This window comes from Aestuariibacter salexigens DSM 15300 (assembly GCF_000429145.1).
Taxonomy (GTDB): Bacteria; Pseudomonadota; Gammaproteobacteria; order Enterobacterales; family Alteromonadaceae; genus Aestuariibacter; species Aestuariibacter salexigens.
Map to the genome: position 1 here is coordinate 288358 of NZ_AUBH01000001.1, position 461373 is coordinate 749730.

Below are 461373 nucleotides of genomic sequence, written 5' to 3' on the forward strand. Positions count from 1 at the left end.
GTCGGTGACGTCAAAGAGTTGCAGGCGATCCGTGAAGTATTTGGTGATGCGGTTCCTCCCATTAGTGCAACTAAATCGCTGACCGGGCACGCGCTGGGCGCCGCAGGGGTAAACGAGGCGATTTACAGCTTGCTAATGATGCAGCACGGATTTATCGCCCCATCAATCAATGTTGAGACCGTTGATGAACAGGCACAAGGGTTGGATATAGTGACTGAGGCGAGGGACGCGCAGTTGAATACCGTCATGTCCAACAGCTTCGGCTTTGGTGGCACAAATGCGACCTTAGTGTTCAAACGATATACCGGTTAATATTCAATTTCCTTTTGTAATCTGTCGGGCGCGTTAATAGTAATGCGCCCGTATTTTATCTCTATCAAACACTCTTCTTTCATTTCCTGAAGCAGTTTATTGACAGTTTGACGGGACGTATTCAGCATGCGCGCCAGCGTCTCCTGGGATACGTTAACGGTTTGCGGCGAGGCCGTCAGTGGCTGTGCACCGAAGTTGTCTGCCAATAATATCAGTCTTCTGGCCAACTGTTGCCGAAGCGACAGCGCTGAGGTTTCGTCAATGATTGAGAATGCAGCCCGGATCCTCTGGCACAGCAGTTTCATAAAATGTGGGTATAACTCAGGGTGGCTTTTCAACAGTTTGTGAAACGCACTGGTGGGCAGGACTAGCACCTGACTGTCAGTCTCGGCATAGGCATCGTGGGTGCGAGGTAGTCCGTCAAACAGGGAAATTTCACCAAACCAGGTACCAACCTGCAGGTAAGTCAGCACCATTTCCTTGCCATCACTATTGACGTTACTGATTCGAATTCTCCCTTTCAATACGGCATACAGGCCCTCTGCCTCGTCATGGCGAGCATGTAGCTGTTGTCCAGCTTTGAGCTGTTTGGTGTGACACAGTGCCACCAGATCATTCACCGCCTTGTCGGGCAGCTGTGCAAACCAGGGGTTTGCAGCAAAAAGTGCATTGAATGGAGAAATTGTCATAGATTGTCAAATTGGCGACAGTTAAGAAGCAAAGTGTAGCGTACAGTGCAGAGTAATTTCATTACAATTCAGCAGGTCTGATGGTTTGTCAGACAAGCGCAGGGGGCTACATGTCAGTACAAAGCGTTAAACAACAGGTGTCTGAACAGGAATGGCAGGCGAGAGTGGATCTTGCCGCTTGTTATCGAATGGTCGCCCATTATGGCTGGGATGACCTGATCTTCACCCATATCTCCGCTCGTGTCCCAGGTCCCGAGCACCATTTCCTGATCAATCCTTACGGCATGTTGTTTGAAGAGGTCACTGCGTCGAGTCTGGTGAAGGTAGATCTACAGGGTAACAAGGTCATGGAGTCAGACTATGACATCAATCCTGCTGGCTTTACCATCCACAGCGCTGTGCATGAGGCCAGAGAGGATGCAAAATGCGTAATGCATTTGCACACCAATGCCGGCGTGGCGGTATCAGTGCTTGAAAAAGGTTTACAACCCTACAGCCAACAGTCACTTTTCGCGCTCAGTTCATTGTCTTATCATGACTATGAAGGAGTTGCCCTCAATCCTGATGAGAAGCTGCGCCTGGTCGCTGATTTGGGCGACACCAATTTTATGATCCTGCGAAATCACGGTTTACTGACCTGTGCGGACACCATTCCCGATGCGTTTCTTGGCATGTATATCCTGCAGCGCTCCAGTGAAATTCAATTGCAGGCACAGGCCGCTGGCGAGCCATTAGTGAGCATTCCAAAGCCGATTCTGGATGGCATTCAGGCGCAGGCAAAACAAGTCACTAAATCTGTCGGAGGTGCCTTGGCATGGCCTGGGATCCTGCGTAAATGCCACCGACTCGATCCAGGGTTTGCTGAATAAACCGTGACGGCAAAATCGTTACAGGACTACCAGCAGTCTGCAAAATTCTCGCAGCTGTGCGGACACCGTATTGCCCACTGGCATGAGGGAAAGGGCAAGGATGTATTGTTCATCCACGGTTTTCCCAGTGCCAGTTGGGATTGGTATCAACAGTGGCAGACGCTATCAAACGACTATCGATTGCATGCGCTGGATCTGCTTGGCTTTGGTCTGTCTGATAAACCACTTCCATATCAGTACAGTCTTGCCGAACAGGCGGATATCGTGACGGCGCTGCTGCAAGAACAAAAAATCGATAGTGTCGACATCATTGCCCATGATTATGGTGTGTCTGTGGCTCAGGAACTACTGGCACGGCAACAGCAGGGCAGCCTTGCCTGTCATATTTCATCCATTTGCTTTCTTAATGGTGGATTGTTTAGTGAAAGCCACCGTCCGCTACTAAAACAAAAGCTGCTTAAAAGTAAACTTGGCACATTGATGGCGAGTTTTTTGCGAAAAGGTAGTCTGAAAAGCAGTTTTACCCGGATCTTTGGCGCCAACACACCGCCATCGGATACCGAAATCGATGTGCTGTGGACGTTACTACGTGAAAATAACGGGCATCTGGTGATGCCATCTCTGCTTTCATATCTTGATGAACGAGCTGAGAAACGCGATGGGTGGGTACAGGCAATGCAACAAACAGACATTCCACTGGCGTTTATCAACGGTGTCGAGGATCCCATCTCTGGCGGCCATATGCTGGAACGATTCAGCGAACTGTTGCCCGACAAGGAAACCAAAGCACTGCCGGTCGGTCATTACCCCCAGTTGGAAGCGCCTGAAAATGTCAGCCGCCTTTTTGCACTCTGGTTAGCGAATAAGACATTATCTTAAGCGTTGTGCATTTCAAGCGTTTTACAGGCGTGGCATAATCGCGCTTTTGACCCTGGCTGCTCTATTCACAATGCGCATTCTGTATGATGACAACATGCCCTATGGCGATATTTTCTTTAATGAATTAGGGCAGGCGACAGCGTTTAATCATCGACATCTGCGTGCTGAGGATCTTAATGACGTTGATGCACTGCTGGTGCGTTCGACCACTAAAGTCGATAGCGCGTTGTTACAGTACGCCACCAGACTTCGCTATGTGGCCACTGCCACGGCGGGCATAAATCACCTTGATACCCATCTTCTGGAACAACGGGAAATAAGTTGGGGACATGCCGGTGGTTGTAATGCAACAGCCGTGGCTGAATATGTCATCAGCGCCATACTGGCACTGAGCGATGACGTTGAGGAATTAACACATAAAACCATTGGCATCGTTGGTGCAGGCCATGTAGGTAGCCAGCTTGCTGCTAAGCTTGAGGCATTAAACTTAACCTATAAGTTGTACGATCCTCCTTTGCGCAGAGCAGGGGATTGCCGCCATTTCGCCTCATTTGAAGACATACTGCAGTGCGATATTATCAGCCTACACGTGCCATTGAATCGTGATGGGCAGGACAAAACGCTGCATATGTTTAACGAGGCGGTGCTGGCATCGCTGCGACCAGATCAGGTACTGATTAACGCTGCACGTGGTGAAGTAGTAGACAATGCAGCCGCGCTAAGGCTACTGGAGAAAGGCAAGTCTTTGAATCTGGTCCTGGACGTGTGGGAAAATGAGCCTGACATCCTGATGCCGCTGGTACCTTTTACGCGTTTTTCTACCGCACATATCGCAGGTCATACACTGGAAGGTAAGGCAAAAGGTACGTTTATGCTCTATCAGCAGCTGTGCCGACTGATGTCGCGCGAGCCAACGCAAACGCTGGATAAACACTTACCAGTCTGGCCGCATCATGTCGATAAGCTGCCAGAGTTGTCCGACTTAGGTCTAATCAGGCACTTAGCGTTTTGCATGTATGATATACGCCAGGATAGCAAGCGTTTCCGGGCATCGGTAACCGGGCCAGAACCGTTCAGTTATATGCGTAAACATTACCCAATTCGTCGGGAATTTTCGGCGTGTCGGGTAAATGCTGGAAATTCGCCTGAATCACAGGCAATCTACCGGCTCGGTTTTTCAGCCGCCTGACGCGTCGCGGCTCAATTTAAAACACATTATTTTCTAAGGAGTAACCTTACATGTCTCAAGCCTTTGATGTTGCGGTTCTTGGTGCAACGGGGTTAGTTGGCCAGACAATGATCGACATTCTCGAGGAACGCAAGTTTCCAATTAACAGGCTTTATCCCTTGGCCAGTAAACGCTCAGCGGGTGGCAAGGTGACATTTAAAGGTGAAGACATCACTGTGCTCGACGCCGATGAATTTGACTGGGGACAGGTGCAATTCGGCTTCTTTTCGGCGGGTGGCTCGGTGTCAGAGAAATTTGCCCCTCTCGCCGCCGAAGCAGGATGTGTGGTGATAGACAATACCTCACAATTTCGTTACGAGCCGGATATTCCATTGGTGGTGCCGGAAGTTAATGCCCACGCCCTGGCAGATTTCAGAAATAGAAACATTATTGCCAATCCCAATTGTTCGACAATCCAGATGATGGTGGCGCTAAAACCCATTCAGGATGCCGTAGGTATAGATAGAATCAACGTTGCAACCTACCAATCCGTTTCTGGTGCAGGTAAATCTGCAATGGATGCGCTGGCACGTCAGGTTGCCGATTTGATGAACGGACGTGAAAACCAAGATGACGCGTTTAGCCGTCAGATTGCATTCAATGTGATCCCACAGATTGATGTGTTTCTGGATAACGATTACACCAAGGAAGAAATGAAAATGGTGTGGGAAACACAGAAAATCATGGGCGATGAGTCCATTCGGGTAAATGCTACGGCTGTGCGTGTGCCGGTGTTCTATGGTCATGCCGAAGCCATTCATATTGAAACCCGTCAGCCAATAGATGCTGAAGACGTTAAGCGCTTATTGGCAAACGCGCCGGGCATCACGCTGTATGAAGAGCGTGAAGCATTTCCTACTCAGGTAAGCAGTGCCAGTGGCAATGATTCGGTGCATGTTGGCAGGGTAAGAAATGATATTAGTCACCCTAATGGTATTAACCTTTGGGTGGTCTCTGACAATATCAGGAAAGGCGCAGCAACTAACAGCGTACAGATCGCTGAAGCGCTGCTAAAAGACTACTATTAAGCTGTGCCTAAACGTTTAGTCGCTGGCGTCGATAATATCTGTTAGTGGATATTAACATCGACGCCATTTCGTAATGTTTGCCCGTATAGATCATTATGCGGGTGTGGTTTATAGTTATCTTTGCGCTAGCGTCCTTGATGGAACAACTTTTGCTAATTGATATGTTGGAAAGCGATAAACCCGCTCAGCAATACGTTGTGTCAGAGCATGCAACGACAAAAACTAAATAAACAGGGCTGATAAGGATAGGAATGAGAACGTACCCATTGGTGTCGATGCTGATTGTGCTCTTTGCAATGTCAGTATTACCAACTACCACATGTGCAGCGCAGCAAAACGTTCAGATCCTCGGCCCGAAGGATGCGACAGAGCAATATTCCGGTGTGGTCTATGGCCCCATCGATGAAACCGATACCCTGTGGCGCATCGCACAGCGATATCGTCAAAACCCATCCCTGAGTATTTACCAGGTGATGGTCGCCATTTACGAGCTTAACCCTGAAGCGTTTGAAGACAATAATCTCAATCATTTACTCGATGGTGCAATGCTGCGTTTGCCCTCAGAACGCTACGTTGCGCGTATCGATGCCGAGGACGCACAGCGTAAAGCTGAGCAGGATGAAGTGACATGGCGAGCCATGGAAAAAGAGGCCGCACAGCCCGGAAGCAGCCTCAAGAACCTCAAGCCACCGGAAAAGCTCGCCAGTCAGAATGATTTAAGCCAAACCAAGACTGAGCTTGAACAGAAATTAACGGCACTGGACAGTTCGCAAACGGAACAGTTTGACGCATTGCGGCAACAATTTGCCGCGTCGATAGAGAGCGTACAGGCGATTCTGGATGAAAATCGTAAATTGTATGAGCGACTGGAAACAGTCAATACTGACATCCTTGAGTTACGCAGCCGCGTTGAACAGGATGTTCAGCCGCAAATAGACGAGCAATTAGCCATCCAGCAACAGCTGCTTGCCATGTTGCAACAAGCACAGGAGCAGCAGCGCAAAGAACAGCAATCGTCTATTGGTGAGTATCTGACGAATCCGCTTACGCTGATCGGTGGTTCTGCATTACTCTCATTAGGCATCCTCTTTTTCCTCGCACGCTGGTTATTGAATCGAAAAAAAAGCCCGGAGAATGACATTGCGCCCGCTGAACTAGCGCCACAGGTTGCGGCACCTGTCTCTCCACCCTCTGCCGCTGATGACTTGTCTGATGCGTTGTCGGACGAGCTTAGTGGTGAACTGGATGACGAAGGCCTGTTCAGCGATGACGACCTACTCGACGACGTATTGGCTGAAGAACTCGAAGAATCCCTCGATCAGGCGCTTGAAGAAGAGCTTGATAACTTTGACGATCTTGGTGATGACATGCTGGTGTCCGAACAGCAGGGCGGCGCTGAAGACGAGTCATCTGAATTGGCACAGGAAGATCTAGACGCCCTGTTCGAAGATGATGAAGACCTTTTGTCAGAGCTGGATGAAATTGAAGGCGAAGAATTCGACCTGTCTGAACCGGCTGACCATTTGGATGGTGAACAGGATGATTTGTCAGACGAGCTATCAGACGAGCTTTCAGCAGAACTCGAGAGTGAGCTGGATGATTTCGACGTTGATCTCGATGAAGACTTAAGTGCTGATGATGTTCAGGCGGACGAAGACCTTGGCGATGATGATATTGACGCACTGCTTGACGCCGCTGGTGAAGATGCTGAGCAACAGGAAGAACCGCAGGAAGAGCCAGAAGCCGAAGAATTTAAACAATTAGAAGAACCTGCACTTCCCGCGGTCGAAGATGAAGATGCGCCGGAAATCAGCATTGATGAATTGCTTGAAGCCAGTCATGAAGATGAACCGGCCCTGCCAGAACACATCAATGTAGATGACACCGTTAGTGAAGAAATGCTGCAGCAACTTGACACCGAGATTGCTCAGCAAAATGAGGAGCTGGATAAAATTACCGACGAGCTGCTGATGGAAGCAGAGCAGCTTGAAATGATGAAAGATATGCTACCCGCAGGCGGCGATGATGATGAAGACGAGGAAGATGACTTCCCACTGGCAGAGAAGCAGGACAGCATTCAGGCGTTAGATGATGTCGTCGATGAAGACTTTGATGACAGTGATGATGATGTAAGCGACATTGACGATCCTCTGACAGATGAACTGCTTGAAGAACTCGGTGCCAGTGCGGAGGATGACGAGCTTGACTCAGATATCGACGCGACAGAAGAGCTGCCTGAAGATCCTTTGACCGATGAGCTGCTCGCAGAGCTTGAGTCAGAGCTGGAAGTCGAGCCACAGGAAGCACCTGAAGAAGACAATCTGAATGATGATTTGGCCGATGAACTGCTGGCTGAACTCGAATCAGAACAGGAGTCCGAGGCTGAACAGGAAGATCCACTGGTTCAGGAGCCTGAGGACAATGAATCAGAGTCGGCTGATGTATTAGCAGATGAACTGCTGGCAGAGCTTGAAGCCGAGCAAACTCAGGAACACACTGAAGAGCCAGAGCCAGAGCCAGAGCCAGAGCCAGAGCCAGAGCCAGAGCCAGAGCCAGAGCCAGAGCCAGAAAAAATAAATGATGAGATAAGCGAAGAGCTTCTCGACGAACTCGAGAGCGAAGTCGCTGACACTGACGACAGTGATATCGATTTAGCCGATATCGACTCCCCTGAGGTTGAAGACGAGCTCGATAAAGCTTTGGAAGAATTTGAAGCTGGCGATATCGAACTTGATAGCGACGATGATCAACAGCAGGCTAGCGATCTGAGTTATGAGTCAGATGAAGCCGCTCAGGTCGAAGAAGACAATTACTCGATAGATGATATCGAGTCATTGGCCGAGTTTGATGAAGATGCGCTGAACAGCGCACTCGAGCGTGAGTCAGAAATTGAGGATGACTTCGAGCAAGATGAAGCCAAAACATCCGACGAACCAGAAGATCTCGATGATGTCCCAGGTCTAGGAGACTGGCTGTCAGAAAATGAGAAGGGCGGTAGTGACGACGATGATCTTCTCGAAGAGCTGGAAAACGCGGATTTCGATGAGCTGCTGGATTCCATCGATAAGGAAGAAAAAGAGCCCGCTGCTGATGTGCTGGCACAAAACCCGGATATCGATCTGGAAGCCCTGCTACAGGAAGACGTTGAGGCTGAACCCGAGATCGAAGCCCCCACAGATGAAGTGGACAGTGAGAACGAATTCGTCGACGTCGACACGCTGTTAGCTGAAAGCATGGAAGCAGAAAGTGACGAACTTGAAGAGAAAGAGCTCGACCTTGATGTTGCCCTGGAAGACTTCTCAGGTATCGATGATGACAGCGATCTTATAGACGTTGATGGCGACGAAGGACTCGGAGCAAAGCTTGATTTGGCCAGAGCCTATATCGAAATCGATGACACTGACGCCGCTATTGATTTATTAAAAGAAGTGGTCGACTCCGGTGACGATGATATGAAAGAAGAAGCAGAAAAGCTGTTGGCGTCGTTGAAGTCGTAATTGCCCCAATGCGTCATGCTGACTCCCCGTAATACGTCATGCCGCATCATCTAATAGTCATGCCGTACTCCACACACCGTCATGCCGTACTAGGTACGGCATCTACTCTTTTCGACCTCTTGCCTCAATTCAACATCGGTTGCGCAAAAGCCTGACTGAAGCTCCACAGTCGCTCACTGCGTTCGCTCCGTTGTCTTCGCCGTCAGGTTTTGCACGGTAGTCATGCCGTACTTGGTACGGCATCCAGATTCCGGTCTATCGCTGCGCGATAACCGGAACGACGTAGGAGAGGACATCGGTTGCGCAAAAGCCTGACTGAAGCTCTACAGTCACTCACTGCGTTCGCTCCGTTGCGTTCGCCAAAGAATCTACATCCATTGTTGCTCTAAATTTTGGCTAACATCACATCAAAACGAAAAAGTGGTAGGCCACTTAGCTGGTCTTTTTGCTGATCGGCTATCAGAAGATGCTGATAATCCTTCGGTACCTTTGCAATCTCTAAATCCTGCTCTATAAGCGTATCACCCTCGAAGTACATTTGCGTAGTGATTGGTTTATAGCCCAGGCAGCTGACTTTGAAATGAATATGCCTACATCGCCATCCTGGGCCACCGAGATATTTAAGAGGATATGCACCTGGTTTAATTGTCTTGAATCCATAGTGTCCCAACTCATCTGTTTTCGTAATCCCCCAACCCTGAAAATGCGCATCTAATGGCGCAGGGTTAGGGTCTTCCCTGTGGCTATAGCGACCATGATGGTTGGCTTGCCAGATATCCACCTCAGCATTTTTTATTGGTTTACCGTCTGTATTTAATACGCGACCTCTCACCAAAATAGTCTCACCCTCAGCAAGTTCTGTGTGACCTTCGATATGAGTTAAGTCGGTATCTTTTTCCTGCTCCGGTGTATCAGGATAGAAGGGACCCTCGGTTTGTGTTGGGGTAGCTGTTTTTGCTAACGCTAGTTTGGGAAGTAATAAACAAACACCTAATGATGTCGTCAGTTTTTTACCAAATAAACGACGACTGGGATATTGAGGTGACTTTTCCATAAATTGACTCTTAATCGAGAGCGAGGGATCACGTCAACTAAACGTAGATGGAGATAGTAGAAATGTCTATTAACAATACATCACGTTGAAGTAACGGCGCTGTATTCCCCAAACCGTCATGCCGCATTTAGTGCGGCATCCAGATTCCGGTCTATCGCTTTGCGATAACCGGAATGACGAAGAGGTGACAGTGCTTCGCGATAACCGGAACGACGAAAGGAGGAAACAGTGTTCGCTCCATAGTCTTCGCCGTCATGTTTTGCACGGTTTGCACTTTACGCAATTTCTACCGGCCTTTTTAGCATCATAAAGTGCCTCGTCGGCCCGTTTCATGACGCTGACAAAATCTTCATCACTGCTGCGCTGGGCAACGCCAAAGCTACAGGTGATTTTGACCGTCTTGGCTTTACTGGGTTTGGTTTTTTTCTTAGGTGGCTTGCTTGGCCTGTCCAGTCCGCGCAGCACAATCGGATATTGCTCAATGGTCTTGCGTACTGATTCAACAAACGGCTCGACCTGTTCTGCCTGTTTACCAGCAAACAGCATGGTGAATTCTTCGCCACCGTATCGAAATACCTTGCCTCCGCCTTGTACCCTGTTGAGCTTGCTGGCAACCAGCTTTAGCACCTGATCGCCGACGTCGTGGCCATAGGTATCATTAAACTTCTTGAAATGATCAATATCACTCATGACCACGGTGTACTTTCTGCCCAGGGACAACACAGTCTGATTGAGTGCGCGGCGCGAGGGCAGCTGTGTGAGATCGTCACGAAATGCCATATGGAATGTATCGGCGATAACCGCCAGAATGATGGCGATGGACAGCCCAGTCTGAACCAGCAGCAACGATGAGTGTTGTTCATTAACGAGCAATCCAACGATCGTGGCTAACGTAAACCCGGCAACGACAGTGGTCGCGCCTGGACGCAGAGCAATACGCAGCATTAGCAATATCAGGCACAGTGCAATGACGCAGAATTCCAGCAGAGAAAATGTCTCAGTGACCACAGGACTCAATTGATAGAGCTTGAGCCAATATGGTGTCACAACAGGCTCTATTGTCTGCATCCAAAGTGGATGCAGCATAGAATAGGCGATAAATGTAACCAGTATTACCCCGCCATACGTCAGCATGCTGAGTAAGTTAACGCCACGCGCTTTCCACCACAGCAGGGCGGTAACCGCCAGCAGAGCCTGGTTGATATAGTTGAATGCCAGCGCAGACTCGAATCCCACCAGCGGTAATAGCGCGGGTATCAACAGCAACATGCCGATAGAGACCAGTTTGCCGTGCCCGAACAGCGCACTGACGGCAACGGCTGTGGCTAGTGATAGTGGGGCGAGCCAGTTAAGTGTTGCTATCGTGGGTGTGATGATGCTCTGATGCCCGAAAAGGTATAACAAGGCGCTCGATGACACCGCAGTGAGAAAAAGTGAGGTCAGAAATCGTGGATACATCAGATTTTGATTGGACTGCGTTAACCGCGAATAGTAATGAAGTTTTGCATGGGTTAAAAGCCGAATCCTGTCTGCCATATTTTATGTTAGGCTCTTACCACCTTAAAAATGCTGATGGAGTATCGTGTGCAGCAACATGTTGTTTTTGGTGCGGGCCTAATCGGGCGTTATCTTGGTGCGGTGATGGCAAACCAAGGTGTAGACGTAAGGTTAGTGTGTCGACCTGCTATTGCACTGTGGCTCAGTGATGGCGTCAAACTTACCGACTATCAGCAACATAGTTGTGAAGTAGAAAGACTTAATGTCATCGAAAGCGACACTGCCGGCGATTCTTCCGCTACGCCTTCACATGCTGATGTGCTGTGGCTGACCGTTAAATGTACCGGGGTTGAGGCCGCGGCCAGCGCCATGGCGCCTTTTGTCGGGCCAGACACTACCATCATCTGTTGCCAGAACGGGCTAGGCTCTGACCATATCATTAAGCAACACTATCCAGACAATCGTGTATTACGCGGTATGGTGCCGTTTAATGTGGTTGAAATGTCACGAGGTCATTTACACCGAGGCTCGCAAGGCACCTTTACAATCGAAATCCGGGAAAATGCTGACAGTGATATTGTCGCGTTAAGTCAAACCATTAACTGCGGGCTTTTGCCATGTGCGGTTACCACGAAGATGACGGAATTGTTGTGGGCAAAATTGCAGTTGAACCTGGGCAACAGTATCAACGCGCTGGCAGACATTCCCGTGAAAGCTATGCTTGAGCAGCGCGGCTACCGAAAAGTGATCGCTGCCATGATGAAAGAGCTACTGATGGTAACTAAAGCGCAGGGGATAACGTTACCCAAAGTTGGGTCACTGCCGGGCTGGCTCATTCCGCACGTGCTGCGGTTGCCCGATGCGTTATTTCAACGGGTTGCCAATAAGATGCTGGCCATAGATCCCAATGTGCGCACGTCTATGTGGTGGGATATCCATCAGGGGCGTCAGACTGAGATCCAATATCTTAACGGTGCGGTAGTGGAGGCGGGTAGCAAGCTGTCATTGCCTTGCCCGGTTAACACTGCCATCATCGATTTGATTAAACAGCAGGAAGCCAGTCGTAAAGCCTGGTCTGCCGATGAATTACTGGCTCACATTAGCTGAGCCTTCTGTTAGAAATAGGAAAAAACGCATATGCACAAAAAACTGCTTGGGATAATTCTGATCATCGTAGGCACGGCGCTGGCTATCTGGGGATACGATATTTATGATTCAGCCAGCTCACAGGTCACCCGGGCGCTTAGTGGAGACACGCCAATAGAAGCCTGGGGCGGTATGATTGGTGGCGTAATCCTGATCATTGTCGGTGCCACAAGACTCAAGTAAAGCGTTCTACGAGAAAACGCTAACAAGCATATTCCAATCACAGAGTGATAAACGCGGTGCAAGGCAACACTCTGTTTGGTATTATTGCCACTTGTGAGCTATACCCATAAGTACGTGTTCTTACAACGTTGTATTTAAGTATGGAAGGCGGTATTGGGAACGTGACGATGAATGCTATTGATTATGCGAGTAAGGCGGGAGAGCTTTTTGTTCTCCCCGATGCGGTAGTCCGTATCAAACAGCTTATTGAAGATGATTCGACTTCAATGGCGGACATTGCCGAAATCATAAATTTTGACCCGTCCCTGGCTTCACAGCTTTTGCGTACAGCCAACAGTGCGCTGTATAAATTCCCCAGTAAAATAGACACCATCTCCAAAGCCGTACAGGTGATAGGCACAAATTCTGTGTATGACCTGGTGGTAGCCTATGGTGTGGCGAATGCCTTTAACACCGTGCCACCCGATGTTATTGACCTGGATAAATTCTGGGAGCAGAGCGTCAGCTGCGGTCTGCTGGCTAAATATTTCGCTGAACAGCTTGGTGTACGTGAGCCAGAGCGTTTATTTGTGTGTGGGCTGCTGCACAATATTGGCGAACTGGTGATGGTTAAGTTGGATAAGGACATCGCGGTCAAGTGCAGTAAGCTGACTGAGACAGACACGCCGCTTAAATTGCAGCAGCGACACCTGGGGTTCCCGTACTCAGATATTGCCGCTGAACTCATCCACGCCTGGTCCATTCCAGAAGAGATAGCGCATCCCATCGCCAGGTTACACACCAGTATTCATCGTGCGCAAAGTCTGGACGATAAAATTGTGCAGCTGAGTTACGTACTGGCGCTGGATAACATCCACCAGGACGTCTATCGCAGTTTCAATAATCTGGATGATAATCTGTATCGACGCTTGAACATGAGCATGGACGATGTTGAATCAGCACTGGATTATACAAATCTGCAGTCAATGAGCGTACTGGCGCTGTTTAATCCGTCATCGTTTGTGGTGTTTTAAACCCTAATCAAATACCGCCACAGTTTGTCGACTGAGTGCGACCAGCTCTCCTCTGGCATCCCAAATATTGGCCTCAGTATGGCCATATCCCTCAGCCGCTTGTCTCGTGTGAGCCTGATAAGCAAACCAGTCGGTAGGTTCGACCGGCGCATGGGGATGAATAAATTCAATGTTCCAGCTTACTGTGCTGGCGGGTGACGGCCATCGCAGCATCTGCAGAATGGTCGGCGGCCAGGCGTCTATCAGGGCAATCAGATGTGCATCGGTTACGGTTTGCGGCGGCTTTTTAAAGCGCATCCAACCGTGTACATCCGATACTTTGCTGTTGGTAAAAGGCAAGCCGCCATGGACAATCGCCAGGTCGACATGCTTGAGAAATTTTGGCGTGACCTTGGGGATATATGGCAGAAACTTAGGTTTTGCAGGTACCTGCATATTATGCGTGTCCTGATTCTCAACCCGGATTTTTGATTCTCTACCTTCACCAAAGCAGGCCTGTGCCATCAGACAGGTTTTGCCATCCTGACGAATTTCGCCGGTAACCTGAGAAACATTTTTTCCCTCACGTAGCATGGTGGCATGGATTTCAAAAGGCGTGTCAGCGCCCAGCGGTCCAACAAAGTTGCATGAAAAAGAACGCAGTACGCGTCCCTCTGCCACCTTATTTTTCATGCTCGCATAGGTCAGGGCGGCGCTTATCCCCCCAAATGCAGTGCGGCCTTGCGTCCAGCTTTTATCTATCGTCATCACTGCAGGACCCTCAGCCTGCGCTGAGTGGCTGAGTTGGGAGAGAAGTTCGTCTATGTGCATGGCGTGCTCTGTGGTCAGACCTGTATGCGCAGATTATGCAGGGTAAGCGCTGTAACAATCAAACACTTCTATTTATGGTCACAAATAATTAACATTTAGTTGAGCCGCATCCATTTACCTACGTACACTACGGCGGGTGAATATAATAATAAAAGTAGCTGTCCATGCCGAATGAATCATCAAGCACGCCTAATAGTGAAACTGTCAGTGCTACACAATCAACCACTGCATCGAACGGATATCGCACTTACGTTTTGCTTCTGCTCACGCTGGTCTATGCGTTTAATTTTATTGACCGCCAGATAATCGGCATTCTATCGCCCTTCATTAAGGCTGACTTAGGCCTGGATGATGCGCAGCTAGGCTACCTGAAGGGAATATATTTTGCCTTGCTCTACACTGTCTGTGGCCTGCCTATTGCGTGGCTTGCTGACCGCTACAACCGGGTTAATATCGTCAGCGTCTCACTGGCGTTGTGGTCCGGTTTTACTGCGCTATCCGGACTCGCCCAAAATTACACTCAACTGGCTTTAGCCAGGATCGGGGTAGGGATTGGCGAGGCCGGCGGAAGTCCACCCTCACATTCAATCATCTCAGACCTGTATGCCAAAGAAGAGCGCGCAGGCGCACTGGCTGTGTATTCGCTGGGGATCCCGTTTGGCATTATGGCCGCATTTTTTGCCTCAGCATTTTTCTTGCAGGGGGGAAGCGCAGATTGGCGTATGGTGATGATCAGTGTAGGTCTGCCAGGCGTGGTGTTGGCTCTGCTACTTAAATTCACTGTCAAAGAGCCTCAGCGTACCCACACCACCAGTACTGTTGTGCAGACGTCATTCAAAGACTCGGTAAAAACGCTACTGTCGATTCCAACGTGGTGGGGAATGTGTCTGGGAATTTCGTTCGCCTCTTTCGGTAACTATGCGATCTCTACCTGGAGTATTGACTTCTATTCTCGGGCGCACAGCGACTTTGACATCACCACACTGCTTATTGTGTCTGGAATCATTAATGGTACTGCGTATGCCGCTGGTGTGTGGCTAGGTGGCGTATGGGCCGATAAGTGGGGTAAACGAGACAAACGCGGTTACGCACTGTTGCCTGCCATGATGCTAGTGATAGGGGCGCCAGCATTCTTTTTCTCGCTGCATGTGGAAAATGTGTGGGTTAGTCTGGGTCTGCTTACTGTACTGCTATTCACCAGTGGTACCTATCTGGGTCCGTGTTTTGCGATGGCGCAGACACTGGCTCCACTGAATATCAGAGCAATGTCGACCGCGCTGTTTTTCTTTGTACTCAACATTATCGCACTTGGTGGCGGACCGACGCTGGTCGGGATCCTCAGTCAGTCGCTGATTGAAAGCCAGGGCCAGACGGAAGCACTGAGAACCTCTCTGAGCTTCCTGATTATCACCTATACAATGGCAATCCTGGCGTTTCTGTGGACGTCGAAGAAAATTATTAATGACTGGCAGAAGGCTGAGGCGCGTGGCAGTTAGTGTGCTGCTGGCGTAATAGGATGAGCTCTTCCTCGCTGGCGTAGCGCTCATCCCATTCTTCAAGCTTAGGTGCCATTAATCGGTGCCACAGAGGTGGGATAAGCGTAATAAAAATGGTGGCCAGATAGCCGTTAATCATTTCTGGCGCGTCAGGGTAGGGGCGCAGGCGATGAAACGGTACTGCACCCTGCGCATGATGGTGGCTATGTCTTGCCAGATTAAACATCATCCAATTGCTGCAGCGTCTGTTGGTGTTCCATGAATGGCGTGGCTCTACCTTTTTGTTCGGCGCTCTGACCAGTCCGTAATGTTCCATATAGTTGACGATCTCCAGCAGCGCTTTTGCGGCCAGGCCGATTGCTAAAAACATTACCGCTCCCTGCCAGCCGGCCAGTAATGTTGCTCCAGCCCACAAAACGAGTGTCATTGCATAGCCACGCAGGCAGCGATTATGCCAGCTGAAGAGTGCTTTTTTAGAACGTGAGAGTCGCTTTGCTTCGATATTCCAGGCACTGATATTGCCTTTTACCGTTGATATCAGCATGTGTGCGTAAACACTGCGACCCCGCGGCGCTGAGGCCGGGTCTGCCGGTGTGGCAACATGCAGGTGGTGGCCATAAACATGCTCAATAGAAAAGTTAGCATCGAAGCTAAACGCCAGCAGCCAGCGTCCAATGCTCACAGACACCTTATCTCGCGTGCGATGTACCAGCTCATGTGCGGTCACTGTGGCCAGTACAGATAACATCAAACCAGAGAAGGGTACGGCTATTGCTAAGGCCAACCAAGAGTTACTCTCACGAGCTGCGAGTAAGTCCACCCCGGCAATGGCACCGATCTGTGCGCCAATGCCCAGCCAGTCGGCGTCGGCGACCAGCCAGATGTTGACCAGCACCAGCAACAGAGTGAAGGGTAATGCTAGCCATAGTAATAGCGTAAGCCAGCTAGGGTGGCCGTATTCTGGAGTACTGATATCATCGCCAAACAGCGCATCGCCACCCATCATGACGGCCGTTAGCAGGGCAAAGCCAATAGCAATCCAGTAGCCGCCCAGCAGCAAAAAACACATCCCGAGTAGCGATATCAGGTAATAACTGGAAAACTTCGCATATTTGAACATCGGATTTACTCCTCAAACGATGTTAAGACCAGATCGCTTTTCGCGATGCTCTGGCAAGCCAGAATGGCACCTTTTTCGATTTGTTCGGGAAGCAGCACGTATTCCAGCTCGCTGAGTGCGTCAATCTCGCCTTTGACCAGGGTGCATATACAACTGGCACAACTTCCTACCTGACAATTATGGGGAATATCAATGTCGTTGAAGATGGCGGCATCCAAAAGGGTTTCATCTTCTTCAGAACAGAAAACACTGTCGTTATAGTGAATGGTAAATGCTGTACTCATACTGCTTTTCTTGAATCATTAAGTGACACACAGCGTAATCAATTCAGCGCATGGTGAGAGAGCGTCAATCGTGACATTAAGGGGTCATTTATTGACATTTGCTTGATTCACCATAACATCTACTACTAAATGTCATTCACGACGGCTTTATGACCGACACTACATTGACCATACCGGTCCATTATCTGAATCAGATTGCCAACTATCTGGACAGTATCGGTTCATCAAAAGAGCGTTGGCTAGCCTGTGTCGGTCTTACCTATGAGGATGTGGTTGGCAACCATAAAACGCTCGATTTTGTTCATTATCGAACCCTGATCTGCGATGCGATAAGGTTGTCGGGCCAGCCTGAAATAGGCTTATTGGTGGGGCGCGGACTATCTATAAACTCCCATGGCATGTTGGGACTGGCTCTGTTGAATTGTTCCACCCCAAGGCAGGTACTGGACTTTTTTTCACGTTACATGGCCACGCGTACACCCCTGGTGAAACTCGATCTTGAACAATGCCAAGGTGGACTGCGGGTGCACCTTACTGAGTGCATTCCACTGGAGGAGATAAAGCAAACCTTTCTTGAAGCAGTGATGATGACACTAACCAAAGCACTGCATGTCGTGGTAGATGAGCCCACCATTATTACGCATGTGAGATTTGATTTTCCCGAACCTGAATACGGGCCACTGTATCGCAGCGTATTTGCGTGCGAGGTAGAGTTTAATGCGCCTACTACCGCGCTTGATGTACCTTTGGCCATGCTTGACATGGCGTTGCCTCTGGCTGACAGGCACACATTGCTGCAGGCTCAGGAGTTTTGTGAGCAGGAGCTTGACCGTTTACAAACAGTGCAATCAACAAGCAGTGATGTGAAACAAATTCTGATTGCTCAACGGGAACATATGCCCGGCTTACAAGAGGTTGCAAAGACATTGAACATGACGCCTCGAACATTGCACCGCCGACTTCAGGGTGAACAGACAAGCTTTCAGCAGCTCACGGATGAAGTGAGGTTTTCATTAGCAAAGGAACATTTGCATTACCAGCGGATGCCGATAAAGCAGCTAGCCTATTTGCTCGGATACGCCGATGTGGCTAACTTCAGACGCGCATTTAAACGCTGGAGTGGTCTGTCTCCCCAGGAATTTCGTAAAAACCACAGCGCACAAGTGGAGAAAAAACGTGGCTGAACTGATTCATTTTGCCCATGCAAATGGCTTTCCATCAGGAAGTTACAGGAAACTATTTAAGGCATTAGAAGGTGAACTAGATATTATCGCCATTGACAGACTAGGCCACGATCCTGCGATGCCTATCGATGACAACTGGGTTAATCCGGCCAAGGAGCTGTGCAGCTATGTGGCTAAGCATGCGAATCAGCCTGTGTATGCGATCGGTCATTCCTTTGGCGCAGTGGTATCTTACCTGGCCTGCTGCATGCAGCCGCAGCTGTTTAAAGGGCTACTTATGCTTGAACCACCCCTTGCCGTTGGTTTGCAGCAACCGGTATTTCGCCTGCTAAAAAAAACACCGCTGATTGATAAAGTGACGCCCGCCGGTCTCAGTAAATATCGCAAGTATGAGTGGCAACGTGATGAAGATGTAGTGGGCTATTTTAAGCAGAAAGGGCTGTTCAGGCCGATGGATCCCGAATGTGTTGAAGACTATGTTGCATCGGCGATAGAGCATCACGGTGACGTGTGGAAATTACGCTTTCACGTTGATGTAGAAACGGCCATATTCAGAACATTGCCGCATAATTTGAGTCGTTTCTATGGCAGGCTGCAATGTCCGTCGATGATGGTCACAGCGGAACACAGCAATGTATGTAAACCGTCCAGAATAAAACCTTTCTTACGGGGGAATCGCATGCCTCATCAGGTTTTCAGTAATGCCGGACACATGTTCCCGCTAGAGCAACCAAAGCAGGTCGCGAAACTGATTAAGCAACTAATCAGCGACATGGCGCAGAGTACTGCGCCATCAGATGCACTGGCAGGCTAAACCCTCTATCAGCCATAGCCGACGGGCAGCCCCAGCATTTCGCGAGTGACCAGCACCACGCCCTTTTCGGACACTCTGAAGCCTCTGGCTCGGTCTTCATCATGGTTAACGCCTATTTGCATACCTTCGGGCACCACCACGCCGCGATCTAGAATGGCTTTTTTGATGGTGCAGTGCCGTTTCACTTCAACGTCAGGCAGTAAAACGGATTCTTCAATCTTGCTGAAACTGTGTACTCTTGCATTGGAAAAGCATAACGTTTTGCGCACCGTGGCACCTGAAATAATACACCCTCCGGACACCACAGAGTCGATTGCTTCACCACGACGATCCTGTTCTTCCCAGACGAATTTTGCCGGTGGTAACTGCTCCTGATAGGTCCAGATAGGCCACTTTCTGTCGTAAATGTTCAGTGCGGGGACAGGTGCAACCAATTCCATATTGGCCTGCCAGAAGGAGTCCAGGGTACCCACATCTCGCCAGTAAGCCTGTTCTGCATCGCCGTTGGTAAAAGAATACGCATAAACCGGGTGATCTTTGATTATTGCCGGAATAATGTCCTTACCGAAGTCACGCTCTGAACCACTGGTTTCTGAATCCCGCTTGAGCTGTTCGAACAAAAATTCAGTATCGAACACATAGTTACCCATAGAGGCTAAACATAAACTGTCATTGCCTGGCAGCGGTGCAGGGTTAGCAGGCTTTTCCTGAAATCCGTGAATGCGCATGTTTTCGTCAACCGACATGACACCGAATGCGCCAGCCGCTTCCTCTATCGGCACTGGCATGCAGCTGACCGTCATCTTAGCACCCGTCTCCACGTGGTGAGCCAGCATATCGCCATAATCCATCCGGTAAATATGGTCGCCTGAAAGGATCATTACGTACTTTGGCAATTCGTTACGGATGATATCAATATTCTGGAACACGGCGTCGGCAGTGCCTTCATACCAGTTTTCAGAATAGCGCTGTGACGCTGGCAGGATTTCAACAGACTCGCCAAGCTCCTTTTTGAAATGGCCCCAACCTCGCACCAGATGACGTATAAGACTGTGTGATTTGTACTGGGTGATGACACCGATACGGCGGATCCCGGAGTTCACGCAGTTGGAAAGAGGGAAATCGATGATTCTGAATTTTCCGCCGAAATACAGCGCCGGTTTTGCCCGCCAGCTGGTAAGTTCGTGTAACCGGGAACCACGACCGCCGGCCAGAATAAGAGCATAGGTATCTCGTGTGAGATTACTGATATAACGATGACTGTTTTGCGCCATTTCACTAACTCCGTGTTTTTGCAGGGTCTCAGAGTGTGTTTAGTTGTGCTGAACAAATAAACACCATCTCATATTACACGCATTAACGACCAGCACAATTAGGTTACATTCCACTTTGTCGTGACAAACTGCTGTATTCAACGCAACCCATGATCAAAACTACTTGGCGGAATATTAAATGAGCGTTAATCTTCGGCCAATGTGGGTAGTAAAAATAGTGAACAAGGAGTTCGGTCTGTGAAGCGCATCGGTATTTTAATCACGCCGCAGATCAACTTATTTGCGTTATCTTGCGCAACAGAGGTCTTTGCTGGTGGGCGAGCCGAGTCACCGACATGGTATGAGTGCGAATTCATCTGTTTTGAAAAGCCGCCGTTTTCCACCCGTTGTGGCATTGCTATCGACGTTAACTGTAGCCGTTCGTTAGCTAACATTGACACACTGATTATCCCCAGCTGGCCTGTCGAGCAAAAGCACGTGCGTTTACCGATGGCAGAGCAGATCATGGCGCTTTACGCCCGTGGTGGACAGATACATGGATTCGGCTCGGGCGCTTTTCTGCTCGCGCAGCTTGGCTTGCTGGAAAACAAGTCTGCTACAACACACTGGCGTCATGCAGCGCAGTTCAGAAAACGTTTTACTCATACACATTATCTGGATGACGTGATGTATTGCATTGATGGCAATATTGGTACGTCCGCTGGCAGTGCCGCAGCACTCGATCTCGGTATCGAGATAGTGCGACGGGATTTTGGTCATGATGTGGCCAACAGGGTAGCCAAAAGGTTGCTATTCTCGCCGCAGCGCCAGGGTGGGCAGGGCCAATTTGTCGATCCGAATGAGCCGCTATATGACGGCAATTTGGCTGATGTGATGAAATGGGCAGTTAAGCATCTGGATAAAATCAAAGATGTCGATGCACTTGCTGAGCGAGCAGGGATGTCGCGAAGAAGTTTCGACCGCCATTTCCGTGCCGCAACGGGCTCGAGTGCAAAGGTATGGCTGAATAAGCAGCGCATTACGATAGCAAAGAGTATTCTTGAAGACAGCGATGTGGCGCTGGACATCTTAGCTCGCCTGGTTGGTTTTGATAACGCGATAACCCTGCGGTTTAATTTCAATAAATACGTTGGTATCTCTCCAGCTGCCTATCGTTCAGAATTCGGCAAAAAGGAGGAGCGACATGAAAAAAGTGTTGTTTGACCATGATGGCGGCATTGATGATCTGCTGTCTCTGATGTTGCTGTTGTCATCACCGGATATCGAGTTAATCGGTATTACGGTCACACCGGCAGATTGTTACGCCGATGAAGCGCTACGTTCGACATTGAAGCTATGTGGTTTATTTGGCAAGACTGATATCCCCGTCGCTGTCGGTGATTTGCATGGTATCAATGCCTTTCCAGCTGAGTGGCGAGCCCAGCCTAAGATGTGCAATGCGCTACCTGCTATGCTGCGGGTTGACGCCAAACTAGATCAATTAGATAGCAGGCCCGCAAGCGAGCTGATCAGCTCACTGCTTGAAGAGGCGGTAGAGCCCATTACTGTTCTGATGACGGGTCCGTGCAGTAACCTTAATGCCGCATTAGACGATTCACCACAGGCTCATGCAAAGATAGAAGAGGTGGTATGGATGGCGGGTGCTTTGAAGGTGAGAGGCAATGTTGCCATGCATAATCATGACGGCAGCGCCGAGTGGAATGTATTTTGGGACCCGGTTTCCGCCAAACAGCTTCTATCAAAAAATCTACCACTGACGCTGGTCCCCCTGGACGCCACCAATGCATTTCCCGTTAGCATGGATTTTCTTGCTTCACTGGCGACGTTACGAAGCAGTCAGGTAGCCGATCTGGCAGGACAAATGTGGGCGGCAACCGTCACCAGTTTGCCAAGCTACGAATATACGTATTTTATGTGGGACGTGTTGGCGACTTGCTGCGTCTTGCCGTTGAGGCAGCATATGAGATTTACTGACAAAAAAATAGATGTGCTGGTATCCGACCCCAGTGCGGGCCAAACAACAATATCTGCCAATGGGACGCAAGTGTCCGTGCTTGAACGGGCTGAAAAAGAGGCTGTGTTAGCCGGTATCATCGAGTTATTTGATAAAAACTTTGTGACGGATTTTTGATGCCATTCAAAATGTAAAAAACATGTTATAAACTCGACCTATCACGCAGACACAGGAATGTATTGTGAAAAAAGCGCTTATCATTGTCATCGGATTGATCGTGGCATTTATTGCTGTTGGGTTTGTTTTACCGTCAGATTTTAAAGTAGAGCGGAGCATTGTGATTGATGCACCCGCGGAAGAGATATACCCACGGATAGTTGATTTACGCCGCTGGCAGGACTGGGGAGTGTGGTTCAAGCGCGATCCTCAGATGGAGGTAAGTTTTTCTGGTCCTGACAGAGCCATCGGGATGAAATCCGAGTGGAAAAGTGAAACCGAAGGCAACGGTGAGATGCAGATTATTGCCCTGGAACACAATCAGCGCGTGTCTTATTCGCTTTACTTTCCTGATTTCGAAATGGGCTCAACCGGTGAATTTGTGTTGCAGGCGCAAAATGACAACACGCTAGTCACGTGGACTGACGAAGGCGACGTGGGGAACAATCCTCTCAATCGCTATTTTGCATTGATGATGGATTCCATGATCGGGCCTGATTTTGAAGCTGGGCTGGATAATTTAAAAATGCTGACTGAAAACGGCAGCTAACGATGGAAGCAAGAGGTACGCAGTCAGCTATGCCAGTAGAGTCTGATTTTAGAAGTATATTAAAGGGCCAAAACCTAAAGCCATTTTTACAGCGTTCAGACAGTCAGGCATGGTGGTTGCTTTTGGTAAATTATTCGCTGCTAGCCGTCGCATTTGCGCTGCCAATTTTGTGGTTTAACATAGGCACTGTAATCATTTCTCTAATTTTACTGGGCAACAGGCAGCTTGGCCTTGGCATACTCATGCATGACTGTGTGCACGCCGCACTGTTTAACAGTAAGACACTCAATAAACGTATCGGGGAGTGGTGTTGTGCCGGCCCGATACTCGCACAGTTTGAGGGCTATCGTCGTTATCATTTGCGCCATCATGCTAAAGCGGGGACCACTGATGATCCCGACTATCCCAATTACCGGCCATATCCGGTGGCAAAGGCCAGTTTACGACGCAAACTAATACGCGATACCTTTGGTATCACTGGGGTGAAAAATTTAGCGTTGCTGATGCTCATGCATGCGGGCGTCGTTGAATATGATATGGCGTATAAATCCGCAAACGAAAAGCGTGCCTTGAGCATATGGGACATGCTAGTCAATCTAGCCAAAAACCTTGCGCCGGCGCTCTTGTTTCATATCGCTCTGGCATTACTGCTTTGGCGCTTAGGATATGTGCAGTTTTACGGGCTGTGGTGGATAGCCTATCTGACCACCTTTCAGTTTTTTTCACGGCTACGTAACGCGGCTGAACATGCCGGTGTACCCGATTTACTCAATACCGATCCACGATTGCACGCGCGCACCGTGTATGCTCGCTGGTGGGAGCGTCTGACGGTAGCTCCTAACCATGTGAATTACCATCTCGAGCATCATTGGTTACCCGCAGTACCGCCGTACCGTCTGGCCGCGTTTCACGCCTGGCTGAAACAGGTTGGCGCGCTTAACGATACAAGCATACCAGTCGGGTACGGTGAAGTGCTTAAAGCGATGGTGAGACCCGCCAGACACGCTTGAAACCCTAGCGAAAGGCAGATTTCCGCCTTCGCGGAAATGACAAATTTAAATCGTCAGCCCCGCGCAGGCGGGGTTCTACCTCTACGTACCGACCTTCGCGTGCTTAAGTGCTGCGCCCGTTGGCTGCATAAACCAGCCAAACACACAGGCTAAGGCGCCAATCAACATGCCTGATACAAATGCACTTAACATGCTGAATTCACTTATTTGGCGGACTACTGCATCCCACCAGGCCTGTTGTCCAAGGGTGGCGTAAATCGCAAAATACAACACAGTCATCCCCGCCACCATCAGCCAAGGCCAGCCATCCTTGCGATTGCGCCAATACAGGTAAAAACACATTAGCGCTGTGACCAGTATGCTAAGTTGTAAACAGTATTCGAAGCGATAAAGCGTATCGGGCCCGCGAATTGTCATGCCTGGCATGATCGCGGCAAACAGTCGTGACAGAATGGGCGGCAACAGCCCCATAATCGAACTTAGCATAAATGCGCTATGCAGCCTGATGTTGCGCCTGTACATCAAGGCCAGCATCACCAACATAGGGGTGATGAAGGTTAGCAAGATATCAACGGTCAGAAGTGCTTTTCCGAACATGTCATAAAAAATTGCGCCGCTGACAAATTTCTGAGCACCTTGTAATGACACCATCGCAAACGCACCATTCATTATCGGCACCAGGACAAAAAGACTTTTTCCCATTGTTCGATGCATTTGTGTACGACGACTGTGAATACTCCAGACCTGTGCGGCCAGCAGGACTATCCACAGCGTGCCGGTAATACCATGTAAATGATGTGCCAGTGGTGCCTTATTGAGTACTCCGAAGTAACTCGGCCAAAAGGCCAGAACCGTAATGGGTATCAGAGCGAGTAAATAGAAGTGCGCGGTCTTATAGGGCATGTTCACCTCCTGACTGTGACGCGGGTTCCACAAAAACGGTACGTCAATAATCTTAGTCGAGTCTGGCGATTTTGCTTATTGTCAGGTTGGCAAAAAACTATCTGATCACTGCGCCTTGGGTGCGCCCGTGGCCGGTGGTCGCGTCGTATGCTTTGTTTGCATCACTAAAACGCTCGATAATTGCCGCCGCCTCTTGCTGGGCATTTTTTGCCAACTGTTCACACTGATAGTGTGGTACCAGAGCCGTCAACCGTTTGGCAACGGCTTCTGCTGCTTGTTTGCCAAACTCATGATGGCCTTGCTCGTGCTCAGTTAATGCATTCACATAGGTGGTAAAGGTACTGATAATGTCATCGTCAGCTTCATCTTCATTGGCAAGGCGTGGCAATGTAAAAACCGTCAGTAGTCTGACATTTACATGCATGATCCTGCACAGTCCATTGGCGCGATAAAGTTGAAACATCGGCTCGACGGTCCACTGGGTGTTGCCGTGGAATATCTGTTCATTTTGGGTAACAGGGGAATGCTCTCGCAGCTGCTGTTTTATGTCTGCGACTGAGGAGGGCGCAATATCGTAATATTCAGTGCGCTGTTCAACCCAGACTTTGGCGTTGGTCATTGAGCAGACTAAGTACAAAGAGAATGCGATGGATAATCGTCGCATGCCTACAGCCCGGTATTGCTGCCAGACATTATTTGTTCAAACAATCCGGATTGCTTTAATCTTGTTAATGCCTGCGAGATACGTTTCTCCAGATGTTTGCCGTCACCATCTTTATAAACGGCAAAATACACGTCCTGCTCCGAGATCCAATTGGCTTTGGGATAGTGCACTTCACCGATAAGGTTGGTGTTACGAAATGCCTGAATACCACTGGATTCTTCTACTACGAATGCATCAATTCTACCGACACTGAGAAGCTGAGCATTTTGTTCATCAGTATCGACATAGACAAAATCGATGCCCGGCTCATTAAGCAGTGTTTGCGAATAAGGGTAGGCTCGGGTCAGGCCGACTCTCAGGCCCTTAAGCTGGGCAATATTTTTTATCAGCGGTTTGGAGCTGAGCGTAAACACGTAGTCCCGTTTACGATAAAACAGCTCGCGAGATTTAATGACATGTTTTTCTTCGCTAAACATGACATCCAATGCTGGCATGAGGATATCGTAATCACCGGACCTGAACGCTCGCAGCGCACGTGGTGTATTTTTAATATCTATGTCGATAGGTAACTTCGCTTCCTTACTAATGGCGTGAGCGAGGTCAATAAACAGCCCTTGTTCTTCACTTTCCACGAGTAAAGGAATGGGGAAGGTGAGCACTTTAATCTGGTCTTCAACCTGAGTATCAGTATCGTCAGCCCATACCGAGGCTGAAAAACAGCACAGTATGAGTAAAACGTACATTATCCGCAGACAGACCATACTCACCCTTGTTGCGTCGATATCGTGTTAAGACTACCTTGAAGCCAGGGCCAAAGCGACTTTAGATTGCGTTTTGCGACCTAATGCCTGAGTGATTGCCTGCCCGGCCGCAGCGAGCTTGTGTAAATCGACGCCGCTTGATATACCCATGCCGTCAAGCATGTACACCACGTCTTCTGTCGCCACGTTGCCAGATGCGCCTTTGGCATAGGGACACCCGCCAAGACCTGCTACTGCAGAATCGACAGTGGCGATACCATGTTGTAAGGCAACCAGGATATTGGCGAGAGCCTGTCCATATGTGTCATGAAAGTGAACGGCAACCTTATCGCGGGGGATCACATCAAGCACGGCTTCGAGCATGGCGGCGGTTTTTACCGGCGTGCCAGTACCAATGGTGTCACCTAGTGAAATCTCGTAACAGCCCATATCAAGCAGCTGTCTGGATACCTTTGCGACTTCTGCAGGCGCAATCTTGCCCTCATAAGGACATCCTAATACACAGGATACATAGCCGCGCACTGGAATACTTAATAGCCGGGCTCGTTCAACGACAGGGCTGAAGCGCTGCAGACTTTCGTCAATTGAGCAGTTGATGTTCTTCTGTGAGAACGACTCAGACGCTGCCCCAAACACGGCCACTTCGTCAACCTTTGCGGCAATGGCAGCGTCCAGTCCTTTCATATTTGGCGTAAGTGCAGTGTAGCGAACCCCGGCAGCGCGCTGAATATTAGCAAACACCTCGCCGCTGTCAGCCATCTGCGGTACCCACTTGGGTGAGACAAAACTGCCGGCTTCAATCACTTTCAAGCCGGCTTCGGCGAGCCCGTGAATCAGGTTGAGTTTGTCGCTCAGGGCGATGCTACTAGGCTCATTCTGCAATCCATCACGGGGGCCAACTTCAACAATCCTGACGGCGTTTGGGTAGGCGCTCATTCGCTCACCTCAGCATCGAATTCAAGCAGCATGGCACCACCATCGACCAGTTCGCCGGCTTTAAAGAAGAACTCTTTGACGACGCCTGCGCTGGGGGCTTTGATAGCATGCTCCATCTTCATTGCTTCCATAATCATCAGCGTCTGACCTGCTTTCACGCTCACACCAGGTTCGACGTTGAGTGACACCACCGTGCCGTTCATCGGCGCACTGAAACCACCACCGCTTTCATTATCGTCACTCAAACCTAAATCTGGCATAACATGTCTGAAACGGAATGCCTCATCGGCGGTGAATAATGTCACGCTTTCCGCATGGCTGGCTACGGCCGTGGTGCTTCGGTGTCCGTTGATACTGGCCAACAGGGTGTCGTCATTCAACGTCGCCTGACAACGATAGGTCTGGCCGTCAAAGACAATAACCACATCTTGTTCACCAGCAGACTGCTGCACGCTGATATCGTATTCGTTATCGCCAACAGCAATTTTGACAGACTGAATGTGGGTTTCATTGGCGCGCCAGTGGTTGGCCATTGACCACGGAGAGTAGGGGTCGCCTGAGGACGGGCGGGTGAGTTTCTTGCCAGTCTCCAGGATCGTTAATGTGGCCAAAGGCAGCAAGCGGTGCAGATCGTATTCGCTGGTCTGGTTTAACACATCCTGATGGCGGTCGATGAAATCCGTGGTCAGATTGGCTTGCGCAAAGGTTTTGCTCGCTGCCAGGTTGTACAGAAAATCAATGTTGGTGGTAAGACCCTCAATATGATATTGACGTAAAGACTGACACAGTCTGGCCAGCGCCTTGTCACGGTTTTCATCCCATACAATAAGCTTGGCAATCATAGGATCGTAATACACGGACACTTCATCGCCCTGACTGACACCTGTATCTACGCGCACATTCGGCCCTTCAACCGGCGGTTTTAACAGTTGTAGTGTGCCCGTGGCTGGCAGAAAGTTATTGTCCGGATCTTCAGCATAGATACGCGCTTCAAATGCATGGCCATTGAGTGGTATCTGCGCCTGTGAGAGAGGCAGGGTTTCATTATTGGCGACACGAAGCTGCCACTCTACAAGGTCAAGACCGGTGATCATCTCGGTCACTGGATGTTCAACCTGCAAGCGGGTGTTCATTTCCATGAAGTAGAACTGTCCGTCAGCGTCGAGCAGAAACTCTACGGTGCCCGCACCCCGATAATCAATGGCATTGGCTGCACGCAGTGCCGCTTCTCCCATTTGCTTACGCAGGGCATCACTCATGCCCGGCGCCGGCGCTTCTTCAATTACTTTTTGATGACGGCGCTGGACTGAACAATCACGTTCGTGCAGATATACGCCGTTACCATGATTGTCACAAAACACCTGGATCTCAACGTGGCGCGGCTGAGTCAGGTATTTTTCTACCAGCATAATGTCATCATTAAAACTGGACATTGCTTCACGCTTGGCCGCGGCCAACGCTTCGTCAAACTCGTCGCTGCTCCAGACCTGGCGCATGCCTTTACCGCCGCCGCCCGCAGCAGCCTTTAATAACACCGGATACCCCATGTCATCGGCATGTTTCTTGATAATCTCGGCAGACTGATCATCACCATGATAGCCGGGTACCAGAGGTACGCCTGCATCTTGCATAATGCGCTTGGCAGCAGATTTAGAGCCCATTGCATCAATGGCTAAAACAGGTGGGCCGACAAACGCAATACCGTTGTCACTGCACAGTTTGGCGAACATGCTATTCTCTGACAAAAAGCCATAGCCTGGATGAATCGCATCTACATTGTGCTGTTTGGCGATATCAATGATTTTCTGCGCTTGCAGGTAGCTGTCCCGAGAGGGCGCCGGACCGAGACGAAAGGCTTCATCCGCCATTTGCACATGTAAAGCATTGGCATCCGCGTCTGAGTACACTGCAACCGTACGGATACCCATTTTTCTGGCCGTTTTTATAACGCGACAGCTGATCTCGCCGCGGTTCGCTATCAGAAGTTTATTAAACATCTTATTCGTCTCTGAACCAGCTTGGTTTACGTCTTTCCAGGAAGGCACTTAGTCCTTCCTGCCCTTCGTCGGACACGCGAATTGCAGCGATCCGCTCGCTGGTCATGTCCAGCAGCGTGTCTGTGTGTTCTTTATCCTGCACCTCTAGCACCAGCTTCTTGGCCGCACTTACGGCAGCAGGGCCGTTTTTCAGGATATGTGAAATTAACGCTTCAACGGTGTCGTCGAGTTCGCTTTCGGTCACTGTTTCGCTGAGCAATCCTAGGCGTCTTGCTCGTCTTGATGAGAATACCTCTGCAGTAACAAAATAGCGTCGCGCAATTCTTGCACCTATGGCATCGATGACGTATGGACTGATAGTCGCTGGGATAAGACCTAGCTTGACCTCGCTCAAACAAAACTTGCTCAGCTTGCTACCTATGGCCATATCACAGCAGGCAATTAGCCCTACCGCACCGCCAAACGCCGCGCCCTGAACCCGTGCTATGGTGGGCTTACTGAGCGTGTTCAAGGTTTCAAGCATCGTTGCCAGTGCTTTGGCATCAGCGTAGTTTTCGTCATAGGAATACTGCGCCATGCGTTTCATCCAGTTAAGGTCAGCACCTGCACAGAAGCTTTTGCCATTTGCTGCCAGTACCATCACGCGCACGTTTGCATCGTTGTCGACCTTCTTGAACGTCTTCGTCAGTTCGGCAATCATGCTGTCATCAAATGCATTGTGTCGATCCGGTCGGTTCATCGTCACCGTCGCAACGCCGCGATCATCGACCTCATATAACACAGCCTTTTGTTCTGTCATGCGATGGGTCCTTACATTCTGAACACGCCAAAGCGTGTCTCTTCAATCGGTTTATTAAGCGCCGCAGAGAGTGACAAACCGAGCACCAGTCGGGTGTCTGCAGGGTCAATGACGCCGTCGTCCCACAGCCGGGCTGATGCGTAGTAGGGATGGCCCTGCTGCTCGTAAGTATCAATAATAGGTTGTTTAAACGCGCTTTCCTGTTCATCGCTCCAGGTTTCTCCGGCACGCTCTTTCTGGTCGCGTTTAACCTGTGCCAATACACCGGCAGCCTGTTCACCACCCATCACTGAAATGCGCGCATTGGGCCACATAAATAGGAATCGAGGGTCGTATGCACGGCCACACATACCATAATTGCCGGCGCCAAAACTGCCGCCAATCAGCACGGTAAACTTAGGCACATTTGCACAGGCAACGGCTGTCACCATCTTCGCGCCATGTTTGGCGATGCCACCTGACTCATACTGCTTACCGACCATAAAACCGGTGATGTTTTGCAAGAAAATCAGCGGAATGCCGCGCTGCGCGCACAGCTCAATAAAGTGTGCACCTTTCTGTGCGGATTCGGAAAATAGAATACCGTTATTAGCCACAATGCCGACAGGATAGCCCCATAAACGGGCAAATCCGCAGACCAGCGTGTTGCCATATAACGCTTTGAATTCATCAAATTCAGAGCCGTCCACCAGACGGGCGATAATTTCTCTGACGTCGTATGGCTTGCGCGGATCTTTAGGAATGATCCCATAGATTTCCTCGCTGGCGAAACGCGGTTCAATTGGCTCGTGGACGTCGAGACTTATTTTCTTATTACGGTTTAGTCTGGCAATGGCATTACGAGCCAGTTGCAGGGCGTGGTGGTCATTATTAGCAAGGTGGTCGACTACGCCTGAGGTGCGGCAGTGCACATCACCGCCACCAAGCTCTTCAGCGCTAACTACTTCGCCAGTGGCCGCTTTCACCAGAGGCGGACCGCCGAGGAAAATCGTGCCCTGATTTTTGACAATAATTGACTCATCTGCCATCGCTGGTACATAGGCACCGCCAGCTGTACAGGAGCCCATAACTACCGCAATTTGAGGAATGTTCTGTGCAGATAAATTGGCCTGATTGAAGAATATGCGTCCGAAATGCTCACGGTCAGGGAACACGTCATCTTGTCGTGGCAAATTAGCACCACCTGAATCAACAAGGTAGATACACGGCAGGTTGTTTTGTTCTGCAATGGTCTGCGCACGCAGGTGCTTTTTCACCGTCAGCGGATAGTAAGTACCACCTTTAACTGTGGCATCGTTGGCCACAATCATGCATTCCACGCCACTGACTCGACCAATACCGGCAATGACACCCGCAGCGGGAACATAGTCTTCATAGACGTTCCATGCAGCGAGCTGTGAAAGTTCCAAAAACGGGCTGCCTTCATCAAGCAGAGCGTTGATACGCTCGCGAGGCAGCAATTTTCCTCTGTCGGTATGGCGCTTATTAGATTTCTCGCCGCCTCCCAGCTTGATTTGTTCGACGACCTGTTTCAGATCATCTACCTGGGACTGCATATGCGCAGCGTTGTCGGCAAATTCCTGACTTTTGGTATTAATTTTGGATGTGATTACCGGCACCCGAATATCCTCATTGGCAAATAATCGAAAGGGGCAAGCGCCCCATACGGTTTATTTTGATTCGTTGAACAGTTCACGACCAATCAACATACGGCGAATTTCCGACGTCCCGGCGCCAATTTCATACAGTTTCGCATCACGTAACAAGCGACCGGTAGGGTATTCATTGATGTAGCCGTTACCGCCCAGCAGCTGAATAGCATCCAGTGCCATCTTGGTCGCAAGCTCAGCAGAATACAGAATAGCACCGGCTGCATCTTTACGGGTGGTTTCACCGCGGTCACAGGCTTTGGCAACGGTATAAACATAAGCGCGAGCAGCATTCATCTGTGTATACATGTCGGCGACTTTACCTTGTACCAGTTGGAACTGACCAATTGACTGACCGAACTGTGTACGCTCATGAATGTAAGGTACAACCGCATCCATACAGGCCTGCATGATGCCCAGCGGACCACCAGACAGCACCAGACGTTCATAGTCCAGTCCACTCATCAGCACACGTACGCCGCCGCCAACTTGGCCAAGCACATTCTCTGCAGGCACTTCACAGTCTTCAAACACCAGCTCACAGGTATTGGAAGAGCGCATTCCCAGCTTGTCGAGTTTTTGCGCCTGGCTAAACCCTGGCATACCGCGTTCGATGATAAACGCAGTGATCCCTTTTGAGCCGGCGTTAACGTCAGTTTTGGCATAGACCACATAGGTGTTGGCGTCAGGCCCGTTGGTGATCCACATCTTATTGCCGTTCAGAATGTAGGTATCACCGCGCTTTTCGGCGCGCAGTTTCATGCTGACAACATCTGAACCGGCGTTAGGCTCACTCATGGCCAGTGCACCAATATGCTCGCCGCTGACCAGCTTGGGCAGATATTTCTCTTTCTGTGCTTCTGAGCCATTGATATAAATCTGGTTCACACACAGATTTGAATGGGCACCATAGCTCAGGCCAATACCGGCAGAGGCGCGGCTGATTTCTTCCATGGCGATAGTGTGGGCAAGATAGCCCATATCCGAGCCACCGTATTGCTCGGACACTGTCACACCCAATAAACCCATTTCGCCCATTTTTGGCCACAGCTCATTAGGGAAACTGTTGTCCTGGTCGGCTTTTTCCGCCAGCGGTGCGACTTCACCCTGAGCAAAGTTGTAGACATGCTCGCGCAGCATATCGATTTCTTCGCCAAGTCCAAAATTTAAAGTAGGGTAGGGTACGTTCATGCAAGTTTACCTCGTTTTAATTCAGCTAATTCGTCCTGACAACGCGCTTCAACTTCATCCAGCTCGCTGAGCAACATCTTGATGTCATCTAACTGTTGATGAAGTATGGCACGCTTCTGTTCGGTCAGTTGCAGCATGGTTTCCAATTGTGCTGCGGAATTTGGATTACTGTCGTACAGCTCAAATAATGTCTTTACTTCGGCCAGAGAAAATCCCAGGCGCTTGCCGCGCAGGACCAGCTTGAGACGAACTTTGTCCTTGATGTGATAAAGCCGGGTCTGGCCGACACGTTCAGGTTCGATCAATCCCTGCTCCTCGTAAAAACGAATAGAGCGGGGCGTGATATCGAATTCTTTGGCTAATTCCCCAATGCTGTATGTATGGTTCGTCATGGTGTAATGCTAATTTTCCGATCGTCGGTAACGTTTTAACTCAAGTTAACGTTTACGTAAAGAGCAACTAACAGTACAGTAATAAAAGCGCAACAGCGGGTCAATGAAGTGGTCTGCTTTGCGATGCCTAGAACCAAAGTATTGTGTTCATAATCGTGTACGAGACGTAGCATTTGATGTCATTAAACGTCGTCTGTGCACAGCCATGTTGGGAGTCACAGTACCGTTTGGCTGAATAATTTTTGTGGAGAAATCAATGAGTAACGAATCAGTAGTGATTGTCGCAGCAAAGCGTACGCCAATGGGCGGATTTATGGGTAGCCTGTCGGCACTTAGCGCCACTGATCTGGGTGCTGAGGCAATAAAGGCTGCCACTGATGGTATCGATCAACAGCTTATCGACGAAGTCATCATGGGCTGCGTGTTACCAGCCGGTCTTGGTCAATCTCCAGCACGACAGGCGTCATTAAAAGCAGGTCTGCCGTTGTCCGCCGGTGTGACCACAATCAACAAAGTGTGTGGTTCTGGCATGAAAGCAGTCATGCTCGCCAATGACTTGATAAAAGCGGGCTCTGCAGAGATTGTCGTAGCAGGTGGTATGGAGAGCATGAGTAATGCGCCTTATCTGCTTCCGAAAGCCCGTGGCGGCTATAGAATGGGCCACGGTCAGGTGCAGGATCACATGATGCTTGATGGCCTCGAAAACGCCTATGACGGGCAAGCGATGGGCTGCTTTGCACAGGCAACCGCTGATGAAGAGAGAATTACCCGGGAGCAAATGGACGAGTTCGCGCTGAGCTCATTGACAAAAGCGTCAGCCGCTATTGAGATTGGTGCCTTTGATGACGAAATCGTTCCCGTTACTATTGCGTCCCGAAAAAGCGATATCACCGTCACGGTAGACGAAGGCCCCGGCAACGCCCGTCCGGAAAAGATCCCGTCGCTGCGTCCCGCGTTCAAAAAGGATGGCACCGTTACAGCTGCCAATTCCAGCTCTATTTCAGACGGTGCTGCCAGTCTGCTGGTCATGAGTGAGTCGAAAGCCACTGAGTTAGGTTTAGCGCCTCTTGCTCGTGTCGTGTCCCATGCAACCCATTCAATTAAACCAGAGGACTTCACAGTGGCACCGGTTGACGCCATTGAAAAAGCGCTGGCTAAAGCGGGTTGGCAAAAAGATGATGTTGATTTATTCGAAATCAACGAAGCCTTTGCCATGGTCACCATGCTGGCTATCAGCAAGCTGGGTCTGGATGCAGACAAAGTCAACGTAAAAGGTGGAGCCTGTGCGCTGGGGCATCCGATTGGTGCATCGGGTGCGCGTATTATCGTCACCTTGATTCATGCGCTGAAGCAGCGTGGCCTTAAGAAAGGTTTGGCTGCGCTGTGTATTGGCGGTGGCGAAGCGACGGCGTTGACCCTCGAAGTCATTTAGTTACGCTGTCGATTTAATCATCAAAAGGACACTTTCGGGTGTCCTTTTTAGTTTGAATGACCGTACACTAATTAACATTAGTAATTCATCAGGTGATATGAGCATGCCAAATAAGCTCTACGTATCCTTATTTGCCCTTTTAACATTATTTTTTACGGGTAATGTGCGGTCTGAGCTTCCCAATAATGTCAGCTACAGTGCAGTTACCGAGCTGGACTTTCAGGCGCCGGACGCGACACTACAATACGGTGAGGATGGGTTACAGATCGCGCTGCTTTGGCGAGCCAAGGGAGAGCCTGCTGAAGCACTTGTGGTATTTGTCCACGGTGGTTGCTGGCTGAATTCCTATGATATAGCGCACAGCAGAGCCATGACGACTGCACTGGCACAATCAGGGTATGACGTTTTATCTATTGAGTACCGGCGAACAGGTGATGAGGGCGGCGGCTGGCCCGGCAGTTTGCAGGATATCCGTTCAGCATTAACGCAGTTCTTACATGACCAGCCGGTCGCACCATCAGCACAGGGCGTTATATTGACAGGCCATTCTGCGGGCGGACATTTGGCGTTGCTGGCAGCTGCTGACGATGCTCCCTATATGGATAAAATAACTACTGTCGTGGGGCTAGCCGCGATTACCGATTTACCTGCCTATGCACAAGGAACTAACGGCTGTCAGAGAGCGACTGTGGATTTTATGCAGGGTGATCCACAACAAAAAGCTGATGAATATCAGGCCGCTGATCCGCGACAGGCAAAGATATCAGCGCCCATCATTCTGTTGCATGGCGGTAAAGACGGCATCGTGCCTGAAGCACAGGGCAGTTGGCCGGGTATTCCGACACAATGGGTCGATGAAGCCGGACATTTCGACTGGCTGCATCCAGATACCTCAGCTTTTTCGACCTTACTAAACACTTTGAATTCAATTTCTGCAGGCGGCCATGTTAACCAGAAATGATGCACTTCAGCGCGATGATAATGATCCGCTAAAACACAAACGCAATGACTTTTCACTGCCAGACAACACAATCTATCTGGACGGCAACTCGTTGGGCCCCTTACCGAAACGGGTTGAACAGCGCTGTCTTGATGTCGTAACAAAACAGTGGGGGCAGGACCTTATCACCAGTTGGAATGTACATGACTGGATTGGTTTGCCTTTGAAAGTTGGCGAGAAAATCGCACCTCTCATCGGCGCGGCGCCTGGTCAGGTAATATGCTGCGACTCGATTTCTGTGAACCTGTTTAAGTTACTCAGTGCAGCACTAAAAATGGCTCCGGGGCGCACTAAAATTGTGTCAGAGACCAGCAACTTCCCGACCGATCTCTACATGGTGCAGGGGCTGACCGAACAGTTGGGCGAACAACATTGTCAGTTACATCAGGTAGAGCGACACCAACTTGCTGATGCAATCGACACAGACACGGCCGTGGTCATGCTGACTCAGGTCGATTTTCGCAGCGGCCATATGCTTGATATGCAAAAGATCACACAGGCTGCACACGAGGTAGGCGCGCTGGTTATCTGGGATCTGGCGCACTCAGCGGGGGCTGTGCCTGTTGATCTAGATGGCTGTAACGCTGACTTTGCGGTTGGCTGCGGCTACAAGTATTTAAATGGCGGGCCTGGCGCACCGGCATTCGTATACGTTGCGACGCGCCATCAGGCGAGCTTACGACAGCCGCTAAGTGGCTGGATGGGGCATGCCAGTCCTTTCGCCTTTGACACTGCGTATGAAGCTGCTCCGGGTATTGAAAAGATGCTATGTGGCACACCATCAATTCTGTCGATGAGTGCGCTTGATGAAGCGTTAGATGTATTCCGTGATGTCACCATGCAACAGCTACGCGCGAAATCCGTGGCACTGACAGAATATTGTCTGGCGCTGATGCAGCAACAAGGCCTTCTGCAGCATCTTAAACTTGTGTCACCTGAGCAATCAAGCGACAGGGGCAGTCAACTGGCATTTGCGCACGCGCACGGCTATGCTATCTGTCAGGCACTCATTGCACGCGGTATTATTGCTGATTTCAGAGCGCCGGATATCTTAAGGATTGGGTTTGCACCACTGTACAATCGTTATGTCGACGTATTTGATTTGGTGGATGCGCTGGCTGCTATTATCAATAGCGAGACTTATCTGGATGACGGTTTCCAGCGCAGACACAAGGTTACCTGACAAGCACGTTGAAATCAGGCGCGTAGCGTGGAAGACAGTATCGGAGCAGGCGCCTGAGCTGTGAAGGTATCTCGTTGTGCATCAATCTCACGGCTCAAGGTTCGAAGTCTTTTTTGATTGGCATCTGTTAATGACTGCTGCTGTAACTGCGCTAACAGGTCGAGCGTGCGCACACTTTTATGCAACGCAGATTTACAGTCAACCAAACACTGCAACAGGTTGATTTGAAACGCAGGCTCGTCTTTAGACAAAATGTATGCCTGATAAAAATACTCGATGGCTTCGCCTGCCAAATGCTGGTCGTACAATGCCATACCCTGACTGTTAAACTTCAGAGAGCGTTGGCGTTTATTACCAAGGCGCCTTTCACTCTGTTCAATCGCCAACTCGCACAACGCCAGTTCGTTTACATCGTCCAGCGTTTGCTGCTTACGCTCGCAGTATTGCAGGGCTTCCGAGGCCTTGTGCTCCTTACCCACACCCTGCCACGCTTTAACTGCATCGATCAGGGTACCAATTTCGGTGTGGGTAAAATCTTCCATGCCTTTTTTGGCAAGAATTCGGGTGGCATTTTCCAAATCCCCTTCGAGTATTGCAGCAATGCTATACATGTAATCCATGCTCTGATGAACGAGAGGATCATCATAGCGTCTGCCAGCACTGCTGATAAGTGAGCGGGCAGTGCTCAAGTCGGTTCCGCGTTCACTGTCTTCTTTATGTTCAGCGGCCGCAAGGTGGCATCGAGCCAACTCCATACTGATTTTTGAAAAACGTTCGGTGATGCTGCGGTTACTTTCACGATAACGCTGCAACAGATCGATCGCTGCGTCCATTTTATGCTGAATTTGCAAAATGCTGGCTTTCAGTCTGGTTGCTGACAGTGATAACTCGCTGTCTTTTATCTGTTCAAAATAATGCTCTGCAGAACCATAGTGGTGCTGTTGCAAAGCAATACGGGCCAGCCACTCACAGGCTTTTGCATTGGTCAGATGCTGGCCAAGCATTTCCTGTAACATCGCTTCGCTTTGTTCGATTTCACCGGCCTGGAACAGGCTCTGGATAAGCCCCCAGCGTGCCCAGATGATATTTTCAGAATGCTTTAACACGCTTCGATACAGCTCGGATGCTTCATTGTAGCGCTGTAGCTTGAGCAGTAATCTGCCGCGCAACTTAATCAAGTCATTACGCAGACGTCGATTGTCTTTGTTACGCAGCACGTCATCTACTTTGTGAATGGCATCGGCATAACGTTTCTGGTCCATCATACGCAAAGCCGGCAGAATGACATCGCGCACATTGAGGCAGTGATGAATGGTGCGTTGCAGGTTGCCAATGGTGTAAGGCTTGAGGACAAGGGCGTCGGGATGGACATCAACAATTTGACTTACCACCATAGGCAAACGGTCTGAGGTGATAAAAATGATGCTTGTAGAGGGGGTTAGCAGGCCGCGCTGTTGCATCTCCTGTACGACTTCAACGCCGTTGTAGTGTTGACCCAGGTGAAAGTCGATAAGCAACAGATCGGCACGGCGTTGAGACAAACCACTGCGCAGTTCACGCCCCTGAGAATAACTTTCAATATCTGAAAAACCCATACGCACAAGGTGGTTGCGTAAATGCATACGCGCCATGCCATTATCTTCTACCACCGCCACCCGTAATGTCTGTTTATTCATTTTTCCATACCAGGCTCTCTCACTTAGCAGAATAGCAAGCAATCGGTCGTACACCTAGTGATCGCATTCGACTTAAGGTATGTATTTTTATCCGTCACATTTTATTTACAAGCAACTACCTTAACTGCTTGAGGGTGACGTTTACGTCAAGGTAAGATAGCGGTACTGTTACGCGAAAATTTTTAAACCACATTTTATTATCGAGGTGTCTATGCAATCTGTTCCTATTCTCATTAACGGTGAGTTTATTTCCTCCAAGTCCACCGCCATGATTGACGTCACCAATCCTGCTACCAATGAAGTGATTGCACAAGCCCCCTGTGTGACAGACGATGAGCTGGAGCAGGCAGTCGCCACTGCCAAAGAAGCGTTTAAAACCTGGAGTAAAGTGCCAGTACCAGAGCGCGCTCGTGTCATGATGCGCTATCAGCAATTATTGAAAGAACATCACGACGAAATCGCCACGCTGCTTGCGTCTGAGACGGGTAAAACGTTCGCCGATGCAAAAGGTGACGTGTGGCGCGGTATTGAAGTGGTTGAACAAGCAATGAACGCACCTGCACTGATGATGGGTGAAACTGTTGAAAATGTGGCACGTAATATAGACACCTACAGCTACATTCAGCCACTCGGCGTATGCGTTGGTATCACACCGTTTAACTTTCCGGCCATGATCCCATTGTGGATGTTCCCAATGGCAGTTGTGTGCGGTAACACGTTTGTTCTTAAGCCTTCTGAGCAGGATCCGCTGACCCCAATGCGTCTTGCAGAGCTGTTTATTGAAGCCGGTGCGCCGAAGGGCGTATTGAATGTGATTCACGGCGGTAAAGATCAAGTGAACGCGCTGCTTAATCACGAAGACGTAAAAGCCGTATCATTTGTTGGTTCAGTACCCGTAGGCCAACACATCTATAAGACTGCGACGGATAACATGAAGCGTGCGCAGTGCTTCGCCGGTGCAAAGAATCACTCAGTGATCATGCCTGATGCCAACAAAGCGCAGGTGCTCAGCAACCTGGTCGGCTCTTCGGTAGGTGCAGCAGGACAGCGTTGTATGGCAATTTCTGTGGCGGTATTCGTAGGTGATAGCAAGGAATGGATTGAAGAGCTCAGAGACATGATGGCGAAAGTGCGTCCGGGTCTGTGGGACGACGAAAGTGCAGGATACGGCCCGCTAATCAGCCCACAGGCTAAGGCCCGTGTGCTCAGCCTGATTGAGCAAGGTAAGAAAGAAGGCGCGACCTGTATGCTGGATGGGTCTGATTTCACCTTGCCGGGCTATGAATCTGGCAACTGGGTAGGGCCGACGTTGTTCACTGACGTCACGCCAGAGATGGAAATCTATCAGCAGGAGATTTTTGGTCCGGTCCTGTGCGCAATCTGTGTTGATACGTTGGAAGAGGCTATCGAGCTGGTAAACAACAACCCTTATGGTAATGGTACGTCGATTTTCACCGCCAACGGCGCGGCTGCGCGCAAATACCAGAGCGAAGTAGAAGTGGGTCAGGTCGGTATCAATGTGCCGATTCCTGTGCCGCTGCCGTTCTTCTCATTCACCGGCTGGAAAAACAGCTTCTACGGTGATCTGCATGCGTATGGCAAGCAGGCAATCCGTTTCTACACCGAAACAAAAACCATCACCGCTCGCTGGTTTGAGGATGATATTCCTACCGGTCCGAATATGACCATTAACCTGCGCTAATTGTGCATACGCTGGAATCAAACAGGAGCAGTAATGAACTTTGAAATGACTGAAGATCAGATTGCCTTTGCAGATACAGCAAAGCAATTTGCTGAGCAGGCAATGGCGCCATTCGCGGCACAATGGGATCGCGAGCATATCTGGCCAGCAGAGGTGTTTCGTCAGGCTGGAGAATTAGGTTTCTGTGGCTTATACACGCCAGAGTCAGAGGGCGGATTGGGTTTATCTAGACTTGATTCATCTATCATTTTTGAGCAGCTGGCAATGGGCTGCACAACCACAACCGCTATGCTCACCATTCACAACATGGCGACGTGGATGATTGCGACCTGGGGAACTGAAGCAGCGCGCGCTGCGTGGTGTCCGCAATTGGTGACGGGCGAAAAACTGGCATCTTATTGCCTTACCGAGCCAGGCTCAGGTTCAGACGCGGCGGCAATGAAAACCAGTGCTGTGCGTGAAGGTGACAGCTACCGCTTAAACGGCTCAAAAATGTTTATATCCGGCGCGGGTGAAACCGACGTGATGGTAGTGATGGCTCGCACTGGTGGGCCTGGTCCAAAAGGCGTATCGGCCTTTATCGTGCCCGCTGATGCGAAGGGCATCACTTATGGCAAAGCCGAAGAGAAAATGGGCTGGAATGCTCAGCCTACGCGCTTGGTCAGCTTCGACGATGTCGTTATTCCCGCTGAGAACTTACTTGATCAGGAAGGCAATGGCTTTACGCTGGCCATGAAAGGGCTGGATGGTGGACGTATTAATATTGCTACGTGTTCAGTTGGTACGGCACAGCAGGCATTGAACACGGCCAAAGCCTATATGCAGGAACGTGAGCAGTTTGGCAAACCATTGGCTTCATTTCAGGCCCTGCAGTTCAAACTGGCCGACATGGCCACTGAACTGGTTGCTGCTCGCCAGATGGTGCGTCTGGCCGCTGCTAAGTTGGATAATGACGATGCCGAGAAAACCGTGTATTGCGCGATGGCGAAACGTTTTGCCACTGACGTGGGTTTTAACGTGTGTAATGAAGCGCTGCAAATCCACGGTGGTTATGGGTATATCAAAGAATATCCGTTGGAGCGGCACGTTCGCGATGTGCGAGTGCATCAGATCCTCGAAGGGACCAACGAAATTATGCGCGTGATCATTGGTCGCCGTCTGTTGGCGGAGCATGTAAACGACGTTTTATAAGGGGCGTGTATGTCTGATCCAGTACTTTTTACCGAGGTTACCGCGCAACAAGGCAAACGCATTGGTATCGCAACCCTGAATAAGCCACAGGCGCTGAACGCGCTTGGTCTGGATATGGTTGAGTTACTGTTGCCTCAGCTACGGATGTGGCAGGACGACCCGGATATTGCCTGCGTGATGCTCGACAGTGAGGGGCCAAAGGCATTTTGTGCGGGCGGTGATATTGTCGCCATGTACCGAGCCATGCAAGAGCAACCAGGCCAGATCCCAGATTTTCTGCACAATTTCTTCGTTGAAGAATATCGTTTAGATCATCTTATTCACACTTACAGTAAGCCTTTTATTGTGTGGGGTAATGGCATTGTGATGGGCGGTGGTATGGGCCTGATGAATGGTGCCAGCCACCGTATTGTCACAGCGACCTCGCGACTGGCGATGCCTGAGATTAGTATCGGTTTATACCCTGACGTTGGTGGTAGCTATTTCCTTAATCGCATGCCGGGCAAAACCGGGCTTTTCTTAGGCCTGACAGGCGCCAGCATTAATGCCAGTGACGCGATTTATCTTAGGTTGGCCGATCATTTCATTCCACACGAAGAGAAAGAGCGTTTTATTGAGAGCCTGCAGGCGCTGGTATGGGATGAAGATGCGAACCAGTCTTTGAATGATTTATGCCGCTGCTTCCACGAAGAACATCATGGACAAATGCCAACACACAACGTTGAGAATCACCTTGATGTGATAAACAGCGTATGTGCTGCGGATAATCTAACCGATGTAGTCGACGCCATTGTTAATATGGATTGTGGTGAGGACAAATGGCTATCGAGAGCGAAAGCAACCCTGGAGGCAGGCTCACCCATTACAGCACATATTGTATGGCAGCAGTTGCATCGCGCTAATTCACTGTCGCTTGCGGACTGTTTCCGGATGGAAGCGGATATTTCGTGTCGCTGTGGTGAGTTTGGCGAATTTCAGGAAGGTGTGCGTGCTTTATTGATTGATAAGGACAACAATCCTGCGTGGCGTTTTTCCAGCGTAGATGAGGTGCCTGCAGATATTGTTGAGTTTTTCTTTTCATCGCCCTGGTCACAAGATGATCACCCACTGGCAAATTTAGGAGAGTAACACATGACCCAGGTCGCGTTTATTGGCTTAGGTAACATGGGTGGACCGATGGCCGAGAACCTTCTCAAAGCAGGTTTTAACGTCACTGTGTTTGACTTGGTCGCAGAGAGTGTCGACAAACTTAAGCAAGCTGGTGCCAGCGCCGCAGAAAGTGCACAGGCAGCGGTGATGGGGGCCGATATTGTGGTGTCCATGTTACCGGCTAGCAAGCACGTGAAATCATTGTACGTTGATGCTAGCGGTGTGTGTGACAGTTTACAGTCTGACGCACTGATCATTGACTCAAGTACCATTGACGCGCAGAGCGCCAAAGACGTGGCGGCACACCTTACTGCCAAGGGCTTCAACTTTATTGATGCACCGGTATCTGGCGGCGTAGGCGGTGCTAAAGCCGGCACGTTGACGTTCATCGTTGGTGGTGAAGCCAGTGACGTCGAACGTGCCCGGCCTGTGCTCAGCGCCATGGGGAAAAACATTTTTCACGCAGGTGCACACGGAGCAGGGCAAACGGCCAAAATCTGCAACAACATGCTACTCGCCGTGTTGATGGCGGGCACCAGTGAAGCCTTGCAAATGGCGATTAATAATGGTCTGGATCCAAAAGTGATGTCAGATATTATGCTACAGAGCTCTGGGCGCAACTGGTGTCTGGAGTTATACAACCCGTGCCCCGGTGTGATGGATAATGTGCCATCTTCAAATGACTATCAGGGCGGGTTTATGGTTGATTTGATGAGAAAAGATCTCGGATTGGCGCTGGACTCTGCGTTAAACAGCCAGTCAAATACGCCCATGGCGGCTGTAGCGAACAGCTTGTATAGCATTCATTCAGCGCAGGGCAATGGTCAAAAAGACTTCTCCAGCCTGTTTGAATTATTCAGTGCAAAAAAATAGTCAGGACACGCCGGCGCTATGCCGGCGTTTTTCAATGTGGAGCCTATGAAAAAAGCCCTTTTTCTGGACAGAGATGGCGTAATCAATGTAGATCATGGATACGTCAGTCAGCCTGAGCAGATTGACTTTGTACAAGGCATCTTTGCACTGTGCCAACGTTTTAAACAGCAGGGCTTTGAAATTATTGTTGTCACTAATCAGTCAGGGATTGGCAGAGGCTACTATACAGAGCGCGAATTCTTGCAACTGATGCAGTGGATGAGAACGCAATTTGCACAGCAGGGATGCGCAATTGACGCCGTTTATTTTTGTCCCCATCATCCCACTCGCGCTACAGGCCAATACTTGCAAACTTGTACTTGTCGTAAGCCAGCACCTGGAATGTTTCTGCAAGCGCAGCAGGAGCATCAGCTTGATATGACTAACAGCCTCATGATCGGCGATAAAGCAAGTGATATGCAGGCGGCAAATCAGGCAGGGGTAGGGCGCAGAATCTTACTTAGTGGCGGTGATGTGTCGGGCGAGCATACCGAGCAGTACTCTTCGCTTGATTCGATTGAGGCTTAGGGAAGTTATTTTTTAATTTAGACTCAGAGTCTTATTGAGACTGTCCATTAAAAAGCGCTTTTTTATTGGTTGATGCTGCCAAAATCTTAGTTGGATAATCGAGCGCAAAACACAACATGCTTTGAATATCTCAACATCTACAAGCCGTGATGTCGATACCGTGTCGATAAGTCTCTTGTATGTTTCAGGTTCTTCAGTCAAAAACAACAACATATGAGCCAGACAATGTTCAATTTCAAACTGAGATGCTCTCAAACCGTCCCAGTCAATAATGGCTATCTGGTGATTATTTACACGAAGTAAGTTAGCTGCTCGAAAATCTTCATTACTTATAATGAAAGGACGGCTATCCTCTATTTCATAAAGCGGAGTCATTGCGTTTTCAATACAGTGAATATCACTTCTTTTAATCGTCTCAGACTTAACGAGTGAACCTATTGATTTACGCAGGTCTTTGTGAATTTCTTTTTGTTGATAAAACCTCAAACCCAAAGGTATTAGGAAGTCGACTGGTATTGACTTTAACTCATTTAAGAGCGGGAAAAGGGTGTCGAGCAATAATGAATCATCTTGAGTCTTTATCTGAGAGCCTTGAACCCAAGTCATCCATACCGCTGGTCCGGCAATCGTATCAGGCTGCACTCGCACTATGTCAGGTAAAACAATGTGTCGCCACTGATGTTCGGCATAACTTTTAATTGAGGGCAAGATGTCGCAATGTGCTACGAAAGGGTAGGTCACGCCGTTTCCGCTCTTGACGAAGAATTTTACGGCATATTTCTGTCCGTTTAGGATAACGGAAAAAATGGCACGGTTATTCTTGTGTGACAAGCGCTTTATGTGTTGTGCGCCTTCACACAGCAGGTGCGTTATGCAATCAGATTCTGATATGTCAGACATGTTGAGTGCGTTTGATTATCTCTCGCCGACCAAATTCATTATCGGCAAACGTTCACCGTCAAATGTCTTTATGACGAGTTTTGCATCACCCAATTGACCAGAGCGAATAAAATTACAGCTACGACAGGTTTTAGGCAATGTGCCACCATTGAATGTTGATCGTAACCGTTGATACCCCGAACCACTCCATATATCCTCAAAACTCTGCTCTTTCAATGTGCCTAAATCATCAACGAATCGAGATTGACCACAGGGCTTAAGGTTGCCATCTACTAACACCATGCATCGGTCATACATCAACTTACAATGGCCTTCGACGTCGGTGGTAGGATGAAGGTTGTGATAAGTTGGCTTGTGGCCTTCTACAGCTTTAGCTTTGCCACCTTGTTCAGGCAGAAGTGGCGGTATCTTTACGGATACGCCAATTTTTTTGCCCAGAATAACTGACTCTTTGAGAAGTCTATTCATTCGTTCTGGCTCCCTGGTTGGGTCATTCTCATCAGTCCAGGGTAAATCATGAAATGGTACAAGCCAGGCAGCCTGAACTTCTTGTGCACCATGTTTTTTGGCAAGCCTAACAAGGTCAGGTAATTCGTGAGCATTACATCGCATGATGACGAAACCAATAATTAACTTAAAGTCTTCATGCCTGTATTTGTTTAGCAGCTCAAGCGCTTTAATGACTTTGCCGTAGTCTGCTCGTTTTCTTACATATTCAAACACTTCCTTACTTGCTCCATCCATAGATACGGTTAATGTGGAGAAATTAAGACCAATCAATTTGGCGAGTTTTTCGTTAATCAAAGTGGCATTGGTTACCGTATTTAGTTTTACGTCATACTTTTGGAACGTCCGAATTATTTTTTCGATGTGAGGGTTCAAAAAGGGTTCTCCTCCCCCGTGCATTTTTGTATCAGTTACGAAAGGTAAGATATCCTCTAGGCGCCGCATAACTTCCATGTCTAGATGTTGAATTTTGCGTGTCCGTCCGGGCCTTACAATAGAACACATCTGACATCTCAGATTACAAGAGGTAGTCATCTCGACATGCAGCAGCTTGGGATAATTATTGATTCGAGTGTGGCCTTTCCTGAAACTCCTGCGCATATGGTATCTATTTCGAAGTTTTAGGCGATGTAACTCTCCTCTACTCCTAAAAAACCAGACGCCGATTTTTTTTACTGTGCGGAAACGATTTTGAAATATAAGGCTATCTATTAAGTAATCGGAAGGTCCAGCTCTAAAAGCATGAATATGGCGCTTTACGTCAAACATCTTTGAATGCATGACGTAAATATTCCTTTTTATTAATTGCAATAGCAGTAGCGGGAATTTCTGGTAGTTAAGCAGGGAATAATTAAAGAAATTGATAATTGGCCGCAGTGGTCGAATACTTTTCCAAATTAAGGTTCTTATTTTCTTTGGTAGAATGACTCTCGCTGTTGAAAATACTAGTTCTTTCGCTTTAGAGTTTTCGTTCATAGTAAAAAGTATACATCCTAGTTGTATTATTCTTTTTCTCAATATCCAGTCTTAGCTAAACCCAAGCAAAAAGTTGAAGAATTTTTGATTTAAAGAACGCTTAGAAAGTCTATTCAGTAGCTTGTATATAATTGAGCTAAAGTGATCAGCAGAATGTTAATTAAAGACTATTAACCCCGTAAAGTGTAACTCAAATTGCATTAGTGTTATTTTTACTGGGTTTTTCGGAGACTTACAAAAGCCTGAACGTAGTAACTAAGATTATTTGTCTTCTGTTTTCTACTGTCGTTGTTCTAGTGATGGTGTTTTTTACCATTTCTGCTTTGTGACGGTGTGAATGTAAGCCATTATTTGCGTGCCAACAGCTGTTCCAACATCGCTTCAATATTTTTCACACTGGTGAGAAGAGGATCCTGAGTATCCACTTGTTCACTTTTTGGAGCGGCTTTTTCACTAATTTTGTCTTTTTGTGCCAGTACGCGCTCCCGGAATGCTTCGGCATTAATAATGCCGATAACATTTACCAGTGCGCCTTCGCCTGACTGACCAGCGGTTTCGAAATTTAAACGATACAAGCCGAAATAGCGCATTAATGGTCCCTGGACCATACTGATATCGGTGATTTTTTCCAGTGGTACCGATTTTTCGACTCTAACGAACACACCTTTTTTAACTGAAAGCTTGCGCTCAAAAAGTTCCACGCTCAGTGCGGCCAGATACTTACGTGTGCCAATCATCACTAATGGGATAATTAGAGGTAGCAGCACAAGTGTTATAACACCAAACATGCAGATGATTACAGCCAGCGCGAGCCAGTAATTCAAGACCTTACTGTCTATGTCTGCACGTAGAATTGCTTCGTTACTCATTTCTATAATCCCTTATTGTGTGACGCTTATTCTGTGCGTGAGAAGCGGCTCAGGTGCTTGATGGCCTGCGTTAACAAACTGGTATTTAAGGCATCGGCACTGCGCTCTCCATCAGCGATGGAATAAATCTCATGGTTACCATTGCTGGTGACTTCAGTGCGTAGCCCATTATGCAGCACAATTACTTTGTCGTCCTTTGTACTCACCAGCCACTGGCGTCGAGGTTTGAGGAGATTTTGTCCGGTACTGTAAAAGTCAGTATTGGCGGTACATCCCAATAGACCAAGCAGCGTAGGACTAAAATCTTCGAAGCTGGAATAACCGGGCTGCACATCCAGATTGGTTAACAGCGCACGACCACCGTCCTGTTGATATGCGCTGATGAGCAAACTTTGATGCAACAGTGCGTCTGCACGCGCCGTGTTTAACAATGAAGTAAGCTGTTCTGCTGTGACAAAGCCGATCGCCAGTCCTGCATTTTCATCTGTTGCGCGAGCGGTAAATGCCGCCCAGTCAACAGAATAGGGAGTAATACCGGCATGATTCACGTCCTCTGGAAGGTATACCGATACTGGCAGCCCTAGCTGACTGGGCAAATCCAGCAGCACTGGCTTATTCGAGGACAGTGAAGAAACATAGAGTTCCGGTAAGCCGAACAGTGTGCTTAACACCATAGCAGTGTGATTTTCAGTGAATCCAAAATGGGTCTCAGACTGACGAAGATCAAAGTCGTTAATCATCGCTGGTGTGTCATCAACTTGTATCAACAACAGCGCCTTGGCTTGATTATTGATTGTGCAATACACTGGCTGGGAGGGATAGTTAATGCCACTAATGCGTCGGTCAAACTGCAGCTGTTTGCGGGTCTGATAATTTTCGATATCCAGAAGGCCATAGCGCGACATCGTGGTTTTCGCCGTGGCAGGGTAAGACAACGGAAACATATTGTCCTGTTTGATAATTGGCTGATATAGACGCGCATCAGCCCACACGTGTATCGCATGACTACTAACAAAACACAGTACGAAAAAGCTGGTGACCTGAGTACCAATTTTAATCTTTTGTAAACGTTCAATGCGCTTCCAGATGGCGTTGCCGATAATCAGTTGGAACAACAGCCAGACTACAAAAAGCATCAGTAAAAAGCCCCACTGCTGCCATCCAAACTCAGCGATGCGGGTTTGCGCTTCACTGCGCAGTAAGTCGGCAGAACTAAAACTGATATGTAAACCGGTTCGGTTGAATAACAACGCATCAAACGCAAGCAGGGCAAGACCTACCGCTGCAACGGCGCTGCCAAAGGCGCGTACGGCCCTCTCATTGGGCAATAAATAACACACCGGTAATATAAAGATGACAAAGCCAAAAAAGGTCAGAAAGCTATTATGTCCAAGCCAGTTGGTGATCATATAAAACGACCCAACGGGGGTACCTGGCAAGGGCGAGGAAAACATATAGATAGACGTGATCACCAGCGCAATAATGATATTGACCAGTGCAAACCAGTGGCCCCAGCTGACCAGTTTGGTGACCCGCCTTCTGCGTGGGGTTTCAGTGAGTATCATCGTGTTTATTTTTTCTCGTTATTGATACTTTTCAACAGCACTTGTGTAAACTGTTCGGCCATTTGAGCACGGTGCGCCGGCGCTACCTGTTGCTCGAAAATGCTTGATATCACGTTGCCAAGCACCATTAAAGATAAGTCTCTGTCCGCGTTGTTTTTTTCAATTGCAACAATGATGTCGTGCATTAACGCGTCGAACTGTTGGTCAGAATACTTCGATTGTTGTGGCATACAAGGTGATCCTGTCAATGTATGTCGCGATAGTAGCAACGGGCGTACCAAATTGCGAGAGCTCTGCAAGAGTCTGATAAAGAACAACAAACCACAAGTGAGGTCAAAATAATAACGCATGAGTGCAGTCATTCATCATTTTGTTGTACATCAGCTGGCGCTGAACGATAAAAACGAATTAGCCGTCGTCCCCAGGCAGCGCTGCTTCGATGTTACGCCTGATATCGAAACCCTGGCTACCCAGATCAACAGCGCCTTTAATCAAAAGCCGGGCAAAGGGGTTGGCAGCTTTGTCAGCGCCAGTGACGAGAGTGAGGGAGCAAGTGATCCTGCCGCCTTTTCGCAATTACTTGATGGCGCCTTGGACAGTGATGAGCACTTCGCGCTTTTTAGTATCAAAGCAACCCAGTTATTAAAACAGACGTTGCTCGAGCAAGGTATGGTTGAGACCGGGTTCGTGGTATTCAGCCATTATGAGTTCCTGGCCACCAAATATCTGTTGATTGCGCTGCTGAACACGCGCCAGCATGTGGAAATTAATCAGCAATTGGAGCTGAATGTCAGCGACCATCTGGATGTGGCAAAAATGCAGCTTGCCGTGCGTATCGATCTGACGCAGCTAGAGGTTGAACCCCAGCACCAGCGTTACATCTCCTTTATTAAGGGGCGTATGGGACGCAAAGTATCGGACTTTTTCATGCAGTTTATTGGTTGTGAAGAGCTGGTAGATGTGAAACAACAGAATAAACAGCTGATCCAGTCGGTTGACGAGTATCTGGCTGTTGAGCAACTTGATCCTCAGGAAAAGCACACTTACCGCAAAGAAGTCACCGACTATTACAAGGAAAAGCTGGAAAGCGGCGATGATATTTCTGTTAAGGAACTGTCTGGCAGACTCCCGTCTTCGGAGCCTCAACGAGACTTTTATGCGTTCAGCCAACAATCTGACACACCTATCGAGGCGCAATTTCAAGCTGACCGTGCAGCGCTGAAGAGCCTCTCGAAATTCAGCGGGCAGGGCGGCGGTATTAGTCTGAGTTTTGACCGGGTGCTACTGGGAGACAGAATCACCTATAATGCCGATACGGACACCCTTACGATTACTGGCTTGCCGCCAAATTTGCGTGACCAGTTGAGTAAAAAAACGCGTAATGACTGATGATATGATGAATAAACCAAGCAACGGAGCCAGCGCCTGATATGCAGCTTTTTGTAAATGATCTGACGGTGATGGATTTCTCTTATTTATGTCCTAAGCGCGGGATGGTCGGGGAAAGCTGGATAGTCGATGTGATCCTAGGTGGTGCGCTCAATGAAGAGAGCATGGTGCAGGATTTCGGTATTGTGAAAAAAAGTCTCAAAGCGCTGATTGACGATTATATTGACCACAAACTTCTGATCCCCGTTGAGCATGCCTATGCCAGGGTGACCCATGATCCGGTCACTGAACAGGTCCAGGTTGATTTTTCACGTCCGGACAACAAAGGCATACACCTTTGGTGTCCGGCCGAAGCCTATGCCTTCATTTACGCTGACGAAGTGACCATGCAGTCGGTCAGCGACTACCTTAGAGACGTTATTGCCACCCATCTGCCTGAAAATGTGCAGGACATCACACTGAATCTGCGCACTGAGCACATAGAAACACCGTTTTATCATTACACCCATGGTTTAAAAAAGCATGATGGCAATTGCCAGCGGATCGCTCATGGTCATCGTTCGAAGATCACCATCATCGAAGATAACCAACCATCAATGAAGTGGCAGCAATATTGGGCGCAGCGCTGGCAGGATATTTACATTGGCTCAAGCGAAGACCTGGTCGCATCTGAAAGCCTGCAAATGCAGTTACCCGATAATGACCTGACTGAGCATTTCGCATTTAGCTACGAAGCATCGCAGGGCGAGTTTGAGCTGCTGATTCCTAAGTCTGAATGCGAAATTATAGACACCGATTCAACAGTCGAGTGTCTAGCAGAATACATATTGAGTGAGCAAAAGAAGCAGGTTGCCGATGCACACTTTAGCGTCGTTGCGTTTGAAGGTGTGGGCAAGGGAGCGATGGTGAATGGTTAGAGTCTGGATCTTATGTTTATTGCTACTCAGCGGGCTGTCACAAGCGCTCGAGCTGAACGGTGAATTGACGCAGGGCAGTTTGCTTCGCGGCAAGTTACAGCCAGGCTCACAGGTTTGGCTAAACGACAATGCGTTGCAGATATCCGACAATGGCTGGTTCGTGTTTGGCTTTGGCCGAGATGCATCGTTAACTCACACTATTAGCTGGCAGTTGCCCGAAGACGATGAACGACAAACGCGAGAAATTGAGCTGTCAGAAAGAGAGTATGATATCCAGTTTATTGAAGGGCTTGAACCGAATATGGTCACACCTCCAGAGGAGGTGCTGGCACGTATCAGACAGGATAATGCGCAGGTTGCCCAAGCCAGACGTACGAATGACCAAAGAGAGGATTTTACGTCTGATTTTATCTGGCCAGCCGACGGTCCGATTAGCGGTGTGTACGGCAGCCAGAGGGTACTTAATGGCGAGCCAAGAAGACCTCATTTTGGCGTAGATGTCGCCGGTCCGACAGGCACACCGGTTTATGCCCCCGCTGATGGGGTGGTGACTCTGTGGGTACCGGATATGTATTATTCTGGTGGGACGATGATCATTGACCACGGGCTAGGCGTTTCTTCGACGTTCTTACACCTCTCCAAAGGCCATGTTGAGCAGGGACAATCAGTAACTCAGGGGCAGTTAGTGGCTGAAATCGGTGCCACTGGCCGGGCCACAGGTCCTCATCTTGACTGGCGTATTAACTGGTTTAATGAGCGCTTAGATCCTGCGCTACTTGTCCCGCCAAGAGATTAAGTCGTTTAAAATGAGAGTGCTGTACATGACTCGCATGCTGCTTTTATTTTTGCTAATCAGTCATTTTACGTGGGCGAATGACAAGACGCTTAGCGTAGCACTTAACGTTGGGGCGCCATGGGCTTACTACCAGCAAGATAAAGGCGTGGTAGGCATAGATGTTGATATCATTAAGCAAGTATTAAACGGGTTAGGGTACCAGCCGGAATTCTACTTGTTGACTTATCAGCGACTGATTAAAGACTTCAATCAGGGCAAGTACGATATAGCGAGTCCTGCAGCGTTTGACACGAACGAAGGACATCGCACACAAACTTATTTACCGTTTCAGGATGTTGCCGTCACACTGGCAAATCGAGAGTTGAGTATTAATGAGTACAGTGACCTGGCCGGTAAAATTATCGTTGCTTACGAACATGCGCGTGCGGTGCTGGGCGAGACGTTTACTGCTGCTGTAACAGGCGAACGTTACACCGAAATTGCTGAGCGAGAGATTCAACTCAAGTTGCTGGCGGATAATAAAACCGACGTTGTGATCGGAGAAAGGTTGTTGTTGACAACGATTATGAAAAACCTTTATCCACAACTGGAATTAGCAGTGCATCCCATTTTTGAGAAAAAATCCTATGGTGCCATCGTAAGAGACAAAACGTTGCAGCAGCAGTTTGACGAGAGACTGGCGACCATGCGTGCAGACGGCTCGCTGACCGCGATACTGGAAAGGTGGAATGCTACACAAGATTGAGCAAGCCACAGAGCTACATCAGCACAGGTTTAAATACTATGACCTGGTGATGGTGGCGACCTGCGTTATCATTGTTTGCTCCAACATTATTGGCGCGGGTAAAGTGGCGACCGTGGCGGGCTTTACCTTTGGCGCGGGGATCTTGTTTTTTCCTCTTTCGTATGTGCTTGGTGACGTATTGACCGAAGTATATGGCTACGCACGCGCACGACGGGTTATCTGGGCAGGGTTTTTCTGTGCCGCCTTTGCCGCAGGCATGGCCGCTTTTATCACCGCTATTCCGCCTGCCGACAGTTGGAATGTGGCAGTGGGTGATACCAACATGCAAGAAGTGTTTGCACTGAATTTTGGTCAGGCACCACGGATTGTATTTGCATCTCTGGTGGCGATTTGGGCAGGTGAAATCGTCAATGCGTTTGTGATGGCCAAAATGAAAGTGGCGTCGGGTGGTCGAGCGCTTTATCAACGCACCATTGGTTCAACCATTGCGGGCCAGGGTGTAGATACCCTGATTTTTTATCCGCTGGCCTTCTATGGCGTATGGTCCAACGAGCTTCTGGTGACAGTGATGGCGACCAACTATGTATTAAAGGTGTTATGGGAGGCCTTGTTGACTCCGGTTACCTACAAAGTGGTCAACCATCTCAAAAAAGTCGAACAGGTAGATGTGTTCGACAAGCAAACTGAGTTCACGCCCTTTACGATCAAATATTAATCCTGATTTTACTGCTGCGGTGTCAGCCAGCGCTGTGCCTTTTGCTGGTCTTGAATCGACAGGTATACCGTATCCTGAACCGCGGGCGAAACGATCATATTGAGGTGTTTTACGCGGCCTTGTCGCAGCACAAGCAAGCTTACTGATTGGTTTTCAGGTAGGCGCTGTAGTACGTCGTAAAGATTGGTAGCCGTTACTTGCCAGTCATCAATGGCGATGAGCAAATCACCTATCATTGCGCCCGCTGTGGCGATGGGACTATTTTCAATAATCTGATTCAGCACGACGCCGGTTTCCTTGCCGCTAAATATTGCGCCAAAATCTCTGTTGAACACTTTTTCGCTGGCTTTACCGCCTTTATCAGATGCGCTGTTTCTTGCCCTCAAATGGTGGCGTATGCCAACATGTTCTAAGAGGTCACCGATAGGCACATCTTCGCTGCCGTATACCGCAGTTTGGATATAACCGTCGACGTTCACGCCCAGTAACTCAGCACACAGAGTATTAATGACATCATCGGAGGTGCCGATGTTGTGCTGACCATATCGCTCCCATAGCATGCGCATAATGGTATCCAGACTGTATACATGGTTACTTTGCTGGCGTATTAGCAGGTCAAGACCTAATGCGACAATCGCACCTTTAGTGTAGTAACTCACGATGTTATTGATTGCACTGGCATCTTGTTTGTAAAACTTGGTCCAGGCATCAAAGCTGGATTCCGCTATTGATTGCTTAAATCTGCCTTGGTTGCGCAGCACGCGCGTCAGATTTTGCCCTAGTAGTTCCAGATATTTATCTGCGCTAATGACGCCGCATCGCACCAGACTCAAGTCATCATAGTAGCTAGTGAAACCTTCATATATCCACAACTGTGGGGTGTAGACTTCTTGTTGCAAGTTCGCATGTTGCAGTGCGCTGGGTCGGATGCGTTTAACGTGCCAGGTATGAAAAAACTCATGGCTACACAAGCCAAGAAAACTGGCATAGCCATCTGTCATTTCATTTACATGTTGTGGACCGGGTAACTCCAGTCGTGGAAACATCAGTGCCGTGGAGCTGCGATGTTCAAGACCGCCATATCCATTGTCACTGAGCAGTGTCATAAACAGATAGCGATCGATATCCGGCTTACTGCCAAAAAACGTCAGGTGATGTTCGCAAATCGTTTTCACATCTAGTGTGATCCTCCCCACATCCGCCTGGTGACCTCCGCAGAAAATTAACTCAAAATCTATACCGTCAATATGAAAGGCGTGCTGTTTGGCGTCGGTGAACAATACGGGGTGGTCGATAAGTTCATCATAATCAGCAGCCGTGTACTCGACAAAATCGTACGAGGCGCTCGCAGCTTGCTCGCACAAAGTGGTAAACACGTGCCATGAGTCAGGACAACAACCACGTGCAAACCTGACCTTACAGGGCTCGTGCTGCAAACCTTCGACATGCAAAAACATACTGGTACCGTTGAAAAAACAATAGTCGTCACACAGGTATGCACTGCGAACAGATAAATCAAACGCATAAACCTGATAGGTAACGGTGAGTGGACTGTGGTGGGGTGCAATTTGCCAGGTTTGCTTATCGGTCTTTTTCCATTCAACGCGGTGACCGTCGCTATCAGTAACCGTAAAGGTGATGATATGACGGGCAAAATCTCTGATCATATAGCTGCCTGGTATCCAGGCGGGAAGACTAAGGGTGTGACCCTGTTTTTCAGATACAGGCAGCGCAAGTCTGACCTCAACAAGGTGCTCAGCTATGGAAACAGGGGTAACAGAATAGTGAATTGTCTCGGTCATAGTCATGTATTTGTTTTCTTTTTGATCAAGTATACGGAAAGGTGTTGTATTTTCGATCCGACTTGCATGAAAATTGCGTAATATTCATGGTCTTATACTAGTATTAAAGGGACTCATCGTGTTGATATGCATTAAGCAGCTGAATGCGACACGATAATAAGTGAGGTTAAATGGCAATTCTGCAAGAAAAAGTCGGCCTTTCGAACGTAGATCTTCGCAAGTTACGCTCTTTGCGTCCAGGTATGCCATTAGATATTCAGGTCAAAACGCCAAAAGCGATCAAGCGGGTCAGAACCGAGTTTGTGGGCATGGACGGAACCAAAAACCTCATCATGCGTTTTCCTGATGAAAACAAATGGGGCAGCATGCGTGACGCCATTTATGCAGATAATAGCATGGTCGTGCGTTTCATTCTTGAAGATGAAGCGGGTGAAGTGGTGGCGTTTAAGGTGAAAATTCTACTGGTGCTGACGAAACCCAGCCACCTCGTTTTTACCTCTTTCCCTTTGTCGATTCAATGCCAGGGGCTGCGCAGTGAAAACCGCGCTAAAGTCAGCATCTCAACGGACGTATTGTTACGTGACCAGCAGGACGAACTTTACGCCAATGCCCGTATTCGCGACATTTCCAAACATGGCTGTCAGTTTGCATTACGCAGGAAGAAAGATCGTCAGCGTCTGGCCGCAGGGACCAATGTGACCCTGGTAATAGGCTCAGATGACAACCAAATCCAGCTTAATGGAGAAGTGAAAAATAGCAAACTGGATGAGACCCATATTTATTACGGCACGAAGTTTGATGCGGAGCCTGAAATCGTTAACAGTTTGCTGCAACAATTAATGATTTTATAGAAGTCGGCGTGACTGAACAGATATTGCGCTTACCGACAACTATGTGATTAACTTGCATTAACAAGTAGTTAACAAGTCAAACATTCATCACCATGCGACACATTGATGCTCTCCTAAATAAATACGGTGAAAGTCACCAGAATAAAACCAACGTGCTTATTCACGCGATTGCCGTGCCGAGTATTTACCTCGTCACTATCGGCCTCATCTGGTCAATTCCCGTGCCTGAATTTATTGCCCAATTCGATGTGACCTGGGCGCACATTCTGGCCATTCCCGTGTTGTACTACTATTTCAAACTGTCGGGGCCAATTGGTGCCGCTATGACCCTGCTTACGCTTGCCTCATTTGGGGTTATCCAGTTACTGGTGAAGTTTGATATCAGCGTGTGGCAGTTTTGTCTCGCACTGTTCGTGGTGATGTGGATTTTGCAGTTTGTTGGCCACAAAATTGAAGGCAAGAAACCGTCGTTTTTTGAGGATTTGACCTTTTTACTGGTAGGGCCGGCTTGGTGGTGGGTGCACTGGTTAAAACGCATGAATATCACCTACTGAGACAGACGCCCGATATCCTGAGACTAATAGCCAGCCATAGTGCTGGCTTCACGTTATTATGGGGTCAGTAAACTCTACGGAAAGACTATGTTAGTAATTAACTGGCAGCGATTGTTCGAAAACAAAGACCGACTATTCTGGACATTGCACACAGGTGGCTGGTTTGGTTTCGCGCTAATTTATTATATTGGCTCCTTTCTGCACGATATGCGCACCGTGTGGGTGTTTGTTATTTTGTTGAACGCGTACGCTGGTTGGCTATTTACCATTCCTCTTCGCTATGTGTACCGCTGGGCATGGAACAAAGACTTTGTGCCGAGTTTGCTGATTGTTGGCGCAAGCGCGTACATAGTTGCGTTGCTGTGGACCGTCGCCAAGAACATTACCCTATGGGAAATTTATAAACACGGCTGGGAGCCTGAACAGTGGTTCCAGTACTTCACTAATACCATTAATTCGCTGGTCATGATTGTCTGCTGGACCGGGCTTTATTTCGGTATTAAAAACTTCCAGATGTTGCAGAAAGAGAAGCAGAATGCACTCACTGCATCGACGATGGCGCACCAGGCGCACCTGAAAATGCTGCGCTATCAGCTCAACCCGCATTTTCTGTTTAATACCTTAAATGCCATCTCTACGCTTATTCTGATGAAAGAGAATAAAACCGCAGATGCAATGGTCAGCCGTCTGAGTGATTTCTTGCGTTACTCCCTGGATAACGATCCGATTAAAAAGGTACCGCTTCAGCAGGAAATCAAAGCGCTGTCTTTGTATCTCGAAATTGAAAAAGTGCGTTTCGACGAGCGATTAGAGGTGAAGTGGGATATCAGCGAAAAGTGCAATGATGCGCTGGTTCCCAGCATGATCCTGCAGCCCTTAATTGAGAACGCGATAAAGTATGCTATTTCCAAACTTGAGCAGGGTGGCAGGATTTGTATCAGTGCCAAACACTTTGGACGTGACTTGTTGCTTGAGGTGTCGGACAACGGGCCTGGCGCCGATATTGTTGACGGTAAACTGAGCCGTGAAAATGGTGTCGGCTTGCCCAATATTCAGGAAAGACTACAGTCTTTATATAACAGTAATTATTCGTTTGTGATTGAACACAATAAACCGACCGGATTAAAGGTCAGCATCCGAATCCCATTTGAAGTGGAACATTATGGCGATTGAGACAATAAAAGCACTGGTGGTGGACGATGAACCACTGGCCAGGAAAGGAATGGCGCTAAGGCTGTCTGAGATTGAAGGCGTCGAATTATTAGGGGAGTGCCAGAATGGCATAGATGCGGTAACGGATATTCCCAGATTACAACCCGATGTGGTGTTTCTCGACATCCAGATGCCAGGCCTGAATGGCTTTCAGGTCATCCGCAAACTGCAGGAGCTCAAACAGCCGATCCCGTTGATTGTATTTGTGACTGCTTTTGATAATTACGCCATTAAAGCATTTGATATTCACGCGCTGGATTATGTGCTTAAGCCCGTAGATGAACAACGCCTGATGGATGCGGTAAAAAAAGTGAAAGATTACTTTAGCATGCATAAAGAAGGCGAACACAAACAAAAGCTGGTGTCTCTGGTGGCTGATTTTACCGGCGATGATTGCGAAGATATCCTGCGCCGTTTAGCCGATGGTGAACGAATCGACTCACCGTCTTACCCGGAAATTCTGGCGATCAAAGATGGCACAGAGGTGACCAGGGTACCGGTCAGCGACATTCAATGGATAGATGCGGCAGGTGATTACATGTGCGTGCATACGACAGATGGCACGCATATCATGCGTCGAACAATGAAAGAGTTGGAACAGGACCTGGATCCTAATCGTTTCGTGCGTGTGCATCGCTCCGCATTAACCAATATTAAATTTGTTAAAAAGCTGGTCAGCCATGTGAGCGGTGAATACCACATCGTGCTACATAATGGCACAGAGCTGAAGGTGAGTCGCAGTCATCGCGACCGAGTTAAAGAGATGATCCGGGTGTGATGTTGCCATCACCATAAAACAACTGTTTTCATTTCTGCCGGTTTTGGTTAATTTTATACATTAACGACCGTTTAAATGTGGCAGAGGTGAAACATCAGCTTGATAAACACGCTGCGTTGTCTTTTTCCCTTTTCGCTGCTGGTTACGCTGGCAGCGTTGCCTCTGCTGTCATTATCTGCGGTACAAAGCAACCCTTCTGCAGCACTTGCCAACACGTTTATTCAATTTGACATTAAAGTCGTCACGCCTCCACAAGACCCAAGTGCAAAGTGGTTCTTTAAACTTGAAGCCAATCAGCAAGAACAATCTATGGAATTGCTGCTGGATGACGCGTTGTCTGCCGGAGGGGAGCCATCGGTAGGAGAATGGCGCCGTTATCGATTCGATCTGCTTACATTGTCGCGCTTCTTTGCCGGAATTGATTTAAACGCCATTGATAAGGTACTGATTTTTCCTAGCTGGCAAGCGGGCAAGGGCGCGGTATACCGTATTGATAACGTTTTTATTGATCATCAGCAAAAAGGCCGATTGTTAACTCTGTTTGACGATGAACTAAACCCGTATTGGCCCGCCTGGAGCTGTTGTACTGAGATAGCCCCGCGGATTGTTCAGGATAGCGATGCCAATCATCAGTCTGTAGTAGAGTTCAACATTGATACCGATGGTGGCAACGTGCTTGGGTTTAATACCCTGATTGCCCGCTCACCTTCCCCGTTTGATATCAGCGATGCGTTAGATAATGAGCTCCGTATTGAGCAAAAAAATAAGCTTGTTGTGGCAGAAAATGACCAAAACGCGCTGTACTTCAGCAAACTTCAATCAGAAGCAATTAGTTCAGTTGGCACCATATATGCGGTCATTGAAGATCAGCGCGGATTCATGTGGTTTGGTGGCTCCGATGGTCTGGCTCGTTACGATGGTTATGGTCTGCGCATATACAAACATAATAACGCAGATACGAAAACGCTGAGTAATAACAGTATCTGGGACTTACTGATAGACCAGCAGGGGCTGCTGTGGATTGCCACCGATTATGGGCTGAATCGTTTCGATTATAAGACCCAGACCTTTACGCATTTTTTACATGATCCCGAAGACCAGAACAGCATCAGCAGCAATATTGTAAAAGCGATAGTAGAAGACGATAAAGGTAACATCTGGGCCGGTACGTACGGTGGCGGGCTCAACCGCTTTAACGTCGATACTCAGACGTTTTCCCGCTACCGATATGATAGTGAAAAGCCTGACAGTCTGAGCAATGACACCATCAACGCATTGGCACAGGATCATTTGGGCAACATCTGGATTGGTACAGACCATGGACTGAATTTGTACCAGCCTGAGCAGGATAGTTTTGTAACGTACTACCACTATTGGGGCGATGAGACGAGCCTTGAGAGTAATCGAATCAGAGTGATCAGGGAAGACAAGCAGCAACGTTTATGGGTAGGTACATTCAGTGGTCTGAATTTGCTTGACCGAGAGACGGGGCGGGTACGGAGAGTACAATTTTCTGGCCTCGAAAACGTTGATATTCTTGACATTGACTTCTCTGAAGAAGGGGATCTCTGGCTGGCAACGGGAGAAGCTTTGATTGTGCTTGACCCTGAACAACAGACGTACACGACATACAGCAACAACCCCTTTCAACAGAGCAGTTTTGAAGGAGAGTTCCCCTCCAGTATCTATCGGGATGAGAATAATGACTGGTGGTTAGGTGCGTTTCCCGATGGCATAAACTATGTCGATCACAGAAAAAATCTGTTCACGTCTTATCAAACCAATCCTCAGCAGGAGAATAGCCTGTCTCACAACTCCGTGCTGACTATCAATGAAGATAAGCAAGGTAAATTGTGGATTGGAACGGACGGCGGTGGCTTAAATGTATTTGACAGGCAATCCGGCCAGTTTCGTCATTACCTGGCACAGCCAAATAATCCCCAGTCACTATCAGGTAATGCCGTGCTGTCAGCCACCTTCGACCGAACGAATAAGTTATGGATTGGTGCATGGCAGGCACCTATCAGTATTCTAGACCCACAACGTGACGCCATCACGCGACTTGTCTCTGGCAATCAGGGACAAACCTCGTTCAACGATCTTATTGTCTGGAGCGCTTTCAGAGATAGCCGCGATAACCTGTGGTTAGGCACAATAGGTGATGGCGTATTGAAATATGATCCGCGTTCAGACACGTTTTCAAACTACATGCCTGAGCCAAATCAGCCAGATAGCTTCCCCTCGCAATTTGTCTGGTCGATTTTTGAAGATCGGGATGGGGCGCTTTGGTTTGGCAGCAGTGATGGGCTGGTAAAGATGGGCGCACAGGAAGGAGAGTTCATTCATTACTTTTATCAGCAGGATAAAATCGGCAGTCTGAATAATAATATCGTGTTGCATATCAATCAGGATGAGCAGGGTACGATGTGGATCGCGACGCGTGGTGGAGGCCTAAATCGCTTCGATCCTGAAACACAAACATTTACCGCGTTTGATACTGAAGACGGTTTACCAGATGATGTGGTGACTGCGATATTGAATGATAATCGTGGATTTTTATGGCTCAGCACCTTTAACGGGTTGTGTCGATTCGACCCAAATACAAATAACTGTATTAACTTTTCTGACGTGGCGGGCTTATCAAGTAATAAGTACAACATTGGCGCGGCCCGCAAACTCAGCACGGGCGAACTTGCATTTGGTAGCGTTGGCGGTCTGGTCATCTTTAATCCTGCAGACATCGTCAGCAGCAATGATGTGCCTCCTATCGTCATGACCGACTTTCAGATTGCCAATCAGTCGGCAATTGTCGGTGCGCAAAACTCACCGTTGACTGCTGATATATCGGTAACCGAACGGATCACGCTGACCCATCAACAATCGATGTTTTCCATCGAGTTTTCAGCCCTGGATTACCATAACCCTGAGAAAAATCAGTATGCCTACAAGCTGCAAGGGTATGATAAAAACTGGAACGACATTGGTTATCGACGTCGAGCGACCTATACCAATCTGGACCCGGGTACTTATGTCTTCAATGTAAAAGGGGCAAATAGCGAAGGCGTATGGAACGAGCAGGGCGCGTCGGTCACGGTAACCGTGCTACCGCCGCCATGGCGAAGCTGGTGGGCATATACGCTGTACCTATTGGTATTGTTAAGTATCGTTGCCACTATCGTGAGTTTGCAGCTTAGAAAACTGGCCGAGCGTAAGCAGTTAAAGCTAGCACTTTGGGCCAGCGGCGACGAATTATGGACCATCGATCTGCAAAAGCGCAAAGTCATGAGACAAAACCCATTCGACTATTTGCAGAGGGACGTCAATGATTCCTGGTTGTTCTCAGATACTGAACGCGCAGATATTCACCCAGACGACCTGACATTAATGCGCCAGACGGTTTCTGAAAAGCTGGCTAAAGGGCAAAAGCAATTTGAATACTTGTATCGGGCCAGAATGAACAATGGTGAGTGGGTGTGGCTTCAGGATCGTGGCAAAGTCGTATCGCGCAATGCTAAGGGGCAACCGATCCAGTTAAGTGGCACGACTAAAAATATCCATCAGCTCAAAGCCACCGAAGCAGAATTAAAAGCGCTCAATAGAACACTCGAAGATAGGGTTGCAGAGCGCACAGAAGCGCTGAGAGAGAGTAACGAGTACTTGCAGAGTATGCAGGCACAGTTAGTCGAATCGGAAAAAATGGCATCACTGGGTACTGTCGTGGTAGGTGTATCACATGAATTAAATACGCCGGTGGGTAATGCCGTGACCGCGCTGTCTACCCTAAAGCATGAACTGGGCGATCTGTTTACCCACGCAGAGCAAGGTTCGTTGACAAAAACCCTATTCAGCCAGTTTAAAGATAAAGCAGGCATGTCGCTGCAGCTTGCTCAGTCAAGTCTTCGAAAAGTGATTGATATTATTCAAAGTTTTAGGAAAATCTCCGCAGATCAGTCGGCCAGTGAGTTTAAACGCGTACAGTTAAACCCACTGTTAAACACAATCAAAAATGACGTGTGCGCACGTTTTGCCAATATCAGCACTGATAATATTTCCATTGCCTGCACGGAAAATATTGAACTGACGACGTACACCGACACGCTGACATCGGTCATAACACAGCTTATTGAAAATGCGAGTAAACACGCGGGTGAGAAGGTTATTATCCATATCGGTGTATCAGAGCAGCAGCAAGACATTTACATAACGGTATCTGACAACGGTGTCGGTATGTCTGAAGATGTGCTGGCGAAAGTTTTTGAACCATTTTATACCACCGACCGTGGCAGTAACCTCGGGCTGGGTATGTATGTTGTCTATAACGAAGTCAACCATTTATTAAAGGGTTCAATACGTTGCGAAAGCGCTGAAAATCAGGGCACAACCTTCACCGTTATTCTACCTAAGACTATCCATGACGCTGTTTAGAAACAGTAAGTTTGCTACTGCTACAGGATTATTTTTGATCACCCTTGGGGTTGCCAATGACAGTCAGGCAAACGACGTCACTGTTGACCTGATTAACGACAGCAGTGTGCTGTTGTCTGGAGAAAACAAGGGCAATGGTGCGACTAGATCCTTGGCATCAGTCACTTACGCTGTGGAATACGAGTCGTGGCGTTTTGTAGCCAATGCGCAGGCGCTGCGTGGAGAAAATGGCAGTGAAGAAAGCGGCGATTTGCAGGCCTATTCGAATATTGACGAAACCGCATTCAGCAAACTGTATGAAATATATCTGCAAAAAGATGTGAATAATGGTCTGACGCTCAAATTTGGGCAGATGGATGCCAATAATGATTTTGCCTTCAGCGACAATGCAGGGGAATTCATAAACTCTTCCATGGGCTTTAGTCCAACCATCACCTTTATGCCCACTTATCCATTACCTACTTTGGGCGCCGCTGCATTTATCAACATTAATCCGGCAAATAGCCTCAGTGCCGCTGTGTTTTCTGATCCCGACAATCAATTTAATGAACGTTTTTTCATTTCTGAATGGCGCAGTGAATTTTCGACTTTTGTGACGAAGTTAGGCATGTGGTATCAGACAGGAGAGATTCCTACGCTAAACAATCTGCGTGTTAAAGAGGGGACTTCGGGTGGCTATCTGCTAGCGGAAGGGGGCATTGATAGCTCGCTGTTTGCAAGTCAGGGAAGTAGCTGGTTTGTGCAACTTGGTACAGCGGATGATGAGGTAGCGGAAATAGTTTGGCACGCTGGTGCGGGTGTGGTGTGGAATGCACCTTTTCAACGTGCATCTGATATGACGGGGATAGGAATTTCACATATTGAAACGAGCTCATTGGCGCACGCTGAGTTGGCTGAGAGCGAGACCGCATTCGAACTGTTTTATCGTTTTCAGATTAATGACATGCTGGCAATAAAACCGGATTTACAACTGATCCTCAGCCCTGCTGCAGCGCCAGATCGCAGTAATGCAGTCGTGTTTACTCTGCGAACAGAAATCAGTCTATAAGCTTCATTTTTGCTGAAAAAGACTATCCCGTGACACGCTCTATCTCGGCTTGCATGGAGCTGAGTGTGCAGGGCTTTGGCAAGCTGCCGTCAAACGTCAATGCTTGATCAGTCTGTTCCTGTAATTTACCGGTATAACCACTGGTCACAATTACTTTGACAGTGGGGTCAAGCTGCTTCACCCGTTTCAGCACTTCCAGGCCACCACCGCTGCCGGGCATAGTGAGATCGGTAATAACACAGAGAACGGGGTCGTCAGGAATATGTTGTTGTTCAAATAGTCGTAATGCTTCATCAACAGTTTCGGCAATGGTGCACTCATAACCGAGCGCCTCAAGCATAGCCTGCGTAGATTCCAGCACATCTACCATATCATCTACTACCAAAATTTTTCCTGTATGCTGGGAGACAGGTTTTGTGTCTTTCTCGTTAGGTTGCTGTTTATCCGTTGCAGGCAGGCGGATAGTGAATTGGCAGCCTTTGCCTAATTGCGAGTGTACATGAATATCGCCCTGATGCTGTTTAATGATGGAGTGGCAGATAGACAATCCTAAGCCATGGCCATCTTCTTTAGTGGTGAAGTAGGGGTCAAATATTTTGCTTAACGCGTCTTCCGGAATGCCCGGGCCATTGTCTGCTATCACCAGGTCAACAAATTCCTGCAGCTGGTCTGGTGCATCATCCGAATAGCCGGTGATATTGCGTGCGGTAATGGTTAACTGTCCTGAATCGGCTTTTATTGCCTGAATGGCATTAATGACAATGTTCTGAATAACCTGACCAATTTGAAGTGGGTCGATCTCGACATTATGAAGGTTTTTTTCAAAATCATAGTTTACGGTCAGATTTGCACCGTGAAGCGAAAACTCAACGGTTTGTATGACCAGCTCTTCAATTGAAGCGCTCTCACGAAGTGGCGAGCCGCCCTTGGCAAAGGTCAGTAATTGCTTGGTCAGGCCTGAGGCGCGTTCCACCGCTTGGGTAAGCTCTTTTCCGATCTTTTTGACAAATTTCGCATCAAATTCTTTGTGTAACAGTAACTCTGCGCGAGCACTGATGCTGGCGAGCTGGTTATTGAAATCATGCGCAATTCCGCCAGCCAACGCACCTAATGACTCCAGATTGTTAAGCTTACGCGCCTCCTCACGAAGCCGGGTCGGCTCTGTCACATCCATTGCCACGCCGAGTAGACGGTTATCACTGATGCTGGCGAAGGTTAGTACATAGTGTGTTGCATTATCCTTAATGATGCGAAAGTGACTTTTAAAGCCCTGCTGATTTTGTATTGCTTTGTTGAGCTGTCTCTCTACTCTTTTAATGTCACTGGGATGGACACAAGCAGCCCAGTCATTATAGGTAATGTTGCCCTTAGATAACCCATAGATTCGATGCATATGGTCGTCCCACAGGAAAGCGTTCTCGTTAAATAGCCATTCCCATACACCGATGCCAGCGGCGTTCTGAGCCATTGTGAGACGCTCAAAAAGCTGGTCACGTTCAACTTGTGTTGCAGCCAGCTCCGTAATGTCCTGAAAGGTACCTACCAGTTGGAACACTTTGCCGTCTTTATTTTTGCGTGGCTGGCAGCGGGCGACAGCCACCCGATTTGCACCATTTTCTGCTTTTAACGTTAGTTCAAGCTCATACGGAATACCTTTCTCAGCCGCCCGCGCCACTGCAGGTTCAAGCCTTTGCCATGATTCTTCTGTAAACAAAGCGCGATGCGTGTCGTAAGGGGGAGCGAGGTCGGACACCGGCAGGTCAAAAATACGAAACAACTCTGGCGACCACCACACTTCATTTTTCACCAAGTCAAAGCGCCAGGTACCGGTTTTATTGATTTTTTGTGTTTCCCGCAGCGCTTCCAGTGACATTTCACGCTCGGATACGTCAATAACGGTGACCAGTACATATTCATCTTGCTGGTAGTCGAGTAGCACTTCGACCTGTAGAAGGCTGCCGTCTTTACAACGCGCAGACAGTACCCGTCCGCGTCCCATTGCAATCATCGTAGGGTCTTTGTAATAGCTTTGGCGCAGTTTAATGTGTTTGTTGCGAGAGGCTTCTGGTAACAGCGTTTCTATTTGCTGACCTTTTAACTCATGGGGCTCATAGCCCAACATGGCAGAAAGGTGGGTATTTATCCGATCGATAGTGCCGTTTTTGTGTACGATCGCAAGACCGAATGGGACGCGCTCCAGAAAATGGTCAAGGTGCTCACTCATCAAAACGTCTTAGATAGGGTCATTCCGTTTCATCTTTTGCAACTGTAGAACCTCATGCACAAAGATGCCAGTCGTCTTCACTTTCGTCGGCATTTTTCGATGGTTGGCCGTGGCACGTTTTTACACTTTGACACATTTCAGTTAACCGTCGCAGTTAATCGACAGCATAGGGATTTAAACTTTTTACTGTCTCTAATCGACCTATAGTGCATCTATCTTTTTTGCCATGCCTGTATCGGAAAAATCATGGACATTACTAAAGCGGCGATAAAAAACGCAACCGGAGTTGGGATTGCGGTCTGCATCATAGCCTTTTTGGGCATCATCAGTCTGATGGAGCTACCCGTTCAACTGTTTCCAGACATTGAAAGGCCCAGAATTTCTGTCCAGACATTCTGGCGCGCCGCCTCTCCTCAGGAAATTGAGTCGGAAATACTCGAACCTCAGGAGGAGGTCTTACAGGGACTGCCGGGATTAGAGAATATGAGCGCCTGGGCCAATCAGGGCAATGCCTGGATTAATCTCGAGTTCGGTTTGGAAACGGACATGCAAAAAACGTTGATTGAAGTGATCAGCCGTATGAACCGGATCCCACCACTGCCTCGTGATGCGTTATCTCCCAATATCATGCTAGGCGGGTGGGGCGGTGGTACCCCAGCGCTGACCTATTTCTTTTTACAGAAATTGCCGGGTAACACCAACGACATTGCCAGCTATGTCACGTTTTTTGAAGATGCCGTCAGACCACAATTAGAGTCAATTCCCGGCGTATCTCGGGTACGGATGGAAAGTGGCATCGGCGGAGCTGAAGAGTTTCAGATTGTCTTCGATCCCTACCGAGCGGCTGAGTTTGGTGTTGATCTGACCAATATCTCACGGTTATTGGGCAGCGCGAATAACGTCTCCGGTGGCTTTGTAGATGTTGGCCGGCGTAAATATACCATGCGTTTTGAAGGCAAATACGCTCCTCAGGACATGAAGGAAATGATCCTCGAATGGCGCGATGGCAGTCCTATCAAACTGGGTGACATCGCAGATATTCGTATTCAGCGGGCAGATGGCGCGAACTTTAGCGTGCAAAACGGCAATCGTGCGATATCAATCCGTATCGATAGGGAGAGCAATGCGAACGTGCTTGCCACGCTAGAGGCCGTCAAGGAGCGGGTGGCAACCCTCAATGATACATTGCTAAGTGACGAGCAATTGACCATGGCGCAGTCTTTCGATGCGTCGGTGTTTATCTACCGTGCTATTAACCTGGTCAGTAGCAACCTGATTGTTGGGGTATTACTGGCGGTGGGCATTTTATGGTGGTTTATGCGCCAGATGCGCGCCACCCTGATTGTCGCGTTGGCCATACCTATTTCATTGCTCAGCACGTTTATCGTATTACAAATAACCGGTCGTTCACTGAATGTGATTTCATTGGCCGGACTCGCGTTCGCCGTCGGCATGGTACTGGATGCGGCCATTGTGGTGCTGGAAAATATTGTCAGACTTAAACGCCAGCACAGTGATGTTCAGCAAAGCGCCTATGAAGGCACCAAACAGGTGTTTGGTGCACTGCTAGCGTCAACGGCAACTACAGTGGCGATATTTATTCCGGTCATTTTCTTACGGGATGTGGAAGGTCAGCTATTTGCTGATTTAGCACTGACTATTGCGATTGCAGTACTGATAAGCTTCGTTGTTGCCGTGACTATATTACCTGTCGTTGCCAGCCGCTGGCTGCCGGGTTCCCTGCCGGTCGACCGTCTGCAAGGCGTGTGGAGTGGCATCGCAGGTGCGGTAATGTCACTGACATCCACACGAAGAAAGATGTGGGTAACCGCATCGGTATTAATGGTTGTGCCGCTCACCGCGACGTATCTGCTCATGCCCAAATTAGATTATTTGCCGCCAGTAAAACGAGACGCTGTTGATGCCTTCTTCAATTTTCCGGCCGGCGCATCTGATGATTTCATTGCTGAAGAAGTGCTGCAAAAGGTTGTTGAACGCCTGCAGCCTTATATGGATGGTGACGCGCAGCCGGCGCTCAAAAATTACTACATTATCTCGTGGCCGAACGGCGGCACGCTGGGCGTCAGGGTTCAAGACCAAAGTCGTGTTAAAGAGCTGGAAGAGATTGTTCGAAACGAGATATTGAAAGATTTACCGGATACTCAGGCGTTTGCCATGCAGGGCAATCTGTTCGGCGGGTTTGGCAATGGCCGCAGCATTGACGTGCGACTACAAGCAACCGATCAGGAGATGCTGACATCGGCTGCAATGGCTGGACTGGACCTGCTACGAGAGGCTTTCCCTGGTGCAAACGTGCGAGCCAATCCGCAGCTAGAACAGAGTGAACCAGAGCTGCGCTTCTATCCCAATGATTCGCGCATTATGGAGGTCGGCTATGACCGCACGCGTATGGCCAACTTGGTGCGCGCGATGGGTGATGGCATGTACGTTGGCGAGTACTTCGACGGTATTAAACGGATGAATATTATTTTCCGCTCCGAACCGTGGCAGACCCCGGAAGATTTATCGATGACGCCTATCATGACTCCGAGCGGAGAAATGGTACAGCTGGGCGATCTGGTTGAAATGGAGCGTGCCGTTGGACCAAGCCAAATTCAGCGCATTGATCGTCGCCGCACTCTGACACTGTCTGTTAACCCTCCAGATGGCATGTCTCTTGAAGAGGCCATGACTATCATCAAACAGGATGTTGAGCCTAAAATCATGGCGCTGATGCCAACCGATGGCGCAATCAACTATGGCGGCAGTGCTGATAGCTTAAACAAAATTGTCAGCACGATGAGTCAGAACTTTATATTTGCAATGGCATTACTGTTCGTTCTGATGGCCGGGCTGTTCCGTTCGTTGGCAGATTCGCTGATGGTAGTGTTGAGTATTCCTCTGGCTACAGTGGGTGGTGTTATCGCCATCAGAGTATTGAATCTGGTGACTTTCCAGCCACTCGATCTGCTAACCATGATTGGTTTTATTATTCTTCTTGGACTGGTGGTGAATAATGCAATCTTACTGGTTCATCAGACCCGGAACGGGGAGCGCGATGGACTATCTCGTCGCGAAGCTGTGCATCAGGCGTTGCTTTTAAGGCTGCGGCCCATCTTTATGAGTACCTTGACGTCACTGTTTGGTATGTTGCCATTGTTGTTGATGCCCGGTGCAGGCAGCGTGATCTATCGTGGGCTCGCCGCGGTGATTGTCGGCGGCATGCTGTTCAGTACGCTATTTACGCTTTTATTACTTCCGACTTTATTGCAGTTAGCTCAACGCAACACTTCTCTCCAACAGTCTGTGAGCGGCGGGTCCGCACCGGTGCTGAATAACTGGGTGAAAAGTCAGCGTAACAACGATTCTTTCTGATTCAGGACATTAACGATGAAAAACATGAAAAAAACCTGGTTAGCGATTCCATTCAGTCTATTAATGGTGTCTGTGCAGGCTCAGCAACCGGGTGAGCCCGAGCCTCCTCTGGTTGAAACCGACATTGCCAAAGCAGAAATGATTGCTGAGCAAATCTGGGTGCCGGGGACGGTTGTCAGTCGTGTTGATGCTGATATTGCGGCAGAAGTTACTGGTCGTCTTATCTGGATTGCAGAAGTGGGCGAATCGGTAGAGAAGGGCGATGTATTAGCGCGCATTGACGATCATCGGCTAACGTTAGAGCACGAGCAGAATGAAGCCAATGTGTTGAAGTGGCAATCCAGGGTCAACCTGTTAGAACGTAAACAGCAGCGTTTTTCTGCGATGCTAAAAAACAACAGTGGTTCACGGGATGAATATGACGAAGCGATGTCCGAACTGGAAGTCGCAAAACAGGAACTGGCCCAGGCTCAGATCAATACCAGACTCACCCGTTATCAGTTAGATAGAACAGAAGTAAAGGCGCCGTTTAAAGCGATGGTCGTCGAGCGTCTGCAGGTGCCTGGTGAGTTCACTGGCGTGGGGCAAAATGTCTTACGCATCGTCGATATGGACAATATCGAAGCCAGTATTCGCGCGCCACTGTCCGCAGTGCCATACCTGACCAGTAATATGGAAGTTACCGTAAGCGGACGCAATATTGAGCGTCAGGAATCGATTCGTGCCATTGTTCCTGTGGGCAACGCCTCATCACGCATGATGGAAGTCCGTGTGGCACTGCAGCCGGGCGACTTTGCGATCGGCAGTGCGGTAAGAGTGGCCCTTCCTCATAGTGATTATCACTTAGCGACCACGGTGCCAAGAGACGCACTGGTGCTGCGTAAAGCAGGTGCATTTATCTATGCCCTTGATGATCAGGACAACGCATTACAAATACCCGTAGCCACCGGGATAGGTGTCGGCGAGAGAATCGAAATCATTGGCGCGGTAGACACTGATGTTCGTGTTATCACACGCGGTGCAGAACGACTCAGAAACGGACAGAAAGTGCGTATTCAGGATGAGACTAGCCTGGCTAGTCGCTCCTGAACCGCATTACAGTGGCAATGCCTGATTAAATTGCTGTGTGGTAACGTTGCCGCCACACAGCACAATGACCACTTGTTGGCCAGTAATATTATCTTTGTCAGCGAGCGCACTGGCGACCGCCACACCAGCCGCCCCTTCGATACGCATATCGTGATAGCGTTCGATATCAGACATCGCTTGGGCAATCTGCTGTTCAGTCACTTCAATACTGCGTTTAATAAGCGTCTGACACAGTGGCAGAGTGACTGTGCCTGGCTCAAGACCACCGGCAGTGCCATCAGAAAGTGTTTCCTGCTCTACAACGTCAATGACTTGTCCGGCTTGCATGCAGCGTAGCATCACTGGCGCACTAGCTGGCCAGCATCCGACCATGCTGGCGCCAGGTGCATGCTGCTGTGCCCATGCACCGATACCGCTTATCAATCCGCCGCCGCCAACACTGATATACACAGTACTGACGTTTGGCTGCTCGTCAAATACTTCGGTTGCAATACTGCCTTGTCCGGCAATGACATCTGTATCGTTATACGGGCTGATATAAGGCACTCCCTGCTCAGTAGCAGCCTGTCTGGCAATTCGCTCGGCCTCCTCACAGCCACCTGATACTTTGTGCAAAGACGCGCCGGATTGAAGGATCTTCTTCTCTTTACTGGGACTGACGGATTGCGGCACATAAATAGAGGCTTGCACGCCCAGACGCTGTGCAGCAAGTGCCACAGCTGCGCCGTGATTGCCTGAACTGGCGGTGATCACCTCTGTCGCGGGAAGGTGGGCGAGCAGCGCCGAGGCCGCCCCTCTGTACTTGAAACTGCCAGTCTGCTGCAAATTTTCGCACTTTAACCATACATCAGCGTCACATAACTGGGACAAGAATTCGCTGTGTATTAACGGCGTTTTTTGCACCAGTGCGCGTTCATAAAAGCCCTGTGATGCCAGCCTATCGGTATGCTTAGCAATGTGTTGAATGAGAGAAGACGTAGTAGTAGTCATGTGCGAATTTTCGTTTCATCAAATAAATCAGTAGCCACTTTAACCAGATAAGGATCGAGGGCTTTTTGTTTTTTCCAGGTCTTTTCCAGTGGCACGGTCACGACCTGCATATCCTGCTCTCCCACCATAATATTGGTTTCACCTGCTAACGCCGCTTCGACAGCAAAGGCCCCCAGTTTGGTTGCTAATAATCTGTCCTGTGTTACCGGAGAGCCGCCACGCTGCACGTGACCGAGGATAACAGGACGACTTTCACTACCGCTTTTTTTGCTCAATTCGTCGGCCAGTGCTGTAACGCCACCGGGCCAGATATTTTCCGTCACGACTACTATGTAACTGTTGTTGCCATGCCTTTCTCGTGCACATAACAGGTGATTCATAATGTTCTGCATTTCGTCGTCGGAGGTGCGGAATAATTCGGGCAATAGAATATGATCGGCGGAGGACGCCACCGCTGCGGCGAGACCGATAAATCCGGCATTGCGGCCCATTACTTCAATCAGAAAAACACGCTCAAACGCATCGGCAGTATCGCGCACTTTATCGATCGAGCTGACAGCGGTTTCTACCGCTGTGTAAAAGCCGATAGTGGCGTCCGAGCCATAGATATCATTGTCAATTGTGCCCGGCAGACCAATTACCTGGCCAGACCAAAAGTTGGCAAGATGTGCAGCGCCCCTGAAAGAACCGTCTCCGCCTATAACAAGCAATGCCTCAACGCCTAACTCATCTAAGTTCGCAGCAGCGGTTTTGGCTGCTTCATCTGTCTTAAATTCTAAGCATCTGGCGCTATGCAGAACGGTGCCACCGCGCTGGATAATATTGGCAACATCAGAAGCGTTTAAGTCGATGTACTCTTGCTTAAGCGGACCGTTATAACCATGAAGATAGCCAATGACGTCAATACCATAACGCTGCGCTGTGAGGACCACCGAGCGTATACAGGCGTTCATGCCTGGTGCATCGCCACCGGACGTCAGTACTGCGATTTTTTTCATGTTTATTCCCTGAACAATGATTCATTGCGTTGTGTAGAGAGTATCAGTGCAATGGGCAAGATTAAAAGACATTCCGTAAAGTATGGAGCATGGGTCACCATGGCTTAATTCAAGGTGACAAACAGCTGTGACTGAATCAGCCACTTTCCATTGGTCTTCTTCCATTGTGCGGCATATTTGCCATGCACTATAACAGTGTTTTGCTCCAGGTCATCCGCCATATATCCGCGCCACACACCTTGCTCCCATGCAAGACCTCTGGGTTTGTTCACCACTAGCTCTTCAGTGTCTCTAATCCAAAACATGGGCGCTTTGTTGCTAAGCTGGTCAATATATTCTTGCAGTGATTGCTTTCCTGATAGCAGTACGCCTGCTCCTGTAGTAATCAATACATCATCAGAGAGGTAGGTCATGTTGAGCGATTCGTCTAACGATTTTAGCGCCTGATTGGAGGCATGGCGAACGGCTCGTATCTGCTCTTCATCAGACTGCGCGCTTACCGATAATGACGTTGCAATTAGTAAACAAATAAAAACAAAAACGGCCGAACTATGTTGGCGGTGCATACTCATACTGACTTCATGTTTATACATTATTACAGTCAAATTAGCGCAGCGGTTGCTGAACATCAAATACGTGCTGCTGGATTAAAGTGTAAGTGAACATGTAGCGCTATTGCTCGGTATAAAGGTAACTCGTAAATTAAGCAGCACCTGAGTAAGGAGACATCATGATAAAACGCGTTATTTTCATTTTTTGCAGCGTGCTGATGCTATCTGCATGTAGTTCAAAAATGGCCTATAACAATCTCGACTGGCTGGTTTACTGGTATGTGGATGACTTCGTAGAGCTCAGCGATCAACAAAAAGACATTGCCGACGAAAAATTGCTCGCATGGCTGCAATGGCATCGTCAGGAAGAATTGCTCGCATACCGTCAGCATCTTGAGGAACTGAAGCGTGACGTGCAGTCTCAGGTTGTCACGGCTGAGCAATGGCAGGCTCACTTCGAGCGAGGTCGAGCCCACTGGTTGAGGTTGCGCGACAAGGTTGTACCCGGGCTGGTTGACATGGCGCCATTGTTAAGTGATGAACAGGTAGAGGCGTTGTTTTCGGCATTGGAAGAGGAAAATATCGAGCGCGAAGAGGATCGTTTTGAAGGTTCGGATGAGGAAAGAATCGAAGAACGTAGCAAGGATATGCTTAAGCAACTGAGAAACTATATTGGCAGGCCTACGGATAAACAAAAGCAGCTGGTAAATGAATATGCAGCGCAAATGCGTAGTAATTATGACAACTGGATTGCCTATCGCCGCACTATTCAACAGCGCGCCAAAGCATTGATGTTATCTCGTCATGACGACCCGGAATTTAGCAAAAAACTAACGCAGTTGATGATGGACACGGATGCCTTTAGATCATCACAGATGCAGGAGAACAGCGAGCATAACGGCACCTTATATCAACAAATGCTAGAACAGATGTTTTTAACCTTGACTGAAAAACAGAAAAGGCATGTAGTTGGCGAAATTGATGACCTTATTGACGATTTGTCAGATTTGATTGAAGACTAATGCTGAATGGAAACACAGGAACGCCCTTTGCTCGGCTTTTTGCTGGCGCTATTGACCGCCACCATGTGGGGCGCATTGCCCGTTGCTCTGACCTTAACTTTGCAAGAAATGGACAGTCCTACGATAACCTGGTATCGGTTTTTATTGGCAGCTGTGTTTGTTGCAACATGGTTAGCGTTTCGAAATAAATTGCCTGCGTTCGGCACCTTGTCGCCGCGTTTTTATATTGTTGTGTTTCTTGCCACTGTCGGATTGGTCGGCAACTACATTTTAAATCTGTATGGCTTACTCCACATCAACCCTGAAACCGTGCAGGTACTTACCCAGCTGGCGCCATTTGTACTGATGATGGGCGGCATTGTTTTTTACGGCGAGCGGTTTACCAAATTGGAAGGGGTTGGCGCGCTGGTGTTGTTCTCGGGTCTGCTGCTGTTTTTTAACCACAACCTTGAGTTACTCTTCAGCGGGCTAAACGATTACAGTATCGGTGTACTTTTCATTATCGGTGCTGCGCTGACCTGGGCAGGTTATGCATTGGTGCAGAAGCGGTTATTAAAAACGGTGACGTCAAAACAACTGACCCTGCTAATCTATGTTTTTGGCGCTTTGCTATTGCTTCCCTTTGCCTCTTTATCCGACATCCAACAATTAAACTCACTGCAATTCTGGGCACTGATGTTTTGTTGTCTCAATACCCTGGTTGCTTACGGGGCTTTCACTGAAGCGTTGCATGTTTGGCAGGCAGCAAAGGTAAGCGCTGTTATTGCACTTGCGCCATTGTTTACTTTCCTGGCAATGGAAGGTGCGGTGCGGGTATGGCCAAATGAGTTTGTCGCCAGCGACCTTGATGTCTGGGCCTACATTGGTGCGGCCATGGTAATGATTGGTTCGATTACAGCAGCACTGGGACGTTTGTCATTTCGTCGAACATCAGCACTGCCAGTTGTAGAGAAACCGGTGCCGTAGATTAATTGTCGTTTTTCTGTCCGATAGGCTTGTTGTCGCCTTTGCATATAGTGTCATAGTCATCGCGATAGTAGCGTAAGTCCTGACAGGCCTCTTCATAACGTTTTCGAGCGGTTAGTGCCTGTTGTGGACGGCTGCTGTCATTCATGACTTTAGCAAGTCGGGCGCATTCCATTTCCTGACGTTTTACTTCCAGGATGTCTTCACAAGGTTTAGTGCTGGAGCAGGCACTCAATGAGGCCGCCAAAAGGCTTACAAGACAAAGTGTAACGCGATTCATTTTTGTTCCAAATACTGAGTGATTTCGTGCTGGATCTCATCCAACTTCTGCTGATGCCGTGAGTTAAGCGGCAAACCATCCAATAGACGGTAGGTTTTCTTTAGTTCTCCAACTAAAGCGTAATCGACTTTGTGTCGCATATCGAGGATCTTGAGAATAGATTGAAGCATGTTTATTGCGACGCTGGTATTAACGGGGGCGATTTGCTGTGCTTTTCTGAACTCATCCAGGGCCGCCTCATACTTCCCTTCATTAAACAATCGCATGCCATCACCGTTATGCTTGCTGTACATGCTCTGCTGTTTAGCGCTTTTATTCTTTTCATCGCTAACCATTGCTAACGTGTTTCTATCAAGTGGCTTTTCATTTTTTTCTATTAACGATAAAAGCGATGAGGCTTCTTCATACTCCCCTAGATCAAACATGACTTTGATTGAATCCGGTGCCAGCGCAATGGGGTAATGTTGAAATTTCGTTTCGATTTGCCTTTGCGATGTCGCTAAATTGCGCTTCGCTTCAATTAACTTTCCATCAATTACGCTGATCCTTGCCGAGATAATCTGTTCGAAACTGTCGTAGTCAAAGTCATCTTCTAGCCGCAACACGGCTTCATCGGTGCGACTTCGTTGTAAGACCAGCATAGCTTCTTGTTGAGCGCGATTCTTTTTACGTTTTTCATCACTGTGCTCGGCAATATCGACGATACTGCGTATGTAGGTACACAGGTGTGCAACATCGCGATGTATAGAACGCTTACTCTGTTCCCATATGGCCTGACAGCTGGTTTTCAGCATGTCGTAGTTGTGATTATCTCGTGCGATTTCACATGCAATAAAATGTCTGTCCAGCGACATCGGCGATAGCTCTAAGGCCCGGTTAATGGTTTTCTCTGCATCGATTTTCATATCCTGATGCAGATAACATTGGGCGAGAATGTCGTATCCCTCAACCGTCAGTTTGTTGGCCTTGATCACCTGATTGGCGAAATTAGAGGCTTCCATATACTTCTTTTTAAGCAGCATGGTACGTGCCATGCACAGCTTTACCCAATTAAGCGGCTTGTGCTCAAGTAATGCTTTGAGCATATGCTCTGCCTCATCGTACTGTTTGGTGCGCCAATACATTTCAGCAAGAAGCTGAGAACAGGCCTGACTGTAGCGGTTGCCAGACTTAATGAGATCACGGCAGACCTCAATCGCCGCCTTGTAATCAGACATCATAATGCGTTCATATACGGGCGCGAGAGCCTGTTTTTTAGCGAACGCTCTGGCGATGCGATTCTGTAGTTGGGCTTGCGAGAATGGTTTGATGAGGTATTCGTCAGGCTGTTTTTCAAGACTGCCAAGCACCATGGGCCGCTCGCTGTCAGCACTGATCATAATGAAAACAGTGGTAGGTTTTACCAGTTTTCTGAGCCTTATTTCTTCGAGTAGCTGAAAGCCGTTTTTACGGTCACTGCCAAGATGCAAGTCACAGATAATGAAATCAAAACGCTCGTTTTTACATGAGGTTATGGCAGCTTCGCTGCTTTGCGCGGTGACAACAGACTTAGCGCCCAGATTCGACACAATACCCCTCAGTAAAATAAGGAAAGGCCGCTGGTCTTCAACCAGTAAAATACGTTTGTCACGTAAACTCAGTTGTGCCATGGATAGGATGCCGACGATGCGCCATGTTATTCAGTCAAATCAATGGTTAACGAAAACATCTGTGAAAGCAAGAAAAGGCGACATGCAAATGTGCTCGTAACAGATTTGTCGAACCTGAGCGCAGCTTCTCACCTGCCCCTGCAAGCATCAATTAACATTGTTGGTGGAAATAAATATTGAGGAAGATATGAAATGGTGGAGGGGGCAGGGTGAAGCACGCCCGGAAATTGCGAGTGCGCGCAGCAATTTCAGAGCTGAACGGCTGGCCAACGGAAGGCCAGACTGGACCGCACCCACATGGATGTGTGACAACTTTAAAGCAAATAATACAACGAAAGTACTTTCGTGGCAGGATTACAAAATACATCCATGTATTTTGCCCTTCGGGCCGCTGTGAACGTTGTTCCCAGCGTTCAAATTTGCTCCTGGCAAATTTGTCGAACCTGAGCGCAGGTTCTCACCTACCCCTTAGAGCATTTATGAATTCTTTTAGCCAATATTGAGATAGAGGACGAAGCTAGATGGTGGAGGGGGCAGGATTCGAACCTGCGAAGGCTGAGCCGGCAGATTTACAGTCTGCTCCCGTTGACCGCTTGGGTACCCCTCCAGAAGAAGGCGCGTAGTCTACCAGATAAAATGGCCGTGTAAATACCTTGAGGCGCGATTGCTGGGGTAAAGAAATCACAAAGATGTACGATACATAAATCAGGGATTTGATAGGATTCACGATGGTCGATTCTGTAACCAATACGAGCGCTGTTAATGCCGATGCAGAGCTTAGCGGCAGGCTGGCGAAAGCAGCAGGGAGGGGAGCTGAATTCTCCCTGATACTCGCTATGTTGGAGCAGAACGTCTTGTATCGCCCTTCATTCGCCAGTGACAGCGATGAAGTGGTAACCGATCCCCATTTTCCGCAAAGACTTAATCATTATCCGCCAGTCAGCCTGAAGGCCGACGCTACACATTTTAGCAAAGCCAATGTGACCAACAGGCTGTTCTCACAGTCTCAGGTTAAGAATGCTCAGCTATGGCTTGCTATGCATCCTGACCCACTATCCATGTTTAACGATCCGTCTCGCATTGATGATGAGGTGATACATAACTGCGACTTTGCCACCCAGCGTCATTTAAAACTTCCTGAGCACGCAAAGATCGACGTTGACTATACTAAAATGCTTGATGTCGTAGAGGCTGCTCAAGTACTTCAATAAGTTTCATTAGCTCTTTCCTCCTGGCTGGCGTCGTAGCAGCGCTTTTGCTATAGTCCGCGCCGCAATTTTGCTTTGGTTTTACGTTCCAACTTGCAAAGGACAATTCATGAAACGCTACATTGTTTGCGCGATGTATAAATTCGTCGCGCTTGAAGACTACCAATCTATTCGCCAACCTCTCCTTGAGGTCATGGAATCCAACGATATTAAAGGCACATTGTTGCTTGCCAAAGAAGGCATCAATGGCACAGTGTCCGGTACCAGAGAGGCAATTGATACTCTGCTAGCCTGGTTGAATCAGGATGCACGTATTAACCCCATTTCTTATAAAGAATCTCTACATGATGAACAGCCGTTCTACCGGACCAAGGTCAAACTGAAAAAAGAGATTGTGACCATGGGCGTAGAGGGAATTGACCCTAGACAGACCGTGGGTACTTATGTAAAGCCAAAAGATTGGAATGCGCTGATTTCGGACCCTGATGTGGCCGTTATTGACACCCGCAACGATTATGAAATCGAAATCGGCACGTTCAAAAATGCTATCAATCCAAAAACCGAGTCATTCCGCGAGTTTCCGGATTATGTCGCAAAAGAACTCGACCCAGCCAAACACAAGAAAGTCGCGATGTTCTGTACCGGTGGGATCCGCTGTGAGAAATCTACAGCTTATCTAAAGGAACAAGGGTTTGAAGAGGTCTATCATCTCGAAGGCGGTATTTTGCAATACCTTGAAGATGTGCCTAAGGAAGAGTCCTTGTGGGAAGGTGACTGTTTTGTGTTTGACAACCGTGTTGCCGTTAACCATGACTTAGAACGCAGTCATTACGACCAGTGCTATGCCTGTCGTCTGCCCATCACTGAAGAAGACAAACAAAGTGATAAGTACGAATCAGGCGTAAGCTGCCCGCATTGCTTCGGCACCCACAGCGAAGAGCAAATTGCCCGTTTTCGTGAACGAGAAAAGCAGGTCAACCTGGCCAGACAGCGCAACGAAGAACACGTCGGCAGTGAAGCAAGGAAGGCGACCAAGCTTAGACGCCAGCAGAAAGCTGCTGAACGCCGAGCTCGCAGGGCGGCGATGGGCAAAACAAATATCTGATTGCCAGTTGCTACAACGTTTACTCTGTTTCAGCACACAGGTACACTCACTGAAAAATAGCGAAAAGCGAAAGAAAAGATGTCACAAAGACCAGCATTGAACCCTGAAAAAGTTCAGGAAGCGAAAGACGAGTTTGCCTTTTTCGATAAGGATGGTAATGGTCAGATTGACCTGTCCGAGTTTATTGAACTTCTGACAGTGCTCTCCCCAAAGACCAAAGTCAGTCACGTTGAAGAAGGGTTCAAACTGATTGACGGCAATGGTGATGGCTACATAGACTTCGATGAATTTCTCGAATGGTGGCAGGACTGCTGGTGGGAATACTAAGCGAGTGATGAAGAAGCCCGGCATCAGCCGGGCTTTTTTTTACTCATTCAATTCGTTAAGCACAGCGTCTACGCTGACTAGCTCAACATCATGCATCTGATTCAGATAACTTTCGAAATAGGCTTTATGAGACGCCCCCGTGATCACTAATACCCTGGCGCCCGGATGATTCGCTGCTGCTTCCAGCGTGTTAGCAACCATGCGTAATCCTCGCACCTGCCACCAGGCTACATACTGCCTCGCCAGTCCGTCCCGTTCAGGCCACGCAGTGGCAAGGCCAAAATCATTCTCAATGGTAAAGCGCTGGTAGCTTTTTGAGTTAATAAACAGATACTGCTTTAAAAGGTTTTCCGCTGACCCGCTTAGCATTTGCATCTGATTATCTATGTACTGCTGTCTGGGATGTTCGGAGTTCCAGACTGACTTGATAACCGACAGCAGTTCCTCGGGAGAATTCAAATAGATATAGTCTGCAGTGTGGTCATCCATCATGGATAACTGTTCAATACCAAGCCGCTTTGCGAGCGTCACACCGATGAGATTATTTTCGTTACGAGAAGACAGTCCACGGTTAAATCGCTCAAGCATAGACTCTGTCACGCCATCTTCTGCAATGCGCTGCTCTTCTGTCAGCATTGCCCATTGCAAAATACCAGACCAGGTTTCACCGGCAGCATAATACAACATCGCCAGTCTGCGTCGTTCTGAGGAGGAAGGTGCATCTGGCCAGGCATCCCGCATTTGTTCAATGCGAGCTGCTGCCTCTGGTCTGCTTAATTTCAATGCCTGTAATGCTTCAGTGGTGTCAGAGCAATATCCCTGCACGTTTGGATACAAAGCCTCATAGCGCTGTATCTCATCGCAGGCACGGCCATTGATTGATTCAATTGCAATGACGTCGGGTGCGAACTGAGCCAGTCGTTCATTGACCAGCGACAGGTGTGAAGGATGAAAGGATTGCTGATCAAGCTGCGCCAGGTGGGTGGTACCAAGCACTAAGATTCGAGTGGGTTGGCCACCAAGGTTAGTTTGTGTGCCAGCAAAGTTAAAAGAAGGTGCGACGCCCGTTTGACTAAACAGTGGCGAGCCAGGTAGCACTTGCTCAGCGGCAACGAAAAATGACATAGTTAATAATGAAACAATCCACAGCACGCAAGCCGTGGCTCTGCAGTGAGAAAAGCAATTATTCATGGTGCGTCCTTGTGTTTACTTTTATGTCGCAGTGCAGCTAGCAAAGGTTTAAATAATCACATGAACCCGTTTAGAGGAAGATAATGTCGCTGAGTACAAATCTGATAACAGCATTTAATAAGTTAATTGCCGTTAGATGATATCTGCTCGCACACTTTTGAATGAAACCCGATTTCTACCTTGTTGTTTGGCGCGATAGAGTTCTTTGTCTACTTTTGCAAGCAAGTCATCCAGTGTCAGATGTCGCAACTCACTATCCGGTTTTTCAATGCAAAGTGCGCCGATACTGCAGGTGATCACATCTGACACGCCTGAAGCAGGGTGAGGAATGGCCAGGTCTTTAACTGCATGACAAATGTCGTCAACGCGTTGTGTTGCATGCGTTCTATGTTCGGCGCATACCACCATGGCAAATTCTTCCCCGCCAATGCGAGCACAGATCTCACCCGAACGCCGGCAGAAAGCTCTCAACGCTTCAGCAACCTTTTGTAAGGCGATATCTCCTTGTGGATGTCCTAATGCGTCATTGTAATTTTTGAAATAATCGATATCCAAGGTGACGATGAGGAAGAGTTCATGTGATCGTAATGCATGATGCCACGCGTTTTGTGCATATTGATTGAATGCTCTGCGATTGGCTATTCCCGTCAACTCATCAGTTAATGAGAGGTGTTTCAACGATTCCTGCTGTTCGTTAACTAAGGTAACGGATTTATTGAATACCCTGCGGATCTGTTCTAATTCGAATACGGGAAACTTCTGTGGCAGTAATTCCAGTCGTCCGTTTTCAATCATGGCGTTGATCTTTTGCGTGTTTCGTGACAATTGACGGATCAAGGTTTTATCAATCACCACAACAACCAATAAGAACAAAATAATGATGGCTGACCAGCCAACTAACTGTGGGTGGGAAATTGGGTCATGCTGAATATTAAGAAGCATGATCGGCGTGCCTTTGAAGTCATCCAGTAGCCTCTTACGCTGCAATTGAAAGCCTTCTACCAACTGAGGCGTCATCAACGAGACAACGCCGTGAGTTTGCGGGTCCTTAAGTGATGTTGGAATAAAATCTATCTTTAATCGGGTCAGCGATTCTATACGGTCGATGTGGTCGTCAGTGATTTTTTGCACGAACATAAGGTAGCCAACCGGGGCTGATCGCAGATTCGAATCACTGATATATTGGATAGCAAATGCAGTGGGACCCGCGTTGGTCGACATCCAACCATGACTTTCCCAAGCATCACCAGGCTTAATGCCTTCATTCAAGGTCTGTTCGATTGGAAAGCGAATGAGTTCATCTGTCTCTGTGAGCTCTTCTTCCTGCTCTGAATAACCTACGGAAAACACCACTTCAAAGTTCTTGTCAAAATAAACGATGGCAATTAAGTCAAAGGTTTCGAACGTGCTGGGAAGTATATTTTCGTCGATGTAATCTTGATTCTCAGAAGGGGAGAGCACAAACTGCATCGTATCTGTCCAATGTGCCCAATCAGTCGTGATTGCCTGCAAACTTTTAAATTTTTGTGCGAGGCTAGCGCGCAGGCTTTCCAGCTCTCGACGTTGATGTTCTTCAACGGTAGCTAATTCACTCGGGTATTCGATAAAAACACGGTAACAGAGAAACACACTGATCAGTGCTGCACTGTATACAACAAAAAAATACACAGAGTAGTAGCGAAACGACCGCATTATGATCCTGTTGATAAACGATACTAAGTTCGGAAGGGTTAACTGGCCCCTTCAATATAGAAAATCATAGTCGCTGTATCAGTTGGACGCCCGTTTTATTTTGATTGGCATATCACCAACGTCCTGCCCAGCGGTAGTATCAACGCGTTTGGTCTTATGAGGTTGTTGAGCTTTCTTTTTGCTTTTTTGCTTAGAAGGATTCCCTTTACGGCCGCCTTGAGGCTTTTTCGAAGTGGTGGATAAGCCACTAAATTTGCCCTTAAATCCCTCCAGAGGGGTGACTTCAATGGATTGTACGAGGAAGTTACTGAGCAGGATATAGCTATTCCAGTCCTTTGGACCGACAAATGACATCGCATTACCCTTACGTCCCGCTCTGCCAGTGCGGCCAATACGATGCACATATTCTTCTGCCGCTTTTGGTAAGTCGTAATTGATTACGCAGCCTACTCGCTTCAAATCAAGGCCGCGTGACGCAACGTCAGTCGTCACTAATACCTGATACTGATTGGCGGTGAAAGCCTGCATGATTGCTGAACGCTTACTCTGAATTAGTTCCGCGTGCAGCGCACAACTTTCGATGCCTGATTTGGCTAACATGTCCGCCAGGCGCTCTGTGTCCTGACGGGTGGCCACAAACACAATACTTTGATTTGTATCATCTGGTGTCAGCAGGTGCGTTAACATGTTGTCTTTGTGTTGCGGACCATCTGCAAAGAAAAAGCGCTGGTCGATATCCTCGTGCTGGCTGTTGCCATCATCAATACGGATTCGCTGAGGTGCATTCAGCAGTACCTGAGTCAGACTGGCTAATTCGACATTATCCAGCGTTGCTGAAAACATCATAGTTTGCCGCTTGCGGTGGTCGGCAAGCTTGTTGATAGTCTGTAACTCTTTTTTGAAACCCAAATCCAGCATCCTGTCGGCTTCATCCAGTACCAGTAATTCTAGGCCGTTCAAAAACAGTGAACGATGCTCTAGATGGTCGGCAATACGCCCGGCAGTAGCAACGACTATCTGTGGGTTGCGTTTCAGCGCTTTGACCTGATCATTAAAATTTTCACCACCGACGACCAGAGCACAGGATAAGGACTTCGCTGCACATAACCATTTCGCTTCCCGATAAACCTGCTTGGCAAGCTCTCTGGTCGGAGCAAGGATAAGCACTCTGGCATCCTGACGAGAGAGAGGACGTTGGGTTAGCAGTCGATGAACTGCAGGGATCAAATAGGCGAGCGTTTTGCCTGAGCCGGTTTTGGACGATGCCAGCAGATCTTTGCCCATCAATGCATAGGGAATTGCTTGTGCCTGAATGTCGGTAAGCTCATCAAACTGGTGAGTATGCAACACTTTTTTGAGGCGATGGTCGATGGGCAGCTCTGCAAATTTCACGGTGAATCCAGAATGTAAGGATGTTATTTCAATAGAGCGAATTATGCCTGAGTTCGAAGGTTTTTGCTGCCAACTTAACCAAAAAAGCCGGAGCAGATTGCCCCGGCTTAATCATTTTAATTAGCGGAATCGTTTAGAACAGCATCTCTGGAACGTGTTCAGGAACAATTAATTTACCTGCGGTTTTCTTTTTGATTTCCTCAATAGACACGCCGGGCGCATGCTCTGCAAGGTAAAATGCACCGTCGCGGATCTCCAGTACTGCCAAATCTGTAATGATCCGGGTAATACAGTTAACGCCAGTTAACGGTAAGGTGCATTCAGGTAATAGTTTGGAATTACCGTATTTGTCCGCATGGGTCATGGTCACGATGATATTTTTTGCGCCTGCGACTAAGTCCATGGCACCACCCATACCTTTCACCAGCTTGCCCGGTATCATCCAGGATGCGATGTTGCCGTGCTGATCAACCTCAAAAGCACCGAGTACGGTGATATCAACGTGACCACCGCGGATCATGGCAAAGCTCTCTGCTGAGCTGAAAATAGACGAACCTGTAATTGCCGTCACCGTTTCCTTGCCGGCATTGATCATGTCAGCATCAACCTGAGCTTCAGTGGGGTAGGGACCCATACCTAACAAACCATTCTCAGACTGCAACATAACGGAAATACCATCTGGTACATAGTTAGCGGCCAGGGTAGGAATACCAATGCCAAGATTGACGTAATCACCGTCTTTGAATTCACGTGCTACGCGTTGTGCAATTTGTTCTCTTGTCAATGCCATGATTACGCCTCCTCACGAACGTGCAGTCGTTCGATACGTTTTTCAAACGTGCCGCGAATAACGCGGTTTACATAAATGCCTGGAGTATGAATTTGGCTCGGATCAAGCTCACCGGGTTCGACAATCTCTTCCACTTCAACCACAGTTATTTTCCCGGCCGTAGCAGCCATCGGGTTAAAGTTCTGTGCTGTATGACGGTATACACAGTTGCCATAACGGTCTGCTTTCCAGGCCTTAACAATCGCGAAGTCACCAGTAATGGCTTCTTCCAGAATGTAAGGACGGCCGTTAAATTCACGTACTTCCTTGCCATCGCCGACCGGTGTGCCATAGCCCGTCGCGGTAAAGAAAGCCGGAATGCCAGCGCCCCCTGCGCGCATTTTCTCAGCCAGAGTGCCCTGCGGCGTCAGTTCGACCTCCAGCTCACCATTTAGCAACTGTTTTTCGAACAGAGCGTTCTCTCCGACGTAAGAAGACACCATCTTTTTTATTTGTTTGTCTTCGAGAAGGACGCCCAGTCCAAATCCGTCAACGCCACAGTTGTTAGACACAACCGTCAGCTGCCTGGTGCCCATGCGCTTGATTTGCGCAATCAATCCTTCCGGGATACCGCATAGACCAAAGCCGCCAGCAATCACGGTCATACCGTCTTGCAGTCCAGCCATCGCCTCTTCATATGATGTCACGACTTTGTCGAAACCTGACATAGTGAGCTCCGAGATGAGTTAACAAAAAATGTGCGTCAAGTATCAGTGGTTGTTGTTTATTTGTAAAATTAATTTTATTTTATAATTAATAAATAAATTGGAATAAAAGTGATTTCAAATAAAAGTCTTTTGGCTTTCGTTAATGTGGCGCAATCCGCGACATTCGCTGAGGCCGCGGAAAAAATGCACCTGTCTCAGCCGGCCCTGTCTACAGCCATTAAAAAGCTTGAGCAACAGCTTGGCGGCCAGCTGTTTTCAAGAACAACACGAAAAGTGAGTCTAAGCCCGGAAGGACAGGCTTTTCTCCCTATCGCTACCCGTTTGCTACGTGACTGGGAAGATGCGATGGCAGACATGCACAACTTGTTTGCGATGCAACAGGGAAAGTTGTCCGTTGCTGCCATGCCGTCGTTTTCATCCGCAGGCTTGCCCATTCTGTTGAATCAGTTTCATCAGCAATGGCCGAATATAAAACTGCAGGTGCACGATGTGGTGATGGAAACAGTGTTTCAGTTCGTCGCCAGTGGCAGGGCGGAGCTAGGTTTTACCTTTGAGCATGAACATATGGAAGGGTTTGACTTCCATGTCATCAATGAAGATGAATTTATTGCTGTGGTGCCGCCTGACCATTCGCTTGCGTCAAAGGCCAGGGTAACTTGGCAACAATTGTCTGCGTACCCTTTTGTTCTAATGAATCGAGAGTCAACGGTAAGAAAATGGGTTGAACGATTTATTGCCGAGAAAAATTTGCAGTTGAATACTGTTGCTGAAGCAGGGCAACTGAATACCTTGGGTAAATTTGTTCGCCATGGATTGGGCATTTCGGTCGTGCCGGGCTTATGCCAGACCCAAATGAATGAAATGGGCCTGCGTTGTATCAGCATCGAAGGAAAAAATTTACGTAAATCATTGGGTATGATTAAAACCAGCCGAAACACGCTATCGGTGCCCGCCAGTGCGCTGTGGAAGTTAGCTACAGAGCGCCAAAGCTAGTGCGGTGTTACCACTTTTTCTTGGGCGCGAACAGTTCGTCCAGTTCGTCACGCTCTTCAGCCTGCTTTTTAGCTCTATCCTGAGCGTTGACGTTACGCAGATTGTCCTGAATGGTCTGTAACTGCTCCTGGAGCTGTTGCTTGCGTTGCATCACATAGTCGTCAGGCTGCGTTTGTGCATCCAGCGCCGCGATGGCCTTTTCAAAATACTGTCGAGCAGAGCCTAGCATGTTGGTATTCATTGCAGCCGCACCGCGTTTGACCAGCGTCTCCACGTTAACGCGCAGCTGCAATTTTTCCAACGTCTTATCTTCACGCATAAACGTCTGCGTATCGACTTTGCCTTTGGTATGTTCTGAGCGAAGTAACACGCGTAGTTTTTTTATCGCCTGAATGTACTGGATGATCATCTTGTCATTATCAGGCAGTACAAAGCTGTCTTGCGAGTTAGTAGGTTCGTCCAGACTGATCGATTTCAATCTGTCATCAGCATCCTTAATGCGCTGTTTGATATCGGCCTGAGAGGGATTGAGTTCGTACATAACGCGTAGTGCGTTATTTACCCGGGTCTGCAGGATCGATATCACCTTTTGGGAAATAGGCATCTGGCCAGCAGCCATCAAGACGTTTTCAGTTTCGTCTACGATTGAGCGCTGTTTGGCGATTTCCGTTCGCTTTTCTGCCTCAACCTTTTCCTTATGTTGCTGCATGGCATTGATGATGATCGCGGCAACAATGAGTGTCACGATAAGAATTATGATTATTGTAAACATCATCTCGGTGTTGGTTCCTGTAACGACAATCTGGCGTTGCGTGCGCACTACGACATGTTATTTATAGAATAACGGCACGTATAGACCTGAATATTAGGGCAAATTCAATTTAAATACACTACCACCTAACGACCCACCGTTCGATAATTCAATTTTTCCGCGTATACCATTTCGGCTATGGGTATTAGCTATCAGTCGGGCGAAGAACAAACCAAGCCCCGTGCGGCCTTGTCTTATTTGGACATCCTGCATATGTATATCCTGTGCCTCAAGCATGCCTTCGGGATATCCGGGACCATCATCTTCTATTGTGATATGTAAACCATCAGAACAAGACGAGGCACTTAAGCGAATGGCACTTTTTCCGTAACGCATGGCGTTTATCAAGACATCGTTAAGTAACATATACACCAGGTCGAAATCGAGATACCAGCAGAGATCCGGTTCAACGTTGACATCAATTTCAATATCTTTTTGCTGCGCATAGCGATGATTGCTGGCAACCAGTTCATCCATTAGATCATCTAAAAAGCACTCATCGATGTTGACGGGCAGCGCGTCGAGCTCAGAGCGAAACAGTGACAGCAATTGCACAAGACCGGTATTTAATCGACTGGATTCATAATGCACATCAGCCAGTCGACGTTGAACGTTATTATCCCCATGGGGAAGGTTGTCACTCAGGTTTTCGATGGACTGCATCATCAGACACAGTGAATTTTTCATATCGTGAACCGCTGCCGCCAGCACGGTTGCGAAATCAATCTGCGGTTTGTTATCGGCCATATTGCCCGCTGCCCCGGCTGCGTAGAGTTGTGCACTCATAAAGATTTACTAGTCAATTTAATACCTTGAAGCTGGCTTGTAAATAACCGTGTAAACGGGACAAAACGCACTTTTTATGAAAATTTAATGGAATTAATAGCGCCATAGGTTTATAACTTTCGAATATAAGAGAGCAAAAACTTTGGAACGGGTGGCATGAAACTACAGCAGCTTCGCTACATAGTTGAAGTATTGAACAACAATCTGAACGTCTCAGCGACGGCAGAGAGCTTGTATACCTCACAGCCCGGGATCAGTAAGCAAGTAAGAATGCTGGAAGATGAACTGGGCATTCAGATTTTTGGACGCAGCGGTAAGCACCTTACTCATGTGACTGATGCGGGGCAGGATGTGATCAACATTTCCCGCGAGATACTCGCTAAAGTAGAAAGCATTAAAGCCGTTGCAAGGGAACATACCTTGCCGGATCAGGGCAAACTGAATATCGCCACCACCCATACCCAGGCCCGCTACGCGCTTCCCGATGTTATTCAGGGTTTTATGCATAAATACCCGAAGGTGTCTTTACATATGCATCAGGGCACGCCTTCACAGATCAGCGATCTGGCAGCAAAGGGTGAAGCCGACTTTGCGATAGCGACCGAAGCGCTGCACTTATATAACGATCTGGTTATGCTGCCTTGTTATCACTGGAATCGCAGTATTATTGTCAATAAAGAGCACCCTTTGGCCCGCAAGACCTCCATTGATATTCAGGATATTGCTCATCATCCATTGGTAACCTATGTGTTTGGATTTACCGGCCGTTCTGAATTGGATCAGGCGTTCGACCGCGCGGGTTTGAAGCCCAAAATTGTTTTCACTGCGACCGATGCGGATGTGATTAAAACCTATGTTCGGCTGGGAGTCGGGATTGGTGTTATTGCATCTATGGCAGTAGATGAAAAACTGGACAATGATTTGGTCAAAATTGATGCCAGCCATCTGTTCCAGTACAGCACCACCAAAATCGGGTTTCGGAAAGGATCCTTTTTACGTAGTTATATGTATGATTTTATTGAAAGATTTGCGCCGCACCTGACCAAGGATGTAGTTGAAAGGGCCATGTTGCTTAAAAATAATGACGAAGTGGAGAAAATGTTTAAGGATCATACGCTCCCTGTCAAATAACGTATTTCGTCTGGAGATTTATGCCTCTTTACAGTGATAACGTTGAATTCGATAGATTAATCGAAAGCCGTTGTGCTGAAGCTGACATTCTTGTCGTGGAAGATTCGCCTATTATGGCGGCAATGTACGAGAACATGCTGGCTTCGTACGGTAAATGCCGTGTCGCTCCAGATGCAAAAACTGCAATCAAACATATCAAAGATAAAACGCCCGATCTGGTCGTGCTCGATCACCATTTACCAGACTCCACTGGCATCTCAGTATGCAAAACGATCCGCAAACACCATGCCAAGGCCAAGTTACCTGTGTTAATTGTTACAGGCAGTGATGACAAAGATGTGGAGAGGAAATTCTGGGAAGCCGGATGTTCCGATTTTGTACACAAACCTGTTGAGGCAATCACCCTTCAGCAGCGCGTTGGCTCTCATTTACAGCTCAAGTTCGCGTTCGAGCTGCTGCGTGAAGTGTCAAATAAGGATGCATTAACGGGGCTTCCAAACAGACGCAGTCTGGAATCGATGGTCAGCGATATTGAAAGCTCTCGTAATACATTGATTTCTTTGCTGGTTATCGATATCGACTATTTTAAGCAGTACAACGATCATTATGGTCATCAAGCGGGTGACGAATGTTTAGAATCTATAGGTCAGCTACTCACTGAAAACACTCGTGGCGACTCCGAAACCGCATTCAGGTTTGGTGGGGAAGAATTCCTGATCGTGCTAAGAGGTGAGTCGATAGAAACAGCAAGGATTGTCGCAGAACGTATCAGAGCCAATGTAGAAAAAGCACAGATGGAGCACGAGAAATCGTCATTTAAGGTGGTAACGGTATCGATAGGTGTGGCTAGCTCGAACAAAGTGAACAGTTGGGAAAGTCTGGTCGGCGAGGCCGATGAAAATTTGTATAAGTCAAAGCAGCAGGGTAGAAACCGGGTGACAGGTTAGGTTCCCGCCTACGCCTTTTAATTTGTCTTCCCCGCGATTCAACGTCTTCCCCGCGCAGGCGGGGAACTGCCATAATCAACACTCGATAATATTCACCGCCAGTCCGCCTCGGGCCGTTTCTTTGTATTTGGTTTTCATGTCGTTGCCGGTGTCCCACATCGTCTTGATCACTTTATCCAGCGACACTTTGTGTTCACCACTGCCACGCAAGGCAAGTCTCGACGCGTTGATTGCTTTGATCGCGCCCATCGCGTTGCGCTCGATGCACGGCACCTGAACCAGCCCGCCAACGGGATCGCATGTCAGGCCCAGATTGTGCTCCATGCCAATTTCAGCCGCATTTTCAACTGCGGCTGGTGAGCCACCGAGGATTTCAGTTAGTGCGCCTGCTGCCATGGAGCATGCAACGCCGACTTCACCTTGACAGCCGACTTCGGCACCAGAAATAGACGCGTTCTTTTTGTATAAAATACCAATAGCCGCAGCGGTAAGCAGAAAACGACAGGCTGTCTCATCGTCTACCGGGCGCACAAATTTATCAAAGTAACTTAATACTGCTGGAATAATACCTGCCGCCCCGTTGGTCGGTGCGGTGACGACTCTTCCACCCGCTGCGTTTTCTTCATTGACTGCCAGCGCGAACATATTTACCCAGTCCATCGCCTGCATGGGATCGGCGGATTTCTCCGTCTGTAAGCGACGATAAAGCGCGGGCGCACGACGGGTCACTTTCAATCCGCCAGGCAGTAATCCTTCAGTATTAATGCCATTTTCAATGCACTCGCGCATTACTTGCCATATGTGAGCAAGCTTCTGCTTAATTTGCTGCTTTGGCGCAAACGCTGATTCATTGGCCATCATCAGGCCGCTTATTGTCAGGCCATTTTCTCTGCACAGGGATATGAGCTGTCCGGCAGTGCTAAACGGGTAAGGAGTAGGCTCATCCGCTTTGATTAAGGCTGACTGTTTATACTCATCAAACTCTTCTTCTTTGAGGATAAAACCGCCGCCGATGGAATAATATGTTTGTGAAAGGAAAATATCATCACCCTGTATTGCATGAAAGGTGAGGGCATTGGCGTGTTTTTTGAGCGTTTTGCGACGATGAAAAACAATGGCTCCCTCACGCGGGAACGCCACCGTATGGCTACCATTCAAGTGCAGCTTTTGGGTGTGGTGAATATCAGCAAGCAGCGAATCGACCTGACTGACATCTACTGTCTCTGGCTCAAGTCCCAGCAGTCCCAGGATCACGGCTTTACCCGTTCCGTGTCCTTTACCGGTTTGTCCAAGCGAGCCGAACAGTTCTACCTTGACGCGGTCGACAGATTTAAGAAGCTGTTGCTTATCCAGTAAATCACAAAAGTCTTTACCTGCGCGCATCGGGCCTACCGTGTGACTACTGGAAGGGCCAATGCCGATGCTAAACATGTCAAAAACACTAATCATTATAAAAGGGTTCGCTTTGCTGTAAACGCGCCTATTGTGGGGGTGAGTGCGCGATCGCTCAAGTTAATTTAGCTAATCTGAATGATTAGTTAAGTTAATCGAATGTAAAGATTAGTTGATATCTTCATTGAAATGATAGGCAAGGTTACGAACAAATGATGCCGTCGCCCCCCAAATATGCAGATCATTCCAGGGAATAAAATAGACTGGCCGTTGTTTTCCGTGGCGCGTGAACCACTGAATGTGGTGGTTATTCATGTCTAATAGATACGCCAGTGGTACCTCAAAGACTTCTTCCACCTCATTGCGATCCAGGGTCAACTCAAATGGCGGTGTGACAATGCCAATATACGGTACTACTTCAAAATAACTAATGGTCCGGAATCGCGGTAGTTGCCCAATGACCTCGATATGTGCATCTGCAAGCCCAATCTCTTCGCGGGTTTCGCGCAACGCAGTGGCGAGCAGATCTTCATCATCAGGCTCCTGCTTGCCGCCGGGAAAACTGACCTGACCGGCATGATTCTTTAAATGCGAAGACCGACGGGTGAAAAGCACGGTGAGCTGTTCAAGTCTGTCTACAATAGGGAACAGGACAGCAGCGGGGCGGCCGGGCTTGCTGAGCGGGAAGTCATCTTCCTGCCTTACCAGTCTTAAATGATGAAAGCGCTGTATGAATAGATTTTTATCCACTGCACTTCTCAAGTACGGGTAGGATTTTGCTGACTTTATCCAGGCTTTCCTGATATTCGCTGTCAGGAGAAGAATCCATCACTATGCCACCGCCTGCCCAACAGTAAATAGAACCCTGGTAGGTCTGCAGTGTTCTAATACATATTGAGGTATCCATGTCTCTTTTTACACCAATGTAACCAATGCTTCCACAATACACATGACGGCGATTAGGCTCCAGTTCCTCGATGATTTCCATTGCACGTACTTTTGGCGCACCGGTAATAGAGCCGCCGGGAAATGCACCTCGCAACAGGTCCATCACGGTTGCATCATGCTGTAATTCTCCTTCAACGGTACTCACCAGATGATGCACCGCCGCGTAGGACTCTATTTCAAATAGTTTGGGCACCTTTACACTGCCCGGCGTGCAGGCTTTGCTGATATCGTTGCGCAGTAGGTCAACGATCATCAGGTTTTCGGCACGGTCTTTTTCTGACTGCTGCAACTGCTGTTGCAGTAACGCGTCTTGCTCAGGATCGGCGGCGCGGGGTCGTGTACCTTTAATCGGTTTGGTTTGTACCTGTCCATCGTTGACTGACAGGAAACGTTCGGGGGAAATACTCATGACGCAACTATCGGCAAGGCGGATAAATGCGGAAAAAGGCGATTGGTTAGCCTCACAAAGTGAGGTATACGCCTGCCATTCATCTCCGTCATATGTCGCATTGAATCGTTGCGCAAAATTAACCTGATAACAATCGCCAGCGGCCAGATAATCGAGGATACGGTTAATTTTATTGGTGTAGGTTTGCTTGCTCATATTCGCCTGCCAATCACTGGTTAATTGAAAAAACGTGGGGGGACGTTTTAATTGTGCAAGCGTCTCTATTGCCTCTGGGGTAGGAGCGGGCAGATGTGGAAGACGGGCAAGATAAAACTCACCGCTTATGTTGTCTTTGATAACCGACCAGCTATACAGACCGACCGCCATGTCCGGGGCATTGATCTCGGTTGTTGCCAGCTCGGGCAAACGTTCAATGTGGCGGCCGAGATCATATGCGAAGTATCCCAGCGCACCACATAAAAACGGCAAATCAGTGGGCGCGTCTGGAACGGAGACTGAATCCATAAAGGAAGTAAACCCCTGATCGAGCAACACGAAAGGATCATCGGTGCTTTGCGTCACGGCGTCAGACAGCGTGTAGTGAATTCGGGTTACCTTGCCTCGTGTTTCATAGGTGATGACCGGATCCGCTACCATGATGTCAAAGCGACCATTACTTTTACGACTGTTGCAGGTGTCTAATAACATGGCCCATGGCTTGGCAGCGAAATGCGCGAAAATATCCTGAATGGATGTGTCAGCAGATATGGTCAGCTTTTGTATGTCAATTGTGGGTGCAGCGTTAATCATATTACGTCTAATCACTGAAAGTCGGACCGGGTTTTATTGGCCGAAAAGCGCAGCGCAGGTTATCATACTGGCCTTCTTTGTACACTACACCTGACGGGGATAAGATGACCACTATTCGTCAACAGGACTTTATCGATAGCATAGAAGATGCGCTCCAGTTCATCTCGTATTACCACCCACTCGACTACATAAAAGCGGTAGAAGAGGCTTATCACAAAGAACAAAGCCAGGCTGCGAAAGATGCGATGGCACAAATTCTGGTGAATTCCAGAATGTCAGCAGAGGGTCATCGTCCGCTTTGCCAGGATACGGGTATCGTCACTTGCTTTGTTAAAATCGGCATGCAGGTGCAATGGGATAAAACCGATATGACGGTGCAGGAAATGGTCGACGAAGGTACGCGCCGAGCCTATACCAATCCTGATAATCCATTGCGGGCGTCTATCGTCGCTGACCCGGCAGGAGCACGCAAGAATACCAAGGATAACACCCCTGCGGTCGTCCACATAGATATGGTTGCCGGCGACAAAATAGAAGTCATGATCGCAGCCAAAGGTGGCGGCTCAGAAAATAAATCCAAAATGGTCATGCTCAACCCGAGTGACGACATAGCAGAGTGGGTAGTGAAAACGTTGCCTACCATGGGCGCTGGCTGGTGCCCACCGGGGATGCTTGGACTGGGCATCGGCGGTACGGCCGAAAAAGCTGGTGTGCTTGCCAAGGAAAGCCTGATGGATCCGGTCGACATTCATGAACTAATGGCGCGTGGCCCGCAGACAACAGACGAGAAATTACGTCTGGAAATCTTTGAAAAGGTCAACAAGCTGGGCATTGGCGCACAAGGTCTTGGCGGCCTGACTACCGTGGTAGACGTGAAAATCAAATCCATGCCCACTCACGCAGCGTCCAAACCTGTGGTCATGATCCCTAACTGCGCGGCAACCCGTCATGCGCATTTCTATCTCGACGGCAGTGGTCCTGCACAGCTCAAAGCGCCTAAATTAGAAGACTGGCCGGAAGTCACCTGGGAAGTGGGTGAAAATACCCGTCGCGTCAATCTTGATGAAGTGACCAAAGACGATATTCTGGACTGGAAAGTCGGTGAAACCGTGCTGTTGTCAGGAAAAATGTTGACCGGTCGCGATGCGGCCCATAAGCGTATTCAGTCAATGCTGGACAACGGTGAAGGCTTGCCTGATGGCGTGGATTTGACCAATAAATTCATTTATTACGTGGGTCCTGTAGATGCTGTCGGTGATGAAGTGGTCGGCCCTGCTGGTCCGACAACGGCAACACGAATGGATAAATTCACCGATATGATGCTCGATCAAACCGGTTTAATCGGCATGATTGGTAAAGCGGAGCGTGGGCCGGCTACTGTTGAGTCTATTGCCAAGCACAAAGCGGTGTACCTGATGGCTGTAGGCGGCGCTGCCTATCTGGTTTCAAAAGCAATCAAGAAAGCCAGAGTGGTAGCATTTGAAGATCTCGGTATGGAAGCCATCTACGAGTTTGAAGTCGAGGATATGCCAGTCACCGTTGCAGTAGATAGCTCAGGCGCCAACGCCCACGAGACCGGCCCCGCGATTTGGAAAGCCAAGATAGAAGATCTCGACAAAGCCTTGAGTTAAGTCACGTCACTTGTCAAAGTTGTAAGCGCCAGATAGTCTCTATCGGCGCTTTTTTGTTTTAATAAGAATAATTGCTATGCCTGAATTTCTCGCTGATCCTCAGCCCCTGTTTGTTTTCATCCTTGTTGGTCTTATTGCATTTGTCATTGGCTATGCCATATCGAAGTCGCGTACGGGAAAGAGGCTGGCTGAACAACATCAACAGCAATTTGGTTTTGAGCAGCAACAGCGAGAGCATCTGGAGCAGGAAAATAGTCATTTGCTCGAGAAAATTGACAGCTTGCGACAGCAACAACTGGAAACGTCTCAGCAGCTTGGTCAGTATGCGCAACTGGCAGAATCGATACCGTCGTTGAAACAGGAAAAGCAGCAGCTGGCTGACAAACTCAGCGAGGTACAAGCTGCACTATCGGACCTGCGCGCCAATGCAGAAGCTGACAGGGCGAAGTTTGAACAGGAATCCAGAAACAATGAAGAGAAACTGACTTTACTCAAAGATTCTGAAAAGCGCTTACAGGAGCAGTTTGAAAATCTCGCCAATAAAATCTTTGAGCAAAAAAATCAATCTTTTCAGCAGACAAGTAAAGCGGGATTAGACGCGCTGCTAACACCACTTAAAGAGCAAATTGAAGGCTTCAAGAAACAGGTGACCGATCAGTACGTAAAAGAAGGACAGGAGCGTGCGTCACTGAAAACCGAAATTCTGGGATTAAAAGAGTTGAATCAGCAAATTACCCAGGAAGCGGCGGCACTGACTAAAGCGCTGAAAGGCGATAACAAGCAGCAGGGTAACTGGGGCGAGGTCGTACTGGAGCGCATACTCAAAGAGTCTGGGCTGCGTGAGGGGCATGAGTTCGATACCCAGGTTTCCCTGCGAAATGACGGTGGCAAGTTATATCAGCCCGATGTAGTTGTGCATTTGCCGAACGATAAAGACGTGGTGATCGACTCTAAAGTCTCTCTAGCTGCCTATGAGCGTTTTTTTAATGAGCAGGAAGATGAAACTGCCCGCGAAAAGTACCTTACAGAACACGTTTCGTCGCTGCGTAACCACATCAAAGAATTGGGTAAAAAAGATTATCAATCTCTGAAGGGCGTGCGCACGCTGGATTACATTCTTATGTTTGTGCCTATTGAGCCTGCGTTTATGTTAGCGATTGAAAAAGCCCCCGACCTGGTAAAACTGGCGCTTGATAACAACATAATGCTGGTGAGCCCAACGAACTTATTGGTTGCACTGCGCACCATTAACAACATCTGGCAATATGAATACCAGAATCAAAACGCTCAGCTCATTGCGGATAAAGCGGCGAAGTTGTACGACAAATTTCATGGTTTTGTAGCTGATATGGAGAAAGTCGGACGCGCGATAGAGTCAACACAAAAGAATTATGACAGCGCGATGTCCAAGCTCAGCACTGGAAGAGGTAACCTGGTCAGGCAAACAGAACAGTTTCGCCAGCTCGGTGTGCAAAGCAACAAGAAGATTGATGCTGCTTTGTTGGAACGGGCCGCAGGTGAACAGGCGGAAGAAACCGATTAGTAAAGAAGCAAACGAAACCGCACTCAGAGCTTCTGCGTAATACTTCTTATGAAGATATTGTGTTCCTTAATTTTTTGCGCACTTGTAGCATTTTCGTCGTACGCGATGCAGATTAATTTCGAAAACTTAGCTGAGAAACACAAGTGGTATGTGTCAAACGATACCGTTATGGGAGGAGTGTCTACCTCTCAAATTGTTGTCATTGAAAATGAAATGGTATTCAGTGGCGAATTGAGTCTGGAAAATAACGGGGGTTTTGCGAGCGTTTGGCGTTCACCCGAAAGGCTTGATATGAAAACGGGCAAGGATGTTACACTCCGCGCATTGGGAGATGGCCGGATCTATCAGCTCAGACTCAGGATGCTGGGTGCCGAACGAATCTCCTACCGAGCTGAGTTTCGCTCGACGTTTGACTGGTCACTTCATACATTTTCTGAGCGAGATTTTACTCCCGTGTGGAGGGGCAGGTTCGTTCATGGTGCTCCGCCACTGGACCTAGAAAAAGTCATAAGCATAGGTTTTCTACTCGCGGACAAAAAACCAGGCCGCTTTGAGCTGCGCGTCAAATCTGTTGAACAATAAGATGCGCAATCAGTTAGTCGATATCTTTTGTTGTTACGTAGACTTCACCGTCATACATGCCCTGTACGGTCAGTTTTTGGCTTGCCAACTGCTGAATATAGTTGATATGGGTTTGTTTTATACGCTGGCCCGGCACCCAAAGCGGAATGCCTGGAGGGTAGGGGGTAACCAGACCTGCCGCGATTCTGCCAACGCTCTGTTGCCAGGGTACCGATTCTCGTTTAGCGAAAAATGCCGATGATGGTAAGGTTTCAAGTTCAATAGGCGGCACGATATCAGGTTTGGATACTTTTTGTTTACCGCGCCGTAGCCTGCTGACACCATCATCTAATTTCTTAAGCGCGTTATACAGACGTACAATTTTTGAACGTACGCCGCCTAGTGTGAGCAGCACCAGCATGGTGCTGTGCGTGAACTTTTCAATTTCCAGTCCGACTTCGTCCATCAGGAAAGAATGTATTTCGTGATTTGAATAGCCCAATCCAGAGACATCAATCAGGATCTTTAACGGGTCATGGCCCATATTGTCCTCGTCGAAATGACTGAACACCTCACTGAAATCTTTATTATCTAATACCTTTATTTGCTTGAATTTGGCTGCTTGTTGCCTGAACTCGCCGACGTTTTTTAGCAGTTCATTTAATAACTTATAGCCTTCCATTTCCAGCTGCTTTCTGCACACATCCAGCGACGCAATGATCTGGTATTTAGGAGAAGTACTGGTATGGATGCTGTAAATTTCTTTAAAGAAATCTTTGTCAAAGTCGGGATCATTGACGTGGATGTATGAGGCCTGAGAAAAAGCCGACACCACTTTGTGCGCAGAGTGTGTGATGTAATCTGCACCGCTATGAATAGCAGAGTAATCCCTGAAGCGAGGGTGGAACAACGAATAAGCAAACCAAGCTTCGTCAATAAACACTTTCATACCGTGTTGATGACCCAGTTCCACCACTTGTTTCAGGTCGGTCAACAGGCCGTCATAGGTACACCCCGTCAGCACGATAAGCTTGGCATCCGGATGTTGTTGGATGGCATCCCGCAGCTGTTGTAAGCGAGGTGGTGCAAATATGCCTAAGTCTGGATCCATCACACTATCCAGATAGATTGGCATTGCCTGTGTCTGTATGATGCCGTAGTGCACGGATTTATGGCAGTTACGGTCCACGATCACTTTGTCTCCCTGACGCAGTAAGGTCTGCAAAATGATCTTATTTGAGGTTGACGAGCCGTTAGTCACGAAATACGAATGTTGCACTTCAAAGGTATTGGCGACAAGTTGCTGCGCTCGGCCAATCGCATGTGTGCCGTCCGATAACGACCCAAGAGAATCAACGCTGACTGAGAGGTCACTGGCAAATACATTGCGGCCAAAGTACTGATAAAAGTCGTTTATATAAGACGAGTTACGGAAGCTGGCGCCGCCGCTATGGCCGGGTGTGTGCCAAGAGTCGTTAGATTCATTGACGTACTTTCGATAGGCACTCCAGAAGGGGGTTTCCGCGCGATCGTCAAAGTCGTTGAGCAGATAGCCAAGCATAGATTCGGGATCATCAACGACATCGCTATGGTAAAAAAATGCTTCCACGCCTTGCGTCTGATTGACGATATCCAGACCCTCAGAATCTCTACTGACAACGTAGACCGGTAATTCATGGCGGATACGCTTTATAGAATTGACTACTGTGGCGTTATCATCATCGCTACTCTGACCCCCTGACCAGTTATACACTATGGCTTGAATGCAGCCATCGTCCTTAACCATTTGTAACGCCAAGGAGACGGTAGGGATAGTCAGTATCGTAATATTTACGTCACTGCGTCGAAACGCTTGCACTGCTCCTTCAAGATGTTGTTGTAGTAAAGTATTCGGAGACTCATCTTTTTCAATTATCAGTATTTTAAATTCTGGTGTCATAGTTAATGTAAAAAATATTGCTCCGAGAGCTGCTGGTGAATGTCTGCTAAATCAATCTGTAATTCATCGATGTAGTCATGCAGCGCCTTACCTTGCAGGTTCGCGACGGGTTGTTTCTCAAGCTCAGTAATACTGTGGTCGATGCGCTCAATCATAGCCGCATTGTCTGGCACATTGATAAATAAACTTTTTAGTTTGTGCAGGCAAAACATAACGCTGCGGGGAAATTCCTCGCCGTGCAACATGAATTTCAGTACATCACCGGGGCGTATGCGCACGCCCATCTTCTGACGGTACATTTGGTAGCCACTTAATGAACGAAGCACACTCATCCACTGAATATTTTCAAACGGCAAGGCAATATGGTCATCCTTGATACTTGATGAGCGCACGTCAATGATCCGAGATGTCATATCTGCCCGTTCGAGTGCAGAGCCGAAGCGCCAGAAGAAATAACCTTCATCATGACTCATGGTGGCATCCATGGTACCGAAAATGAGCAGTGTCTGATTGATGACTTCTTTGAGACTGGCAAAGCGTCCACGCTTGCTTAAAAAGCTGTTGCTATTTTCCTTCATTGACATGTGCAGCCTGTTTACTGCTTCCCACATCTCTCTGGGCACGACATCGCGTATGGTACGGGCATTATCCCGTGCATACTGTAATGAATTGATAATGGAGGAGGGGTTGCGACTGTCGATCGTCAGGAACTTCAGCACGTTTTTTTCACTGAAATCAGAATAAATCTCTTCAAACGTCTCGCGATTACCAATGATGTCAATCAGTGGCTCCCAGCCCGGAGACACGCCTTTCGGTAAATCCATCAGCAATAAATTGTTAACGTTTATCAGGCGCGCGAGGTTTTCTGCCCGTTCAACATAGCGGGCCGTCCAGTATAGGGTTTCTGCTACTCTTGATAACATAATGCGTGCCTCCTTAATCCACAATCCAGGTGTCTTTGCTGCCACCGCCCTGCGATGAATTCACCACTAGTGAGCCTTTCACCAATGCGACTCGCGTCAATCCGCCGGTAGTCACATAGGTACTCTGACCAGACGACAAAATAAAGGGCCTGAGGTCGACGTGCCGCCCTTCAATTTTATCTCCGTCGATCGTTGGCACCGTCGACAGATTCAATGTGGGCTGCGCGATCCAGTTTCGCGGATCGGCCTTGATTTGCGCCAGCGTTTCCTGTTGTTGCTTTTTGGTTGATTTAGGACCAATTAACAAGCCATAGCCACCGGACTCGTTAGCCGGTTTGATGACCAGTTTGTCGATATTCGCCTCAACATATTTGAAGTCATCCGGCTCGTAACAGCGGTAGGTGTCGACATTAGGCAGTTTGATCTCTTCGCTTAAATAATAACGGATCATGTCTGGTACATAGGTATACACAACCTTGTCGTCCGCCACTCCAGCACCAGGTGCATTCACCAGTGTCACCTTGCCTTTGCTCCAGGCTCGCATAAGCCCCGGAACGCCAAGCATTGAGTCGGGGTGAAATGCTTCAGGATCCAAAAACATGTCGTCAATGCGACGATAAATTACATCGACCCGACGCAAGCCCTGAATGGTTTTCATATACACACAGTCATCTCGCTCGACGACTAAATCTCTACCTTCCACCAGTTCGCAACCCATTTCCTGAGCCAGATAGCAGTGCTCAAAATAGGCGGAGTTGTATATGCCTGGCGTCAGCACGACAACTTCGGGTTTGTCCAGCGGGCGAGGCGACAGGCTGGCAAGCATATCAAACAGCTGCGATGGGTAGTCATTGACGGGCAGCACATCCATTTGTTCGAACATGTCGGGAAACACGCGTTTGATAACAGAGCGGTTTTCTAGCATGTATGAGACACCGGAGGGCACGCGAAGGTTATCCTCCAGTACGTACATGGTGCCGTCCTTATCTCTGACTAAATCAGAGCCACAGATATGCGCCCAGATATTTTCCGGTGGCGTTATACCCACACATTGTTTACGAAAGTTAACCGATTTGCTCAGCAGTTCTTTGGGGAATACGCCGTCTTTGATGATTTTCTGATCGTGATATAAATCATCGATAAACATGTTCAGCGCTTTGACACGCTGTTTCAGCCCCGCTTCTATCTGCTTCCATTCGCGGTTGGCGATAATGCGCGGAATAATATCGATTGGCCAGGAGCGGTCTATTGAGCTTCCTTCACCATACACAGTAAAGGTAATGCCCATCTCTTTCACTGCTAAATCCGCCGCGTCCTGTGCGCTCTTGAGTTCGCTGGTCGATAATTGCGACAGGTAATCCATCAGCACTTTGCCGTGCTCTCGTGGTTTGCCATTTTCGTCAATCAACTCATCATAAAAGTTCACACCGTCATAGCCTGATAAGTCGACGGACTGTGACTGGCTTTGCGTTTGCTTGCTCACTTTGCGCTCCTTTTATATTCGATTCATATCCACTGACACGTCGAGCTGCTGATTACCGCCACCGAACATGACACCTTTAAGGGGCGTGATGTCGGCAAAGTCTCTGCCTACTGCAAGCGTAACATGTTGATCGTATGGCTTTAAATTATTGGTCGGATCAAAATCAATCCAGCCAGAGCCCGGTACAAACAGGGATATCCACGCATGGGTAGCGTCAGCGCCAGTCAGCTTTTCCTGACCAGGCGGCGGCAGGGTCTCGATATAACCGCTCACATAGCGGGCTGATAGTCCGATACTGCGTATGCATGCCAGGGTAAGGTGGGCAAAATCCTGACATACGCCTCGCTTGTGCTCAAACACATGACTGACCGGCGTATTAATTGTTGAAAACGCGGGATCGAATGTGAAATCAGCAAATATTCTGGCCATCAGTTCGTCACATGCTTCGACAATAGGGCGATTGGGCGTAAACGATGCCAGCGTGTAATTAAGTATATCCTGGTTGGCCTGCGTGAGACGTGTTGGCAGACTGAACGTCAGGGCCTGTAGCATGGCGTTATCTGCAGGATATTTAATCTGGTCGCGCACTGATTCCCAGTTGACCTGGTGTGAAAACAGTCCCTGGATGGGCACGCCCTGCAAGTCTACCTCACTGGTAGCGATAACCTGCATCTCTTCATGCAGGGTGGGGATCTCAAACACCGTTACGATATTGTCAAAATGATCCTGGAATGAAACCTGATAATCTGGCTCTGGTATGATGGTAACGGCACTCGACAGGCACTGTTGTTGAAATGTGTTCAACGGCGTGAGTCGGGCATGATTCTGGGTCAGGCTGACTTTATCTGTGTAGCGATACGTGGTGACGTGGCGGATCTGATATTTCATTACACATCCTCACCCTGATTAGCATTCATCACAGGTGCCGGCACATCAACACCGGCATCTGTCTCGGTAACGATAGTTGGCACCGGCGAACCTGTGCCAGACCAATTGAGTTTGGTTGCCACCTTGGTATGACTGAAATATTGGGTATGCAGCATTTCGGTAAACTTTTGTAAGTGCAACGATACGCTTTCCAGTAATGCTGCCAGACCGGTTCGGGAGTTATTCTCAGACACACTAAACGTGGTGCGATCGGCCAGCGCAAAACTGGCGCGAAGCTGCAACAGAATTTTTTCTGTAGTGGTCAGAAACCCCGGTTTATTCTTACTTGGCAAACACTTACAGAGCTTGGCTAATTGTTCAATCTGATAGGCCAGCGAACGGGGGTATTCCGCGTCCAACAGCAGCAGTTCCAGACCAGTATCGACACTTTGATACATTCGGTATCGACGTCGGTGCGTCACGGAACTGACCTGTGCAACCAATACTGCCTCAAGCGCACTTTGCTGTTCTGCATCTGGTAACGGCGTGCGCAGCATTGTCTGGATCATGGCAACCAACTGGGTACATCGCTCTAGGCGTCGTCCAATTTCCAGCATAAAAGAGCCATTACTGGTCGACAGGCTGTCTAATATCGAACCATTAAAGGCCATGATAAGTTCAATGGTTCTGTCCAGAGTACTCTGCAGACTGTGAGTCGGCGTTAAATTAACAATACTGGCGAGATGGCTGTGCTCTTCCTCAATATTTTCGATTATCCTGAGGCTGTCGTAAGACAACAACTCTCTTACTTGCAGGGCGCTCTGTGCCACCATATTCATACTGGCATTAAGGCCGCCGGCAAGTGTGTCATCCTGCATTAACTGGATCACCAGCGCTTTGTCACCCAGATTTGGCTGTTCTTCCAGCCACGCTTCATCAAACTGATGATAGGGGTAGAGTAAAGACTGATTGAGCAAGCCGCTTTTAAGCCTGATGAGGGTGTTTTTGTGGCAAGGATCGGGATAAATTGCCAATTCGGTAAATCGGTCTATAAACAGTCGAAGCAACCTCACCAAATCTTCACACCGCTCCAGCGCACAGCCCAACCAATATAGATTCTCGGCGGTGCGGCTGGGTAACAGGCCTTCCATTAGTGCCAAATCCGCTGCACGTCGTGGCAGCTGAACTTGGGTTGCTGATGCAGGCAGGTGTGGGCCGATGGTCTGGACCCAGGTATCTTTTATCTCGATTTTACCGTTTTTATTGGCACTGGATGGGGTGTAGCACAGCGCTGAGGGCAACAAACTTACCTGATCGTTATGTAACAGCGCATAACAGCGGGTAATAATAGGTTTGGCGACCAGTTTACCGGCATGCCAGAACGGCGCCTCGGTCAGTTGTATTTTTTTTCGCCAGAACAGATCGCTTTGCTGATGTTGCTCCAACACACGCTGTATCGTTGCGTCATCCTTGATGCCATTTAGCTTAAGTGCCGGATCAATGTAGCTAAGCAGTTCATACTGGTCGTAATTAGGTGCCTGCACATCTTCGAATGCAAACGTTTCTTGTTGCTTTAATAACAATTTGGCATGGCCAAAGAAACTTGCCGCATCCTGGAGATGATTGCGTACTGCCGGTATCTGTACCAGTCCATTGCCAAGCGGATTAAGCAAAATAACCGACTTTTGACGTACCGCGTGCAGCAGGCCGGGGATGCCATATTCTGAATATTCAACCTGTTCCAGAGAATCCAGGAATCGGTCTTCAATCCAGCGCAGGATAACGTCTACTTTGCGCAGTCCATCCAGTGCTTTTAACCAGACCTGACCTTTTCTCACCGTCAGGTCGGCACTGCGAACTAACGTATAGCCAAGATAGGTAGCGAGATAGGCTTGTTCTGAATAATAGGGATCTTCCGGACCTCGACTCAATATGACGACGCGGGGATCGTTGAGGCGGGTGGCCGCCTGATTAATGGCAATCTGCAGCTGTTCAAAAAATCCTGCTATGCGCTGTACACCGCACTCGGCAAATTCTTCGCTCATTACCCGACGTGCGACAATCCTGTTCTCTAACAGTAAGCCTAAACCGCGAGGGAACTGGCAGTGATCATTGAGCACATAAAACTGACCGCTTTTGTCCTGACCGATATCAAACGCCGTCAGAAATATGCCCTGTTTTCCAGACATCAGGTTTTGACATTCTGGTAGATAGTAGGGGTGGCGCATTAGTAAGGACGCAGGAATACTGCCGGTGGTCAGCGTTTGCTTGGTGCCGTTTAAATCAATCACAAGCTGATTTAACAGCCTGATACGCTGTTCAATGCCTGCCGATAAGGTTTGCCAGGCATCAGCAGATACCAGCAAGGGCAGGGGATCCAGCTTCCAACGCTGATTCTCATCTGCTTCCGCAAAGCCACTGTTACGTAGTAAACGTCGTATCTCATTGGCGCGAAAATTGACCTCGTCACCATTTAAACCCGCCAGCCGGTCATATAGAGCTTGCGTCGACTCATCCTGAAGCAGTTCTGCGCCGGTATTGGCAATATAGTTACCAAGCCAGTCTGGCAATGAAGCCGGGTCATTGGTCATAAATTTGCGAGCCTATGCAACATTACAGGATGGGTGGACGACGTAAGTCGAGTGTAAAAGGATATTCTTCATTTATCGACTCTTCTGGAGGTAAAACGAAGTCACTGTCGCCATCATGCTCGGTCATGCGTTGGGTTGCCAGATGGGGCGCCCATTCAGGCAGATCTCTGGCCATAATCGAAGGCGTGTGGCCGTGATCCCAGAAGCGTGCAATGCGTCTGCCTTCGGCTTCAAACGCATTGACAGGCATGGTCGCAAAGTTGCGTCCGCCCGGGTGACTGACGTGATAAGTAAAGCCGCCCAGTGAACGTCCCGCCCAGCTGTCATACACATCAAATACCAGGGGAGCATGCACACCGATAGTCGGGTGTAATGCTGAGGCCGGATGCCAGGCGCGAAATCTGATGCCGGCAACAAATTCACCTTTAATATTAGTTTCCTTTAGGGGTAACCTGCGGCCATTGCAGGTGACCATGTATCGGTCACTGTGCATATTCGATACCGTCAACTGCACGCGCTCCAGTGAGCTGTCAACATAGCGTGCTGTGCCGCCACCTGTCGCTTCTTCTCCCAACACGTGCCAGGGCTCAATCGCGCTAAACAGTTGCAGGGTGATGTCTCCCACCTCGCGTCTGCCACAGCGCGGAAATCGAAACTCAAAGAATGGTTCAAACCAGTCAAGCTGCACTGAATAGCTCGCACTGTTTAGATCCTGACAGACCTGGGCAATGTCTTGCTTCACATAGTGCGGCAGCATAAATCTATCGTGTAGCTCGGTTCCCCAGCGGATCAGTTTCTTATGGTAAGGCTGTTTCCAGAACCACACCAACAATGTGCGTAGCAACAGCATCTGCATCAGACTCATGCGTGCATGGGGTGGCATTTCAAAACCGCGGAACTCCACTAATCCAAGGCGACCCGTTGCAGAGTCAGGATTATACAGTTTATCGATACAGAACTCGGCGCGATGCGTGTTGCCGGTCAGATCGGTTAGCAAATGTCTTAACAATCTGTCGACCAGCCATGGCGCTGGGACCTCACCCGTGGGCATTTGTGAAAATGCGATCTCCAGTTCATACAGGGTTTCATCGCGGGCTTCATCGACGCGAGGCGCCTGACTCGTTGGGCCAATAAACAGGCTCGAGAACAGATACGACAAGCCGGGGTGATGTTGCCAGTAAGTGATGAAACTACGCAGGATATCAGGTCGCTTCAAAAATGGACTATCCAGAGGTGTTGGGCCACCCATAGTGACATGGTTGCCGCCGCCAGTTCCCGCGTGACGTCCGTCCAGCATAAACTTTTCAGTACCGAGTCGACATTCTCTAGCCAACCCGTAAAGGGTGTGTGTGTTTTCAACCAACGTCTGCCAATTAACAGCAGGGTGCACGTTTACTTCAATTACACCCGGATCCGGAGTGACAGCAAACTTTTCAATACGGCTATCAAATGGCGGCGTGTAGCCTTCCAATACAACGGGCAGGCTGAGCGCTGATGCGACCTGTTCAATTGCTTGTAAGAGCAGGGCATAGTGCTCAAAATGACTTAACGGTGGCATAAAAATAAACAGTTTACCGTCGCGTGCTTCAACACACATGGCAGTCAGCACCTGACTCTCAGAGACATAGCCGCGCTGCGCTGGAATGTCGGGGAATGTATTCGGAATATCTGCAGGGTCACGGTCAGGCAAAATGTTCGGCTGGCCGAGACTGCTCAACGGTAATCGATAGCCAAGCGGCGAGTCTCCCGGCAATAAGAAGCAGTGCCCACGCCTGAACTGCCAGTGACAGCTTTGCCAGCCGTCAAACTGACTGTCAAAAGCAAGTGGAATAACGAAACCGACTGGTTTGTCCAATCCGCGTTCCAGTTTGGCCAGAAACCCCTTACGCGTCATCGCATGTAGTAATTCAGGCTGCTTGGGCGACGCATCCTGAGGCAAATTCCCTTCCTGCCAAAGGTGATAAAGTACATCCTCATAGGCAGTCACGACGGTATCGGTAGGAAGGCCCAACTGATGAGCAAGGCTTGCCGTAAAGGACCTGGCATCCTCTACTGAATAGTCTGCATTGTCATTGATATCCGCCAGCAATGACGGGTTTTGCCATAAAGGCTGACCGTCTTTTCGCCAGTAACACGCGTATTGCCAACGTGGCAGTGGTTCACCTGGATACCATTTGCCCTGCCCGTAGTGCCTGAAACCGCCTTTGGTAAAGGTATCTACCATACGCATAAAAATGTGGTGGGCGAGGACACGTTTTTCTGGTCCATCGGCAGCGGTGTTCCATTGCTCACTTTCCATATCATCAATGGAGATAAAGGTGGGCTCACCGCCCATCGTCAGTGTGATCCCGAGCGTTTTCAGCTCTTCGTCAACACGCTCACCAAGTTGGTTTATCGCCGACCACTGCGTATCGCTGAATGGCTTGGTCACACGAGGAGGCTCATTAAGGCGCTGAACCTTATTGTAAAAACTAAACGTTGATTCGCATTTGTCGATGGCGCCTGTTACCGGTGCAGCCGAAGAAGGCTCTGGCGTGCAGGCCAGAGGAATATGCCCTTCACCAGCGAACAGGCCTGAGGTAGGATCAAGCCCGATCCAGCCGGCACCCGGTACGTACACCTCACACCATGCATGCAGGTCAGTAAAATCCTGTTCAGGACCAGACGGACCATCCAGAGATTTCTCATCAGGTGCCAGCTGCACCAGATAACCGGAAACGAAGCGAGCGGCAAGACCAAGGTGTCTGAATAATTGCACCAGAAGCCAGGCGGAATCACGGCATGAGCCGCCTTTTTTCTCGAGCGTTTCGTCAACGCTTTGTACGCCGGGCTCCATGCGCACGCCATATTCAATCAGGTCATAAACGCTGCGGTTGACGCTGACCAGAAAATCTACGGTAGCCTGCGGCTCATCTGGACGCTGTGCATCTATCATGTTTTGAAATGCATCAGATGCAGGATCAGTTTCCAGATAAGGAGTCAGGTCTCGTTTTAGGCGAGATTCATAGTCAAACGGGAATTTTTCTGCGTAGGATTCCAGGAAAAAATCAAACGGGTTAATAACCGTCATTTCAGCGACGAGGTCGACAGTAAACCAGAACTTCTTCGTCTTTTCCGGAAACACGACTCGAGCCAGATAATTGCCAAAAGGATCCTGTTGCCAATTGATAAAATGGTCTTCGGGATATACCTTCAGAGAGTAACTTTCAATCGGCGTTCTGCTATGTGCAGCGGGGCGCAGGCGAAATGTGTGGGGCGCCATGTTTATCGCTTTGTCGTAGTGGTACTCCGTATGATGAGTGATCCCTACAGTGATGGTCATGAGAGCCTCCCTTTTGACGTAAGGTAAGCTACTAGGATAGAGCCATTAAGGATTGCAGTGCAATCCTTAAATGAGCGAAAGGAAATGCTAATTTGCTGATGTCATTGATTTTATCTGTTGACGGAGTCGGATATTTTCAGCGTATACCTTTAATAATTGTTTCAGCTCAAAATTATCCCAGGGCTTTGCGATGATGAATTCAAACAGTCCTTCATCAATGGCTTTGTGACACGCCTCCATATCGGCGTAGCCAGAAAAACACAACCGCACAATGTTTGGGTCATGCGTCTTCACTTTTGCCATTAATTCAAAGCCATCCATGTGCGGCATCCTGACATCTGACAGCAAAATATCCACGTTATGTGCTTGCAAATAGTCAAGACAAGCCTGACCTGTGGAGAACGTCATGACATTGAACTGCTTACGTAATGTCCGATTTAACGCGCTAAGAATGTCATCCTCGTCGTCAACGATGGCAAGTGTTAATGGCTCCAACTTAGCGTTCTCCATGGTAAAAGCGCTTTTTTGATATCTAAGCACAGATGCTTGAAGGTACGCAAATAAGGCGCATTAACAAAGCTTAGTACGCCATGTTTTATCGCCTTACTGTAGTTTTCTTGCTCCCGGTAGTATTCTGCGTAGCCTTCGCACACCTTCGCTTCCGCAATTCTCACTGCATGACTTGAGGGCTGCGCGTTTCGGCAAACATTATCTATGATGGTGCGCATTGCGCTTAGTCTGTTGAGTCGGTTTGAAGTAATCGATCCAGAACGCATAAGATACCCCATCTGAACATGACTGTTGTACGCAATGTGACCTGCTGACGCCAGTTTCAACCACATGTCCCAGTCACTGGCTGAATTGAGCGACGGGTCGAATAAACCGCATGCGATTAAGGCATCCTTACGCGCCATGACGGTAGACGTACCGACAAGATTGGTGGCTAACAACGTATCAAGAGGATCCCTTAGACCATTAAAGTTATTGTGTCGTGTGACGGGTAATGTCACCTCTCGCCAGTAGCTGAAACAATCGATAATGTATTGGTAATCTTCATCAACATGATCGTAGTTGGTAAAACTCATTACACACCCTTTGTTCTGCTGCATGTAACGAAGCTGATGCCCGATTTTGTTTGGATACCAAAAGTCGTCCGCATCAAGAAATGCTACCCATTCGCCATGAGCTTCTTGAATGGCAAAATTTCTGGCTGCGACAACGCCTAGATTTTGTTGTTTCAGTACCCTGAGTTGCAAATTGATGAGCTGGCGCTCGTGTAACCAGTCTGTGCTGTTATCAGTCGAACCATCATCAATCACAATGACTTCGCAATGTTTGGGTAACTGACAAAAGACGCTATCAAGACATTTGGGTAGGTACTGCAAACAATTATAGTTGGGAATGATTACAGAAAGTTGTGTATTCATTTTCGCACTCCGAATAGATGACCAAGCAAACATCGCAAAGTCTGTGCCATCGGAATCTAACGCTGTAACCGCGTGTAAATTGCATAATGCAATGAATATCCTCTTTTATTTTGCATTATGCGTGAAATTGAGGCCTTAAGAGCACGAAATTAAGCGGCACAGTAATTGAAGTATCTCTTACACAATCGTAAATGTTTGAGGTCTTCATGAAGCACATCGGTATTGTCGTTCCCAGTTTCCCTGTCGCGTCAGAGACATTTGTTGTAACTGAAATCAAAGGGCTAATGAAAGCTGGGCATAAGGTCACGGTATTTTGCTTTGGATTTAATAAAGACACTAAGGTAGCACTGCCAGATGACCTAACGGTTATCGACTTAAAAGCATCGCAAGACCCATCGATAACTTTCCTACTCAGCAATGGTTTACTTGCTCTTTTTCGGACATTGCGTGTGTGCTTTCGACAGAAGGGAGCCTTTCGTCTTTCATTGTTTCGTTACGGTGCCAGGCTAGGGATGGCTGCTGTCGAGCATGGTTGTGAACATCTTCATAGCCATTTTATGGGCCCGTCATTGGCTCACTCGGTGATCGCAGGAAATCTGTTTTCACTGGGCGTATCAAGCGTGGGACACGGTCACGATATCTATCAAACACCTGTCGATTTGGCAGTCAAATTGCGTGAATGTCAGTTTGCCGTTGCGGTTTGTGAAGATATGCAATCGCGTCTCAGAGCACTGACAAACAGATCGGTAGCGCTCATTCACTGCGGTGTGGATGTGACACAGTTTGCTGTTCATCCACGCCCACAGAACACGAATTTGAAATTGTTGTTTATTGGACGTTTGGTAGAGAAAAAGGGACTTTCTATTGCACTTGAAGCCATTGCAGCGCTGCCCCCACTGTTGAGACCTACTCTCGATATTGTTGGTGATGGCCCACTACGTTTGAGTCTGGAGCAGCAATGTGTAGCGCTAGGGATCGATACAAACGTCAACTTTAAAGGGTTCAGACCACCAGAATGGTTACAGCGAGAGACCGCAAACTATGACGCGCTGATTGCGCCTTTCTGCGAGGCAAGCAATGGTGATCGCGATACCGGACCTGTTGTTTTAAAAGAGTCAATGGCGATGGGGATTCCAGTGATCACAACACGATTTATGGGATGTGAAGAGATTGTCAGCCATGAAAGCGGCTGGTTGGTTGAGTCGAAGAATGCCGCACAACTGCGACATGCTATCGAGCAATTATGGCAAGCAAGTAATACCGAAATACGTATTATGAGACAGGCGGCCAGAAACAGAGTCGAGGAGCATTTCTGTTATATCAAACAGGCCGCGAAGTTGTCCGCATTGATTGAAAGTGCAGAATGTCATGTCAGCCACTAAATCAATGCTTTTTTATGCGATCGCTATCGTGATGCTGAGAGGCACAAGCTTCGTCATGCTACCAATCGTAACCGCTTTTGTTGAGGCTGAGCAGTATGGCGTGCTTAATTTGCTTAGCAGTTTCACCTCCATTGCGGGTGTTGTGTTGATGTTTGGCCTTGGTGAGGTCGTTTATCGATTCGCATCGTCTGTTGAAGAATCCGCTCAGAAGCGCGTATTTACATGGTGTTTTTCGGTTTCTGTTACGGGTTGCACTATTGCAGCACTATCGCTGTGGTTGTTGTCTGATTGGCTGGTACCACTTTTTCCTCTGCCAGTTACTACACAACAATTTTGCCTGATTATTATCAATCTTGGCTGTGCCTCAATCACCACCGTCCCATACGCTATGTGGCGACTGAGAGGTAAAGCCAAGCGTTTTTGTGGAGTCGTTGTTGCCCATACATTTTTGCAGAGTGCACTGACTATCTGGCTGCTGCATTTAGGTCTGGGAATTGATGCTAATTTAATTTCCGGCGCAACAGCCAGTGCATGCTGTGCGGCTTTCCTGATGTGGCATTACCGTGACTTATTATCAATTAAATCGACGTTTACTGTTGGTCAATACTGGCAATATGCGCTGAGTATGATGCTGTCATCGAGCACTATGTTCTTTTTGCAGGGCATTGAACAATGGATCATCGCCGCGCACATTGGTGCCGTTGCACTTGCCAGCTACTTTATTGCCGCCCAACTTGGCCTTGCTGTTTCACTTTCTATCGAGCCTTTTAAGATGTGGTGGTTTGCACGTCGGCACCGGAGCCTGTCGGAGCCGGAAATTAATAATCCTTTATTTTCCGTGCTAGGTACCGAACTCGCAGGCGTTGCGGCACTATTTATTATGGCAGTTATGCCATTTATGTTGGTGCATCTGGTGCCCGAAGAGTATCTGCAGGCACTGCAGTGGCTGCCCTGGATTTGTCTTATCACCGTGTTGCGACAGCAGTCTGAATTTATGAATTTCGGCTGCTTTGTGAAATGGAGAGGCAGCGCGCCGGTAGCGATTAACTGCATGTCAGCCGCAGTCATGATTGTATTAGCCTTGTTGTGGGTAGAGTTCTGGTCGTTAGCCGGAGTGTTAATGGCGATGGTCATCGCCAATGTTGTGCGTGTAGTCCTGTTTCTGACAATCAGCCAATACTTACTCTATCAGCCCTACGAGTTTTACCGTGTATTGCTAATGTGGGTGTGGCTTCTGCTTGCCTTTTTGGCGTCTACTCATGAACTTTTCGGATTGTTAGTTATATCCATCCTCTGTCATGGCATTTCAATTACGCTGCACTATCAACATTTACTCACCCCACTTATTAAAAAGGTGACGCTACGGGCATGTTCCTTTTACAAGCAGGTACAGTCTCATGGTTAATTTTACCTCAAACAGCCATAAACAATGGGCAATTGGTGTATTGGGAACCTTGTTAATCAGCACTGCATATCAGGCCGGTGGGGTGTTAATTGCTTTTGCGCTTCTCGCTTTACCGTTAGCAGCGACCATGGCAGTAAGAATTAGCGGCTTGTTCCTGGTCTTATTTATTCTGTTCTCGTACTTCAGGTTACATGAAGCGTTTCCAGTTTTGATGCCATTTAAGTTCCCCAAACTTTTTGCCCTCGCATCGATAGTAGGGATTGCATGGCACTTAATCGTGACGCAAAGATTGCAGCCGCACTGGCATAGCAGTTTGCTGATATTTGCGATGATGTTTGGCTGGTTAACCGTTTCGACTTTCATGGCCATCAACACGGGGTTAGCGATCGCCTATTGGAGCGGCACGCTAACCAAAGTATTTATCATGGTCTATGCAATCAGTTGGTGGATTAGAGACGAAGCGACGTTTGCATGGATTCGTCTGGGGATCATGTTATCCGGTGTATCTGTTTCTTGTGTCGCGCTGTATAACAAAGCCAACGGGATCGGCCTGGTGGAGGGCACCCGTGTCTCCATCTCAAGAGACCTGCGCTCCCAACTGGGCGATCCTAACGATCTTTCCCTGGTATTGATGTTTCCCGTTTCATTCCTTGCAGCGGAGGTGTTTAACAAGGGGGCCAGTAACTTTCGACGTTGTCTAGCGACTATAGGCCTAATCACGGCCATCAGTGGCATTATTGCCACTCAGAGCAGGGGAGGTCTGCTGGGGATTTGCGCGGTATTGGGATACTTCTTTTATCAGCGGGTGCGAAATATATACATTACCGGCGCCGCAGGACTCATTGGCATTATGTTACTGGCGATAGTGGCTGGTATAGGTGACAGGCAAAGTGGTGGAGAGGCGGAGGCAGGCGTTGATGCTTCTGCCATGGGCAGACTGTATGCCTGGCAGGCCGCATTCAATATGGCGTTAAGCAATCCTTTGACCGGTGTAGGCATTGATAACTTCTATGCAAATTACTATTTTTTCAGTCCACACTGGGATGGCAAAAATCATGCTGTGCACAGCACCTGGTTTCAAGTATTGGCAGAAACCGGTTTTGTTGGACTGGTATTATTTATTACGCTGATCGTTTCCATTTTCAGAATACTCAGACGTACACAGCATATGCCAGTCGTGCTGCAGCGACCTTCGATGCTCGCTGTTAATCAATCACTTCAGGCAGGCATGCTGGCGTTTTGCGTGTCTGGAACCTTTCTTACTCAGGCGTTTACCTGGCCCCTCTACATCATTCTTGGCCTGGCAGTTGCATTTGAACGCTATGCACAGAGCCAGTCAATTGCTCAGGAGATAAGATAATGCAGCAGACAATCACGCAGTGGGTGAAATACGATGAATCGTTATTTGCCAAGCTATGCCGACAGGCTTTCTATACATTACGGAATCCTTCAGTACCCGCCATTGGAGCTGTGTTTAAGCCGCTGTTGGTGATGCACCGAAGTGTGGTGGGATTGATGGGTTTTATCAGCAGAGTGTTTTATTACACGCCCATGTTTAAAACCCAATTATGTTCTAAACCTAAAGGTCTTTACCTCTACAGCGGTATGCCACAGATCCTTGGTAAGCTAGACATAAAAGTAGGTGATAATACTCGCATATCCGGCATTTCAACATTTTGCGGCCGTTCGGTGGCGAGTCAGACACCACAGCTACGTATTGGTAATAACGTCGATATTGGCTGGCAGAACAGTATATCTGTCGGCACGATTGTCGATATTCGGGATAATGTGAGACTGGCCGGAAAGGTATTTCTTGCCGGGTTCCCAGGACATCCTATCGATGCCGCTGACCGCCGTCGGGGCCTGCCAGAAACCGATCAGCAAGCAAAAGATATTATTCTCGAAGATGACGTGTGGGTAGGTACCGGTGCGACGATACTTGCTGGTGTTCGCGTGGGGCGAGCCAGTATTGTCGCTGCAGGTGCAGTGGTCACAAAAGATGTGCCTGAGAACTGTATAGTTGCGGGAAATCCGGCGAAAGTCGTTAAGCAATTAGGAGAACAGTCATGAACAGAATGATTGTTTTTGGTGAAGACTGGGGGCGTCACCCGAGCAGCACGCAGCATTTGGCTAAATACCTGAGTCAGTCAAAAGATATTACCTGGGTTAACTCTGTTGGCATGAGGGCGCCTGGATTAAATCGTCGCGATATGAAGCGTGTCGTTGATAAAGCATATACGCTGATCAAACCTTCCGGAAGTAATACCGACGGTCATGCGGATATAAATTTCAATGTCATTAATCCTGCTGTTTTACCCTGGCACAATGTTGCAGCTGTTAATGCGTACAATACCCGCAAAGTCATGCGTGCGATCGGGCCGCGCAAGTCGGGAGAAAAACGCATTTACTGGCTCAGTCTACCCACTGCTATTTCAATGATTGAGATTGAGCCTGAAGATCGTGTTATTTATTACTGTGGCGATGACTTCATGGCATTGGACGGCGTTGATCGACAAATGATAGCGAAATGGGAGCCCAAGTTGATCGCGCGAGCCAATATTATTTTCGCAGCAAGTGAGCGACTGGTAAAAAAGATGCCAGCTGATAAAACGGTACTGCTAGAGCATGGCGTTGACTATTCATTGTTCAGCACAGATTGCGCACCGCATCCAACCATTAAGCGAGACAGGCCAACGGTTGGCTTCTATGGCAGTATTTCAGAGTGGGTTGATGTTGGGCTTCTCACAGAGCTGGCTCAAAAGCGCAGAGAATATGACATCATGCTTGTCGGTGCGGTAAAAACCGATATCAGTTCTTTGCGAGTGCTGCCAAATGTTCATGTCATAAGCGCTGTTGAGCATCATCAATTACCGAGCTTCTCACAGCACTGGCAAGCACTGCTTATCCCGTTTAAGCACAATCAACAAATAGCTGCCTGTAACCCTCTTAAATTAAGAGAGTATCTTGCTGCGGGGCAGCCGATTGTATCGACATCTTTTCCAGCGCTTGAAAAATATCGTGACCTGGTCAGTATTGCGGATGATGCACATGGCTTTATTAGTGCGATAGACAATGCAATTTTACATTCTGAGTCTTTACGTGACCAAATAAAGCGTAATCAGCGCCAAAGGGTTGCAAAGCATGATTGGTCACAGCGCGCGTGCACAGTTACTGAACATATTAACGCTATTATGTAACTGGCCAACCCCTTAAGCATGTCGATCATTTTTTCAAGATGTGCTTAGCGTCTCTGAGTAACAATCATCTTTTTACAAAAGCCGCAACCTCGCGGCTTTTTTCAATTATTGGCAATGATCTTGCGACAACAGTGTAGTAGCAAATTAAAAACGACGTTTTTATTGCATATTGCAAATCATCACGCAGTCACAGACTGAATCTGCAAAGAGTTAATGCAATCTGCAACGATAAAGGTGAAATATGACAGTAAGACAGCAACTAATCAGGCTTTTTTACATCGCACTATATGCAATGTATCGCCGCATACGCCTTTTCGTTGTGCCGTTTTTGATTTTACCTGTCATTGTTATTTTGCACGGTGCTACGGCTGAAAAACGCTACATAAACCATGCATCTGTATTATTAGAAGAGTCAGCACTGCTTAATCCATTTTTGGATGAACTGTCTTTTTCCTTTGAGCTAAAAGATCGTATTGATGCGCTGAAAACGCTGGTGTTAAGCCGCGGTGTGATCAGTGAGGTCGCCCTCAAGACCGGATTGGTTGATGACACCACGCCGCTGCTAGAGAAGGAGTTAATCCACGAGAAATTGTCTCAGAACCTGGCCATATCAATGGTCGGTGATGAGCTTGTGCGAATCCAGTTTAACTGGCATGAGCCACATATTATGAAGAATGTCCTTGAGCAGGTTGTTGAAGCCTTTATTGATAAGCTGCTCGCACCAACAAAAACCTCATTGGATACTTCCGAGCAATTTTTTGAAGCACAACTGCAAGCGTTGCGTGCCGATCTTGAAGCAGCCGACAGTGAATTAGCGGTATTTCGTAAGCAGCATCGCAGCGAATTACCCCAACTTTTCATGAGTAATCAGGAGACGCTGCAAACTGTCGAGGCGCAGAGGCAGCTGAAGTCAGTACATTTATCAGGCATCAAAGCCAGGCTGGACATGCTGGAAAAAAAACTGGGTAAAGCAAACCCGGTTCTTGGATTACTTGAAGACAATATCATTCGTGCAGAGTCGGAGCTGGCACTGTTAAAAACCCGTTATACCGATAAGCACAGCAAGGTCATTAATGTAAAACGTCAGATTGAGACACTAAAAACCAAACAAGGTGAAATTGTTGAATCTGCAGATGACATGGCGGAAATCGACATTGAACGCTTGTGGCAGATTGCAAATACGCTGCCTGGTGAATTGCACAACGGCGAACCTAATCTTTTAGTCACCCAAATTGTGGCATTACAGGAAGCGCGCAATCAGCATGCACAAGTACTTGAAGAAATGGCGATGCTGGACGCTCAGGTGGAGGAGTTGACTCAACGCCTTACGCAGTCTAGCGACGTTGATAAGACACTACGCAAAATGGAGCGTGATTACGAAGTTAAATCAGATTTGTATCGAGACATGCTGTCTCGTTACGAAATGGCGAAATTAACCGGCAAACTGGTACGTTATGAAGGACCAGATAAAGTTAAACAAATCGAACGTGCTTACAGCCCAACCCGTTCCATCAACGCTCCCTTAAGCATTACTGCCATTATCGGTGTCATCCTCGGCATATTTGCTGGGCTGCTGTTTGTTTTTGTTGCTGAAATGCTCGACCCGACCATCAAAGATAAAGTCACCGTTGAAAAGCTTATTTCAAGACCGGTTATTGCCATTTTGCCACTTATTGAAGCGGGCAAAAATAATGCAGTGGCTGCCACAATGCCACCTACACACTTTTCCTCTCATCGAGGAGAAGATTCACCCGGAGGGTATCCATCATGAATGTATTACAGGTTGTGCAACATTTAAAAACGGGGGGACTTGAAAAAGTCGTGCTGGACCTCGTCAATAAAAGTCAATTTGCGGTCACTACCACAGTGGTTGCGCTTGAAGGAACGAAAGAGGAGGCGTTAGCTACCTTTCCTCAATTACGAGGCATGAGGGTAAAGCTTGTCTGTCTGGAAAAGCGGCCAGGCTGGCAACTCAATATTTCCACGCAGTTGCAGGGGTTAATAAAGGACGAACAGATAGACGTGGTACACAGTCACCACATCGGACCGTTAATTTATTCGTCGCTCGCGCTTCGTAATACCTCACATGTTCGACACATTCACACAATTCATGACGCCTGGTTTCTTACCACCTTTCGATACAGATTGATGTTTAAACTGATCGCATCACTGACGCGTGTTGAATTGGTTGCCGACGCTGATGCGGTTGCCCGGGAGGTAAAAGCGACATCTGGTATTGAGGTACCTACCACTATCTTGAATGGTATCGACACCACTGCATTTAAACCTGGAGATCAAACAGCGGCTCGAATAACGCTTGGGCTGCCATTATCTCAAAAGCTTATTGGATGTGCGGCGCGGCTTGAACCGGGTAAAGGTCATAAGGCCTTGCTTGAAGCGCTGCAGGGTTTGCCTGAAGACGTTAGCCTTGTGCTTGCCGGTGATGGGAGTTTGCGTGACTACCTGCGGTTTCTTGCAGCAGAGCTCGGTATAGAACAGCGCATTTTTTGGTTAGGAAGCTGTAAAAATATGCCGCAGTTTTACCAGGCAATTGACAGCTTCTGTTTGTTTTCTGAGCGAGAAGGTTTGCCATTAACCCTCATGGAAGCAATAGCAAGCAATAAGCCGGTTGTATCTACAAACGTTGGTGGTGTTGCGGAAATTGTCAGTGAAGATGCAGGCATTATTCTGGCTGCAGACGACTATAAATCCTTGCCTGTAGCGCTTGCTCACAGCCTTACCTGGCAGACTCAGGCAGAAAAATATCAACAGACGCGTAAGCGCATTGATTTGCGCACAATGTGTGAACGTTACGATCAGTTATTCGCACCCAGCAACCTGATAGGAGAAGCGCCATGAGCGCTATGTGGATAATCATAATTTTATGTGGTGCGTTGTTTATCTATCACCACGTATTGTACCCAGTCACTTTGAAGTTTCTTGCAAAACGGAAAAAGCGAAATTCGATTGTGACAACACCACTGGTGGAGCATCCGAGAATTGGTGTGCTCATGTGTGCCTATAATGAGCAGGATTACATCCGAGCTAAATTGGATAATCTGGCGATGCTGGATTACCCGACAGGCCGCTTTGATATTCATATTGGTCTGGACGGCTGTACAGACAATACCGAAATGATTGTCGATGCAGCAATGAATGACCTGTTGCGTCAGCGTATCTGTTGTAGCAAGCAAGTAAATCGACGCAATCAGGGGAAAATCGCTACCCTAAATCAGTTGATCACAGAGCATAAACAAGACTATGACATTCTGTTGTTCACTGATACCAGCGCGCTGTTGAGCATTGATGCGCTGCAAAAGGTTGCCAGCGCATTTCACGATCCAACCGTTGGAGTTGTGTCAGGCAGCTATGAATTTCTTGTACCGTTGGTCCCGGAGCAGCAGAAATATTGGCAATATCAAAATCGTCTGAAGCGCGACGAAGGGGCGCTGGGCGCTGTTATCGGTGTACCAGGAGCCATGTACGCTATGCGTGCTGAATTGGTCGAACCTGTACCGATGCAAACCATAAATGACGACTTCCTGATGCCGATGCGGGCTCTTGAAAAGGGCTATCAGGCTGTTGTCGATCCAGACCTGAGTATCGTTGAGCTGGAGTCAGACTCGGCATCGACAGATAGACAGCGCAGAATTCGGATTGGGGCCGGCAATATTCAACAACTCTGGATGCTGAAAAATATGCTTAAGCCTCGATATGGCTGGGCTGCTTTCAATTTTTTCAGCGGTAAAGGGCTACGAGCAGTGATGCCAATCATTCTTTTTACTGCAGCTTGTAGTCTGGCAACATTAGCCGTTAAAGGGGACCAGCTCGCCCTGGGAATGATCCTCTCTGCGGTGTTGGTTACGTGTTTACCGTCTGTACTGAGATGGACAACAGGTAATAGAGAACGCCGTATTCCGGTCTTATCTTCAATAGAGTATCTGGTTACAAACTATGCGTTCGCCTTTATGGGCGTGACACGTTGGTTGCTGGGTCGATATGCCTGTTCATGGCGATCAGATAAAGTATCCGCGACCAATGTCATACCTTTGTCGGTCAGGATCATGAAGCGTTGTATTGACATTATGTTTAGTCTATTCGGACTTGTTTTGCTCAGCCCGGTACTTTTGGTTACTGCAGTGCTGGTTAAACTGACATCAGAAGGGCCGGTATTTTATAAGCAACTGCGTGTTGGGTTAGCAAATGAGCGCAGCGTTTCTCTGTTTCATGTTATTAAGTTTCGTACCATGGTGCAGAATGCAGAAAAATCGACCGGGGCTGTGTGGGCGCAAAAGGATGATCCGCGAATAACGGCGCTTGGACGTTGGCTACGTAAGACTCGAGTTGATGAATTACCTCAGCTATGGAACGTATTTAAAGGAGAGATGTCACTGGTTGGCCCAAGGCCGGAACGGCCCGATTTTCACTCTCAACTTGAGTTTCAGATCCCCATGTTTTGCGAACGAACCTACGGTATTAAACCAGGTATCACAGGGCTTGCGCAGGTGAATGATGCCTATCCAAATGATATTGCAGGTATGCGCCAAAAACTCGCCTGGGATATGGCATACAGCCTGACACTCTCAAATCCACTGCGATGGTTGAAATCCGAAATAGCGATAATGTTTGCCACGGTCAGGGTCATTCTGCTGGCCAAAGGGCAGTAGGCAATTTGCAAAATGTATGTGTTGCATATTGCAATAATGATTTTCAAAAAATCATAAAGTGTTGAAAATAAACAAATAAAAAGTTGGCCTCCTATTTGATTTACCACTGGTAATGATAAATAGGAGGCTGTTATGCAACACAATCTGCAAACCCAAACGAAAAACAATATCTTAGTTATACAACTGCCTGAGGAATTCGACTGTTTTAAGGTCGATAAAGCTCGTGAGCAGCTCGATCATTTCGCTAACGACGTAGCGGACAACATTCAGATTAACTTCTTACATACCCAATTTTTAGACTCCTCGGGTATCGGTGCCATTGTTTTTCTGTTCAAAAGATTACGCGCGCAGAATAGACACTTGGAGCTGGTTAATGTCGCTGGCCAGCCACTCAAGCTGATGTCAATGCTGCACGTAGACAGAGCTATCCCCGTCAATCGTGTATCAATGAACAATGTGGCCTAGGAGCATCTGATGAAGTACGCATTGGTAGTGTTGTTCGCGATGATGAGTAGTGGCTGTGCCATGTGGCCTAAACAAGGGCAGGGTGGCTGGGGAGAAAACTTTCTGCGCCATCATGACGGCAATGAATCGACCTGGTACACCCAAAATTACGATAATCTCAAACGGGATTTGGAACACCTGCGTTTGCGACTTGAAATCATGCGTGCTCGCGGTATCGAGCAGTGTATGCCAGCAAGGCTTAAACTGGCCAAACTGATGGCGACCAGGATCACCCGTCAACTCACTGCAAATATGTACGCCCAGTCCGAACACGATTTGGGCGTGTTTTATCATCAAATCAACTTACTACAAGTGCATTTCGATGACGTTCAAAAGCATACCGGGTGTGGAGACTCGGTCAGCGCAGCGGCTATGGACGTCGATATCCGTTCATCAATTCAAAATTTATTAAACAGTGACAATCAATTTGCGTTTGCGGATGACAACCTGACACCGAAGTATCAGCAACGCATTAAACAAGCTGCTGAACTGCTCTTGTCGTTTGATAATACATCTATTCTTCTTATTGGCCATACCGATCAGGTTGGAGAGCCCCAGACTAACCAAGATTTGGGGCTGGCCCGTGCAACAAAAGTAAAAAATGCGCTGCTTGAACATGGACTCAATGCCACTAATTTCACCATCGTGAGTCAGGGCGAAAGTCAACCTTATTCAAAAGGAGATTCGCTGGCACAACGGCTGTCTAACAGGCGTGTTGAAGCGGTTGTCTTATCACTCGGTGATAGTCACGATTTTTCCAATCCAGTAGTGCCCCTTAGCCACTGGACGACGCATTTACAGTCTGGGCAGGAGTAACATGTTATGCATTACCTATTGAAATCCTTCATTATTTTTCTGTCCCTTGTTTGTGCGTCTGGTTGGGCGCAAAGCGTTAATGAAAACGTAGAGATAGGGAATAAATTATTTCTCTATATGCCGGGTGAACCAGGTTTCGAAGAACCCTTTGTGGTATCTGAAAAAGGAACAGTGGCACTGCCTGAAGTAGGTCATGTCCATGTAGCTGGGCAGGGTCTTAAAGAGGCTGAACAGCTCATCAAACTGTCTCTTTCTCAGGTGTTTGTTGATCTGGATGGCTTCTATGTTGAGTTTTATGCCAAAGATATCAGCATTACGATTCTTGGATACGTTAACACGCCTGACCGCTACGCCATTCCGGATTATGGCAACGTACAAATGATCATTAATGCCGCAGGTGGTCTTAAGCCCGGCGCGCAATTAAACAAAATGCAATTACGTCGAGCAGGCAACTTGCAGGAGTTTGACTACAAAGCGTATCTGGATTCCGGGGATATCAGCATTCTGCCGACATTAAAAAGTGGTGACATTATTTTTGTTCCTGCGTCGCCATTGATCGGCAATGTACAGGTGGAATTTGACGCTCAGACACTGAGTTCATCAGGCGATGCGGCAGACAGTGCGGTGGCCATCACGCTAATAGGTGAATTGCATAACCCTGGTACATTCTCTTACAAGCCAGATATGAGCATTATTGATGCGTTGATGCGTGCAGATGGCGTCACACGATACGCGGATGTAACACGCATTCGTATCATCAATGAAAATAAGCCGTCAGTATTCGATTTAAAGCAATATCTTGATAGTGGTAACGCCGACCTACTGCCCGCGATTCAAGGTGGTTCGACAATTTACGTTCCCATTATGGTTGAAGACGTTAATACCACTGCCAGAACGGTATATGTGATGGGAGAGGTGCAAGCGCCTGGGGCATATGAAACGACCGAACAAGCGGGCTTTATGAACATTCTGGCAAATGCAGGCGGACCGACCCGTTTTGCAGAAACCCGTCAAATTAAAATTTTGAAACAGAATGGTGATACGACCTTATTCGACCTGGCACTGTTTAGTGAGGGCGGTAGCACCATAGACATTCCTGAAGTGGTTCCAGGTGATGTGATTTTCGTGCCCGAGAAAACCGATATTAATGAGAAGAGCTGGTTAAAGGTATCACCTAATCGTGCTGTCAAAGTCATTGGTGCAGTGCATCAACCAGGGCGATACGAATGGAGTGATGAAATGGACTTAATGGACTTACTTGCGCATGCAGGGGGGCCTACTAAAGGTGCCAACGTCAATGATATAAAGGTTATCCGTGAGGGACAGCAAGCGTTTAGGTTTAGTCTGGATGAGTTCGCTCAACTGCAGGGTGAGTTCGCAACATTACCCGATGTTCAGGCTGGCGATACTATTTTGGTAGAAGAGCTACCACAGGATCCCAAAGACAACAAATCACAGTGGGTAAGACAAAGTCCAGACCAATCAATTTACATCATGGGGCAGGTCGGGGCGCCGGGTCGGTATGCGTTTGACCCCAAATTTCATTTTCTGGACATTCTTGCTGCCGCTGACGGGCCAAATGATAGAGCAGACATCCGCAATATTCGCGTAACACATCGCGACAGCAATCGTGCGCGCGTGAGCAAGGTCGATCTGGCACTCTATTTTGAAACCGGTGACGAAACGCTTTTCCCAGCTATTAAGCCCGGAGATACTGTCTTTATCCCAGAACGTAATAAAGAATGGCTGAGTCACAAAAAAGAAGATGTCGTGCGATTAATGGGGGCAGTACAGCAGCCAGGTCGCTATACATTTGACGATACTATGACACTGTTAGACTTGATAGCGGAAGCTGGAGGTCCAACAGACTCGGCACTGATTGACAAAATTGTGGTGGTCAATCACTCGTGTTGCGAAGAACAGGCCAGAACCTTCGACCTTGAAGAGTTTATGCGCCATCCTGATACCTATCGCATTCCCGTACTTCGACCCGGTGATACGGTTTACGTGCCTGGGGAATCGTCTGATAAGTTTAGCAAGTTCTGGAAGGATACGCTGGACGTGTTAGCTGTAGTGGCCATCGTAGCGGGGTTGTAAACATGAAACTTATTCCAGATTTTTACCAGGAACTCGATTCGATTGTGCAAACCACCTCGAGCTGCGAGGCAAAGTGCATTTGCTTTATGTCTCCAGAGGGAGGCACCGGGGTAAGCAGCCTGACCATGTCAATGGCGCAGCGATTGAAAAAAACATCAGCACGCGTGTTGGTACTTGATTTAAATCAGTATCACCCATTGTCGGAACAACTGTCTTTATCGTTTCCGGATGATACAAAATGGCGTTTTGACACGATCAGTTCACAGTTAAGTATCATCGAGCAGTCAGGCATCTATTTTTTAAGCGTGACGGAGCTGAGCGGGCATGATTCTGCGAGGGATGCACTGATTGTGGCTGACGCATTTGCGCGTTGGCGTCAGGAATTTGATTTCATTCTAGTGGATTTGTCGCCACTACTTAGAGTCAATCAACACAATATCCCCAGCCGCGTATTTGCGCAGGCGGCACAAATGACCGTGTTGGTTGTCTCTGCGGGTGAAACAACCGAGGACGCACTGGTGTCTGCCAACCAAAAGTTGCAGGAGGAAGGGTTCAACAATATTAACGTGGTCATGTCCCAGCTCAAGCTTCCGCCGCTGGGCCCACAGCTGTTGAGGAAAATTACAAAGACCCACTGGCTTCCGGTCTTTATCAAGAAGAAGCTTGAGAAATGGGTGTTAGCGCAGAGCTGGTTGTTTAAACCTATAGGAGCGTAAAGTGCGCCTGTATAGTCAGTCATTTACCTTACAGTGGCAAGCGTTAACCAGTTTTCGCATGAACCTGTTTCATGTCCTGAGAGAACAGTCAGTCGACACCATGCAAATTGATAGCGCTGGATTAGTGTTTACTGAGTATTTGACCAATTTACTCAGGCACGCACAGGGTGATGGAGAGCCTTTGCTTTTTGATGTCAGAAGAAACGGCGACATACTGACATTACGTTTGCAGGACAAAACGGCGTGCAATCATGCGCTGCATAAAATGCGAAGCAAAGAAGATCATATTTGTCATACCGAGTCTGAAAACAACACATTACGCGAAGGGGGCATGGGGCTCGGCCTTATCCAAACACTCTATCCAGACTTTCTTTATCAAAGCGAGGGGGGCATTAATACATTTGAGCTCTGTCTGAAAGCGTCAACAAGAAAGCCGTCTGTGATGATTGTTGATGATTCGCCATCATCGCTGGCATTGTTGAATGCTTACCTCAACGATGGTTTTGACGTGATCACGTTCACTAGCCCATTGCAAGCCCTCACTGCCTTAATGCACGAGCCTCCTGATATCGTTATTGTTGATATTCATATGCCAGATTTGTCAGGCGACAGGCTCATAGACAAGCTCCGCCAGCATGAGAAGTTACACAACACGAAAATTATTGTGATAACCGGAGAAATTGACAGCGAGCAGGCGCGCGAAGCAAATCTAATGGGTATAGACGCAATGCTGAGTAAACCTACTTCAAAAGCTGAACTTCAGCGAGTCCTGGCGATGGTATTGAGTAACACAAACATGGCAAAGAATTCATCCGCTATCGAACAGGTTAACGAGACAGAGTGTTTTGGCGAGGTAACTTGCATAAAGAGAGGCTCGGTAAACATTGAACAGAGCGGTGACTTGTTGATAACACTCCGCGCTGCGGAATCACATTTTTTAATCCTCATAGATTTGATGGGGCACGGGCATCAAGCCGCTATTCATAGACAAAAACTAATTGGATTCTTTACCGGGCTTCTTGCCTCTGCTCCCCATACCCCCGCCACATTAATGAATACCTTTTCTCAAGCGGTTTTTGATGGATTACTAGACGAAAGTCAGGTCTATCCATCAGTTATTTGTAAAATCACAGACCGTCATATCGAGTGGACCGCTGCGGGACATCCTCCACCGATGTTAATCGGCACTGAACAATTATGGTGTCACCAACACGAGGTGCAGCCACTCCCCGGTTTAGTAGACGCGCAGCAGTACGATAATCAGTCCATTGCTCTCGATGCACAACACCGATTGCTGCTGTATACCGATGGTATGTTCGAAAATCACTCGAGACATAATACGGGCGCGGAAAACCTGATTAACCACCTCAGTACCTGTGAGTCATGCCAACACGTGCGTCAGCAAGAAAAAACGCATGATGTAGATAATCAGTTGATAAATTGCTTATGGCGTAATAGCTTACCTCTGTTAAGCAAAGAAATTGATGACGCTAGTCTGATTATATTGATGTAAGACTCTGCTAGCTCGTTGATTTGGTATCGCACCACGTATTCGCTGAAGGAGTCCCGATGGCTGCCAAAATTCTCATCATAGAAGATACAGAGTCTCTTGCCATCCTTTACCAAAATTATCTGATTCTAACGGGGGCCGAATCACATATTGCGGGGTCTGCTAAGGCTGCCAAACATGCATTTGCGCAACACTCCTTCGATTTAGTATTGCTAGACGTCATGCTGCCTGATGCCAACGGCATGGAAGTGCTTGAATGGATAAACGAAAACACCAATAAACCTCCCGTTATTGTTATGACTGCTCACGGTACCAAGGAACTGATTGTTCAATCGATGCAGTTGGGCGCTGCGGACTTTGTTGAAAAACCCCTTGAGGCGGATAGGCTGCGGGTCACCGTCAATAATGCATTAAAGCTGAAGCGCCTAGAAAAGAAAGTAGAAGATTATTCATCAACGCAGTCCGATAACGGGTTCTGCGGAATGGTTGGTGGATCGCCTGCTATGCAAGCGGTATATCAAATCATTCGTAATGCTGCTAGCAGTAAAGCCAGCGTCTTTATCACCGGAGAAAGTGGCACGGGTAAGGAGTTATGTGCCGAAGCGCTTCACAAATGCAGTGATAGAAAAAATAACAATTTTGTTGCGCTGAATTGTGCAGCCATTCCCAAGGACTTGATTGAAAGTGAAATATTTGGTCATGTCAAAGGTGCATTTACCGGGGCAACGGCGAATCGTGAGGGTGCGGCAGGCCAGGCTGATGGCGGCACATTGTTTTTTGATGAAATATGCGAGATGGATCTTAATCTGCAAAGTAAATTATTACGGTTTATTCAGACCGGTACGTATCAAAAAGTAGGCGCGGAGAAATTGGAGCAAGTCGATGTGCGTTTCGTTTGTGCTACCAATCGTGACCCGTGGGAGGAAGTGCAAAAAGGAAATTTCAGAGAAGATTTATATTACCGTCTACATGTAGTACCGATTCATTTACCTCCTCTGAGGCAGCGTGATACCGATGTCATCGCCATTGCAAACGCCATTTTTTCACGGATCGCAAAAGAGGAGGGAAAGACGTTCAAAAAGCTGACCAGCGCAGCAGAATCGTTAATCCAGAATTACACCTGGCCCGGTAATGTCAGACAGTTAGAAAACACTATTCGTAACGTTGTTGTGATGAACAACGACGCTGTGATAGACGGTTACATGTTTCCTCCATTACGAGAAAAAGACGGAGGCTCTTTAAAGACTACAGCCATCTCTTCACAAGCATCAGCGCAACCGTCAGCTATAAATCGTGACGCGTCGCTAGTGCAGCAGACTCCTGTTCCCGCCGCTGATCAAGCAGAGTTTGTTGTAAGAAATGCAGACGATATTCAACCCATGTGGTTAGTGGAAAAACACTACATTGAATCTGCAATTAAAGCGTGTGCGGGAAACATATCAAAGGCCGCAGCGGCCCTTGATATCAACCCCTCTACTATTTACCGGAAAATGAAAGACTGGGACAGGCAATAGCCTCGTTACTAAGACCATAAAGACGCTTGAATATCTGCCATTGCTCGCGGCCTGAACAATATTCGGTGACATAGTGGTGAGCTCTGTAAATAGTTTTCTGTCGTTGCTCTGACGTGCTCAACATATATAGCAGAAGTGTGGCCTGCAAATCCTCAACACTAGATGAGTTAGCTAACCACCCTCGTTTATCGTTATCTAACAGTGCAGGCAATGATCCGCATGGTGCTGCAACAACCGGGATGCCCCGCATCATCGCTTCAATTGCAACCATTGGCATCCCCTCTTGTCTGGAACTGATAAGCAGTACATCGATATTTTTCCATTGCGCCCGCATGTCAGAACAAAATCCTTTAAAGCTGACATTTTGCGTCGCAGTATTCTGAAGTGATTTGAGTAGAGGCCCGTCTCCATAAACTGAGAAAGAAAGGTCGTAGTGAGACAAAAATCGTCGCGCGACTTCAGTGAAAATATCAGGTCCTTTTTCGTGCGATAAGCGACCCACAAATGCAATATTTGTAGTTTGCGATGGCCGCTTATTTAGCATTGGCTCAGGGCTGATAAAGTTATCCATTACATAGGCCTTTTTACCCAGCCACTGCTGTATTTCACGGGAAACCGCAATATTGGTTGATAGCCACTGCGTGATTTTATCAAGCCAGGTGTATAAGGCGAGTTTACCAGTACCCCGATCCCCGCAATGATAGGTTGACACCACATGCAGACCATAAATGACAGATAGGAGCCGAATCAGGATGCCAGCTTTGTAGCCATGAGTATGGAAAGTATCCTGCTTATTCGTTGTTTTAATCAGTTTAACCAGTGCACTTATGCTACCGTCTAACTTTCGATAGGGTACAGCTGCGCTGCGAAGCTTTTCTTCAAGCGGATGTCGGCCGTAGTCGTTCAGGAACACAACGACCGCAAGACATCCGTTTGACTGGATGAGTCTGGAAAGGTGAAATACGTGTGACTCTATGCCAGCATATTCACGTGAATCAAGTATCAGGAAAATGCGTTTTGTCATGATTGATTATTCTCCCCAGCAGTATGCGATTAAAGATGTCGACACATTGCAAGCAATCAGTAATGAAGTCGGAGAGGACGTGCTGTCCACTTTACTCGACTTATTTTTGAATGAATCAGCGACATTGTTTGAAGAATTACCGCTTTGTTTACAGAAACAGGATGTTGAAGCGTGTACGCGCTTATTGCACAGCATAAAAAGTGGCGCAAAAACATATGGAGCGGTACGACTCGCTGCACTCGCGGCAGAGCTAGAAGCGGCAGCCAGATGTAGCAACTTAGCTGATGTAGAACTACACATAGCCTGCCTTGAAAGTGCACTGCGAGAGACGTTCGCTGAATATCGTTCTAAAAACTGAGGACGAATCACTTTGTTGTTGTCGGAAGCAGTCATTTTGCTGCATCGAGATGAATGCAAATGCGTTTGCCAATGAAGTAGAATCATGACGCTTGTTCACTGGGTCGGGAAGGGACTGAAGCGCTGCAGGTAATCTTCTTGAAATCGCACCCACCAATAAGTGAGTTCTGGTCAGTTGCCCAGAAAACAGGTTTTCACCAAGTTGTCTGGTTAACCACTCGACTGTCTGATTTGGGTTCAATTTACCCGCTGGTCCGCACTCCCGTTCAATATTATGCACAAATAGCTTAAATGCTGAGGATTGTCTTAAGGCACGCTTTATCTGCGGTGCAAGCAATACCGGCATGACGCTCGTAAGCAGACTGCCCGGACCGATGCAAATCATGTCTGCCTGCAAAATGGCTTTGATACAACTTTGGGGAACGGAAATATGCTTACTTAGCTGTAATGTAGCGGGCATGGTTGAAAGCCCATCAATATCTTTCTCCCCAACAACGCGACATCCGCTTATCGTTATCGCTTCCAGATCAACAGTCTGTTCACTCATCGGTAACACGTGGCCGTTCACGCCTAGCTGTTTGGCGAACATGTTAATCGCAGCAATGACACTGCCGCTTTGTTGAAAACATGCTTCCAGTACAAGATTCCCAAGGCAGTGTCCATTTAGTCCACCAAGTGATGCATATCTGTGTGTCATGGTATCCACCAAATGATTATTTGATGCCATGGCAAAGACCGCCTTACGTAAATCACCCCACGGAACCGGACTGCCCGCGTCACGTAGCCTGCCGCTACAGCCGCCATTATCTGTGGTCGCAACGATAGCTGTGATATTAATATTTAGCTGCTGCCATGCCTTAATAGCAGACGCTAAACCTTTTCCACCACCAATACAGACTATTTTCATCATGATTCACCTTTACCAAACTGCTGGTAATGGTTACTCTTCAAGCTGAATGCCAATATTTTTGTTTTTTAACTTGTTGAAAAATATAGAAATGTGATTCTTTTGTGTGTTACATAAAAATGACTTTTGCTTTTTGCAAGGCAAAACACCATAGTCGGTACAGGCTTTAATTTGTTGTATCTGGAGAGAGTTTTTTGTCCGAAAGTGTCATCCTCAATGCCTTTCAAACGTTAGCTGAATCTGCAGATGAGCAATCCCTTTTAGATTGTTTATGTACGCATCTTCGCAAATATGGGCTTGTGTTTGATCATTTGGTAATACTCACCAAGCAAGAGCAATGGCCTTTACTCAACACGCTGATTGCTACTGAGCCCGCTTTTTCGCACACATCATGGCCGCTAAAAGAAGCGTTTCTCAATGCATATGACGGCAAGACATGCATGTTCAATGATGCCCAGCAGGCACTGTTTTTAAACATCCAGTCTGCACCTGTCGTTCAGTCAACCAAACATATCCTGCTTTGCGGTGTGAAAAATCATCAGCGACAAGCGGTATTTATGTTTGTCAGACAAAGTGGAAAGCCTTTTTCAGACCATGATGCGCGCTTAGCTGAACATCTCAGTCCACTGTTTGCCAATGCATTGCTGCAGGCTGATTATTTTATCAATACCACTCGACAGGTAGAAAAGCAGACTCGTGCACTTAGGGAAAGTGAGGAGCGCTTCAAAGCGTATGCAGAGTTATCCACGGACTGGTTTTGGAAAACAGATGAACACATGAATTACCAGCTTGAAGCGTCCTCAAAAAAATCATCTGGTGCAAACTATCGAGTATTGGAAGGGAGGTCATTTTTAGACTTGCGTGCCAAGTCAGAACTACAACAACAAAAAAAGTGGCATTTCTTTCTACATACGACAAACCGTCATCAACCTTTTAAAGACTTTGAGTTTGAAGCGGACACTGGCAGAGATTACACATCCTGGCTGTCAATAAGTGGTGAACCAACATTTGACGTCAATGGTGTGTTTACCGGTTACGTAGGCACTGCCAGAGACATTACCTACCGCAAACAAAACGAGCAAGCAATTACCTCCGCAAAAGAAGCAGCAGAGCGTGCCAATGCTGCGAAAGCTCAGTTTATTGCAATGATGTCTCATGAATTGAGAACGCCGCTTAATGTCATGCTGGGTAATATTGAATTGTTGCAGCAAACCAAACTTGACGCCGAACAACGAGCCATGCTGGTTTCGTCTGAAACCAGCGCAACGTTATTACTTTCCATTATTTCAGATTTGCTTGACTGGTCGTATATTGATGCCAACAACCTTGAAATTATTGAACAGCCGACAAAGGTCAAAAAACTGCTGAACGACGTGATTCAGCAATTTAGAAAACAGGCGGAGTCGAAGGGATTGGCACTCGAGGTGATATTGCCATCTGATGTGCCTGATGTTGTGTGCATCGATCCTTTCAGAACGTCTCAGGTGTTATTTAACTTACTCAGTAATGCCATCAAGTTTACTGTCAAAGGTAAGGTGACGGTGAGCGTCGAGCTTCGCAATAACACCCTTACATTCCATGTGAAAGACACAGGCATGGGTATCAATCCCGATTATCTTGGCAAGGTCTTTAAACCGTTTGAGAAATTCGATATCGACTCATCAAAACGAGGTGAAGGGGCGGGATTGGGACTGAGTATCAGTCAGCGATTGGTGCAGTTGATGGGAGGTGATATTCGTTTTTCCAGCAAACTGGGTCAGGGGACGTCGTTTAGTTTCTACATACCATTTGAGCGAGTAGATGAGTCTCAGAGTGACAGCGTTAGTGATTTACAGGGGCTGAATATCCGTCCCTTAGTTGTGCTTATTGCTGAGGATCATCCAGCCAATCAGTTATTGCTTCAGACTATGCTGCGAAAGCGCGGACATCATGTATTGGTGGTGGGAGACGGTGAGGCAGCGGTTGAGGCTTCTCATAAACAGGATTTTGACATCGTACTAATGGATATGATGATGCCGAAACTTGACGGTGTTGGTGCTACGCGAAAAATCAGGGAATCGTTCTCACCGCAGCAGCTCCCGATTATTGCACTGACCGCGAATGCCACTATTGATGATCGCAATACCTGTCTTGAAGTAGGCATGAATGATTTTCTGACCAAACCATTAAGCGCTAAAGCACTTGATGCAGCGCTGTTTAAATGGTCGCAAGACTGATCTGAAAGCGTCCATACTTTAGTCATTGCATTTTGCAAGAATATCCTGTTGCACGAATCTCATATGCGTCCGTCATAACGTGCAATTATCCTCTGAATGTCCCGTCAGAAAAAGGGGGACGTGATTTTCTACACCCTCATAAAAGAATCTGGTCCGCTCCTTGAATAGATGTTGCTACAGGAACTACTAAGGCAACGATATGAGTCGATTTTTCGGAATATACAGCAGCAACGCGCTTTCTCCTGAACGGAACTCACTTTTAGAACGAATGAGAAGTATGTGGTCAGCGCATCATGCATCTGTAAAAAATACGTTTGAAGATGAAAACCTCTGTCTCTACCAAGTAGATTTTAATGAATATGGCCAGCCTGCATGGACAGATGGTGTGCTTCACGTGGGCTCACTGGTTGGGCATCCACTGATTACTGAGAATCGGCAAAATGATCTAGAAACACTACTGACATCCCGGCGAACGGCATACGCGGGATTTAGACATGCTGAGGGAGCGTTTTGCTGTGTACATTATCAAAAACACAACAGAACCCTTTCACTGATAACCGATGCACTGGGGTTGCGTCCGTTTTACTATGCACAATTTGATGATGCGATAGTATTTAGTACAACGCTATCGGTATTCGCACAGCTTGGTATAAACCTCACTGTAAATAAGGACGCAGTGATTGAATACGCCACGCTAGGGTATTATTTGCTTGATCATACGCCTTACATGGAGGTCAAGTGTGCCAGACCCGGCACTGCTCTTTCAGTTTCAACGTCAAGTCAAATCCAGCTTGTTAAGTATTTTGACTGGATGAACCTGATTGGTGAGCCGGTAGATACAGAGCACGCGGTTGACAGTATCAACAGTGACTTTCGACAAGCGTGTGAAAAATACGCAGGGTCAGATAGTCATGTGCTTACAACCCTGTCTGGTGGGTTGGATTCTCGATTAATAACCTGTGAACTAGTCAGGCAGCAAAAAGAGGTGTCCGCTGTTAATTTTTCTCAGGCAGATACGCAAGATCTTATCTATGCGAGAGAATTTGCGGCGAGTCAGCCAGTACATTTCTCAGAGGTTACCGTTGATGATACACAAGCATCGAGTGTTGAGATTCGCCTGGGTAAATATTGGCGAGAACAAATGCATCCGCAATTCGACAAGGTGTCACGTCCGCAATTGGCCTGGTCCGGTAATGGCGGTAGCGTTGGCGTTGGCTTTGTTTATTGTGGGGACGATGTATACAAAGCCGCTTGCACACAAGACAAAAACAGGCTGGCAGAGGCATTCATCGCGCAGCAGTATGCGCAAGTACCTCGCTCATTAATGAAGAACGCAAGCTATTATCAAGCCCGACTTAAGCAGAACATTGTCCGTTCTTTGGCGGAATTTGATGGAATACCACTGCAGCAAGCATATTATTTATTTCTGTTACACAATGATCAGCACCACCATCTTGCCATTCCTTACGAAAAGGTTGACGAGTATCAGATGGAATTTTGCGTGCCTTTTTACAGCTGGAAAGTGCTTCGCCATACACTCAATGTGCCCATGGATGAACTGCGCCGCCACAAGTTTTACTTAAGCTGGTTAGATAAACACTATCCAGAAGCTTTAGCGACTCCCTGGCAGGCGTATCCAGGTCATATACCATGCTCGCTAGCGAGTACGGGCACTAATCAATGGTCATTGGTAAAGAGGAGGCGGTGGAAAAGCAAAGCGTCTTTGACTGCGTGCTATAAATCATTGTCATACGGAAAATCTGCAGGTATTCGTCGTGCTATGTTTTTTGTGGTTTGTGCGCTTCATTGCTTGCGTATTAAAAACGCCAGCTCGCATATCGCTTTTGTCAATAAAATCACAAAATGGAACACAAAAATGGCGAGTTAATGCATAAACTGTAAACACGCCTTTGCTAACAACCCACCAGATAGAGACGCGAATAACATGAAAGGCATAATTTTCCAAAAGCTTGAGATGTTTGTTGAGCAGACGTGGAGTGAAGAACTGTGGGATGAACTTTTACTTGAGTGTAATCCTAAAAGCGGCGGAGCGTATACTGCTAATGCGCTTTATGATGATAATGAGTTCTTTCAACTCGTTACCAGCTTATGCGAAAAGCAGGGCTTGGAAATGGTAGCCGCTCAGCGCGCGTTTGGACAATGGCTATTCGCTGAGCTCTTAAAAATGACGCCTCATGATATATCCGGTTACACAACGACGTTTAGCTTTCTTGAAGCTGTCGAGAATATTGTCCATGTCGAGGTATTGAAAATTCATCAGGACGCTGTGTTGCCTTCATTTGAATTTTTAGAGCATAGCGAGACCCATATGAAGATGGTGTACCGTTCGCCAAGGCAGCTCTGTTATTTTTGTGAAGGCCTGATCGAGGCGCTGGCGAAACATTTGAATGAAAACATTTCAGTCAGACAAATTGAATGCGAGCACGAAGGACACGAGCGCTGTGTTTTACAATTGGATAGGTTATGAATTCAGACACCGATAAACTGACGCAGCGGATTGCCTTGCTTGAAAGAAAAATCATTCGCGAGAAAACCGCTCGGGAAACGGCTGAGCAACAGTTAGGTGATTTCTCCTGGAAAATATTCAAAGCGAACAGTGAACTAAAAACCTCGCTAGAAGAAGCTCAAAAGAAATCTGACGAATTGGATTTCTTACATTCTTTTTCGCAGCAAATCGCGTCTGAAAACTCCCTTGATGAGATACTTAAGCAAGCGGTATCTTCGATTTCTGCATTTATCGATGCCGAGTACGGCAGTCACTTCATTGTCGAGGACGGCGTATGTATTGCAACGCCAAATCATGAGATATGGAGCCGTAACCAACAATGGGTCGCATCCCCCTTACTGTCAGAGAAGCTCATTAATGAGATTCTCAGAGACGATACTATTGATGATAAATGGATACTTTCTGAACTTGATGAATTAGCTAATAACGAAACGCAATGGTGTTTGCGCATGAGTGTTGATCTATCGGAAGGAAAGCGCTGTGTATTCATATTCGTTAGCCAGCAGGAAGTAGTGGATGAAGAAAGCTTATTCGTACTTGATACAGCGAAAGGCCATCTCATTAGTGGTATTAGACGCAGAATAAATGAACAACAAATGCGTGATCGCACGCTTGAGCTTGAGCAGGCATTACTGGAGTTAAAAAATGCTCAGGCGCAGCTCATACAATCGGAAAAAATGGCGTCGTTTGGCCAATTGGCGGCAGGAGTTGCGCATGAAATTAACAACCCCCTTGGCTACATCAGGTCGAACTTGCAGGTACTACAAGACTATGCAAGTGATTTACGTTCATTGCAGAGTGACTTGAAGGCTATTCAAAGCGGAGAAGTGATACCTGCAGAGGTACTCGAAAAAACATTGAAAACCGCAGACTTTGATTTTATTTGCAAAGATCTTGCTGATATCGTTACTACCAATTTACATGGAGTAGAACGTGTAGCCGATATTGTTAAAGCATTAAAAACGTTTTCTCATTCTGGAGAAGCAAGGTATGCACCTGTTGCAATTGGCGCGGTGATTGAGCAATCACTCAAGGTAGTATGGAATGAGCTTAAATATAAATATGAAGTAAACGTTGACCTTGATGATCAGTTAGCGTTGATTCAAGGTGATGCAGGTCAGCTTCAGCAGGTATTTATCAACCTTTTTATAAACGCAATACATGCTATGCCTGAAGGCGGCGTGCTATCTGTACGAGCATTTAATGAAGACCTTTGCGTTAAAGTGATAGTCAAGGATACGGGCTGTGGAATGGATTCGCAGGTGTTGGACAAACTTTTTACGCCTTTTTACACGACGAAACCCGTGGGGCAGGGAACGGGTTTGGGATTATCGGTCTCTTATGCCATTTTAGAAGCGCATAGTGCTGATATCACCGTTACATCAACGCCAAACAAGGGGACGACTTTCACGTTGAGTTTTAAGCCAATTTAGCCGTCACACACTTCAAGGCTGAACGGTAATTCTGTGTCTTTGTTAAGCAGGTTAAGACGCACTATTTGCTTTTCTGATAGCTGCATGCCTTTACGGTATAACAGCCTTCCATCTTCTAAAACTAGATCGTTAGACAAGCACATTCCCGCGCACAACTCTTCTACGCTGACGTGTCGCACAGTTTTATCTCCAACGAAGAACGTGGGTAATTGGTGTAGTGCTTTCAGTATAGACGGGCAATATTTGATATTGATGTAACGTTCTAAATGCGTTAACACGTCTTTTTCACCTAGGGGGGTGCCTGTCATTTTTCCGCAAGACAAAAGCACTGCATCCCGACAAACCGACAGCAATTTAGCAGAGATACAAATCTTGTCACTCTGCAACTTGGATGGATAGCCCTTGCCGTCGACCTGCTCAAACTGTTGAGTGACAGCATCATGCACAGCTTTCATAGACTCATTTTGAGATAGAAGCACTGATGCATGGTTTACCTGGTCAAGGTACATGTCTTTTTCATGCGTAGTGAAGTCAAAAATTGGTTTGGACAATTTGTATTGATTACCCAACATGCCAATTTGGCAGAGTCTGCCGGCCAGAGCAGCCTGCTCTAGTTGTGCATTTGGTATGGCGATCAGTTTGCCGACTTTTGGAACAAGTTCACTGATTTTATTTGTAACGGCTGTGTCTGAATGAGGGCTCATCTTTGTAAGCTGAAGCAGTGTATTCAAGTATTGGTTATTAACGGACTTAATGGACCTTGCAGCGTATTTGATTTGCTTCTGGTAATTCATTAACTGGGTGTTTAGCGACCTTATGCGGCGACGTTGTTGCTGATTCGATTGCTGCAGTACTGTATTGGATTCGCGCTCAAATTTACTTACTGCAATGAGCTGTTTAGCGTCCTGAATAGCGCGGATGACGACACTTTTATGCCACGGTTTTTCAATAAAGTGATTGACGCTTCCTGAATTAATTGCGCGCTTTAACATTTCTGTATCGGCAAATCCGGTCAACACCATTCGGTATACTGACGGATAATCTCTGGCAACGACTGTGAGCAATTGTAAACCGTCCATTGCCGGCATTTTGATATCGGTTAAAAGCATATCTACAGTGTGTTGTTTTAAATACTGGAGAGCTTCCACACCATTACTTGCCGTAAAAATACAGATATCTTCTGTTCTAAAACAGCGCATAAGTGCTTGTACAATCATTGGTTCGTCGTCAACGATCAACAGTGTGAGTGGGTTTGAATCACATATCGCCTGTCTATCTCTATTTATTGGCATAGTGAATAATCTCGTACGTGTAGGAAATTAGTATGTTAAGAATTGCAAATCATATGCCGATTAAAAAATATAATTAAAACAGATGGATAGAGGATAAATATGGGCATGTTTTCACATCCAATTCGCATTTTGCAATGCGAAGTGAAAATTTCTGCGAAACAATTAAAACTAAAAAGCAATATGCTAAAAAATATCCCATACTTACTTTACTTTTCTGTTTTATCTGTGGTTTTGTGCAATGAGACATCACTTAGGTTGCAGGGTCTGTGTCACGTATGGCTAAAACTGATGTAACCGACTGTGCAGATGTAGAACAGCTCAAAGCTCGTATAAGTGAGTTAGAATCGTCTCATGCAAAGCTTCAACAACGTCACGACCTATATCAACAACTATTTCACAACATGCTGCATGAGGTGCATTTCTGGCAGCTGGTGCGTGACGCATCTGGGCAAATTCAAACTTGGCGATTACTCGATGCAAACCCGGTTGCGTTGGCGAGCTGGGGTAAAAAACTCAACGATATAAAAGGTAAAACGACCAACGAAATCTTTGCCCCTGTCGATGCCACCGCACTGTTTATGCCAATCGTCAAAAAGATATTTGACGAAGGAAAGCCGTATGAGTGGGTGGATTATTTCGAGGCTACCGATCAAACGCTTTATATGAATAGCATTCCGCTGGATGAATGCTTCATCAGCACAGGTATTGATATTTCCGATCTGAAACGTGCTCAGGCTCAACTTGAGGACGCTAACTTACGGTTAAGTGAGGCAGTGAAAGCGGGGAATGTTGGAATATGGGACTGGGATATCAACGCTGACAAGTTGGTATGGGATGATCAGATGTATCGTATTTACGGCCTTCAGCGAAAAGGCTATTCGGAGACCGTTAAGTTGTGGGAAGACGCCTTACATCCGGATGACAGTGATTATGCTCGCGCGGCGTTAATGGACTCACTAGAAGGGGTGAAAGAGTACGATATTGAATTTCGTATTACTCGTCCAGATGGCAACATTCGTTATTTGAAAGGTGATGCAAGAGTCATACGTAATGATGCCGGCGAACCCCAACGAATGTTGGGTACCAATCTGGATATTACCGAGCGTCATAATGCAGAAATTGCGATACGGGAATTAGAACGACGAAATAATGCGATGCTGGATTATTCTCCAGTATGTCACAAAATCGTCGACCTCGATCTAACACTTCGCTATATGAATGCTAATGGCTTCAATATGCTGAGCTTACCCATCAGCGATGACTGGTACGGTAAGCCTTATCCGTTCGAGTTTTTCCCAGATGATGCCAAACGTCTGATGGAAGATAAGCTTAGAGAAGTCGTTCGTACTGGTATACGTCAGGCATTTGAATCTAATGCTCTGGACAGTAAAGGCAACGAGATTTGGCTGCTACACAATCTCATTCCTGTGCCTAAAGAAAACAGTAGTGAGGTGGATTATCTCACAGTTGTGTCTGCTAATATTAGCCAACAGAGAGAAGTGCAGGAACAACTCAGGCACCGTGAGAAAATGGACGCAATTGGCCAACTGGCCGGCGGGGTAGCCCATGATTTTAATAATCAGCTGGCCAGTATTCTGGGTTATGCTCAGTTGATCAATCAACATGCCAGTGATGATAAAATCAAACATTATGTTTCTAAAATCATTGGTGCTGCAGAACGTTCAAGTAGCCTGACCAGACAGATGCTGGCGTATTCCCGAAAACAGCAATTAGTCAAACAGCCCACCAATATTCATCATGAAATCAACGAAACCATTGAGTTGCTCGCCCATTCCGTTGATAAGCGAATTGATATCATAGCCAGGCTGCATGCGACCTCTTTCTGTGTCATTGCGGATAAAGCACAAATTGAAAGTGCATTATTAAACTTGGCGTTAAACGCCTGTGCCGCCATGCAAAATGGTGGCACCCTGACCATTAGTACGGAAAATGTTTCAGCAAATGAAGACCGCAATTTACTGCAGGAAGTTGATGAGCCCACAGGAGATTTTATTAAGATAACCGTCACTGATACGGGCACAGGTATCGATGAATCTAATATGGAAAAGATATTTGACCCGTTTTTCACCACTAAACCCGCGGGTGAGGGAACGGGAATGGGCCTCGCGTCAGTATATGGAACAGTAAAGCAGCATTCAGGCTATATCGATGTTGCAAGTAAAGTAGGAAAAGGCACCAGCTTTATCATCTATTTAACGATCAACCGAGGAGACGATACCTGTATATCGGACGGTGAAGAAATCAATGCGTCTGATTCAGATACTTCACAACATCCTAAGCGTATCCTGGTGGTGGATGACGAATCGTCGATAAGAGAACTGTGCAGTGAATTTTTAACCATGTCAGGATACCAAGTAATCCAGGCTGAAAATGGTCTTGAAGCAGTTAATACATATCGCAAACAGTGGCAGGATATTGATTTGGTCATACTAGACATGGCCATGCCAGTGATGAATGGCAATGATGCGTATTTTGAAATGCAGGTCATCAACCCTGATATTAATGTTATCGTGGCATCAGGTTATGACAGTAGTTCCACATCGGCATTTTTGAGCTCTCAGGGGGTAAAAGGCTTTATCGAAAAGCCATTTAACCTGAATGCGTTATTGACGATGGTGACGAGAGTGCTGCGGGAAGTACATTAGACCTTACTTACCGTTTTCTACTACAAATTCTTTCAAGAATGTAAATGAGAAAAGCAACACCGCTCACAAGAGTAATTTCATAGATGAATGGCAATGTTGCGTATCGGCTAAAAAATATCGCCGTTACTAAGCCCAATATAAACAAAATTAACTTCTTGGAAATGAGAGTTGCTTTCATCTTTATGTACCTATTTGGTTTTACATTATTGGCGTTAAATGGTTCCAAACCCCGCACCAAAAGGCACTTCGTAATTGGCTGTCCAACTATGGCTAGATGATGAAAAATCATCAACATATTCAGAAAAACATTCAAGCGATGCATCAATTACTTTGCCGCCTAAATAGCCGTAAATAAAACCAGTTACACCACCACTAACTTGCGTTATTTCTTTTTCAGTTAAGTTCTTCATGATTAATCCTTTAAATTATTACCTGCATCAGTGCAGAAAAATAAAGTACACCCTTAACGTTGAGTTTTCAGCTGGTCTTAAGGATAGTTATCAACATAAATCTAACTGCGGAAAAGGCGATGATTTCAATATTGCAATCGCAATTCAGCAATTGCATAGTTTCCTACCCAACACGTCGCGAAGGTAACTCAAATGGAACTGACGTTATATCAGGTTGATGCATTTACGCAGCAGGTATTCGGTGGCAATCCGGCTGCGGTAGTGCCGCTTCCCGAGTGGCTCCCGGACACCATGCTGCAAAAGATTGCAGAGGAAAATAATCTGTCGGAAACCGCTTTTTTTGTCGCCGAAAATGAGGGCTTCAGGTTGCGCTGGTTTACGCCTGAAGCTGAGGTGGACCTGTGTGGGCACGCTACCTTGGCCACGGCGCACACGTTATTTCATCATTGTGGCTATGAGAAGTCAGCTGTACGTTTTTTTACTAACAGCGGAGGTTTGACTGTAAGGCGCGATCATAAAGGTTACATTATGGATTTCCCCGCCAGTATGCCAGAGCCGGTTACTGCGCCACCGCTGCTGCTGGAAGCGCTGGGCTGCGCAGCAGTGTCAATTCATAAAGCATTCGATTACATTGTTGAGTTGGAGAGTGAATCTCTGCTGGCGAGTCTGACGCCGGATTTTTTCAAGCTTTCAAAACTTGATGGAAGGGGCGTAGTTGTGACGGCGAGGGGAGAGCAGTATGACATAGTGGCTCGTTGCTTTTTCCCTAAGCTTAGAGTGAATGAAGACCCGGTGACGGGTTCCGCGTTCTGTGAGTTGACACCTTTTTGGGCCGACAAGTCAGCACAGCACGCATTTCACGCCCGCCAGCTATCTTCGCGCGGTGGAGATTTATTCTGTGAGCTTAAAGGTGATCGAGTCTATTTAACTGGATATGCTGCAGACTATATGCAGGCAACCATCAGCTTATAGGGGCTGGAGCGGTCATGTCCTCCCACACCATATTTGCCACGTTGCAGACAATGCGGCCGCCTTTTTTACTGCTTGCTCTGATCTGTGTGGCTCTTGGCATTGCAAGCGCGGTCGCAATAGGCGCGGACATTTTAATCAGTAAAATCATATTGGCCATAATTGGGGGACTCAGTGCTCATATCGCAGTGAATTGTCTGAATGAATATCAGGATTATAACAGCGGTCTCGATTTAGCGACGACGCGCACGCCTTTTAGCGGTGGCAGTGGGGCGCTAGTCGATACGCCGTCAGCGGCGTTTTCAAGTCATGCCGTTGCCATCGTCTGTCTCACCGTTTCCATGGCAATAGGTGTGTATTTTGCGATGTCGATAGGTTGGGGAATTGTCCCGCTTGGCTTATTGGGTATCACTATCATTGTCAGTTACACCCGATGGCTGAACCGATTTGCGTATTTGTGTTTAATAGCGCCGGGGCTGGCCTTTGGACCGCTTATGATTTGCGGTACGCACTACGTATTTAGCGGTGACTACTCGGTGCCGTCCTTACTCATCTCAATGGTGGTGTTTTTTCTGGCCAATAACCTTCTACTGTTAAATCAGTTTCCAGATGTTGAAGCCGACAGACAGCACGGGCGCAATCACCTTGTTATCCGCCATGGTTTTTCCGTTTCGATTCTGGTGTACATAGCGTTTTGGCTGGCATCAGTGATTATGCTTTCTATCTGCCTTGCTGTGGCAGCGTTGCCACCTGGTGCGGCGATTGGTTTTTTACCTTTGATGCTAGGCGCAGTAGTGTCGGTAAAACTGAAAGAGGCGCACAAGCATCTCGACTCTCTTGTGCCACTAATGGCAATAAACGTGATCATGACTCTGCTAACGCCGGCAGTGATCGCAGTAAGTCTGCTAGTGTAGGAATAGCCTATGTGTGGACGTTTGAATGTCATTGACGATGCCGGTGTACAGGGACTGTGTGAGCAGTTAGGTATTGAACTGTGGCCAGAGACGGGGATGGTTGAACAGCGTTTTATTCGCGCCACACAGCCAGTGTCTATTGTTCGGCAGAAAAACGGTATTACGCGGATGGATAATGCCATTTGGTGGCTGTTACTTGAAGCAACTGAAAGCGGATTCAAGCCTTCAAAATATACGTCGTTTAATACCCGCTATGACAAGCTTAATGTGCCACGCAGCGCAGGTTTCATACCTTTTCGGCAAAGTCGCTGTATTATTCCGGCCAAAGGATTTGGTGAAACCGAGTTTATCAATAAAAAACCATTGCACTACCATGACATGATCGCATTGGAAGGTGAAGCCATTGCTTTCGGTGGCCTGTATAAGGAGTGGGTGCATAAGGATACCGGCGAGGTCACACTGTCATGCTCTGTGATCACCTTGCCGCCCCATGAAAAGCTTCAGCATATTCACACCAAAGCGATGCCACTGATGCTGCCTCAGCATGATGAGACCATAGCAATGTGGCTTGACCCGACTGTCACAGACTCTCGTGTCTCTGAGCCGTTATTGCAGCCGCATATTCCGCAAGATTTGTACGCGCAGCAAATTGATAAACCCTCAACCTATCGACCAGTTGGCGAGCGGTTTTTAATTCATCATGACTGATAATTGCAAGCCCGCACCGTTGCCGGCATTGACAGGAATTCGCTTTGTCGCAATTTTCCATATCTTCATGTATCACTTGTGGGCGGTGTTTACCTATTACAGTGGCCAGACAGCACAAGCACAGGGCTTACTCCAGGGCATGTCTGAATTCCCTGCGTGGTTGATGGTATTTCTATCCAACGGTTGGGTCTCAACCAGTCTGTTTTTTATGCTGTCTGGCTTTATCCTGTCCTATCTTTACTGGCAGGTTGATGGAGAATTGCGCGACGGTAAGAGACAGTTCTGGCTAAAGCGCTTTGCGCGCATCTATCCGGTTCACCTTGTCGTTCTGGCGATACTCATCGCGGTAAAACTGGGTGTTTACATTGAAGAGGAGCGTTCAGCGATGCTCCTGATAGGCAGCGCTGTTGGCACGGCCACGCTGATGCAAGCCTGGTATCCTCCCTTTGTACCGATATGGAGCTGGCCCTCCTGGACCATATCAGTGCTGGTGTTTTTATACCTGTTGATGCCTTACCTGATAAAAGCGTTGAATTTATTGACCTGTAAACAGCAAAAAACGCTGCTGACCATACTTCCGCTCATTTCGCTGCTTCCTGCCCTTGGCTACTATCTTTACGTAGGGATAAACGCACCGTGGCAAATGCATACAGAATTATTCTTTAGCAATTTCCCGCTATTCTGGGTGCCGTATTTTGTCTCCGGCATGTTACTGAGTCGGGTCGTATCTATCAGCGGTGCAAGCTCAACCAATTCTGCTGCTTCATTTTTTTCTCTGGGAGACGTTGCGTTGGGGCTATTAATTGGCATCGCATGTATACCTTCGCTGGATACTTATCTGGTTTATTTTCTGAGGTTTGGCCTGCTGATGCCGCTTTATATGGTGTTTATCATTGATTTGGCTAAAGGTAAGGGGTTCGTGGCAAGACTGCTTTCAAGTTCGATAATGCAACGCTTGGGTGACATCGGCTTTTCAATTTTCATTTGGCAGGCATTTGTTTTGGCAGTCGCGTTTATATCCATCGAGCATTTCCCGCAACTTGCTGACGTTCATCTTGCCTTGGCGGTTATTCTTGTATTGCTACTCGCGGTCTTTAGTACCTACGTGATTGAAAAACCATTAGCCAGAGCAATAGTGAAGCGGTTTTCCCGTCGCGCTAATTCTACGTGTTGCAAATAACAGACACGCACACAAGTCCCGTAAAACTGCGGGCATGGGAAGTCTGGTGGCGGTTATTCTTTGAACTGACTGTATCTTTGCGCATACAAGCTTCACCCCCTCAATACCGACACTCTCTTCTACACCCCTTAACATATAAGCCTCAGCACAACCTTTCTAATGTGGTCTGAAAGTTGCTGAACGAATAAGACCTTATGCAGTATTTGGGAAATAAGTATGCAAACAATAAAGAATTCACTGATCATGGCGCTGGCTGGGACCGTTTTAACTGCGTGCGGCGGTTCTGGTGACAGTTCTGACACACTTCAGCCAGAACCACCTGAGTCAACACTTCCTACCACACTATCTGTCAATGTCTCTGATGCACCGGTTGATGATGCACTTGCCGTCGTTGTCGAATTTGATTCTGTTGAACTCGTTGGCACGGGCAATCCCATTGTGATTGATGTGAGAGATGAGCAGGACAATCCTAAGCAAGTTGATCTCCTGCAGTTTCAAGGCGCTGATTTTGATTCTTTGTTGGAAGACGTCGAGGTGCCTGCCGGTACCTATGAACAATTTCGACTCAATGTAACAGAAAACTCATACATCGAACTCGAGCAAGGAACCTTTGCGCTTCGGGTGCCCAGTGGACAGCTCAAACTGGATGGATTCACTTTAGCTGAAGAACAGCAGGCAACCTTTACGGTTGAATTTGATCTACGCAAAGCCCTGGTTGATCCGCCCGGAAGAGCGGAAGTACAGCTGAAACCTCGCGGTGTACGTCTGGTACAAAACGACCTGACCGGTGCGATTGAAGGTAGCGTTGCACAATCTCTGGTACTGGCTGAAGTCTGTCTGGACAAAACCGACGTTAATAAGGGGAATGCTGTCTATATCTATCAGGGACATACTCACGAGCTTAGCAATCTTGGTGATGACACCGACGAAGCAGCGGATGAGAGTGAAGTTTCTCCCTATACAATCGGTGAGGTCGATTTTGATGATGAGCAGGGCTACCGTTTTGAAGTCGCCTATTTGCCAGCCGGCGAATATACCGTTGGCTTTACCTGTCTGGCCTTAAATGATGTACCAGAGAGTGATGAGGGCGCCGAGCAAGGGTTTGAAATACAAGCCAAGCTTGAAGTGGTATTGAGCGCTGAACAAACTGTCACTGTAGACTTTGAGTAAAAAAGTAATCCGCCAGCTCAGGCTGGCGGATAATTTCTTTTAAACCGTTCTTGTCGCCAAAGCGGGTGAGACTTGAGCTGCCTTTCTTGCCGGTCCGTAAACTGCCAGTTGCCCGACAATCCATAGCACAACCATACCGGCCGGCACGTAATACCATTCAATACGGCTCATTTCGAAGGTGTTGACCAGCAGAATGTTCAGTCCGACTGTCAGTGCTGCGCCAAGTAACACGCCCATCGTTGAAATCAAAAAGTTTTCCAACATGAAATAGCGCATGATAGAGCCTTGTGATGCACCCAGTGCACGACGAGTGCCAATCTGCTTTTTGCGGCGGTTGACGCTGAAGCTCGCTAAACCAACAATCCCCAGAGCCGTGACAATGGTCAGGATAACCATCACCGTAGTAAGGATCTTAATCATGCCGCTGTGCTGTCGATAGGTACGCTCGCGGGTTTCTTCGACACTACGCAGGCTGCGAATAATTCGGCCACGGTTGCTGTCAGCCAGCATCTGCTCAACTTGCGGCATTAACGTATCCCGCATGCCGGGTTCAGCGCGGATGAAATACCTGGTTGAGGTGAACAGCATTTTTTGTGGTACTAGCATGGAATTTTCAACATTGCTCCAGCCCGGCCAGGGTGCCTGCAGCTTGTCAATCACGCCCTTGATGATCATAGGTTCATCATTGTTGATATAGACCGTTTTGCCAATGGATTCTGCAACGGGCAGATCGGGAAAAAGTCTCTCTACCATCGCTTGTGAAAGTATCACCAGATCAGGCCAACTGCTTTCACCATTGCCGCGCCATAGAATGTCATTCGCAGTAAAGTTTTCTCCTGCGATAAGTTCGACATCCAGGGTATCCAGCCCCTGTTCGTCTACCATATAGACGGCCACGCCGGTGCCTTCGATATCCTCACCTGGCTCGGTTTGCAGTCCCATTGACCAGCCGCCACCGCTGACTGGAATTGCGTTGATCTGAATGGCATTGCGCACACCAGGGGTGTTGCGTATGGCTTCTAGGTCAGCCGTAACCGTTGATTGTTCATCAAAGTCGGTTGCGAAACCTGTGCTGCTTAAAAAGAACGAATTTGCATCATCAAGGCCGCTTTCTCTGGCCATCAACTGACTGCGTTCCTGAATAATAAATATTGCATTAACAATAATGGTCATGGTCACTGCAATCTGCAGGGCGATCAGTAACGCCCCAACTTTATTGCGCTTAAGAGCACGAAGAATAGGACCGACTTCCCAGTTTGTAGCAGACATAATCATTTCCTCTATTGGCTCTTAAGTTGACCGGCTGGCGCAATGTTGCAGGCGCGCCAGGTCGGATATAGCCCGGCAAGAATGCTTGATACCAGTGCCAGAGCTAACGCGACAATGATCATGTTGGTGTCCATATGTACCATTTTGCTCACAAATTCACCGAAGATCGCTTCAATTCCTCGCAAACCTAACCAAGCCAATCCGAGCCCGGCTAATCCACCTGCTAGTCCAATCATGGCGGTTTCTACCAGATGCTGACGGAACAGATCGCCACGGCTGGCACCGACAGCGCGACGCAGGCCAATCTCTGAAGCCTTGGTAGAAAATTTGGCCAGTAGCAGACCGATGGTGTTAAGTAGACAAACCGCCAGGAACATAAATGACAACCACAGCATGACTTCGGCATCATCATTCACAACATTGTTGTATTCCATCCACTGCATTACGTCAGAGAGCTTATTGTTGAGAGGACGGGGAAAACGTCCAAGCGCCTTTTGCTGGTTTGCGTAATTGTCCAGAAAGTCCATATAGCGCTGTTTGTCAGCATCGCTGGGTAGCTCTACCCACATTTGATAATTCACACATTCGGACTGCAGGAAGGCAATGAACCCATCACCATCAGGCTCCTTCCAGCAATTCACATTGCCTGAACTTGGCAGCTCTAGTGGCATTTTTAGCGCAAGAGGTAAGTAGACTTCTTCGGTATCATCGAACGCGCCGGTGGTTACATCGTAAAAACGAGGAACAGGCTGCCAGTCATCAACGACGCCAACGATGCGAAAGTTTTCGCCAGCGACACGTAAGGTTTGTCCAACTGAGTTCTCACCACCAAAGTTTCTGTCATTGGTGGCTTTGCTGATTACAGCCACAAGTTGTTCCTGCTCATCTGCAGCTGCATCCCAGGCACTGCCGTATAGGAATGGCACATCAAACATGCTGAAGAAGTCAGAGTAGGTCAGTCGCATAGACGCCAGATACGGTTTACTGTCCTGATCTGCCGGTTCAATTACACCGTTTGAACTTGCCATCGCAGCCTGCCTGAACGCCGCCTTTTCCTGCATCAGGTTGGTTGCATCAGTCCAGGTTATTTGATCAGGTGGATCATTTGGCTCTCTCGCGGGTTGGTAAGGGTCCCAGCTATCCAGCTGCACATAGAATAGTTTGTCACTCTTATGTGGGATAGGGTCGGAAGACATCACATAGTTGACGGTAAGGATGGTCATACAGGCACCGATACCCAGAGCAATGGCTGTCACCATTAAGGCACTCAGGATCGGATTGCGACGCAGACTCTTTAGTGAAAGTTTCAGGTAATATTGGAACATGACATAAGTCCTTACGCCGTTGCCGCTTTCAGTGGCATAACATTGTCCACCTCACTGACACGTCCATCACGCACCTGAATGTTGCGCTTTGCTTCGGCCGCAAGTTGCGGGTCGTGAGTGACCATTATGATGGTGGTGCCGGTATCATTAATAGATTTCAACAGTTCCATTACACTGGTTGCCATCTGTGAGTCCAGGTTGCCAGTAGGTTCGTCGGCCAGTAAGAATCGAGGCTCACCGGCCAAGGCTCTGGCAATTGCAACACGTTGCTGCTGACCACCGGAAAGCTGTGCAGGAAGGTGTTTCATGCGATTGGCGAGGCCAACGGTCTCCAGGCTTTGCTCTATACGGCGTTTGCGCTCCGCACTGTTAAACCCGCGATAACGCAGAGGGACGTCCACGTTGTCAAACAGATCCAAATCGGGAATGAGGTTAAAGCTCTGAAAAATAAATCCAATTTTCTCATTTCGCATACGCGAACGCTGTTTATCATTGAAATGGCTGACATCTTCTCCATCCAACTGATAGATTCCGCCATCAAAGGTTTCCAGCAGCCCTGCGATATTCAGGAAGGTGGTTTTGCCTGAACCCGAAGGCCCTGTCACCGCCACAAACTCCCCTTCATCTACCTGTAAGTTGAAATCACGCAGGGCGTGGGTTTCCACAACGTCCGTACGAAATACCTTCTTGATGTCTGTCATGGTTAGCATGTTAGTTCCTCGTTGTTTTAATTTGGTTTGGGGGCTAGTCAGTTATCAGGACGGCATCCGCCCCGTTGAATTGGTCGGTACTGGAAATCACAATGGTGTCGCCGATATTCAGGCCTCCCAGAATTTCCACACTGGACAGGCTTCTGGCACCGGTTTCAATGCTGATGCGTCTGGCAATGCCTTGTTCAACCTTGTAAGCAACACGTCCACCGCCACTTTCCAGAAACTGACCGCGCTGAACCATCAATACGTCATCACGGTTTTCCATTAGAATACGGGTGGTCAAACGCTGGTTCTGCCGTAATCCCTGTGGTGGTTGAACTGAATTCCCTGAGCGATCGATGGCGGCGAAACGCACCCGACCGGTCACCTGATTGTTCTCGATCTCGGGCGAGATAGTGACCAGTTGTGCCGGATGCGTTTCACCATTAAGTGAGACTTCTGCTGCCATACCGATAGCCAAATCGTCTGCGTAGCTTTCCGGAATAGCCACTTCCATTTCAAATTCGGTTAAGTCAACCACGCTCATGATCGATGTATCCTGCGCGACCTGATTCTTTTGCTCGAAGGCAAGGTTGCCCACAATGCCGTCTACCGGCGAGCGAACCGTGAGCTGTTCTACTTTGCGGCTTAACTCTTCAATAAGCAGTGACTGGCGCTCTGTTTGCAGCTCCATGGCTTTCAGTTCAAAAGCCAGGCTTTCTTTATTTAAATTCGCGTCTTGCACTGCATGCTGGTAGACCAGTTTGGCGTTTTGCAGGTCGTCCTGGGCCTTTTCGTAATCAATATTGCTGATTGACTGCGATTCCCAGGCTTTGTCGGCACGGCGTTTTTCACGCTCTGCCGCGGTCAGTGCTACCTTGGCCATATCCACCGCTTTTTGGTTTTCCAATGCCTGTTTTTTGGCCTGAATACGCTGCCTGTCCAGGGCCATTTCACTTTCTGCCAGACTGGCTTGTTCCTGTTTAAGTTGATTAGTCAGTTCAGGGCTATCGATGGTGGCAAGGATTTGGTCTTTGCTGACGCTATCACCTGCATCAACGGTATAAGTGATAGTGCCTTGCGCGGGTGCGTAAAGTTTAGGACTCACGGCAGCAACAACACGGCCTTGTACGGATAAATCACGCACCAAATCGCCTCTTTGTACAGTCGCAAAGCGCAGGCGTTCGGCTGATACACTGGTATCGCTGCTGCTCCATTTACTGACAGTCGGGCCAACATAGAACAGCATAGCGAGCGCTATCAGTACAATAGCGGCGCCGATCCAAATCGGTCGTTTAGTGGATGTTTTTGTCAGCACAACATCCTGTGCGCTTGTATCAGTTATTTTCATTGCGTCACTTCTCGCCTGAGCACGTTAGTGCGGGGAACAATCAATGACTAAGTCGAGAGTGAAACGAGGAAAGTTTAAATGAGGGTAAAAATTTTCTGGTAGGTCACAAACACAGGGCAGGGTTGACGATAAGCTTTATCGCCAACCGACAAATGTTTAACCGAAGTGATTAAAGCAAATTTTGTTGCCGTCTGCGTCACGTACGTAGGCGCCATAAAACACATCGGGAATGCGCTGACCTGGCTCACCATCGCAACTGGCACCAAGCTCAATGGCTTTTTTATACAGAGCATCAACGCCTTCTTTGCTGCCTGGAGCAAAGGCTAGCATGTTGCCGTTACCGGGATGAGAAGGCTGTTCGTCAAATGGAATGCATACCGCTAGCATCGGTGACTTCATATCTTTACCGATGAAGACGATCCTGTCCATATTGACTAGACGCTTAACGCCGAAGTCGCCAAGAAGTTGTTCGTAAAAGCTCGCGGCCTTCTCTAAATCTGAGACGCCAAGTGTTGCATAGCTAATCATGTGTGGTCCTCTTGAATGGGAGTGTATGAAACGTTATTAGTACTTTAGGTCATCTCATCAGGATCGTCACTTTGTAAATATTTATTCGATAAATCAACAGCCTTGGTCTAGGGTTAAATGCAAATAAACGAACGTCAGTTGTTTGTTGTTCCACGCTGTAACGTGAAGCCCTGAAAACAGTGCCATCGTCTGGATTAGTTACTGACATTACAACTTTTGACTATCTCCGGGTGATCTCCATGAGTCTTTACAGCATATCGCGGGCCGCCAAGGCCATATTTTTATTCACACTGGTTTTCTGTTGTTCGATCTTGTCGGCCAAAGATGACGATAAGGGACCGTTATCCAGCGCCACCTTTAAAGGCATGGCACTGCGCAACATTGGACCTGCATTTATGTCCGGACGCATCGCCGATATCGCGATTGATGCTAACGATACCAGTATCTGGTACGTCGGGGTCGGCTCAGGAGGTGTCTGGAAAACCCAGAATAGCGGTATTACCTGGTCGCCAGTGTTTGATGATCAGACTGTGTATTCCATTGGCGCTGTGGTGTTGGATCCAAGTAACAGCAATACAGTATGGGTGGGCACGGGTGAAAACGTCGGTGGTCGCCATGTCAGTTTTGGTGACGGTGTGTATGTCAGTCATGATGGTGGCGCAAACTGGAAGAATATGGGTCTCAAACAAACTGGCCATATTTCGGAAATCATAGTTCATCCCCAAGATTCCAATACCGTTTGGGTTGCCGCTCAGGGGCCACTCTGGAGCAAAGGAGGCGAGCGAGGCCTGTATAAAACCACTGATGGCGGTGAAAGCTGGCAACGTGTGCTCAATATCGACGACTGGACCGGCGTCACAGATGTCGTGATAGACCCTCGCAATCCTGACATAATGTATGCGGCCAGCTGGCAGCGTCATCGCACGGTTGCTGCTTACTATGGCGGCGGTCCCGGCAGTGGGCTGCACAAATCAACCGATGGTGGCAACACATGGCAGAAGCTTTCTCAGGGTTTGCCTTCTGGCGAAATGGGCAAGATAGGCCTGGCGATATCACCGATTGATCCTGATGTAGTGTACGCTGCCATTGAACTTAATAGACGAACTGGCGCGGTGTATCGTTCCTCAGATCGTGGTGCCAACTGGGTGAAAGGTGCAGATGCTGTTGCCGGTGGTACCGGGCCACATTATTACCAGGAGCTGTGGGCCAGTCCGCATTATTTTGACCACATTTATCTGGCTGGCGTGATTGTTCAGGAATCGCGGGATGGCGGTAAAACCTTCAGCAATATGAATACCGAGCATAAGCATGTTGACCATCATGCCATGGAGTTTATTGCTGATGACAAAGATTACATGATGCAGGGCACCGATGGTGGGCTATATGAGAGCTTTGACCGTGGTAAAACATGGAGACACTTCACAAATTTACCGGTTACCCAGTATTACAAAGTGGCGGTCGATGACGATATGCCGTTCTACAACGTGTATGGCGGTACCCAGGACAACAACACCCAGGGAGGGCCATCGCGCACGGATAATGTTAACGGCATAACCAATGCCGACTGGCAGGTAGTGCTCTTTGGTGATGGGCATCAGCCTGCCACCGAGCCTGGCAACCCAGACATTGTTTATGCCAACTGGCAACAGGGTAATATGGTGCGTTACGATCGTACTACCGGAGAAATCGTCTATATCAGGCCTCAGCCCGGCGAAGGGGAGCCTCCAGAGCGGTATAACTGGGATGCGCCTATTCTGGTCAGTCCGCACAGTCCGACCCGTTTGTATTTTGCTTCACATCGGGTATTTAGATCTGATAACCGCGGTGATACCTGGACAGCAATATCTGGCGATCTGACCAAAAATCTGGAACGCATTCGTCAACCCATCATGGGTAGCACGCAAGGCTGGGATGGCGCGTGGGATATCTTTGCCATGTCTCAGTACAGCACGATTACGTCGTTAGCTGAGTCACCCGTTCAGGAAGGGCTTATCTACGCAGGAACCGATGACGGTCATATTCAGGTCACAGAAAACGGTGGCCAAAGCTGGCGCAAGATTGATGTTGAAAAATTGCCGAAGGTACCTAAAACGGCATTTGTAAACGACATCAAAGCGGACATGTTTGATGCAGACACGGTGTATGTTGCTCTGGATAATCACAAGTTTGGTGATTACACACCTTACCTTTATAAAAGTACCAATCGCGGCAAAAGCTGGAAATCAATAGCTGGAAATCTACCAGATAATCATCTCGTCTGGCGGGTCGTGCAGGACCATGTGGAATCAAAACTGATGTTCGCAGGTACAGAATTCGGCGTGTTTTTCACCGTTGATGGTGGTGAAAAATGGGTGGAATTAAATGGCGGCGTACCAACCATTTCATTTCGTGATCTCGCCATTCAGCGCAGAGAAAATGATTTAGTCGGGGCAACCTTTGGACGAGGGTTCTACATTCTCGATGACTACAGCGCTTTGCGCAGTGTGTCTGAACAAGCGCTGGACAATGAAGCACTGCTTTTTTCTCCTCGCGATGCGCTTTGGTACATCGAGAGAATGCCGCTTGGCAACGGTACCAAAGGCTCATTTGGTGATGGCATGTACGTCGCTCCAAATCCTGAATATGGTGCCATGTTTACCTATTACCTGAAAGACGATATCAAGAGCCTTAAAGCACAGCGTCAGGCCCGTGAAAAAGCACTAAAAGACGACGATAAAGCGCTGTCCATTCCTAGCTGGGATGCGTTGGAGGCTGAACATCGTCAGCAAACACCTGCCATTTGGTTTACCGTGCGTGATGCGCAGGGCGAAGTGGTCAGGAAAATATCAGCTGCGGCTAAAAAGGGCGTACACAGGGTAAATTGGGATTTACGCTGGCCTGCCCATCAGGCACTGGGCATGCAGGGCAACTACTTCTCGCCAGAGCCACAAGGTATGCTGGTTGCACCGGGCACCTACACGGTGAGTATGAGCAAGGAAGTCGATGGCGTGATCACTGAGCTACAGCCCGCTCGTCCTTTCAATGTTGTGCAAATGCATGATGCTGGCGCGCTCAAAGAGATTGACGCACAGCAAGTCACTGCCTTCTGGAAAGAAGTCGCCAGCGTGCAACGTCTGTCCAGTGCCATGTCTACGGCGCTCAGAGACGGCGTGAAGCATCTTGATATGCTCGAGCAGGCCATGGACCGCACCGCCGCAGAGCCAGGTGGACTCGATGCTACATTCGCCTCACTGCGCAATAACCTGTTGGCAATTGATACTAAACTCAATGGTAACCCAGCGAAAAATCAGGTTGGTGCCTGGAGTGATGTCAGCGTAGGCGACCGACTGTTCCACGTGCAGATCGGCACGTTCAGATCGACGTATGGACCGACGCCTGCGATCAGAACCAGTCTCGACCTGGCCAAGCAGGAGATCACAAAATTACGTACTGAATTAACTAACATATTGGAACAGGATATTCCCGCCTTCGAACAGGCGTTACAAGATCAGGGAGCGCCCTGGATACCAGGTCAGTCGTTACCCCAGTTATAACATTGGTTTAATGGAATGCACATCGGGCCCTTGCAGGGCCCGTCTGGAGAGCTATGCGCAAAGCGGTATTGTCATTTGGGCTGGGGTTAATTCCGACGGTGTCCCTGGCGAATGACGCAAAGGACATTGAACGCGTTACCGTCGTATCCAAAGCCCCTATGTATCAACAGGCACTATCAGATGTGCTGCCGGAATATCCCTTATTCGACGAAACGAGTTTCAGTGCGGATAGTCTGGCAACCTTATTTAGCCAGTCACCTGCGGTCAATCTGAATGGTCAGGGAGGGTTACTGCAAAGCATCAGCATTCGCGGCTTCTCGCGCTGGAGAATTCAGACTCTGCTTGAGGGGATCCCGATATACACTGAACGTAGAGCTGGTACGTCAATAGAATTTGTGCCACCTGAATTTGTTGGTCAGGCGTACCTGACGGCGGGTGCTGCATCGACGCAACTGGGCTCTGGCGCAATGGGCGGAGGCATTGACGTGCAGCTAAAAGTGCCACGGGAGACCGCAATGAGTCTGGGGTACGGGATGAATCAATCCTATCGCTACGGGTCGTTGTCTGGCTCAATGCGTCAAGGAACGTCAGATCCAGACTTCTCATGGTTGTTAAGTCATCGTCACGCCAACAACAGCACTGACGGTAACAACGCCGCTATTCATGACCGTTTTGAGCAAAATAGTCTGGTCCTTCGTGCGCAAAGCGATAACAGTTTTATACGCGAAGGGCTGCTGTTGATGTCTTCTGCTAATAACATCGCCAAAGCCAGCGCCGACCTGCCAACCGACAGGATAACGCTATATCCTAAGAATCAGCATGTGGTCGGTAAAGTCAGTATCGATTGGCGAAATGGCTTTTTTTATTTTCACGATAGCGTTTTGGATACCGACGTCACCCGCCCGCAGCGTCGCAGTAATTTTTTGATCAATGAATCCCAGGATATGGGCGCACGTTTTAGTGATGTGTTTTTAGTTGACGATTGGCAGGTATTCTGGCGTGCAGGTGTTGATGCCAGAATAAACGTTACGGCCTATGAAACAGAGCTTGATGCGTTGCAACAGTTGGTGTTTGAACGCAGCAATCTGGATGCGCAGCAATGGCAGGCATTTTTAGCCGTTGACCTTGAGCGCTCATTATTCGATGGCACGCTGGCGACGGGGGGCCGGATTGATCATCACTCACAACGGGATTTCATAGCGCGTGACAAAGCGATTGATAATAACCTTAGCGGCTTTGTTGGTTATCAATATACGCTGTCATCGACACTCTCTTCTTCAGTCTATTTGAGTAGTGCCTATCGCGTGCCAAGTCTCACAGAACGCTTCTTTGATGGCGCAACGCCGCGGGGGAGAGTACAGGGTGACCCAAACCTTGCCACTGAAACCGCGCGTAATATTGAGCTTGCACTATCCTACGACAGCAACGTTGTGTCTGGTTCCATCTCATTGTTTTCTCAAAGTATCGAGAACTACATTGAACGTTTACCTGTTGATGACGAATTGTTGCAGTATCGCAACCTCAATAAAGCGGAAATACAGGGACTGACCTATCAGGCAAAATTGCAGTGGGATCGGAGGCAGGTGCATTGGATATTTCATGTTGGTGGGCAATGGCTGTCTGGACGAGATAATTCGGGCCAAAGGATTGCCGATATTTCACCAGCACAACATCGCATCAGTCTGAGCGGTGCATGGCAAAGCAGCATGGCATTTTTCGGCATTACTCATCGTCAGGCGAGTGATTACCTCGCACCGGGCGAATTGCCGACTGACACTGTCACCACCCTTGATGCTGGGGCAAGTATAGATTTAAGCGCCAACACAAAAATGACCGTCAACCTGACTAATATAACGGATGAGTATTATGTGACGTCTCGTGATGACCTGGCACCCATGGCACGGGGCAGAGATATACAAATTGCGTTCAGTATGATGTTTTAAAAAATAGAGAAGAAAAAAGGGGCTACGCTTCTGCGTAACCCCGGTAAAATAGAATTAGGTACGGTTTCTACCATATTTATCGTGACTGGCCACCCAGTGACCGGCAATGACTGCACAGCCAAGTGAGATATCGCCCGCCAGCACAGTCGCGGCGACGATTTCAGCGAATTTATTCGCTTTATCTTTGCCGTAACAGCCAAGTAACTCCAGGCATTCGCGCTGTGTCGGTAAACCGGTTCCACCACCGTAGGTAGCGACAATCAGTGAGGGAAGCGTCACTGCCATATACAGATCGCCATTATCCAGCAGCTCGTGTGATAACAAACCCGCATGTGATTCAACCACGTTGGCTTCATCCTGGCCAGTCGCGATGAACAGTGATGCAATACCATTCGCTGAGTGAGGGCCGTTATAGGCGGCACCTGCCATCAAAGCGCCGGTGTTAGCCATTACAGTAGCGCGAGCTAACGTTTTGGTGTCAACTTTCATGACGCGCTTCAACACGTCTTGCTTCAGCACAATCTCAGCAATCACGCGTTTACCACGAGAATGCAGCATATTCAGATGAGAATGCTTTTTGTCTGTATCCATATTACCCGATAACAGATACTCACACTGCACAGGGTAGTTGGCTTTGATCCACTCACAAGCAGCTAATGTGGCTTTACCTACCATGTTCTGACCCGCTGCATCACCGGTCGTGTAGTTGAAACGTAAATAGCGTGAGCGTGATACTGACCATTGGTGGATATGCTGAAGTTTACCCACACTGGTCGTGCTTTCTGCTGCCGCTTTAATTGCCTCGAAGTTTTCTTCTACCCAGGCACCAAATTCACGGGCCTGACGGGCGTCTTCAAAGATAAATGCTGGCGCGCGCTGCATAAATTGTTCAACAACCGTGGTTTTTACACCGCCACATTCATTGATGACGCGCATGCCGCGGCTATAACTGGCAACCAGTGTGCCTTCCGTGGTGGCCAATGGTACGTAGAACAGGCCGTTAGCGTTTTCACCATTGATGTGCACAGGGCCAGCGACGCCAACCGGCATCTGTACGATACCAACAAAGTTTTCAACGTTGCCTGGAAGCACCGATGTGTCGATTGAATAACTGCCGGTATGGGTTAATTCAGCACCGGTTTTTTCCTTCAGGAAATCACGTCGGGCTTTTGCCATTTCGTCCGTGTAATCGTTCTCGGGATGGCGGGGAATGCGAAAATCGTCGCTCATACTTTACTCCTGTCTACCTAAAGCATAAAAATGAATGTTACAAAAATGTTAATAGCACTATACACAAATCACGTTACAAGCCAACTACAACCGGCGTAGTTGGTTATTATTGTCTCTGCTTGATTCAATCAACTGGTCTGGTTCCACATCGAATGGCTCCTTTGCCACGCGGTCATATAACACCACGTTTACCGTCGCTGCCAGGTTCAGGCTTTGATTGGAGGGTATGGCGATAACATGATCTGCTTGTTGAACCAGTTCCTTGGGTAAGGAACCATCTTCTGGACCAAAGACATAGTAGGCATTATCTGGATGATGAAAGTCAGGCAGCAAGGTTGCACCTTTGACTAACTCCACGACCACCATGTCGCTGCCAGCAGGTTTTGCCTTCAAAAGATCGTCTACTCCTGTCAATGACGCTTTTGCTTCACCCTTAATCGTGTCGGTGTGGAAATCTCTTGCATACCCGAAGCGCTGACCAGAATAAAAAATATGCTTCACACCAAAGCATCCTGCTGCACGCATTACTGCCCCGACATTCACTGCACTTTTGGGATTAAACAGGCCAATTGTCACATAGGGAAACTGGAGCATAGATGATCATGTCTGGTGATTTGTTGTGCATTATACAGGTCAGACCAGTTAAGAAAAGTGTTTTTTTTCAAAGAGTTTGAAAATTTATGGGATCACAGGGACGTTTATGCACAAATAGTGCATTGGCTTGTGGACTGTTCACAGACGCTTAACTGAGATGGGAAGAAACCAGTTTACGCCTCGTATACCGTGGCCTGGTTGCGTCCGTTCTTTTTTGATTCATATAAGGCAACGTCGGCGTTCGCCAGGTGCTTTGAAAATTGTTCGTCAGGGGTGCCAACACTAACACCAAAACTGGCGGTAAATTGAATGGTATCGTCTTCAAATATAACCGGATGCGCTGCGATATGCTCGCGTGCGCGGTTTATCAGTGAAAGACATTTATCCGCAGGCAAATTATGGATCATTAATACGAACTCTTCGCCTCCCCAGCGACACACTGTATCATCGGTGCGCAGCATAGACGTCAGGATGTGGGCGGCTTCACGCAGTACGGCATCGCCAGCATTGTGACCATAGGTATCGTTAATTTTTTTAAAATGATCCAGGTCGACCATGACAATACACACCGAAGAAGTGCGATGTTTTAGCTGATGGTAGCGTCGCTGCAGGTAGTTTCTATTTGCCAGCCCGGTCAGCGCATCAACTTCCATACGTTTTTCAAGGTAACGTTTGTAACCGATAAAGGAGAAGAACAGGACGGTGATCACCACAATAATGGCAGATGAAGCAAGTCCTGCGTTTATCGCAAAGGTATGTGTAAGCTTTGCCTGCCTGCGCTCAAGGGGGGTTAACAATAACAGTCGCCAATTAAGCTGAGGGATGCTTATTTCTGAGATCAGTACGTCTTCGTCGTTAAGTTCAACAATGATACTGTCCAGATCTTGCAAGTTGACATTGGAATCTGTGAACCAGGGCAGAGAATTGAGATCTGGAATATACTCGTCTGTGACAATCAGGTCTGGTAATGAAGATAAAATCACCTGGTCAAGTTCATTGACGAAAAGAAAATCATAGCCGTATTGTTTTTTATAGCTGGCGAAAGATTCCACGAACGATTTGATACGTTTGCCGACCCCGACAAAACCCAGAAATTCGCCGTCGTCGTTGTAAATTTTCACATCGAAAAAAAGGTGAACATCACCGACCTGACCGAGGTCGGCTAAGATCTTTTTTTCTGTTTTCAACGCTTCAAAATACCAATAAACCTTACCCTCAATCAGATCAAATTGGCGGCCATTAGACATTAACTGTTTACGCTGTTTCTCTAGTGCGACAAAAAACGTTAACTTGAGCCGCTGCTCCATTCTGGATAACTGTTCGAGAATAAACGCTTCATCGACTTCATCGCTGTCTAACAGCTGATCAAAGGTGATAGTTTCCGCGAAGGTTTCTGCGATATGCAGGGGTTTTAGCAACTCACGATTAACCAGTGAATAAACCGGGCTAATGGCCTGTTGTTGTATGCGGCTTTGCTCCGACACGATGTTGTTGATGGCGATGTAGCCGGTGACAGCAAAAACGGCTAATACAGAGAGTAAAATGAGGATGAGCAAGCTCTGTGTGTTCTTGCCGACTAACGCCTTTAACATCGCAACCTCTTTTTTGTCCGGCAGGACTTTTTTTGGGCAGTGTACCTGATGTTAATGACAAAATGTGCAGAAAATATGAAACACACCCTGAACCGAAACCGATGCTTGATACGTCAGTACTTAGCACAGCAGTACGTTACAACTGTTTAAACAACTCGTAGAGACCGTCTTGCTCAAGACACATCTCGAATGGCGTACTTTGATTGTCCGATAGTGGAGTATGCATCCACTTATGGATAGAGTCCGGTCTGACCTTGAACGCCACTATGCCCAGCATCGCCGTTATTGCCTGCATTCGGCTTGAAGTATCCCGGTCCAGATTTGGGAGTGCGTCTAACTGAGGTTTTGAGAATCCGACTAACTGTTTGAGCTCATCAGAGTGGAGTCCTGCTGAATGTGTTGCCGTTAGAAACTGTTTAATAATGTCGAATTTTCTCGCTTTGGCGGTTGTCGCTATCTGTAGTTCCCCAATGTTCGCAGACTTTGCTTCCTTTAGTGCTTGTTGAAAAAATTCGTCCAATGACGTTTTATTGCGACTCACTTTGAAAAGCACTTTTAACGTACCATCCTTGGGTAACGACACACGGTTTATTTCTGGATTGGTAAAACTGACACCTATCGCCACACATCCATGGACATGGATCTTGGTGTAGCGGTTTAGCATCTCTGCAACACCAGTTTCAGATATCTTAGTTTTAGGGTGGGGGATCTGGTGCCAACACCAGTATTCCAATCCAGACGTTAGGGACTCAATTTCTGAAAATATGGCGTGAATACCTTTTTCGTCAAAATTTCCAGAGTATTCGCTAACGACGATATTGCCGTGCAGATTATTTTCAAATTCACCGTGCTGATTGCTGTACTGCATTGGCGCTGATTTCCGTCCAGACCTGATGCGTCAGGTTACGACGGAAATCAACAAAAACTCAATAATTAAATCACCTCTGGATACATCAACAGATTAATAATCTGATAGGACCTATTGTGCTCGCTGTCCCAGTGATGTCAGTTTATCCACCATACGCTTGGCATCCGCCACCATATTGGCGGTTTTGCGTCGCAACTTGAGCAGCAGCAGGTAAGCCAGCGGTACCAGGAATAAACTGGTTATGGTTGAGAAAATCAGCCCTCCAATAATGGCGATTGCCATAGGCGAGTAGGGCGGGCCATCACCTCCTATACGGGTCGAGCCTAATGCCAGTGGAATAAGACCCAGTACAGTTGTGGCAACTGTCATAAGAATCGGCCTGACCCTGCTTAGACAGCCGTCAACAATCGCATTTGCGACGCTGTAACCCTGGTTGACTAATTGGTTTACCCGGTCTACCAGCACAATACCGTTGTTAACAACAATCCCCATCAAAATCAGCATGCCTATCATGCCCATGACGGACATGGATGTGCCTGTGATGAAGAAGGCCCAGAATACCCCGGTGAAGGAAAACAAAAGCGAGGTAATGACGGCAGTCGGCAGTAATAATGACTCAAACAGTGCAGCCATGACAATGTAAATCATACACAGTGCCAACAGCATATTAAGTTGCATGACGCTATTCGCTTCATCCTGACGTCTGAAGCTGCCATCCAACGTCCAGCTGTAGCCGGATGGCATCTCAACAAAGTTCATGACTTCCTGAATGCGCTCACGGGCTTGCTCCGTTGTGGTGCCGTCTTGCAGATTGGCACCAATGGTGATGGATGTCTGACGATAATTGCGCCAAATCTCCGCCAGCCGTGGTGCAACTTCTACACTTGCTACCATGTCCAGTGTGACGTTCTGATTGCCATCACGTTTTAAGGTGAGGTTTTTAAGCTCATTCAATGACGTTTGCGTATCCTCATCAAACATCAGACGAATGTCGATTTCGCCGCTGTCACCGTGTCGGAAGGTCCTCAAATTGGTGCCGCGTAACGCCGTAGCGACAATATCGGCAACGTTTTGTGTAGTCAGACCAAAACGAAATGCTTTCTGGCGGTCAATACGTACCTGTAATTCCTGTCGACGTGGTCCAGTATCAGTGCGGACATCGGTTAACCCTTCAACATTAGAGAGAACGGGCACGATACGGTCGGCCAAACGCATCAATGCGCCGGAGGACTCGCCTAACAGGGTGATCCGTATTCCACCGCCATTTCCTTCATCCCAGCGGAAAGAAGGTTTGGCGCGCACGAAGGTTGGGAAACCCTCCTTGATCTTGTCTTTTAACGCCGAGACTTTAATCGGTAAATCATCTTTCAGTGTAATGCCTGATACCGCGTGTCCGGCACGATAGTAGCTGTACACCTGTTTGACATGAAATTCATCCTGATTGGCATACAGATACGCTTCCATTTTATCTACAACTTGTTCGACTTCTTCAAGACTGTAGTTGCCCTGGATGTGGTAATTAAGCCAGATCCGTTCCTCATTGTTGTTGCCCTCATCATTATTGCTGACGAACTGCATAGGAATGGCGGTGCTGACCAATAGCAGCACGGCGATCATGGCGGTTTTGTATTGATGCGCTAACGTCCATTCCAGCGTGCGTTTATACAAACGTTTCGCTTTGCCAGGAGGTTTTGGCTTAGCAAGCTTGGCGGGCAGCTTCACTTTGGTGGTCAGTAATGGGATCAGCGTCTGTGCAATGACCAGAGACGCAAACAGCGAAATACAGATGGCGATGGCCACATGTTCGAGGAAAACCGTCACGTCAATTTTTACACCGACTATATTAGGTAAAAACACAATCGCGGTGGTAGCCGTGCCGGCAATCACCGCCAGACTCACTTTCGCGACGCCTGCTTTCGTGGCTTCAATGATATTGTCGTTATGCTCTTTTTCCTGCTGAATACTTTCGGTGACCACCACTGCGTTGTCGACCAGCATACCTACGGCCAGCATCAATCCCATCAGTGACAGGATATTCAATGAGTAGCCAAAGAAGTACATAAAGCCTAACGTTATGCATATCGACAATGGTACAGACAACACCACGATCATGGTGGTGGGCAGGTGCCGTAAGAACAGGAAAAGAACGCCGATAGAGAGCACCGCACCAATTAATCCAGCACTTAACAAATCGCTTAGTGATGAGGTCACACTGTCGGCAACATCATCCATGATGAACAGATTAATACCATTAAACGCTGGATTTTCATTGGCCTCGTCGATGACCTCCAAAACATTTTTTGACACTTCAACCAGATTGCTTCCAGATTCGCGAAATATGTTAAAACCTACGGCATAAGTGCGATCCAGGTGTCGACCTTCAACACGTTTTGGGGTTTCGTAACGTATATCTGCGATATCAGCCAGCCTGACATTACGATTCACCAGTAAGTCTTCAATTTCCTGCAAACTGCGGAATTCGCCCATAGGGTTGACCACAATCTGCTGGTTCATATCGACGAATTCACCGGCGGTCATCGAGAAATTAGCTTTACGCAACACCTCAGCGAGTTCGTTTACATCGACGTGCAATGCTGCAATTCTCTGCGCGTCAAGGCGAATGGTGATTTGCTTCTTCATCACACCATAAAGCTCAACCCGCGATACGCCGGGTACACGCTCTATTGGCATTTTCAGGTTGCGTTCCAACAGGTCGTAGGCGTTGGATAAATCCCGCTCGCTGGACACCCTTAACTGGAATACCGGCATATCGTTGGTGTTAAACTTGTACACCAGAATCCGCTCGACATCGTCAGGCAACTCGTGACGGATGGCATCCACTTTCTCACGCGCTTCGATACTTTTTGCCTTGATGTTTTCGTCCCAGGCAAATTCCATGTAGATCTCGGCACTTTCTTCGCTTGAGCGCGAGCGCAGGCGCTTTATCCCAGACATGGTGGCCAGTGCTTCTTCCACAGGGCGGGTGATCATTTTTTCAATTTCGGCAGGCGTCGCATCCTGGTACGGAATATTGACGACCAATTGCGGGATATCGATGCCGGGAAATTTCTCAAGCGGCAGCAAACGACTGGAAATCACACCGAATAAAAACAGCGACAGAAACACCATACACACCGTAACCGGCTTGCGTATGGCGAAGGCGGCCAGCGCCGCACCTGCTGAGGTGAACTTATCCATACACTGTTTCTCCCTGTGTCGCCGAGGCAAATTGTTTGCGGTCAAACAGACTGTACAGCACCGGAATCAATACCAGGGTCAGCAGTGAGGCGAAAAGCAGGCCGAAAATTACCGTAATGGCCATTGGCGTTCTCACCTCTGCGCCTTCGCCCATACCTATTGCCATGGGCAGAAGACCAAGCACCGTTGTTAACGTTGTCATCATGATAGGACGTAAACGGCTGATGGCTGCATCGTGGATAGCGTCGACTTTTTGCATACCCTGTTCACGTAATTGATTGATTCGGTCAATCAGAACTATGGCGTTATTGACGACGATGCCGGCTAGCATAATAAGGCCAATGAAAACGACAACGCTGACCGTGGTGCCTGTGATAAATAAACCGTAGATAGAGCCAGCACAGGCCAGAGGCACCGTGAACAGGATAATAAAGGGATGAAGCAGTGACTCGAACTGCGATGCCATCACCAGATACACCATGAAGATTGCCAAACCCAATGCGAACATCAGTGATGTGAAACTGGCCTGCATCTCTTCACTTTGTCCTGCAATATCAGCCTGCATGCTAAGTGGCAGAGACAGTTCGCGGATCAGCTGATTGGCTTCGGTGACCGCATCACCTAAATCGCCGTAGGCCAGATTTGCACTGATCACAACCACACGTTGCTGACCTACCCGGGTAATTTCACTTGGACCGGTAGACAGCGTAACTTCAGCAACAGCGTCCAACGGTACTGCAGGAGAGCTGCCTGGATTCACAATCATATTGCCAATATCGGCAATGCTGTCGCGCTGGTCATTTTCGCTGCGTACCATGATATCGACTTTACGATCATCCACGCTGTATTTGCTCGCTACTTCACCGCCCACTTTGGTGGCGATCAGCGTTGACACATCTGGAGCATTGAGACCTAGCTGTGCCAGTTTGGCATGGTCGAAGTAGATTTTTAGTTCAGGGTTACCGTTCAATAACGTGGTTTTGACATCGGCAAAGCGTGGGTTCTGGGCCATGCTCTCGACAAGACGATCGCCATAGCGACGCAACATGCCAAGGTCGTAACCTGAAATTTCTATTTCTATCGGCGTATCAAAACTGAACAGGGCAGGGGTGCCAAATTTACTTTGTACGCCGGCCATTTCCGACAGTTGCGCACGCATGCTATCAATCACCCGTTGCTGGGTCTCAGCACTGGCACCACTTTGCATCACGACGTTTAACTGGCCCCAGTGATCGCCACCCTGAGTGGGTGACGCGTTCATTAAGCTGCCTGTACCAGCCAGTGAATAGGTGCGCGCTACACCATCCTGAGACTCGGTGAATGTCGCTAACTCGGATAACACCGCATCCGTTTCAGCCAGAGGAGAGCCGCTGGGCAAACTGACTTCAACAAAAAATTCACCCTGTGTCAGGCTCGGTATAAGTTCCACGCCCAGACGAGGCAACAGTAATACTGACGCGACACTGATGGTAAGGATAATGGATAGCACCGCAACACGCGCACGCAGCACAACGTTTAACAGCGAGCGATAGCCAGATTCGGTTGATGTGTAAAGCAGGTTAAATGCCCAGATAAGCGGTTTGAATAGCCATTTACCTGCTGTGCTTAAGCCCTTTACAACCATCAATGTGATGCTGGTCAGCAGCAGAGGCAGCACATAAAACATGCCTTTCAGTAACCAACGTACCGGCATGGTCAGGTAATATACGCCCCAGCCCACGCGAGAGACGGGACGCCATGGATTGCGCTTCTCGCCCAGATCCAATGCGTCAGACTGCGCCTTTTTACCATCACGTGCAGCAAGCATGGGGATCAGTGTCAACGCTACGATTAACGATGCCGCCAGTGCGAACGTCACTGTCAGTGCCTGATCGCTGAATAGTTGTCCGGCAATACCTTCGACAAACACCAGCGGAAAAAATACCGCCATGGTGGTAAGTGTCGACGCAACGATCGCCATCGAGACTTCTTTGGTGCCAATAATGGCGGCGTTTTTGGCTGTTTTTCCCTGCTGCTTTTGCTTGTCGATGTTTTCCAGCACCACAATGCTGTTGTCTACCAGCAGGCCAATAGCCAGAGCAATACCGCCGAGGCTCATGATATTGAGGCTGATCTCGTTGGCATACATCAGGTTGAACGTAGCGATAATGGAGACTGGGATGGACAGCGAGATAATTAACGTCGGCCAGATGTTTTTTAAGAATACATACAAAATCACCATTGCCAGCAGGCCACCGATGATACCTGCTGATTTCACATCTTCGATAGCGTTGGCAATAAAGGTGCTCTGGTCATAGATAGGTTGTAGTTGGTAGTCCGCTGGCAGGCCATTGCGAATTTCACTGAGACGGGCATCAACACGCTTTGCAACCTGCACAGTATTGGCATCACCTTCTTTGTAAATGGCGATCTCAACGCCTTCCAGTCCGTTGAATCGGGTGACGGAATTACGTTCCTTGTAGCCATCACTGACAGTAGCGATATCGCCTAGACGAATGTGCCGACCTTCACGGGTAGCAATAAACAGGTCCCGCATGTCATCAAGCGACGTAAATTCGTTAAGGGTTCTGACCAGATATTCCTGAGAGCCTTCCTCTACACGACCACCAGACGCATTGACGTTTTCATTACGCAGGCGCGTGACAATTTCCTGTTCGGTAATATTCAGCTGTCCGGCCTTACGCTGGTCGATCAACACCTGAACTTCATTTTCCAGGCCGCCACCGATTTTTACCGATGCGACACCCTCGACGGATTCCAGTTTGCGTTTGATTTGCTCGTCGGCAAATACCCGTAAATTTTTCAGGGCGCTGATGTCATTGGCATTTATCGCAGCGTCTGTTGTTGCCAGACTGTCGCTACCCAACCCCAGTTTTACAATAGGGGCCTGGGTTGGGTTAAAGCGCAACAGTAGCGGCTTTTCAACATCCAGGGGTAGCTGCAATATATCCAGCTTCTCCCGTACTTCGAGGCTGGCCATGTCCATATCAGTGCCCCAGGCGAACTCAAGCACAACATCAGACTGACCGGCTTTTGATGTTGAGGTGACGGTGTGCACACCTTTTACTATGCCGATGGACTCTTCTATCGGCTTGGACACTAACTGTTCTATTTCGCCCGGCGCCGCCCCCGGATACAGGGTGCGGATCGTTAATGTGGGATACGACAACTCGGGCAGCAGATTAATGGCAAGCCGTGATAATGAGACCATGCCAAACAGCAACACTGCAAAAGTGAACATCCAGACGGTAACGGGGCGTTTTACTGCCGTTTCTACCAGTTTCATGATGATATCCCTTCGTTAGCCGTTGACGATGTCAACAGGTGCCTGGTCTTTGAGGTTCTGGTGACCGGTGATGACCACCTGCTCAGAACCATTGAGTCCTTCAAGGATCTCTGCGAATTCACCTTCCTGATAACCGACTTTAACCGCGACCTTTTTGGCAATACCTTCTTCTACTACAAAGACGTTCACGTCGTTGTCGATGGCCAGTAGGGCCTTACGAGGCAGTAAGGTTGCATCTTCGCGGGTGTCATAGTTAAGTTTGACCTGCGCGAACATGCCTGCTTTTAGGTGGTTTTCCTCATTTGGTACACGCAGCGTCACTTTAAACGTGCCTGTTGCGGCATCAATGACAGGGCTGATGCGCTCTACGTAAGCATCAACATTCTGATTGCCAAGCGCGGTCATTGCCAGTGAGGCGCGCTGGTCTTCGTGTACTTTAGACAGTTCTTTCTCCGGTAGGTGAACAATGCCGTACAGCTCTTTTTGCTGCACGATATGAAACATCCGCTCACGCTGGAAAGACTCAGTGAGGTTACCGACTTTGGCATTGCGCTCTGCGATATAGCCGCTGATAGGGGCGGTGATGGTGGCTTCCTGAAGATCAAGTTCAGCCAGTTTCAATACAGCTTGTGCAGCCTCGTATTGTGCATTGAGCTTATCGTAGGTGTCTTCGCTGACTAACTTTTTATCATGCACTTTATTGATTTTGGCCAGTTCTTTCTCGATACCTTTCAGGTCAGCTTTCGCCTTAGACAGACTAAGGTGGTAACGCTCGGGCTCTAATTGCGCCAACACCTGACCTTTTTCAACATAATCCCCTTCTTCAACCAGAATTTCGCTGATAATCCCCGATGCTCTGGCGACGACAAATGCTTCTTCTTTCGCTTCTAACACCGCAGTGGTCGAATAGTTTGATGAGATATCGCCGCGCTGCAATGACGCTGTCTCTACCGGAATACTGACAACGACCTTCTTGTCTTCCTGTGGATTATCAGCTGATGCCGCTGCGCCACTGCAGCCGCTTAAAGTTAGTGAGGCGCTCAACAGCGCTGCAGTTGAAAGGGTGTAAAAAAGTGTTTTGTTGTGTAGACGTTGAAATTCCATGTTGCCCTCGACTGTAAAAGTATTCGCGTATGCGTGCTATGCCAGTCTTGTGCATCACTCGTGCCACTAAAAATAATCTAATAAAAACAATGGTATAGAATTCAAAAGAGAGAGGGGTGGGGAGATTAACCAAAAGGTGTTGGCCAAATTTGCCAACACCTGAGATTTTTGACCACAAATATGATTCTGCTTAGGCCTCGGTCGGTGCAGTAACGCTAAAACTGGTTGTAATAGGCACTGAAGCGTTGAGCATGAGCATCACCGAACAATACTTTTCAGTCGACAATGACACGGCCCGTTGCAGGTGTTTTTCATTGATATCAACGCCACTTACTTCATAGTGGGCGTGAATTTTTGTAAATACTCTAGGAGGAGAATCCGCTCGTTCTGCCTCCAGTCTGCATTGACAAGCCTGGATATCCTGACGGGCTTTTTTCATGATCTCTACCACGTCTACAGATGAACATGCTCCCACAGCAACAAGCACAGATTGCATGGGCGAAATGTGCTTATCATTACCATCCATCACGATTTCACGGCCGTCATCCATGGTGCCTTTAAAGATTAAGTCTCCCTGCCAGTCGACTACTGCTTTCATTGCATTTCCTCACTTATTAATTTTATAAATTCTTTATTAATGATGATGCGACGCTGTTTAAACAACGCACCAAGTGCTTTTTTATAGGCGCCTTTGCTCACACCAAAACGACGGTTGATCTCATCTGCAGGGCTTTTGTCGGTTAGGGTTGATACGCCTCCATGTGCGAGCAAATCTTCAATAATTTGCTCATGCAGTGATGAGCGACCGGTTTCATCATCTCGCTGCAGGGCAACATCAAGTTTGCCATCTTCGCGGACCTGTTTGATGAAACCTGTCAGAGACTGACCGGGCTTAATTGGCATAAACACATCGGATTTAAATATCAGGCCTAAACAACGGTTTTCTATCAGTACCTTGAAACCCAGTTCACTTTTCGCCGTGACCAGCAGAGTGACCGCATCCCCTGACTTTAAATAGGCATCGGTTTCCGGATAAAAACGATGCAGTTTGGTGCTGCCCTGTAGCTTCTGATACTTGTCGTCATAGTAAACGTGCACCACATACGTGAGCCCGACCTGCATCAGTCTGTCCTGCTGTGCAATAGGAACGAATAAATCCTGTTCTATACCCCAGTCAACAAATGCGCCGTGCTTGGATACGCCGGTCACAGTAAGCGCAGCAGTGTTATCGCAAAGGACTTTGGGTGGTGTCAACGATGCGCAGTTCTGACCCTGCTTATCCTCATAGATGACCACCTCTATTTCATCGTCAGGTGCAATATCAGCATGCTGTGGATCGTCATGTTTTAATATGGCCTCATCGCCATGTTGATTGCGAAGCAAGAAGCCGAACGGCAGCGTCTCTGCGACCGTCATGGAGTTGAATTGACCTAGATTTAGCATTGTGGAGTAAACAGCACTGAACGTTATTGATAGACTAAGCCGTATAGTGTAACCAAGAAGTCAGGTAACCCCTAGTATCATGTTGATTAATTGCGATTTAGGCGAAGGATTCGGGGCCTGGAAAATGGGCCAGGACGAGCAACTCATGCCGTATGTAGATCAGGCTAACATTGCCTGTGGTTTTCATGCTGGCGATCCGGTTGTTATGCAGCGCGCGGTGCATCACGCAAAGTTGAATCACGTGAGTATCGGGGCCCATCCGGCGTATCCCGACCTGCAGGGCTTTGGCCGGCGCAGTATGCGTCTCAGTCACAGTGAGCTTATTGCATTGCTGCATTATCAAATTGGTGCACTGGAGGGCGTGGCACAAAGTCTTGGCGCCAGCGTAGATTATGTTAAGCCTCATGGCGCGCTGTATAACGACATGATGGCGGATACAGATTTGCTCGATATCGTCATGCAGGGCGTCGCAGACTACCATCGCCCGCTCTCTCTTATGATCCAGGCCACGCCCAACTGGCAAACTCATCAGCATATGGCGGATAAACATCGTCTGACACTGCTGTTTGAAGCCTTTGCCGATCGGCGCTACCTGGACAACGGACAGCTGCAACCAAGAGCACAACCCGGTGCGGTGCTTGACGCAAAACAATGTATTCAACAGGCCCGACAGCTTATCAAAGAGGGTAAAGTGACGACAGTGTCTGGTCACAACCTGAGTGTCAAAGCCGATACTCTGTGCGTGCATGGTGACGGAGAGGAAGCGCTATCCATCGCAGCACAACTTAGAAGTCTGATTGATGAGTTAGCGTCTTGAGTATTGACTGGCAAATACAAAACGCTGGGGAACAAAGCGTTATTGTTTACGCTGACTGTAGTGATCTTGATAAAGCCAATGCTGCCATTAGCCAGCTGCATCGACAACTGGTGGATAGCACGTTGCCGATCACTTCAATGGTACCGTCATATCAGTCCCTACTGGTCAGTTATGACAGCGATGTGATGCCATATCTCGACCTCCGTGCCAGGATAAAAGCATTACTGCCTGCTGAGGCTCTGGAGGATAAAGGTGGTCGTCGTTTAACGGTGCCCGTTTGTTATGGTGCAGGAGACGTGTGTGATCTTGATGCGGTGGCAAAATCCACCGGGATTGCCGTTGATGAAGTGATTGCCTTACACAGCGAAACTGAATATCGGGTGTATGCGATTGGGTTCGCGCCGGGGTTTGCCTATATGGGGAGTCTGGATACACGCTTACAGCTACCTAGAATGTCAACACCCAGAACAGCTGTACCTGCGGGTTCGCTTGCTATTGCTGAGTCGCAGACCGCTATTTATCCACAGGCTTCACCAGGTGGATGGCACATCCTGGGGCAATGTGCCGCACCGGTTTTCACGTTACAACCATCGCATCAAACCATTTGGAAAGTAGGTGACCGGGTGAGGTTTGAGCCTGTCGCACAGTCTGAACTCGCGCACGTAGGTATCAGCATCGATGAGTAGTCAGTCAGTGTCAGTCATGAAAGTGAGCCAACCTGGTCCGTATGCAACGCTGCAGGATAGGGGCCGAGTCGGCGGTGAGCCGATGGGGGTTGGCTCAAGTGGCGCATTGGATACGCACAGTTACGCGTGGGCGAATAGGTTATGCAGTAATTCGACAAATAGCGCCTGCATCGAGATCACGGCGGGGATGTTTGAGGCACAAGTGCTGCGTGAAACGGTCGTAGCACTGACAGGTGCTCATGCAACGTTCTGCATTGATGGCAACCCCCACGCAACCTGGCAAAGCCACAGGGTCAAAAAAGGTCAGGTAATATCTGTTGCGCCGCCTGATGCAGGTTTTCGAAACTACCTGGCAATAAGCGGCGGTTTCACCGGCCCTGAGATCCTCGGCAGTGTGTCTACCAACCGCAGGGAGAGATTGGGCGGACACAAGGGAGATGGTTCCGTCATTAGTGCAGGCGATGTACTGCAGGGCGTAGCACTAAACAATACGCCTAAGACTCTATTGAGGGCTCCTGAGCAAGTTATTCCATCGTTTCCTGACAAAATCATATTGCGACTGGTAAAAGGGTATCAGTTTGATAGTTTCCCTTCGTCAAGCATCCGCACCTTGCTTTTCAATGATTATGCAGTCAGTAATAAAAGTGACCGTATGGGCATCAGGCTCTCCGGAAGTGCCGTCACGCCGCCTACTTCGCCATTGTTTTCTGAAGGGATCTGTTTCGGAGCAGTTCAGGTGCCCGCAGACGGACAGCCGATCATTATGCTTAGTGACCGGCAAACAATTGGCGGATACCACAAACTGGGCAGTATTTTACGCAGTGACGCCAATGCGTTGGCGCAGGCAAAACCGGGTGACAGTGTGAGCTTTGACATTATCGACGTATTGGATGCACAGGCGCATTTACAGTTGGAAAAATATCGCTTTGACCATACTATGCCGCTGTCAGTGAATTAATGTTTTCATAAAGGACCTTCGGTTGTCAGACATTTCACAAATGGCCTATCTGAACGGCCAGTATCTGCCTTTAAGTGAGGCTCGTATTTCCCCGATGGACAGAGGCTTTCTGTTCGGTGACGGTATTTATGAAGTGATACCGAGCTACGGTGGACGGCTGGTAGGCATGCGTGCACACATGCAAAGAATGCGCAACGGGCTTGATGCCATTGGCATTCGTGTCACTATCGAAGATCAGGAAATGCAGGAAATCGCGACCCGCCTTCTGCAAGCAAGTGGTAATGGTAATCTTGGCGTATATTTTCATATCAGTCGTGGCGCAGATCTGACCCGTATGCACGGTTTTCCCGAGCAGATAACACCCACAATATTTGCCTTTGCATTTGCGATTCCGGAAGCAGGAACCGGTCACCCTGACTCAGCGAAATGTGTCAATGTGGTCACCTGTGAGGACATGCGCTGGCGACGCTGCCATATTAAATCAACTTCACTGCTGGGTAACGTGCTGCATTTTCAACATGGCAGGGAGCAGGGTCAGGATGAAACGATCCTGTACAACCAGCATGGACACATCACTGAAGCCAGTGCGTGTAACGTCTTTGCCGTGCTCGATAACAGGATTGTTACGCCGGCATTGGACAATCAGTTGCTGCCTGGCATCACACGACAGCTGGTGATCAGTATCTTGCGCGATTTTGATGTGCCTGTGGTCGAAGATACCGTCACGCGGCAGCAGCTTCGTGAGGCTGACGAAGTGTGGTTAACCAGTTCAAGTAAAGAAATACGACCGGTAGTCTCTATAGACGGACAACCTATTGGTAGTGGCAAGCCCGGTCGGTATTGGCATAAAGCGATGACGTTGTATGCTCAACATAAGTTTGACTATTAGGCACAATGACACGTCCAACTCACCTCACAATTGATACCCAAGCACTGAAAAATAATCTGCGTGTCGCACGTGCTTTAGCACCCGCGTCAGCTGTCGTTGCGGTGGTGAAAGCTGATGCATATGGCCACGGTGCCCAGGCACTTGTGCCCATTCTTGACGCTGACGTGGATATGTTTGCGGTTTCTTGCTGTGAAGAAGCGCTCGGAGTCAGGCGATCCGGGATAACGAAACCCGTGGTGTTATTGGAAGGCTGCTTCGAGCCAACAGAATGGCAGCTCGCCATCGACAATCAGTTTGAGCCGGTGATCCATAATCACAACCAGCTCGATACGTTGCGTCAGGCAGAACACTGCAGTGCCCTCAATGTGTGGTTAAAAATTGATACCGGTATGCACCGTCTTGGCTTCGATATGGATGAAGCCGTCGAGGTATACCAACAGCTTGATGCATTGCCCCATATCGGCAACATTATTCTTATGACGCATTTCGCCAGCGCCGACGATGCTGATCCGAGTTTTACGCATATGCAACTTGCGCGATTTGAGCAAATAGTACAAGACTTGTTAGAGAGGGGGCAGGAGCCTGCGTTGAGTATGGCTAACTCTGCCTGTTTATTGAACTGGCCGGCGACACATAAGCAGTTTAACCGTCCTGGATTAATGCTTTACGGTCTCTCACCGTTTGAATTTTCGCACCCTGAGGCTCGCCAGTTAACACCTATCATGACGTTGTCGTCACAGGTTATTGCAATTCGCGAGATTGCTGCCGGTGAGGCCGTCGGTTATGGCAATACATGGCGCGCGCAGAGACCTTCGGTCATCGCGACTATTGCCGTTGGCTATGGTGACGGATACCCGAGATCCGCGCGAAGCGGTACACCGGTGCTGATAAATGGTCAGCGTGCGTCGCTGGTCGGTCGTGTATCAATGGATATGATCACAGTTGATGTCACCGACATTGGCCGCGTTAACATCGGTGACCCTTGTATTCTCTGGGGGGCGGACTTAAGTGCAAATGAAGTGGCGAGTTGGGCGGGGACTATAGGCTACGAGCTTATTACCCGTCTGCCGCCGCGTGTCCCGCGTACTCTTGTTTAAAGCAGATCACTCTTCGTTATCACAATTACCATCGTTGCATTCACCATAGAGATAGAGGCTATGGTGAGTGAGTTTCATATTATGTTGTTTCGCCACTTCTTCCTGACGACGCTCGATTAATTCATCTTCGAATTCGATTACCTTGCCACATTTCAGGCACACCAGATGGTCATGATGTTTCTTATGGCTGATTTCAAATACCGATTTACCACCTTCAAAATGGTGTCGGTTCAGGATCCCGGCGTCATCGAACTGGTTAAGTACCCGATACACCGTCGCCAGGCCGATTTCTTCCCCCTGTTCGATTAGAATCTTATACACGTCTTCTGCACTGATATGTTGGTTATCAGGCTCTTGTAAGATTTCCAGGATCTTAAGTCGGGGTAAGGTGACTTTCAGGCCGGCCTTCTTTAATTCTTTATTTTGGTCCATCGGAATCTGTGATTGAAACATAGTGCAGCACATTATAAGTTAGTTGGCAGGATTTGAAAGCCATCGGCAGGTTTATCGGATGACTCGGTGCTCGAATGATGAATTGTTAAGCAACATCTTTTGATTTTAACTGGTCAGATGTTTACAAGGCGTTTACTATTAATGTTGTTAGGAAATATGGCGATAAATTGAAGGGAATCTAATTTCCGTTCAACCGCTGTTAATAATAAAAATAAAAAGCTAACAAATTATGGGTAGTCAATGCGCATTACGGTCGTAAATAAGAACATCGCAGGATTTGCCATCCTCGGCTGTTTATTGTTTCTTACAAGTATCCTTTCGTACTTTGGACTGGCGGACATTCGCTCTTCTGCAGTGGACGTCGTCAAAACGAAGATGCCCGTTCAATCTACCATGCTGGACGTGCAAACTGCCATTCTGAGCTTGGGGCGCATCACAGCCAATGGTTATAACGAAGATAACCTGAGCCGGCTGCAGCAGAATGAACAACGTTTCAGCAGCCTCGCCAGCGAGTTTGACGCCAGTTTCAAGACGCTTTCCACTATGATGACTGAACGTGGCCCAGGCTACACCAGTGCGGCTGAAGCCAGTCAGGCCTATTTAGCAGCCAGCCGCAGAATGTATGAACGTCGTCTGGAGCAGCTTCAGTTGGACAGCGACATTGCCGCGAAAACTACCGAGGTTATCGGCTACACCGATGAAGCCAGTGCGCTTATGCTGGATTTATCTTATCTGGAGGGCGATGAGGCAGACCTGGGGGCATTGGTGGGCACCGGTGCAAACATCGACAATAAACTTGCGCCTTTGTTTAACACCATCAAAGAATTCGTGTCAGTGAGTGATGCCGAACAAAGTCAGATCATCCAGGAAGATTTACGCTACGCGGTAAGCAATATCGAAGTGGATGCCAATTACCTGTATCGACTTGCAGAAGACGTACAAACTGACGGGATTGTAGATGCTTTCCGTGAGCAGTATGCACTCATGAACGACGGGCTGACCGGTGACAATGGCCTGCTGGAAATGCAGGCCCAAAAAATTGATCTGGTGGCGCGCGCTGCTGAACAAAAACAACTGGCCGATACTGCGCTCGAAGAGGCCATTGAAGCATTAAGTACCATATATAATAACATCAACGCAGATACGCTCAGCGGCCAGCAGGCCATTATGGACGCGGTGCAGGCAAACATCGTTAAAAGTGTGATCATTGCGTTTATCGGTCTCGCTGCGGTCGGGGTATTAGGTGTGCTGTCGGCCCGCAGCATTGCAGTGCCACTGGCGAGAATTAACAACGCGCTGAGTAGTCTTGGTGAGGGTGACCTAAGCCGCCAGGCTAAAGTGACCGGAGATGATGAATTTACCGACCTGTCGAAAAGCGTGAATAGTCTGGCGCAAAGTTTACATCAGCTTATCAGTGATATTGCGGGCCAGGAAAAGCAGCTGGAAGACGCCACCAGGTTGAGTGTTCAGTGCGGCGAGCAAAGCCTGGAGCAGGTAGAGCTTCAGCAAGAGCAAATCAACCAGATCGCTCGCAATACCCAGACGATCCGTGAGACCAGTCAAAGCAACGTTGAGCAAATTAACACGTCCAGCGAACAGCTCGCGCAGGTTACCGCGCAGAGTAAGCAAGTTGTCATGCAGGTGCAATGCAGCCGAGAGCAGGTGGAGACGCAAGCCAATCAGGCAGAAGCATCAGCTCAGATCATCGATCGGCTTGATCAGAACAGCCGCAATATTGGCGGCATTCTGGACGTCATTAAAACCATTGCTGAGCAAACCAATTTGCTGGCATTAAACGCGGCGATTGAGGCGGCACGTGCCGGTGAACAGGGCAGGGGATTTGCCGTCGTAGCGGATGAAGTGCGCACGCTGGCAAATCGCACCCATGATTCGACCGAAGAAATTGAACAGATGATTGGCTCACTGCAAAAAGATGCCAAAGAAGCGGTAGAGGCTATTTCACTCGGTAAAAAGCAGGCACTTGAGAGCGTCGAGGTTATTCGCCAGGTTAATCAACAGGTCGACAGTATTACAGAGATCATCACTGGCTTGAGCGAAATCAACCAGCGCATCGTGATGGATACTACCGAACAGGACAAACTACTGCAGACAATCTCAGACAGTTTACAACGCGTCGTAGAATTGGCGGGAGAAAGTGCCAAGTCGACAGAACAATCTAATCAGGCAACTCAGCAAATCGACCAGCTCAGTGAGCGACTGCGGATCGCTGTTGACCGATTCAAGTTATAAAAAAGCCGCCCTAGGGCGGCTTGTCACGTAATTATGCCAATTCAGATAAACACATTTCGTCGTATATTTGTTTGCACCAGGCTTTAACGCGTTCATCGGTAAGCTCTGGTTGGCGGTCCTCGTCGATTCCCAGACCGACAAAGTGGTCATCGTCAGCGAGCCCTTTTGAGGCTTCGAAATCATAGCCTTCTGTTGGCCACTGACCGACCAAAATCGCACCGCGAGGTTCGACGATGTCTCTGATCATGCCCATCGCATCGAGGAAGTACTCAGCGTAGTCTTCCTGGTCGCCACAGCCAAAAATTGCCACTAATTTATCCGTGAAATCAAGCTCTTCCAGATCAGGAAAAAAATCGTCCCAATCGCACTGTGCTTCGCCATAATACCAGGTAGGAATGCCAAACAGCAGAAAATCATACTTGGCTATGTCTTCTTTGCTGCTCTTTGCGATATCAAACACATCGACCAGATCTTTGCCGAGTTCCTTTTGGATCATCTTGGCAATATGCTCTGTGTTTCCCGTGTCACTTCCGAAAAAAATGCCTACGCTTGCCATAATCTTAATTACCTACCTAAAACCTTATCAATACTACGATGAAATTCTTATCAACGATGTCTTTGGATCACACACCGCTCGTTTCATAAAAAAATTGGATGATCCCCTTGGCGACAAATCCCGCCGCACCAAGTGCCAGCACTAAATACGCCACGGCTCGTCCAAGCATAGGAACGTTATTTTTTTTGAGCACATCGTGGATAGCAAAACCCATTAAAAAGAACAGACCGAGTAACGCAAGGTTTAACGCTAACGCCTCTATCTGTTCATAGTTTTCCTGTAGCACGTTTTTTACTCAAGTCGCTAAAAAAATTGGCGCGGACTATAGCATATTCTCGCGCCTGAGGGCATGTTCGACTGACTTAATTGCTTAAAAAATCATCGACAATACGGTTGAACACCTGCGGTTTTTCCGCATGTAACCAGTGCCCGGTCCCTTGAATGATTTTTGCCTTACTTCGCGGGAAGCGTTTGGCGATTTCCTCGCGATGCTCTGCGGTAATGTAGTCTGAATGTTGTCCTTTGATAAACAACACGTCGCCGGAGAAAGGTGGATTATCATCAATTGCACCAATCAGTTTACTGTAATCTTTTTCCAGGGTGGAAAGGTTGAAGCGCCACTGCCATTTCCCTTCCTCCTGGTAAAGGCTTTTCAGCAAAAATTGTCGGGTGCCTGGTTCACGAACATATACCGATAACATCTCGTTAGCGTGCTGGCGGCTCTGTAGTGCGTCGAGGTCGACGTTACGCAAGCCCTTGAAAACATTATCATGTCGCGGCGTGTAGTTAACTGGGGCTATGTCGGCGACTACCAACTTGTCGAGCACGTCTGGATGTTGCATGGCAATTTGCATACTGATTTTGCCGCCCAGAGAATGGCCGACCAAATGACAGCGATTGATGCCAACGTGCTCAAGGGTCGCAATGATTCGTTCGGCATATTCCTCGAAGCTGAACTGCTCAGTGTGCGCAGATTTTCCATGATCGGGAAGATCGATACTGAGCACTCTGAACTTTTCTTGCAGATGGCGTCTGAGCATTGTCAGGTTATCGAGGCTGCCGAAAAGCCCGTGAATTAGAGTTACCCAAGGGGCGTCCTCTATTCCTGGCTGCTGATCACTGACAAGGTAATTGAGTATGGACATTCAGTTTGATTCACCGGTGCAAAAAGACGGTGCGGTGGAGTTTAACTCCACCGGTGCTTAGATTCGATAATCGTCCAGGCTATGCCCATTCGCCAGGGCATCGGCATACACTCGTGGCATGCGGCCAATACCTGTCCATGGATGTTCATTTCCATCCTTATCTTTCAGCACATATTTTACCGGTCTTTTTTGACCAATCCGTTTATTCTTTTTAGGCAATTCAAGTGCTTTAAGGTCGTCTAAATCTAGACCAGCTTCTTCTATTTGTTGTTTTATCGCTTCAAGCTTGGCATGTTTTTGCTGCTCTTCACGCTGCTTTTCTTCGAGCTTTTTACGTCTGTAATCAATAATGCGGGCTAATTTCTCTGCGCAATCTTCCAGTTCTTCAATACTTAATTCTTTAACTGCGCCTTGTAATTTTCTTCCGTGAGTAAAGATGTCTAAAAATTCACTCATATAATTGTTACCTATTCAAAATTATTGCTGCAAAGTTATAGGGGCAATTATTCATTTAATCAACTGCAGAAGTAAATTAAATTTATACAAATAGTGTCGATATAAAAAAGCCCGGATTGACCGGGCTTTTACAGAATTACATATTTGGATAATTGGGGCCGCCCGCGCCCTCTGGCACCACCCAGGTGATATTTTGTGACGGATCTTTAATATCACAGGTTTTACAGTGGACGCAGTTTTGTGCGTTTATTTGTAACCTGGGTTGGTTAGCATCATCTTCGACTATTTCGTACACACCTGCGGGACAATAGCGCTGTGCGGGTTCGTCAAATTTCGCCAGATTGACTTTGATTGGTACCTCGTTATCCGTTAACTTCAGATGGCAAGGTTGGTCTTCTTCATGGTTGGTATTAGACAAAAATACTGAAGACAGTTTATCAAAACTTAACACGCCGTCTGGTTTCGGATAATCGATTTTTGTTGTTTCAGATGCGGGTCGTAGTTGCTCATGATCCTTACTTGAATCCGTCAGGTTAACGCCCATTTTTCCGTTGAATAAATTTTGCTCAAGGGTGTTATAGGCACCGCCCCAGAAACTACCAAATTTATGCATCGCCGGACCAAAGTTGCGTGCCCGGTATAATTCATCATAAAGCCATGATTGTTCAAATTTCGTAGTAAAATCCGTCAGCTCAGCAGGCGCACTCTCACCTTGCTGCAAGGCTTCAACAATGGCCTCTGCTGCCAACAGCCCAGATTTCATCGCGGTGTGATTGCCCTTAATTTTCGCGAAATTTAACGTGCCGGCATTACAACCCACCATCAGGCCCCCCGGGAAAATCATTTTCGGCAGAGAGTTCAACCCGCCTTTGGCAATGGCTCTGGCACCATAAGATACGCGCTTGCCGCCCTTCAGGTATTGGCTGATCACAGGGTGATGCTTGAGTCGTTGGAATTCATCGAATGGTGACAGGTGAGGGTTGCTGTAGTTCAAATCGACAATCAACCCAACCAGGATCTGATTGTTCTCAGCATGATAAAGGTAGCTGCCGCCCGTCGCATCGCTCAAGGGCCAACCGCCTGTGTGGACGACAAGGCCTTCCTGATGTTGCTCTGCGGGCACATCCCAAATCTCTTTAAAGCCAATTCCGTAGTGCTGTGGTGATTGTCCCTCGTCTAGCTTGAACTTTCTTATTAGCTGTTTACCCAGGTGTCCACGACACCCTTCGGCAAATACGGTGTATTTGGCGCGTAGTTCCATGCCCGGCATGTAACCATCTTTTTGTTCGCCATTTTCGCCAACACCCATGTCGCCGGTGAGGACACCCGCAACACGACCGTCATCGTCATAAAGTACATCAGCTGCGGCAAACCCCGGGAAGATTTCAACTCCAAGCTGTTCTGCCTGCTCAGCTAGCCAACGACAGACGTTACCCATACTGACAATGTAATTACCGTCATTGTGCATGGTTTTCGGCGTGGCAAAGTTTGGCAGCCTGGTGGCGTTTTGCTCATCTTTCAGAAGGTAAATGTGATCTTCGGTTACCTTGGTGGTAATCGGCGCGTTACGTTCCTGCCAATCCGGAAAGAGTTCATCCAAAGCACGGGTCTCAAATACCGCGCCGGACAGAATATGGGCACCTACCTCGGACCCTTTCTCAACAACGCATACCATCAATTCCTGCTCATTTTGCTGAGCCAGTTGCATGATCCTGCAGGCCGTCGACAGTCCAGCTGGACCGGCCCCGACGATCACTACATCAAATTCCATCGATTCTCGTTCCACTGAACCCTCCTAACGTTTACGGTGTACAACTAATAATAACGCTCTATACGTATAAAATACTTGATTAGGTGCTTATAGAGAACTATTGATTAAACGAATAATAAAGCGGCCTAAAAAACGCTAAATTAAAACGCCTGTATGAACTCAAGGTTAATTACGGTTGACGTTAACGTCAACTGTCAGTACATTGCGCAGCGGTTAATAATCTGTAAACCCAGCGTAAAACTTTCTTCCCGCTGAAATGAGGTGATTATGAAGATACTCGTTCCGGTCAAACGTGCCATCGACTACAACGTTAAGGTGCGCGTCAAACCAGATAATACCGGTGTTGATCTGACCAACGCCAAAATGTCGATCAATCCGTTTTGCGAAATTGCGGTAGAAGAAGCCGTTCGTTTGAAAGAAAAAGGGGTGGCAACTGAAATCGTTGCTGTGTCTATCGGTGACAAAGCGGTGCAGGAGCAACTTCGTACTGCGTTGGCGCTCGGTGCGGATCGCGCCATTCAGGTTGACACTGACCTTGCACTCGATTCATTGCAAGTTGCTAAATTGCTGCAAAAAGTGGTTGAGGAAGAGCAGCCAGAACTGATTATCCTCGGCAAGCAATCCATTGATTCAGACAATAACCAGACAGGGCAGATGCTGGCGGCGCTTACTGGCATGCCACAGGGGACATTCGCATCTGAAGTCAGTGTTGAAGACGGCACCGTCAGTGTAACGCGTGAAATCGACGGTGGTCTGCAAACCGTAAAGTTAACCCTGCCCGCAGTAGTGACGACTGATTTGCGTTTGAATGAACCGCGCTATGCGTCTTTGCCAAATATTATGAAAGCTAAGCGCAAGCCATTGGATGTTAAAGCCGCCGGTGATTATGGCGTATCGCTGGAATCAAATGTAAAAGTTGTCAAAGTTACACCACCGGCACAACGCGAAGGCGGTGTGAAAGTGGCCGACGTTGCCGAGTTAGTGGATAAACTGAAAAATGAAGCAAAGGTGATTTCATGACAGTACTTGTTTACGCAGAACACGATAATCAACAGCTTAAGGGCGAAACAGCCAAGCTCGTTAATGCGGCAAAACAGATGGGCGAGGAGATCACCGTGCTGGTTGCCGGCGAGAATTGCGCCGCAGTTGCTGAGCAGGCAGCGTCACTATCAGGTGTGAGCAAAGTATTGGTTGCAGATAACGCTGTTTATGCCAATCAACTTGCTGAAAACATTGCCGATCTTGTGGTTAAACTGAGCGAAGGCTACACCCATATTCTGGCGGCCGCGACGACTACGGGCAAAAACTTCATGCCTCGCGTTGCCGCGTTGCGCGATGTTGCTCAAATCTCTGACATCATTGGTGTGGAAAGTGACGACACTTTCGTACGTCCTATCTATGCTGGTAACGCGATTGCCACTGTGCAGTCTTCTGATTCGGTTAAAGTCATCACCGTTCGCGCCGCGTCGTTTGATGCTGTGGGTTCAGACGGCAGTGCATCCGTTGAAGCCATTGATGAGGCGATTACCTCTGAAAAGTCCAGCTTTGTATCTGCAGAGCTGACTGAATCTGAGCGCCCGGAACTGACTGCAGCAGAAGTGGTCATATCTGGTGGCCGTGGTATGCAAAATGGTGAAAACTTTAGCTTGCTAGAAGGCATCGCAGACAAATTGGGTGCAGCTATCGGTGCATCCAGAGCTGCAGTTGACGCAGGCTTTGTGCCAAACGATATGCAGGTTGGCCAAACCGGTAAAATTGTCGCACCACAGTTATATATCGCTGTGGGAATCTCAGGTGCAATTCAGCACCTGGCAGGTATGAAAGACTCAAAAGTTATTGTTGCTATCAACAAAGACGAAGAAGCCCCAATATTCCAGGTTGCAGACTACGGTCTGGTTGGTGATTTATTCGATGTATTGCCAGAGCTGGAAAATGCGCTGTAAACAGCGTCTCGCTTAATAAAAATAAAAAACGCCATCAGCTGATGGCGTTTTTTTATAATTATTATACTCTCACAACGGAATTATCATCGAACGAAACTGGCGAAGTCACATAGGCATCTGCGTCCCAGTCATTCTCCCAGTCTGTATCGTTTAACAAATAGCGGAACTGATACGCTTTATCTTTCTCTAGCTCAACCGTTTGCGTAAAGCCGCCGTTCTTCAGCTTTTTCATCTCGCTGCTTTCTACATCCCAGTCATTAAAATCACCAACCAGCTTTACTGACTCGGCTTGTTTAGATTGTTCTTTGGTCAGTTTGAAGGTGACCTTACAAACCGGCTTACTTTTCAGATACTGTTTTTTCAAACTCATGATATGCCACTCCGCGTGTAATTAAATTACATAAACTGTGCGTATTATAACCAGAAAAAGCCTGCTAAGCGCAATAGATGTAATAAAATAACCAAAAATGCCTGTTTGTGGTGCGCGCAGCAGAATAAATGCATTAATAGTGATCAAAATCGATCTTCTGCACATACCAGCAACTTAGATAAAATACTCGTCATTTCAGGCGCTTACTTAAGGACTGAAGATGACTTATGAAAATGGGAGCCGTCTGTGCTGCAAAATTGTGCAATAAAGGTTTGAGTTCACGTTTCGGGTAAGCGTGCAATGAATTACGCAGGTATGCATCAATTCATGTTGTAAAAAGTAACAATATTAATGGTTTTTAAGCTGTCATAAGTCGTTACAATGTAAAAATAATTACACGTCAACACCGGCGCTGCTTAAGCGTGGAATCCAGGAAGATAATATGAAACGGTTGTTAGTTAAGGCGGGCATACCGCTGGTCATCATTCTTGTGGCGATAATACTGGCGGCAGTCATGATTGCCAGTCGTAAACCACCGGAAACCAATGAAGAGCCAGAGCGTGCCTTTTTAGTTGAAGCCAAGCAGGTTCAGCAACAAAACGTGCAATTTAGCATCGCCTCGCAGGGTACTGTCGTGCCGCGCATTCAGACCATGCTGAGTACTCAGGTGAGTGGTGTTGTGGTGAGCGTCTCTGACACCTTTATCGAAGGGGGGATGTTCAAAAAGGGGGATGTGTTACTGCAATTGGAGCAGGATGACTATCTCACGGAAGTGAAAGCAGCGGAAGCCGACTTAGCCAGAGCGCAGGCTGCGCTTGATGAAGAGATTGCCAGAAGCAGGGTGGCAGAAGAGGAATGGCGCTCGGTGTCTTCTAGCGCACCGCCTGAATTAGGTCTGCGCAAACCTCAGTTGGCCAGAGAAGAAGCCAATGTAAAAGCGGCCGAGGCTCGGCTTGAAAGAGCGCGGCGGAATTTACAGCGTACAACAATCCGTGCGCCATACGACGGGTTAGTCAGACAGGTAAACGTCGATCTCGGTCAATTTGTTACCACGGGTACGCAACTTGGGCTGGTCTTTAACACGACAGTAGCGGAAGTACGTATCCCGCTCACTGACAGTGATTTGGCATTTTTACGTTTGCCTGAGCACAGCGAGCAACAGGCTAATGTCACGCTCAGTACCAAAATTGCCGGAAAAAATGTGAATTGGCAAGGCAAGCTGGTGCGCAGCGAAGGCGTGCTGGATGAAAGAAATCGTGTGATTTATGCCGTGGTTGAAGTTTCAGACCCTTATCAACGCAATGAAAATGCAACTGGCACACCATTAAGGTTTGGGCGCTTTGTCAATGCTGATATCAAAGGCACGAGCATGGACAACCTGATTGTCTTGCCCAGGAACGTGCTACGACTGGATGGCACCGTGTTGGTCGTAGAACAGGACAGAACGCTACGTATTCAGAAAGTGGATATTGTTCGTTCAGACCCTGAGTTTGTTTACATCGCCAGCGGTCTCGAACATAACGATATGGTGACGGTCAGTGCTGTACCTAATGCCTATGATGGCATGAAGGTGCGTCTACCATCAGATGAGCCAGACACGCCTGAGCCGGCAGACAAGGACAAGCCAGACAATTCCACCACCATTGCCAGTGCTGGAGATAATGTATGAGCCGAATCGATACACACCGTGGGGTGATTGCTTGGTTTGCGCGTAACTCTGTGGCCGCAAACCTGCTGATGTGGATCATTATAGTGGGCGGGGTCTTTGCCGCCTTTACGATCCAAAAACAGGTCTTTCCGAATTTTGAGTTTAATCAGATCACTGTGCGCGTACCTTACCTCGGTGCGGCACCACAGGAAGTTGAGGAAGGCGTTGTACTGAAAATTGAAGAGGCGATAAAGGATCTTGATGGCATTAAGAAGATCACGTCTCTGGCGAATGAGGGAATGGGAACGGTCAATATTGAAGTTGAAGAAGAATACGACCCGCAAATACTTCTCGACGAAGTAAAAGTACAAGTTGATGCCATCCCCAGCTTTCCTGCAAATACGGAAAAGCCCATTGTTTATCGCCAAAAGCCGCAACAGGATGTGTTGTGGATATCCGTATATGGCGATGCATCTGAACGTGAACTCAAAGAAATGGCAAAACAGCTGCGTGATGATATCGCCAACTTGCCAGGCATCTCACAGGTTCAGGTTGTGGGTGACAGAGATTACGAAGTCTCTGTTGAGCTGTCAGAGCGGCGCTTACTCGAGTATGGACTGACATTTTCAGAAGTCGTCGCCGCAGTACGCAGCAGCTCAGTTGACCTGCCGGGTGGTGCAATTAAATCTGACAATGGCGACATTTTGCTGCGAACCAAGGGCCAGGCGTATACCGGTTACGACTTTTCTCAATTGGTGTTGTTTACTCGTCCAGATGGTACCCGACTATTACTCGGCGATGTAGCAGACATTCGTGATGGCTTTGTTGAGAATAATCAGTTCGCGCTGTTCGACGGTAAACCTGCAATCAGTATTCGCGTGATGGCCGTTGGCGATCAAAATGCACTGGAGATCTCCGAGCGCGTCAACGCCTATATTGATGAAATCAGACCTGAAATGCCTGGTAATATCTCTGCAGACACCTGGGGAGACTCGTCTTTTTATCTGGCCGATCGTCTGAATATGATGATCGAAAATATGGCGATGGGCGCGTTACTGGTGTTTATCGTGCTGTCGTTATTTTTAAAAATTCGATTAGCCTTCTGGGTTATCGTTGGACTGCCTGTGTGTTTTCTCGGCGCAATTGCCTTGTTACCGCAGCTTGGTGTGTCCATTAATATGCTCAGCCTGTTTGCGTTTATTTTGGTACTGGGTATTGTGGTCGACGATGCCATTATTATGGGTGAATCGGCCTATTCCGAGATAGACAGGCGTGGGCATAATATCGATTCGGTCATATTTGGCGTCAAAAAAGTCGCCATGCCGGCAACATTTGGCGTATTGACCACTATTGCAGCGTTTACACCAATGCTGATGGTGTCTGGTGTGTTTGGCATTATCTGGAAAACCATTGGTTTAGTGGTCATCGTGTGTTTGGTGTTCTCTCTGATTGAGTCAAAGTTGATTTTGCCAGCGCACCTGGCGCACATGAAAGTCACGCCCTATGACCCAAGCACAGCAAACCGTTTTCAACGATTCCGGGATATTTTTGCCGAGGGGATAAAAACCTTTATCCAAAATGTCTATGTGCCCTTTCTGCGTAAGGCAGTGAAGAACCGCTACACCACATTGGCATCGTTCATTGCCATGTTGGTACTGACCGTCGGTTTATTTGGTGGCGGGTTTGTGCGCTTTGTCTTTTTCCCTAATGTACCCAGTGATTTTATGCAGGCGTCAATCAGTATGGAGCCGGGTTCATCGCTGCAACAAAGAGACGCGGCAATGCAGGAACTTATTGATGCGTTGGCCAAAATGGACAGAGAACTGATTGATGAGACCGGCGAAGCGGTGGTTAAGCATGCCATGGCTTACGACACCGGTAATTTAAGCGGGCAAATATTCGTTGAAATGACCAAAGGCGAAGACCGCGACATGAAAGATTTTGAGATCCACCAGCGCTGGCGTGACTTTATTCCAGAAATAGCCGGGGTTCGCTCATTGTCGGTGGGCTCTCCGGGGGGGCCCGGTGGTGGTTCCGATCTGACCTTTGAATTTAGCTCAACAGATATCGCAGCGTTACAGGCGGTTACTGACGAGTTAAAACAACATTTGACGATGTTTAATGGCGTTACTGATATCAACGACAGCTTCAGTGGCGGTAGCGATGAGATACGGTTGTCTGTAAGACCTGAAGCCGAAGCGTTGGGGATCACATTACAGCAGCTGGCCCAGCAAGTCAGATTTGGCTTTTATGGAGCTGAAGCCCAACGCGTGCAGCGCGGCGATGAAGAAGTTAAAGTCATGGTGCGCTATCCACAGGATGAACGAAGCTCCGTTGGCCATTTGGAAGTCATGCGGATCCGTGCGCCGAATGGTGACGATGTGCCGTTTTCCGAGGTCGCCGATATCGAGCTGGCAGAAGGCTACAGCACGATTACGCGTGTGAATGGCTCTCGTTCTATTACCGTGACAGGTAAAGTGGATAAGTCAATGCTTGATCCGGGTGAAGTCGCCAGTGAGGTTGAGCAGGACTTTATTCCAACCCTGCTGGAACGTTACCCAACCGTCTCCTTCAAACTGGAAGGGTCATCAAGAGAGCAGGGCGAGGCAATGGTCAGCCTGGCACAGGGTTTTGTGTTTGCGTTATTTGCTATATATGCACTGATGGCAATTCCGCTTAAGTCCTACTCGCAGCCGCTTATCATTATGTCGGTGATCCCGTTTGGCATCGTTGGCGCCATTGTGGGTCACCTATTGTTAGGCCAGGCGGTTAGCGTCTTGTCACTGTGTGGCATTATTGCGTTGTCTGGCGTGGTCGTGAATGACAGTTTGATCATGGTGGATTTCGTCAATCGCGCACGAGCCGAAGGACATTCAATGCTGGAGGCGGCGTTAAGCGCAGGTAGCCAGCGATTCAGAGCCATTATCCTGACATCATTGACTACGTTTATGGGCTTGATGCCAATCGTGTTTGAAAAGAGCTTGCAGGCGCAAATCGTGATCCCAATGGCCATCTCATTGGCTTTTGGTATTTTATTCGCCACGGTGATCACGCTGTTACTGGTACCGTCTCTTTATCTGATTCTTGATGATATAAAACAGGCTCTGAACATTAAGAGCCGCGCACCACTGCACGTGCACAATGCAGAATCTTAAAAATAAAACAAACGAAAGAAGCAACAAAATGACATTGAAGAAAAATACCCTGCAAATCTGTACGCCAATAGTCGTGACTGCCGCCACTCTCATGTTGAGCGCATGTCAGCCGGCGCCAGAAAAGGCGGTTGATCCTGAAACCACTACTCAGGCCGACCATTCGGTTGCGATGATTGATTATCCGCAGACCAGGACAGTCGACGCCTCAGATACCCATTTCGGGATCGAAATCAGCGATCCTTATCGCTGGCTGGAAGATGACAGAAGCGAGGAAACGGGCAACTGGGTTGATGCGCAAAACGCGGTGACGCAGAGTTACCTTGCCAACATTCCGTATCGCGAAAAAATTGCCGACACTGTGAGTAATCTGTTGAGTTATGAGCGCTCTTCAGCGCCATTCACAGAAGGCGATTATCAGTATTTCTACAAAAATGACGGGCTGCAGAACCAGGCTGTGATTTATCGCCAGAAAGGGGACGGAGAGTCCGAAGTGTTTATCGACCCCAATCAGCTCTCAGAAGATGGCACGGTTTCTCTGTTCCAACTTAGCTTTTCAAGTGATGGATCTCTGGTGGCGTTCCAAACATCAAAAGGCGGCAGTGATTGGCGCGAAATTTTGATAATGGACACCGAGACTAAGCAATTACTCGACGAAAAGCTGGTAAATGTTAAGTTCAGTGGCATCGCCTGGTACAAAAATGAAGGGTTCTACTACTCCAGCTATGACAAGCCGGAAGGCTCTGAACTGAGTGCAATGACAGATCAGCACAAGCTGTACTATCACGAAATCGGTACACCTCAGAGTCAGGATGAAAAAGTATTTGGACACACTGACGATGAGAAGCATCGTTATGTGTGGGCTAGCGTCGGCGATGATCGCTATCTGGTTGTTCAGGCGGCGGTATCGACGTCGGGAAACCGCATGTTCGTAAAAGATCTGGAAAACCCCGATAGCGGTTTCGTAACGGTAAAAGGCTCACTCGATTCGGACGCTGACCTGTTACTGGCAAAGAATGGCAAGCTCTATCTGGACACCAATCACAATGCGCCCAATTCAAAAGTGGTGGCTGCTGATATCACAGCGCCAGCGGTCAAAAACTGGGTTGACGTGATCCCGGAGACTGAACATGTTTTGTCGGTCAGCACCGCAGGCGGTTACTTTTTTGCCGAGTATATGGTCGATGCCATTTCACAGGTAAAGCAGTATGAACTAGATGGCACATTTGTTCGCGATGTTACACTGCCAGGAATAGGCTCTGTCGGCTCTAGCGGTCGTGGATTGGGCAATGTGGGGTCGTTTGAAGGAAAAGCTGACGCGACGCAAACGTATTTCCATTTCGAAAACTACGCCACACCAACCACCATTTATCGCTATGACATCAACAGTGGTGAGAGTGAACTCGCGTTTGCCCCGGGATCGCCGTTCGACAGCAGTCAATATGTGTCTACGCAGATTTTCTATAACTCTAAAGACGGTACTCGGGTACCGATGATCATTACGCACAAAAAAGACCTTGCGTTAAATGGTAAAAATCCGACGCTGTTGTACAGCTATGGAGGATTTAACATCAGTTTACCGCCTCGTTTCAGCGATACTGTCGCAGCCTGGCTTGAGTTAGGTGGGGTTTATGCTGTTCCTAACATCCGAGGTGGAGGTGAATACGGTAAAGAGTGGCATCTGGCCGGCACGCAGATGAAAAAGCAGAACGTGTTCGATGACTTTATTGCCGCTGGTGAATGGTTAATTGATAACAACTACACCAGCAAACAATACCTGGCTATCCGTGGCGGTTCAAATGGTGGATTACTGGTTGGCGCGGTCATGACACAGCGACCTGATCTGGCACAGGTTGCATTGCCAGCTGTTGGCGTGCTGGATATGGCTCGCTACCACACGTTTACCGCCGGAGCAGGGTGGGCGTACGATTATGGTACGGTCGAACAAAGTAAAGAAATGGCAGAATATCTGCTTGGTTACTCACCGGTACATAATGTGCGAAGTGACGTGAATTATCCGGCTACGATGATCACGACGGCAGACCACGATGACAGGGTTGTACCTGCCCATTCGTTTAAGTTTGCAGCTGAGCTACAGGCCAAGCATTCTGGCCCTAACCCGACGTTGATTCGCATTGAAAAGGATGCAGGACACGGTGCGGGCACGCCGGTTAGCAAGACTATTCAGCAATACGCAGATATTTACGGCTTTACGCTGTATTCAATGGGCGTTGAGCGACTTTAGTGTTTGTCTTAGACCCCGGCCCTCGCCGGGTTGACGTATTGTTGTGCCGAGGTCATGAGTCCGAAGGCAATAAAAAACCCCGCGTTTAAAGCGGGGTTTTTTGTATTCGCGTATTAGTTTAGAAGTTCATTGATGCTTCTATACCGAAGATAGCAGGGTCATTAACGAATCCAGTGTTGTTACTGAAGTCGATAAAGCCTTTTACGTTATCTTCATCGGTAATATTGCGTCCGAATACGGCAATCGTGTAGTCATGCTCCCAGTTGGTGTAACCCACTCTCAGACCTAACTCGAACTGACCGTCAGTGTTGAATTCCACAGACTCATACAGTGCCATATTGGTATCACCCTGATACACGTAGTCGGCGAATACGAAGATTTCACCGTCTTCGACTTCATGGGTGTAACGTGCGGTCAGGTTGAACGTTGACTCAGGCGCCTGCTGGAACGGGTTACCGTCTAATAATGCAAAACCATTGGCATTAAGTGGGTCAGTCACAGTACACAGGCCAGAGCCACAGGCCGCTGTTGCCAGAGTATCGTCATTTAGCTCAGTGTCGTTGTAGCTGAAGCCCGCCGTCATCAACAGGTTTTCACTGACAAGAAGCTCCAGGTCGATCTCAAAGCCCATGCCGGTGCCTTCGTCTGCATTCAACAACTGGTTGCTGTTCGATGTACCACCGATAGCGGACAGCTGTAAATCATCGATCACATAATAGAACGCAGCCGCATTTAAGCGCAGACGGTCATCAAGCAGGTCTGACTTATAACCGACTTCGTAAGACATGATGGTTTCTGAATCCGCCACCGTTGGACCTAACAAGAAGGCGACATCACGACCCTGAATAGACTGTGCGCGGAAACCGCTGGCCACACGGCCATACCACATGGTGTCTTCAGTCTGCTGATAATTAACGCTTAATTCCCAGCTCAGACGATCGTCCTGCTCGTTAACCGGTGCAAGTGCAGGTATGCCTAGATCTACCCATAACTGCCCGTATTGCTGAACAAAGAAATCTTTCTCGTCGTCTGTGTAGCGCAGACCGAGTGTAACGTTCCATTGGTCGTCAAGATCGTAAGAGCCTTGGCCGAACAGTGCCCAGGCAGTGTTTTCATGAGTGACAATGGTGTTGATTGGTGCTGTATTAGCAAAGCCAAATGACGAAAACGATTCGGTTTCTACATCCAGCGTTGAATCGAAGTAGAACGCACCAAACTGCCACTGGAATGCATCACTGGTGTTACTGGAGAAGCGAATTTCCTGCGTGAACTGTTCGACATCAGCACTGTCTTGAGTCACTGATGGTACAAAGATAGGGCCCGGGAATGTCAATGCGTCAGAGCCAAACACGTTGACGAGCGCTGACGAGATACCAGCCGGGACGGAAACACTGGTATCAAAGCTAACTACACCACCGTCAATATCACCGCGAGAGAAGCCGTCTGCTGACTCGGTTGCGGTAATCGAGGTGATGGTAAAGCCATCAAGATCCCAATCTAATTTTAGTGACGCACCAGAGCCTTCGTAACCTTGAGGGTTGTTGTCAGTGCTGTCGTAATACACTACATCACGGTCGTAGTTTTGGTTGAGGTTGTTAGAGCCGGTGTCAAAGATGTTGGCTCTGAAAATAGACGCGGTGCCATCAAGATCTCTGCCATGAACATTGAGCAATGCAGAGAAGTCTGAGCTTGGCTCCCATAAAAGCTGAGCACGATACGCTTTCTCGTCATAACCGCCCATGGCGTCTTTCTCGCCAGTAAAACCGTTGTCAATCCAATCGTCTCGGTCCTGAGACAGCACTGAAATACGGCCAGAAAGGGTATCGGTTAAACCGCCACCGACGGCACCTTCAAAGGTTACCGTATCATATGAGCCATATGAAAGACGTCCGTAGCCTTCGAATGTCTGTGTCGGCTTAACGCTTTCAAATTTGACGATACCAGCAGTAGTGTTGCGACCGAACAGCGTGCCTTGTGGGCCACGAATCACTTCAACCTGCTGTACGTCGAAAAGCGGGAAGCTTTTTAGTACCACATTTTCCTGAACCACTTCGTCCATGATAATGGAAACCGGCTGTGACGCTGCCAAGTCAAAATCAACGTTACCCAGTCCGCGAATGTAAAAACGCGGTGCTGCGCGACCGTTTGATGACTCAGCGTAAAGCCCAGGCACACGTAGTGCAATGGTCAGGATGTCTTCACCCGCACTAAACAGCGAGGTGAACTCTTCACCGGATAGTGTGGCAATTGAAATAGGCACTTCCTGAATGTTCTGTACACGCTTTTGCGCGGTAACAGTGATTTTTTCAAGTGCCAGTTCCTGCTCGGCATTTGACGCGTCCTGCGCAATAACGGTTGTACTGGCCAGTGCTGCATTCACGCATAGCGCCAGTGAGGCAAGTTTATAAGCTTTCATGCTTTTTCACCAAAGTGTGTTAAGTGGAATAGAATTATGGTTTTTATTCGCCGGTGCAACTTAGGCACGAGCTTTCAGGGAGTGCCGAAAATATAGCATCTTTTCATGCATATGCCGATAGTGCAGAGTGGCAAAAAGAAAAAAAGTCAGGGGTTTATCACTGAACGTCTGAAATTATGCCGGTATTGTACCGGAGATAAGCCAATTCGGTTTTTAAACAGGCGGCAAAATGAACTCATATCTTCGTACCCAACCTGATTAATGATCTGTTCGGTACTTAAACTGGTTGTTTCCAGAAACTTCTTTGCCGCCTCAATCCTGACCATCTGCACATAACGAGAAGGTGTTGTACCTGTAGCCTGTTTAAATCGACGGATAAGTGTTCTGGGACTGGTATTAATCAGCGTGGCCAACTGCTCTAGGGAAAGGGAAGAACTGTAGTGTTCTTCAATCCACTCCTGCACAACGGTAATGTCTTTATCGTGATGATGTTTTTTAGAGCGAATATTTCCATATGCTGCCTGGTTGGCTCTTACCGGATCGATAACATGTGCTTTGGCCGTTTGTGCGGCAACATCGTGACCACAGTATCGTTCAATTAACAGTAAGGTCAGATCAAACCAGGCCATGCCACCCCCTGAACAAAACAGTCTATCGTTTTGCGTGATCATCTTGTCTTCCTGTAAGCGAACGAGAGGAAAGCGCCGACGGAAAAGGTCTGCATAGCCCCAATGTGTTGTCGCAGTGAGACCGTCCAACAGGCCAGCCTCGGCGAGGAAAAACGCACCACTGCAATTACTCGCGACGTCTGCCCCAGCATGATAAAGACGCAAGATATGCGGCAAAATGGTGGATTGTTGTTGTAACACGTCTTCAACCCTGCCACCGATCGTCGGAATGAGCAGTAAATCGGTTTTTTTCACATCTTCTATCGCAACATGGGCTTGCAACGTGAGGTTATTAATACAGCGTACAGGTAAGCCTGCCAGGGTCGCAATTTCGACGTGGAATTTTGGCTCTGGTGGTATGCCATGCATTCGTTGCCAGGTCACACCGGCCAGTGCAAATAGCTCAAGTGCACCGGTAATAGCGCTGGCATAGGCCTGTTCGTAGCCTAGAATAGTGACGCGATACATTTGTTAATAACCAGTATGTAGTGTTGTAGATTAGTCTGGTGAATAAATGACGTTTTTAGCCATTATTGTGTCAAAAAAGACAGTTTAATGACTACTTTAACCTGTGACACACTAACGTCAATATCAAAAGAGTGAGTAACAACATGTCTGAGCAATTGATTCATCCGAAAGAGATGACGTTTCAACTCTATGAACTATTAGATACGGAAGCATTGTGCAGTCGAGCAAGATTCGCTGAACACAGTCGTGAGACGTTCGACGCTATTCTGGATACCGCCAATAAAATTGCGAGCGAAAAGTTTGCTCCACACAATGCCAAAGGCGACCAAAACGAGCCTAAATTCGACGGCCACAAAGTGACCATGCTCGATGAAGTCAAACAAGCTTTCGATGCATATCGCGAGTCAGGTTTTATCGCTGGGCGTTATGATTTTGATGATGGCGGCATGCAGTTACCGGAAACCGTGATTAATGCATGCTCTGGCTATTTTCTTGCCGCTAATCCATCCAGTACGGCGTATGCGTTTCTTACCACAGCAGCAGCCAACGTGATCTGTCACTTCGCCAGTGATGAGCTAAAGCAACAGTTTATGCCGCGCATGCTGACTGGTGAGTTTACCGGCACCATGGCGTTGACAGAACCCCACGCAGGGTCATCTTTGGCAGATATTCGTACCATGGCCACGCCTCAGGACGACGGCACCTATCGTCTTAAAGGAAGCAAAATTTACATATCGGGCGGCGAGCACGAATTGTCTGACAACATTGTGCATTTGGTACTGGCGAAAACGCCTGGTGCTCCTGAAGGTGTAAAAGGCATTTCGCTGTTTATCGTGCCCAAATATCGTCTCGATGAAAATGGCCAGCCTGGAAAGCGAAACGATGTATCGCTGGCCGGGCTTATCCATAAGATGGGTTACCGCGGTACCACCTCTACAGCGCTGAGTTTTGGTGACAATGATGATTGTCATGGTTACCTGATTGGTGAGCGTCACCACGGCTTGAAATACATGTTCATGATGATGAATGAAGCCCGCATAGGTGTAGGCTATGGTGCGGCAATGATTGGCTATCGAGGCTATCGCTACGCGCTGGAATATGCCAAAGACCGTGTGCAGGGACGTAAACCCGGCAGCAAAGAGCAGGTAGCCATCATTGAACACGGAGATGTAAGGCGCATGCTGCTGGCGCAGAAGGCCTATTGCGAAGGTGGTATGGCATTGTGTTTTTATGGTGCCAGACTGGTTGATGATCTGGCCACAATTGAAGATGAATCGCAGCGCAGCGCAACTCGTGAATTGCTCGATCTATTAACGCCTGTATGCAAAGCCTGGCCATCGGAATATGGTCCAAAGGCTAATGATCTGGCGATCCAGGTGTTGGGCGGAGCGGGTTACACCAGGGAGTATCCGGTTGAGCAATACTGGCGTGATAACCGACTTAATCCGATTCATGAGGGCACTAACGGTATCCAGGCGCTGGATTTGATGACCCGTAAACTGTGGCAGGCCAACAGTCTGGGACTGCAAACCTTAAAAGAGCGCATTGTGACAGACATGGAGCAGGCGCAGGGGGAGGTTTCTCAGCGCTTACGCAAAGCCCTCACCGCGCATTTGAGTCGTTTTGAGCAGTTGCTACCGGGCATAGGTAAAGCGTTGAATTCAGAACAGCTCGACCCTGCATTGGCCAATGCCCAGTGTGTAATGAACGCGTTTGCCCATATTGTTATCGGGTGGATGTGGATGCGTCAGGCGACGGTATCCGAAAAGGCGCTATCAGCCGAGGATCTGAATGCAGACGATAAACATTTTTATCACGGTAAAGTACAGGCTGCACAATATTACGCGGCATGGGAGTTACCAACGATCGAACGCGATTTCCAACTCATCGAGAGTATGGATAACGCCTGCAGTGCAATGCAGGCTGAATGGTTTTAATTAAGGACACGAATAATGAAAAATAAACAATACCTACTGGCGAAACGCCCAATTGGCACACCTACAGCGGATAACTGGGATTTCGTTGAAACAGACGTGAAAGAGCCTCAAGACGGAGAAATCCTGGTAAAGATTGAATACATTTCGCTGGATCCCGCCATGCGCGGCTGGATGAATGACGCAAAATCCTATATTGAGCCGGTACAAATTGGCGAGGTAATGCGCGCCGGTACGGTTGGCTATGTGGTGAAATCAAAGGCAGAGGGTTTCGCTGAGGGCGATGCGGTATATGGTCACTTCGGTGTGCAGCAATATGCCACGGTGTCTGCCAAAGGTGTACATAAAGTTGACCCTTCTCTGGCACCGCTGGAACGCTATCTAGGTGTATTGGGCATGCCGGGCATGACGGCCTATTTCGGCATCCTTGATACCGGTCAGCCAAAAGAAGGTGAGACGGTTGTGGTGTCTGGCGCTGCCGGTGCGGTGGGCTCTGTAGTTGGTCAGATCGCCAAAATTAAAGGCTGCCGCGTAGTAGGGATCGCGGGAGGCAAAGATAAGTGCGACTTTGTGGTAAATGAGTTGGGCTTCGACGCGGCCATTGATTATAAGTCGCAAAACGTCAAAAAGGCCCTTCGTGAGACATGCCCGAATGGCGTTGATGTTTATTTTGACAACGTCGGTGGTGACATTCTTGATGATGTACTCACCCAAATAAACTTTAAGGCGCGCATCGTTATTTGTGGCGCGATCAGCCAATACAACAACACTACGCCGGTAAAAGGGCCTTCAAACTATCTGTCTCTGCTGGTCAATCGCGCCAGAATGGAAGGGATCGTGGTGTTCGATAATGCCAAGAACTACGGTATTGCCGCCAAGGAGATGGCGGGTTGGATTGCGCAAGGCAAGCTGCAAGCTAAAGAGCACGTAGAAGTGGGTATCGAACGTTTTCCAGAAGTATTGTTAATGCTCTTTAACGGAGAAAACTTCGGTAAGCTGGTATTGAAGGTGGACGGTGAGTAATGCAGGCAGCCGACGTACAAGGTAAAAAAATCCTGATCACAGGCGCTGCTTCAGGCATAGGTGCCGCTACTGCTGCGCTATTAGCTGAGCGCGGTGCGTCTCTGTTTCTGTCTGATATAAACAAGGACGCATTACAGCAACAGCAGGAAAAACTTGCAGCAAGCGGCACTGACGTCGCTTCATTAGCTTGCGATGTAAGTGATGCACAGTCAGTGCAAAGGCTGTTTGCAAGTGCGCTAGAGCACTTAGGTGGTATCGATGTGTGTATCAATAATGCAGGCATTGATCATACCCCGACGCCGCTGCACCTGACCGATGATGAGACGTTTGCACGTGTGATGCAGGTTAATACCACTGGTGTGTGGCTTTGCATGAAACAGGCGTTGCAGGTGATGTTAAACGCCAAAGCGGGTCACATCATTAATTTGGCATCGGTTGCAGGGTTACGTTCATCTCCGATGATTGCCGCCTATGCAGCGTCAAAGCACGCCGTAATGGGGTTGACCAAATCGGCAGCCGTTGAGTATGCGAAAATGAATATCCGCGTTAATGCGGTGTGTCCAAGCTTTGTTAACACGCCGATGGTGCAAAATGTGTTATCGCATATGGATGAGCGTGCGGCCAATGCGCTGGTGAAAGCCAATCCAATGAAACGTTTGGGTAACGTTGAAGAGATCGCTTATGCGCTGGCATGGTTATGCAGCGATGAATCGAGCTTCATGACCGGTCAGTCCGTGGTACTGGACGGCGGCATGCTTGCCTAACAATGCAAACACTATTGAAAAGAGCGAATTATGAAAACTGACTTATTTGATTTAACCGGCAAAGTCGCACTCATAACGGGTGCCAGCCGAGGTATCGGTGAAGCCATTGCCCATCTTCTTGCCGCATATGGGGCGGAAGTGATTGTATCGAGCCGTAAAATAGACGGGTGTGAAGCGGTCGCACAAGCGATCCGTGATAAAGGCGGTAAAGCGCGTGCTCTGGCCTGCCATGTTGGTGATATGCAACAAATTGAAGACACCTTCAAAAATATACGCGCAAATGAAGGCAAGCTGGACATCCTGGTCAATAACGCCGCGGCCAATCCGTATTTCGGGCATATTCTGGATACCGACTTAGGCGCTTATAACAAAACCGTTGAGGTGAACCTGCGAGGCTATTTCTTTATGTCGGTCGAGGGCGGCAAGATGATGCGTGAGCAGGGTGGTGGCGTGATCCTTAATACTGCTTCAGTAAATGGTGTGTCACCTGGTGACATGCAGGGCATTTATTCCATCACCAAAGCGGCAGTTATTAATATGACTAAAGCGTTCGCCAGAGAATGCGGGTCATTGAATATCCGCTGTAATGCATTATTGCCGGGATTAACGGAAACGAAATTTGCATCAGCCCTGACACAGAATGAGAAGATCCTGAAAAAGGCGCTGACGGTAATTCCACTTGGCAGAGTTGCTCAGCCTGAAGAAATGGCGGGCACCGTATTATATCTGGTATCAGATGCGTCCAGTTATACGACAGGTACAACGGTTACGGTAGATGGCGGTATGCTCGCCTGAGCATAGAATTAATGAAGATGATTAAGCCAAGTTGACCTGAATTAGGGGGTTTGATGCGAGTTACCTACTCACCCCTAATTCATAAAAGTTAAACGGAAAGGGAGCGGAATGCTCCCTTTTTATAACATCACGTCAGAGAATGCTTTGTACGTATTTCAGCCGGTCGTATTTCGGCCAACCCCAGTGTCTCGAATGGGCTAATACCGAACTCTGAAAAACCTACCGTCATTGCGGCGCAGGCCGCAACCTCCTTGGCCATGTGGCTTACTATCAAACATCTGAAGCGCTTGCAAACAGCCGGTATTGTTTGATTACACAAAAACATGCTTGGAGATCCTGGCCTCCGCCAGGATGACGATTCTTCGATGAAGCTAACTAAAAGGTAGCTTCTTGTCTTTAGGAGGCTGCCGCCTTCGCGGCAGAGACTGGCTGGTTTTGTATTGAGCAGACCACCGCCGTCGTGGTGGTGACTATGAGTTCGTTATGGTGATTTAGTGGTGTCTGACTGAACGTTGTCTTTTTGAGTTCTTCGGTATAGGTATGGTAATGGTCTTCCTGAAGCTTGTTATTTTAAGTTTCTTGTCATGAAGCAACTATTAACATTAAGCTTATAATCTGAAAAAGGGTCACAGTATCTAAAACCAAACGCTTCATATAGTTTGCGAGCCGGACCAAAGAAATCTTGAGTTCCTGTCTCTAGACTCATCTTTGAATACCCTAAATCGTGGGCATTGGAAATAACATGATTGAGCAGACTTTTTGCGACACCTCTATTTCTGAAATTTCTCGCTGTTCTCATTGATTTCAACTCAACATGACCAGAGTCAAGGCGTTTTAGGGCTACGCATCCCAATATTTCTCTATGCTCCCACGCACTGAAAAAGGTTATATTTGGGGCTTTAAGCGCTCGTAAATCAAGTGCATGGACGCTTTCTGGAGGAGAAGTGGCATACATGTCAGATAGGTGTTCTTTAAGAAGCTCAATGACGTCTCGACTGCTAAGGTCATCTATCTTTATTTCCATTTTCGTTTAATTTTATTCTGGATGAAAAAGTTGAAGGGAGAACTTCAGTTCTGAGTCAAAGTGCGTAGTCGAATTAGAATAACAAAGAGCCTTTTTAATGTCTGCTGGTTGTTTTCGACAGACCACCGCCGTCGCGGTGGTGACCAAAAGTATGCGGTGGTGACTACAAGGACGCGTTTGTGATTATCATAAAGTTGTCCTGATGAGGCTACCGCGATGGCGGTAGCGACAGGATAGTTTTAATGTTTACATCACTGATACGAGTGCTTTGGCGAGTGTTTCGACATTGTCCTTACTAATGCCGGCGATATTGACGCGGCTGGAATCGACAAAATAGACACTGTGTTTTTCGCGTACTTCACGCACTTGCTCTGGTGAAATACACAGATAAGAGAACATGCCTTTTTGCTGATTAACGAAGCCAAATTCTTTTGGCGCACCATTTTCGGCCAGCTTTGATACTAACATCGCGCGCAGTTCAGTCATGCGCGTGCGCATGGCGGTGACTTCGTTTTCCCAATTGTGACGCAGTGCCTCGTCATGCAAAATAATGTCGACCAGTGCGCCACCCCATGATGGAGGCATCGAATAAATACCGCGAGCAACCGACTGAATTTGCGACTGCATGATCGATGACGTCTTACTGTCGTTTGAAACAATTGCAGCCAGACCCACTCGTTCACGATACAAGCCGAAGTTTTTCGAGCAAGATGCCGCGATAATCACTTCCGGTAAGTTTTCAACCAGCAAGCGCAATCCGTAGGCGTCTTGCTCAAGACCGTCGCCGAAGCCCAGATAGGCGAGATCAATAAATGGCAGGAAGCCGCGCTGTTGCGCAAGCTCAAGGAGCTGATCCCACTGTTCGTTAGTCAGATCCGCACCCGTCGGGTTATGACAGCAGCCATGTAACAGCACCACGTCACCTTTGCCACACTGCTTCAGTGTGTCCATCATGGCATCAAAGCGAATACCCGCCGTGTCTTTATCAAAATAGGGATAGGTTTCAAGTGTGAGTCCGGCATTACCAATCAATGGCACATGGTTGGCCCAGGTTGGATCGCTTACCCATACCTTGGTGTCGGTGCTGACTCTGGTAAGTAACTCGGCAAGAATACGCAATGCGCCGCAGCCGCCCGGTGCTTGGACTGCCGCCACACGGTTGGCCAGTAGCGCGGGACTATGTTTACCAAGCATCAGTTCCAGCATGCCATCAATGTAGCCCTGGTGTCCCTGTGGTGTGATATAGGTCTTGCTGTCTTCCTGCTGGAGCAGACGGGTTTGTGCCTGTTGCACGCTGTCCATTATGGGCGTGCGGCCTTGTTCATCTTTATACACACCCACACCCAAATCTATTTTATTTGGATTGGGATCCTCACGAAAAGCGGCAGAAAGGCCAAGAATAGGATCGGCGGGCAGTGAGGGGAGCACTTCAAACACGTCAATTGTCCTTATTATTAGGAGGTGAGTTAATCGCTGGTATTATGCCACTACGGCTGCTAAATCATAGTCTGAATTGAAAGGCTTTGGTGTCGAAAACCTGAGCCTGATTGTTATAGCTTCTCTCATGCCAGTGAACATGACGCTGGCGGTCAATTAACAACACGGTGGAGCTGCGCGTACCGTATTCTTCTCCAAGGATAAAAATAGACGATAACCGCTGTTCCCACTCAATTGGAATGCCTGTATCAGGTAACAGTTCAGGATCTGCCTGACTGGTGTCTTTGAGCAATTCAAAAAGCTCGTCAACGCTGATTGGTTCATGCTTTTCAACACACTGTCTCAGGTTGTTCACTCCGCGGTTTATTTTTGGCCACGGGCTATTGATATATGCGTTAGATAAGCCGTGAAACCCATCGCCTAATTTATCACTGCGGTTAAGGTGATTATTGTATACCCGCAGATCATGCCATTGCCCATAGAGCAGGTTGTAGCCGTTAAATGCCTGTCTACTATTAATAAGCTGGGCTTCATAGCGATTTTCATCGATGTTGTTAAGCAGATAGTCAGTCGTGAGTACGCCACGAGACGTGGCATTGGGGTCGATGCGTTGAGGGTCACGAATGTTAGTCAATGCGGCTATTTTGCCGTTACGCGTAACCCCCATCCAGGTGCCTCCGGCTTGCAAATCCCGTCCTGCAAGCAGTTCTGGATGTTCAGGCCAGAATCCCGAAGGCTTCGTCCCGCGGGTGAAAAACTCGTCCCGATTAGCCGCCAATATTAATGGGTAATCCGGATGCTGATTGACTGCCAGAAACACAATACACATTACTTGTCGCTTCCTGCATCGCGCAAACTGTCCACACTGTTAAATAGCGCATCAGCATCCTGCATGAGTTGGTTCACAGGTTGTGGCGAGCGCAGCAAGAAAGCGGGGGGTAATAATGTAGAGTCGTAACTGGCTCGCTGACTGAAATTATCACTGTAGTGAAAGGTAAAGTAGCTCAATGGTAAAAGCGTTAGAAACGTCATAACGCTGGTGATCATATGACGTCGTCGTTGTGGTTGATGAAAGGCAATAAACAGCGTGAGCCAGTAAAATGACCAGCAAATGATGGCAACCACGCCCAGCATCAGCGTGTCTATCCACGGCTGCTGACCGGTGTTAAATCGCAGCACAATTTCCAGCGTGGATATGGCAAAGGTGATGATCAACGTCATCCATAGCAAACTGAACTGGGAAGTGAGTCGTGCTTCTTTACTGTTAAGTTTAGCCAGTAGCCCAAAAAATAGCGGCCACACGCATAAAACGAGCAATTGCGCGCCGGTTTGACCAAGCAAGCTACCCCAGCGAACATCAGAAAATTGAGTCAGGTAATCAGAGTAAAGATTGAGCCCGGCATAAATGAGTGCGAGAAGTGCTGCCACCCAGACTGAATTCATCCACTCAATGCGCGCCTCCATGGGGTTTAGCTTCTGCGCGGGAGCGACGTGTCGTTGACTGGAAAAGACTCGCATGCGACTGCGGCCAAGGGTAATGATATCGCGTTCGGTTACGCTTGCCTGCGCACTGTGCTCGCCGTTAACCAGTGTGCCGTTAAGCGAGTCATTATCATTGATAACCAGCGTATCATCATCACGCTGGTCGATACTGATGTGTGTTGCATCAATGTAGGGATCATCAAGCTGCACATCGGCTTCATAGCCACGTCCAACAGTGACGTGATTTGTATCAAGACGATGCAGGCTTTTACGCTGCGAATTTCTGTCTAATACCTCAACCATTATTGCCATGATACCGCCTCAATAAACTTTTCAGTAAATGACATGGCTTCTGATTTGCCTACGCCTGATAGGGTAAAGTGACTGACAAGGCCCGCTTGCTGATGGTCAAGGCTGGCCGCGACGTACAGTACGTCATATAACCTGTCAAATGCCTTATATGCCCGCAAACACAAAATACTGCGCGTTGTCACCGCATACCGGTTGTTTACGGTATGCGTGTTACAGCGATAGTTTGTGACATCCTCCTCGGTGGCGAGATTACCCGCACCTGCGCCGTCAATACCGTCACTCAGGAATCGGTAAAAGCGGTTGGTAGAGAAGTCGTCACTCTGCAACCATTCAAACTCCATTTCTATCGCGCCTGTTCGTAGCGAATTGTGCACGAAAATGTTGTCGTTAAGGCGACAGCGGTTTTCAACAGACAGAAAATGTGCGTTTTCCTGGTCACGATTTGAGTCACCCCAACAGGACATGAACGGTACGACATCGGCTGGGATCTTTGCTTCACCCAGTTCCGTTATAGGCCAATCTTGTTGAATGAACGCGGACACCAGATCGGTTTGATTGTCGACTAACTGATTTTCAATCAGTGCAATAAATTGTTCCTGACTGAATTCAGATTCGGGAATATTGGCAAGCAGATGTTGTAAGGGTGAAAGTGGCACAAGAAAACCAATCTGATTCCCTGCAGTCGCAACATTTACGCCCATAACTAAACCCGCATCATTGACTACCGGACCGCCGCTCATGCCTGGATTAATAGAGCCGGTAAAATGAATGCGTTGATAAAAACTACGTTTACTCAGGCCATTAAAGGTGCCTGGCACAACAATCATGCCCAGATCGTGTGGGTTACCCAAACTGTATATGGGTGAACCCTGTTCCGGTAGATTATCGGCAACGTGTAAATAGGGCAGTGGGCTATCTACCAGTCTTTGCACCACGGCAAGATCATTGACCACATCAATATACCGCAGTTTGAGCGATCCTTGGTTTCCGGCGTGATCTTCAAATTCAATTCGTACATTGTCCGCATTAAAGACGGCATCAGAGATAACATGATAGTTCGTCACGATAAGCCCAGAGGCGCTAACCGCGAATCCCGAGCCAATAGACGACTTGTTATTCGAATCATTGTTGATGATGCGAATTTGATACAAAGAGGATTGATAGTCGTTGAACAGGTCCTTAGCGGTTTCCTGCGCAACGCTACTGAATGCACACACGGCGAGAAAAAAGATCAGTAACTTCAAAATAATAGGTTGGCTTATAGGCTGTGAATTATCAGGTGACTATGATAAAAGATGTGGCAAAAGGTTGTAAGTAAAATAATATGAAGAAAGACCCTTTCCAATTACCCGATGTCGGTAATAACGTGCCTCGCGGAGGCAATGCATTCACCCACTGGCTGGGCAAAACCTATCTCAAATTAAGTGGCTGGAGCTTCACTGGCCAACTCCCGGATCGCAAAAAAATGGTTATCGCGGTTGCGCCCCATACGTCTAACTGGGATTTTTTTGTCGGATTGGCCGTACTCTTCGCACTCAGGCTTAAAATAAATTTTTTAGGTAAGCACACCATTTTTATTCCGCCGATATCCTGGTTTCTCAGAGCCATAGGTGGGATCCCTGTGGACAGACGGTCAACGCATGGTGTGGTTGGCAATATCGCCATGCAACTGAAAGAGAAGCAACAAACGATATTAGCTATTGCGCCAGAAGGCACTCGAAGCCCGGTATTTCCGTGGAAGACCGGTTTTCTGCAAATCGCCAACCAGGCAAATATGCCTGTGTTACTGATTGGCTTTGATTTTTCGAAAAAGCAGATCCAATTTGGTCCGTTGTTTGAGGTGAACGGTGATATCGAATCTCACATGCACACCGTCTATGACTTTTATGCTACTGTGCAGGGCAAATACCCCGACAACGTTGTTTTTCCGGAGAATAAAGCGTGAGTAACAAGGGATTCACCACTCGCCTGGTACATGCCGACCGACATCTTAACAAGCCGGAACATGGCGCAGTACATCAATCAACTAACAATTCTGTGCTGTTTGAATATGAGGATGTGCATGAGCTGATCGACGTATTTCAGGGCAAAAAGGCCGGACATGTCTATTCTCGTTCCTCATCATCTTCTGCTGCTGCGCTGCAAAATATCATCAATGAGCTGGAGCAGGGCATTGCTGCGCTGACTTTTGCGACGGGGATGGCAGCCATTTCATCGGCGTTATTGTCGCTGCTAAAAACTGGCGATCACATTATCGCCAGTCAGTATTTGTTTGGAAACACACGCAGTTTTATTGAAACCCTGAAAGCACTGGGTATTGAGGTCAGCCTCGTTGACGTGACTGAAGCCAAAGCCGTTGAAGATGCGGTAAAACCGCGTACTCGAATGGTATTTACCGAAACCATCGCCAATCCGGTTACGCAGATTGCAGACCTGACAGGGATTGGTATGGTCTGTGAGAAACACAATCTGTTATATGTACTAGATAACACGATGACGCCCGCATACCTGTTTTCTGCTAAATCGGTAGGCGCGTCATTAGTGGTCCAGTCGTTAACGAAATATATCGCAGGCCATGGCAATGTACTGGGCGGTGCGTTGATTGATACCGGACTGTTTAACTGGCAAGACTTCCCCAACATCGTCTCCACCTATCAGGTGTCAGACATCGCTCAGTGGGGGATTACGCAGATTAAAAAACGTGGGTTACGAGATATTGGCGCGACGTTAGCACCAGAGTCTGCTGCCAGTATATCTGTCGGGTTGGAAACATTAGCACTGAGAATGGAGCGAAGCTGCAGCAATGCACTTAAACTCGCGACTTACCTGCATTCACATCCTGCGGTCAAGCAGGTGTATTATCCCGGCCTGGCGGATCATCCTCAACATTGTCGGGCCAGAGAATTATTCAAGGCGTATGGTGCAATTTTAAGTATTGATGTTAATCCAGATGTGGATTGTCATGCATTGCTTAATGCATTGGAGCTGGTGATCACTGCTACCCATCTGGGTGATACTCGGACACTGGCGCTGCCAGTCGCGTCAACCATCTTCTTTGAAAATGGTCCAGAAGAACGCCAGCGCATGGGCATTGGCGATACCATGATACGCATTTCTGTCGGCATTGAGGATATCGACGATATTATCAGTGACTTTGACAACGCATTTTCAATGGTGTCGTAAGTTCCAAAAAATAGAATATAAATCTCGAATATTGCTAATTATCATTCTAAATATTTGCATTAAACTGTGCTCAAACATTCATTGGGAGCAAGTCGATGCAAAATGTATTAGTGATCAATAGCAGTATTAACGGGGCAGAAGGCAATTCAGCAAAACTGGTATCGCGCTTTATTGAAAAGTGGCAAAGCGAAGCTGAATTACAGATCAATGACCTTGACCTCACATCGCTGGCATTACTTCATTTGACCCAGCAGGAAATGCAGGCGTGGATGACCGATAAAGACCAGCGTACGCCAGAGCAGCAAACGTTGGCAGCCCTGTCAGATGACTTCATCGCTGACGTACAATGGGCAGATACGTTAGTGATCGGCATGCCGATGTATAATTTCAGTATGCCTTCTGTATTTAAGGCCTGGATTGACCGTATTGCGCGGGCAGGCATCACCTTTAAATATACGCCAGATGGTCCTGTTGGCCTGTTGAAAAACAAGAGGGTGATAGTGCTTGCGGCGCGGGGCGGCAAATACGCTGGCACCGCGAAAGATACACAAACACAATACCTCAATGATGTCTTTGCATTTATCGGAATCGACAATGTGGATTTTGTGTATGCAGAGGGATTGGCGATGGGAGAGGAGAGCTTTAAGCAAAATTGGCATGCTGCCGAACAAAAAAATGTTGAACTAATCTCGCAGATGGTTGCCTAACTTTATGCAGTTAGCTAGGTCTTGCTAGTTTCTACTAGCATTGCAGCTAAAGTGTGTTCCAAGTTGAGTGTGCTTGATTGCCCCGCAGATAGCGGGGCTTTTTTATTTGATTTTCTTAAAAAATCAGCTGGCTTTGCCAAGCGCCTTTTGAATGTCTTCAATGAAATCATCATCATCTGGTTTAGTAAACCCGCTGTAGGCGTTGATGATGTTTCCGTCTCTGTCCATCAGATATTTGTAGAAGTTCCATTTGGGTGTTGTACCAGAGCGCTCTGCAAGCATGCGATATAGCGGGTCTGCATCATCACCACGCACGGGCATGGTCTCGAACATGGGGAATTTTACTCCATAGGTTAATTCGCACAGCTCGGCTGTCTTACTTTCGTCATCAAATTCCTGTTTAAAATCATTTGACGGGAAGCCAAGTACAACCAAACCCTGGTCCTTGTATTCACTATAGAGTGCTTCAAGGCCTTCGAACTGTGGGGTAAATCCGCATTTACTGGCAGTATTTACAAACAACACTGCTTTACCCGCATATTCATCACACAAATTCACCACTTCCTGAGAGTTAAGCTTTCGCTTCATGAACTTGAGCAAATCTGGACACTGTGCAGCGCTTGCTGCGCCATGAAAACTCAGTAAGCAGACTGAAAAGCAAAAATAAGTGAACAGTTTTTTCATCGTTTTGGTTTCATCCTAAGTAGTAAAACACGGTATCATCAACGCGCGATTGTAATGCCTTGTATCCTGAGGATCTGGTTTTAGATCACTGCGTTTGTTGATTTATATGACTCGACAAACGTGGGATCGCATTCACGTCATAACATTAAAATGAAAAGGTAAACAATGAAAATAACGCATACCTGTTTCGCCCTGTCATTCGCGGCAGCCACCCTATCGGGCTGTGCCGCTACCGATATATCTGCCTCGACGAGCCCTGAGCAGTCACGTCCTGCTTCTGTAGCTACCGTCGTTACGCCGCAGACGCCTACTTATACCGCTGATGGCAAACTCGCTATTACGCTGGAACAGATTATGGCGGATCCTGACTGGTTGGGCAGACAACCAGAGCGAGCCTATTGGGCAGATGATGGTCAGGCCGTTCTTTATTACCGCAAGCGTGAAGGCTCGCCGATCGACGATCTGTGGCGTAAAAATCTGAACGCCGACACGAATGGTGAGACTGTAGCGCTGTCAGAATTGCACGCACATGCTTACCGTTCACGGATTGTGAACAGCGATAACAGCATGGCTGCCTGGGTATTCGAAGACAATCTGTTTGTTAAAGACTTATCCACTGGTGTAATCAGGCAGCTCACCCGTGGCGGCGACAGGCCTTACAACCTGCAGTTTATGCTAGACGGCAGCATTGGTATGCAGCGCGGTAACGCCTATTACACTATTAACCCCGCCAGTGGATTGACATCCCAGTTAGTGTCATGGCGCTTTGCCGCGCCGCCAAAAGCGGTGGAAGCCCCCAAAGATTATATCGCACAAGAACAGATCAAGCTGATTGACTATGTGGCTTTACAGCGCAACAACCGTCTTCTGAGGGAAGAGCATCAGCAGCTACTGCAACAGCAAAATGCAACGGTGACACCTGAGCCTCTGTATTTTGATGCAAAGCTCGAGCTGGCGCGTTTAAGCGTCTCACCGGCTGGCGATAAGGCGGTGTTCGCGTTACGAGAAGACACACCCAACCGCAGTGAAACGGATATCATGCCTAACTATATTCAGGAAGATGGCCGTATCGCCGCCGAGCCAGTGCGTCGCCGCGTCGCTGACGCTGAGCCACAGTCTCATGAACTATGGCTGGCTGATCTGCAAAATGGCACAACGCAGTCGCTGTCCTACCAGACATTGCCTGGCTATAACGAAGACGTCCTGGCTGACGTAAAGCGCGAGAACGCCAAAGCGAAAGGCGAAGATTATCAGGTGAACCGCTTGCCTAGAGCGATTGGCCTGATCAACGACTGGTATTGGTCAGAAAGCCCGATTCAGTGGAATCGTGATGGACAGCAGGTCGCGATCATGTTGGAGGCATGGGATAACAAAGACCGCTGGATAGCGACGGTAGATTTTGATGACAGTGCGCTGGTCAGTGAACATCGTTTACATGACGATGCATGGATTAATTATCGTTTTAATACCTTCGGATGGCTGAATCAGTCTGACGAGCTGTTTTTCATCTCTGAACAAAGTGGCTATGCCCATCTTTACATCAAAGCGCCGGGTGAAAAAGAAAGAGCATTAACGTCAGGCAATTATGAGGTCGACGACCTGACATTGACTCGCGATGATGGCTATTTCTATTTTAAAGCGAACAAAAAGCACCCCGGCATTTATGAGATCTACCGTGTCAATGTGCTAAATGGTCAACATGAGATGCTGACCGACCTGAATGGTATGACTGACTATGTGCTGAGTCCGCAGGAGGACGCACTGTTACTCACGCACTCCAAGGTTACTCAGCCACCAGAGCTGTATGTGCAAAATGTCGGTAATACGGACGTTGTTAAGTTAACCGACACTGTCAGCGATGCATTTAAGTCTATGCCGTGGACAGCGCCACAAATTGTCGCTATCCCCTCATCACATGACGATCAGCCAATTTATAGCCGCGTTTATTTACCCAAAGGCGGTGATGGCTCTGCGAAACGCGCTGTAGTCTTTAATCACGGTGCGGGCTATTTGCAAAATGCCCACCTAGGTTGGTCCGGCTACTTCAGAGAGTTTATGTTCCACAGCATGCTGGCGCAGCAGGGCTATGTTGTGCTGGATATGGATTATCGCGCTTCGGCCGGTTATGGACGGGATTGGCGCACCGCGATTTATCGCCGTATGGGAACGCCAGAAGTTGAAGATCTGCGTGATGGCGTAAGCTGGCTTGTGGATAATGCCGGCGTCGATCGTCAGCGCATTGGTACTTATGGTGGTTCATATGGCGGGTTTCTGACCTTTATGTCGTTGTTTACTGCACCCGAACTGTTCCAGTCTGGCGCAGCACTGCGTCCGGTCAGTGACTGGGCCCATTACAATCATCCTTACACATCCAATATTCTGAATACACCGGATGTGGATCCGATTGCTTATGAGCGCAGCAGTCCAATCTATTTCGCCGAAGGGTTACAAAAACCGCTGTTAATCAATGCGCCAATGATCGATAACAACGTGTTTTTTGTTGACGTAGTGCGACTGGTTCAGCGCCTGATTGAGCTTGAAAAGGAAGATTTCGAGACGGCGATTTATCCTGTGGAGCCGCATGGATTTGTGCAGCCAAGCTCGTGGCTGGATGAATATCGTCGTATTTATAAGCTGTTTGAAGAGACCCTGTAAACTGAGCAAGGAGGTGCAGTAATGCACCTCCAGCTATTCATGTCAGGGCATTTGGTCCAGGTCATCAATAATGATGACATTTGCTCCGGCCTGATTGGCCAAACGCTGATAAATCTGAGACCCCTTCAAGTGGGCGTCGTCTTTAGTGATAATACCGATAATCAGATCGTCTGTGATCGAAGATTCCAACCCTGCCAATTTGGCAAGCGCCTCCGCATCTTCCAGCGTCAACTCAATTCGCTCTGCGCCACGATAATCGTAGACCAGTCGCTTACACTCTCTGACCTTCCGGACGAACTCAGCATCACTGTGGATATTCATAAGGTCGAGGCCGTCAATGTCTCCCATTAAGCGAAACACCACACAGTTATTTATTATCTTATATTCACTCGCCATTTTGTTTCTGTCTATTTTGACTTTGCATTGCGATAGATAACACGCCGACCATCAATCCACCCACGGCACCATATAAATGCGCGTCAGTTGCTACACTGGCGGCAATCCATTCAGCCAGCACTGCACTGGCACCATACATCTGTTCGTAGCCTATTTTTATAGCAACGCCCAGCAGCAATAGCCAGCCACTCGTCAGCTTGTGCTGAATATCAACCACCGCACCCCACACAAAAATACCATGCAAGGCGCCGGATAGGCCGACATACCAATAGATCCCCGGGTTAAATAGATATAAACCAAGTGTTGTTGCAATTGCGCAACACGTAAATATGAACATGTAACGCCGCGTCGTGTAGTAATCGCCGTGTAATGCCCACAGCAGCACCAGACCGAGTAGATTGAGCAAAAGATGATTCAGATTACTGTGCAGCAAGTTGCCTGTGATAAGACGCCACAGTTGCCAATTAGCGATTTCAGGCCGCTCATAGATGAATATGGCACCGATGAAATCTTCAGCGAAGAACAGCAGGCAAGCGACAACGGTGATAGATATTGGGCCGCAAATTTGATGTAATTGGACAGGAAATCTAAACATTTATCGGGATGTACGGACAGTTTATAACAGTCTACAAAACAACTGTCTGTAAGGGCAGGGCTAATGCCAGCATCTTTACAAAATAACATACGGGCCGAGCGACTATGAAATTAGTGACTGTCGAGACTCACGGGCGAGTGATGACGATTACCATCAACCGCGCAGACAAAAAAAATGCACTGACACAGGATATGTATCAGCAACTTGCTGAGGGATTTGAGCAGGCCGGAGAACAGAGTGCTGATATACAGGTTGTGGTGATCAAAGGTGCCGGTGACAGTTTTACGGCTGGCAATGATATCAGTGACTTTGCTAATCAAAGTGATTCTGGAAAAGTGAACGATACGGCGCGTTTTATGCGGGCGCTGATGAATTGTCCGGTACCGGTGATTGCCGAGGTACAGGGCATGGCAGTCGGCATCGGCACAACGCTGCTGCTGCATTGTGATTTTGTGTATTGCGCGAGCAATACCCGTTTCGTGCTGCCATTTATCAACCTTGCTCTGGTACCAGAATATGCCTCAAGCTATCTTCTGCCGAAGCTGGCGGGACATCCTAAAGCCAGTGAATGGCTCATGTTGGGTGAACCCTTTGGGCCACAAGATGCGCTGCAAACTGGTCTGGTCAACAAGATACTTGAGCCTGAAGAGCTGAGTCACTATGTTAAAAGCATCGCACAAAAGCTGTGTGATAAACCACGTATGGCGTTATTGCAAACCAAAGCGTTGCTGAAATACGAACAACAGCGCGTGCAGCTGCATATGGACGATGAACTGGATGTATTTATTGATGCTATGCAGTCACCACAGGCGCAGGAAGCGTTCAGTGCTTTTATTGAAAAACGTGCTGTAAATCGAGAAATTTATAAATGAAAAGGTTATTAACCTGTCTTTTACTAGGCGTTTTATCCAACCAGGTTTACGCCAGCACGCAAACCACTTCCTTGCCAAAAGAGCGGGAAGATCGGGAGCCTGAAGCAGCGACGGGTTTTGCTAAAAAGCGCGCACATGTTGCAGAAGACTACATGGTGGTGGCGGCCAATCCTTATGCATCGTGGGCCGGCAAAAACATCATCGAGCAGGGCGGTTCAGCCATTGATGCAGCTGTGGCGGTGCAAGCTATGCTTACGCTGGTGGAACCTCAGTCTTCAGGCATTGGCGGCGGCGCATTTATCCTGTACTGGGATAATGAAAATAAGGTATTGCATACTTATGATGGCCGTGAAACGGCACCTGAATCCGTAAATGCCTATTTATTTATGCAGCACGGTAAAGCGATGAAATGGCGCGAGGCAGTCGTTGGCGGTAAGTCTGTTGGCGTACCAGGCGTGCTAAAAGCGTTAGACATGGCACACCAGGAATTTGGCTCACTAAGCTGGAAGTCGCTGTTTGACGACACCATTAAACTCGCCGAGGAAGGCTTCACGGTATCAGAGCGCCTGCAAAGGCTGGTCTCTCTTGATATCCATCCTGGCCTACAGGCATTTCCGGTCAGTCATGCCTACTTTTTTCCTGGTGATAAACCGCTTAATCAGGGCGACATAAAGAAGAATCGCCGCTTGGCAAACACGTTAAGAGAAGTTGCAGCAGAGGGCGTCGAGGTCTTCTATGAGGGAAGGCTTGCAGAACGCATTTCTGATACCGTTCAAAATGCCAGCATCAACCCCGGTACCTTGTCCGCTGAAGATATAAAAGATTACCAGGCAAAGAAGCGTAATGCGGTATGTGGAAGCTATCGTACTTACCAAATCTGTGGCATGGCACCGCCCAGCGCGGGCGGGATCAATGTGCTGCAAATACTGAAAATGCTGGAAAAGTTCGAACTTCATAAGATGCAGCCCAACCAATTGGAGGCGGCCCATTTGTTCACGCAGGCCTCTAAACTAGCCTATGCTGACAGAGCAACCTACATCGCTGATACTGACTTCACGAATCTGCCATTTGGTGCATTGATCAATAATACCTATCTCAGTCGACGCGCGGAGCAGATTAGCGCGGAAAAAGACTTTGGCAAAGCGAGGGCAGGTGAGCCTTACGTGGAATCTTTTTTTACCGCCGGTATTTCTCCTGAGTTTCCTAACACCAGCCATATTTCGATCGTAGACAAAAAAGGCAATGCCGTGTCGATGACCACCAGCATTGAGTTTATGTTTGGATCTGGCTTAATGGTTGAGGGCTTCCTGCTGAATAATCAACTGACTGACTTTTCGTTTTCACCAAGCAATGGCCGGTTCCGCGTGTTAAATCGTGTCGAGCCAAATAAACGACCGCGAAGCTCGATGAGTCCAACAATGGTGTTTGACGAAAAAGGAGAACTGGTGATGGCAATCGGTTCGCCTGGCGGCAGCAGGATCATCAACTATGTCGCACAAACCATTATTGGCGTGTTGGACTGGGGACTTGATATGCAACAGGCTATCAACTTGCCCAAAATCACCAACCGCAATGATTATACGGCGCTAGAGAAAGGCACTGATGCAGAGAAGCTGAAACCTGGGCTAGAAGCGTTGGGGCACAATGTCAGAGTGATTGACTTAAACAGTGGTTTGCACGGTATTCTGATCAAAGATGGCAAGTTGATTGGCGGAGCAGATCCGCGCCGCGAGGGAGTCGCAGTAGGGCGCTAAGCCGCCCTTCGCTGACTTACATGAACGGGTCAGCGCGGACTTCGTCGACACGCCACTTGCCGCTTTCTCTGATCAATTCAACTGTTCTGAGATCATCGATCTTATCGTCATTGTAGTATCCGGTGAAGAACAGCGTGATGACGGCAGATTTAGCAAACTCATTACGTCCTACGTTATCGCCAGAGTCTGGCATGATTTCAACACTGTCATAGGACAGATTCAGCACGTGACGCTGCACGTTTCTGTTGGTGTGGTAGGACTTGAGCAAACGTTGCATACGCTCGGTGCTGAATTCCAATGCGCCGTCCAGGTTGTCATCCAGGAAAATACTTTCAAAGAATTTTACCGCAGCAAATTCAGGCGTATTGGGGTCCATCATGCCGTACTTGCCTGCGCCTTCGCCGGCTTTATATTCACTACAGGCGGCAAGCAAAACGCAGCAAATCAGCGAGATAAAAAGAGTGTGGGTGCGTCGCAGCGATAACGTCATCGTAATACAGCTCTAACAACTACAAGATGGCCAGTCTGCTACGGTGCGTTTAAAAAGTAAAGGGAGGCATTGTGCCTCCCTTTCACTAGCGAGATAAGTTTACTTACTGCACTTCTTCGGCGTCAGAAAACTTGCCTGCAAACATCGGGCTGGACAGGTAACGTTCCGTTCCGCTTGCAAGGATCACCACGACAATTTTGTCTTTGTTCTCTGGCCGCTCGGCAACGCGCTTGGCTGCAACAACTGCCGCGCCAGATGAAATCCCGGCCAGAATACCTTCTTCAACCATCAGGCGATGTGCCATTTCCATACAGTCTTCATTACTGACCTGTTGCACTTCGTCAATCAGGCTTAAATCAAGGTTGCCCGGAATGAAGCCTGCACCAATCCCCTGAATTTTATGCGGCCCTGGCGTGAGCTCCTCACCGGCCATGGCCTGGGTGATCACCGGAGAATCAGTTGGCTCAACTGCGACAGCATGAATCGCTTTGCCTTGGGTGTTTTTAATATAACGAGTGGTGCCGGTAATGGTACCGCCCGTACCTACGCCAGCAACGAAAATATCTATCTTACCGTCGGTATCCTGCCAGATCTCTGGCCCGGTTGTTTTCTCGTGGATTTCTGGGTTGGCAGGGTTGTCGAACTGTTGCAACAGCACGTATTTATCCGGATTAGACGCGACAATTTCCTGTGCTTTGGCAACCGCGCCTTTCATACCCTTAGGTGCTTCCGTCAGGACCAGGTTGGCGCCTAACGATTTAAGCAGCTTACGACGCTCCAGACTCATACTGCTGGGCATAGTCAGAGTCAGTTTATAGCCTCTTGATGCCGCGACAAAAGCCAATGCGATGCCGGTGTTACCACTTGTTGGCTCAACCAGCTCTTTATCTTTGGTGAGTACACCGCGTTTTTCAGCGTCCCAAATCATGTTGGCACCAATGCGGCACTTTACACTGAAGCTTGGGTTACGGGCTTCTATCTTTGCATACACATTACCGCTGGTGACACGGTTCAGTTTTACCAGTGGTGTATTACCGATGGATAACGAGTTGTCTTCGTAAACGCGCATAAGATTTCCTTTATTAGAGCATTGGCAATGTGACTTGAGGTGTTATACCGTCTTTCTGAGTAAACTGACCAGTCATATTGCACGTAATAGCAACGGTAGTATGGTTAGGCCAGACGCACTAAATTCAAAGTGCTTTTCGCTATATCATATTGTGTTTATTTACTTTAGCTAAACAAATGAGGTTTTACATGGGTTTTACCGGTACGCAAAATTATATCGCCAGTAGAGAGCTTCAGCTCGCTGTAAACGCAGCCATTACGTTACAGCGGCCGTTGCTGATAAAAGGTGAGCCCGGCACCGGAAAAACCATGCTGGCGGAAGAATTGGCTCGAAGTCTTGATACAGATCTTATTCAGTGGCACATCAAATCCACCACTAAGGCACAGCAAGGTCTGTATGAATATGATGCGGTATCGCGGTTACGTGATTCCCAATTAGGGGATGAGCGGGTGCACGACATTCGTAACTACATAGTCAAAGGCAAACTGTGGGAAGCGTTTCAGGCAGACAAGCGACCGGTACTGTTGATTGACGAAATAGATAAGGCGGATATTGAGTTTCCTAATGACCTGCTGCTGGAGCTGGATAAGATGGAGTTCTACGTATACGAGACGCAGGAACACATCAAGGCAACACAGCGCCCAATCGTCATCATCACCTCAAATAATGAAAAAGAACTGCCTGACGCCTTTCTGCGTCGCTGCTTTTTCCACTATATCCAGTTTCCCGATCAGGAAGAAATGCGCCAAATTGTTGATGTTCATTTTCCCGATCTCAAACCTAAATTGTTGGAAGCGGCGTTAACGTCATTCTTTAACTTGCGTGACGTTCCTGGGTTAAAGAAAAAACCGTCAACCTCTGAACTTATTGACTGGTTGAAGCTGCTGGTTGCCGAAGATATTCCACCTGAGGCGTTACAAAATAAAGATGACAAAGCCAGCATACCGCCGTTATATGGGGCGCTTTTGAAAAACGAACAAGACATTCATCTGTTTGAAAAGCTGATATTCATGGCTCGTCGATAATGCTGGTTGATTTCTTTTTTAAACTGCGGGAATACCAGGTCAGCTGCAGTTTGCGAGAGCTGTTGGATTTATTGGCAGCACTTGAGCAGCAGGTTGTGTTTGCGGACATGGAAGACTTCTACTTCCTGGCACGCACGACGCTGGTAAAAGACGAAACCCAGTACGATAAATTTGATCGTGCCTTTGCTGATTATTTTGAAGGGGTGTCGAGCATTGACCTGTTCGGTAAAGAGATCCCGAAAGACTGGCTCGATAATGCGTTAGAACGTCTGTTTAGTGAAGAAGAGAGACAACAGATTCAAAAGATTGGTGATCTGAACAAGCTCATGGAAACACTCAAACAGCGCCTGGAAGAACAGGAAAAACGTCATCAGGGCGGTAACAAATGGATAGGGACGGGCGGTACGTCGCCATTTGGTGCCAATGGCTACAACCCTGAAGGGGTACGCATTGGACAAAACGGCAACCGTCAATTCTCTGCGGCTAAAGTCTGGGACAAGCGTGAGTTTCGCAATTTATCCAGTGATGTTGATCTTGGTACGCGCAACATCAAAGTGGCGTTGCGTAAGTTACGCAAATTCGCTCGCACGGGTGCAAGTGAAGAGCTGGATATGGCGCAAACTGTCGGTAGCACCGCCAAAAATGGTGGCCTGCTGGATATCAGGATGGTTCCGGAGAGACATAACGCCGTTAAAGTACTGATGTTCTTTGACGTGGGTGGCTCAATGGATGCGCACATCAAAGCCTGTGAAGAGCTGTTTTCCGCCGTGCACACCGAATTTAAATATCTCGAGTACTTTTATTTTCATAATTGTATTTACGACGGTGTATGGAAAGACAATAAACGTCGGGAAAAAGCCACCACACCGGTGTGGGACATCATTCATAAGTATGGTAAAGACTATAAGGTCATTATTGTCGGTGACGCCACTATGGGCCCGTACGAGATCACCTACCCGGGCGGCAGTGTCGAAGGCTGGAATGAGGAACCGGGCTCTGTCTGGATGCAGCGTTTGCTCAACCATTTTAGTCATGCGATATGGCTTAATCCACAGGACAGCCAGTACTGGCGTTATTACGCGTCAATTGGCATCATGCAGGAATTGATGCACGACAGAATGTACCCACTTACGTTGGAAGGTCTCTCAGACGGGATAAAAGCGCTGTCTAAAAAGCATTAAAAAAAGGGGCTGAATCAGCCCCTTGAACTCTCGTGTTGACCTAAAAAGTACCAATCACTTTCACAGAGCCGTCTGCATCGCCCGTAATATAACCAATTGCATTGGGGTTACTGGCTACAGCCTGAAGCATAGCGGCGTCATTGTCGACCGTCGGTGGCGGTGTGCCTTTTCCGGTAAACAGCAGTTTCGACCAGTAGGCCTTGACCTGGCTGTCTGATTTACTCAGTACCGCGTCGTTAAAAACACTTTGTCCATCAGAGCCGTCTGCTAAATTAATCGGCTCGGCACTTGTTCCACCTGGGAAGGATTTGTCTTTACCCAGAAACAGACGTTTTATTGTGCTCTCGTCTATGCTGTCAGCATTTGATGGATGAACAATCACACTGACTGCCGCGGTAGCGTTAAGCGCCCAGCTGGCGAGTAGGCAAAGTAAGAACTTTTTCATGATCGCCCTCCTTAAAAAATCAGATCAACAGCAACGCTGATCAGGTCAGCGTCATTATTGTTATTAAAGTCGTCCGTTACGCTGCTGTACTGCATTTTAAAGGCCGCGTTAGTGTGAAAATCATACCTGAAGCCAACACTGACGATTTGTGTATCTTCTCGATTGATTTGTGCCAGCAGACCCTGCGCAGCCAAATTAATAGGGACGCCATCAAACGGTGTACCCACAGGAGGAATAGCCGTGCCTGGTAAGCTTGATGTTATTCCGGGCTCCGCATCGACAGTAAGGTTTTCCAACTGTACGTACGGCGTAATAGTGTCAAACCGGTATCCGGCACTGACGTACCAGGCATCGCGGGATTCTTCAATAAACGAGTCATCTGCACCCCAGGTAGAATACTCTGACGTCAGCAGAAAATTGTTGTAGTCGATGTTAAAACCAAACCCGAAGAAAGAGCCTGCATCATCGTTAGCGCGCAGTTTATCTACTGAACTAGCCGGCACGCCTAATTGCTGCAGCAAATTGCTAAAGTCGTTAACAGGTGCCAGTGGAATAGTAATGTCGCCGCGCAGATAGCTGGCGTAGACGTTAAACCAGTCATAGGTGGCATTCACATTAAGGCCCAGCATGTTATCAACATCAGCCTGTGTTGGCATTACGTTGGCGAATACCGTGTCACTCAGGCTACCCGCAGTGAAGTTAAGCAGTACATCCCAGTCGCCAACCATGGTGGTATGCAATACGCTGATCCCTTCATAGTTTGCAAAGGGCAGGTTATACATGGCACTAGAGGGACGAACCCACGGATAGGCATAGCCGACATCCAGAAAGTCACTGTATAGATAAAGCGGTATGCGCAGTCTGCCAGCCCTGATAGTCGTTGCATCTGTCATCTCGTAAGATAAATACGCCCAGGCAAACTCGGTATCAAAGTCTTCACTTCCTTGAGACAGGATCTGCGCGGTGGCGGTTAGCCCGTCAGACAGGTCAGCCGACACCTGTAACGCAAAGAGGGTTTCAGGTTTAAACGATATATCACTGTCATAACCCAGGTAGGTTTCGTTATCGCTCAATGTCATACCACCTGCTATAGAGGCAAAACCATTGAATCTGAGATCAGCAAAAGCCGAACTGCTAGCTACTATAGCGGCCAGCGATAGTGCAATGGCGCTAATTTGATTACATTTCATGGTAGGCAGATTCCTCTTTAATGACTGCAAATAAAGCGTAGTCAAAATTTCATTAAATAGCTGAATTTTAGAAGATTATTTATTTGGCGCGAATTCTAGGCTTTGCTTTAAAAGTCGCCATTAGACGAAATGATAATTATATGTATACAAAAATATACCAAGGTAGTGCATAGCATACGGTTTACCGTATTTCTCTGAAATGTTTGCTTTTTAGCAAATCACCCAAATGTAATAGTTATTGAAATTAGCTGAGATAAACGTGCAGGCCTCAAAAGTATCGTTATCCCGTTCCGTTCTCTTTTCACTGCTAATGGTGAGTGTGCTGTGGGTGATAAAGTCATCTGAGCTGATGTTTCATGTCGATTTGTCAGGGTTAGGATTACAGCCCCTGGTGGTAAGCGATCTGTGGAGTATTTTTACCGCGCCTATTGTACATGCCTCGCTGGAGCACCTGTTCAACAACACCTTGCCACTGTTATTACTGCTGGCTTTTCTTCATTACGGTTACCCTAACAGTCGCTGGAAAGTGATTGGCACCGTGTGGGTGTTATCCGGTATTGGGGTGTGGCTGTTTGCACGCGAAGCAAATCACTTGGGCGCCAGTGGCATCAATCATGGGGTGTTCTTTTTCTTGTTTGTGGTCAGCCTTTTTCGCCGCGATAAAAGCTCAATCGCGATCATGATGATTGCGTTCTTTATGTATGGCGGCATGACCATGACGATTTTCCCGCGCGAGGAGCATATATCGTTCGAGTATCACTTCTTTGGTGCGGTGGCAGGCACGCTAGCCGCGTTACTGTGGCGACATGCCGACCCGATGCCAGAAGTGAAGCGATATGATTGGGAGAGGGAAGAGCCTGATGATGACGACCCTGTGATTGGTGATGAATGGCAGTTGTCGGAGCATCAATCAAGCTGGCGTGACAGTGAGCGACATTGTCAAACCGAGCGAGTTGATCGCACATTGCATTAAGAAGCTGGCACAACCTCTACACTGTCACCGACGCGTACTTCGCCACCTTGCAAAATACGACAGGTAACACCGCCTCGCCACGCTGGCGTCAGGGCTTTTCTTAGGCCCGGCACCTGCTCATCCATTTTGTGACAGGGATCGGTTTCACCGGTGATTTGCAGTTTAACTGAGCCCAACTGAACAATATTCCCTACCAGGTTTTCATTACAGATGATCCCGTCAACCAAAAAGTTGGCGCGTCTGACTGTCCAGGGGATCTCTGATAAATTAAGTGCATCGCACGCATCCTGCCACTGTTGCTTACTTAGAATAGTGACCTGACGTTTACCCGGACGTCGGCGGATATCACCTTCAAGACCGGATTCGGCATTAACAGTAACCTGTTCTGTGGTTTGCATCGGCGCACCACGAGAGGAACGAAAAGCGATATCAAGCAACTTCATGGCCTACTTCCTTTTCACTATGTGTATGACGTTGAACGTAAAGCAGTCTAAGACCCAGTAATACAGCGGCGGTACTTAATCCAACGATGAAACCAATCCAGAACCCCTTAGCCTGCATCGGTGACACGACCCAGTCTGTTAAAGCCAGTATACACCCCGTAGGCAGACCAACCAGCCAATAGGAAATAAAGGTCAGATAAAACATTGCTTTGGTATCTTTGAAACCGCGCAGAAGACCGGCTGATATCACTTGTATCGCATCTGAAAACTGAAATAACGCCGCCATTAACATTAGCGTGGCCGCCAGCTCGATAACCTCGTTGTTCTCCGTGTACAGTGAAGCAATAGGGTAGCGCAACAAAATAGTTAACACGGCTGATGCGACAGCGATAACAATACCAATTAACAGGGCGCTGCGTATTGCCACGCGTGAGCCGGGCAAGCCGACTTCACCCAATAAATAACCCACTCGTATTGTTGCCGCCATACCTATGCTTAGCGGCAACATAAACATTAAAGAAGAAAAGTTAAGCGCAACTTGATGGGCCGCAACAACCGTGGCACCGAAAGGGGAAAGGAGCAGTGCGACGACGCCAAACAGCGTGACTTCGAAAAAAATAGTAAAGGCAATCGGCACACCTACAGCATAGGTTTCACGCATGGTTGACCAAGAGGGGCGGGACCAGGGCCGAAAAAACGAAAACGCGTTAAGCGCTGGAGCACGCACAACATAAACCGCAAAGGCACATGCCATAGCAAGAAACACCAATGATGTTGCTATTCCACAACCTGCACCGCCTAGAGCGGGCAAGCCTAACTTTCCATAAATAAGAATGTAATTGGCTGGGATATTAACGAGCAGGCCAAGTAACATTATAAGCATGCTGGGCATCGTTATTGACAGCCCCTCACACAGATTACGAAGCGCCTGATATGCGATAAACGCGGGCGTGCCATACAGAATAAACTGGGTATAACGCACGGTAATATCGCGCAGCGTTGGTTCCATGTCTATCAGCGAAAACAGCCATGGCACAGCCGCACTAAGCCCGAGCGCAAATAAACCAAGGGGCAGGGCGGTATACACACATTGTTGGAACGCATAGGGTATATCGCCCGACTTCTTTGCACCATGCAAACGCGACACAATGGGAGCCAGTGCAAGCAGAATACCCTGTAGGAAAAATAACACTGGCATGGTTATGCTGAAACCGACCGCCACTGCTGCCATATCCACAGCACTATAGCGACCTGCCATAATCGTATCTGATACGCCCATCAGAGTTTGCATCACCTGCGCAGCCAGAAGAGGCCAGGCGATGTTACTGAGTTTTTTTATTTCGGTTAGGACTTGGGACACATGACACAACCGCTGAATTTTATGGGCGCATGTTAGCTTAAAAGATCATGGTTCGCATGAGCAAAATGCGTTAGATGTAAAAAATCACAATGATTTCATAACGTTGTTCAATTAACACTTTCACCGTAAGTTAAAACTTCTAATACGTGGATAAGCTCTTCACCTTTTAGAAGAGTAAACACAGCAGTGCAATTTTTTAGGTAACACCCGAAAATAGAACGTAAAGCGAGATGAAGCTTTTCATCAGTTATGCTTTCATTTAGGCATGAAGTTTTGTTCTGATCAATTTCCGAATCGTCGACATACGTCATGGCAGCATAGAGGTAGCAAAATTCTTCACTTCTATTGAAGAGTACTTTGAGGTTACGCTTTTTTAGTATTAGGTTTTGTTCAGAGGAACTTAGTAACTGAAAATTGAACATTTCATAGAAAATGTAATTTATCGATTCACTAGTTAACCTAGATCTCTTGAATCTTTCTAAACCTGTCTTTGGGAATTGAATCACTGTTCCATTAGCCATAATTTACCCGATATATAAAACCACTCCATACCAATTAACAATACTTGGATATTTCGTTTTTTCCAAAAAAAAGAGCCACGAATGTGGCTCTTTTTATTCTTGCTATGAGAAATGCTTAGTGCAGAGTTCTGCGTCTACGCATTGCAATCAGAGGTAGCAGTAACAGGGCAATCAGACCCATTGAACCGCTCTTCTTATTACGTACTGTCACGGTTACCGTTTCGCTAACCATATTCAGTCCATCAGATGCCTCGATAACGAACGATACAGTTGTATCTTCGTTAGTGCCAGGCGCTGTGGTGGACAGTGAAGATGTCATCGCACCGTCAATATAAACGGTTACGTCATCACCTTCAGGGTCGCTTGTAGTGACCGAGATGAATATGCGGTCGCCTTCATCTACAGCAGATGGTGCGCTGATATTCAACGATGGTGCCAGGTTGTTCATGACCATAACATTAGCAACAGCGGTGTTGCTGTTACCGTTGCTGTCAGTCGCAGTCATTTCAAGCACAATCATGGTGTCTTCGGTCACTTCAGGAGCGATCAGTTTCGCCTCTGCAAGACCATTACCCGCGATTACCGCTGCTGGACCGTCTACCTGAGTCCATACGATGTCATAGTCGTCACCGTTGGGTTCAGTTACAGAACCAGGCAAGCTGAGTTCGCGTGTTTCAATCACCATCATTTCAGCAGTCGCTTCGCCACCGATAGTCACGATAGGCGCACCTTCAACTTCAACGTTGGCGTTCACTTCAGAAGCAACAGCTGCAGTCCACTCATTATCTGGCAATGAAGACATCGCTAGCAGTTGCAGAGGACCGCCCAGGTTATCTTCAGTGATTTCAACAGTGAATGACAGAGGAGTAGGCTCATCTGGCACATCCTGCAGATAGAAGCACACTTGCAGACCATCTTGAGCGTCAGCACCAATGTCGCCTATGCTCGGATTATCAACGCCAAAGTAGGGAACGTAATGCGTTGTTAGTCCAGATTCTCCGCTCATATCCTCATAACCGATGGTTGTGGGGATCTGAGTTGGGAAGTAATGCTCCATGTTGTCATAGCTGAAGATTATATTCGGAGCTGTGGTTCCAGCGTTGTTAATAAATACAACTTGGAAGTCAGCAATATCATCTACACCAAATACGGTCTTCATGTTGTCCCATTCGATGATAGTGACATTTGGTCCCGCAGTAGCAACCGAAATACCTGAACCCTCTGCGTTATCAACGTATAGATCACGCCAGAATGGGGCTATTACGCTGTGAGGCTCATTTTCTGCATCAGGCAATAGCTGGTTAAACCAAGTCGCGCCCTGGTGTGCACCAAAGGTAATGAAACCGTTAGTGTCAATATTCAGGGCAGGATAGGCTTCACCCAGAATATTGGCAGGTACGCCAAATGTTCCGAACTCATCATCACCGGCAACGCCAGAGAATGGGATACCAAATGCTGCAAGGTCAAGATATGCACCGTTACCCTGACCAAACTCTGGGTTACGACACATTGCATCGCTCGCATTCGTCGTTACTGAATACGTAGGTGTTTTACCTAGTAATGACTCTTGCGTCTGCATCCAGCTCAACGTGTTTCCGTCAACTGTTGCAGTGCCTGGGTCGACTACAGCAACACCATCAGGCAACGTTACACTGATATCGTAAGTACGATCTTCAGCGGTAAAGTTAGCTGCTACTTCAACTGCATAGGTGATTTGGTCACCGACTTCTACACGACCGTCAGCACTACCCGTCAATCGTACGTCATCCGCTCCGCGATATGCATCGAGAGTAATCAGTCCAAGGTTAGTGGCGCTCTCAGCATCCGTACCCAGCTCAACAGCTCCGAAGTAATAATCACCTTCAGCACCGTCAGACAGGTCATATGCGAAACGCAGGTCAAAGTCAGTTAATTGAGGAATTGCTGCATCAGCAACCACACTCAAGTTATCGCCTGTTTCACCGTCAACTGTTGCGTGTACCATCTTGAAAGCATCAACTGCACCTTCAGACGAAGCAGCCCAGTTTTGAACGATAACCCAGTACATCCCTGCAGGCGGCTCAGTCACATCAACACGCTCGAAAGCAGTACCTGATGCACTAAAGGCAACGATTTCGTCTTCCGTAGGAATGCCGTCTTCGTTTGCATCAAGCAGTAACCACAAATCAAGGTCTGGCGATGCAGACTCAACAATTTCAGCTACAAAGCGCTTGGCGCCCTCAGGGATTTCAGCAGTAGTGATTGACAGACCGTCAGTCAGGTCGTCAAGGAAGTCACCATTTGCAGAATCCACTGCCAGTTCACCTTCTACTACAGACGCTTTGGTCATTCCGTAAGAAGTCGACTGGAAGTCAGTGATTTCAACAGCCTGTACGCCTGAAAGCAGGTAAGAGTCCTGGTTACGGTTGGCTTCGAAGCTAACGGTTTCTGGAATATTGCCTGTTGAAGCTATTACAGAAATCGGCATGTGTAAGTCTGGAGAGACTGCAGACGTCAGATTTAACACACCAAACGACCATTGTTCACTTGGTGCGTTAAATGCGTCAACTGTGACAGTAATTTCTTGCGACTCGCCAGAAGCAAGATCGAATGTTTCGGGAGAAACAGAAATTTCGAGTCCAGCAGTAACGGCTGCTCCGCTAACAGTCCAAGAACCATCTTTGGTCGCAGTAACAGTTCTTGTCCATGAACATACGCCTACGCAGTTACTGTTTGTCATACTAGGGAGATTAAGTGTTTTCGGATCTCCACCTTGATTTGGATCTGCGTCAGCATAATTTTGAGCTGTCTCGTCCATCACAAGGCCCGACTGAACCGCGAGGTCGACCTGAACTCGTCCAGCACCCATGTCGAACCAGTCAGCAGGCGTTACACCGTCTTCCTTCCGCATATCTGTAGATGCAGTCATCATCAGTGCAGATCGGATATTGTCAGGCGTCCATGTGGGCTGATCATTTTTGACTAGTGCAGCTGCTCCAGCGACGTGAGGTCCTGACATTGACGTTCCAGAAAGAAACGCAAAATCAGCAGGCGCAGTACCTGTAACTGTATGACCATATTGCTCATCTGAATAAGCAGCGTAAATGTTCACACCTGGGCCAGTAATTGCTGGAGTCAGTGTGTCAATTGATGCATTAGGTCCACGAGAAGAGAATCCAGCAAGATTGTCAACGCCGTCTGGATCAATCACTAGTTCGCCTTCAGCGGCCGTAATGGTTGCAGTATGGCCCTCACCAGATGCCAGCCAATCTCTTAGCATGTCTGATTGATCAGCGTCAATATGGATACCAGGAATCACATAAACATCATTAGCAATGTTATTGGCACCACCTTGTAGGTTGGCTAATACATAACCACCTGCGCCCCCATCCGCTACGTTAATAGCCTTTTGGACCCGGGCAATTGCGCCACGGTCACACACAACTATTTCACCGCTAAAAGTATTTTCGGGGAATGGTTGCAAACATTGCGCCGGATCATTATCTGGGTCATTAGGGTTTTCATAATCCCCTGCATATACGATTGATGCAGTGATACCGCCTGATGCGCTATTACCAGTAAGCGTTTCTAGCGTTGTGTCTCCACCGCTAAAATCTGTTAACTCTTTTGGATAGTCAATTGAACGTCCATGAGTGGATGCTGCAACCGCCGTGACCCATGGAGCGTGTTTCGCAGTAGTTGCTGGCTCTGGACCGCTATTACCTGCGGATTGAGCGAGGAATATCCCTGAGTTACGCGCCGCAAGCCATGCCTCGTTTAGTGCACCATTCCAAGGATAACCGCCGCCAGATATGGAGAAGTTGATAACGTCTACGATACCGGCTTCAATCGCATCTTCTACCGCAGAAACCATTGGGGTACCGTAACAACCAACATATGGGTCGCCATTGTCACCAGGTTGACATACGTGATAGGCGATAATGTTGGCATGCGGTGCTACACCTGAGATGCTCTCGAAAACAAAACCAGTCTCAAGTCCGTCACTCTGAGACGCGCCAACTTCACCATTAACTACGGGAACATCATATAAAATATTACCTGCTGCGGTGCCTGCCGTATGTGAGCCGTGACCGTTGTAGTCTTCACCGTTTTTAGGCAAGCCTGGAGGGAATACAGATTCGTCATCGTATGGGTCAACAATATCAGGGTAACTATAAACGCCTATCAGTTTATCGTTACACATTTCGGGGAAATCGCCTGCACAATCACCGAGGTAGACGCCTTCGCCCAATGGATTCGTATGGTCGAATCCATCGCCACCAACATCAGCGAAAGACGGGTGGTCACTATTGATTCCAGAATCTAAAACACCAACAACAACGCCTTCACCCAAAGCACCAACGCCACTATTGGTTGCACTACCATCCCACACGGAAGGAGCACCAATTAGGCCCGGACCAACATCTGTATCCATTTTGTACATTTTATCTCTCTCGATAAAACGCACACCTGGTACCTTCGCCAACCTAACGGCTTCGTCCTGAGTCATTTTCATCGCGAATCCATTCACCGCCAACTTGTATGTGGCTATTGGATTTGCTTTTCCTAGAACACCTTCAGCTTTCTGCAGAAAAGCTTTCTGCTGACGGTCTAGATAATTCATATAGGCCTGAACAGGCTGCGAGCTTACATCAAGTTTTTGGCTTAATTTCCCGCCTGTTCTATTCAGCAGTTCGAAATTCTTTTGTGGGTTTGTTGCCTCAAACCCCTCTACACCGCCGTCATACAATGCTACGGCTTTATCTTCTAATTGCACCAGATATACATATTCGCCGTTTGCTAAATCTTTTTCTGGTGTGAATATAGGCTTGTAACTGCCTTGTAGTGAGGGAGCGCCTTTATTAAACGATATCGCTGACGCAGCTTGCAGTGTATTCGCATCGACAGTAAACGAGTCTGTCGCTGTTGAAGCGAGTTCACTTGCGGAGTGTGCGGTCATCGACATCAGCGCTGCGGAAACGGCTAATGCCAGTTTTTGGTTCACAAGAAACCTCCGTCGTCCTAGTTTGTTGCGGGAATATTCCCCGGAATGTTTATAAGTATTGTGTTTTTTTTGATCGCGGAGGCCACACGACTAGCATCCTGCGAACTTCAAGTTTTAGCACACTTTTTTGTGCTTTGTAATGACTTTCAGGCAAATTGCTTGGGATAATTTTTATGCCTAATCACATATAAGAAAACGCTTACGTAACGATTAGTTGTAAAAGATGTGTAACTGTTCGAAAAATGTTGTCGAACGGGATTTTGCGCATGCTGGCAACGTGCGTGCGCGAATAGTTGAATTTGTTGTGATAAAGCTTTTGAGTTGTTCGGCATTAGAGGATAACCATTCTAACCAGTGATCGAAATTGGTTGAAAATAGCAAGGCAGATTTGATGTTCATTAACTACCATACATGGCACAGTACGCTAACGAACAAGCAACATTTTGTTAGCAATTAAACCAACCCTACAGAGTGAATCGAATGCACGATAGAAATCACCTTGCTAATGTTGGTATGACACACGAAGTGAATGTCATTACCAACGGCTTGCTCGATATCCCTATGCTGCAGATGCTTGCCGAAGATGGTACGCCGCATAAAGAGGCAACGTTACCAGAACTCGATGAAAAAACGGCGAAAGATATTCTGCATGCCATGCAATATGTGCGTGTTCTGGATGAACGAATGATTGGCGCCCAGCGTCAGGGACGGATCAGTTTTTACCTTGCTTGTACAGGCGAAGAGGCGGCAACAACGGCGAGTGCAGCGGCGTTAAAGCCGCAGGATATGATCATGTCTCAGTACCGCGAACAGGGTGCACTTGCCTATCGTGGGTACACCACTGAGCAGTTCATGAACCAGATGTTCAGTAATGAGAAAGACCCGAACAAAGGTCGCCAGATGCCGATTCACTATGGCGACAAAGCATTAAATTTCATGACCATTTCTTCACCGCTGGGTACGCAAATTCCACAGGCGTCTGGCTATGCCTATGGCCAAAAGATGGAAGGCACAGATGCGGTAACTATATGCTATTTCGGTGAAGGTGCGGCCTCAGAAGGTGATTTCCACGCCGGTCTGAACATGGCTGCAGTATTAAACTGCCCGGTGATATTCTTCTGTCGAAATAATGGGTATGCCATTTCCACTCCTGCGTCAGAGCAATTTGCCGGTGATGGTATTGCTTCTCGTGGTATTGGCTATGGCGTTAAAACCATTCGTGTTGATGGCAACGACGTCATGGCTGTTTATGCAGCCACGCAAACTGCCCGTGAAATCGCCGTTAAAGAACAGTGTCCAGTTTTAATTGAAGCAATGACCTATCGTCTTGCCGCTCACTCAACCTCTGATGACCCAACAGGCTATCGCTCTCGTGAAGAAGAAGAAAAATGGCGCGCTAAGGATCCTATCGCACGCATGAAGGCGTGGATGACAGCACAGGGCTGGTTTGATGAAGAGGCAAACGCCAAAGTTGTTGAGAAAATGCGCGAAGATGTGCTTAACGAATTAAAACGTGTCGAAAAAGTGGATGTACCGGTGATTGATGAAATTATCGAAGACGTCTACGACACGCCTCCCTGGCATCTTAAAGCTCAGCTAAAAGAGCTGAAAGAGCACATCAGTAAATATCCTGAACATTACCCGAAAACATCAGGGAGGCTGAACCGTGGCTAAGATGAATTTATTGCAGGCTATTAATAACGCCCTGATCACGGCGATGGAAGAGAACGAAAAGGTCATGGTGTTCGGCGAAGACGTTGGGCATTTTGGTGGCGTATTTCGTGCCACCAGCAACCTTCAGGAAAAATTCGGAAAAGGACGTTGTTTCAATACGCCATTAACCGAGCAGGGGATTATTGGTTTCGCCAACGGCTTGGCTGCACAGGGTTCAAGCCCGGTAGCTGAAATTCAGTTTGGTGACTATATCTTCCCGGCATTTGACCAGATCGTGAACGAGACTGCTAAATGGCGCTATCGCAGTGGCGGTCAGTTCAGCGTGGGCACATTAACCATCCGTACGCCATACGGTGGCGGTATTGCCGGTGGCCATTATCATTCGCAATCTCCGGAAGCGTATTTTGCGCACACGCCGGGAATGAAAATTGTTATTCCTCGCAACCCATATCAGGCAAAAGGGCTGCTGTTAGCCTCCATTCGTGACGATAACCCGGTTCTGTTTATGGAACCGAAAAAGCTTTATCGCGCGTCCGTAGGCGAAGTGCCGGAAGACGATTACGAATTGCCAATTGGTAAAGCCGAAGTGATCAAAGAGGGTAAAGATATCACCCTGTTAGCATGGGGAGCGCAGATCGAAATTATCGAGAAAGCAGCTGAAATGGCCGAGAAAGACGGTGTCTCCGCTGAGATTATCGATTTGCGTAGCATTCTGCCATGGGATGCAGACACAGTGGCTGAGTCAGTCATGAAAACCGGCCGTCTGCTTATCAATCACGAAGCGCCATTAACTGGCGGCTTTGCCAGCGAGATAGCAGCAACCATTCAGGAGCGCTGTTTCTTATATCTGGAAGCGCCAATCAGTCGTGTGTGTGGCCTGGATACGCCTTATCCGCTGGCCCATGAGAAAGAATATATGCCTGATCACCTGAAAACCTACGAAGCGATCAAGCGTACTTTACAATATTAGGAGGATAGACAGTGATGACTGATTTTATACTGCCTGATATTGGCGAAGGCATCGTTGAATGTGAGTTGATTGAGTGGTTGGTCGAAGAAGGACAGCAGATCCAGGAAGACCAGCCTGTTGCCGAAGTGATGACCGATAAAGCAACGGTACAAATCCCCGCTATGCATTCTGGGGTGGTGAAAAAGCTGTATTACAAAGTCGGTGACATCGCCAAGGTGCATGAGCCACTTTTCGCGATGGAAATAGACGGTAACGCAAGTGCTGAACAACAAGCTGAATCATCAGAAGCTCTGGCTGCAGCAGCTAACGCGCCTGCCTCTAATGATGCAATTGATTTTATTTTGCCAGATATTGGTGAGGGCATCGTTGAATGCGAACTGATCAAATGGTTGGTCGACGAGGGTGAACAGGTTGCCGAAGATCAGGCAGTTGTTGAGGTAATGACTGATAAAGCCGTGGTTGAGATACCCTCAAAGTACGCAGGCACAATCGGTAAGCACTATTACCGTCAGGGCGATATCGCCAAAGTTCATACGCCTCTGTTTTCTATCTACACTGACGACGCCAATAACAGTGAGCAGGTTGCTGAAAAGCCATCTTCTGCACAAAATAAAGCGCCTGTCAGTTTGGAGGATAGCAACCCGTTCGATGCGGGACAGTTTGAGCCGCCGGTAGTCATTCCGGGTAAAGTGTTGGCCAGCCCGGCTGTCAGGCGCATAGCCCGCGAGCAGAATATTGATTTGTCTGCCGTGAAAGGCTCTGGCAAAAAGGGCCGCATCCTCAAACAGGATGTGCTTGAAAATGCCCCCTCTGGTGCTGCACAGCCGCACGCTACTGCGCAGAAAGCGACGCAAAAGGTAGCGGTCAGCTCCTCAGGTACGCGCACAGAGCCAATTAAAGGCATGAAAGCGGCAATGGCCAAGCAGATGACCAAATCTGTGTTTACCATCCCGCATTTCTCTGTCAGTGATGAGGTCAATATGAATGCCCTTATCGCACTGCGAGCGCAGCTTAAACCTGAGTTTGAAAAGCAGGGCGTGAAGCTAAGCTATATGCCATTTATCGTCAAAGCGTTGTCACTGGCGTTGACCAAATTCCCGGTCATCAACAGTCAGGTGAATGATGACTGCACTGAGATCACCTATTTTGACGATCACAACATCGGCATGGCTGTCGACTCCAAAGTTGGCCTGCTGGTACCCAACATCAAACAGGTCCAGAACAAGTCTATCTTTGAAATTGCGCAGGATATCGGACGTCTGACAGAGCTAGGCAGAGAAGGGCGCTTATCCAGCGATGATTTGAAAGGTGGCACAATCAGTATCTCTAATATTGGCGTGATAGGCGGAACGGTCGCCACGCCAGTCATCAACGCCCCTGAGTCAGCTATTGTGGCGTTAGGCAAGATACAGCGCCTGCCACGTTTTGATGATAATGATAATGTGGTTGCCGCCAATATCATGCATATTAGCTGGTCTGGTGATCACAGGATCATTGACGGAGCGACCATGGTAAGGTTTAGCAATCTGTGGCGCAGCTATCTTGAAAATCCAGTGACCATGCTTACTGCGCTGCGATAGAGATGTGCTGACGCTTGACTTTAATTAAACCCGTCGCAAGACGGGTTTTCTTTACGCTCTTTGATGCGTACACTTGAGTACAGATTTCACCAGTTAGAACACAACTTTGCTCAGTTATCTCCACGGTTTCCATGCTGGCAATCACGCCGATTTAATCAAACACTTCTGTTTATTTGCGCTGATTGAGCGTTTACAAAAGAAAAACAAGCCTTTCATCTATATCGATACACACAGCGGTGCCGGGCTCTATGACCTGAGCTCAGAGCAGTCACAGAAAACCGGCGAATATGCCAACGGAGTAGCCCGTCTGATGAACGCTGCAGTGACGGATAATGCACTACAGCGTTTTAAGCAACAGCTTGAGCCATTTATCGCCCAACGCCTTTATCCGGGCTCATGTTATCTGGCCTCGACCATGTTACGGGAACAGGACCGCGCCCAGCTAATGGAGCTGCATCCGACAGAAATTCAGGCATTGAGGCAAAACGTTAAGTCACCTCTGACGCATATCCATCATCGTGACGGCTTTGAAGGTGTGTTGGCCTTAAGCCCACCAGACATTCGCCGTGGTCTCGTGCTTATTGACCCACCTTACGAGCAGCGTAGGGAATATCAACAAGTCGCGCAGTGTGTTATCTCATTATTAAAAAAATGGCCACAGGCGATAGTCGCAATCTGGTATCCCATTCTGACGGCCCGAGCAGCTGAAAAGCGTGGATTGAGTGAAAAAATGGTCAATGAACTCTCTACCACACTAGATGTTGCTTCGCTTGATGTGCGACTCACTGTTGATGATCAACAAACTGACGTAGGAATGGTTGGCTCTGGAATGCTATTGTTTAACGCGCCGTGGCAGTTTGATAAGGACATTCATTCCGGCATTAAAACGCTGCATGACATTTTATCTGAGCAAGGCAAAGGACACTTTCATTGTCAGTGGTTAAAAGAGAGTGACTGACTAATGAAACGCGCACAGGAGCTAAAACACTTTTATATACCTGAAGAACAATCGATTTATCTGCTGTCGCACAAGGATGCTCAGAAGCTAAAAGACTGGTTTAAGTTGTGCACCGAGCAGCTCAAGCTGCTTGGCTATATGGATATTGAGATGATTGGCAAAGGCGCGTTTGGATTTGCGTTTGCAGGGCGTAGTCCGCAGGGTGAGGAGTTGGTATTTAAATTTTCACGCATTAACCTTCCTCAACACGTGCAGGATCGCCTCGAAGAAGAAGCATTCATGCTGAATCATGTCGACCATCCTCATGTCCCGCAGCTAGTTGAATTCCAGCGAATCGGCAAGCAGGCGATCCTGGTGATGCAAAGGGCGCGCGGGTTGGATCTTGAAAGGTACAGTCTTGAGCAAGGACCTTTACCGCCACGGTTAGTGGTCAAAATTGCTGCACAGTTGTGCGATGTCCTGATTGCGCTGCGTGAATTTCAGCAAAACGGCGAAGCAAAGCCCATCGTCCACGGCGATATCAAACCTTCCAACGTGGTATTTAATCCAGATGATGAAAGTATAGGACTGATTGACTGGGGCTCGTCTGTGTTTGCTCAACTTGATGAGACAGGGCAGTTTGTGGGCAACAACATCATGGATCTGATGTCAGGTGATATGCAGCAAACTAACGCTCGGTTAGGTGATGTGTATTTCATTGGCGATGAACAACTTAACGGTGGCCTTTCTTCACCACGCTTTGATGAACAGGGCATGGCCAGTACGCTCTATGCGCTGGCCTCCGGGCAATCCTGTCGATTTGGCAGACATGTGATCCCAGCCGCGGCTCTTAATTTACCGCGTCTTTTAGCTGAGCCACTGGACGCCATGTTGGGTGATGACGCACAGTTGCGAAGGCAAGCCGGAGACTATCTGCTGCGTAATATTCACAGTATCCGGCACATCGTATTTCACAGCGATAGCGTAGTGGTGCCGCCAGCCAGCCTCCTGCCTGTGTGGTCCCATGTTGAACACCGTGATATCGAGACCGTTGTTTATAGCTCGAGAAAATCTTTTTTACGGCAGGAAGGACTGGATAACGAACATGAGCTGAAATATGTCAATGACGCGCAGTTTGAACGATATTATAAAAATTATATGCAGGGCATGGGAGAAGCTGAAAAAGCCTTTATCGCCGCGGTTGGCAGGCTTGGGCGTTTTCCAGTAGTTGGGGGACTGGCAGTCAGGTGGCAGCCTGATGGTGTTTATATTGATTCCAGCCTGAATTTATATGAACAAAGCCTCAGACAATCCTTTGAATCTGCGGTTAACAACGTGGTTAACCTTGCCAGAGCCATTCATCGTGTCGGCATCTTTAAAAGCTGCATGTTCAACGCTAAAGATACCTTGCATATTGAGCGGGACAGTGAAGATGAACCGTTTACACCTTCACAAGGCATGTTCATACCCTACGAGGTGAGTAACGTATCCGTGGTGGAAGATGAATCCAGGATGCATTCCTATTTTGAAGACGGCGAAGATCCGGATGAATTACTTGCGTTACCGCCGCCAATGTTAACACTGTTGGAGCGCCTTAACGCGATACACCACACAGGCTGCATCATTTTTGAAGCATTACCTACGCACCTCAAAATCCACAGTTATTACACGTTGCTCGACCACAGCCGAGAGAGTGAATTTGCAGACTTGCTGGGGCGTATTATTGCATTGGTGCCACACATTGACGGCATCGGTATTTCAGGCTTTATGAAGCTGCCCTACAAAGACACCCGCTTTTTTGAACACGTTGCCCGAATGCCGGATAAGTATTACCCTCGCAACCCTCGACAAATCGCTAACTAATTGATTAAAAGAGTCTCCACACACCATGACAACAAACATTAAGTTATCGGATTTGCTGCAGCTTGAATCCATTGAAAGCTGCCTGTTCCGCGGCCAGAGTTGGGATCTGGGCTTTCGGGCCCTGTTCGGCGGTCAGGTATTGGCTCAGGCACTGTGTGCCGCCCAGCGTACCGTGCCAGAGGGCAGGTTATGTCATTCTTTCCACTCATATTTCCTCCTGCCGGGCGATGCATCATTGCCAGTCGTGTATGAAGTTGAACAAATACGAGATGGTGGGAGTTTTTCTGCGCGGCGGATAAAGGCGATTCAAAACGGAAAAAACATTTTCTATATGACGGCATCGTTTCAGGGGCAGGAGCAGGGTCTGGAGCATCAGTTCGCGGATATGCCAAACGTGCCGCCCCCTGATGAGGTGGAGCCAGATATAAAATGCTACGAAAATAATATTCACCGTATCAGTGAAAGAATGCGTGAGGCGCTTGCCTACCATAGACCGCTGGATGTGCGTACCGTCGACGCGGCTACTTCCTATCAGAGTGAAGTAAGGGATCCAATGCGTTCAATCTGGATGCGTGCACAGGAGCCTTCACAGCCTGATCTGGCAATTAATCAGGCCATGCTGGCGTATGCGTCGGATTACCATTTTTTGAGTACGTCTCTGCAACCGCATGGTATTGCCGTTACCCATAAGGGCTTGATGATGGCCACCATTGATCATGCAATGTGGTTTCATCGTCCATTTGATTTCAGCGAGTGGCTGCTTTATCAAATGGACAGTCCATTTAGCGGTTCTGCGCGAGGGTTGGTTCGCGGTCAAATCTTTAATAAAGAAGGTCACTTGGTGGCGTCAACCATGCAGGAAGGACTTATGCGACAGGTGACGGAGTAAATTATGATATTCAGTCTTGAACAGCGAAAAGTGACCAAAGGCAAGCAGGTATTTATTGCACCAGGTGCCTGCGTAATTGGCTCTGCGCAGTTGAAAGATCACAGTAGCGTATGGTTTAACGCTGTGATCCGCGCAGATAACGACGATATTATTATTGGTGAAGAGACCAATATTCAGGATGGCTCGGTATTACATGTCGATGAAGGCTGTCCGCTCGTTATTGGCAAGGGCGTTACCGTGGGGCATAAAGTTATGCTGCATGGCTGTACGATTGGAGACTACAGCCTGATTGGCATTAATGCAGTGGTACTTAATGGTGCCAAAATTGGCAAACATTGCCTCATCGGGGCCAACAGTCTGGTGACTGAGAACATGGAGATCCCCGATTATTCGCTTGTCATGGGCAGCCCAGCCAGGGTGGTGAAAACCATCCCCGCTGACAAGTGCGATATGTTTGTTGAATCTGCTGAGCATTACAAACAAAAAGCGCAGCACTATCTTGCTACTCTTAAACAGGAAACGGAATAAAAAAGGCCCAGAGCTATTGCTAGTCCTGGGCTTAGGGGAATGGCTCAAAAGGTTTGAGCCGTGCGCTAACTCTGTGCTTCTTTGGGAGAAGTAATCATAAATGATTAACAGAGACGATCATTGTAGAACATTATTGAACGAAAACTAAACAATTTTTTGTTCAATGTGGCGATTTTGCTCAAAGAATCAATTCATTACTCACTCAACAGCCGTCATAGCGGGGCCTGTGCACAGGTTTTGCACAGTTTGTGAATATTTTATGAACAGGTCTTGCATCACTAATAAGCATGGCAGTCATCATCCTCATTTTCAGTATTTATGTCGACTATTGAACGGTTGTGGTCTCTCTACAACGCGCTCACAATGCAAATAAATCATCAATAACTGGAGTTTTCCCGTGCAGTCTTTTGTACCTCCACTTAGAACGCTGATGGGACCAGGTCCCTCGGATATCCACCCTCAGGTTTTACAGGCCTTGTCAAAACCGACGATTGGTCACCTTGATCCACAGTTCGTCGGTTTGATGAACGACATCAAGCAGCTTTTGCAATATGCGTTCATGACCGACAATGAGCTAACCATGCCTATTTCCGCGCCCGGGTCAGCGGGAATGGAAGCCTGTTTCGTGAACTTAGTTCAGCCGGGCGACAAAGTGGTGGTGTGTCAAAATGGTGTATTCGGCGGGCGCATGAAGGAAAACGTCGAGCGCTGTGGAGGCATCCCCATTTTGATTGAGGATGATTGGGGTAAGCCGACAGATGCGAATAAGTTAGAGGACGCCCTAAAGCAGCATCCGGATGCGCAGTTTGTGGCATTCGTACATGCGGAAACCAGTACAGGCGTGCGCAATGATGCGGCATTACTGTGCGATATCGCCAGGCGTTACGACTGTCTGACTATTGTAGATGCAGTGACTGCGCTGGGTGGCATTGAGCTTCGTGTGGATGAATGGGGCATTGATGCGATTTATTCGGGCTCGCAAAAGTGCCTGTCCTGTGTGCCGGGCCTGTCTCCCGTTTCCTTTGGTCCGCGGGCCGTTGAAAGAATCAAACAAAGACGCAACAAGACGCAGAGCTGGTTTTTGGACATGGAATTAGTCATGGGATACTGGGGCGAGGGTGCCAAGCGTGCCTACCATCATACTGCTCCGGTTAATAGTTTGTATGCACTGCACGAGTCATTACTGATGTTGCATCAGGAAGGGCTTGAAAACGCCTGGCAACGACATGCAAATAAACATGCTAAATTGCATGATGGTCTGGTTTCTATGGGTCTGTCATTTGTTGTAGACGAACAGTATCGGTTGCCTCAGCTTAATGTTGTTAATATCCCCCCTGGCATAGACGATGCTGCAATTCGTACGCGTTTGCTGAACGAATTTGACCTGGAGATTGGTGCGGGGCTTGGTCCACTAGCCGGAAAGGTATGGCGTATTGGTCTGATGGGGCATGGTTGCAGCGACAAAAATATCGATTATTGTCTTGCCAGTCTCAAAGCGGTTTTAGCGTAACGCTTAACGTAGCGCATGATGATGCGCTAGACTAAGGCTTCGCAGAATAACAAGAATAAAGCGAGGCTACTGTGCTGCACCGTATTTGGCTGGCGTTTATCGTTAGCGCTTTTCTGGCCACGTGCTATCAGGCGTTTATATTGGGCGAGACTCAGGCGTTTGCGACCAGTATGGATGCGGTCACCAGTATGGCACGTCTCAGTGTTGATATTGCGATCGGGCTTATCGGTCTTTTAGCGTTTTGGTTGGGGATATTCAACGTCGCAGAGCGGGCAGGGATGATAGCCAGCGTGTCACGCTTCATAGAGCCATTATTGCGCCGGTTGATGCCTGATATACCGTGCGGTCACCCCGCTATCGGCAGTGTGACCATGAACATGTCCGCCAACGTGCTGGGATTGGATAATGCCGCTACGCCATTTGGCATCAAAGCGATGCAGGACATGCAAAGCCTGAACAACACGCCCGACACAATAACCAACAGTCAGATTTTGTTTCTGGTGTTGAATACGTCGTCGGTCACACTGTTTCCTATTACCGTATTTTTGTATCGGGCCGAGCAGGGCGCTGCATCACCTACAGATGTGTTTATTCCCATCTTGTTAGCCACCAGCGCGTCAACACTGGCAGGGCTGTTGATTACCTGCTGGGTACAGAAAATCAATATATTTCAACGCACAGTGATGTTGTATTTCGTTGCTGCATTTGCCCTGTTAGCAGCAATCATTGCTTACTTTAGCTCTATGGCTGCACAACAAATGGCATCATCTTCATCGCTAATCGCGAATGCACTATTGTTTAGCTTTGTTGTGATTGTCCTGTTGGTAGCCTGGCGACGCTCGCTGAATGGCTACGAGCTTTTTATTGAAGGCGCGAAAAGAGGATTTGAGTTAGCCATCACGCTTATTCCTTATCTGATTGCCATGCTATTTGCGATTGGCGTATTAAGAGCAAGTGGCATACTCGACTACGTGGCGCATTTTACCGCCATGGCTGCACAATCTGTTGGCATCGATGCCCGATTTACCGACGCCTTGCCAAACGCACTGATGAAACCACTTAGTGGCAGCGGCTCACGCGCGTTAATGATTGAAACGATGCAGCATCAAGGAGCCGATTCATTCGCGGGAAGGCTTGCCTCTGTCCTGCAGGGCTCTACCGAGACGACGTTTTATGTGCTTGCTGTCTATCTGGGCGCAGTGGGCATTAAACACAGTCGTTATGCTGTGGGCTGCTGTCTGGCGGCGGATGCGGCAGGGATAACCACTGCCATCATAGTCAGCTATTGGTTTTTTGGTTAAAGTAACGTGCGTTGGGTGGCGTGACAGCGCTACCTTTGCTATACCCAATACGGCATACAACAATAAGGAAAAACAGCATGAAAAAAGTCGGTGTTTCATTGCTAGCTCTGGCGGCAATTTTCACATTAAGCGCGTGCACAAAAATGACCAAAGAAAATTACGATGCGCTAAAGATGGGCATGAGTAAACCTGAAGTAGAGGCAATTATCGGCTCAGCGGATAGTTGCGAGGAAACGCTCGGTACATTGTCTTGTTTATGGGGTGATGAGAAGGGTAAATACATCAAGGTAAGTTTTGCTGGTGAAAGCGCCGTGTTCTTTGATCATGGTGGTCTTGAGTAAGAAACCATTCAGCAAATATTCATAGCGAGGCGTTAAGCTCAATACTAAAGATAGTATTGTCATTAGGATGTCGCTTATGCACGTAAGAATATTTTTCGCGTTTTGTCTGATTGCTCTGAGTGCTGGTGCAGCGAACGCTGTACCCAGCATTACCGTTTCAGGCACGGGAGACAGCGTAGCTGTGCCCGATCAGTTTACCTTCACCGCCGTGGTAGAAGAGCGCGGTGAAGTCGTCACCAAACTCCAACAAACTGTATCTCACAAAGTCAATCAAATCGTGACGCATTTATTGGACGCGGGTGTCGATCACAAACAGATTCAATCAATGCAAATTTCACTGACGCCATCTTATGAACGCACTGCGACAGGCTCAAGACAGAACGGATTTGTATTAAGTCGTCAAATCAACGTGGTTGTAAAGCAGCTGGATGATTACGCAGGTGTCGTTGATGGTGTTATCGCCGCGGGTGCAGCACGTCTGGAACGTTTTCAATTCGGTTTGTCTAACTCTGAAGCGGTATATCAACGTGCGCTGCAAAGTGCATTCGATAATGCAAGGGAGCGAGCTCTGGTACTAGCCAAACAGGCTGGCGTGGAACTCGGTAATGTGTTGTCGATGACCGAACATGGCAATGCCAGATCCATGCCAGTTACCCGCCAAATGATGATGGCAGAGAGCGCCGCTGCTGATTTGCCTGGCCAGGTAGTGAGCAGCAGCACGGTTCAGGTTGTATTTGAAATTAAACAATAGGGACGTTGCGCTTCTGTCCGGAATACAGTTTTGATAAACTGCGGCGCAGAATTGTCATTAACTACCAAGGTAAGCGTTTTTTGGACACTGGCGCAGTAATTGAACCCACCACAAATAAAGCTGAACTCTACCAGCAGATTCTAGAACAGGTAAAAGCGATAACGTTCGATGAAACAGATGCCGTTGCTAATATGGCCAATATCAGCGCGGTGCTGTTTCATGCTATGCCAGATATCAACTGGGCAGGCTTTTATCTGTACAAACAGCAGCAGTTAATACTTGGTCCTTTTCAGGGTAAGCCCGCCTGCATCAGAATTGCCATGGGTAAAGGTGTGTGCGGCACAGCTGCTGAATTAATGACTATTCAACGTATTGAAAACGTGCACGAATTCAAAGGGCATATCGCCTGCGATTCGGCCTCCAATTCAGAAATTGTGATACCGGTGACGTTAAACGGTGAACTTTATGGTGTGTTAGATATCGACTCGCCACAGTTTGCCAGATTTGATGATGTCGACCAACACGGCCTGACTGCAGTGGTAAAACATTTTGAGTCTACGTTGTCATGAAATCGTTGGTCGACATTCACGTCGTGTTGGCAACAGCGTCGGATCTTGAGGATGACTGGGACGAGCAAGCCGACGAAGCTGCTGACAGACTAAATACGATTCTACATATGGCTTTTGATCGCGCTGATGAAGATATCAGCGTGACCACACTTGAAAACGTACTCCAATTTATTTGGGAAAATTGGCGTAACGACAAACACTTGCTCGATATTGATGATGTAGACCTCAGCGACTGGGTTGACCATCTGTTGGCAACTTGGGATGATGAGGAAATTGAGTAATGCCCGATACCATGAAAGAGACACCAGCGGACGCAATGGATACGCAGGAAAAATTCACCACCAGCAAAGAGGTGATTGCCTTCTTAGCGCAATCTTTCCCTAACTGCTTTAGCCTTGAAGGTGACGCAAAACCACTGAAAATCGGTATTTTTCAGGACCTGGCAGAGCGACTTGAGCAGGACGAACGCGTCAGCAAAACCTTATTGCGTACCTCTCTTCGCCACTATACAAACAGCTGGCGTTATTTGCATTCCATGCGCGAAGGTGCCCACCGCGTCGACCTTGATGGTAACCAGGATGCGGTAATTGAACAGGAACATGCGGAGCACGCAAAGCAGCAGCTTGAGGAAAGCAAAGCTCGTGTTGCGGAAAAACGCAAGCAGACTAAAGGGCCAAAGAAACCGCGTTCGGACGTCAATGGCGGGGCAAAAAGGCCAAAAAATTCAACAGCTACAAAAACAAAAACTACAATTAAAGGAACTAAACCCAATAATTCGAAGCCAAAGAGCATTGTACCTGCACAAAAACTGACAGACGATGATTTGAAATCAGGCACCAGAGTGACGGTAAAAGTAGGGCGCGAACCCATGCTTGCAACGATCACTGAAGTGGCGAAAGATGGGATCAACGTACAACTCGATACGGGTATGTCTGTGAAGGTACAGCAGGATAAGTTACGTTTGGCTCGTTCCAAGAGGTAGTAATATGAAGCAATTGTTAAGACTGTCGCTGGTCGGCGTAGTAGTCACCACCTGTTTTTCAGTTCAGGCTGTCAAAACCACTGAAAGTGCCGAGTCTTTACCAGTACTTGAGCAGGAAGCACAACATTCCATAGCCGCCAAGCGAGTCTCAGCATTATTCACCCGCGCACACTATAAAGATATCGACCTTGATGACGAGCTATCATCCAAGGTTTATGAACGCTTCCTGCGTTCGCTCGATATGAACCGCAATATTTTTACACAAGCCGATGTTAGTGGCTTCGAGAAATATCGCGATGCGTTTGATGACGCACTGCAGCGCGGTAATATGCAAATTGCTTACGACATGTACCAGCTCAACCTACAGCGGCGTATCGAACGCTACGAGTACGCACTTTCTCTATTAGATAAACCGTTCGATTTCGAGAAGAAGGGCGATGCGTTCCATTATGACCGCAAAGACGCTGAGTGGCCTGCCAGTCAACGTGAACTCGATGAGTTATGGCGTCAGCGCGTGAAATATGACGCATTGAATCTCGACTTGGCTGATAAAACGCCAGAAGAGATAAAAGAGCTACTTACTAAGCGATACGAGCGTGCCATAAAACGGCTGACCCAAACGAAAAGCGAAGATGTTTTCCAGGCTGCGATGAATGCGTTTGCTGCCAGTATTGAAGCACATACTCGCTATTTATCTCCGCGCAATTCCGACCGCTTCCAAATGGATATGAACCTGTCGTTCGAAGGCATTGGTGCCGTGTTGCAGAGTGAAGACGATTACACCGTGATCCGCAGTATCGTTCCAGGCGGTCCGGCTGATTTGTCAAATCAGATAAAACCAGAAGATAAGATCATCGGTGTCGCACAGGATGACGAAGAGTTCGTTGATGTGATTGGCTGGCGTTTAGATGAAGTGGTCGAGCTTATCAAAGGGCCTAAGGGCAGTGTGGTGCGGTTGCAGGTGAAAAAAGGTTCATCCAAAGCAACAACGCCGAGCATTGTGAGTCTCACCCGCGACAAAATTAAGCTTGAAGACAGGGCGGCCAAGTCAAAGGTTTATCAACCTGAAACGGGCGAGATGCAAGGCCAGAACATCGGTGTGATCACCATACCTTCTTTCTACAACGACTTACATAAAGACGTTAAGAAAGAGATCACTGCGCTGACCGAACAAAATGTTGATGGCATCATCGTCGATTTACGCGGCAACGGCGGCGGCTCACTGACTGAGGCAACGTTGCTCACCGGTTTGTTTATCGACAAGGGGCCTGTTGTCCAGATCCGTGATGGCGCGGGTCGTATAACGGTCAATCGCGACACTGACGGCATGGTCTTTTACGATGGACCGTTAACGGTATTGGTGGATCGCTACAGTGCCTCTGCGTCAGAAATCTTCGCTGCAGCCATGCAGGATTATGGCAGAGCGCTTATTGTAGGTGAACAGACCTTCGGTAAAGGAACCGTGCAGCAGCATCGTGGCTTGGGACGTATTTATGACCTCTACGATAATCCGCTTGGTGCTGTGCAATTTACTATCGCTAAGTTCTATCGCATCAACGGCGGCAGTACTCAGCATCAGGGCGTTATTCCGGACATCAAGTTCCCATCAGCCATTGATCCTGAAGAGTGGGGTGAGAGTCAGGAAGAAAACGCATTGCCTTGGGACAGTATCCGACGCGCTAATTATGCGACATTCGGTGAAACCGAAAGCACTGTGATGAATATCGCTGAGCATCACAAGAGTAGAATCAAAGCCGATCCTGAGTTCGCGTACATCTACACTGACATTGAAGAATATAAAGAGCGTAAAGATCGCAAAACGATATCGCTGGTCAAGTCCGAGCGTCTGGCAGAAAAGCAGGAGGCTGAAGATAAGCAGCTGAAGCGTGCGAATGAAAGATTACAGCGGATGGGCAAAGAAACGGTCGCAAGTTTGGAAGATTTACCAGATGAATTTGAAGAGCTGGACCCGTTCCTGGATGAAGCAGCGAAAATAACGCTGGATGTTATTCAATCGGGCAAATATGCACTTTCATCTAAATGATCGGCAGATTTAACCAACAAGGGGCTACACTTAGCCCCTTTTTCATGTGAACATCACCATCCCGTAAAGGCATTAGCCGTATTTTACAAAGATAACAATAACAACAGAGGCAACCATGAGTGCTCGCGGAGAGTTTTCTTCTAAATTAGGTTTTATCCTTGCTGCAGCAGGCAGTGCGGTTGGACTAGGTAACATCTGGGGCTTCCCTACACAGGTCGCCAGTAATGGCGGTGCAGCATTTGTACTGGTGTATATTGTGCTGGCATTTTTGCTGGCCTATCCGGTGTTAATGGCAGAATTGATCATCGGCCGTGCAAACCGCTCGAATATGGTTGACGCGCTGGGCAAGGTATCTGGCTCCAAAATTGGTCGTTTGACGGGTATATGGGGCGGGATCACCGTTTCCATGATTCTGGCCTTTTATGCCATTGTGGGCGGCTGGATGATAGCCTTCTTTTTGCAGTCAATTACCGAAGTCATAGGTGCCGACACTGCATCGGCATGGTTAACCGAATTTTCATTAAGCCGTAACCTTATTCTGTGTGCTGTGTTTATGGCGCTTACCGCATCCATTGTCAGCGGTGGGGTGAGTAATGGCATCGAACGCTGGTCAGTCAGACTCATGCCCACGCTGATTATCATCATTGTTCTGCTTATCCTGTATGTCAGTTTTCAGGATGGCGCAATTGATGGATGGAAAACCTATCTTCTGCCCGATTTTTCGAGAGTCTGGCAGCCCGATCTATTGATTAGTGCCATGGGACAGGCGTTCTTTTCGATGTCATTAGGGGTGGGCACCATGCTGGTATATGGCTCCTATGTGTCTAAATCAGAGAACCTACCAACGCTTGGCGCATCTGTCGCGCTAGTTGATATTGGTGTGGCAATTTTAGCCGGCATGCTGATTATCCCTGCTATGTACGTGGCGCTAGCCAATGGCGTGGAAATTTTTGCTGCTGACGGCAGCCTTATCGAAGGCGATAGCCTTATCTTTACGGTATTACCTGCACTGTTTGACAGTATGGCGGGAATCGGTCTGTTTGTCGGTCTGGCGTTCTTTGCACTGATGGTCATTGCAGCACTGACGTCGTCAATCTCGATGCTTGAGGTGCCTGTCGCATATCTGGTTGAGAGTAAAAATCTTGGCCGTAAACGCTCAGTGTGGATGTTGGCAGCGGGTATTTATGTTGCCAGCGTTACCATCATGCTTAACTTCGAGCAATTATTTGGTTTAGTCATTTCTGCAACGACGCAGTACAGTCAGCCTCTGCTTGGTTTAGCGCTTTGTATTTTTGCTGGCTGGGTATGGCGTCGTGATGCCATTTTGCGGGAACTCAAACACGGTAACGAAGATATTGAAGGTACGCTATTTTGGAAGATCTGGCCCTGGTACATTCGTTTTGTTTGTCCCGTGATCATTATCTTAATGTTTTACCGTTCAGTGACGGGCTAGGGAGAGCACATGTCAGAATCATCTCAAAGCACAATTAAAGAGCCGTCATTACTTGATGCACTGATACCTATCGTGATGCTGGTCACAATGATGGCCGCGGCCGTCATTTTGTTTGGCGACAGTTCTTCTTACGGCCCGAACCAGATTGCGCTGCTGTTGGGAATGGGCGTAACCGCCATTATAGGCATGAAAAATGGCCACACGTGGGACAGCATCGAAAAAGGTATTATTAAAGGGATTTCAATGTCTCTTGGTGCGTGTCTGATTCTTTTTGCAGTAGGCTCACTGATCGGCACCTGGATGCTGTCTGGCACCGTCCCTATGCTGATTTATTATGGCCTGGAGTTATTAAATCCCAGCGTATTTTATGCAGCGACCTGTCTGATTTGTGCCATCGTCGCGATGAGCATTGGAAGCTCCTGGACGACTGCAGCCACCATCGGTGTGGCGCTGATGGGCGTGTCTGAAGGCATGGGCGTATCGACTGCAGTGACGGCCGGCGCGGTGATCTCTGGTGCCTATTTTGGTGACAAAATCTCGCCTCTTTCGGAAACCACGAATCTTGCGCCCGCGGTGGCAGGTACAAACCTGTTTGAACATATTCGCTATATGATGTGGACGACGATTCCCAGCATTGTGTTGTCGCTGTTACTGTTTTTGCTGTTGGGGCTGAATGAGTCAAACGAAGTCAATGCACAGAGCATTGAAGCCATGAAAACGTTGCTGCAGTCAGAGTTTGAACTAGGCGTGCACTTGCTGGTTCCTCTTGTGGTGCTGCTGGTGCTTGCACTTCGAAAAATGCCTGCATTTCCTGCCGTATCAATCGGCGCGCTGCTTGGTGCGTTATGGGCAATATTATTTCAGACCGATGTCGTTAACAGTATGGCCGAAGATGGCGTGTCATCTGCCACTGCGCAATTGATTGTGGTGTGGACGGCACTGTTTGACGGCGTGAGTTTCTCAACACCCAGTGATAGCTTAAACGACCTGCTAAGCCGAGGCGGTATGTCATCCATGCTGAACACCATTTGGCTGATTGTCTGTGCGATGTCTTTTGGCGCAGTGCTGGACAAAGTCGGGCTGCTTAATCGCGCCGTAAGTGCCATTCTCAAGGGCGCAAAAAGTGCAGGCGATATGGTACTTCGGACTATTCTTACCTGTATTGGCATCAACTTGGTCACGGCCGATCAGTACATGGCAATCGTGATGCCGGGACGCATGTACAAAAATGAGTTTGAAAAGCGTGGTTTGGACCAACTGAACCTGTCCCGCAGCCTGGAAGACGGTGGTACCCTGACGTCACCGCTTATCCCCTGGAATACCTGTGGTGCGTACATGCATGGCGTACTCGCTGTGCATCCGTTTGAATATATCTTCTATGCGTTCTTTAACTTAATTAGTCCTGTTCTCGCAGTCATATACGCCTTCCTCGGTATTAAGATCCTGCGATTGCAGCCACCACAAGTGGTGACCAAGGCCGACTAAATATCTATGGAGTTAAGCATGTCTTCACCCCAGATAAAACGACGTTCAGACTACCAACAACCCGACTTCCTGGTGTCGCATACCCGGTTAATATTCGGGCTGGAACCGAATCAGACAAAGGTTACAGCGATACTGAAAGTACAGCGCAATGGCCAGCACCAGCGTCCGTTGGTGCTTGACGGTGAAAAGCTGACTTTGCTGTCAGTACAGGTAAATGGCGCAGACGTCGCCTATCGAAATGACGACACGAGTCTGACTATTGATGTCGCCGATGATTCGTTTGAAACGACGATAGTGACGCACATTAACCCTGCCGAAAATACTTCACTGGAAGGTCTGTACTTGGCGGCCGATGCATACTGTACGCAATGTGAAGCAGAGGGCTTCCGTAAAATCACCTATTATCCGGACAGACCGGATGTCATGTCTGAATATACCGTCACAATCATTGCTGACAAATCGCTTCCTCACCTGTTGTCAAATGGCAATAAGATAGACGAGGGGATGACAGAAGATGGCAAGCACTTTGTTACCTGGCATGACCCATTTAAGAAACCTAGTTATCTGTTTGCATTAGTGGCTGGCGATTTTGATGTGTTGACAGACACCTACACAACTGGCAGCGGTCGGAACGTGGACATTGCACTTTTTGTGGATAAGGGAAAAGCACACCTGGGTGACCATGCCATAGCGTCTTTGAAACGGGCGATGGCCTGGGATGAAAAAGAGTACGGGCTGGAATATGACCTGGATATCTACATGGTTGTCGCGGTAGATTTCTTTAACATGGGGGCCATGGAGAATAAGGGCCTAAACGTATTCAATTCCAAATTCGTGTTGGCTGACAGCGAGACGGCAACAGATGAAGATTACTACAACATAGAATCTGTCATCGCGCACGAATATTTTCACAATTGGACGGGGAATCGTGTGACCTGCAGAGACTGGTTCCAGCTCAGCCTCAAGGAAGGTCTCACTGTGTTCCGCGATCAGCAATTCAGCGCTGATATGGCCAATCCATTAACGACCCGAATTAAAAACGTCAAAGTCATGCGCGAGCATCAGTTTGCCGAGGATGCCAGTGCCATGTCACATCCCATCCGCCCGGATGAAGTGGTAGAAATGAATAATTTCTACACAGTGACTGTCTATGACAAGGGCGCTGAAGTTATTCGCATGTTACACACTATGTTAGGTAGAGATGGATTCCGCCGCGGCATGGATCTCTATTTCGAGAGGCATGACGGACAGGCTGTAACCTGTGATGACTTTGTTAACGCCATGCAGGACGCCAGCGACATTGACCTGACCATGTTTAAGCGTTGGTATGGTCAATCTGGTACTCCGAAAGTCGTCATCGACGATACCTTTGATCCGCAATCTGGCCACTATTCACTCTCACTGATACAGCAAAATTTGCCAACGGCCGATCAGCGAGAGAAATTACCATTACACATCCCGATTGCACTTGAAATACTGGACCGGCAGAGTGGGGCGGCGTTGCCTGTTGACGAATCAGGTTCAACGCAGGGAGTACTGCCGCTTGTGACTGAACACCACCGCCATGACGTGCCTGGTCAGTTTAGCGATAAACCAGTGCCGGTATTACTTGGCGGTTTCTCCGCGCCGGTAAAGATTGATTATCAGTATACTGCGGATGAGCTACTGCATATTGTAATGCATGCGCAGGACGATTTTTCCCGATGGGATGCCAGTCAGCAGTTTTATAGTCACTGTATTCATCAACGTGCGAACGGCGATAGTGCTGACATGACCGGCTTGCTGGTAGACGGTGTGGGCAAAGTCCTTGAACGCTGTGCCGATAACCCGGGCCTGCTTGCAGAAGTGCTGGTATTACCCAGCTTCGAAACACTCTGTCAGCAAGTTGACCGTGTTGATATAGATAGCCTCTATGCTGCACGCAAGCACGTTAAAGCCACTATCGCTACGTCACTGGCTGATAAAATAAAGGAACTACGTGAATTTTCGGCTAATACGCCATATCGGTACAAGCAGCAGCAGGTCACGCAGCGCCGCCTTAACAACGTCATTCTTGACTACCTGGCGTTGACAGAACATGGTCATACTCAGGTCTTTGAACAATTCGAACTGGCGAATAATATGACCGATAGCCTTGGAGCACTGAAAGCAAGTCAGCAGCTGGATGCTGAAGTGTTTGATGGCTTGATGGAGACGTTTGAAAAACGCTGGCGTGATGAACCTCTGGTATTGGACAAGTGGTTTGGCTTGCATGCAACCACGCCACGAGACGATATATTGTCCCGGCTAGAGTTACTGCAGGCCCATGCGCAGTTCAGTGCTAACAACCCTAACCGTGTGCGCGCGTTAATTGGGGCATTCGCGTTTTATAACACGCCAGGGTTTCATCATGGTTCAGGCAGTGGATACCGTTTTTTGACGGATTACCTGTTACGGTTAGATAAGGTCAATCCTCAGGTTGCATCCCGCTTGCTGACACCGCTGATACAATGGCAAAAACTGGATGACAACAGACAAGCTAAAATGAAGCATCAGTTAGTCAGATTGCTGGACGAACCTAGCTTAAGCGCTGATATGTATGAAAAAGTGAGTAAGAGTCTGAGTGCCTGAGTATGCACAACACCAGAGTGTTTACTTTTTCGTTAGCCTTGTCCTATGCGGAATGCGAAAACCTGTATCAAACAGGGATAAATTCTGCCGTGATGACCGCCGATAGCGGTGAGCGGGTCCAGGTACCCACTCGAAATTTACGTCCGTTTGTCGGACGGGATGGGTTAAGAGGGCGATTTCGTTTAATTATTGACGGCAACAATAAAATAAAAAGTTTCGAACGCATGGCATAACATTCTGCGCCGTGTTTAGTGTTTAAATATGGAATTTGGGCGAAAATTAACCTGTTGAAAAGAAACAAAAAAACAGTTTGATTTAACTGGTACGATTTGTTCTTGCGATTAGCGCTAAATGATGTAATCATTTTGTTAACTATCGTCTAAACTGGTCTAAAGCACTGCTCAATATTTTTTTGCAGTGAAGGAGAATAAAAATATGCAACGTGGGCCTACCTCTTTTTCTAAGTCACCACTCAGTGTAGCGCTCGCCAGTGCGCTGGCGGTTTCAGCGGCAAGCACTCAAGCTGCCAGTTGGAATTTTGGTGACGTGTCTGTCACGCTCGACTCAAACTTCACACTCGGCACCAGTATCAGAGTTGAAGATCGCGACTTCAGCCGCATAGGCGCCAGTAATGGCGTGCAGTTTGACTGGTCTGGTTATAACGCCGCAACGAATGTGATTTATCCGTCTTACGATGTGTGGAATCTCGGTAACGGCGGTTATTCAACCAACGGTGACCTCGGCAACCTGTCCTTTGATAGCGGCAGTGCATTTTCATCGCAGTTTTCAGGTTTACATGAATTAGACATTAACTACGGTGACTTTGGTTTCTTCGCACGTGGTTTTTACTTTTATGATTTCGAGCTAAACAATGGCAGTCGTCCCTGGGTTAACCCCATCACCGGACAAGAAGCCGATCCATGTTCATATAAATATGCCCGTCAGGAGCTCTGTGCTGATATCAGATTGTTAGATGCGTTTGCATACATGGATACCTGGGTTGGCGATATGCCACTTTCTATTCGTGTTGGTGAGCAGGTTGTCAGCTGGGGTGAAAGTACACTTATTCAGCATGGTATTAATACCACAAACCCTGTTGACGTAACCCGTGCACGTGCACCGGGCGCAGAACTGAAAGAGATATTCATACCGGTTGGTTTGGTACAAGCTTCTCTTGGTCTGACTGAGACCGTGAGTCTTTCTGCATATTACCAGTACGACTGGGAAAAGAGTCTGTTACCCGTCGCTGGTAGCTATTTCGCGACCAATGACTTTGCCGGCGCTGGCGGTCATTTGAGCAATATACAGCTCGGCTTTGCGGGTAACCCTGATATTGATTTAAATCACTTACTTAGCGAAATGAATGCATTGGGTGATGCTCTGCGTAGCGGCGCCAATCCTACTGCGATTTCTGGCGCACTGCTTGCCTATGCAACGAAAGTCGGCGTGCGTCAACCGGGCGACTTAGCCGACGAGCAAGCTGACAATCAGGGACAGTATGGTATTAAGGTAGGTTGGTTTGCAGAAGATTTGAATGAAACGGAATTCGGCTTCTATCACATCAATTACCACAGCCAGCGTCCTATCATAAATGGTATCGCTTCTGACTTTACCGCAGCAGGTATCGGTGCGGATCTGGCATACCTCGCGTCAAACACCATGACTGAGGACAATATCGCTAATCTGAAAACGTTTTCAAAAGCGGTATTTACTTATCCGGAAGACATCAAATTGTACGGTGTGAGCTTTAATACCAATATTGGTACCACAGCCTTGCAAGGTGAAGTGGCATACCGTGTAGATGAGCCACTGCAGATGGACGATGTTGAATTGCTCTATGCAGCCATGCCAGAGCAATTGGCAAAAGCAGGACTGCGTCCTGATCTAGCGGGTATTTCTCAGTACAACAATCTGACTGACCGTCCTGAAGTTGGTCCTGGTGGTATCGTTGACGGTGCACTGTATTCAGACACTGTGCAGGCGCAGTTTACCTTGTCACATATCTTCGGTCCGGCGCTGGGTACTGATAACCTCATCCTGTTAGGAGAGGCCGGTATTGTGCGTATTCAGGATATGCCTGACCAGTCCGTTATTCGTCTGGAAACACCCGGAACACCGCGTTCAGCATCTCTGCAGCCGATTGTTAATGCAGACGGTACACTCAATTTCAGAGAAGGGCTGCATAACGCACTGTCAAACGGTCCTGAAACCAATGAATTTGCATCGCAAAGCGCATGGGGCTACCGCCTCATTGCAGTTGCCGACTATAACAACGTGTTTAGCGGCATAAACTTAAGAACACGCGCTGCATTCTCTCACGATGTGAACGGTACAACGCCTAATCCTTTGTTCCTGTTTACAGAAGATGTTAAATCGGCGTCAATTTCTTTCACGTTCGATTATCTGAGTAAGTGGTCAGCCAGTGCGTCATACAATTCGTTCTGGGGTGGAAACGGTACTGCCAACGCACTTGCAGATCGTGACTTCGTTTCTTTCAATATTAAGTATGCAATCTAATGAGAGGTATTATGAAGACAAAACTTACCCTACTTGCCGCAGCGTTCGCTCTGTCGGTCTCAAGCCCTGTAGCACTTGCCAAAGTCTCAGAGGCTGAGGCGGCCAAGTTGGGCACAACGCTGACGCCTCTCGGTGGTGAAAAAGCTGGAAATGCCGACGGTAGCATTCCTGCTTGGAATGGCGGTATCACGACTCCTCCAGCGGGTTATAGTCCGGGGGATCATCATCCTGACCCATTCGCAGATGATAAGCCACTTTTCGTGATCTCGGCATCAAACGTTAAGGAATATGAAAAATTCCTGAGTCCAGGCCAGATTGAGCTATTCAATACATATCCTGATACCTACCGTATGCCTGTTTATCAGACGCGCAGAACGGCATCTAACCCAGAAGAGGTGTATGCGGCGACAAAGGCCAACGCCACCCGTGCTGAACTCGTAGAGGGTGGTAACGGTATTCGTAACGCAGTGTTAGGTGTGCCTTTCCCGATCCCGCAAAATGGTTTGGAAGCGATCTGGAATCATATTCTGCGCTATCGTGGAGTAGCTATTCAGCGTTATGGCGGTCAGGCCGCGCCTACCGCTTCAGGTGACTACAACGTTATCGGCTTTGACGACGTGCTAATGGTTAAATACGCAGAGCCTGGCATTACACCTGAGCAATTGCTTGAAGAAAATGTCATTTTGAAATTTAAGCAGAGCATCACGAATCCTGCGCGTTTGGCGGGTACAGCGCTGTTGGTTCATGAAACCATGGACCAGGTAAAAGAGCCTCGTCAGGCATGGACGTACAACACCGGTCAGCGACGCGTACGTCGTGCACCTAACATTGCTTATGATGCACCGGGCACAGCGGCAGATGGTCTGCGTACCACGGACGACTTTGATATGTTCAATGGCGCACCAGATCGTTACAACTGGGAGTTAAAAGGTAAGCAGGAAATGTATATTGCTTACAATAACTATAAGCTGCACAGCGATCAGGCATCATACAGCGATATCCTCAAACCGGGGCACATCAACCCCGATTTGACTCGCTTTGAAAAACACCGCGTTTGGGTAGTCGAAGCCAACCTGAAAGATGAGTTCCGTCATGTTTATCAGAAACGCGTGTTCTACATTGACGAGGACAGCTGGCAGATCCACGTTGCTGATATGTACGATAATCGTGGTGAGTTATATCGTGTGGCAGTTGCTCACGGTGTGAACTATTATGAAATTCCCACACACTGGACTACGCTTGAGGTGTATCATGATTTGAACTCTCGTCGTTATTTGGCCCTTGGTCTTGATAACGAAGAAACAATGTATGATTTCACCATCCGTCCTAGTGACAACGAGTTTACTCCGCAGGCTCTGCGTAGAGAAGGCAAGCGTTAAGTCACTATTTGGTAAGTAAAAACGGTTGGCTGTGCCAGCCGTTTTTTGTTTAAATGCAGTGGTATATGAATACGAAAAAACTTATCCGGTACGTAGCCGGTATCACGTTACTCGCTACGCAAGCGCAAGCAGCGACATCTTGGCAGGCCAAACTGGCGACTGAAAGCCTGCTGCTCGACATGTCCACCTTCGATAACCACCTTGTCGTAGTCGGGGAGCGTGGTCATGTATTGCTATCAGAAGACGGTGACACATTTGAACAACTATCTGTGCCTACCGTTGCGACTCTGACAGCCGTCGACACGGTCGGGGATGACATATGGGCAGTAGGTCACGACACGACTATCATTCATAGCGCTGACCGTGGCCAAACATGGCAACAGCAATTGTTCCTGCCTGAGTTAGAGAAGCCCCTTTTGGATGTGCTGTTTTTTGACAGTCAGCACGGTATTGCGATAGGTGCTTATGGTATTTTTTACCGTACTCAGGACGGTGGCCAAAACTGGACTGTTGAGAAACATCCAACGCTGCTGCATCCAGATGATCAGGCCTATCTCGAAGACATTCGTCAGGAAGATGAGGCGTTCTATCAGACTGAACTCGATTCAATCATGCCGCATTTAAATCGCGTATCTTTGCACGACGGGATGTTATATCTGGCAGGCGAAGCAGGGCTGTTGGCGAAGAGTGAAGACATGGGGCAATCTTGGCAGCGCATGGAAATCGATTACATGGGCTCGTTCTTTGACATTGTTTTCGATGGGGGGAGATTGCTTGCTACCGGGCTTCGCGGTCACCTTTTTGAATATGTAGAAGAGTTGCAAAGTTGGGCCGAGCTGGATACCTGCAGCCTGGCGTCGTTCAATTCCATTGTGCCATTAGATGGAGATAATGCACTGGTCGTTGGTAACAACGGCTATGTATTGTCCATTAACGGTACGGTGATGTCTCAGGAGCGCGCAAACATTTCTGCAAATGAAAACTGTGTGACGGGCCAGCAGCTAGTGCTTAGTCAGACAGAAGACAGTCAGGCTATTATCAACGCGACATTATTCAACGATAAAGTCATTGCGGTCACTGCCGCAGGTATTCAGGTACTTACACAGGATTAACGCAGCATATGACGAATATCATTACTCTGTGTGAACAGGGGATCTTTAAAAATCGTTTCATCGTGGTCGCGCTGTTCATCCTCGCTACCTTTTTCCTGGGGTATCAGGCGTCACAGCTTAAACTGGATGCAGGGTTCGAGAAGAATATCCCGCTTAATCACGAATATATGCAGAATTACATGAAGCATCGCAGTGATTTCGGTGGTGCTAACAATATTCTTGTGTCCGTGTGTGATACGAGCGGCAATATCTACAACAAAAATTTCTTCGATACGCTGAAAAATGTCCACGACCAGTTATTCTTTATTGATGGCGTCGACCGTTCTCTCGTTGTGTCGCTGTTTTCGGCGTCAACCCGTTTTACTGAAATCGTTGAGGGTGGTTTTTCCGGCGGTCCTGTCATACCGGCTAACTTTGACTCGTCCAATCCAAACGCGCTAAAGCTGGTATCTGAGAACGTTGAGAAGGCGGGTATTGTCGGACGACAGGTATCTGACGATTTTTCATGTGCGATGGTCACTGCACAACTGCTCGAACTCGATCCGGAAACGGGCGAGCCATTAAACACCCTTGAATTCGCTGCAAAACTCGAAGACCAACTGCGCGGTCAGTATGAGAATGACCGCATCACCGTACACATCATCGGCTTCGCCAAGATGATCGGTGATGTTGCGAATGGCGCCAAAGATGTGGTGTTATTCTTCGCCATTGCGATCGCAATTACCGCAGTGATGGTGTACCTGTTCTCCAAATCACTGATGCTGACATTCTTGCCTCTGTTGTGTTCAATCGTCGCAGTTGTCTGGCAACTGGGCTTGTTAACTGTGATGGGCTTTGGCTTGGATCCGATGTCTATTCTGGTGCCATTTTTGGTGTTCGCGATAGGTGTCAGTCACGGCGTTCAGATGATAAACGCTGTCGGTAAAAGGGTGGTCGGTGGTGCCAGTGTTCTGCAGGCTGCCAAGCTCGCTTTCACCAGCCTGTTGATTCCTGGCGGTATTGCACTGCTTTCGGATACCGTTGGCTTTATGACGTTACTGGTCATTGATATCGGTATCATCCGAGAGTTGGCGATTACGGCAAGTGTCGGGGTGGCGGTCATCATCCTTACCAACCTGATTCTGTTGCCGGTATTGATGAGCTTCATCAAATTAGATGACAAGTATATCGAACGTTTTGCCGGTAAAGAGCAGCGCTCTGATAAGTTTTGGAATGCTTGTGCACAATGTGCGAGTCCCAAAACTGCAGCCGCTATTCTCTCTGTTACCGTGGTTTTGTTCGTGCTTGGCTTTATACAGTCCACAGAAATGAAGATTGGAGATCTACATGCTGGCGCGCCTGCATTGCATGAAGACTCCCGTTACAATCAGGATACGTTCCTTATCACAGACAGATATGCGATCAGTGTTGATTACATGTCCGTGTTGGTAGAGGCAACGCCTGAGTCATGTACTTCCTATGAGGTGATGAACGCCATTGATGAATTCCAGTGGCGTATGGTAAACGTCGAGGGCGTGCAGTCCGCAGTGAGCCTGGCGTCGGTGGCAAAACAGGTCAACGCCGGATATAACGAAGGTAATCCGAAATGGCGGGTATTGCCACGTAATCAACAAACCATGGTGCAAGCCATTTCTCGTGTGCCGACGTCTTCAGGTTTGCTGAATCAGGATTGTTCGGTCATGCCGGTTATCCTGTTTATGGAAGATCATAAGGCTGAAACCATCAATCGCGTGGTAGATGCGGTGAAACAGTATCGTCAGGAATTTGAAAGTGATGATCTGAAGTTCCAGCTTGCTTCCGGCCCTGTCGGCGTGATGGCTGCAACCAACGAAGCGGTTGAGGCAGCGCAGACACCGATGCTGTTCTACGTATTTGGTGCAGTTATTCTGCTGTGCTTGTTGAGCTTCCGCTCATTACGCTCAACGCTGTCGGTCGTGATACCGCTTTATGTGGTGTCAATTCTTGCTCAAGCACTGATGACCTTCCTTGAGATTGGTTTGACGGTATCGACGCTGCCGGTTATCGCACTGGGTGTCGGTATTGGTGTCGACTACGGTATTTATATCCTGTCGACCATGAGCGATAAACTCAAAGAAGGGATGCCAGTTCAGGAAGCTTACCTGATTGCATTGAAAGAGCGTGGCAGTGCCGTGTTATTTACCGGTATCACGCTGGCTATCGGCGTGTCTACCTGGGTATTCTCATCGCTTAAGTTCCAGATGGACATGGGCATACTGCTGACCTTTATGTTTATCGTGAACATGTTAGGCGCGGTAGTGGTACTTCCGGCACTGGCCAGAATGTTCTGGTACAAGCAATGTAAATAAGTTGAATTTCTTTTTACATGAATATGCAAATAAAAAAGGCCGAAAGGCCTTTTTTATTTGCTAAATACGCATAGTTATCTCGATTGTAAATACGATTGTAAATATCACGTAAATATACCCCTTTCAAAGCAAGCAAGAATTAGCGAAAATACGCTCCAAGCACTCAAAAACTGTTGTTAGCTCAATATTTTGACTACGCTTAGCTCGGTACCCACACAAACAAATAAAACAAGGTATTTGCATGACGGTCTCATCTGGTCAATATTCAGTCTTGCTCGAAAACGTCTTTCAGTTGATTCAAAAGAAAGTCGATAAAAATCAATCGCCTTTGGTCGAGGCATTCGCGCGCGTACTCTTCAGTAATATATCCGCAGAAGATTTGGAAGATCGAAACGATAGCGATCTTTACGGCGCGGCTCTCAGCTTATGGAATCAGTTCTCAAAATTTGATGCCAGTAAGCCAATGATCCGCGTATTCAATCCGGAGATATCAAAGCATGGCTGGCAGTCGTCTCACACGATTGTAGAGATCATTGTTAAAGACATGCCGTTTCTGGTTGACTCGGTGCGAATGGCACTGAACAGACTGGGGATTAATTCCCACTTGTTACTGCACAGTCCGTTGACTGTGCAGCGCAATAAAGACAAACAGCTTGAGAAATTCCTGTCTGACGGTGAAAAAAATAAATCAGCAGATAAAGAAACCATATTTCTCATCGAAGTCGACAGACAGATAAGTAAATCTGCAATAGATGCCCTAAGCAGTGAACTGCTTAGCGTTGTCGATGAGGTATCACTTGCTGTTGATGACTGGCAGCCCATGCGTGCCAAGCTGAAAGACATTGTGGCGGCGGTGAAAAAAGCACCGATGCCAGCCGGTGATGACGTTAAAGCGCAGGCTTTGACCTATCTGGAATGGCTCAATGACCATAATTTTACGCTTATGGGTTATCGCTATTACACCGTAAAAGCGATTGAAGGTGACCATCGCTGGGTGCCTGATAACGACTCAAGTCTGGGTTTAATGAAAAACTCAATCAGCGATCGCGAAAGATTGATTTCTCAAATGCCTGCCAGCGCCCGCGACGAGGCATTAAGCCATAAGCCGCTTATTTTAACCAAAACCAACACTCGTGCGCGTGTGCACCGTCCAGCGTATATGGACTATGTTGGGATTAAAGAGTTTGATAAATCTGGCCATGTAGTGGGTGAGCACCGCTTTTTAGGTTTGTATTCTGCGTCTTTCTACAACTCAAGCGCTACAGGTCTACCGATTCTAAAAGAAAAGATCGACCGTATTTGCAAGCTGTCTGGCTATGCGCCAGGTTCACATGCGTACAAAGCCTTCGTGAATATTATCGAAACCTATCCCAGAGATGAGCTTTTACAGGCAGGTGATCAGGAGCTTGGGCAAATCATTCGTGGCATCTTCCAGATGCAAGAGCGCGGTATTTCCCGCTTGTTCGTCCGTAAAGATGTGTTTGGGCGCTTCTTCTCGTGCATGGTGTATGTACCCAGAGAGCGGTATAACACCCAGTTACGTAAAGATACTCAGGCGCTTCTTAAGAAAGCTTTTAACAGTGATGAAGAAGTCGAATTCACCACTTATTTCTCCGAGTCAGTGTATGCACGCACACATTACATAGCCCGGGTCAAAGATAACAACGCGGAATACGATGTGAAGGATATAGAGAACAACATTATCGAGTTGACAAAAAGCTGGGAAGACCGGCTGACGGCGGTAATACGCGCGGAATTTGGCGAGGCGAAAGGCAAAGCGCTTGAGAAGAAATACGACAATGCGTTTTCGCGCAGCTATAAAGAACATAATTTGCCCAGTGCAGCGCTGGTTGATATTGAAAAACTGGAAATGCTCAGCGATCAGCACACACTCGATATGTTGTTTTACCGACCTCAGGAAGAGTCGAAAGACAGCAGCATTGTAAAACTTAAGTTATTTCATCGTGATGAACCGATTCATCTTTCCGATGTATTGCCTATGTTGGAGAATTTCGGGTTACGCGTAATTGATGAAAGTCCCTTTAGCGTTAAGGCGGCAGACGGCAGTAAAAATTGGATAATGGACTTCAGCATGATGCACGCCCGTATCCAGCATATGGATATGGAAAGTGCGCAGACGCTGTTTCAGGATGCATTTGCCAAGGTGTGGCGCGGCGAGCTTGAAGATGATGCGTTTAACCGACTTATTCTTAATGGCGGACTGACGGGGCGCAAGGTCACTATTTTACGCGCTTACGCTAAGTATATGCGTCAGATTGGTAGCTCGTTCAGCCGTGACTACATCGCCAACACGCTTTCCAACTATCCGGATATTGCCACGTTACTGATTGAATTGTTTGAGAAGCGATTCGATCCGTCAGTGCGTCGTTCTGCCAAAGCAGAAGAGAAGCGTATTGCTGATATCAAAGAGCGCCTGGATCAGGTTTCCAACCTCGATGATGACCGCATTATACGTCGATACCTTGATCTGATCATGGCGACGTTACGCACCAACTTCTATCAGCCGGACGAACATGGCAACGATAAGCCTTACGCCTCATTCAAGATGCTTCCAGAGCTTATCCCGGGCATGCCGTTACCTATGCCTAAATTTGAAATATTCGTTTATTCGCCACGGGTTGAGGGTGTTCACCTGCGTGGCGGTAAGGTCGCCCGTGGTGGCTTGCGCTGGTCAGACAGACAGGAAGATTTCCGTACAGAAATTCTCGGTCTGGTTAAAGCTCAGCAGGTTAAAAATACGGTCATTGTTCCGGTTGGCGCCAAAGGTGGCTTTATCTGTAAAAAACTACCGGTAGGACAGGGACGCGATGCATTCTTGAAAGAAGGTCAGGAATGCTACAAGATATTCATTCGTAGCCTGCTGGATATTACCGATAACATTGTTGAAGGAAATATCGTGCCTCCTAAAGACGTCGTAAGGCACGATGAGGATGACCCTTATCTGGTTGTCGCAGCGGACAAAGGCACGGCGACATTCTCTGACATTGCCAACGGTATTTCCGATGAGTTTGGCTTCTGGCTTGGCGATGCGTTCGCGTCAGGTGGCAGTATCGGATATGACCATAAGAAGATGGGGATCACAGCGCGTGGGGGCTGGGAGTCAGTCAAACGTCACTTCAGAGAAATTGGCATTGACTGTCAGACGACCGACTTTACCTGCGTTGGTGTCGGTGACATGGCCGGTGACGTATTCGGCAACGGTATGTTGCTGTCAGAGCACACCCGTATCATTTGTGCGTTTAACCATATGCACATCTTCTTCGATCCGAACCCTGATGCGGCAGCCAGCTACAAAGAGAGACAGCGTTTATTTAACGATCCTTCATTAAATTGGGATGACTACGATAAATCGCTTATTTCAAAAGGTGGTGGTGTATTCAGTCGTTCGGCTAAGGCCATCAAGCTAACGCCGGAAATGAAGAAGTGGCTGGGCACCCGCCAGGTCACCATGACCCCAAATGAACTCATTCATAACGCCTTGAAGATGCCTGTTGATCTGATATGGAACGGCGGCATTGGTACTTATGTAAAAGGCTCAAAGGAAAGTCATTCAGATGTGGGTGACAGAGCTAACGATGATGTGCGCGTGAACGGTAAAGAGGTCAGGGCGAAAATTATTGGCGAAGGGGGCAACCTTGGCTTGACTCAGCTCGGCAGGGTTGAATTTGCTGCTAACGGTGGACGGGTAAATACCGACTTTATCGACAATGTCGGCGGTGTTGATTGTTCGGACAACGAAGTTAACATCAAGATCCTGCTAAATACGCTGGTCAGTAAAGGCGACCTCACGGTTAAACAGCGCAACGAGCTGCTGTATGCCATGACCGACGATGTGGCAAAAATCGTTATTCACGACTGTTATCGTCAGACTCAATCGATTTCTATCACCCATCGAGCCGGCGTGGGGCAGCTTAAAGAGCAATTGCGATTTATCCACGGATTGGAGCGTGAAGGTGCGTTAAACCGCGAGCTAGAATTTATTCCCAGCGATGACGAGATTTCAGATCGACTGGCTACTAAGCAGGGCTTAACCCGCCCTGAGTTATCAGTGTTGATTGCTTACGGTAAAATGGTTCTGAAAGAACGCCTTAATATCCCGGCGATTACCGACAATCCTTATCATGGAAAACTGCTTATCGAAGCCTTCCCGGCTATGCTCAGAGAGCGGTTTGCGGAACAGATGCAGGAACACCCGCTGCGCGCGGAAATTATTGCCACCAAGCTCACCAATAATATGGTGAACGATATGGGCCTTAATTTTGTGTTCAGAATGCAGGAAGAAACTGGCGCTAACCTGGAAGAGATCACCACATCCTACGCGGTCGTGAAAGGTATCTTCAATATGGATAAGTTGTGGCGCGATATTGAGGCATTAGATAATAAAATTGATGCCAATCTGCAGTTGACCTTACTCGATAGCATGCGTCGCACGCTACGTCGCGCGTCGCGTTGGTATATCCGCCACGGTGACAAGACCTGTGCTATTGATGAAGCAATTGAGTCTTACAAACCAACCTTTAACGATCTATCACAGAATCTTGATACCTATCTTGTTGAAGAAGAGTATCAACAACTGGTTACTGCTACTCAGGAGTATGTGGATAAAGGCGTACCGCAGGCAATAGCTTACTCGGTTGCAAGTCTGAGCAATCTGTTCTCCACGCTGGATTTAGCGCAGGTAGCGAGAATTGAAAAATGTGACATCCCGGTTATCGCGAACTTGTATTACAAACTCGGCTCGCGACTGGAGCTGCACTGGTTCCTCGACCAGATTAATCGTCAGACCGTGTCTAATCATTGGCAGGCATTGGCCAGAGCATCATACCGTGAAGAGTTGGATTGGCAGCAGCGCAGTATTGCAGGTGCACTGATCCATCGTTCGAGCGGTAAAGCTTCGGCAGAAGAAATTCTGGCAGAATGGATGGAAAGCAATAAATATTCGCTTGAACGCTGGTATCATATGATGTCTGAATTCAAAACCAGTGCGACCCATGAATTTGCTAAATTCTCAGTCGCTCTGCGTGAATTGATGTTGTTAAGTGTAAAAGCGAATAAGTAACCTTTACGCTATATCCGGTTAGTTAAAGCCCCGTGTAGCGGGGCTTTTTGTTATTGAAGCAAGGAGATTGAATGACTTCGTTGGCCCAGAAAGTATTGTTAAGTTGCGAGCCAGAGAATGCCCATGATTTTACGATCAACTTTCTAAAACGCACTCAGCGTACGCCATTCAACCTGGCGTATCGTCAGAGCGTAACAGACAAACCTGTCACATTGTGGGGTCTAACGTTTAAGAATCCGCTGGGTCTTGCGGCCGGTTTAGATAAGAACGGTGAATGTATTGATGCATTCGCAGCAATGGGGTTCGGCTTTATTGAGGTCGGAACAGTGACGCCCAGACCACAGCCTGGTAATCCAAAACCGCGCCTTTTCCGCATACCTGAAAAGCATGCCATCATTAATCGCATGGGCTTCAATAATCATGGTGTGGACTATTTGGTAGAGCAGGTCAAGCGAGCTAACTACAAGGGTGTGCTAGGTATCAATATAGGTAAAAATAAAGACACGCCAGAGGATAAAGCGCTGGATGATTACCTCAAATGCCTGGATAAAGTCTATCAGCACGCCAGCTATATTACTGTCAATATCAGTTCTCCTAACACGCCAGGCTTACGTAACCTGCAGTATGGTGAAGCATTGGACACACTGCTAGCCGGTCTCAAACTCAGACAAAAAGCGCTATCAGATCACCACGGGCGCTATGTGCCGATTGTGGTGAAGATTGCACCGGACCTGAGCGATGAAGAGATCGTCTCGATGGCACAATCGTTCTGCAAGGCTGAGATAGACGGCGTTATTGCGACCAACACGACACTGTCGAGAGAGTCGGTTTCCGGTCTTGAGCATGCCGATGAAGCGGGCGGGTTAAGCGGTAGCGTGCTGACATCGTTGAGCCAATCCGTTACTGAAAAGCTCATCAAAGCGTTGGATGGCCAGATGCCCGTGATTGGCGTAGGTGGAATTGATGGACCAGCGTCTGCTAAAGAACGACTGGGCACAGGCGCATCGCTCATTCAGGTGTATTCGTCGTTTATCTATCAGGGCCCCGAATTGATTAAAGACATCGTAGACGCACTGTAACGAGGTTTCTGTGTTACTTGACCCTATGCTCGTGTGGGTTTGGACAACCGACTCTCAGCAGCATAATTTGGCCGTCAGCAACCAACATCAGCAGGTCACGGCCTTAACCTTCCCGGTGAAAAAGCTCAGGCAGTCTTTTGATGAGCCTGTGCCTCTGACGTTGGAAGATTGTCAGTTGGCTGAATACTTTAGTGACCAACTGTCGCAATATCTACCGGATTTAAGCAAAACAGACGAGTTGGCTGTAGTGCTGCACGCGGTAGCCGCGGTAAGGTTTGGTCAACAGGTGACATTAAAAAGCTGGCATTTTGCAAAACAGCGCAGGGCAGCGTCTTCCCCGGTCGCGTTGGTTGAGTCAGACTATGAGCAGGGGGTCGTGCTGATAATAGAAAGTAATGAAAACGTCTCAACCTGTTTGTTACTGACGGATGCGCTGACACTTGATGATAACGTCACTCTGCCGCAATTTTCTGTGATGCGAGTCATGAATGACAGACTGCTTTATTTGTGAGAGTAATAAACAGGTTATGTGCATTGCATAGTCTGTGAAGCTTGGTATCAATCGCCTTCTCATTGCCGTATAATCGCGCCGTTTTTATCTGCAATGTCACTCATGAGCTATACATTTCTTGTCACCACCAGTCTTGGGCTCGACGAGCTACTTCGTGAAGAAGTCACGTCGCTGTGTCCAGAAGCACAATTACGCAGTAAACCGGGCCAGGTCGTGGTCACCGGACAATTGCGCGATGCCTATATGATTTGTTTATGGTCAAGGTTAGCCAACCGGGTGTTGCTCAAACTCCATGGCGGACAAGCTGATAATGCAGAGCAGCTTTATGAACTTGCCAGTGCCATTGACTGGCAACAACATTTCTCTTTGGACCAACGATTTGTGGTTGATTTTAAAGGTACCAACCGACAAATTAAAAACAGTCAGTTTGGTGCGCTTAAGGTCAAAGATGCCATAGTTGACCAATTCATGCAGCAGCATGATGCCAGACCGGATGTAGACCGACAGAACCCTCATGTCCGCATCCAGGTTCGTCTGCACAGACAATTTGCTGACATCTACCTGGACTTGTCAGGTGCCAGTTTGCATCAGCGTGGTTATCGGGAAGAGGCGGGGGAGGCACCGTTAAAAGAGAATGTCGCTGCCGCCATGCTGATCCGCAGTGGCTGGTCGGCATCAATGCAGTCACCGTTACTCGATCCTATGTGTGGTTCCGGTACGCTGCTCATTGAAGCGGCTCTGATGGCTGCGAATATCGCGCCCGGATTATTCCGTGAGGCGTGGGGGTTTAGTTATTGGGCGGGTCACAATGCGTCGTTATGGCACGCACTGTGTGAGCACGCCAAAGACAGTCAGATACAGCCACAGGTATCACTACACGGCTCAGATAATGATCAGCATGTGCTAAAAATAGCGCGGCGAAATGCGCAGTTAGCCGGTGTATCCCCACTAATCAGCTTTGCTCGTTGTGATGCGCTCAAGGTGGAAGCGCCAGAACAGGTAGGATTTTTGGTCTGTAACCCCCCGTATGGTGAACGATTGGGTGAAGTGACGTCGTTGATCCCGTTGTTCAAACAATGGGGGGAACAGCTCAAACAACGTTTTGCTGATTGGCAATTGGCATTACTGACCTCAAATCGTGAACTGCTAAAGCAGATGAAACTGCGTTCTAACAAGCAGTATCAATTGTATAACGGTAAGCTCGAGTGTCAGCTTGTGCTCTACAGCATGGACAGTGAGAACTGTAAGGTCGTAGCACGCGATAATGTCAATGACAGCGCGTTTGCCAATAGATTGAAAAAAAATATCAAACATCTGAACAAGTGGCTTAAGCAGCAGGATACGGATTGTTTTCGCATGTATGATGCGGATCTCCCTGAATATAACCTCGCCGTTGACCGGTATGCTGATTGGCTAGTGGTGCAGGAGTACGCTGCGCCTAAAAATATCCCTGAGGAAACTGCCAGGAAACGTTTGTATGATGCGTTGGCTGTGCTATCTGACGTTACTGGGGTGTTACCTGATAATATTGCGCTGAAAACCCGTGCTCAACAAAAAGGCCGGGCGCAATACCAGCGCATGGCAAAGCACAATGAGCGCATCATTGTGCATGAAAATGGCGCACGTTTTTATGTTAACCCCAGAGACTATCTGGATACAGGTTTGTTTTTGGACCACCGCGATACCCGGCAAATAGTGCGCAACATGGCAAACGGCAAAGATGTCTTGAACCTCTTTGCGTATACCGGCAGTGTGTCTGTGCATGCAGCGCTCGGCGGTGCGCGCTCGGTGACAACGGTCGATATGTCGTCAACCTACCTGAACTGGGCACAAGATAACTTTGCCCTAAACCGGCTAAAAGGCGCATATCAATTTATCAGAGAAGACTGCATCAAATGGTTAGCAAATCATAAGGGCCAATACGACTTGATCTTTATTGACCCTCCATCCTTTTCAAATAGCAAGCGCATGCATGGCACCTGGGACGTACAACGGGATCATGTTGAGCTACTCAAGCTTGCCTCTGCCTGCTTAAAGTCTACAGGTACCATTATATTTTCGAATAACCTGCGCAGTTTTAAACTGGATGAAGCGGGACTGTCGCAGCTGGGATTACAGTCTGAAAACATCAGCAGTAAAACCCTGCCTGAAGATTTCAAACGACATCCGCATATTCATCAGTGCTGGATACTGAACAGAGACTAGGTGAATGACTATCCTAACCTTGTATTCTGGTCAACATTGTCACCTATGTGATGTGGCGACAACTATGTTGCAACAGGTATCGCCAGAAGCCTGGCATGAAACCACCGTGGTCGATGTCAGTAGCGATCCTCAATTACGTCATCAGTATGGTGCTCGAATCCCCGTGCTTTATCGCAATGACAGCCGTGAAGAACTCGCATGGCCATTCGATGTGGAGAGTCTGATTAATTTCTTGTCATGAGTCACATTCAACTTAAAAACGCCAGTATCTTATTTGGTCATCCGCCACTGCTGGATGATGTTGACCTTGTCATTGAAGCCGGAGAAAGAGTCTGTCTGGTAGGCCGTAACGGTAGTGGCAAATCCACGTTACTGAAGTGCTTGTCTGCAGAACTTGCGTTGGACGCTGGCCAACGTATTGTCTCCGCGTCGACGCGTATTGCGCGTCTTGAACAGGACCCACCTGACTCTGTCGATGTTGCCTTATTCGATTATGTTGCCGAGGGGCTGAAAGACGCAGGCGAAGTATTAAAAGACTATTTTCATCAGACTCAGAAGGTGGCAAAGGACCCGTCGCAAACTAACCTAGCGGCATTACAGTCATTACAGGAACAGCTTGAACATCTCAATGCCTGGCAATTCGAGCAGCAAATTCAGCGCACGCTGACCAAATTAGGCTTGACTGCTGACCAGCGATTGGCATCACTTTCAGGTGGTTGGCGTCGTAAAGCTGCGCTGGCCCGGGCTTTGGTTGGCGATCCTGATGTATTGCTGTTGGACGAACCGACTAACCATCTGGATATCAGTATGATCACCTGGTTAGAGTGTGTGTTAAAGGATTACAGCGGCGCCATTGTATTTATCAGCCATGACCGGGCGTTTATCCGCAAACTGGCCACGCGCATTGTTGATCTCGACCGCGGCAAACTCACAAGCTATCCCGGCAACTATGCTCAGTATCTGCAAAAGAAAGCTGAAGATCTTGAAATCGAAGCACAGCAAAACGCAGAATTTGATAAAAAACTGGCCAAAGAAGAGGTGTGGATAAGGCAGGGCATTAAAGCACGCAGAACTCGCAATGAAGGGCGGGTAAGAGCGCTAAAGTCACTGCGAGAGGAATATCGTAGCCGTCGTAATACGGTGGGTGATGTCAATGTAACAGTGAGCGAGGCACAGCGTTCAGGTAAGCGCGTGTTTGAATTGGATGACGTTAGTTACAGCATTGATGGTAAACGCATCATCGACCATCTCAACCTGTTGGTACAGCGTGGCGATAAACTTGCGCTGATCGGTCCCAATGGCTGTGGTAAGTCGACGCTTATCAAACTTATGTTGGGTGAATTATCTGCCGATGACGGCAGCAGCAAACAAGGGCACAACCTTGAGATCGCCTATTTTGACCAGCACCGTCAGGCTCTGGATCTAGAGAAGACCGTGATTGATACAGTTGGCGATGGCAAAAGAGATTTGACAGTAAACGGTCGTCCACGTCACGTCATCAGTTATTTGCAGGATTATTTGTTCTCACCGGAACGAGTTAACGTTCCTGTGAAAGCATTGTCAGGTGGTGAGAAAAACCGCCTATTACTGGCGAAATTAATGCTTAAGCCGAGTAACGTGTTGATCCTCGACGAACCCACCAATGATCTTGACGTTGAAACCTTAGAGTTGCTCGAAGAAGTGTTATCTGACTATCCGGGGACACTGATTCTGGTCAGTCACGACCGGGAATTTGTAGATAATGTAGTGACACGCAGTTTGTTTTTCACCGGCCATGGTAAATGGGTAGATATTGTGGGTGCCTTTGATGAAATCACCCATTGGCAATCCCAACAACAAACAACCGAAACTTTTGCCACGAAACAGAGTCAGAAAGCAAGCGCTTCTACACGACGTAGCAAAAAGTTATCATATAAAGACCAGCGCGAATTAGATCGGTTACCTGAAAAAATAGAAGAGCTCGAATTACGATTGTCAGAGCTACAGGAAACCGTCAATGATCCCGAATTCTTCAAGCAAAATGACGATAGCACACAGCAGGTGCTCGCAGAGCTTGAGCAAACAGAGAATGCATTGAATGACGCATACCAGCGTTGGGATCAGCTCGAGAGCCAATTGGACGAAATATAAGAAGTAACTAGGAATTTGAATGAAATTGTGTAAATGGGTCACCCTTAGTAGTCTCGCAATAGCCGTATTTTCTGCACAGGCGGCGAAATATCAACTGGTTGAATTACCCACCAGTAGTCTGGGTGCCAATACCTTTGCCCAGACAATCGATGAGCAGGGCAATGTGGTTGTTAGCGTAGCCAGTCCATTTAATGCGCCGATCGATTATTCACTGATTGATTTTGACAATGAAACTATCCAGGCCAATTTAACGGACGTTGAAGCAGCCAGAAGCGGTAACCCGAATGATGAAGATTACATTTGGCTTGTTACAAACGTCGTGAGACCGGGACTAAACAGCTCATTTGCGCAGCAGTTGCAGCCCTTTGTGTCTTATGTCACAGATGGTGTGCAGGTTGAATACATCGCTGGATTTGACCAGGTGAATAACGAACTGGGCGGATTTACCTGGAGCACAGCAACCTCTGTAAAGGATTCTTTAAGCGGTGATTTTATTGTTGGCACCAGTACCGCACCGTTTTTCAATGTGGACTATACAGACCAGAATGACAACGAATTAACCTACGTTGTACGCGAACACGCAAGGCGTGGCTTCGTGCAGGTCAATGGCGAGACCAAGCCGTTGCTGGCGGTGGAAAACCTGATTGGTGGTCGAAGTGAAGCCAATGCGATTAACCAGGGCCTGGCGGTTGCCGGTGGCAGTACAGTGGAATTCACTGACGCGCTAATCGACCTGGCGGCAGAGTGTGAGTCTGACGAAGACAGAGGCGACAGACCTATCGAAGCATGTTATGACAATCTGCAGGATTCTCTGACCTCATCAAGTGAGCGTCGTGCAACGATCTGGCAATTAGATCAGTTTGGCAACGTTATTGATACTAAAGTGTATCCGCTATTGTTTACGCCAGAAGAGGACGACACGCGTCGCTACGTTAGCAGCGCTGTAGATATCAATGACAATGGCGTGGCTATCGGCTCGTCAAATTACCTTAAAAATGATTTTCCTTATGAAGCCGCCGTGGTTTTCCGTGACGACACAGTGACCGCGATGGTGGATACGGAAGAAGAAACCAGCAGCCGTGGTGTTGCGATCAATAACAATAACCTGGCGACCGGCGTGGTGGGACGAACCATTGTTGGTCAGTCACGCACCAAGTTCTTCATCCACGATGTTGATTCTGGAGAAACGGTCTTTCCTGATGATTTCTTCCCGGGTTCAGCGAGTGTAGGTCTGGCCATTAATGATAATAATATCGTAGTGGGCACCGGTGAGGTTGATGCACGTCTGGTACCCAGTTCAGAGCGTCGCAGTGAAGCCTTTATCTATTATCATAACGAGCAGTTGTTCCAGAATCTAAACGATTTGCTGCCATGTGATTCACCTTTTACTTTGATCCAGGCCAGAGGTATTAATAACAGCAACGAAATTGCTGCAGATGCGATCATCACACGTAATCAAAAAGACCCGCTGGGTAACGATGTATTAGACGCTGATGGTAATCCGATCCCCGTAACAACCGTTGTTGCCGTCAAGCTTATTCCGACTGGTGGTGAAATAGACGATTGCGGAGAAGAGGAAGAATTGTTGGAGCGTCAGGCTGGCTCGACTGGGCTAGGCTTTCTTGCCACGATTTTACTGGGTTTAGTTGCCCGCAGACGTCTACAGGGGAAGTAATTGGGTGGCAAAAACAACCCATTCAGGATGTAAATACAGCGAACGTTATATGAAATAAAGAAAGCCCGCCAATATGCGGGCTTTTTTAGTTTTATAACGTCTGGTTGTAAAATGAGCATCTGTAATAAATATTTAATGTAAATGTAAAAAATAAGAAAATTCATAGGTTTGAAGTTTGTCAATACTTATGAGAGATAAATAACATTGAACCTCTGGGCATTTTCTATTATCAAAGTAACTGTGATAGCGCGTAATTAAGACTCTCTGCACACCTTGAATAACATCCGTTTTCAGAGAGCAATTGCGTGAGTTTGAATCACATTTCAATCACTCTGAAGAGGTCATTCAATGAAAAGACAAAAAAGAGATAAACTTACACGTGCCCATGCAAAAGGGTATCAGGCAGGGATCGCAGGACGTTCTAAAGAAAATTGCCCGTTCCAGAGTTCAGACGCCCGTTCACAGTGGCTCGGGGGATGGCGTGAGGCCGTCGAAGACAGAAATCTCGGTATGACCATTCGATAAAGGAAAAAAGCCCCGTGACTACGGGGCTTCGACGTTTTAGGGGGGTTAAAACTTACTGGTATCCTGAAATAAGCCGACTTTCAAATCTTTCGCTGTGTAAATAACGCGCCCATCGACCTCAACGCTTCCATCGGCAAGCCCCATAAATAGCTTACGCTTAACAACACGCTTCATATCTATCCGGTATACGACTTTTTTCGCGGTAGGTAATATCTGACCTGTGAACTTTACTTCTCCTACCCCCAGGGCTCGGCCTTTGCCCGGACCACCAGACCAACCGAGGAAGAATCCCACCAATTGCCACATTGCATCGAGCCCGAGGCAACCAGGCATGACGGGATCGCCCGGAAAATGACACTCGAAGAACCACAGATCAGGAGTAATGTCGAGCTCAGCCACGATATAGCCTTTGTCGTGCTCACCGCCTTCTTCATAAATTTCTGTAACGCGGTCCATCATCAACATGTTTGGCGCAGGCAGTTGACTATTACCGGGACCAAACATATCTCCTCTTGAGCAGGCAAGAAGATCTTCTTTATCAAAACTGTGTTTTTTATCTGTCATAAATTGTATTGTCATTACCGAAAACTGGCGCTAATTTAGCGAACACTTGTACGCCAAACAACTCTGAACAGTGATTTTTCTTGCTGCATAGATATTTTATTGCCAGTGAGTCAAAAATAACGCTGGCAATGGACAGTAGATATGAAGACGAAGTCTAACGCGAATGCTGAAAAGCAACGTCGATTTAGAGAACGCCAAAAAGCCTTAGGGAAAAAGCAGGTGCGTGGTTATATCACGCCAGAAGCCAAAGCGTGTTATGACGAACTGGTTGAAAAAACCAGTTGGAATGACAGCGAAATACTCTCAAACGCGCTGCGTCTTACCTATGCGGCCTATCGCTGTGGGCAGATAAAATTGCTTAATGAATGGCTAAAAGATCATAACCGCTAAAGATTGAGTCTGATGCACGATTCCTACGTCCCGGCTCCGTGGTCGCTTACTGGCAGCGGAGTAGTGGTGGCATTCTTGTTAAACAAAGCGTTTAAACAGCAGTGTTATCCCGATACTCACGGTAGATTGGCGTTTATGATGTTCGTTGATTATCACACTTCGCCTGTTGGTCCCTACAGAGAATGGTTATTTATCCCGGGCAAAGTGGATAACCCCCGTGGTCGTCACTTTAGCATTGCGCAGATTTATGTCGATTCGTTACAAAGCGTTGTCGGAGGACAAAAGAATTGGGGGATCCCCAAGGATGAAGCAGAATTTGAGTTTAGGTTCAATGGTCCAGAATGGCATTTGACCTGCCAAAAAGAGTCGGCTCATCTCGCCCTGGACGGCGATGTAAAAGGCCCTTCCATCCCTATAAATTCATCCTTTATGCCTTTCTCTTTATATCAACAACGAGATAATCAACATTATTGGTCGACACCAACGGCCACTGGAAGGGCGAATTGGCTACGCATCAAAAAGTTGAGGTTTCAAGGCGCTACGTTTCCTGATTTATCCCGTCAGACATGTTTAGGGGCGTTGGCGATTTCACGCTTTAACATGGTCTTCCCGACACCAGATACGATGCCAGTTTACGCCCAACGCCGACTTGGAGGAGGAACGGAGTGACGCTTTAGTACGCGAATGGCCTCCTTTTGTACATCGTCCCGTTCTCTGAAAGCCCATAGCATCTCCCTTGCCCTGGCACCTGCTTCTTTTAAACTAACAATCGGTTCAGGATAGTCGACTCCCAACTGCACCCCCATCATCTGCTGTTCAAGAGCAGTCATCTCCCAGGGAGTGTGAATATAGTCGTCTGGTAGCGATGCGAGTTCCGGCAGCCACTTGCGTATGAATGTCCCGGATGGGTCTTTCTCCTGCGATTGTTTAACCGGATTATAAATACGCAGGGTATTGGTGCCGGTTACACCAGCCTGCATCTGAAACTGTGGATAGTGAATGCCCGGTTCAAAGTCAAGAAACATACGAGCGAGGTGGATGACGCCTTCTCGCCAGTCGACCTCAAGGTAGTGACAAAGAAAACTGACTAACATGGCGCGCATACGAAAATTCAAATAGCCGGTTTTTATCACTGCGCGCATGCATGCATCTACCAGGGGCACGCCTGTCTCTGCTGTTTTCCATGCCCGTAATCGCTGCCGCGCAAGGGGATCCTTTACTCGAGGTAGGTGTTGGTAGGCGTTGTTCACGGACCGAAATTCCATGTCACATTCACTTTCAAACTTCTGTATGAAGTGACAATGCCAGTGAAGACGGGAAGTAAACGCTTGCAGTGCCTGCTTCCAGCCGTCCCGATTGCGATGTTTCCTGGCTGCCTGATAAACCTGAGTAATACTGATATTTCCCCATGCCAAATAGGGAGACAGCCTTGAGCATGAACGGCGGGCATGTTCGGGATGTGAGATCATGCGTTGATAATGTTTACCGCGTTCATCAAAAAAGTGATGGAGCGTAAACCATGCACGTTTCTCGCCGCCTTGCTGAAAGCCTGCTGTGGATTTTTGCCATTTCTCCGGCACAGTGAAAACAGGGAGTGTTGTTGAAAGAGGCCGCCAATCAGCCCAGTTTACCTGACTAATATCTACATCAAAGCAGGCTCTGTCGATGCGTTTATACCAACGCTGTTGCCAATCAGTTCGATGTGTTAACCCTCGATATACTGCACCGTAGCCAGATTGGTCCCATCTAATGTTTCGTGCTACACACCATGATGCAACAGACAGGTCTCGCTTGAACGTCCAGTCAACGCCTATTTCCTGATGAGAAAAGAGGGTGTTAATGCCAACAGCACGATGTAACGACGTCAGTACATCTTGCGCTTTCCCATACAATAAACAAACGCTGCGATCATAAGGTCTAAGCTGCTCATCAAGGTCCGCCAGTGACTGCGAAATAAAGCGCCAATGCCTGATATCCATATGCGGATCGCGAAGCGCCGAGGGTTCGACGATATAAACAAGCAATACTGGCTTACCGCTTGTTGATGCATTTAGCAGTGGTTGGTGATCGCGCAGTCGTAGATCCCGCTTTAACCAGACGACATTAACGCCTGAATCATCCCCATGCTCTGACAAAATCACCCTCTGGATCATACATCTGCGCTTGCTTTGCGAGATTGAATTCCCGTAGCCCTCTGGGGTCGCTGCCTACTCCTGCAAGGTATTGCCAGTTTCCCCAGTTTGCGGCGACGTCGAAATCTATAAGTTGCTGCTCAAAATAGGCCGCGGCGTATCGCCAGTCTTGTTGCAGCGTATTGACATAATAACTGGCCACCCACTGCCGGGCTCTGTTTGACATATAACCTGTGGCGTTGAGTTGATTCATGGCCGCATTGACAAGTGCTGATTGCGTTTTGCCCTGACACCATAACGTATGCAGTGTTTTATCGTGTGATGTACGCGGCTTGTGTTGCTTGATCCCGGCGAAGCTGAATAACCGATGACCATATTTCAATAACTGGCACTGAAAAAATTCACGCCACAATAGCTCGAAGTACAGCCAATATGTCGACTCATTGGCGACGCGTTCTTCTTCGTAACGCTTAAGGTGTTGATACACATAGCGACACGACAGGCTTCCATTTGCGAGCCACGCAGAAAACTTTGAAGAATAGTCCCAACCGGTTAACCCGTTCCGTGTTTCCTTATAGCTGGCAATGTGGTCTGTATCGAATAAATAGTGGTGAAGTTGCTTCAGTGCTGCCGGTTCACCACCATGCCAATCTGAACAGACAGAATGAGTTGGCAGTGACTGCTCTTCTTGCACGGCAACCTTAAGTGGAGGAGGGAGTGCATCGGGCGTCTGTACGGGCGAAGCAGGCGTACAAAATTTTTCGACCTTATGCCTGAACGGACTAAAGGTATCTGGCATGTCAGACAGTGAAAAGGGCAGGTTACACTGATTAAACAAGGTAAAGCTTTCTGCTTCTTCAACATCAACATTCGGTAGGGCGTTTCTTAACGCTTGTAAATGCTGAGTTTCAACGACGCCAGGGTGACGACTACATGTGATGAAGTCGACATTGTGCTCTATAGCGAATGCTTTCAACACCTCTACGCTGTCACCTTTTAGTATCACAAGGCGCTGCCCTAATTGCTTTAAGGTGTTGTTGAGCGCTGCCAGACTCTGAAACAAAAACTGTTCACGATGTTTGCCCAAATGGCTCGCATCATATGCAGTATTGTCGTACCAGCTAGGATCGATAACAAACACACAGCTAAGGGTATTTGCCTGTTTCGCAGCACGCAGGAGTGCAGGATTATCATGCACTCTCAAATCGTGTCGAAACCAGTGAAGAGTATGCGATTTTTTCATGCTCGTTGGTACGGCAAAGGGTTGCTGATGGATTGATTTTGTTTAAATAAAAAGATCAATATTGACCATCTATCGGTATAAAGGCGCAACGCGTAAAAAAGGATAATTATGAAGCCAGAAAGAGTCATCGTTTGGTTCCGACAAGACCTGAGAATAACCGATAATCCTGCATTACATTATGCCGCTCAGCAGGGTGAAATCATCCCTGTGTACATTCAGGATGAACACGCCCCCGAGTATGCGCAACTCGGCGGTGCCAGCAAATGGTGGTTACACCAATCACTACAAGCTCTGGCTTCGTCACTTGACGAAAATTTGTTGTTATTCTCAGGCGATATTAAAGTGGTTCTTGAAAAATTATTAAAGGCGTCTGGAGCGACGCAAATCGTCTGGAACCGCTGTTACGAGCCTTGGCAAATCGCCCGCGATACGGAGCTCAAATCCTGGCTTAAAAAACGTGAGGTGGAAGTTAAGAGTTTCAATGCCAGTCTGTTATGGGAGCCCATGCGGGTGCTGAAGAAAGATGGCACGCCTTATAAAGTGTTCACGCCATACTACCGCAAAGGTTGTCTCAATGCCGAGTCCCCACGTTATCCGGTTGGTCGGCCTGAAACCATGGCGTTTACAAATGTTGATGTTGAAAGTAAGACATTGGAGGCGCTTGAGCTGTTGCCAACAATTAACTGGTATGCTGATATGCAAGCACTGTGGCAACCCGGCGAAGAGGGTGCAGCACAGCGATTAAGCGAGTTTTTGCAAGACCGCGTATCAGGTTACAGGGACAACCGCAATTTCCCGGCCACCACCGGCACATCCACACTTTCTCCTTATCTGCATTTTGGTGAAATATCCCCTAATCAGGTGTGGTACGCGGCATTAGATCGCTTCAAGGGCAGTATGGATAATCAAGGGTTGGATACGTTTCTGAGTGAATTGGGGTGGAGAGAATTCAGCTACTATTTACTGTTTCACTTTCCTGATATTCAACATAAAAACTTCAATAGTAAATTTGATCAATTTCCCTGGCGTACCGATAACGACAGCCTGATTGCCTGGCAGCGCGGCAATACGGGTGTGCCCATTGTAGATGCCGGCATGCGTGAATTGTGGAAAACCGGCTATATGCACAATCGGGTGCGTATGATCGTCGGGTCGTTTTTGGTGAAAAATTTGCTGATTGACTGGCGTGAAGGTGAACGTTGGTTCTGGGATTGCCTGTTGGATGCCGACATGGCAAGTAATAGTGCGAGTTGGCAATGGGTAGCAGGTTCTGGCGCCGATGCTGCACCCTATTTCAGAATTTTCAATCCGGTTTTGCAGGGCGAAAAATTTGATAAACAAGGCGAATACGTCAAAACCTACTGCCCTGAGCTAAAAGACTTACCGGCGAAATACATCCACAAACCCTGGGAAGCGCCAGACGAGGTGTTAAAGAAGGCAGGTATAGTGCTTGGCGAAGATTATCCAGAGCCACTGGTTGATCTAAAAACCTCAAGACAGCGAGCACTGGATGCGTTTTCCGAAATCAAGGGGTAGGGCATGACGGCGTTACGATTGATCTTGGGTGATCAGCTGTCTGGGAAAATGACCAGCCTCAGCGATCTTGATAAAGACAACGATGTTGTATTGATGGCAGAGGTGCGTGAAGAAGCAACCTATGTCAAACACCATAAGAAGAAAATCGCCTTTATTTTCTCTGCTATGCGTCACTTTGCCGAAAGACTCAGGCAAAAAGGTATAGAGGTTGTCTACATCAAATATGATGACGATGATAATCAGGGCAGCCTATTCGAAGAGGTTAAGCGGCTCGCATCACAACGCAAGGTAGACCGCGTCATTGTTACCAAACCCGGTGAATATCGCCTGCTGGCCGACATGCAGAAGTGGCAGGAAAACCTCAACGTGGAGGTAGTGCTAAGGGAAGATGAGCGATTTATCGCCAGCACCAAAGATTTTGCTGAGTGGGCGAAAGGCAAGAAACAACTGCGTATGGAATTCTTTTACCGGGAAATGCGTAAACGCACCGGCATTCTGATGGAAGGTTCTCAACCTGTCGGTGGTAAATGGAATTATGACAGTGAAAACCGCAAGCCGTTGCCAAAAGGTGGGGTTGATGTGCCTGCACCGACCAGATTGGAATGTGATGACATAACCAAACAGGTCATAGAGTTGGTCGATACGTGTTTTTCAGATCATTTTGGCTCTCTTGAGCAGTTTCATTATGCGGTGGATAGGGACGGCGCACTCGAGGTATTAAAGGCGTTTCTCGAGCAACGTCTGGCTAATTTTGGCACCTATCAGGATGCCATGAAACAGGACGAGGCCTGGTTGTTTCATTCCCATATTGGACTGTATCTCAACACCGGTCTATTACTGCCCGACGAGGTCGTCAAGGCTGCTGAGCAATGCTATGAAAGCGGTAAGGCACCGCTTAATGCTGTCGAGGGCTTTATTCGTCAAATCCTCGGCTGGCGGGAGTATGTACGAGGCTTGTACTGGCTCAAAATGCCGGAATATAAACGCCTCAATCACTTACAGGCCACCCGCAGGCTTCCCGAGTTTTTCTGGTCTGCCGATACTGACATGAATTGTCTCAAACAATGCATCAGTGAAACTCGCGCAAACGCGTATGCTCACCATATACAACGCCTTATGGTACTGGGAAACTTTTCCCTGATTGCGGGGCTGCTGCCTGATGATGTCAACGAATGGTATCTGATTGTGTATGCCGATGCTTACGAGTGGGTGGAGTTGCCCAATGTCAGTGGTATGGTGCTTTATGCAGACGGCGGCATGCTGGCGTCCAAACCTTACGCAGCCAGTGGTGCATACATCAATAAGATGTCGGATTATTGTAAAAGCTGTCAATACAGCGTGACGACGAAAACCGGCGATAAAGCCTGTCCGTTTAATTACCTGTACTGGGATTTTCTGATCCGTAATCGTGACACGCTGTCCAACAACCATCGAATGGGCATGATCTACAACACGCTGGATAAAATGACTAATGACAAAGTTGAGGCGATTACCAGCAGTGCACGGTCGTTTTTCGATAAATTAGACAGTAATGAAAAAGTCTGAACTACCATCCAAAATGTGTCCTGTTTGTCAGCGCCCCTTTGTTTGGCGTAAAAAATGGCAAAAAGACTGGGAAAACGTTAAATACTGCTCAAAGCGCTGCGCTGGGAATCGAAATAAAAACAACTAACTCCGCGTAACTGAAACACTTTTACTGATCTTCATCAATTTATTTCCCTCCCTGTTTAATACACTGAAACATGTATTGTGATTGTCAGCGCGCAGTGGCCTGTGTGCAGTTAAGGAACAAGCATGTCACAGCAACTTGTGCGGTTTTCCCGAATTCTGGAAATCGTCGGCGATATCATTAAGGTCTGCGTCCCCGTTGACCAACACGGTAGTAAGGTAAACGTCCGTTTAGGAGATTTAGCCCGTATTACGCTCGACTCCGGTGAGACACTTCCGGCCCAGATCATAGCCATTCATCGCGACCAGGTGTCACTGCAGGTGTTTGCTGGCACGAAAGGGATCTCGACCGGGGCCACCATTACCTTTCTTGGCCACCCGATGCTATCTACCTACTCTGGTAACATTCTTGGCAGGGTATTCAATGGTGTGGGAGAGCCGATTGATGGCGGGCCTGATCTGTCTATGGATCCCAAAATTGCGATTGGTGGCCCATCGGTAAACCCCTGCGAACGCATCGTACCCAAGCGCATGATCCGTACAGATGTGCCAATGATTGATTTGTTTAACTGTCTGGTTGAAAGCCAGAAAATTCCCATCTTTTCGGTCTCCGGCGAACCTTATAATCAATTTCTTGCCCGTATCGGTATACAGGCAGATGCCGATATTGTGGTGTTTGGTGGGCTAGGGCTGATTTTTGATGACTATTATACGTTTCGACAGGCGTTTGAAGATGCGGGCGTATTTTCACGTACAGTGATGTTCATTAATCAAGCCTCGGATCCCATTGTTGAGCGGCTGTTGGTAACAGATATGGCGTTAGCTGTCGCAGAACGCTTTGCGGTCGAGGAAAACAAACGGGTTCTGGTCTTACTGACTGATATGACGGCCTACGCTGATGCCATGAAAGAGGTAGGGATATCGATGGACAGAGTGCCGTCCAACCGAGGGTATATGGGCGATTTATATTCCCAACTGGCGCGTCGATATGAAAAAGCCTGTGATTATGCCAAAGGAGGGTCTGTCACTATCCTCTCCGTTACCACCATGCCGGGCGATGACGTGACGCATCCCGTACCCGATAACACAGGCTATATAACCGAAGGTCAGTTTTATCTTCACCATGGGGTATTAGACCCTTTTGGTTCATTGAGTCGACTCAAACAAAACGTCATCGGCAAAGTCACCAGAGAGGACCACAGTCAAATTATGAATACCATGGTGAGGTTCTATGCAGGTGCTCAGGAAGCTTCGAAAAAACAAGCCATGGCGTTTGAGTTAAGTGATTTTGATAAACAGCAATTAAAATTTGGAGAGTTATTCAAACAGCGCTTTATGAATATTGAGGTGAGCATGCCATTGGAACAGGCGCTTGATTTAGCCTGGCAGACGCTTGCGGAATGCTTTTCTCAGGAGCAACTTCTGATGAAACAGTCGCTGATTGATAAATATTTTCCTGCAACGACGGAAAGCGTCTGACATGTCCCGCCTGCAAATGAACAAGTCGTCATTGGCACAACAACATAAAGATCTTGCGACGTATAAGAAATATTTGCCTTCTCTGGACCTAAAGCGTCAGCAGTTGATGACTGAGCGAGCAAAGGCGCGCGCCTGTCTCAAAGAGATGCAAATCAAACAACAAAAGCTCATTCAATGGGTCAAAGATGAATTGCCGATGCTGGCCAATCACGACGTTAACGTTAATGATCTTGTCACGGTGAAAGACGTCAAACTGGCTCAGGAAAATGTGGTGGGTACCCGATTACCCATCATTGAGTTTATTCACCTTCACACCCAAAAATATTCGTTATTGGCTAAACCACATTGGGTCGATAATGCGGTACAGGTCATTTCTGAGGGATTACAGAATGCATTGAGCATACATGTTCAACAGCAACGACTGACACTGTTGGATCGCGCGGTAACCACCATTACACAAAGGGTGAATTTGTTTGAAAAAGTATTGATCCCCAAGGCTGAGGACAATATCAAAAAGATCCGTATTTATTTATCTGATGAGCAAATGACTGCCGTAGTGCGCTCGAAGATAGCGAAGCGTAAGCGAGCGGGGATGGCAGTATGAGCATCGTCGCACTCAAAAAATTGACACTGATAGCAAAAATCACCAGCAAGCGTGATGTACTGAAGGGCTTGCAGACGCTGGGTGTTATGCATATCAATACATTAGCCCATAGCGATACCCAGCATAATGCTGGCACAAGCAGGGCAGATGATAGTTACAAAGCGCTGCGTTTCCTTACCGAACTAAAGCACCGTCGCAAACAGGTCAGTCGTGATCCGGAGTTTGATATCGCCAGATTGACGACGGAGGTGTTAAAACTCAAGCAGTCCCTACGAGACACTACCGATAAACGGGATTTTTTAAAGCAACGGATTCGGGATATTACGCCATGGGGCGATATTGATTTTCCACCTCACCAGGCGTTAGCGGGTTACAGGCTTTGGTTTTACATTTTACCGGTGGGAAAAATCGAGGCTTTACAAAAAGTCGACATTCCTGCGCAGATCATCACGCGTACCGCACGGTTTGCCTACGTCACACTGATATCTAAGCACGAGCCAGCGTCTGATGTTTTGCCAGTTGAAAGGACTCACATTGGTTCTGAGCCTTTACGTGAACTGCAATATCAGCTCAATGACGTCGAGGTTGAACTAGAAGCGCTAAGCGCCCAGCGTCATGCACTAACACGCTACATTATGCTATTCCAGCTACACCTGGCACAGGCCGATGACCAGGCCTCTCTGCAGCAGGCAATGATGAAAACCTTTGATGATGAGCCTCTCTGCTTGATTCAGGGCTGGCTTCCCGCACGTGACATCAATAGGTTGGAAGCGTTGCTTGAGCAATGTGATTGTGCGCTAAGCATTGAAGATACAAACCCTGATGACAATCCTCCCACTTTGTTAGATCAGCCTCAGGCATTGAAAGCCGGCGTGGATCTTGCCAATTTTTATCAGGTGCCAGGATATCGAACCTGGGATCCGTCAAAAGTCTTGTTGGCGTCCTTTTGTCTTTTTTTCGCGATGATTTTAGCGGATGCCGGCTACGCGCTGGTGTTATTGGTTGCTCTCTTGGCGTTCCGCAGAAAAGCGCAGCGAAGCGAAAAGGGCCGAGCTTATTATCTTCTCGGTCTGGCATTGTGTATCTCTACGTTAGTGTATGGCGTGATGGTGGGAAGCTACTTCGGACTGGCCCCGCCGGTTGATACAGGATTAGCAAGGCTCGTCTTTCTCGATCTGAACGACTTTGACAGCATGATGCAAGTGTCTATTGCCATAGGTGTACTGCATATTCTGATTGCGAATGTCGCGCAGTTTCTGATGCTCAAGCGTTTTACACGACGTTACGTGCCTATTGGCTGGAGCATGCTTATCGTGGCGGGTTATGTATTATGGCAACTCGGACAGGCTCACAGTGTATCGACTATCTTGTACATGATTATGGCATTGGGGACGTTGTTGATCGTGCTATGCAGCAGCGAGCAACCTATCACGTCTATTAAAAGTGCACTGATGCGACTTGCCAGCGGAGGCATCGCATTGTCAGGGGTGATGAGTGCGTTTGGCGACATTCTTAGCTACATGCGCCTGTTTGCACTCGGGTTGGCCAGCGCGTCGCTGGCGGTAACATTTAATCAATTAGCCAGCGATGTGTACGCTGCATCGCCCGGTCTGGGCTTATTGGGCGCCATCCTAATATTGTTGGTCGGACATGCACTGAATCTGTTGCTTTCTATCATCAGCGGTGTGGTGCACGGCTTGCGTCTCAATTTCATCGAATTTTATAAATGGGGATTACCCGAAGAGGGGTACCCTTTCCAGCGCTTTGCTAAAAAGGAGATTGACCATGACTGATCAGTTTGTCATTGCATTAGGGTGGTTTGGCATCTATGCACCCATGGCCTTAGGCGCGGTCGCAAGTGCAATTGGATGTGGGATTGCCGGACAAGCTAGCATCGGAGCGATGTTAGACACCGACGGTGGTTATGGTCGTTATATTGGCATATCGGCGTTCCCCTCTACATTTGTCATCTACGGCATTGTCATCATGTTTACTTTGAACAGGGAGGTGAATATTGATAACGCGGGCGGCCTGTTTGGTGTCGGTTTGCTGGCTGGTATCGCCATGTTATACGCAGGGATCTGGCAGGGCAAAGCCTGCGCGTCAGCGATTAATGCGGCTAAAGAGAAGCCAGAAATATTCGGATTGTCATTGGCACCTGCAGCGATCATTGAAGGGTTTGCCGTGTTTGCATTCGTATTCGCTTTGGTGGTGAGTGGCAATATCAGCGGAGCGCAGTCATGAGTCAGTCGCCACAACCTGATAATCCTCATTTAATTTCAAAAGGCGTTGATCAGCTTATTGAAAAACTGAGGGTGGATGGTGTTGAAGCCGGACAAAAGCAAGCTGATGCGATCATTGCAGATGCGCGAGCACAGGCAAAAAAGATTGTTCAGGAAGCCCAGCAAAAAGCCAAGCAGACAATGGATGAAGCAAATAAACAGGCACGAAATTATCAGTCCGCTGCGGAAAATGCACTGAAAACGGCGATGCGTGACATGGTCTTAGAATTAAAAGGTAATTTAACTAACGAATTTGGTCGAGATGTAAAGAGGTTAATCGCCGAGCACGTCAGCCAACCTGAACTGATGCGCGAAATTATCCTGGAGCTGGTTGGCAGAGTCGGCAGAGCGTCTGATATTGAGCATGCTGATGAGGTAACGGTGGTGTTGCCGGAAACCGTAATAGGGCTTGATGAATTACGCAATGCCCCTGACAAGCTTGAACAAAGCCCGCTAACTGAGTTGGTTTTAGGGCTAACATCAGGCTTATTGAGAGAAGGCGTGGTGTTTGCTAACAGTGACGATTTCCACGGTGGTCTAAAAATACAACTGCATAAGCAAAACCTGCAAATTGATCTTACCGTCGAAGCGGTATCTGAATTATTGCTTGCGCATTTACAGCCGCGCTTCAGGGCCATTCTTGAAGGTGTGATCAGGTAGAGACATGTATCAGCAACACGAAGTTAAATATGTTGCCTTACTTAGCAGCCTGCCAAGTGCAGAGCGACTGTTTCAAGCTAAACAAACGCCTATATCCAGACTGAAGCTTGAACAGCGCTTGAGCGCCCTTGAGCCTCCAGAAAGGCGCGTTTTAGAGAGCATCGAAGGGGTATTGGACAGGCGATTTGTCGATGTCGCTAAAGACGATGAAGAAGTGCTGCAGCGCGCGACTGAAGCACTTAAGCAGATTAAACATCAGACCCTACGCAACATTTTAGTCCAACGGCTCGATATGCGTACGCTGGTAAAAGCGCTACGTTTAAAGCACGTAAACTCCGGTGAACCTCCACTATCAGCATGGGGCTTCAGTCGCTGGTGTCGACATATAGAAAGTCATTGGAATGAACCGGGTTTTGCATTAGTACACGTATTTCCATGGGTGTCCGAGGCCCAGCATTTCATCATCAATAACCAACCGTTAAAACTTGAAAAATTGTTGCTACAGCAGGCTTACAACAGTCTGGTAAGGCATGGCGGACAGCATCACTTCGACTTTGAAGCCGTTGTGATTTATGTCCTGAAGTGGAACATCATCAATCGACAGGTGAAATACAACAGTATGGCTGCCGAGCGTCGTTTTACGCATTTGATCACTCAAGGCATCGCTCACCTTATAACAGACATGGAGACCAGTGCTTATGGAGAGTGATAATAGCAAACAGGCAAGTGCCAGAATTGTATCGGTACAGGATGATCTGGTTGAAATTGAACTGCTTCACGATGTCGATGAACTGATAAAAAATGAGGTGATATATATCGCCCCGTCACATTATGAAGGTGATGAGCAGCCACGGCTGAAAGCCGAGATACTCAGAGTAAGAGGTCAATGTGCCGACGCTCAGGTTTACGAGAGTACACAGGGTGTGGCTTTTGGTGATCTTGTCTATCAATCTGCAGAGTTACTGTCTGTAGAACTAGGTCCAGGGCTCCTGGGGCAGGTATATGACGGGCTGCAAGCGCCTCTGCCAGAACTCTCAGCTCAGTACGGTATTTTCCTACCTAAAGGCATGCATGTCCCCGCGCTGAGTCGCAAAAAAAAGTGGTCTTTTATTAGTGAGCGCAAAGTTGGTGACACAGTGGTTGCCGGGGACACGCTGGGAACGGTTCAAGAGGGTAAGGTCACGCACAAAATCATGGTGCCGTTTTCATTGCACGGAGAGTGGCAGATTGGCTGGATACAGGAGGGCAGTTTTACCGTCACTGAGCGCATTGCTGAGCTACGTGATAATAAAGGACAAGAACAGCCCATCAGTATGTCGCAAAAATGGCCGGTAAGGCGGGCGTTAAACAGTAAGCTACTTAAAAATGGTAGTAGCCAACGTCTCTATCCCAGTGAGCCAATGATCACGACACAGCGACTTATTGATACTTTTTTTCCCATCGCACGTGGTGGCATGGCGTGTATTCCAGGCCCTTTTGGTGCGGGTAAAACAGTGCTACAAAACCTCATTTCCAGACATGCCTCAGTTGATATTGTAATAGTAGTTGCCTGTGGAGAGCGGGCAGGTGAGGTGGTCGAGACCATTACCGAATTTCCACAAATGAACGACCCGCACAGTGGTGGTACGTTGATGGATCGCACAATTATCATCTGTAATACCTCGTCAATGCCGGTAGCAGCCAGAGAGGCCTCCATCTACACCGGCATTACATTAGGCGAATATTATCGTCAAATGGGTCTGGACGTTTTGCTGATTGCCGATTCAACGTCACGTTGGGCGCAGGCAATGCGTGAAACATCGGGGCGCTTGGAGGAGATCCCTGGCGAGGAGGGCTTTCCAGCTTATCTGGAGTCGTCCATTAAGAGCGTATACGAGCGAGCAGGAGTCGTTCAAACGGCTGACCAAAGTATAGGAAGTCTTACCATGATAGGGACAGTTTCACCGGCAGGCGGTAACTTTGATGAGCCGGTGACACAGTCGACATTATCCACAGTGAAATGTTTCCTTGGTTTGTCTGCCGAACGTGCCTACAAGCGCTTTTATCCTGCTGTTGATCCGCTGCTGTCCTGGTCACGATATCTTTCACAACTTTCGGCATGGTATGAGTCGCATCAACAACCGGGCTGGACTGAAACAGTAATTAAATTTACAGCGTTGTTGAGCAAGGGAGATGCAGTCTCACAAATGATGCAAGTAACAGGCGAGGAAGGCGTGACGTTGGGTGACTATGTGACCTACCAAAAGGCAATGTTGTTGGACATGGTCTATCTGCAACAGGACGCCTTTGATAGCGTAGATGCCTCATGCAGTCTGGAACGCCAGCAGGTGCTGTTTAATTTGCTCTATAATATAGTTACGCGTAACTATATGTTCTCAGATAAAGATGAAGTAAGACAGTACTTTACGTCGCTGACGGGGAAATTTAAAAATTTTAATTATGCTGCAGAAAATACGCCGGAATATAGTACACTGCTCGCTGAATTGAGTACTGAAGGTCAATAATTAATGCTACAAAATGCGTGGTTCTCATCGTTAGTCTTATGGGGGGAAACCTATGCTGTGAACCTTGCCTGGTCACTTGCGGTGTTAGTAATGCATATGCTGATTACGCGCTTCGCGCTGCCACGAATAGAGAAAGGTGTGGGGCAAAGCAAACTCAAAGCGCCCGCATCAAAAAAAGCGCAGCACACCATACGTCTTATCACTAGTGTGCTGACTATTTCTCTTTTGCTAATTGTTTGGGGAATTGATTTCGGTGGATTGCTGGTCATTTCCACGTCTTTGATCACATTAACGGGCGTTGCTTTATTTGCCACCTGGTCGTTGTTAAGTAGCGTGACGTCTTATTTCGTATTGCTGTTTCACACATCATTCCGACGGGGAAACTTTATCCGCGTGATAGACGGCGATAATTACATAGAAGGGTATATTGCCGATGTGAATCTGTTTAACACGAGGCTGATTACGGATGATAGAGAAACCGTGGTATATCCCAATAACCTTATTCTGACTCGTCCTACTATCATCAATCCTCGTTCACGCTGGCGCGTGATTGGTAAGACAGCAGATCGATTTCCAGGCGAGGACGCGGAGTAGATTTCCGCCTTCGCGTCGTTCCCTCGTCATGCCCGAACGCTTTCAAACGCCCGTCATGCCCGAACGCTCTAGTCGGGCATCTCCTTGACAAAGCAATTGTCTTCGCTTCCGCCATTACAACAGAAACAGGGTCCCCAATCCCAAAAACGCGACGAAACCGACAATATCTGTCACAGTTGTGAGGATCACCGAGCCTGATAATGCGGGGTCTATTTTGAGTTTATTCAGGATAACCGGTAATAGCACACCGGCAATGGCAGCCGTGATGATATTGACCAGTATGGCAAGCCCGATCACCAGACCCAATAACGGCTCTGAAAACCAGAAATACGCGACGATACCAATCACAATCGCCCATACCACGCCATTCAAACCTCCAACGCGTAGCTCTTTATCGAGCAGGGCTTTACGGTTGGCGTTGGTGACTTGCCCTAACGCCAGTCCACGCACGATAAGCGTTAGGGTCTGGCTACCCGCTATGCCGCCCATACTTGCAACCACTGGCATTAATACCGCCAAGGCGACAACTTGTTGTAGCGTCGCTTCAAATAATCCAATAAACCAGGATGCCAGGAACGCCGTTAACAAGTTTACGCCAAGCCAGATAGCTCTGCTCTTTGCGCTTTTGCGCACCGGTGCAAACAGGTCTTCCTCCTCGTCCATACCGGCTGAAGACATCACCTGCCTTTCGTAGTACTCATTAACCAATTCACAGGCATTGGTAATGTCTATGCGGCCAAGCAGGCGATTATCCTCATCGACAACCGGCAGTGAACTAAAGCCTGAATCCTGCACTAGACGAGCCGCCGCAGTACAATCGTCCGCGCCTTTAATGATATCAATGTATTCTTCAGCTAGCTCTACCAGTGGCACGTGCTCAGGCGCACCAAAAACGCTGGTGAGCTTAACTGCAGTAGAAAACTGGCCTGCACGATTGAGCAAAAATATGCTGTCAGCATGATCCGGCACGTTGCGTCGGATTAGTCGCAGTGCATCCCGAACCTTTGCAGTGAGGGGCAGTGCAAGGATCTCGTGGCTAAGCCAATGGCCAATCTGATTTTCTGCATAGGCACTGGCGTCAGTAAAGTACTGTTGCTGTTGACGGTCCATCGCAGACAAAGCCTGACCGACAATCTTATCTGGCAGTGAATTTGCAAGCTCAAGTAATTGCTCGGCATCGATGTCTTTGAAAAGCTTTTCCCAATCGCTGCTATCGGATCGATCAATAATGGGCTCGCGCGGATCGGCGCGCATATCGACCAGAACTTCCAGCTTTTTGCTGTCAGGTACTTCCTGCCATGCACTTAAACGCTGCTCTACCGGCAATGATTCCAGAAACAGCGCGATGTCATCTGCATCTTCGACTAACATTGCTTCGGCGATCGCGGCGGACTCACCAGACTCTGGTGACGCGACAGCCTCTTCAATCAGTTCGGATAACAGTTCAGCCATAAATAAGGAATCTCGTGGGCGTTACAGGTAGATGATTTCTTTACGGGTAGGGGCCATAACCGCCAACACCTTGTTTTGCAAAGGATGGGGGACATCCGCCTTATTCATGGCTGCAATAAACAGATCCACACCGTGATTGAAGTCTGACTCTGTGACATTCATGCCGGTGTGCACCTGGACCATGGTGTCGCCCGTGTATTCACAAGGCCCACCTGTCAGAAAACACAGATGTTCAATCATTTTTTCTCGAAAACGCCCTATGTCAGAATCTTTGAAATATTCAAACATGATAGGGTCAAATTCAATCTCGGTAATAAAATTATCAACAATCTGTTCAACTTTTGGTTGGCCTCCCAACTGCGAATACACCGATGTGTTATTCGATGCACAGCCAGCAATAAACCATGAAACAAGCGCGATAAAGATGAGATTTTTCATACTGCTCACCATAATTGTCCATTAAAAGAGAGATACAGACCTTTCTGATCTGATGCGCCAGCAATACTGCCAAGGTCAGCCCAGGCAAGGGTGAGGCTAAAGTCTTTGCTGGGAATGTACGTCACAAAGAAATCTGTCCAGTCCTCTTCACCTAATCCAAGATTATCTGGCTTTTGTCTGTATTCCATGCCGAGTGCAAAGTGTCTTGAAAATAAAACACCAATTGATGCCTCGGCCATCAATTCGTAAGAATCGTTTTGCGAGCCGCCAAACCCTAGCAGACCCATTTGATTGGCTTTTGTTGCCCTGGCCGCAACATTCCATACCAGGTTATAGCCTCCGACGGCGCCTAAATGCACTTTAGTTGCCGCGACATAAAAATCCGTGCCACTGTCGTCTTGCGCGCCAACCAGGTTAGCAATCGCATTATCTTCAAGACGCTTGTGCTGCAATCCTACGCTTATCTGCGGCCAGTCTGAATACACCACGTCGCCATACACTCGGTATTTAACGCCCACGATGTTCTGGCGAATATCACCGCCAAGTGATTTTAAATCGAATCGTTGATGAGCCACGCTGACTTCCAGTCGATCATAAAATGACGCACTCGCTCCCAGCATGTTAAGACGGTAGTTATCAACATCGACTTGTGTAGCAGTCGCACTGACTGAAACCTGTTCGCGGCTGTCATAACCACTCAGCGTTGCCCACGGCACTATACCGCCGCCGCCCGAGCCCTCTACCTGTGTCAGGCCCGCTGTACCAATCAATTTACCTTCTGCAGCAAAGACAGCTGACGAACTAAATGTGCATCCAAGGATGCAACATGCGAGCAGCACATTATTCGTGTTCATGTTTAAACCAGTCAGTTGTTGTGTTCTCATTGCACCATTCCACAAATTTATCCGCGGGTACAGGCCTGCACACGAAATACCCTTGTACCATTGCACAACCGTATTGCTTCAGTAGTTTCAGTGATTCCTGGTTTTCAACACCCTCGGCGATAACATCGAGACCAAAATTTTCGGATAGTTCTAAAATGGTTTGCACGATGGTTCGATCGTTTTCGTCACTGTCTAAAGTCATTACGAAACTGCGGTCAATTTTAAGGTAATCGACGGGCAGATTTTTTAAATAGGCAAGTGACGAATAACCGGTACCAAAATCGTCAATCGCAATGGCAAACCCTGCCTGACGAATTTCCATCAGACGGTCAATTGCTTTATCAGGATCGCTGACCAAATCGCTTTCTGTTATCTCAAGTGATATTTCTTCATTGGCAACCTGTCCAGGCTGCTGATTTTTTGCAATAACGTCCAAAAGCTCTGGGCGCATAATATCTTTCGCGGACATATTCAACGCGATGGTCAGTTCTAAGCCGGCTTGTCTAAAATTCGCACTGTCTGCCAATGCGCGCTGGATCACCCAGTCTGTGACCAACTCAATAAAGCCTGCGTGCTCTGCAACGGCGATAAACTCATCTGGAGGTACGAAACCCAGACTGGCGCTATTCCAACGAATCAGCGCCTCAGCGCCACATATCTTTCCGCTGCGTAAATCCAGTTTGGGTTGATAATGCAGTGACAAATCGCCAGGCTGGAGTTTAAGTTCCTTTTTTAATTCAGTGATGATGGATAAGCGTCTCGCATAGCGACTTTCCAGCTGGGGGTCAAACTCTAAAACAAGGTTGTTAGTAATTTGCGCCTCATCCAGCACGATATTAAGACGTTTAAACAGGGTTTCGGAATCTGTTGCATTGTCCGGGCAATGCAAAATGCCGATAACCAGTTTGCAATTGATGACAACGTCTTGTAATTCTATGGGGGTCTCCAGATGCTGCTTTATGTCTTTAAGCTCATCAATGCTGGTATTTTTATCTGGTACCCAGAGTAGTTCGCCGCCGGTCAGGCGTGCAGACAAACCACCTAATTCTGATACACGCTTCGCTAATATTTTTAAACTGGCATCACCGTTCTGATAACCAAAGGTATCGTTGATACCTCTGAATCCGTATATATTAATACCCACTGCCTGAAAACTTTTGCCTTCTTGCAGGTAACTGTCTAGCAACCGCCCAGTATGATGTCGATTGTAAAGCGTTGTGAGTGGGTCATGCTGTGCCTGATAGGTAATTTCAGCCTCACGTTGTTTAATATTCTGCTGCATGCTGTCAAACGCGTTGGCCAGCTGATTAAATTCTTTAAGGCTTGAAGTTCGCTCTACTTTCGAGGTGTAGTCACCTGACGATATTTTTTTGGCTAATATCGATAGATAGGTGAGGGGATTCGCCAACCTCTTCGACATATATGCCGCCAGCGCCATCGCCAAAAGGATCGCGATAAATGCTATCAGTGCGATGTTTTTTTGCAGTGTAGTGAACTGTTCGTAAAGCTCATTTAAGTCAGCTGAGACGAAAACTGAAATCTTTTGTTCTTCAGACTCAGCTAACACAAACTCACTGGATGTGAACGATAAATTATCGCCAAGAGCAATGGATACCCACTCTGGTGTGGCATTGACTGATGCAATCAGCATATCTTCAGATAGCGCGTCTATTGTACTGATTAATAACGAGTCTTTATCCTTTCGCGTGACAAGTATTGAGGTCTCAAGCTGCGTCACTGATTTGAGACGTTGCGTGATGGCATCGTCAAGTTCAAAACCGATCATGACAATGGCAATGGGAGCGGGGAGATCTACCGTTAATAACACTACCTGATAAAGCTTGTCAGATTGTTCAATGAGCCCCAGCGCTCCACCTTGCGATAGCACATTGCGCAACAATTGTTGATAAACGAAAGCGCTGCCTTTTTCTAACTTGTCTGGAACACTGGTAATTGTGTCTCCGTCCAGAGATAACAGCGCCATCAAGTCTGCATTTATCCGCTCGCCGTAATTACTCAGCAAACTGTCGATAGTTTTCGTGTCCTGATCGTTGAGGACATCGTTCACGGCACTTCTGAACGGAAAGTCATCGGCCAATACACTTGACGAGCTAATTAATTGTTCTTCTCGAGTACTAAGCACCTCTTCTAATACGTTTTGCGAGACTTGTAATTTGGTAGCTAGTTGTTGACTGGCAAATTCATTTGTAGATGTCCACACATTAATCATAATGGTGGCGATGGCCACTATTATGAGGCCAACAATCGCGCGGAATATTTTTTGGTTAAGCGAAACCTGAGCCATCTAGCGCGTTACCCTCGACCAAATTTTCTTGAACCAAAAGTGCGTTCTTGTTTTGCTTCTTGCTCCGGAAGAAGTTCTAGAGACAAGGTGGCAGTACCATCAGTGATAACAACGGGTAACGTTTGCCTCTCCGCATGACTGACGGATAAACGGGAATGCCAGATTGTGACTTCATTTAATTCTTGCACTTCCAGTTTACCTGTCCCATTCGCATCCGTAAGCGAAATAAGTTCGTTCCCAGTCACGTAAATATAGCCGACCATTTGGTCGTGGATGTTACATCCCAGCACCACGATGCCTGGCTTATCAAACAATACAGGAGCCGCTTCAGTGCCTTTATACAACCTGATCTCAAATGGTTTTGGCTCGGAAAAGCTGTACACATGATGGCGAATATCATCACTATTTGGAAACGCGACCCGTTGTCCGGCTTTGACAACCAACACCTTCGGCAAAAACTGTTTGTCTACCTGGTCCATGATAGCCATGTCGCTGACGTTGTGGGGCGTTGCTTCTTTCTGGGTCACGCTGATGACGGCGTTTTCGACGGGATTCCCCTCCTGGTCGATAACTCTGAAGGTTATTGCGTTACCTGTAATAGGTAGTGCAATGGCTGCCAAGAGAGTTAAAAAACGTGCCACGTTTAATGTCATTCGCCGCTCCAATAGACAGAATTTTAGACGAAGTTTCAATAGCATACTCGTACATCCAACAATATGAAACTGTTAAACCGTGTGTCTTCAAAAGGCAGCTTCAAGATTAATTCTATTTAACGTAATAACTACCGGTATGGATTTTGATGTGGGAGTAATTGACTGCTCGCCAACGCTCTCAAATGGAACCAGCGGGTTGGCTTCAGGATAGTAAGCTGCCACATTGCCCTGTGGGATGTCGTACTCAACAACTTCCATGCCTCGCAGCTGCCTTTTGGTATTGTCATTCCAAAGCGTGGTGACGTCGACGCGTTGTCCGGAAAAAATAGATAAAAACTGCATATCAACTTTATTCATGAACAACACATTTCGTTTTCCATTAACACCGCGATATCTGTCATTAAAGCCATAAACTGTGGTGTTGTATTGGTCATGTGAACGAAGGGTTTGTAACGTAAAGACCGGCTCATTGGCTTTCTCTACAATCTCTGCGACGTCATCTGGATAAAGACTCGACGGTAAATCGCCGGTGAAAAATTCCGCAAAACCAGAGTCAGTGTTCCAACATTTGTGTGCTGCATCGTTGCGTAAATGAAAACCACCTGGTTGCTTAATATGATGATTGAAATTATTGAAACCATCGATGGTATCTGCAATGGCATCTCTAATGGCACTGTAATCAGCAGCATATCGTTGCCAATCGATGCTTACTCTGGCGCCCAAAACCTTATCAGCGATATTTGCGACGATGTCGATTTCGGATTTCGCTGAGGCGCTAATCGGCTCACATGAGCCCATCGAGCCATGTACCATGCTGAATGTATCTTCGACGGTAATGATTTGTGGTACACCCTGTTTTCGATCAATCTCAGTGCGGCCAAGGCATGGCAGTAATAAACCATCGTGTTTCAAATTAACATGAGTGCGATTTAACTTGGTCGCAATATTGACAATAAAATCAGCTTTGCCCAGTGCTTCCTGTGCATATGCCGTGTCTGCCGATGCTGCAGCAATATTGCCGCCCAGACATATCAGTATCTTACTCGCCGACGTGTGAAGCGCTTTAATCGCATCGTAGGTTTTATGCCCCGGTTTAGTTGGTGGCGCAAAAACAAAACGTCGTTGTAATTTATTGAGAAAATCCGGAGTAGGGCGCTCAACAATGCCCATTGTTCGGTTACCCTGAACGTTGCTATGCCCCCTGACAGGACAAAGCCCGGAACCTTTTTTGCCGATGGCACCCGTTAACAAGTGTAAATTGCTGATTTCTCGGATGGTGGCGACGGAGTGTCGGTGTTGTGTGATCCCCATCGCCCAGGCGGAGATCCTGTTTTTTGCCGTAGCAAAAATGTGTGCAGCATGTTCAAGTTGTGGTTTGCATAAACCGCTTTGCTTTTCAATCTGCTGCCATGACGTGGCATTCACAACCTCTGTATAGGCGTCAAAACGTTGTGTGTGGTGCTTAATGAAGTCATGGTCAATTGCCTGCGGATAGGTATCCAGAATCGCTTTGGCAATGCCTCGTACTGCGGCTAAATCGCCACCCAGTTTCGGCGTAAGATAGTCATGACTGATTGTCGTCCGACTTAAGCCAAATAGCTCCGCAGGGGCCTGAGGACTGGCAAATCTTTGTAATCCAACTTCTTTAAGGTTATTAAACGTGACGATCTTCGTGCCATTTTTAGCCGCTTTCCTGAGTGCGTTGAGCATACGCGGATGGTTACTGCCAGGGTTCTGACCAAACACAAAAATACACTCAGTATGATTAAAATCATCGAGAACGACTGTGCCTTTGCCCACACCAATAGATTGTTTAAGCGCGATGCCACTGGCTTCATGACACATATTCGAGCAGTCAGGAAAGTTATTCGTGCCAAAAGCCCTGCCGAATAACTGGTACAAAAATGCTGCTTCATTACTGGCGCGGCCCGAGGTGTAGAGCTCCAGCTGATTGGGATCGTCAAGACCGTTAAGCTTTTGGGCAATCAGTGCAAAAGCCTGTTGCCACGAAATAGGATGATATTTATCTGTGTCACAATGGTATCGCAGAGGTTCGACGAGACGGCCTTGAGATTCCAACCAATAGTTACTTTTATCCCGTAGTTCCTTGAGGGTAAATTGCGCGAAAAATTGCTTACCAATCCGTTTGTCAGTCGACTCCCACGCCACGGCTTTCGCGCCATTTTCGCAAAATTTGAATGTCCCGTCTTTTTCATCTCCCCACGCACAGCCCGGACAATCAAAGCCCTTGTGTTTGTTCATTTTATAAAGGTTATTGATGTTCTGTCTGACGCGTTTACTTTTAATCAATTCACTAACGGTAGACTTGATCGACGGTAAGCCACCGGCGTAGCGTGGTTTGTCAGGCATGCTGTGTGTCCTTGGCCTGTGTAAAAATCACCGGCTGATTGTTTCTGGGCAAATAAACAAGGTTTGCACAAGCCTGCTTTGCGAGTGACACGGCTAGCTGACTGGGGGAGGAAAAGCTAACCAGGGTATCGATATCAGCGATAACAGCCTTTTGCACCAAATCAGCGCCACATCGACTGGTGATGACTAAATAGCCGTCAGCGAGATTTAATTTATTTCGCAGCGCAGCACCAATTACTTTATCCAGTGCATTGTGTCGACCAATATCCTCTCGGCAAATGATTGTATTATTATTCCTTTGAACAAACATCGCCGCGTGTAGCGCACCGCTTTTTTTACCGAGTAGTTGATGATCTTTCATGCGATCCCGAAGTGTTGCAAACGGAATGTCTGTCACAGAATGAGGTGAAGGGAAGGGGGTCAGTGCAAGAAATGCCTGTTCAAGGGCAGCGTTATGACAGAGTCCACAACCCGCAGGTGTCGCAAACAGTCGTCTCTTTCTAATAAGCTGCTGTTCTCTTCGTCCCGTAAGCTGTATATCTGCGGCAAACCCGAGAGAGGTTTTAGTAATATTCAGATCCTGGAGTTCCAGCGTGTGTTTGACTAAGCCTTCGGTAATAAAAAAACCAAATAGAAAGTCTTCAATGTCAAAAGGACTTATCATCATCACAGACAATGCAATGCCATTGACTGAAATAGCCAGAGGCACCTCTTCCACCAACTCGTTTTCAACTGTCGGGAATTGCCTATTCATCATAAACAGAGTATCTATGTAATGGATGACATTAAGCAGTGTACAGAGAACAAAAGAATTTCCAATATGAAGAAAATCATCTCTTTATTAGTGGCAGTTTTGGCAATGTTAAGCGTGTCATCGTATGCGCATGCTCTAAACGATGTAGGTAAGAATTGAACCAGAAATTAAGATATAGCATGACCGATAAAAGTAAGACAAGCATGCATCAGTTTCGTTTTTTTATTTGCTTCACTTTAATTTTCTTTTTGGGAAATGCTAAGCATCTTTTTGCTAAACCTTTCGAGATTGCCGTAAATGATTCCTACTCGGCAAAGGTCGGCAAAAGTGAAATTACCGCATTATTTGCGCACATGTATGCGCCGCTCGGCATTACGCCAACCGTAAACTTTTATCCTTCGCGGCGAGGACTGCAATTAGCGAATGAAGGGTTGCTAGACGCTGAGGCCGGGCGCATTCCGGACGTCATTTCACTTTATCCAAATCTCATTGCTGTGCCTGAATATATGATTGAACATCAGGGCGCGTTTTTTTGTAAAGACGCACGGTTATGTAAAAAACAAAAAGACCATGCATACGCAATTATACGAGGCTATCGTGGTGGAAAAAGTTATTGTGAGTCGCAACGGTTAATTTGTTTGTTTGACGCGACACCTGATTTTTTGCGCAGCGCATTAGTCAATGGCGCGATTGATGCCATCATCGGAAGTAAAACAACCACGCTCAATCTATTATGTGAAAGCGGCATTCGCACTGTGTATTTCAGAAATGAAGAGCGACTTAAGCTTGCCAGTTATCATGTTCTGCACAAACGTCATGAAGATAAAATTGACTTGTTAGCCAAGTCGATAAAGGACATGCGTGAACAAGGGGTTTTTGATGCGTTTGTTGCGAAGAGTTCAGCACTGCCTGAAGGCTGTGTTATTGAGCTTATCGATACATCTAGCTTAAAGTAAACTTATATTTAACTTCGCATAATGTATATTATGTTAAATTAAGTGTTTTACTTTACATACAAAAAGTAGACACAAAGCGCGATACAAAGCGCTACTCTCTCATAATAAAATTTCGTTAGTCTGTTTCGTTATTTCGCACGTATAATAGTGTGCGTCTAATGTATGGACGCCGGTGCTAACCGCTTTTAGATCTAGGTCACATTTTAAGTTGTATATGGCTCAGACAAAAACAGCATCTCAAAGTAAGAGAAGTATCCCACCACGGCGCAAAACCGTTCCGCCTTTAACATATCGCGAATTAATGTATCGCTGCGTGCTTGGTGCACTGCTGGTTCTGATATTGTTTGTTCTAAACAGTGATTTTGGTATCAGTAACGACCCGGTTATATTTGCCGTAACCGCTGTGCTAACCGTCGTGCTTTTTATGATTGGTACAATTATTAAGTTTGGCAGGTAACGCTGTGTTTCGTTGTTGAAAATAACGCCATCACCGTAAACCCGATTCAAGCATGCGCAATATTTTATGTTAGTCTATTGATTCATTGATCATTTTCTGTAAGACATAATTTTGTATGAAATCATTCTGTACTTTGGTTTTCGTGACATGCTTGCTTGCACTTCCAACAACTGTTTCTGCCGCGCAAGGTAAAAAACACTTTCCTGGGATCTTTATTGGCAATACCCACTTTGACGGCGAAGATAATTTTACGCTTGGTCTGGAATATGAATATCGCTTTACGCCTAAATGGGGATTGGAATTAATTTATGAACGTATCAACGATGCCCATCACGGCGATGGCGCCACCGTTGTTGTGGCGCAGGCAATGTACCACCCGGTAGCACAGCTGCGTATGGGATTTGGTTTAGGCCAGGAAAGATTAGGCGGCGCCTATCAAAAGAATAAACAACTGTACCGCGCGACCATCGCTTATGATTTTTTAGTTGGAGACATTGAGATTGCGCCGACAATCAGCCTTGATCATATTGATGGCGAAAACGCGGTGGTTGCTGGAATAGCGTTTATTTACCCGCTCTGACGTTATTGATAAATAACGTAAAAAACACTTTTATTCACAAATATTTCACATTATGGTGATTGAATTCGAGATGCAGCGCTGCATCGGTATAGCAATGGATTAACTATCATTATGAATTCTTTCACCAGACGTCATTTTTTAAAACTTACTTCACGTGGTGTGGGGCTGGCTATCGTATCTTCAGGATTAGCAGGATGCCTTGGCAGTGATGAACTCACCCTTCCTGAAGCGCCGAATATTCCCCCTACCCCAGTCGAGTTCCAGCATGGTGTTGCCAGTGGCGATCCCACTCAACAGGCCGTAATCCTGTGGACGCGGGTTACACCGCTGGAGCAGAACTTTAGTGGTCAGGTCAATATTCAGTGGGAAGTTGCCACAGATTCAGGGTTTTCGGATATCGTTACCAATGGCAGCGCAGCGGTTACTGCGGCCAGTGATTACACCTTGAAAATTGATGCTGTAGATCTGACGCCGAATACTACGTACTACTATCGCTTTATGGCCAATGGCGTTAGCTCACCTATTGGTATGACCAAAACCTTACCTGAAGGTAATGTAGAGAGTGTCAAACTAGCCGTGGTCTCATGCTCGAACTACCCCGCAGGCTATTTTAATGTATACGATCTGGCATCACAGCAGTCTGATCTCGATGCGGTTTTACACCTTGGCGATTACATATATGAATATGACAGAGACGGCTACGCCAGTGAAAATGCCGCAACAATAGGCCGAGAAGTGCTGCCCAATAAAGAGTTGATGACGTTATCTGATTACCGTACACGCTATGCGCAGTATCGCTCTGATACAAGTTTACAAGGACTTCATGCCGCCCTGCCCTTTATTGCCATCTGGGATGATCATGAGGTTGCCAATGACGCATGGCAAGACGGTGCAGAGAATCATCAGTTTGAAGAAGGTGACTACGAGCAGCGTAAACTCGATGCGTTACAGGCGTATTTTGAGTGGATGCCTATTCGTCCGGTGGTAGAAGGCAACAATGAGGTCATCAATCGTCAGTTCAGTTTTGGCAATCTGGTTGATTTATACATGCTTGATACCCGAATTGCCGGGCGTGACCAGCAGCTCGATTATGGAAACTATCTGAATCCGATCACTGGATCGTTGGATGCTGCCGGTTTTACTGCTGACGTCAGCGATCCCAACCGTACCTTATTGGGTGCTGAACAGCTGCAGTGGTTGCAAGGCTCAATGAGCATGTCGAATGCGACGTGGCAGGTTTTGGGTCAGCAGGTTCTGATGGGACGTATGTCGCTGCCTGCCGCCATTGCCACGCAACAGCTATCAATCAGTGAATTTGCCGAACTTGCACAGCTTGCCATTCTGGCACAGCGAGCACAGGCTGGCGACCCCACGCTGACACCTGAAGAGCTAGCCTATCTGCAGGCGAATATCGGTCGACTCACGCCAAATGTCATGGCGTTATTGCAGCTACCTGCTATTCCGTACAATCTTGATGCATGGGATGGCTATGCGTATGAAAGAGAAGTGGTACTTGGCACCGCCAAACAACTAAACAAAAATCTGGTTGTACTGGCGGGTGATACCCACAATGCATGGGCAATTAATCTGAAAGATGCGTCGGGTGACCTTGTTGGCGTTGAGTTTGCCACGCCTTCAGTTTCCTCTCCCGGCCTGGAAGAGTACCTTTCCATCGCCCCTGAAGATGCACTGGCGACGGAAGCCGGTATTGTACAACTGGTTGAAGATCTTCAGTATGTGAATGTGAATAATCGTGGATTCATGACACTGACATTTACAGCAGATAAAGTAGAGAGTGAGTGGCATTTTGTCGATACGATTTTATCTACATCTTATGTCGAGGATACCGCACGTGGGCAAAGGGCCGAATCATCTGCTGCCAACCCGGGGGTGAGGCTAGTCTGAATGACAGGGGCTCTTCGTAGTCCCTTCCCTGCTTTAATAGTTCATTTTCATTTAAAAAATCGTTTGAGCATGTTGAACAGTTCTTCCATTTCAGTAGGTTTACCCAGAAAGTCATCAAAGCCGACAGCCTTATAATTTTCAATATCCTCGCTCATTAGGACAGTTAACACCGATGGAATTGACCGGCCCCCAATAAAAATCTCCCTCAACCGGTGGCTTAGTTTGAGGGGGAAAGGTCATACCTTCTGTGAAAATTGTAATCTAACTACCTATTAGCCTAGTATTTAGGATGCTCTACCAATTTAGCATTTACGTGTTATTTATTTGAAAGAGATCTATGACATGAAAGACGTACCGAGTGACAAGAACTATTTGAGCTTAGGACTTAATGCTGATGTATTGGAGAACATGGATGAATTGGTTGGTGTTGTGTCAGAGATATTTTCGTTGCCTATAGTCTCTCTGAGTGTGGCAGGGGGAGGCCAATTCATTACTATTGCATCACGAGGTGAGCTCGACGTCACGGAAGATTGCAAACTGTTATTCGATGCTATTCTAGTGAATCAAGGAATACTCTTTATCGAAGACGCGGCGTTAGATAGTGAATTTGAAAATTTAATTGTGATGGATGGACAACCAAAATTACGATTTATCGCCGGATACCCCCTACATTTAAACGGAAGTATTGTCGGCGTACTTTTTCTTGCCGATACGTCTCCTAAAAAATTATCAGATTCTCAGAAAAGTACGCTGAAAAGTATCAGTCGGATGGTCGAGAGACAGTTGAATATTAGTCATGAACTCGACAGCATGACTCAAGAACGGAATCTTATTGAAATATCTCCAATCGTTCAAGTTACCTGGAATGTTGATAATGGATTAAAACTCACTCAAGTTTCAAAAAACTGTGAACGCATTTTAGGTATCAGTCACAAAAAACTGTTATCAGGAAATGTCACCATTCAGGATATCCTGACAAATGAAAGTGAAGCACATTTTTACGAGGCGATTCATTATCATCAGGAAGGCGCACTAACAAATTCATGCAAGCTATGTATTCACTCCGCATCAAAAAATGTTTGGTTAAGTATGCTTTCAAACGCAACTTTCAATTCAAGAGGCAACGTTATAAATATTCAGGCCTTTTTATTCGATACTAGTGAGCAGAAGTATATTGAAGATAGACTAAATGAAACAAATCAACGAATGCGGTTATTACTTGAGGCCTCAGAATTAGGAACTTGGGACTGGAACATCACCGCGGACGTTAATCAGGTAAATCGAAAATGGTGCGACATGTTAGGGCTAAGTATCGAAGATTTCGATACAAGCGTTCGCTTCTTCAGGCAGTTGATTCATCCCGCTGATATCCAAAGAGTAGATAAAACGCTTAGTAAGCATTTATCTGGCGAAATTGATGTATACAGTGCTCAATTAAGAATGCGCCATGCTGATGGACACTGGGTATGGATCGAGACTTACGGTAAAGTGGTCGAGCGTGATGGTAACGGACAGCCCATGAGGCTAGCAGGTATTCACCGTGATATAACCCAAAGGATGGAGCAGGAACTCACTGAAAAGAAGAAAACGCAACTACTAAGCTTTATTAATAAAGCGAGAGCAAATTATCTTAGAGATAACGACCTAACCAGCGCCTGTCAGGCGATATTACCTGAACTTATTGAAATTACAGACAGTCAATTCGCGTTTATCGGAGAAATTATAGAATCAGCATCTGCGCAGCGACTCTTTATTCACGCGATTTCGGATATATCCTGGGATGATGTTAGTTCTCAATTGGTTCAACGGTATCGAGAACGCGACCTTTATTTCGATAGCTTTGATAATCTTTTTGGGCAAGTCATCGTTACCGGTGAGAAGGTGTTGAGTAACTCCCCTGCCTCACATCCTGCTTCCCGGGGCACACCTAAAGGTCACCCAAGAATAAACCGTTTCATGGGCTTACCTATCAAGTTGAAAGATAAGACCGTTGGGATGATCGGGTTAGCCAATAAAGCAACACCATACATAGACAGTGACGCAATTTTCATGCAGCCACTGCTCGACGCTTTATCTGGTCTATTTTATGCGGTTGGTCTCGAAATGGCGCGAGCTAAAGCTGAAGAAAGATTACTCGAGCTGGCAATGACTGATGCGCTATCAGGGCTGCCAAATCGCCGCGCTTTTATTGAGCATAGTAAGATGCTAGAAGAAAATGACGTTCAATGCTGCATCGGTATCATTGATATCGATTTCTTTAAAAAGGTAAATGACACTTACGGTCATGATGCAGGTGATGAAGTTATAAAAAGCGTCGCAAATAAAATTCATGATAGCTGTCGCTCGGATGATTATCTAGCCAGATTAGGTGGTGAGGAATTTGCTGTAATTCTTGCCAATAACAATCAACAAGATGCACATAGAGCACTAGAAAAAATGCGTCATGCCGTAGAGTCAATGTCAATTAATTATAAAGAGCACAATCTTTTCGTTACTATTAGTATCGGTGCGGTAGAAGTGATGGTCTGCCAAAGCGGCACAATTTCAGACCACATAAACCTCGCAGACAAAGCACTTTATCAGGCTAAAGATTCAGGGAGAAATCGAATATGCTGGTATGAATCATGAAAGATTCAAACCAGCATATCGGAAGTTGCGCTCTTATCAGCTAAATGCTTAACACTAGGGTTTGAAACTCAATGGCAGTGAAGCCAGGCTCTCGGAACGTTTCGTGATACTGTCAGATTGTGTAGATACATCTTCAGCCAGTGCCAGGTTCGAATCAGCCTCGCGATTAACGTTCATCACATTACGACTGATCTCCTCTGCCACCACGCTTTGTTCCTCTGCGGCAGTCGATATTTGAGTGGCGAAATCAGCGATGGTTGTTACATCCTCATAGACTTTATTGATGATATGAACGGTATCTTTGGTTTCCTCAAGACACTGTTCGGCAGTTTGTTTACCACGCTGCATCTTGCTGGCCCAATTCAGTAACGTATCCTGGATTTCAGACATGGAATTCTGAATCTGCTCAGTGGCTTTGTGGGTGCGGGTAGACAGTGCCCTCACCTCTTCTGCGACCACTGAAAACCCTCGTCCATGTTCACCCGCACGAGCAGCCTCAATGGCAGCGTTCAGGGCTAACAGGTTAGTTTGATCGGCAATACCCTGAATCTCCCTGATGACTTCACCAATTTGCTCTGCTTCTTTAGCCAACTGCTCGGACGATGTGGCAGAATCGGCAACCTCGTCAGCCAATGCTGAAACGATCTTCATGGTATTGTCCATGGACCCTGTTGCCTTTCGACAATCCGCGTGTACCGCATCGACCTTTTCAGATGTATTGGTAGTGTTGTGCGCTACGTCCTTTATCGTTGCTGACATCTCTTCCATCGCCGCGGCGAGTTGATGCAATTCATGTGTTTGTCGTTCAACACCTTCACGGGTTTTTTCAGATGCGGATTTTAATTGCAGTGCGCTGTCAAGCAACGCCTTGGCACCGTCAGTCGCCCGCCCAAGTATGGTTCTTGAACGGCCTGCATGCATCGCTTCTCTGAAGCGCAACACGTCTGCGGAACCATTACCGCTGTATACGATCCGAGAAACGCTGTCGTAATTCTGTTTCCAACTGTTTATTTCCCCTGGGATAGCAAAAATCTCGATATAAAAACATCCCAACGCAATAACAGGTAGAGTGATACTTAGCGAGGGTAAAGAAAAACTCCCGACAATTGCCAATACAGACAGCAACGCAAATAATGCAGCGCGCATTTTAAATTGCTTCCAGAACGGCTCATCGATACTTGAACCCGCATTTATTTGTTCGTAGAGACGCTCCGCGCGGCTTCTCACGTCTCGTGACAGTGTGGTTCGAACCGACTGATAGCCCGTCAGTTTGCCACCTTCAAATACCGGCGTTACAAAAGCATCTACCCAATAGTACTTGCCATCTTTACAGCGATTTTTTACCGCTCCTCGCCAGGCTTTGCCCGATTTTAGCTTTTCCCACATGTCGGCAAACGCGGCTTTTGGCATATCCGGGTGTCGGACAATGTTGTGATTTTTCCCTACAAGTTCGCTCTCTTCATATCCCGCAACTTTACAAAACTCGGCATTTGCATAGCTGATGACGCCGCGGGTATCGGTTACCGACACAAGTTCTTCATTGTCAGAAAATGTCACTTCCTTATCGACAATATGCTGGTTTCTTCTCGACATTGATAGGACTCTTAATTAAGCAACACCACTGATAGTAGCAGTGTATTCAAATTACCTGTAGACAAATCAGTGAAATGTGATTTGTTATTCCAATATCGGCACACCGAAGTGAAAACCTTAAATAAAAAGGGGCTCAAAAGCCCCTACTGGTCACAATACTGTGTTTTAGTCTTTATCACTTTTCGAAGATTCCAGACGTTCCTTCATGCCTAAGTCGAACTCTGGCATGGGATCTTTTCTGGTCGCGTCTTCTGCAAGGTAGGTATTCATCCAGCGCATCAGGCGCAATGCATAGTCATATTGTGCTGCGGCTTTACGATTACCATGCCCTTCACCTGGGTAAAAGACCAGCCTGGTTGGTGTGTCTGTGCGGACCTTTAAGGACCGGTAAAGCTCCATAGACTGGCTCGGATGCACACGCGTGTCCTCTTCACCGTGTAAAATTAACGTTGGCGTTGTGCTCTTGCCAGCATGGAAAACGGGAGAGCGTTCAATCAGATTCATCCAATTATCTTCCCAAGGCCATTTAAGCGAATGTACAAGATGCATTTCTTTAGGGATATCACTGGTACCAAATTTAGATACCTGGTTGGAAATTCCCACGAAGGCCACTGCTGCAGCGAAATGCTCTGAAAGCGCTGTTGCCCCCCACATTGAGGCATAGCCACCGTATGAACCGCCGGTGATACCAACACGCTTCGCATCCACAATGCCCTGCTCCGCGAGCGCTTTGACGCCGTCAACCAGGTCGTTGAACTCCTTCCCGGCATAATCATTCTGGTGCGCTTTAGCATAAGTTACGCCACGCCCTGTTGAGCCTCTATAGTTAGGATAAAATACAGCATAACCCTGTGCTGCACCGAATTGCCCTGCCAGAGAATAGCCAGTTAGCCAACCATCACTGTAATGTGCTTCTGGACCGCCATGAACAGTCAGGATCAATGGCCAGCCATTTTTCGGTTTGTCGCCATTGGGTGTAATCAGTAGCCCCTCTACGTTCTGGCCATCCCGCGCGTTGAACGTAAAGGTTGATTGTACGGCGAGGGATTTATCTGCCAGCCACTGGTTGTGGTTGGTCAGTTTCGTTACGTTACTTGCTGTAGCAGCAAAAACGGCACGGGGATGTGTTGGACTGTCGGCAATGATGCGAACATTGTCGCCGCCAATATCCGCACTTCTCACCAAAATATCCTCTGGCGTTGTGAATACCTTACGTTCAATACCTTGTGTGTCATACACCACAAGGGCACTTTCCACGCCACGATGGGCTACAGCAAGCATTGAAGAGTTATCAAGCCAATCAATATCTACTACATGCTGCATGGCATCAGCTGTTAGCTGGGTCAGAGCACCATTGTCAGGATCTGCGAGCATTAATACGCCCGTTGACGTATCGTGAATGTCGGTACCAGCAAGCAGTGCAATATGTTCGCCATTGCCAGACCAGACGAAGGTGCCCAGTTTACCTGGTATATCAACTGTGGCGGTTATCTCTGCATCGTCTACGTCGATGACATGCAAATCACGTTGCATATAGTAATCATCAATCAGGTTGGTTGGTGCAACCGCAGCGACAATTTGCTTTCCGTCTTCAGATAATTCAAATTCGCTAACGTGGCCTTCTGCAAATAGCGGACTCGCTTCAGCGCTTTGATCTTGTAACGACACCTTCCAGATGCCTGCCAGGCGCTGATCTTCTTCGTACGCGTAAGCTTTGAATCCTTTGTCTTTGAGGTCGTCTTTGTCCTGCTTAGGCTTGGCGACAAAGTAAAGTGTATTGTTGTCCGGTGATAATGCGTAATCGCCTATCGCCGTATCAAACTCGAACACTTTGCTTGCTTCACCACCTTGCATGGAAATATGGTAAAGCGAGGTGTTTTTATCACCGTCACGCTTGCTTCTGAAATACAACTTATTTCCATCAGCACTGAATTGCAGGCCAGATATACTGCCTTCTGTACCGATAAATCTTACTGGCGCGTTATCGCCTTTAATAATGTAAAGGTGGGTGTCTGTCCTGCCGTCTTCATCACCAGCGAGCATATTTCTCGGTACGGATAATGTGTAGGCGGTGACGTCACCGTTTGCAGAAACGGTGACATTGCCCGCGTGCTGTACGCGGGGTAAGTCTTCAATAGTGAACGGGGTAGCGAGTGCAGACGACACACTCAATGTCACAGCGCCAACGGCACCTGTCCATGCTTTGAACTTCAAAGACATGTTGCTTTCTCCTGGGTATGTTGCTTTAGTTTTTCGGGCAACATCTTAAAGAAGAAAGGCAATCCTCTGCAAGTTAACGGCTTGCGATGTAAATTAACGTCGACCGCACTCAGTCTTTGATTCGAACCGCAAGTACATCGGTGTTTACGCCATGTAATACCGCGTTGGCAGTGGAACCGAGTAGTAATTTCATGCCGCTCTTACCATGGGTGCCGATGACAATTAAATCGGCATCAATGGCCTCTGCAGTGTTGTGGATCATGTCTGCGGCGGGGCCAACTTTGACATAAACATGGTCTTTATTAAGCTGGTTTTTATCCGCAATATCACGCAACTTCTGCTCTGCCTGCTCTGTAATTTCCAGCGTAAAATCGCGCTCTAAATACAATCCATAGGGTTCAAAACTGGTTTGAGGAAAGGTGACGTGCAGCAGATGTACCTGCGTTTTATCTTCGGCAATTTGCAGTGCTTTATTGAGTACAGCGTCGTATGAATTATAGATGTCCAGTGCTACCAGTACACGTTGATAGTGGGATGACATTGTCTCTCTCCTACTTTGCCCCGTTTATGGATTCACCATAACCTACTTCGTCTTTAAATACTGTGATGTAAATCAATTGAATAAGCGTCATTCACACCGTTGATACATCCGCAATATTGGCAATCTTAATGATCTGATTTCGCGGTGCGAACGTGTTGGCATCTGCCTCATGAAGGTGTAATAGGTGTCGCTTCGGTGCTTTATCCTCGAGCATCGCGCCAGTGGGTACAGTCGGGTAGATTTCATCATATCTCAATACTTGAGATTGACTAATGCGTCTGAATACGTGACTGCGATTTAATTCATCCGGGTGACTTAGCCCCGCAGAAGAAATGATATCCATTGCTGCATGCACAGTTTTACGTTGAAATTGCGCTACTCTGATTGCTTTATCTTTAACCACAAGGCCTTTAAACAGCGCCGGAGCCTGTGTCGCTACCCCCGTCGGACAGCGATTAGTGTTGCAGGTAAGAGATTGTACGCATCCCAACGCCATCATCATGCCCCTGGCGCTGTTGCAAACATCGGCGCCAAGCGCAATCTGTTTCACCAAATGAAACGCGCTGATGATTTTTCCAGACGCAATGATTTTTACCCTGTTGCGTAGGCCAAAACCGTGCAGACAGTCATCGACAAACGCCAGCCCCTCATTAAGCGGGGCCCCAATAGAGTTTGTATACTCCAAAGGAGCCGCGCCCGTGCCACCTTCGCCGCCGTCTACCGTAATAAAATCTGGCGTGATATTGCGCTGATGCATGGCTTTACATATGGCCATAAATTCACTTTTTCGACCGATAGCCAGTTTAAAGCCAATGGGTTTGCCCTGACTGAGCTCTCTCAATCGCGCGATAAACTCAACCAATTCAAGTGGAGTGGTAAATGCTTTATGAGTCGGTGGTGAGTCAACTTGCGTATGCGGCTCAACGCCGCGAATTGCCGCAATCTCTGGCGTGTTTTTATCCGCGGGTAATATCCCACCGTGGCCTGGCTTAGCACCCTGCGAAATCTTAATCTCGATCATTTTGACCTGCGGACGCAGTGCATTTTTAATAAACGCTTCTTCACAGAACTGACCCTCTTCATCGCGACAGCCAAAATATCCCGTGCCAATTTGCCACACTAAATCGGCATTACCGGCCAGATGGTAGGGGCTGATCCCGCCTTCTCCAGTGTTATGATAAAACTGCCCTTGGGCGGCGCCGTGATTCAGTGCCATGAGGGCGTTTTGGCTCAGTGAGCCAAAGCTCATAGCTGAAATATTTAACATGCTGGCGTAATAAGGTTGCGTGCAGTCAGGCCCGCCAATTTTGATCTTGGGATCACAATCAAGCTGAGACACATCCACCGCTGCCATTGAGTGACCGAGCCATTCATAGCCAGTACGATAGGTGTCTATTCTGGTGCCGAAGGGCACCGTCTCGCGGCTGTTCTTTGCTCGCTGATAGACAATATTACGAAACATACGGCTAATTGGCGTGCCGTCTGTTTCTGATTCGATAAAATACTGTTGAATGAAGGGGCGGATATCCTCCATAAGCCATCTAGCCCTGGCGAGCAATGGAAAGGTTCGTAACAAGGCATGCTTTTTCTGGAATCTGTCATGTATGGCAGTTACCAGCAATAGGCCCGAAATGAACAGTAATACCCACCAACCGGACGTTATCCATACGATGAGTGCAGAGCACGTAAACAGGGCCAGCAGAGAAATAAGGATAGGTTTTGCCATATAGAATTGATCGTTCCAGAGAAAAGCTTACTTCACCATAGCTTGCACAGCATCGATGGGCAAATACAGGATCGTGACTGACGTCGTTAATGTTTAAGTTAACCCTGTTTACATTCACTTAACGTCTCGAGTAGCATGATGTTTTTGATTATTGAACAACACACTCGTGAAGTTAGATATTGCGATTATAGGCAGCGGCTTCGGTGGTCAGATAGCCGCGATCAATTGTCTAAAGCAAGGCTACACATCATTTAAGATTTTTGAACGCCGCGATTTCAGTGGTGGTACCTGGCGTCAAAATGCTTACCCAGGTGCGGCGGTTGACGTGCAGTCACCACTTTATTCTCTTGCCGATGTCCCTTACGACTGGACAGAAATGTTTGCTAAGCGTGACGAACTTTGCGCTTACACGGATCATATATTTAAAACGTTTTCTCTTGATGAATATGTGGAGTTAAATGCCACGGTGTCAGAAATGCACTGGCACGATAACGAAAAATACTGGCAATTGACCTTTGCTGATGGAAAACAGGTTGAAGCGAAATTCGTCATTAACGCGACAGGTCCATTAAGTCATCCCAATACGCCCGCATTTAAGGATCTGGAAAAGTACCAAGGTCACACCATTCATTCCAGTCAGTGGAATTCGAGTGTTGATGTTAAAAACAAACGTGTAGCAATCATTGGTAGCGGCGCAAGTGCAGCACAGATTATTCCCGAAATTGCCGAACATGTTGCTCATTTGAACGTGTTTCAGCGTACGCCTCATTGGGTTCTCCCCCGACCTGATTACACATTTAAGCCATGGCAGCGCACACTGTTGCGTAAACCGTTATTCTACAAATTGTTGCGCTGGAGTTTGTATTGGGCATTGGAAATACGCATTCTTGGTTTTAAGTATTCCAGAGCAATGCTGGAAATACTGGCGGGTAAGAAAGCCCGTAAGTATCTGCAATCGCAAATTAAAGATGACAACATGCGGCGCAAGCTCACGCCCGACTTTATTATCGGCTGTAAACGAGTCATTGTCTCCAGTACGCTGTATCCAACGCTGTGTCGTGACAATGTGACGTTGTTTGACAAACATCAGGGCATAGAGCGCTTTACACAAGACGGCATCATTACCCAGGATGGTCAACAGCTAGATGTTGATCTGGTTATCTTCGCAACAGGATTTAACGCCACTGACGGGTTAGTAGACTATCCGGTTCACGGTAAAAACAACACGTTACTGCAGCGATTCTGGGATGCGTATCCGCGCGCGTACCTTGGCACCACCATGCCAGACTTTCCAAACCTATTTATCGTGACCGGCCCCAATACCGGAATCGGTCATACATCTGCATTATTCGTTATCGAGTCGCAGATGAAATATATCTTTAAAGCCATTGCGGCAGCCAAAAATACAGAACATCAAACGATTGAAGTGAAAGCGCAGGCGGAAGCCCGTTACACCGAAAATATCCATAAGCAAATGATTAGAACAGTGTGGCATTACGGTGGCTGCAACAGCTGGTACAAGAGTAAGTCTGGCAAGGTTATCGCCATTTTTCCGGGGTTCAGCTTTACCTTCAGGCTGATGGCGTCATGGTTTAAACCTCAGGATCATCATATTCAATAAGGCAGCATGTATGCGTTCCATAAATAATAAAGTTTGCGTAGTGACCGGTGCCGCCTCAGGTATGGGACGAGCCTATGCCCGTTACCTTTCTCATCAAGGGGCCAGACTGGCGCTTTGTGACATTGATGCCGCTGCTCTTGAGGAAACAAAGAAGATGGTGCCTGAAGCGATGACCTGTGTTCTTGATATAGGGGATAGGCAATCAGTTTATCAATTTGCCAGTGATGTACGCTCTCAACTCGGCAACGCATCTTTAGTGATAAACAATGCAGGCATTGAGGGAAGCAACCGTCCTTTCTGGCAAACGCCGGATCAGGAGTTTGCTCAGCTGATGCAGGTTAATTTCTGGGGTGTAGTCTATGGGACGCGTGCATTTTTGCCGCAGCTTGCAAGCCACGATTGGTCTGCACTGGTGAATATATCGAGTATTTTTGGCTTGATTGGCGTTCCCGGTAACAGTGATTACTGTGCCAGTAAGTTTGCTGTTCGTGGATTTACCGAAAGTCTGATGAGCGAAATAGCAGAAACGGACAGCAATATTCAGGTTCACCTTGTCCATCCAGGCGGTATCAACACGCAAATCGCCCGAAAGCAGACTAGCCAAGCATTTAAGCAACATTTTTTAAAAACTAAACCAGATGATTTCGTAGAAACGGTAATGAAAAGCGTTATGCGTAACCAAAAGCGTATCGTTTCAGGAAACCGCGCGTTAAGTACACTGTTGGCATCAAAGCTATTCCCGCTCACCTGGCTGGTAAAATTGATAGGTATGGAAATGCGCAAATTTAAACAGGCTGACGACTATCAGGATGGACTTCTCGGCTTCAGGAATATTGATGAATAAGATTAAACTTGCCAGTTGGCTATATAGGACCGCCATAGCAACAGAAGCCAGACTTTACGGTTTTCAAAAGCATCGCATTCATGCATTGGATACGGATATTCACTTCTATACAAACGGCATTCAAGAACAACGCAAAACGGTAGTCTTGCTGCATGGATTTAGTGCAGACAAAAGTCTGTGGTTACGTTGTGCGAAATATTTTGGCGCCAGCTATAACATCATTATTCCGGACCTTGCCGGTCATGGTGAAAACCGTTTTGACGCTACACTGTCATATTCAATGGCATCACAAGCCAAGCGTGTAGTGGCATTACTCGATCGATTTCATATCAACCAATGTGTGGTTGCCGGGAATAGCATGGGAGGGTTTTTATCCGCGTATTTAGCACGTTATTATCCTCAGCGCATTACAGCAGCAGCACTGCTCGACCCAGCGGGAGTGGCGACACCGGTCAAAAGTGAGTTTGAAGAGAGGTTGGCACAGGGAGAAAACCGATTCCTGATTGATAACCGGGAGCAATTTGACCAGTTTTATCCGATGACAATGCATCGACCACCGTATATTCCGTCGCTTATTCAGCATGCTGTCGCCTTCAGTTACCAAAGACGAAAAGCACAATTAGCAAAAATCTTCGCCGACTATCATTGCCATGACACCCTGGATAATGAGTTAGCAGCGATCTCAACGCCTGTTCTCATTCTCTGGGGACGGCATGACAGGCTAATCGACGTCAGCGGTGCTGATGTGTGGCACGAGGGGATAAAAGACTCAGAACTGTATGTCTTTGACGATCTTGGCCACATGCCAATGGTAGAGGCGCCGCGTCGAACGGCTCAGTTTCTTAAGGACTTCTTCGCTAAACACGCGTAAAAAACCGGCATATCATGTTTTATATCGACGGTTTTGCTTGACGACCAGTAGCTGCCGCCCTGCATAATACCCCTAAGCAGGAATGGTATTGCAGTGTCATGGATATAGTTTTTCTGGTGTTTGCTTTTGTGTGTGGCGTAGGCATGAAAACCTTGGGGCTACCTCCCTTGGTTGGTTACCTGTGTGCCGGTTTTATCCTTCATTTCGCGGGTTTTGAGTCAAATCCTACATTACAAGCACTAGCCGACCTTGGCATTACCCTAATGCTGTTCACTATAGGTTTGAAACTAAACCTTAAAGATTTGATTAAAACTGAGGTGTGGATCGGCGGTAGCCTTCACATGCTGTTGTGGGTCCTGGTTAGTGTCCCCCTGTTTATGCTGGCAGCAGCAATAGGCGTAAACTATTTTTCAGGCCTGGAGCTGCAAACCATGCTGGTCTTATGCTTTGCCATGAGCTTTTCCAGCACTGTGTGTGTGGTCAAAATCCTGGAAGAAAGTGGCGAGAGTAAAACCCGTCACGGTAAAATTGCACTGGGTATATTGGTACTGCAGGATATATTCGCCGTACTCTACATGGCGCTTTCGACTGGCCAGTCTCCCAGTGTTTGGGCACTGCTGCTGTTGTTGTCTATCCCCTGTAAACCCTTACTGGATAAAATACTCGATCACGCAGGTCACGGTGAATTATTGCCCTTGACTGGTTTTCTTGTTGCGCTCGGAAGCTATGAGCTATTTACCTTTGTCGGCATTAAAGGTGATCTGGGGGCGCTGCTGGTAGGGATGTTATTTGCTCAACATGTGAAGTCAGGAGAGCTTTCCAAAGCCCTGTTAAGCTTCAAAGATATGTTCTTAATTGGCTTTTTCCTCAATATCGGTTTCTCGGCGCTGCCCACTCTGTCGATGTTATTGTCTGCAGTGCTGCTATGTTTGTTGCTGGTCATCAAATTCCTTTTATTCTTTTTCTTATTTACGCGCCTAAAGCTGCGTGTCCGCACCGCTTATCTGTGCGGGCTTATAATGAGTAATTATAGTGAATTTGGACTGATCGTCGGCGCCTTGAGCGTCAGTCTTGGACTGCTTGATAATCAGTGGCTGGTGGTGCTCGCACTGACCGTGTCTATCTCATTTATTTTCAGCAGTATTGTGTATAAAACATCACACGATCAGTACAACCGATTCAAAAACAATCTAAAGCACTTCCAGCACCCCGTAAGGCTTGCTGAGGACCAATACCCTACCATGCATAACGCAGATATTCTTATTGTAGGGATGGGCCGTGTAGGCATGGGCGCGTTTAGTTCGCTTTCCGGTATGCGCAAAGAGCGGGTATGGGGCATGGATGCGGATACCGTAAAAATTCGTCGCTTGCAGGAGCAAGGACTTCAAGTCATTAACGGCGACGGTGAAGACATCGATCTGTGGGAAAACCTCGATTTACAACACGTTAAGCTGGTATTGATTGCCCTACCCTCCGTTGACGATACAGCGCATGTCACCCAGCAACTGGCCTATGCCGGTTTTACCGGAAAGATTGCCGCTATAGCCCGCTATGAAGATGAAGTGCAAGGCTTGCTCGACGTAGGGGTTGATAAGGTATTTAACTTCTTCACAGAGGCCGGAACCGGTTTCGCAGAAGAAAGTCTGCAACTGATTGATGAAGAAACCGGCTTGTTGCTTGCCTCAGGGCGTTCATAAGATTTAGCAGAGAATACTTAACAAAAATCATTATCATTTATATCTATATGATTTATAAGTATTTTTGCTTGATTTGAAGTGTTGCTCTATACTCCATGGTTAACGTTTACTAAGAGTTGAAAACACTATGCAAGGCAAGCGAGCTGTTATTGCGGTACTCAATGAAGTGCTGACCTCAGAGCTTACGTCAATAAACCAATATTTTTTGCATGCCAGAATGCACAAAAACTGGGGATTCAATGCACTCAATGAGGTGTGCTACAAAAAATCTATTAAGGACATGAAACAGGCTGATGCTTTGATTGAACGCATTCTGTTTCTTGAAGGCCTGCCTAACTTGCAAAACCTCGGCAAATTGCTGATTGGTGAGGAAACCGAAGAAACACTGAAATGCGATATGTCGTTTCAGTTAGCACAAATCCCGTTGTTAAAGAATGCGATTGCACTGTGCGAACAGGAGCAGGACTATGTGTCTCGTGATGTGCTGGAAGACATTCTTGAGTACGAAGAAGGTCACATTGACTGGATTGAGACGCAACAGTATCAAATTAATGCGATGGGGCTGGAGAAATATCTTCAGGCCCAGCTGATGGAGGAATAATTATGCAGGGTAAAGCAAACGTTATTGCAGCACTTAATAACTTGTTGTCTTACGAACTGGCTGCCATGGATCAGTATTTTATCCATTCTGAAATGTATGCAGACTGGGGACTCAATAAACTCTTTGAGCGAATTGCGCATGAGTTTGATGACGAGAAAGGGCATGCCAAAAAACTCATCGAGCGTATTCTGTTCCTGGAGGGAACGCCAGATATGACCCAGCGCACCGGTTTCAAAGTCGGAGATGATGTGCCGAGCATGTTGGAAAGTGATTTACGGGTTGAATATGAAGTCGCGGATAAGCTCAAAGAAACCATTGCTATTTGTGAGCAGGAACAGGACTACGTCACCCGGGATATGCTCACTACGCTGCTCGATGACACCGAAATGGACCATGCTTACTGGTTAGAGCAACAGTTAGGACTGATTAAGCGAATAGGATTACAAAATTACCTGCAGTCACAAATGTAACGCTGCGCAAATCAGGCGCTCGTTTAGGGGCGCCTTTCACTCAGATGTTGAAAAGGTAAACTGACGGAGCTCTACCCTATTGTCTTCTGCAATCTGCAGCGTGAGTTGCCACTCCATCACGTCTAGATTACAACTCCCCAAAAACGTCACCAGATGAATTGAGTCAGCACCTTGTGCTTTATTCTCGAATAGGAGCGGTGTCCTTCCCATGTACATATTTACGCCCTCTATCCATCCACTTTCGAACGCTGCATCATCAGGCAGCTTCAAAGCGAGTGTCAGTTCTTCTTCAGTGACTGGCCTATTTAAGAACTCGAGTGTCCCGACACCGTTATGTAATCTGAATTGACATGCACGTTGAGTGATATTGCACAGACCATCATCTGTAGATGGCGCGGACTTGTCGTTTACCTTATATACCGTCGCCAGTAGTGCAATCAAAAGCAGCGGAATTAAAACGTGATGTAAATGAAATGAAAGCGATGTGTTAATGATTTTTCACCTCTTTGTGACAAGCTGTAAAGCCTTTATTGATAGAGATCAAGCTCTCCATGTTTCCAGTATCTTTTTGTATTTAAAACTTTTATCATTCCGACCGAATTTAGTCTGCAGCGCTTTACACTAAAGTCTCAGACGCTTTTCACTACGATTGTCCATACTATGGATAACAGTTAGGCTGAACAATAATTATTACGACGTGGAAGATGCATCGACATGAGTGAAACCAGTCAAGCACATCCAGACTACAACTATAAAGTGGTCCGGCAATTTACCGTTATGACGGTAGTTTGGGGGATTGTTGGAATGGCCGTCGGCGTGCTTATCGCTGCGCAGCTTTTCGCACCAGCTCTCAACTTTGATATTCCCTGGCTAACCTATTCAAGGTTACGTCCACTGCATACCAACGCAGTGATATTTGCTTTTGGCGGTTGTGCGCTCTTTGCGACGTCTTATTACATTGTTCAGCGCACGTGTCACGTCAGGCTATTTAGTGACAAACTTGCGGCATTTACGTTCTGGGGTTGGCAAGCTGTCATTGTGCTAGCTGCGATTACCCTGCCATTGGGTATCACATCAAGTAAGGAATACGCTGAGCTGGAGTGGCCCATTGATATCCTTATCGCGCTCGTGTGGATAGCCTATATTATCAATTTCTTTGGCACCCTGGTGATCCGTAAAGTGTCACACATTTATGTGGCAAACTGGTTCCTGGGCGCCTTCATGCTTACCGTTGCCGTGCTGCATATCGGTAACAGCATGGCTATTCCTGTGTCGTTCACTAAATCTTATTCAATTTACGCCGGCGCTGTGGATGCGATGATGCAGTGGTGGTATGGGCACAACGCGGTAGGCTTCTTCCTTACTGCAGGCTTCCTGGGGATGATGTACTACTTTGTGCCTAAACAGGCTGGTCGCCCTGTGTATTCTTACCGCTTATCGATTGTGCACTTCTGGGCACTGATTTCACTTTATATCTGGGCGGGTCCGCACCATCTACACTACACTGCCCTGCCAGACTGGACACAGTCTTTAGGCATGGTGATGTCCTTAATACTGTTTGTACCGTCCTGGGGCGGAATGATTAACGGTATCATGACGCTGTCTGGTGCATGGCATAAACTGCGTAACGACCCGGTTCTACGTTTCCTTATTGTTTCCCTGTCGTTTTACGGCATGTCGACCTTCGAAGGTCCAATGATGAGTATTAAGACGGTTAACGCCTTATCTCACTACACTGACTGGACTGTCGGTCACGTTCACTCCGGCGCGCTCGGATGGGTTGCCATGGTGTCAATCGGTTCAATCTATCACTTAATCCCGATTCTGTTCGGTCAGAAAGCCATGTACAGCACACGACTTGTCAACGTGCACTTCTGGTTAGCTACAATCGGTGTCGTACTCTATATCGTTGCAATGTGGATGTCTGGTGTGCTTCAGGGCCTGATGTGGCGTGCGGTTAACGCTGATGGCACCTTGACCTACAGTTTCGTAGAGTCACTTGAAGCGTCGAAGCCGTTCTATGTAGTGCGATTCATTGGTGGTGTGTTTGTGGTAGCGGGTATGTTGGTCATGGCCTATAACTGCTGGAAAACCATCCGGGCACCGAAAGACAGTATCGCAGCAGAGCCTGCGGCACAGGCAGCATAAGGAGGCACGCAGATGAAAAATGTTCACTCTATAATCGAACAGAACGTCGGCCTCCTGACTATTCTGATATTGGTTGCAATCAGCCTCGGCGCAATGGTGCAGATCACGCCTCTGATGTTCCAGCAGCAAACGATGGAGCCTGTTAAGGGGCTGAAACCATACACTGCGCTGCAATTAGAGGGTCGGGATATTTATATCCGTGAAGGATGCTATGGCTGTCATAGCCAGATGATCCGCCCTTTCCGTGCAGAAACCGAACGTTATGGTCATTATTCAGTGGCGGGTGAAAGCGTGTGGGAACGTCCATTCCTGTGGGGCTCCAAACGTACCGGGCCCGATTTGGCCCGCGTTGGCGGTCGCTATAGCGATGAATGGCACCGCGTGCACCTGATTAACCCTCGCGACGTTGTCCCAGAGTCAAATATGCCGGGTTACCCATGGTTATCAGAGAATGTGTTAACCGGTGAGCTAACGGCTAAAAAGATGCAAGTACATCAGAGCTTAGGTGTGCCCTATTCGGATGAAGACATTGCTGGAGCCAAGGCCGCGGTTGAAGGAAAAACTGAAATGCAGGCGTTGATCGCATACCTCCAATCACTTGGCACGCATCTGAAATAGTATGGATCAGGGAATTATTGGCAGTATCTTTACTGTCGCGGTATTTGTGTTCTTCTTAGGCATCGTGTGGTGGGCATTTAGCAAGAACAATAAGGAAAAGTTTGACGAAGCGTCCAAAGTGCTCTTCGACGAACAGGAAAAAGCACAAATCGAAAAAGAACAAAAGCAGGAGTCTCAAAAATCATGAGCACATTTTGGACAATCTGGATATCCGTGATCACTCTCGGGACGATTCTGGGTACCTTTCTGCTACTGCGCTGGTGTTTAGCAAATAAAACCGGCGTAGAAGAAGGCGATGATATGCATCATTTCTTTGATGGCATCGTTGAAATCAATAACCCACTACCACGTTGGTGGACAATCCTGTTCTACATTGTCATTGTGTGGGGCTTGGTTTATCTGGCGTTGTACCCAGGCCTGGGCGCTTATCAGGGCTTGCTGGGATGGAAGAGTTCTAACCAGGGCATTCTCACACTTGAAGAGTCGCGACAAGCGACAGAGAGAGCGCGGGAAGAAGGGTTGCTGGTGCAGTACGACCGCGAGATGGAATTTGCTGCTGAGCGCTTTGATCCCATTTTTGAAGCTTATGCTCAAATTCCGGTAGAGGACCTTGCAAAAGACGAGGACGCACTTAAAGTTGGACAGCGTCTTTTCTTGCAGAACTGCTCACAATGTCATGGTTCAGATGCACGTGGCCAAACCGGCTTTCCAAATCTGACCGACGATGATTGGTTATACGGTGGTAGCGGCGCAAAAATTAAAGAAACGCTCATCAATGGTCGTATTGCAGCCATGCCTGCGTGGCTGGATAGTATGGGCGAACAGGGCATTAGCGAAGTCGTTGCTTATACCCTTAGCCTAAGTGGGCGAGACGTTGACTCTGCCCTTGCTGAAGCGGGCAAAGCGCGCTTCGCCGTGTGTGCAGCATGTCACGGTATGGACGGCAAAGGTAATCAGGCCATTGGTGCACCTAACCTGACTGATGATATCTGGCTGTACGGTGGCAGTGAGCGTGCTGTGACCGAAACGCTGAACTATGGTCGTAACGGTGTTATGCCAGCGTTCAAAGACACGCTGGGCGAAAACAAAGTCCATGTCGTTGCCGCCTATGTGTACAGCTTATCTAACAAGTAATACACTATAGCTCGTGGTCAAAGCCTCGGTCGTCCGGGGCTTTTTTATATCAAACTTATAACGATGAAATCCTATGCAATCAAAACCCTGGTATAAGCAGTTCTGGCCATGGTTTCTAATCGCCGTGCCCACCTCTTCTGTTATCGTCGCGGGAATTGTCGTGCAACTGGCAACGAATACCACAGACAGCCTGGTTGTAGATGACTATTATAAGGAAGGCCGCACTATCAACCTTCGCCTGGATAAATTTAAAGTAGCGAAAGAAATGGGCATAAAAAGCCAGCTACTGGTGAATGACAGCAGCATTTCGCTGCAGTTTGAACAAGGCGCACCGCAAAACGGTGAAGCGTTGAAGCTAAGCTTCCAACATACCACATTAAAAGAGCGTGATTTTTCAATCCTGTTAACTCGTGACGCAAACGGCGTTTATCGGGGCTCCACTGATAGCGATACCAGTGGCAAGTGGCGGGTCAGCCTGTTGCCTATGAATGAAGAATGGAAGGTTCAACATATCGTGGCGCTTCCCCGTACTGCGCCAATCGTATTTAATGCAGATGAGTGAGCGCGCCTGCTTTCATTGCGGGCTGCCCAACACTGAACCGCCCGGACGCTATACCACCGTTATCATGGGTGAGCCTCGTGACATGTGTTGTCCTGGCTGTCAGGCGGTATCACAGACAATCATCGATAATGGTCTGGAAAGTTATTATCAATTTCGCACTGAACCTGCAGCGAAGGGTGACGATAAACTGGATGAAACATTGTCCAAGCTTGCCATTTATGACACGCCTGAATTGCAGGAAGAGTTTGTTTTTGAACAGGGTACGGATAAACAAATTCAACTGACCATTGAAGGCATTGCCTGTGCAGCGTGTGGCTGGTTAATTGAAAAACAACTGGCTAAGGTAGGCGGTATCAAGCAGGTCGCTGTCAATGTAGGCGCCAGACGTGCGATGATCACCTGGCGTCCTGATAAAATCTCACTCAGTTCGATTCTCAGTGAAATTGAGAAAATTGGCTATCATGCCCTTCCCTTCCAGGCCGACCAACATGAGGCCTCGTACAAAAAAGAGCAAAAAACCTATCTAAAGAAACTTGGTCTCGCAGGTTTGATGACCATGCAGGTAATGATGCTTGCGGCGGGACTGTATTTCGATTTATTTGGTCAGATAGAACGCCAGACCCGAGATTATTTCAATTGGATCAGCCTCGTATTAACGACCCCGGTAGTGCTTTATTCTGGAAGTGTTTTTTACGTAAGCGCCCTGAAAGCGCTGAGTGCGAAAACCATAAACATGGACGTACCCATTACGCTTGCCGTCTGGGGGACATTTATCGCCGGCATTATCGCGACGACGACGTCTCAGGGCGAAGTCTATTTTGAATCTATATGCATGTTTATCTTTTTCATATTGACTAGCCGTTATCTGGAACACCGTGCCCGTCACAAGGCCACCATGGTGTCCTCCAATATGCTCAAATATATTCCGGTTACCGCGACCCGCAAAGACGGCGACAAATATGTATCCTGTCTGGCTAAGACCCTACGACCGGCTGACATTATTCTTGTCAAAAGTGGCGAAACACTGCCTGTTGACGGCGTGGTAATAGAGGGAAGCTCCAGTGTCGATGAGTCAATGCTGACAGGCGAGTTTTTACCGGTACGTAAACAGTCAGGTAACAAAGTTTATGGCGGTACAATTAATCAAACCGGTACCTTAACCATTCAGGTTGAAAAGAGCCTCAAAGATGCATTGGTTAATCAAATATTACGGATGCAGGAGCAAGCACTGAGTAGCAAACCCAAGGTTGCTCAGATGGCAGATAGACTATCTCGTTATTTCACTATTGCCGTGCTGGTCATCTCAGCCCTCACCTTTGGCTTCTGGACCCTTATGGGCAGTCACGAGGCGTTTTGGATCACGATATCCGTTTTGCTTGCGACCTGTCCTTGCGCCTTGGGTCTGGCAACACCATCGGCGCTGACCTGTGCAATGGCAAAATTAAATCGCGCCGGGATCCTGCTCAAGCGAGCTGACTGCCTTGAGCAGTTAAATCACATCGGGACGCTGGTATTTGATAAGACCGGCACACTCACTAAGGGTGAATTTCAAATTAAAACATCCTGGTATCGGGACCACGACGCAGACTATCTGCAAATTGCCAGCAGCCTTGAAGTGCTGTCTGAACACCCTATTGCCAAGGCATTTAATCGTGAGCTTACACTGTTACCCGTTACCTCCTTCACCGTACATGAAGGACTTGGTGTCAGTGGTATCATCGACGGGCAGCAATACCGGTTAGGTTCAAAAGACATATTGCTCTCTGCCGCCCCACAGATTGACGCAAATATCTTTTTGGAAGGTGATGAAGGCGTACTTGCTGCATTTGATGTGACCGACGGGATAAAGGAAGACGGTGCACCAGTGATGGCGTCGTTAAAAGGTTTCAGGCGAGTAATATTAAGCGGTGATACACAGGCCCATGTTGATACTGTAGTGTCAAAACTTAACATGGATGATGGCATTGGCCACCAGTCGCCACAGGGTAAATTGGAATATATAAAGCATTTGCAAGAACAGGGTAATAAAGTATTGATGTTGGGCGATGGTATTAACGACGCGCCCGTGCTATCACAAGCCGATGTATCAGTAGCGGTAGTAAATGCAACGGATATGGCAAAGCGATCCGCCGACTGTATTTTCCTGAATTCTCAATTACATTCCCTTTGCGTCTTATTTTCAATGGCCAGGCGGACCAAACATAAAATAATACAGAACATTGGATGGGCATTAGGATATAACGTGTTGATTCTGCCATTTGCCGTATCAGGTGTACTGACACCGTGGATGGCAGCAATCGGCATGTCTTTAAGCTCATTAATTGTTGTGACAAACTCCACACGTTTACTGAAATAGGCGCAGGGCAATGAGTATCATTTATGTATTAATTCCACTTGCAGTGATCATTATCGCCATAGCCGTAGCGGTATTCTTCTGGGCGGTAAAGTCCAATCAGTTTGAAGACCTTGAAAGGCAAGGTTATAGCATCCTCTTTGATGACGATCTTAAGCCCGATGAGAGGCGAGATCAGACTGTTAAAGAACATAAAGATGAATGAATTGCAGTGGCTGTCAGCGCTGATGATTGGAGTAGCCGGCAGCGTGCATTGTGTAGGTATGTGCGGGGGGATTGTCACAGCGTTTTCAACCGCCACCCCGAAAGGTACTAATCCACTGCCCTACATGTTGGCATACAATATTGGTCGTATCACCAGTTATGCCATGGCGGGGGCGTTAACCGGTGCTGTGGGTGCCATGGTCGGTCAACATGCTGGTCAGGGCGTTGTTGTACTGAATCTGATAAGTGGTGTGTTTTTGGTATTACTCGCCACCTACATTGGTCAGTGGTGGATGGCTCTGAGCCGTCTGGAACATGCCGGTCAACATATCTGGAAGCGACTGGCGCCATTGTCCAGACGCTTTCTGCCCTTTCGTTCACCTTTACATGCCGTTCCTTACGGGATGATATGGGGGTGGCTACCCTGTGGTTTAGTGTATTCCGCCCTCACCTGGTCACTTGCTTCCGGGAGCATAACACGCGGTGCGATGACGATGTTCTGGTTTGGTTTGGGCACGCTTCCCGCCCTGCTTTTGACCGGTGCATTAAGCCATCAATTCAGGTCATTGGTACAAAAAACAATTTTTAGACAGGCAATTGCTCTTGTGCTAATAATAAGCGGTGGGGTGATTGTAATAAAAGCAGTAAGTGACCTCGTACATTAGACACAATAGCGAGAAATTTTATGTCCACGGGATCGGAGTATTCCATTCACTGCCAGAGTTGCAGTTTCAGCCATCTATGTTTGCCTGTCAGCCTCGACAAAAAGGAACTCGAGTCACTTGATGACATCATTGAACGTAAGCGTCCATTGCACAAGCATGACAAACTGACTAAATCAGGTGACAAGCTTTCCTCTTTGTACGCCGTTCGTTCTGGCTCATTTAAGTCGTTCATCAGTAATCAGGATGGCGAAGAGCAGATTATCGGTTTCCACTTTCCCGGCGATTTAATTGGTTTTGATGCGCTACATAACAATGTCCATCAAAGTTATACGCAGGCATTAGAAACATCCATGGTATGCGAATTGCCCTACTCTACATTGGATAAAATGGCAGGGCATATTCCAAAACTACGGCAGCAGATCATGCGGTTTATGAGCTCAGAAATTAAACATGAGCATGAGCTAATGATGTTGTTGAATAAGCGCAATGCAGAAGAAAGACTGTTGCACTTTATCGCCCACCTGTCGGGTCGTTTTGCCGAACGTGGCTTTTCGTCTAAACAATTCAATCTCACCATGACCCGAAATGAAATTGGTAATTACCTTGGGTTAACGGTCGAAACCATCAGTCGCCTATTGACGAGATTTCAAAAAGAGGCACTGCTTAATGTAGAAGGTAAACTGATCACTATTCTCGACCTGGACAAGTTGCATCAGCGTGCACATATGAATGATGTGCATATCAAAGAGATAAATTCTTAGTTCCTCAAGCCAGCACACTGATGCTGGCTTTTTTCTTACTGTTATTGCTGTAGATCAAGACCTTCCGTAGCATCCCCGACTAGCAGGCCATACACTGAATACTGTTACATATCGGTCACACCTAAAAGGACGCACTATGTCTCAGTATGCCAAGTTACTTGCCGTTATCGATCCTGAACAGAAGCAACAGGTCTCCCTCTCTCGAGCGTTAGAAATCGCCCAGAAAACAGGCGCGAGCATTACAGCATTTCTGACCATATATGATTTTTCATACGAGATGACCACTATGTTATCTGTGGATGAGAGAGAGGCAATGCGCCAAGCTGTGGTTGACGACAGAACCGAATGGTTAACGCAACTTGTCACACAAGAAATCACTGACAGCTCCATCTCTGTGGATGTCAAAGTGGTGTGGAATAACCGACCGTACGAGAGCATCATTTATGATGTAATCGATCACCACTATGACTTAGTTGTCAAAGGAACACAAAGTCATGACGACTTAAAATCCATGCTATTTACGCCAACTGACTGGCATTTATTACGCAAGTGCCCTGTGCCGGTGTTGCTCGTGAAAGATCATGACTGGCCAGAAGACGGGCAAATAATCGCGGCGGTAAATGTAGGCACAGAAGATGAGGCTCATGCACAGTTAAACCATAAGGTCACGAATATTGCGCAATCTTTTGCAGATTTGTTGAATGGTACAGTTCATCTGGTTAATTCCTATCCAGGTACTCCCGTAAACATCGCTATCGAGATCCCTGAATTTGACCCGCAAGGTTACAATGAATCCGTCAAGAATTTTCACCTTGAAACCATGCAGAAACATGCCATTCAACATAGCGTACCTGACGCGCAATGCCATGTTAAAGAAGGTCTTCCAGAAGACGTGATCCCGGCTATCGCTTCGCAAATCGACGCAGAATTGGTGGTTATCGGCACGGTAGGACGGATAGGAATATCGGCGGCACTGATCGGCAATACGGCAGAGCATGTCATCGATGCCCTACGCTGCGACGTTTTGGCCGTTAAACCGGATGGATTTGAATGTCCGATCAGACGTTAACGTAAAAGACATCGAAAGCTAAAAGAGTACCTGACTATTATTCTTGATATACTGCGCGCCACGTAGAGTAAGTAACCCCGTAGTATCATGAGTGACGTGCAAGTATTAAACACTAAGCAAAAATACAGCTTTAACAAACTGCAAAAACGTATCAGGCGCAATACCGGCAAGGCCATTGCTGACTTCAATATGATTGAAGAAGGCGATCGCGTGATGGTGTGTCTGTCAGGCGGTAAAGACAGTTACACAATGCTGGATGTGTTGATGTATATGCAGCGTACGGCACCCGTGTCGTTTTCGCTGGTTGCCGTCAATCTCGATCAAAAACAGCCAGGCTTCCCTGAACACGTATTGCCTGGCTATCTAGAGTCGTTAGGGGTTGAGTACAAAATTGTTGAAGAAGACACTTACTCTATTGTCAAAGAAAAGATCCCGGAAGGGAAAACAACCTGCTCACTCTGCTCACGTTTACGCAGAGGCATTTTGTATCGCACCGCTACCGAATTAGGCGCCACGAAAATCGCGCTCGGGCATCACCGTGATGATATGTTGGAAACGCTTTTTCTGAATATGTTCCACGGTGGCAAATTGAAGTCTATGCCACCCAAACTCGTGAGTGATGATGGTAAGCAAATGGTGATACGTCCTCTTGCCTACTGTAGTGAAAAGGATATTACTCGTTATGCTGAGGTATCCGCCTTCCCTATCATTCCATGTAACTTATGTGGCTCGCAGGAAAACCTTCAGCGCAAGCAAATCAAGATGATGCTGCAAGACTGGGACAAACGTTTTCCAGGCAGGATCGAGTCTATGGCACGCGCACTTAAAAATGTCACGCCATCGCATTTAAGCGATCCTGCACTGTTTGATTTTGCTGGTTTACAAACTCAGTCTACTCCCTTTGAAGAGGGTGACATTGGTTTTGACGAGCCGACGTTTTATTCGTCACCCGACGATAAGCAAGACACGGGTGACATACAGTTAATCCAAATTAATTAACGGGATAAAGTAGTATGAAAGTGGGCATTGCACTGGGCAGTGGAGCCGCTCGTGGCTGGTCTCATATAGGTGCGATTCAGGCGCTCGAGGAACTTGGGGTAAACATTGATGTGGTAGCAGGATGCTCCATTGGCGCTTATGTAGGCGCCGCCTATGCCAGTGGTAATCTCGAAGGATTAAAAGACTGGGCGTGTTCACTGACTGAGTGGCAGGTTTTCTCACTCATGGGGGTAGGATTACGTAAAGGAGGACTGGCAAGCGGGTTGAAAGTATTTCAGATCCTGCAGGAGCAGTTCTGTGCCACAACGTATGAAGACATGCACAAACCTTTTGCTGCCGTCGCCACCGATCTTTTTAGTGGTAAAGAGGTGATCTTTAACTCTGGTGAGGTCGGCAATTCTATTCAGGCTAGCTGTGCTATTCCCGCGTTATTCAGTCCAGTCTCTCATGAAGATCGCTGGTTAGTTGATGGTGCAGTCGTCAACCCAGTGCCGGTAAATTTATGCCGAATGATGGGCGCAGATTTTGTCATCGCCGTGAACCTAAGCTCTGATTTTCGTCCGCAGTTACGAGAAGAAATAAAAATAGAAAAAGAGCACGAACAGAATCAGCAGAAGACGGATAAATTCTTCGCCAACAGCCAGACCAGAATGAAACAGTGGTTTGGCGGGGGCGAAAACAATGAAGCGCGTAAAACCATGCCCAGCATTCTGGGTGTGATGAGCAGTTCATTGGAAATACTGCAGGCCAGAGTGACACGCTCGCGATTGGCAGGCGATCCGCCAGACATCCTGATTGAACCTTCCCTTCGAGATGTGGGTGCTATGGAATTCCACAGGGCAACCGAGCTTTCTCAAAAAGGTTACGAGGCGGTAATGCGAGTCGCCCCGCAAATTCAATATTTAATGCGCTTGTAACATCGCTAGTCCTGAATAAGTGCGGTGATCCTGGTTGGTATGGCGGGTAGGAGCACCCCTTCCAGTTCACTCAGGTCAGACTCGGGCACCTGCAGTTTTCCTTCTGACAATTTAAAAGGCAGTCCCGCAAGCTGAGTCTCGCTGTCGGCAAAATGAAAAACAAGTCCACTCACACCCGGCATAAGAAATGAAAACATGCCGCCCATATCATCAAAAAACAGCGTATATTGCTGCAGCAAAAAATCTAATTCGCTCTGACTATACTGTGCTTTCAGATACGATGGTTTCGTCTCCAACTGTACCGACATATCACAGGTATTTTCTGGCTCCTGAGTGTCGACAACCACAAGCGCGTCAGCTAGTTTCAGGGCTTCTTCAAACGGGAGATTAAAACGCTGTTCTGTACTAATCTCTATATCCAGGGTTTGTTTTTGTGTAAGAACCTTTACTTCATTTAGAGAGCAGAGACGGCTCTCACCTACTCTTTTGAAGCCAAATGAAAACTGCAATGCAGTTAGATCTTCAGTATTCAGCTTACGTAAATGACTATAAAAACCCTTGTAATCTATTTCTAATGGGGCTGAAAGCACATTGGCAGTAAATAATATTAAAAGTAAAAATACAGATTTCATTGCGGAATAAGTTCTCTATTTACATCGATCATATCTTGTAGTTCTTCAACGTAGTCTTCACCTCGCTCCGAGTAGCGCAGCAGTCCCTCACTCAGTGCTTTGGCACTAGGGTGAAGTTGTTGCTGGCGCAGCGAACGACGAATGGATCTTAATTCTTCATATGCGGGGTGACGATTTAAATTCAGAATATAGCGGTGTACCGCCTGCTCAAGAGAGTCGAATTTGGCCACTTCATGGCTTGCACCCTGACCTCGTCGCCTGGGCACAAAACCACATCCCTCTGAAAAACACCATAGCCCAAAAAAGTTATACCCCTGGCGTGCAAAGCGCGATTGCCCCCAGCCACTTTCATTTGCAGCTTGAATAAGAACGAGGGCCAGTGGAACCACGTCAACTCGCTCTAAAAGCGCTTCAACCTTTTTATCAATCATGAGCGCCTCATCAATCCGATAGTCTTCGCTCAGCGCAAAAATGGTATCTTGCTGTTGGCTACTGAGCTCCTCTCCCGATTTAAGTTTTAATTGCATATCCAGCAAAAAGTGCCGGTCTCGCAGAATACGCTCATTTTCTGCTTTCACTGCTGGCGCCAGATAATTAAAAAATGCTTTTTTCCTTTCTGTCACATCGCTAAAACTGGCAAAGTCTGGAATTGCGGCGACTGGCTTTTGCTTCACTAACTCCGGTTCTTCGATTATCTGTTTTTTCAAAAACGGATAAATAAGTGCCAGTCCACCGATAAAGAGGATGCTGCCAATAAACACTTTTGATGTGCGTAATCTGCCGTTAAGCATCAAACACAGTATCCTGATGTGACGGTTCATCACCGGTTTGTTGCGCGACGCTGGTATCAAATAGTTGATGGTATAAGACACCCAATGCGTTGTAATAGAACGGAATTGACCAGATAAACCCAATTCCGAATGTCAGTGCTGATGCAATGAATGCTGCTCCAAATACCAGATAGAGTAGAACAAAGGCGGACCATTGCTTGTTGACGGTTTTGATTGATAACACCACGGCTGCCACAGGACTCATACGACGATCTGCAACCAGCATCAAAGCGAAGCTACAGGCAATCATGAGATAAATACCCGGCAGAATAAATAGTAACAGCCCAACTTGCACAATCACCGATATAAATAGCGAAGTTAAAGCCAACCACGCGGCACGGGGTAAGTAGTCAAAAAGGGAACGAACCGAACAGGCCTGCTGACGGGCAGCTTTTACACCCATCATTGCCATCCCTGCAGCCAATGGCGCGAGCACAATTGTGACCAGAATATCAGCAATCATTTGGACGTTTGGCGGAATGGCCTGTGGATCGGTCACGTTAAAAAACGTCAGTATGGTCATCACGAGCGTGACCAAAATCACTAACGTCACGATAGTAGCCAAAACCAATGGGATCTGATTCTGCTTCAACATGGTCCAAGCTAGTTTAACAACATTTTTCACATCGACTGGCGATGTCTGCTGTGCTTCAAATTGCGGTGGATGATTATTTTCTGACAACGATATAAACCTTTGTGCTCTTTCACGCGACTAGTATATCAAATTCATGTTTATACACATCTTCGGAGCCCACTCATGGAAAAAATACTTACAATTTTTATGTTTGCCTTACTCTCGGTATCGTTTTGTGCCCAGGCAAAACAAAAAACACTCGAATTGACCACGGAGCTAGAGGCCGAAAGCACGCTCAACATTCATGTCGCTGTCGGTGAACTTGAAATAAGCCGCTACAGTGGCGATCAAGTTAAAGTGACTGTGGCAGTTAAACCACAGAATGATTGGCATTGGGGAAGTGATGACTACGACATCAACAATGCAACGCTTGAGGTCGACAGACATAGCGACCAACTGCATCTTGAAATTCCCATAGATGGCACAGAGCAAGACTGGCGGGTAATGGTTCCCCACGCTATTCATCTGCGTCTTGATGTAGGCGTAGGTGAAGTTGATGTACAAGACGCTGACAGGGATGTCAGAGTAGACGTCGGCGTTGGTGAAGTGGATATTTCACTTGCACATGATGACTACAGGTCAATTTCCGCAGACTCTGGCGTGGGCAGTGCCGATATCAAAGGACTGCAAAACATTGAGCACGAACGAACGATGGTAAGTGAAAGTAGTCAGGTCGATGGTGCAGGTCAGTATCGGGTAAATGTGGACGTTGGTGTCGGTGATATAGATATACGACGCTAGATGTTGCCAGTATCAAGGGCGACGCAACGTCGCCCTAGTTAAAAAACACCAGTTTAATTGCAAGCGCAACCAGTATCCCACCCATGACGCGGTCAAACAGATAGCCATTATCGCCAATGAACGCCCTCACCCGCTTGGTGCTTAAGAATAACGAAAGCAGACAGAACCATAGTGCGGTGGCAAAACATAAATAAACGCCATAGGCAACTTTGACCGACAGCGGGGTCTCTACAGAGACCGCTACCGCGAATACAGACAGGAAAAATAAGGTAGCCTTGGGATTTAAACCATTGGTCAAAAGACCTATCCAGAACGCTTTTTTATCGCTTAATGCGACCTGTTGACTGGCAGGCTCGTTTACCTCATCTAACCGTGTAGGTTTGCTTTGCAGTGCGCCCCATCCCAGATACAGCAAATAACCCGCTGCAACAAACGTAAATGCCTGATAAAGCAATGGTGTCGTTTTTATCAGCAGACCTATTCCCAACAGTGAATACGCAACATGCAAGGCAATCCCCAGACCAATGCCAATGCTGGTTAACAGTGCTGCTCGGCGACCATAACTAATACTATGTTTAACCACCACAGCGAAATCGGGGCCGGGGCTTGCTACCGCCAGCAAATGCACAACTGCTATGGTGACAAATTCAGCCCAATATTGCATGTTCACGAACCACGCTTAGTTAACAGTGATTCAACAAATTTGGGCACAACCTCTGTGGCATTACCATAATATCCTTCCATGAAATCATGCTGCCCGTAGCTTGGCTCCAGATTAAGTTCCACAGTATGTGCCCCGTTTAATTTTGCTTCTCTGACAAATCCAGCAGCGGGATATACGTTACCCGAGGTGCCTACAGAAATGAACAAATCAGCCTGCAACAGTGCATCGTAGATGGTATCCATGTGCAAGGGCATCTCACCAAACCAAACTATATCGGGCCTGATTGACGATGGTAGCTGACAGCAATGGCAACGTGACTTGGCATCAAAACTGTCCGTCATTGACCAACGGTGACCGGAATGTTGACAACGTGCAGAAAGGAGCTCCCCATGCATATGTATCACGCCATTCGATCCTGCTCGTTCATGTAAATTATCAACGTTTTGGGTGACCACAGTAACGTTATAATTCTCACTTAATTGCAGTTTTGCCAGTGCAACATGGGCAGCATTGGGTTCTACTCCAGCTTCTTGAAGTTGCGCCCGCCGCTCATTGTAAAAACGATAAACCAGAGCCGGATCTCTGCTAAACGCTTCTGGAGTCGCAACGTCTTCAACTCTATGCTGCTCCCACAGTCCATCATTATCACGAAATGTTTTAAGACCCGATTCAGCCGAGATACCGGCACCGGTAAGTACCACGATGTTCTGCATAGTGTTTTGTTATTGCTCGATTGGATATTTTAGGTCTGCGCCCCACTCTGTCCAGGAACCATCGTAGACAGATATTCGCTGATAGCCACACAGCATCGCGCATAGTGCAAGGATACAGGCAGTGACGCCTGACCCACAACTAAAAACGAGATGTTGTTGGCTATCGCCAGCAAAAGATTCAAACATTGCCTGAAGTGCGGCTGTATCGTGGATTTTTCCATTATTCGTGCAATCAGCAAAAGGTAAATTAACTGAGCCTGGAATATGACCGCTTCGCAGTCCTGGTCGTGGTTCCGGATTTTTCCCTGAAAAGCGGCCAGCCGATCTTGCATCCACTACCATGATACTCTGACTGACGCACCCCTCTTGCACAAATTCAGCATCGACAAAACCATATTCAAGGGGTTGAACCGAGACATTACCTGCACTTCTGGGCAGTGTTAAGGATGGGCTCACAGGTAACCCCTGACGCTGCCATTCTGGTAGGCCGCCATCCAAAACTGCGACATGTTGCAATCCCATTGCGGTTAACATCCACCATACTCGAGGTGAACAAAATACACCGACATTGTCATAGACAACGATTATCGAGTCATTATTTATGCCCAATTGACGTATTTGCCTCTCAAATTGAGATGCGGGCGGCATAGTGTGTGGTAATGCACTCTGTTTGTTCGTTATGTCTGACTCGAAATCAAATAATACCGAGCCCGGAATAAATTGTTCTGGTATAGGCGCGGGACTGCCTGTGGCGAGATCTGCCATGCAGGTATATAACACGACCAATTTCGGATTGGTTAGTTGAGACTGCAGCCAATGGCAAGAGACAAGAGGAGAATTCATATCTTCACATCGTAGATAAACGTATTAGGATGCATGTTACATTGCGCTAACGATATCAATATAAAATCACTATGAACACGTTATTACGTAATCTCGATAGATATTTCCATATATCAGAGCATGGTTCGACAATTCGAACTGAAGTGTTGGCCGGCCTCACAACGTTCGCGGCGATGTCTTATATTCTTGTTGTTAATCCGAATATTCTTGCCGCTGGCGGTATGCCTATTGAGGGATTGATTACCGTTACTGCACTTGCTGCGGCTATTGGCACGCTCCTGATGGCAATACTAGCGAATTATCCGATTGCGCTAGCACCCGGGATGGGGCTGAACGCTTTTTTCGCATTTACCATGTGTCTGACGTTGAACGTCCCATGGCAAGGCGCACTGGGAATCGTTTTTTGGAATGGTGTGCTGTTTATTGCACTGTCATTAAGCGGTATTCGTAGCAAAATCGCCGATGCTATTCCTGACGCCTTAAAAATTGGCGTGCAATGTGGCATTGGTTTATTTATCGCATTTATCGGATTAAAAAATGCGGGCATTATTTCGGCCAATCCGGCTACGTTGGTGAGTCTTGGGGACCTGTCACAGGCCGCCCCGTTAGTTGCTCTGGCGGGTATCATTTTGACTGTCATATTAATGGTTAAAAAGATCCCAGGCGCCATTCTTCTCTCAGTGTTGTTTATTAGCATTGCAGGGCTTTTCATTCAGACAGAAAGCGGCCCAATAACACACTTGCCCGAACATTTCGTTGGCATGCCGGATAGCATTCAGAACACCTGGCTTAAGATGGATATTGGTTATCCATTGCGCCATTTTGAACAAACCTGGGATCTGGTTTTTGCGCTATTATTTGTCAATATGTTCGACACCATCGGCACATTAATTGGCGTGTCGCGTAAAGCAGGATTGTTAGATGCGCAAAATAAACTGCCGAAAATGGGTAAAGCTCTGACGGCCGACGCGACAGCTAGTATCGCTGGTGCAGCATTGGGTACCTCGCCCGTTACCTCTTACGTTGAATCTGCTGCAGGTATAAGTGCTGGCGGCAGGACGGGGCTAACAGGTGTGGTCGTCGCCATTTTGTTCATTCTGGCGCTGTTTCTTACCCCTGTGATGAAAGCTATCCCACTCATGGCGACTACGCCCGCACTCGTAATGATTGGTATTTTGATGATGGAATCGTTTAAACATATCGACACGGATGACCTAACCAGCCTGGCAACGGCAACTGTTGCGCTGTTGACCATGCCGTTAACGTTTAGCATCAGTGAAGGTATCGCATTAGGCGCTATTACCTATACGGGTATCATGCTCGGTACAGGGCGCGGTAAACAGGTCTCATGGCTGACATACGGGATCACTACCGTATTTGTGATGCGCTATATATTTGGTGTGGCCTAAAACGTATTTAATGCCAGCGCAATTACGAATATTTGAGGCAGTGTAATGATGGGTAACATCAGAGCAAACTTCCAGGACTGAGTGAACGATTTTATCACCATGATCTCGGTGTAGTCTGTTGAAACACCTGACATCAGAAATGCGAAGCCGTTACCGGGTGCGTTGGCATTATTGGCAATATCAGCAGCCAGAGGTGTGGAACCTTCAGAACACACTTCAATGATAGTGGCAGCAAGCACGGTAAGTGTTAATCCTATCAGGGTTGGTCCAAACAGATTAGCGAATTGGTCGGCTGACACGAAGGTTCTCACGACTGCAGCTAACACGATCCCAAGCAGCAGCCAACGGACCACCATTTTTGACTCGATTACGCCCTGCGTAAACATTGTTATTACGTCTTTTGTCGAGATGGTGCTGCTATGCCAATACGTTTTCACCTGATGCCAAAATTGGAAGTCGTCACTCAATGTTTGGCGATTTGGGTTTTCGACTAACACCTGCTGTTTAACCAGGTAATCAAAAATCATACCTGTTGCAATAGCAATGACGACAGACAGTAAAATATACATCAGCGTCCAGCCCAGTCCGATTAGCGCGACAAGGATTAAGGTTAATGAAAAGCTATTCCACGGACTGGCAATTAGAAAAGCCATGACCTGCCCGGCGCTCGCGCCGCGCTCATAAAGCTTGGCACCGACCATCAAAATGCCGTGACTGCATAAATCCAGCATTACACCTGCTGCCGTAGCGCGACAAAGCCCACCTATGCCGGCTTTGTTTCCAAGTGCAGCAATGACAAGGTCACGAGGAATTCGGGTGAGAAGGGATAACATGATAATGCCGAGCAAGACGCCCCACCACATTGTGTTGAGCAATTCAAAAACGGAATGGCTGAAGTGATAAAGTGATGGAAATTGACTAGCAAGAGACTGTCCCGCCAACCAGTAAGCAGCGTAGCTTATTAGCACCACAGCGCCACAAATTGTCAGCATCCAGTCTGGCTTCTGCCACCAGCGCTGGTCAGGAGGTGTGGGGTGTTGGTGACAGCATGAATTACTCATTTCCCAAGTATGCCATAACGCGAATTGATAATGTAAATAGCGTTCTCACAAAACTTTTCTATAGTTTGATAAGTGTCCAATTTAGACAAACGGGTTTGATTAGCATGCAAAACAAACAATCAGGACTACGAGTATCGTCCAAGACAAATGAAAGCAGGCCGGTAAAAAAAGAATTAATTCGAGATAGCGATGTGATTCTTAAAGAAAAGCGCTCAAAAGCAGATGCAGGAGCGAAATCAAACAGTTTGTATTTCACAGAATCAGATGTCGGAAAGATATTAGAAAACCTCGATGCGTTACGCAATGATGTCTACCCAACGGAAGAAGAGGAAAATTTACTCACTGTTCCACAGTTTCCGTCAGTGTGTTTAATAGGACTTGGACGCTGTGGGTCAAATATCGCACTGGATGTATCTTCCCTGGTCTTTAATGCCAGAAAGTATTATTTAAATGAGTTTCGGGACGAGCAAAACCGTGAAAGTGAAAAAGAGAGCCGTCCTGTAAGGTGGATTCAGAGAGGTTTAAACCTTCATCCAAAAGAACTTATCAAACCAGTGTTTTTAATTGAGCCATTAGTCGTTCTTGGTGATTTAGATAAGGATATAGAAGGGAGAATACGCTTTTCTGCCAAAAACTCCGAAGGCGACTTTCTGACAAACTACAATAAATTGAAAATAATGGATTTGTCAGAAGTTCATGCAGGTGGAGCTGGTAACGCCCCGATATTAGGTCAATATTTGGCGAAAATCATTCTCAAAAAAGAAACGGAAAATTTCAGTAACAAACAGTGGAAATTTATTCATTCATATCTCATTGATTCATGTGGAATTAAAGCGAATCAGTCAAGATTATATTTTTACATATTCAGTGCTGGAGGGGGGACAGGTTCTGGTATGGCATCAGAGTTCGGTCTGGCACAGCAATATTCATATATGAGTAAAACGTTCGATACAAGCACGGAAAAAGAGTTACAGGGCAAGAGCCATTCGTTTGTGTTTGAACCAATTTTTACGAGTGGCATTTGTATATTACCGAATATTACTGACAGTCATTCAGAGATGTCCGAGGCATTACACATAAATGCTGGTCGGTTATTGTGTAAATATCTCTCTGAAGAGTGGAATTTTTCTTACAATACAAAAGGCGAAGAAGAGTCAGAGTCCCCTACAAAATCTGTGGTGGAGAGAGTCAGGCCATGGAACGCAATGATGCTCATATCAAATGATATCATGCGATATGCGGAGCAGAATGATACTGAAAGCAACATTCAAAATATCGATGTCAATGCGATGGAACGACATGCAAATCAATACATTAGTCAACAAATCTTCAATATCCTCACCGCTCAGGCAGTAACGTCTGATTATGATGAAAATTATTTTAGGCGGGCAGGGATAGATATTGGGGAAACAATTCGACTGGATGCCAATGATCTATTTATGAGTTTAGCGGGTCCGGTTGCCATTGCTTATGCAGAATCAGTAACGGATAACCTTAGTCAGGCCAACAATAAAGAACTCGATATTGATGATCTGTTCTTCCGATCTATAGATCTACCCCACTTTAACCAGCATACACAGGCAATAGAGGGCATAAGCTTATTACCCGTAGAGTCTGGGAAATACAGAAATGCGCTGAAACAATACAAAGAATCTAACTTCAATCCAAGCAGACTGAGACAGCTACATTTCTTCCAAAATTGCTCTTCTGTTGTATCGATCGTATCGCTTCCAAAGGATTACAAGCTTTCTTACATGTCTCTTAACCGACTTAAATCACATTTAAACGCCTTATTCCCAAATACTACTCTCAAGCGGTATGCGTTGGTGATAGGCGCATCAGCGAACCTTTCGTTAACTACATTGATTGCAAAGAGCCCGTGCCTCAGTGATGATTTTCTTACCTTACTTGTAGCGTACATTAAACGTTGTTTTGCACGCAGTGAGGTTGGTTATGACGAAACGATAGATAAAACTATTATAGAGCTTATCCAATCGCCTGAATTTGATGAAACGCGCCTAGAGACGCTGTTGTTGACTTACGAGGATCCTGCGAAGATTCTCGATACAAACTGGCATGCAATAAAGCCAATGTACGAGAAGAAATATCGCGAAATTATTCGCGATGAGAACGGATTTAAATCGATTAACGATATTCGACTCAACATTGATAATGTGAAAGATGCTATTCAGTATCTGCGTCAAATTTACCGTCACAGAATAAGCAAAACACGGATCATATCTTTGAATAGCGATTTTCGTTGTGATGAGGAACCTTAGTTCAAATAAGGTTATTTACCGTGTGCGATGAAAGCGTAAGACCCGTTTATGGGGTAGAGCCAATAAACGATAATTATAAATTAAAATTAATGGTGCCCGGGGCCGGACTTGAACCGGCACGCTGTTACCAGCGAGGGATTTTAAATCCCTTGTGTCTACCAATTTCACCACCCGGGCTACGGGTATAAGAGTGGAGGCGGAACCCGGAGTCGAACCGAGATCCACGGATTTGCAATCCGCTGCATAGCCATTCTGCCATTCCGCCAAAGACACCTAGAAGGTAGAAAGATGTCTAGGATTTGGAGCGGGAAACGAGACTCTGACTGGCCGGCATTCCGGTCGCGTCGCCTTGGGGTCGCGTTACCCTCTCTCAGCTTTACTGTAATATTACACTAAAACCTAAATTTGGAGCGGGAAACGAGACTCGAACTCGCGACCCCAACCTTGGCAAGGTTGTGCTCTACCAACTGAGCTATTCCCGCATTTATTCGTTTTACTGGGTAGTAAAAAACACGTCCATGATGACCGGTACCCAGTCTCGACTTCCTGTCTCGCCGTTCATTCCTCTCGCAGTGATGTTAAATCACTGCTCGCCTTCTTGAAGAAGGCCGGGCTTCACCCAACAGAGCTATTCCCGCATAACTATTTTCCAACGTCAGGCTGGTGACCTAACGTGGCGTTGCATTCTACCTGCAAAGTCATAGCTGTCAACTGCTTAAACGCCGTCATCATACAGCTTGCTTGTTTTTTCATCGCTCTGCGTGTTTTCTATTCGCACGCAAAGATAAAAGACGGTTTACGCTGTGCGCAGATACTTCCAAGCGGCGATTGAATACTCAACCATTGACCAAAGCGATAACACCGCGGCGATATAAAGCAATACGTGACCCAGCGACACCCAATAAATGGCAACGCCCATGAATGTCTCAAGCCCGGACAACAACCCTATCAGTGCGAGCATCTGTGCCATGGTTTTTGCTTTGCCTAAAAAGGACACTTTTACAACATCATTCTTACCTTCCTGACTCATCCACTCTCTGAGTGCTGAGACATAAATTTCTCTGACCAGTAAAACGATAGCAGGGATTGTGATCCACAATGACTGATAGGTATGCGTTATCATTAACAATGCACTGGCGACGATGAGTTTGTCTGCAACAGGGTCGAGGAACGCCCCAAATTTTGATGTCTGCTGAAGCTTCCTGGCAAGGTAACCGTCGAACCAGTCTGTTATCGCTGCCAGCCAGAATATGAATGCCCCCGCTTCATGTGCCCACTGCCAGTCAAGAAAATACACGACAACAAACACGGGGATCAGCAGCACTCTTATAATTGTGACTATATTAGGTACGGTCCACATGTAACGCTCACTTGCAAAAAGGGCCAGAAAAAGACGGTCAATTTATGGCGATGTCATTTTAGTTATGCAGCTGATCATAAATCATTTCTGCCATCTCAGCACTAATGCCTGGTACTTTCGATAATTCTTCTTTACTGGCACGCTTTACGCCGTGTAATCCCCCCATATATTTTAGCAATGTCTGTCTTTTCTTCGGTCCAATTCCCGGTAGTCCCTCAAGCGGTGACGTCGTTTTTGCCTTTTGACGTCGATTTCTATGTCCAGTAATCGCAAAACGGTGTGCCTCGTCGCGAATATGTTGGATCAGATGCAGTGCAGGTGAATCTGATGCGACCGGAATGGTTTCATAGCTACCCGAAAGTATCAGGGTTTCGAGACCCGGTTTACGACTGGTTCCCTTCGCGACACCTATTAACATTGGGACGTTATTCCCTTTCCATGCTTCAAAGAACTTTTCAGCCTGCGCTAACTGTCCCTTGCCGCCGTCGATAAGCAGTAAATCAGGCATTTTTTCTGCTTCTGTGGTGCTTTTATAACGTCGCTTCAGGGCTTGCGCCATCGCAGCATAGTCGTCACCAGGTGTTATCCCTTCAATATTGTATTTGCGATAGTCTGATTTAAGCGGTCCTTCCCTATTGAAGACGACACAGGAAGCCACAGTCTGCTGGCCTGATGTATGACTGATGTCAAAGCATTCCATGCGTTTGATGGGTTGCTCTGTTTCTAACGCTGAGTCTAATACCATAAAACGAGCGAAAATGGATCTTTGCTGATTGCGATGCGCATCTAACGCGTTTTGAGCATTGTTATTTGCCAATTGCAGATAACGGCGTTTTTCGTCCCGTTTACCTCGTAAAAACCGAATCTGTCTGCCTGCCTGCTGAGACAGCAGATCCTGTACGACTTCTTCGTCAGGCAGTGTCACGGGAAGCACGATGGTCTTTGGAATACGTTTGTTTCCAGCAAGATAAAATTGCGTCAAAAATGCCTGAAAGACATCTTCTGGGGCACTATCAGCAGGGACTTTGGGGAAATAAGACTTATTGCCTAACAAGCTGTTATCGCGCACGAATAACGCCTGCACCGCAGCGATACCTGGCTCCATAGCAAATCCAAGCACGTCCATTTCCTGTTCACTTGAGCTAATGGTTTGTTGCTCCTGAATTTTGCGCAATGCTGAAATCTGGTCCCTATATCGAGCAGCCAGTTCAAAATTCAGTGCTGCACTGGCCTGCTCCATTTTATCCACCAATGTAGCGATAACTTCGCTGTTTTTGCCTTTTAGAAACAACCGAGCAAGATTAACCTGTGTTTGGTATTCATCATCCGTTACGTGTCCCTCCACACAAGGCGCTGAACAACGCTTCATCTGATATTGCAGGCAGGGACGACTACGTGCACGATAATAGGCATCTTCACACTGCCGTACCGGAAAAATTTTCTGCATGCTACGCAGACTTTCTCTGACCGACCAGGCACTCGGATAAGGGCCAAAATATTCGCCAGGCTTTTTACGACTACCACGGTGAAAGCTTAATCTTGGATGATGATGAGCAGATAAATAAATAAATGGATAAGATTTATCGTCTCTAAGAACGACGTTATATCGTGGTTTATATTTCTTTATGTAATTATTTTCGAGCAGAAATGCTTCGGTTTCACTGTTGACTACAGTGATATCAATTGACGCAATTTGGTTGACCAAAGAATGCGTTTTGACGCTGTCTACTTGCTTGCGAAAATAACTGGATACCCTCTTTTTTAGGTTCTTGGCTTTGCCGACATAAATAACCTCCCCTGCCACGTTATACATCCTGTACACGCCGGGCTGGGAAGTTAAATTACGTAAGAATGCCTGATGGTCAAATGTCGTTTTGTCGACCATTACCAATGTTCAGTGCTGATTAATTTATGCCTGATCGCCAAATGAGTAAGTTCGACGTCAGTGCTAATATTGAGCTTATCAAACATGCGATAGCGGTAAGTATTAACCGTCTTTGCACTGATGTTCAATGAACTGGCAATATCCGGCACTTTAGCGCCTTTGGTCAGCATCAGCATGATTTCTAGTTCGCGATCTGAAAGATGTTCAAATGGATTGTCATCATTTAGATTTAGTTGGCCGATTGCTATTTGTTGCGCGATATCAGGGGCGACATACTTTTGTCCGGTCGATACTTTTCGGATGGCCCGGATCATTTCCTCACCCTCAGCATCTTTCGACAAATAACCATATGCCCCCATTTGCATGACTTTTGCCGGTATAGGGTTTTCTTTTTGCATCGACAAGATGATAACGCGGGTATTCTCTACAAATCGTATGATCTGTTTTGTCGCCTCTAACCCGCCGATACCAGGCATGTTCATATCCATCAAAGCAACGTCGGGTTGCTCTTTACGACAAAACTTTACTGCTTCTTCACCGCTGCCGCATTCTCCGACAACAGTAAAGTCTTGAACCTTTTCCAAAATTAAACGAATCCCTGTTCTGACCAGGTCATGATCATCTACAAGCAAGATTCTTATCAAATCGAATTCTCCGGTTTATTCTTATTATATTTTGGGGGCTACTGCGGCTAACACCAGAGCACTTACGCCCTACCTCGTGCATTTTTATGGAATGATTGTAGACTGTTTTTATGTTATCGGTACAGATGCGAACTTAACCTGTTCCAACCACTTATTGTATTGGCTTTTCCTTCGCACACGTTAAATGCTTGGCAGTACGGACTGCTGCAACAAATTCGCCACCGATCAATACATCCTCTGATGAGTTGAGGTTGCTGTGCTTTAGCTCCACATCGGCACTTGTCTATTTTTAATACCATAGCTACATCACACGATTTCTCCGGTGAAGAGTAGCCGATTTGATTAATTACTCGCAAGTACCAATGCTGTTGAACTATAGTTTCGCGATTCTACTTCCAGTGATAGGCACCGAGGCAGCCTCGGGATTGGTAAAACTGAAGATTTTGCTCATTTGCATATTTTGCAGTTCTCCGTCGACGCTACCCGGCGAAAACTCCCACTCTTCCAGCGCGCGAGTGATAGAACGTCTGAATGAACGATGCACGCCGTCTTCAAAAGATATTTGTTCTGCTTCGCCGTCTGTATTGACGACAAAGGTAACTTTAATCTCGCCTTCTAACTGACGCTTTATTGCAACACGTGGATAGGAAGGTGTAACCGAATCAAGGATCACTGGGTTCACTATACGTGGTGTATCATTTACTATCGGCTGCGGCTGCGGTTCCTCTGTGGTGAAAACCGTTTGTTCGATCGCGGCAAGCTTTTCGATCAGGTCTGGTGGCTGACGTGATATTTTGGGTATCGCCAGAGCCTGCTCAGCCAAGGTTACTGCCTCAGTAGTTTCAGCAGATTGTTGCTCAGTTGCAGGTTTGGGGTCACTACTTGGCGCTACTTTTTCATTGGGTATCCTTGACTTGTGTTCCGTATTTTCCGGTTTGCTTTGTGTATCTATTGCTTTCACATTTTGTGGCGTTACTTGTGATGGTATTTCAGCCTCTACAGATTCTCCAGAACCATTATCGATGGCATTCTCAGACGGCGCGTCAACGCGTTGAGATACGACTGCAACAGTTGGCACTGGCGTGGTGGCGATGTTGTCTGACTGAAGAGTGACTTGATCATTTAGTGGCAACCGCGAACTGTGCTGCATACCCACTACATGCCTGGCTGAGAAAAGCGTCACGACGGTAGCCAATGCAAAAAATGCAGCAATACTGCCAACTATCCAATGACTGGCGCCCCTGGGAGCACAATATTGGTGTCCGACCAGCCGGAACACACGCTGCTTTAAGTCTCCGCCTGACGCCGCCATAGCGAGTTGTGGAATATTATTTGGTCGCGCAAGCTCTGCATCGGTCAGCGCGGTTGCATAGGCGAGCGGACAACCACACGCCTCAACCGCCATATCATCACAACAGTACTCTCGTTCAATACGAACCTGTTTAGAAATCCAACGCACCGTAGGGTGGAAAAACAAAATAACTTCTACCCACGACTGTAAAAAATTGACCAGATAGTCATAGCGTTTCACGTGTGCCAGTTCGTGCGCTAGCAGCATATCCAGTTGTTTTGGTGTTAATCCTATGGCCATGGATGCCGGGAGCAATACAACTGGCTTTAGCCAACCAATTACCATGGGCACATCAACACGATGAGAGACCAACAGTCGAGTAAGCGGATTGGTATCAATCTGAGCTTTTAATGCATCAAAACGATTAAGCAGAACCTTACTGGGTACCGCTGTATGTGAGTAAGGTAGTCTGTAAACCTGGTACATCCTGACGATCAACTGAATGCTGAACGCGACGACACCAGCCATCCACACTAATCCCGTCACTGATAGCCACTCGAGGTCTTGGACGGTACGCCCATCAGTGTGACTAACCATCATGTCGCCGTTACCTGAGTAGGTTGCCGCAACGGTTAGATAAGAAGACACATTTGAAGTCTGTTCAAGGATATAAAACGTCAGGACAGGACTGATGGCACAAAGGCATAGCGCAATCAGAGATAGCACGTAGCGCAATTGCGAATGTTTAACAGAGATGTTCTGCAACAATACAAACAGTACAAGGGCGACCAATGCCCCCTGCCATAATGAATGCAACATGGTTTTAGCAAGCAAAGAAAATACTGGGCTGCCTAACACATCGAATATCCATTCCATTGCCTGACCTCCCTGCCTACTTATTATTACTTTCTAAGGAATCGAGTACTCGCCGAATTTCTGCTATTTCTTCCCGGCTGGCAGATTCGCCGAGCGCACGCAACACCAGTTCTGATTTCGAGCCGCCAAATGCCTTATTTAACATGTCGGAAACGATCGAAGATTGGGTCTGCGCTTCGGTGTAATTCGCTTTGTAAATGTGAGCTCTGCTACTTTCGTCCCTGGTAACCAAACCTTTTTCATGCATGATTTGGAACATTTTCAACACCGTGGTGTAGCCCACTTCTTGCACTTCACTGACGCGCTGGTGAACTTGACGCACGGTAGACGGACCTAACGTCCATAAAATTTTTAATAGTTGCAGTTCAGTGCTGGTTGGAACGTCTTTTTGCCGTTTCATTATTATGGATTCCAGTGCAGACTCTGCTAGTAAATATACGAAATCACTCGTATAAAGCAAGAGAAATAAAGTGCTTAAACCTGACCAGCAAACTTAAGCACATTTTTAATGCGCGTGGTCTAGCAGCGCTTAGCGATTCTGGAACCTGTGTTTCTGCAATCATCAAGTTCTTCTTGTGACATACGTGTGTTTTCCTCTTCCTCAGTCACTTGCGCTGTGTCTGTCGTTGATGAACAGGCAGATAAAAAGCCAGCGGCAAAGAGTGCCAGCAGCCCTAGTTTATACTTTTTCATGTGCTCTCCTTTTAATTACGAATTATTACGTACGTAGAGCAAGGTATACGAAACGATTTGTCAATTCAAGTACATCGACATGGTTTGCAACACATTTGGAAAGAACGAGAACGAATTTTTTTGAATGGAACACGATAACAATGCGGTGAGCTCTTTAAACCGCCTGAGCTTGCGACCGACCGCCTTAAGGCGTCGGGATTGCAAAGTGCATCCAGCACGTTGTCGTAGCGCGACTAGCCTTTGGTTGTCCAAATTCGTTCCCGACGAATTTGTCAAACCCGAGGGACTTCTCACCCTACCTTACACACCGATACGAAAAAACCCGACACTAGGTCGGGTTTTTGTCGAATTTGGCGGAGAGGGAGGGATTCGAACCCCCGGAAGGTTTGACCCTTCGCCTGATTTCAAGTCAGGTGCATTCAACCGGACTCTGCCACCTCTCCTAAATGCGGGACGGATATTAATGATGTCGTTTACGCTTGTAAAGCGTTTAATAACAAAAAACGTAACGATTGCGGGGCAAATAACCAGTTAGCCGGTATTTTGTGCAAATTGTCGTTTATCGCCACCTCAAGAGACCGATAATGCTTGAAAAAAGGAACTAAACACCCTACTAATAGACTAATAGTTTAGTATTTCAGTCAGTTATTTATAACAGTCAATAATATCCTTGCGGAGGAATAAATGGAAAATCGTTCTGTATATGGTCACGCTCAAACGGCGTCGGTGTTACAGACAAATAAGGTATTACGTAATACCTATATGCTTCTGGCCATGACACTGGCGTTCAGTGCTGTCTGTTCTGTCGTCGCCATGGCGATCGGAATTGGACCTGGCGCGTCATTACTGATGACACTTGGCGCGTTTATTACCCTGTTTGTAGTCAATAAAAAAGCAGATTCAGCCTCTGGGATCTATTGGGTATTTCTGTTCACAGGTTTACTCGGCGGCTCGCTTGGTTTTACGTTAAGCCGTTATGCGGGGATCCCAAATGGACCTGAGCTTATCGCTCAAGCTTTTGGCGCGACTGCTTTAGTGTTTTTTGCCCTGTCTGGCTATGCACTGACAACTAAAAAAGACTTCTCATTCATGGGTGGTTTTTTAATTGTCGGTTTGATCGTCGCAGTTGTTGCAAGTATCGCCAACATCTTTATGGGCATCCCGGCACTTAGCCTGGCAATCAGTGCAGCCATTGTGTTTATCATGTCTGGCCTGATCCTGTTCGATACCAGCAGAATCATCCACGGCGGTGAGACAAACTATATCCGTGCCACCGTGTCGATGTACTTGAACATCTATAACCTGTTCGTTTCTATTCTGCACCTGCTTGGTGCGTTTGGTGGCGACGATTAACTTAAGTGTTCATAACAAACACCCCGCTTTGTCGGGGTGTTTTTGTTTACGTCGATGACAACCTTTTCTCTTCTCATCACCCATTCACCCACCAACAGTGGAGAGCCTTATGCGGCTTGGCGTTTCGCATCATCTGCCTTGCGCCTTGGACACGATATTTCCGGCATTTTCTTTTATGGAGAAGGTGTACATAACGCCAGCAGTCTTGCCGTATTACCGAGTGATGAAGTAAATCTGCACCGAGCCTGGAAAGACTTACATAATGAGTATAAGGTGCCGCTCTATACCTGCATCAGTGCAGCTAACAGACGCGGTGTACTATCAGAGCATGAAGCCAGAGACGCCGGACTCATTCATCATAATGTTGACACGCCTTTTATTGTGTCAGGACTAGGTGAGTTTTTCTCTTTGTTGCATTCGAGTGACAGGATGGTGCAATTTTAATGGTGTCGTTAACACTGATATTGACTTGCCCTCCCTATTCTTCCTGTGCTGCAAAAGAGCATTTGGATATGGCTCTTGCAGCTGGTAATTTTGATACTGACGTTACGCTTATTTTTACTGGTGACGGCGTCTTTAATGTTGTAGATAATCAGCAACCAGAAAAGACCCTGCAGCAAAAGCCATTGGCGAAGACTTATGGTGCGTTGCCGTTTTATGACGTTGAAAATGTTTTTGTATGTGCAGATAGTCTTAAGCAACGAAATATTGATGCCACGCAACTGATTGACGTCTGCACAGTGAAGTCAGCATCTAACATTAAACAGCTTATTGGTGATGCTCAACACGTGGTTGTATTTTGATGGCTACCCTGCACCGCCTGACGACAAGGCATCCTGAACTTGCTGAACTAATCAACCGAATGTGTGACGAAGGTGACGGTGTACTGCTGAGCGGTGATGCCTGTTACCATCATCAACAGCTGCATTACATACCGGTCAATGCGGCACTTTACGCACTTCAGGAAGATCTCGATGCTAGAGCAATAAACATAGACCGTGCAGTGTATGACTGTGTCGATTTTGATGGCTTTGTTGAGCTTACGATTCAATATGACAAAGTGGTGAGTTGGTAACACATATGCCGTTCATAGAATTTGAAAACAAACAAATAGAAACGGATAAGGGCGGGTATCTCCTGAATGTTGATGACTGGAGCGAAGCGCTTGCCCCAATACTGGCTGAGAGCGAGTCAATTGAACTGACGTCCGCGCACTGGGAAGTGGTCAATTTTGTGCGTGATTTTTATCTGGAATTTGGCACTAGTCCGGCAATTCGGGCATTGGTCAAAGCGATGGCAATAAAACTAGGACCGGATAAAGGAAACAGTCGTTATCTACACAGACTGTTTCCAAAAGGCGCGGCAAAACAGGCAACAAAGATTGCAGGCTTACCCAAGCCTGCAAAGTGTCTTTAAGCAGACAGTACTTTGATGCCACCCATGTAGGGTTGCAGAACCGTCGGCACTGTAACACTGCCATCCGCTTGCTGATTATTTTCTAAAATAGCAACCAGCGTGCGACCCACCGCCAAACCAGAGCCGTTCAATGTGTGTAATAGTTCAGGCTTATTCGTTTCTGGATTACGGAATCGGGCCTGCATACGGCGCGCCTGAAAATCCAGCATGTTTGAACATGACGAAATCTCACGATAGGTATTCTGCGCAGGCAACCACACTTCCAGATCGTAGGTTTTTGCAGAGCCAAATCCCATATCGCCTGAGCACAGCAACATTTTACGGTACGGCAGTTCAAGCATTTGCAGAATAGACTCCGCGTGGCCCGTCAACTCTTCCAGTGCCTCAAACGATTGTTCTGGTTTGACTAACTGTACCAACTCAACTTTTTCAAATTGATGCTGGCGTATCAAGCCACGCGTATCACGTCCATATGACCCCGCTTCTGAGCGAAAACAAGGCGTGTGGGCGGTCATTTTTATAGGTAACTCGTCTGCGCTGAAGATTTCTCCCCTCGCCAGGTTGGTCAATGGTACTTCGGCGGTTGGGATCAGTGACAAGCCCTGCCCTTCTTCCGTTGCCGGCTCTGTATGGAATGCGTCTTCTTTAAACTTGGGAAACTGACCGGTACCGTACATGCTATCTGCATTAACCAGATACGGAACGTACATTTCTGTGTAGCCGTACTGACTGGTGTGCGTATCCAGCATAAATTGCGCTAACGCGCGATGCATGCGTGCCACCTGACCGCGCATAACGACAAATCGCGAACCCGTGAGCTTCGCTGCCTGTTCAAAATCAACGCCGTTTATGCGTTCTGCGACATCTACGTGATCCTTAACGTCGAAATCAAACTGACGAGGCTCACCCCAGCGGCTTATTTCAACATTATCGTTCTCGTCTTTACCCACAGGCACTGAATCATCAGGAATATTCGGAATATCCAGACAGAATGCATTGAGCGTCTGTAATAATTCATTCAGTTCTGCTTTTGCTGCGTCTAACTGTTCACCCAGATCACTGACCTGAGCGAGTAATGGCTGAATATCTTCACCTGCAGCTTTTGCTTTACCAATTGATTTAGAGCGCACGTTGCGCTCATTTTGCAAATCCTGCGTCTTTATCTGTAACGCTTTACGTTTCTCATCTAATGCTGTGTATGTTTCAGCATCAAGGTCGAATCCACGTCGTTTTAACCGTTCTGCGGTATGCGCGATGTCCTGTCGCAAATACTTCTGATCAATCATTATTTTTATTAGCCTTTCACTAATTGTATTGCCAGCCACACAGCGGCCAGGCAACAGCAAACATTTAACATTACATTGAGCATCGCTTTTAACCACAAACCTTGTTGCAGCAGTAGCAGCGAATCAACAGAAAACGTAGAAAATGTGGTTAACGCACCGAGAAAGCCAATACCTAACATGGTGCGCCAGGGTACGATATACATATGTTCATGCTCAATTAGGCTATAAAGAATGCCAAGCAAGAACGACCCTGCAACATTGACGATAAGTGTACCAAACGGAAACCCTTTACCAAACCACTGAAACGCCCATTGGGTAATAAAAAACCGTAAGCATGCCCCAATTGCGCCGCCTACGGCAACGGACAAGTAGAGTTGTAATGTGGCTTGCATGTTTATGAATACCTTTTAAACGGGCTGTTATCATCTTGTTGTCGCAAAAAATCTAATTTTTGCTTAATTTTACTTTCCATACCGCGTTCATTGGGTTGATAGTACCGGGTATCTTTTATTTCTTCGGGTAAGTAACACTCTCCGGCGGCATAGGCATTGTCGTAATCATGGGCGTAACGATATTCTGCGCCATGATTCATTTGTTTAGCCAGTGCAGTTGGCGCATTGCGTAAGTGCGCGGGAACGTCCAAATGACCATGTTGCTTCGCCTCTTGCATCGCCTGATTAAACGCTGCGTATACCGCATTACTTTTCGCCGCGCAGGCACAATAAATGGCTGCCTGAGCAATGGCCCTTTCACCTTCATGTTTACCAACCCGGTGATAGGTATCCCAGGCCGATACACAAATCGTCAACGCACGAGGATCGGCATTGCCAATATCCTCACTGGCAATGGCTAAAAGTCTTCTGGCGATTACCGTGGCCTCACACCCGGCAGTCAACATTCTTGCTATCCAATACACAGCAGCATCAGGACTCGACCCTCGTACTGACTTGTGAAACGCTGACAGCATGTCGTAATAATGATCACCCTGTTTATCAAACTGCGCGACAGACGTCCCCACAGCATCAGCGATGTGAGAAAGCTCGATAACGTTGACCTCACACAGGTCGGCGGCAAGTTCAAGGGTGTTTAATAATCGTCGCGCATCACCGCCGGAGGATGCAAGTAACGCAGCTTTCGCATCGTCAGCGATACTCAGTTGCCGGTCTCCCAGTCCAAGTGTTGTGTCTTGCAGTGCTCGCTCGATCAGTGCAGACAATTCAATGTCAGTCAGTGGTTTGAGTATGTAGACTCGGGCACGGGACAATAGTGCGCTATTAAGCTCAAAGGATGGATTCTCGGTCGTCGCCCCAATAAAGGTGATTGTGCCATCTTCGATATAGGGCAAAAACGCATCTTGCTGACTTTTGTTGAAGCGGTGTACTTCATCGACAAATAGAATCGTCTGCTGATCGTCCTGAACGGCAACGTCTTTTGCTTCCTGCACAGCCTGCCTGATGTCTTTAACACCCGATGTTACTGCGGACAGGCGAATTACATGAGCATGGCAATGCCGAGCGATCATCTCAGCGAGTGACGTTTTACCGGACCCGGGTGGTCCCCACAGGATCATTGAATGTGCTGAGCCGCTTTGTAAGGCTCGAAACAGTGGCCGTCCCTCAGATAGCAAGTGACTCTGACCGATGTAGTGAGAGAGCGTTTGTGGCCTTAAACGCGACGCCAGGGGCGCGTTAACGGTACTACTGGCGTCATTATTAAATAGATCCTGAGATCTCATTCTGAACGTTGATCGTCGAGAGAATAGCCGTCTGGCAGAGTAAAAGAAAAGAGTGAGCTGTCCAAGTTTTCATTCATGCGCTGCTCACTGAACACAAACTCACTGACCTGTTGTTGTCGGTCAATCAATACCAGCCTGCTCAACGCATTGTCTGCGAAAGAAATTTTCAACGCGACAATCTGCCCCTCCGGATTGTTGCTTGTTACGTCAAACACATCGTTGTCTACGCTCACTTGATATTGTTGCCAATGCTCATTATCTGGGCTGGTCAATAAAACGATGGGATTGTTGCTAATCGCCTGTCGCTGAGACAACGCGGTGACTTGCTCAACAAAGGGGTCGACGTGCCAAAGTGTGTCACCATCTGCGATCAGCAGAGTGTCGTCTGGCTCAGTCACCTGCCAGCGCATTAAATCAGGGACTGCAAGTGTCATATTGCCCTGTGCTTGCTGGAGTATTTCCCCATTTATGTCAGTCACTCGCTGGGTGAAGTGACCGCTGAAGCTTGTTAGTCCACTGAGTTTCTGCTTGAGTAAACGGGCAGCATCAGAAAGCTCCGTTTGAGCCAGTAACGATGCTGAAAACACAGTGGCTGTAATCAGTATTACAGCGCGTATTACATGCTTTGACATTCATTAATCCTTTGGCGGTGGTGGTGCGAGCACATCTCGATTGCCATTATGGCCTGGTGAACTTACGACACCGCTCTGCTCCATTTGTTCGACCAAACGGGCTGCCCGATTGTAACCAATTCTGAATTTACGCTGCACGCTGGATACCGATGCCCGGCGTGACTCGGTGACAAATGCAACCGCTTCATCGTAAAAGGCATCAAATTCCTGGTCTGCGCCTTCCGGTTGCTCACCCGGCAATAATACTTCGGCAGTTGCTTCACCATTTAATATTTCATCGACGTATTCAGGTTCGCCTCTGCGTTTCCAGTCTGCTACCACTGCATGCACTTCCGGATCGTCTACAAACGCACCATGAACACGCGTTGGTACGCCTGTCCCAGGTGGTAAATACAGCATATCACCGGCACCTAGCAACGTTTCAGCGCCCTGCTGGTCCAAAATAGTCCGTGAATCAATTTTTGAAGACACCTGAAATGCAATACGGGTGGGAATATTGGCTTTAATCAAACCGGTGATCACATCAACGGATGGACGCTGGGTAGCCAAAATCAGATGAATACCGGCCGCTCTGGCTTTCTGTGCAATACGTGCTATAAGTTCTTCAACTTTTTTGCCAACGATCATCATCATATCGGCAAATTCATCAACCACCACGACAATACTGGGTAACTTTTCCAGGTCAGGAGCCTCGGTTTCCATGCTTTCTTCAAATTTCCATAGTGGATCTTTGAGTGGCTCTCCGGCGTCGATGGCTTCCTGCACTTTAGCGTTAAACCCTTTCAGATTGCGCACGCCCATGGCAGACATCAGCTTATAGCGTCGCTCCATCTCACCAACACACCAGCGCAGCGCATTCGCTGCCTGTTTCATATCCGTGACCACTTCTGCCAAAAGATGAGGAATACCCTCATAGACCGACAACTCGAGCATTTTCGGGTCAATCATAATCAGGCGCACATCTTCGGGCGTGGATTTGTAAAGTAAGCTGAGGATCATCACGTTAACACCAACTGATTTACCCGAGCCGGTAGTACCGGCAACAAGCAGGTGTGGCATTTTTGCGAGGTCAACAATCACAGGTTTTCCGGAAATATCCGCGCCTAACACCATTGTCAATGGCGAACTGGATGACTGAAACTTTTCACAGCTTATCACTTCACTCAAACGCACCATTTCTCGGTGTTTATTTGGCAATTCCAGTCCAATTACGGACTTTCCCGGTATTACTTCGACAACACGGACCGAGATGGCAGACATGGCACGCGCTAAATCCTTTGACAAGCTTGTAATCTTGCTTACCTTCACGCCCGGAGCAAGATCGAGTTCAAAGCGCGTAATCACTGGCCCTGGATAGACCCCCACCACCTGCGCTTCGATATTAAAATCAGCTAACTTATCCTCAACCAGGCGGGATACAGCTTCCAATTCTTCTGCACTCATGGGATTTTGATGACGGTCCGGGCGCTGTAACAAGTCAAAAGACGGAAGTGGTGTTAAGGCAGCATCGTCCTGAGTGCCTGAATCAGCTTTCACGTTTGGCTTATTGGCTGTAGCAGTGGGTTTAGACTCTGAGGATTGTTTTGATGTTTTACCCTTGATTGTTTTAGACACAGACTTGCGCAATCCAGCAACGCTAAAACCATTGCTTTGCGTCTCTTGCTTTTCACTTTCATCCTCAGCGAACACTTCATCAGGGATTGAAAAACTGGGCTCTTGTCGATCTGCTTCACTATCAGGCTGAGGCTCTACTCTCAAACTGGTGATGTGAATATCATCGTTATTATCGTCATCAGAGGAAGACGACATTGATTTTGCATTATTGAATGGTAAGGCAGGCACCTGTATATGCGCTAATTGGCGTGGCGCTCTCGCGGTGAACTTACCAAAACCGATGGCAAGTTCACCGATTTTGTCAACGATGGTCAGCCAGGAAATCCCGGTAAGCAGAGTAAATCCGGTGCAGAAAAAACATAACAACAGAAGTATGGTGCCAATCAGATTAAAATGTGGGATGAGTGCGGTACTGATGATGTCACCAACCATGCCGCCCGCTGAAAAATGAAAAAGGTCGTCGAAATTAATGCTGGAAATACCGGCAGCACCGATCAATAGCAAAATCACGCCAATGATACGTAGCCCGACGGCAAGGTAATCAATTTCTGTTAGCTCTTTAATGCGCTGAAATAGAAACCAGCCAGTAAATGCTAGAGCGAAGGGAAAAATGTAAGCGATGAAGCCGAAAGAAAAAAACAATACATCGGCGAAACGCGCACCAACGCCGCCTACCCAGTTATGCACCTCGCCTTGCAATCCGGCCTGACTCCAGCTTGGATCACCGGGGTGAAATGATGCTAACGCCAACAATAAAAAGAAAGCAAAAGCACATGTGATCATCATGCCTGCTTCCAGAATACGCTGGACACCAGACAATCGCGCCATATTTCCCAAAGTCTTCATTCTATTCGTTGTATGCCACACATGATTCAAATGAGCCACGCTGACAGATGCATTCCCAGTTTCGCTACTGGTGTTATTTATTAGTTCGTAATATACAAGGACAGCACATCAATTCATAGCAGATAAGCGCTGTCGCGGACTATTTCATATTAATCTTTAACTGACTGGTATGTTTTACCTCTTCCATAACAACGTAAGTACGTGATTCGCTGACACCCGGTAATCGCAGCAATGTATCGCCCAATAATTTTCTGTAACTCGACATATCCGCCACTCTGGCTTTGAGCAAAAAATCAAAATTTCCCGAGACCAGATGACATTCCTGAATATCATCATGCTTTTTAACTGCAGTAGAAAATTCTTCGAAGATATCGACCGATGTTTTGGTCAATGTAATTTCCACGAAAACCAACATGGCTGCACCGAGTTTTTGCGGATCAACGTGTGCGTGATATCCAGTGATATAGCCCTGTTCCTCTAACCTTCTCACTCTTTCCAGACAGGGGCTGGCACTAAGTCCTACAGCTTTTGCCAAATCCACATTGGAGATACGACCATTTTTTTGCAGGTTTACCAGGATATTACGATCGATACGATCAAGGTTTTTAGGTGTTTTGACCAGCATATAAAATACTTCAAATAGTAATATATGCAGTATTTTATACCGCCTAATGACAAATTACAGCAGGTTTAACCAGTCATTCTCTTCTATACTTGCCGGCAAATTACGACCCGGAGATTTAAGTGATGTTAGTAGGTGTACCAAAGGAAATTAAAAACCACGAGTACCGTGTAGGTCTTACGCCCTCTGCTGTAAGAGAGTTTATCGAACATGGCCATCAGGTGCTTGTTGAGACCAATGCAGGTGCGGCTATTGGCTTCAGCGACGAGCAATATGTGGCAGCCGGTGCAGACATCGCGGACAGCGCGTCTAAGGTATTCGCCGATGCTGAGATGATCGTGAAGGTGAAAGAGCCTCAGCCTAATGAGTGTAAAATGCTACGTGAAGGGCAGACACTCTATACTTATCTACACCTAGCTCCCGATCCTACGCAAACAGAACTTCTGGTCGAATCAGGTGCTACCTGTATTGCATATGAGACCGTCACCGATAACAAAGGCACATTACCTTTGCTAGCACCTATGAGTGAGGTTGCTGGCAGAATGTCTGTTCAGGCAGGTGCACACTTTTTGGAAAAAGCACATGGCGGCAGCGGCACATTGCTTGGTGGTGTACCAGGCGTTGCGCCTGGTAAAGTGCTGATCATTGGTGGTGGTGTTGTCGGCTTAAATGCTGCCAAAATGGCTATTGGTATGGGCGCTGACGTCACTATCCTTGACCGGTCTTTACCTCGTTTACAGTTCCTTGACGATATCTTCGCGGGTCGCGTGAAAACGGTCTATTCAACCGTAGATGCGATTGATTATTACGCCAGCAAAGCGGATCTCGTGGTGGGCGCGGTACTTATTCCGGGCGCTGCTGCGCCTAAACTGCTAACTGCTGATCATATTGCCAATATGAAAGAAGGCTCAGTGGTTGTTGATGTAGCCATCGACCAGGGAGGCTGCTTTGAAACCTCTAAAGCGACGACTCATCAGGACCCTGTTTACATTGTGGATGGCGTGGTTCACTACTGCGTTGCGAATATGCCGGGCGGTGTCGCGCGTACCTCAACAATGGCACTCAATAATGCCACCCTGCCCTTTGGTCTTGCCTTAGCAAATAAAGGTCCTGTGCAGGCAATGCGTGACGATCCACATTTGCTGAATGGCCTGAACGTCCACAAGGGTAAAGTGACGTACAAGGCAGTCGTTGATGCGCTGGGCAAACAGTTAAATCTTGACTATGTTGCCCCGCTTGACGCGCTGTCACTGTAAGTCGTCAATCAATATAAGAAGAAGTGCCGCTTATGTGGCGCTTTTTTATTTCTGAATACTGCGGTTAATCTCGACGAGGGTCTGTGTGGGATGGGCAGACTGAGTAATAGGTCGACCAATTACCATGTAATTGACGCCGGCTTCTATAGCCTGCTGTGGTGTCATGACCCTTTTTTGATCGCCCAATGCAGCCCCTTCAGGGCGTATACCTGGTGTCACCAATAAGAACTCCTGTCCACACTGCTGACGGAGTAACTGCGCTTCACGGGCAGAGCATACGACGCCATCAACACCGCTTTGTTGCGCTAATTTAGCCAGATGTAGCACGTGTTGCTCAGCGCTATGAGGCACACCCGTAGCCTTTAACTGCTCGTCATTCATACTGGTAAGCACGGTCACTGCGGTGAGAAGCGGCGCACGTTGAGACTGGCTAGACATTAATGCTTCTTTTGCTCGTTGCATCATTTCGACGCCACCGCTGGCATGCACATTGACCATCCAGACCCCCAGTTTTGCCGCCGCCTGACAGGCTTTTGCAACAGTATTGGGTATGTCATGAAATTTTAAATCCAGAAACACATCGAAGCCACGATCCACCAGTGTTTCTACAAAGCTAGGACCAAATAAGGTAAACATTTCTTTGCCAACCTTGAGTTTACATGCATCAACGCTTAGTTGATTGACAAGTGCCATTGCGTCGTTCTGATTATCAAAGTCCAGAGCAACAATTACGTGAGGATCATTCACGGACATCTATTCTCCATCCAATCCTTTAATTGGCTTGAGTACGCCCCACTTTTTACAGGAAGGACAAAGCCAGTATAATTTTTTGCCAGAAAAACCGCAGCCACTGCAGCGATATTTAGGACGCTGGTGGATTTGTTCATCCACCAAATCATGCAGCATGGTCAGGCTATCTGTCGTTTGTTCATTGGGTTGTTGAGTTAAATAGAACGCCATCAAGGTTTTGAATCCCTTCATGGTCGGCTTGGAACGCAACTGCCTGAGCAAATGATCGATTGCTTCCTGACGTTTACCCTGCCTCGCTAATAGTTTTACCCAGGCAATATAGGCTGTTGCACACTGCTGCCAATAAGGTGCCAGCATAGTTTCCAACGTATCCCACTGCTCTAGTCTGTCTGCACATTGCTCTAACAGTGGCACCGCTTCGCTAAACCAGCTGATATCACGCTGTGGCACTTCCATCAGCTTATCCATTGCATCACGATAGTGACCTTTATCTATCGCGATTTGTCCTGCCATAAGCCATGGACGGACAGCGTGCTCGTCTACAGATGCCGCTTTGCCAATCAGCTCCTCAGCGCGTTCAAGTTGATCTTGGTTCCATTCAAGCTGCGCCTGCTCACAATAAAAATGCGCAAGTCGACGATACAATTCATCAGAATCCGCGCCGCTTTTGATAACGTTTTCTGCCAAATCAATGGCTCTGGACCATTCCTTTGTCGTTTGATAGATGTTGAATAGCTGCGCTTGTGCGGTAGCAAAATGCTTCTCACTGTTCAACAGCTCCAGATAGGCATTTTCGGCACGCTCTAAAAAACCGGCGAGCAAATAGTCTTTGCCGAGTTCTTTGAGTGCATCATGTTGCTGATTACCCGTAAGCTTCTGACCGGTCACCAGATTCTGGTGGACTTTAATAGCTCGATCGATTTCACCACGATGACGGAAAAAATTTCCCATTGCGATATGGGTTTCAACCGTATCACTGTCGATATCAATCATTTTAATCAGTGTATCAACCGCTCTATCGGGTTGATCAGAAAGGAGAAAATTTAATCCCTTAAAATAATGTCTGGAAAGAATAGAAGACTGTCTGCGCTGCGCCTGGCGAACGCTATTTCTGCCCATTACCCAACCGTAGCCTGCCGCAACAGGAAGTAATAAAAACAGAATCTCCAGCATTAGCGACGTTCTTTTTCCTGAGCCTGCAGCTTACGTAATTTTTGCTGTAGCCGCTTTATTTTTACCGTCAGCGTCAGCCAACTTAATGAAACAACCGCGACAGACACAGCGACGCCAAGAGCGAACATGATCGCCATAAATGTGCTTATACGCAGTTGGGTTTTTGCAATGAGATAGTTAACGGTAACCAAACCGTCATTTTGCGAGCCAATGACGATGGCAGACAACAGGATAACGAGTACAAATACGACGACAACCAGCCCTTTCAATGGCTAATCTCCTGCATAACTGGCGTGGGTACAAAAATGACCCAAATGGATTAATTAATCTTGAGACGTACTCTAACAAAAACGGCACCCATAGTGGAGTGCCGTTTTTCTTCATGCGTTATAGGTCGTGATTTACGCGTTCACGAAGTTCTTTGCCAGGTTTGAAGTGTGGCACATACTTCCCATCCAACTTTACCGTTTCACCCGTTTTAGGATTACGCCCCACACGTGGAGCACGATAATGCAGAGAGAAGCTGCCAAAGCCCCGGATCTCAATTCGTTCACCCTTTTGTAGGGTTTGCGCCATTTGTTCCAGCAGTTCTTTGATGGCAATCTCCACATCCCTGGCAGGAATGTGTCGTGCTTTATCAGCGAGTCGTTCTATTAGCTCTGACTTAGTCATACCAACCTCATATTGATATCAACAATTTCCATGCTACCGACACGCTGATATGGCAAGAGAGGATAGAATCTATCCTCTCTACAGGCTAATTACTCGCCTTTTGCCGCTTTGAAAGCTTCAGCCATTGCGTTAGCAAATCCAGCATCTTCCTGCTGGTTTACTTTATCCAGAGCTTCTTTCTCTTCAGCCTGGTCTTTCGCTTTAACTGACAGGTTGATTGCACGATTCTTACGATCAACGCCCATCAGTTTGGCTTCAACTTCGTCGCCAACATTGACAACTTCAGTTGCGTCTTCAACACGGTCACGCGCCAGATCAGATACGCGGATGTAACCTTCCACTTCGTCAGCCAGCTTGACCGTTACGCCTTTCGCATCGACAGCGGTAGCAGTACCAATAACGATAGCACCTTTCTTGTTATCTGTCAGATACTTATTGAAAGGATCTTCTTCGATCTGCTTAACGCCCAGTGAGATACGCTCGCGCTCAGGATCGACCTGCAGTACCACTGCAGAAATTTCATCACCTTTCTTATAATCGCGAACCGCTTCTTCGCCTGTCTTATTCCATGAAATGTCAGACAGGTGAACCAGACCGTCGATACCGCCGTCAAGACCGATAAAGATACCGAAGTCAGTGATTGACTTGATCTTGCCTGATACTTTGTCGCCTTTGTTGTGAGACTTCGCAAACTCTTCCCATGGGTTAGGCTTGCACTGTTTCAGGCCAAGTGAGATACGACGACGTTCTTCGTCAATTTCAAGTACCATAACTTCCACAACGTCACCCAGGCCAACGACCTTAGACGGATGGATGTTTTTGTTAGTCCAGTCCATTTCAGACACGTGTACCAGACCTTCAACACCGTCTTCGATTTCAACGAAGCAGCCATAGTCAGTCAGGTTAGTCACTGCGCCTGAAAGTTTAGAACCTTCTGGGTAACGCTGAGCAATTTCTTGCCACGGATCGCTGCCCATCTGCTTCATGCCAAGAGAAACGCGCTGCTTCTCTTTGTCGAACTTCAGAACTTTGACGGAGATTTCATCACCAACATTAACGATTTCGCTTGGGTGCTTAACGCGCTTCCAAGCCATATCAGTGATGTGCAGCAGGCCGTCTACGCCGCCCAAATCAACGAACGCGCCATAGTCGGTAAGGTTCTTAACGATACCTTTAATTTCGTGACCTTCTTCAAGGTTCGCCAACAGTTGCTCGCGCTCTTGGCTATTTTCAGCTTCGATAACCGCACGACGTGAAACTACAACGTTGTTACGCTTGGCATCCAGTTTAATAACCTTGAACTCAAGCTCTTTGCCTTCAAGGTGTGTTGTATCGCGTACTGGGCGTACGTCAACCAGAGAACCAGGCAGGAAGGCACGTACAGAGTTAACTTCAACGGTGAAACCACCTTTAACTTTGCCGTTGATAACACCTTTAATTGTCTCTTTTTCTTCGTACGCTTTTTCAAGCTCAACCCAAGCTTCGTGGCGCTTGGCTTTTTCGCGAGAAAGGATAGTTTCGCCAAAGCCGTCTTCAACAGCATCAAGGGCAACGTCTACCTGGTCACCCACGGCGATTTCAAGTGTTCCTTCTGAGTTTTTAAACTGCTCAGCAGGAATTGCGCTTTCTGATTTAAGGCCTGCGTCAACCAACACGATATCTTTATCGATTGATACAACGGTGCCCTTAACAATGGCACCAGGACGAGTTTCTAGATTCTTAAGGCTTTCTTCAAAAAGCTGTGCAAAATTTTCAGTCATAATGATCTTTTAAAGTTAATTGACATCCACAATTCCATCCGGGTAATGTGGGGTTGTTTTCTTTGGCGCGACTGTTCCTTAGCCAGGCCTCTTACCAGTACGCAAAAAAGAACCCTCGACTATAGCCTGGATTCTACGTATTCAGTAACCTTTTCAAGCACTTGCTCGATACTCAACGACGTTGAATCAACGACCAGTGCATCTTCTGCCGGCACAAGTGGCGCAACGCTGCGGTTTGTATCTCGCTCGTCACGCTCAAGAATGTCGCTCAAAAGGCGCGCAATACTAACATCACGCCCCATTGCTTTCAACTGATTATAACGGCGCTGGGCACGCTCTTCTGCACTGGCTGTCAGGAATATCTTCGCATTTGCATTGGGAAAAACGACGGTGCCCATGTCTCGACCATCGGCGACGAGTCCGGGGTCCTGTTGAAACGCGCGTTGACGTCTTAACAAGGCTTCTCTGACGCGAGGTAATGAGGCGACTTTAGACGCTACTCTGCCCACATCCTCGGTACGAATACTATCAGTGACATCCTCGCCTTCGAGAATAATGCGCGGTTGCTCGCCATTTGTTGCAAAATCAACATCAAGGCTTGAGGCCAATGGGATTAGCGCATCTTCATCTTCGGGATCCAAGTCGTGATGCAAGGCGGCGATACCTAAGACACGATAAATCGCACCACTGTCGAGGAAATGCCATTCAAGCTTTTTCGCCAGCATGGAACTGATGGTTCCTTTCCCTGCTCCGCTGGGTCCGTCAATGGTAATAACGGGTGATGCCTGCATGTATGCTCCGTTGCTTAAAAAAACGGGCGCAATTATACGCAGTCACACAGTGATAGCAATTGTAACCGGCTACATCACCATAAATTATCGATTAACGTACGCTAATACTGGCAAATCTTTCAAAATAATCGGGAAAAGTTTTGGCCGTGCATTTGGGATCATTAATGGTGACTGCCGTATCGCTAAGCGCTACCAGAGAAAAACACATCGCCACGCGGTGATCGTTATAGGTATCAATTTCTGCCTGCTGAAGGTGGTCAGTAGGTGTGATACAAATATAATCATTACCTTCGTCTACAGTGGCGCCTAGCTTTCGCAATTCCGTCGCCATGGCATGCAGTCGGTCCGTTTCTTTTACGCGCCAATTATAGATATTGCGAATACAGGTCGTCCCTTGTGCAAACAACGCCGTGGTAGCAATGGTCATTGCCGCATCAGGAATATGGTTCATATCCATATCTACCGCCTTCAGAGGCGCGCCAGTGATTTCAATATAGTCATCACCCCAATTAACGATGGCACCCATTTCTGACAACACATCGGCGAATTTTACGTCGCCTTGGATAGACTTCGCTCCTACGCCAGTTACGCGTACCGTACCGCCTTTAATCGCACCGGCTGCCAGAAAGTAAGACGCAGATGACGCATCCCCTTCGACCAGAAAAGTACCCGGCGAACGATAGGTCTGTCCAGCTTTGATCGAAAATGCCTGATAATCGTTGTGTTCTACCCTCACACCGAAACGCTGCATGATGTCCAACGTGATATCAATGTAGGGTTTAGACACCAACTCGCCTTTGATATGAATAGTCACATCACTATCATACAGCGGCGCAGCCATTAATAAGGCCGTGAGGAACTGGCTGGATACACTACCATCAACCTCAAGCTGCGTTCCCTGCAGTCGCTTGCCTTTAATTCGCAACGGAGGGAAACCTTCACTTTTAACATAGCAAATGTCAGCACCCGACGCGTTTAGTGCCTCAACCTGATCACCAATCGGGCGCTCTTGCATGCGGGGTTCACCCGTCAGCTCAACGTCCACGTCAGACAGCGCTAACACAGCGCAAAGTGGACGCATTGCCGTGCCGGCATTGCCCAGAAATAACGTTAACGGCTGTTCATGGTGGAAGCGCCCCCCTAGCCCTTCAACTTTGGCGACCGTTCGATCATCTGATAACTCAATTGTTACTCCTAGCGCCTCAAGAGCATCGAGCATGTAGCGGATATCATCGCTATCTAACAAGTTTGTCAGTGTGGTCGTGCCGTTCGCTAGTGCTGCCAGCAGTAAAGCTCTATTGGATAAACTTTTTGAACCTGGGACATTAACGACCCCTGATACATGCCGTATCGGTGTCAGCGTAAGTTGTTCCATTATTACGCCTTCCTTTCAAATTCTTGCATAAAGTTGACCAGCGCCTGCACCCCTTCAAGAGGCATAGCATTATAGATACTGGCACGCATACCACCGACCATTCTATGACCTTTCAGGGCCATTAATCCCTGTGCTTCAGCTTGCTTCAGGAACGCTGCATCCAGGGCAGGATCGCGTAGCTGAAAGGTGACATTCATTCTGGAGCGATATTCGACAGCAACATTGTTCTGATAAAGTTCTGAGGCATCAATGGCCTGATAAAGTAATGCGGCTTTCTTATGATTATGCGCCTGCATGGTAGCGACGCCACCCTGTTGCTTGACCCATTTAAACACCAGTCCGGCCAGGTACCACGCAAACGTCGGTGGCGTGTTGTACATCGAATCATGTGATGCTGCCAGTTGATAATCCAGTATCGATGGTGTTTGCGGCAACGCGCGTCCGGCCAGATCCTTCCTGACTATCGCAATCGCCAGTCCTGACGGACCGATATTTTTCTGAGCGCCGGCATAAATCACGCCGAATTTTTCCACTGGGACAGGCTTGGACAGAATGCAGGACGACATGTCTGCGACCAGAGGTACATCACCCGTATCCGGGATCGCTGATATTTCAATACCGTCGACCGTTTCATTAGGACAATAGTGCACGAAATCTGCAGTGTCAGAATAACAAAGCGTATTCACATTTGGCGCGTTAACGACGCCCTGGTCAATGAAAGACTCTGCCAGTACGCTCGTCTTGTGATACTTCTGCATCTCTTTGACAGCGCCACGAGACCAGGAGCCACTGACGATATGTTCCGAAAATCCATTCTGCGTGGCCAGATTTAGCGGTACCGCTGCGAACTGCCCGCGGCCACCGCCATGCAGGAACAAAACGTGGTAGTCATCGTTGATACCGAGTAAATCACGGAAATCCTGTTCGGCCTGTTCGGCCATGGCAATGAATTCGGTACTGCGGTGGCTGATTTCCATGACAGAACACCCCAGTCCCTGCCAGTCAAGTAACTCCCGCTGCGCAGTTTCCATCACCTCAGGTGGTAACATTGCAGGCCCGGCACAAAAATTAAATACTCGTTTCATTACCTGTCTCACAAAAAACAAGCGGCATACGCCGCTTGCCCGATATTAATGTATCCGCCAGGAAACCATCACGCTTGTGGTGGGGTTTCCTGTTCGGCATTGTCTGCGGCGCCATCTTCACCGAGTGCGTCTTCAGCAGCGTCGTCAATCACTTCCTCAATTCGCTGCAAACCAACAACATGTTCGTCTTTGGTGGTACGAATGAGCCTTACGCCCTGAGTATTACGACCTACGGTGGATACCTCAGAAACTCTGGTTCTCACTAAGGTTCCCTGGTCGCTGATCAGCATGATCTCATCGTTATCATCAACCTGGACTGCGCCTACCACCGCACCATTGCGCTCTGACACTTTAATCGAAACAACGCCCTGAGTCGCACGGCTCTTTGTCGGATATTCCTGTTCAGGTGTGCGCTTGCCAAAACCGTTCTCAGTGGCTGTCAGAATAGCACCTTCGCCGTTTGGTACAATCAGCGATACGACAGACTGACCTTCCTGCAGGCGAATACCACGTACCCCAGTTGCTGTGCGACCCATCGCACGCACCTGATCTTCATGGAAACGTACGACCTTACCGGCATCAGAGAACAACATGATTTCATTGCCACCGTTGGTCAATGACACGCCAATTAGCCTATCCCCGTCATTCAGGTTAACGGCAATAATGCCGCTTGCACGAGGTCGAGAGTATTGCGTCAATTCGGTCTTTTTAACCGTACCATTGGCCGTTGCCATGAACACAAACTTGCCTTCTTCGAACTCCTGAATAGGCAGGATCGCAGTAATACGTTCGTCTTCTTCTAGAGGAAGAATATTGACGATCGGACGACCTCTGGCGTTACGACTAGCGAGTGGTAATTGATAGACCTTGAGCCAGTAAAGTCTGCCGCGGGTCGAGAAACACAAAATATGATCGTGCGTATTGGCAATGAGCAATCGTTCAATGAAGTCTTCATCCTTCATCCGCGTTGCTGATTTACCCTTACCACCACGTCGCTGGGCTTCGTAATCAGACAGTTTCTGATATTTCACATAGCCTTCGTGTGACAGGGTGACGACCACGTCTTCCTGCTCTATCAAATCTTCGATGTCAATGTCATGTGAAGCGGCAGTGATTTCAGTACGACGCTCGTCACCAAATTCTTCGCGGATCTGCTCAAGCTCTTCACGGATCACTTCCATAAGGCGTTCTGGACTACCAAGAATATGCAGCAGCTCAGCGATGATATCGAGCAGCTGTTTATACTCATCAAGAATTTTATCGTGCTCAAGTCCAGTCAGCTTATGCAAACGCAGGTCCAGGATTGCCTGTGCCTGCTGTTCGGTAAGGTAATACTTGTTGTCGCGGATACCGAATTCGGGCTCCAGCCAATCAGGCCTTGCCGCATCGTTACCGGCTCTGGATAACATCTCTGCAACGTCGCCAAGCGCCCAGCCCTGCGCAATCAGTGCCTGTTTTGCTTCACTCGGTGACGGAGAGGCTTTTATCAGCTCAATGATCGGGTCGATATTAGCAAGTGCAATCGCCAGACCTTCCAATATGTGCGCGCGGTCGCGAGCTTTTCTCAACTCAAACACCGTGCGGCGTGTTACCACTTCGCGGCGATGCAGAATAAAGGCCTCGAGTGCCTCTTTGAGCGTAAATACTTTGGGCTGGTTATTATCCAATGCCACCATGTTGATGCCAAACACGGTTTGCAACTGTGTGTTGGCGTACAGATGATTCAACAGCACTTCGGCCGACTCGCCGCGACGCACCTCAATAACGATGCGCATGCCATCTTTATCACTCTCGTCGCGCAAAGCAGAAATCCCTTCTACTTTCTTTTCTTTGACCAGCTCGGCAATTTTCTCTATTAATCGCGCCTTGTTTACCTGATACGGAATTTCATTAACGATAATGGTTTCTTTACCATTTTCTTCCGTTTCTATCTGCGCTTTGGCACGTAAATAGATTTTTCCACGACCAGTGCGGTAGGCTTCCTCGATTCCCTTACGACCGCTTATCAGCGCTGCCGTAGGAAAATCGGGGCCTGGAATATGGGTCATCAGGTCGTCAATACTGATATCAGGATCGTCAATCAGAGCTATACAGCCGCTGATCACTTCGTTAAGGTTATGTGGCGGGATATTGGTCGCCATCCCTACAGCAATACCTGAAGAGCCATTTACCAGCAGATTAGGGACTTTGGTAGGCAACACATCGGGGATGTGTTCGGTACCGTCATAGTTGGGTACGAAATCTACTGTTTCTTTATCGAGATCGGCCAGCAGCTCGTGGGAAATCTTCGCCATCCGCACTTCGGTGTAACGCATAGCGGCCGCGGAGTCTCCATCCACCGAGCCGAAATTTCCCTGACCGTCTACCAGCATGTAGCGCAGTGAAAAGGGTTGCGCCATACGCACAATCGTATCGTACACCGCCGTATCACCATGAGGGTGATATTTACCGATGACATCACCCACTACCCTGGCTGATTTTTTATATGGCTTGTTGAAGTCATTTTTCAGCTCATTCATCGCGAACAATACGCGACGGTGAACTGGTTTGAGTCCATCACGTACATCGGGCAGCGCGCGCCCAACGATTACGCTCATCGCATAATCGAGATAACTGTTCTTCAGTTCTTCTTCTATATTAATTGGAAGGATTTCTTTGGCGTGATCAGTCATATACTGCCTAGTCCCTAATTATGATTGTACAAGCATATGCAAGAGGCTATTCACCCGGGGGAAGTGCACTGCTTTTTTATTATCGATTTATCGCGGTAGTTTATCACCAGATCTGACAAAACTGTAGAGATGTTTCACGCCTCCTTATTACGTAATCAAAACAGGCTTACCTCGATGTTCGATGCGCTTTACTTATCAAAAATAGGGCTTCACAATGCCGGCTATTCAGTTTCCTTATTGCGCGGTCTGAAAAGAAGCTAAATGCTACTTTTCTGGCTCCACGTAAACCGCCAGAAAGCATCATGACAGAAGTACACAACGTTGATAATGCAGAAATTGCTAAATTTTCCCAAATTGCCACACAGTGGTGGGATCCGCAGGGCCACTTCAAACCACTGCATGACATAAATCCGCTGCGATTAAGCTGGATCACTGACAACGCTAACGGATTGTTCGGCAAGTCGGTGGTTGATGTTGGCTGTGGCGGCGGGATCCTGGCTGAATCTATGGCCCGAGCAGGTGCTCAGGTCACCGGTATAGATATGGCTGAGGCGTCACTGGAGGTGGCGAAACTGCATGGCCTGGAAAGTGGCGTGAAGGTAGATTATTCGCTTACCAGCGCTGAACAGTTTGCTGCGTCAAATGCGGGTAAATTTGACGTTGTTACCTGTATGGAAATGCTTGAGCACGTGCCTGCACCGGCCTCTGTGGTGTCAGCCTGTAGTCAGCTTGTTAAACCCGGCGGCTGGGTTTTTTTCTCCACCTTAAATCGCAACCTGAAGGCCTATGCAATGGCAATCATTGGTGCAGAAAAAGTGTTACGTCTGGTGCCTGAAGGTACCCACGAATACGAGAAGTTCATCAAGCCTTCAGAGCTACTTAAAATGGCGGATACAGCGCAACTTAAAGCGAGAAATATGACTGGTCTGCACTTGAATCCTCTTACGGGTGGTTATTATCTGTCTGACAAAAACGTTGATGTAAACTATTTGATCGCCTGTCAGCGACTTGCATGACAACTACGCCAATGCTCTCAAATCAGCCCAGACATCACGTATCCACTCTCGCCAAGGTTCCGGATGCGGTTTTTTTTGACCTCGATGGTACCTTATTGGATACAGCACCAGATCTCATTGCAGCCTTGGATCATGTATTGGCATCAGAAGGCCTGCCACGCAGTAACCATCAACAAGCTCGAGCCTTCGCTTCTCATGGCGCAATGGGTTTATTAACCTTCGGATTTGCTGAACATCTTGATAGATACGATGCTGAAGCATTAAGGCAGCGTTTTTTAGAGTATTATTCCGGGCATATTGCGCAACATACCCGTCTATTTACAGGTGTAGAGAATGCGTTGAAGACGCTCCGTGAGTGTGCAGTGCCATGGGGGATCATTACCAATAAACCAATAGGATTAACTGAAAAGTTACTCCCTCATTATGAGATCCTTAGCGAGTCAGTGGCGACGTTGGGAGGTGATTCACTCGCACAGCGCAAACCTCATCCCGCTCCCCTTATTCATGCAGCGAAACAGATTGGCGTAGATCCCACTCGCTGTTGGTATGTTGGCGATGCAGAGAGAGATATGCAGGCTGCAAACCGAGCCGGCATGGTAAGCATTGTCGCGCACTGGGGCTATATTGGTCCAAACGATGATGTACACACCTGGCACGCCGATGCCATCATATCAGCCCCAGAACAGTTGACAGGTTATTGGCTGGTATAAGCTGTATGGCTAATCAATGCATTATTAATGCGTCTCTTTTCACCGGCTCATCTGCGTATAGATCTCTAAATAATAAAAATTTCGTGTTTAAAACAAATTTGTTTAATGGCGATTTTTTTAATGACAAGCATTGCAAACGTAAAAACCAATGCATGCCAGAAACTATAACGTTAGGAGCTGCTAACCGCATAGCGCCATAGTATTTATTGTCGATCGAAACACCATATATTGGGTTGCATTACACCCAAAACCTCACTATCTTGTGTTTAGTTCTTGCGAGCCACCAAGGTCGATTTTTCACTTTGCATCAGTTTCGTAATGAACACCCGCAATGTTCAACAAAGCGTCAGGAGCTTCATCAAGAAGCATGGGAGAGGCCGGCGATCAGTTCATTGCACGCGCTAACTAAAAACAGAAAGAAAATACGGCATCACAATAATGAACAATAATATTCTGGTTACTAAGCGTTCCGGCCAACAGGAACCTATCGATCTTGATAAAATTCATAAAGTCATCACATGGGCAGCCAAAGACCTGAACAACGTCTCTGTTTCTCAGGTCGAGTTGCGAGCACACATTCAATTCTACGATGGCATAAAAACGTCAGACATTCATGAAACGCTGATTAAATCAGCGGCAGACCTCATTTCTACTGAGTCTCCAGATTATCAGTATCTGGCAGCGCGCCTGGCAATCTTCCATTTACGTAAAAAAGCGTTTGGTAAATTCGAACCACCTGCACTCTTCGAGCACGTCAGAAGCATGGTCGAGAAAGGCAAGTATGACGAACACTTACTTGCAGACTACAGCCAGGACGAATTTGAGCAGATGGAAGAGATGCTCGATCACTGGCGCGATATGAACTTCAGCTATGCTGCGGTCAAACAACTGGAAGGGAAATACCTGGTACAAAACCGCGTTACGGGTGAGATTTACGAAAGTGCGCAGTTCTTATACATCCTTGTTGCTGCATGCCTGTTTGCAAATTATCCGAAAGCGACACGGCTGGATTATATTCGTCGATTTTATGATGCCGTATCGACGTTTAAATTGTCTCTGCCTACGCCTATCATGGCCGGCGTGCGCACTCCCACAAGACAATTCAGCTCGTGTGTATTGATCGAGACCGGAGATAGTCTTGACTCTATCAACGCCACTGCCAGCGCCATCGTTAAGTATGTCAGCCAGCGTGCGGGTATTGGCATAAATGCCGGACGCATCCGCGCATTAGGCAGTCCTATCCGTGGTGGCGAGGCCTATCACACAGGCTGCTTACCTTTCTATAAATACTTCCAGACTGCTGTAAAAAGCTGTTCTCAGGGCGGCGTGCGCGGTGGTGCTGCAACGCTATTCTACCCGGCATGGCATCTTGAAGTTGAATCTCTCCTGGTGTTGAAAAATAACCGCGGTGTTGAAGAAAACCGCGTGCGCCACATGGATTACGGCGTGCAGTTTAACAAACTGATGTATACAAGGTTGATTAAAGACCAGCACATCACCTTGTTCAGCCCGTCGGACGTACCCGGTTTATACGATGCGTTCTTCGCCGATCAGGACAAGTTTGAAGAGCTGTATGTCAAGTATGAAAACGACGATAGTATCCGTAAAAAGCAGATCAAAGCGATTGAACTTTTCAGTCTGTTCATGCAAGAGCGCGCCAGCACTGGACGTATTTACCTGCAGAATGTTGACCACTGTAATACCCACAGCCCATTCAATCCGGAAGTTGCTCCGGTCAGACAAAGCAATTTGTGTCTTGAAATCGCGCTACCAACTAAACCGTTGGAGCACGTAAACGACGAAAATGGTGAGATTGCGCTTTGTACCCTATCTGCGTTCAACCTTGGCGCGATCAAAAGCCTGGACGAATTCGAGGAATTATCAGACTTGGCGGTGAGAGCGCTGGACAGTCTGTTGGATTATCAGGACTACCCTGTTCCGGCGGCTTATAACGCGACAATGAACCGCCGCACACTGGGTATTGGGGTAATTAACTTTGCCTATTATCTGGCGAAAAATGGTGTGCGTTATTCGGATTTCAGTGCCAACGGTTTGATCCACAGAACATTTGAGGCGATGCAATATTATCTGCTCAAAGCGTCGAATAATCTGGCCAAAGAAAAAGGCGCTTGTCCTAAGTTTAATGAAACGACCTATTCACAGGGCATCCTGCCTATAGACACCTATAAGAAGGATCTCGATAGTGTCTGTAATGAACCTCTGCACTATGACTGGGAAGCACTGCGTAAAGACATCGTCGAACACGGCCTGCGTAACAGTACTCTGTCGGCCCTGATGCCGTCTGAGACCTCTTCTCAGATTTCTAATGCAACCAATGGTATAGAGCCGCCGCGCGGTCATATCAGCGTTAAATCCAGTAAAGATGGCGTATTAAAACAGGTAGTGCCTGAATATGAACGTCTTAAGGATGCATACGAGCTGTTGTGGGATATTCCTTCTAACGATGGATATTTGCAGTTGGTGGGGATCATGCAGAAGTTCATTGACCAGACCATCTCTGCCAACACCAGTTATGATCCCAGCAAGTATGAAGGCGGTAAAGTACCAATGAAGTTGCTTATCAAAGACTTGCTAACGACCTATAAACTTGGGGTCAAAACCTTGTACTACCACAACACCCGTGATGGTGCGAACGATTCCAGTACTCAACAGGCTGAATCTAAAGGCGCAGAAAAGCCCTCCGCTCAGGCACAGGAAGTGGTCATGGCAGAGGACGATGATTGCGCCGGCGGTGCCTGTAAAATCTAATAAAATATGGCCAGTGAATTATCACTGGCTACGCCCTTTTTATAACGGTTTGAGAAGTGTTTAACGAACTATGAAATACACGACGTTTAATCAGCACACTGTTGATACTATGGCAGAACCCATGTTTTTCGGTAACCCGGTAAACGTGGCCCGTTATGACCAACAAAAGCATTCAGTGTTTGAAAAGCTTATCGAAAAACAAATCAGCTTTTTCTGGAGACCGGAAGAAGTTGACGTTAGCAAGGATCGTGTTGACTTCCAAAAGCTCAGCGACACCGAGAAGCATATCTTCATCTCAAACCTGAAATACCAGACGCTGCTGGATTCAGTTCAGGGACGAAGCCCGAATATTGCATTTTTGCCAATTATTTCGTTACCTGAGCTGGAAACATGGGTAGAAACCTGGTCGTTTTTTGAGACCATACACTCTCGCTCATACACCCATATTCTCCGAAATCTATTTACTGACCCTAGCCATGTATTTGAAGACATCGTGGTAAACGATGAAATCAAACGACGCGCGTCGGACATTTCTCGCTATTATGACGATCTGATCTTCGCCACCCAACTATGGCAAACTCAGGGAGAAGGTGTTCATGTGGTCAATGGAGAGCAGCATGTCATCAACTTACGTGAGTTGAAGAAAAAGCTGTATCTGTGCATGAACTCGGTTAACGCACTGGAAGCGATTCGTTTTTATGTGTCTTTTGCCTGCACATTTGCTTTCGCCGAGCGCGAGCTTATGGAAGGAAATTCAAAGATAATTCGCCTGATCGCCCGTGATGAAAACCTGCATTTGACGTCAACTCAGCACATCTTGAATCTTTGGATCAAAGGCAAAGATGACCCTGAAATGGCTGAAATCGCTGAAGAATGTAAGGCAGAAGCAGAGCAGATTTTTGTCTCAGCAGTCGAGCAGGAAAAGCAATGGGCCAGCTATCTGTTCCAGAATGGTTCAATGATTGGCCTAAACAAAGACATTTTATGTCAATACATTGAGTTCATCGCTAACCAGCGCATGGCGGTTATTGGTATGTCACCAAAATACGACGTGTCCAATAACCCACTGCCCTGGATGAACAATTACCTGCACTCAGACAATGTTCAGGTTGCCCCACAAGAGTCAGAGATCAGCTCTTATCTGGTTGGTCAGATTGATGCAGAAGTGAGCGCCGAAGAATTTGGTGACTTTGATCTGTGAGTGACGATTCAACGTCACCCTTTCTGATTGAGGTAAATGAATACCCTGCGTTCCAACATCAACAGGACAAAACCGTCCTGGAGGTGTTGGAGTCGCATGATGTTGAAGTGCATTATCATTGCCGAGAAGGCTTCTGCGGCGCATGCCGCACCAAACTTATTGAAGGTGACGTGCGCTATACCACAGATCCGCTGGCGTTTATCGATGATGACGAAGTGTTGCCTTGCTGTTGTGTACCCACATCAAATATAAAGTTGCAGACCTACTGACGCCGTTTAGCGGATCAGCCCATAGCCTGTGTGTAATGTGTCGATGATGTCTTGCCTTGGATTATCCGATAATGAAAGCGGCTTTCCAGTAATCTTCTCAGCCATGCCGGTATAGGTTTTAGAGACACTCATTAGCATATCAAGCGGCAGTGCTGTGTTTGCAGCCAGTGTTTCTCTTTCATCCATGCGCTCTTTATTCAGCAGCACATCGGCGTCCGGCACATAAGACAACAATGCCTGTCTGAAACCCTCTTTGGAGTTTTCAACTACCCTGCCCTGTGCATAGGCATCAGCGTCCCACATGCGTGACGAATCGGGTGTACCGACTTCATCCATATAAATCATTTTGGCGTTGCCGTCATGGTCTTTGACATAGCCAAATTCAAATTTAGTATCAACAAATATCTGCTTAACCTTGGCCAGTTCATCATTGATAAGATCGAAGCCCTGCTTTAATAACGACTCATAATGTGCAACATCATCCTGTTGGCGGAAACCAAACTGGTCGTAATAATCGTTAACGGTCTGTCTGGCGACGTTAACGTCATCAGCTTCAGGAACACCGGGAATACCGGACAGGATCCCTTTGGTCGATGGGGTAAATAGTACGTCTGGCAGGCGCTGATCTTTTTGCAGTCCATCGGGCAGTGCATTACCGCAGAAGACCCGTTCTCCTTTTGCGTAATCTCGCCACATAGAGCCGGTAATATACTGACGGCAAATTGCTTCGATCATGATGGGCTGGGCTTTTTGTACAATCCACACCAGCGGATGAGGGATATCGAGGATATGGCTGTCGGCCAGACCGTGTTGTTTAAATAGTGAAAACCAGTGGCTGGAAATACTGTTAAGTGCGGCCCCCTTTCCAGGAACCCCTTGTAAACCGCCCTCGGCATGCCAGATACAATCGAACGCGGACAATCTGTCACTGATAACCATGATGGCCAGCGGCGTATCGTCAGGAACTGCATATCCCTTCTGCTTAATCAATCGTTGACTATCTGTAGCGGACAGCCAGTAAACCGCCCGTACCTTGCCGCTATGGATCTTTTTATCCGTTTTTATAGGCAAATCATCATTGATGCTTAACACTGAATCAGCGTATGACATGTCTTTTTCTCATAAAGTGACGCTTTGCGTAACGTCGACAATGTTAATAACGGGTCGGTAATCAGATATCTAAATCATCCTGCGCCATAACCTGTGCGAATGAATCAAACAGTGCCGTCACACGCTTTACATCGAAAGGCTCATTCTCGTTATCACGCAGCGTGATTGCCGTTTTTTCGCCCAATTCGCTGACTTGCATGCGATAGTCATCTTTATCAAGTGCCAGACCGCTTTTGTCACTCCATAGGCTTGACCACCAGCCTTCATCATCACCGCCATACTGAACAAACAATAAGCCGTTAGATTTATCCAAATCTTTCACATCAAAGCCGAGCTTACGGAGCACGAGCAAAAATCGTGGCCAGGCAATATCGTAATCCGCATCAACCACAAACGCAGGGTGACCATCAGCATCGAAACCTAATTCCATGTCGAGTCCCTGACGGATCATGCGAATGCGTTTGGCATCAGCGACACGAATTTGGTATTCGTAGTGGCCAATGATTTTATTCAGAATACCGACCTCTTCAGTTCGCGACTGCACACCCTGAATATCATTGACGATGTTATTGTCGATGGTCTCAAGATAATCGATCAGATTGGCATGCAAAGACGCAGAACGGCCATGTGGTTTCATATCGAGCTTAAACTCAAACCGTTTCCCTATTTCTCGCACGGAACTGTTCAATTCATACCATTTACTGTCGATATCATCCTGTTCAATAATCCAGTCGGTAACTAAAAGTTGTTCATCCTTATCAAATGAATGTACACCAACGCCCAAGTCATCCAGATAGTTGATTAAGGCGTTCCAGATCGTGCTATCCAAAGACTGACTATCGTCTACCTGGTCAAAGTTAACCACCGCCTGTTTCGAACCTTCCTGAACATGTGAGCCGGATACGATAGGCAAAATCAATGCTGGAGAACGAACAGGCAGTTTGTTTCCTAATAAATCACTGGGCGCATTATCGCCCACCTCAGGCAAACGATAGGCATTGGAGAACTGTGGAGTATCGAGCTCTTCTGGTACCTGGAACCGTGACTGCTCTTGTTCATTCAAATAGTCAAAATCACCAGAGGCAGCGACTCGATCCTGCTGTGACGCACATCCGCTTAATACCATTACCACAGTGGCACACGCCACTAAACCGTATTGCTTCATCTATATTCCTACTAAATTAATGCACACGCTCGCATGATGCTTTCGAGTTCATTCTGACTGTCAAGTTCCGCCTGTACCATTGGCAAACGAAGAAAATCGCTTTCAATCAGGCCCATTTTATACAATGCCCATTTTGGCATAACGGGATTGGGTTCGATGAACAAGCCTTTATGTAATGCTGCAAGCTGTTGATCAAGATGGCGAGCTTCATCGAACTGCCCTGCTGCAGCCAATTCACACATCTGGGCCATGGCATTGGGTACAACATTCGCTGTAACGGAAATTACGCCGTGACCACCAGAGGCTAAAAATTCACAAGAGGTGGGATCATCACCGCTTAAATACACAAAGTCTTGGTCTGCAATCAGTGCGCGCATCTGTGCTAAACGTCTGAGATCACCGGTCGCGTCCTTTATGCCCACAATATTGGGGTGTTGGGCCAGTATTTTTACTGTTTCGGGTTGCATGTCTGCAACTGTACGTCCGGGAACGTTATAAAGTACAACCGGCAGGTCTGTGGCTTCTGCGATTGCCGTAAAATGTGCAATCATGCCGCGCTGCTGCGGCTTATTGTAATACGGAACAACGCTTAAAAACCCATTTACCCCGGTATCAGCCATCTGTTGGCTGAGAAAAATCGCTTCATCAGTTGAATTGGCGCCACTGCCGGCAATCACCGGAATGCGGTTATCAGCATACTCAACAATTTTACTCACGACATTGACGTGCTCATCAAAAGGTAGTGTGGCGGATTCGCCTGTCGTGCCGACTGCAACCAGTCCATGGCTGCCCTGTTCGAGATGAAAATCGACCAGACGCTTGAGCGATCCGTAATCAACCTCGCCATTGGCGTGCATTGGTGTGATCAATGCAACGAAACTACCTTTGAACATGCCTTCTCCGTATTAAAAAACGCGCCTTATGGTAATGAGCAAGGTGCACAAACACAAGGACAGAAGTGACTTTATCTGTGTGCTGGTGAACTCCACCTTCATCGCAACAAATTTGTCACATTGAGTTTGCCCGTTGCACCCACATATTGCAGGGGTGTGATATTATGCCGCGCGTTGCGCAACAACCGAATTGGAGATGGAATGCAAACCCAACTTATCATGTCGATAATGGGAACAGATCGCCCTGGAGCGCTGAGTAGTATTGCGAGCGCTGTCAGCGATTTGGGATGCAGCATCCTGGATAGCAGACAGGCAATTTATGGTCAGGATTTTTCTGTAACGATGATATTGGAAGGTTCACACAGTGCGATCACCCGCGCAGAGTTAACCCTGCCGTCTGTTTGTCACTCGCTTGATCTGCTGGCAATGATGAAACGTACCAGCCAACACAGCAAGCAAAACCTTGACCACCTCCTTGACGTTGAATTTAGCGGACGGGACGCGGTTGGTTTGCTTAAAACAATGACACAGTTTTTTTCCGACCGTGACGTGTCCATCAGTGCACTGCGCCAGAAAGCCTACGCTGATGAAACCCATGGCGTCGCTATGCGCTGTAAGTTAGTAGTAAACGCAGCTGATAGCTGTGATATCGAAGCGCTCCAGCAAGATTTTGCCGAATTACTTGAAGCCCATGGGCTGGTTGGAAAAATTGTCGATAAACAACAAAAGGAAAACCATGAAAACACTTCAGACTGGGGATAAGGCTCCCGCTTTTGCGTTACCAAATCAAGATGGCGAGATCGTTAAGTTGAGCGATTTAGCCGGAAAGAAGGTGTTGGTTTATTTCTACCCTAAAGCCATGACTCCTGGGTGTACAGTGCAGGCCCAGTGTTTGCGTGACAGCAAATCAGAGCTGGACAGCCAAAATGTCGTGGTATTGGGGGTAAGCCCTGATCCCGTTAAACGTTTGCCAAAGTTTATTGAAAAAGAACAATTGAATTTTACCCTGCTTTCAGACGAGGACCACCAGGTGGCAGAACAGTTTGGGGTCTGGGGACCAAAAAAATTCATGGGCAAAGAATACGATGGTATCCATCGCATCAGTTTTCTGATTGATGAACAGGGTAATATCGAACACGTATTCAATAAGTTTAAAACCAAAGATCACCATCAGGTGGTAATCGATTATCTTAACGCTTAATCGTGAAAAAGCGGGTCAGTGACCCGCGTTTGTACTCTATTCTGACGTTAGCTCCGTCACCGGGCTGGACCACGCATTGATGACGGCTTTTACCAGAGTTGCCAGAGGAATGGCGAAAAATACGCCCCAGAACCCCCATAACCCGCCGAAAAACAACACCGCAATGATGATGTACAGCGGGTGCAGGCTCACCGCTTCGGAAAAAAGCAGTGGCACAAGCAGATTACCATCCAGCACCTGAATAATGCCGTAAGCGACCATCAGGTACCAAAATTCCGGACTGACGCCCCATTGAAACAGTGCGACCGCAGCAACGGGGATCGTGACCACTGCCGCACCAATAAACGGGATAAGCACAGAAAAGCCCACTAACACGCCAAGCAGAATAGCGTAGCGTAGCTCCATAAACGCAAATACCGCGAACGACACGCCGCCGACAATGATGATCTCAATCACTTTTCCACGAATGTAGTTAGCGATCTGTGCGTTCATTTCTGTGCCGACCTGTTTAATCAGTCGTCGTTCTTTTGGTAACAATTTAGACAGACTGAATAAGAACTGATCGCGGTCTTTGAGCATGAAAAATACCATTAATGGTACCAAGACCAGATAGATTAATAACGCCGCGACGCTGCCAATAGACGCGAACGAAGCTGACAATACTTCTTCACCCAAATCTGTCGCTCTCAATTTCACTGTCAGTAACATTTGCTCAATCAGATCGGTTTGCACGTAAGCAGGGTATTTTTCCGGTAATGTCTCCACCCATTTTTGTGCACTGGCCCAAATTTGCGGGATCTCCTGCATCAGATTAATGCTCTGTTTTGACACAGATGGCACCAACCCCACCAGGGTAAGCACACTGATCCCGACAAACAATACCAGCACAAGAGATGCTGCATATCGCCGTGAAACCCCCAGTTTGCACATTTGTACAACTGGCCAATCAAGTAGATAGGCAATGACCGCTGCAACAATCACAGGCATCAATAAACTGCCCCATACCAACAGCAATACGCTGGTGATAATAAGCAGGATGAGCAACATGACAGAATCGGGATCAGAGAACTTACGCTGATACCAACGCCCTATTACACCGAACATAGCGATAACAGCAATCCTTACATGACAGTTATAATGGCGTGTAGTGTATCGGGAATTGTGCGGATGAAAAGAGCTAATTCCTGCTGAAGAATAAAAACTTCAACCTTCCCACAACACACCCTGTAATAATCATGCTACCATTTTTCGGCGTGTAGTCAGGAGGATATATCGTTGAGCAAGACGCATCAGAATCTTCGCCAAATTATTCAGTTAAAAAAGAAAATCAACTGGGGCGATTTACCCGCTGCGTTTCACGTGGTGACGACCTCGTTGTCGGATTTGGAAGGTCTGCAGGAACATGGCTTTGATCATCCTGTCAAGCGATTGCTGGACCGTCGCAACTGGTCGCTGAAAACGCTTCGAGGTCGTGAATTCGAAGACGGAAGCCTTGAGTTCGAATACAAACCCAGGGTTATCCTATATCGGACGAGCAATGAGTTGGATTTTGAGGTGAATTGTTACCCCCTGATTGACGATCAGGAAATTCGCCAATTTTGCCAGAATCAGCCGGGATTGCCGTTTAATACATGGGACCCAAATTACATGCGCAGCGTAGCCAAAGTATCAGGATTACCCGATTTCATGCGGCACACGTATTGGAGTGGCGACGACGCTGACCACGCACTGGTTGAGTATGCTAATTATCTGGTCGAGGGGCTTATTGTTTATCTGTCCAAGCATTTGGATATAGTAGAGATAAAAGGTAATTCCATTCGCGAAATTATTGAAGAAGTCGACCGGCGCGTTAAAGAACGTCAAGCTCAAAAAAACGGCTTTTAATCAAACCATTGAAACTGATCGTAGTATTTGAGGTTCTAAAAGCTGAAATACGTAAATGAGAGTCGATTAAGGGTGGTATGAAGGTTATTCACCGGTTACGAATGTATATCACGCGTGCAGCAGTGGTACTCCTTAGTGCCTGTGCATCTGTTGCGATAAATGCGCAGTCATTAAACCTTAACGACCGTAATGCCCTGCCAGAAATCGGCGTGGTTGCGTCTGATGCTATCAGCCTGGATAAAGAAAAGTTGATCGGCGACGCCATCATGCGCCAGCTGCGTGGTCAGGCACCTCTAATCTCAGACCCCCTGTTAGAAGAATACGTTCAGGATTTGGGTAACCGACTTGTCGTCGAAGCTGACAACGCTAAATTTCCTTTCACATTCTTTTTAATTAATAACCCGGATATTAACGCGTTTGCTTTCTTTGGCGGTCATATCGGTATTCATACCGGTCTCATTGTTAATGCGCAGAATGAAAGCGAATTGGCCTCTGTCTTTGCCCATGAAATTAGCCACGTTACGCAACGGCACATCGCACGCAGGATCCAGGCCGCGCAGCGTTCAACACCATTACAAATCGCGTCGATGCTGGGTGGTGTGCTATTGGCCCTGGCGAATCCGGAAGCCGGCGTCGCGGCTATCAGCGCAGGCTCTGCCGCCGCACAGCAAGCGCAAATAAATTACACTCGTTCAAATGAGCAGGAAGCCGACAGGGTCGGTATCCAAATGCTGGCCAACGCGGGTTTTGACCCTCGTGGCGCAGGCACATTTTTTGAGAAGCTAGCTGAAAAATACCGACTGGTTTCAAAGCCCCCCGCGTTTCTGCTTACCCACCCGCTGCCAGAATCGCGTATTGCTGATGCAAGAGCCCGCGCTGACAGCTTCGCACCGCGCAGAGTGGCGCCAAGTTTACGTTTTCATCTGGCTAAAGCGCGCATACAGGCCAGGTACTTTGGCGATGCAAAACGCAACATTGAGATATTTCAAGATGCTCTGGATAAGCAGCGCTATGTATTCAGACAGGCCGCTGAATACGGTCTCGCGTTATCGTATCTACGAGATGAGCAAGTTGAGAAGGCAGAATTGCTTATCTCAAAACTGAATAATGATGATCCTGAAAATTTGTTTTATCTAGATACCCTGACGGATATTGGTTTAGAGCTGAAGCAGCCTGATAAAGTCCTGCCGGCGCTCAAGCAACATGCACAACGCACCCCTCGAAATCCGGTTGTGGCGCTGAATCTGGCCAATGCGTCGATTAAAATCGGGGATTTTGATGCCGCAACACAAATTTTGCGCGATTTCTTGTTAGTTAATCCGGAGCACTATCTCTCCTATCAATTGCTGACAGAGGCCTATGGTGAAAACAATCAGATGCTGGAGATGCACCAGTCCAGAGCTGAGGTTTACGCATTGGTAGCGGCCTACCCTCGGGCCATTGACGAACTGCAACACGCCTATAATTTTGCTGCTGACAGACACTTAGAAAAACAGCGGATCCGTGCCAGAATTGAGCAATTTAGAACCGCTCAGGAGCGATTACGAGCCCTCTAGCAGCGCCAGGGCCTGAATAAGTTTTTGCGCACTTTGCTCACCTAGCAGATGCCGTGCGACAGTGCCATCGGGGCGAATCAAATAGGTTGCAGGTAAGCTATCCGGACGCTGCATTGGCATATTAACCGCCCCTGTTTTTATCAGCGGAAATTCCATCTCATACTGAGTTTTAATACGCCGTAGTTCGCTGTCGCTGACCTGATCGAAACTCACGGCAAATAAACTCACGTTGTCGTTTGTTTTGCTGTACTCGTTAAACTCATTTAATTCAGGCACCTCTTTCAGGCACGGCGCGCACCATTCCGCGAAATAATTTACTACCACCCACTGTCCCTGTAATTGCTGCCATTGATAGGCACTGCCATCTAATGTCTCAAAATCTACATTGTCTTTATTATTGATAAAATGATAGGCGGATGCTCCTGCCAATGCGGCCAGGAAGGCAAACACAAACGTTTTCCACTGCATACATTCATTGATGGTTACTTTACCCAATCGTTAGGCTAACGATAGAATGACAGAAACACAACTTGCTAAGACTGGTGCTATGTCACAACTGAGTATTTATCACAACCCGCGCTGTTCAAAAAGCCGTCAAACATTACAATTATTGTCAGAACATGGCCAGCAGCCAGAGGTAATAGAGTATTTAAAAACGCCATTAGACATCACCGACGTACTGGCTCTGAAAGACAAACTTGGCGTTGATTCCGTGCGTGATTTCATGCGTGTCAAAGAAGCAGAATACAAAGAACTGAATCTGGCTAAGGTAGAGGATGAAAAAGCACTGGCAAAAGCCATTACAGACCACCCAAAATTGCTAGAGCGTCCTATCGTGGTAAAGGATGGTCGAGCAAAAATCGGCAGACCGCCTGAAAACGTGCTGGAGCTGCTGTGACTCCCTATGTATTGGTGTTGTATTACAGCCGCCACGGCGCGACCGAGTCAATGGCCAGGAAAATCGCGCTAGGCGTCGAAAGACAGGGAATAGAAGCGCGACTGCGTACCGTCGCACCAATATCAGATAACCTTTCAGACCATGCACCAGCCGTCCCTGAATCTGGCGCCCCCTACGCATCACTCGCCGACTTGGAGCACTGTAGTGGTCTGGCGATGGGCAGCCCCACTCGATTTGGCAACATGGCTGGCGCGCTTAAGTATTTTCTCGACAGTAGCAGTGGACTCTGGTTGAAGGCGGCGCTGTGCGATAAACCCGCATGTGTGTTCACCTCAACATCAAGCTTACATGGCGGGCAGGAATCCACATTGCTGTCGATGATGTTGCCACTGTTGCATCATGGCATGGTGCTATGTGGCTTACCTTACGATGAACCCGCACTGCATCGAACCAAAACCGGAGGTAGTCCGTACGGAGTAACACACTGGGCGGTCGAACAAGACACCCCCTTGAGTGAAGATGAAGTAGAATTATGCATTGCGCAGGGTAAACGCCTGGCAATGCTGGCGACAAAGCTTGGGAGTGTGGTATGACGACACCAATGTCGACTAGAACCAAACGGTATCGTTATCTGGCACTAAGTGGTTTCATCGGGTTATTCTCATGGATGCTGCTCTGGTATTTCGTGTTTACCGATGACAGCCCCTACTCTGCGACCTTCATACTTTTGGTGTACGTATTGCCGTTAGTGTTTCCCGCGTCAGGCATTATTCGTGGGCGTCCATACACCCATGCATGGGCGAATTTCATCGTATTGTTCTACCTTATGCATGGCATCACTGCGCTGTATGCATCATCACAGCATTGGATATTTGCATCTATTGAGATCTTACTGGCAACAATAATGTTTGTCGGGTGTGCAATGTACGCCCGCCTAAGAGGCCAGGAATTAGGCATAGGTCTTAAAAAATTAAAAGATGTGATGGCGGAAGAGCGCGAGCGTTTCGAAGGAAAATAATGATGCGTGTGCTATGTATTGGTCTGCTCTTATTATTAACAGCCTGTGGCGGCTCATCAGGTTCAGACCGGCAAGCGCCTATCCCCGAACCTCCACCTGCGCCCATTACTAATCAGTTAACACCTACCGTGACCCAAGACAACCTCGAGCTGTTTGCGCCCGTGCAGGCATGGGTCGGCGAATCTGTTGGATTAAGTATTAAAAGTGCAGACTCAGACCCTATCAGCAGCATACAGTGGCAACAGATCTCAGGCCCTGAGGTTACTATACAAGCTGCTCACACACAGACTATCGGATTTGATATTCAATCCCCTGGCGATTATCAGTTTACCGTTATCGCCATCACCACGTCGGGCACTGAGCGGAGCTTATCGTATGGCTTTTCTGCACAAGAAACGTCATCACGGTTAGTGAGTATCAGGCTTGACCATAATGTCAGTGAGTTCGGTAATGTTTCTTTGCGGGTTGATATTCCCGACGCCCTTCAAGCGTCCGACATCGTATGGCAGCAGGATGCAGGTCCAGATGCAACTAACTGGCGTACACAGGAAGGTGACGACAGCGTATTGTTTTTTGTCGCGCCAGCGGTAGATGAGGACCAGGTTATTCAAGTCAGCGTAACGGTGACCGCCCAGGACGACACAACCTATTCGGATACAGCACTGATCAGCGTGCATAATGCGGATATTGATTGGAGCGGGTATTTCCCTGCCGCTGACATCGGCGATCGCGTCGTCACAGAAGACATGCTGGTCGCGATGCCCGGCGATCCTCATCAGAATGCATTGATAGATTGTCTGTACAGCAATCGACTTACCAGTAGCTGTCGTTTTTCAACATTACCCCTGATTGGTCAACGCGGCTACCTGCCCAGTGTTGAAGACATCATGCAACGTACTATCGTGTCACATCCGTGGATGGCTGAAAGGTTCGAGGCGTTTTTGCAACAATCTGAGGCAGGTGATGACATTCGACAGTTACTAAGCGCGACGACCGGCGTAGTCATCGCGTATGATATTCGTCCTGCATTCTACTGGTCTGCCACTGGCGCGATCTATCTCGATCCTCAGTATCTGTGGGGGACGGCACAAGAGCGTGATACGTTAAGTTTTCTCCCCGACCCTCGTGCTGATAATGGCAGAGACTTACAGTTCGGCATTTTCTGGCGTTATGTAAAAAATGGCGAATACTTTTTTGGTGGCCGCGACTACCCAGTATCAGAGCGTGCCGAACGGCCGTTTTCGAACATTGAAGCATCACTGGCATTTTTGCTCTATCATGAACTCGCTCACGCCAATGACTTTATTCCCCCGTCCAAATGGGCGTCATTGAATGACAATGACAGTCCGTTAAGTACTACCAATAATGACGCCGCGCTTTCTGAAGGGTTTAGTCAGCGCTTTCCGCTAGGTTCCCAAGAGATGAAGGCGCTGGCACAGGTCAGTTTCTTTGGCGAAACGGCAACAGAGCAACAGAAAGCGTTTACATCAGTCGATATTGAACAGTTTTTCGTCCCCGACCTAGCCCCTACTTACTATTCGTATTCGACAATCTATGAAGATTTCGCCACCCTGTTCGAGCGCTTTATGATGGCATATCGGTTTGATGCCTATGCTGATGTCGGCATTATTAGTATCGTCGACAACCCTGATGTATTGGTTACCTGGGGTCAGCGGGGCCGGTTCAATGATGTCCGACTACAGCCCAGAGTGAGAGATGTGGTCAGTCGCATCATCCCATCATTGGATGTCCGCAGCATTCAGCAGCAACTTCAACAACCTCGCCTGTTGGATAGTAATAAAAGCTGGTGGGATAATCTGAATCTTGACAGTGAGGGTTACGCGTTACCGGAAGAAGTGCGTAACGTCAGTCTCAGAGACGAAATGCGCGGTTTACCTACTCACATTCATCGAGGTCATCAATAACCTGCTTAACAAACGGAATGGTCAGCCGTCGCTTCTGCTGTAATGACAGTCTATCGAGGGTATCAAGTATTGAGATTAGCGAGGGTAAGTCACGCCGCCAGCGAGTCACCAGGTAATGTGCGACCTGTTCGGGCATCGGAATCGAGCGTGCGGCGGCACGTTGGCAAAGCACATCTAAACGCTGTTCATCATTGAGAGGTACCAGGCGATGCACCATACCCCAACTGAGACGGGACTTTAGGTCGGCTAGTTCAAGAGCAAGACTTGAAGGGCCTGCGTCACCGGTGATCACAATCACGCCCTGATTAAGTTCAATGACCCTGTTTATCAGATCAAACAGCGCAATCTGCCACTCTTTATGGGCGGCTAACGCATGTACATTGTCGACACACACTATGCGATGGTGCTCAAGTCCTTCACATACTGCCACATCGAGTGATAATAACTGTTCGGCATCGAGGTAACAGGCGCTAAGCTGATGGCTGTCGGCGTGCTGACACAGTGCACTTAAACAGTGAGTTTTGCCGGAGCCCGTTTCGCCACTGATATACACGATGGGTGGTTGCTGCGCATCAAGCAGCCGGTCTGACTGTAAAAACGCAATAAGCTGCGCATTTTCAGCGCTGACAAAGTTCGCAAACGTATGCTGCTCTCGCATTGCTACGGGTAAAGTCAGTTGCATGGACGACATTTACGGCATCCAGATGAAGTTCAATTCATCGGTAGCACGGCCGAATTCATCGACCACCCGTTGCAAGCGGCTATCAAGTCTGATCGCATTAAGCAAATCGTCCTGTGAACCCATCATGTCCAGTGCGAATATCGCCTGATTTCCCTGTTGGGTGCGGATCATCGCGCTGTCTACCAGCGTTAAACTGTCCAAAAATTCGGATATCGCGACATACTTGTCGAGACTATCAACATTTGTGATTTTGATGTCGAGTTGATTCCTCGCCATCAACAAATTTTCCGTATCCAGTGCGTATCGGCTGGCCAGCACATCCGCCAGATTATCGATGAGTTCAGTGATGGCTGCTTCATGTGTTGTGGCACTCAGCTCTCCAAACTGCACATTGCGCTGTGTAAGCAGCGTCCACTCAATGATGATAGGTGCCTCGTCGCTTCCCATTGCCGTAAATTCATCTTGGCTGAATGCCGAGCGTGCGCGGTTGACAGCCAGAAGTTGCTGAGTTTGTACAGTCGCTTGCTGAGTCAGGTTCCTGACGTCATACATTCTTGCTGCCAGCACATAGTCGGGTTGGTATCGCTGGCTGGCAGTGTCAATTCTCTCGACAAACCGTCCCCACACGTCGTAAACGCTAATCTGCTGAACATCGGTTAAATCCATAAGCGGAAAGGCAACCGGGATAGCTCGCTTAGTGGCTGCTTCGATTAGCCATTGCTTTATCGTAGAAGCGCTAAAATCATTAACTAACCGACGTTCAAAACCGCCTTTTTGCCCATTTGGCTCTTCATAGGCCAGCCAGATAAGACTGTCGGGACGTCTCATACCCCAAATGGGAAACCCGGACGACTTAACCAACTCCTCTACCTTTTGTTCATTAAACGTAGCGTGGTAAATCAGTTGGCCATCGCGACTTTCAAAGCGAAATGAATTCAACAGGCTTTCTGCCTGTCGCACAGCGCGGCGGATATCAGCACTCTCGAGTAAGGCGTCACTGCCGCTGATCTTAACCAGTACATCTCTAAGTGCCTGTTGCATTGCCGTATCTTGGGTGCGTTGGCTCTGATCAGAAACAACCACAGATGCCTCATTCAGCCCAGACACTATGGCAGCATGCGCGTTTACTACAACATTACTGATGAGTATCCAGACCACACTACTGACACGCAGCCATCGCGATATGCCCAACAACAATCTAGAGACAAAGATGTGCATTAAATCTTAGTAATCAAAAACATGTAAATTTAGACCTATTGTCGAATAAATCGCTATGAATTGCATCAACACAAATGACTAAACTAATAAGTCTTTGTCAGGATCCGCTTGCAGCTATACCCATTAAAGGGTTGAACTGGTAGAATCTGCGCGTTTTTAAGTACTGTGCCGTGGGGAAAGCGTGAGCGAGAGTAAACCATCATTAAGTTATAAAGACGCAGGTGTTGATATTGATGCCGGTAACCAGTTGGTTGAACGGATCAAATCTGTTACAAAGCGGACTCATCGACCTGAAGTCAGGGGCGGTTTAGGTGGCTTTGGCGCACTCTGCGCTATTCCCGAAAAATATAAACGTCCGCTTTTGGTTTCCGGTACCGACGGTGTAGGCACTAAGTTACGTTTGGCCATGGACGCAGGCCGCCATGATGGTATTGGCATCGATTTGGTTGCCATGTGTGTTAACGACCTGATTGTACAAGGTGCAGAACCCTTATTTTTCCTCGATTACTATGCAACAGGTGCGCTTAATGTTGATACCGCCGCAACCGTTGTGACTGGTATTGGTAAGGGCTGTGAACTGTCAGGTTGTGCACTCATCGGCGGGGAGACCGCCGAAATGCCAGGCATGTATGAAGGTGAAGACTATGACGTCGCAGGCTTCTGTGTAGGTGTTGTTGAACAGGACGATGTAATAGACGGCAGTAAAGTCAGTGCCGGTGATGCACTTATTGCGCTGGCATCCAGCGGTCCACATTCTAACGGTTACTCATTGATCCGCAAAATCATCGACGTTAGCAATGCCGATCTCAATCAGATGCTAAATGGCAAGCCGTTGGCTGACCACTTGCTGGAGCCGACTCGAATTTATGTCAAATCGGTACTGGCACTGCTCGAAAAAGTGGATGTACACGCGATTTCACATATTACCGGCGGTGGCTTCTGGGAGAATATCCCCCGGGTTTTACCAGATAATACGAAAGCCGTTATAGATGCAGCAAGTTGGCAGTGGCCAGAGATTTTCAACTGGCTACAGCAACAGGGCAATGTTACTGACCATGAGATGTATCGTACCTTTAACTGCGGTGTGGGTCTGATTATGGCTGTCAGTCAGGACGACGTGGCTTCGACGCTGGCAACATTATCTGAACATGGCGAAACTGCCTGGGTGATCGGCCATGTAGAGTCCAACACCACTGGCCAACAAGTGGAGCTGCGTTAAGTGGAAGCCTGTAGAATTGTTGTGTTGGTATCGGGTAACGGGTCTAATCTGCAGGCTATTATCGACCATCTCGAAAAAGGTAAAACTGAAGGCGAGATTGTCGCGGTATTTGCCAACCGCCCTTCTGCATATGGGCTGACTCGTGCCAGTGACGCCGGCATTCCGGCTCACTGTATCGACCATAAAGCCTATGCAAGTAGAGAAGAGTATGATGCTGCGTTGATGCAACACATTGATAGCTATTCGCCTGATCTCATTGTGCTTGCAGGTTTTATGCGTATTCTTACTGAACCGTTCGTACAACATTATCACGGTCGCATGTTGAACATTCATCCTTCGCTGTTGCCGAAGTATAAAGGGCTCGATACTCATCAGCGCGCATTGGACGCGGGTGAACTTGAGCATGGTGCTTCGGTACATTTTGTCACGGCTGAACTGGACGGCGGCCCCGTTATCATTCAGTCTAAAGTACCGATTTACGAAGATGATGATGCCAGCACCTTACAACAACGTGTGCAATACCAGGAGCGTGATATCTACCCACTGGTGGTGCAATGGTTTTGTAACGGTCGCCTCAGGCTTAATGACAACGTGGTATTTCTTGATGGAAAAGCTCTTCCTGCGCAAGGCTACGCAGCCGATTAATTCTATATTTAGCGACACATGCAAGTGGCTGTTAATGGCATTTGCCGCTTGTTGCAGTCTGGCAGCCACTGCACAATCTACTTTTCAGCCGTTTGAAGCGACTTATGTGGCCTATCGTTATGGGGATGACGTTGGTCACGCGTCTATGTCATTACAAAAGCAGCAGGACGACCTGTACAGGCTTGAATATTATTCCAAAGTATCCAAGTTTTTTCTTTCTGATAAACGCCAGGAAGTTAGCGTGTTCAAACTTGAAAACCGCACTCCTGTACCAATCAAATATGACTACACTCGCACCGGAACCGGGCCGGATAAGAAGCTGTCGGTTGAATTCAATGCTGTCGATAATACTGTGCTGATTGATGGCAAACCCCAGTACGATTGGCATGGTGAAACCGATAACCAATTATATCGTTTAGATCTCTCCGCACGCCTCGCCGATGGCGAAAGTGAATTTGATTATCAATTCATCAATTCACGAGGCGAGCAGCGTCAGTACCACATTGTCGTCCTCGACAAAGAGCAATTAGAGCTACCATTTGGCATGCTTGAAGGCATCAAAGTAAAAATTCAGCGTGAAACGAATAAACGCGAGACGTTCGCCTGGTTTGCCCCCTCCCTTAATTATGTATTGGTGCAATTACAACAGCTTAAAGAAGGCGAAGAACAGGGGCAGATCCGGCTTCAGCAATACCGGTCGTTAGTCCCTAAAAATGCGCAGTAGGATTGTGTAAGTAACACAGTACGCTACGTTTCCGATCCCATATGGATTGTTGTTCGTAGAGCCATTAGAAACTTGATTTCGGCCAGCTTAATGCTTAACTTAGTCTGGTCTGACCTCCATTTTGGTGACTGTTTATGAATTTTGAAATCTGGCTCCTTATCTTCCTCGCGATCATTGCCGGAACCGCGTTTTTCCGTTTGTCATTGGTAAATGCCAGCATGGTTGCTGCGGCATGGTTACTATTCGGCTCAATGACGGGCGATGTAGGCTTCTGGTCATGGTTAATTTTTGCAGTAGTCGCTATTCCTCTCAACGTTAAATCAGTGCGAATGGAATATTTAACTAAGCCGCTATTTGCTATGTATCGCCGCGTCATGCCTGAAATGTCTAAAACAGAACAGGAAGCGATAGATGCCGGCACGGTATGGTGGGATGGTGAATTATTCAGTGGTGCACCAGACTGGCAAAAAATGCATCAATACCCATCGCCCAGGCTGAGTAAGGAAGAGCAGGCGTTTCTGGATGTCCCGTGTAACAAAGTCTGTAACATGGTCGACGAGTGGCAAATTAACCACCAGGACGCAGATTTATCCCCAGAAATCTGGCAGTACCTTAAAGAACATAAGTTCTTTGCCATGATCATTAAGAAGCAATATGGCGGGCTGGAGTTTTCTGCCTATGCTCAGTCTCGGGTATTACAAAAACTCGCCGGTGTCAGTTCTGTGCTGTCTAGTACCGTAGGCGTACCCAACTCATTGGGACCAGGTGAATTACTCCAACACTACGGCACCAAAGAGCAGCAGGATTATTATTTACCCCGTCTGGCTGCCGGCGACGAAATCCCCTGCTTTGCACTGACTGGTCCAGAGGCTGGTTCAGACGCTGGCTCCATACCTGACATCGGTGTGGTGTGCGAAGGCGAATGGGAAGGCAAGAAGGTGTTGGGTATGAAACTCACCTTCTCAAAACGCTACATTACACTGGCACCTGTCGCAACGGTGATAGGATTGGCCTTCAAACTTCAGGATCCCGATGGATTATTAGGCGATGAGGAAGATCTCGGCATCACTTGTGCGCTGATCCCCAGGGATACTAAGGGTCTCAATATTGGTCGTCGTCACTTCCCTTTGAATACCCCGTTCCAGAACGGCCCGCTTGATGCGAAAGATATGTTTGTGCCATTGGACTTCATCATTGGTGGACCACGTATGGCCGGTCAGGGTTGGAGAATGCTGGTTGAATGTCTGTCTGTTGGACGCTGTATCACCCTGCCCTCGACGTCTGCAGGCGGCACAAAATCCATGGCACTGTCGACGGGTGCGTATGCGCGGATACGCCGTCAATTCAAACTCCCCGTAGGTAAAATGGAAGGCATTGAAGAAATGCTGGCCAGAATTGGCGGCAACGCCTACCTGATGGATGCGGTAACACGCTTTTCAACCACAGCGGTTGACCAGGGTGAAAAGCCCTCAGTGATATCTGCCATCTGTAAATATCACCTCACTGAAAAAATGCGCCAGTGTGTGAATGATGCCATGGATGTGCACGGCGGTAAGGGTGTCATGCTCGGGCCGAACAATTATCTCGGACGTGGTTACCAGGGGGCCCCGATAGCCATCACTGTCGAAGGGGCGAATATTCTGACCCGTAATATGATGATTTTCGGTCAGGGTGCGATGCGCTGTCACCCCTATGTGCTGGCAGAATTACATGCTGCTGCTCTGGACGACAAAGACGAGGCATTACACGCATTCGACAAAGCCATGTGGGGTCACATCGGTTTTGTATTCAGCAATATGGTGCGCAGCGTATGGTACGGCATTGGCGGCACATTATTAGCTGGGGCGCCGTTTAAAGATGAAACTGCGCAGTACTATCGTTCCATGCAAAGACTGGCAGCAAATCTGGCGTTTTTAACCGATGTGGCAATGGGCGTTCTTGGCGGTGAGCTAAAACGCAAAGAACGGTTATCAGCTCGTTTAGGTGATATTTTAAGCTACTTGTATCTCGCTTCTGCAACGCTAAAGCGTTTTGACGAACAAGGTCGCCTGAAAGATGATTTACCACTGTTACACTGGGCAATGCAGGACTCGCTGTGTAAAGCAGAAGCGGCTATCGTTGGCTTGCTGAACAACTTCCCAAATAAAGTGTTAGGAAAAGTGTTGCTGACAATGATAATGCCGTTTGGCCAGCGACTATCACCACCGTCAGATGTCCTGGAACACCGCATTGCGACAATGTTACAAACCCCATCAGAAGCACGCACACGTCTTGGCGACGGACAGTATGTGACGCGCGAAGATGGCAACCTGCTCGGCGATCTTGAACAGACGTTGGATGATGTATTAGCCAGCGAACCTGTATATGACAGGATTTGTAAGGCACGTGGACAATACCTGCCTTTCACAGGACTGGACAAGCTGGCTCAGGACGCGCTTAAGGATGGTATTATCAATAAGGATGAAGCGGAACTGCTCACTCGAACGGAAGCAGGACGTTTACGTACTATAAACGTAGATGATTTTGATAACAGTGAACTTATCGCTGCAACGTCGTCACTAAATCAGGCTAAGGCAACGCGCAAACGGACCACGTCTGCTTCAACCAAAACAGCGAAGAAAACGTCGACCACCAGAAAGCGGACGACGAAAAAAGAAGAAACAACTGCCTAGCTAGCGCGTTAAAGCGCGCTCAAACATGGCCTTCTTTTCAGTGTCTGATAAGAAGGCCTGCTCTACCCCGTTACGCTGTATCTGTGCGAGTTGCTGTTCATTAAACCCGATAACGCGATGCGCCACGTCATATTCGTACTGAATATCTATCGCGGATACACCGGGATCATCGGTATTCAGGGTTACGGGTAAGCCGCGTTCGAAAAACTGTCGCATTGGATGGGATGGTATATCCTGTACGGTTGCGGTCTGATAATTTGACGTCGGGCAGGATTCTATACCGATATTATTGTCGGCCAGATAGTCCATCAATGTAGGATCCTGTATGGCTGCTACACAATGGCCAATACGCGTCGCACCCAATAGTTTTATTGCATTCCAGATACTTTCCGGGCCTGCCGCTTCGCCTGCATGGACGGTAACCTGCCATCCAGCATCACGGCCTTTATCGAATAAACCTTTAAACAGCTCTGCAGGATAATTAATTTCATCACCCGCCAGATCTAACGCTGTGATATCCGTTTTATGGGCCAATAACCCTTCAAGCTCTTGCTGGCAGGCTTGCACGCCAAATGTTCTCGACAATATGCCTATCAGGTTGGCTTTAACACCAAAATCCGTCTCACCCTGCCGGACACCATCCACTACGGCAGCAACAACCTCAGCAACGTTGAGATTATGGGGCTGCGCCATGTAATAAGGTGAAAATCGTAGCTCGACATAATCCAGGTTTTCGTTGAATGCGTCCTGCATATTGGCGTAAGCAACCTGACGACACGCATCAACATCGGCCAACACCGAAATGCCATAATCAAGGCGCTTCAAAAACGCTAATAAGTCACTGGTTTTGTCCTGAATCTGCGCCAGCGGGATTAATTCCTCCAGGCTCGACGCAGACAATTGGATATCATATTTTTGCGCCAGCTCCCAGATAAGAGCAGGCTTGATGTTGCCATCCAGATGACGATGTAAGTCAACCAATGGCAATTGTGTATTGATCATAAGATTACCCGCGTTGGCGTGAATTAATCGAGATTAAGGTTTTCAACCAACAGCACGGCTTGGGTGCGTGAATTGACATTCAGTTTTTTGAATATTGCACTGATGTGCGCCTTAATCGTGGCTTCGGTCACATGCATATCATCGGCAATTTGCTTATTCATCAGGCCATGCTGAAGCTTCTTGAGCACTTCGAATTGCTTCGGTGTTAACTCTCGCAACTTTTCTGCGGCATTTAAAGCATTGTCATCAACGCTATCGAGTTTCGTTTCGATATCAGCCGGTAACCAGCTATTGCCCGCCAGAACCTGGTTGATGGCAGCACCAATATCTACAGTACGGGTGGATTTAGGAATAAACGCTCTGGCACCAAAACGCATGACCTGAGCAATAACCGTTAAATCTTCATTCGCCGAAATCACGGCGACAGGCAACTGTGGGTAATCGCTTGCCAGCCGGATTAAACCGTAAAAGTGATCACAGCCGGGCATTTGCAGGTCAAGCAGCACTAAATCAATATCTCGATTTTTCTCAATAACAGCGAGTAATGTATCAAGCGAGTCCGCCTCGAGCATATTTACTGGGCCAACAACAGGCGGTAAAGCAGCAATGAGCGCTTCTCTGAATAACGGGTGATCATCTGCGATGAGGATTTTTTTCATATCGACGTGCAATACACCTTAATAATTATAGGGATAGACTAATACTTTAGGTTAACAAGGTGAAGTAAAAAAGCCGCCTGAGGACACAGCGGCTTTGTAGCTAACATTAATGATAAAAATTAGCGATTAAGCCTGTTCTCAATGAGCTGCTCTACCACGCCAGGCTCTGCCAGCGTCGAAGTATCACCCAGTTGAGCGAAATCATTTTCAGCAATCTTTCGCAAAATGCGACGCATGATTTTCCCGGAGCGGGTTTTTGGCAGGCCACTGGTCCATTGAATGTGGTCTGGCGAGGCGATAGGGCTGAGATCTTCCCTCACCCATTTACGCACTTCCGTAGTTAATTCATCGCTGACGTCGGTGCTTGCAGTGGGCAGCAGGTAAACATAAATGCCCTGCCCTTTAATATCATGTGGATAGCCAACCACAGCCGCTTCGGCAACGGCAGGATGGGCAACCAGAGAGCTTTCAATTTCAGCCGTACCTAACCGGTGTCCTGACACGTTTAGCACGTCATCTACGCGACCAGTAATCCAGTAGTACCCATCGTTATCCCTGCGCACCCCGTCGCCCGCAAAATACTGTCCTTCATAAGTAGAAAAATAGGTTTGTACAAATCGCTCGTGATCGCCCCAAAGCGTCCTGGCCTGTCCGGGCCAGGAATCCGCAATCGTCAGATTACCTTCTGCTTCACCTTGCAATGCCTGCCCGTTAGTATCCACTACCTGAGGTTTGACACCAAAAAAAGGCAGTGTTGCAGAGCCTGGCTTTAATGCAGTTGCGCCTGGCAACGGCGTGATCATGATGCCTCCGGTTTCAGTTTGCCACCAGGTATCGACGATCGGACACTGACTGTTGCCAATGACCCGGTAATACCACTCCCAGGCTTCAGGGTTGATAGGTTCACCAACGCTGCCCAGCACGCGCAATGTGCTGCGTTCGCTACCTTGTCCAGGTTCGTCCCCCTTTGCCATTAATGCGCGAATGGCAGTGGGTGCAGTATAAAGAATATTCACCTTATGTTTATCTACCACCTGGCCAATGCGTTTCACATCAGGATAGTTGGGCACGCCTTCAAACATCAGAGTGGTCGCACCGTTCGCCAGTGGGCCATACACAATATAGGAATGTCCCGTCACCCAGCCTACGTCCGCCGCACACCAATAAATATCATCCGGGTGGTAGTCAAACACATAGTGATGCGTCAGCGAGGCATAGACCAGATAGCCGCCCGTGGTATGCAGCACTCCTTTTGGTTTGCCGGTGCTACCAGAGGTATACAGGATGAACAGTGGGTCTTCAGCGTTCATTACCTCGACAGGACACTCTGTTGAGCAATCTTGTACCAATTCGTGCCACCATACATCAACATCACTGTTCCACTCTGGCTCGGCATCAGTATGTTGCAACACGACAACGTGACGGATGGGTGTGTTTTTCTCGCTGGCCAATGCTTTATCAACATTGTCTTTGAGCGCCACTCGCCCGCCACCGCGGCGACCTTCATTTGCCGTAATCACTAAGCAGGCATCACAATCCTCGATACGATCGGCGATGGCGTTTGGTGAAAAGCCGCCGAACACGACTGAATGGATCGCGCCGATACGGGCACAAGCGAGCATCGCATACGCCGCCTCGGGAACCATTGGCATGTAAATAATGACGCGGTCCCCTTTTTTTACACCGAGCTTTTTAAGGCCATTAGCCAGTCTGCTCACTTCTTCTTTTAACTCGGCGTAACTGATGTGCTTATCCCACTCAGGCTCGTCGCCTTCCCAGATAATCGCGGTTTTATCGGGGGTTGCTTCTGCGTGACGGTCTACACAATTAAAACACGCATTAAGCTGGCCATCTTCGTACCACTTAATACTGACATTATCTTTGCTAAAGGATGTGTTTTTGACTCGCGTAAACGGCGTTATCCAGTCAAGACGTTTAGCCTGCTGTGACCAGAACCCCTCAGGATCGGTCACCGACTGCTCATATAACTGCTGATACCCCTGACTATCGATATGCGCTCTGGAGGCTGTGCGCTCCCCCACCGGATACAACTTTACTTCATGCATGTGACTGTCCTGTCTACAAATAAGATGAGAATAAATTACATGGTTCCAGTTGGAAATGCCAAGTCACCAAACATATTCATGATCTGTGTCAAACCGATTTCAAAATTGCCCAAAACACGCCACAAAGGTAGAATGGCGCCCGTTTTCAACAAGACCCAAGGTATGCAGTGTGAGTCCAGTTATTGGCGGCAAAGACAAGCTGTTTGCCACGCAGCGGGAGCGCGTGGGTGATTTTCGTTTCGATGACAGCGTAGCCGACGTTTTTCCGGACATGATTGAGCGCTCAGTTCCCGGCTATCCCACAATTGTGGATGGCATAGGACAGCTTGCCGCTCGCTATGCGCAACCCCACACTCAGCTTTACGATTTAGGTTGTTCGCTTGGTGCCGTCACGGTGGCGATGCGTCATTACCTCAACACACCCGACTGTCAGATCATTGCAGTTGATAACTCAGAAGCGATGGTGGCGCGCTGCAGACGCCATATTCAGGCATATAAATCGAACACGCCTGCAGACGTTATCCTGCAGGACATTAACGACACACCAATATCCGATGCTTCAGTGGTTGCTATGAATTTCACCTTGCAATTTATCCAGCCACATGAGCGAGAGCCACTACTGACACGTATTTTTGCGGGGCTAAAACCTGGCGGAGTGTTGTTACTATCTGAAAAGGTTCGCCATGAAACTGAGCCTGGTGATGAAATGCTGGTCGATTTGCACCATGAATTTAAACGACGCAACGGCTACAGCGAACTGGAAATTAGTCAAAAGCGCACGGCCCTGGAAAATGTGATGAAGATCGACAGCGTCGAAACACAAACGTCTCGTCTGCGCTCTGTTGGTTTTACTGACGTTATCACCTGGTTCCGTTGTTTTAATTTTGTCTCGATGGTTGCAGTAAAATCATGACCCTGGCACAGCAGTGGCTGCCACAGCAGTGGTTCCAGCAATTTTATGCACGTATCTCGATGACGCCGCTTAGTCATTGGCTTGATACGCTACCTGCACAGCTAACCCACTGGCAAAAACATGATGTTCACGGAGAGTTTGCCAAGTGGCAGCGCTTACTTGCCAAACTGCCTTCGACAACCCCTTCTCACATAAATTTAACTGACTCAGTGACCATTGGGCTAGAACAAGACATCGAGCCCTACACCCAAAAACAAATAAAAGGGCTGCTGCAACAATTTATGCCGTGGCGCAAAGGCCCTTATTCTATTCACGGTGTGGAAATCGATACCGAATGGCGCTCAGACTGGAAATGGCAACGCTTGTGCAACCATATTAGCCCGCTACAAGGACGCACTGTACTGGATGTTGGCTGCGGCAGTGGCTACCATATGTGGCGCATGCTTGGCGACGAGGCTGATCTAGTGGTAGGCATCGATCCCACTGATTTATTTCTGATCCAATTTCAGGCCATTAAGCATTTTCACCCCCACGACGATATTCACCTGTTACCGGTAGGTATTGAACAGATGCCCGACTTGCAGGCATTTGATACCGTGTTTTCCATGGGCGTGCTTTATCATCGAAAAAGCCCGATTGACTTTTTACTGAAACTAAAACAGCAGCTTAAAAGGGGCGGCGAACTCATCCTCGAAACGCTGGTGGTAAATGGCGATGAAACCACGGTGCTGATGGCAGGCGAGCGCTACGCACAAATGCGCAACGTGTGGTACCTGCCAAGCGTAAAGGCTCTCACCGTGTGGATGTCGCGCTGCGGCTTTTCTAACATACGCTGCGTCGATATCAGTTACACCAGCACCGACGAGCAGCGTGCTACCGAATGGATGCCCAATCAGTCGCTGCAAGATTTCCTCGACCCTGACGATCCGAGCTTAACCATAGAAGGTTATCCCGCTCCTCAGCGCGCGGTGCTGATTGCAGAGCGATCATAACTTGTTCGGCGCCTATCACGGCGCCGTGCGGTCAGGCAGGCTGTGAAACCAGCTTATTCGACGACAGGCTGCCGTAGGTCATCGAACGCCACAGCCATTCCAGCGGACCAAAACGATATTTGTTTAACCACCACATACTGAATATGGCCTGACACACCCAGATAGCGGCAATTGCAATCCATACCTCGTAACGGTCGACTTTACCGTGTAACGATAAACCGGGCCCATACCAAATAAACACCTGAAAAACAGATTGAACAAGGTAATTGGTAAATGCCATTCTGCCCAGAGCGGAGAAAACCGTTTGTAATCCTTTCAGTAAGCCAAATCTGACAAGACAGAATATCAGTCCGACATGTCCTAGTGATAACGCAATTCGGCGCAGTTGATAGGTCGAATTTAAGTGCCCGAGTGCGTCGTAGGAAAAATCACTTGTGTACAGCACCACCGAACGCAACACGCCCAGACTGATACCGACTCCATACCCTATTAGCAGTAGATACACATAGGTAGCGTTTGCAGCTTTTCCTGTCAGTACGCCTGTTCGCGCCAGAATAATACCCAGGGTAACCATAAACAGGCAATCGAATAAAAACCGGTAAAAACCGACATCTGAAAACCTGTCTGCATATTTACTCCAGCTCTGCTGTGAGAATTTGATAACGTTGGCTTCATTTACCCAGTTATCTTTTTCTCTTGCTTCATCCGTGCCTGTCCATTTATCGAGTTTTTTCTGCCATTTTTCTACCGACTTCTGCTGTGTACTGTCCAGTTCATTACCGGCTTGCTGGTGCGCAACGGCTTCATTATATGCCTTTCTGTCCTTGTCATCGTTAGCCATTCTATTCAATGAAAAAAGGTTTGATGCCACAAATAAAACCACAAACACAACCAGCAATTGCTTCATAGGAAGTCGTCTCAATGGAAACAGGAACAGCCCACAAATTCCGTAAAAAAGTAAAATGTCGTATGGATATAAAATGACGAATGTATTGATCAAACCAAACATGATCAGCAGCAACATTCGCCTGCCATGCAGCTCTATACCGTTGCTATTGCCTTTATTGTCCATGCGATCAAGAAAAATAACGATGCCCGCACCAAATAACAGTGAAAACAAGCCGCGCATTGCGCCTTCAAAATAAATGGCCATGGAGGACCAGGCCGCGAAATTGACTGCTCCCTCGCCCCCACCAGACAGGAAATTAAAATAGGCGCTATCGTAAAGCGCCATACCAGTGGAGTTCATAATCAGTATGCCCAGTAACGCGAAACCTCGAGCGACGTCCAGACCAGAAATTCTTTCATTGATATCCGCTGGCCCGGCTTTGGAAAAAATGTCCATTGAGATAATCCTTTTGATAAGTGGTTAGTTTTTAACCATCACATGTAAAGCTAGCAGGTAACCTCAACTACACAAATATTATTTACCGTCATACTCAACTGAACATTGAACTCCCAAGGCTGGCACAAAAGTTGATGTATGCTTGATAAGCCATCGTTAAATTCAGGCTAGCCCGAGGAACGCATAGCCCTTATGTTAAACGAGTTCATAGATAAGCATCGACTAAGTGAGAGCTTCAAACAGGTTGCACAAAATTGGTACAACCCGTTAATAGACAACATTTTATTGCACCATGATGATGCAAAGCGGCCATTTTGTGTCGGCATTAATGGTTGTCAGGGGTCGGGAAAATCCACCTTATCAGATTATTTATGCGAAAAGCTGCAAGCAGAGCATGGCCTGAATGTCGCCGTGTTATCACTTGATGATTTTTATCTTAGCAAAGAGCAACGCGCGGCACTGGCGATAAAAGTTCATCCTATGCTGTCGACCAGAGGTGTACCTGGCACCCACAGTGTCAGCCTTATTGAGAAAACCCTCGATAGATTATCTGAATACGGTACTGCCTCGATACCCAGATTCAACAAGGCCAATGACGATCCCTTCCCCGTCACACAGTGGCCCACCATGAATACGCCGGTCGATATCGTCTTGTTTGAAGGCTGGTGCTGGGGCGTTGCTCCGCAAACGGAACAACAGCTTATCGCACCAGTAAATCAACTTGAGGAGCATAATGATGCATTGGGTGTATGGCGACATTTCGTTAATCAGCAGCTAAATCAGTTCTACCAACCACTCTATCAGCGCATGGATTACTGGCTGATGCTTAAATCGCCCTCATTTGATTGTGTTTTTAACTGGCGCTGTGAACAGGAACAAAAGCTGGCACTTAAAATGAAAGATAAAGGTGCGACAGCGTTGATGTCAGACGCGCAGATCGCCACCTTTATCCAATATTATCAGCGCCTGACGGAGCACGCGCTTGCGACACTGCCAGCGCGCTGCAATTGCGTATTAGAACTCGATGCACAGCGCAATATTGTAAACGCAGAATATGGTGACTGATGAAACCAACACGCTTCGTAATATTTACTGATATGGACGGTACGCTGCTTGATCATGACTCTTACAGCCATGCAGATGCGGACCCGCTCTTGCAACAACTTCAGCGAGTTGATATTCCAGTTATCCCTAACACCTCCAAAACCTTTGCAGAAGTTGTCGAGTTGCGACAAGAGCTGCATCTGACCACACCGTTTATTGTTGAAAATGGTGCGGCGATCCATTTCCCGAAAGATTTTTTACCCCACAAGCCGACGGGCTCTCTGTGGCAGGATAATCATTGGGTAAAACAACTCACCACCAGAAAGCAGTATTGGCTGACGATTCTTGAACAAATGAAAGCATCTTATGCTGGCCAATTCACACACTTTTCTGCGATGACGATTGACGATATCTGCGACAGTACAGGACTGAGTCCGGCACAGGCAGAACTGGCGGCGAAGCGAAGTTTTGGTGAGCCTGTACTATGGTTAGGCAGTGAACAACAAAAACAGCGCTTTGTGGACCAGCTCCACAGCAAAGGCGCAAAAACCCTACAGGGCGGACGTTTCCTGCATGTTGGAGGAGACTGCGATAAAGGCACAGCGCTGCGCTGGACAATGAATGAGATTGCCAGTCAGCGTCCTGAGTTCACCTGGCAGAGCATCGCTCTGGGAGATGGACACAACGACGTGGCAATGTTGCAAGCAGCAGATGTGGCGGTCCGCATTCGCTCACGACACCACGCACCGCCGGATGTGCCTGACCACCCACTGGTCATTACCAGTTCAGAAATAGGCCCTACAGGTTGGGCTGAAACCCTTAACGAATTTTTAAAACCCGTATTGGAGGACACACAATATGGCTGATTTTCATCAAAATGGCATTGTCACTACGTTACATAATCTGGTTGAACGCCCGGTTGAAGAGCTCGAACAAGAATTACTTGGTTTCTCTAAAAAGCGGCCAATGGCTCTCATCCTGCCATCGCTTTTCTCAGAGCTGGAAGGTGAAGCCCTGCCCCACATCATTTCGCATTTGCAGCAAGTGCCCTATCTAAGTCAAATTGTGATTGGACTGGATCGCGCCGATCTTGAGCAATATAAATATGCCTTAAAGTTTTTTGGTGAGTTACCTCAGCATCACCGCATTCTGTGGAATGAAGGACCGAGGCTGCAGGCATTGCATGCAGAACTTGAAGAGCTTGGTGTCGCGCCAAGAGAATTAGGTAAAGGGCGAAATGTTTGGTATTGCATGGGTTACGTTTTGGCATCTGGTAAAGCCGAATCGGTCGCATTACATGACTGTGACATTCTGACTTACGAACGAGATCTGTTGGCCAGACTCATTTATCCGGTGGCGAATCCACAATTTAACTATGAATTCTGTAAAGGCTTTTATGCCCGTGTCGCTGACGGCAAAATTAACGGTCGCGTTTCACGTCTGTTGGTGACGCCTTTGCTACGCGCGTTAAAAAGTATACTCGGCCCCAATGAATATTTGGATTTTATGGACAGCTTTCGTTATCCACTGGCCGGCGAATTTTCATTTCGACGGGACGTGTTAAATGATATTCGCATTCCAAGTGACTGGGGACTGGAAATCGGCGTATTGTCAGAAATGCACCGTAACTACTCCCATAACCGCTTGTGTCAGGCTGATATTGCCAGGACCTATGATCATAAACATCAGGACCTATCCATGCATAACGACCAGGGCGGTCTGTCGAAAATGTCGATTGATATCACCAAAGCACTGTTCCGCAAACTTGCGACCCAGGGACATACCTTTAGCACGGAAATGTTTCGATCGATTAAGGCGACCTATTTTCGCATTGCGTTGGACTTCATTGAAACGTACAGCAATGATGCACTCATGAATGGCTTGAAGCTTGATATTCATAATGAAGAGAAAGCCGTGGAAATGTTTGCCCAAAACATCATGAAAGCCGGGCAAAGCTTCCTGGACAACCCCATGGAAACACCGTTTATACCAAGCTGGAATCGGGTTGTCAGTGCCATGCCCGATGTTTTGGAACGGCTTGCGGCCGCTGTTGAAGAAGACTACGCGGAATTTGGAGGCTAGACCATGACCCCATGTCGCCAGCAGTTACAGGAAAAAATTGAGCACCACCTGCACGTTATCTACGACGGGATCGTGTTAGAGCAGCCCCTTGAACACATTGCTGATGAACTGATCGCATTGATTGGCATAAAAAGCGACGAAGATATCCACGACGTGGTACCTCATCATAATAACTGGGATCAGAGTGACATCATCATGATCACCTATGGTGACAGCGTGGTGAACGGTGATGAAGCACCGCTGGAAACCCTCAATACGGTAATAAGTGAGCACTTTAGTGAGTCAGTCAGCGGTGTGCACATTCTGCCGTTTTTCCCGTATAGCTCAGACGATGGGTTTGCCGTTATCGACTATTCGACAGTTAATCAGGGACTGGGAGACTGGTCCCATATTAATGCGATTGCCGATGACAAGGATTTAATGGTCGATTTGGTAATTAACCATTGTTCCTCACGCAGCATGTGGTTTGATAACTTCATCAAGGGTGAAGGCAGTGGCCATGATTTTTTCTTTACCGCGCCGCCAGACACAGACACGTCACAGGTGGTAAGGCCCCGCACCTCGCCACTGCTGCGCGAGACTGAAACAACCAATGGCACAGAGTTCGTGTGGTGCACCTTTAGTCACGACCAGGTTGATTTTGATTTTCGCAACCCTGAGGTACTGAAAACATTTGTCTCAATCCTGAACCTGTACCGACAGAATGGCGCCAGCATCTATCGATTGGACGCGATTGCATTCTTGTGGAAAGAGCAAGGCACGCCCTGTATCAACCTGCCACAGACTCACGAAGTTGTCAGACTGCTACGAACCTTGTTGGAGCACGTCGATCCCAGAGCAATACTGATCACCGAAACCAACATACCCAACCGTGAAAACCTGACCTACTTTGGCAACGCCAACGAAGCGCATGCTATATATAACTTTTCTTTACCACCACTGCTGGTGAACGCGCTGGTAACCGGAAATTGTCTGTACCTGAAAAACTGGATGATGAGTATGCCACCGGCGCAGAACGGAACAGCCTACTTTAATTTTATAGCTTCACACGATGGTATTGGCCTGCGTCCAGCAGAGGGCCTATTGAGTGATGAAGAGCTCACCACGCTTATCAATACCATGCAGACATTCGGCGGCAGAATATCCTGGCGCGCATCAGATAATGGTCAACAAAAGGCTTATGAAATCAACATCGCGCTATACGATGCTTTGCAAGGTACCATACATGGCCCGGACAAATGGCAATTAGACAGATTTATATGCGCCCATGCCATTATGCTCGGTATTGAAGGCATACCCGGGATCTATATCCACAGCATGGTCGGCACGCTGAACGATTATGAAAAAGTCAAAAACACCAGCCATAACCGTTCGATTAATCGCCACCGCTGGGATTACGAAAAGCTTACCGAGGCGTTGAATGCACCCTACTCGCATCATGCAAAAGTCCTGGCGAGAATGAGTGAGCTTATCAAGATCCGTAAAAAACAACCTGCGTTTCACCCTAATGCAACACAGTTCACGTTGCAGCTTGGCGAACAAATTTTTGGATTCTGGCGACAGAGTATGGACAGAAAGCAAAGTATATTCTGTCTAAGCAATATCTCTACGGATACGCATGACGTTCGACTTTCAGATATCAACCTTATTGGTACTGAACATTGGGTGGATTTAATTTCCGAGAAGCATATTTACGGCACTGAGCAATTTATTACGCTTCGCCCCTATCAAACTGTGTGGATAAGCAATATTATTCCGGCCTGATTTTTACCGACGTTAATCAACGTCGGAATTGTTTCATCAGTGATCCAGAAGAGATAACCCTCTTATGCACACCACCATTACCTACAGATTTCCTGATGCCGTGCTGGCAAACAGATTTAAGAACACCCTGACGCATTGGTCTGTTGCCGATGTAAAAGCAAAGTTGTCTAGAGACGATAAGACGGTGTCTGTGGCATATCAGATCGAATCCAGAGGGTATGACCGAACCGCAGCGGAACTCGATGATCTTGCAGATAGTTTGCAGGGAAGAGAAATTGACTGAGGATTAATAGCCTGCATTGCAGGCTATTGCCTTACTTCTAATCGATAAAAACGCCATGACGCTTAGCTTCTTGCTGTAATGTAGGCAAGAATATCAGTGGCATTTCTACGTTTAGAAAACTCTATTAAATCTGCGCCATTACACGTCATCTTCTTATCAAGAAGCACATGCAGGACATCGTCACGGGTTGGCGCTAACACCCCAACCTTGCGACTCAGACTCGTTTTTAATAAGCGCATGTCATTGGTCACAATGGCTTTGCAAAACCTCGCATATTCTAAATCACCAACGTATTTCACATCAGTGTCTATGGACGTTTCTGCCATGATATTAAATGACAATAGCGCGGCAACTAAACAACTGTATTTTTTCATCTTTAATCTCCTGTATAACCGATGAATGTGCACCAGATAATTACGATGCACTGTATTTATGCAGGAGTTTTAAATCGATTTCTGTTGTTTTATTGTTCTTTGCGCGTGAAGGCGATGTAAACATAGTGGTAACGCACTTGTTAACACACTAGGCTATTGATTTTATTCACTTTTAATATCCATCAAGAACATTTTAATAATTAAAATGACATTCTAAATTACTAAACGGTATTAAAAATACTGGAATGAACTGCAGTAACACAAAAAAATGTAAATAAAATATGAAGGGTAAATTTTATACTCTTTAAAAAGCGTAAAGGGGCACCAATGCCCCTTTATTATGTCTAACGGGATTTATTCATATTTTCTTTCGACTTTAGTTTCTATCGCATCAATATAAGCATGCCATGTTGCATAGCCAATCAGAGGCATCAAAATGATAAAGCCAAAGAACCCAGTCAAAAATCCAAAAATGACCGCGGTAAATATAATCCCGGCCCAAATCAGCATGGGAATTTTATTTACCCATACTGCATTGACGCTGGTGATCACCGCTGTGGCCAGGTCCACTTTACGCTCCATTAGGATAGGTTGAGTGAATGCACTTAAGAAAAATACGATGCCGGTGAAGAAAGCGCCGACTGCAGTGCCAAGAATCAAAAATGGCATCAGATTATCTAACGACTCATCAAGATACGATGGATACAGCGCATGGATCATAGACGCGACACGCAGCCAGAAAATCATCAGCACTAGCAGCATCACGCCAAAGCCCCATTCATTTACGGCATTGCGGCGAATCGCCCTGAGGGAGTGGCGCAGAGAAGGCTTGTGGCCCTTCTCTAATTCCCAACTCACGTCGTACAACCCAGCAGCCAGAAACGGGCCAATCAACATAAAGCACACCATCGCAGGCAGAATAACCAGATGCCATCCCGTCATCGCCACCAGATAGGTGATTGACCATGGAATAACAGCAAAAAACACACCGTAAAATGCCGTCAAGCCGGGTGCGCGCAGTAAATCGCGGATCCCCAACGACAACCATTTAATCGGATCGCCCACATCCAGCTCTTTACACGGTATGACTCTGGCAATACCACTTTCAGTGATGGCGTTCTGTGGTGTTTCTTTAAAATGTTGAGACATAGACTCTCCTGACGGTTTCTTGCATGAATTCAGCAGGCCACTCATTGTTAAACGTCAAGTACAACGACGTTACACGTTCCCGAGGCCTTGCTTTAAGCATAACCAAGACAACAGACTTTGCCATTGTCATATGATTTTTAACAGATTATTAACATATTTGTCAGAGATTGGAAGCGTTGTTCATAAGCGGTTGCCAGTGCACAGGGGTTGAAAAGTAGTCACACAGACAAGCATTAAGCTCGGCAAAGCGCGTAATGCGTGCATCCCTTCCGGATAATGTCTCCCAGACGAATCGATGACAGTTTTGATCAATCACATCATAATCGAGGTACTGGTAGACTTGGCGTGCCGCGCGCTGTGCCGAGAGTTCGTCATGAAGTACATTGAGCTGGGCGTCACAGGCGACATACACCTGATTGCCGCTACGGTCTTCAATAAAGCGATGCGGAGATACTGCGCGCACCAAGCCATTACCCTTTAGCTCAACAATTGAATCTTCGACCCATATTCCGGTGTGCTGAAATAATTCATAGATACCACAGCATACAATGGCGCCATTTTCAGGCCGCACGGGGATATCGCAATCCCCAGGGAACACACCTACGTGCCCTGCCCGCTTTTGTTCGTGCCTGGCATATTGTGAGCCCGCATAAATCGCAGCAAGCCCCGCGCCTAGCCATATGAGTGGTGCAGGCATATTGATTCTCCGTGGTAAAACCATACCGCTTAAACTTTATACGACAAAACGCCGATAGTCGCCTGTGATTTGCTGTAACTAAACGTGTCATTTATTAACCGGAAGAGGCTCACCATACGGAATTTCGCTTAACAAACATCAGTGTTACGTTTACTCTTGAGAGAAAGAAAACGTCTCCAAGGCAAACGTGCGCAGCATCAGTAAATCTCACAAGCTGGATAATGTCTGTTATGACATTCGAGGTCCGATATTAACCGAAGCAAACCGAATGGAAGATGAGGGCCAGCGGATCCTCAAACTTAATATCGGTAATCCGGCCCCGTTTGGCTTCGATGCACCCGATGACATCCTTAAAGATGTCATTCATAACCTGCCTACCGCACAGGGCTATTCTGACGCAAACGGGATTTATGCAGCGCGCGTCGCCGTGATGCAGTATTACCAACAAAAGCAGATCAAAAACATCGCTATTGAGGACGTGTTTATTGGTAACGGCGTCAGTGAAATGATCATGATGTCAATGCAGGCGCTGTTAAACAGTGGTGATGAAGTTTTGCTGCCCAGTCCTGATTACCCTTTATGGACAGCGGCTGTAAGCCTGTCGTCCGGCACGCCAGTGCACTATTTATGCGACGAACAGGCCGGTTGGTTTCCGGATTTGGATGATATCCGCGCTAAAGTTACCAGCCACACCAAAGCAATCGTGCTGATTAATCCCAATAACCCTACCGGTGCGGTATACAGTAAAGAGATATTGCAAGACATTATTGAAGTTGCTCGTGAACACAACCTGATGATCTTCAGCGATGAAATTTACGACAAAATCCTCTATGACGATGCGCAACATCATTGTATAGCGTCAATGGCAGACGATTTAATTTTCGTGACCTTCTCTGGCTTATCCAAAAATTACCGTGTTGCAGGTTTTCGCGCCGGCTGGTTGGTGGTGAGCGGCGATAAACATGCTGCCGCCGGCTACATTGATGGGCTCAATATTTTATCGTCAATGCGTATGTGCGCAAATGTGCCGTGCCAGCACGCGATCCAGACAGCACTCGGTGGTTATCAGAGTATTAATGAACTCATCGTTGATGGCGGTCGATTGAAGCTTCAGCGCGATCTGTCCTATCGCATGCTTAACGATATCGACGGTATCAGTTGTGTAAAACCAGATGGCGCAATGTACTGTTTTGCCAAAGTGGACCACAAAAAATTTGCCATCCGTGATGATGAAAAGATGATTCTGGACTTACTTCGTCGAGAAAAAATTCTGCTCGTTCATGGCAGCGCATTTAATTTGAAACAGGGCTGTTATTTCCGTCTGGTATTTCTGCCCCATTCCGATGTCCTGACTGTCGCACTCGAGCGCATGGCGCGTTTTTTCGCACACTATCAACAAGGCAGTAATCCATAGCGCTCACTGCGCTTCACCTTTGATTATCTGAGAAACAAGAGCATGAGTCACTCCCCCGATAAGGCACCGACCAGCCATTTTTTCGCCCATTTATCACGCATGAAGCTCATTCAGCGCTGGCCGCTTATGCATAACGTTCGCAAAGAGAATGTTCAGGAGCACAGCTTGCAGGTTGCGATGGTTGCCCACGCTCTGGCCATTATTAAAAACCGCTTTTTCGATGGCCAGCTCGATCCTTATCGCGTCGCGACTATTGCTATGTTCCACGACGTATCAGAGGTATTAACCGGCGATCTGCCGACCCCAGTCAAATACTATAATCCGGCTATTCAGCAGGAATATAAAAAAATAGAAAAGATCGCTGAACAAAAACTAATAGATATGGCGCCGGAAGCATTTCGTGATGAATATGCTGCACTCATTGATACTGCAGACCACAGCGAAGACGAGCAATTCATTGTGAAAGCGGCAGATGTTATCTGTGCCTACCTTAAAACACTCGAGGAGCTGTCGTCCGGTAATCACGAATTTACTCTGGCCAAAAAACGGCTCGACCGGATTTTAAAAAACTATCATTCGCCAGAAGTTGATTATTTTATGCAGGCATTTGTGCCAAGCTTTTCATTGAGTCTCGACGAAATTACCCTCGACGATCCTGACAGTCTCTAGTGTTCTGATTTTTTGAGGTTTTATTGCGAAACCGGTATTCCTAAACTACGTTTAAAATGCACACGCTTTTCCAGTAGTGCGTTTTTTCGTTGACAATACTTTACCTATAATAAGGCCATTAATGCTTCAGCAATTAGTCTATTGTTCCAAGGCTGTCCATCTGATGGATAGTAGTGAACTTCTGCAGCTATTAGCGAATGCACGACAGTTCAATCATTCTGTGGGTATTACTGGCATGTTGCTATATAAAGACCAGTCGTTTATTCAGATGTTAGAGGGCGATGAACAACAGGTTGAATCACTGTATGCACGAATACAACAGGATTCACGACACTATCGGGTGAAAACCTTGTATCAGCAGCCAGCACAACAGCGTGCCTTTTCAAACTGGTCAATGGGATTTCAAAATTTACATCTGCCACCTGCCGAAAATTTCGAAGGCTACTCAGCGTTTATGTCTCCAGAGTATGATGTCGATGCACTCCTTACGGCTCCCCAAAAAGCATTAAAGTTACTACTTTATTTCAGGTCTTACAGTTAGGAGGCCTGGGTTGGCAGACAATGAGTTTTTCGTGGTTGGATTGGGCGCCTCTGCAGGCGGTCTGCATGCTTATCAGCAGTTATTACCTGAACTAAAAAATGAAAATGCCTGTTACATCGTCTGCCAGCACCTTTCCCCTCATCACACTAGCATGCTGTCTGACATCCTTTCTCGCAGCTGTGCTTTGCCGATACTTGATTTACACGATAATGAAGAATTACTGCCTGGCAGAGTGTATGTCACACCACCGAATAAAAATATTGAGATCAATAACGGTCACGTCACCCTGATCAAGCCATCTGGTGAAACCATCCCAAAGCCGAACATCAACCAGTTTTTTTCGTCACTGGGCCAGTACTACGCTGACAAAGCGGTGGGGGTGGTACTTTCCGGTTCCGGAAGCGATGGCGCGATTGGACTTAGCACCATTCACGCCAGTGGCGGGTTGACACTGGTACAGAGCCCGAAATCGGCTGAGTATGACGGTATGCCACGTGCCGCTCTCGAGACCAGTCAGGTTGACTATGTCGGCTCGCCCCGGGAATTGGCGAACTACATTAATTCACTGTTAGAGGGCAAAAATGCTCATGATCTTGAAGTGGCTGGTGATGTATTCGAACAAATCTTGAAGTATATGACTGCGGTAACCGGGATAGACTTTGATAATTACCGTTTCACCACGCTTATCAGGCGCATTACGCGACGCATGGCGCTGTTGCAAATCGATGATCCCACCGATTACCTGCAATTGATTAAAAAGAATCGTGATGAAGTGAATGCGTTTATACAGAGCGCTTTTATTCACGTCAGTTCACTGTATCGCGATATCGAGCCTTTCAATCAACTCTCTGAATACATCGAGACGATGCTGCGAAGTGATGAGCAACTGCGAGATTTACGTATTTGGGTGCCAGGTTGTGCGATGGGAGAAGAAGCGGTCACGCTGGCAATCTTACTCGAGGACATTCGACGCCGTAAAAAGATACCTTTTCATTACAAGATTTTTGCTACCGATATTTCAGTAGCAGCAATCAATAAAGCACGGACCTGTTTATTTGAATACGACCGCTGTGAAAATCTACCGGAACAGATGCGTCGCGACTATTTCGACGATGTGGGCAATGCGCTCGAGGTAAAATCCGTGATCCGGGAGCACATTGTCTTTTCTGTGCACAATCTGCTCACAGATCCTCCTTTTTCACGCATGCATATTATTTCCTGCAGAAACTTGCTGATTTATTTCAAAGTGTTGCTACAGGAAGACGTCACTAACCTGTTCAATTACAGTCTGCAGGGCCGCGGATTATTATTACTTGGCAGTTCAGAAAGTCTGCGCGGCAATCAGTGTTTTGAGGTGCTAGATGAAACCAATAAGCTGTATCGCAAAATAAGAGATACGGACCGAGCGCCGCTCTATTTACGATACAAAACGTCGAAAGGTCAGTCTGGTAAAGTACCGGCTAAACCGGCTGAAGCATTTAACCTCGAATTTCAGGTTTATAAGTCCGTTGCTGAGCTAGAAGGCTATGCCACTGGCGTGATCGATGAAAGCAATAATTTACGCTTCACGCATGGTGGACTGAATGATTTTCTGCAGCCACAACAAGGCATTATCACCCAGCAGATTTTCGACCTCATCCATTCAGATTTACGAGCAGAGCTTCGCGCATTGGTGTTCAAAGCAAGACGGACATTGCAGACGGCACTTTCTGCCAGTAAAGACATTGCCATACTAGGTTCGCCTCAGACCGTACATATGACGGTGATGCCGCTACACGTCGAGCGCCCAAACTGGGTGCTGGTGTGCATTAAAAAAGATGTCAACACCAGCATCAACAAAGGTAAGGTTGAGGGCATAGACAAAGATCCTAGTCTGTTAGAACTAGAGCAGGAACTGACTGTTACACGTGAGAATCTGCAAACCGTAGTGGAAGAGCTGGAAACAGCGAATGAACAGCTGCAGGTTTACAATGAAGAACTGCAATCGTCGAATGAAGAATACCAAAGCACCAACGAAGAGCTGCAGACCATTAATGAAGAACTGCAGTCAACCAATGAAGAATTGCTTACGGTTAATGAAGAGCTGAATCAAAAAAACCGCGAACAAGAACGCCTGTCGACGGACTTATTCAATATTCAGGAATCTTTGGACTTACCCTTATTTCTGCTCGACAACGAATTCCGTGTACAGCGTTTTACCAAACGTTGTTCATTATTGGCGGACACGAGCAGGTTACGTATAGGTGATGTGTTTTTTGCCCTGGCGTGGCTGCATGACATGCCCGATTTACGCAAACTTATTTCCGCTGCGGCCGATGATGAAAAGATTATTGAAAAAGAGCTCACTATCTCGGGCAATATTTTTCGTCTGCGTGCCTCGCCTTATCTGAACCATCAGTCGGTGCATGATGGCACCGTGGTAAGTTTTTATGACATAACGCACCTGAAACAAGCACAACAGGCACTAGTCATTGAGCGGGATATTGCAGAAACCACCTTAGGCTCATTATCCGAGTGCGTTATTCGTATTAATGCAGAGTTGAAAATTGATTATCTCAATCCTGCTGCCGAGCGTTTTCTGCAATGGTCTGGCACAGAGGCGATAGGTACCGATGTTTCAAAGCTGGTTCGCGTATTTGATGACAAAGTACGGATTGATCTTAAGCACATCGTGCAACAGAGCATCAATGAAAATACCGTTTATGCGCCTACAGATACGTTTTACACGGCGAAAGGACGTTTTGGTGAAGACCGCCTTATTGAAATGACCGTCACGCCCATCTTTAGCAGTGACCATCTGGGTAAGCGCGCCGCGACGCTAACCATTAAGGACGTCACTGAGCGTCAGTCACATCTGGATAACTTACTGTGGAGCAGCAAACATGACGCGTTAACCGGTCTGGTAAATCGTAAGGAAGTGGAACATCGCATACGCAATACCATCGCCGTTGCAAAAGAAAGCGATGTAGAGTCGTGCTTATTATATTTGGATCTTGATCAGTTCAAAGTCGTCAATGACACGTGCGGACATATGGCCGGCGACCAGTTACTCAAACAAATTTCTGAGTTGATTCAGCATAATATACGTTCACGGGATACCCTTGCCCGTCTTGGCGGTGATGAATTTGCGGTATTACTTGAAAAGTGCCCCATTATCAAAGCAGAACAAGTGGCCAAGCTTATTCTCGATGCTGTCGGTGGTTATTCGTTTTATTGGGATGAGCGGGCCTTTAAGGTTGGTGTCAGCATTGGCTTGGTGGCGATTAATCGCCATACCGAGTCATTGCACGCGGTACTCAGTGACGCGGATGCAGCATGCTATCTGGCCAAAGAACAAGGCCGGAATCAAATTCAAATCCATGATCAGTTCAATGACATTCTCGAACTGCAACGCAATCAGATGAAAATCGTCAGTGATATAAACGATGCACTCGAAAATGACCGTTTAAGAACGTATTTTCAGGAGATCCGTTGTGTATCAGATCCTGACGTGCCACCACGTTGGGAAGCGCTGGTCAGAATGTTTAATCAGGAGGGGAAATTCTTATTACCAGACACGTTCCTGCCCGCTGCAGAGCGCTTCGGGCTCATCAACCGGATTGATAAGTGGGTGTTTGAAAGTGTCGTGAACACCCTTAAGCAGTATTTTCCCAGCGACTCAATGCCCATCATCAATATCAACGTGTCGGCATATACTATTGGCGATGAAAGTTATTTTTCACTGGTAGAAAGCCTGTTAGTTGAGAATAAAATTCCGTTTTCACAGGTATGTTTCGAGTTGACGGAAACCGCAGCCATGTCCAATACCATTAAATGCCTTCATTTCATCGATAAAGTCCGCAGTCTTGGGTGTAATATTGCGATTGATGATTTTGGCACCGGCATGAGTTCCCTCGCCTATCTGACTGAACTCCCCGTCACTTCCGTCAAACTGGATGGCAAATTCACTCAAAGCATCGGCAATGGAGACGTGAACCATGTCATCGTCGACTCCGTCACGCAGGTTGCGCATAAATTGTCAATGACAGTAGTTGCTGAAGCGGTTGAATCACAACAGCAAATGGAGGCATTGAGGGAATTGGGCGTAGATTTTATTCAAGGTTATTATTTGCGCCGCCCCATCCCTACCGAGGAATTCGTATCCCTGTACAAGGACAGCATTGACCATGACGGTGCCAACATCTAGTTGACCTGCCCCTACCCTCAAGGTCAACATATCGGTATCTAGCCTTAAATACACAATTAGATAGACATGGAATTTTCAGACATACTCCATTCGCGACGCAGTATTCGCGCATTTACCAATAAACCAGTAAGTCAGGACACCATCGACGCAATTTTGCAGGATGCGCTCGAATCTCCATCAAGCTCTAACACCCAGCCTTTTAAAATCGCAGTGGCAAGCGGTGAAACCTGCCAGCAACTTGGCCAAGCATTATTATCGAAGTATAGGAAAATCAATAAGATCCAACGCCAACCGCTGCCTTTAAAGCTTTTTAATATGGTGTTTAGCAAGGCCATGCCCGATGGTGATTACACGCCCATTCTTGGTAAATATCCGGGAATTTTTCAGGAGCGGCGGATCAAAACCGGCAAAGGCTTGTATGAGACGCTTGGCATTAAACGCGGTGACAGACAAGCACGAGATGATGCCATGGCAAGAAATTTTACGTTTTTTGATGCGCCGGTAGCGATGTTCATCTTCGTTCATCCTGGCATGACCTTCACTGCCCTCGTGGATGCAGGCATTATGATGCAGTCATTGATGCTTTCTGCCACAGACAGGGGCTTGGGCACCTGCCCACAGGGCGCACTCGGCATGTGGCGTTCGCCATTGGAAAAACACTTCGATATCCCCAAAGGTTATAAACTGTTGTGCGGTATTGCCCTGGGCTACCCGGATAACGACAACCCGGTCAATGCTTACAGGCCAGAAAAGATTGCAGTGCAGGAACTTACGATCCCAAGCAAAACATAAATGTCAGTGATCGATGCATGTGTTGCTGACTTGCATCCACTTTAAGGAATACGCACACTGGACGCCAAGCAGTATTTTTCACACTACGGACCACAACTATGCTGAACCCAGACGGGTGGACAGACAGACAGCTTCCGCGCTCTCAAGTGCGGGATGGCGACCATCGCAGCGCCTATCAAAGAGATAAAGCCAGAGTGCTTCATTCCGCTGCGTTTAGACGCCTGCAGGCCAAAACCCAGGTTTTAGGTGTCGGCCTCAGCGATTTTTACCGCACCCGTTTAACTCATTCCTTGGAAGCCTCGCAAATTGGTTCAGGCATCGCTGCACAGCTGGCAAGTAAATACCCGCAGCAAGCCGAACTACTTAGTCTTGACGCAAATTTGATTGAAACCCTGTGTCTGGCTCATGACATTGGACATCCACCGTTTGGTCATGGCGGTGAAATTGCCTTAAATTATATGATGCATCGGCACGGAGGATTTGAGGGTAATGCACAGACATTTCGTATTGTTACCCGGCTCGAACCCTATACGCCCAACAATGGAATGAATCTAAGCCGGCGCACGGTGCTGGGTTTAATAAAATACCCTAACTACATCGATAATTTGGCAAACTTTTCGCGCTATCCACAACAGCAGACTCCCCTACACGCAAGCAAACAAATTAAGTCATCTGACTGGCACCCGCCGAAAGGTCTGTATATGTGCGACAGTGACATGTTTGACTGGTTATTATCTCCCTTAAGTGAATCAGACAAAACACAGTTTATGAGCTTTGATTTACAGCCAGGCAAACATGGACGCACGCGATATAAATCATTCGATTGTTCGATCATGGAACTGGCCGATGACATTGCCTACGGGATCCATGATTTGGAAGATGCCATCGTCATGGGCATGATACGACGTAATCAATTTGAAGATGAGGTTGCGCAGCCTATCAGTGCCTCGGCTGAAGGATGGCTAAAAGACAATATTCATTCACTGGCGGTAAAACTCTTCAGCGACCATCATTATGAGCGCAAGAATGCCATCGGCGCACTGGTAAATTGCTTCATTACGGCTATCGAAGTACAGCACGAAACCGATGGGTTTGAACAACCACTGCTGGCATACAACGCTATTTTACCCGAGCAGTACCGCGCAGCACTTAATGTATTTAAACAGTTCGTTTTCAATCGTGTGATCCGTAAACCGCAATTACAGGTGCTCGAATACAAAGGACAGCAAGTAGTGATGTCACTGTTTGAAGCGTTTGCGTCCGACCCACAAAGGCTGTTGCCAGAAAATACGTGCGAACGCTGGGAGCAGGCAGAAAAGCAGCATAATGGCATGCGGGTGATTGCCGATTACATCTCAGGTATGACGGATGAATTTGCGTCCAAGCTGTATAACAATCTGTTTGTGCCTAAAAACGGCAGCCTCAACGATAGCCTGAGTCATTGACAGTGAGCAGATTTTAGAAAAGACGCGATTTAATTAACTGGCGTTGTATTGCGCCAGCCATTCCTCTAATTGGCTCGCCGGCATAGGACGTGCGAACAAATACCCTTGTATCTCACGACAGCCTTTGTCACGCAAAAATGTCATCTGCGCGTCATTTTCTACACCCTCAGCAATGACGCCAAGCCCCAGGCTGCTCGCCAATTGAATAATGGACGTAACGACCACTTCGCCATCTTTGTCTTTGCCGATGTGATCAATAAATGACTTATCAATCTTTAATTTATTAAACGGTAAACGTGTTAACTGACTTAACGAAGAATAGCCGATACCAAAATCATCGATGGATAGTCTGAAACCTTTCTCTTGCAGTGAAGACAAGACCTGAAAAGAGCGCTCGGTATCTTTGAGGATGGCGCTCTCCGTCAACTCCAATTCTAAGCTGTGCTCAGAAAGCCCCATATCGGCTACACTCTGCGCTAACGTATTAACCAGTTCACCGTAAAACAATTGGATATATGAGACATTAATTGCGACGCGATTTATACCACGTTGTTTGTCTTGCCAAACCTTCATCTGCCTGGCTGCCTGCTTAATGACCCAATCACCAATGTCGACAATAATTCGCGTTTCCTCTGCAATTGGAATAAACCGATCAGGCGGGATCAGACCCAATTCAGGATGGTGCCACCTGATCAGTGCCTCTACCTGAATATTATAAGGATCATCCAGGTTAATCTGTGGCTGAAAATACAGTTCGAATTGTTCTTTCGAAACGGCCTTTTTAAGTTCGTTTTCGATAAAAAACCGTTCATTCAGTGCCTCTGCAAGCTCAGGAGCAAATATTTGATAATTATTTTTGCCCTGCCGTTTAGCGTGATACATCGCGGTATCCGAGCTTTTCAATAAGGTCTCGCTGTCCTGACCATCATCGGGGAAAAGACTGATACCGATACTGAACGAAATGTTCAGCTCATAGTTTGCGATTTTTAAAGGCGATGTAAACTGTTCTAACACCTTAGCCGCGACCTGCTCCGCACAATCTGTCGATTCAACGTCACTGAGTAACACAACAAATTCATCACCACTGATACGGGTAATGGTGTCGACATCCCTCAGTGTATTTACCAGGATCTCTGCTACTTTTTTGAGGAGTTTATCGCCGATGCCATGGCCAAGACTATCATTGATGGTTTTAAAGTTATCAATATCGAGAAACAACAAGGCAAACTGATGTCCGGTGCGCTTACAAGCAAGAATTTTTTGTTCAATTCTGTCCTTCAGCAGTAAGCGATTAGGCAGGTTAGTAAGGTGATCGTGATAGGCCATTTTTTCGATGGTCTGCTGCTGCCTTTTTGTTTCCGTAATGTCAGTAACAAGCGAGTTCCAGAATGTTGCTCCAGATTCCAGACGACGAGGCGTGCCCACCCCTCTCAACCAGCGTATCTCACCGGATGGATGGTTGATTCGGTATTCATCTTCCCAGTGGGTCAAATTCTCGATGGAATCCTGTATTGAATTTTGTAGGCCTTCTATATCCTCAGGTAGGATGAGGTCCCAAATACAGCCGGGATCTTCACCAATTTGCTCGGCTGTTAGCCCCCATAAATCCTCACAGCCCTTGCTCATGTACTGTACTGAGTGAGTTCCATCGGTATTCACAATATATTGAAAAAATGCACCAGGAACGTTTTGTACCAACTCTTTCAAACGCACCTGTAATTGCTGAAGCTCACGTTCTCTTCGTTTCTTTTCTGTGATATCACTGGCAACGGCATAGATTTTATCGCCATGAGGGGAGATGGAATACCACTCAAGCCAGCGATACTGGCCGTCTTTGGTAAGATAGCGGTTTTCAAATGCAGAAACGGATACCTGCTCATCGAACTGCTGATCGCGTTGGTCATCCGTTGCATCTCTATCATCTGGATGGACAAACTCAACAAAGGGCTTGGACTGTAATTCGTCGATACTCCAGCCCAGCACTTCACTCCAATACGGATTCAGCATAACGAAATAGCCACGCGTGTCAGCCACGCAAAACAGCACGTTTACGTGTTCGTATAGCTCTTGCAGGGCTGATAAATCAGCACTTCGGTGAGATTCTAGAGCGTCAATGTATTCAGTGGACATGATAATAAATTCTCTTGACTGATCTATCGTGTCTGTTCACTGCATCCAAGCTGACTTGCCTGCCCTGCGAATATGCATTCGACTTTAGTCTATAGTATCCGAGAATAACGCACTTAGGTAGAGATATGTAATATTTGCCACGGTGTTTGTAATTTGGACACACAAAATGAAAGTAGTTGGTGAGCTTTCAGGTCTAGGTTCCGTATAGAACAGTGTAAAGAGCAACACGGAGCTAGCGTCTATGCGGATCAAGATTAAAAAGCCATCAGATTTGACTGATAACGACGTGACGGATGAAAGTATCTATAAAAACAGAAGACAGGTGCTACGCTCATTAGGTTATGTGGGAGCTTCTGCGCTTCTCGCCCCTCATGCGAAAGCATTCAACTGGTTTTCAGATGATGACGAGCCTGCCTTCAAGCGACGTCCCTTGACCTACCAGTCAGACAAAAATGATCCGCAGACAATTACCCCCGAAGATAAAGCCACGTCCTACAACAACTTTTATGAATTCGGCACAGACAAGAGCGATCCGGTTGAAAATGCCCAGAGCTTTAATGTTAATCCCTGGACACTGAAAGTAGATGGACTGGTAAATAAACCTTTTAGTATCGACTTTGATAATCTGTTTACTCGCTTTCCACTACAAGAAAGAATTTACAGATTACGCTGCGTTGAGGCATGGTCGATGGTTATCCCGTGGATCGGTTTCCCACTGGCCCAGCTGATTAAACAGGCAGACCCACAAGGGTCAGCAAAATATGTTGCGTTTCAGACGCTACGTGATCCAAAACAGATGCCAGGCCAGCGCAATCGATTTGTCGGCGGTGGCATTGATTATCCTTATGTTGAAGGGTTGCGACTGGATGAAGCTATGCATGATTTAACCCTATTGACTGTGGGGCTGTATGGAAAATCCCTGCCACCGCAAAATGGTGCGCCTGTGCGTCTGGTTGTGCCCTGGAAGTATGGCTTTAAAAGTATTAAATCCATCGTACGAATATCACTTGTAGAACAACAACCGCCTACAACATGGAACACCCTCGCCCCTCACGAGTATGGTTTCTATGCCAACGTCAACCCTACCGTCGATCATCCACGCTGGAGTCAGGCTAGCGAGCGGCGCATCACGACCGGTGGACTATTGGCACGTAACCGCATCGCCACACAAATGTTCAATGGCTATGAGGAAGTGGCGTCATTATACGCCGGCATGGATTTACGTCGCTTATATTAAACATGGTCTGGATTCGACTGACAAACAGAAGGGTCATCGCCCTCAAATCACTCATCCACATCATCGCGGGTTTATGGTTAGTTCAGACTTTTTATGCGGCAATTAGTGACCAGCTGGCTGGCGATCCGGTCGAAATATTACTTCACTTTACTGGAATAGGCGCGCTAAACCTGCTGCTCTTATCCTTAAGCCTCACCCCCCTGGCAAAGTGGCAGCGTCAAGGTTCATGGATAGCGCTACGACGTTTAACCGGACTATGGTCGTTTACCTATGCGCTGTGTCATTTTTTAGTGTTCATCCTGTTTGAGTTACAGCTCGAATGGCAATTGGTAGCCAGTGAAATCATACAAAGGCCGTACATTACGGTGGGATTCAGTGCACTACTCATCCTCACAGCGTTAGCGATTACTTCAATATCAGTATTGCGTCGACGCATGGGCAGAAGCTGGCAAAAACTGCATAACACGGTGTATATCGCGGTACTGTTAATAATGCTGCATTTTACGTGGTCGCTTAAGACGCTAGAACTGCAAATCCTTATCTACGCAATCATCACTGGTACCTTGCTGTGGTTCAGAAGAAATAAATTAGCAGGATTTTTGATTAAAAAGTGAATTAATTACTTGCATGTTTATTTATACAGTACTACTGTACATATACACACTGTATAAATATTCATGCAAGGATAACAATATGGCTGCTCTTTCTTCATTTATGTTTCATGGTCAACAGGCGTCAGCTGTCGACCGTCTCTCATCAGTTAGCAAAGAGACCAAATGGACGTACCTGATTGCGAATTCGTTAACATTCTCCAGTCATATAAACAGTGCGATTCGCTTGAGTAAGCCGGACAATCAAACGCTGATGCTATGGCTGGAGCGCTTAATCAGTGGTAGCCAATGCGCGCGCATCTACGTTGAAAATCTGCAATTAAGCCATGTGCAGTTGGCCGGGATAACAGCACTTTGTCTTGCTTATGGTGTAGAGCTACACAACGTCAGCACATCACCACTCACAGCCTCCTCCATATCTTAATTTTTCTACCATCATGCCAGATAACCATAGGTGGTCTGGCAGTGATGTGAACGTTTCATCCATGTTAGTATCAGCGTTACCTGTTATCCGTTTAATTTGGGACTATGCATTGTTTTTGTGGAAACTCATTATCATTTAATGAATGCTGCCAACCTGTTATTCAAGGCAATAAAAACGCAGAATCCGCTGAGCAGCTTATGCGCTCCCGATACAGTGCATTTTGTACTCGTGATGCGATTTATCTTCATCGTACATGGGCAAAAACTAAACAAAGTCATCACAAAATAGAGGATATTAAGGCCTCATTTTCGCACACTCACTGGTGCCGCCTGGAGATCGTGTCTGCTAGTGATAATGGGGTGGCAGGTCAGGTTGAATTCAACGCCTTCTATGTAAGCCGCGGTACCCCTTTTGTTCTCCACGAGACATCAACTTTCCTACATGAAGAGAATAGCTGGCGCTATGAAAGTGGAGAGATCCAAGTGGATTCAGGCAAACTTGGACTGGGTAGAAACGCCCCCTGTATATGCTTAAGCGGTAAAAAGTTTAAACGTTGTTGTGCAACCAAAGGATTCGAATAAATGAGCACGCAGATAAACTGGTATTTCGACATTATTTCACCCTTTGCCTACTTACAATGGCAGCGGATCAAACCCATGGTAAAACAAGGTAAGGTTCAACCAGTGCCGATTCTGTTCGCAGGGGTGTTAAATCACATTGGTCACCTGGGTCCCGCTGAAATACCGAGTAAACGAACATTTGTTTACCAGCACAGTATGTGGCTGGCGGACAGGCAGGGTATTCCTTTTACTATGCCCCCAGCCCATCCCTTTAATCCTCTCACAGGGTTACGTGTTTGTATTGCCTATCGCAATTCGGCCAAAGTTATAGACTGCGTGTTTAACTGTATTTGGCAACAGGGTCTGCTGCCCGATGATGAGGCTGGACATCAGTATATGAGCGCGCAAATGAGTGATAACGAGTGGCTGCAGCGCTGCTCTGAACCAAGTGTGAAAGCACAATTAAAAGATAATACCGAAAAGGCTATTGAGGCAGGTGTTTTTGGCGTCCCTACCGCAGCGGTATCTGCAGATTCAGGCAAACCCAAACTATTCTGGGGTGCCGACGCACACGATATGTTGCTGGATTACCTGCAGGATAAGCCGCTGTTTAGCGACCCCGACTTTCGGCGTCTTGAGAGACTACCGCAGGCAGCCCAGCGAAAATAATAATGTGAATGACGATTAATGGTGACGCTTGCACGCCGAGAACAGGCGATAGAAATTATCCGTTGTCGCTCGGGCAAGCTCTTCAACCGAAATCCCGCGTAGCTTGGCGATATACTCTGCCACCTCAACCACGTAGCCAGGCTGATTTTGTTTACCCCGATAAGGCACAGGCGCTAACCATGGAGAATCCGTTTCAATCAGCAAGCGATCGAGCGGGATGGATTGCGCGACTTTTTTCAGTCGTTTAGCTGACTGAAATGTCACAATACCCGAAAGAGAAATATACAGGCCCATGTCTATGGCTTGCTCTGCCATCTCCTGCGTCTCGGTAAAACAGTGGAGTACCCCGTTGGTCGAATCGTCCTTATGCTCGTTAAGCAGTGCCAGCGTATCGTCACGGGCATCTCGGGTATGAATAATTAACGGTTTATTTGTGACATTGGCGACCTTGATGTGGTCGACAAAAGAATGCAACTGCACCTCACGTGTTTCCGCACTGTAATGGTAATCTAAGCCGGTTTCTCCCACTGCAACCACTTCTGGTCGCGATGCCATGTCTAACAGCGTGACGAAGTCACAGGCATCCTCCTGATGCAGGGGATGCACACCGCAGGATACCGACACATTGTCAAATCCGCGCACTGTTTCGTACATTTGTTCATATTCACGTACTGATACCGCAACACAGAGCATATGAGACACGCCCCGCTGTGTGGCAAACTCCAGCGTTTGCTTTAACTGCTCTGGAGACTGGCCTAATCGATCCAAATGACAATGTGAATCTACAAACAAAATACATTTACCTCTTTTCTTGCTTACCGGATTGTGCAACCTGCATAAAAAGCTCACTGAGTAACGCCAGTTTATTGATCCCCGGGTTCAACAGCTGACGCTTAGCATCGATACTATGCTGATATAACGCCCACATGTCGTTACTGTAATGCTGCAGGTTTTGATCAGTCAGCCAATGTTGCAGCCACCCGGTAACCCGCTCTGCGTGCTCCTGCCATTGAGCGGCCAGGGCCAGCGCATCTTTTTGATCCGAGCGCAGTGCTGTTAAGGAAGTGATGAATTCGTCAAACCTTAATTCATTATCATCCTGCAGTGCTTCGGCAATAGAAAGTGGTGCGCACTGGTAATAACGGATAAGGGTGTCGTCAACGGACGAGAAACCTTGTGACTCAAGCCACCGTTTACAGGTATCTGCATCGGGAGATGGTAATTTAATTTTCTCACAACGGCTTAACACTGTAGGTAACAGCCTGCTGATAAGATGTGACACCAGAATGATATAAGTTCGTTCAGTGGGCTCTTCGAGCGTTTTCAGAAGTGCGTTTGCCGCAGATTCAGTGATGCGTTCGGCATGATAGATGATCAGTGTTTTGGCGCCGCCCAGCTGTGACGTCGCCGACAATTTGCCGATTGCCTGGCGCACCGCATCAACGCCAATTTGTTTGTCCGTTGTGATCACGTGCCAGTCTGGATGTGAACTGGCTTTCACTAGTTGGCAGGACTGACACTCACCACAATGAGTCTTGCCTTTATTCTGGCATAACAAATAGGTTGCCAGATATTCAGCGAAGTGATGCTTCCCCGTACCTGCACTGCCATGTAGTAACAGGCCATGGTGCAATCGCTGATTTGCAGCACGGATGCTTAGCTGCTCAAATTGAGGCTGATGCCAGGGATATAACATGACTTACAACACCTTTTTCACGGCGGCAGTGATGTCTATATGGACCTGCTCAAGGTTTTGCATAGTATCAATGATGACGGCTTTGCTATTGTCGCGACACAGTGATAAGTAACGTTCACGGGTACGTTCAAAAAAGCTGATATCTTCAAGTTCGATTCTGTCCAGCTCACCTCTGCCTCTTGCTCTTTGCAAGCCAGTACGAGGCTCCACATCGAGATAAATCGTCAGATCGGGCTCAAAGCCTTTCAGCGTCATGGTTCGCAGTGAATCTAACATAGCCTGATCAATCTGACGTCCTCCTCCCTGGTAGGCTTGTGAGGACATGTCATGTCGATCTGCCAATATCCAGTTGCCCTGCTTAAGCTGCGGCAGCATGACATTGTGAACCAGCTGTGCCCGTGCTGCATACATCAACATCAGCTCCGCTTCGACCGTCACCTGCTCTTGCCATGGGTGCTTTACACATTCCCGAATGGCTTCAGCCATAGGTGTGCCGCCAGGCTCTCTGGTGCAGACAACCTGCTTGCCGGCATCTATCAGACACGTTTTAACCACATCTATGGCGGTGCTCTTCCCTGCTCCCTCGAGCCCCTCAATAACGATACATTTTGCTGACATATTACCTACTGATTTAATTGATATTTGCGCACAGCCTGATTGTGCTCATCCAATGTACGAGAAAAGTAATGGCTGCCATCACCCCGTGACACAAAATACAGCGCCTCAGTGTCCAGCGGATGAAGTGCAGCATCGATGGCTGCTTTGCCTGGCATAGCGATGGGCGTTGGCGGTAAGCCTTTTATAACATACGTGTTGTAAGGGGTCGCCTCGCGCAAATGGGCGCGGGTCAAATTGCCATCAAAACGCTCGCCTAACCCATAAATTACAGTAGGGTCGGTCTGAAGGCGCATATTTTTGCGTAACCGATTGATAAATACGCCGCCAATTTGCGCGCGTTCGCTTGCCAGGCCGGTTTCTTTTTCGATAATTGAGGCCATAATCAACGCATCATAGGCGCTGTCATAAGGCAAGCCCTGCTGACGCTCCTGCCATGCTGATTGCAGATAGGCCTGCATGCTCTCATAAGCGCGGATAAGAATATTCTCGGCCTCTGTACCTGCAGTGAAAAAATAGGTATCGGGCATCAACCAGCCTTCAAGGGTTTTTCCAGGTAGCTCATTCGCCAGTAACATCGCAACGTGTTGCAAAACAGGTAAATCATTCGCGCTAAGCTGAGGTTCTGCTGCCAACGTCTCCAGCCACTGCTGCAGTGTTAACCCCTCAATCAAACTCACGGCAAACTGCTTTTCATCGCCCTGATAAAACTTATCCAACAGGCTTTGTAATGAATCACCGGGCTCAATCGCATAGGTACCGGTTTTGATCAGGTCGCCCTGCCTGAATAGCTTGATATATAACCTTCCCGGCAGATTGCTCTCTATTAGCTGCATCGACACCAGTTTGTTCAGTATATGGGTTTTCGAGGCGCCTTTTTCGATCACGATGGACTTTTCATCAGACAGTGTAAACGGACGCTCTACCGTACTTTGCAACCATCCTATCGCCGACGCTGCCAGCAACATTATAATAGCGGCGATGAGAACCACATAAATCGCGATGCGCCTGGTCATGGTGTGTCCTTATCACAGAGCATCGTTGACCGTAACGTCTCAAATGTCGCCAGATTATACTCTGTGCAGACATCGGCAATTTGAAATTGCCTGACCGGTACCATGTCCATCAATGCATTACAGATAAACACGACTTCCGCCTCTATTAATGCCTCAGGTTTAGCCTGAATGTGAGACACAATAGCACCATGATTTGCGAACCGCGCTAATAGTACATCTCTCATTATTCCATTTACGCCGTTCGACGCGAGGTCCGGGGTATACCATACCCCTTTGGTTCGCCAAAACAGGTTGGACGCACTGCATTCAAGCATAAACCCCTGCTCACAACATACCACGTGTTCCTGACAGTCACTGCCAACACTTGCCTGTTTAACCAGCACCTGTTCAAGACGATTGAGGTGTTTAATACCAGCCAACAGCGGCTGCTTAGACAGGTGTACACCACTCACGCCCAGCATAATGCCGTGCTGGCGCCACTGGGCATAATGAACAGGCATACTATGCTCGGAGATCCATACTTCCGGTGTTTCAGTCTCATCGGGGGCATAGCCCCTTCCCCCTTCTCCGCGACTTATTAACACTTTGAGAACGCCGTATGACAACTCAGCCGCACGTTTGCCGACTTCTTCATTAATCTCGTTCCAGGCATCGACTTTAAGGCCGAGTTTATCCGCATCATGCTGGAGTCGGGACATGTGACGTTCAATAAGTCGTGCCTTACCGTTTACGACAGCAATGGTCGTAAAGCAGCCGTCGCCATAATTAAATGCGCGGTTTGCCGTTGAAATAGCTGAATTGAACTGAGTAATGTGCGTCATAAAAGCAAAAAGCCTGTCGGTAACAGGCTTTTTATCAAATACACAGTTTGATGTTCAAGCACATCAACGTCATGCATCAATTTTTGAAAATACCAGTGAGCCGTTGGTACCGCCAAAACCAAATGAGTTACACAGTGCGTATCGCATGGCTTTCTCAGTCGCCTTGTGAGGAACCAGGTCAATATCACACTCATCATCCGGTTCGTCAAGGTTGATCGTCGGAGGCATAATCTGATCGCGCAGTGCCAGCACAGTGAAAATTGCCTCAACCGAACCGGCAGCACCCAATAGATGACCGGTCATTGATTTCGTGGAACTGACTGACACCTGATTAACCACATCGCCAAACACTGACTTCACCGCCCTAACCTCAGCAATATCACCTGCTGGCGTGGACGTACCGTGGGCATTGATATAACCAATGTCGGCCGGCGCTATATCGGCATCGTTGATGGCATTTGCCATTGATGCTGCCGCACCCGCACCATCGTCCGGAGGAGACGTCATATGATGTGCATCACCACTCATGCCGAAACCAACCACCTCGGCATAAATTGTCGCGCCTCTGGCTTTAGCCTGCTCATATTCTTCCAGCATCACTACGCCAGCGCCTTCACCCATCACGAAACCATCGCGACCTTTATCCCAAGGACGACTGGCCTGCTCAGGCGCGTCGTTACGAGAGGACAACGCTCTGGCTGCTGCAAAACCTGCCACTCCCAGCGGGGTGACAGTGGCCTCGGCGCCGCCTGCAAGCATTGCGTCTGCATCGCCATAGGCAATGGTGCGCGCAGCTACGCCGATATTATGCACACCGGTCGTGCAAGCCGTAACAATGTTGAGATTCGGTCCTTTCAGCCCCTCCATGATCGACAAAAATCCTGAGATCATGTTGGTGATCGTAGAAGGTACGAAAAACGGTGACACTTTCCTAGGGCCGGAATTGAGCAGTTTTTCATGGTTTGCTTCGATCAGTGCTAACCCACCAATGCCTGAGCCGATGGCAACGCCAACGCGCCCCGCATTATCATCAGTGATAGCCAATCCTGAGTCCCGTAATGCCTGCATGCCCGCGGCAACACCGAATTGAATGAAGCGATCCATTTTTTTCGCTTCTTTCTTAGGAATATATTGCTCTACGTCGAAATCTTTCACTTCGCCCGCAAAACGCGTTGAAAAATCTGTGCAGTCAAACTGTGTTATTGGGCCTATACCGCTCTTGCCGGCCAATAATGCGGACCATGTAGAGTCAACATCGTTGCCCAGTGGAGAAAGCATACCTAGCCCGGTTACCACCACGCGACGTTTAGCCACAATAGCCCCCGGTAATCAAAACAGAGTGGAATGATATGAGAAGACGGCTCGAGCGAGCCGTCTTTCTTAAGAATCTTACGCGTCTTTATTAGCGTTAATGTAATCAATGGCAGACTGAACGGTAGTGATCTTCTCCGCTTCCTCGTCTGGAATCTCAGTATCAAATTCTTCTTCCAGAGCCATGACCAGTTCAACGGTATCCAGAGAGTCCGCTCCCAGATCATCTACGAATGACGCTTCCGCTTTCACTTCTTCTTCTTTAACGCCAAGCTGTTCAACGATAATCTTCTTAACGCGTTCTTCAATGTTACTCATAATCCTAGGTTTCCCTTGTAAGTCGCTAGTTTTTTATTTGCGTGTAGTGTATTCAGCTCGATATGGCCATGCAAGCGCCAAGATCATCTTTTTGTCTGGTCAAACCACAACGCTGTTCTGAATAGTAATCAACAATTTTTTTACAATCAAGCAGCCATTAATACGACTGCTCAAGACATGAACATTCCGCCGTTCACATGAATGGTTTCGCCAGTAATGTACGCTGCCCCTGCACTGCACAGGAATGCAACAGTCGCAGCAATCTCCTCTGGCTCGCCTAAACGGTTTGCCGGGATGTCTTTAAAAATCGCTTCTCTTTGCTCATCCGTCAGTGATTTCGTCATATCGGTATCAATAAAACCTGGCGCGACGACATTCACCGTGATCCCTCGGGATGCTACCTCTCGTGCCATAGACTTACTGAAGCCGATGACACCCGCTTTAGCAGCGGCATAATTCGCCTGCCCTGGATTACCAGAACTACCTACGACCGAACCAATATTTACAATACGGCCAGCACGCTTTTTCATCATACCGCGCAGCACCGCCTTACTGAGCTTGAATATGGGTGTCAGATTGGTGTTGATGATGTCATCCCACTCTGCGTCTTTCATTCGCATCAACAGGTTATCGCGGGTTATTCCGGCATTGTTAACCAGAATGTCGATATCGCCATACTGCTCTTTGATGGTATTGAGCAAATGCTGAATTGACTCATCATCGCCGACGTTAAGCACCATGCCCTGACCGCTGTCCCCGAGGTAGTCACTGATCGCCTCAGCGCCGCCATCAGAGGTTGCCGTGCCCACTACCGTGGCGCCCTGAGAGGCCAGGCGCATGGCAATCGCTTTACCGATACCTCGGCTGGCGCCGGTGACCAGCGCTACTTTATTTTCTAAGTCGCTCATGTTCTCTTCCTTACTCTGCGCTGATATCCGCAGGAACGTTTATCGCTTTGCACTGCAACGTGCGGTCAATTCGTTTTACTAAGCCGGTCAAGACTTTACCTGGCCCAACTTCGAGCATCTCGGTTATGCCTTGCTGTGCCATTGCCTGTACACTCTCGGTCCACCGTACCGGGCAGTATAACTGCCTGATTAATGCATCCTTAATTGCCTGTGGCTCTATGGGCGTATCAACGTCAACATTATTGATTACGCTGATAACAGGTGTATTAAAGGTAATATCCTTAAGCAGCTCAGACAATTGCTCCGCCGCGGGTTTCATTAATGCGCAGTGCGATGGCACGCTCACGGGCAGCGGTAATGCGCGCTTGGCACCGGCATCTTTACATTGTTGGGCTGCCATTTCAGCCGCCTGAGCATCACCGGCAATCACCACCTGACCAGGCGAATTAAAATTCACCGCCGCAGCAACTTTGCCAGTTTGCTGACTGACCTCGGCACAAATGTGCGCAATTTTATCGTCATCCAGGCCGATGATGGCAAACATGGCACCGGCACCTGCAGGCACTGCCGACTGCATAAATTCGCCACGTTTCTCTACGAGCTTTACGGCATCTTCAAAAGCGATCACCTCAGCACATACCAGCGCTGAGTACTCGCCAAGGCTATGTCCTGCTAACAATGCAGGTTGCGTGATGTGCTCGCGCAGCACCCGCCATGTTGCCACACTGGCTGTCAGTAATGCCGGCTGTGTGACCTGTGTTTGATTAAGTTTACCGTCAGCATCGCTTTGCGTGACCGCCCATAAATCATAGCCGAGTGCGTCAGAAGCCTGACTAAAGGTGTCATTGACGACGCTGAATTCAGCAGCGAGTTCACTGAGCATGCCTACAGACTGTGAGCCCTGCCCCGGGAACACACAGGCCAAAGTTGAATGTTCAGACATGATGTTTCCTTGATTGTCAGAATAAGTTTAGTAGCGAACCAGTGCAGACGCCCACGCGAAACCACCACCGAACGCTTCAAGTAGCAGGTTTTGACCACGTTTAATGCGGCCGTCACGTATTGCCGTATCTAATGCTGTAGGTACGGTTGCTGCCGACGTATTGCCGTAGTCTTCGAGTGTGAGTACGACCTGATCCAGTGACATGTTTAATTTACGGGCAACCGCTTTGATGATCCTGAAATTAGCCTGGTGTGGAACCAACCAGTCTAATTCAGACTTGTCCATATTGTTTGCTTTAAGCGTTTGTTCAACCACTTCGCTAAGCTTGGTCACTGCGACTTTAAAAACTTCGTTACCACGCATTACGCCCCAATTTTCGTGCGTAGACTGCTCATCACCGCGGGTCGGGTTACCCACATACAGGAGGTCGCCATATGAACCCGCTGCATGAATATGCGTGGATAAAATGCCAGGCTCTTCGCTGGCTTCAATAATGGTTGCACCTGCGGCGTCGCCAAACAGGATGACCATGCTTCTGTCTTTGGGATCGACCAGCCTGCTGAGGCAGTCCGTGCCAATCACCAAAATGCGCCTGGCAGCGCCGCTTTTGATATATTGATCTGCCACGCTTAATGCGTAGCAGTAGCCCGCACAGGCAGCCGCGACATCAAATGCAGGAATGCCATCGAGGCCAAGTATTTTTTGGATTTCACAGGCTGTACTTGGTAACGCGTAACGGCCACTGGTGGTCGCACATACAATCATATCGATGCTAGAAGGGTCAATATCCGCCATTTCAATGGCTTTGCGACTGGCTTCTGCGCCCATGGTTGCAGCGGTCTCATCCGCGCTAATGATGCGCCGTTCTTTTATCCCTGTCCGGTCGGTGATCCATTCATCAGAGGTGTCCACCATGGTTTCAAGGTCTGCATTGGTGCGGACATCGGAAGGATAATAACTCCCGGTGCCAATAAATCTGGAATACATTAACTAAGGTCGCTCCATCAATACGGATTCTATTGTCGTTTTTATTTTTTCCGGAACCTGCTGATGCGCTTCTTTAATGGCATCTTCGATGGCGTAATAAAACGCATCAGCGGAAGCATTTCCGTGGCTCTTCACCACAATGCCGCGCAATCCTAACAGACTCGCCCCGTTATACTGGTCGGGGTTCACCGTATGATAGACCTTTTTAAGCAGAGGCATGGCCACTGCAGCAAGAAATCTTGTGTACCAGTTTTCAGAAGACACACGCTTTACTGCGCGAATAACCAGTTTAGCCAATCCTTCACTAGACTTGAGTGCGACATTGCCGGTAAAGCCATCGGTCACCACAACGTCAGCGTGGTCGGTAAAGATATCGTCCCCTTCAACATAGCCAATATAATTGACGCGCTTGGACTCGCGCAGGATATGGTCCGCTAGTTTGACCTGCTCATTGCCTTTGATATCTTCCTCACCAACGTTCAACAGTGCCACTCTGGGGCGCTCTATCCCGGCAACCTGGGAAGCGAGTACCGAGCCCATAATGGCGTACTGAAATAGCGTTTCGGCATTACAGTTAACGTTAGCGCCCAAATCAAGCAGAAAGACCTTGTGTTGTCCTGCGGTTGGCATCGATGACACCAATGCGGGCCGGTCCAGACCAGGAATGGTTTTCAGCACATAATATGCCATGGCCATCAAGGCACCGGTGTTACCTGCGCTGACGCAGGCTTGTGCTTTGCCACACTCGACCAGCTCGAGCATGCGCCGCATCGATGATTCTTTTTTATTACGTAACGCAACCGTCGGTCGCTCGTCGTTAGCAACATTGTCGGTGCAATGAATCAGCTCGATACGAGAGGCAACGTCGGGATCTAACGCATTACGCTGGTCGGCGACGAGTTCACCATCACCTAACAGGATAAGGCGTAATTCTGGGAATTTATGAAGGGCTTTTACCGCGGCGGGAAAAGTAACTGGGGGGCCATGATCGCCCCCCATTAAATCTAACGCGATAGTAATACGCGCTGGCGTCATCACTGATTAATCAGCAATAACTTTTTTACCCTTGTAATAGCCATCGGCTGTTACATGGTGGCGACGATGCGTTTCACCTGACGTTGAGTCAACCGACAAAGTCGATCCAGTCAACGCATCGTGAGAACGACGCATGCCACGCTTAGAGCGGGTTTTACGATTCTGTTGTACTGCCATAACTTACTCCTGGTCTCGCTTAAGTTCTTTCAACACCGCGAACGGGTTTGGACGCTCCTGTTCCGGGGTCAATTGTCCGAATTGCATTTCTTCAGCACTAACCTTGCAATCCTCCTCTGCATGAAGGGCTACAATGGGCAGCGCCAGAATCAGCTCATCTTCAAATAGTTGAAGCAGATTGATTTCTCCATATTCATCTACTTCTACCGGATCATAAGCATCTGGCAACAGGTCCTGTTCGATCTGCTCACTACCCTGCACTGGTGTGAAGCAAAATTCAACCTCTAGAGGCTGCTCAAACAGTTCGTTACACCTTTGACAGACAAGTGACACTGACGTAGCCAGACTTCCGTCGAAGTAAGTAAGACCCTGCGCGTCTTTTGCGAACTTAACTTCGATTTCCACGTTATCAGCGACGCCGGCAACGGCGTCCAGCAAGCGAGCCATATCAGACGACATCATCACACCCCTGTATTCGGAGCGTTTCAATGCACTTTTGACTGGATCGATACTTTTTGGCAGTTTCACTTTCTGCATAGCGCGCGCATAATATAGATAAGACGTGGTCTAGTCAAAGAAAATGTGCGCCTATGCCGCATTTAATCTGCTCTTTTCAAAAGGATAGTTCACTATGCTGACGCTTGCGTCAACCTCGCCCTACAAACGCCAGTTGCTCTCTAAACTCGGTATCAATTTTGAAGCCGTTGCTCCACAGGTCAATGAATTAGCCAAACCGGATGAAAATGCAATGGAATTGGCAGCCAGACTGGCATACGAAAAAGCTGATGCAATTGCAAAGTCGTTGAATCAGGGGATCGTGGTCGGTGCAGATCAGACAGCGGCATTGCAAAAAGACGATGGTGCCGTCACCATTTTAGGCAAGCCAGAGACCGAACAGAATGCGATGACACAATTGCGCGCATGCGCTGGCCACACCGTCAGATTTTATACTGCGCTGTGTGTGATTGACTGCGACGCAGACCGCTGCCTGCGTCATACCGAAATAACTGATGTGACGTTTAAGTCCCTCAGTGACGAACAAATCGCCTATTACATCAGGACTGAACGACCGCTTGATTGCGCGGGCAGCTTTAAAGCCGAAGGATTGGGCATTGCACTTTTTTCGTCTATACAAGGACGTGACCCAAACGCGCTTATCGGCCTGCCACTCATGGCACTGACAGATATGCTATTGGAGTGTGGTGTAGATGTGTTACACCCTCACATCACGGATAGATGACGTCCAGCAATTCGCGGATGTGATGAATAACAGATACCGGTGAACAAGCCAGCAGTCTGTCTTCATCGTGCACACCATAGCTGACTGCTACACGGTCCATTCCCAACGCTTGCGCCATTAACATATCGTATTCTGTATCCCCTACCATCAGCGCCGCTTGCGGTGGAATATCGAGTTCGCTGAGAATTTGTTCAAGCATATCCGGGCTCGGTTTGGACTGCGCTTCATCTGCACAGCGTGATGCAACAAAATAGTGTCCGGTACCGGATTGCTGCCAGGCGCGATTCAGACCACGGCGGGCTTTACCCGTGGCAACCGCCATATTCATCCTGTCCACATGTAACCTGTCGAGCACCTCTGCCGCACCGTCAAACAGTGGACAGGGCGTTTGATCCAGTTGCAAATACACATGCTTGTATTCCTCGGCCAGACGCTGCGCAAAGGATGCATCATCCGTGTCGAATAATCGCATGATGGCTGGCTGCAGACTAATACCAATAATATCTTTCACCTGCTCATCGGTTTTACGGGCTACACCAAGACGGTCTGAGGCTAAATGCATGGTGTTCACAATCTTGGCCGATGAATCCATCAGCGTGCCGTCCCAGTCGAAAATGATCAGTTCATACTTCATAGCGATAATGCGTTGATGGTGTGGGTCCAGTTATCATCAGGCTCCGCACTGATGCACATTTGTCTGTCATCAGCAGGATGTAGGAAATGTAATTCATGGGCGTGCAGGAACAGCCTGTTAATGTCCGCACCTAACGCACTATCTTTTTGGCTATCCCCATATTTATTGTCACCGGCAATCGGATGTCCAGCAAATTGGCTGTGCACGCGGATCTGATGGGTCCGGCCTGTCACAGGTGACGCCTGTACCAATGTGGCATTCGCAAACGTCTGCTTCACAGTAAACTTGGTGATAGAAGGTTTGCCCTCGTCATGCACAATCACAATCCGCTCACCAGATTTAAGTGTGTTTTTTAGTAGCGGTGCCTTAACCGTGTGGCGGTGGGCTGGCCATTGCCCATGTACCAACGCCAGGTAGCGCTTATCCATGCGTTTTTCACGCAGTTGTTCATGTAAATGACGCAGTGCAGAGCGCTTTTTAGCGACCAGCAGACAGCCTGATGTATCGCGGTCCAGGCGATGAACCAATTCGAGAAATTTCTGCTCAGGGCGAATCGCACGTAACCCTTCAATCAACCCGTAACTTAGTCCGCTGCCACCATGCACTGCCATCCCTGTCGGTTTATTGACCACCATCAGGCGTTCATCCTCGAACAAAATGCAGTTTTCTAAATTGGCTATTTTATCGAGCTTTGCAGATGGCACCGCACTGGGTTGGGATGACACTCGAATTGGCGGCACCCGAATGCTGTCGCCAGCCTGAATTTTATAGTCTGGCTTTATACGTTTTTTGTTTACCCGCACTTCGCCCTTACGCAAGATCCTGTAGATTGCGCTTTTCGGTACACCTTTGAGAAAGGTGCGTAAGAAATTATCAATGCGTTGACCAGCCTGATCGGCGTCAATGTCGATAATGCGTACTTGTTGAAAGTTGTCATTTTGCATAGCGCGCGCATTCTAACCGAAAAATATCTGCCAGACAGGAGTATTTTCGGTCTGGATATTGCAGCGCTATGATTATTAATGCGATAATCGAAGCGTTTACGTGAGTGACGGGCTAAAAGGGCCGCGCAACTTACAGAACAACAGCGAAATTACCGGCATAAGATAACGGTAGTTTAAAAAATTTGTCAGGCCAGGCGTCACACAACCGCCGAACGCCGCCGGCGATCGAAGTGAGTAACTTTTCGATGCGGTCGGTAGATGACAAAAAGAATAACGGTTTATCGCCGTCTAAAAGATACAGGAATTCAATAGGTCTCATGATCAACAAGGCGAATGCCGGTTATCATGACTAAACGTTTTAGATTTCCCGTAATGGCACGCCGAACTCGTACGAACAACGAATAACGATACGGCAGGCATTTACGTGAAATAATAATGTAAGCGACAATAAAGTAAGTACGTCAATTGTGGCAGTGCAATAAAAGAAGCGCGTGACACATAGCGATTTAATACCCTACCGCTATGAAGGTAACGTACTCTGCCGAACATGATGTTATACAGTCGGGAGACTGGATATACGCGAACCTAAAACAAACAGGCCGTTGCTGCCCTGTATCTGATGAATGGCGAGTAATTGAGTCAGATACAATGAAAAGAATGTTAATTAACGCAACTCAGCAAGAAGAGTTGCGTGTTGCTCTGGTAGATGGGCAACGCCTTTATGACTTGGATATTGAAAGTCCGGGGCACGAACAAAAGAAAGCCAATATTTACAAAGGAACCATTACCCGGGTTGAACCCAGTCTCGAAGCAGCTTTCGTAGACTACGGCGCAGACCGCCACGGATTCCTTCCTCTCAAAGAAATTGCACGCACCTATTTCCCCTCAAACTACAAATTCGACGGCCGTCCCAACATCAAAGATGTCATTAAAGAAGGCCAGCAGGTTATTGTTCAGGTAGATAAAGAAGAGCGTGGTCAAAAAGGCGCCGCGTTAACCACGTTTATCTCTCTGGCAGGAAGTTACCTTGTTCTGATGCCTAACAACCCGCGTGCAGGTGGTATCTCCCGTCGTATTGAAGGTGATGAACGCACTGAGTTAAAGGATGCATTGAACAAGCTTGACGTGCCCAACGGCATGGGATTGATCGTGCGTACGGCTGGCGTAGGTAAATCGTACGAAGAGCTCGCGTGGGACCTGAGTGTGTTATTAACACACTGGAAAGCCGTATCGGATGTGGCAGAATCCCGCGCTGCACCTTTCCTTATCCATCAGGAAAGTAATGTTATTGTGCGTGCCATTCGCGACTACCTGCGTCGCGACATTGGCGAGATCCTGATTGACGATCCGAATGTGTTTGAACAAGCAATTCAACACGTAAAACTGGTTCGCCCTGACTTTGCCAACCGCGTCAAGCTGTACAAAGGTGACGTGCCACTGTTCAGTCATTACCAGATTGAGTCACAAATCGAATCAGCGTTCCAACGTGAGGTTCGCCTACCATCTGGTGGCTCTATTGTTATCGATCCGACTGAAGCTCTGACGTCTATCGACATTAACTCAGCCAAAGCGACCAAAGGCGGAGATATTGAAGAAACCGCGCTCAATACGAACCTGGAAGCCGCTGACGAAATTGCAAGGCAACTTCGTTTGCGGGATTTAGGCGGGTTGGTTGTTATCGATTTCATCGATATGACGCCTATCCGTCACCAGCGCGAAGTAGAAAATCGCATGAAAGATGCAGTGCGCAGCGACCGTGCCCGAGTGCAGCTAGGCCGCATTTCGCGATTCGGTCTGCTGGAGATGTCTCGTCAGCGCCTGCGTCCATCATTAGGTGAGTCTGCACACAATGTCTGCCCGCGCTGTAGTGGCCATGGCACCGTACGAGGCACAGAGTCATTAGCCCTGTCGGTACTGCGTATCATTGAAGAAGAAAGTATTAAAGAGAACACCGGGCAAATTGAAGCACAATTACCGGTGCCGGTAGCAACGTACTTATTGAACGAAAAGCGCCATGCGATACAAGCAATTGAAAAGCGTAATAACGTACAGCTGCTGGTAATCCCTAACCCGAATATGGAAACGCCACATTATCAGGTAGAACGCAGAAGAACCGATGGTGTCGTCTCTGAGGCAAGCTACAATGTAGAGCTGGTTGAAGTTGAAGAGCAGGATAATGGTCGCATTTCACCTAGCGAGCAGAAGAAAGAGCAACCTGCGCTACAAGGGTTAATTGCACCTGATGCTCCGGCCCCTGCCCCGGCACCGGTTTCACAGCCAGCAAGCGAAGGGTTATGGAGCAAACTGAGTAAGTGGTTCAAAGGCTTGTTTGAGGAAGAGAAAAAGCCGGCCAAAAAAGGCAAAAAGTCGAACCGTAATCAGAAAGGTAACCGACGCAACGCGCAGGACCGCAATCGTAATCGTCGTCGTCCAGCCCGAGATGACAACCGTAAACAGCATGATAAAACAGCGTCACAAGGCAGCAAAGATAAAGCTATTGAGCAGTCACGTGATAAGGACACACGTCAGGCCAAAGGCGATAACGAGCAGCGCAAGCCACGTAATCAGAACAAGCGTCGAAATAAACAAAACGCTGATGTTGATGTAGCAAAAACTGCGACTCAGCAGGCCGATGCACATACTGAGGCTCAGGCTGAGGTTGAGCAACAGCCAAAACAGGTAAAAGAACGCCGTAAGCGTCGTGATTTGAAGCGCAGTGTACGTGTCAGTGATGCCCCTGTTGAAGAGACCGTGGTGACAGCAGCGCCTGTGACTGAGCAGCCCGCTGATGTTCCAGCAGCCGCAGAACAACATGTGCCAGCCTCCGAAGCGCCTGCTTCCATAGCAGAAGCGAACCAGGATGACAACGCACAGCAAGCTGACATGACTGCTGCTGAAGAAAACAGTACTGCAGGTGTTGAGTCAGAAGTGCGGGACGAAACGACAGACGATGCAAACGAGAAAGAGTCTCGCAGCCGCTCTCGTCGCTCACCTCGTCATATCAGAGCTGCCGGTCAGAAACGACGCAAGGATAAACAGGCAGACACTGACAGCGTGCAGCAGGATGAATTGCAGTTGGACATGCCTGAGCAAGCAGAATCAGCCGATGTTAAAGCTCCTGAGGAATCTCCAGTACAGGTGCAGGAGGAGCAGAAAACTGAAGAACCGCAGCAGGTTGAGATCCAACTTGACGATGCTGACGAAAGCAGTGAGACGGCAGCAACAGCGGAACCTATCGAGACTGCACCTGAGCCTGTTGAAACTGTAGAAGAAGTGAAACAGGACAGCGTTGAACCCGCACCTGAGCAAGTGGTGACAAAAGAGGGCAAACAACCTGTTGCTGAGCCTGTGAAGGTTAAAATACCGTTGGCATCCCGTGTTTCTCATCCTATGGCGAAACCGACGTCACTTACTGAAGAGTTTCAGGATATTGTGATAGCCTCTGTGACCGATGATGGTCGTCCTGAGCTTCTGCGCTCCGGCCGTTCTGCTGCAATGACAAGCCGTCGTTCGCACGCTAACGCGCCTGCAGCCAAACCTGAGAGCGTTAATAGCTAACACTCTCATTAGCAACACTAAAAAAGCCGCGTTCAATCGCGGCTTTTCATTTTCAATACGTCGTTCCTGCGCCCTATTTCGTCGTTCCTGCGCCCTATTTCGTCGTTCCTGCGAAGGCAGGAACCTACCAAGTCAAATCATCCGGTATCTTATAATCCGCATACCAATCGTCTTCGTCATCAGATTCCGGACGTTGATCATCAGCACGATACACGACGACAGACTCATCCCGCTCAGCAATTTTATCAGCAACCGGTGTCGGGACCAGTTCATAGCCATCAGCAAATTTCACAATGGTTAGCTTGCCTTTACTGATATCCGCATTGACGGCTTGTGAAACATGCATGCGCTTAACCAGCGAACCGTCGGTGAAATTACACACCACTTCGTCTGAGCCTCGTGGTTGTTTATTCACTTCAATAAGCTGTTTAATCTGCGCGGCGATGGCCTTTTTCTCAGCTTCCAACTGACGTTGCTGATTTAATTCACGATCGCGGGCTTTTTTCTGCTCTATGGCTTGCTCAGCAGCTACTTTATTCTGATCAACAACATCGATATTGTTTTTCTGTTTAGCCTTTCGTTGCTTGTGTTTGGCCTGCTTTATTTGCTTGGCCTTTTTCTTATCGGCCAGGCCTGCTTTTAACAATTGTTCCTGAAGGGACAGTGCCATAATCGAGCCTATTTCTTTTTCTTACGTTTATCGTCAACTTGCCAGCTGCCGTCCTTGTACCAGGCAGACCATCCGGTTGCCTTCCCGTTTTTATCCTCGCTGATCACGTACTGCTGTTTGGTTTTACGGCTGTATCGGACCAAAGACGGATTACCATCCGGATCTTTCGCTGGCGCTTCTGCCAGATAATGAAATTTAGGTGAAATACGGTCTTTAAATCTGGCTAACTCTTCAACCAGGGGCGCTCTGGTCTCTCGTGATTTAGGGAAGTTATGTGCAGCCAGGAAAATACCCGATGCACCATCGCGCAGCACAAAGTGCGCATCACTTTTCTCACAAGGTAGCTCCGGCAGGTCGACCGGATCTTCCTTAGGAGGTGCTACTTCACCGTTTCGTAATAACTTCCGGGTGTTTTTACAGGCCTCGTTCGTACAGCCAAAGTATTTACCGAAACGGCCGTTCTTAAGCTCCATATTTTCGCCGCACTTATCACATTCGATAATCGGGCCATCATAGCCTTTGATCTTGAATGTGCCCTGCTCGACAAAGGTGCCTGGACAGGTAGGGGTATTACCGCATACGTGCAATTTGCGTTTTTCATCAACCAGATAACTATCCATAGCAGTACCGCAAACGTCGCAACGACGCTTAGCCCGAAGCGCTTCGGTTTCTAATTCTTCCTCATCATCGACCTTTATGACCTCATCACCTGAGGTCAGGTTCATGGTATTCGTACAGCGTTCTTTAGGAGGCAGGTTGTAGCCTGAACAGCCCAGAAATACGCCCGTACTGGCAGTTCTCACGTTCATTTTTCTGCCGCATTTTGTACACTCAATATTGGTTTCGACCGCCTTATTGAGCTTCATCCCACCTTCTTCTGGATCCTTCTCGGCGATCAGCAGTTTCTGATAAAAATCTTCGTAGAAATTATCCAGTACTTGCTTCCACTGCTTTTTACCTTCGGCAATATCGTCAAGCTGCTGTTCCATATTGGCGGTGAAGTCATAGCTGATCAGATCGTCAAAATTGTCCATCAGCCTGTCATTAACGATTTCACCCATTTTTTCTGCATAAAAACGCTTGTTCTCAAGCCGAACGTAGCCGCGGTCCTGGATGGTCGAAATAATGCTTGCGTAGGTCGACGGGCGGCCAATTCCGCGCTTTTCCAGCTCTTTTACCAACGATGCCTCATTAAAGCGTGCAGGTGGTTTTGTGAAGTGCTGCTTCGGATCTAATGCGTTAAGTGTCAATCCTTCGCCTTCTTTTACATCCGGCAACAGTAATTCTTCATCGCCTTTACGCTTAGCCTGTGGCTGTACTTTGGTCCAACCATCAAAGCGCAGTACCCTGCCTTTTGCCGTTAGTTCAAAGTCACCCGCTTTCACCGTAATAGTGGTCGCATCGTATTTGGCAGGCGTCATCTGACAGGCGACGAATTGGCGCCAAATGAGCTCGTAAAGACGCTGAGCATCACGCTCCATGTCTGATAATGAGGCAGACGTCACATTAACATTAGAGGGACGTATCGCTTCGTGCGCTTCCTGTGCGCCCTCTTTGCTACCGTAACGATTTGCTGAATCTGGTAAATATTTTGCGCCGAAATTGTCATCAATGTAGTGACGACAGCTGTCTAACGCTTCCTGTGACAGATTAGTGCTGTCCGTACGCATGTAAGTAATGTGGCCGGCTTCGTACAGACGCTGGGCTAGCGTCATGGTTTTCTTTACGCCAAAGCCAAGCCGCGTGCTTGCTGCCTGCTGCAACGTTGAGGTGATAAAGGGAGCTGAAGGCCGACTTTGCGTTGGCTTGGATTCACGGCTGAGCACTTCATATTGTGCTTTATTCAGCAACTCAAGCGCAGCATCGGTCATCGCCTTATTTTTTGGCTTGAACGCTTTGCCATCCTGCTTCACTACCTGCATACGCAGGCCTTGACCTGAGTCGCGCTGCAAGTCAGCGTGAACATCCCAGAACTCTTCTGGCACGAATGCTTTTATCTCACGTTCACGCTCGACGACCAGACGCACCGCTACCGACTGCACACGACCGGCAGACAGGCCTCTGGCGACCTTTTTCCACAACAAAGGCGACACCATAAAGCCCACCACCCTGTCGAGGAATCTGCGGGCCTGTTGCGCATTCACTCTGGCCACATTGACTTCACCTGGATGTGAAAAGGCATCCTGAATGGCATTTTTAGTAATTTCGTTGAATACCACTCGCTGGTAGGTTTTATCGTCCTTACCGAGCAGTTCCTGCAGGTGCCAGGCGATCGCTTCTCCCTCTCTATCCAAATCCGTCGCCAGATAGATGGTGTCCGCATTCTTCGCCAGTTTTTGCAGTTCGCTGACCACTTTTTCTTTGCCAGCCAGCACTTCGTAGTGGGCCTGCCAATTTTTTTCCGGGTCGACGCCCATGCGGTCTACTAGCTTGTCATATTCGTGCTTGCGCAGGTATTCCTGCTTTTTCTGTTCTGAAAATGACTTCAGTTCTTTGGCCGATTTTTTGGGTGCAACTTTACCCAACGCCTTAGTTGGCAAATCTCTTACATGTCCAACGCTGGATTTAACAATAAAATTTTTGCCGAGATATTTATTTATCGTTTTTGCCTTTGCCGGCGACTCGACTATGACCAGTGACTTTGTCATATGACTATTCTAACCCTATGTTTTATATGGGGAATTTGGATTTTATAGGAGAGTTAATAAGGCCAGTCGTCCCCTGTTACTTTTTTAACATATATCTACAAAGTGAATAGAAAACAAGTTCTTCTTAATAGTTATCAATTCCTGGCCTTTCACTCTGTTCACTTTTTAATCTGCTTGATTGGCAGGCCATATAAAAACCGTATAATGGCTCCCCACTCAGTTACCAGATAGGACTGCGCGTCACGCTTATACAGCAAATACATGACGAATTCATCTTTATTACCCATAACAACTAAAGGTGGTACTGCGTCAATTCGCGCTCAGATCAGGTTTCACAATCTGCCCATAATAATGAGAGGACACAATGAAGCATTTTGAAGTTAATTTTGACGGTCTGGTGGGCCCTACCCATAATTATGCCGGACTGTCTTACGGTAATGTCGCTTCTCTGAATAATGCTAGTGCGGCCAGTAGCCCTAAACAGGCCGCTAAACAGGGTTTGCAGAAAATGAAGGCATTAACCGACATGGGTATGATTCAGGGCGTACTGGCGCCTCAGGAGCGTCCTGACCTTGATACCCTGCGCCGTCTCGGTTTCACCGGCTCCGATCAGCGTGTCCTTGAGGAAGCAGCCAAAAAAGCCCCTGAAGTGTTACTGGCCTGTTGCTCAGCATCAAGCATGTGGACGGCTAACGCTGCTACGGTTTCACCCAGTGCTGATACCGCAGACGGTCGTGTACATTTCACCCCTGCCAACCTGACAAACAAATTTCACCGTTCGCTCGAGCCTCAGGTAACTGGTCGCATTCTGAAAGCGACCTTTAACAATGATAAATATTTCGCCCACCATACTCACCTGCCAGACAATGAGCATTTCGGTGATGAAGGCGCCGCTAACCACACCAGGTTGTGCCGTGATTATGGCCATGCCGGCGTAGAAGTTTTTGTATTCGGGCGCTACGCATTTAACACCAGCAAGCCTGCACCGAAGCGCTTCCCTGCCCGACATACTTACGAAGCCTGTCAGGCAGTTGCTCGTCTGCACGGCCTTTCTGACGACACCGTGGTATACATTCAGCAGAACCCAGATGTCATTGACCAGGGCGTATTCCACAACGATGTGATTTCAGTCGGTAACCAGAACGTGTTGTTCTATCACGAACAGGCTTTTGCGGATACGCAAGCGAAACTGGACGAAATTCAGCGCAAATTCGGCCATTCAGACCTGCATTTTATAAAAGTGGCAACAGACCAGGTTTCAGTACAGGAAGCTGTAAAAACTTACCTGTTTAATACTCAGATCATCACCCTTCCCGACGGTAATATGGCCATCATTGCCCCTACCGAATGTCAAGAAAGTGAATCAGTGTCCCGTTACCTTGATGAGCTGGTCACTCTGGGTACACCAATAAAGAATGTGCACTATTTTGATGTAAAGCAGAGCATGCGTAATGGTGGCGGCCCGGCGTGCCTGAGATTAAGGGTGGCGATGACCGATCAGGAAGTCGATGCCGTCAATCCCAATACGTTAATTAATGATGCGCAGTTTGAACGATTGAACCAATGGGTTGATAAGCATTATCGCGATCAGCTTAACGTTGACGATTTGCGGGATCCCCAGCTGGTCATGGAGTCACGTACCGCATTGGATGAATTAACCCAAATTCTGAAACTCGGCTCTGTGTATCCTTTCCAGCAGGATTAAACTTGCAGATGAAAGAATTAAAAAACCGGCTATAAAGCCGGTTTTTTATTATCCATTCTCTGATTAATTTGTGTCAGTACAGACGTCCCCGCGGCCATATGGATTGGCCGGCGGTGGAGAATCCTCTTCAGTCACATCATCTGATGCAACCGTTAAAGTAAATTTCAGGCTGTCTGTTGATTCGCTAGAGGTTGACTGACCGAATACTCTGATTTCGCGTTCTGTCCATGGCGCCAGGTTTTTCGGATAACGATATTCCAGCGTCGCCTGTCCATTTTCATCGGTTTCATTGACACTCCCAGCGAACGTAATGGTACCGATCAACCCCGGGGTCAGCTGGCCATCACCATTGGTATCTTCACCTGGGTCAAGCGCACCGTTTCCATTGATATCTTCGTTAGGACATACTGCCGTTGTGACCGCTACCCAGACTTCAGCACCCGGATCCCATAACCAGAAGCCTTTGCGATAGACACCGCCCTGCACAAACTTAATAGGCGTTTGCGATACCGTCAGCTCTACATCCGCAACCGGACGACCCACCGAGTCACTGACAAACACAGCAAACTCTTTGAGGTATGATGACGCGTCAGGGATCTGTACCTGACGTCCGGTACCCAATGAAATATCAAAAGCGCGATCACCAACCGTCAAGGTTACCGTGCCCGATACGGATGGCGTGTCAGCGACAGTCGCGGTCACCACAATAGAATCTTCAGACGATGCACTGCCCGCCGTAAAGACCACCGACGCCACACCGTTACTGTTAGTGACAGCAGTAGGAGCGTTGAGACTACCGCCCTGATTATCAGACACGTTGAAGTTTACGGCTTTGCCCTTCACCAGATTACCAGTAGGGTCACGTACCAATGCTGATATGGTGCTATCCTGACCTGGCCCTAACAAATCAGTCGATGCGTCCACGCGTATTTCACTCGCATTAGTGGCCACAAATTCTAGTTCAGCACGAGCAGTCACGGTATTTCCCTGTCCATCATCACCTACGGCAGACAAGATTGCGGTGCCCGCATCGAGCGATGTAATGGTGACTGTGGCATTACCGTCTGCGTCTGTGCTGACGACATCATTATCAAACCCTCCTCTGGTGGTGGTGAAGGTCACGTTTCCGCCTTCAAAATTCGCACCGTCTTTCTGCCAGTTTACCGATACCACAAAACCATCGCCGTCACCGTTCCCCACTCCCACCTCGACATCTGACGATGCCGGCGTGATAAAGGCAAAATTATCTTCCTGTACAGTGATCACATCTTGTCCGGTCACATTCAGCGCACTGGCGGTGATGGTGTCAGTACCTGATACAGAAGATGAATACTGGGCAGTGATGACGCCACTGTTATTGGTCGTCGGATTGAGCACTGTAAGATTGCCAAACTGAGATGAAACCTGCACGGGTACATTGGCAATCCCTGTCCCGTCTGAGTCTACAACAATGACCTCGAATTCCACGTCAGCACCAATGGGGATTGAACCGGGACCGTTGATATTAATTTCCGTGCCGACTACGTTAATTTCAATAGTTTCCTGAAAATTCACCGTTGATGCCGTCGCGACAATGGTGCGTACTTCTGGGTTGTTTGGCGTACTAACCAGTGCTCTGGCCGTGCCATCCTCTGCGGTCACGCCCTGAGTCACCTGTACAGATGCACCATTATCGGCGGAGAATTCCACATTAATGCCTTCCAGCAATATATTCTGTTCGTTTTTGACTACCGCAATCAGCTCAATCTGGTCACCGCCACTGGAGGGCAACTGCGTGGCACTGGCATAAAAGTCAAGCGACGCAGGAATGATCTCGGTCGGACTGGTACCCGAAGAATTGAAGCCAATCTGGCCAGTTTCGCCACCAGGCAATGTTGCAACTACCGAACCTGAACCAGAGTTCTGTCCAACCAACAAGCCGATCGTCGCTTCACCGTTGGCATCGGTTAGTCCGGTGCCCGTGTCGTTATCGAAGGTCGCAAGATTTGGCTGCGTGAAGGTGAATACTACTTCAACGTCTTCAACTGCATCGCCATCCTGATTGGTAACGGTGGCCGTTACGAACAGCGGCGAAGCATTAGACAATTGATTGCTCGCATTTCCCTGCGCATCTGTGATTGCCATACTCACACTGAATGAGGGCGTAGGCGGCGTTGTCGGACCCGTTGGATCGTCTCGCTCCAACGACCCACCCCCACCGCATGCGGCAAGCACGATGAGAGAAATGACAACGGTTAGCACTCTATAAAAACCAATCATAGTTATATTCCTTTAAACCGGATGTTTTATATATCGACGGCAACATCTTGTTTAATAGTTCAGGTTCACTGGCAAACTTGATAGGCTAGCCGCATAACAATAACTAACGGAAGTCCCATGGTGAAAACACCGCACAAGTACAGTTTAACTGCCAGAATTTTTATCGGCATGATCGCCGGTATCGTTATAGGAGCTTTGTTACAAGCTCTTACTGATGATAGCGGAGATTTGGTTTTTAGGGTATTTGGAACCGATGTTTCCACGTATGCCATTCTAGTAGAAGGTATATTTCATACTATTGGTCAGATTTTTATCTCCAGTTTGAAGATGCTGGTGGTGCCTTTAGTGTTTGTTTCGCTGGTGTGTGGCACTAGTAATTTATCTGATCCAAGCAAATTGGGCAGACTCGGCGGTAAGTCGATTGCGCTTTACATTACCACGACCGCCATCGCTATCACGCTGGCGATAACGTTGGCACTCATTGTAGCACCCGGTAGTGGTCTAAATTTAAGTACTGAAGCTGAATTTACGGCCAAACTGGCGCCCTCTTTGTCACAGGTTATCATTGACATGGTGCCTTCCAATCCCGTCAATGCCATGGCAGAGGGTAATATGCTGCAGATAATCGTGTTTGCCGTGTTATTCGGTATCGCGATGGCCATGACTGGTGATGCAGGCAAGCGGGTCGCGTCGTTCTTCGAAGACGTCAATACCGTGATCATGAGACTGGTCACGATTTTAATGAATCTGGCTCCCTACGGCGTGTTTGTGTTGATGGCCAAGCTATTCTCCACAATCGGTTTAGGCACCATTGCCAGTCTGGCCAAATATTTTGTTCTGGTTATTGTGGTGCTGCTGATTCATGCCTTTGTTACCTATCCGGTATTGCTCAAACTACTTGCCGGTCTGAATCCCATTACGTTAATGAAAAAAATGCGAGATGCGGCACTGTTTGCATTTAGCACCTCCAGTTCTAGCGCTACTCTGCCAGTTACCATGGAAACCGCGACCAATAAACTGGGCGTCAAACGTTCAGTGTCGTCGTTTACTATCCCCCTGGGCGCTACCATTAATATGGACGGTACAGCGATAATGCAGGGTGTAGCGACTGTCTTTATTGCCCAGGTCTATGCGGTTGATTTATCTCTTGCCGACTACCTGATGGTGATCCTGACTGCGACGTTAGCTTCTATTGGCACAGCAGGCGTGCCTGGTGTCGGGCTGATCATGCTGGCGATGGTGTTGAATCAGGTCAATCTGCCAGTTGAAGGGATTGCATTAATCATAGGCGTAGACAGACTACTGGATATGACCCGTACTGCCGTCAACATCACAGGCGATTGTACCGTGGCCTGTATCGTTGGTAAGAGCGAGGGTGAACTGGATGAAGATGTCTATAACGACCCAAATGCTGCGGTTGCCCGAGAAGACGTAGACTTCAAACACTTTAAAGAAAATACTGACTAATCAATGAATTCGGCTCCCCATCCGGGGAGCCTTCTGTTATCAGCCCAGAACCGACGCCGGGTTAAGTTTCGATGCACGAATAGCTGGATAGAGTGTCGACAACATACTTAGCAGCAACGCAATAACAGCAGTGAACAGCACATCTGTGATACGAAGCTGTGAGGGCAAAAAATCAATAAAGTAGATGTCGCCGGACAATAGATGTACTCCGAGAATAGTTTCAGCGAAAAGTACAATGTCCGTCAGATACAGCGCTGTCAGCGTACCTAGCGCCACGCCAATTAGGGTACCAACAACGCCATTCAGTGCCCCTTGAATAATAAATACATCGCGAATAAGCGGCGGCTGCGCGCCCATGGTTTTGAGTATGGCGATTTGCGCTTCTTTGTCTTTTACCGACATCACCAAAGATGACACAATATTAAAGCACGCCACCGCGATCACCAGTGTCAACGCAATATAGACGACCGTTCTGACCAGTTGAATATCCTGATACAGGTGCCCCTGGGTGCGCTTCCAATCGGAAATATACACATATTGGTCAAAGCCATAACCTAATTCACGTGTCAGCTCCCTGGCGATAAAGGGGTCATGATATTGAAAACGTAGCCCCGCCGCACCGTGAGAAATACCAAGCAGTTCAGCCGCGTCGGAAATATGCATCAGCGCACTATGATTATCCAGTTCACCACCAATACGCATCTCACCTACCACGTTTACCCATACCGTTTGCGGAGCGGTAAACTTTAGATCTTCGCGCACCTGTGGCAATAATAACTGCACACTATCACCCATCTCTACGCCCAGCTTATCCATCACGCCAGAGCCCAGGATCACGCTATTCGGTGTCTGCTGGAAGCGTAAGACTGACTCATTGGACAGTGTCGAGCCAAGCGCATTTCCCGCGTCTTTCAGTCGTTTTGCATCAATAGCGGTGACATTGACAGGCTTCATGCTGGTTGCCTGCTGGAGCATGGCAGTGGTTTCAATGTAAGGTTGCACGTAGCGGATGCGCGTGTCCTGTTGAAACGCCTCAACATAAGATGACCAGTCTTCAATTCCCGCAGGCGAGACCGAAAACAATTCACCATGGGGTATAACCGCCAACAACCTGTCTTTTAGCTCCCTTTCAAAGCCGTTCATAACAGATAGCAACAGGATCAGCACAAAGCAACCCAAACCAATACCAAAGGTTGAGGAGCCTGAGACAAAGCCAACAAAGCGGCTGCTGCCGCGCTGCTGGCGAAGACGCAGCGCCAGTTGCCAGCGCAAATTCATGGCAGAGAAGCCTCATCTTTACTCAGTCTGAGTTCGCCATGTTGAAGTAGCAGGCAACGATCCAAACGGCGGGCCAGTTTCATATCATGGGTGACAATAATAAACGCCGCATTGGTGCGTTGTTTCAGATCGGTTATCAGTTCGAAAACGGCTTCCGCGGTGTCTTCATCCAGATTACCAGTGGGCTCATCCGCTAGCACCAACTGTGGCTCTGCAACCAGGGCACGGGCAATAGCAACACGCTGACGCTCACCACCAGATAGTGCTGCAGGACGATGGGACAGGCGATGACTCAACCCGACCAGCTCAAGCATGTCAGTTGCCTTCTGATTCGCTTTATCAACAGCCATATTACCAATCAACAGCGGCATAGCGACGTTTTCAAGCGCGCTGAATTCGGGTAATAGATGGTGAAACTGATAGACAAAACCCAACGACTGATTGCGAAACCGGGCTTTTTCCTTTTCTGACAAAGAAAAGATGTCCTTACCCTGAAAAGACGCATTGCCCGATGTTGGTGAATCCAGCGCACCGAGCAGATGAAGGAGTGTACTCTTACCCGACCCCGAACTTCCTACAATGGCGAGTTGCTCGCCCTCGTTGATGGAAAACGACACGTTTTTGAGCACATCAATCTGATTGGCTTCGTCTTGATAAGATTTACTCAGTCCTGAGCATGTAAGCAGCACAGCATTTTCCGCTTAAATTTCAAAGCCAGAATAGTAACCTATCTCATTCGGCTGACAAACCTATCTGACAAGATCTCTGTCGCTGATTAGTCAGATATCTCTTTATGTCCCCTCGATACACCACATATATCGAATAAATGGTCTAGCTCGTCGACGAGCGGAGCTAAACAAAAATACCATTTATGTTTTGCCTAGACGATTGATGGGATTGTCTCTAGACTGCTAGTGAATATTTTTTCACCACAGCGGACGTTTACAGCATGAATTTTATTGAGCACCCCAGTCTATACCGAGCACTAGGACAGTTAATTGAGTCTGACAAATATCGCTCAGAGACAGTAGAACGAGATCTGTGGAATATCTATGGCATGGAAGCAACTGTAGTTGTGATTGATATGACCCAGTTCACCAAAGTCACCCAGGCCCATGGCATTGTTTATTACCTGTCGCTGATAAAGAGAATGCAGGATTGCGTATCTATCTGTATTCCCCGCTTTAATGGCACCTTAATTAAGTTCTCGGCCGACAACGCGTTTCTTATTTTTGACACCGTTGAAGAAGCCCTGACATGCCTGATTGATATCAATAAGCAGGTAGAAAAAGAAAACAACAAGACACCAGACAAGCACAACATCGAGCTGTGTAGCGGTCTGGACCATGGCAAGATCCTCAATATCGACAATTGTGATCTATTTGGCGACGCGGTAAACATCGCTTCAAAGCTTGGTGAAGACTGTGCCGATTCTGGCGAGGTGCTGATCAGTAAGCGCGCCATGGGTTATGTCGAACCCGGGAAATATGAGTACGTAGATTACCCGAATGAATTTTGTGAAGCTTACCGGGTGATTTTGTAGAAAAACTTAGATATGAAATGGCGGAGTGGACGGGATTACTCGGACCTCCCTGCCCTCGCCCTTCGGGCCTTGCTCTCGCAAGTTCCAAAACGCTCCCGGCGTTTTGGTCGAACCGCTTCGCGGGCTCTCGCCCCGTCATGTTTTTTTGCAGGCACAAAAAAACCACCCAAAGGTGGCCAATATTTCTTCTTAAAATGGCGGAGTGGACGGGACTCGAACCCGCGACCCCCGGCGTGACAGGCCGGTATTCTAACCAACTGAACTACCACTCCGCAGTGGTGTAAAACTTCGTTTCATCCTGAAGATTCATTCCAGGTCGTACTTCCTGTACTCCCTCTTCGCTACTTAACGCCTTGACGTTAAGTCAATGCGTTTTCGCTTCGCGAACCAGTAGCTCAGCCAACTGAACTACCACTCCGCAGTGGTATGATTGTTACTCCATAAAACGAGTTGGCGGAGTGGACGGGACTCGAACCCGCGACCCCCGGCGTGACAGGCCGGTATTCTAACCAACTGAACTACCACTCCGCATTTTCGTTTTATTTCAGTGAGTTAGTAGAGTTTAAGTAACTCCCCAGCCCTCACTGCGGCGCAGATGATACGTATTCACCGTATATGAGTCAACTTATTTTGATGGATTTTTTTAAGCTAATTGTTCGACTGCGTAGTTTATGATCAATTGCTGCTATCAGCGCCGCCAGTTGGCAATGATAGCTTGTCAGCATCGTCTTTGCTCTTGCCTTTTTTACGACCAAATAACCCAGTTAATTTTTCCATTAATCCACCGCGCGGGGATGTAGTCGCCGCGCTTTCACTCTTGTAAGTAGCATTAGGCGCGGCTTTTTTACGTGCCATCCACCAGATAACGAGTCCACCAATAATAATAATGCTTGCATTCACAATACCTAGCCACATCAATAATTCACCGGTTGACATGCCCTCCGGCTCCTCGGGCGGCACGGGCATCGTTACAGGCATGTTTTCACGTTGCGGCGTGTCCTGCTTCATATCAGTTTCAGTGGCGACCGGAGGTTCAATCTCAATTTCCGGCTGCTCTACTAAAAACGAGTATTGCGGCACGTCGAGAATAAAGTCTCTGCCGTTGACGGTTTTACCGTACGCTGTGAGCTTCACTCGGTACACGCCATACTCATAGTTGATGATCAGGTGCTCGCGGGGCTGATCTGAGGACTCTGTCAGAGAAAAGTTCTGCACATCACCATTAGGGAACGTAACCTTACCGTCTATAAGCAGGCTGTTGATATCTACCAGATCTCTTTGTACATCGATAATGATTTTATGATAGCCATCCCCGCCACCATCGATGAGATAATCAAAGATCACCGGGTTCGGATACAGCATTAAGGGATCGTCGACCTGCTCGCGGGAAAACATCGGCGTACTGACCTTAAATTTAGGACGCCACTCGCCATCAGCAATCGACAGATTGAATTGTCCGGTGAATACACCGTCCAGCGGGGCTTCATCCATCCCCATACCGTTGTCAACAAAGGTCGCAATGGTTTCGGTACTGGCACCGAAATTGTTGTAATTGGGGTTATTGGTGCTTTCCAGCTCAATACTCAGGCTCACTACATCACGGAACTGATTGTAATCAATAGGCTTACCATTGTTGGTAAGAAAGGCAGTTTGTTTGAGGATCTCTCCTGAGAAAATAATCGGTGGTAGTGGTTCAGCATGTAACCGCAGATCGCTTAGCACCATCACGCGACTATCCGGCAGTATCTGCCCCACTGCCTGCCACGGACCGGGCACCGGATTACGGATTTGGATCATGTCGTAGGTTTCAGCGTCGTACCAGGACACGCGATCGCCATCCGAGTCAATCTGAAATATTTTCGAGCCGTCGGGACGAACCAGCACCACAGGCGCGCTACCATAGCGACGAAAAAACACCATGGTGATTTCTTCGACGTTGTGATCGATTCTGAATCGATTCCTCAGCAGTTCGATACTGTTGTGATAATCGTCCCCGAGCAATTCGATCGGGTTTTCCCGGCTTTCCATCGCATCGGTATTCTGCTCTTGTTCAGATGAAGCCTGTGCGATGACTGCCTGACTGCATATTACACACAGTAGCAGCGTTAAAGTGGTAACAAAGCCGGTTGCTGTTCTCATAGTTTACTGTTGGCGCCATAGACAAGTTTGCCCGCCTTGCTTTTCGACGATGTCGAGACGAGCTTCATGTTGTTCTAATTCATCGGCGCTAGCGTAAATTATCTTTAATGGTTTTCGCTCTGCAGGCAGTCTGCGGATGGTCTCTTCATCATTTGACATATCGTTTTGGGTCTTGCCAGACAGGTTTAAGGCTGTTTGGCCACCCGTCATAAACAAATAGACATCAGCCAGAATTTCGGCGTCCAGCAAGGCGCCGTGCAGTTCACGGTGGGAGTTATCTATACCGTAGCGTTTACACAATGCATCAAGGTTATTCTTTTGCCCCGGATGCATATTTCGCGCGAGCACCAGTGAATCCAGTACCGTACAGCGCTGCTCTGTTGTGACATCACGATAAGCCGGTAGCATCGAAAGCTCATGGTCGATAAAGCCGACGTCAAACGGTGCGTTGTGGATCACCAGTTGCGCGCCGTCAATGAATTGCAAAAAGTCATCGACAATCACATCAAAGGTGGGCTTATCTGCCAAAAACTCGTTAGTGATGCCGTGCACTTCAATCGCCTCTTGCTCTACAACGCGCTGAGGATTGATATACACATGGTAATGATTGCCGGTGAGTTTGCGGTTGATCATTTCAACACAACCGATTTCGATGATGCGGTGCCCTTCTTTCGGGTCAATACCTGTGGTTTCGGTATCCAGTACGATTTGTCTCATCAGAAAATATTCAGACCTGTTACTCTTGGATTTTCATCATTATACTTGGCGCGCTTGGAAACTCACGGACTTTAACAAGGCGCAACGATGGCAAAAAAGCATGTAGAAATATTCACCGATGGCTCCTGTTTAGGCAATCCGGGGCCCGGCGGTTACGGTGCCGTCATGCTTTATAACAAACATCGTAAAGAGCTGAGCGGCGGGTTTGCCAACACCACCAACAACCGCATGGAATTGCTGGCCGCTATTATGGCGCTAAAAACACTACGTGAGACCTGCCAGGTCAACCTCACCACTGACAGTCAGTATGTCAAGAATGGCATTAACCAGTGGATCCATAACTGGCGCAAGAATGGCTGGCGTACCGCAGACAAAAAGCCGGTCAAAAACGTCGATTTATGGCAACAGCTGGATGAACAGGTAAGTCGCCATCACATCACCTGGCACTGGGTCAAGGGCCACAGCGGACACGCAGAAAACGAGCGCTGTGACCAGTTGGCGAGAGAGGCAGCCCAACAGCCTGACCTGCCCGAAGACAGCGGCTTTGCGCAATAACCAATGTGCCTCGTTACCAGGTACAAATAAGTTTACCCTTGGATTGATTGTTTTCGAGACGAAGATGAGCAACACCGACCTCTTCAGCTGGCATCACCGTGTCCGTGACTGGCTTTAGCTCTCCGCTGTCAAACAGAGGCAAAAACTCAGCGCTGAATGCGGTAAAGAGTCTGGCCTTATAGTCATCTGTTCGATTGCGCAGCGTTGAGCCCTGAATAGTAGCGCGCTTACCCAGCAGCAGCGCCATATCAAGATTGTCGGCAAAACGTCCAGACAGCATTGCCAGACACACAATCTTGCCATCCTGATTAAGTACTTTCAGATTGCGATTGAGATAGTCACCAGCGACATAATCCAGAATAAAGTCAGCACCGAATGAGGCCTCTTTCAGTGCGTCGGCAAAGTCATGGCGACGATAATCAATTAGCTCCGTAGCGCCCAGAGACGAACATAGTGCTAATTTTTCGCTACTCGAGGCCGTCACAGCAATGCGGCACTGCCTGGTGCGCGCAAGCTGGATAGCGGCGAGGCTCACGCCACTGGCACCGGCATGTAACAGCACTGACTGACCGCTCTTTACATCGCCGATAGCAAACAGACTCTGATAAGCCGTGATAAAAATTTCGGCAATGCCGGCCGCATCTGCGAATGAAACGCTGTCAGGGATGCGCATGATATGCCGACTGTCAACGCAAACATGCTCAGCATAGCCGCCACCGGCAACCAGACCAAATACCCGATCCCCTACTTTCCAGCCTGTTACCGCACTGCCTACGTTATCAACTACGCCTGCTACCTCAAGGCCGAGCACCTCACTCTCACCCGGCGGCGGTGGATATTTACCCTGACGCTGAAGTGTATCAGCGCGGTTAACACCAAAGGCCTTGACGTCAATTCCAACCTGATGTGCTTCAGGCTCTTTTGGAGTCATGTGTTGAATGGACAGCTGCTGTGGCTCACAGCCCTTTTCAAAGGCGACAAAACGCATACCGATAGCTCCCGAATAAAACCTTGCTATTACTTTAGCTTGTCTGTCCCAGCAGTTACAATCGCACCCCTTACGATTTACCCGGTAACCTTATGTCTGCTGTAATCACTCTTCATCCTGGCCGCGATAAAAGCCTGCGCCGTCATCACCCATGGATTTTTGCCAGCGCCGTCAGCGAGGTTAAAGGTAAAGCGCGTTCAGGCGACACCGTAGATGTGCTGGATAGTGAAGGACAGTGGCTGGCACGCGGAGCCTATTCTCCAGACTCGCAGATCCGAGTAAGGGTGTGGACATTTGATCAGTCTCAGGTCATTGATAATGGCTTTTTCATTCAGGCCATTGAGCAGGCCCGTATGGTGCGCCAGCCTGTTATCGAGCAAAGTCAGTGTAACGGTTATCGTCTGGTTGCAGGCGAAAGCGATAATTTGCCCGGCATCACTATTGATGTGTACGGTGATGTGATTGTCTGCCAGTTACTCAGCGCGGGGGCCGAAAAACATCGCAAGAAAATCGTTTGGGCACTAAGCAAGTGTTTTGCGGATGCCACTATCGTCGAACGCAGTGATGTAGCGGTAAGAGAAAAAGAAGGTCTGCAGCAACTCACCCAAATATTGCATGGAGAATCACCAGAGCCGGTGGTGATCCGGGAAAACGGCATCAACATTAAGGTGGACGTGCTGCAGGGCCACAAAACCGGTTTTTATCTTGACCAGCGAGATAACCGCCTGGCCGTTGCCCAGTACTGTAAAGATAAGGACGTGCTGAACTGTTTCAGCTATACCGGCACCTTTTCGCTGTATGCATTGGTGCATGGTGCCAAGCATGTTACGAATCTCGATGTATCAGATGTCGCGTTGCGCACTGCCGAAGAAAATTTAGCGCTGAATAATATTGATGCACAACGCTGCACGCAAATTAATGCCGACGTGTTTGAAAAGCTGCGCGAGTACCGTGATCAACAGCGGCAGTTTGATGTGATCGTGCTTGATCCGCCTAAGTTCGTTGACAGCAAAGCGTCACTGAATCGGGCCAGTCGTGGCTACAAAGACATCAATATGCTGGCTCTGCAGCTACTTAAACCTAACGGTATTTTGTGTACGTTTAGCTGTTCCGGTCTGATGAGTGCCGATTTGTTTCAAAAAATTGTGGCGGACGCCGCCCTTGATGCCAAGAGGCAAGTGCGCATTTTACAAAAACTGACGCAGGCCAAGGATCATCCAATCCTGGCCAGCTATCCGGAGGGGTTTTATCTCAAAGGACTCATTTGCCACGTATCCTGATGCGATAGCGCGGCAAACAGGTTACTTCATTTCAGTGATTTCAACACCGATGATGCTGCTGGTGTCTGACTGTGGCACACAGCGCACGACTTTCGCCGTTGCAGACAGCGACGGGATCTGACTGCTGGTTGATTCGATGCACACTTGCACCTGCGTGCCCATTTCGATAGAGCTTTCTTCAATCTCGAATGACATGCCAGTGGCGCTGATGTCTTTACACACCGCTTGCAGGGTACGAGTGGATTCATCATCCTCAATTTTTAGCTCGCACGGTGAATTCACCATCATGCGGAAAAAATTTCGCTTATCGTCGTATCCCATCATCTCTACTTCTCCTGCCGGTCGAGTTAACTCGCGTTGCGCACTCTCACTTTTATAGGGCGCAGAGTGAGTATTGTCAATAATTGTTCTGGTCTGAATTTATCCTACTATCAGGCATCACAGGCGTGCATTGCCTGCTCTATCCTTTTCGCAGAAATAGGAATACGTGTGCCGAGCTGCTGGGCAAACAAGGATACGCGCAGCTCTTCTATCATCCAGCGAATTTCCAGCGCCTCATCGTTAACCGCATATTGCTCTTCCAGCCGCTTAATCAGCGCGTCATATTGCTGGTCAATTTTATCCAGCGTCAGCATGTGCAGTCGGTCGCGGGAGGGGTCGACAGGCAGCTTTTCAAGTCGGCGGGCAATGCCTTTCAGATAACGCTGCCAATCGGTGAGTCTTGCAACGCCGATATCACTGACAAATCCCGGATAAACCAGCTTTTGCAAATGTGACTTAATATCGCCATGCGCCGCAATCATATCCAGCGGCACATTGCCTTTAAGTCGCTTCTGCACGTCGTGAGCAATGGTCAGGCCAGACTCAACTCTTTGGGAAATGTCCAGCACGTCGTCATTTAACGATGCCCTTACCCTATCCCGTAATTGCAAAAACTCATGTTGATGCCTCACATCTTTGAGCTGTTGCGACGTACAGAACTGCTCAATTTGACGGTCAATGGAGGCGGTAATGCAGTCATCGATGAGAGATTGAATATCCCCAAACGGATTAAAATAAAGACCGAGTTTGGCTTTGTTGGGTAATTTCTGCTGCAAATAATTGATGGGCGATGGCACACTCAGCGCCAATAGCTTAATCAAGCCTTGGCGGTGTTGATAGGCCGCCTGCTCAGGACGGTCAAACAGTTCAATGGCAACGCTGTTTTTTTCAGCCACCAGCGCAGGATACGCTTTCACTTCAAACGCGCCGGTTTTTTCAATGATCTGCTCTGGCAAGTCGTCAAACTGCCACTCAGTCAGGCCGCGCTGCTCCATCTCCGGGCTGGCAGCCTGCTTCAACGTATCCTGTACACGCCCCGACAGCTGCTCCTGCAGCGCAACCAGATCTCGAGCAAAGGCGACTTCTTTTAGGTTTTCGTCCAATATTGAGAAGCCCATTTGCAAATGCAGCGGTAGCCCGTCTTCCTGCCATTGGTCGCGCGTCACCTCTACGCCTGTCATACGCAGCAGTTGTTTGGATAGCGCATCGAGAAAGCCTATTGCATTGCCTTTTGCATCAAGAGGAGACATAGATTGCATACATGCCTGCGCGTAGTCGGGAGCAGGAACAAAATGCCTGCGCAGCTTTTTCGGGAGTGATTTGATCAGCGCCACGATTTTCTCTTCGCGCAAACCTGGCACCAGCCAGTCGAAACCAATTGGCTTGAGCTGATTAAGTAATGGCAACGGTATCTGCACCGCCACGCCATCGCGACTGTCAGCCGGATCAAAATGGTAACTTAACCCCAATGTTAGTCTTCCCTGCTGCCACTGTTCCGGAAAGTCGCGTTTCCTGACCTGTGCCTGGTCATTTTTGAGCAGCACATCCTCTGAATAGACAAGCTTACTGCGGGTATGCTCATCTTGCTTCTGGTACCACTTTTTAAAGCTCGCCTCAGAACAGACATGCTGCGGGATAATGGCATCGTAAAACTCCACCAGCGTGTCTTCATCAACCAGTAAGTCTCGCCGGCGACGTTTCGCTTCCATATCCAGCACATCATCTACCATGCGCTGGTTATCTCGCAAAAACGCATAGTTAAGCCTGGTATCACCATTGACCAGTGCGTCACGAATAAAAATCTCGCGACTGACTACCGGGTCAATATTGCTGTAGGTCACCTTTCTGTCTGCAACCAGTGTTACGCCATATAACAACACTTTGCAGGATGCTTTAACGGCACCGCTGCGTTTCGACCAGTGCGGTTCACTATATTGATATTTGAGCAAATGCCCTGCTACCGATTCCAGCCACTGCGGCTGGACTTTTGCGACGCAACGGGCAAACAGGCGGGAGGTTTCTACCAGTTCAGCGGCCACCAGCCACTTTGGACCGGATTTAAACAGCCCGGAGCCAGGAAAGATCGCAAAGCGGGTGTTTCTGGCACCCAGGTATTCCTGCGGCTTATCTTTAAAGCCAATGTGAGAGAGAAGTCCGCTGGCAATGGCGATGTGTATTGATTCGTAATCCGCATCTTGCGAGGACAGCCCCAATCCCAGCTCTGATAACGATTTTTTCAGCTGGCTGACAATGTCCTGCCACTCGCGCATGCGCAGATAATTAACAAATTCCGCTTTACACCACTTTCGTAACTGATTTCCACTGAGCTCACGCTGCTGCTGCCGGAAACGATGCCACAGATTATAGAGACTGATAAAATCTGAATCAGGGTCAAGATCCTGCTTGTGCTTTTCGTCCGCCGCCTGACGTTTTTCCTGAGGACGCTCTCGCAGATCCTGAATACTCAGGCCTGCGGCTATAATCAGCACTTCTTTGAGTGATTGACGTTCAGCTGCAGCAATAATCATTCTTGCATAGCGTGGATCTACAGGCAGTCGCGCAATCTGTCTGCCAATTGGTGTCAGGCGATAACGTCCTTTGCTTTTTTCAACAGCCTGTAGCTCTTCCAGTAGACGAAAACCGTCTTTGATATTGCGCTCATCAGGCGGCTGCACAAACGGAAACTTGCCGATATCGCCAAGTCCAAGGGCTAACATCTGAATAATGACCGACGCCAGATTAGTGCGCAGGATTTCAGGATCGGTAAATTCATCTCGAGATAAATAGTCCTGCTCCGAATAGAGTCGGATGCAAATACCTTCTGAAACGCGCCCACAGCGACCGGCCCGCTGGTTAGCAGACGCTTGTGAAATGGGTTCTATGGGTAAACGCTGGACTTTGCTACGCACGCTGTAGCGTGAAATACGGGCCATCCCGGGATCAATCACATACTTAATGCCTGGCACCGTTAATGACGTCTCCGCTACGTTGGTCGCCAGCACGATGCGCCGTGCACCATGGGGAGCAAAAATACGCTGCTGTTCGCTGGCCGACAGGCGGGCGTACAGAGGCAAGATTTCGGTATGCTTGAACTGTCTACGTCTAAGCGCGTCTTCCGTATCCCGAATTTCGCGCTCACCACTCAGGAACACCAGAATGTCGCCGCGCGCTTCGCGATCCAATTCTTCGACGGCTTCAATAATGGCCTCGGTTTGGTCCAGATCCCGTTCACTGTCAGCCTCATCAAACGGACGATATCGTACTTCTACCGGATAGGTACGGCCGCTGACTTCAATCACGGGGGCGTTATCAAAGTGTCGAGAGAATCGCTCAGGGTCGATCGTCGCTGAGGTAATAATGACCTTAAGATCCGGACGTTTCGGCAGCAGCTGTTTGAGATAGCCAAGGATAAAATCAATGTTGAGACTGCGCTCGTGGGCCTCATCGATAATGATGGTGTCGTACTGATTAAGGAATTTATCCTGCTGGATCTCAGCCAGCAAAATACCGTCTGTCATTAATTTAATATAAGACAGCTCTGACACCTGGTCGCTGAAGCGTATTTTAAAGCCGACCTTTTGTCCTAGTGGGGTGTGCAGTTCTTCGGCAATACGCGTCGCGACACTTCGTGCAGCCAGCCTGCGCGGCTGAGTATGGCCAATAATGCCGCGTACACCCCGTCCCAATTCAAGACAAATTTTGGGGATCTGGGTAGTCTTACCGCTACCGGTCTCACCGGCAATAATGACAACCTGATGGTCCTCAATGGCGCGTTTGATGTCGTCGCGTTTATCACTGACCGGCAACGCGGGGAAGGTGATATCCGGCAGCTGTGCCTTGCGGTTTTCGGCTTTGACTGTGGATGCTAACAACCGCTCAGCAATACGTGCAAACTGCTGTTCACGCTTTTTATGGTCAGCGAGTTTACTGGTTTGCTGCCATTGTCGACGCAGCGGATACACATCCTCGTGCATACACGCTCGTAATGCGCGTTCGAATGCATCGCGGTTTGAGATGTCGTTGAGAAGATTATCGCTGTCGGAGAGAGACACGTCGTTACACTGAACCGGGGCTGCTGAAAACGCGCAGATCCTAGAAGAATCTGCGCACAAATACTACCCCGTCACCGTAGCGACGCTTTCAGTTGCGCAGGAGGCGTTACCCTACCCGCTTGTAGCCATCGCGCAGTTGAATGTCGATCGCATTGAGTACCGCAGAACGGGTAATGGTACCAACCAGATAACCATCATCATCGACTACAGGATAGATCTTAGGACGCTGGTCTAACATCTGTTGCGCCAGTTCAAGCACGGATGAATAGGGTTTAACCGTCAACACTGAGTCATGCATGATATCTTTCACGCGGGCTACCTGCTCTCGGTAGTAGCTGCTTTCCATCATCTGTCTCAGACAATCCTGCTCCGAAACAAATCCCACTACCTTGTTTTTATTGTCTACCGCCGGGCCGCCAGTCTGATGACTCTGCAGCAACCGTTCAACGGCTTCAGCCACTGGCATTTCCAGATGAAAGGTAACGGGCCTGTGATTCATATAATCAACCACGCGCAATGATTCCATGATGCCTCCATATTCAGGCGTAATAACAAATTTCCATTGGTACGAAGCCAACAGCGCTTCTACTTAAAAGATAGCCATAAGATGTCAGAAAAAAAATATTTTTTAGCTATTTATAAATGGCGACCGTTAATTTGCCGTTGCTGTCGACACTGGCCCGGTACATTCCCTCAGTATTAAATGGCATAGCGATATTTCCTTTGCTATCGATGGCAATCACACCACCATCACCTCCGATGGGTTTCAACACCTCATGAATAACGCTGCCGGCAGCATCGTTTATGGTCATATTGCTGTATTTTACCCGTGCACAGATATCGGCGGCGACATGATAGCGGATAAAGAATTCACCATGGCCTGTCGCCGACACAGCACAGGCATCGTTGGCGGCATAGGTACCGGCACCAATGATCGGTGAATCACCAATTCTTCCATAGCGCTTTGCGGTCATACCTCCGGTTGATGTGCCTGCCACCAGGTTGCCTTCGGCATCAAGCACTACGGCGCCGACGGTGCCAAATTTTTCATCTACAGCGCGTAGGTCAATACTGGCATTACGATCACGCTCAATACGTTGTTTTGCCTGCTGTAGCGCTTCGTACCGAAACGGCGTATCAAATGAGCTATTTTCGACCACGGGAATACTGTGCAATCTGGCAAAGCTTTCCGCACCTTCGCCGCTGAGCATGACATGCACGGACTTTTCCATCACCAGTCGTGCTGCATCAATCGGATTTTTGATGGTTGTCACACCCGATACTGCACCGGCATTCATTTTACCGCCATGCATGATGGAGGCATCCAGTTCATGCCTGCCATCATAGGTGTAAACCGCACCATAACCGGCGTTAAACAGCGGTGAGTTTTCCAGAATACGGATACTTTCGGTCACCGCATCCAGCCCCGGCTTCCCTTCTTTAAGCAATGTATATCCTGCCTGCACCGCCTTGGTCAACGTCGACCTGTACTGCTGCTCCTGTGCTTCAGTTAGTTTCGCTCGCGTGATGGTACCGGCTCCGCCGTGAATAGCGATCGCAACCTGTTGGGCCATCGCCGATGTAGCGCTCAACATAGTAAATATGAACAAAACGGCACGTAGTGAATTGGATTTGGGAAGATTCAATGGTGTTCTCCTAACAGCTTAAGAAATTACTTTGTACATTGCGCATAACATTCTGGTTTTGCAAGAATAAAGGGTGATACACTCTTCAGTTAGATGTGGCGACGCTGATTGCATAACAGGACGTAAACAGGTATCACTTTGATCGACATTCCACCACCCAAATCCATTGATGAACTTGAAGCTCTGATAATCGATGACAATACATTGATTCATGACACCGTTATGACGGCATTTCTGGATGTCGGCGTGCGCAAAATAAAAAGCGCCGAAAATGCCTATTACGCGCTGCGCTTGTGCGAGAACCATCGTTTTGACTTTGTGCTTATCGCCTTTAATGTCAAAAGCGATAAAGACGGATTCCATCTGTTGGAAGAGATGAAGCTCAAGGGTTACGTCAATCACAAAACCTCGGTCATTTTCTTAAGTGCAGATACTCATCAGGAATTGGTTAACTGTATTGTCGAGCTGCAGCCCGATGATTTCTGGGTCAAACCACTCATCGTTTCCAATATCAAAAAACGCCTGACATACCTGCTCAACGTTAAACGCAAGCTACATAAATTGCTGCATTGCCTCGAGCAGAAAGAGTATTCGGCAGCCATTTACTATGCGCAACGTCAACTGCTCGACCCAGCCTTAAAAGACTACTATCCGCGCATCAACCGTATCATCGGTGACTGCCTGATGCAGCTGAATGAAATATCTGATGCAGAGAAATTCTATCGGGATTTAACAAATAAATATTCCCACGCCTGGGTGTCTATCGGATTGGTTCGCTCACTACTTAAACAAGATAAGATGCAGGAAGCCAACGACCTGATCGATGGCATGCTGCAGCGGGTTGATACGCGGTTCGCCACGTATGACATGCTGGCCTCATATCACATTGAACACGAAAACTATGAGGCAGCCTACGAACAGATTAAGCTCGCCACTGCATTGGCACCGCGTAATATCGAGAGAAACAAAAAGTCTTTGGACCTGGCGCGTCTGAATCACGACACCATAGGCCAGTATCAAGCTTCACAGAATATGGCAAAGTACGCCAAAAACTCCATCCATGACAGTCCGGAATTACAACTCAATGTCATTCGAGCAGGGATTGATTTAGCGACAAATTTGTCGAGTAATGAATCGGCAACCCTGATGCAAAAAATAGAAAAGCAAATCGTAGCCTTTGAACAAGACGCCAAACTTGCCCTGCAGATGGCTGAGCAACTGCATATCATCAAGATACGCATGCTTAATGTTAAAAATGATAAGAAGACTGCAGAGCAGATGCTCGACAAGCACGTTACCGCTAAACCTTTTACTTCGCTGGAAGACAACCTAGATAAAGTTAAGGCCTATCATGAGCTAGGCCATCGTGAACGTTGTAAGTCACTGCTTGCCCATATCAAGCAGCAAATAGCCGGTGATAACTTCTCCAGCCATGTGGTCAGCGAGTATATCGAACAAGAGTCGGTAGAGCGCGAAGAAATCATGTTTACCGCCAAAGAGCTCAAAGAAATGGCGGCGACCAATTACAAGCACAAACGTTACGATCCCGCATTCCAGAATCTTGCGCAGGCCCTTACGCTGTCACCAACCAGCAAACAAATTGCGCTTAGTCTGCTCAAAGTACTGTCACACAAAAGCGAACAGGGTCGATTAGATAATGATGAGCTTAGTATGGTTGAGAAATGCAAAGAGATGCTTGAACAGGCAAAACTGCCCAAGGACCAAATCGCCAAACGAGACGAATACTTGACCATACTCGCATCTCAGCTTTCATAGTGTAATCACGTGCAATGAGCGAGTCTCCTACGATTTTATGGCACGACTACGAAACCTGGGGGGTAAACCCAGCTAAAGATCTTCCGTGTCAGTTTGCAGCGATCCGAACCGATCTGGAGTTAAATCCGGTTGGCTCGCCGATCAATATCATGTGTCAGATTGCCAATGATTATCTGCCCCACCCCGGTGCCTGCCTGGTCACCGGCATCACACCACAGCAAAGCCTGCGGGATGGCATGATAGAAGCGGAGTTTGTGGCTCAGATCCATCGCCACATGACCATACCCAATACCTGTGTCGCTGGATATAACAGCATTCGCTTTGACGATGAAGTGACACGCTATGCGCTGTATCGCAACTTTTTCGATCCCTACGGCAGAGAATGGCAACAGGGCAATAGTCGCTGGGACATAATCGATCTGGTTCGCGCCTGCTATGCACTGAGACCCGAAGGAATAGTGTGGCCCGAGCGCGATGATGGTGCGCCAAGCTTTAAACTCGAACATCTGACCGCAGCCAATGAATTAGGCCATCAGCAGGCTCACGATGCATTATCCGACGTGCATGCCACGATCGCAGTTGCCAAACTGATTAAAACCAAACAGCCAAAGCTGTACGAATTTTACTACGCATTACGTAAAAAAAAGGCTGTCGCGGCCCAGTTAGACTGCTTGCAGCACACGCCCTTCGTGCACATTTCATCTAAGCTGCCAGCACTGCAAGGATGCTGCGCATGGATGATGCCGGTAGTCCAACATCCCACGCAGTCTAACGCCGTCATCTGTATCGATTTGACCCGCCCCTGCGACATGCTACTGGAATATGACGCAGAGACATTACGCTCGCAACTTTATGCGCGCAGCGAGGATCTCGGCGAACAAGACCGCCCGCCGTTAAAATTAGTCCATCTTAATCGCAGTCCGTTTGTAGCCCCGGCAAAAACCTTGACGCCAGAGAACGCTGAGCGTCTGGGCATAGACCGTCAAGCCTGTCTGAAGCGACTGGACTTGCTGAAAAATACCCATGGACTGGTACAAAAACTGGCGACAGTATTTGATGATGATATGCAGCGAGCCCCCTCACCGCCCGATCAGGCATTATACGAAGGCTTTATTGCCGATGCTGATACCGCCCTAATGCAGCAGGTGCACGATATCCGCCCTGAACAGCTTGATTCACTTAACGGTAGATTTAGCGACACACGCCTCAATCAACTGTTGACGTATTACCGTGCCAGAAACTATCCCGCCACACTGACGCATGATGAAGCACAGCGCTGGCAGCAACACAGACAGGCGCGACTCATTGACGGTGAAAAAGGCGCCAGTATTGCGTTAGCAGAGTTTCAGCACGAGCTCACCAAGCTCGCAGAAACCTATCGTGATGATGCGAATAAACAAGCGATACTCAGAGCACTTTATCAATACGCGCAAAACCTGTAAGTTATCAAAGTTATTTTATAAAGCGTCGATAACCTAAGCAGTACGCATTCGGTTTAAACGTTTAACCTTTTGGGATCACCAATGCAGGGTCTGACTTTACGCACAGATAATCAAGACAAGGTGCTCGAGCTTGTCGTTCAACCCGAGCAGCTTCAAGGAAAACTTAGCACCAAAGCACTGTACAGCTTCATCGCAGGCTCCGAATACAGTGAGTTGTTTTTGTTTGAGGAATCTATTTCTGATGCATGCCATGCTGCCAATGACGCGGCACAAAATCAGGCAGATGCACAATTAACCTTAACCATTGGCGAGCGTCGTGATGCGGAAGTCACATTCAGGCTAAGCGAAGATGAAATGACAGCTAGCTTGTCTCTGTCAGCGCCATGCGGCGGAAAAGTCCCTGATTTTAAGACGTTGGTTAAAAAAGCCCGTGAGACCGGTATTAAACGTGGTTTAGGCGTAAACCGCATACGCAAATTATTGCACTCTCTTGAAACCGTAGAGCGCGGTGCTTACGTCGATATGATCATTGCTAAGGGCTTACCGGCAAGAAATGGCAAACATTCACGTTTAAAACCCCTCGTTCCCAACGCCCTTGAGCGTGTTTTGCGACCGCAGACGGCGTCAGGCAGCAGGGTCGATATGCGCAATCTGGGTGAAATCGTATGCGTCAAGCCAGGCACTCCTGTGTTGAAACGCCTGCCACCCACCGAAGGACGACCTGGTTATACCATCACGGGCACGCCGTTAGACGCAGAGCCTGGCGAGTGGCAGGAACTGGTCGCAGAAGCAGGCACTGAGGTCAGTGAAAAAGATGAAAACGTATTGGTCGCCAGCATAGCGGGGATGCCCAAATTCCGCGATCAGAAGATGATTGTTGACGATACCTACACCACTAACGGCGTGAACGTTGGTACCGGCAACGTTAAATATAACGGTGCCGTGCTGGTCAATGGTGACGTTACCGAAAAAATGGAAATTGAGGCGACAGGCGATATCACCATAAATGGTTTCGTCGAATCTGCCACTATTCAATCAGGTGGCGACATCATTATAACCGAAGGCGCGATGGGCAAGGTTAATGACGCCGCCACAGAATTCAGCACGCGATTAATCGCACAAGGTAGCATTCATATCCAACACGGTCAGGGGCTAGAGATCCTGTGCTCTGGTAACGTCACCATTGGCAGACAACTGGCTTATAGCAAAATCATTTGCGGCGGTAGCGTCATCGTAGGCCCTATCGACAATCCAAATGGCAACTTGTTTGCCTGTGAAATACAAAGCCAGGAAGCGGTGGTTGCGGGCACACTGGGTGCGGTATCTGGAAGCAGTCTGGCGATAGATTTCAGCAATGGCTTTAATGTGTTGCTAGAGCGAAAAGATACCCTTGACGATCTGCTGACGCAGTTACGACAAAACAATGAGCGCCATCGCGAAAAGCTTGATCTGATCCGTTCGAAATATATTCCAGCTGAATTACAGCACAAGCTTGATGAAGCGCTAGCGATGTTTAAATCAGAACGGAGCCTGCTGAACTGGATGGAATCCAAAGCTGAACAAATGCGCGCGCAAAAGGAAGGTTATCAGCAGGAGATTAAGCTTATTGCCAACAAAAAGCTTTACCCTGGCGTGACGGTGAAATTAAACAACCGCACCTGGCGTGCTGAAAGAGAGTACGGCAGAGCGGTCGTTAAGTATGAAGGCCACAAATGGCATTATGAGCCGTTGATGTGACAAAAGTTGTACGTCCATGTTCGAATGAGCGTTACGCGTAACGTACTATTTGGTCAGCCGAGCCAGTAAACTCGAGGTATCCCAGCGATTTCCTCCCATTTTTTGCACATCGGCATAAAATTGGTCGACCAGTGCGGTGAGTGGCAGCGTAGCGCCCTGTCGCTTCGCTTCTGCCAGCGCAATATTCAAATCTTTGCGCATCCAGTCAACAGCAAAACCAAACTCGTAGTTACCGGCTAACATTGTCTGGAAACGATTTTCCATTTGCCAGGATTGTGCTGCGCCTTTGCTGATCACCTCAATCACTGCCTCACAATCCATACCGGCCTGCTGACCAAAGTGCAGTGCCTCTGCGAGTCCCTGCACGACACCGGCAATACAAATCTGATTCATCATTTTGGCCAGTTGACCGCTGCCCGCATCGCCCAGCAGTCTGCTAAATCGCGCATAGTGCTGCAACACAGGCTCAACGCGTTGGTACGCCTCCACGTCGCCGCCCAGCATGATGGTGAGCTGACCATTCTCCGCGCCGGCCTGACCACCAGATACGGGGGCATCAAGAAAGCCAACCTGCTTTGCTGCAAAAACATCATACATTTCTCTGGCGATATCGGCAGAGGCCGTCGTGTGATCAACCACAACAGCGCCGGACTTGATGTGCTGAATAACGCCCTGTGGGCCAGTCAACACCTCTCGAACATCATTATCATTACCTACGCACACCAGAACACAATCTGCATTTTCTGCGGCTATGGCGGGTGACTCAGCAACCTTACCGTTGTAACGCTGTGCCCATTGTTGAGCTTTATCTTTTGTGCGGTTGTATACGGTAATATCCAGCCCGGCATTGGCCAAATGACCCGCCATTGGAAAGCCCATTACCCCCAATCCGATAAACGCAATGTTATTCATGTTGTTCAGACTCATTGATTGCTTGCTACAATGCCGTCAGGATAGACGACTTATTACTAGGAGGCAGTATGTCACAATCTGTTCATCAATTTGAAATGCCATTAAACAACGGCGCAATGCAATCACTTGAAGATTACAAAGGCAAGGTGCTGTTGATTGTCAACACCGCCAGCAAGTGCGGCTTTACACCGCAATATAAGGAGCTACAGGAGCTATACGAAAATTACAAGGACGAGGGACTCGTCGTACTTGGCTTTCCCTGTGATCAGTTTGGTCATCAGGAGCCTGGCAGCGATGATGAAATTCAGGAGTTCTGCAGTCTGAATTTTGGGGTCAGCTTCCCTTTGTTCAAAAAAATTGAAGTCAATGGCGACAATGCTGCGCCGCTGTATAAGACCTTAAAGTCAGAAGCGCCGGGCGTGCTCGGCAGTACCAGCGTCAAATGGAATTTTACCAAGTTTCTGGTCGATCAGAATGGTAATGTGGTTGAGCGATTTGCACCCACCACTAAACCTTCAAGCATCGCATCGAAGATCGAAAAACTATTGGGCTAGATCAAGCTCCTGCGCAGTGGCCGTTGTGTCGGCCATGTTGCGCAGGTAGCCTGTGTTTTGACATAGCGTCATAGGCAAAAGGGCATCAGATATGAAAGTCGGCGTGTTTAGCAGTAAAAAATATGATCAGGTTTATTTACAGCAGCGCAGTGTTCATTATGGCTTTGATCTGGAGTTTCTGGAAACCCGTTTGGGTCCGGAAACCAAAGCCTTAGCCGAGCGTTATGATGCGATATGCGTGTTTGTTAACGACATCGTTGATAAAACCGTGCTGGATACGCTCAAAGCCCATGA

General features: G+C 47.8%; 396 protein-coding genes, 7 tRNA genes and 1 other RNA gene (2 of these 404 cut by a window edge). 221 read left to right on the forward strand and 183 right to left on the reverse strand.

The features are described from left to right. A protein-coding gene (fabB, locus tag G441_RS0101380; RefSeq protein ID WP_026374693.1) for a beta-ketoacyl-ACP synthase I crosses the window boundary here: on the forward strand, nt 1-312 show its final stretch. The gene continues 903 nt to the left of window position 1, outside the view; only the last 312 of its 1215 coding nucleotides appear in the window; its start codon lies beyond the left edge, outside the window; the stop codon is at nt 310-312. Here the strand turns inward: fabB and G441_RS0101385 are convergent. Then, on the reverse strand, nt 309-1001 hold the full coding sequence (locus G441_RS0101385; protein WP_026374694.1) for a Crp/Fnr family transcriptional regulator: 693 nt from the start codon (nt 999-1001) through the stop codon (nt 309-311). The genes fabB and G441_RS0101385 overlap by 4 nt on opposite strands. Nucleotides 1002-1111: 110 nt before the next feature. Between G441_RS0101385 and G441_RS0101390 the strand changes: the two genes are divergently transcribed. The 5 genes from G441_RS0101390 (at nt 1112) to G441_RS0101410 (ending at nt 8502) form a co-directional block, all read left to right on the forward strand. Further along, nucleotides 1112-1870 (forward strand): class II aldolase/adducin family protein, encoded by a 759-nt coding sequence (locus G441_RS0101390; protein ID WP_026374695.1) that lies wholly within the window; start codon nt 1112-1114, stop codon nt 1868-1870. A gap of 3 nt (nt 1871-1873) precedes the next feature. After that, nucleotides 1874-2749 (forward strand): alpha/beta fold hydrolase, encoded by an 876-nt coding sequence (locus tag G441_RS0101395; RefSeq protein WP_026374696.1) that lies wholly within the window; start codon nt 1874-1876, stop codon nt 2747-2749. Nucleotides 2750-2819: 70 nt separating this feature from the next. Beyond that, nucleotides 2820-3938, forward strand: a complete 1119-nt coding sequence (locus G441_RS0101400) for a 4-phosphoerythronate dehydrogenase (RefSeq protein WP_026374697.1) — start codon at nt 2820-2822, stop codon at nt 3936-3938. A 50-nt stretch (nt 3939-3988) separates the two neighbouring features. Continuing rightward, nucleotides 3989-5005: an aspartate-semialdehyde dehydrogenase gene (locus G441_RS0101405; protein WP_026374698.1), complete on the forward strand. Its 1017-nt coding sequence runs from the start codon at nt 3989-3991 to the stop codon at nt 5003-5005. A gap of 251 nt (nt 5006-5256) precedes the next feature. Beyond that, complete coding sequence (locus G441_RS0101410; RefSeq protein ID WP_026374699.1) at nt 5257-8502, forward strand: FimV/HubP family polar landmark protein; 3246 nt, start codon at nt 5257-5259, stop codon at nt 8500-8502. Nucleotides 8503-8887: 385 nt separating this feature from the next. On the opposite strand, the gene G441_RS0101415 is transcribed toward G441_RS0101410, so the two are convergent. Both G441_RS0101415 and G441_RS17620 read right to left on the reverse strand, forming a co-directional pair. After that, nucleotides 8888-9556, reverse strand: coding sequence for a dioxygenase family protein (locus tag G441_RS0101415; RefSeq protein ID WP_026374700.1), 669 nt, complete (start codon nt 9554-9556; stop codon nt 8888-8890). 252 nt (nt 9557-9808) lie between these two features. Then, nucleotides 9809-11014 carry a GGDEF domain-containing protein gene (locus G441_RS17620; RefSeq protein WP_051275249.1) on the reverse strand — a complete coding sequence of 402 codons (1206 nt, stop codon included), beginning with the start codon at nt 11012-11014 and terminating at the stop codon, nt 9809-9811. Nucleotides 11015-11140: 126 nt separating this feature from the next. Here G441_RS17620 and G441_RS0101425 point away from each other — a divergent pair, with 126 nt between their 5' ends. The 3 genes from G441_RS0101425 (at nt 11141) to G441_RS0101435 (ending at nt 13395) form a co-directional block, all read left to right on the forward strand. Then, nucleotides 11141-12160, forward strand: coding sequence for a 2-dehydropantoate 2-reductase (locus G441_RS0101425; protein WP_156896243.1), 1020 nt, complete (start codon nt 11141-11143; stop codon nt 12158-12160). Nucleotides 12161-12190: 30 nt separating this feature from the next. Next, nucleotides 12191-12382 (forward strand): DUF3185 family protein, encoded by a 192-nt coding sequence (locus tag G441_RS0101430; protein WP_026374702.1) that lies wholly within the window; start codon nt 12191-12193, stop codon nt 12380-12382. 167 nt (nt 12383-12549) lie between these two features. Then, nucleotides 12550-13395, forward strand: a complete 846-nt coding sequence (locus tag G441_RS0101435; RefSeq protein WP_026374703.1) for an HDOD domain-containing protein — start codon at nt 12550-12552, stop codon at nt 13393-13395. A gap of 3 nt (nt 13396-13398) precedes the next feature. Here G441_RS0101435 and G441_RS0101440 read toward each other — a convergent pair whose 3' ends face one another. After that, nucleotides 13399-14205, reverse strand: coding sequence for an acyl-CoA thioesterase (locus tag G441_RS0101440; protein ID WP_026374704.1), 807 nt, complete (start codon nt 14203-14205; stop codon nt 13399-13401). Between the two features lie 164 nt (nt 14206-14369). Between G441_RS0101440 and G441_RS0101445 the strand changes: the two genes are divergently transcribed. After that, nucleotides 14370-15701 carry a spinster family MFS transporter gene (locus tag G441_RS0101445; RefSeq protein WP_026374705.1) on the forward strand — a complete coding sequence of 444 codons (1332 nt, stop codon included), beginning with the start codon at nt 14370-14372 and terminating at the stop codon, nt 15699-15701. Here G441_RS0101445 and G441_RS17625 read toward each other — a convergent pair. Beyond that, nucleotides 15664-16821: an alkane 1-monooxygenase gene (locus G441_RS17625; protein WP_051275250.1), complete on the reverse strand. Its 1158-nt coding sequence runs from the start codon at nt 16819-16821 to the stop codon at nt 15664-15666. The genes G441_RS0101445 and G441_RS17625 overlap by 38 nt on opposite strands. Before the next feature lie 5 nt (nt 16822-16826). Continuing rightward, nucleotides 16827-17105 carry a 2Fe-2S iron-sulfur cluster-binding protein gene (locus tag G441_RS0101455; protein ID WP_026374706.1) on the reverse strand — a complete coding sequence of 93 codons (279 nt, stop codon included), beginning with the start codon at nt 17103-17105 and terminating at the stop codon, nt 16827-16829. Between the two features lie 149 nt (nt 17106-17254). Here G441_RS0101455 and G441_RS0101460 point away from each other — a divergent pair, with 149 nt between their 5' ends. Continuing rightward, nucleotides 17255-18289: an AraC family transcriptional regulator gene (locus tag G441_RS0101460; RefSeq protein WP_026374707.1), complete on the forward strand. Its 1035-nt coding sequence runs from the start codon at nt 17255-17257 to the stop codon at nt 18287-18289. Beyond that, nucleotides 18282-19103, forward strand: coding sequence for an alpha/beta fold hydrolase (locus G441_RS0101465; protein WP_026374708.1), 822 nt, complete (start codon nt 18282-18284; stop codon nt 19101-19103). Before G441_RS0101460 ends, G441_RS0101465 begins: the two co-directional genes overlap by 8 nt. An 8-nt stretch (nt 19104-19111) precedes the next feature. Here the strand turns inward: G441_RS0101465 and glgC are convergent, their stop codons facing one another. Further along, nucleotides 19112-20377, reverse strand: coding sequence for a glucose-1-phosphate adenylyltransferase (gene glgC / locus G441_RS0101470; RefSeq protein WP_026374709.1), 1266 nt, complete (start codon nt 20375-20377; stop codon nt 19112-19114). A 237-nt stretch (nt 20378-20614) separates the two neighbouring features. On the opposite strand from glgC, the gene G441_RS0101475 reads away from it, so the two are divergent. The 4 genes from G441_RS0101475 (at nt 20615) to G441_RS17635 (ending at nt 24107) form a co-directional block, all read left to right on the forward strand. After that, complete coding sequence (locus tag G441_RS0101475) at nt 20615-21580, forward strand: GlxA family transcriptional regulator (protein WP_026374710.1); 966 nt, start codon at nt 20615-20617, stop codon at nt 21578-21580. Continuing rightward, nucleotides 21561-22508: a nucleoside hydrolase gene (locus tag G441_RS17630; protein ID WP_084407236.1), complete on the forward strand. Its 948-nt coding sequence runs from the start codon at nt 21561-21563 to the stop codon at nt 22506-22508. The genes G441_RS0101475 and G441_RS17630 overlap by 20 nt, the downstream gene beginning before the upstream one ends. A 64-nt stretch (nt 22509-22572) precedes the next feature. Next, nucleotides 22573-23097, forward strand: coding sequence for an SRPBCC family protein (locus G441_RS0101485; protein ID WP_026374711.1), 525 nt, complete (start codon nt 22573-22575; stop codon nt 23095-23097). 2 nt (nt 23098-23099) lie between these two features. Further along, complete coding sequence (locus G441_RS17635; protein WP_051275251.1) at nt 23100-24107, forward strand: fatty acid desaturase family protein; 1008 nt, start codon at nt 23100-23102, stop codon at nt 24105-24107. Nucleotides 24108-24188: 81 nt separating this feature from the next. Here G441_RS17635 and G441_RS0101495 read toward each other — a convergent pair whose 3' ends face one another. From G441_RS0101495 to G441_RS0101535, 9 genes are all read right to left on the reverse strand, one after another. Then, a complete protein-coding gene (locus tag G441_RS0101495; protein WP_026374712.1) occupies nt 24189-25010 on the reverse strand; it encodes a hypothetical protein in 822 nt (273 codons plus the stop codon). Nucleotides 25011-25107: 97 nt separating this feature from the next. Continuing rightward, a complete protein-coding gene (locus G441_RS0101500) occupies nt 25108-25674 on the reverse strand; it encodes a DUF922 domain-containing protein (protein ID WP_084407238.1) in 567 nt (188 codons plus the stop codon). Between the two features lie 2 nt (nt 25675-25676). Then, nucleotides 25677-26417: a substrate-binding periplasmic protein gene (locus G441_RS0101505; protein WP_026374714.1), complete on the reverse strand. Its 741-nt coding sequence runs from the start codon at nt 26415-26417 to the stop codon at nt 25677-25679. A gap of 51 nt (nt 26418-26468) precedes the next feature. Further along, on the reverse strand, nt 26469-27371 hold the full coding sequence (locus G441_RS0101510) for a hydroxymethylglutaryl-CoA lyase (protein WP_026374715.1): 903 nt from the start codon (nt 27369-27371) through the stop codon (nt 26469-26471). Continuing rightward, on the reverse strand, nt 27368-29368 hold the full coding sequence (locus tag G441_RS0101515; RefSeq protein WP_026374716.1) for an acetyl-CoA carboxylase biotin carboxylase subunit: 2001 nt from the start codon (nt 29366-29368) through the stop codon (nt 27368-27370). The genes G441_RS0101510 and G441_RS0101515 overlap by 4 nt, the downstream gene beginning before the upstream one ends. Before the next feature lies 1 nt (nt 29369). Continuing rightward, nucleotides 29370-30167, reverse strand: a complete 798-nt coding sequence (locus G441_RS0101520; RefSeq protein WP_026374717.1) for an enoyl-CoA hydratase/isomerase family protein — start codon at nt 30165-30167, stop codon at nt 29370-29372. A gap of 11 nt (nt 30168-30178) precedes the next feature. Beyond that, a complete protein-coding gene (locus G441_RS0101525; protein ID WP_026374718.1) occupies nt 30179-31786 on the reverse strand; it encodes a carboxyl transferase domain-containing protein in 1608 nt (535 codons plus the stop codon). A gap of 51 nt (nt 31787-31837) precedes the next feature. After that, nucleotides 31838-33007, reverse strand: coding sequence for an isovaleryl-CoA dehydrogenase (locus G441_RS0101530; protein ID WP_026374719.1), 1170 nt, complete (start codon nt 33005-33007; stop codon nt 31838-31840). Next, nucleotides 33004-33399, reverse strand: coding sequence for a MerR family transcriptional regulator (locus tag G441_RS0101535; protein WP_026374720.1), 396 nt, complete (start codon nt 33397-33399; stop codon nt 33004-33006). Before G441_RS0101535 ends, G441_RS0101530 begins: the two co-directional genes overlap by 4 nt. Before the next feature lie 256 nt (nt 33400-33655). Between G441_RS0101535 and G441_RS0101540 the strand changes: the two genes are divergently transcribed. From G441_RS0101540 to kynU, 3 genes are all read left to right on the forward strand, one after another. Then, nucleotides 33656-34831 carry a thiolase family protein gene (locus G441_RS0101540; protein WP_026374721.1) on the forward strand — a complete coding sequence of 392 codons (1176 nt, stop codon included), beginning with the start codon at nt 33656-33658 and terminating at the stop codon, nt 34829-34831. A 103-nt stretch (nt 34832-34934) separates the two neighbouring features. Then, nucleotides 34935-35792 (forward strand): alpha/beta hydrolase family protein, encoded by an 858-nt coding sequence (locus G441_RS0101545; protein ID WP_026374722.1) that lies wholly within the window; start codon nt 34935-34937, stop codon nt 35790-35792. Further along, nucleotides 35776-37014 carry a kynureninase gene (gene kynU, locus G441_RS0101550; protein ID WP_026374723.1) on the forward strand — a complete coding sequence of 413 codons (1239 nt, stop codon included), beginning with the start codon at nt 35776-35778 and terminating at the stop codon, nt 37012-37014. The genes G441_RS0101545 and kynU overlap by 17 nt, the downstream gene beginning before the upstream one ends. 14 nt (nt 37015-37028) lie before the next feature. Here the strand turns inward: kynU and G441_RS17640 are convergent, their stop codons facing one another. Then, nucleotides 37029-38744 carry a response regulator gene (locus tag G441_RS17640; RefSeq protein ID WP_156896245.1) on the reverse strand — a complete coding sequence of 572 codons (1716 nt, stop codon included), beginning with the start codon at nt 38742-38744 and terminating at the stop codon, nt 37029-37031. A 157-nt stretch (nt 38745-38901) separates the two neighbouring features. Between G441_RS17640 and G441_RS0101560 the strand changes: the two genes are divergently transcribed. The 5 genes from G441_RS0101560 to gmhB are packed head-to-tail and all read left to right on the forward strand — an operon-like array spanning nt 38902 to nt 44172. Beyond that, nucleotides 38902-40392 carry a CoA-acylating methylmalonate-semialdehyde dehydrogenase gene (locus G441_RS0101560; protein ID WP_026374724.1) on the forward strand — a complete coding sequence of 497 codons (1491 nt, stop codon included), beginning with the start codon at nt 38902-38904 and terminating at the stop codon, nt 40390-40392. Between the two features lie 33 nt (nt 40393-40425). Next, nucleotides 40426-41583, forward strand: a complete 1158-nt coding sequence (locus G441_RS0101565; RefSeq protein WP_026374725.1) for an acyl-CoA dehydrogenase family protein — start codon at nt 40426-40428, stop codon at nt 41581-41583. Nucleotides 41584-41592: 9 nt separating this feature from the next. After that, the gene (locus G441_RS0101570) at nt 41593-42711 is read left to right on the forward strand and encodes an enoyl-CoA hydratase/isomerase family protein (RefSeq protein ID WP_026374726.1); all 1119 of its coding nucleotides are present in this window, start codon (nt 41593-41595) and stop codon (nt 42709-42711) included. Nucleotides 42712-42714: 3 nt separating this feature from the next. Continuing rightward, complete coding sequence (mmsB, locus tag G441_RS0101575) at nt 42715-43605, forward strand: 3-hydroxyisobutyrate dehydrogenase (RefSeq protein ID WP_026374727.1); 891 nt, start codon at nt 42715-42717, stop codon at nt 43603-43605. Nucleotides 43606-43650: 45 nt separating this feature from the next. Continuing rightward, nucleotides 43651-44172: a D-glycero-beta-D-manno-heptose 1,7-bisphosphate 7-phosphatase gene (gene gmhB, locus G441_RS0101580; protein WP_034474309.1), complete on the forward strand. Its 522-nt coding sequence runs from the start codon at nt 43651-43653 to the stop codon at nt 44170-44172. A 12-nt stretch (nt 44173-44184) separates the two neighbouring features. Here gmhB and G441_RS0101585 read toward each other — a convergent pair whose 3' ends face one another. The 5 genes from G441_RS0101585 to G441_RS0101605 form a co-directional block, all read right to left on the reverse strand. Further along, on the reverse strand, nt 44185-45072 hold the full coding sequence (locus tag G441_RS0101585; RefSeq protein ID WP_026374729.1) for a phosphotransferase: 888 nt from the start codon (nt 45070-45072) through the stop codon (nt 44185-44187). A gap of 15 nt (nt 45073-45087) precedes the next feature. Then, entirely contained in the window at nt 45088-46554 is a 1467-nt protein-coding gene (locus G441_RS0101590) for a radical SAM protein (protein ID WP_026374730.1), read from the reverse strand. 347 nt (nt 46555-46901) lie between these two features. Next, the gene (locus tag G441_RS0101595; protein ID WP_026374731.1) at nt 46902-47423 is read right to left on the reverse strand and encodes a PH domain-containing protein; all 522 of its coding nucleotides are present in this window, start codon (nt 47421-47423) and stop codon (nt 46902-46904) included. Nucleotides 47424-47449: 26 nt separating this feature from the next. Further along, nucleotides 47450-48988 carry a DUF3413 domain-containing protein gene (locus G441_RS0101600; protein WP_026374732.1) on the reverse strand — a complete coding sequence of 513 codons (1539 nt, stop codon included), beginning with the start codon at nt 48986-48988 and terminating at the stop codon, nt 47450-47452. Nucleotides 48989-48993: 5 nt separating this feature from the next. Further along, nucleotides 48994-49218: a YejL family protein gene (locus G441_RS0101605; protein WP_026374733.1), complete on the reverse strand. Its 225-nt coding sequence runs from the start codon at nt 49216-49218 to the stop codon at nt 48994-48996. A 118-nt stretch (nt 49219-49336) separates the two neighbouring features. Here G441_RS0101605 and yejK point away from each other — a divergent pair, with 118 nt between their 5' ends. From yejK to G441_RS0101630, 5 genes are read left to right on the forward strand one after another with little or no spacing between them, the layout of a single operon-like run. Continuing rightward, a complete protein-coding gene (gene yejK, locus G441_RS0101610) occupies nt 49337-50377 on the forward strand; it encodes a nucleoid-associated protein YejK (protein WP_026374734.1) in 1041 nt (346 codons plus the stop codon). A gap of 41 nt (nt 50378-50418) precedes the next feature. Next, nucleotides 50419-51294, forward strand: a complete 876-nt coding sequence (locus G441_RS0101615) for a 6-carboxytetrahydropterin synthase (RefSeq protein ID WP_026374735.1) — start codon at nt 50419-50421, stop codon at nt 51292-51294. Next, nucleotides 51287-52090, forward strand: coding sequence for a M23 family metallopeptidase (locus tag G441_RS0101620; RefSeq protein ID WP_026374736.1), 804 nt, complete (start codon nt 51287-51289; stop codon nt 52088-52090). Before G441_RS0101615 ends, G441_RS0101620 begins: the two co-directional genes overlap by 8 nt. Nucleotides 52091-52115: 25 nt before the next feature. Beyond that, nucleotides 52116-52835, forward strand: coding sequence for a transporter substrate-binding domain-containing protein (locus G441_RS0101625; protein ID WP_034474103.1), 720 nt, complete (start codon nt 52116-52118; stop codon nt 52833-52835). Further along, nucleotides 52819-53550 carry a queuosine precursor transporter gene (locus tag G441_RS0101630; protein ID WP_034474104.1) on the forward strand — a complete coding sequence of 244 codons (732 nt, stop codon included), beginning with the start codon at nt 52819-52821 and terminating at the stop codon, nt 53548-53550. Before G441_RS0101625 ends, G441_RS0101630 begins: the two co-directional genes overlap by 17 nt. Before the next feature lie 8 nt (nt 53551-53558). On the opposite strand, the gene G441_RS0101635 is transcribed toward G441_RS0101630, so the two are convergent. Further along, complete coding sequence (locus tag G441_RS0101635; RefSeq protein WP_026374739.1) at nt 53559-55352, reverse strand: M61 family metallopeptidase; 1794 nt, start codon at nt 55350-55352, stop codon at nt 53559-53561. A gap of 170 nt (nt 55353-55522) precedes the next feature. Between G441_RS0101635 and G441_RS0101640 the strand changes: the two genes are divergently transcribed. The 6 genes from G441_RS0101640 (at nt 55523) to G441_RS19115 (ending at nt 64220) form a co-directional block, all read left to right on the forward strand. After that, a complete protein-coding gene (locus G441_RS0101640) occupies nt 55523-56203 on the forward strand; it encodes a PilZ domain-containing protein (RefSeq protein ID WP_026374740.1) in 681 nt (226 codons plus the stop codon). A 92-nt stretch (nt 56204-56295) separates the two neighbouring features. Then, on the forward strand, nt 56296-56757 hold the full coding sequence (locus G441_RS0101645; RefSeq protein WP_026374741.1) for an Mpo1 family 2-hydroxy fatty acid dioxygenase: 462 nt from the start codon (nt 56296-56298) through the stop codon (nt 56755-56757). A gap of 87 nt (nt 56758-56844) precedes the next feature. Beyond that, the gene (locus tag G441_RS0101650) at nt 56845-57930 is read left to right on the forward strand and encodes a sensor histidine kinase (RefSeq protein WP_084407240.1); all 1086 of its coding nucleotides are present in this window, start codon (nt 56845-56847) and stop codon (nt 57928-57930) included. Further along, nucleotides 57920-58747 (forward strand): LytR/AlgR family response regulator transcription factor, encoded by an 828-nt coding sequence (locus tag G441_RS0101655; RefSeq protein WP_026374743.1) that lies wholly within the window; start codon nt 57920-57922, stop codon nt 58745-58747. The genes G441_RS0101650 and G441_RS0101655 overlap by 11 nt, the downstream gene beginning before the upstream one ends. Before the next feature lie 99 nt (nt 58748-58846). Beyond that, nucleotides 58847-63172, forward strand: coding sequence for a sensor histidine kinase (locus G441_RS0101660; RefSeq protein WP_026374744.1), 4326 nt, complete (start codon nt 58847-58849; stop codon nt 63170-63172). Beyond that, on the forward strand, nt 63159-64220 hold the full coding sequence (locus tag G441_RS19115) for a carbohydrate porin (protein WP_026374745.1): 1062 nt from the start codon (nt 63159-63161) through the stop codon (nt 64218-64220). Before G441_RS0101660 ends, G441_RS19115 begins: the two co-directional genes overlap by 14 nt. 22 nt (nt 64221-64242) lie before the next feature. On the opposite strand, the gene G441_RS19120 is transcribed toward G441_RS19115, so the two are convergent. Beyond that, on the reverse strand, nt 64243-66444 hold the full coding sequence (locus tag G441_RS19120; RefSeq protein ID WP_026374746.1) for a hybrid sensor histidine kinase/response regulator: 2202 nt from the start codon (nt 66442-66444) through the stop codon (nt 64243-64245). Between the two features lie 246 nt (nt 66445-66690). On the opposite strand from G441_RS19120, the gene G441_RS0101675 reads away from it, so the two are divergent. Both G441_RS0101675 and G441_RS0101680 read left to right on the forward strand, forming a co-directional pair. Beyond that, a complete protein-coding gene (locus G441_RS0101675; RefSeq protein WP_026374747.1) occupies nt 66691-69819 on the forward strand; it encodes an efflux RND transporter permease subunit in 3129 nt (1042 codons plus the stop codon). A gap of 15 nt (nt 69820-69834) precedes the next feature. Continuing rightward, nucleotides 69835-70908: an efflux RND transporter periplasmic adaptor subunit gene (locus G441_RS0101680; RefSeq protein ID WP_026374748.1), complete on the forward strand. Its 1074-nt coding sequence runs from the start codon at nt 69835-69837 to the stop codon at nt 70906-70908. Between the two features lie 6 nt (nt 70909-70914). Here G441_RS0101680 and G441_RS0101685 read toward each other — a convergent pair whose 3' ends face one another. The 3 genes from G441_RS0101685 to G441_RS19460 form a co-directional block, all read right to left on the reverse strand. After that, complete coding sequence (locus G441_RS0101685; protein WP_051275254.1) at nt 70915-71898, reverse strand: pyridoxal-phosphate dependent enzyme; 984 nt, start codon at nt 71896-71898, stop codon at nt 70915-70917. After that, nucleotides 71895-72896, reverse strand: coding sequence for a 6-phosphofructokinase (locus tag G441_RS0101690; protein WP_026374750.1), 1002 nt, complete (start codon nt 72894-72896; stop codon nt 71895-71897). The genes G441_RS0101685 and G441_RS0101690 overlap by 4 nt, the downstream gene beginning before the upstream one ends. A 104-nt stretch (nt 72897-73000) precedes the next feature. Continuing rightward, the gene (locus G441_RS19460) at nt 73001-73468 is read right to left on the reverse strand and encodes a YybH family protein (protein ID WP_205622149.1); all 468 of its coding nucleotides are present in this window, start codon (nt 73466-73468) and stop codon (nt 73001-73003) included. A gap of 158 nt (nt 73469-73626) precedes the next feature. Here G441_RS19460 and G441_RS0101700 point away from each other — a divergent pair, with 158 nt between their 5' ends. After that, nucleotides 73627-74469: a DUF6279 family lipoprotein gene (locus tag G441_RS0101700; RefSeq protein WP_026374752.1), complete on the forward strand. Its 843-nt coding sequence runs from the start codon at nt 73627-73629 to the stop codon at nt 74467-74469. A 6-nt stretch (nt 74470-74475) separates the two neighbouring features. Further along, nucleotides 74476-75435, forward strand: coding sequence for a DMT family transporter (locus tag G441_RS0101705; RefSeq protein WP_026374753.1), 960 nt, complete (start codon nt 74476-74478; stop codon nt 75433-75435). Nucleotide 75436: 1 nt separating this feature from the next. Here the strand turns inward: G441_RS0101705 and G441_RS0101710 are convergent, their stop codons facing one another. The 3 genes from G441_RS0101710 to G441_RS0101725 all read right to left on the reverse strand — a co-directional run bounded on the left by G441_RS0101710 (nt 75437) and on the right by G441_RS0101725 (nt 77971). Beyond that, nucleotides 75437-75715, reverse strand: a complete 279-nt coding sequence (locus G441_RS0101710) for a hypothetical protein (protein WP_026374754.1) — start codon at nt 75713-75715, stop codon at nt 75437-75439. Then, on the reverse strand, nt 75712-77364 hold the full coding sequence (locus tag G441_RS0101715; protein WP_051275255.1) for a response regulator: 1653 nt from the start codon (nt 77362-77364) through the stop codon (nt 75712-75714). The genes G441_RS0101710 and G441_RS0101715 overlap by 4 nt, the downstream gene beginning before the upstream one ends. Before the next feature lie 522 nt (nt 77365-77886). Then, nucleotides 77887-77971 (reverse strand) — tRNA-Tyr (locus G441_RS0101725). A 121-nt stretch (nt 77972-78092) separates the two neighbouring features. On the opposite strand from G441_RS0101725, the gene G441_RS0101730 reads away from it, so the two are divergent. The 3 genes from G441_RS0101730 (at nt 78093) to G441_RS0101740 (ending at nt 80004) form a co-directional block, all read left to right on the forward strand. Beyond that, nucleotides 78093-78575 (forward strand): VC2046/SO_2500 family protein, encoded by a 483-nt coding sequence (locus G441_RS0101730; protein WP_026374757.1) that lies wholly within the window; start codon nt 78093-78095, stop codon nt 78573-78575. A 106-nt stretch (nt 78576-78681) separates the two neighbouring features. Then, the gene (gene trhO, locus G441_RS0101735) at nt 78682-79677 is read left to right on the forward strand and encodes an oxygen-dependent tRNA uridine(34) hydroxylase TrhO (RefSeq protein WP_026374758.1); all 996 of its coding nucleotides are present in this window, start codon (nt 78682-78684) and stop codon (nt 79675-79677) included. A gap of 78 nt (nt 79678-79755) precedes the next feature. Beyond that, complete coding sequence (locus G441_RS0101740) at nt 79756-80004, forward strand: EF-hand domain-containing protein (RefSeq protein ID WP_026374759.1); 249 nt, start codon at nt 79756-79758, stop codon at nt 80002-80004. Nucleotides 80005-80043: 39 nt separating this feature from the next. Here G441_RS0101740 and G441_RS17655 read toward each other — a convergent pair whose 3' ends face one another. The 5 genes from G441_RS17655 to G441_RS0101765 all read right to left on the reverse strand — a co-directional run bounded on the left by G441_RS17655 (nt 80044) and on the right by G441_RS0101765 (nt 85776). After that, nucleotides 80044-81195, reverse strand: a complete 1152-nt coding sequence (locus tag G441_RS17655; protein ID WP_156896247.1) for a DUF5694 domain-containing protein — start codon at nt 81193-81195, stop codon at nt 80044-80046. Nucleotides 81196-81327: 132 nt separating this feature from the next. Next, complete coding sequence (locus tag G441_RS19125; protein ID WP_026374760.1) at nt 81328-82887, reverse strand: sensor domain-containing diguanylate cyclase; 1560 nt, start codon at nt 82885-82887, stop codon at nt 81328-81330. Nucleotides 82888-82965: 78 nt separating this feature from the next. Further along, nucleotides 82966-84279 (reverse strand): DEAD/DEAH box helicase, encoded by a 1314-nt coding sequence (locus tag G441_RS0101755; protein ID WP_026374761.1) that lies wholly within the window; start codon nt 84277-84279, stop codon nt 82966-82968. A gap of 133 nt (nt 84280-84412) precedes the next feature. After that, nucleotides 84413-85069, reverse strand: coding sequence for a CoA transferase subunit B (locus tag G441_RS0101760; RefSeq protein ID WP_026374762.1), 657 nt, complete (start codon nt 85067-85069; stop codon nt 84413-84415). Nucleotides 85070-85071: 2 nt separating this feature from the next. After that, nucleotides 85072-85776 carry a CoA transferase subunit A gene (locus G441_RS0101765; protein ID WP_026374763.1) on the reverse strand — a complete coding sequence of 235 codons (705 nt, stop codon included), beginning with the start codon at nt 85774-85776 and terminating at the stop codon, nt 85072-85074. A 108-nt stretch (nt 85777-85884) separates the two neighbouring features. Between G441_RS0101765 and G441_RS0101770 the strand changes: the two genes are divergently transcribed. Further along, entirely contained in the window at nt 85885-86769 is an 885-nt protein-coding gene (locus G441_RS0101770) for a LysR family transcriptional regulator (RefSeq protein WP_026374764.1), read from the forward strand. A gap of 7 nt (nt 86770-86776) precedes the next feature. Here the strand turns inward: G441_RS0101770 and G441_RS0101775 are convergent, their stop codons facing one another. Next, nucleotides 86777-87541, reverse strand: a complete 765-nt coding sequence (locus G441_RS0101775; RefSeq protein ID WP_026374765.1) for a hypothetical protein — start codon at nt 87539-87541, stop codon at nt 86777-86779. Nucleotides 87542-87634: 93 nt separating this feature from the next. Beyond that, nucleotides 87635-88327, reverse strand: a complete 693-nt coding sequence (locus tag G441_RS0101780; protein WP_026374766.1) for a sensor histidine kinase — start codon at nt 88325-88327, stop codon at nt 87635-87637. Between the two features lie 195 nt (nt 88328-88522). Between G441_RS0101780 and cysB the strand changes: the two genes are divergently transcribed. Together cysB and G441_RS17665 are read left to right on the forward strand one after the other, a co-directional pair. Further along, nucleotides 88523-89497: an HTH-type transcriptional regulator CysB gene (cysB, locus tag G441_RS0101785; protein WP_026374767.1), complete on the forward strand. Its 975-nt coding sequence runs from the start codon at nt 88523-88525 to the stop codon at nt 89495-89497. A gap of 20 nt (nt 89498-89517) precedes the next feature. Continuing rightward, on the forward strand, nt 89518-90444 hold the full coding sequence (locus G441_RS17665) for a GGDEF domain-containing response regulator (protein WP_051275257.1): 927 nt from the start codon (nt 89518-89520) through the stop codon (nt 90442-90444). A gap of 75 nt (nt 90445-90519) precedes the next feature. Here G441_RS17665 and G441_RS0101795 read toward each other — a convergent pair whose 3' ends face one another. The 3 genes from G441_RS0101795 to pabB all read right to left on the reverse strand — a co-directional run bounded on the left by G441_RS0101795 (nt 90520) and on the right by pabB (nt 93982). Further along, the gene (locus G441_RS0101795) at nt 90520-91893 is read right to left on the reverse strand and encodes an L-serine ammonia-lyase (RefSeq protein ID WP_026374768.1); all 1374 of its coding nucleotides are present in this window, start codon (nt 91891-91893) and stop codon (nt 90520-90522) included. Between the two features lie 111 nt (nt 91894-92004). After that, the gene (locus G441_RS0101800) at nt 92005-92586 is read right to left on the reverse strand and encodes a CoA pyrophosphatase (RefSeq protein WP_026374769.1); all 582 of its coding nucleotides are present in this window, start codon (nt 92584-92586) and stop codon (nt 92005-92007) included. Further along, nucleotides 92579-93982, reverse strand: coding sequence for an aminodeoxychorismate synthase component I (gene pabB / locus G441_RS0101805; RefSeq protein WP_026374770.1), 1404 nt, complete (start codon nt 93980-93982; stop codon nt 92579-92581). Before pabB ends, G441_RS0101800 begins: the two co-directional genes overlap by 8 nt. Before the next feature lie 104 nt (nt 93983-94086). On the opposite strand from pabB, the gene G441_RS0101810 reads away from it, so the two are divergent. The 3 genes from G441_RS0101810 to G441_RS0101820 all read left to right on the forward strand — a co-directional run bounded on the left by G441_RS0101810 (nt 94087) and on the right by G441_RS0101820 (nt 97738). Continuing rightward, complete coding sequence (locus tag G441_RS0101810; protein WP_026374771.1) at nt 94087-95613, forward strand: fumarate hydratase; 1527 nt, start codon at nt 94087-94089, stop codon at nt 95611-95613. A gap of 76 nt (nt 95614-95689) precedes the next feature. Then, nucleotides 95690-97156, forward strand: coding sequence for a DNA recombination protein RmuC (gene rmuC, locus G441_RS17670; protein WP_051275258.1), 1467 nt, complete (start codon nt 95690-95692; stop codon nt 97154-97156). A gap of 105 nt (nt 97157-97261) precedes the next feature. Then, nucleotides 97262-97738, forward strand: coding sequence for a CIA30 family protein (locus G441_RS0101820; RefSeq protein ID WP_034474116.1), 477 nt, complete (start codon nt 97262-97264; stop codon nt 97736-97738). Between the two features lie 13 nt (nt 97739-97751). Here G441_RS0101820 and G441_RS0101825 read toward each other — a convergent pair whose 3' ends face one another. The 8 genes from G441_RS0101825 to G441_RS0101860 all read right to left on the reverse strand — a co-directional run bounded on the left by G441_RS0101825 (nt 97752) and on the right by G441_RS0101860 (nt 110269). Further along, on the reverse strand, nt 97752-99656 hold the full coding sequence (locus tag G441_RS0101825; protein WP_026374773.1) for an aminotransferase class I/II-fold pyridoxal phosphate-dependent enzyme: 1905 nt from the start codon (nt 99654-99656) through the stop codon (nt 97752-97754). A gap of 2 nt (nt 99657-99658) precedes the next feature. Further along, the gene (locus tag G441_RS0101830) at nt 99659-100579 is read right to left on the reverse strand and encodes an alpha-E domain-containing protein (RefSeq protein ID WP_026374774.1); all 921 of its coding nucleotides are present in this window, start codon (nt 100577-100579) and stop codon (nt 99659-99661) included. Between the two features lie 13 nt (nt 100580-100592). Beyond that, nucleotides 100593-102005, reverse strand: a complete 1413-nt coding sequence (locus G441_RS0101835; RefSeq protein WP_026374775.1) for a circularly permuted type 2 ATP-grasp protein — start codon at nt 102003-102005, stop codon at nt 100593-100595. 69 nt (nt 102006-102074) lie between these two features. Further along, nucleotides 102075-102950 carry a transglutaminase family protein gene (locus tag G441_RS0101840; RefSeq protein WP_026374776.1) on the reverse strand — a complete coding sequence of 292 codons (876 nt, stop codon included), beginning with the start codon at nt 102948-102950 and terminating at the stop codon, nt 102075-102077. Then, nucleotides 102950-105520 carry a circularly permuted type 2 ATP-grasp protein gene (locus tag G441_RS17675; RefSeq protein ID WP_051275260.1) on the reverse strand — a complete coding sequence of 857 codons (2571 nt, stop codon included), beginning with the start codon at nt 105518-105520 and terminating at the stop codon, nt 102950-102952. The genes G441_RS0101840 and G441_RS17675 overlap by 1 nt, the downstream gene beginning before the upstream one ends. A gap of 22 nt (nt 105521-105542) precedes the next feature. Further along, complete coding sequence (locus tag G441_RS0101850) at nt 105543-108842, reverse strand: transglutaminase family protein (RefSeq protein ID WP_026374777.1); 3300 nt, start codon at nt 108840-108842, stop codon at nt 105543-105545. 87 nt (nt 108843-108929) lie between these two features. Beyond that, entirely contained in the window at nt 108930-109352 is a 423-nt protein-coding gene (locus G441_RS0101855; RefSeq protein WP_026374778.1) for a response regulator, read from the reverse strand. Continuing rightward, entirely contained in the window at nt 109325-110269 is a 945-nt protein-coding gene (locus G441_RS0101860; protein WP_026374779.1) for a glycosyltransferase family 2 protein, read from the reverse strand. The genes G441_RS0101855 and G441_RS0101860 overlap by 28 nt, the downstream gene beginning before the upstream one ends. Before the next feature lie 206 nt (nt 110270-110475). On the opposite strand from G441_RS0101860, the gene G441_RS0101865 reads away from it, so the two are divergent. The 14 genes from G441_RS0101865 (at nt 110476) to G441_RS0101930 (ending at nt 128077) form a co-directional block, all read left to right on the forward strand. Then, the gene (locus tag G441_RS0101865; RefSeq protein WP_026374780.1) at nt 110476-111651 is read left to right on the forward strand and encodes a glycosyltransferase; all 1176 of its coding nucleotides are present in this window, start codon (nt 110476-110478) and stop codon (nt 111649-111651) included. Next, nucleotides 111638-113056, forward strand: coding sequence for a lipopolysaccharide biosynthesis protein (locus G441_RS0101870; protein ID WP_026374781.1), 1419 nt, complete (start codon nt 111638-111640; stop codon nt 113054-113056). Before G441_RS0101865 ends, G441_RS0101870 begins: the two co-directional genes overlap by 14 nt. Further along, complete coding sequence (locus G441_RS0101875; protein ID WP_026374782.1) at nt 113049-114416, forward strand: O-antigen ligase family protein; 1368 nt, start codon at nt 113049-113051, stop codon at nt 114414-114416. The genes G441_RS0101870 and G441_RS0101875 overlap by 8 nt, the downstream gene beginning before the upstream one ends. After that, a complete protein-coding gene (locus tag G441_RS0101880) occupies nt 114416-115126 on the forward strand; it encodes an acyltransferase (RefSeq protein ID WP_026374783.1) in 711 nt (236 codons plus the stop codon). Before G441_RS0101875 ends, G441_RS0101880 begins: the two co-directional genes overlap by 1 nt. Next, nucleotides 115123-116253: a glycosyltransferase family protein gene (locus tag G441_RS0101885; protein WP_026374784.1), complete on the forward strand. Its 1131-nt coding sequence runs from the start codon at nt 115123-115125 to the stop codon at nt 116251-116253. The genes G441_RS0101880 and G441_RS0101885 overlap by 4 nt, the downstream gene beginning before the upstream one ends. Before the next feature lie 241 nt (nt 116254-116494). After that, nucleotides 116495-118024 carry a GumC family protein gene (locus tag G441_RS17680; RefSeq protein WP_205622150.1) on the forward strand — a complete coding sequence of 510 codons (1530 nt, stop codon included), beginning with the start codon at nt 116495-116497 and terminating at the stop codon, nt 118022-118024. After that, a complete protein-coding gene (locus tag G441_RS17685) occupies nt 118021-119112 on the forward strand; it encodes a glycosyltransferase (RefSeq protein WP_034474121.1) in 1092 nt (363 codons plus the stop codon). The genes G441_RS17680 and G441_RS17685 overlap by 4 nt, the downstream gene beginning before the upstream one ends. Nucleotides 119113-119117: 5 nt before the next feature. Then, nucleotides 119118-120920: a sugar transferase gene (locus G441_RS0101900; RefSeq protein WP_276201936.1), complete on the forward strand. Its 1803-nt coding sequence runs from the start codon at nt 119118-119120 to the stop codon at nt 120918-120920. Between the two features lie 132 nt (nt 120921-121052). Beyond that, on the forward strand, nt 121053-121385 hold the full coding sequence (locus G441_RS0101905; RefSeq protein ID WP_051275262.1) for an STAS domain-containing protein: 333 nt from the start codon (nt 121053-121055) through the stop codon (nt 121383-121385). Nucleotides 121386-121394: 9 nt separating this feature from the next. Continuing rightward, entirely contained in the window at nt 121395-122240 is an 846-nt protein-coding gene (locus G441_RS0101910) for an OmpA family protein (protein ID WP_026374787.1), read from the forward strand. 6 nt (nt 122241-122246) lie between these two features. Continuing rightward, nucleotides 122247-124337 carry a polysaccharide biosynthesis/export family protein gene (locus tag G441_RS0101915; RefSeq protein WP_026374788.1) on the forward strand — a complete coding sequence of 697 codons (2091 nt, stop codon included), beginning with the start codon at nt 122247-122249 and terminating at the stop codon, nt 124335-124337. Nucleotides 124338-124339: 2 nt separating this feature from the next. Beyond that, nucleotides 124340-125053, forward strand: coding sequence for a tyrosine-protein kinase family protein (locus tag G441_RS0101920; protein ID WP_026374789.1), 714 nt, complete (start codon nt 124340-124342; stop codon nt 125051-125053). Nucleotide 125054: 1 nt separating this feature from the next. After that, nucleotides 125055-126566: a response regulator gene (locus tag G441_RS0101925; RefSeq protein WP_026374790.1), complete on the forward strand. Its 1512-nt coding sequence runs from the start codon at nt 125055-125057 to the stop codon at nt 126564-126566. A 56-nt stretch (nt 126567-126622) separates the two neighbouring features. Further along, nucleotides 126623-128077, forward strand: a complete 1455-nt coding sequence (locus tag G441_RS0101930; RefSeq protein ID WP_026374791.1) for a sigma-54-dependent transcriptional regulator — start codon at nt 126623-126625, stop codon at nt 128075-128077. On the opposite strand, the gene G441_RS17690 is transcribed toward G441_RS0101930, so the two are convergent. Beyond that, nucleotides 128040-129101: a glycosyltransferase family 4 protein gene (locus G441_RS17690; RefSeq protein WP_051275263.1), complete on the reverse strand. Its 1062-nt coding sequence runs from the start codon at nt 129099-129101 to the stop codon at nt 128040-128042. The genes G441_RS0101930 and G441_RS17690 overlap by 38 nt on opposite strands. On the opposite strand from G441_RS17690, the gene G441_RS19465 reads away from it, so the two are divergent. Continuing rightward, on the forward strand, nt 129100-129459 hold the full coding sequence (locus G441_RS19465) for an Hpt domain-containing protein (RefSeq protein WP_169726033.1): 360 nt from the start codon (nt 129100-129102) through the stop codon (nt 129457-129459). The genes G441_RS17690 and G441_RS19465 overlap by 2 nt on opposite strands. Here the strand turns inward: G441_RS19465 and G441_RS17695 are convergent. Further along, the gene (locus G441_RS17695; RefSeq protein ID WP_051275264.1) at nt 129394-130368 is read right to left on the reverse strand and encodes a gluconeogenesis factor YvcK family protein; all 975 of its coding nucleotides are present in this window, start codon (nt 130366-130368) and stop codon (nt 129394-129396) included. The genes G441_RS19465 and G441_RS17695 overlap by 66 nt on opposite strands. Before the next feature lie 191 nt (nt 130369-130559). On the opposite strand from G441_RS17695, the gene G441_RS0101950 reads away from it, so the two are divergent. From G441_RS0101950 to G441_RS0101965, 4 genes are all read left to right on the forward strand, one after another. Continuing rightward, nucleotides 130560-132581, forward strand: coding sequence for a response regulator (locus G441_RS0101950; protein ID WP_026374793.1), 2022 nt, complete (start codon nt 130560-130562; stop codon nt 132579-132581). Between the two features lie 277 nt (nt 132582-132858). After that, nucleotides 132859-134469, forward strand: coding sequence for an asparagine synthase-related protein (locus tag G441_RS17700; RefSeq protein WP_051275265.1), 1611 nt, complete (start codon nt 132859-132861; stop codon nt 134467-134469). A 57-nt stretch (nt 134470-134526) separates the two neighbouring features. Continuing rightward, the gene (locus tag G441_RS0101960) at nt 134527-135069 is read left to right on the forward strand and encodes a heme NO-binding domain-containing protein (RefSeq protein WP_026374794.1); all 543 of its coding nucleotides are present in this window, start codon (nt 134527-134529) and stop codon (nt 135067-135069) included. Nucleotides 135070-135104: 35 nt separating this feature from the next. Next, on the forward strand, nt 135105-136541 hold the full coding sequence (locus tag G441_RS0101965) for a sensor histidine kinase (protein ID WP_169726034.1): 1437 nt from the start codon (nt 135105-135107) through the stop codon (nt 136539-136541). Here the strand turns inward: G441_RS0101965 and G441_RS0101970 are convergent. Continuing rightward, complete coding sequence (locus tag G441_RS0101970) at nt 136538-137833, reverse strand: response regulator (protein ID WP_026374796.1); 1296 nt, start codon at nt 137831-137833, stop codon at nt 136538-136540. The genes G441_RS0101965 and G441_RS0101970 overlap by 4 nt on opposite strands. Before the next feature lie 275 nt (nt 137834-138108). Between G441_RS0101970 and G441_RS0101975 the strand changes: the two genes are divergently transcribed. Further along, nucleotides 138109-140499 (forward strand): response regulator, encoded by a 2391-nt coding sequence (locus G441_RS0101975; protein ID WP_026374797.1) that lies wholly within the window; start codon nt 138109-138111, stop codon nt 140497-140499. Between the two features lie 212 nt (nt 140500-140711). Here the strand turns inward: G441_RS0101975 and G441_RS0101980 are convergent, their stop codons facing one another. Beyond that, a complete protein-coding gene (locus G441_RS0101980) occupies nt 140712-140909 on the reverse strand; it encodes a hypothetical protein (RefSeq protein WP_026374798.1) in 198 nt (65 codons plus the stop codon). A 192-nt stretch (nt 140910-141101) separates the two neighbouring features. Between G441_RS0101980 and G441_RS0101985 the strand changes: the two genes are divergently transcribed. From G441_RS0101985 to G441_RS17705, 5 genes are all read left to right on the forward strand, one after another. Then, nucleotides 141102-141881, forward strand: coding sequence for a PhzF family phenazine biosynthesis protein (locus G441_RS0101985; RefSeq protein WP_026374799.1), 780 nt, complete (start codon nt 141102-141104; stop codon nt 141879-141881). Nucleotides 141882-141895: 14 nt separating this feature from the next. Then, nucleotides 141896-142792, forward strand: coding sequence for a prenyltransferase (locus G441_RS0101990; protein WP_034474128.1), 897 nt, complete (start codon nt 141896-141898; stop codon nt 142790-142792). A 9-nt stretch (nt 142793-142801) separates the two neighbouring features. Next, nucleotides 142802-143500, forward strand: a complete 699-nt coding sequence (locus G441_RS0101995) for an SOS response-associated peptidase family protein (RefSeq protein WP_026374801.1) — start codon at nt 142802-142804, stop codon at nt 143498-143500. Next, nucleotides 143493-144680, forward strand: a complete 1188-nt coding sequence (locus G441_RS0102000) for an acyltransferase family protein (RefSeq protein WP_026374802.1) — start codon at nt 143493-143495, stop codon at nt 144678-144680. Before G441_RS0101995 ends, G441_RS0102000 begins: the two co-directional genes overlap by 8 nt. Before the next feature lie 216 nt (nt 144681-144896). Further along, a complete protein-coding gene (locus G441_RS17705) occupies nt 144897-145850 on the forward strand; it encodes a DUF4382 domain-containing protein (RefSeq protein ID WP_051275267.1) in 954 nt (317 codons plus the stop codon). Between the two features lie 39 nt (nt 145851-145889). Here the strand turns inward: G441_RS17705 and G441_RS0102010 are convergent, their stop codons facing one another. From G441_RS0102010 to G441_RS0102030, 5 genes are all read right to left on the reverse strand, one after another. After that, a complete protein-coding gene (locus G441_RS0102010) occupies nt 145890-147119 on the reverse strand; it encodes an ABC transporter permease (RefSeq protein WP_420806135.1) in 1230 nt (409 codons plus the stop codon). An 11-nt stretch (nt 147120-147130) separates the two neighbouring features. Beyond that, nucleotides 147131-148444 (reverse strand): ABC transporter permease, encoded by a 1314-nt coding sequence (locus G441_RS0102015; RefSeq protein WP_026374804.1) that lies wholly within the window; start codon nt 148442-148444, stop codon nt 147131-147133. Between the two features lie 11 nt (nt 148445-148455). Next, nucleotides 148456-149154, reverse strand: coding sequence for an ABC transporter ATP-binding protein (locus G441_RS0102020; protein ID WP_026374805.1), 699 nt, complete (start codon nt 149152-149154; stop codon nt 148456-148458). A 34-nt stretch (nt 149155-149188) separates the two neighbouring features. Next, nucleotides 149189-150487 carry an efflux RND transporter periplasmic adaptor subunit gene (locus tag G441_RS0102025; RefSeq protein ID WP_026374806.1) on the reverse strand — a complete coding sequence of 433 codons (1299 nt, stop codon included), beginning with the start codon at nt 150485-150487 and terminating at the stop codon, nt 149189-149191. Between the two features lie 156 nt (nt 150488-150643). Then, nucleotides 150644-151015, reverse strand: a complete 372-nt coding sequence (locus tag G441_RS0102030) for a VOC family protein (RefSeq protein WP_026374807.1) — start codon at nt 151013-151015, stop codon at nt 150644-150646. Between the two features lie 239 nt (nt 151016-151254). Here G441_RS0102030 and G441_RS0102035 point away from each other — a divergent pair, with 239 nt between their 5' ends. Both G441_RS0102035 and G441_RS17710 read left to right on the forward strand, forming a co-directional pair. After that, nucleotides 151255-154548, forward strand: a complete 3294-nt coding sequence (locus G441_RS0102035) for a VPS10 domain-containing protein (RefSeq protein ID WP_084407243.1) — start codon at nt 151255-151257, stop codon at nt 154546-154548. A gap of 53 nt (nt 154549-154601) precedes the next feature. Continuing rightward, entirely contained in the window at nt 154602-156491 is a 1890-nt protein-coding gene (locus G441_RS17710) for a TonB-dependent receptor plug domain-containing protein (RefSeq protein ID WP_051275268.1), read from the forward strand. Between the two features lie 54 nt (nt 156492-156545). Here the strand turns inward: G441_RS17710 and G441_RS0102045 are convergent, their stop codons facing one another. From G441_RS0102045 to G441_RS0102085, 9 genes are all read right to left on the reverse strand, one after another. Further along, nucleotides 156546-157721, reverse strand: coding sequence for a hydroxymethylglutaryl-CoA reductase (locus G441_RS0102045; RefSeq protein ID WP_026374809.1), 1176 nt, complete (start codon nt 157719-157721; stop codon nt 156546-156548). 84 nt (nt 157722-157805) lie between these two features. Continuing rightward, entirely contained in the window at nt 157806-158315 is a 510-nt protein-coding gene (locus G441_RS0102050; protein WP_026374810.1) for an RNA methyltransferase, read from the reverse strand. Between the two features lie 173 nt (nt 158316-158488). Continuing rightward, nucleotides 158489-159907 (reverse strand): sensor domain-containing diguanylate cyclase, encoded by a 1419-nt coding sequence (locus tag G441_RS0102055; protein WP_051275269.1) that lies wholly within the window; start codon nt 159905-159907, stop codon nt 158489-158491. A 136-nt stretch (nt 159908-160043) separates the two neighbouring features. Then, entirely contained in the window at nt 160044-160775 is a 732-nt protein-coding gene (locus tag G441_RS19810) for a hypothetical protein (protein ID WP_026374812.1), read from the reverse strand. Between the two features lie 111 nt (nt 160776-160886). Next, nucleotides 160887-163973, reverse strand: a complete 3087-nt coding sequence (locus G441_RS0102065) for an efflux RND transporter permease subunit (RefSeq protein WP_026374813.1) — start codon at nt 163971-163973, stop codon at nt 160887-160889. After that, a complete protein-coding gene (locus G441_RS17715; protein WP_051275270.1) occupies nt 163966-167259 on the reverse strand; it encodes an efflux RND transporter permease subunit in 3294 nt (1097 codons plus the stop codon). Before G441_RS17715 ends, G441_RS0102065 begins: the two co-directional genes overlap by 8 nt. Before the next feature lie 15 nt (nt 167260-167274). After that, nucleotides 167275-168363, reverse strand: a complete 1089-nt coding sequence (locus G441_RS0102075; protein WP_026374814.1) for an efflux RND transporter periplasmic adaptor subunit — start codon at nt 168361-168363, stop codon at nt 167275-167277. A gap of 190 nt (nt 168364-168553) precedes the next feature. Further along, complete coding sequence (locus G441_RS0102080; RefSeq protein ID WP_026374815.1) at nt 168554-168961, reverse strand: OsmC family protein; 408 nt, start codon at nt 168959-168961, stop codon at nt 168554-168556. After that, a complete protein-coding gene (locus tag G441_RS0102085) occupies nt 168958-169806 on the reverse strand; it encodes a CvfB family protein (protein ID WP_026374816.1) in 849 nt (282 codons plus the stop codon). The genes G441_RS0102080 and G441_RS0102085 overlap by 4 nt, the downstream gene beginning before the upstream one ends. A 79-nt stretch (nt 169807-169885) precedes the next feature. On the opposite strand from G441_RS0102085, the gene G441_RS0102090 reads away from it, so the two are divergent. Genes G441_RS0102090 through alr form a run of 5 tightly spaced genes read left to right on the forward strand, consistent with a single transcriptional unit; the run spans nt 169886 to nt 174253 of the window. After that, nucleotides 169886-170623, forward strand: coding sequence for a 5-oxoprolinase subunit PxpA (locus G441_RS0102090; protein WP_026374817.1), 738 nt, complete (start codon nt 169886-169888; stop codon nt 170621-170623). Next, nucleotides 170620-171309 carry a 5-oxoprolinase subunit PxpB gene (gene pxpB / locus G441_RS0102095; protein ID WP_026374818.1) on the forward strand — a complete coding sequence of 230 codons (690 nt, stop codon included), beginning with the start codon at nt 170620-170622 and terminating at the stop codon, nt 171307-171309. The genes G441_RS0102090 and pxpB overlap by 4 nt, the downstream gene beginning before the upstream one ends. Then, complete coding sequence (locus G441_RS0102100) at nt 171302-172267, forward strand: 5-oxoprolinase subunit C family protein (protein WP_051275271.1); 966 nt, start codon at nt 171302-171304, stop codon at nt 172265-172267. The genes pxpB and G441_RS0102100 overlap by 8 nt, the downstream gene beginning before the upstream one ends. A gap of 22 nt (nt 172268-172289) precedes the next feature. Next, on the forward strand, nt 172290-173156 hold the full coding sequence (locus G441_RS0102105; protein ID WP_026374820.1) for an aminotransferase class IV: 867 nt from the start codon (nt 172290-172292) through the stop codon (nt 173154-173156). Nucleotides 173157-173161: 5 nt separating this feature from the next. Continuing rightward, nucleotides 173162-174253 (forward strand): alanine racemase, encoded by a 1092-nt coding sequence (gene alr / locus G441_RS0102110; RefSeq protein ID WP_026374821.1) that lies wholly within the window; start codon nt 173162-173164, stop codon nt 174251-174253. Between the two features lie 6 nt (nt 174254-174259). Here alr and fur read toward each other — a convergent pair whose 3' ends face one another. Next, nucleotides 174260-174685 (reverse strand): ferric iron uptake transcriptional regulator, encoded by a 426-nt coding sequence (gene fur, locus G441_RS0102115; protein ID WP_026374822.1) that lies wholly within the window; start codon nt 174683-174685, stop codon nt 174260-174262. Between the two features lie 261 nt (nt 174686-174946). On the opposite strand from fur, the gene G441_RS0102120 reads away from it, so the two are divergent. Next, nucleotides 174947-176956: a methyl-accepting chemotaxis protein gene (locus G441_RS0102120; protein ID WP_026374823.1), complete on the forward strand. Its 2010-nt coding sequence runs from the start codon at nt 174947-174949 to the stop codon at nt 176954-176956. Nucleotides 176957-176987: 31 nt separating this feature from the next. Here the strand turns inward: G441_RS0102120 and fldA are convergent, their stop codons facing one another. The 5 genes from fldA to G441_RS0102145 form a co-directional block, all read right to left on the reverse strand. Beyond that, nucleotides 176988-177512: a flavodoxin FldA gene (fldA, locus tag G441_RS0102125; RefSeq protein ID WP_026374824.1), complete on the reverse strand. Its 525-nt coding sequence runs from the start codon at nt 177510-177512 to the stop codon at nt 176988-176990. 67 nt (nt 177513-177579) lie between these two features. Next, on the reverse strand, nt 177580-177798 hold the full coding sequence (locus G441_RS0102130; protein ID WP_026374825.1) for a DUF2788 domain-containing protein: 219 nt from the start codon (nt 177796-177798) through the stop codon (nt 177580-177582). A 76-nt stretch (nt 177799-177874) separates the two neighbouring features. Further along, the gene (locus G441_RS0102135; protein ID WP_026374826.1) at nt 177875-178657 is read right to left on the reverse strand and encodes an alpha/beta fold hydrolase; all 783 of its coding nucleotides are present in this window, start codon (nt 178655-178657) and stop codon (nt 177875-177877) included. 57 nt (nt 178658-178714) lie between these two features. Further along, nucleotides 178715-179113, reverse strand: coding sequence for an H-NS histone family protein (locus G441_RS0102140; RefSeq protein WP_026374827.1), 399 nt, complete (start codon nt 179111-179113; stop codon nt 178715-178717). A gap of 136 nt (nt 179114-179249) precedes the next feature. Beyond that, nucleotides 179250-180899, reverse strand: coding sequence for an electron transfer flavoprotein-ubiquinone oxidoreductase (locus tag G441_RS0102145; protein WP_026374828.1), 1650 nt, complete (start codon nt 180897-180899; stop codon nt 179250-179252). Between the two features lie 252 nt (nt 180900-181151). Between G441_RS0102145 and G441_RS0102150 the strand changes: the two genes are divergently transcribed. Both G441_RS0102150 and G441_RS0102155 read left to right on the forward strand, forming a co-directional pair. Beyond that, on the forward strand, nt 181152-181904 hold the full coding sequence (locus tag G441_RS0102150; RefSeq protein WP_026374829.1) for an electron transfer flavoprotein subunit beta/FixA family protein: 753 nt from the start codon (nt 181152-181154) through the stop codon (nt 181902-181904). Then, the gene (locus G441_RS0102155; RefSeq protein ID WP_026374830.1) at nt 181901-182827 is read left to right on the forward strand and encodes an electron transfer flavoprotein subunit alpha/FixB family protein; all 927 of its coding nucleotides are present in this window, start codon (nt 181901-181903) and stop codon (nt 182825-182827) included. The genes G441_RS0102150 and G441_RS0102155 overlap by 4 nt, the downstream gene beginning before the upstream one ends. 61 nt (nt 182828-182888) lie before the next feature. Here the strand turns inward: G441_RS0102155 and G441_RS0102160 are convergent, their stop codons facing one another. Next, the gene (locus tag G441_RS0102160; RefSeq protein ID WP_026374831.1) at nt 182889-183197 is read right to left on the reverse strand and encodes an isoamylase early set domain-containing protein; all 309 of its coding nucleotides are present in this window, start codon (nt 183195-183197) and stop codon (nt 182889-182891) included. Between the two features lie 442 nt (nt 183198-183639). Here G441_RS0102160 and G441_RS0102165 point away from each other — a divergent pair, with 442 nt between their 5' ends. From G441_RS0102165 to G441_RS0102175, 3 genes are read left to right on the forward strand one after another with little or no spacing between them, the layout of a single operon-like run. After that, nucleotides 183640-184866 carry an efflux RND transporter periplasmic adaptor subunit gene (locus G441_RS0102165; RefSeq protein ID WP_026374832.1) on the forward strand — a complete coding sequence of 409 codons (1227 nt, stop codon included), beginning with the start codon at nt 183640-183642 and terminating at the stop codon, nt 184864-184866. Continuing rightward, the gene (locus G441_RS17720) at nt 184863-188000 is read left to right on the forward strand and encodes an efflux RND transporter permease subunit (protein WP_051275272.1); all 3138 of its coding nucleotides are present in this window, start codon (nt 184863-184865) and stop codon (nt 187998-188000) included. The genes G441_RS0102165 and G441_RS17720 overlap by 4 nt, the downstream gene beginning before the upstream one ends. Before the next feature lie 28 nt (nt 188001-188028). Then, on the forward strand, nt 188029-190242 hold the full coding sequence (locus tag G441_RS0102175; RefSeq protein ID WP_084407264.1) for a prolyl oligopeptidase family serine peptidase: 2214 nt from the start codon (nt 188029-188031) through the stop codon (nt 190240-190242). A 118-nt stretch (nt 190243-190360) separates the two neighbouring features. Here the strand turns inward: G441_RS0102175 and G441_RS0102180 are convergent, their stop codons facing one another. Next, nucleotides 190361-192658 carry a TonB-dependent receptor gene (locus G441_RS0102180; RefSeq protein WP_026374834.1) on the reverse strand — a complete coding sequence of 766 codons (2298 nt, stop codon included), beginning with the start codon at nt 192656-192658 and terminating at the stop codon, nt 190361-190363. Between the two features lie 146 nt (nt 192659-192804). Then, complete coding sequence (locus G441_RS0102185; RefSeq protein ID WP_026374835.1) at nt 192805-193794, reverse strand: GlxA family transcriptional regulator; 990 nt, start codon at nt 193792-193794, stop codon at nt 192805-192807. A 143-nt stretch (nt 193795-193937) separates the two neighbouring features. Between G441_RS0102185 and G441_RS0102190 the strand changes: the two genes are divergently transcribed. From G441_RS0102190 to G441_RS0102205, 4 genes are read left to right on the forward strand one after another with little or no spacing between them, the layout of a single operon-like run. Then, nucleotides 193938-195731: an acyl-CoA dehydrogenase gene (locus tag G441_RS0102190; RefSeq protein WP_026374836.1), complete on the forward strand. Its 1794-nt coding sequence runs from the start codon at nt 193938-193940 to the stop codon at nt 195729-195731. 15 nt (nt 195732-195746) lie between these two features. Then, on the forward strand, nt 195747-196751 hold the full coding sequence (locus tag G441_RS0102195) for an NADP-dependent oxidoreductase (protein WP_026374837.1): 1005 nt from the start codon (nt 195747-195749) through the stop codon (nt 196749-196751). Then, nucleotides 196751-197515: an SDR family NAD(P)-dependent oxidoreductase gene (locus tag G441_RS0102200; RefSeq protein ID WP_026374838.1), complete on the forward strand. Its 765-nt coding sequence runs from the start codon at nt 196751-196753 to the stop codon at nt 197513-197515. The genes G441_RS0102195 and G441_RS0102200 overlap by 1 nt, the downstream gene beginning before the upstream one ends. Before the next feature lie 30 nt (nt 197516-197545). Then, a complete protein-coding gene (locus G441_RS0102205) occupies nt 197546-198310 on the forward strand; it encodes an SDR family oxidoreductase (protein WP_026374839.1) in 765 nt (254 codons plus the stop codon). A gap of 565 nt (nt 198311-198875) precedes the next feature. Here the strand turns inward: G441_RS0102205 and G441_RS0102210 are convergent. The 5 genes from G441_RS0102210 to G441_RS0102230 all read right to left on the reverse strand — a co-directional run bounded on the left by G441_RS0102210 (nt 198876) and on the right by G441_RS0102230 (nt 203809). After that, a complete protein-coding gene (locus tag G441_RS0102210) occupies nt 198876-199334 on the reverse strand; it encodes a GNAT family N-acetyltransferase (RefSeq protein WP_026374840.1) in 459 nt (152 codons plus the stop codon). Nucleotides 199335-199580: 246 nt separating this feature from the next. Beyond that, a complete protein-coding gene (locus tag G441_RS0102215; protein ID WP_026374841.1) occupies nt 199581-200771 on the reverse strand; it encodes an amino acid aminotransferase in 1191 nt (396 codons plus the stop codon). 64 nt (nt 200772-200835) lie between these two features. Beyond that, nucleotides 200836-201600, reverse strand: coding sequence for an NRDE family protein (locus tag G441_RS0102220; RefSeq protein ID WP_026374842.1), 765 nt, complete (start codon nt 201598-201600; stop codon nt 200836-200838). Continuing rightward, nucleotides 201600-202565 carry an FHA domain-containing protein gene (locus tag G441_RS0102225; protein WP_084407245.1) on the reverse strand — a complete coding sequence of 322 codons (966 nt, stop codon included), beginning with the start codon at nt 202563-202565 and terminating at the stop codon, nt 201600-201602. Before G441_RS0102225 ends, G441_RS0102220 begins: the two co-directional genes overlap by 1 nt. Next, nucleotides 202556-203809: a S1C family serine protease gene (locus G441_RS0102230; RefSeq protein WP_026374844.1), complete on the reverse strand. Its 1254-nt coding sequence runs from the start codon at nt 203807-203809 to the stop codon at nt 202556-202558. Before G441_RS0102230 ends, G441_RS0102225 begins: the two co-directional genes overlap by 10 nt. Nucleotides 203810-203889: 80 nt before the next feature. Here G441_RS0102230 and G441_RS0102235 point away from each other — a divergent pair, with 80 nt between their 5' ends. The 3 genes from G441_RS0102235 to G441_RS0102245 all read left to right on the forward strand — a co-directional run bounded on the left by G441_RS0102235 (nt 203890) and on the right by G441_RS0102245 (nt 206455). Continuing rightward, the gene (locus G441_RS0102235; protein ID WP_026374845.1) at nt 203890-204510 is read left to right on the forward strand and encodes a lysophospholipid acyltransferase family protein; all 621 of its coding nucleotides are present in this window, start codon (nt 203890-203892) and stop codon (nt 204508-204510) included. After that, nucleotides 204507-205748, forward strand: coding sequence for a cystathionine gamma-synthase family protein (locus G441_RS0102240; protein WP_026374846.1), 1242 nt, complete (start codon nt 204507-204509; stop codon nt 205746-205748). The genes G441_RS0102235 and G441_RS0102240 overlap by 4 nt, the downstream gene beginning before the upstream one ends. A gap of 95 nt (nt 205749-205843) precedes the next feature. Then, the gene (locus G441_RS0102245; RefSeq protein WP_026374847.1) at nt 205844-206455 is read left to right on the forward strand and encodes an FMN-dependent NADH-azoreductase; all 612 of its coding nucleotides are present in this window, start codon (nt 205844-205846) and stop codon (nt 206453-206455) included. Nucleotides 206456-206578: 123 nt separating this feature from the next. On the opposite strand, the gene G441_RS0102250 is transcribed toward G441_RS0102245, so the two are convergent. Beyond that, nucleotides 206579-207139 (reverse strand): glutathione peroxidase, encoded by a 561-nt coding sequence (locus G441_RS0102250; RefSeq protein WP_026374848.1) that lies wholly within the window; start codon nt 207137-207139, stop codon nt 206579-206581. Nucleotides 207140-207304: 165 nt separating this feature from the next. Here G441_RS0102250 and G441_RS0102255 point away from each other — a divergent pair, with 165 nt between their 5' ends. After that, complete coding sequence (locus tag G441_RS0102255; RefSeq protein WP_034474135.1) at nt 207305-209794, forward strand: S9 family peptidase; 2490 nt, start codon at nt 207305-207307, stop codon at nt 209792-209794. A 42-nt stretch (nt 209795-209836) separates the two neighbouring features. Here G441_RS0102255 and G441_RS0102260 read toward each other — a convergent pair whose 3' ends face one another. After that, complete coding sequence (locus tag G441_RS0102260) at nt 209837-210142, reverse strand: hypothetical protein (protein WP_156896249.1); 306 nt, start codon at nt 210140-210142, stop codon at nt 209837-209839. 37 nt (nt 210143-210179) lie between these two features. Continuing rightward, nucleotides 210180-210785: a rhombosortase gene (gene rrtA, locus G441_RS0102265; protein ID WP_051275273.1), complete on the reverse strand. Its 606-nt coding sequence runs from the start codon at nt 210783-210785 to the stop codon at nt 210180-210182. 104 nt (nt 210786-210889) lie between these two features. Between rrtA and G441_RS0102270 the strand changes: the two genes are divergently transcribed. Then, nucleotides 210890-211657, forward strand: coding sequence for an enoyl-CoA hydratase (locus G441_RS0102270; RefSeq protein ID WP_026374852.1), 768 nt, complete (start codon nt 210890-210892; stop codon nt 211655-211657). Continuing rightward, nucleotides 211654-213411: a gamma-glutamyltransferase gene (ggt, locus tag G441_RS0102275; RefSeq protein ID WP_026374853.1), complete on the forward strand. Its 1758-nt coding sequence runs from the start codon at nt 211654-211656 to the stop codon at nt 213409-213411. Before G441_RS0102270 ends, ggt begins: the two co-directional genes overlap by 4 nt. A 16-nt stretch (nt 213412-213427) precedes the next feature. On the opposite strand, the gene G441_RS0102280 is transcribed toward ggt, so the two are convergent. After that, nucleotides 213428-213901, reverse strand: coding sequence for a hypothetical protein (locus G441_RS0102280; protein ID WP_051275274.1), 474 nt, complete (start codon nt 213899-213901; stop codon nt 213428-213430). 103 nt (nt 213902-214004) lie between these two features. Next, nucleotides 214005-214970, reverse strand: coding sequence for a cysteine synthase A (cysK, locus tag G441_RS0102285; RefSeq protein WP_026374855.1), 966 nt, complete (start codon nt 214968-214970; stop codon nt 214005-214007). Nucleotides 214971-215158: 188 nt separating this feature from the next. Here cysK and G441_RS0102290 point away from each other — a divergent pair, with 188 nt between their 5' ends. After that, nucleotides 215159-215995 carry an AAA family ATPase gene (locus tag G441_RS0102290; protein ID WP_026374856.1) on the forward strand — a complete coding sequence of 279 codons (837 nt, stop codon included), beginning with the start codon at nt 215159-215161 and terminating at the stop codon, nt 215993-215995. After that, entirely contained in the window at nt 215995-217176 is a 1182-nt protein-coding gene (locus G441_RS0102295; protein WP_026374857.1) for a vWA domain-containing protein, read from the forward strand. The genes G441_RS0102290 and G441_RS0102295 overlap by 1 nt, the downstream gene beginning before the upstream one ends. Nucleotides 217177-217216: 40 nt before the next feature. Here the strand turns inward: G441_RS0102295 and G441_RS0102300 are convergent, their stop codons facing one another. Both G441_RS0102300 and G441_RS0102305 read right to left on the reverse strand, forming a co-directional pair. Further along, nucleotides 217217-217621, reverse strand: coding sequence for a type 2 periplasmic-binding domain-containing protein (locus G441_RS0102300; RefSeq protein WP_026374858.1), 405 nt, complete (start codon nt 217619-217621; stop codon nt 217217-217219). 11 nt (nt 217622-217632) lie between these two features. Further along, the gene (locus G441_RS0102305) at nt 217633-218811 is read right to left on the reverse strand and encodes a porin (RefSeq protein WP_026374859.1); all 1179 of its coding nucleotides are present in this window, start codon (nt 218809-218811) and stop codon (nt 217633-217635) included. A 259-nt stretch (nt 218812-219070) separates the two neighbouring features. Between G441_RS0102305 and G441_RS17725 the strand changes: the two genes are divergently transcribed. Next, nucleotides 219071-219784 (forward strand): rhomboid family intramembrane serine protease, encoded by a 714-nt coding sequence (locus G441_RS17725; RefSeq protein WP_034474355.1) that lies wholly within the window; start codon nt 219071-219073, stop codon nt 219782-219784. Here the strand turns inward: G441_RS17725 and G441_RS0102315 are convergent. The 3 genes from G441_RS0102315 to G441_RS0102330 all read right to left on the reverse strand — a co-directional run bounded on the left by G441_RS0102315 (nt 219781) and on the right by G441_RS0102330 (nt 227092). Further along, on the reverse strand, nt 219781-220227 hold the full coding sequence (locus tag G441_RS0102315) for an MOSC domain-containing protein (protein ID WP_026374860.1): 447 nt from the start codon (nt 220225-220227) through the stop codon (nt 219781-219783). The genes G441_RS17725 and G441_RS0102315 overlap by 4 nt on opposite strands. After that, nucleotides 220214-221587: an MATE family efflux transporter gene (locus tag G441_RS0102320; RefSeq protein ID WP_026374861.1), complete on the reverse strand. Its 1374-nt coding sequence runs from the start codon at nt 221585-221587 to the stop codon at nt 220214-220216. The genes G441_RS0102315 and G441_RS0102320 overlap by 14 nt, the downstream gene beginning before the upstream one ends. 636 nt (nt 221588-222223) lie before the next feature. Beyond that, nucleotides 222224-227092 carry a S8 family peptidase gene (locus G441_RS0102330; protein ID WP_026374863.1) on the reverse strand — a complete coding sequence of 1623 codons (4869 nt, stop codon included), beginning with the start codon at nt 227090-227092 and terminating at the stop codon, nt 222224-222226. Between the two features lie 480 nt (nt 227093-227572). Between G441_RS0102330 and G441_RS0102335 the strand changes: the two genes are divergently transcribed. From G441_RS0102335 to rmf, 31 genes are all read left to right on the forward strand, one after another. Continuing rightward, nucleotides 227573-228766, forward strand: a complete 1194-nt coding sequence (locus G441_RS0102335) for a thiamine pyrophosphate-dependent dehydrogenase E1 component subunit alpha (RefSeq protein WP_026374864.1) — start codon at nt 227573-227575, stop codon at nt 228764-228766. Then, nucleotides 228759-229736 carry an alpha-ketoacid dehydrogenase subunit beta gene (locus G441_RS0102340; protein ID WP_026374865.1) on the forward strand — a complete coding sequence of 326 codons (978 nt, stop codon included), beginning with the start codon at nt 228759-228761 and terminating at the stop codon, nt 229734-229736. Before G441_RS0102335 ends, G441_RS0102340 begins: the two co-directional genes overlap by 8 nt. A 14-nt stretch (nt 229737-229750) precedes the next feature. Beyond that, nucleotides 229751-231316, forward strand: coding sequence for a dihydrolipoyllysine-residue acetyltransferase (locus G441_RS0102345; RefSeq protein WP_026374866.1), 1566 nt, complete (start codon nt 229751-229753; stop codon nt 231314-231316). Nucleotides 231317-231422: 106 nt separating this feature from the next. Beyond that, nucleotides 231423-232274: a 23S rRNA (adenine(2030)-N(6))-methyltransferase RlmJ gene (locus tag G441_RS0102350; RefSeq protein ID WP_026374867.1), complete on the forward strand. Its 852-nt coding sequence runs from the start codon at nt 231423-231425 to the stop codon at nt 232272-232274. 3 nt (nt 232275-232277) lie between these two features. Then, the gene (locus G441_RS0102355; protein WP_026374868.1) at nt 232278-234116 is read left to right on the forward strand and encodes a protein kinase domain-containing protein; all 1839 of its coding nucleotides are present in this window, start codon (nt 232278-232280) and stop codon (nt 234114-234116) included. Nucleotides 234117-234141: 25 nt separating this feature from the next. Next, a complete protein-coding gene (locus G441_RS0102360; RefSeq protein WP_034474138.1) occupies nt 234142-235005 on the forward strand; it encodes an acyl-CoA thioesterase domain-containing protein in 864 nt (287 codons plus the stop codon). A gap of 3 nt (nt 235006-235008) precedes the next feature. Continuing rightward, entirely contained in the window at nt 235009-235533 is a 525-nt protein-coding gene (locus tag G441_RS0102365; protein WP_026374870.1) for a gamma carbonic anhydrase family protein, read from the forward strand. A gap of 430 nt (nt 235534-235963) precedes the next feature. After that, nucleotides 235964-237043, forward strand: coding sequence for a pyridoxal-phosphate-dependent aminotransferase family protein (locus tag G441_RS0102370; RefSeq protein WP_051275276.1), 1080 nt, complete (start codon nt 235964-235966; stop codon nt 237041-237043). 71 nt (nt 237044-237114) lie between these two features. After that, complete coding sequence (locus G441_RS0102375) at nt 237115-238344, forward strand: nucleoside recognition domain-containing protein (RefSeq protein ID WP_026374872.1); 1230 nt, start codon at nt 237115-237117, stop codon at nt 238342-238344. A gap of 77 nt (nt 238345-238421) precedes the next feature. Further along, complete coding sequence (locus G441_RS0102380) at nt 238422-238685, forward strand: lipoprotein (protein WP_026374873.1); 264 nt, start codon at nt 238422-238424, stop codon at nt 238683-238685. Nucleotides 238686-238761: 76 nt separating this feature from the next. Continuing rightward, entirely contained in the window at nt 238762-239436 is a 675-nt protein-coding gene (locus G441_RS17730; protein WP_169726037.1) for an SIMPL domain-containing protein, read from the forward strand. An 80-nt stretch (nt 239437-239516) separates the two neighbouring features. Beyond that, nucleotides 239517-240005, forward strand: coding sequence for a GAF domain-containing protein (locus G441_RS0102390; RefSeq protein WP_240485065.1), 489 nt, complete (start codon nt 239517-239519; stop codon nt 240003-240005). After that, complete coding sequence (locus G441_RS0102395; protein ID WP_026374875.1) at nt 240002-240286, forward strand: hypothetical protein; 285 nt, start codon at nt 240002-240004, stop codon at nt 240284-240286. The genes G441_RS0102390 and G441_RS0102395 overlap by 4 nt, the downstream gene beginning before the upstream one ends. 35 nt (nt 240287-240321) lie before the next feature. Next, nucleotides 240322-240987: an RNA chaperone ProQ gene (gene proQ / locus G441_RS0102400; protein WP_026374876.1), complete on the forward strand. Its 666-nt coding sequence runs from the start codon at nt 240322-240324 to the stop codon at nt 240985-240987. 4 nt (nt 240988-240991) lie between these two features. Further along, nucleotides 240992-243031, forward strand: coding sequence for a carboxy terminal-processing peptidase (gene prc, locus G441_RS0102405; protein ID WP_026374877.1), 2040 nt, complete (start codon nt 240992-240994; stop codon nt 243029-243031). A gap of 115 nt (nt 243032-243146) precedes the next feature. Continuing rightward, nucleotides 243147-244484: a sodium-dependent transporter gene (locus G441_RS0102410; RefSeq protein ID WP_026374878.1), complete on the forward strand. Its 1338-nt coding sequence runs from the start codon at nt 243147-243149 to the stop codon at nt 244482-244484. 9 nt (nt 244485-244493) lie between these two features. Further along, nucleotides 244494-245969, forward strand: a complete 1476-nt coding sequence (gene nhaC, locus G441_RS0102415; protein WP_026374879.1) for a Na+/H+ antiporter NhaC — start codon at nt 244494-244496, stop codon at nt 245967-245969. 18 nt (nt 245970-245987) lie between these two features. Further along, a complete protein-coding gene (gene pepN / locus G441_RS0102420) occupies nt 245988-248579 on the forward strand; it encodes an aminopeptidase N (protein ID WP_026374880.1) in 2592 nt (863 codons plus the stop codon). Nucleotides 248580-248581: 2 nt separating this feature from the next. Continuing rightward, nucleotides 248582-248812, forward strand: coding sequence for a DUF2835 family protein (locus tag G441_RS19470; protein ID WP_084407246.1), 231 nt, complete (start codon nt 248582-248584; stop codon nt 248810-248812). A gap of 202 nt (nt 248813-249014) precedes the next feature. Then, entirely contained in the window at nt 249015-251096 is a 2082-nt protein-coding gene (locus G441_RS0102425) for a DUF1302 domain-containing protein (protein WP_026374881.1), read from the forward strand. 11 nt (nt 251097-251107) lie between these two features. After that, a complete protein-coding gene (locus G441_RS0102430; RefSeq protein WP_026374882.1) occupies nt 251108-252475 on the forward strand; it encodes a DUF1329 domain-containing protein in 1368 nt (455 codons plus the stop codon). Between the two features lie 65 nt (nt 252476-252540). Beyond that, the gene (locus G441_RS0102435; protein ID WP_051275314.1) at nt 252541-253587 is read left to right on the forward strand and encodes a WD40/YVTN/BNR-like repeat-containing protein; all 1047 of its coding nucleotides are present in this window, start codon (nt 252541-252543) and stop codon (nt 253585-253587) included. 8 nt (nt 253588-253595) lie between these two features. Next, the gene (locus G441_RS0102440; protein ID WP_026374884.1) at nt 253596-255914 is read left to right on the forward strand and encodes an efflux RND transporter permease subunit; all 2319 of its coding nucleotides are present in this window, start codon (nt 253596-253598) and stop codon (nt 255912-255914) included. Nucleotides 255915-256155: 241 nt separating this feature from the next. Beyond that, nucleotides 256156-260994 (forward strand): NAD-glutamate dehydrogenase, encoded by a 4839-nt coding sequence (locus tag G441_RS0102445; protein ID WP_026374885.1) that lies wholly within the window; start codon nt 256156-256158, stop codon nt 260992-260994. A gap of 71 nt (nt 260995-261065) precedes the next feature. Beyond that, nucleotides 261066-262073 (forward strand): quinone-dependent dihydroorotate dehydrogenase, encoded by a 1008-nt coding sequence (pyrD, locus tag G441_RS0102450; RefSeq protein WP_026374886.1) that lies wholly within the window; start codon nt 261066-261068, stop codon nt 262071-262073. 10 nt (nt 262074-262083) lie between these two features. Continuing rightward, nucleotides 262084-262584, forward strand: a complete 501-nt coding sequence (locus G441_RS0102455) for a cell division protein ZapC domain-containing protein (protein WP_156896250.1) — start codon at nt 262084-262086, stop codon at nt 262582-262584. 102 nt (nt 262585-262686) lie between these two features. Then, a complete protein-coding gene (rlmKL, locus tag G441_RS0102460; protein WP_034474145.1) occupies nt 262687-264789 on the forward strand; it encodes a bifunctional 23S rRNA (guanine(2069)-N(7))-methyltransferase RlmK/23S rRNA (guanine(2445)-N(2))-methyltransferase RlmL in 2103 nt (700 codons plus the stop codon). 4 nt (nt 264790-264793) lie between these two features. Next, nucleotides 264794-265030 carry a glutaredoxin family protein gene (locus G441_RS0102465; protein WP_026374889.1) on the forward strand — a complete coding sequence of 79 codons (237 nt, stop codon included), beginning with the start codon at nt 264794-264796 and terminating at the stop codon, nt 265028-265030. Then, nucleotides 265027-266919, forward strand: coding sequence for an ATP-binding cassette ATPase Uup (uup, locus tag G441_RS0102470; protein ID WP_026374890.1), 1893 nt, complete (start codon nt 265027-265029; stop codon nt 266917-266919). Before G441_RS0102465 ends, uup begins: the two co-directional genes overlap by 4 nt. Before the next feature lie 19 nt (nt 266920-266938). Beyond that, nucleotides 266939-268594 carry a DUF3466 family protein gene (locus G441_RS0102475; protein WP_051275278.1) on the forward strand — a complete coding sequence of 552 codons (1656 nt, stop codon included), beginning with the start codon at nt 266939-266941 and terminating at the stop codon, nt 268592-268594. Nucleotides 268595-268942: 348 nt separating this feature from the next. Then, nucleotides 268943-269119 carry a ribosome modulation factor gene (gene rmf, locus G441_RS19475; RefSeq protein ID WP_084407247.1) on the forward strand — a complete coding sequence of 59 codons (177 nt, stop codon included), beginning with the start codon at nt 268943-268945 and terminating at the stop codon, nt 269117-269119. A gap of 45 nt (nt 269120-269164) precedes the next feature. Here the strand turns inward: rmf and fabA are convergent, their stop codons facing one another. Continuing rightward, the gene (gene fabA / locus G441_RS0102480) at nt 269165-269683 is read right to left on the reverse strand and encodes a bifunctional 3-hydroxydecanoyl-ACP dehydratase/trans-2-decenoyl-ACP isomerase (protein WP_026374892.1); all 519 of its coding nucleotides are present in this window, start codon (nt 269681-269683) and stop codon (nt 269165-269167) included. Nucleotides 269684-269824: 141 nt separating this feature from the next. Between fabA and G441_RS0102485 the strand changes: the two genes are divergently transcribed. Both G441_RS0102485 and G441_RS0102490 read left to right on the forward strand, forming a co-directional pair. Beyond that, nucleotides 269825-270073, forward strand: a complete 249-nt coding sequence (locus G441_RS0102485; protein ID WP_026374893.1) for a hypothetical protein — start codon at nt 269825-269827, stop codon at nt 270071-270073. A 12-nt stretch (nt 270074-270085) separates the two neighbouring features. After that, complete coding sequence (locus G441_RS0102490) at nt 270086-270742, forward strand: acetoacetate decarboxylase family protein (protein ID WP_026374894.1); 657 nt, start codon at nt 270086-270088, stop codon at nt 270740-270742. Here G441_RS0102490 and G441_RS0102495 read toward each other — a convergent pair. Both G441_RS0102495 and G441_RS0102500 read right to left on the reverse strand, forming a co-directional pair. Then, entirely contained in the window at nt 270706-272226 is a 1521-nt protein-coding gene (locus G441_RS0102495; RefSeq protein WP_051275279.1) for an FAD-binding domain-containing protein, read from the reverse strand. The two genes, G441_RS0102490 and G441_RS0102495, sit on opposite strands and share 37 nt — an antisense overlap. After that, entirely contained in the window at nt 272189-273448 is a 1260-nt protein-coding gene (locus G441_RS0102500) for a DASH family cryptochrome (protein WP_026374896.1), read from the reverse strand. Before G441_RS0102500 ends, G441_RS0102495 begins: the two co-directional genes overlap by 38 nt. Before the next feature lie 108 nt (nt 273449-273556). On the opposite strand from G441_RS0102500, the gene G441_RS0102505 reads away from it, so the two are divergent. The 11 genes from G441_RS0102505 (at nt 273557) to G441_RS0102550 (ending at nt 284775) form a co-directional block, all read left to right on the forward strand. Further along, complete coding sequence (locus G441_RS0102505) at nt 273557-274984, forward strand: cryptochrome/photolyase family protein (RefSeq protein WP_026374897.1); 1428 nt, start codon at nt 273557-273559, stop codon at nt 274982-274984. A 3-nt stretch (nt 274985-274987) separates the two neighbouring features. Further along, nucleotides 274988-276529 carry a cryptochrome/photolyase family protein gene (locus G441_RS0102510; protein WP_026374898.1) on the forward strand — a complete coding sequence of 514 codons (1542 nt, stop codon included), beginning with the start codon at nt 274988-274990 and terminating at the stop codon, nt 276527-276529. Next, nucleotides 276516-276656: a DUF2256 domain-containing protein gene (locus G441_RS19480; RefSeq protein ID WP_084407248.1), complete on the forward strand. Its 141-nt coding sequence runs from the start codon at nt 276516-276518 to the stop codon at nt 276654-276656. Before G441_RS0102510 ends, G441_RS19480 begins: the two co-directional genes overlap by 14 nt. Before the next feature lie 122 nt (nt 276657-276778). Beyond that, a complete protein-coding gene (locus G441_RS0102515; protein WP_026374899.1) occupies nt 276779-278131 on the forward strand; it encodes a V-type ATP synthase subunit B in 1353 nt (450 codons plus the stop codon). Between the two features lies 1 nt (nt 278132). After that, entirely contained in the window at nt 278133-278735 is a 603-nt protein-coding gene (locus tag G441_RS0102520) for a V-type ATP synthase subunit D (RefSeq protein ID WP_026374900.1), read from the forward strand. After that, on the forward strand, nt 278732-280528 hold the full coding sequence (locus tag G441_RS0102525; RefSeq protein ID WP_026374901.1) for a V-type ATP synthase subunit I: 1797 nt from the start codon (nt 278732-278734) through the stop codon (nt 280526-280528). The genes G441_RS0102520 and G441_RS0102525 overlap by 4 nt, the downstream gene beginning before the upstream one ends. Further along, nucleotides 280521-280979 (forward strand): ATP synthase subunit C, encoded by a 459-nt coding sequence (locus tag G441_RS0102530; RefSeq protein ID WP_026374902.1) that lies wholly within the window; start codon nt 280521-280523, stop codon nt 280977-280979. Before G441_RS0102525 ends, G441_RS0102530 begins: the two co-directional genes overlap by 8 nt. Next, nucleotides 280976-281677 (forward strand): HrpE/YscL family type III secretion apparatus protein, encoded by a 702-nt coding sequence (locus G441_RS0102535; protein WP_051275280.1) that lies wholly within the window; start codon nt 280976-280978, stop codon nt 281675-281677. Before G441_RS0102530 ends, G441_RS0102535 begins: the two co-directional genes overlap by 4 nt. Nucleotides 281678-281681: 4 nt before the next feature. Then, nucleotides 281682-282386, forward strand: coding sequence for a hypothetical protein (locus tag G441_RS17735; RefSeq protein WP_034474146.1), 705 nt, complete (start codon nt 281682-281684; stop codon nt 282384-282386). Continuing rightward, nucleotides 282376-284181: a V-type ATP synthase subunit A gene (locus G441_RS0102545; protein ID WP_026374904.1), complete on the forward strand. Its 1806-nt coding sequence runs from the start codon at nt 282376-282378 to the stop codon at nt 284179-284181. The genes G441_RS17735 and G441_RS0102545 overlap by 11 nt, the downstream gene beginning before the upstream one ends. 3 nt (nt 284182-284184) lie before the next feature. After that, nucleotides 284185-284775 (forward strand): mechanosensitive ion channel domain-containing protein, encoded by a 591-nt coding sequence (locus G441_RS0102550; RefSeq protein WP_026374905.1) that lies wholly within the window; start codon nt 284185-284187, stop codon nt 284773-284775. Nucleotides 284776-284889: 114 nt separating this feature from the next. Here G441_RS0102550 and G441_RS0102555 read toward each other — a convergent pair whose 3' ends face one another. The 7 genes from G441_RS0102555 to fdhD form a co-directional block, all read right to left on the reverse strand. Continuing rightward, the gene (locus G441_RS0102555; RefSeq protein ID WP_026374906.1) at nt 284890-286227 is read right to left on the reverse strand and encodes a magnesium transporter; all 1338 of its coding nucleotides are present in this window, start codon (nt 286225-286227) and stop codon (nt 284890-284892) included. Between the two features lie 21 nt (nt 286228-286248). Next, nucleotides 286249-286665 (reverse strand): group I truncated hemoglobin, encoded by a 417-nt coding sequence (locus G441_RS0102560; RefSeq protein ID WP_026374907.1) that lies wholly within the window; start codon nt 286663-286665, stop codon nt 286249-286251. A gap of 5 nt (nt 286666-286670) precedes the next feature. Continuing rightward, nucleotides 286671-287519: a DUF3034 family protein gene (locus tag G441_RS0102565; RefSeq protein WP_084407249.1), complete on the reverse strand. Its 849-nt coding sequence runs from the start codon at nt 287517-287519 to the stop codon at nt 286671-286673. Further along, nucleotides 287506-289854: an EAL domain-containing protein gene (locus tag G441_RS0102570; RefSeq protein WP_026374909.1), complete on the reverse strand. Its 2349-nt coding sequence runs from the start codon at nt 289852-289854 to the stop codon at nt 287506-287508. The genes G441_RS0102565 and G441_RS0102570 overlap by 14 nt, the downstream gene beginning before the upstream one ends. Before the next feature lie 8 nt (nt 289855-289862). Next, nucleotides 289863-290507 (reverse strand): methylamine utilization protein, encoded by a 645-nt coding sequence (locus tag G441_RS0102575; protein ID WP_156896251.1) that lies wholly within the window; start codon nt 290505-290507, stop codon nt 289863-289865. Between the two features lie 87 nt (nt 290508-290594). Further along, on the reverse strand, nt 290595-292877 hold the full coding sequence (locus tag G441_RS0102580) for an FdhF/YdeP family oxidoreductase (protein WP_026374911.1): 2283 nt from the start codon (nt 292875-292877) through the stop codon (nt 290595-290597). Beyond that, nucleotides 292870-293634 (reverse strand): formate dehydrogenase accessory sulfurtransferase FdhD, encoded by a 765-nt coding sequence (gene fdhD, locus G441_RS0102585; RefSeq protein ID WP_051275282.1) that lies wholly within the window; start codon nt 293632-293634, stop codon nt 292870-292872. Before fdhD ends, G441_RS0102580 begins: the two co-directional genes overlap by 8 nt. A gap of 176 nt (nt 293635-293810) precedes the next feature. Here fdhD and G441_RS0102590 point away from each other — a divergent pair, with 176 nt between their 5' ends. The 4 genes from G441_RS0102590 (at nt 293811) to G441_RS0102615 (ending at nt 300157) form a co-directional block, all read left to right on the forward strand. Beyond that, nucleotides 293811-294587 (forward strand): hypothetical protein, encoded by a 777-nt coding sequence (locus tag G441_RS0102590; protein ID WP_026374913.1) that lies wholly within the window; start codon nt 293811-293813, stop codon nt 294585-294587. Nucleotides 294588-295159: 572 nt separating this feature from the next. Continuing rightward, nucleotides 295160-295624 carry a hypothetical protein gene (locus G441_RS0102600; protein WP_026374914.1) on the forward strand — a complete coding sequence of 155 codons (465 nt, stop codon included), beginning with the start codon at nt 295160-295162 and terminating at the stop codon, nt 295622-295624. Between the two features lie 111 nt (nt 295625-295735). Further along, on the forward strand, nt 295736-297529 hold the full coding sequence (locus tag G441_RS0102605; RefSeq protein WP_026374915.1) for an alkaline phosphatase D family protein: 1794 nt from the start codon (nt 295736-295738) through the stop codon (nt 297527-297529). A gap of 342 nt (nt 297530-297871) precedes the next feature. Then, nucleotides 297872-300157 carry a sensor domain-containing diguanylate cyclase gene (locus G441_RS0102615; RefSeq protein WP_051275283.1) on the forward strand — a complete coding sequence of 762 codons (2286 nt, stop codon included), beginning with the start codon at nt 297872-297874 and terminating at the stop codon, nt 300155-300157. Between the two features lie 54 nt (nt 300158-300211). On the opposite strand, the gene G441_RS0102620 is transcribed toward G441_RS0102615, so the two are convergent. The 4 genes from G441_RS0102620 to G441_RS0102635 form a co-directional block, all read right to left on the reverse strand. Next, nucleotides 300212-301750, reverse strand: a complete 1539-nt coding sequence (locus G441_RS0102620) for a methyl-accepting chemotaxis protein (RefSeq protein ID WP_026374917.1) — start codon at nt 301748-301750, stop codon at nt 300212-300214. Between the two features lie 165 nt (nt 301751-301915). Continuing rightward, the gene (locus G441_RS0102625) at nt 301916-303970 is read right to left on the reverse strand and encodes a S9 family peptidase (RefSeq protein ID WP_051275284.1); all 2055 of its coding nucleotides are present in this window, start codon (nt 303968-303970) and stop codon (nt 301916-301918) included. Between the two features lie 109 nt (nt 303971-304079). Further along, the gene (locus G441_RS0102630; RefSeq protein WP_026374919.1) at nt 304080-304511 is read right to left on the reverse strand and encodes a universal stress protein; all 432 of its coding nucleotides are present in this window, start codon (nt 304509-304511) and stop codon (nt 304080-304082) included. Nucleotides 304512-304602: 91 nt separating this feature from the next. Continuing rightward, nucleotides 304603-306237, reverse strand: coding sequence for an FMN-binding glutamate synthase family protein (locus G441_RS0102635; RefSeq protein ID WP_026374920.1), 1635 nt, complete (start codon nt 306235-306237; stop codon nt 304603-304605). A gap of 166 nt (nt 306238-306403) precedes the next feature. Between G441_RS0102635 and G441_RS0102640 the strand changes: the two genes are divergently transcribed. The 6 genes from G441_RS0102640 to bfr (G441_RS0102665) all read left to right on the forward strand — a co-directional run bounded on the left by G441_RS0102640 (nt 306404) and on the right by bfr (G441_RS0102665) (nt 312341). Then, nucleotides 306404-307858, forward strand: coding sequence for a flavin-containing monooxygenase (locus G441_RS0102640; protein WP_034474148.1), 1455 nt, complete (start codon nt 306404-306406; stop codon nt 307856-307858). A 10-nt stretch (nt 307859-307868) separates the two neighbouring features. After that, complete coding sequence (locus G441_RS17740) at nt 307869-308702, forward strand: SDR family NAD(P)-dependent oxidoreductase (RefSeq protein WP_084407250.1); 834 nt, start codon at nt 307869-307871, stop codon at nt 308700-308702. Beyond that, on the forward strand, nt 308695-309573 hold the full coding sequence (locus G441_RS17745) for an alpha/beta fold hydrolase (RefSeq protein WP_051275285.1): 879 nt from the start codon (nt 308695-308697) through the stop codon (nt 309571-309573). Before G441_RS17740 ends, G441_RS17745 begins: the two co-directional genes overlap by 8 nt. A gap of 98 nt (nt 309574-309671) precedes the next feature. Further along, complete coding sequence (locus G441_RS0102655; RefSeq protein WP_026374922.1) at nt 309672-311270, forward strand: cation:proton antiporter family protein; 1599 nt, start codon at nt 309672-309674, stop codon at nt 311268-311270. Between the two features lie 127 nt (nt 311271-311397). Continuing rightward, nucleotides 311398-311871, forward strand: coding sequence for a bacterioferritin (gene bfr / locus G441_RS0102660; protein WP_026374923.1), 474 nt, complete (start codon nt 311398-311400; stop codon nt 311869-311871). A 2-nt stretch (nt 311872-311873) separates the two neighbouring features. Continuing rightward, on the forward strand, nt 311874-312341 hold the full coding sequence (gene bfr / locus G441_RS0102665; RefSeq protein ID WP_026374924.1) for a bacterioferritin: 468 nt from the start codon (nt 311874-311876) through the stop codon (nt 312339-312341). 36 nt (nt 312342-312377) lie between these two features. On the opposite strand, the gene G441_RS19130 is transcribed toward bfr (G441_RS0102665), so the two are convergent. Continuing rightward, nucleotides 312378-312782 carry a hypothetical protein gene (locus tag G441_RS19130; protein WP_051275286.1) on the reverse strand — a complete coding sequence of 135 codons (405 nt, stop codon included), beginning with the start codon at nt 312780-312782 and terminating at the stop codon, nt 312378-312380. A gap of 273 nt (nt 312783-313055) precedes the next feature. On the opposite strand from G441_RS19130, the gene ccoN reads away from it, so the two are divergent. The 12 genes from ccoN to rssA all read left to right on the forward strand — a co-directional run bounded on the left by ccoN (nt 313056) and on the right by rssA (nt 323771). After that, nucleotides 313056-314489, forward strand: a complete 1434-nt coding sequence (ccoN, locus tag G441_RS0102675; protein ID WP_026374925.1) for a cytochrome-c oxidase, cbb3-type subunit I — start codon at nt 313056-313058, stop codon at nt 314487-314489. Nucleotides 314490-314501: 12 nt separating this feature from the next. After that, complete coding sequence (gene ccoO, locus G441_RS0102680; protein WP_026374926.1) at nt 314502-315107, forward strand: cytochrome-c oxidase, cbb3-type subunit II; 606 nt, start codon at nt 314502-314504, stop codon at nt 315105-315107. Between the two features lies 1 nt (nt 315108). Continuing rightward, nucleotides 315109-315294 carry a cbb3-type cytochrome oxidase subunit 3 gene (locus G441_RS0102685; RefSeq protein ID WP_026374927.1) on the forward strand — a complete coding sequence of 62 codons (186 nt, stop codon included), beginning with the start codon at nt 315109-315111 and terminating at the stop codon, nt 315292-315294. Then, complete coding sequence (gene ccoP / locus G441_RS0102690) at nt 315291-316241, forward strand: cytochrome-c oxidase, cbb3-type subunit III (RefSeq protein ID WP_026374928.1); 951 nt, start codon at nt 315291-315293, stop codon at nt 316239-316241. The genes G441_RS0102685 and ccoP overlap by 4 nt, the downstream gene beginning before the upstream one ends. Nucleotides 316242-316314: 73 nt before the next feature. Beyond that, nucleotides 316315-316803: a FixH family protein gene (locus G441_RS0102695; protein ID WP_026374929.1), complete on the forward strand. Its 489-nt coding sequence runs from the start codon at nt 316315-316317 to the stop codon at nt 316801-316803. Beyond that, nucleotides 316796-319159 (forward strand): heavy metal translocating P-type ATPase, encoded by a 2364-nt coding sequence (locus G441_RS0102700; RefSeq protein WP_026374930.1) that lies wholly within the window; start codon nt 316796-316798, stop codon nt 319157-319159. The genes G441_RS0102695 and G441_RS0102700 overlap by 8 nt, the downstream gene beginning before the upstream one ends. Nucleotides 319160-319169: 10 nt before the next feature. Further along, nucleotides 319170-319361: a cbb3-type cytochrome oxidase assembly protein CcoS gene (ccoS, locus tag G441_RS0102705; RefSeq protein WP_026374931.1), complete on the forward strand. Its 192-nt coding sequence runs from the start codon at nt 319170-319172 to the stop codon at nt 319359-319361. Continuing rightward, nucleotides 319354-320025, forward strand: a complete 672-nt coding sequence (locus G441_RS0102710; RefSeq protein ID WP_026374932.1) for a sulfite exporter TauE/SafE family protein — start codon at nt 319354-319356, stop codon at nt 320023-320025. Before ccoS ends, G441_RS0102710 begins: the two co-directional genes overlap by 8 nt. 20 nt (nt 320026-320045) lie before the next feature. Then, entirely contained in the window at nt 320046-320786 is a 741-nt protein-coding gene (gene fnr / locus G441_RS0102715) for a fumarate/nitrate reduction transcriptional regulator Fnr (RefSeq protein WP_026374933.1), read from the forward strand. A gap of 136 nt (nt 320787-320922) precedes the next feature. Next, nucleotides 320923-321855: a universal stress protein UspE gene (gene uspE, locus G441_RS0102720; RefSeq protein WP_026374934.1), complete on the forward strand. Its 933-nt coding sequence runs from the start codon at nt 320923-320925 to the stop codon at nt 321853-321855. Nucleotides 321856-321942: 87 nt separating this feature from the next. Beyond that, nucleotides 321943-322854, forward strand: a complete 912-nt coding sequence (gene ttcA / locus G441_RS0102725) for a tRNA 2-thiocytidine(32) synthetase TtcA (protein WP_026374935.1) — start codon at nt 321943-321945, stop codon at nt 322852-322854. A gap of 14 nt (nt 322855-322868) precedes the next feature. After that, complete coding sequence (gene rssA / locus G441_RS0102730) at nt 322869-323771, forward strand: patatin-like phospholipase RssA (protein ID WP_026374936.1); 903 nt, start codon at nt 322869-322871, stop codon at nt 323769-323771. Nucleotides 323772-323776: 5 nt separating this feature from the next. Here rssA and G441_RS0102735 read toward each other — a convergent pair whose 3' ends face one another. Genes G441_RS0102735 through G441_RS19135 form a run of 3 tightly spaced genes read right to left on the reverse strand, consistent with a single transcriptional unit; the run spans nt 323777 to nt 325915 of the window. Next, the gene (locus G441_RS0102735; RefSeq protein WP_026374937.1) at nt 323777-324403 is read right to left on the reverse strand and encodes a DUF2987 domain-containing protein; all 627 of its coding nucleotides are present in this window, start codon (nt 324401-324403) and stop codon (nt 323777-323779) included. Continuing rightward, complete coding sequence (locus tag G441_RS0102740) at nt 324400-325194, reverse strand: glucosaminidase domain-containing protein (protein WP_026374938.1); 795 nt, start codon at nt 325192-325194, stop codon at nt 324400-324402. Before G441_RS0102740 ends, G441_RS0102735 begins: the two co-directional genes overlap by 4 nt. After that, nucleotides 325187-325915 carry a DUF975 family protein gene (locus G441_RS19135; protein ID WP_051275287.1) on the reverse strand — a complete coding sequence of 243 codons (729 nt, stop codon included), beginning with the start codon at nt 325913-325915 and terminating at the stop codon, nt 325187-325189. The genes G441_RS0102740 and G441_RS19135 overlap by 8 nt, the downstream gene beginning before the upstream one ends. A 75-nt stretch (nt 325916-325990) precedes the next feature. Here G441_RS19135 and G441_RS0102750 point away from each other — a divergent pair, with 75 nt between their 5' ends. Continuing rightward, complete coding sequence (locus G441_RS0102750) at nt 325991-326608, forward strand: DUF4097 family beta strand repeat-containing protein (RefSeq protein WP_026374939.1); 618 nt, start codon at nt 325991-325993, stop codon at nt 326606-326608. A gap of 34 nt (nt 326609-326642) precedes the next feature. On the opposite strand, the gene G441_RS0102755 is transcribed toward G441_RS0102750, so the two are convergent. Genes G441_RS0102755 through G441_RS0102765 form a run of 3 tightly spaced genes read right to left on the reverse strand, consistent with a single transcriptional unit; the run spans nt 326643 to nt 328828 of the window. After that, nucleotides 326643-327272 carry a LysE family translocator gene (locus G441_RS0102755; protein WP_026374940.1) on the reverse strand — a complete coding sequence of 210 codons (630 nt, stop codon included), beginning with the start codon at nt 327270-327272 and terminating at the stop codon, nt 326643-326645. 2 nt (nt 327273-327274) lie between these two features. Beyond that, entirely contained in the window at nt 327275-327985 is a 711-nt protein-coding gene (cobB, locus tag G441_RS0102760) for a Sir2 family NAD+-dependent deacetylase (protein ID WP_026374941.1), read from the reverse strand. Nucleotides 327986-327994: 9 nt separating this feature from the next. Continuing rightward, a complete protein-coding gene (locus tag G441_RS0102765) occupies nt 327995-328828 on the reverse strand; it encodes a sulfurtransferase (RefSeq protein WP_026374942.1) in 834 nt (277 codons plus the stop codon). A gap of 71 nt (nt 328829-328899) precedes the next feature. Between G441_RS0102765 and G441_RS0102770 the strand changes: the two genes are divergently transcribed. Beyond that, complete coding sequence (locus tag G441_RS0102770) at nt 328900-330237, forward strand: NCS2 family permease (protein ID WP_026374943.1); 1338 nt, start codon at nt 328900-328902, stop codon at nt 330235-330237. On the opposite strand, the gene G441_RS17760 is transcribed toward G441_RS0102770, so the two are convergent. Continuing rightward, a complete protein-coding gene (locus G441_RS17760) occupies nt 330234-331298 on the reverse strand; it encodes a permease (RefSeq protein WP_051275288.1) in 1065 nt (354 codons plus the stop codon). The two genes, G441_RS0102770 and G441_RS17760, sit on opposite strands and share 4 nt — an antisense overlap. A 104-nt stretch (nt 331299-331402) precedes the next feature. Here G441_RS17760 and G441_RS0102780 point away from each other — a divergent pair, with 104 nt between their 5' ends. Continuing rightward, on the forward strand, nt 331403-333577 hold the full coding sequence (locus G441_RS0102780; RefSeq protein WP_026374944.1) for a hypothetical protein: 2175 nt from the start codon (nt 331403-331405) through the stop codon (nt 333575-333577). Nucleotides 333578-333667: 90 nt separating this feature from the next. On the opposite strand, the gene G441_RS0102785 is transcribed toward G441_RS0102780, so the two are convergent. From G441_RS0102785 to G441_RS0102835, 10 genes are all read right to left on the reverse strand, one after another. Further along, nucleotides 333668-333754, reverse strand: a tRNA-Leu gene (locus tag G441_RS0102785). 14 nt (nt 333755-333768) lie between these two features. Next, a tRNA-Cys gene (locus G441_RS0102790) sits at nt 333769-333842 on the reverse strand. Between the two features lie 141 nt (nt 333843-333983). Beyond that, nucleotides 333984-334059 (reverse strand) — tRNA-Gly (locus G441_RS0102795). 314 nt (nt 334060-334373) lie between these two features. Beyond that, nucleotides 334374-334937: a CDP-diacylglycerol--glycerol-3-phosphate 3-phosphatidyltransferase gene (gene pgsA / locus G441_RS0102805; protein ID WP_026374945.1), complete on the reverse strand. Its 564-nt coding sequence runs from the start codon at nt 334935-334937 to the stop codon at nt 334374-334376. Between the two features lie 58 nt (nt 334938-334995). Further along, entirely contained in the window at nt 334996-336822 is a 1827-nt protein-coding gene (gene uvrC, locus G441_RS0102810; protein ID WP_026374946.1) for an excinuclease ABC subunit UvrC, read from the reverse strand. Further along, nucleotides 336822-337466, reverse strand: a complete 645-nt coding sequence (gene uvrY, locus G441_RS0102815; RefSeq protein ID WP_026374947.1) for a UvrY/SirA/GacA family response regulator transcription factor — start codon at nt 337464-337466, stop codon at nt 336822-336824. Before uvrY ends, uvrC begins: the two co-directional genes overlap by 1 nt. A gap of 373 nt (nt 337467-337839) precedes the next feature. Next, entirely contained in the window at nt 337840-339633 is a 1794-nt protein-coding gene (locus G441_RS0102820) for a M56 family metallopeptidase (RefSeq protein ID WP_026374948.1), read from the reverse strand. Between the two features lie 16 nt (nt 339634-339649). Next, the gene (locus tag G441_RS0102825; protein WP_026374949.1) at nt 339650-340033 is read right to left on the reverse strand and encodes a BlaI/MecI/CopY family transcriptional regulator; all 384 of its coding nucleotides are present in this window, start codon (nt 340031-340033) and stop codon (nt 339650-339652) included. Nucleotides 340034-340152: 119 nt separating this feature from the next. Beyond that, nucleotides 340153-340326 carry a PQQ-binding-like beta-propeller repeat protein gene (locus G441_RS19640; protein WP_156896253.1) on the reverse strand — a complete coding sequence of 58 codons (174 nt, stop codon included), beginning with the start codon at nt 340324-340326 and terminating at the stop codon, nt 340153-340155. Between the two features lie 351 nt (nt 340327-340677). After that, nucleotides 340678-340769: transfer RNA gene (locus G441_RS0102835), tRNA-Ser, on the reverse strand. A 241-nt stretch (nt 340770-341010) separates the two neighbouring features. Between G441_RS0102835 and G441_RS0102840 the strand changes: the two genes are divergently transcribed. The 5 genes from G441_RS0102840 to G441_RS0102860 are packed head-to-tail and all read left to right on the forward strand — an operon-like array spanning nt 341011 to nt 343095. Next, nucleotides 341011-341679: a Bax inhibitor-1/YccA family protein gene (locus tag G441_RS0102840; RefSeq protein ID WP_026374950.1), complete on the forward strand. Its 669-nt coding sequence runs from the start codon at nt 341011-341013 to the stop codon at nt 341677-341679. A 54-nt stretch (nt 341680-341733) separates the two neighbouring features. Further along, a complete protein-coding gene (gene tusD / locus G441_RS0102845) occupies nt 341734-342123 on the forward strand; it encodes a sulfurtransferase complex subunit TusD (RefSeq protein WP_026374951.1) in 390 nt (129 codons plus the stop codon). After that, the gene (gene tusC, locus G441_RS0102850) at nt 342123-342482 is read left to right on the forward strand and encodes a sulfurtransferase complex subunit TusC (RefSeq protein WP_034474150.1); all 360 of its coding nucleotides are present in this window, start codon (nt 342123-342125) and stop codon (nt 342480-342482) included. Before tusD ends, tusC begins: the two co-directional genes overlap by 1 nt. Then, entirely contained in the window at nt 342482-342754 is a 273-nt protein-coding gene (gene tusB / locus G441_RS0102855) for a sulfurtransferase complex subunit TusB (RefSeq protein WP_034474156.1), read from the forward strand. Before tusC ends, tusB begins: the two co-directional genes overlap by 1 nt. Nucleotides 342755-342759: 5 nt before the next feature. After that, the gene (locus G441_RS0102860; RefSeq protein ID WP_026374954.1) at nt 342760-343095 is read left to right on the forward strand and encodes a TusE/DsrC/DsvC family sulfur relay protein; all 336 of its coding nucleotides are present in this window, start codon (nt 342760-342762) and stop codon (nt 343093-343095) included. Here G441_RS0102860 and serS read toward each other — a convergent pair. The 6 genes from serS to lrp form a co-directional block, all read right to left on the reverse strand. Then, on the reverse strand, nt 343092-344381 hold the full coding sequence (gene serS, locus G441_RS0102865; RefSeq protein ID WP_026374955.1) for a serine--tRNA ligase: 1290 nt from the start codon (nt 344379-344381) through the stop codon (nt 343092-343094). The genes G441_RS0102860 and serS overlap by 4 nt on opposite strands. Before the next feature lie 8 nt (nt 344382-344389). Continuing rightward, the gene (gene crcB, locus G441_RS0102870) at nt 344390-344773 is read right to left on the reverse strand and encodes a fluoride efflux transporter CrcB (protein ID WP_026374956.1); all 384 of its coding nucleotides are present in this window, start codon (nt 344771-344773) and stop codon (nt 344390-344392) included. A 2-nt stretch (nt 344774-344775) separates the two neighbouring features. Next, nucleotides 344776-346116 carry a replication-associated recombination protein A gene (locus tag G441_RS0102875; RefSeq protein WP_026374957.1) on the reverse strand — a complete coding sequence of 447 codons (1341 nt, stop codon included), beginning with the start codon at nt 346114-346116 and terminating at the stop codon, nt 344776-344778. Further along, nucleotides 346113-346748 (reverse strand): outer membrane lipoprotein periplasmic chaperone LolA, encoded by a 636-nt coding sequence (lolA, locus tag G441_RS0102880; RefSeq protein WP_026374958.1) that lies wholly within the window; start codon nt 346746-346748, stop codon nt 346113-346115. Before lolA ends, G441_RS0102875 begins: the two co-directional genes overlap by 4 nt. Before the next feature lie 3 nt (nt 346749-346751). Then, nucleotides 346752-349190, reverse strand: a complete 2439-nt coding sequence (locus G441_RS0102885; protein WP_026374959.1) for a DNA translocase FtsK — start codon at nt 349188-349190, stop codon at nt 346752-346754. A 157-nt stretch (nt 349191-349347) separates the two neighbouring features. Next, nucleotides 349348-349833, reverse strand: a complete 486-nt coding sequence (lrp, locus tag G441_RS0102890) for a leucine-responsive transcriptional regulator Lrp (protein ID WP_026374960.1) — start codon at nt 349831-349833, stop codon at nt 349348-349350. A gap of 122 nt (nt 349834-349955) precedes the next feature. On the opposite strand from lrp, the gene ald reads away from it, so the two are divergent. Further along, the gene (ald, locus tag G441_RS0102895) at nt 349956-351086 is read left to right on the forward strand and encodes an alanine dehydrogenase (RefSeq protein WP_026374961.1); all 1131 of its coding nucleotides are present in this window, start codon (nt 349956-349958) and stop codon (nt 351084-351086) included. 45 nt (nt 351087-351131) lie between these two features. On the opposite strand, the gene pyrF is transcribed toward ald, so the two are convergent. From pyrF to gyrA, 9 genes are all read right to left on the reverse strand, one after another. After that, on the reverse strand, nt 351132-351839 hold the full coding sequence (pyrF, locus tag G441_RS0102900) for an orotidine-5'-phosphate decarboxylase (protein ID WP_026374962.1): 708 nt from the start codon (nt 351837-351839) through the stop codon (nt 351132-351134). Next, the gene (lapB, locus tag G441_RS0102905) at nt 351840-353009 is read right to left on the reverse strand and encodes a lipopolysaccharide assembly protein LapB (RefSeq protein ID WP_026374963.1); all 1170 of its coding nucleotides are present in this window, start codon (nt 353007-353009) and stop codon (nt 351840-351842) included. After that, entirely contained in the window at nt 353009-353278 is a 270-nt protein-coding gene (locus G441_RS0102910; RefSeq protein WP_026374964.1) for a lipopolysaccharide assembly protein LapA domain-containing protein, read from the reverse strand. Before G441_RS0102910 ends, lapB begins: the two co-directional genes overlap by 1 nt. 118 nt (nt 353279-353396) lie before the next feature. Beyond that, entirely contained in the window at nt 353397-353681 is a 285-nt protein-coding gene (gene ihfB, locus G441_RS0102915; RefSeq protein ID WP_026374965.1) for an integration host factor subunit beta, read from the reverse strand. Between the two features lie 89 nt (nt 353682-353770). Continuing rightward, nucleotides 353771-355441: a 30S ribosomal protein S1 gene (gene rpsA / locus G441_RS0102920; protein ID WP_026374966.1), complete on the reverse strand. Its 1671-nt coding sequence runs from the start codon at nt 355439-355441 to the stop codon at nt 353771-353773. Nucleotides 355442-355560: 119 nt separating this feature from the next. After that, nucleotides 355561-356232, reverse strand: a complete 672-nt coding sequence (gene cmk, locus G441_RS0102925) for a (d)CMP kinase (protein ID WP_026374967.1) — start codon at nt 356230-356232, stop codon at nt 355561-355563. 91 nt (nt 356233-356323) lie between these two features. Then, complete coding sequence (aroA, locus tag G441_RS0102930; RefSeq protein WP_026374968.1) at nt 356324-357607, reverse strand: 3-phosphoshikimate 1-carboxyvinyltransferase; 1284 nt, start codon at nt 357605-357607, stop codon at nt 356324-356326. Nucleotides 357608-357609: 2 nt separating this feature from the next. Further along, nucleotides 357610-358692, reverse strand: coding sequence for a 3-phosphoserine/phosphohydroxythreonine transaminase (gene serC, locus G441_RS0102935; RefSeq protein WP_026374969.1), 1083 nt, complete (start codon nt 358690-358692; stop codon nt 357610-357612). Nucleotides 358693-358760: 68 nt separating this feature from the next. Beyond that, the gene (gene gyrA, locus G441_RS0102940; protein WP_026374970.1) at nt 358761-361364 is read right to left on the reverse strand and encodes a DNA topoisomerase (ATP-hydrolyzing) subunit A; all 2604 of its coding nucleotides are present in this window, start codon (nt 361362-361364) and stop codon (nt 358761-358763) included. Nucleotides 361365-361666: 302 nt separating this feature from the next. On the opposite strand from gyrA, the gene ubiG reads away from it, so the two are divergent. From ubiG to yfaE, 5 genes are all read left to right on the forward strand, one after another. Next, nucleotides 361667-362380, forward strand: a complete 714-nt coding sequence (gene ubiG / locus G441_RS0102945; RefSeq protein WP_026374971.1) for a bifunctional 2-polyprenyl-6-hydroxyphenol methylase/3-demethylubiquinol 3-O-methyltransferase UbiG — start codon at nt 361667-361669, stop codon at nt 362378-362380. Beyond that, complete coding sequence (gene gph / locus G441_RS17765) at nt 362377-363090, forward strand: phosphoglycolate phosphatase (RefSeq protein WP_051275291.1); 714 nt, start codon at nt 362377-362379, stop codon at nt 363088-363090. The genes ubiG and gph overlap by 4 nt, the downstream gene beginning before the upstream one ends. Nucleotides 363091-363528: 438 nt before the next feature. After that, nucleotides 363529-365859: a class 1a ribonucleoside-diphosphate reductase subunit alpha gene (gene nrdA / locus G441_RS0102955; RefSeq protein WP_026374972.1), complete on the forward strand. Its 2331-nt coding sequence runs from the start codon at nt 363529-363531 to the stop codon at nt 365857-365859. A gap of 70 nt (nt 365860-365929) precedes the next feature. Then, on the forward strand, nt 365930-367060 hold the full coding sequence (nrdB, locus tag G441_RS0102960) for a class Ia ribonucleoside-diphosphate reductase subunit beta (protein WP_026374973.1): 1131 nt from the start codon (nt 365930-365932) through the stop codon (nt 367058-367060). Beyond that, nucleotides 367057-367329, forward strand: coding sequence for a class I ribonucleotide reductase maintenance protein YfaE (yfaE, locus tag G441_RS0102965; RefSeq protein ID WP_034474160.1), 273 nt, complete (start codon nt 367057-367059; stop codon nt 367327-367329). Before nrdB ends, yfaE begins: the two co-directional genes overlap by 4 nt. A 6-nt stretch (nt 367330-367335) precedes the next feature. Here yfaE and G441_RS0102970 read toward each other — a convergent pair whose 3' ends face one another. The 3 genes from G441_RS0102970 to dapA all read right to left on the reverse strand — a co-directional run bounded on the left by G441_RS0102970 (nt 367336) and on the right by dapA (nt 370497). Next, nucleotides 367336-368439 carry a phosphoribosylaminoimidazolesuccinocarboxamide synthase gene (locus tag G441_RS0102970; RefSeq protein ID WP_026374975.1) on the reverse strand — a complete coding sequence of 368 codons (1104 nt, stop codon included), beginning with the start codon at nt 368437-368439 and terminating at the stop codon, nt 367336-367338. A 61-nt stretch (nt 368440-368500) separates the two neighbouring features. Beyond that, nucleotides 368501-369604, reverse strand: a complete 1104-nt coding sequence (gene bamC / locus G441_RS0102975; protein WP_051275292.1) for an outer membrane protein assembly factor BamC — start codon at nt 369602-369604, stop codon at nt 368501-368503. An 11-nt stretch (nt 369605-369615) separates the two neighbouring features. Continuing rightward, complete coding sequence (gene dapA, locus G441_RS0102980) at nt 369616-370497, reverse strand: 4-hydroxy-tetrahydrodipicolinate synthase (protein ID WP_026374977.1); 882 nt, start codon at nt 370495-370497, stop codon at nt 369616-369618. 201 nt (nt 370498-370698) lie between these two features. Between dapA and G441_RS0102985 the strand changes: the two genes are divergently transcribed. Together G441_RS0102985 and bcp are read left to right on the forward strand one after the other, a co-directional pair. Continuing rightward, nucleotides 370699-371259: a glycine cleavage system transcriptional repressor gene (locus G441_RS0102985; RefSeq protein ID WP_026374978.1), complete on the forward strand. Its 561-nt coding sequence runs from the start codon at nt 370699-370701 to the stop codon at nt 371257-371259. Continuing rightward, nucleotides 371234-371698 (forward strand): thioredoxin-dependent thiol peroxidase, encoded by a 465-nt coding sequence (gene bcp / locus G441_RS0102990; protein WP_026374979.1) that lies wholly within the window; start codon nt 371234-371236, stop codon nt 371696-371698. The genes G441_RS0102985 and bcp overlap by 26 nt, the downstream gene beginning before the upstream one ends. Before the next feature lie 36 nt (nt 371699-371734). On the opposite strand, the gene G441_RS0102995 is transcribed toward bcp, so the two are convergent. Continuing rightward, nucleotides 371735-372802, reverse strand: a complete 1068-nt coding sequence (locus tag G441_RS0102995) for an AI-2E family transporter (RefSeq protein WP_026374980.1) — start codon at nt 372800-372802, stop codon at nt 371735-371737. Nucleotides 372803-372973: 171 nt separating this feature from the next. Between G441_RS0102995 and G441_RS0103000 the strand changes: the two genes are divergently transcribed. Both G441_RS0103000 and bepA read left to right on the forward strand, forming a co-directional pair. Continuing rightward, nucleotides 372974-373582 (forward strand): hypothetical protein, encoded by a 609-nt coding sequence (locus G441_RS0103000; RefSeq protein WP_026374981.1) that lies wholly within the window; start codon nt 372974-372976, stop codon nt 373580-373582. A gap of 101 nt (nt 373583-373683) precedes the next feature. Continuing rightward, the gene (gene bepA, locus G441_RS0103005; RefSeq protein ID WP_051275293.1) at nt 373684-375138 is read left to right on the forward strand and encodes a beta-barrel assembly-enhancing protease; all 1455 of its coding nucleotides are present in this window, start codon (nt 373684-373686) and stop codon (nt 375136-375138) included. Here bepA and G441_RS0103010 read toward each other — a convergent pair. Further along, nucleotides 375124-375606: a TlpA family protein disulfide reductase gene (locus tag G441_RS0103010; RefSeq protein ID WP_034474164.1), complete on the reverse strand. Its 483-nt coding sequence runs from the start codon at nt 375604-375606 to the stop codon at nt 375124-375126. The two genes, bepA and G441_RS0103010, sit on opposite strands and share 15 nt — an antisense overlap. A 79-nt stretch (nt 375607-375685) precedes the next feature. On the opposite strand from G441_RS0103010, the gene arsC reads away from it, so the two are divergent. Genes arsC through G441_RS0103030 form a run of 4 tightly spaced genes read left to right on the forward strand, consistent with a single transcriptional unit; the run spans nt 375686 to nt 378979 of the window. Further along, nucleotides 375686-376036: an arsenate reductase (glutaredoxin) gene (gene arsC / locus G441_RS0103015; protein ID WP_026374984.1), complete on the forward strand. Its 351-nt coding sequence runs from the start codon at nt 375686-375688 to the stop codon at nt 376034-376036. Next, nucleotides 376033-376629 (forward strand): NAD(P)H:quinone oxidoreductase, encoded by a 597-nt coding sequence (wrbA, locus tag G441_RS0103020; RefSeq protein ID WP_026374985.1) that lies wholly within the window; start codon nt 376033-376035, stop codon nt 376627-376629. The genes arsC and wrbA overlap by 4 nt, the downstream gene beginning before the upstream one ends. Further along, nucleotides 376626-377054: a DUF2069 domain-containing protein gene (locus G441_RS0103025; RefSeq protein WP_240485067.1), complete on the forward strand. Its 429-nt coding sequence runs from the start codon at nt 376626-376628 to the stop codon at nt 377052-377054. Before wrbA ends, G441_RS0103025 begins: the two co-directional genes overlap by 4 nt. Then, entirely contained in the window at nt 377054-378979 is a 1926-nt protein-coding gene (locus G441_RS0103030) for a hypothetical protein (RefSeq protein WP_026374987.1), read from the forward strand. The genes G441_RS0103025 and G441_RS0103030 overlap by 1 nt, the downstream gene beginning before the upstream one ends. Here G441_RS0103030 and hda read toward each other — a convergent pair. Together hda and G441_RS0103040 are read right to left on the reverse strand one after the other, a co-directional pair. After that, the gene (hda, locus tag G441_RS0103035) at nt 378951-379670 is read right to left on the reverse strand and encodes a DnaA regulatory inactivator Hda (protein ID WP_026374988.1); all 720 of its coding nucleotides are present in this window, start codon (nt 379668-379670) and stop codon (nt 378951-378953) included. The two genes, G441_RS0103030 and hda, sit on opposite strands and share 29 nt — an antisense overlap. After that, complete coding sequence (locus G441_RS0103040) at nt 379671-380879, reverse strand: DUF2066 domain-containing protein (RefSeq protein ID WP_084407252.1); 1209 nt, start codon at nt 380877-380879, stop codon at nt 379671-379673. It lies immediately after the preceding gene. Nucleotides 380880-381060: 181 nt separating this feature from the next. Between G441_RS0103040 and purM the strand changes: the two genes are divergently transcribed. From purM to fadE, 4 genes are all read left to right on the forward strand, one after another. Beyond that, nucleotides 381061-382098, forward strand: coding sequence for a phosphoribosylformylglycinamidine cyclo-ligase (purM, locus tag G441_RS0103045; protein ID WP_026374990.1), 1038 nt, complete (start codon nt 381061-381063; stop codon nt 382096-382098). Beyond that, nucleotides 382099-382743 (forward strand): phosphoribosylglycinamide formyltransferase, encoded by a 645-nt coding sequence (gene purN, locus G441_RS0103050; RefSeq protein ID WP_026374991.1) that lies wholly within the window; start codon nt 382099-382101, stop codon nt 382741-382743. It begins immediately after the preceding gene. Next, nucleotides 382703-383467, forward strand: coding sequence for a DUF3108 domain-containing protein (locus tag G441_RS0103055; RefSeq protein ID WP_084407253.1), 765 nt, complete (start codon nt 382703-382705; stop codon nt 383465-383467). The genes purN and G441_RS0103055 overlap by 41 nt, the downstream gene beginning before the upstream one ends. Nucleotides 383468-383601: 134 nt before the next feature. Further along, entirely contained in the window at nt 383602-386139 is a 2538-nt protein-coding gene (gene fadE, locus G441_RS17770) for an acyl-CoA dehydrogenase FadE (RefSeq protein WP_051275294.1), read from the forward strand. On the opposite strand, the gene add is transcribed toward fadE, so the two are convergent. The 3 genes from add to acs all read right to left on the reverse strand — a co-directional run bounded on the left by add (nt 386140) and on the right by acs (nt 389866). Continuing rightward, on the reverse strand, nt 386140-387141 hold the full coding sequence (gene add, locus G441_RS0103065) for an adenosine deaminase (protein ID WP_026374993.1): 1002 nt from the start codon (nt 387139-387141) through the stop codon (nt 386140-386142). Nucleotides 387142-387164: 23 nt separating this feature from the next. Further along, nucleotides 387165-387800 carry a response regulator transcription factor gene (locus tag G441_RS0103070; protein ID WP_026374994.1) on the reverse strand — a complete coding sequence of 212 codons (636 nt, stop codon included), beginning with the start codon at nt 387798-387800 and terminating at the stop codon, nt 387165-387167. Nucleotides 387801-387919: 119 nt separating this feature from the next. After that, nucleotides 387920-389866, reverse strand: coding sequence for an acetate--CoA ligase (acs, locus tag G441_RS0103075; protein ID WP_026374995.1), 1947 nt, complete (start codon nt 389864-389866; stop codon nt 387920-387922). 181 nt (nt 389867-390047) lie between these two features. Here acs and cmoA point away from each other — a divergent pair, with 181 nt between their 5' ends. Together cmoA and cmoB are read left to right on the forward strand one after the other, a co-directional pair. Next, complete coding sequence (cmoA, locus tag G441_RS0103080) at nt 390048-390779, forward strand: carboxy-S-adenosyl-L-methionine synthase CmoA (RefSeq protein WP_026374996.1); 732 nt, start codon at nt 390048-390050, stop codon at nt 390777-390779. A gap of 17 nt (nt 390780-390796) precedes the next feature. After that, complete coding sequence (gene cmoB / locus G441_RS0103085) at nt 390797-391771, forward strand: tRNA 5-methoxyuridine(34)/uridine 5-oxyacetic acid(34) synthase CmoB (RefSeq protein ID WP_156896267.1); 975 nt, start codon at nt 390797-390799, stop codon at nt 391769-391771. Between the two features lie 31 nt (nt 391772-391802). On the opposite strand, the gene G441_RS0103090 is transcribed toward cmoB, so the two are convergent. Further along, on the reverse strand, nt 391803-393116 hold the full coding sequence (locus tag G441_RS0103090; protein ID WP_026374998.1) for a DUF418 domain-containing protein: 1314 nt from the start codon (nt 393114-393116) through the stop codon (nt 391803-391805). 192 nt (nt 393117-393308) lie between these two features. Between G441_RS0103090 and G441_RS0103095 the strand changes: the two genes are divergently transcribed. The 5 genes from G441_RS0103095 to G441_RS0103115 all read left to right on the forward strand — a co-directional run bounded on the left by G441_RS0103095 (nt 393309) and on the right by G441_RS0103115 (nt 398289). Next, nucleotides 393309-394181, forward strand: a complete 873-nt coding sequence (locus tag G441_RS0103095) for a kinase (protein ID WP_026374999.1) — start codon at nt 393309-393311, stop codon at nt 394179-394181. Continuing rightward, nucleotides 394181-395026 (forward strand): HAD-IIB family hydrolase, encoded by an 846-nt coding sequence (locus G441_RS0103100; RefSeq protein WP_026375000.1) that lies wholly within the window; start codon nt 394181-394183, stop codon nt 395024-395026. The genes G441_RS0103095 and G441_RS0103100 overlap by 1 nt, the downstream gene beginning before the upstream one ends. Further along, entirely contained in the window at nt 395019-396242 is a 1224-nt protein-coding gene (locus G441_RS0103105; protein WP_026375001.1) for a glycosyltransferase family protein, read from the forward strand. Before G441_RS0103100 ends, G441_RS0103105 begins: the two co-directional genes overlap by 8 nt. A gap of 3 nt (nt 396243-396245) precedes the next feature. After that, nucleotides 396246-398006: a sugar phosphorylase gene (locus G441_RS0103110; RefSeq protein ID WP_026375002.1), complete on the forward strand. Its 1761-nt coding sequence runs from the start codon at nt 396246-396248 to the stop codon at nt 398004-398006. A 64-nt stretch (nt 398007-398070) separates the two neighbouring features. Further along, entirely contained in the window at nt 398071-398289 is a 219-nt protein-coding gene (locus tag G441_RS0103115) for a hypothetical protein (protein ID WP_026375003.1), read from the forward strand. Between the two features lie 62 nt (nt 398290-398351). On the opposite strand, the gene G441_RS0103120 is transcribed toward G441_RS0103115, so the two are convergent. The 3 genes from G441_RS0103120 to G441_RS17775 all read right to left on the reverse strand — a co-directional run bounded on the left by G441_RS0103120 (nt 398352) and on the right by G441_RS17775 (nt 400509). Continuing rightward, nucleotides 398352-398663 carry a hypothetical protein gene (locus tag G441_RS0103120; RefSeq protein WP_026375004.1) on the reverse strand — a complete coding sequence of 104 codons (312 nt, stop codon included), beginning with the start codon at nt 398661-398663 and terminating at the stop codon, nt 398352-398354. Between the two features lie 354 nt (nt 398664-399017). Beyond that, nucleotides 399018-399812 (reverse strand): DUF2189 domain-containing protein, encoded by a 795-nt coding sequence (locus G441_RS0103125; protein ID WP_026375005.1) that lies wholly within the window; start codon nt 399810-399812, stop codon nt 399018-399020. Between the two features lie 160 nt (nt 399813-399972). Next, nucleotides 399973-400509 (reverse strand): hypothetical protein, encoded by a 537-nt coding sequence (locus G441_RS17775; RefSeq protein WP_034474170.1) that lies wholly within the window; start codon nt 400507-400509, stop codon nt 399973-399975. 187 nt (nt 400510-400696) lie between these two features. On the opposite strand from G441_RS17775, the gene G441_RS0103135 reads away from it, so the two are divergent. The 6 genes from G441_RS0103135 to G441_RS0103160 all read left to right on the forward strand — a co-directional run bounded on the left by G441_RS0103135 (nt 400697) and on the right by G441_RS0103160 (nt 409556). Beyond that, a complete protein-coding gene (locus G441_RS0103135) occupies nt 400697-401923 on the forward strand; it encodes a pyridoxal phosphate-dependent aminotransferase (protein ID WP_026375006.1) in 1227 nt (408 codons plus the stop codon). 42 nt (nt 401924-401965) lie between these two features. After that, nucleotides 401966-402592 carry a 5'-deoxynucleotidase gene (yfbR, locus tag G441_RS0103140; protein WP_026375007.1) on the forward strand — a complete coding sequence of 209 codons (627 nt, stop codon included), beginning with the start codon at nt 401966-401968 and terminating at the stop codon, nt 402590-402592. A gap of 121 nt (nt 402593-402713) precedes the next feature. Next, nucleotides 402714-403133, forward strand: coding sequence for a BLUF domain-containing protein (locus G441_RS0103145; RefSeq protein ID WP_026375008.1), 420 nt, complete (start codon nt 402714-402716; stop codon nt 403131-403133). Nucleotides 403134-403143: 10 nt separating this feature from the next. Beyond that, nucleotides 403144-407319, forward strand: a complete 4176-nt coding sequence (locus G441_RS0103150; protein WP_051275297.1) for an EAL domain-containing protein — start codon at nt 403144-403146, stop codon at nt 407317-407319. Between the two features lie 66 nt (nt 407320-407385). Then, a complete protein-coding gene (locus tag G441_RS0103155; RefSeq protein ID WP_026375010.1) occupies nt 407386-408111 on the forward strand; it encodes a nitroreductase in 726 nt (241 codons plus the stop codon). A 98-nt stretch (nt 408112-408209) separates the two neighbouring features. Next, nucleotides 408210-409556, forward strand: a complete 1347-nt coding sequence (locus G441_RS0103160) for an anti-phage deoxyguanosine triphosphatase (RefSeq protein ID WP_026375011.1) — start codon at nt 408210-408212, stop codon at nt 409554-409556. A 33-nt stretch (nt 409557-409589) separates the two neighbouring features. Here the strand turns inward: G441_RS0103160 and G441_RS17780 are convergent, their stop codons facing one another. Next, entirely contained in the window at nt 409590-411686 is a 2097-nt protein-coding gene (locus G441_RS17780; protein ID WP_051275298.1) for an EAL domain-containing protein, read from the reverse strand. Nucleotides 411687-411927: 241 nt separating this feature from the next. Between G441_RS17780 and msrP the strand changes: the two genes are divergently transcribed. The 5 genes from msrP to G441_RS0103190 all read left to right on the forward strand — a co-directional run bounded on the left by msrP (nt 411928) and on the right by G441_RS0103190 (nt 415187). Further along, a complete protein-coding gene (gene msrP, locus G441_RS0103170; RefSeq protein WP_026375012.1) occupies nt 411928-412923 on the forward strand; it encodes a protein-methionine-sulfoxide reductase catalytic subunit MsrP in 996 nt (331 codons plus the stop codon). 2 nt (nt 412924-412925) lie between these two features. Further along, the gene (locus tag G441_RS0103175) at nt 412926-413537 is read left to right on the forward strand and encodes a protein-methionine-sulfoxide reductase heme-binding subunit MsrQ (protein ID WP_034474174.1); all 612 of its coding nucleotides are present in this window, start codon (nt 412926-412928) and stop codon (nt 413535-413537) included. Nucleotides 413538-413616: 79 nt separating this feature from the next. Further along, the gene (locus G441_RS0103180) at nt 413617-413958 is read left to right on the forward strand and encodes a hypothetical protein (RefSeq protein WP_026375014.1); all 342 of its coding nucleotides are present in this window, start codon (nt 413617-413619) and stop codon (nt 413956-413958) included. 104 nt (nt 413959-414062) lie between these two features. Next, nucleotides 414063-414539, forward strand: coding sequence for a YchJ family protein (locus G441_RS20045; RefSeq protein WP_026375015.1), 477 nt, complete (start codon nt 414063-414065; stop codon nt 414537-414539). Continuing rightward, complete coding sequence (locus G441_RS0103190; RefSeq protein ID WP_026375016.1) at nt 414540-415187, forward strand: 2-hydroxychromene-2-carboxylate isomerase; 648 nt, start codon at nt 414540-414542, stop codon at nt 415185-415187. It begins immediately after the preceding gene. A gap of 15 nt (nt 415188-415202) precedes the next feature. Here G441_RS0103190 and G441_RS0103195 read toward each other — a convergent pair whose 3' ends face one another. The 13 genes from G441_RS0103195 to yceD form a co-directional block, all read right to left on the reverse strand. Continuing rightward, on the reverse strand, nt 415203-415979 hold the full coding sequence (locus tag G441_RS0103195) for a TatD family hydrolase (RefSeq protein WP_026375017.1): 777 nt from the start codon (nt 415977-415979) through the stop codon (nt 415203-415205). A gap of 7 nt (nt 415980-415986) precedes the next feature. Further along, complete coding sequence (gene holB / locus G441_RS0103200; protein ID WP_026375018.1) at nt 415987-416883, reverse strand: DNA polymerase III subunit delta'; 897 nt, start codon at nt 416881-416883, stop codon at nt 415987-415989. Nucleotides 416884-416886: 3 nt separating this feature from the next. Then, entirely contained in the window at nt 416887-417501 is a 615-nt protein-coding gene (tmk, locus tag G441_RS0103205; protein ID WP_026375019.1) for a dTMP kinase, read from the reverse strand. A 5-nt stretch (nt 417502-417506) separates the two neighbouring features. Then, entirely contained in the window at nt 417507-418514 is a 1008-nt protein-coding gene (gene mltG, locus G441_RS0103210; protein WP_034474175.1) for an endolytic transglycosylase MltG, read from the reverse strand. After that, the gene (pabC, locus tag G441_RS0103215) at nt 418511-419335 is read right to left on the reverse strand and encodes an aminodeoxychorismate lyase (RefSeq protein WP_034474176.1); all 825 of its coding nucleotides are present in this window, start codon (nt 419333-419335) and stop codon (nt 418511-418513) included. The genes mltG and pabC overlap by 4 nt, the downstream gene beginning before the upstream one ends. A 69-nt stretch (nt 419336-419404) precedes the next feature. Beyond that, entirely contained in the window at nt 419405-420649 is a 1245-nt protein-coding gene (gene fabF / locus G441_RS0103225) for a beta-ketoacyl-ACP synthase II (protein ID WP_026375022.1), read from the reverse strand. Nucleotides 420650-420724: 75 nt separating this feature from the next. After that, a complete protein-coding gene (gene acpP, locus G441_RS0103230; RefSeq protein WP_012518211.1) occupies nt 420725-420964 on the reverse strand; it encodes an acyl carrier protein in 240 nt (79 codons plus the stop codon). A 170-nt stretch (nt 420965-421134) separates the two neighbouring features. Next, complete coding sequence (fabG, locus tag G441_RS0103235) at nt 421135-421872, reverse strand: 3-oxoacyl-ACP reductase FabG (protein ID WP_026375023.1); 738 nt, start codon at nt 421870-421872, stop codon at nt 421135-421137. Between the two features lie 10 nt (nt 421873-421882). Beyond that, a complete protein-coding gene (fabD, locus tag G441_RS0103240; RefSeq protein WP_026375024.1) occupies nt 421883-422815 on the reverse strand; it encodes an ACP S-malonyltransferase in 933 nt (310 codons plus the stop codon). A 27-nt stretch (nt 422816-422842) separates the two neighbouring features. Next, entirely contained in the window at nt 422843-423802 is a 960-nt protein-coding gene (locus tag G441_RS0103245) for a beta-ketoacyl-ACP synthase III (protein WP_026375025.1), read from the reverse strand. Between the two features lie 3 nt (nt 423803-423805). Next, nucleotides 423806-424837: a phosphate acyltransferase PlsX gene (plsX, locus tag G441_RS0103250; protein ID WP_034474178.1), complete on the reverse strand. Its 1032-nt coding sequence runs from the start codon at nt 424835-424837 to the stop codon at nt 423806-423808. A 6-nt stretch (nt 424838-424843) separates the two neighbouring features. Then, entirely contained in the window at nt 424844-425014 is a 171-nt protein-coding gene (gene rpmF / locus G441_RS0103255) for a 50S ribosomal protein L32 (protein WP_026375027.1), read from the reverse strand. A gap of 3 nt (nt 425015-425017) precedes the next feature. Then, nucleotides 425018-425551, reverse strand: coding sequence for a 23S rRNA accumulation protein YceD (gene yceD / locus G441_RS0103260; RefSeq protein ID WP_026375028.1), 534 nt, complete (start codon nt 425549-425551; stop codon nt 425018-425020). 94 nt (nt 425552-425645) lie between these two features. Between yceD and G441_RS0103265 the strand changes: the two genes are divergently transcribed. Continuing rightward, nucleotides 425646-426254 (forward strand): Maf family protein, encoded by a 609-nt coding sequence (locus G441_RS0103265; RefSeq protein ID WP_026375029.1) that lies wholly within the window; start codon nt 425646-425648, stop codon nt 426252-426254. Here G441_RS0103265 and G441_RS0103270 read toward each other — a convergent pair. Both G441_RS0103270 and rluC read right to left on the reverse strand, forming a co-directional pair. After that, complete coding sequence (locus G441_RS0103270) at nt 426241-426888, reverse strand: HAD-IA family hydrolase (RefSeq protein WP_026375030.1); 648 nt, start codon at nt 426886-426888, stop codon at nt 426241-426243. The genes G441_RS0103265 and G441_RS0103270 overlap by 14 nt on opposite strands. After that, nucleotides 426885-427832, reverse strand: a complete 948-nt coding sequence (gene rluC / locus G441_RS0103275) for a 23S rRNA pseudouridine(955/2504/2580) synthase RluC (protein WP_026375031.1) — start codon at nt 427830-427832, stop codon at nt 426885-426887. The genes G441_RS0103270 and rluC overlap by 4 nt, the downstream gene beginning before the upstream one ends. A 648-nt stretch (nt 427833-428480) precedes the next feature. On the opposite strand from rluC, the gene rne reads away from it, so the two are divergent. Then, nucleotides 428481-431390 (forward strand): ribonuclease E, encoded by a 2910-nt coding sequence (rne, locus tag G441_RS0103285; RefSeq protein WP_205622151.1) that lies wholly within the window; start codon nt 428481-428483, stop codon nt 431388-431390. A gap of 124 nt (nt 431391-431514) precedes the next feature. Here the strand turns inward: rne and G441_RS0103290 are convergent, their stop codons facing one another. Together G441_RS0103290 and topA are read right to left on the reverse strand one after the other, a co-directional pair. Next, nucleotides 431515-432060, reverse strand: coding sequence for a DUF2058 domain-containing protein (locus tag G441_RS0103290; protein ID WP_026375034.1), 546 nt, complete (start codon nt 432058-432060; stop codon nt 431515-431517). Between the two features lie 8 nt (nt 432061-432068). Further along, nucleotides 432069-434708: a type I DNA topoisomerase gene (gene topA, locus G441_RS0103295; RefSeq protein WP_026375035.1), complete on the reverse strand. Its 2640-nt coding sequence runs from the start codon at nt 434706-434708 to the stop codon at nt 432069-432071. 364 nt (nt 434709-435072) lie between these two features. Between topA and astB the strand changes: the two genes are divergently transcribed. Beyond that, nucleotides 435073-436413, forward strand: coding sequence for an N-succinylarginine dihydrolase (gene astB / locus G441_RS0103305; RefSeq protein ID WP_026375036.1), 1341 nt, complete (start codon nt 435073-435075; stop codon nt 436411-436413). A 63-nt stretch (nt 436414-436476) separates the two neighbouring features. Here the strand turns inward: astB and G441_RS0103310 are convergent, their stop codons facing one another. Next, nucleotides 436477-438672 carry an Ig-like domain-containing protein gene (locus tag G441_RS0103310; RefSeq protein WP_026375037.1) on the reverse strand — a complete coding sequence of 732 codons (2196 nt, stop codon included), beginning with the start codon at nt 438670-438672 and terminating at the stop codon, nt 436477-436479. Nucleotides 438673-438789: 117 nt separating this feature from the next. On the opposite strand from G441_RS0103310, the gene G441_RS0103315 reads away from it, so the two are divergent. Next, nucleotides 438790-440139, forward strand: coding sequence for a dicarboxylate/amino acid:cation symporter (locus G441_RS0103315; protein WP_026375038.1), 1350 nt, complete (start codon nt 438790-438792; stop codon nt 440137-440139). 39 nt (nt 440140-440178) lie between these two features. Here G441_RS0103315 and G441_RS0103320 read toward each other — a convergent pair whose 3' ends face one another. Further along, complete coding sequence (locus G441_RS0103320) at nt 440179-441417, reverse strand: lipoprotein-releasing ABC transporter permease subunit (protein ID WP_026375039.1); 1239 nt, start codon at nt 441415-441417, stop codon at nt 440179-440181. Further along, entirely contained in the window at nt 441414-442106 is a 693-nt protein-coding gene (gene lolD / locus G441_RS0103325) for a lipoprotein-releasing ABC transporter ATP-binding protein LolD (protein ID WP_026375040.1), read from the reverse strand. Before lolD ends, G441_RS0103320 begins: the two co-directional genes overlap by 4 nt. Before the next feature lie 260 nt (nt 442107-442366). Between lolD and G441_RS0103330 the strand changes: the two genes are divergently transcribed. Further along, complete coding sequence (locus G441_RS0103330) at nt 442367-442960, forward strand: adenylate/guanylate cyclase domain-containing protein (protein WP_026375041.1); 594 nt, start codon at nt 442367-442369, stop codon at nt 442958-442960. A gap of 18 nt (nt 442961-442978) precedes the next feature. Here G441_RS0103330 and G441_RS19490 read toward each other — a convergent pair. The 5 genes from G441_RS19490 to dnaQ all read right to left on the reverse strand — a co-directional run bounded on the left by G441_RS19490 (nt 442979) and on the right by dnaQ (nt 445816). Next, nucleotides 442979-443112, reverse strand: a non-coding RNA gene (locus tag G441_RS19490) — RtT sRNA. A 43-nt stretch (nt 443113-443155) separates the two neighbouring features. After that, a tRNA-Asp gene (locus G441_RS0103335) sits at nt 443156-443232 on the reverse strand. A gap of 179 nt (nt 443233-443411) precedes the next feature. Next, nucleotides 443412-443488, reverse strand: a tRNA-Asp gene (locus G441_RS0103340). Nucleotides 443489-443635: 147 nt separating this feature from the next. After that, a complete protein-coding gene (locus G441_RS17785; protein WP_051275299.1) occupies nt 443636-445099 on the reverse strand; it encodes a TIGR03503 family protein in 1464 nt (487 codons plus the stop codon). Between the two features lie 3 nt (nt 445100-445102). After that, a complete protein-coding gene (gene dnaQ / locus G441_RS0103350) occupies nt 445103-445816 on the reverse strand; it encodes a DNA polymerase III subunit epsilon (RefSeq protein WP_026375042.1) in 714 nt (237 codons plus the stop codon). Nucleotides 445817-445903: 87 nt separating this feature from the next. On the opposite strand from dnaQ, the gene rnhA reads away from it, so the two are divergent. Beyond that, on the forward strand, nt 445904-446371 hold the full coding sequence (gene rnhA / locus G441_RS0103355) for a ribonuclease HI (protein ID WP_026375043.1): 468 nt from the start codon (nt 445904-445906) through the stop codon (nt 446369-446371). Between the two features lie 13 nt (nt 446372-446384). Here the strand turns inward: rnhA and G441_RS0103360 are convergent, their stop codons facing one another. Further along, nucleotides 446385-447359, reverse strand: coding sequence for an NAD(P)H-quinone oxidoreductase (locus G441_RS0103360; protein WP_026375044.1), 975 nt, complete (start codon nt 447357-447359; stop codon nt 446385-446387). A 92-nt stretch (nt 447360-447451) separates the two neighbouring features. On the opposite strand from G441_RS0103360, the gene G441_RS0103365 reads away from it, so the two are divergent. Next, complete coding sequence (locus tag G441_RS0103365) at nt 447452-448639, forward strand: class I SAM-dependent rRNA methyltransferase (protein WP_026375045.1); 1188 nt, start codon at nt 447452-447454, stop codon at nt 448637-448639. Nucleotides 448640-448660: 21 nt separating this feature from the next. Here G441_RS0103365 and G441_RS0103370 read toward each other — a convergent pair whose 3' ends face one another. The 4 genes from G441_RS0103370 to G441_RS0103385 form a co-directional block, all read right to left on the reverse strand. Further along, entirely contained in the window at nt 448661-448963 is a 303-nt protein-coding gene (locus G441_RS0103370) for a PilZ domain-containing protein (protein ID WP_026375046.1), read from the reverse strand. A gap of 107 nt (nt 448964-449070) precedes the next feature. Next, nucleotides 449071-452976 (reverse strand): ATP-dependent RNA helicase HrpA, encoded by a 3906-nt coding sequence (gene hrpA, locus G441_RS0103375; protein WP_034474386.1) that lies wholly within the window; start codon nt 452974-452976, stop codon nt 449071-449073. A gap of 142 nt (nt 452977-453118) precedes the next feature. After that, the gene (locus G441_RS0103380) at nt 453119-453538 is read right to left on the reverse strand and encodes a CBS domain-containing protein (RefSeq protein ID WP_026375048.1); all 420 of its coding nucleotides are present in this window, start codon (nt 453536-453538) and stop codon (nt 453119-453121) included. 106 nt (nt 453539-453644) lie between these two features. Then, nucleotides 453645-454607 carry an isoaspartyl peptidase/L-asparaginase family protein gene (locus tag G441_RS0103385; RefSeq protein WP_084407255.1) on the reverse strand — a complete coding sequence of 321 codons (963 nt, stop codon included), beginning with the start codon at nt 454605-454607 and terminating at the stop codon, nt 453645-453647. 189 nt (nt 454608-454796) lie between these two features. Between G441_RS0103385 and G441_RS0103390 the strand changes: the two genes are divergently transcribed. The 3 genes from G441_RS0103390 (at nt 454797) to G441_RS0103400 (ending at nt 459613) form a co-directional block, all read left to right on the forward strand. After that, nucleotides 454797-456434 (forward strand): response regulator, encoded by a 1638-nt coding sequence (locus G441_RS0103390; RefSeq protein WP_026375050.1) that lies wholly within the window; start codon nt 454797-454799, stop codon nt 456432-456434. 14 nt (nt 456435-456448) lie between these two features. Continuing rightward, nucleotides 456449-457876 (forward strand): exodeoxyribonuclease I, encoded by a 1428-nt coding sequence (sbcB, locus tag G441_RS0103395; RefSeq protein WP_026375051.1) that lies wholly within the window; start codon nt 456449-456451, stop codon nt 457874-457876. An 81-nt stretch (nt 457877-457957) separates the two neighbouring features. Then, nucleotides 457958-459613 carry a DUF342 domain-containing protein gene (locus G441_RS0103400; RefSeq protein WP_026375052.1) on the forward strand — a complete coding sequence of 552 codons (1656 nt, stop codon included), beginning with the start codon at nt 457958-457960 and terminating at the stop codon, nt 459611-459613. 45 nt (nt 459614-459658) lie between these two features. Here the strand turns inward: G441_RS0103400 and G441_RS0103405 are convergent, their stop codons facing one another. Next, on the reverse strand, nt 459659-460525 hold the full coding sequence (locus G441_RS0103405) for an NAD(P)-dependent oxidoreductase (protein ID WP_205622152.1): 867 nt from the start codon (nt 460523-460525) through the stop codon (nt 459659-459661). Nucleotides 460526-460593: 68 nt separating this feature from the next. Here G441_RS0103405 and G441_RS0103410 point away from each other — a divergent pair, with 68 nt between their 5' ends. Together G441_RS0103410 and G441_RS0103415 are read left to right on the forward strand one after the other, a co-directional pair. Continuing rightward, the gene (locus G441_RS0103410) at nt 460594-461079 is read left to right on the forward strand and encodes a glutathione peroxidase (protein WP_026375054.1); all 486 of its coding nucleotides are present in this window, start codon (nt 460594-460596) and stop codon (nt 461077-461079) included. Between the two features lie 91 nt (nt 461080-461170). After that, nucleotides 461171-461373, forward strand: the 5' portion of a protein-coding gene (locus G441_RS0103415) for a 2-hydroxyacid dehydrogenase (RefSeq protein WP_026375055.1). The gene runs 787 nt beyond the window's last position; 203 of the gene's 990 nt are visible here — the first part of the coding sequence; its start codon is at nt 461171-461173; its stop codon lies off the right edge, out of view.

Bases quoted from the DNA above. Each gene is read 5' to 3' on its own strand.
- G441_RS0101385 (WP_026374694.1), bottom strand. From the start codon at position 1,001: ATGACAATTTCTCCATTCAATGCACTTTTTGCTGCAAACCCCTGGTTT.
- G441_RS0101390 (WP_026374695.1), top strand. From the start codon at position 1,112: ATGTCAGTACAAAGCGTTAAACAACAGGTGTCTGAACAGGAATGGCAG.
- G441_RS0101400 (WP_026374697.1), top strand. From the start codon at position 2,820: ATGCGCATTCTGTATGATGACAACATGCCCTATGGCGATATTTTCTTT.
- G441_RS0101405 (WP_026374698.1), top strand. From the start codon at position 3,989: ATGTCTCAAGCCTTTGATGTTGCGGTTCTTGGTGCAACGGGGTTAGTT.
- G441_RS0101410 (WP_026374699.1), top strand. From the start codon at position 5,257: ATGAGAACGTACCCATTGGTGTCGATGCTGATTGTGCTCTTTGCAATG.
- G441_RS0101415 (WP_026374700.1), bottom strand. From the start codon at position 9,556: ATGGAAAAGTCACCTCAATATCCCAGTCGTCGTTTATTTGGTAAAAAA.
- G441_RS17620 (WP_051275249.1), bottom strand. From the start codon at position 11,014: ATGTATCCACGATTTCTGACCTCACTTTTTCTCACTGCGGTGTCATCG.
- G441_RS0101430 (WP_026374702.1), top strand. From the start codon at position 12,191: ATGCACAAAAAACTGCTTGGGATAATTCTGATCATCGTAGGCACGGCG.
- G441_RS0101435 (WP_026374703.1), top strand. From the start codon at position 12,550: ATGAATGCTATTGATTATGCGAGTAAGGCGGGAGAGCTTTTTGTTCTC.
- G441_RS0101440 (WP_026374704.1), bottom strand. From the start codon at position 14,205: ATGCACATAGACGAACTTCTCTCCCAACTCAGCCACTCAGCGCAGGCT.
- G441_RS0101445 (WP_026374705.1), top strand. From the start codon at position 14,370: ATGCCGAATGAATCATCAAGCACGCCTAATAGTGAAACTGTCAGTGCT.
- G441_RS17625 (WP_051275250.1), bottom strand. From the start codon at position 16,821: ATGTTCAAATATGCGAAGTTTTCCAGTTATTACCTGATATCGCTACTC.
- G441_RS0101455 (WP_026374706.1), bottom strand. From the start codon at position 17,105: ATGAGTACAGCATTTACCATTCACTATAACGACAGTGTTTTCTGTTCT.
- G441_RS0101460 (WP_026374707.1), top strand. From the start codon at position 17,255: ATGACCGACACTACATTGACCATACCGGTCCATTATCTGAATCAGATT.
- glgC (WP_026374709.1), bottom strand. From the start codon at position 20,377: ATGGCGCAAAACAGTCATCGTTATATCAGTAATCTCACACGAGATACC.
- G441_RS17630 (WP_084407236.1), top strand. From the start codon at position 21,561: ATGAAAAAAGTGTTGTTTGACCATGATGGCGGCATTGATGATCTGCTG.
- G441_RS17635 (WP_051275251.1), top strand. From the start codon at position 23,100: ATGGAAGCAAGAGGTACGCAGTCAGCTATGCCAGTAGAGTCTGATTTT.
- G441_RS0101495 (WP_026374712.1), bottom strand. From the start codon at position 25,010: ATGCCCTATAAGACCGCGCACTTCTATTTACTCGCTCTGATACCCATT.
- G441_RS0101500 (WP_084407238.1), bottom strand. From the start codon at position 25,674: ATGCGACGATTATCCATCGCATTCTCTTTGTACTTAGTCTGCTCAATG.
- G441_RS0101505 (WP_026374714.1), bottom strand. From the start codon at position 26,417: ATGTACGTTTTACTCATACTGTGCTGTTTTTCAGCCTCGGTATGGGCT.
- G441_RS0101510 (WP_026374715.1), bottom strand. From the start codon at position 27,371: ATGAGCGCCTACCCAAACGCCGTCAGGATTGTTGAAGTTGGCCCCCGT.
- G441_RS0101515 (WP_026374716.1), bottom strand. From the start codon at position 29,368: ATGTTTAATAAACTTCTGATAGCGAACCGCGGCGAGATCAGCTGTCGC.
- G441_RS0101520 (WP_026374717.1), bottom strand. From the start codon at position 30,167: ATGACAGAACAAAAGGCTGTGTTATATGAGGTCGATGATCGCGGCGTT.
- G441_RS0101530 (WP_026374719.1), bottom strand. From the start codon at position 33,007: ATGAACGTACCCTACCCTACTTTAAATTTTGGACTTGGCGAAGAAATC.
- G441_RS0101535 (WP_026374720.1), bottom strand. From the start codon at position 33,399: ATGACGAACCATACATACAGCATTGGGGAATTAGCCAAAGAATTCGAT.
- G441_RS0101540 (WP_026374721.1), top strand. From the start codon at position 33,656: ATGAGTAACGAATCAGTAGTGATTGTCGCAGCAAAGCGTACGCCAATG.
- G441_RS0101545 (WP_026374722.1), top strand. From the start codon at position 34,935: ATGCCAAATAAGCTCTACGTATCCTTATTTGCCCTTTTAACATTATTT.
- kynU (WP_026374723.1), top strand. From the start codon at position 35,776: ATGTTAACCAGAAATGATGCACTTCAGCGCGATGATAATGATCCGCTA.
- G441_RS0101560 (WP_026374724.1), top strand. From the start codon at position 38,902: ATGCAATCTGTTCCTATTCTCATTAACGGTGAGTTTATTTCCTCCAAG.
- G441_RS0101565 (WP_026374725.1), top strand. From the start codon at position 40,426: ATGAACTTTGAAATGACTGAAGATCAGATTGCCTTTGCAGATACAGCA.
- G441_RS0101570 (WP_026374726.1), top strand. From the start codon at position 41,593: ATGTCTGATCCAGTACTTTTTACCGAGGTTACCGCGCAACAAGGCAAA.
- mmsB (WP_026374727.1), top strand. From the start codon at position 42,715: ATGACCCAGGTCGCGTTTATTGGCTTAGGTAACATGGGTGGACCGATG.
- gmhB (WP_034474309.1), top strand. From the start codon at position 43,651: ATGAAAAAAGCCCTTTTTCTGGACAGAGATGGCGTAATCAATGTAGAT.
- G441_RS0101585 (WP_026374729.1), bottom strand. From the start codon at position 45,072: ATGTCTGACATATCAGAATCTGATTGCATAACGCACCTGCTGTGTGAA.
- G441_RS0101590 (WP_026374730.1), bottom strand. From the start codon at position 46,554: ATGAACGAAAACTCTAAAGCGAAAGAACTAGTATTTTCAACAGCGAGA.
- G441_RS0101595 (WP_026374731.1), bottom strand. From the start codon at position 47,423: ATGAGTAACGAAGCAATTCTACGTGCAGACATAGACAGTAAGGTCTTG.
- G441_RS0101600 (WP_026374732.1), bottom strand. From the start codon at position 48,988: ATGATACTCACTGAAACCCCACGCAGAAGGCGGGTCACCAAACTGGTC.
- G441_RS0101605 (WP_026374733.1), bottom strand. From the start codon at position 49,218: ATGCCACAACAATCGAAGTATTCTGACCAACAGTTCGACGCGTTAATG.
- yejK (WP_026374734.1), top strand. From the start codon at position 49,337: ATGAGTGCAGTCATTCATCATTTTGTTGTACATCAGCTGGCGCTGAAC.
- G441_RS0101615 (WP_026374735.1), top strand. From the start codon at position 50,419: ATGCAGCTTTTTGTAAATGATCTGACGGTGATGGATTTCTCTTATTTA.
- G441_RS0101620 (WP_026374736.1), top strand. From the start codon at position 51,287: ATGGTTAGAGTCTGGATCTTATGTTTATTGCTACTCAGCGGGCTGTCA.
- G441_RS0101625 (WP_034474103.1), top strand. From the start codon at position 52,116: ATGACTCGCATGCTGCTTTTATTTTTGCTAATCAGTCATTTTACGTGG.
- G441_RS0101630 (WP_034474104.1), top strand. From the start codon at position 52,819: ATGCTACACAAGATTGAGCAAGCCACAGAGCTACATCAGCACAGGTTT.
- G441_RS0101635 (WP_026374739.1), bottom strand. From the start codon at position 55,352: ATGACCGAGACAATTCACTATTCTGTTACCCCTGTTTCCATAGCTGAG.
- G441_RS0101640 (WP_026374740.1), top strand. From the start codon at position 55,523: ATGGCAATTCTGCAAGAAAAAGTCGGCCTTTCGAACGTAGATCTTCGC.
- G441_RS0101645 (WP_026374741.1), top strand. From the start codon at position 56,296: ATGCGACACATTGATGCTCTCCTAAATAAATACGGTGAAAGTCACCAG.
- G441_RS0101650 (WP_084407240.1), top strand. From the start codon at position 56,845: ATGTTAGTAATTAACTGGCAGCGATTGTTCGAAAACAAAGACCGACTA.
- G441_RS0101655 (WP_026374743.1), top strand. From the start codon at position 57,920: ATGGCGATTGAGACAATAAAAGCACTGGTGGTGGACGATGAACCACTG.
- G441_RS19115 (WP_026374745.1), top strand. From the start codon at position 63,159: ATGACGCTGTTTAGAAACAGTAAGTTTGCTACTGCTACAGGATTATTT.
- G441_RS19120 (WP_026374746.1), bottom strand. From the start codon at position 66,444: ATGAGTGAGCACCTTGACCATTTTCTGGAGCGCGTCCCATTCGGTCTT.
- G441_RS0101675 (WP_026374747.1), top strand. From the start codon at position 66,691: ATGGACATTACTAAAGCGGCGATAAAAAACGCAACCGGAGTTGGGATT.
- G441_RS0101680 (WP_026374748.1), top strand. From the start codon at position 69,835: ATGAAAAACATGAAAAAAACCTGGTTAGCGATTCCATTCAGTCTATTA.
- G441_RS0101685 (WP_051275254.1), bottom strand. From the start codon at position 71,898: ATGACTACTACTACGTCTTCTCTCATTCAACACATTGCTAAGCATACC.
- G441_RS0101690 (WP_026374750.1), bottom strand. From the start codon at position 72,896: ATGAAAAAAATCGCAGTACTGACGTCCGGTGGCGATGCACCAGGCATG.
- G441_RS19460 (WP_205622149.1), bottom strand. From the start codon at position 73,468: ATGAGTATGCACCGCCAACATAGTTCGGCCGTTTTTGTTTTTATTTGT.
- G441_RS0101700 (WP_026374752.1), top strand. From the start codon at position 73,627: ATGATAAAACGCGTTATTTTCATTTTTTGCAGCGTGCTGATGCTATCT.
- G441_RS0101705 (WP_026374753.1), top strand. From the start codon at position 74,476: ATGGAAACACAGGAACGCCCTTTGCTCGGCTTTTTGCTGGCGCTATTG.
- G441_RS0101710 (WP_026374754.1), bottom strand. From the start codon at position 75,715: ATGAATCGCGTTACACTTTGTCTTGTAAGCCTTTTGGCGGCCTCATTG.
- G441_RS0101715 (WP_051275255.1), bottom strand. From the start codon at position 77,364: ATGGCACAACTGAGTTTACGTGACAAACGTATTTTACTGGTTGAAGAC.
- G441_RS0101730 (WP_026374757.1), top strand. From the start codon at position 78,093: ATGGTCGATTCTGTAACCAATACGAGCGCTGTTAATGCCGATGCAGAG.
- trhO (WP_026374758.1), top strand. From the start codon at position 78,682: ATGAAACGCTACATTGTTTGCGCGATGTATAAATTCGTCGCGCTTGAA.
- G441_RS0101740 (WP_026374759.1), top strand. From the start codon at position 79,756: ATGTCACAAAGACCAGCATTGAACCCTGAAAAAGTTCAGGAAGCGAAA.
- G441_RS17655 (WP_156896247.1), bottom strand. From the start codon at position 81,195: ATGAATAATTGCTTTTCTCACTGCAGAGCCACGGCTTGCGTGCTGTGG.
- G441_RS19125 (WP_026374760.1), bottom strand. From the start codon at position 82,887: ATGCGGTCGTTTCGCTACTACTCTGTGTATTTTTTTGTTGTATACAGT.
- G441_RS0101760 (WP_026374762.1), bottom strand. From the start codon at position 85,069: ATGGCATTGACAAGAGAACAAATTGCACAACGCGTAGCACGTGAATTC.
- G441_RS0101765 (WP_026374763.1), bottom strand. From the start codon at position 85,776: ATGTCAGGTTTCGACAAAGTCGTGACATCATATGAAGAGGCGATGGCT.
- G441_RS0101775 (WP_026374765.1), bottom strand. From the start codon at position 87,541: ATGTTTACAATAATCATAATTCTTATCGTGACACTCATTGTTGCCGCG.
- G441_RS0101780 (WP_026374766.1), bottom strand. From the start codon at position 88,327: ATGGCCGATAACAAACCGCAGATTGATTTCGCAACCGTGCTGGCGGCA.
- cysB (WP_026374767.1), top strand. From the start codon at position 88,523: ATGAAACTACAGCAGCTTCGCTACATAGTTGAAGTATTGAACAACAAT.
- G441_RS17665 (WP_051275257.1), top strand. From the start codon at position 89,518: ATGCCTCTTTACAGTGATAACGTTGAATTCGATAGATTAATCGAAAGC.
- G441_RS0101795 (WP_026374768.1), bottom strand. From the start codon at position 91,893: ATGATTAGTGTTTTTGACATGTTTAGCATCGGCATTGGCCCTTCCAGT.
- pabB (WP_026374770.1), bottom strand. From the start codon at position 93,982: ATGATTAACGCTGCACCCACAATTGACATACAAAAGCTGACCATATCT.
- G441_RS0101810 (WP_026374771.1), top strand. From the start codon at position 94,087: ATGACCACTATTCGTCAACAGGACTTTATCGATAGCATAGAAGATGCG.
- rmuC (WP_051275258.1), top strand. From the start codon at position 95,690: ATGCCTGAATTTCTCGCTGATCCTCAGCCCCTGTTTGTTTTCATCCTT.
- G441_RS0101820 (WP_034474116.1), top strand. From the start codon at position 97,262: ATGCAGATTAATTTCGAAAACTTAGCTGAGAAACACAAGTGGTATGTG.
- G441_RS0101825 (WP_026374773.1), bottom strand. From the start codon at position 99,656: ATGACACCAGAATTTAAAATACTGATAATTGAAAAAGATGAGTCTCCG.
- G441_RS0101830 (WP_026374774.1), bottom strand. From the start codon at position 100,579: ATGTTATCAAGAGTAGCAGAAACCCTATACTGGACGGCCCGCTATGTT.
- G441_RS0101840 (WP_026374776.1), bottom strand. From the start codon at position 102,950: ATGAAATATCAGATCCGCCACGTCACCACGTATCGCTACACAGATAAA.
- G441_RS17675 (WP_051275260.1), bottom strand. From the start codon at position 105,520: ATGACCAATGACCCGGCTTCATTGCCAGACTGGCTTGGTAACTATATT.
- G441_RS0101850 (WP_026374777.1), bottom strand. From the start codon at position 108,842: ATGACCATCACTGTAGGGATCACTCATCATACGGAGTACCACTACGAC.
- G441_RS0101855 (WP_026374778.1), bottom strand. From the start codon at position 109,352: ATGGAGAACGCTAAGTTGGAGCCATTAACACTTGCCATCGTTGACGAC.
- G441_RS0101860 (WP_026374779.1), bottom strand. From the start codon at position 110,269: ATGAATACACAACTTTCTGTAATCATTCCCAACTATAATTGTTTGCAG.
- G441_RS0101865 (WP_026374780.1), top strand. From the start codon at position 110,476: ATGAAGCACATCGGTATTGTCGTTCCCAGTTTCCCTGTCGCGTCAGAG.
- G441_RS0101870 (WP_026374781.1), top strand. From the start codon at position 111,638: ATGTCAGCCACTAAATCAATGCTTTTTTATGCGATCGCTATCGTGATG.
- G441_RS0101875 (WP_026374782.1), top strand. From the start codon at position 113,049: ATGGTTAATTTTACCTCAAACAGCCATAAACAATGGGCAATTGGTGTA.
- G441_RS0101880 (WP_026374783.1), top strand. From the start codon at position 114,416: ATGCAGCAGACAATCACGCAGTGGGTGAAATACGATGAATCGTTATTT.
- G441_RS0101885 (WP_026374784.1), top strand. From the start codon at position 115,123: ATGAACAGAATGATTGTTTTTGGTGAAGACTGGGGGCGTCACCCGAGC.
- G441_RS17680 (WP_205622150.1), top strand. From the start codon at position 116,495: ATGACAGTAAGACAGCAACTAATCAGGCTTTTTTACATCGCACTATAT.
- G441_RS17685 (WP_034474121.1), top strand. From the start codon at position 118,021: ATGAATGTATTACAGGTTGTGCAACATTTAAAAACGGGGGGACTTGAA.
- G441_RS0101900 (WP_276201936.1), top strand. From the start codon at position 119,118: ATGTGGATAATCATAATTTTATGTGGTGCGTTGTTTATCTATCACCAC.
- G441_RS0101905 (WP_051275262.1), top strand. From the start codon at position 121,053: ATGCAACACAATCTGCAAACCCAAACGAAAAACAATATCTTAGTTATA.
- G441_RS0101910 (WP_026374787.1), top strand. From the start codon at position 121,395: ATGAAGTACGCATTGGTAGTGTTGTTCGCGATGATGAGTAGTGGCTGT.
- G441_RS0101915 (WP_026374788.1), top strand. From the start codon at position 122,247: ATGCATTACCTATTGAAATCCTTCATTATTTTTCTGTCCCTTGTTTGT.
- G441_RS0101920 (WP_026374789.1), top strand. From the start codon at position 124,340: ATGAAACTTATTCCAGATTTTTACCAGGAACTCGATTCGATTGTGCAA.
- G441_RS0101930 (WP_026374791.1), top strand. From the start codon at position 126,623: ATGGCTGCCAAAATTCTCATCATAGAAGATACAGAGTCTCTTGCCATC.
- G441_RS19465 (WP_169726033.1), top strand. From the start codon at position 129,100: ATGATTGATTATTCTCCCCAGCAGTATGCGATTAAAGATGTCGACACA.
- G441_RS17690 (WP_051275263.1), bottom strand. From the start codon at position 129,101: ATGACAAAACGCATTTTCCTGATACTTGATTCACGTGAATATGCTGGC.
- G441_RS17695 (WP_051275264.1), bottom strand. From the start codon at position 130,368: ATGATGAAAATAGTCTGTATTGGTGGTGGAAAAGGTTTAGCGTCTGCT.
- G441_RS17700 (WP_051275265.1), top strand. From the start codon at position 132,859: ATGTGGTCAGCGCATCATGCATCTGTAAAAAATACGTTTGAAGATGAA.
- G441_RS0101960 (WP_026374794.1), top strand. From the start codon at position 134,527: ATGAAAGGCATAATTTTCCAAAAGCTTGAGATGTTTGTTGAGCAGACG.
- G441_RS0101970 (WP_026374796.1), bottom strand. From the start codon at position 137,833: ATGCCAATAAATAGAGATAGACAGGCGATATGTGATTCAAACCCACTC.
- G441_RS0101975 (WP_026374797.1), top strand. From the start codon at position 138,109: ATGGCTAAAACTGATGTAACCGACTGTGCAGATGTAGAACAGCTCAAA.
- G441_RS0101980 (WP_026374798.1), bottom strand. From the start codon at position 140,909: ATGAAGAACTTAACTGAAAAAGAAATAACGCAAGTTAGTGGTGGTGTA.
- G441_RS0101985 (WP_026374799.1), top strand. From the start codon at position 141,102: ATGGAACTGACGTTATATCAGGTTGATGCATTTACGCAGCAGGTATTC.
- G441_RS0101990 (WP_034474128.1), top strand. From the start codon at position 141,896: ATGTCCTCCCACACCATATTTGCCACGTTGCAGACAATGCGGCCGCCT.
- G441_RS0101995 (WP_026374801.1), top strand. From the start codon at position 142,802: ATGTGTGGACGTTTGAATGTCATTGACGATGCCGGTGTACAGGGACTG.
- G441_RS0102000 (WP_026374802.1), top strand. From the start codon at position 143,493: ATGACTGATAATTGCAAGCCCGCACCGTTGCCGGCATTGACAGGAATT.
- G441_RS17705 (WP_051275267.1), top strand. From the start codon at position 144,897: ATGCAAACAATAAAGAATTCACTGATCATGGCGCTGGCTGGGACCGTT.
- G441_RS0102010 (WP_420806135.1), bottom strand. From the start codon at position 147,119: ATGTCTGCTACAAACTGGGAAGTCGGTCCTATTCTTCGTGCTCTTAAG.
- G441_RS0102015 (WP_026374804.1), bottom strand. From the start codon at position 148,444: ATGTTCCAATATTACCTGAAACTTTCACTAAAGAGTCTGCGTCGCAAT.
- G441_RS0102020 (WP_026374805.1), bottom strand. From the start codon at position 149,154: ATGCTAACCATGACAGACATCAAGAAGGTATTTCGTACGGACGTTGTG.
- G441_RS0102025 (WP_026374806.1), bottom strand. From the start codon at position 150,487: ATGAAAATAACTGATACAAGCGCACAGGATGTTGTGCTGACAAAAACA.
- G441_RS0102030 (WP_026374807.1), bottom strand. From the start codon at position 151,015: ATGATTAGCTATGCAACACTTGGCGTCTCAGATTTAGAGAAGGCCGCG.
- G441_RS0102035 (WP_084407243.1), top strand. From the start codon at position 151,255: ATGAGTCTTTACAGCATATCGCGGGCCGCCAAGGCCATATTTTTATTC.
- G441_RS17710 (WP_051275268.1), top strand. From the start codon at position 154,602: ATGCGCAAAGCGGTATTGTCATTTGGGCTGGGGTTAATTCCGACGGTG.
- G441_RS0102045 (WP_026374809.1), bottom strand. From the start codon at position 157,721: ATGAGCGACGATTTTCGCATTCCCCGCCATCCCGAGAACGATTACACG.
- G441_RS0102050 (WP_026374810.1), bottom strand. From the start codon at position 158,315: ATGCTCCAGTTTCCCTATGTGACAATTGGCCTGTTTAATCCCAAAAGT.
- G441_RS0102055 (WP_051275269.1), bottom strand. From the start codon at position 159,907: ATGTTAAAGGCGTTAGTCGGCAAGAACACACAGAGCTTGCTCATCCTC.
- G441_RS19810 (WP_026374812.1), bottom strand. From the start codon at position 160,775: ATGCAGTACAGCAATCAGCACGGTGAATTTGAAAATAATCTGCACGGC.
- G441_RS0102065 (WP_026374813.1), bottom strand. From the start codon at position 163,973: ATGGATAAGTTCACCTCAGCAGGTGCGGCGCTGGCCGCCTTCGCCATA.
- G441_RS17715 (WP_051275270.1), bottom strand. From the start codon at position 167,259: ATGAAACTGGTAGAAACGGCAGTAAAACGCCCCGTTACCGTCTGGATG.
- G441_RS0102075 (WP_026374814.1), bottom strand. From the start codon at position 168,363: ATGGAATTTCAACGTCTACACAACAAAACACTTTTTTACACCCTTTCA.
- G441_RS0102080 (WP_026374815.1), bottom strand. From the start codon at position 168,961: ATGAAAGCAGTAGTCGACTGGCAGGGAGACTTAATCTTTAAAGGCACC.
- G441_RS0102085 (WP_026374816.1), bottom strand. From the start codon at position 169,806: ATGCTAAATCTAGGTCAATTCAACTCCATGACGGTCGCAGAGACGCTG.
- G441_RS0102090 (WP_026374817.1), top strand. From the start codon at position 169,886: ATGTTGATTAATTGCGATTTAGGCGAAGGATTCGGGGCCTGGAAAATG.
- G441_RS0102100 (WP_051275271.1), top strand. From the start codon at position 171,302: ATGAGTAGTCAGTCAGTGTCAGTCATGAAAGTGAGCCAACCTGGTCCG.
- alr (WP_026374821.1), top strand. From the start codon at position 173,162: ATGACACGTCCAACTCACCTCACAATTGATACCCAAGCACTGAAAAAT.
- fur (WP_026374822.1), bottom strand. From the start codon at position 174,685: ATGGACCAAAATAAAGAATTAAAGAAGGCCGGCCTGAAAGTCACCTTA.
- G441_RS0102120 (WP_026374823.1), top strand. From the start codon at position 174,947: ATGCGCATTACGGTCGTAAATAAGAACATCGCAGGATTTGCCATCCTC.
- fldA (WP_026374824.1), bottom strand. From the start codon at position 177,512: ATGGCAAGCGTAGGCATTTTTTTCGGAAGTGACACGGGAAACACAGAG.
- G441_RS0102135 (WP_026374826.1), bottom strand. From the start codon at position 178,657: ATGTCCATACTCAATTACCTTGTCAGTGATCAGCAGCCAGGAATAGAG.
- G441_RS0102140 (WP_026374827.1), bottom strand. From the start codon at position 179,113: ATGAGTGAATTTTTAGACATCTTTACTCACGGAAGAAAATTACAAGGC.
- G441_RS0102150 (WP_026374829.1), top strand. From the start codon at position 181,152: ATGAAGATACTCGTTCCGGTCAAACGTGCCATCGACTACAACGTTAAG.
- G441_RS0102155 (WP_026374830.1), top strand. From the start codon at position 181,901: ATGACAGTACTTGTTTACGCAGAACACGATAATCAACAGCTTAAGGGC.
- G441_RS0102160 (WP_026374831.1), bottom strand. From the start codon at position 183,197: ATGAGTTTGAAAAAACAGTATCTGAAAAGTAAGCCGGTTTGTAAGGTC.
- G441_RS0102165 (WP_026374832.1), top strand. From the start codon at position 183,640: ATGAAACGGTTGTTAGTTAAGGCGGGCATACCGCTGGTCATCATTCTT.
- G441_RS17720 (WP_051275272.1), top strand. From the start codon at position 184,863: ATGAGCCGAATCGATACACACCGTGGGGTGATTGCTTGGTTTGCGCGT.
- G441_RS0102175 (WP_084407264.1), top strand. From the start codon at position 188,029: ATGACATTGAAGAAAAATACCCTGCAAATCTGTACGCCAATAGTCGTG.
- G441_RS0102180 (WP_026374834.1), bottom strand. From the start codon at position 192,658: ATGAAAGCTTATAAACTTGCCTCACTGGCGCTATGCGTGAATGCAGCA.
- G441_RS0102185 (WP_026374835.1), bottom strand. From the start codon at position 193,794: ATGTATCGCGTCACTATTCTAGGCTACGAACAGGCCTATGCCAGCGCT.
- G441_RS0102190 (WP_026374836.1), top strand. From the start codon at position 193,938: ATGTCTGAGCAATTGATTCATCCGAAAGAGATGACGTTTCAACTCTAT.
- G441_RS0102195 (WP_026374837.1), top strand. From the start codon at position 195,747: ATGAAAAATAAACAATACCTACTGGCGAAACGCCCAATTGGCACACCT.
- G441_RS0102200 (WP_026374838.1), top strand. From the start codon at position 196,751: ATGCAGGCAGCCGACGTACAAGGTAAAAAAATCCTGATCACAGGCGCT.
- G441_RS0102205 (WP_026374839.1), top strand. From the start codon at position 197,546: ATGAAAACTGACTTATTTGATTTAACCGGCAAAGTCGCACTCATAACG.
- G441_RS0102210 (WP_026374840.1), bottom strand. From the start codon at position 199,334: ATGGAAATAAAGATAGATGACCTTAGCAGTCGAGACGTCATTGAGCTT.
- G441_RS0102220 (WP_026374842.1), bottom strand. From the start codon at position 201,600: ATGTGTATTGTGTTTCTGGCAGTCAATCAGCATCCGGATTACCCATTA.
- G441_RS0102225 (WP_084407245.1), bottom strand. From the start codon at position 202,565: ATGGCAATAATGGTTGAGGTATTAGACAGAAATTCGCAGCGTAAAAGC.
- G441_RS0102235 (WP_026374845.1), top strand. From the start codon at position 203,890: ATGAAGAAAGACCCTTTCCAATTACCCGATGTCGGTAATAACGTGCCT.
- G441_RS0102245 (WP_026374847.1), top strand. From the start codon at position 205,844: ATGCAAAATGTATTAGTGATCAATAGCAGTATTAACGGGGCAGAAGGC.
- G441_RS0102250 (WP_026374848.1), bottom strand. From the start codon at position 207,139: ATGAAAAAACTGTTCACTTATTTTTGCTTTTCAGTCTGCTTACTGAGT.
- G441_RS0102255 (WP_034474135.1), top strand. From the start codon at position 207,305: ATGAAAATAACGCATACCTGTTTCGCCCTGTCATTCGCGGCAGCCACC.
- G441_RS0102260 (WP_156896249.1), bottom strand. From the start codon at position 210,142: ATGGGAGACATTGACGGCCTCGACCTTATGAATATCCACAGTGATGCT.
- rrtA (WP_051275273.1), bottom strand. From the start codon at position 210,785: ATGTTTAGATTTCCTGTCCAATTACATCAAATTTGCGGCCCAATATCT.
- G441_RS0102270 (WP_026374852.1), top strand. From the start codon at position 210,890: ATGAAATTAGTGACTGTCGAGACTCACGGGCGAGTGATGACGATTACC.
- ggt (WP_026374853.1), top strand. From the start codon at position 211,654: ATGAAAAGGTTATTAACCTGTCTTTTACTAGGCGTTTTATCCAACCAG.
- G441_RS0102280 (WP_051275274.1), bottom strand. From the start codon at position 213,901: ATGACGTTATCGCTGCGACGCACCCACACTCTTTTTATCTCGCTGATT.
- cysK (WP_026374855.1), bottom strand. From the start codon at position 214,970: ATGCGCGTTTACGAAGACAACTCGTTATCCATCGGTAATACACCACTG.
- G441_RS0102290 (WP_026374856.1), top strand. From the start codon at position 215,159: ATGGGTTTTACCGGTACGCAAAATTATATCGCCAGTAGAGAGCTTCAG.
- G441_RS0102295 (WP_026374857.1), top strand. From the start codon at position 215,995: ATGCTGGTTGATTTCTTTTTTAAACTGCGGGAATACCAGGTCAGCTGC.
- G441_RS0102300 (WP_026374858.1), bottom strand. From the start codon at position 217,621: ATGAAAAAGTTCTTACTTTGCCTACTCGCCAGCTGGGCGCTTAACGCT.
- G441_RS0102305 (WP_026374859.1), bottom strand. From the start codon at position 218,811: ATGAAATGTAATCAAATTAGCGCCATTGCACTATCGCTGGCCGCTATA.
- G441_RS0102315 (WP_026374860.1), bottom strand. From the start codon at position 220,227: ATGAAGTTGCTTGATATCGCTTTTCGTTCCTCTCGTGGTGCGCCGATG.
- G441_RS0102335 (WP_026374864.1), top strand. From the start codon at position 227,573: ATGCACGATAGAAATCACCTTGCTAATGTTGGTATGACACACGAAGTG.
- G441_RS0102345 (WP_026374866.1), top strand. From the start codon at position 229,751: ATGACTGATTTTATACTGCCTGATATTGGCGAAGGCATCGTTGAATGT.
- G441_RS0102355 (WP_026374868.1), top strand. From the start codon at position 232,278: ATGAAACGCGCACAGGAGCTAAAACACTTTTATATACCTGAAGAACAA.
- G441_RS0102360 (WP_034474138.1), top strand. From the start codon at position 234,142: ATGACAACAAACATTAAGTTATCGGATTTGCTGCAGCTTGAATCCATT.
- G441_RS0102365 (WP_026374870.1), top strand. From the start codon at position 235,009: ATGATATTCAGTCTTGAACAGCGAAAAGTGACCAAAGGCAAGCAGGTA.
- G441_RS0102370 (WP_051275276.1), top strand. From the start codon at position 235,964: ATGGGACCAGGTCCCTCGGATATCCACCCTCAGGTTTTACAGGCCTTG.
- G441_RS0102380 (WP_026374873.1), top strand. From the start codon at position 238,422: ATGAAAAAAGTCGGTGTTTCATTGCTAGCTCTGGCGGCAATTTTCACA.
- G441_RS17730 (WP_169726037.1), top strand. From the start codon at position 238,762: ATGCACGTAAGAATATTTTTCGCGTTTTGTCTGATTGCTCTGAGTGCT.
- G441_RS0102395 (WP_026374875.1), top strand. From the start codon at position 240,002: ATGAAATCGTTGGTCGACATTCACGTCGTGTTGGCAACAGCGTCGGAT.
- proQ (WP_026374876.1), top strand. From the start codon at position 240,322: ATGGATACGCAGGAAAAATTCACCACCAGCAAAGAGGTGATTGCCTTC.
- prc (WP_026374877.1), top strand. From the start codon at position 240,992: ATGAAGCAATTGTTAAGACTGTCGCTGGTCGGCGTAGTAGTCACCACC.
- G441_RS0102410 (WP_026374878.1), top strand. From the start codon at position 243,147: ATGAGTGCTCGCGGAGAGTTTTCTTCTAAATTAGGTTTTATCCTTGCT.
- nhaC (WP_026374879.1), top strand. From the start codon at position 244,494: ATGTCAGAATCATCTCAAAGCACAATTAAAGAGCCGTCATTACTTGAT.
- pepN (WP_026374880.1), top strand. From the start codon at position 245,988: ATGTCTTCACCCCAGATAAAACGACGTTCAGACTACCAACAACCCGAC.
- G441_RS19470 (WP_084407246.1), top strand. From the start codon at position 248,582: ATGCACAACACCAGAGTGTTTACTTTTTCGTTAGCCTTGTCCTATGCG.
- G441_RS0102425 (WP_026374881.1), top strand. From the start codon at position 249,015: ATGCAACGTGGGCCTACCTCTTTTTCTAAGTCACCACTCAGTGTAGCG.
- G441_RS0102430 (WP_026374882.1), top strand. From the start codon at position 251,108: ATGAAGACAAAACTTACCCTACTTGCCGCAGCGTTCGCTCTGTCGGTC.
- G441_RS0102435 (WP_051275314.1), top strand. From the start codon at position 252,541: ATGAATACGAAAAAACTTATCCGGTACGTAGCCGGTATCACGTTACTC.
- G441_RS0102440 (WP_026374884.1), top strand. From the start codon at position 253,596: ATGACGAATATCATTACTCTGTGTGAACAGGGGATCTTTAAAAATCGT.
- G441_RS0102445 (WP_026374885.1), top strand. From the start codon at position 256,156: ATGACGGTCTCATCTGGTCAATATTCAGTCTTGCTCGAAAACGTCTTT.
- pyrD (WP_026374886.1), top strand. From the start codon at position 261,066: ATGACTTCGTTGGCCCAGAAAGTATTGTTAAGTTGCGAGCCAGAGAAT.
- rlmKL (WP_034474145.1), top strand. From the start codon at position 262,687: ATGAGCTATACATTTCTTGTCACCACCAGTCTTGGGCTCGACGAGCTA.
- G441_RS0102465 (WP_026374889.1), top strand. From the start codon at position 264,794: ATGACTATCCTAACCTTGTATTCTGGTCAACATTGTCACCTATGTGAT.
- uup (WP_026374890.1), top strand. From the start codon at position 265,027: ATGAGTCACATTCAACTTAAAAACGCCAGTATCTTATTTGGTCATCCG.
- G441_RS0102475 (WP_051275278.1), top strand. From the start codon at position 266,939: ATGAAATTGTGTAAATGGGTCACCCTTAGTAGTCTCGCAATAGCCGTA.
- rmf (WP_084407247.1), top strand. From the start codon at position 268,943: ATGAAAAGACAAAAAAGAGATAAACTTACACGTGCCCATGCAAAAGGG.
- fabA (WP_026374892.1), bottom strand. From the start codon at position 269,683: ATGACAGATAAAAAACACAGTTTTGATAAAGAAGATCTTCTTGCCTGC.
- G441_RS0102485 (WP_026374893.1), top strand. From the start codon at position 269,825: ATGAAGACGAAGTCTAACGCGAATGCTGAAAAGCAACGTCGATTTAGA.
- G441_RS0102490 (WP_026374894.1), top strand. From the start codon at position 270,086: ATGCACGATTCCTACGTCCCGGCTCCGTGGTCGCTTACTGGCAGCGGA.
- G441_RS0102495 (WP_051275279.1), bottom strand. From the start codon at position 272,226: ATGATCCAGAGGGTGATTTTGTCAGAGCATGGGGATGATTCAGGCGTT.
- G441_RS0102500 (WP_026374896.1), bottom strand. From the start codon at position 273,448: ATGAAAAAATCGCATACTCTTCACTGGTTTCGACACGATTTGAGAGTG.
- G441_RS0102505 (WP_026374897.1), top strand. From the start codon at position 273,557: ATGAAGCCAGAAAGAGTCATCGTTTGGTTCCGACAAGACCTGAGAATA.
- G441_RS0102510 (WP_026374898.1), top strand. From the start codon at position 274,988: ATGACGGCGTTACGATTGATCTTGGGTGATCAGCTGTCTGGGAAAATG.
- G441_RS19480 (WP_084407248.1), top strand. From the start codon at position 276,516: ATGAAAAAGTCTGAACTACCATCCAAAATGTGTCCTGTTTGTCAGCGC.
- G441_RS0102515 (WP_026374899.1), top strand. From the start codon at position 276,779: ATGTCACAGCAACTTGTGCGGTTTTCCCGAATTCTGGAAATCGTCGGC.
- G441_RS0102520 (WP_026374900.1), top strand. From the start codon at position 278,133: ATGTCCCGCCTGCAAATGAACAAGTCGTCATTGGCACAACAACATAAA.
- G441_RS0102525 (WP_026374901.1), top strand. From the start codon at position 278,732: ATGAGCATCGTCGCACTCAAAAAATTGACACTGATAGCAAAAATCACC.
- G441_RS0102530 (WP_026374902.1), top strand. From the start codon at position 280,521: ATGACTGATCAGTTTGTCATTGCATTAGGGTGGTTTGGCATCTATGCA.
- G441_RS0102535 (WP_051275280.1), top strand. From the start codon at position 280,976: ATGAGTCAGTCGCCACAACCTGATAATCCTCATTTAATTTCAAAAGGC.
- G441_RS17735 (WP_034474146.1), top strand. From the start codon at position 281,682: ATGTATCAGCAACACGAAGTTAAATATGTTGCCTTACTTAGCAGCCTG.
- G441_RS0102545 (WP_026374904.1), top strand. From the start codon at position 282,376: ATGGAGAGTGATAATAGCAAACAGGCAAGTGCCAGAATTGTATCGGTA.
- G441_RS0102550 (WP_026374905.1), top strand. From the start codon at position 284,185: ATGCTACAAAATGCGTGGTTCTCATCGTTAGTCTTATGGGGGGAAACC.
- G441_RS0102555 (WP_026374906.1), bottom strand. From the start codon at position 286,227: ATGGCTGAACTGTTATCCGAACTGATTGAAGAGGCTGTCGCGTCACCA.
- G441_RS0102560 (WP_026374907.1), bottom strand. From the start codon at position 286,665: ATGAAAAATCTCATCTTTATCGCGCTTGTTTCATGGTTTATTGCTGGC.
- G441_RS0102565 (WP_084407249.1), bottom strand. From the start codon at position 287,519: ATGAACACGAATAATGTGCTGCTCGCATGTTGCATCCTTGGATGCACA.
- G441_RS0102570 (WP_026374909.1), bottom strand. From the start codon at position 289,854: ATGGCTCAGGTTTCGCTTAACCAAAAAATATTCCGCGCGATTGTTGGC.
- G441_RS0102575 (WP_156896251.1), bottom strand. From the start codon at position 290,507: ATGACATTAAACGTGGCACGTTTTTTAACTCTCTTGGCAGCCATTGCA.
- G441_RS0102580 (WP_026374911.1), bottom strand. From the start codon at position 292,877: ATGCCTGACAAACCACGCTACGCCGGTGGCTTACCGTCGATCAAGTCT.
- fdhD (WP_051275282.1), bottom strand. From the start codon at position 293,634: ATGATGAATAGGCAATTCCCGACAGTTGAAAACGAGTTGGTGGAAGAG.
- G441_RS0102590 (WP_026374913.1), top strand. From the start codon at position 293,811: ATGACCGATAAAAGTAAGACAAGCATGCATCAGTTTCGTTTTTTTATT.
- G441_RS0102600 (WP_026374914.1), top strand. From the start codon at position 295,160: ATGAAATCATTCTGTACTTTGGTTTTCGTGACATGCTTGCTTGCACTT.
- G441_RS0102605 (WP_026374915.1), top strand. From the start codon at position 295,736: ATGAATTCTTTCACCAGACGTCATTTTTTAAAACTTACTTCACGTGGT.
- G441_RS0102615 (WP_051275283.1), top strand. From the start codon at position 297,872: ATGAAAGACGTACCGAGTGACAAGAACTATTTGAGCTTAGGACTTAAT.
- G441_RS0102620 (WP_026374917.1), bottom strand. From the start codon at position 301,750: ATGTCGAGAAGAAACCAGCATATTGTCGATAAGGAAGTGACATTTTCT.
- G441_RS0102625 (WP_051275284.1), bottom strand. From the start codon at position 303,970: ATGTCTTTGAAGTTCAAAGCATGGACAGGTGCCGTTGGCGCTGTGACA.
- G441_RS0102630 (WP_026374919.1), bottom strand. From the start codon at position 304,511: ATGTCATCCCACTATCAACGTGTACTGGTAGCACTGGACATCTATAAT.
- G441_RS0102635 (WP_026374920.1), bottom strand. From the start codon at position 306,237: ATGGCAAAACCTATCCTTATTTCTCTGCTGGCCCTGTTTACGTGCTCT.
- G441_RS17740 (WP_084407250.1), top strand. From the start codon at position 307,869: ATGCGTTCCATAAATAATAAAGTTTGCGTAGTGACCGGTGCCGCCTCA.
- G441_RS17745 (WP_051275285.1), top strand. From the start codon at position 308,695: ATGAATAAGATTAAACTTGCCAGTTGGCTATATAGGACCGCCATAGCA.
- G441_RS0102655 (WP_026374922.1), top strand. From the start codon at position 309,672: ATGGATATAGTTTTTCTGGTGTTTGCTTTTGTGTGTGGCGTAGGCATG.
- bfr (WP_026374923.1), top strand. From the start codon at position 311,398: ATGCAAGGCAAGCGAGCTGTTATTGCGGTACTCAATGAAGTGCTGACC.
- bfr (WP_026374924.1), top strand. From the start codon at position 311,874: ATGCAGGGTAAAGCAAACGTTATTGCAGCACTTAATAACTTGTTGTCT.
- ccoN (WP_026374925.1), top strand. From the start codon at position 313,056: ATGAGTGAAACCAGTCAAGCACATCCAGACTACAACTATAAAGTGGTC.
- ccoO (WP_026374926.1), top strand. From the start codon at position 314,502: ATGAAAAATGTTCACTCTATAATCGAACAGAACGTCGGCCTCCTGACT.
- G441_RS0102685 (WP_026374927.1), top strand. From the start codon at position 315,109: ATGGATCAGGGAATTATTGGCAGTATCTTTACTGTCGCGGTATTTGTG.
- ccoP (WP_026374928.1), top strand. From the start codon at position 315,291: ATGAGCACATTTTGGACAATCTGGATATCCGTGATCACTCTCGGGACG.
- G441_RS0102695 (WP_026374929.1), top strand. From the start codon at position 316,315: ATGCAATCAAAACCCTGGTATAAGCAGTTCTGGCCATGGTTTCTAATC.
- G441_RS0102700 (WP_026374930.1), top strand. From the start codon at position 316,796: ATGAGTGAGCGCGCCTGCTTTCATTGCGGGCTGCCCAACACTGAACCG.
- ccoS (WP_026374931.1), top strand. From the start codon at position 319,170: ATGAGTATCATTTATGTATTAATTCCACTTGCAGTGATCATTATCGCC.
- G441_RS0102710 (WP_026374932.1), top strand. From the start codon at position 319,354: ATGAATGAATTGCAGTGGCTGTCAGCGCTGATGATTGGAGTAGCCGGC.
- fnr (WP_026374933.1), top strand. From the start codon at position 320,046: ATGTCCACGGGATCGGAGTATTCCATTCACTGCCAGAGTTGCAGTTTC.
- uspE (WP_026374934.1), top strand. From the start codon at position 320,923: ATGTCTCAGTATGCCAAGTTACTTGCCGTTATCGATCCTGAACAGAAG.
- ttcA (WP_026374935.1), top strand. From the start codon at position 321,943: ATGAGTGACGTGCAAGTATTAAACACTAAGCAAAAATACAGCTTTAAC.
- rssA (WP_026374936.1), top strand. From the start codon at position 322,869: ATGAAAGTGGGCATTGCACTGGGCAGTGGAGCCGCTCGTGGCTGGTCT.
- G441_RS0102735 (WP_026374937.1), bottom strand. From the start codon at position 324,403: ATGAAATCTGTATTTTTACTTTTAATATTATTTACTGCCAATGTGCTT.
- G441_RS0102740 (WP_026374938.1), bottom strand. From the start codon at position 325,194: ATGCTTAACGGCAGATTACGCACATCAAAAGTGTTTATTGGCAGCATC.
- G441_RS0102750 (WP_026374939.1), top strand. From the start codon at position 325,991: ATGGAAAAAATACTTACAATTTTTATGTTTGCCTTACTCTCGGTATCG.
- G441_RS0102755 (WP_026374940.1), bottom strand. From the start codon at position 327,272: ATGCAATATTGGGCTGAATTTGTCACCATAGCAGTTGTGCATTTGCTG.
- cobB (WP_026374941.1), bottom strand. From the start codon at position 327,985: ATGCAGAACATCGTGGTACTTACCGGTGCCGGTATCTCGGCTGAATCG.
- G441_RS0102765 (WP_026374942.1), bottom strand. From the start codon at position 328,828: ATGAATTCTCCTCTTGTCTCTTGCCATTGGCTGCAGTCTCAACTAACC.
- G441_RS0102770 (WP_026374943.1), top strand. From the start codon at position 328,900: ATGAACACGTTATTACGTAATCTCGATAGATATTTCCATATATCAGAG.
- G441_RS17760 (WP_051275288.1), bottom strand. From the start codon at position 331,298: ATGAGTAATTCATGCTGTCACCAACACCCCACACCTCCTGACCAGCGC.
- G441_RS0102780 (WP_026374944.1), top strand. From the start codon at position 331,403: ATGCAAAACAAACAATCAGGACTACGAGTATCGTCCAAGACAAATGAA.
- pgsA (WP_026374945.1), bottom strand. From the start codon at position 334,937: ATGTGGACCGTACCTAATATAGTCACAATTATAAGAGTGCTGCTGATC.
- uvrC (WP_026374946.1), bottom strand. From the start codon at position 336,822: ATGGTCGACAAAACGACATTTGACCATCAGGCATTCTTACGTAATTTA.
- G441_RS0102820 (WP_026374948.1), bottom strand. From the start codon at position 339,633: ATGGAATGGATATTCGATGTGTTAGGCAGCCCAGTATTTTCTTTGCTT.
- G441_RS0102825 (WP_026374949.1), bottom strand. From the start codon at position 340,033: ATGAAACGGCAAAAAGACGTTCCAACCAGCACTGAACTGCAACTATTA.
- G441_RS19640 (WP_156896253.1), bottom strand. From the start codon at position 340,326: ATGAAAAAGTATAAACTAGGGCTGCTGGCACTCTTTGCCGCTGGCTTT.
- G441_RS0102840 (WP_026374950.1), top strand. From the start codon at position 341,011: ATGGAAAATCGTTCTGTATATGGTCACGCTCAAACGGCGTCGGTGTTA.
- tusD (WP_026374951.1), top strand. From the start codon at position 341,734: ATGACAACCTTTTCTCTTCTCATCACCCATTCACCCACCAACAGTGGA.
- tusC (WP_034474150.1), top strand. From the start codon at position 342,123: ATGGTGTCGTTAACACTGATATTGACTTGCCCTCCCTATTCTTCCTGT.
- tusB (WP_034474156.1), top strand. From the start codon at position 342,482: ATGGCTACCCTGCACCGCCTGACGACAAGGCATCCTGAACTTGCTGAA.
- G441_RS0102860 (WP_026374954.1), top strand. From the start codon at position 342,760: ATGCCGTTCATAGAATTTGAAAACAAACAAATAGAAACGGATAAGGGC.
- serS (WP_026374955.1), bottom strand. From the start codon at position 344,381: ATGATTGATCAGAAGTATTTGCGACAGGACATCGCGCATACCGCAGAA.
- crcB (WP_026374956.1), bottom strand. From the start codon at position 344,773: ATGCAAGCCACATTACAACTCTACTTGTCCGTTGCCGTAGGCGGCGCA.
- G441_RS0102875 (WP_026374957.1), bottom strand. From the start codon at position 346,116: ATGAGATCTCAGGATCTATTTAATAATGACGCCAGTAGTACCGTTAAC.
- lolA (WP_026374958.1), bottom strand. From the start codon at position 346,748: ATGTCAAAGCATGTAATACGCGCTGTAATACTGATTACAGCCACTGTG.
- G441_RS0102885 (WP_026374959.1), bottom strand. From the start codon at position 349,190: ATGGCGCGATTGTCTGGTGTCCAGCGTATTCTGGAAGCAGGCATGATG.
- lrp (WP_026374960.1), bottom strand. From the start codon at position 349,833: ATGCTGGTCAAAACACCTAAAAACCTTGATCGTATCGATCGTAATATC.
- ald (WP_026374961.1), top strand. From the start codon at position 349,956: ATGTTAGTAGGTGTACCAAAGGAAATTAAAAACCACGAGTACCGTGTA.
- pyrF (WP_026374962.1), bottom strand. From the start codon at position 351,839: ATGTCCGTGAATGATCCTCACGTAATTGTTGCTCTGGACTTTGATAAT.
- lapB (WP_026374963.1), bottom strand. From the start codon at position 353,009: ATGCTGGAGATTCTGTTTTTATTACTTCCTGTTGCGGCAGGCTACGGT.
- ihfB (WP_026374965.1), bottom strand. From the start codon at position 353,681: ATGACTAAGTCAGAGCTAATAGAACGACTCGCTGATAAAGCACGACAC.
- rpsA (WP_026374966.1), bottom strand. From the start codon at position 355,441: ATGACTGAAAATTTTGCACAGCTTTTTGAAGAAAGCCTTAAGAATCTA.
- cmk (WP_026374967.1), bottom strand. From the start codon at position 356,232: ATGCAGGCATCACCCGTTATTACCATTGACGGACCCAGCGGAGCAGGG.
- aroA (WP_026374968.1), bottom strand. From the start codon at position 357,607: ATGGAACAACTTACGCTGACACCGATACGGCATGTATCAGGGGTCGTT.
- serC (WP_026374969.1), bottom strand. From the start codon at position 358,692: ATGAAACGAGTATTTAATTTTTGTGCCGGGCCTGCAATGTTACCACCT.
- gyrA (WP_026374970.1), bottom strand. From the start codon at position 361,364: ATGACTGATCACGCCAAAGAAATCCTTCCAATTAATATAGAAGAAGAA.
- ubiG (WP_026374971.1), top strand. From the start codon at position 361,667: ATGACAGAAGTACACAACGTTGATAATGCAGAAATTGCTAAATTTTCC.
- gph (WP_051275291.1), top strand. From the start codon at position 362,377: ATGACAACTACGCCAATGCTCTCAAATCAGCCCAGACATCACGTATCC.
- nrdA (WP_026374972.1), top strand. From the start codon at position 363,529: ATGAACAATAATATTCTGGTTACTAAGCGTTCCGGCCAACAGGAACCT.
- nrdB (WP_026374973.1), top strand. From the start codon at position 365,930: ATGAAATACACGACGTTTAATCAGCACACTGTTGATACTATGGCAGAA.
- G441_RS0102970 (WP_026374975.1), bottom strand. From the start codon at position 368,439: ATGTCATACGCTGATTCAGTGTTAAGCATCAATGATGATTTGCCTATA.
- bamC (WP_051275292.1), bottom strand. From the start codon at position 369,604: ATGAAGCAATACGGTTTAGTGGCGTGTGCCACTGTGGTAATGGTATTA.
- dapA (WP_026374977.1), bottom strand. From the start codon at position 370,497: ATGTTCAAAGGTAGTTTCGTTGCATTGATCACACCAATGCACGCCAAT.
- G441_RS0102985 (WP_026374978.1), top strand. From the start codon at position 370,699: ATGCAAACCCAACTTATCATGTCGATAATGGGAACAGATCGCCCTGGA.
- bcp (WP_026374979.1), top strand. From the start codon at position 371,234: ATGAAAACACTTCAGACTGGGGATAAGGCTCCCGCTTTTGCGTTACCA.
- G441_RS0102995 (WP_026374980.1), bottom strand. From the start codon at position 372,802: ATGTTCGGTGTAATAGGGCGTTGGTATCAGCGTAAGTTCTCTGATCCC.
- bepA (WP_051275293.1), top strand. From the start codon at position 373,684: ATGTATATCACGCGTGCAGCAGTGGTACTCCTTAGTGCCTGTGCATCT.
- G441_RS0103010 (WP_034474164.1), bottom strand. From the start codon at position 375,606: ATGCAGTGGAAAACGTTTGTGTTTGCCTTCCTGGCCGCATTGGCAGGA.
- arsC (WP_026374984.1), top strand. From the start codon at position 375,686: ATGTCACAACTGAGTATTTATCACAACCCGCGCTGTTCAAAAAGCCGT.
- G441_RS0103025 (WP_240485067.1), top strand. From the start codon at position 376,626: ATGACGACACCAATGTCGACTAGAACCAAACGGTATCGTTATCTGGCA.
- G441_RS0103030 (WP_026374987.1), top strand. From the start codon at position 377,054: ATGATGCGTGTGCTATGTATTGGTCTGCTCTTATTATTAACAGCCTGT.
- hda (WP_026374988.1), bottom strand. From the start codon at position 379,670: ATGTCGTCCATGCAACTGACTTTACCCGTAGCAATGCGAGAGCAGCAT.
- G441_RS0103040 (WP_084407252.1), bottom strand. From the start codon at position 380,879: ATGCACATCTTTGTCTCTAGATTGTTGTTGGGCATATCGCGATGGCTG.
- G441_RS0103055 (WP_084407253.1), top strand. From the start codon at position 382,703: ATGGAAAAGCTCTTCCTGCGCAAGGCTACGCAGCCGATTAATTCTATA.
- fadE (WP_051275294.1), top strand. From the start codon at position 383,602: ATGAATTTTGAAATCTGGCTCCTTATCTTCCTCGCGATCATTGCCGGA.
- add (WP_026374993.1), bottom strand. From the start codon at position 387,141: ATGATCAATACACAATTGCCATTGGTTGACTTACATCGTCATCTGGAT.
- G441_RS0103070 (WP_026374994.1), bottom strand. From the start codon at position 387,800: ATGAAAAAAATCCTCATCGCAGATGATCACCCGTTATTCAGAGAAGCG.
- acs (WP_026374995.1), bottom strand. From the start codon at position 389,866: ATGCATGAAGTAAAGTTGTATCCGGTGGGGGAGCGCACAGCCTCCAGA.
- G441_RS0103090 (WP_026374998.1), bottom strand. From the start codon at position 393,116: ATGGACATTTTTTCCAAAGCCGGGCCAGCGGATATCAATGAAAGAATT.
- G441_RS0103095 (WP_026374999.1), top strand. From the start codon at position 393,309: ATGTTAAACGAGTTCATAGATAAGCATCGACTAAGTGAGAGCTTCAAA.
- G441_RS0103100 (WP_026375000.1), top strand. From the start codon at position 394,181: ATGAAACCAACACGCTTCGTAATATTTACTGATATGGACGGTACGCTG.
- G441_RS0103105 (WP_026375001.1), top strand. From the start codon at position 395,019: ATGGCTGATTTTCATCAAAATGGCATTGTCACTACGTTACATAATCTG.
- G441_RS0103110 (WP_026375002.1), top strand. From the start codon at position 396,246: ATGACCCCATGTCGCCAGCAGTTACAGGAAAAAATTGAGCACCACCTG.
- G441_RS0103115 (WP_026375003.1), top strand. From the start codon at position 398,071: ATGCACACCACCATTACCTACAGATTTCCTGATGCCGTGCTGGCAAAC.
- G441_RS0103120 (WP_026375004.1), bottom strand. From the start codon at position 398,663: ATGAAAAAATACAGTTGTTTAGTTGCCGCGCTATTGTCATTTAATATC.
- G441_RS0103125 (WP_026375005.1), bottom strand. From the start codon at position 399,812: ATGTCTCAACATTTTAAAGAAACACCACAGAACGCCATCACTGAAAGT.
- G441_RS17775 (WP_034474170.1), bottom strand. From the start codon at position 400,509: ATGCCTGCACCACTCATATGGCTAGGCGCGGGGCTTGCTGCGATTTAT.
- yfbR (WP_026375007.1), top strand. From the start codon at position 401,966: ATGAGTCACTCCCCCGATAAGGCACCGACCAGCCATTTTTTCGCCCAT.
- G441_RS0103145 (WP_026375008.1), top strand. From the start codon at position 402,714: ATGCTTCAGCAATTAGTCTATTGTTCCAAGGCTGTCCATCTGATGGAT.
- G441_RS0103155 (WP_026375010.1), top strand. From the start codon at position 407,386: ATGGAATTTTCAGACATACTCCATTCGCGACGCAGTATTCGCGCATTT.
- G441_RS0103160 (WP_026375011.1), top strand. From the start codon at position 408,210: ATGCTGAACCCAGACGGGTGGACAGACAGACAGCTTCCGCGCTCTCAA.
- G441_RS17780 (WP_051275298.1), bottom strand. From the start codon at position 411,686: ATGTCCACTGAATACATTGACGCTCTAGAATCTCACCGAAGTGCTGAT.
- msrP (WP_026375012.1), top strand. From the start codon at position 411,928: ATGCGGATCAAGATTAAAAAGCCATCAGATTTGACTGATAACGACGTG.
- G441_RS0103175 (WP_034474174.1), top strand. From the start codon at position 412,926: ATGGTCTGGATTCGACTGACAAACAGAAGGGTCATCGCCCTCAAATCA.
- G441_RS0103180 (WP_026375014.1), top strand. From the start codon at position 413,617: ATGGCTGCTCTTTCTTCATTTATGTTTCATGGTCAACAGGCGTCAGCT.
- G441_RS20045 (WP_026375015.1), top strand. From the start codon at position 414,063: ATGCATTGTTTTTGTGGAAACTCATTATCATTTAATGAATGCTGCCAA.
- G441_RS0103190 (WP_026375016.1), top strand. From the start codon at position 414,540: ATGAGCACGCAGATAAACTGGTATTTCGACATTATTTCACCCTTTGCC.
- holB (WP_026375018.1), bottom strand. From the start codon at position 416,883: ATGTTATATCCCTGGCATCAGCCTCAATTTGAGCAGCTAAGCATCCGT.
- tmk (WP_026375019.1), bottom strand. From the start codon at position 417,501: ATGTCAGCAAAATGTATCGTTATTGAGGGGCTCGAGGGAGCAGGGAAG.
- mltG (WP_034474175.1), bottom strand. From the start codon at position 418,514: ATGACCAGGCGCATCGCGATTTATGTGGTTCTCATCGCCGCTATTATA.
- pabC (WP_034474176.1), bottom strand. From the start codon at position 419,335: ATGACGCACATTACTCAGTTCAATTCAGCTATTTCAACGGCAAACCGC.
- acpP (WP_012518211.1), bottom strand. From the start codon at position 420,964: ATGAGTAACATTGAAGAACGCGTTAAGAAGATTATCGTTGAACAGCTT.
- fabG (WP_026375023.1), bottom strand. From the start codon at position 421,872: ATGAGCGACTTAGAAAATAAAGTAGCGCTGGTCACCGGCGCCAGCCGA.
- fabD (WP_026375024.1), bottom strand. From the start codon at position 422,815: ATGTCTGAACATTCAACTTTGGCCTGTGTGTTCCCGGGGCAGGGCTCA.
- G441_RS0103245 (WP_026375025.1), bottom strand. From the start codon at position 423,802: ATGTATTCCAGATTTATTGGCACCGGGAGTTATTATCCTTCCGATGTC.
- plsX (WP_034474178.1), bottom strand. From the start codon at position 424,837: ATGACGCCAGCGCGTATTACTATCGCGTTAGATTTAATGGGGGGCGAT.
- rpmF (WP_026375027.1), bottom strand. From the start codon at position 425,014: ATGGCAGTACAACAGAATCGTAAAACCCGCTCTAAGCGTGGCATGCGT.
- yceD (WP_026375028.1), bottom strand. From the start codon at position 425,551: ATGCAGAAAGTGAAACTGCCAAAAAGTATCGATCCAGTCAAAAGTGCA.
- G441_RS0103265 (WP_026375029.1), top strand. From the start codon at position 425,646: ATGCTGACGCTTGCGTCAACCTCGCCCTACAAACGCCAGTTGCTCTCT.
- G441_RS0103270 (WP_026375030.1), bottom strand. From the start codon at position 426,888: ATGAAGTATGAACTGATCATTTTCGACTGGGACGGCACGCTGATGGAT.
- rluC (WP_026375031.1), bottom strand. From the start codon at position 427,832: ATGCAAAATGACAACTTTCAACAAGTACGCATTATCGACATTGACGCC.
- rne (WP_205622151.1), top strand. From the start codon at position 428,481: ATGAAAAGAATGTTAATTAACGCAACTCAGCAAGAAGAGTTGCGTGTT.
- G441_RS0103290 (WP_026375034.1), bottom strand. From the start codon at position 432,060: ATGGCACTGTCCCTTCAGGAACAATTGTTAAAAGCAGGCCTGGCCGAT.
- topA (WP_026375035.1), bottom strand. From the start codon at position 434,708: ATGACAAAGTCACTGGTCATAGTCGAGTCGCCGGCAAAGGCAAAAACG.
- astB (WP_026375036.1), top strand. From the start codon at position 435,073: ATGAAGCATTTTGAAGTTAATTTTGACGGTCTGGTGGGCCCTACCCAT.
- G441_RS0103310 (WP_026375037.1), bottom strand. From the start codon at position 438,672: ATGATTGGTTTTTATAGAGTGCTAACCGTTGTCATTTCTCTCATCGTG.
- G441_RS0103315 (WP_026375038.1), top strand. From the start codon at position 438,790: ATGGTGAAAACACCGCACAAGTACAGTTTAACTGCCAGAATTTTTATC.
- G441_RS0103320 (WP_026375039.1), bottom strand. From the start codon at position 441,417: ATGAATTTGCGCTGGCAACTGGCGCTGCGTCTTCGCCAGCAGCGCGGC.
- G441_RS0103330 (WP_026375041.1), top strand. From the start codon at position 442,367: ATGAATTTTATTGAGCACCCCAGTCTATACCGAGCACTAGGACAGTTA.
- G441_RS17785 (WP_051275299.1), bottom strand. From the start codon at position 445,099: ATGAGAACAGCAACCGGCTTTGTTACCACTTTAACGCTGCTACTGTGT.
- dnaQ (WP_026375042.1), bottom strand. From the start codon at position 445,816: ATGAGACAAATCGTACTGGATACCGAAACCACAGGTATTGACCCGAAA.
- rnhA (WP_026375043.1), top strand. From the start codon at position 445,904: ATGGCAAAAAAGCATGTAGAAATATTCACCGATGGCTCCTGTTTAGGC.
- G441_RS0103360 (WP_026375044.1), bottom strand. From the start codon at position 447,359: ATGCGTTTTGTCGCCTTTGAAAAGGGCTGTGAGCCACAGCAGCTGTCC.
- G441_RS0103365 (WP_026375045.1), top strand. From the start codon at position 447,452: ATGTCTGCTGTAATCACTCTTCATCCTGGCCGCGATAAAAGCCTGCGC.
- G441_RS0103370 (WP_026375046.1), bottom strand. From the start codon at position 448,963: ATGATGGGATACGACGATAAGCGAAATTTTTTCCGCATGATGGTGAAT.
- G441_RS0103380 (WP_026375048.1), bottom strand. From the start codon at position 453,538: ATGGAATCATTGCGCGTGGTTGATTATATGAATCACAGGCCCGTTACC.
- G441_RS0103385 (WP_084407255.1), bottom strand. From the start codon at position 454,607: ATGTTGAGCGCTACATCGGCGATGGCCCAACAGGTTGCGATCGCTATT.
- sbcB (WP_026375051.1), top strand. From the start codon at position 456,449: ATGAGCGAGTCTCCTACGATTTTATGGCACGACTACGAAACCTGGGGG.
- G441_RS0103400 (WP_026375052.1), top strand. From the start codon at position 457,958: ATGCAGGGTCTGACTTTACGCACAGATAATCAAGACAAGGTGCTCGAG.
- G441_RS0103405 (WP_205622152.1), bottom strand. From the start codon at position 460,525: ATGAATAACATTGCGTTTATCGGATTGGGGGTAATGGGCTTTCCAATG.
- G441_RS0103410 (WP_026375054.1), top strand. From the start codon at position 460,594: ATGTCACAATCTGTTCATCAATTTGAAATGCCATTAAACAACGGCGCA.